The sequence below is a fragment of the Eubacterium limosum genome (assembly GCF_000807675.2).
In the GTDB taxonomy this organism is placed as follows: Bacteria; Bacillota; Clostridia; order Eubacteriales; family Eubacteriaceae; genus Eubacterium; species Eubacterium limosum.
In genome coordinates this window covers 633,954-1,095,326 of record NZ_CP019962.1, presented here as the reverse complement: position 1 = coordinate 1,095,326, position 461,373 = coordinate 633,954, and the positions used below count along the sequence as shown (strand labels likewise).

Here is a 461,373-nt window from a genome sequence, read left to right as displayed (position 1 = left end):
GTCGCCTGCGTTGGTGGGTTTTTTGGCCGCGTAGGTGTCGTCTCCGGCGTCTTTTGTCTTGTAATCATAGGTGACATTTTCGGTTCCGTTGGTTTCGGACACGGGCACGGGGCTTGCTCCGGCCTGGCCGTAGGTCCAGCCTTCCTGGCTTACCTTTGCGCTTCCGGGGGCTGGGGTGATGTCGAGGTGCAGGCTGCCAATGCTTTTGTTAAGGCTGCCTGAGCCGTTATAGACAACGGTAATGTCTGCACTGCCTCCGTTGGGGTAATGGGGATTGCTTTTCTCAATGGTGGCGGTTGCTTTGCCGTTCTCAACAGGGGCGGCTGCCAGCTGTCTGTTGTCTGCCGGATCGCCCAGATAAACGTCGACGGTGTCGGCGGCTGCCCGGGTAAGGCTCCGGCTCTGTGGCTTAAGGTCGACGTTGACGGTCAGGGTAAAGGCTTCGCCATAGGTAAACGCGCTTTTATCGGCCTGAACCACGAGGGTGCTTTCGCCTTTGCTCACGGTGATGCGCACCTCAATATCGGCCACGCTCTGGTAGTTCGCGGTGTCTGCCGGGGTGTAGGTGGCCTTAAAGGTATTGCTGCCCGCGTTGCCCACGGCGGTGCTTTCATCGTCCTGCCAGCTGAAGCCTTCGGGCAGGGTGACGTCTTTCAGGGTCTGGCCGTAGACTGCGGTCCGATTTTCGGGCACGTCATAGGCTGGGATGGCTTTGGATACTTCAATGGTCACTTCAATATTGGTGACCATCTGGTAGTTCGCGGTATCTGCCGGGGTGTAGGTAACTTTAAAGGTGTTGCTGCCTGCGTTGCCCACGGCGGTGCTTTCATCGTCCTGCCAGCTGAAGCCTGCGGGCAGGGCCACGTCTTTCAGGGTCTGGCCGTAAATGGCGGTCCGATTTTCGGGCATGTCATAGGCTGGGGTGGCTTTGGCGATGCTGCCTTTTACTGCAATGGTATCTGGCTCCTCCAGGGTATAATTGGCAGTCTTAGGGTTCGCCATTAGGTTTACGGTAAGTGTTGCTGCTTTATCGTCACCGGCTGCTGCATCGGTAAAGGCCGCTGCAGCGGTGTAGTCGGTGTCTTTGACTAATGTTTCATCCTTTTGCAGGCCTGCAAAGGTCACGCTTTCGACCGCCGTGCCGGTTGTGCCGTCGTAGGTTTTGGCTGCGATGGCGCCGCCTGCAAGGGTCAGGGGGGCTGGGGTGATGTCTGCCTCTAGCGTTGACGCGGTCAGGCGATAGTTGTCTTTGTCCTCGCCGGTCAGAGGTGCCGCATATCTGACGGCTTTGGCAGTGCCCACGTTAGCGTCCTCAAAGGTCCCCTGGTTTGGCATTTCTGCTGAGACTTTCTCGCTGCCGATAACGCCTTCTAAGCTGCCCTTACCGGTCAGCGTTACAGCGGTGCTGCCGTCATAGGGGCGGCTTTGGGCGCTCAGCCCTTTGATGGTCAGTGGGGCTGGGGTGATGTCTGCCTTTACCTCTGGCACGGTCAGGCTGTAATTACCTTTGTCACTGCCTTGAAGCTCGGGCGGGGTATAGGTCACTGCTCTCCCTGTTCCTTTGCTGGCATCGGACACGGTGCCTTCCATGGGCATGACAATGCTTACATCCTCGCTGCCAATGACGCCTTTTAAGCTGCCGCCGGTCAGCGTTACGGCGGTGCTGCCGTCATAGGGACGGCTTTGGGCGCTCAGCCCTTCGATGGCCAAGGGAGCCGCGGTGATGTTTGCCTTGAGCTCGGGGGCTGTCAGGCTGTAGTTGTCTTTCTGGCTGCCCTGAAGGGCTGGCAGCGTATAGGTCACTGGTTTTTCTGTTCCCTTGCTGGCGTCTGCCACGGTGCCTTCCATGGGCATGACAATGCGCACATCGTCGCTGCCGAAAACGCCCTCTAAGCTGCCGCCGGTCAGCGTTACGGCGTTGCTGCCGTCATAGGGGCGGCTTTGGGCGCTCAGCCCTTCGATGGTCAAAGGGGCCGCGGTAATGTTTGCCTTGAGCTCGGGGGCTGTCAGGCTGTAATTGTCTTTGTCACTGCCTTGAAGCTCAGGCGGGGTATAGGTCACTGCTTTCCCTGTTCCTTTGCTGGCGTCTTCCACGGTGCCTTCCACGGGCATAACAATGCCCACATCGTCGCTGCCGATGACGCCTTTTAAGCTGCCCCCGGTCAGCGATATAGCGGTACTGCCGTTATAGGAACGGCTTTGGGCGCTCAGCCCTTCGATGGCCAGGGGGGCTTGGGTGATGGTAAAGCTTACATCTGCCGCTCCGGTGTACCTCCCTAAGCAGTCATCGGCGGTGATGTGGGCTGTGGCTGTTCCGGCGTTTGTGTTGTTTTCATAGGTGACTTGATAGTCGGTATCTTTTGTCCCCGGTATGCCAATGTCTGGTTCGAAGGCACTGCCGGTATAGGTTTGGTCCGTAATGGAGGGAAGGCTAACCTCGCCGGTTCCCAGCGCCTTGGTTTTGGTAAAGCCCGCCCATCCCCCGTTATACTCATCTGAGGTGGCGGCAGCGCCGGTGAGTACCATGTAACGGGATGAAGGTGTATTAGCAAATGCATCATCTTCCACAGTTGGCGGGGTGGCACCGGACAAAACAATGCGGGTTAAGTTAGCACAATGCTGAAAAACACTCGGTCCTATGCTTTTCAAGTTCTCTGGCAGGGTAACGCTTGTCAGTCCGGTATCAAAAAAGACACTCTCTCCAATCTCTGTAACCGTCTCTGGCAACGTGATCGTGTTTAGCTTTATAGCATGCATAAACGCATCACTACTAAGTATTATTGAATTCTCTGGATTTTCTGGAAATGTAATGCTTGTCAGTCCGCTATCGTAAAATGCGTTACCATCAATTTCTATATCCGCGTCTGGCAGCGCGACTTCTTTCAGATCATGGCAGATTGAAAATGCATCAAAACTAATCTTTATCTTTGTCAGATTTTTGGGCCAGATAATGTTTGCCAGTCCGCTATAAGAAAATGTATGATCTCCAATTTCCGTCACCGTGTCTGACATCGTGATTTCTTTCAATTCTCCGCAGTATTTAAACGCCGAGTCTTCAATCTTTGTCACCCCCTCTGCCACAAACAGATTGGTAACCTTGTACTTATCTATTTCGGTAACAGGTTCTGTTTTCTGCCCTGTCTCATCACAGGCATAAACCACGCTGCCATCATACAGCCCATAAACCACTGCCCCTTCTTCGGCCCGGACGGTGCCTGCGCCAAAGACCAGCAGGCCCAGCAGGAGGGCCAACAGCAGCAGGGCTGTTTTCAGGACTCCTGCGCCTCTAAACTTTTTTACCTCTACATCCATTTTTTCTTTCTCCTTTACCTCATTTATAAATATTGATAAAAATAATGCCTAAATCCATTGGTATCAAGGGTCTTTTCTAAAGGGTCTTTGTTTTTGGGCATCTTTTTTATTGCCTTATCTTTACCTGAAAAGAACGCAGCGGGCGGCTGGTTTCAGCCATATATGGAAGCCCTCTGCGCTGCAAAAAAGGTAAAAAGGTGAGCGATCATCCCTCCTGGTTTATTGGCGCGGCCAGGGGGTGCTCTCTCTATTCAAAGGTTTTCACCTGTGAATATCATTGGGTGCCAGGGTACTGATGCCTCGGCGCTTTTGGGATTGTACCGGGTGCCAGCGCGCTGGTTTATTTGGTGCACCATTTCTTAAATAATCTTTTAGTGCCGGTTGTATTTTTATCTTATGCTTTTCTTTCTCAGATTTTAAGGGTATATTTATTATCGTCTATGATGAAATCTGTCGCAAAATTATATATTTTGCGACTTCATACAACCTCTGGATATATTTCTTCCAACATATTTTCAATTTGCTTTCTTAATCGTTGCGGATTTGTCCCTTTATTTAAACGGTTCATCAGCTGTATAGCATTTTGTTTATCGCTGTCTGATGGATGAACATAGATGTCCATCGTCGTTTTTGTCTGAGAATGCCCCAGCATCTCACTGATTAATTGAATATCAATCCCGCAGGCCTTTGCATTGGTCGCAAAAGTATGCCGGAGGTCGTGAAAGTGATGATGCTCGATATTCGCTTTTTCACAAACATCATTAAAATAGCGCTGAATGGTTCTCACATCATAAAAACTGCCATTTTCTTTACTGATCACAAACAACTCTCCCTTTTTTTGCCATTTTTCTAATCCTTTATAGTATTCTTTTATCTTCATTGCCAGCAAATCATTCATCGGAATACTGCGAACCGACTTAACTGACTTCGGCTTTCCAAGAAGCAGACTGCTTCTATTGGTGCCGTCTGTCATTTGCTGGCTAATCCGCTGAAAACTGTGCCTTACATAGATAAATTCATTTTCCATATCAATATCTTTCCATTTTAAAGCCGTAATTTCAGAAATACGCAGCCCGCTATGCAGCGCAATATAGACGGCCAAAGTTTTGCTCCCTTCATCGTTATTTAAGACTTTTTCAAGTTTCTCCTGCTCTAACCGGCTTAATGCCTTGCCTGCCCTTGCGTTTGCTTTTGGCAGCACCACGCTGGTACACGGGTTTTCCATAATAATGCCCTCTTTATGGGCTTTATTTAAAACAGTCGCTAACCGCCCAAAAATATTCTTAACCGTTGTTGGATTCAATCCGTTTTCTTCCTCTAAATAGAACACGAAATCCTGCAGCACCTCTGTTGTGATCTCCTGTACCTCATACTCGCCCAGCATGGGTATTAAATGAACAAAAACCTGTCTCTGATAGTTTTCCAATGTTTTTGGTTTCACTTTTCCTTCTTTTTCTTTTTCCTTAAGCCAGTTTTCCAACAAATCACGCATTAGTATCTTTTGTCCAAATACAGTATTTCGGACAATTGTTATTAACCGAATAATCATTCTTTTCACTGTTATTCACTCCTAAAAATTTAAAATTTAAAAATTTCTTTAAAAAAAGATTGGTATTTTTTCACAAATAACGTTATAATAGTTTCATCAAGAGTTATTGAATCCAAAAAGACGCAAAATATATAATTTTGCGTCTTTTTTGTTTTCCGCTTCAAAGCTATTGCTTCTAAACTCTTATAACGTTATCCCTCTCACCGCGTTTGTCCCTCTTGTCACTGTTCTACTGCCCTCTCATCGCGCCAACTCCACCTTTCTTCTCATTCTTGGTAATACTCTCCTTTGCCATTATAATAAAACCTACAGCGCACTTCAATCGGCATTTTTTCGCCTTATAATAGAACCAACGTTATTTTTTTATCATTTTTTGGTTTTTTCCCGCCAACGTGTGATGAACGGTTGTTAAATGTGATGAACGGTCATTTTTTAGCTGTTTTTGTATAAAAAATTATCAATGGGCTGTTTAAATTTTTTTGAGCAATAAAAAAAGCCCCCGGTCCAGGACCGGAGACGCCAGCAAAAGAAGAAATGAAAAAAGCTGTGTGTGCGTGTTAAGAAGGTCAAAGCATTTTGGCTTTGCTTACCATTACCATTCTTTTTTGCTAAAATAACAGGGAGGATTACAGAGAGTTTGACAAATCGAGTGAGAGACTCTGTAATATACCCACATGTTCTCCCCGTTGGTTTCTATTATACACGAGCGTAAAAAAATCTCAAGCGTTTTTACACGTTTTTACAAGAGAATAAAATAAGAGTTAATTATAATTCCATTTATCGATGAAAAATAAAGGACACATACGCGCGCGTGTGTCCTTTATCAGTATATTACTTAATCGAGTTAAGATTCTTCTTCGCCTTCGTCTTCTTTAAATACAATTTGTGCACTTATGGGAAGATGGTCGCTTTTGGAAGGATCGCTATTCATTCCATTAACACAGTCTAAATTTCCTCTAACAAAAATATAGTCCAAATGGTTGCTACAACCATGAAAATTCGGAAATAATTCTTGATAGCCACTAATTCTCTTTGCCTGCAATTCGCTTTCTAAGCAGTTCAAATCGCCCGCAATCACGATGTTATCCTGAGGATTATTTAAGGAATTACTAAACAATTCCAGCGCCTCTATGCGGCGGCCTCCCAATGTTGCATGAAGCGTATACACATAAAACTCTACGTTATCTTTTCTCAACTTTACGCCATAAGGTACACGTGTCGGAGATGTTGCTATCTCCTCATATTCGAAAGATTGATGAAAAGTACACTCTTCTACATATTCTATTCCCAAATCTTCACGGATGCCTATGACATAGGTTCGCCCATTGCCCGTATCACCTTCGGGTTCTAAATAAGTCGTGTATCCTACATCATTGAGATACTGATTTAGCTGGCCGTTTCTTCCAGCTGTTTCCTGCAGGCAGACTATCTCTACCGGATCACTTTCTCTTTCTTCTTCTCCTTCTTCCCAATAATTAAGTATTGCTCTTAATTCATCGACTTTTTCTGCAGTTCTCGGGGCTGTACCAAGATCCCCACAGACATTCCAGCTTAGTATTCTCATTCTTTTTTTCTCCTGTTATTTTTTATAACCAGTGCGGTTTTCTTACAAAACCGATCTGGTAGACAATGTACTGCATGACTACCTGATGCTCTCCGATATTTAAAAGATAGAAGTTTTTTTCCTGTCCGATGATCCGCCCTCTCGGCACTTCTGTGAGGCAGCGGTTTAAAAGCGCCAGCTGCTTCTGTGCTTTTTTCTCGTCGGGCTGCTGCTCAGGAATGTCGTTTCCTACGATAACGCGGTAAACATATCCCACATCGGACAATGAAAACTGATCGTTCATCTTATCTTAGCCTTCGGTGGGCTGCTCAGGTTTTTTCGGCTTTGGCGGTGATGGGATTTCCGGATTCTGCGGCGCTTCTGGCTGCTTCTGCTCAATGGCTACCGGAGCGCTGGCTGTTGCCAGGATATCCAGCATTCTTGCCAGACCTTCTGGCATGGCGCTGTCGCGGGCATGCACCTCAACGTGGTATTTGGCGGAGTTGTCACTGCTTCTTGTATTGCTCTCATGACAGGCGATGGACCCTTTAATTTTGACGTCCATATGAAAAGGCCCGATCTTAAGGCCTGCATTGGCCTCCAGCTCCCCTTTTTTATCGGAGGTGCTTTCGGACGAGGTTGAGGACTTCACTTCCATATCGAAAGTGATATCCACATTATTGACCATTAAGGTCGGTATCTTGATAATGGACAGGAAGGGTACGTTCATCATTACTTCCTCTGAACCGATACTGGTACCGTCCGGCGCGGTGGCCGCCCGGGTAAACGAAAACGAGGTGGTTCTCACCTTTCTGCTGCCATCCTCTGCCGGCGGCTCTAAACCAACGTCCTCTATGAACCTGGCTGTGGAATTTGCAAGCATCATCTGCGCGTCGCAGGCTGCTTTCAGCGGGCCGCCGACAAGGGCGGCCATATCCAGACCACTGAACTGATCCTGCATACTTACTAAACCTTCTGGCATTTTTTTACTCCTTTCGTTTTATAATGTGACTTTGGTCAACTGATCAGAAATGCGCATCAGTCCTTCCGGGGGATCTTCGGATTCAAATTTCAGGCTTATCTGCGCGTAGTTATCTGAGCTGTCCCTCCTTCCTAATCCCGGTATATATCCAAGATACCCCGTTTCCTGTGGGGGTCTCTGACCAGACGAAGCGCCTTTCAGGGCATTGGTTTGCTGCTGGGGCTCACTTTTTTTCAGGGATATTTTTCCATAGAGCTTTACTTTAAAGTCGACTGAGATTTCCTTTAGTTTTAAGGAGGATAGGGGCACAACGCACAGCTTTGGCACGGAAAGGGTCCGGTAGACAACTTTGCCGTTTTCATCATACTCCGGATATGCCATCTGAAAGCAAATGGGTTTTTTATCTTGATCAAAATAATGGGACAGCATGTCCAGGTGCTGTGTCTCCGCGATCTTATTGGCTTGGATAAAGGCCTCCTGGATTGACGCGATTAAATCATTAAAGTTTTCCTGCTTTTTCATCATTACCCTCCTCCTTTTTCTCCTTTAATATCTTTTTTTACTATAGATTATATAACGGCATGTTGGAAATTTTTTGGAATATTTTTCTGATTTATTCTTCAAATATCAGGCTGATGTATTTCTGGGCTTCCTGGATCAGGTTGTGGCTTTTATACTCCCTGATCAGCCACTCTGCTGCCTCCAGATATTCCATATCAAAATAGGCCTCCTGACTGCTGAGCCACTCAAAGGTTTCATTCTGAAAGAGTCTTCCCTGGTACAGAAGCAGCATTCTCCGCCGGTTCTCAATGGTGGGCGCCTGTCTTAAAAGCTGACTGAACTCGTTGATATCCGAATAAATCCGGCTCATATCCAGCGACAGGGCTCCGCCGCTGTTTATCAGTGGTAATACCTCGTTAAATCCGGGTATGTTTTTGAGATACTGATTGGTTTTATAAAAACACGCCATTGATTTTTGCGGCATTTTATTTGGCCAGAGCAGCTCGGCAATCACTTTTTTGGACAAGGGCTTTCCATTTTGCAGCAGCAAAAGCGCCAGCAGCTCCTTTGCCTTTTTACTGGCAACGCCCATTGTAACCCCATGACAATAGACCGAAAAACCCCCAAAGCACAGAAATACTAATGGGACGGGCATCATGCCGGATTTGACCCTGCTTTCTCTTTTGGAGGCAGAAACTTTTTGACGCTGCTTTGTCTCTGTCTCACTCACCAAAGTCAGGCAGATCACCCTGTTTTTGATGGTTAGCTCCAGCTCGTCTCCTTCCTTTAATAGCAAGGCCTGCATAATCTCGCCAGGTATGGTGATCTGCGCTCTTTTCCGAATTTTAATTCTCATACTCTCCTCTTTCCAAAAGCAGCTTTTCTGCTATCTCGAATCTGGGACAACAGCAGCTTTCCTTTACTATTTATTTTTTATAGTATTTTTAGAAGATTATATGGGAAATAAATTAACAGGTTCTTATTTTTTCATTCTTAAAAGGGTATTTTTCAATAAAACATGACAAACGGTCATTTCTCGATGTAAACGGTAGGGTACGGCTTGCAAAAACATGTTATAATAGGAGCAACAACACCCAAAGGAGTTATTTATGAAAACCCACGTAAAACACTTTGGCTTTGCGACGCTGGTGCTTTTTGCCCTGCTTTTATTTTTTATGCCTGGGGCTCAGGCCCAGGAGGCAGCTGGAACGGCCTGTGTGCCGGATACGGAGACACTGGAGGTCTACCGGGCTGACGGCACCCTGGCGGAAAGGCAGGCCTATTATGAAAGCCTGTCCCTTAACCTGACCGACCCAGGGCTCATTGCCCAGGCACAGGCCCAGGAATCGGGAAGCGCTAACCTGCGCACGGTTCCCCCGAGCTGGAAAACGGGCATGGGAACCACCGGAGACGCCAAAATTTTGCTGATAAGGGTGGATTTTCCAGACTACAGCTTTAGCGAGGGCGATACCGAGGACGCCCTAAAGCAGATTGCCTTTGGTCCGGCGGGCGAGGGACAGCCCCGCTACCCTTATGAGAGCCTCTCGGCCTATTATGAACGTTCCTCCTACGGACAGCTTCATATATCCGGCCAGGTTGCCAGCTACACGGCTTCAAACAACCGGGATACCTACAGCCGCGACATGGCGGGCCTTTTTAAGGAGGCCATGACTGCGTTGGATGCGCAGGGCATGGATTTTAGCCAGTTTGACGGCAATAACGACGGGCTCATCGACGGTGTGTACATTCACTTTGCCGGGCCGGATACAGGGTGGGGCTCTCCCTGGTGGAGCCAGAAAGCGCACTATGCTGGCGCTCCCTTTGTCCTGGACGGCGTAGCCCTCTCCGATTATGTGACCCTGCACGACAACTCGGCCTCGGGCACTCAAACCCTGATCCATGAGACGGGCCACATGCTGGGCCTGGCGGATTATTATTCCTACACCTCCCAGACCTATGAAAACGGCATCCGCACCTTTGACATGATGTGCGACAATACTGGCGACCACAACGGTTTTTCCAAGTGGCTGCTGGGCTGGATTAACTCTGGGGACATTACCCGGGTTTCGGCCGGGGACAGCAGCACAGAGCTCACCTTAAGCGCCATCTCGGCCAACGGTGGCTCTAAAATCGCGGTGGTATCTCCCACCGATTCGGGCATGTTCTCGGAGTATTTTCTGATTCAGTACGACGTGCCGGGGCTCAATAATGAGGGAATTCTTTACCCAAACACTCCGGACAGCGGCTTTCGGGTCTTTCACATTAACGCGACACTGAACGCGGATGGCTCAAACTTTATGTACATGAACAAAACGCCCGCAGAGCCGAAGCTCATTGAGGCCGTGGGCCCGGAAAACCAGACGGCTCCCTATACACCGTTGTTCTACACCGATGGCATGCGTCTGGCGCCGGACACCACCCCGGACAGCAGCTTTTTCGGCGGTATGTATCAGGCCTACACTGGTGTGGTCGTGGAGAACCTGAACACCCAAAACGCCAGCCTGAGCGTCCGGTTTGAAAACACGCCGCCGGAGGTGCCTTCACTTACCCTCACACCAGACAGCACTCTGGATAACCAGACCAATCTGCCCACCTTTACCTTTACGGCCAATATGCCGGTGCGCGATCATACCGGGGACGGTGCGCGGCCGCCCATTACACTGGAAGGGCCTGACGGCGTTTCCTACCCCATGCACTGCGCCATCAGCGGCACCTCTCTGGCGCTGGGGCTTGCGGACAGCTCTAACATCGCAGACCTTAAGGCGAACACAGCGTACACGCTGGTATTTCCCGAGAAATATTTTGACCTGGGGCAGGGCATCTACTCAGATGCGCTCCGTTTTTCTGTGAAAACCGGTGATATTCCCGCTGTCAGGGCAACTGGTATTCTTGAGCGGCCTTCCTCCTTCGGGGGCAGGGAAACTGAGCTTACGGCGCTTTCAGACGGACGTCTTTTCCAGTTTATGGGCCGGTATAAGCCTTCTGGCGAATCTTATTTTAATTATTTTGATCAGGTTCAGCTTTTGCTTGCCAGCTCCGACCTTCAGACCAGCCTGCTGAATGTGGAAGGCATACCCGACATTGAGTCTTACTCGGATATTCAGGGCATTGCCCTTTCTGACGATACGCTGGCGCTGGCGCTTTACAACAGGAGCAACGACACCACCTCGCTTTTCTCGGTGGACTTAAACGGCAGGGTAATGGCCGGCCCTTTCACCCTAAGCGGCAGCCCCAAGCTCTTTTCGGGCGGCAGCAGCGTGAAGGCCTGGCGGTCTTTCTACGGCAATGTTGAGGATCTGCCAGCTATCCAGATCGAAACCATCGACTTTAAAAACCCGGTTGCCACCAGCTTTATCTATGGTGATCATTTTAGCAGCGATCTTAAGCTTTTTCCTGTAGACGCGGCCAGCTACGCGGTACAGGAGCGGATTTCCACTGGCCTGTGGGAATATAAGGATTACCTGAGTCTTTACAGCATGGACAGCGGCACGCCAAAATGGCGGACGGAGTGCACCACCAGCAATACGGTCATCGGTGTGGCTGCTCAGAACGGGGGTATCGCCCAGATCGCGACAGGCTATGCTGGTGAAGACGCTCATACCGCCAGCTTCAGCAGCCAATATAAAAACGTTCTGGTTACCTCCTTCGACGAAAATGGCCGCCTGACGGAAAAATCCAAAGCGGTTGGACGCATCCGGTCTGCTGTCAATGAAACCCAGAATGTCATTTCTGTAAAAGGCGGCGCATCGGGCATCGCGGTGGAAAGCAGCTTTCTGGCGCCAGCTCTCCCCTTTGTGGAAAACAACAATGATACAGAATGCCGGGACTATCTGTTCATTGGCAGCGACGGCCAGACAAGAGCCCTCAGCGGCCAGAACGCTTCCCCAGGATTATGGACCGGGGGCCGCTACCTCATCACAGGCCGTGATCTGGATACGGGCAAGTGCCTTTATTATCAGACGGATACGGTCTTTGCTGATACGCCAGATGTGCCTGTGACGCCGGACACCCCGGATACTCCGGGCGCCGGCGCAGACGCTCCAGCGGATAGCGCAGGAACGGGCGGCAATGTTACCACTGGTATTTTGGACGAGCAGGCCTCGCTCTATGTCTGCCTTTCCCTTCTGGGCGCGGCACTCTGCGGTCTGGCGGTTTACCGAAAAAACAGCTGATAATAATAACAAAGCCTTCCGGCATTTTACCGGAAGGCTTTGTTAAATGGTTCTTTTATGATAGATTTTTCACTCTCTTCGATAGCTGATCAATTTGATCCCGCTTATTATATATTACAGCGATGACCTGAACCTTTCGTTTATCCTCATCCATTTTTTCTCTCTTGGTTACGAATACAATGGGCCGCATAGAGCGGGATGCTCTCAATTTTTTCTGTTCTTCCGAAGTTTCGGGCAGATACGCGCAGCGCGCGCTTTGGCGCATAGGTTTGAATAAATGTGTTTAAGCTTTTTGCCCGTACGTTGATTCCGGATTTCACCTCGATGGGGATAACCGCACCCTCTGAATTCTGGAAAACAAAATCCAACTCTGACCGGGTACGGTTTTCTGTCCAGTAATAGGGGGTGATCTCATTTTGTATCAGGGCCTGCATCATATAATTTTCCGCCAATGCGCCACGCACTTCGCTCATACCTGTTTCAACGCGGAACACCTGCTCTGCCCGCACGCCATAACGGCTAAAGAGGAGCCCGGAATCGACGCTGTAAAGCTTAAAGGATGCTGTGTCTTCAAAAACTGAAAGGGGCGGACGCCCTTCAGATATTCGAAAACAGCGATTGATTAAACCTGACGAGGCCAGCCAGGCGAGGGCGCTCTCATACTGATAGGCTCTGGCTCCTGATTTAACCATTTTATACTGAAATTTTTTGTTTTCCTTTGCCAGCTGGGCTGGTATGCTGTTCCAGATATCCATAAGCCTGGCGGTTTCCTGCGGGGTTGCGTACTTTGCCATATCTGCGATATACGCATGGTTGATCCCCTTTTGTTCATTGATGACTTGATTTTGATCGTTACTTTCGATATAAGTTTTTACTACAGCAGGCATCCCGCCAACTGAAAGATAGTTTTCTAAAAAACCCATCGCTTGCTCGTGAAGTGGAAATGCTTCAAGGCTGTGATAATATTCACAAATCAGTTCTCCCATCTTCTCCTGTCCAATGGCCCAGAGAAATTCCTCAAAATCCATTGGGAACATTTTCAAAAAGTCAACCTTTCCTACTGGAAATGAGTAATTGCTCCGGTTTACCGCCACACCCAGCAGGCTGCCTGCCGCAATAATATCATATTCGGGAGCCTGCTCATTAAAATATTTTAAACTGGTCAGTGCACGTTCACAGCTTTGTATTTCGTCGAAGACAATCAGAGTCTTCCCTGGAAAAATTGAACTGGCAGCGGTGACAGACAGTTCTTTTATGATCCGGCTGGGGTTAAGATCTCTCCTGAATAACGCTTCGATGTTCATATTATCCTCAAAATTCACATAGACAACATTTTCGTAGGCTTCTCTTCCAAATTCCAGGGCCGAATAGGTTTTCCCTACCTGACGTGCGCCTTCCAGAATCAGAGGTTTATGATTTTTTCTGTTTTTCCATTGGTACAGCGCTTTTATTATCTTTCGTTTCATGATTTCCTCGCATTTAATGTGTTATTACATACATTATAGTATACAAAAATGTTGTTATCAAGACACTTTTTGTATATTTAAACATTTCCGGGGCCAAAACGCTTTGCCTTTCTTAATAAAATAACACCAAACATGACAAAAGGTCGTTTTTTCGATGTAAACGGCAGGCTGTCAGCAGCGAAAATATGATATAATAAACTTACTATCATTATATAGAAAAGTAAAATGAGAGGAGAATATTGTGAAAAAACGTATCTTATCTATTTTAATCAGTCTGCTCATGGTTTTATCACTGATTCCTGCGGGTGTATTGGCACAAGAGGCTGAAACGCCTGTGTCCTATGATGACTGCGCGGCAGGTGAGGCCATTGTGTGTATGGAAAAGGCTTCGCTGCTCGCGCGCAGCACGGTACCAGACCTGCTTGCTGGCGCCGAGGTGCTGATGGATCTCTCGGACGCTCCAAATACCAGGGCACGCAGCGCGTCGGCAGACACCAGTGGCCAGGTGCTGGCATTGGTGCGGGACGAGAGCCGCAGCACTGAGGCGCTCATTGCTGAGCTTAACACCTATCCTCAGGTGGCCTTCGCTGAACCAAATTACGCCATCTCACCCATTACGGATGAAGCCGGTGCCGCGAAGGCTGTGACACCGGAACCATCGGCGGTCGATACCGACGGCGCTGCTGTCCCGGCGGAAACCAAGGCTGCTGCGGATGAACCGACTTCCGAAAACTTGCAGGCAGCGCCTACCGTCAAGGCGCCCGGCGCTGTCAACGCCGCTGACTCCATGACCGATTACCAGTGGGCTTATGACAACACGGGTAACTATTTCAGCTCTTTTGAGGGCTTTGACATGCATTATGAGGGCTGGAATCAGGTTTCTGGCGCCACCGGCAATGACGATGTTGTCATCGCAGTGCTGGACACGGGTGTGGATGACCAAAACCCGGATTTGGTGAACAAAATGTGGCGCCGGGGTACTCTGAACCTGCCTGGGGGTGAGCACGGCATCAGCTACGCCAGTGCTGATCCGGCGGATACCTCTGACCCCAACGGCCACGGCACACACTGCGCGGGCATCATCGGGGCAGAATGGGGAAACGGCGGTGTTTCCGGCACTTCTCAGAACGCTAAAATCATGGCGCTGCGCTACGGAGGCTTTGTTTCCTCTGTGCTTGCGTGCTATGATTACATGGCGTCTGCCATTGATCTTGGCGTTAATCTGAAGGCGGTCAACTGTTCTTTTACCAGCTCTGGCTCTCCAAAATCTCTGGATCTAGCTGTGGAGGGGCTTGGCAAGATGGGCATGCTCTCTGTCTACGGGTCTGCCAACTCGGCAACGGACAATGACCGAACCGGGATTCTGTCCTCCACTTTTATAAATAACCCTTACGCTATTGTGGTGGACGCCGCCAACGCCTATGGCCTCATGGCCGCTTACAGCTGCTATGGTGAACGCACTACGGATATCGTGGCGCCTGGCTCCCGGATCCTTTCTACCTGGCCAACGGACAAAGCCTTTTACTATCCGGAATTTTCAGGCAGCAATCTTTTTTACGAGGGTTTTGAGGGCACGGATTCCCTTAAATTTTATACCAGCGCTGATCCTTCAACGGGTGAGCTGTGTGGGGAAATCTCTGGTGAAAAGGTGTATAACGGCAAGAGCAGCTTAAAGCTCCAGGGCACCGCGGAGGGGAACGCTGTTTACTCGGAGCCGGTCGACCTGACCGGGGCTTCTGGCTTCGATCCTTCTAAGGCATATCGCTTTTCACTGAACGTCGCGGGTGAAGGCGGCCACGGCAGCGGCCAGGCTGAAGTAAAGGTCCGGCTGACGGACGGCAGCTTTGCGCTTCTCGGTGATGGCACATCTCTGGCAAGGGGGCGGGACGGCGGTTTTAACAGCTTTAACAGCGCCGACGCTCAGATATTCCCTGAAAATACAGATTATAAAAATTTCCAGCTCTGTTTGACTTTAAAGGGCGTTGATATGGTCTTCCCCAACGGCCACGGCGAATATGTCTATCAGGACGGCCCTGTCTTCATCGACAACCTGGGGGTTGGCAGTACCACACTCGCCTATAATTATTCGGACGGTACCTCTATGGCAACACCCATGATCACCGGCGCGGTGGCTGTGCTGGCCGGGCGTTACCCGAATGATTCGGCGGCGATGCGCACTGCCCGCACCATCGGCAGTGTCACAAAATACGATGAATTTAAAGACAAATGTGTGTCTGACGGCTTCATCAATCTTGATCAATCCGTTACGGATAATCCGTATCCGGTTGTCAACGCTGCGGATATTGCAGAGGATACGGTGACCATTGACGGCTATTTCTTTGGGAAAAGCCCGTCTGTCACCATTGGCGGCAAAGCGGCTGAGATTCAGTCTGCCAAAAACTCCGAGGACGGCGGCCAGCGGCTGGTGGTCTCACGCCCTGCGGATGTGAGCGGCATGGCCCGTATTTCGGTCACTTCATCTGAAAAGGGTGAGGGACACCAGTCCTACGACTTTGGCGAAATCAAAAATGTGGATTATTTTGAGAACACGCTGCCCCTGCCGGAGGACCCTGAATTCTATGATATAGACGCTTACGAGATGGTGGGCTATGGCGATTATCTCTACTGTATCCCCCATTATTATACCTTCCCTAAGTTTGTTGATATGCTCTGGCGTTTCAACGTCAACACTAAAACCTGGGATCAGGTAGCGCTGCCTGAAAACACGTCCATGTTTAATGCCACAGCGGTTGTCTGGCAGGACAAGCTCCTGATTTACAGCTACGACACAGGGGTTGAGGATTCGACTGCCTCAGAGCCGGTCTCCATTGGCATGATCCTGACCTATGACGGCAGCACCTGGACTCAGACACCGGGGTGGAATGACGAAACCTTGCCGAACTCGGCTTCCCTTGTCAACAACAACGGACAGCTGCTGGCTGTGTCTGGCGTTTCCAATAACACAGTCTATTCCATCAACCTTGAAAACCACACGCTCACCCCAATGGGTAATACACTTCGGACAGTCTTTGGGCCTCTCGTCAGCGCCGGGCATGGGCAGCTCATTGTAACCGGCGGCCTGGAATCCGGCAACCAGAACGGCACTCTGCCGGGCGTGGAACGGCTTACCCTGGATAACGGCGTTTATGTTCCCGCCGAGCTGGACATGACAGGCATTAAAACCGGCAATCTGTCCGGCTTTGCCAGTGCGGCTGTCAAGGATGGCTTTATGCTGGTAGGCCCTGAAACCTCTGACGCCAGCACCGATACCTACACCCTCGGCACATCGGGCGGTCTGACGCCCTATAAGAAGCGGGTGGACAATGCCGCGCTGGCAAATCCGTCGGCTGCTGCCTATAAAGGACAGTTTTATGTACTGGCCCGTACCTACACCACAGACAGCAACTTTATCTTTAAATCAACGGCGGTACCAACCGAAGAACCGGTAAACCCGGATAACCCGGTGAACCCGGATAACAATAGCGGCCAGGCCGGCAACGTGGGTACCGGCGTCACAGGCGTCCTGCCCATGGCCGGCGCTGCGGCGCTGTTTCTGCTCTGCGCCGCAGGCCTTATGGTTTTGGTCAGCAAAAAACAAAAACTTGATTAATCAAAGGAAGATTTTATGAAAGAAAAAAAACATTGCTTTCTAAAACACCCCATTCTGGCAGCTTTTCTGCTGCCGCTCGTTGGTCTTTTTGGCAGCGGGATCATTGGACAGATCATCGTACTGTCCCTCAATGGCTTTGATACTCAAGCGGCACAGAATACCCTGCTGAGCAATGATCTGCCGGAAATTTTTCTGGCTTTACTTGTCATTCTGATGATGAAGCGCAGCTATGACAACCGGTTTAAATTTGGTTTCTGGAAAAAGAATCTGAAACTGAGTATGGTTTTGGCTTCCTGGGGATTATTGATCCTTCTCTTGAACATTATTCCCAACCTGTTTTTGGGCATTCCTCTGGAATCTTCCCGTGGCCTGTTATTAGCCGTTACGGGCGGCATTGCCCCGGGGCTTTATGAGGAGGTTGCCTGCCGCGGCGTAATTCTTTCCAATATGATGTACCAGTGGCGCAACACCAAAAACCCAATTCTGATGTCTCTGCTGGCTTCCAGCATTGCCTTTGGCCTTATCCATCTCGTAAATCTGTTTTCCACCGTTGGGCCGACGCTCATTCAGGTGGGCTATGCCACAGGTCTGGGCATCTTTTTCGGGGCGGTTTACCTGCGCACCCGTAATCTCTGGGGGCCGGTTGTCCTCCACTCCCTGATTGATATTTCAGGGAAGCTTTTTGTGACAGAGGACCCAGTTACCGGCCTTGCCAGCCTTGCGGTTCCGCTGGAACAGCTGTTGGCCGGCGCTGCTATTTTTATCGTCTTTACAGCCATCGGCCTTTATCTGGTGCGCCCTGCTAAGCACGATGAAATCAAAGCGCTCTGGCGCGAGGAGCCCTGGCACCGCGAGGTGGCTCCAGAGCCGGAAGCGCTATAATTAAAAAGCCGTTACCAGGAATCTTTGGTAACGGCTTTTTTCATGGGCAGGCCACAAGGCTTTCAGCGGTTTTTTCCATATCCAGCAGCAGAATAATTTTGTTCCCCTGGGTATATATGGCTTTTTCCTCTGCGCGGCCGTTGCTGAGCTTTCTGGAAGCATCGGCGGTTTTTTCGGCTTCATCGACTGCCTGGATACAGGGCTCCTTTTGCAGGGCAATGCCAAACTGGTACAGGCCGCTTTGCAAAATCAGCAGCACAGGCGCGTGGTTTTTGGGTATCTCCTCTTCCTCCAACTGCACAACAGGCACCACCATCCCCTTATAATGGTACACGCCGCAAAAATAAGAGGGCTGGCAGGGTATGCTGTGAAGCTGGGTGTCAAAGCAGATTTCGACGATGCTTTCAAATTCGGCCGCATAGGTCTTACCACCGCTTTCAAAGCACAGGATTTCCCTTCTATTCTGGTCTTCCATATTCCTCCCCCTCTTTTCTTCCGACGGCTTTTCCTACCCTGCGGATCAGCGTCTCAATATCCAGCGCCATACAGATTTGCCCGTCACCCATGACGCTGCAGCCGTTCATGGCGGTCTGTTCTTTAAAATGCTCACCAAACAGGGCTGGCAGAGGCTTCAATACAATTTTTTCCCGCTGCATAACCAGTCCTGCCCTGATACAGGTCTCCCGCACTGGCCCGCGCACGTGAATAATAATCCGTTCGGGGCGCTCGCTTTTTTCCAAACCATAATGCCTTGTAAGGTCAATGATGGGCAGTGCCTTGCCCTCGTAGATAATCACTTCCTCTCCATTCTGGACATGGAGGTCGGGATTTTTCTCTGTATACTCAAAGTAACGCTGTACCTGGTGTGCCGGCAGCGAAAACATCTGGGTTCCGGCGCTGAACCGCAAACATTCTACAATGGTATGCGTCAGGGGCAGGTTCAGGATTACGGCGGTTCCCTGCCCTTTTTCGCTTTCGATGCGCAGATGACCGCCGGCCTCATCGGTAATTTTCTTGACAATATCCATGCCTACGCCCCGGCCAGAGTATGCGTTGGCCTCCTGGTTAGTGGAAAGGCCGGGCAGGGTGCTGAGTTCAAAAATTTCTTCTGTGGTGTATGCTTCCTCGGGCTTGGTAAACAGGTGCTTCTCCCGGGCTCTCTGCCGGAGCTTTTCCACGTCCATGCCTCTGCCGTCATCACTTATTCTGGCAATGAGCTCGCCGCCGTGGCTCTCAACTGCAAGCCGTATATCGCCCTCGCGGCTTTTTCCTGCCTTTTCCCGTTCCTCCGGCGTCTCGATACCGTGGTCGACAGCGTTGCGCATAATGTGCATGGATGCCTCCAGCAGTTGGTCGATGATGTTATTATCAGCCTCTACATCCTGGCCTGTGATGGTCAGGTTCACTGCTTTATTCTCAGACTTGGCCACATCTCGCAGCACACGCCGCAGCTTTGGCACAATCCGTTCCACGGGCACCATGCGCATATGTATGACCATATCCTCCAATTCCTCCAGCATCTGGCTGGTCTGTAAGGTCAGCTTTTCCACATCATCACCGCAGTGCATTGTCTCCAGCCTGCTGGTCAGTGATGAGACGAAAAGCATGAGCTCGCCGAGAAGGTTCTGAACATGATTTAAGCGGTCTGTCCGAACGTTTAAAAATTCACTTTCTACTTTTTCGACTGCCACGTACACGGCTTCTTTTTTGTCGAGTGCCTCAGGCTCTGGAATACTAACCTCCTGTGGCGCCTCCGGGCTTTGCAATGGATTTTTGGCCAGCAGCTCACACTGGCTTACAAAAAGTCCTCTCTGCATAATGGGCAGGGCTTTTTCCAGCGTCTCCTCCGCAACGCAGAAAAGCATACCGCTTTCCCGGATAAAACCGGCGCTTTCGGGGTGCTTTTCCGGACTGTCAGGGAAACACTCTGTCCCTGGACATGCCGCGCTCAGCTGCTTCATGAGCATAAAAGCCCGCACATTTTCCATCTTACAGCCCTGTTCAAAGGTTACTTTAACAATAACACCGGGCTTTTTAAGAAATGTGGACAGGCTCTCCTCTGGCTGGCTGCTTTTTGTCTGTTCTCTGGTCTTGATCTGCTCCAGGCAGTCCTTGATCCGGCGTTCAAAGTCGTCAGCATTTTCGGGGGTATAGTCCTCTCTGGTCATTCTTTTCAGTTCGGCCTTTATAAAATCAGAGGCGTCAAAGAGCAGCTCAAAAATTTCTTCTTCAGCTTTTTTCATCTGCCCTGGGTCGTCCCGCAGCTCTGAAAACAGGTCCTCAAGCCGGTGTGCTGTGGCCTGAAGACTGTCGAGCCCCATAATGGCTGAGGAGCTTTTGGTGGTGTGCATGATTCTGAAAATACTGTTGATATCCTCGGCAGTCAGCTCTCTGGATGCCTCGGACTGGAGCAGAATTTCGTCCAGCTTTTCCATGAGCTGGCTGGTTTCCAGCAGATAGACCTCCAGCATGGCCTGAACATCAGCTTCAAAAAAGCTCATTTTAGCGCTCCATTTCCTGAACTTCGCTGTACCAGACGCTGCGGTTTTTCCCGCTGCGTTTGCCTGTGTAAAGCGCTTTGTCCGCGCGCTCAATGTTTCGCTTCATATCCTCACTGTCATCATATATGGAAAGCCCAAGGGTAATGGTACAGTTGAAGGATGTGTCCCCATCCACAAAGGGAAAGGCTTCTACCTCGCTCCGGATGCGCTCGCTGATCTCAAGGGCTTCCTCCTCGGTGACGGCAAAAAGCACAATCAAAAATTCTTCACCGCCCCACCGGATAACCCGGTGCCTGCGGCAGATGCTCTCCATAATATTGGAAACACAGATCAGGGCTACGTCTCCGGCTTCATGGCCGTAGCGGTCATTGACGATCTTAAAATCATCCACATCGCCCATAATCAGGACACAGCCCACATCCTTTCGATTATGGCTCTGCATTTCACCCATGAGGTCGTCCTGCACATAACGCCTGTTGTAAAGGCCGGTGAGCCCATCTCTGAAAGCCATATAGTTTAGCTTTTCCATATTATTTTTAAGCTCCCGGTTCATCCTGTCCAGCTCATCCTTCTGCTTTTTCATGCTCAGGTGCGCGACCACGCGCGATTTCAGTTCTTCATGTCCAAAAGGCTTTTTAATATAATCGCAGGCGCCGAGGGAAAAGCCCCTCATCACATCCTTATCGCTGTCCTTTGACGTGATAAAAATAATGGAGGCGTTGTTCTCATCTCTTTCCTGGAGCTGTCTGCACAGATCATATCCCTCTGCGTCTGGCAGCACCACATCCAGCAGAACCAGGTCGGGTCTGCACAGCTCCATGGCTGCCAGTGCCTCTTTTCCTGAGTGGGCTTCCTCCAGATTAATGTCTTCTTCTTTCATAATGTTTTTTATCTGCTGGCAGATCAATATACTGTCATCGACGATCAATACCGTCTGCCTGTCTACTGCGCTCATATTTTCCCCTCTTTCTACTTTTCTACAGCTGCCTTGTCTCGCGGTTTACGCTTCGGACCTCTAGCTGTCCGGTCTGTGCTGAAAATACAATGGTACGGCCATAGCTTTTTCCTGTATCCTCTGCCACAATCGGGATGCCTTCATTTTTTAAAACAGCCTTCACGGCTTTCACATTTTTTTCTCCAATACCGGTTTCAGCCTGCACCTGCTGAAACATTTCAGCGCCGCCTGCAATCTTGGCGACAAGCCGCTCCCGCTTTGCGCCACAGCCTGCCATAAGCTCCTGAATCAATCTTTTAATACCGGTATCCGCAAATTGATATACATTGCCCCGGTTGGCAGCTATTCTCTCGTAAGGCAAAAGAATATGCAGCATACCAGCCACCCTGAGCTGGCGGTCGTAAAGACAAATGCCCACGCAGGAACCTAAAGCATATGAAATCAAAACGGCCGGGCTTTTAGCCACTTTGCCATCGGCAATTCCTACAATTATTTTTTCCATTTATCCGTTTAGCACCCGAAATATTTTATCAAGCGTTTCAATCTCAGGCAAAAACAGCACATGGCTGGTAAAATCATTGCCTTCAATACTGAACTTATTTTCAATGAGCATGAGTTCATCGCTCAGATTGGCGAAGTGAATCATGGGGACGCTTAAAATAGCGCCGATCATATCACAACAGATGTCTGGTACCGATACGTGCACTTTTACCCCCATCAGCTGTGCCAGAGCATTGATATACGCGCCGCACATCACATTGCCGATCTCACAGATGGCGGAGCTGCTCATCTCATCCAGGGTTACCAGTTCCCGGTTTTCCTCGCCAAGCAAGGCGTTCAGAATATTCTTTGTAAAGGTCTCATCCAGCAGAAACATAAAAATTCCGGACAGGTCATCGCTGATTTCAAGCATGATGCCTGTTTCCAGCGTCTCTGGTCCCCCCAGCAGCTCGGGTGTGTCCTGATAGTTGACAATGCGTATCTCCGGCAGCCCCACGGAAAAGGTTTTTCCCACCATAGCCGAAAGGGCTGTGATGGCGTTGCCGGTTCCGATATTGCCGATCTCCTTAAGCATATCCTCTGAGGCAGCGTCCATGTCTGAGTATTTTATCATGTAGGATCACCACCCCTTTTTTTATCAAGCGCGGTCTCCACCGCCTGGATAATCTGTTCAGGCTTAAAGGGCTTGACGATAAAATCCAAAGCTCCGCTCTGCACTGCCTCCAGAATCATGGCTTCCTGGCCCACGGCGGAGCACATGACCACTACTGCGTCTGCGTCTTCCCTGACAATGGCCTTAAGGGCTTCGATGCCGTTCATCTCTGGCATGGAAATATCCATCAGCACTGCATCAGGCTTTTCGGCTTCATAGACCGTGCAGGCCTCTACACCATTGGCCGCTTCAAAAATCTGTGTATAGCCTGCTTCCTTCAATATTTTTTTTAACATGGCCCGCATAAAGAGCGCGTCATCTACGATTAGTATTTTATTCTGCATTCCATATCTCCTGTTTACTCAAATTCAAACTGCTCTACCAGATTTTTAAGCAGCTGGGCCTGGGCGGATAATTCCTCGCTGGCGGCTGCGCTTTCCTCCGACGTGGCCGAGTTGCCCTGTACAATTTCGGAAATAAGCTCGATGCTGCTGCGTATCTGGGTAATGGCCTCGGCCTGCTGGGTGGAGGCTTCAGATATTTTATCAACCACGCCGCTTACCTCCTGGGCCCCGTCCACGACCTTTATCAGAGATTTTCCGGTTTCATCGGCAACGGCCATGCCTTCTTCCACGCTTTCGTTATTTTTAAGTGCCAGCTCGGCAGTCATTTTAGAAGCCTCAGCAGTTTTTGCGGCCAGCCGCCTCACCTCGTTGGCAACTACGGCAAAACCACGTCCGGCGTCTCCTGCACGGGCGGCCTCGACGGAGGCGTTGAGTGCCAGAATATTGGTCTGGAATGCAATGTCCTCGATTTCCTTGACAATTCCGCTGATCTCGCTGGAATTCTTTTTGATCTGCGTAATGCACCGGATCAGTTCCTGCATCTGGGTATTGCTGTCCAGTATCTGACAGCCAACCTCATCGGCAATGCGGCTGGAATTAATGGCATCCTCGGCATTGTTCTTCACACTTTCGGATATATCGTTGATGCTGGAAGCCAGCTCCTCAATGGACCCTGCCTGTTCCGAAGCACCCTGGGCCAAAAGCTGCGCTCCGTTGGACACCTGCTCGGCGCCCCCTGCTACCTGGTCTGCACTGCTGCCGATTTGCTGCAGGGAATCCTTTAAAAGCGTGGAAATCTTTTCCATGGCCTCGTTGACTGCGATAAAATCGCCTTTGAACTGGCTGCCGGCCTTATAATTGAGCTGTCCGGCCCCGATGGCGTTCAACACCCTTTGTATTTCCTCAACATAGCTGCTGAGGGCTGCTGCGGTTTCCCGGATACTGTCCGACAGCTTTCCAAATTCGTTTTGGGAAGTGTACTCAAGATCAATTTTCAGCTCACCCTCTGATATATCTCTGGCTGCCTTCTGCACCTTCCTGATGGGCTCTGTGATGCTCCGGCTGATGAAAAGCCACATAAGGCAGGTCATGATTAAAATAACGACTGCCAGCGACACCAGAATCATCATCATCTGGCTCTGTACGCCCTGGGCGTTATCCAGATACTCCAGAACATCCTTCTCTGCCGCATTTCCAAGGCTTTCCAGCGCATTTCTGGTTATTTTGGCCTGTGGCTCATACTCGGTGCGGTACACCTCCATGGCTTTTTCCCTATTGCCCTGCTCCAGAAGCTTGATCAGCTCATCCCGTGCAGGCTTCAGGGTTGTAATCTGTTTCTCCACATCTGCAAATAAAGCTTCTTCCTCTGTATAATCCTGCTGAAGTTTTTCCAGACCGCTTTCGATGACTTTAATGTATTTTTTTGCCTCATCCAGATAAGTCTGACTCTCTGCGCCGTCAATTCCCGACGCCACACAGAGAAGGTCGCGCCCGACCCCCTGAATGGCACCGCGCATGAGCAAGGTTGAGGTGCTTACCTGATAAGGTTTGTCATAAAATTCTCTCAGGGTTCCGCCCACGCTCTTTATCCCAATGATCGCTGCCACAACGGTTACGATATAAAAGATAATGATACAGGTAAATGATAGCAGCAGCTTCGTGGCAGTGTTTAAATTTTCTATTTTCTTTTTCATCCAACTTTCCCTCTCTATAAACAGTACACATAATTGTTCACGGCTCTTATTTCAGCGATTCCGGTTTCCATCTGGAATCGGACGGTCCGGCCAAAGCTGTCTCCGGTATCCTCGGCTTTTATGGGGATCTCCCTTTCCTGAAGCCACCTGCGCGCCGCTTCAATGTTTCGCTTACCGATATTCTCACTCTCAAGCTTCTCGGCAAACTGAAAAATTTTAGCCCCGCCAATGATTTTAGCCCACAGTCTTTCTCTGGGTGTTCCCTCTGCCTCCAGCTTTTCAAGCAGGATCTCGAGGGCGGTATCGACATATTTCGGACTCCTCCCTCCGGCAGACTCTGGTCGTGCATAGCTGTCCGGGAACAGGGTATAGGCCACACCTCCTGTCTTTGACCGCTCATCATAAAGACAGACCACAATACCTGAGCCCAGGGCCCGGACGGTTAATATATCCTCATTATTTCCAATGGCCACACGGTTTGGCCGAAGCTGGCAACTGCTCATAACACTACCCCCACTGCTTCTAAAAACTGATAACTCGATTCCTGATACAGCATTAGGCCCAGGTGATTCATGCTGTTGTCCTCCTTCAGATAAAAACCGCTTTCGATGCAGACGGTGTCTTCGCCCAGGCCCATGATCCAGCTGGCCGGGTCGGTGACCATGGCGCCCAGCATGTCAATGGAGACTGCTGGCTGTGAAATATGAATTTGCTTCTCTGTGTAAGCTGAGATGGCTGTAAAATAGGAGGACGCCATGATGTTGGCAATCTCCTGAATGACTGAGAATTTATATTCGTCCATCTCATGAAAACCCGCGGGGCAGCCAATGGTTTTTAACAGCAGCTCTTTTACAAAGGGTTCGGTCAAAACAAAGAGGAGCATGCCGGAAACATCGCCATAAAAGGGCAGCAGAATCCCCATCGCACTTTTGTCTGGTTCTCCGAAAGCGTCTGGCAGTTTGGAGCACTCTAATGGCATAACCACGGGTGGCCGCCCGGTAATTTCCTCAGAGACCAGACGCGAAAGTGCCGTCACGGCGCTGCCTCCTCCTATATTGCCGATCTCATGAAAAATATCCTTTGTAAGAGCTTCTATCTCACTTCTCTTCATTGCTCATGTACTCCCTTTACAGTGATTTTTTTACCATTTCCACAAGCTTATCATTCTGGAAGGGCTTGACAAGAAAATCATGGGCGCCCATCCGGACAGCTTTTTCGATGGTGGCCTCTTGCCCAATGGCCGAACACATAATCACCCGGGTACCAGGCTCCTGCTTCAAAATCTCCGCGAGCACCTCAATACCGGATTTTCCAGGCATGGTAATGTCCAGCAGAACCAGCTTCGGCTTATGCTTTTTAAACAGGCGGATGGCCTCATCGCCGTCCTTTGCCTCAATGAACTGGCTGAACCCGCCCTCACTCAATGCATTTTTAATGATTCTGCGCATAAACATGGCGTCATCCACAATTAAAATTTCTTCCATCCTCTTCTCCTCTATCTCTTTATCCTTAAGGTTGTTCTGAAAACAGCACCATACATGCTGTTATTTTATGCGGCGCCAGCTCTATCTGGGCGCCGCCTGTCTTTTTCGCTTCGGTGGGCATGCTGCTGCTCGCGCAGCTTTCAGCCTTCTGCACAATGGTATATGCCCCGGCTCTTCGCATATCTAAAAGTCCCTGGGCGCCATCCTTGCCAAAGCCCGTCAGGATAATGCCCATAGCATCTGCCCCCGCGCAGGCCGCGGACGAAAAAAGCACGTCTACCGCCGGACGCACACCGTTTATCCGGGCGCCGTCTTCGTAGGTCAGATAATATATCCCGCCGCGCTTTACAACCTTCAAATGCCGGTCGCCTCCTGCCAGATAAACGGTACCGGACAAAACCATCTCCCCGTTTCGGGCTTCCTTAACTTTCATGGCGCAGTAAGTATCCAGATAGTCTGCCATGTGGGCAGCGAAGCCTTTGCACAAATGCTGTACAATGATGATTCCCGGTGTACTTTCCGGCAGCTCCCGGATAAGCGAAAGTATGGTTGCAGGGCCTCCGACAGAGGCGCCGATTACGATCAGCCTTCGGCTGGCTTGTTTTTTCTTCATACAGGCTGTCACCTTTCTGCCTGTTCTATTCTGGCTTTCGATAGATTGCCGCCCCGATAAATTCCAATGTTGTGAATTCTCTTGGCAGTACCTCTGCCAGCCCCACAATCAGGTAGCCCCCAGGCTTCAGACTGTTTTCCAGCCGGCTGATCATGGCTTTCTTGGAGTCCGCATCAAAATAGATCATGACGTTTCTGCACAATATCAGGTCATACCTTTTTCGGATACCCTCCGGCTCCATTAAATTCTGATTTTTAAACTGAATATCCTTTTTTAAAAGCTTTTTAATCTCAAAGCTTTTTTCATCCCTCACAGTGCAGTATTTTTCCTGCCATTTCGGCGGAAGCGTTCCCAGCTCCTTCATAGGGTAAATTCCCTGCCGGGCATGCTCCAGCGCACCTTCGCTAATATCGGTTGCCGTAATATGCGCTTCTGGCATCGCGCTGTTTTCTTCCCTGTAATCCTGAAAGATCATGGCGAGGGTGTAGCACTCCTCTCCGCTGGCACAGCCAGCACACCAGGCCTGATAATCGGCCTTGTTTTTGGCTGTGGCTGCGGGCAGAATGGTTTCCCGTATAAAGTCAAAATGTTTAAATTCCCGCATAAAGTAAGTGTAGTTTGTGGTCAGGCGGTTGATCATCTCTCCTGCCATCTGGCCGCTTTCATCGGCACGGACTGCCTTCATATAGTCCTTAAAGCTGGCAATCCCGTAGCGGTCCAGTTCGCTTCTCAGGCGGCATTCAATCAGGACTTTTTTCTTTTCCAGGTTAATGCCATATCTTCCCCGGATATAGTCTACGATATCCAAAAATTCCATTTTTCCAAGCCTGATCAATACGCCACGCTCCCCCACAATGCTGCCTGTTCCTCCAGAATCTCAGAAGATATCTCAACCTCCTCCTCGATGCGCGCACACAAAATCCCCAGTTTCTGGCCATCTGTATTTATTATTTCAACACCGCAGCGCCAGCTGTCTTCGCCTTTAAGCCTGCCGCCAGCTTCCAGACTAATATAAGGTATAGGGCCTTTTTTCCCAAGATACAGACCAATGATTCTGTCTGGAGCCTCTGGTATTTTTACTAGCTCCGGATTCATACAGACACCCTCGATTTTATCCATTGGAATAAAAAACGCCTTCTCCCCTGCTCCTATCTTGATACAAACCACATCTCTGTGGCCCGTTATGGTTTCCTGCTGCATTTTTTCCTCTCTTTATTTAAGACCAGATCATAGCCGCAAGCTGCTCGATGGGCGCCGGTTTGGCATAATAGTAGCCCTGGGCCATGTTACACCCGACCTCTTTTAAAAACTGTTCCTGATCCGCTGTCTCTATGCCTTCTGAGATCACCTCAATATCCAGTTCTCTTGCCATGTGTACGATATTGGTGACAACAACCTTTTCCCGCTTATCCATATCTGCTCTGAAAAAGTCACGGTCCAGCTTTATGATATCCACAGGAATATCCTTAAGCATACTCAAAGAAGAATAGCCTGTGCCAAAATCATCCATGGACAGCTTAAAACCTTCTTTTTTAATCTCATTTGCAATCTCCAGAATAACCGATGGATTGTCCAGAAAAGCGCTCTCTGTGAGCTCCAGTTCAATCATATCCACTGGAACACTGTACTGGCGGCAGATATCCACCAGTTCTCCTGGAAAGTGGGCTTCAAGTATATGGATTCTCGATATATTGACAGCTACCGGATAAATTTTCCTGCCTTTTTCCATCCAATCCGCCAGATCCCGGCACACCTGCTCAAAAACAAAGCGGTCGATTTCTGCAATAAAACCATTCCTTTCAAATAAAGGAATAAAAGCGTCAGGATGAACCAGGGTTCCGTCTGGCTCCCGCCATCTGACCAGAGACTCGAGCCCGCTCCAGCCACCGCTGGCCACGTCTATTTTGGGCTGATAGTACACGGTGAACTCGTTGTTTTTCAGCGCGCCCTTCATCCGGGAGGCAAAGTGTTTCTCACGGTCACGCTGACGCTGCATTTCCTTATTGAAAAAGGCATAATTGCTCTTGTGATAATCCTTAATGGAATGGCGCACCGCATTGGCGGATTCAATCATGCTTTCTACGTTTTCCTGATCCTCCTCTGCACAGACGCCTGCCATGCAGATAAAGGGGAAAAATAAAATCATTTTAGCTGAAAGCCGCTCAATTCTTTGCAGCAGCTGCTCGATCCTCTGCCTGAGTTCTTCCGGCGTTGCATAAAACAGCAGCACCACGAAGGTATCGGCCTCAACGCGTGCATAGCATTCTTCCTCTTCAATAAAGGTATGCAGCGCGCGGCCAATTTCAATTAAGACGCGGTTTCCTGTTTCATAACCGAATTCGGTGTTGATCACCTTAAAATTTTTGATGTCAAAGGTTACCACCGCGCGCTTTTCACCCTGTTCGCTGCGTTTTTCAGCCTCGAGCAAAAATTTGCTCGGGTTCCAGGCGCCGGTCAGACTATCCTTATAAGCGATCCGCAAACGGTATTTCATGGAACGCAGCTGAAGGATATTGGCAGTAATGATTTTGCAGGAAAGGGAAAAGGTCGCAATTTCCTCCTCCTGCCACAGGCGTTCCTCTTTCAAATCACAGAGTCCAATGTAGCCGGCAAAGGTTTCCTCTTCCAGAATAATGCTCTGCATCAGGGCCTTTGTTCCTCTGATGCGCTGCCGCTCTGCCATAACGCGGTTGATGATATTAAATTCTTCAAAGCGGTTGCAGACAAATATTCCGTCCTCGTCAAATTCCTGCTGATAGCTTTCAGTCATCAGGCCGGGAATCAATCTCAGGTTATCATTCATAACCAGACGGTTTGTTGTATTCCACTCATAAGTCAGTTCAAAATATTTTTTATCCGCTGTACGTTCGACCACATAGGCCTGCTCGGATTTAAAATAACGGCACAGCCTTTCCAGGGCCATCTCAATTCCCAGCTCCATATCCCGGCAGCCGAAAACAGTGTTGGTAAGCTCTGTAATAAAAACCATATCGGCCCTGCTGCTGGTCGGCTTATAAGGCGCAACCGCTTCAATCTTAAAGCCTGCTACGGCCTCTCTGAGCGCGGCATCCTCTCTCGTTATATAAAAGGGGCTGTTTTGTCTCTGCGCCTCACAAAGAGCCTTTATGGCCGTATTCCTCAGTATCTCATATTGCTTTTCGATTCCACAGCACAGGATAACGCCGATCTTTGGAGACAGGGTATGCTGTGGGCCCGACGGTATCCGGACAGTCTCAATCTGGCTGATCATTGCTTTGGACCGCTCTTCGGCATCGGCGGCGTCGCTGCACCCCAGAGCATAGACTAAAAAGGTACCATCCCCTATCCTGGCAAGCTTGTCGGTTTTCTTTAAATTTTTGCCCAGCAAAAAAGCAAGCTGCTGTAAAACAGCGTTGCCTGTGGACGGGCCATACTTTTCTCTGAAGGCTCCCCATCCTTCCAGATGGATCAAAAATAACGCGTCGCCCTCGTACTGCCCACCGTCTGCCTGATAGCTTTCAATCGATATTTTAGCGGCTTTTTCGGTACACACCTTTGTTAAAGGGTCCAGCCCGCATTTTTGTTGTTCATTCGTCATTTCCGAGTCACTTCTTTCCGTTATTCCAGTATTGCTTCACTGCCACCGGCCAGCTTTTCAAGCAGGCAACGCGTATCCAGCAGATAAGCCAGCGGTGGATTTAGTCCCTCTAAGGCTGCAACACTGTCCAGATAGTGGTTATACTTCCCCATGGCAGGCGCTTCAAGTTTATAGAGCTCTGTATCACAGATCTTACGAACTTCTTCCACCTGCTCCACTGCAACACCCATTTTCTCCCCATCTGGGCTGAGCACCAGAATATAGGGTATCTCCACAGGCTTTTCACTCAGATGGCAGGCCTGCCCCAGATCGTAAACAGGAATCTCCATTTTCCTCGCCGTCGCCAGCGACTCCACCGACACTACCTGTTCAAGTGGCACCAGAAAATAAAGCCCGCCTGTCATAAACAATACATATGCCCTTTCCATTTCGCACCACCCTGCTCTTATTATATATATCTTAATCTTACCTAATTCCAGTTCAAAAAACAAGGACTAAACCAGAACTATTAACATTATTTCGCTAATATGCCCCTGCTATGGAAATATTTTTAAGCAAATAAAAAAAACTTCAGAATAAACAATCTCTTTATTGTTTGCTCTGAAGCTATGGTATTTTTCATATTGTATGGTTTTATTCATTTTCTACATAAAAATCATCGCGCTGCCTCATTTCTCCGAACCCCTCAAAATATTCATAGGTAGCGTCGATTTTCCCTCCGCAATCATTGCACGCCATCCAAAATCCCAGCTGGTCTGTCTCCGGATGGACTCCTGAAGGCTCTTCACATTGGCACTGCTTTACTTCTTTTTCAATCATCATTTTGGGTAAAACTCCTTTCCAACATTACTACAATAAAGTTTTACCCAAAATAGCGATTTTAAAACTACTCACAGCGATTTATTTTAACGCAAATGCTTTATCAATAGCGAAGCGGCTCGTCTAAGTCTGCAAAAAACGCATTGAGCGTCTCCATTAAATCCATGGTATCATACATGATTTCATATTTATAACGCCCCATGAGCGCCATAACATAAGCGCCGTAGCCGTGCCTCAGCAGCGCCTGAAGCAGTCTCGGGGTCATTTCCATGGGGGTGGGCTCCAACTGACCGTATTTATTCATGTTCAAAAGTCCCGCCTCCTCTATAAAATCCATCATTTCATCCAGTGCCTGGGCGTTTTGTTCCGGCATTTCTCCCTGAGCACCGCTCAGATAGCCCGCCGCCAGCGTTTCAAAGGCAGTCGGCGGAACGGGCACTCCATGGTTCTGCTCAACCATGAGCTGGCTGGCTTCATCCAAAAGGCTCATACCGGCAGACTTCAGATAAACCAAATGCATTAAAAGGTAAAAGAGATAGTCGAAGCGCATCCGGGCAACGGTGTTGATCAGGGTCGTGTCGGTATCGTTCAATTCGGGTATCATCGCCAGGATAGGCTCGTGAAGGGTACTCAGCCGTTTATAAAGGATCACGGCGATCTCGCCGTTCAGGCTTTCGTCACCAGTTTCAAAAGCATCCTGCGCCACTGCCATTTCCTTAAAGGCCTTTTGCTTAAGGGATGGGTTTTCAAGCATCAGCTCTGCGCAGCGTCTGACATACTCGCCGTAAAAGGGCTGGGGCTTTTTCGGTATCTTCTGTTCAACCTCGCATTTGCGCATTCTCTGTTTTGAATTTCTGGTGCCTTCGTTGTAAATGTCAAAGTACAGCTTCCTTTTTTCCCCATAAATCTGCCACCAGCCAAACTCAAAACGCTCAAACTGGTCATACAGGTAGACATAGCTTGTCTTATCGACACTCAGAGGCTCCTCCAGCATCATTCCCCAGCTTAAATCAGCCTCTATTTCGCCAAATACCACATTGCAGTAAAAGTGATGAAAGCCATCGGAAAGGCAGCGTCCCAAAGGCCCGATATCTGTAATATTATAGGATTCTGTATCAAAGTCCACATCGTCGTACAGGCAGCGGGTCATCAGGTCGTAGGTTTCCCGCACCACCTCAAATACCATACCATGCTCAACCTCGTCCGAGTCATCACCATAATAGGACAAGGCATCCTGACGCATGCTGTCAAAATCCAGCCGTTTGGATGGCAGCAGCTCCATCAGCTTTTCCCACGCCGCATCCCGCTCTGCAAACGTGGCCTGGCTGTCCCGGCACTGGGCGACAAGTCCGGCAAACTGAGGATCTCTCATGGCAAGCTTCATCTGTGTTTTAACGACCGGGCACCGCTCCTCCTGTACCACCAGAATATGGGCGGCAATCCTCCTGATTTTATCCGATGCTTTCTTACTCAATTCAAACCTTATCATATTACTCTCCATTTAATTATGTGGTGCTTTCATTATATTATGCTTTCTTATAAAAGGCAACGGTTTAATAAAATAAAGCGCTTCCTTCCCAAATACAGGGAAAAAAGCGCTTATGAGATTACTCTTTATTCAAATACAACGATGGCTTCACTGTTCTTAATGCGAAGCGCCGCAGTTTCGAGAATTCTGAAATAGTGGTTCAGGTTAACCAGCTCTAAGTAGGCCGCGGCCAGATCCTGGCCGACTGCCAAATCCATGTACTGGGCTTCGGCACAGACCAGAACGGCTTTTCCGGCCAATGCGTTTGAACGGTAAATCCGCCCATCCAGCAGGCTCTTGATACGGTCAATTTCCATGACGCCGGTTCCCGGCTGAATCCGCTGAAGCTTAAAAAAGAGATCTGGCCCCATGACCAGAGCAAGACGGCCGAGCATATCCTTTTCCACCAGCATGGAAGCGCCGGCGGCGACATTGGCAAAAGCGTTCTGTCCTTCTGCCCAGTCGTCCATCTTAATGGTATTTCTGCCGGGTACGGTCAGCAGACCGTCTGCGCCCAGCGCTTTATTACCAAAGAAAATCAGTTGATCCTCAGCCTTTGCGCTGGCCTGTGCCGCGCGGGCCGCTGCGGAAAGATCTATCGGCACGCCGGTTCTCTCGCTGGCTTCCAGGTCTCTCCAGAATAACGGAAAGTCCTCATACAGCTGTACCAGCTCCACAAATTTTCGTCCTGTGGTCTGCACCACACCGTCCTCAAAGTTTTCATCCTTGTCACTGCTGTCAACTGCAACTGACTGGGCGCCTGGGCCAAGGGGACCGTAAAGCGGCAGGAATCGGCGGCCGACCAGATACTTCTTCAATGTCTCGACAATGGTCGTGTCAATCTGTTCCCAAAGGGCGTCGCCAAAGGGCGCGGCTTCTCTTGATAAATAATCCATACGCCCCCTCCTAATCTTCAATCAGGCTGCCGACTGTCGGGCCTTCTGCTGTCTGGGCTTCACTGCTGCCCGATTCAATACCGAGCTCTTCCAGCATTTCGTGAACTTCCTCAGCACCTTCCTCAAACAACTCAGCCTCCACAGGGTCCAGATAACGCAGCAGCGTTGTCAGTTCACCCATATGGGCCTTTTCTTCATCACGGATGTCCTCTAACACCTTTTTAGCGACAGGATCGTCTGTCGCCTGTGCATGGGCATCGTATAAATAAATCGCTTCAAGCTCTCCCGCTAAATCGAGGCGGATGGCCTGAGCCAGTTCCTTCTTAGTCATTTTTCGTTCCACATTTGCTGCAAATGGATCTCCAAAAGATGGCATAAAAATTCAACTCCCTTCTAAAATAATTATACTTTAGAATCATTATAACATACTCTTCCCAAAAAGAACAGTTAAATATGGCTAACTTAATATTATTTTTTGATAAGCAAAAGACCCCTTCCAGTCGGAAGGGGCCCGTTATCTTTCTATTGTGTCTGTGACGCGCCAGTTGCCTGCTGCAGCTGGTTCAATACATCCTGAAGCTCATTGAGCTTACTGCCGTAGCCAGCCCAGTCGCCTGATTTCTGCGCGTTCTGGGCTTCCTGAAACAGCTGGTTTGCCCGGATCGAAAGATCCGCCGCGCTTGTGGAGGTGCTGTTGTTCGGCGTCGCCGTAGAAACAGCGGTATTGGCCGATGCCGGCGCTTCGCCTGCGTCATAGTTAAAAATCTGGCCGAGGGCCTGGTTCAGGGAATCTGCCATGACGATCTCGTTCTGGTAGCTCACAATCACCTTTTTGACCTCTGGCAGGTTATTCTCACCAGCGCTGGCCTGAATATAAATCGGTTCAACATAGATGATGGCATCTTCGATGGGAATGGTCATCAGGTTCCCGCGCAGCACCGTGGAGCCCTGCTGGCTCAGCAGTGTCAGCTGCGGGGATATGGTGGTATTCTGGTCGATCCGCTGCTCGATCTGCATGGGGCCGTAAACCAGCTGCTGTTTGGGAAACTGGTACAGCAGCAGCTGTCCATAATCGTCCCCGTCCGATACCCCAGCCAGCCAGGCAATCATATTGTCCTTGTTCCTAGGGGTAAAGGTCGTTGTCAGCATAAACTCAGTCTGGCGGTCCGGCAGCTTCATAATCGTATAGGACGAGTCAATGGGCACCTCCTCCTTGGACGAGCCAAAGAACTGATTGGCGGTTTCCCACTGGTCCTCGCGGTTATAGAATACCTGAGGGTTGCTCATGTGGTAGGTTTTATAAATATCGGACTGGATGTCAAACAGGGTTTTGGAGTAACGGATATGCTCTTTCAGGCCCTTAGGCATCTCAGAAATATCTTTGACCAGTCCCGGGAAAATCTTGCTATAAGTTTCAAGCACAGGCTCATCGTCTACCTTATAGAAGGTGACGTCACCATTGTAGGCGTCCACCACTACCTTTACAGGGTTTTTGATATAGTTCTTGCCTGTGGTTTTGTCATAAGGCTGGGCGTATGGGTACTTGCTACTGGTGGTAAAACCATCCACAATCCAGTACTGCTTGCCATCCGCCAGCGCCATGTAAGGCTTGTTGTCATACTCTAAGAACGGCGCGAGCTTGGACACTCGATCCATCACATTCCGGTTGATGAGAATTTTACTGTCTGAGGTAATTTCACTGGTCAGCAGCATCTCAGGAGAACCGTAATACAAGGCAAAGGAGAGTCGGTTAAGCAGTGACAGCTTAATACCGCCAGTGCCTTCGTAATAGGTCTCTTTATTGTCATCCCCTTCCGGATAGTCAAATTCCGGATTAGCCGCGTTGGTGACCACATATTTGTAATCCCCTTCACCGAAGTAAACCCTTGGCTGTTCGATTTCAAGGCTCTGGGTATCTGTCACAGGCGGAATGTCCTTGACGATAAGCTCTGGCTGCCCTACAGAATTGGTTTTATTTACAGGTGACATGGCAACACCAAAGCCGTGGGTATATTTCAGGTGCTGGTTCACCCAGGTTTTCGCATCATCCGGCAGAGCCGAATTTTCCATTTCACGCGTTCCCAGGAATACCTGGGTATATTTGCCGTCTACAAAATAACGGTCCACATCCACGTCGTAAAACTTATAATAGTTTCTGATCCCCTGCAGGGAATTGTACATATCCTTGGTTGGCTTCTGATCATTGATGGGGATATTGCTGATGGTCGCTTCATTTTCCTGAATATCCTGGGCGGTAATGCTCTGGGTCGGTGAAAAATCCTTGATGGTTACCTTATCCAGGCCATAAGCCTTTTGCGTACTGGCGATATTCTTTTCAATGTAAGGTGCTTCCTTTGTATATTGGTTTGGCACAACCGACAGGTATTCGTAAGCTGCCTGTCCCACGCCGCCCAGAAGAGCCACGATAATCAGAAGCACCGGACCGGCTACCATCATCTTGTAATTCTTGCGGAATCCCGCAATCACAGAGGTAACCGCCAGAACCAGACACAGGGCAATCTTCACATAAAGCACCTTCATGCCAATGGTGATATCCGAAGCGCCCGCTCCGTAGACCATTCCCGTTCCGCCATAGAGCATTTCATAACGGCTGATAAAGCTGCTGAAAGCCAGAAGCAGGAAAAATATTCCCAAAAATACGCCAATCTGCTTGGAGGCCAGGGTCAGAAAAGTGGTAAAAATATCCTTGGCGCCGCTCTTAAAATCGTCCATACTCTGGGCTGTCTGAATCCGAAAATCTTTTTCCCGGTACATGACAAAAACAGTATACAAAAGCGTCAGAATGACCATGCCAAAGAAGCAGGTCATGACCACACCATAAGCGCCCTTTAATAACGGCAGTGTAAAGAAGTAAAAGGACAGGTCCTTTCCAAACAGCGGGTCTGTCGAGCCGAAATCCGTGGCATTGGTAAACTGAAGAATTTCAGACCACAGGCTGTTCGCTATAAAACCGGTAATTACAGCCGCTGCCACCACTGACAGTACTGCACCAATGGTTTTTTCCCGTTTTGTTCGCACTGCCTGGGTAATACCCAGGTAACGTTCCGAAATCTTTTTTAAGAATTTCAGGTAGAAGAAGAGCAGCACCAGCAGCACCACAAATACCGGTGCACCGATCTGCGCTTTAGTGACCAGCTCCTTAAAAAAGACGTTGAGATAACCCATTTCACTAAACCAGAGATAGTCTACGTAAAAATGGTTGAGGGACAAAAGAATCGCGAGAACGACCACTACGGCCACCACGACTGTCCAGAAGGCTTTTTTTCCTTTTTTCATTTTCCTTTTCCTTTAAATATAGAAGTTGTAGGATATTATACCACAGATTGCGTACATCCACGGCCATCTTAACAAAATCTTTATGCTATGCTTAATGGATTTAAGCTGTTTTGGCTGGCCTCGGGATAATCTTCCTTATCTTCACGGCAAACACGGCCACTGTTGATACCACCGCAATAAAATCCGCAATGGGCTGTGCCAGAAAAACCCCGGTCATTCCAAGGCCTGTCACCCGGGGGATAATCAAAATCAGCGGAATCAGCAAAATTAATTTTCGCAGCATGGCCAGAAAGACCGAAACCTTGGCCTGTCCCAGTGACAGGAAGGTCTGCTGGCATCCGGTCTGCAACCCCATAATACCGATGCACATCATGAAAATGCGGATCGCCCAGACCGTCAGGCTGGAGAGCTGCGGGTCGGTTGTAAAGATAGCGATGACCACCTCTGGAAAAAATTCCACAATGGCCCAGATTATCATGGAAAGTGTAAAGCTGGCTGCAATCATCAGATGGTAGGCCTTGCGCACACGATCGTAGTTTCTGGCTCCATAATTATAAGAAATAATGGGCTGCCCACCCTGGGTCAGTCCCATGAGCGGCATAAGTCCCAGCTGGGAAATACTGCCGATTATGGTCATAGCGCCCACAGCCAGGTCCCCGCCGTAAAACTGAAGTGAGGCGTTCAGGGTAATGTTAAGCAGACTCTCGGTGGACTGCATGATAAAAGGCGATATACCAAGAGAAATGATCCCCACCACGTACTCTTTTTTAAGACGCATTCTGGAAGGCTTAATTTTGATGGTGGTTTTTTTGCCTATCAAAAAACGGCAGACCCAGATGGCCGAAACCGCCTGTGAAAGAATGGTTGCCAGTGCGGCGCCCCGAACGCCCATGCCAAATACAAAAATAAAAACCGGGTCCAGAATAATATTCAGCACCGCGCCGATGAGTACAGTCAGCATACCGGTTTTTGCGAAGCCCTGTGTATTGATAAAAGAGTTCAAACCCAAGGTCGCCATCACAAAAATGGTTCCGCACAAATAGATCGTCATGTATTGAAGCGCATGCTCAATGGTGTTTTCACTGGCGCCAAAAGCCATGAGCAGCGGCCGCTGAAAGATCAGAAAGAAAGCGGTAAGCACCACCGACAGAATGAGCAGCAGCGTTGCCGCGTTTCCCAGAATCCCCTCAGCACTATCCCGGTTCTTTTCTCCAAGATGAATGGCTGCCAGAGGCGCGCCCCCCATACCGATCATCGCCGCAAAGGCTGTAATCAGCATAATAATGGGAAAGGTGATCCCTACCCCAGTCAGGGCCATAGGGCCAACCCCTTCAATATGGCCGATATACATACGGTCAACAATGTTGTAAAGGGCATTGATAACCTGAGCCACAATGGCTGGCAAAGCCAGCTTGAACATCAGCCTGCCTACCGGCATGGTCCCCAGTTCCGTGTTTTTTTCATTGTCCATAATTTAATTTTTTACCTCTTACTATTGAATTTCAAAATCGAAATAAGTGTTGGGATAGGGCTCGTTACTCAAAGTAAAATGCCACCATTCCTGAAAAAACGGCTCAAAGCCGCAGGACAGCATCAGATATTTCAGCATCATGCGGTTACGGCTCTGAATCGCTGTAAGATCCGTATAATTACTGTAGGAGCTTTCCTCAAAGTAGTCAAAAAAGCCCCCCATATCCAGCTCCTGGCCGTTACGCATATCCACTACCGTCAAGTCCACTGTACTGCCCCGTGTATGGGTCGAACGGGCAGCAATAAAGCCTTCGTCAAAAACCTCTGCCTTGGTAAAATCCGGATAGTGGCGGGCCTTGGTTATGCCGGTTTCCGGCCTGTCCTTCCACCTCAAAAAATGCTCTACAGCTCTCTGAGGCCGGTATCCGTCATACACCCGCAGGCAGTAGCCCTTGGTCATCAGCTTACTCTGCGCTGCCTTCAACGCCTCGGCCGTCTCCCTGGTTATCAGGATAATGGGGGCATTGTAGCCTTCAATCCGTTCGCCGACAAAGTTATCCCCAGAATAATACTTTACATCTGTTTCAATGGTTGGTATATAATCCGCTACATCCACAAAATTGTCTGGACGCACGGTTACGAGTTCATGCATAATTAATTCCTTGTTTTTCAGAAGTTTAGTGTTTTGAGCACACATCCCACATCGTTTAATTGTACCCGATTTAAAGCATTTTGAAAAGGGGGTTCCTCTATTGTCTTAGATGACTTTATTTCTCTTTTTTATAACGCGCACTAAAAAGGAGCCCTGAAGGACTCCTGAATTTGTTATCATTTTTTAAATTGCGCTTCATCCAGTTCCAGAACCCTGCAGCCATTTGTAAACACCTCGGCCTTTGTCAGGCCGCAGTCCATCAAATAGCTCAGCTCTTCTCTGGAGGCCTGTCCATGTATCACGAGTGACGCGCCTGCGTCACTGCCCAGGGCAATGGTCACACCTGCCACGTGGGCCTTTCTCACCTGAAGCTTATGCCCGGTAAAATAGCGCTGTGAAACCTCCCGGTACCGGGAAAGCGGATGGCTTTCATCGCAGCTTGCGATATTGGCAAAAGGCGCCAGTGTCGGTACCCAGACAATATCTTTTTCTTTCATCGCCGCGATGCAGTCTGCATCAATGCAATATCCATGTTCAATGCTGTCTGCCCCGGCTTCAATGGCCATCATAATGCCCTTTGGCGTATTGACATGCACCATCGTCCGCAGTCCGGCGTCATGGGCCCGGTCAATCAGATAGCAAAGCTCCGCATCTGTAAATTCCAGACTGCCAGCCTCCCCAAAATGGTCAAAACTCATAATTCCTGACTGGATAATCTTAATAAAATCAGGCCTGCGTTTGAGCAGCTGATCCATCTTTTTACGGCAGGAGTCAAAATCGGTAATGGCCTCTCCCAAAAAATCTCCGTAGTGACCTGTTTTATACAGGGCCACCAGCGGTGTTCTGAAAATAATACCAGCATCCTCAGCGATGGGCTTAAAAGCAGTGCCCGCACCATAGGCGTCACCGCCGTCACGCAGCGCTTTGACATTGTGCTTGCGGTACCGCGTTGCCAGTGACGAAAACCAGCCCTCCCGCTCCGGTGTATCCTCAGACATCAATCCTTTTTTCAGTTTACCAAAACCGCTTAAAGCGCAATGGATATGACAATCAATGACCATTTAAAGAAAAACCTTATTCAGCAATTGCCGCTTCGTATTCAGCTGCGTCTACCAAGTCTTCAATACCTTCATCATCTGTGATCTGAACCTTAACGATCCAGTTTGCATAAGCGTCCTCATTAATCGCTTCTGGTTCGTCATCTAAATCCTGATTGGATTCAAGAACTTTAAAGGCAAATGGTGCTTCCAACGGAGAAGCTTTCTTACCGGATTCAACAACTGAGAATTCATCCCCGCGTTCAAATTCGTCGTCTTCATCTGCCAGCTCTACGAATAAAATATCGCCCATTTTATCCTGTGCGAAATCCGTAATACCAATGGTTGCTACATTATCATCGACTGCAACCCAAAGATGTTGTTCCTTGTCGTATTTTAATTCCTGTGGTACGTTCATGGTTTTTTCTCCTTAAATATTGTATATTTTGACTTTAATATATCACGATAACGCCATGAGTTCAAGTTAAAAAAGAACTCTCTTTTAAAAAAGACTCTCTTTTTGAGAGAGCCTCCAGCGTGTCAAAAAACCAGAGCGACGAAGCCTTTTACCTAAGGAAGAAAAAGCGTCCTGCGGGCACCGCCCTCACAGGGACAGCTTTTTTACTAAAGTGGACGCTTCATCTCACCAGTGTCCGGCTATTCCAGTCGTGCGACACGGTTCCTGGCCGTTTACCGCAGTGCCTGGACCTTTTTGCTTATCTGGATAAAAGGCGCAGTCTCGGGCTGCGCCACTTCTTTGACAGCCTGAAGGCTCTCATCTTGAGAGAGCCTCATTTAATTATTTATGAACGGATTTTCCGTGTACGTCGTGCAGTGCTTCCATCAGTGCTTCGGACAGTGACGGATGCGGATGAATAACATCGCCAACCTGTTCAGCGGTCAAGCCTAAATGTACTGCCAGACTCAGCTCAGCCAACAGGTCGGTTGCGTGTGGTCCGACAATGGAAGCGCCAACGATCACGTCATTGTTATCCACAATGACCTTTACAAAACCCTGGATTTTGCCAATGGCCTGTGCCTTACCTAAAGCTCTGAAATCAAAGGTTCCAAGTTTATATTCGACGCCCTTCTTTTCACAGTCCTTTTCAGTTAAGCCAACGCCAGCGACTTCTGGCTCGGTGTATACACAGCGCGGTACCGCGGCATAAGCCACATGCTTGTCTGCACCCATGGCGTTTTCAACAGCGACGATCCCTTCTTTTGAGGCAACGTGCGCCAGTTGAGCTGTCGCAACGATGTCCCCAATGGCGTAAACGCCGGGGACGGAGGTTTCCATCTTGTCATTGACAACAATACGGCCACGTTCATCCACTTCAACACCGGCATCCTGTGCACCAAGATTGTCCACAAAACTGCGGCGGCCAATGGCAACCAGCATAATTTCAGCCTCAACGGACTTGCCGTTAGCTAAAGAAGCTTTAACACCATCGTCAGAAACTTCAACTTCAGCCACACCTACGCCGGTGTGCACCTTGATTTTATCCTTTTTAAACTGACGCAGAAGCTGTTTGGAAACATCCTTGTCTTCGTTTGGAAGGATCTGTTCCAGCGCTTCCACAATGGTTACCTTTGTGCCCATGCGGCTCAGGAACTGGCCGATTTCACAGCCGATAACGCCGCCGCCAACGATAATAATGGATTCCGGAGCTCTTTCCAGATCCAGCACTTCGTCAGAGGTGATGACCTTTTTTCCGTCATATTTGAACATTCCTGGGCTTACCGGAACAGAACCGGTGGCCAGGATAATTTTGTCTGTTTCAACAGTTTCGGTTGAACCATCTTCTTTGGTAACTTCAACGGTATTTTTATCAACGATTTTGCCCGTACCTTTGATCAGGTTTACCTTGTTTTCTTCAAACAGGAAATGGATCCCTTTGATCAGGCCGTCTTTTACTTTATTTTTGCGGTCTACAACGGCTTTGTAATCAACGCTGACAGTGCCGTCAATGTTAATGCCAAAATCCTTAGCGCTTTCAACAGTTTCCAGAACATCGGAGGCTGCCAGAAAAGCTTTTGTCGGAATACAGCCACGGTTTAAACAGGTACCGCCGACTTCATCTTTTTCAATACAGGTGACTTCTGCACCCAGTTTTGCAGCCATAATAGCAGCTTCATAGCCGCCCGGGCCTGCACCTATTACAGTAATTCTCATTAGTTCACTACTCCTATAAACCAGCTATATCCAGAATCTTCGGTACGTTTTCTTCTGCGCCGATCGCCATAATATGAGCGCCGTCACATACGCCTTCTTCCTTCAGCTGAGCTACAAATTCTCCGGCAATCTTGATACCCTCAGCAGCTTTGTCTTCAGCTTCGGTCAAACGTTCAATTAAAGCGTCTGGTACAGAGATTCCAGGCACGCTGCGGTTCATGAATTTTGCCATACCGGCAGATTTAAGTGGAATGATACCAGCCAGAACATAGCAGTCCATGTCCTTGGTCAGTTCTTTAAATTCGCGCATAACTTCAATATCAAATACACCCTGTGTCTGGAAGAATTTGGCGCCAGCTTTGATCTTATTGCGCATTTTGATCAGCTGTACTTCAACCGGATCAAAAACAGGGGTAACACAAGCGCCCAGATAGAAATCCGGAGAGCCCTGTAGTTCATTGCCGGCTAAATCCTGGCCGCTCATTAGTACTTCAGCTGTCTGAAGGATGGATACAGAGTCCATTTCAAATACCGGTTTAGCTTCAGGATTGTCGCCAGTAGTGGTATGGTCACCCGTCAGTGCCAGCATGTTTTTAATGCCGAAATGACCTGCGGATAACATTTCACCCTGGATGGCAATACGGTTGCGGTCACGGCCAGTCATCTGTAAGATCGGTTCAAGCCCTTTTCTTTCAAGCTCAACACACATAGCCAGTGAGGAAGCCTTGACAGCGGCAGACTGGAAGTCTGTAACGTTAACGCCCTGCACACGACCCTTTAACAGGTCGGCAATTTCTAAAATGTGGCTGAAATCAGTCCCTTTTGGTGGTGCCATTTCTGCAGTAATCGCAAATTTACCGGCTTCTAATGTCTGTTGTAATAAACTGCTCATCTTATTCACCATCCTTTTCCTGATCTCTTAAATTAATTGTTCTTGGGTAAGCAACCTTTTTGTAGCCGCGTAATGGCTGAATTTCTTCAAGTAATTCTTCTTTACCCTGTTCTTTCAGTTTTTTATAAATTTCAATCCACGCGCAGTCATTTTCAGGAATAACTTCGCATTTGCCATCTCTGGAGCCGCCGCAGGCACCGTTTAATAAGGACTTGCCACAGCGGGTAATCGGGCAGATTGCAGCAGTTCTGCCAAGCACGCAGTCACCGCAGGTTTTACACATTTCCTCAAAGATACCATTGCGGACGGTTTCGCCAACAAACATGGTGTCATTTGCTGGGTAAGTTTCTTTTTTAACGCCCTTTGCAACAGTCTGAACACCATCGCCGCACGCCATGCACAGTACAGCATCTGCTTCGCCCAGCTCGCCTTTGATTTCTTTTAATTCTTTTTTGTTTAAAAGCACATTACAGGAAGTTGTTAAAACCTTGGTTGCCAGAACTTCTTTACCTTCGGCTTCCAACGCAGCTTTCATGGCTTCAACTTCTTCTTCTCCACCGGTTTTACAAACTGTCGCACATTCAGAACAACCAGTGATGACCACTTTCTTTGCGTCCTTTAAATATTCTAATACATCTTCAAAAGATTTCTTTTGAGAAATAATCATTTTTACTTCCTCCGTCTATATTTAATCCGCCCGGGGAGAGACTCTCCCGGGCTTAATTCCCATTCCTATAAATTATTCTGCTGTTTGCAGGCTTTGATAACATGCTGTGCCAGAAGAGCGGTGGTGATCGGGCCAGTTCCGCCGCCGCAGCCAGGTGTAGCAGAGGTGATCATCGCAACCTTATCCAGGCAGTCAACGTGGGCATCACCCGTACGGATCTTTTTGCCTTCTTCGTTTAATACGAATTCGCCGTTTTCATCTTTCATCTGAGACATTGCAACGTCAACGAGAATACAGTTTTCGCTTAACATATCCGGTTTAACCAGGCCATAGATACCAGCAGCTGTAACAACAATATCTGCTTTTTTTGTATAAGACGGTGTGTCTTTTGTGAACACATGACACATGGTCACTGTTGCGAATTCATTGGTCAGCATAATTGCCAGCGGTTTTCCAAGAACGTTTGAGTTGTTGATAATGACAACATCTTTGCCCTTAACATCAATTTCATAGTGCTTCAGCAGTTCCATAACACCTTCTGCTGTACATGGGAAGAAACCTCTTTCATCCGCAATCATCAATTTACCAAGGTTTGTTGGGTTTAGAGCATCCGGGTCTTTTTCCGGGCTTAAGATATATTTGATTTCTTCTTCATCCAGCTGTTCTGGAAGCGGTTTAAAAATTAAAACTGCATGGATGTTTTTATCATCATTAAGCGTTTTTAATTTTGCTACAAAATCAGCCTGTGTTACATCTTCAGGGAATTCTACAGATTCCACTTCAATGCTTGATTTGCCCATTCTGGTAATAATACTTTTTTCATAAGAGATAGACCCCGGATCTGCGCCAACACGCATAATTGCCAATTTAGGCTGAACGCCTCCCGCAATCAGGGATTTTGCATCCTCCAGAACCTTTGCTAACATGGACTCACTTACTTCTTTACCACTTAATAATTTTGCTGCCATAATTTTCTCCTGAATTTATTTTTTGAATTTAAGTTTTAAGACAACTGTTTTTCCACTTCGGCATAAACAGTGTCACAAATTGCAATACCATCTTCCAGCATAGGCTTCAGCTCATTTTCAACAGAAGCCACATAGTCTCTGTCCTTCATGGTCTTAATGTTGATTAAAACATTAAGCCAGCCGCTGATCATTGCTGCGCGCAGGCATTGTACCCCAACGCCAACGTCAGAAATAGCCAAAGCGGACCCCTTATGAACAAGTTCTTCGTGAAGCTTGATGCTTTTATAGCATACACGAACAATCTCAATGGGTACGCCGCAGGCTACCTTTGTACATTCTTCCATTACTTCTGCCTTATATGCCTTCTGCTCTTCCGTTTCTGTTGGAAGGCTGTAAGCCTTGGCCAGAGGCGCGAAATTTTCGGCATCCTGATCAATCATCGCCATCAGCTGATCCTGTAATGCCTGAGCTTCGCCAAGAATTCTCTGGATATCTTCTTCATATTCAGCGTATTTTTTCTTACCGGTTGTCAGATTGCCGACCATTCCTGCCAATGCTGTACCAATGGCGCCTACCAGTGCCGCTGCACCGCCACCGCCAGGAACAGCACTTTTACTGTAAAGTACTTCGACAAATTCTGTACATTTTTTGTCTGCGATTCCCATAGTGTTTCCTCTCAAAATTTATGTTCTTCATTAAGGTTCACATTTTTCATGAATAATTTTGTCTGAAAATGCGAATGGGGAGGAGTCGAACCCCTCCCCCAGACTGCCGATATAGCAAAAGCAGTCAAATTTGTTATTTAATTTTGTATTTCGGTTTCCTAGAATAAGCCGGAGATTACGCCGTTTTCATCAACATCAATACGTTCCGCTGCCGGTTCTTTTGGTAAACCAGGCATTTTCATAATTTCACCGGTTAAGCATACGATGAACCCTGCACCTGCGGAGATGCTTGCCTGACGAACGGTGATTCTGAAGCCAGTCGGACGGCCCAGTTTAGTCTGGTCATCGGTTAAGGAGTACTGTGTCTTAGCCATACATACCGGAACTTTATCAAAGCCCAATTTTGTTAATTTTGCAATTTCAGCATCCGCTTCCGGCGTATAATCCACACCATCAGCACCGTAGATCTTAGTTGCAATGGCGTTGATCTTATCTTTGATGCTCATGTCATCTTCATAAGAGAACTGGAAGCTATTTTCACCTTCTTCGCAGAGGCGGATAACTTCATTGGCAACTGCGATGCCGCCTTCGCCGCCTTTTGCCCATACTTCGGACAGAGCAACGTTAACGCCAAGCTCTCTACATTTGTCTTCTACTAATTTTAATTCTGCTTCAGTATCTAATGGGAAGCGGTTGATCGCAACAACTGCAGGTAATTTGTAAACCTGAGTAATATTTTCAACATGCTTCAATAAGTTTGGAAGACCAGCTTCCAAAGCTTCCAAGTTTTCGTTATTTAATTCGTCTTTTGGAACACCGCCGTTGTATTTCAGTGCTCTTACAGTTGCTACGATAATAACAGCGTCTGGTTTCAAACCAGCCATACGGCATTTGATGTCCAGGAATTTTTCTGCGCCTAAGTCTGCACCAAAACCTGCTTCTGTGACTACATAATCCGAAGCAAAATGCATTGCCATCTTTGTAGCGATTACAGAGTTACATCCATGAGCAATGTTTGCGAATGGTCCACCATGTACAAAAGAAGGCGTTCCTTCCAGTGTCTGTACCAAATTTGGTTTCAAAGCATCTTTTAATAAAGCAGCCATTGCACCGTTAGCTTTTAACTGGCCAGCGGTAACCGGTTCATCATCGTAAGTATAACCGACAATGATACGGCCCATTCTATCTTTCAGATCAACAATGTCACTTGCCAGACAGAAGGCTGCCATAATTTCAGAAGCAACAGTAATGTCAAAACCATCCTGACGGACAGCACCATCACCTTTTTTACCAAGACCATCGATGATGTTACGTAACTGACGGTCATTCATGTCGACGCAACGTCTCCAGGTAATTCTCTTAGGATCAATGTTTAATTCATTTCCCTGATGAATGTGATTATCAAGCATTGCAGCTAAAAGGTTGTTTGCTGCACCAATCGCATGGAAATCGCCTGTAAAATGCAGGTTAATGTCTTCCATCGGAACAACCTGAGCATAACCGCCGCCAGCAGCGCCGCCTTTAACACCAAAAACTGGTCCTAAAGAAGGTTCTCTTAAAGCAACGAGTGTGTTTTTGCCCAATTTAGAAAGCGCGTCTGCAACACCAATGGTTGTTGTCGTTTTTCCTTCACCGGCAGGAGTCGGATTAATTGCAGTTGTTAAGATTAATCTTGCTTTTTTTCCGGTTTCCCGTTTTAACAAATTATAATCGACTTTAGCTTTATATTTACCATATAATTCTAAGTCATCCTCTGTTAAACCCAACTTGGCAGCAATCTCACGAATGTCTTGTGGTTTAGCTTCCTGTGCAATTTCGATGTCTGATTTGAAACCCATTTTTAAATCCTCCAATACTTTGATAAATTTTTAACATTTCTTACTTCATATTCTAAAGCATTTTACGAAAAAAATCAAATACAAAGTAAGATAAATTTTGTTTTTTTTAAGGCTGTTTAGCGTTTACACTTGTATATTCCTGTATTACCTGTATATGCTTATATATACAAACTTGTCACGAAATACGTTTATTTTCATATATTTACACAAAGTTTTACATTGTATATTCATGTATTTATATGTAAATAGTTGTATATACAGATTTGGCTAAAAAAAGAACTCTTCGACTAACCATATTTTTAGATACACTTAATCTCATTTCCATATTCACATTCCCGTCAGAGCCTCTCACCATTTCCCTTAGTATAAAGACTTGACGTTTACAATCTGCCCGCCGATTATGTCTGGGTACTATTATATATAATATGCCACTTCTTGCTTATGGTTAAATCATACCACGTAAAAAAAGGCTTGTCAATGCTTTTATAGCAATATTTTAAAATAAACTGCCATCAGATTGATAGATAAATATCAAACAAACTTATCGTAAAATTTTCATGAAAACGATTTTGAATGAAAAAAATTAAAAGAGACAAATCGACAAATCACAGCCCGCCAATGTTGTCTCTCTTAACTAAGAAATGTTATATACTTAAAATTCATCAAGTATTAGCACAATTAAAAGTAGGATGGGTTAAAGATTATTTCGCCTGAACTGGTCCAATCTTGCCCTGTCTGAAAGCCTTGCTGTATTTTCTGCAAAGTCGGTCATTTCCTAATAAAGCGTCTGTTGCGAAAATTGCGCCCATCATGTCGCGGCTTGTCGGATCCATAACAGCGGAGTCCATACCTACGAACATAGATAAGGTCATAAAATTCTGATTCATTAATTTTCTGGCTGGTAAGCCGAAAGAAATGTTACTTAAGCCTGAGGTAATATGAATGTCAGGATAAATTTCTCTGATTCCTTCGATTTCTGCTTTGAAGTTTAAGAAAGAATGGTTTTCTGTTGATAAAGCCATTACACATGGGTCAATGTGAATTCTGTTTGGTGTCAGATTATGCTTTTTAGCTTCTTCAACCATCATTTTTGTTAACTCAACTTTTTTTTCAACGGTGTTTGGAATACCGGCATTATCACAAGTCATAGCAACCAGTTCCCATGTTGGATCTGCATCGTCAAACAATGGTAAGAGAACATCCATTTTGTTACCTTCGCCGGAAACAGAGTTTACCAGACCTGGTTTTTTACATAATGGGAAAACAGCTTTTAAAATTTCAGGGTCCGGGCTGTCGATACACAGTGGTGTTTCAACGGCTTCCTGCACAATGTCCATCATCCATTTTAAGGATTCCAGTTCAATTTCAGGAGCTGTACCAGCACATACGTCGATGTAGGTAGCACCAGCTTCTGCCTGAGCAATTGCTCTGTCTCTAATGAATGCTTCGTCTTTTTCTTCAATGGCTTTTTTAACCACTGGAATCGCACCGTTCAGTTTTTCTCCAATAATAATCATCATAATCCTCCTCTGACAGCGTTTACTTCGCCGCTACTCAAATAAATGTACATACAAGTCTTACCTGTATATACAGATATATCATATACATAGGGTACCACGTTCAGAAACCGTTGTCAATATTTTTTCACAAATTGTTTAAAATTTTACCCTTTCTTCCTGAACCCCTGATTTTTCTTATTGCAAATTTAAGGAATCTGTATTGTAAAATCAGCTATGAAAGCGTATAATTAAAACGATTAAAGATGATGTTTACCTGTATATACATAATTTTCAATATTAATAAAGGAGATTTATCATGCGCGTATTGTTCCCATTACTTGAGGAAGAAATAGATGTGTCTCAGGAAAGTTTGGTTTCTGATGTCTGTGCTTCCATTGGCCTGCCTTTAAACCTTGTATGCGGCGGAAAGGGACGCTGTAAAAAATGTTTGGTCAACGTTAAGGAAAACGGAGAAATGAAAGAGGTCCTAGCATGCCAGTATTCTGTTTCTGATGGAATGGAGATTTATGCTTCTCGTGAACAGGCTGCCAGCCAAATCCTTGAAACCTCATCCAACAGCGACCTGCCTTTTGATCCTATCGTAAAATGCTACTCATTAAACTATACCGATCTTGTTACGCCTATGTGTACTTATGATCTGGACGTCCTGCGCAAGCTCATACCGCAAACCATTGACACACCGGACTATTCTGTTTTAAAGCATTTTTCAGAGGTTTACTTTCTGGAAGGTTATGAAAGGCTGCATGTCATCGTCTCTGGCAACAGGATTATCGATTTTATCCCTTCTAATGAAAAGGAAAAACCCATTTATGGCATTGCCTTTGACATTGGCACCACCTCTGTTGTCGGATATCTCTATGATATAACAAGCGGATGCCTGCTAAACCAGCATTCCATGCTAAATAAGCAGATTGCTTTTGGGGGAGATGTTATCAGCCGCATTGACTATGCTGGCGAAGGGCCGGAAAGCCTACATAAAATCTACGAAGCCATCATGGAAACTCTGGCTGAGATTATCACTCAGGTATGTAAAAAAGCATCTATCGACACGAAGGATATATATCAGACTGTTTATTGTGGAAACAGCACCATGGCTCACTTGTTTCTGGAACTCAATCCAAAGCATCTTGGCCTGGCACCATTCCTCGGATTCTGCAAGGATGCCATATCGCTCAAGGGTATGGACACACCGCTTCCGATTAACCCTAAGGGTACGGTTACCTTTATGCCACTGCTCGGTGGTTTCGTAGGGGCAGATACCACAGCAGTTCTTTTGGGCCTGCCACGCGATAAAAAAATGCGGCTAATGATTGACCTCGGTACAAATGGCGAGATCGCCGTCGGAAACTGTGATAAGTACTATGTCGCTTCCACCGCATGCGGACCCGCCTTGGAAGGCGCAGGTTTGACCATGGGAATGCGCGGTACCACCGGAGCTATTGAAAAGGTTGGCTGTGAAAATGGAAAAATCACCTATTCCGTCATCGGCAAAACAGCTCCCCAAGGCTTCTGCGGCTCTGGTATTGTTGATGCTATTGCCATGCTGTTTCGTGAGGGACTCATCGCCAAACGGGGCAACTTCATTAAGGGCGATGCTTTAGATGCCCATCCCATGAAAAATCGTTTTGGCGTAGATGAAAACAATCAGCGGTATTTTAAAATTGTAACCGCCGGTGAAAATCCTGAGGGTAAAGACATCATTATCACACAAAAAGACGTCCGCGCTGTCCAGCTTGCAAAGGCTGCTATTTACACGGGCTGCTGCCTGCTCTCTGAAAATTACGGCATCAAAGGCAGTGATCTTGAAGAAATTGTCATTGCCGGCGCTTTCGGAAACTACATCGACGTTCACAATGCACAATTTATTGGATTACTTCCAAAGATTGAAGGTGTTCCTGTACGCTCCATCGGCAACGGGGCAGGCACTGGGGCACAGCTGTATTTGCTGTCAAAGGAAGAGGCCGGTATCTGTAATGCTATTCCACGCATCACTACCCATATCGAGCTGGCAACTGACCCCAAATTTGTCGAAACCTATATGATGAATACCATGTTCGGGGATAATGTGATGATTTAATCCTAAATACAAAAAAGACGAAGCGCGCTTAGCTTCGTCTTTTTATTTTAGTTCAATTCTCTTTTCTCGGCGGCTTCCTCAATTCCCGCAATAATCTCATCAATGCCCTTCTGATAGTCTTCCAATGTTTCCTTCCAGTGCATCATACACTCCAGCCCAGCGGATGTTATGGAAAAGACCCGTTTCCCCATGTTCTCATTGTCCGCAATGTCGATATGCGAAATGATAAGTCCCTGCTGTTCCATATTTTTAAGCGTTCTGTAAAGACCCGAGGCATCCGGTTTTTTATCCTTCCACAGATAAGTGTCAGCCAGTTTTGATAAGATGCTATAGCCATGGTCGTCCTGTTCTGAAAGAATGGTCAGGATCACAGGCTGTATAAAACGGGTCAGGGTTCCGCCTTTACAGGCACACACTCTTTTAATACTTTTCATTCAATTCCTCCATTATTGGATTAAGTCTTATGTTTATTAATAAGAGTATACGCCATTTCTAATTTTTTGTAAAGATCCATACAATCAAAAAAGCCCAGGTAATCCCGGGGCTTTTGTAAAATCAATTAACGGCCTTATTATCCATAATATAGGATGCCACTGCATCTGTCGTAATAACCAGCGTCTGTGTGTACTGGTTTTCCAATTGTTTTTCTCTTAGTTCCTGTTTGTCAATTTTTGATATTGTCAATTTTTGTTCAGGCAGCATACTGACACCGGTCAGGCTGCTTAGCCTTCCCATCTCTCTAAAGAACAGGAAACCAAAAAGACTAAACATGATAATGGCTACCAGAGCCAGTGTTACGTAAAACGGACGTGTCTTTCTTGCGGGTTTCGTTTCCATAAAATGCCCCCCTTTCAATCATTAAAGTATATATCCAAAATGATCGATTTTATTCACAGAGGGTATTTATCTATTCTGCTGACAGAGTATTCGCCAGACGGGCAAAATCTTCGCCTGTCAAGGTTTCTCCCCGTACACCCGGAGCTATTCCACATTTTTCCAGAGCATCCAACAGACGCTCTTTCGAATAATCGGTGTTCATTTGCAGGCCATTGATCAATGTTTTTCTGCGGTTCAAAAACGAAGCCTTTACGATCTGGAAAAAAAGCTTTTTATCAGATACATGGATTGCCGGTTCTATTCTTTTTTTAAGCGTAACAACGATGGAATCAACCTTTGGCCTCGGCATAAACACCGCCGCGGGCACATAAAAGCTAATTTCTGTTTCGGCATAAAACTGCGCCGCAATGGTCAGTGAACCATAAGCTTTTGTCCCGGGCTCCGCACAAAGCCGTTCTCCTACTTCCTTCTGGATCATAAAAGTCATCTGTTCAATGGGCAGTTCTGATTCCAGAAAGCCCATAATAATGGGCGTTGTAACATAGTAAGGCAGGTTCGCGACAATTTTCAAGGGATTTTCCGGCAGATTTGTCTTGAGCAGCTCCGGGATATCTGTTTTTAAAATATCGCCCTGAATAATCTCAACATTACTGCACTCCTCCAGGGTTTCGGCTAAAACGGGAATTAATTTCTTGTCTATTTCCACAGAATAGACTTTTCCGGCAGCTTCAGCCAGCACCTGAGTCATGGTTCCAATCCCCGGCCCTACCTCTAATACGGTATCGTTTTTATGCACATTGCCGGCTTCTACAATTTTTCGCACGATATTTTCATCAATCAAAAAATTCTGTCCATAACGCTTGTTAAAATGCAGGTCGTATTTATTTAAGATCCCCTCAATTACTTTCGGGGAGGTCAGTTTCTCCATGTGTTTCTCTTTCCAGCCAGGCCAAAAGCCTGTCTCTCTTATTTTCTAAGGGGTATTCATAAACTCTTTTCAGAAGCCGGGTCAGACTTTCCTTAATGGCTTCTCCCTGATAGCCTCTGTCTGTCAAGTCTTTTCCATTAACGGCCAGTTCTCTTAAGGTCATGGGCTCTCGGTTTGCGACTATCCGACGGTAAGCCCGTTGATTCTGTTCAGCTGCTCGTTTGATTGAAGGGTCTCCATCCCAATAAGCCAGTCCGTCCTGAAAAGACAGAAAATCCTCTGCATTTTCCATTCCGATATCTGCCAGAGCTTCCTTAAAAACAACAATATCCCGACTATCAGCTACTACATGGTGACAATAGCCATAGGCCAGCTGCTTTTCTTTATTAGAATAGCGCATTTCTCTGAGAAAGACTTTCCGCTCTTCCGGAAACATATTTAACAGAAGCGCCGCCAGCCTGAGCGGCAGTTTTTTGGGCAAATAACCCATAATTTCAAAACCATCGATAAGATAGCCTTCACACCGCTTCCAATACTCCGGAACCATACGGTTTAACAGATCGCCCAGAAGTTCCGTTTTTATAAGGAGATACCCGCCCCATGCTACCTTCTCACATAGCATGATCCGGGTAAGCTCTTCGCGAATACGCTCAATGCTGACACCCGTTGTATCCGGATCATCACGAATAGCGCTGCGGGTTTGCTCATCTAACTCCATGCGCTTTTCGGCCGCAAGGCGAATACAGCGCCATTTTCTCAGACGGTCCTCCTCAAAGCGCCTTTTAGGGTCGCCAATACAACGGACCATGCCGTTTTTGATGTCCTCAAGTCCGCCGACATAATCGAAAATACAACCGTGCTCATCCATTAACAATCCATTAATGGTAAAGTCACGGCGGCTGACATCTTCTCTTACATCATCGGTGAATAACACTTCGTCGGGGTGGCGGCCGTCAGCATAGCTGGCCTCCTTACGAAAAGTCGTGATTTCATAAACTTTTTTGTCTATAATAACGCCAATCGTTCCAAAATGCTTACCGACGATGATGGTATGCTCAAACCAGCTTTCGACCTCGTCTGGCAGGGCATCGGTCGTAAAATCATAATCGCTCGGGATTTGGCCCAGAAGCATATCACGGACGGCTCCTCCCACGATAAAAAGCTGCTTATGATGTTTTCTGAAAACTTGAAATAAGGTTTCGATTGCTTTTTCCATTACATTTTATTCTTTACAATGGTCAGGATATCCGTGGTATGATCCACCATGTAAGTGGGGTTGCAGCGTTCCAGGGCTTTGGGCGTGTTATAGCCCCATTTTACTGCCACCACGTCCACACCTGCCCGGAGGCAGGATTCGATATCTCTGGTTTCATCGCCAACGTAAAGCAGTTCCTCCTTCTTAAGATCATATTTCTTAAGAACTTTTTTTATTTTCTTTTCCTTTGATAGAAGCGCCGAGCACATAATAAAGTCAATATCGTCCTCTAACCGGTAATGTCTTAAAAAGGACTGGACGGTTTTTTCAATATTGGAAGTCAGTATCCCACGGTATTCAGTAATCTGGGTAAGGTCGTCCATGAAAGTTTTTATTTCCGGATAAAATGCCCGTATATCTTCCATGGTTGCCCGCATTCTCTTCTGTCCCTCGCTGAGAACTCTGGGCAGTTTGTAAAAAGGGATATCCACAATTTCCATAATTTCTTTTATATGCAGATTTTTTATATGCTGCAGCTCTTCTTTTGTGATTTTTCGATATTTGTACTTTTCAGCCATATCGTTGTATATATTAAAGGTTTTTTCCTCTGTATCGGCCAAAGTACCGTCAAAATCAAAAACCACACATTTATAAGCCATTCTGTTCTCCTTATGTTTATCTGGCCTTATCTACCTCATTTTTTGTAGTTCTTTCTGTACATCATTTTATCATCAACCATTTTTCTTCTGAGCTTGTCGTCAAAAAAGTAATAATCGATGGAGGTATCCAGCCGGGCGCAGTTCATAGCCGCGTCGGCAAATCGTTGAAGATCCTCTTTGTTCTGCGCGTTTTCCGGATATTTTGCCACGCCAATCTGGCCGCCTATCGTAAAGGTCATTCCCTCCACAACACAGGGCTCGTTGAGGCATTCAATAATTTCTATACAGATCGGTTCAATCTTTTCTCTGGCATTACGGTTTGGAAGAAAGAGCACCACCAAATCATCGCTGTGACGGGCCAGAAGACCGTAATGCCCTACACGGTCACCCAACTGCTCACATACCTGTTTAACAACCTGATCCCCAACCTCATAGCCATACAGATCATTAATTTCGTGATAGTTGGTCAAGGATATGTTGAGCAGCGCCATATGCTTCCCGGGCTTTCCGGCGTTTTTGGCAAAATAGCGACTGAGTACCTGGCGGAGTTTCAAGCGGCTTGCGAGGCCGGTAATGGGTTCATGGTAGGCCAGGTATTCAAACTTATTACGATATTCCACGCCTTCTGAAACATCCAGTCCAACACTGACACAAACGCGCCGGTTATCAAAATACGGCAGTTCTCTCGTATTCCAGTAGATCCATCGGGTTCTGCCTTCCTTGTCACGGAGATCAAGAGGCTTACGATAATTCCTGTCTCTGTTGGTGCGGCGCTGGGCGACACGACCAAAGATTTCTTCTGCCGGCTGGCCGATAAGAGCTTCTCTTGACTGGCCGGTCAGCTCTTCAATAAAGGGGTTTACCTCCAAAATATTATTGTTTTCGTCTGTTGTTAATACCAGCATATCGGAGTTATCCACAACTGCCTTTGAAAACTGACTTTGAAAATCAAGATTATCCCTGAGTTCTTTTTCTTCTGTAATATTCTGGACGATCCCGATAGTTGAAAGATGCTCATTTTTACTGGAAAAGGTATGCCGGATACGGATGAGCACATCCACGACTTCATTTTTAGTCGTGATAATGCGGTGATGGATATCCACGGTCTCCTGATTCTGAAAAGCGTCCAGAAAGGCCTTAGTTACACGTTCCTGATCGGCCGGATAAACCATTTTAAACAGAATATCCAGATTAGGCTTAACCGTATTGATTTCATAGCCCAAAATATGATAAAGCTCTCTGGACCAGACAATTTCCTTGTTCTGGTGGTTCAGCTCCCAGTAGCCCATGCGGGCTATATGCTCGATCTCTACCAGTTTGCTTGCCTGCTCTTCAATGTAAGTCTCACGTTCTTGAAGGTTCTTTTCATCTCTGGCCACAATGCCGTAATATACCTTTTCGCTGAAAATAAAGCGATGAATTTCAACTGAAAAAGGGATGACAGACCGGTCCGGCATATAGTATTTTACTGAAAGTGTATAAGTGCTTCCCAAATCAAAATTGAGCCGCATATTCGATTTATGTTCTTCATAATCAAAATCTGTATGAAACCGCTGATAGTTCTTTCCGACAATCTTATCAGCCGAGCGCCCATAGTATTCTTCCAGCTTTTTATTGACACGCAGGATCGTGCCGTTTTCATCCAAAAGAATAACACAATCCGATACCATATTGAGCATTGTCCTGATCAGGTCTACGTCCAGGCGGTACTGTTCCTTTTGCTCAAGGTTTTCCCTTTTCAAACGATAATTATAATAGAAAAAGCCGGTTATAATCAAGGCAATAATCAACAGCCAAAGACTGATATTGCCAATCAGATTGAATATTAAAAATGTATCCATAAAATCTTCCTCGATTTTCTGTACTCATGCGCTAATCCAAACTCTCTTTATCTATTTTGCACCATCATTCACTATTTTTCAATATAAAACTGAGTTGCCTTAGAGATTTTATGATAAAATAATAATATCCTGAGTATACCATACTCAAAAAAGATTAAATTTTCCTAAGAATATTGACCTTTTATAAAATAAATGTTATTATATCACCACATCACTTTATTGCACTAACGCAATAAATCACCGGAGGAAAGCAATGCTAGAAAACTATACGATCGATGGTTTTGAGAACATCCAATATCAAGGCTATCCCGCACTACAGAAAATAGAGAATAACCTGGGACAGCTTTTCGAGCTGTATGGTTATCATCCCATATCAACACCAACTTTTGAGGCCTATGACCTGTACGCTGCCGAGGATTCCATCGCCAGCGATGATCTTTTTAAACTTGTCAACCATCAGGGGAAGGTGCTGGCCCTTAAGCCTGATGCCACTCTGGCCGTCACCCGCATGGCTGCCATCAATCACCACGATCCCGACGAAATAATTAAATTTTCATATTTAACCAATATTTACCGCAGCTTCGCATCACCGGAAAGCGTTAAGAAGGAAATGACTCAGATGGGTGTTGAATACTTTGGAAACAATAGCCCTGAATGCGATGGCGAGATCATCGCACTGGCCATTGAATCCCTTTTGTCAAATGGCATCGAGGACGTTCATATCGACCTAGGACACGTCGGTTTTATCAATCACCTGATGGATGAGCTGGCCTTCAGCGTTAAGGAAAAAGCGCAGCTGTTCAAATATATTGAAAACAAAAACATCGGTGACATTGGTGAATTTTTAAATCGCAAAAACCTCGACGATAAAGTCACAGCAATTATTTTAAAATTACCCAAACTCTATGGAGAACCACAGCAGGTTTTCAAAAAAATGGAAGCGCTCTGCATAAACGACGCCATGAAATGTGTTGTGGATAAGCTAAAGGCTATCTACCGTCATCTGGAAGTTACGGGCTACGCAAAATACATCTCCTTTGATTTAGGCTTTACCAATCAGATGAATTACTATTCTGACCTTATTTTTAAAGGTTATATCAATAACTGGGGAGAGCCTGTGATCAACGGCGGCCGTTACAACCATTTATCGGAGAAATTTGGCATTTCTCGTCCAGCCTGCGGATTTGGGATTGATCTGCTGAAAATGATGGAATATATGGAGCAGTACCACCTTCTGCCCCAAACCGAAAAGAGAAAAGCAGTTATCTTCTATTCTCCAGAGGACAAATGTGAAGGATATAAAAGCGCGGGTATCCTGCGTCAAAAGGGACAGCCCACAGAACTATTCGTCTTAAAAAACTCTCCTGAGGAATGCGTAGCTACCCTTTCACAAAATGTTCTCTATCAGGGTGCCCATTATTATCTGATCCGTGGTCAGAAGAATTATCGTTTTACAGGTCAGGGCTTTCAGGCCATTGACAGCATTGTCAAAGCAGAGGTGAACTAAGATGCAGATACGTTTAGCTTTAGCCAAGGGCCGGGTGGCCAGAAAAGCCATCGAGCTCTTACAGAAAATCGGATATATTTTTGAAGATTATGATGAAAAAAGCCGGAAGCTCATTTTTCAGGATACTACCGGCGCCATTGAATTCTTTCTTGTAAAATCTCCTGATGTTCCCACCTATGTGGAAAAAGGAGCGGCGGACATCGGTATTGTCGGCCGGGATGTTTTAATGGAGCACCCCGCCAATGTCTATGAGCTTTTAAACCTGGATATCGGCCAGTGCAAAATGTGCGTTGCCGGCTTTAAGGATTCCAAGCCCCAGTTCGGTAAAAAACTGGTGGTGGGAACAAAGTATCCAGCCATCGCCAAAGATTATTTTAACAGCAAGGACGAGCCTGTGGACCTGATCAAAATCAATGGTTCTGTGGAGCTGGCCCCTCTTTTAGGCCTGTCAGACTGTATTGTCGATATTGTGGAAAGCGGCAGTACCCTGCGCGAAAACGGCCTGGTGGTGCTGGAAGAAATCTGCGATATCAGCTCACGGCTCATTGTCAACAAGGTCAGCCTTAAAACCAAAGGCGCCATGATTGACCCGATTATTGAAAGGTTTGAAGCTAACCTTTCGATCAATTAAGGAGAACTCCCATGAAAACTTACACCTACAAAGAAAGCATTAACAAGCTCGACACACTTCTCAAACGTGATGAGGGCGAAAATCAGGAAATCCGCGGCCGTGTTCTGGAAATCATCGACACTGTCAAATCCCAGGGCGACGCGGCGCTTATAAACTATACTGAAAAATTTGACGGCTGCCGTCTGGATACCCTGCGTGTTACCGACGATGAAATTCAGGAGGCTTTTGAACTCGCAGGACCGAAAATGGCCGCTATTATTGAAGAAGCCGCAGACAACATCCGCGCTTTTCACGAAAAGCAAAAGGAAGAAACCTGGATGTATAATCCCGGTCCGGGCATTACCTTGGGGCAGCACATTACGCCGCTGGAGAGGGTCGGCCTCTATGTACCTGGCGGTAAGGCCGCGTATCCCTCCACAGTGCTTATGGACAGTATTCCGGCCCTTGTCGCCGGTGTAGATTCCCTGGTCATGGTAACCCCACCGGGAAAAGACGGAAAGATCAATCCAAATATTCTGGCTGCTGCCAGGATTGCAGGTGTTCATGAAATTTATAAGGTAGGCGGCGCACAGGCTGTCGCCGCACTGGCCTACGGAACCGAGAGTGTTGTTCCCGTCAATAAAATTGTAGGGCCTGGCAATATCTATGTGGCCACGGCCAAGAAAGAGGTTTTTGGCAAAGTCGCCATTGATATGATCGCCGGCCCCAGCGAGGTATTGATCCTGGCTGACGGAACCGCCAATCCTGTTTACGCCGCCGCTGATCTGCTTTCTCAGGCTGAGCACGATGAAATGGCCATGCCAATTCTGGTCACCACCGACGCCGATTTTGGCGAAAAAGTCATCGCCGAGGTTTACCGCCAGATCGAGGCTGACCTCGGGCGCAAGGAAATTGCCCGAAAATCGGTGGATAATTACGGCTTTGTCTTTGTGGCAGAAAACCTGGAGCAGGCCTTTGAGCTCTCCAACGCCATCGCGCCTGAGCATATGGAAATTCTCCTGCCTGAGCCAATGCAGTATCTGGAACGCGTCCGCAACGCCGGCGCTATTTTCCTCGGAAGTTATACCCCAGAGCCGCTGGGAGATTATTTCGCAGGACCAAACCATACGCTGCCGACCTCTGGCACCGCCAAATTCTCTTCACCGCTTGGTGTTTACGACTTTATGAAAAAATCCAGCATTCTCTCCTACTCTGAGGATGCTCTGGAAAAGGTTTATACAAAGATCGCTGCCTTTGCCCGCTCCGAAGGGCTTGACGCCCACGCAAAATCCGTGGAGCGCCGCTATGAAAATAAGTAAAGGAGTCCGCCATGAAAAACTTTGCGCGTAAATGTGTTAAAGACCTCGAAGCTTATAAGGTCGAGGCCCCACAGTATGACATTATCCTCAATGCCAACGAGAACCCCTGGGATTTTCCTGAGGCGCTGAAAAAAGAACTCTGCGACGAAATCATGAAAACGCCGCTGAACCGCTATCCGGAGGCCTGTTTTCCAGAGCTTCTGGCTGAACTTTCAGACTACACTGGCGTACCGGAAGACCAGATTATCTGCGGTTCCGGCTCAGACGAGCTTATCGCCATGATCAACCAGTCCTTTATGAATCCTGGTGATACAGCGGTCACCCACACCCCGTCCTTTGCCATGTACCATATCTGGACAGCCATTGCCGATGGACAGTTTGTGGGCGTACCTGATAAAAACGGGCACATCCCTGATGTGGAAGGAATTATCTCCGCCGCCAAGGTAAATGACGCCAAGCTCATCTACCTCTGTAATCCCAACAACCCCACCGGCTATCTCTTCCCGCGCTATGACATTGTCCAGATTCTTGAGGAAACCAATGCTCTGGTTATCCTGGATGAAGCCTATATGGAATTTAAGGGCAGTACACATGCGGATCTGATCGAAAATTATCCAAACCTTCTGGTTTTAAGAACACTTTCCAAAGCTTTCGGCATGGCAGGCATCCGCTGTGGTTACTGTCTGGGTAACAAAGCGCTTATTGACGTGATGTACAAGGTCAAATCGCCCTATAATATCAACGTACTCACCCAGAAGGCAGCTGTCATCGCCCTTAAAAACCGTGAAAAGCTTCTTGACCGACTGAAAACCCTGAATGCTGAACGCCATAAAATGTACAAGGCACTGCGGGATATGCCCCTGGATTCGCTTTATCCTACTGCCTCCAACTTCATTTACTTTGAAACCGGCAAAGGCGAAGCAATCTATGAAGCCATGAAGGAAAACGGCATCCTCATTAAATTTTTTAAAGGAAACGAAACCATGCCTGCCAGTATCCGGCTGTCCATCGGCACCCCCGAGGAAAACCGGAAAGTACTTGAAATATTGAAAAAGGTATTATAAGATGGAAAGAAAAATCACATTAACAAGAAAAACCTTTGAAACCGACATTGAGTTGAGCCTGAATCTTGACGGCACCGGCCAGTGCGACGTCTCTACCGGTGTTGGCTTTTTTGATCACATGATGACCCTGTTCACCAAGCACGGCCGCTTTGATCTAACCCTGAAAGCAACAGGCGATGCTGCAGATAACCACCATGTGCTGGAGGATATCGGCATTCTTCTCGGCAAGGCCTTTGCCGAAGCCCTTGGCGATAAAGCCGGTATCACCCGCTATGCTTTCCAGCTTACCCCAATGGATGAGGCTCTGTGCCGTATCTGTATTGACATCAGCGGACGGTCTTATCTGGTTTACGACGTTCCACTGACGCGAGAGTATATCGGGGAATTTGAAACCGAAATGCTGGAAGAGTTTTTCATCGCATTTACAAATAACAGCAAAATGACCATCCACGTAGCCTCTCTTTATGGCCGTAACAACCACCATATTGTGGAGGGGATATTTAAATGCTTTGGCCGTACCCTGAAACAGGCAGTCACCATTGACCCCAATGTTAAGGGCGTGCCAAGCACAAAAGGAGTTTTGGAATGATCGCAATCATTGATTATGACGTGGGCAATTTAAAAAATGTCTACACCGCATTAAAGGATGTGGATCTGGAAGGCGTGATCACCCGTGACCCAAAGGTCGTGGACAACGCCGAAGCCATTATCCTTCCTGGAGTCGGTGCTTTCAGCGACGCCATGGAGCATCTCAGACAGTTTGACCTTATCAACTGTCTGGACAAAAATGTGCAGTCCGGAAAAACCCTTATGGGTATCTGCCTGGGCATGCAGGTTCTGTTTGATAAAAGCACCGAGGATGGTGAGTGGACAGGCCTCGGCTATATTCCCGGAGAGATCGTCAAATTTGACGCGCCGGGGCTCAAAATTCCGCACATGGGCTGGAATAACCTTATCATCAATCGTGATGATTCGCTGGTCAAAGGCATCGGCAGCGAGGATTACGTTTATTTTGTCCATTCCTATTACGCACAGCCAAAAAGCTTTGATGACGTTGTCGCCTATGCCGACTATTCTGTTAAGGTACCCGGCATTGTCCGGAAAGAAAACGTCATCGGCATGCAGTTCCACCCTGAAAAAAGCTCGAGGGTCGGAACTCAATTACTTATGAATTTTAAGGAGAATCTCAAATGATCATATTCCCCGCCATTGATATTAAAAACGGAAAATGTGTCCGCCTGAAGCAGGGAGTTAAGGACGATGAGACCATTTATTTCGACAACCCTGTGGAGGTCGCTAAGCGCTGGGAATCCGAAGGCGCTGAATATCTGCATCTCGTAGACCTTGACGGCGCTTTTGACGGAAAGCCCCAGAATCTGGAAGTCGTCAAAGATATTGTCAAAGCGCTCGACATCCCGGTTGAGTTGGGCGGCGGTATCCGCGACGAAGAAATTGCAAAAATGTATGTGGATATCGGCGTCAGCCGTATTATCATCGGCACGCAGGCAGTAAAGGATCTTAGCTTTATCGAAAAGCTTCTGGCCCTGTATGATGAAAAGGTCTGTGTCTCCATCGACGCCAAGGACGGCATTGTCTGTACAGAGGGCTGGGTGGAAAGCAGCAATATCGAAGCGCTGGAACTTGCGGCAAAGCTGGAGCGACTCGGCCTGTCCACTCTGGTGTACACCGATATTTCCAAGGACGGCATGATGAGCGGTCCTAATTTTGACATGTTAAATGTCCTCAACCTGCATCTGAACATGGATATTATCGCCTCTGGCGGCATCGCCTCTGCTGATCATCTCAAAAAACTGGAGGAAATGAACCTTTACGGCGCAATTACCGGCAAAGCCCTGTATGAGGGCACCATCGATCTGGCCGCCTATCTCAAAGGAGAATGCTAAAATGCTGACCAAACGTATTATTCCCTGCCTGGACGTGGACCACGGACGGGTTGTCAAAGGAAAGAAATTTAAAGATATACAGGATGTGGCGGACCCGGTAGAGCTGGGGCGCTATTACTCCGAGCAGGGTGCAGACGAGCTGGTTTTCTACGATATTACCGCCTCCTACGAGGAGCGCGATATCTTTATCAATATCGTAGAGAAGGTGGCTGAGGCTATCCGAATTCCCTTTACCATCGGAGGAGGCATCAGCCGGGTGGAGGATTTCCGTAAAGTTCTCATGGCCGGGGCTGACAAGGTTTCGGTCAATTCCTCCGCGGTTAAAAATCCCCAGCTGATCCGCGACGCGGCGCTTAAATTCGGCAACCAGTGCGTGGTGCTCTCCATCGACGCCAAGCGCAATGACAGCGGTTCCTGGGATGTTTATGTAAAAGGCGGCCGTGAAAACACTGGCACTGACGCCATCGAATGGGCCAAACGCGGTCAGGAGCTGGGCGCTGGTGAAATCTGCATCAACTCCATTGACACCGACGGTGTTAAGCGCGGCTATGACCTTGAGCTCAACCGCAAGCTGTCTGAAATTCTGACGATTCCCGTTATTGCCTCCGGCGGCGCGGGCGAAAAGGCCCACTTTTCAGAGGTTTTAAAGGCCGGGGCAGATGCGGCCTTAGCCGCATCTGTCTTCCATTATAAAGAAATACCAATCCCTGAGCTAAAGGCCTATCTGGACAGCGAGGGCATCGCAGTAAGAAAATAAAATTTAGGAGAAACGAAATGAATAATGATATCGAACTGAAATTTAACCACCATGGCCTGATCCCGGCAGTCCTTCAGGACTATTACACCCGTCAGGTACTCATGGTGGCTTATATGAACAGGGAAGCCCTGGACAAAACACTGGAAACCGGCAAAGCCACCTTCTGGAGCCGCAGCCGCAAAGAATTATGGACAAAGGGCGAGACCTCCGGCAACTACCAGGAAGTCGTCGCCATCGACTATGACTGCGACGCCGACACCCTGCTGGTACAGGTACTCCCAAAAGGCCCTGCCTGCCACACAGGCGAAACTTCCTGCTTCTACCGTAATCTGTACACCAATGAAGAAAAAGCCACAGGAAACATGGATATCATCCATAAGCTGGCCGACCAGGTACAGGACCGCCGGGAAAATCCTGTAGAAGGTTCCTACACCAACTACCTCTTCCGGGAGGGCGTTGACAAAATCTGTAAAAAGATTGGTGAAGAATCCGCAGAAACCATCATCGCCGCTAAAAACGATTCAAAGGAAGAGCTCACCTACGAGGCATCTGACCTGCTTTATCATCTGACTGTGCTCTTAAATAACCAGGGTGTGACTTTTGACGATTTGTTTGTCGAACTAACTAAACGGCATAAATAAGCCTTATTAAAAAAAGAACCTGAAATTAAATTTTCAGGTTCTTTTTTATTTTGATTTTTTGTTTAAGATAACATTTTAAGATTTTTATTATAATGCCGCATCAAAACTGCGACCATAACAGCGATGATCATCTCTGTTATGGGCATTGCAAACCACAGCGCTTGTGCGCCGAACAGGGCGGGCAGCGTATAAATAAGCAGTCCGCTTACCACCATTCCGCGCAGGACAGACACTGCGAGGGAGGCCTTCGGTCTCATGATGGCCTGGAAATAATAGGTCGAATAAATATTATAGCTTAGCAGCAGGAAGGAAATAAAATATTTCCGCATGATATCCGGCGCTATGGCCAGTACCTCTGGCGTCGGGTTCATAAAGAGGCGGATGAGCGGCTCTGGCAGAGCCATGGTCAGGGTCGTCCATACAATACTCAGCACCGCAACCGTGATCAGGCTCAGCCGCAGTGTTTTCCGGATACGATCTCCCTTCCCCGCACCATAGTTCATGGAAATGATGGGCTGGGCTGCCTGTCCCACACCGTATGCACAGGCCTGCACCAGGGTATTGACATTGATGATAACACCGTAAACCGCCAGTGCCGAGCTGCCGCTGTATTTCATAATCTGATTATTAAACATCATGGATAAGATCCCCATGGCGATATCAATGAAAAAAGTTGAAAACCCTGTGAGCACAATCTGACGGGTCATATGACCAAAGCCCACGGGCCTTTCAAACCTGAGACGGCATTTTTTTCTCAGAAAATGACTGCACAAAATACAGATTGACAGCACCTGTCCCAGAGCTGTCGCCAGACCTGCACCGCTGATCCCCATGTCACATACAAAGACAAAAATATAATCTCCGATAATGTTAAAAACACCCCCGGCCATGACAGCCATCGTCGCCGTTGCCGGCGCATTGTCATTTCGTATAAAGGCGGCCAAAAACTGCCCGAACACAAACAGCGGCGCCACAAATTTTATCCAAAAAAGATATTTTCCCGCCAGCCCTAAAAGCAGATCATCCGCACCGAACAGGCGCAGCAATGCATCCTGGAAGAAAATAATGCCCAGCCATGAAAGAACAGCAGCGGCAGTGACTCCGATGAATGCCATTGTATAAAAGCTGTTTCCCCGGCGCTCATCTCCCGCGCCCTTTGCCGCGCTCATCAAAACTGAACCGCCGATACCAAACAGCAGGCCCAGACTGTAGATAATATTCCAGACAGGCGCCACGGTCGCCAACGCGGCCACACCGTCTGGCCCTTCATACTGCCCCACCATTACGCAGTCCACCAGTGAGTAGACGGATACGATCAGCGCGCTGCCAAAGGACGCGAACAGATATTTAAAGTATATCTTTTTCAGATTTCCTTTTAGTAAGTCCATTGTACTGCTCCTCTATTTTCTAATATTCCCAGAAACGAAAAAAAGCCGGATAAAATGGTATCAACCATCTTATCCAGCATATCAATCTCATAGACTGTACACCCTCCGATGAACGCCTCTATTTTAGCAAAAGGTATTTAGAATGTCAATATATAACAAGCGGTTTACTCAAAGGGAATGACAATTTCCGTCATATATTTATTTTCGTTTCCCCTGAAAATGGCGCCCGGTCCTTTTATGTATTTTTCCCGTGATGGAATCAACAGCTTCAGGTCCTGTGCCCTGGAGTAATCCAGCAAGGCCTTGTAAGCGTGATTAAACTGGCTGTAGCTGCCCTGATGTATGGTCGAAACAGCACGTTCCACTGCCGGGAGCGTTCTGCACTCAATTCCAGCGGCTTCAATATAGCGCTTGACAGGCACACAGATTTCGATATCCGCTTTTTCCTGGTAGGCTTCATTGTAGTACAGGTTAAAGGGGATACCACCAGCGTTCCCCTTCACCGCCTTATAGATCCTGGCGATATATTTCCCCACCTCACTGTAAAGACCCTGATAGCGAATAGATGCGACAATTACGGGTTCCAGACGTTTTACCTCAATTTTATACTGCATAGGGCTTTCCTCCTGACCGGTTGGTTCGATATAGAGGGAGATTTTTTTCAGCAGTTTCTTTTCCTTTTCAATTTTATGCTCGATCATGGCTTTCTTTTCTTCCAGAAAATAGGCCAGATCGGTGTCCTCGTCAAAGTTTTCCATAACATCCCGCAGTTCGGAGATGGAAAATTCAAAGGACCGCAGCAGCGCAACCAGCTGTGCCCGTTTGAAATCCTCTTCGCTGTAGTAACGGTAGCCATTCTGACTGTCCCGATGGGATGGCACCAGGATTCCCTGCTCGTCATAATAGCGCAGAGCCTTGACCGTTAAATTGGTTATTTTGGAAAATTCACTGATTCTGTACATGATTCTCACCTCATATTTATCATACAGCCTGCCCCGCAGGGGAAGGTCAATCCCTTTCTACAGATACCCCAGCACCGTTTCCACCAGAAGCACCGCCGCACAGGCAAACACAGCCACTGTAACCAGCCCTTTTTCCTTCATGGCCAGAAGAATGGCGACGATCAGCCCCGCAGTGGCAGAGTACAGGCTTCCAGTCGAATAGAAAATAGCCGGAAAAGTCATGGTTCCCAATACCGCGTAAGGCACATAATAGAGAAAGGATTTCACAAACTTGCTTTCTATTTTCTTTTTAAACAGAGCCAGCGGCAGCACGCGTATCAGGTAAGTAACGCCCGCCATAACCAGGATGTATATTAGCAAAGTCGTCGTCATATTTCCTCCTCCTCACTGATGGGAAAGAACCAGGCGCCAAAGGCCGACGCGGCAATAGTGCAGATGATAATGGTAAAACCCGTTGATACCTGGCTCAGGATTGGCGCAAAGGTAAAAATACAGCTTAGTGCCACTGCAAAGATCAACACGGCTCTGACCGATTTTTTCTTTCTTGCCGGCGGTATGATAATGGCGATAAACATACCGTAAATGGCGATTCCCAGAGCGGAACGTATGAACTCCGGAAGAATAGTGCTGGCCGCCGCGCCAATGAGGGTTCCGCCCGACCAGCCAATATAAGGCATCACCATCAGGCCAAACATGTACCATTTTCCCAGCTTTCCAGGCTGCCCGCTGCTCACGGCAAAGATTTCATCGGTGTTTCCAAAGGCGATCAGGCAGCGCTCCAGGGTCGTCACAGAGTCTTCCAGTTTTTGCGACAAGGACAAAGACATGAGCGCATACCGCAGATTGATGATCAGCTGAGTAAGCGCCATCTCCACAAAGGGAGCGCCAAGTACAATCAAATCCAGCCCGGCAAACTGCCCCGCTGAAGTCAGGTTTGTCATGGAAATAAGTACCGCAGACCAGGCAGGAAGCCCCTGGGTGACGGCCATCATTCCAAAGGTAAAAGCCACTGACAGGTAGCCCAGACCTATGGGAATCCCATCCTGCAATCCCTTTGCGAAGCTGTTGTTAATGATGATCTTCTCTTCTGTCGTTTCCATTCCTACTCCTCATAAACTTCAAATTCAATTTTTCGTACCTTTGGCTCCTCACCGCAGACCCAGAGTTCGTAATCCGGAGCCAGCTCCAGACGTCTTAAAAAGACGCCTCCGGCCTGGCAGCCCTCGTCAAGGATTTGGTATTCTTCCCCTCTTTGCTGTATCTCAAAGGCACTCAGCGGCAAGGCAAAGCCCAGGCCCCGGTATTTCATATAGCTTTCCTTCTGCGCCCACAGCCTGTAAAATGCCTGCGTCCGTTTTTCATCGTCCAGAGATTCCAGCCTGCGGACCTCTCCGGGCGACATAAAGCGCTTTGCCAGGGGCATCAGCCGTTTTGTCCGGTCAATGAGCTGCACGTCCACTCCCACCGGGTTTTGGGACACCGCGCACACCAGATAATCTCCCGAGTGTGAACCGTTAAAGTGCAGACTGGGGTATTCTTTCAAAAAAGGCTTTCCATAGCGGTTCTTTTCCACTTTCACCGGAACTGGCAGCCCCTTTTTCTCAAATATTTTATTTAAGAGCACCTCGACATGCACTGTTTTTCCTGTAACCGAAAAAAAATGCGTATCCAGTGTGTACACATCAATCATGGATTTTCCTCCAAAAGGTGATAACACTACTATTATACGCATTTTTTTACTGTAACTCAATTTTATTTTTAGGGAATTCCCTAAATCAACCTTTATTCCACTGCGGTATCCGTTTCTTTTACGATCTTCTTATCTTCCCCTGTACCCACATGCTTTTTAGCATAACGGCGCACCAGCAGCGAAGCACCAATACTCAGCACAGCGCACACGATAAGGATCAGGAAAATAGTGGTAAAGGCCGCGTTGCCCTGTCTGTCGATCATACCGCCAAACCACTGGTGCATAAAGCTTTCCGGTAAAAAGCCAATGACAGAGACCATTCCGGTTGCCGCGCCGAATATATGAATGGGCACCCTGGTTTCTGTGAGCTGTGACGACGCAATGCCAAAGGCACCGTTTCCCACAAAGCCCAGAACCACCATGATCACCGCAACGACAATGGCCATGGCCGCTGTTTTCGGCAGGATCAGGAAAGAGCCGTAGCAGAGCGCAGCCACTGCGGAAATAACCATAATAACCTTGGCCGGTGAATTTATTTTTTCCGCCACCTTTCCAAGAATCGGCGATGAGATCAGAGTGATGCCGTAAGTCCGTATCATTCCCACTACAGATACCAGGCCCAGGGACGCACCGAAAACATTTGTCAAAAACGGCGTGGTGTAATTCATGCCCTGATAGACAAAACAGATAAAAAACATGGAAATGGAGGCCAGCCACACACCCGGATGCTTCAGTGCTTCGGCAAACTCTGACAGGTTAAAGGACTTGCCGTCGGTTTTAATTTCTCCTTCAAATTTAGGGATAAAGAAAAAGGAGAGGATGCCAAACAGCAGGATAATGGCGCCCATAATGATCAGCACCGTAGTCACTCCCCTGGTCTGGTCAGCGATCATCCCGAAAACACCGAGGGCGATCATGTTGAAGATAAGTCCTGCCACACCGTAAAGGCCGTAGCTGAAGCCAATATTCTTAGGGTATTCCTCCTCAGAGGATACCAGACGGACCAGCTTGAAACGGGTGCCCCACCAGATTAGAATGGTAGTGACTGCCATCAGCCCAAAAATAAAGAGCAGTACGCCGTAAGACGGCATGGCAGCGTACCAGAATACGGCCAGGGCCGTCGCAGCAAAGCCTACCCAGGCCAGAGTCCGCACCCTGACCTTATCTGCTACAATACCAGAAGGTATATATAGAATCGTCGCCATAATGCCATACATTCCCACCAGCGCGCCGAGCTGCTCATTGGACACGCCAAGGCCCACCATCAGCGGTTCATAAAAGACGTTTTTTAAATAAACCGGCATATAGATTATAGAGCTTCCCATACTGATAAGCACAATGAGAAACATTTTGTGAAATCTGGTCAAGTCACTCAGCTTTTTTTCACCCTTTAAAAAATTCATTGATTACCTCACTTTTTATTTACATAAGGATCACCGATCCCCATTGAGCTTAAATATCAAATTTATATTGTTCCGGCAGCTCAGTGTTCAACAGCTTTTTCTGTTCCAGCGTGGTATCTGGCAGCTCATAGGCCTCCATGCGGGCGTCATAGACCTTCCTGGCGCGATCCCGGATATCGCCCTGTTCTTCACGGGTGTTCTCCTTACAGCCCTTACGGTTAAACACCTCGGAGGCCAGATAGTTATCTTCCCGGTATTCCTTAGGGGTACGTCCTCCCAGGAAGTTTCCTCTTGGCCCTACCTTCGTGATATCCTTCAGCGCTTTTTCCTTTCGCTTATCTGACACTTCAAAGCCCCTGCGCAGACGCATGAGATAGCGGATGGTTTCTTCGTCCATAATAAATTTTTCATAGCTGGTCAGATTAAAACTGCCCATAGTGCCGCAGCCGTGAGGAATCATTGCTGACTGGCTCAGCATCGGGGCCATCAGCCCCACAAAGGATTCAACGCCCGCCTGGTAATCGGCCTTAAAGGCATCCCCCAGAGCGCCGCCGACACGTACCGGAATTTTATAGAAATTTGCCAGGGCAATGTGTCCCAGTGTGATCAAAGCAAATTCCGGCGCGCCCATGCACAGCTGCACATAGCGCATATCCGACATGGAGGAAAGACTGGTATATAATACCGGAAGGCCCGGATTCATGAGCTGGGATAAAACCACGATGGATAAAATTGCCGCCGCATCCTCTACAACCGATCCATACAGAGAGCCCGGTGCGGTCAGGTTCGTCATGGAGCAGGCCGTAATGCTGATGGGCTGGTTTTCCTTAATAAAGCCCATAAAATGATCCATGGCCTCCCAGCCAACACCCAGCGGTGAAATAACGCAGGTGCCGCTGTAAATAACATACTTGTCATCATAGCCATAATATTTTTTGGCAAACTGGATATTTTCACGCACCCCCTGAGCCACGCTGCCTTTTTTGTAATTGTGGATGGTCGCGCCCAAAATATTGTAGATGGGCTTATGGCTGTATTTCATCAGCAGCGCCGTCTGCGCCAGCAGCGAATCCTTAGTTTTATCAAGACCCGGTACGTCCACCGCAATTTCACTGGTAACCTGCATTACATCTGAGGTATCAATAAGCTTGTAAAAGTTGACCAAATCATCAGTATTGGTATCTGAATAAGAACCGTCAAAATTGAGTACCATCGGCGTGCCGTTTGTTGGGATAACCACTGGATCGTGGTCGAGACCGACCTGTACTGTGCGGTCAAAGCCCTGCAGTTCAAAGTTTGCCGGAACGGTCTGGAGTGCTTTGTTCAAAAGAACCTCTCCAATATAAACTGTACCGTTTTCTACCCTCGCGCCATGCTGTTCAAAAATTCCAAGCGCTTCGTCATTCTCGATCTTAACCCCAACTTTGCTTAAAACGCGTAAAACACCCTCATGCAGATTTTCAACGTCATCCTTTGCAAAAAACACATCTGTTAAACTGTTACGAATCATTTGTCTCTCTCCTTAAATATCTCAAAATCTTTTCTAGCTAGTTGATGCTGTATATTAATGCAAGGTTTGTGCCAAAACAGCTTTCTCTGTTTCTCACAGTTTTTTGATTTTTATGTTTAGAAAATCGTTTATTTTTAATACACCCATCATATATTTCCTTTTCTATTTCCTTTATAAAAAGCTCATTAAGGGGAATTGCCAGTTTGACTCACAAATGATACAATTGACCTAAAAATAAAACAAAAGCAAAACAAACTTATTTTTACGAAGCAGAGAGGGCTGAAAATGAAAAAATTTGACCATGATCCTGAATACAGCGCTTATCTGGACAGCCTGCCCAGGGAAATGCTGTTGTCTATATTGGAGCATTGTTATAATGAAATTTTTGTCAATGACCGAGATGGCAGGATCGTCTATGTAAACCCAGCCTGTATCCGCCATTATGGCCTGAAACCTGAGGACCTGGTCCACGCTAAAAACACTGATGTTTTTCAGGGGAACTGGACGCCCATGGCTCTGGACTACGCCATGGATGAAAAGCGCATTATCTTTGCCAAGCAGCGCTTTATCCCCGCCGACGAAGAGCTGGTTACCATTTTGACCCCGGTTCTGGACGATAAAGGCAGTGTGGAGCTCGTTATCGGCAATGTTCAGGAAAATGAAATTACTCACTGGGACGTTTCCTATAAGGATGACGACCTGAAAACCGGCCGGCGGCATAAGAGCAGTCATTTTAACTCCAACGAAACGCCCATCATCAGCCGTTCCTTTAACTATTGGAAAATCATCACCGAGCTCAAGCAGATCTCAGACTCCACCATTCCTGTTCTCCTGCTGGGCGAATCCGGCACAGGGAAAACCTATGTGGCTGAATATATCCATGAGAACAGCGGACGCGAAGGGCTGTTCATCACCCTCAACTGTACCGCCATTCCTGAATCCCTGTTGGAATCCGAGCTTTTCGGCTACGCGCCCGGAGCCTTTACAGGCGCCAGCAGCAAGGGGAAAATAGGCCTGATCGAAATGGCCAACAACGGCACATTGTTTTTGGATGAAATCGGCGACCTGCCCCTCTACCTTCAGGCCAAGCTTCTGGATGTGCTTGAAAACCAGCGGTATATTCCCGTCGGCGGCACAAAAATGAAGCACGTAAACATCCGCATCATCACTGCCACCAACAAAGATATTGACACACTGGTAAAAGAGGGGAAATTTCGCGAGGACCTTTACTGGCGTATCAGTACCTTTAATACCATTTTGCCGCCGCTGAGAAAACGGAGAGATGATATTCTCCCCCTGTCTAACTTTTTCCTCAAGCTGTTTAATGAAAAATACGAAAAAAATAAGACCTTCTCGCAGGAGGTCCTCAGCGCCTTTATGCGCTACAACTGGCCCGGCAATGTGCGCCAACTCAAAAATATGATCGAGCGCCTGGTGGTCGTCACCATGGGCAATATCATCGACCTCCAAAAGCTCCCGGAAACCATGTTTAGAGAAAACCGCAATACCCCAGACAACAGCGCTCTTACCCTTGACGAACGTGTGGAGGCATTAAAAAAGGACATCGTCCGCGATGCCTATAGAAAAAACCAGACCGTCCGCAGGGCTGCCGCCGCACTTGGCATTACCGCCTCCAAAGCACAACGGCTGATTAAGGAGTACTGCGGAGATTTACAAAAAAATTATGAAGGGTAGATTTACCCTTCATAATTTTTTCTTATAACCTGCATTATCTGCCTGGAAGCCATTCGTTTCGTAAAAACGGCAGGCATCTTTCCGATTCTCTTCTGTTACTAGAATGATCTGGGTACATCTTCGTTCTTTTGCCTGCTTTTCCAGAGCGCCAAGCAGAGCCTTACCAATGCCGCTCTGACGGCAGGATTTATCTACAATCATATTTTCAAGCACCATAAAAGGGCAGTAGTTCCCATAGAGGTCCTCACAGATTATGCCCATCACCGACCCAACAAGGCAGCTGTCTTGTTCTGCACATAGAAGAATGTGGTTATCTGTTTTTTCAAGGCGCCTGAATTGGCGCTCCATTGCTCCGACGTCTGAGGGCTCTCTCCAGAACTGGTAATAAAGCCTGGCAAGCTCTGGCATGTCGGAAAACTGCATTTTTCTTATTTTCACAGCTATCCCATCCTTTTGAGCTGTTCCATCTGTCTTCTGAAGTCCGCTTTGTTTTCCTCTGGGGTCTTGGTAGGATCTGGTGTATCGAAATAGCGGTGGCAGGGCAGCTCTCCGCATTTTCCACAATGAGGCTTTTTCCTCTCAAGAATACAGCATTCATAAATACCGCAGATATCTCCTCCGGTATACTCAAGCCAGAAAGCTTTCCCCTCAATGGCTGGACAGCCCGGACAGGTTTCAGGGTAATACTCACAGCTTGTACAGACAACGCCGCAGCAACTGATGATTTCTTTCATGATATTCCCTCCTTAAGGATTCGTGGAACAAATGGCTTCTTTAAACCCAGCATAACGGAACTAAAGGCTTCTGTCAATCTTTTTACAGTCTGTATAAAAAACTTGAGAGACGAAGCCTTTTACCTAAGAAAGAAAAAAACGTTCTGCGGGCACTGCCCTCACACCGATATCTGTTTCACTAAAGTTGATACTTCATCTCGCCAGTGTCCGGCTGGGCGGATAATTTTACACGATTTCTGGCCGTTATTCAAAGCGCCTGAACTTTTTTTCTTATCTGGATAAAAGGCGCAGTCTCAAGCCGCGGCACTTTTGGCAGTTTGAAACGAAGGGCTCGTGCCTTTCGTTCATTACCCATTATTCTACAAATCAACTTTTTCAAACCGCCGAATGGAAACACGGCAGGCCACCAACATTCCCAATATGTAAATTACGACTCCGGCTGCCAGAATCGGCAGCTGTCTCAGCATCATAGATGGGTTGGTAGTATCCAGATATGTACCGGGCACCGGAAAATGCACCAGGGCTTCCATCACAATAATATACAGCCACAGAGGGATCTGCGCTATGACAAAAGCTTTTCCAACATTGTAGGCTGTTTTATAAAACTGTGTCAGGAATATCACGTTAAAAATGGTAAACATGATCAATACAAAGCCATAAAATGCAGGATTCGGCTCAATCCCTACCGGATTCGGCGGCAGCACATACGCCCGCAGAACCGCGAAGGGAACAGAGATAAGCACCTCGCCAAGCTCCACCAGCACTACCAGAAGGCATCTTGCCCTGACAACATCTCCCTTTGAGATGGGCAGCGCTGCGGTATAAAAGGTATCCTTGTTTTCGCGCCCGTTTTGAAAGGTAAAGAAAAGCCCAAGGCAGCCAAAGAAAAACGGAACATAATAGGGATATCCAGGAATCATCAGCATGGCGCCAAAGAACATAAAAATAAACATCGGCGGCAGACTGGTTAAAAGCAGTTCTTTATAAAGCAATGCTCTCATCATATTTTTTCCTTTCCATATGAACCATAATATCTTCCAATGACAATGCCGGGGCGCTTTCGTTATCTTTAAGATACTGGAAATGGCGGATAAATACTTCCCGATCTTCACTGGCGAGAACGGCGCCGTCCTTAATATAGGTAATCGTATCTGCACATTTTTCCAGGTCTGATGTGATGTGCGTAGAAAACAGGATGCTGCGGTCACCTGCCTGCACCAGTTTTTCAAACAAAACCAGAAGATCATCTCTCGATACAGGGTCCAGGCCGCTGGTCGGCTCGTCAAAAATCAAAAGGCTGGCATGGTGTGAAAGCGCCAGTGCTATGAGATATTTAACCCGCATACCAGCTGACAGCTGGTCCACAGTTTTACGCTCATCAAGCTCAAAAAGCTTTAAAGCCTGCTGATACTTTTCGTCATCCCATTTTTCATAAAACCGGCTGGTCACTTTGGTGATGGTCTTTAGCTTCTTTTTGGGATAGTAATCAATTCCTCCCAGCACGACACCGATATTCTGCTTACACCATGCTTCGTTTTGATTAAAATCTTTTCCCATCATTTCAATGGTGCCGCTGTTGGGATGGACCATATTCAGCATGGCCTTGAGGGTGGTGCTCTTTCCTGCCCCGTTTTTTCCAATAAAACCCATAATGCTTCCCTGCTTCACGTCAAAGGAAACCTCCTTTAACTCAAAAGCCGGATATTTTTTGCTGAGATTTTTGACAGATAACAGATTCATCTATTCCTCGCCTCTTTTCACTGCGTCCATGATCTGGGCGGCAAGCTCCATAAAAACATCTTCCTTTACAATGGCAATACCGGCTCTCTCAGGGTCTTCATCGCCGAGAACCATCAGTCGGTCACCGGGTTTTATATCAAAAATTTCGCGTGCTTTTTTGGGGATAACAATCTGCCCGCGCTCTCCCACGCTTACACAGCCGAACATATGCTTATCCTTTGGCGGGATGGCCAGCCCGTCTCTTTCTGTTTCATTATAATTCACAAGGTCATCCAGGCTCACATTGTACATTTCGGCCAACGCGTTACAGTTAATGACATCCGGTGCGCTCTCACCGCTTTCCCATTTTGCCACAGCCTGACGGCTGACGCCGATTCTGGATGCTACCTCCTCCTGCGTATACTGGTTCATTTTCCGGAGTGCTGTCAGATTCATACTTAAATGATTTTTCATATTTTTCATACCTCCTGATACCAATTTTAACAGAATCTGCCGGATTGTCTACCAACCATTATTAACAAAATATGTTTGTTCTGGTTGCATTAAAAAAGAATGCCCTGAGGCATCCTTTAAGCTTCAACCTGCTTTTTACTGATGATGGCTTTGTCTTCCCACTTTTTACTGCGGTAGCGGATATAATTGACCAAAAGACCGACGCCCCATCCCATGGGGATAGACCACCAGATTGCGCTGGAACCGATCATTCCTGCCAGAATATACGCTGCTGCGATACGGACAACAAAGTTTGAAAGAGAGCCCATCATAAAGGCTGTGGCATCTCCTGCACCGCGCAGCACACTGCCGGCTGAAAACATGAGTCCCATGACCACATAAAACACTGAAACGATACGGATATACTCAACGCCAACCTGAATAACACCCGCGTCTGCCACAGAATCCACAAAAGCGCCGATAAAGACATCCCCGAATAAAAAGATCAGCCCGGAAATCGCAAGGCACATGATTACAACAATTAGAATTGTTACCTTAAAACCCTCGTAAACACGCTCTGTACGGCCAGCGCCGATATTCTGCGCCGTAAAGGTGGACAGCGACATGGTGACGCTGAGCAATGGCTGAATCGCGATGGAGTCGATCTTAGTCGCTGCGGTATACCCTGCGATAAAGACCGAGCCAAAGCTGTTTACCAGGCCCTGGATTGCCATCATCGAGAACGATACAATACACTGCTGCACCGTTGAGGGAATGGCATAGGCCAGCAGATCTTTCAGCATTTTAAAATCAAAAACACAGTCTTCCCTGTGGAGCTTGAGCACCGGCACTTTAAAATAAACATAGATCAGGCAGGTAACTGCCGATACGCCCTGGGCGATCAGCGTAGCCCAGGCCACACCAGCCACACCCATGTTAAAATAAATAACAAATACCAAATCCAGCACAATATTCAAAAGAGCCGCGACAATCAAAAAATACAGTGGGGTTTTTGAATCGCCGACTGCACGGCATATTGCGGCCAGGCCGTTATAGGTAAACAAAAAAATGCAGCCCATGTAATAGATGTTTATGTAGGTGGACGCGCCTTCAAAAATATTGGCCGGCGTCTGGATCAAATGCAGCAGCCAGTCCGAAATCGCAAGGCCCAGCACACAAACCACAGCTCCGACCGCCAAAATAAAAACCATGCTGGTAAACACCGCACGGCGCATATTTTTCTTGTCCCCCGCACCAAAATACTGGGAAATAAGTACAGAACAGCCCATACTCAGCCCCATGGCGACCGCCACCAGTAAAAATACCATTGCCGCCGTCGAGCCCACCGCTGCCAGCGCATCTGCGCCGACATAATTTCCAACAATAACGGTATCAACAATATTGTAAAGCTGCTGAAAAATGTTTCCGAGCAGCATGGGCAGCATAAAAACCATTAAAATTTTCGCCGGTTTGCCCCGGGTCATATCATTAACCATAAATTTTCACTCTCCTCCAAAATTCTCATTTTTAAGACGGCCTGCCTCAGCCGTCACTTTCCTGATTAAGCTTCCAAACTTTTACTGCTATCCTTTCTGACAGCTCATCAAACAAGGCCTTTTCCTCTTCTGTAAATTCTGCCATCACTTCTTCTTCCAGCTGCCTTCTGCTTTCCTTGATAAGAACTACCGCCTTATTGCCGGCCTCGGTCAGATAAACGCGCTTTTCTCTTTTGCTTTCACAGTTGGTTTCACGTTTAATGAGCCCCATATCTTCCAGCGCGGACAGCGTTTTTGCCACAGTGGTTTTGTTAAACTGAAAAAAACGGGCAATGGCGTGCTGGTTAACACCGTCATTGTGTTTTAAATACAAAAGAATGGACTGCTCTGTATTATTGAGCTGCATACCGCCCAGCCGCTTTTGAAATAAGATTTCGCTGTGGCGGTAAATGATTGAGATATTTTTAAAAAACATCGTTTCCTCCATATCGTTTGGCCGTAAACAGTTTCTAGCTAAACAGTTTACCTATAAACTATTTTAAATTTAATTTTGTTTTTTGTCAATCAAAAAAAACAGGCAGATCGCCTGTTTTTCGTTTTCTAATTTTGACTGCCCAGCAGATTTTTAAGCTCTGGGATATATGATTCCAGTGAAACCGCCGCGGTTTTTACCTGTTCGTTAGCTGAGGACAGTGCGTCATAATCTTTGTTTTCGATACCGGTTTTATATTTTGCCACCGCTGGTTTAAGCTGATTTGCCACATCGGTAAGCTTACTGTGGAGATCCACGTAATCCTGCGGCACCTTATCATAACTGATAACAGCGTCACAGGCTTTATCAACCTGATCCAGCTGCTTATCCATATCCGATACCCACGCGCTGTCAGACAGGGAGTCCTCTGTAAAGCCTGACAGTTTATCCTGAATATTCTGTACAGTGGTGGTCATCGAAGTAAACTGGCTGCCCAGAAATCCAAGGTACTCAGCCTTTCCTGCCGGCCCGTCCTTACTGCCGCAGCCGGCCAATACCAATGAGGTTACCAGGACCGCCACAGTAGACATAAAAAGCTTCTTTTTAACTTTCATGTTTTCCTCCGCAGCCCCCACAGCTGCCGCAGCCCTTTCCTGAAGCTCTGCAGCACGCAGCGATTGTGTCTTCTGTAATGCCAAACCAGTTAGCGATCTCCGTATTGGACGGGTAACCGCCCTGCTTTACCAGCACACCATCGATCAGGGTAATGGGCAGAACCTCGGGTCCTTCGGCGTCCAGCAGGTTTTCAACCATTTCGTTTTCGGCAAAATCCTTTTTCATTCCGATTATATCATAGCGCTTCACCGTTTCCCCGGCGTTAACAAGTGCCTGAATCACCGCGTCCACCCGCGCGTCTTCATCCGACACGTCAATGGCCGCCGGCTCGAAAAGCTCTAATACTTTCATTCGAATCCTCCCAGTTTATAATGATCTCATTGTAACACTGAAATCTTAATAAATTCAGTTAAAAGTAAAGATATCCTATCCAGACCACAAAAAAACAGCCCTTCCATCATTTTCAAGGCTGTTTTTCTACCGCTTTAGAGCAGCGCGCCCAGAATATCCTCCCGGCCTGCCGCCATGCCATGTCCCGGCAAAAACTGCTGACAATTGGTTTCGAGCAGCTTTTGCAAAGAATTTTTTACCTGTGTCTCATCGTTGGCAAAGGGTGGATAGACCTGCTTGCTTCTATGGATAATAGCATCGCCAACCAATGCAATATCTTCATTCAAAATCAGACTCATGGAGCCCTTTGTATGGCCTGGTGTGTGCAGCACGCGCATTCCTGGTCCAATGTACTGTCCATTTTCAACCGCCATGACGTTTCTGCAGGGCTCAAAGCAGGTCCAAAGCCCAAGGACTCCCGCTGCCCTCACAATTTTCCGGGTAATGGGAATTGTTCCCCGGGGCAGCGGGCAGCAGCCGTCCCGAAGGGCTGTCCGCTCATGGGCATGTACGTAGACCAGGCAATTGAATTTCTTCTGAAAACAGGCGGCATTTCCCACATGATCGGTATGGACGTGGGTTAAAATAATGCCGTCAAGCCCGCTGATTCCAAGCTTTTTAAGCTGCCGTTCAATACTTTGGCGCTCCATCACCACGCCGGTATCCACCAGATAGACAGCGCCGGCACACTGAACCACATAGCAATTGCACCTTAATGTATTTAACCGCTCAATGGCAATCCCGCCTGAGGTTGTCCATCTTTTCATTTCCATCCCCCCTTTCTGTCGATTCACATCCTTTATCCCGCCTTGACAGGCCTCCATAACAAGCGTACAATAAATTCATTCTGATTACAAGCGAGGATAAACATGGAACCTATCTACCCTACCGATATTTATGAATACCTTCCTCACAGCAACTGCAAACGCTGCGGGGAAGACAACTGCATGGCTTTTGCCGACAAGCTGTCTAAAAATGAAGCCAATCTCAGCAGCTGCGCCCCGCTCCGGCTTCCTGAACAGGAGAAGAACCGGAAAGCGGTGGAAAAACTGCTGAATAGCTGACGTTTGCTTCGTTGCGCTCGTCCGTTCGCTGTCGCTCCTCCTTACTCGCTGCCAATTTTGTTTTTCAAAATTGGACTCAGCTTCAGCCTCCCGCGCAGACGGGGACGAAACTGACGACATCGCCAATTTTCAGGCTTGTCCGCATGCCGTTGTGCAGATTGACATTATCGCTGTTCAGCAGGATCAGACACCGCCTGGCTTTCGCTGCCGCCTCTTTCCCATGGGCGGCTTTTATTTTTACCAGCACCTCTTTAATATCTGCCGCCTCAAGACTCTCCTGCGCTGTGCCGGTTAATGCCCTCAGCGCTCCGAAATATTTCACCGTAATCATAAGCTTCCAAGCCCCAGACGCTTGAGGGTTGCGGCTGTTGGCACACCGCGCTCATCCCAGCCCCTCACCTTATAGTATACCGGAAGCATTGCTTCAAGATCTACCCTGGTGCTGGGATCACCTGGTTCCTGAAGTTCGTCCGTCAGCCGGCCCGGCAGACTGTCATCCTCAGCAGTCAAACCTTCCCGCAGATTAAAGAGCCGTTCAATGGTAAAACCACGCTCACCAACCTGAAGGAACTCTCCGGTCGTCATGCGCATGCCGGTAGCCAGTTCAATGGCCTTGCAGTGCGGCATCAGATACATGGTTTTAACGGGCAGCAGTCCCGGCATCAAAGGCCACATATTTCCAAGAATCCCCCGGGCCATGATCATGGCCTTGCCCGCAGTATGGGTTACCGGGCTGACTGGCCCCATATGATACAAAATCGACGGGATCATGGTCTGCATGGTGAACAGGCAGAAACCTGCCGCCGAACCGGCTTCCATGCCGTTTTGCATAAAAGCGGTGAGCTCAGGCTTTCCCTTTGTTCCCTGTGCACCGACGCTCATGACACCCACTGATTCCATCAGCGCCAGATAGCCGCCATTCAGATGACAGCCACCGCGGTTGGAGGTCGCATAGCCAAGCCCCATGCCAACTGAACGCCGCGGCTCATAAGATGCCAGTTCCATGCCCTTGGCGTTGATGGCAAAATCAGTCCCGCCGTATTCTTTTGCCAGCCGGGCGCTGCCTTCTGCCAGCTCGTCACCGATGTCCTGGCGATACGCAATTTTTTCGATGATCTCCAGCAGGTTGCCGGTTTCCCCAAAGTGGAGTCCAAAGTCTGCCATTCCCCTTTCCTGAAGTTCCATGGCAAAGGCCAGTGTGCCCGCCAGCGAAATCGTATCTATCCCCAGAATATCGGCTCTATAATTAATCTCATTGATCAATTCCAGATTGCTGTTTTCAATATTTGAACCAAAAAGACCCACGGTTTCAAACTCCGGCCCTTTTACCTCGCGTCCGCCAACCATCACACGCCGCTCACACCGTATGGGACAGCTCACACAGCCACCGTTTCGGGTCAGGTACTTATCCGCAAGGGTCTCCCCGCAGATTTCCTCCGCTGCCTCAAACTGGCCCCGTTTAAAATTATGGGTTGGAAGCGCATGTGAGGCATTGGCGTTATTTACAAGACCTGCAGTACCGTAATGGGGCAGGCTGTCACCCGTCATGGGATGATTCTGAATGAATTTCACCCACTTTTTTACATAGGCGTCAAAAGCTGGTTTGTTGTAAAGCTCTGGCCGTTTGGTTCCATAAGCCACAATCCCCTTCAAATTTTTAACGCCCATTACCGCGCCGCAGCCGCACCGGCCGGCTACCCGTTCGCCTGAAACAGCGCAGGCATAACGCACCTTATTTTCCCCTGCTGGCCCGATGACCACTTTCCCATAAACCTTGGGGAAGCGTTCCTGAACAGCCTCGGCATCCATCCCCCACAGGTTTTCTGCGTCGCGGATCGTTACCACGCCGTCCAGAATTTCCAGATATACCGGTTTTTCTGCTCCGCCTGCCAGAATAATCCCGTCCACTCCGGCGCGCCGCATCATCATCCCAAAGCTTCCTCCGCAGTTGGATGAGGCGATGCCCCCAGTCATCACATTTTTAAAGGTCATGTTAAAACGGCTGGAGGAGGGCGCGCCAGTGTCCGTCATAATTCCTGTGTTGATGATCAGAATATTTTCTTTTGCCAAAGGTTCCACACCCTTTGGCAGCAAATCATAAAGCAGCTTGGCTGCCAGTGTTTTACCGCCAAGATATGCCCTCACAACCCCTTCTTTGATGGGCAGCGGACGTATTTTACCTGTGCTCAGGTTAATATGCAAATAATTCAAAGGCTTCATTGAATCACCTCCATGCGGATTGCTGAAAGAGGACACAGGCTTTCGCACAGGCCGCAGCCCACACAGGCCCTTGGTTTGACCAGTTCCGCGTATACGCGGATGTCGCCTTTAAAAGCCGGCATCGAAATTGCCAGACATTCAAAGCGGCAGCCTTCCACGCACATTGAGCAGGCACTGCACACGGCTGGTTCTACCATTGGTTTTTTCCATTGATCCTTTGGGACTCTATTCGCGATCTCTCCTCTGTTGTCCAAAATGGCAGCCTGTGGACAGGATCTTCCGCAAACGCCGCAGTCGATACAGCGCTTGTCATTCACCACATGCTGCTTTTTCTTTTCACCGGTGATGGCCATCACCGGACAGTTTCTCGCACAGATCGTGCATCCGATACATTTTTCTGTAATGGTATAGGCCATCTTTATCCCTCGCTTCCTTGTTTATTATCTTTATTATAACAGGTTTTCTGTGAATTTGGGGAACAAAAAAGACTCTGATAAAAACTCAGAGTCTCTTGTTCGTTTGAATTTTTTATTACAGGAATGACGTTGCTGCGCTCGTCCGTTCGCTGTCGCTCTCTTCTTACTCGCTGCCAATTTTGTTTTCCAAAATTGGACGGCTTCGTCTTTATTTGAAAAAACCTTTATTCCTCCTTCGGAGAGTTTTTTCAAACAAGACGTTTGCTTCGTTGCGCTCGTCCGTTCGCTGTCGCTCTCTCCTTACTCGCTGCCAATTTTGTTTTCCAAAATTGGACGGCTTCGTCTTTATTTGAAAAAACCTTTATTCCTCCTTCGGAGAGTTTTTTCAAACAAGACGTTTGCTTCGTTGCGCTCGTCCGTTCGCTGTCGCTCTCTCCTTACTCGCTGCCAATTTTGTTTTTCAAAATTGGACTCAGCTTCAGTAGTCCACGGGTTCTTCGACGCAGTCCATGACCATTTTGGCGAAGGCCATGCAGGCGGTTTTACAGGCAGACTGTGTCCCGGTCACGATGGCGCCACCGCGGTTGGAGACGGTTGGCGGTCCAAAGAATTTTACGACCTCTACGTCAGCAGCTGTCAGAGCTTCATCGACGCCCATCATAGATTCCAGCGGAGGGCCGACAAGATAGGCGACAGATGAACCAACAGGCAGATCACAAACTTCTGCGAGGTAAGTGCCGATTTTTGAGATAACCTGTGCATAAAATTGTACACCGTCATCTTCACGGGCGCTGAACAGGCAAGCATTGTGCTCGGTGAAATGCGTAATGGTCCGCAGACCGCTCTCAACATCGCTGATGGATGGCCCTGAGATAATACCGATCATTTCTCCGCCGTAGGCACAGCCAAGTCCCCCGTAGGTCGATTTGGCATAGCAGACCTGCACATTGGCCTTTTTGGTCGCTTCATCCGCGGCCACATAGCCAATATCCTCATTATCGGTGGTAAAAAGGCCGATGTCAATGTGGCCTTCAGGCAGGCCGAATTCTTCAATCATGATATCTTCAATGTCTGTCATCAGTTTGCTGGACAGAACATGTGCTTTCAATAAATCCCCGGTCATTTTTTGAACTCCCTTTTTTAAGATTTCTGTATTGTTTATAATCATACCATCTGTTATTTTGTTAGTAAAGAAGAAACTCTGCCCGAGTCATGGAAAAATTTGCACCAAAAATGATATATACCCCATTTCCACAGGCTATTCACACTTTTATCGTGAAAAAACACAGCTTATCCACATAGTTATGCACAACCTGTGGACGCAATCCCTGTAATTTTCGTTAAAAGCCGTTTTTTATCCCAAAACTTATCCACACTATCCACGTTAAAATGTGGACAAAAAGTGAACAAAAAGTGGAAAACTAATCTTTATATTCCTCGCAGGCTTGCACAAAAGCCTTAAGAGGAGGTGATAAAAACTTATTTTTGTGGTAAATCAACGTAAAGCTCCGCAGCAAACGAATTCCCTGAATCGAGAGTATGCAAAGCCGCCCCTGTTCAAAATCCCGTTCCACCAGGCGTTTGGAGAGCACCGCCAGCCCCTGGCCATCCATCACTGCGTTCTTAATGGCCTCTGTATTTGTGCACGTCCATTTTTCCACAATTTCCACGCCCTCCCTGTCCAGGATCTTCTCAAAAAAGCTGCGGGCTCTGCTGCCTTTTTCACGAATCACAAAATATTGTCCCTGCAGTTCGTCAAGACTGATGGTCTTTCGGCCAGCAAAAGGATGCCCCGTGCCACAGATTAAAACCATTTCGTCCTCCACTGCCGGTATCTGGATAAGGTCCTCGCTGCTTACCTCGCCCTCAACAAGCCCGAGGTCCAGATCACTCTTTAAAATCATGGATTCGATGACTGGTGTGTTGTCCACCAGAACTGTCAGGGTAACCGGCGGATTTTCTGCCTCAAACCGGCTCACCAGATCGCTGAGTATGGTGGTTCCGACGGTCACTGTTCCGCCGATCTTAAGGGTTGTATGCTCAGCGGAATATTTCATCTCCAGTTCCATTTCATCAAACAGCGCCACGATATGCCTGGCGTAATCTAAAAGCCTTTCGCCTGCCGGTGTGATGTAAAGCTTGCGGGAAAGCCTTTCAAAAAGACGCACATTATAGTATTTTTCAATATCTGCGATGGCCTGGCTGACAGATGGCTGGGCAATAAACAGCTGGTCGGCAGCAGCGCTCATCTTGCCTGTCTCCGCAACTGCCAGAAATACTTTCAGATGCCTGATAGTCATAATTATCCCCCATTGTTCTTCTATAGGTATTTAGCTATTAAACTGATTATAAAATACTATTTTACAATCGTCAAGAAATCCGTTAATCTATAGACTGAAGAATAAAGAATATTTTCACCTAAACGGAGAAGGAGATTTACAAGCTTATGAACATCGCACCTGAAGAAATTAAACGCGTCAAGGGACAGGGCTTCCTGTTCAACAATGACCACGAACATTTTGCTGCCCGTGTTATCACAGAGGACGGCGTTTTAAACGCCGCTCAGTTTGCCTGCCTGAGTGAAGCGGCTGAGAAATTTGGGAATGGCAACATTGCCTTTACCACTCGTCTTACCGTAGAAGTACAGGGATTAACCTGGGATGATATTGTACCTTTTCAGGAATTTATCGCTAAAGAGGGCATGGTAACCGGCGGTACTGGCCCAAAAGTCCGCCCTGTTGTTGCCTGTAAGGGAACGGTCTGCACCTATGGCCTGATTGATACACAGGGTCTTGCCCGCGAAATACACGAGCGTTTTTACGAGGGCTATCGGGACGTTACACTGCCTCACAAATTTAAAATTGCTGTCGGCGGCTGCCCAAATAACTGCGTAAAGCCTGACCTCAATGACTTAGGTATCGTCGGCCAAAAAATTCCCAATTATAATGATGAGCTGTGCAAGGGATGCAGCAAGTGCTCTGTTGAGGACCGCTGCCCAATGGACGCTGCCACTGTAACAGACGGAAAACTCGTCATTGACGAGGATAAATGCAACAACTGCGGTTTATGTGTTGACAACTGCCGTTTTGATGCGATTCCTGACGGTGAAGTCCGCTATAAAGTTTATGTTGGCGGCCGTTGGGGGAAATCCATCCGCCGCGGCACTGAACTAAAAACATTATTTACCCGCGACGAAATCATGGATGTTGTGGAAAAAGCCATTCTCTTATACAAAAAAGAAGGACAGAACAGCGAACGTTTTGGCTCTACTGTTGAACGCCTGGGCGCGGAAGCTGTAGAACGTGCCCTGACCACCAATGATCTGCTGGACGAAAAGGACAGTATTTTGGGTATTGCCACCGTATCCGGCGCTACCTGCTGATTTTTTAAAAGCCTCCTGAAACACTGGAGGCTTTTTATCCGTTGTTTTTCACAGAATAATCTTCTATAATAAAACCATAATCAGGAGGTAACGCCCAATATGTCTGTATCACTCAACGAAAAATTCTATCGTGTTATCGCAAATATCCCAGAAGGCCGGGTCGCCTCTTATGGGCAGGTCGCTCTTCTGGCTGGCCGTCCCCGGGCTGCAAGAGCCGTGGGCGCTGCCCTCCGCCATGTTCCCGCTCATCTGGAACTCCCCTGTCACCGGGTTGTCTTCAGTGACGGCTCCCTTTGCAAGGGACTTATCTTCGGCGGTCCTGGTATTCAGGAACAGCTTTTGAAAAAAGAAGGCGTGGCTTTTCTGCCAAACGGCAAGGTCAATATGCGGTGCTGTCTCTGGGAGCGTGCTGAAGACTTTTCCCATTGTTTTTCATCTATATCCTCAAGATAGTAACAGACCTCACGCAAATCTGCCGGCAACTGTTTTTCTTATAACAAAATTTCTGTTTTTCATGTCCGCTGTCTGGTTTTATGGTAAACTATAAAAAAACTTTGGAGTCTCTGACATGAAATCAAAAAACATTCAAAATACCCTCATTGCCTTTATTCAGACCTTTCCGGCACTATTGGCTTTTGAGGTTGTCTATAAGATGCTTTGCTCCGTTCTGCTGAAGCCGCTGCTGTCATTTATCATGCAGATTTTTTTGAACCTCAGCGGCTATAGTCTGGCATTTAACGAGCGAATTCTTAATTTTTTCACCAATATTCCCGGGGTCATTACCCTCATCATCATGCTGGCGCTGGGTGCACTTATGGTCTATTATGAGTTTTCTGTCATCATCTTAATGCTCTACCACAGGCTTCATAAAAATCCAATCAGCCTTGGCACTGCCATGAAGATGGCTTTGACGACTTATAAAAGCCTTAAAAATTTTGGCTCGGTTGGTTTTACAGCTTACGCTCTGGGGCTTCTGCCGCTGATCCATATCGGCTTACGCCCGTCGCTGCTGCCGCAGACCCGGATTCCCAATTTTATTACCGGTGAGCTTTCAAAAACTCTGATGGGAAATATTGGTGTTTACCTGTTTTACGCGGTTATATTTGTACTTTTTGTTATTCTGCTTTTCGTACTGCCTGCCATGGTTCTGGACCGCGTTTCGTTCATGAAGGCTTCACGGCGAAGCTTCGGGATTTTAAAAAGAGGGCGTCTGCCTGTCGCTTTAGTGCTTGGCGTTTACTTGGTTTTATGGATTATTCTTTTCAACTTTCCGGGGTTTGTACCTACCTACTTCCCTGGCATCTCCGGCAATGGCCCTCTCACTGTTTTCCTGAGCCTCTTTTCAGGAAATACGTTTGCGCCGCTTATGGGCTTTCTGCTGGTAGGCCTGCTGCGCATCACACTTATGCTTTTGCTGCTAACGATCCTGACCGCGGGTTACAGTGGGCTCGATGGCCGGGTAAATATTGATGCCGGAGCTCTTCCCTTTATTGATGAAAGGCTTGGTCACACGAAGGAAAAGGCCATGAGCTTCTTTCATATTTCACGCCATACGGCAAAAAGCGCTTGGACACGTATCAAAGCCCATCCCTTTTTCATCAGGCATCAGAAACCCATCGCTCTGGGAATTGTTATTCTGGCTGCCGTAGGTATGTTCAGCCTTTTTTACAATCCACCGGCTTTACACAGCCCTATCGTCATCGGACACCGCGGAAGCTCAGAGGGTGTGGAGAACACCCTTGGCTCTATCCAGGGCGGTATCGACCAGGGCGCTGACTACGCGGAGATCGACATTCTTTTATCCAAGGACAATGTGCCAATGGTCATACACGACAGTAATCTCCAGCGCCTTTCCGGCGAAAATGTCAACGTCTATGATCTCACCGCCAGGGAGCTCGGTGAACTGACCTTGTCTCAAAATAACGCTGAGGGAAAGATCTCAACCCTTGAAGAAGTGCTCAAGGCCACAAAAGGACAGATCAAGCTTCTCATTGAATTGAAAACTCATGGACACGAAACCGCTGATGTTGCCGCTGAAACCGCCAGGGTCGTTGAAGCGCAGAATGATGAAAAAAATTGTATGTTCATGTCCTTGGACTACAGCCTGGTGGAACAGCTAAAAACCCTGCACCCCGAATATACCGTTGGCTACTGCGTCTATGGCAATCTGGGCAAGGCAGACACAAGGCGTCTGGTCAATATGGATATCGACTTCCTTACGGTTGAAGAGAATATGGTCACAAAAAGCCTGATCAGCAAAGCCCGAAAAGCCTGGCTTCCGGTTTATGTCTGGACGGTGGATGACCCCAAGGCAATGCGGCAGTATCTCGACCTCGGAGTGCTCGGCCTGATTACAGATAAACCCGCCGTAGGCCGTGAGGTTATTGACCAACAAAACCCATGAAGCCAGTCGATGTTTGAAGCTGTTTAAAATGGGTATTTCTATTTTAATAATTACTAATCATTATAAAATAGAAGGAGATAACTGATATGTTTGATTTAACAGATAAAGTAGCGGTCGTCACCGGCGCATCCAGCGGGTTAGGCGCGGATTCCGCAAGAGCATATGCGCAAAACGGAGCAAATGTTGTGCTGCTCGCCAGAAGAAAAGAAAAACTGGAGCAGGTAGCCGCCGAAATTTCCGGAATGGGCCGAAAAGTTTTAGCCATTTTCTGCGATGTGACTGACGAAGAATGTGTTAAAAAAGCCGTTGAAGAAATAATCGAAAAATTTGGCAGAATTGATATTTTACTCAACAATGCCGGCGTCGCTGTCCGCGGCGGTGTGGATACCCTGACCGTAGAAGACTGGGACCGCGCCATGGATGTCAATGTTAAAGGGATGTTTATTATGAGCAAATATGTCGTCCCGCATATGAAAGAACAAAATTATGGAAAAATCGTTAATATCAGCTCTGTCAACGCGCTGATCGGGGACAAAGCCGATATGTTTATCCGCCACTCCTACAACGCCTCTAAAAGCGCGGTTCTTGGCCTGACAATCGGGATGGCGGCCTCCTATGGGCAATTTAATATCACCGTCAACGCCGTATGCCCAGGGCTTTTTGAATCTGAAATGACAAAAGACACACTTTTTAAGTCTGAGGCCTTCCTTCAGGGGTACAGCGCCCAATGTCCTATGAGCCGTCCTGGAAAACGCGGCGAAGTCAGCGGACCAGTACTTTTCTTTTCCAGTGATGCTTCCAGCTATGTCACTGGCCAGCACATTGTCGTAGACGGTGGCACTTCAATCGTCTGACAAATAAATTTAAACCCTGTCGTCCCCTCCGCAGTGCTGCGTTTGTTGGGATGACAGGGGTTTTTTATTTTACAATCCAAAAACACGGCGGGCTTCCTGCATATTGGCAACGACATCCACACCAAAAGGACAGCGTTTCAGACAGCTTCCGCATTCGGTACAGTCTGACGCGTGCGCCGCCAGGGCTTTATAATGCTCGGTTGTGCCCCCCGGTATTCTGCCTCCATGCTGGCGCGCGACATCCAGATATTTGGTCACCGCCGCCACATCAATCCCCGAGGGGCAAGGCTGGCAGTGATTGCAGTACATACATTGCCCCTGCATCTGAAAGCTCGGCTCTTCGGCAATTGCGCTGTAGTCCCTTTCCGCCTCAGAGCTCTGGCAGTAGGCTGCCGCCTCGTCAATTTCATGAAGCGAAGAAAGGCCAGGCAGCACAGACACAACTCCGGGGCGGTCCAGCGCGTAGTGATAGCACTGTGCCGGTGTCATGGCTTTGCCAAAGGGTGAGCTTTCCACTGACAGCAGCCGTCCGGCAGCCAGGGCTTTCATGACAGTAATGCCAATTCCAAGGGCCTCACAGCGCTGATACAGAGCGCTTCTGGCCGGAGCGATCCCCAGCGCCCTTTCATCCACAGATACACCTCTAAATTCCATGATGTCCTCAACCGCCCTCTGTCCGTGGTCCAGATCATAAGCTGGATTGAGGCTGAACATGAGCATCTCGTACAAGCCGGTCTCCACCTGTTTCATGGCAGTAACGGCATTGTGTGAGCTAAACCCAAGTTTTCGGATAACACCCTGGCGCTTTAAATCCAGGGCATACTCCAAAATACCGCTTTTTTCTACCGATTCACAATCCTTTTCCGAATCCAGGAAATGAATCATCCCAAAATCCACATAATCTTGCTTCAGCCGGTCCAGCATATCCTCAAAGGAACGCTTCACCTCTTCCAGGTTCCTGCTGCGGATATACTGCCCATCAGCACCACACACAGTACATAAATGCCCCTGTATCAGCATTTTGCCGGGGTGCGTCCTTATCGCCTCGCCGATCGCATCTCTTATTTCCGGCTGGGGCATGTAAAGATCCATCAGGTTAATGCCAAGATCCATGGCATGGTGGACCATCTCAATGATTTTCTCCCCGTGCATTCCCTCCAGATAAACGCCTCCGAAACCAATCACGCTGACTGGTATCCCGACACCTTTTATTCTTCGATATTCCATAGCAGCCGCTCCTTTCCCGGTTTAACCGTATTATATCACCCTTTTCTTCCGCATAACAGATGTAAAATTGCGTCGGCGAAAACGTTTTTTTCCTTGACCCCGATCCCTCCTCAGACTTACAATAAAAGCAGCCCACTAAAGGAGTTCTTTATGATAAACTATAAAACCAGTATTTTCAATGATGTACTGGGGCCTGTAATGACTGGACCTTCCAGCTCTCACACAGCCGGTCCTGGACGTATCGGATACTTTGCCGGCTGTCTGATGCCGGATTATAAATCCGTTCAGCTGATTTTTCCCAAAAACAGTTCGTACGCTACCACCTATAAAGGTCAAAAATCAGATATTGCCTTTGCCGCTGGCCTTCTTGGTCTGCCGTTAAATCATCCCGATTTTAAAAACAGTCTCCATCGCCTTAAAGAAAAAAACATTGCCTTTGATATCCGCCTGACCGACACAGCCTGCGAGCACCCTAACACCTGCGATCTTGTTCTTGCAGGTCCTTCCGGCCGCCTCTGCGTCACCTCCCTCTCCACAGGCGGCGGAATGTTCTGCATAACCGCCCTCAACGGAACCTCTGTCGACTTCAACGGTGATACTCCCGTACTTACAAGCTTTTACACCGCAGAATCACAGGCCGCCCACAAAATCTTTCTGGAGACGCTGCCCCCAGCCATTGCTGACACTAAAGGCCTGATCTGCGGCAACGGTTTTTATGCGCTGCCGCTGAAAACATCTGCTCCACCAGCTGAAATTGAAAGGCTTATAAAAACAGCGCCGGGAACACTGCGTTATACTCCCGCCATCCTTCCTGTACCCGCCCACGAACCAGCAGAGCTGCCTTTCGGCACCGCTGGCGCGCTCACCGCTTTTTTAGAAAAAAAGCCCATGCCTCTCTGGCAGGCTGCAGTTGAATACGAAGCCGCCAGAAGCGGGTGGGCAGCGGAGAAAGTGTTGAGCTATTCCAAAATGCTTGTAAAAACCATGCATCAATCCATAAACTTTGGTTTGCAAAACGCATCGAATGGCGAAAGCCTTACAAACCGCTCAGCCAGGTCAATGGCCGCAGCCGCTTCTGCCGGCAGGCTTCTTTCCGCCAGTCCTTATCAAAACGGAGTGGTCTACAGCACCGCGGTCATGGAGGCCAGCAACGCCATGGGCGTCGTGGTCGCCGGACCTACGGCAGGCTCCTGCGGTGTACTTCCCGGGGTGCTTTTCGCATTGCTCCAGGAAACAGAGATGCCCGCTTATTTCCCTCCGGCTTTACCTCAAAGGCATTTAGAACAAGCTGCAAAGGCCTTACTGTGTGCTGGCATCATCGGCATATTTATCGCAGAGCAGGCTACCTTTGCCGCCGAGCTTTGCGGCTGTCAGGCTGAGAATGGTGCTGCCAGTGCCATGGCCGCAGCGATGGCGGTCTCTTTCGTGAACGATGACCCAGACTCATCCCTGCGTGCTGCCTCTACCGCCCTCCAGAATGTCCTTGGACTTATCTGTGACCCGGTTGCCTGCAGAGTTGAAATTCCCTGCATCAGCCGAAACGCCATGGCGGTTTCCAATGCTCTGACCAGCGCGGAAATGACGCTCGGCGGCTACGATTCCCAGATACCTCTCGACGAAACCATTGAGACAATGTACCGCGTCGGCCGCCAGCTCCCACCTGAGCTGCGCTGCACTGGAAACGGCGGACTCTGCCTTACTCCCGCTGCCCTTGCGATGGCAAAAAATGCCGGGCAGCCGCACGAATAACGCTATCCCTTTTTTTCTGTTTTGCTGAACCATTAAAAAAAACGGTGGTACGCCGTTTTTTTTAATGGTTCATTTTACAAGCTCAGACAAATTTTCCATAATTTTCACGTGAGGCATCGTTTCAAAATCCGCAGCGGCGGTTGTGCCTGTCGTCACAGCTGCAAAATATACTCCTGCATTCTCAGCGGTGCGGGCATCGACCAGACTGTCACCGATATAAAGCGTTTCTTCTCTGCCACATTCCAGTCTGTCCAATGCCTTCCAGACCCCTTCTGGGCTTGGTTTGGCTGCTTCCACATCCTCGCCGCCGATAATCAGGTCAATCAGCTCATCCATACCATAAAGGCTGATGGTGCTCTCGATCCGATAACGGTATTTCGTGGAGATAATCCCTGTTTTCACCCCCTGCTCTTTCAATTTTCCAAGCATCGGCAGCGTTTCGGGGAACAGCTTAGTGTTTGCCACCATCACTTCGTCGGATTTCTCGACATACTGTTTCCGGTAGCCCGCAACGGTTTCCCGGTCCTTAATTCCCGTCAGCAGCATAAATGCCTCCTCCAGGGTTAAGCCGATGGTTTTCTTGATGGCGTCTTCCTCAATCCCTTTAAAGCCATTGCGCTCAAAAACATGCTGGAAACACATGACGATGCCCTTTTCCGAATTTGCCAGTGTATAATCGAAATCAAAAAGATATGCTTTGTAATCCATTTTCTACCTCCTGGTATCGCAATAGCTTTATTATAGCAGTTCCGCTGTCTTTTTTACAGCTTTCCCTTTGTTTTCTGGTAATCCGGAGGTATAATAGAATTCAGAATTTAAACGAAGAAGGGATCAGTATGTTTGGAGAATGTCATGCCCACATGATCATGGATGGCGTATGTTTCCGTGAAGCAGCGGCAAAACACAGAAACAGCCCCGATGAAGCCCTGATCCGGCAGGTCTTGTCGGCCTACCAAAAGCGGAATGTCCTCTTTATCCGTGACGGCGGCGATAACCTGGGCGTTTCACGACTGGCCGCCGACCTGGCGCCAGAATACGGCATTGACTACCGGACTCCGGTATTTGCCATCCACCGTCGGGGATACTACGGCGGAATCGTCGGCTTTGCCTATGACAGCCTGAAGGAATATGCCCGGCTTGTTCAGAAAGCCCGCGCAAAACGGTGTGATTTTATAAAAATCATGACTGCCGGCATCATGGATTTCGACCATGCCGGACGTTTAAGCTGCCCGGGGCTGCCAGGGCAGGAGGTGGCTGAAATGGTCCATATCGCCCATTCTGAGGGCTATTCTGTCATGAACCATGTCAATGGTGCCGATCATATTAAAGTGGCTCTGGAGGCCGGTGTGGACAGCATTGAGCATGGCAACTTCATGGATTCGGAATGCCTTTCTCTTCTGAAGGAAACCGGGGCAGTCTGGTGTCCTACCATTGCCATAACCGGTAATATCATTGGCAGCGGACGATATAATGACGCTGTTCTGGCAAGCATCCATGAACAGCAGCTCGCCAATATCCAGAGAGCCTTTACCCTCGGGGCCACCGTTGCCCTTGGCAGTGACGCCGGAGCTTTCCGGGTGCCGCATCCACAGGGGGTTTTTGATGAGTATGGCTATTTCAGGCAGGCCGTACCTGACCAGGCTCTTCTGGACGCCTGGCTTGCAGAAGCAGAGGCAACGGTGCAGGAAAGGTTTAGGGCGGGAGGCGTTATAATGGAAAATTGAAAATGGAGAATGGAAAATTCTGGTACAAATCTGCCTGCGGCAAATTTGATGAGATTTTGGCCTGCGGCCAAAATAAAAAGCTCCCTTTGAAAGGGAGCTGCCGCGGCCAAAGGCCGCGTTTTATACACATCCGCTTCAGTGGATGTACACCATAATTTTCCATTTTCGTATGCAGCAGCGTCTTTATTGAGAAAAACTCGATTCCCTCTTTGATATTTTTCAAAACAAGGCATTTGCTTCGTTACGCTCGTTCGTTCGCTGCTGCTCTCTCCTTACTCGCTGCCAGTTTTGCTTTACAAAACTGGACTCAGCTTCATTTAACTCCCGCCCAGCTGGAAATGACCATGCGCTGGACTTCGGAGGTGCCTTCATAGATCTCGGTAATTTTGGCGTCACGCATCATTCGCTCTACCGGGTAGTCCCTTGTAAAGCCGTAGCCGCCGAATAACTGGACGGCCTCGCAGGTAACGTCTCTCGCTGCTTCTGACGCGACGAGCTTGGCTAAAGCGGCAAGATGATTATAGGGTTTTCCCGCATCTTTCGCGCAGGCTGCCTGATAGACCAGCAGGCGCGCGCCCTCTACCTTGGCAATCATGTTGGCCAGCTGGAACTGGGTATTCTGGAAAGCCGACAGAGGCTGTCCAAACTGTTCTCTGCCCTTGATGTAAGGGATGGTTTCATCAATGGCTCCCTGCGCCAGCCCCAGAGCCTGTGAGGCAATGCCAATCCGCCCGCCGTCCAGGGTTTTCATGGCGATCTTAAAGCCCTTTCCAACTTCACCGAGCAGGTTTTCCTTTGGCACAATACAGTCCTTGAAGATCAGCTCAGTTGTGGAGGAACCGCGGATTCCCATTTTATCCAGCTTTTTGCCGATGGAGAAACCCGGAAAATCCTTTTCTACAATAAAAGCGGTGATACCATGGTTGCCCTTTGTGATATCCGTCATGGCAAAAATAACATAGGTATCGGCTTTTCCGCCATTGGTAATGAATATTTTGCTGCCGTTCAAAACATAGTGGTCACCTTCAAGAACAGCGGTCGTCTTTTGTCCCGCCGCGTCTGTTCCTGCTCCCGGCTCCGTTAAACCAAAGGCTCCAAGGTGTTCACCTTTCGCCAGCGGCACCAGATATTTACGCTTTTGTTCCTCTGTTCCAAAGGCAAAAATAGGCCAGGCACACAGGGAGGTGTGGGCTGAAATAATAACCCCGGTAGAACCGCATACCTTTGAAATTTCCTCGACGCACATGGCGTAGGCCAGATTATCCATACCCGCTCCGCCGTATTCTTCCGGGAAGGGGATCCCCAGCATACCGGCTTCGGCCAGCTTGGGGATGGTCTCTTCCGGAAAACGTTCCTTTTCATCCAAATCTTTGGCAATGGGCTTTACTTCCATCTGGGCAAATTCACGGAACATTTCACGCAGCTCCTGATGTTCCTTGGACAGTTCAAAATTCATGGTTTCTTCCTCCTCGTCCGCATGGGTTTTATCAACACTATTAATCTTTTTAATCTCACGCTTTGGACCTTCTTCTAAAGGCACCGCCGCTTTTTCTTCTTTCTTCCCAATTTCAGTCGTCTGGCGCTCCTGGTTTTTGGCTGTCTTTTCTTCAAAATAAGCCGTCCGAGTATCGGTTGGATTCTGCTTCCGCTCTGCCGGCGATCTGAGCTGGCGCTTTTCACGAATCAGATCGGTCAGCGCCGGAACTACCTCAAACAAATCTCCAACCACACAGTAGTGGGCAATTTTAAAGATAGGAGCCTCTGGGTCGTTGTTGATGGCGACAATAATATCCGAGTCCTTCATGCCCATCGTATGCTGTACCGCACCGGAAATCCCGCAGGCAATATAAAGCTTCGGGTGGATTCGCTTACCTGTAACGCCTACCTGATTTTCTATGTCAATCCAGCCATCCTCTACCGTTGGCTTCGATGCGCCGACCGCAGCGCCCAGAGCGTCTGCCAGCTCCCGAATGACCGCAAAGCCTTCCGGGCCTCCAAGGCCGCGTCCGCCAGCCACCACAATATCTGCTTCCTCCAGATCATCCACGACCTTTGAGGCAGCCTCGATGTATTCCAGCAGTTTCACCCGCAGCGCGCTTTCCTTTATCGGAATGTCTTCCTCGATTACCTCAGCTTTCAAACCTTCCACTGGCAGGCCCTTGGCAAAAATACCGGAGTGGACACTGCCAACCTGGGGACGTGTTGCCATGGTAATTTTGGCAAACGCCTTACCGTCGTAGGCCGGACGGATAAAGGTCGCGGCGTTATTTGCTTCCAGCTCAATTTCTGTGCAGTCCGCCGCAAGGCCAAGCTCCAGACGCGTTGCCAGACGTCCACAGAGGTCACGGCCATTGTGGGTCGCTCCCACCAGCAGGAGATTCGGCGTGTAACGCCGGATCAGGGCTTCCATCGCGTCGGTATAAGCGTCGGTACCATAGATTTCATAGCCATCGCCCGGGACATTTAAAATAATATCCGCTCCATAACCTGAAAGCTCGGTGGTCATATCACAGGAAAGATAGCCAAAAACCACAGCAACCAGCTCGCTGTCCTCGTGCTTAAGCTTTTTTCCCTTGGACAAAAGCTCAAGGCTCACGCGCCTGATCTGTTCCTCCTCTTTTTCAATAAAGATCCAAATCGCATTTTCTTTCATGATGTTTCCTCCTTACCACACGCCCAGGCTTTCCAGGGTTTCAAACAGGTCTTTTGCGCCTTCCTGGCCATCCTTCGCGTCAATCCGAACGCCAGTATCCAGAACTACTGGTGAAAAAGTGCCGACCACCTGGGTCGCTGAGCCTTTAAAACCAACATCATCAGGCGTTAATCCAATGTCTGCCGCCGATAACGTCCGGATCTCTGCACTTTTTGATTTCATTTTGCCCTTTATCGAGGGGTGTCTCGGCGCATGGGCTTTTTCCGTAATAGTGCAGACCGCCGGCAATACCACCTGCAGGATTTCAACACCATCTCTATTTTCACGTTCCGCTGTCAAAACATAATCTTCAACCTTCAGCCGGTTCACATAAGTGACCTGAGCGTAGTCCAGCCGTTCGGCAATTCCTGGGCCTACCTGCCCTGTATCGCCGTCGCTGGCCTGCTTGCCGCAGAGTACCAGATCATAGCCGCCCAGCTTATCAATCGCCGCAGCCAATACGCGGCTGGTGGCAAGAGTATCCGATCCCTGCAGCGCAGCGTCATAGAGCAGAACCGCTTCATCTGCCCCCATGGCGATACATTCCCGGAGCGCTTCCTCGGCCTGAGCCGGCCCCATGGATAAGACCGTTACCCTGCCGCCATGCTTTTCCCGAAGCCTGAGAGCCTCCTCCAAAGCATTTTTATCACAAAGGTTTACAACTGCGGGCACATCCTCTCTCAGCATTCGGTTTGTACCCTTTTCCAGCTTAATTTCTGACACAGCGGGAACCTGCTTAATACATACAGCAACATTCATCTGATTACCTCCTTTTCTCAATCGGTTTCAAATAAAATATAATATCCTGAATACAACTCAAACGAATACAATTGTCAGGCATTTAACTTATAACATGAATATATTTACCCATTTGTTTGTATTTTATCCACTAAAAAAGTCTCTGCAAATAAACGCGCATTTTGCAGAGACCATTAATCGGCTATTCTTCTTTCATTTTTGACCATACGGTGACCATCATGGTGATAAAGCAGGCAGCTCCCCCAATGAAATTGGAGATGGGCTCTGCCAGAAAAACGCCGTTGACGCCTAGGTTGAAAACTGTTGGCAGGAACAGGGTAAGCGGGATAACAATGATCGCTTTTCGAAGCAGCGAAAAGAAAATAGCCTGCTTCGACTTGCCCAGGGCAATAAAAACAGTCTGGCCTGAAAATTGCAGCGCCATCATAAAAAACCCGAAAAAATAAATATACAAAGCCGGCACACCAAGCCTTATAAGCTCCGGCTCACTGTTAAAAATATGAATAAAGGCCTGGGGCGTAAGCATCAGAATCAACCAGGCAATAAAAGTGTACGCTACACCGATAATGGCTGTAAACTGAATTCCCTTCCGAACTCTTCCATAAGCCCCAGCCCCATAATTAAAACCGAGCACCGGCTGCGCTCCGTTGGTAATCCCCTGGACAGGCATGGTGAGCACCTCACGAATGGAGTTTAAAACAGTCATAACGCCCACGTAAATATCTCCGCCATAAAACTGAAGACTCGCATTACATACGATCTGCACCGCACTGTTAGTGACCGACATGATGAACCCCGACAGGCCAAGGCCTGAAATCTCACCGATCAGCGAAAAATCCAGCTTCATACTTTTCAGACTGAGGCGGTAGATGGCTTTTTTTCCTGTCAGAAAGCGTAAAACCCAGAGGGCTGAAAGCAGCTGAGACAGCACTGTCGCCAGGGCTGCACCCTTGACGCCTAAACCAAAGATAAAAATAAATACCGGGTCCAGCAGAATATTAACCACTGCTCCGAGCGCTACAGTCATCATTCCAATTTTTGCAAATCCCTGTGAATTGATGAAGCTGTTCATTCCCAGGCCGATCATCACAAAGAGACTGCCGCAGAGATATATTTCAACATAATCGTCAGCGTATGGAAAGGTTTGGTCACTGGCGCCAAAGGCGTATAAAATCGGCCTCTTAAAAATCAGGCATACGATCATGAGCAAAACGCCGGTGATGAGCAGCATGGCAAAGGAATTCCCCATAATGCGCTCTGCCCTTCGGTCATCTCCTTTCCCCCTGGCAATGGAGCAGAGCGGCGCGCCGCCCATGCCAAAAAGGTTGGCAAAAGCCGTAATGATCATAATAATGGGAAAGGTAAGACCCAGACCTGTCAGAGCAAGTGTCGAAGCATCCGGTAAATGGCCGATATAGACGCGGTCAACCACGCTGTACAGCACATTAATCAGCTGTGCCGCCATCATCGGAAATGCTAGGCGCATAATATTGCCGGATATGCTCCCTTGAGTAAAGTCATTCTGTTTTTCCACAGACATCCCTCCCTTTATTGTAATATTATAACATTAACCTTCATGGAATGATTTAAGAATCTTTTATTGTTTTTCTTTCCATTTTAGAAAATTTATTATATAATATAAAAAGAATTTATCGAACAATCAGGAGGTTTCTATGAATACCATAAATGCACAGACACTGACCCAGGAGCTTGTCCGTATAGACAGCTCAGATCCCGGTGCATATGAGGGGGCCATCAGCCATAAAATCGCAGAGCTTCTGAAGTCATCAGGCATTCCTGTTGTCAAAGAAGAGGTTCTGCCCGGCCGTTTTAATGTCATGGGAAAAATCAAAGGAGAAATTGACGATCCAGCACTTATTTATATCTGCCATATGGATACTGTGACATTGGGAGAGGGCTGGAGTGTCCCACCGCTCTCTGCCGAGATAAAGGACGGACGGCTTTACGGCAGAGGCGCCTGCGATATGAAATCCGGTCTGGCCTGCGCCCTATCCGCTTTTCTTAAAGCCGCCGCTTCCAGAAAACAGCCGCGCCACTCCTTTGTTTTCATCGGAACAATCGATGAAGAAGACTATATGCGCGGTGTGGAGGCGGCCATCGCCTCAGGCTGGGTAACTGAGAAAAGCTGGGTATTGGACACCGAGCCCACAAACGGGCAAATTCAGGTTGCCCACAAAGGACGCACCTGGTTTGAACTGACGGCAGACGGCGTAACCGCCCATGCCAGCACACCCTGGAAAGGGGCGGATGCCATTTCTGCCATGGCAGAAATGATTGTTGCTGTACGGAAAGGAATTGAGGCAACAGCGCCCCATCATGACCTCGGCCACTCTACTGTCACCTTCGGGCAGATAAACGGCGGTTACCGCCCATATGTGGTCCCGGATCACTGCACAGTCACCATTGATATGCGCCTCGTGCCGCCTACCACCACTGCTGCTGCGGAATCCATTGTAAAATCAGCCATATGCCGGGCAGAAAAGCAGATTCCTGGAGTCCATGGCCATTATAAAATTACCGGTGACCGTCCTTTTGTGGAAAAAGATGAGCACTCCTACCTTTTAAAAATGCTGAAAGAAAGCTGCGCAGCCGTAACCGGCAGTCCAGCCCAAATCAGCTTTTTCCCCGGCTATACCGATACCGCCGTTATCGCGGGAAAACTGAATAATCACAATTGTCTTTCCTACGGCCCCGGTGACCTTGAGCTGGCCCACAAGCCCGATGAGTACGTTCCCCTGGCAGATATCGCCCGATGTGAAAATGTACTGACCGACCTGGCAAACAGGATTCTGTTTTTTTAGGCTGCTTGCCAAAAAAACAATGTGCCCTGCCAATACGGCAGGGCAGTAAAATATGGACAGATTTTATTCCACGATTCCTTTTTCCTTGTAGTACGCTTCGTCAATCCCAGCTGATTCCATCTGCTCCGAAACCCTCAGCGGTGTAAAACGGCCGATTATTTTAAGCATGACAATGGTTAGCACAAAGCTGTAAAGCATGACGATAACCGCGCCGGCAAGCTGTGTCAGCAGCTGCCCCGGATTGCCATAAACCGCACCCGTTACAGCATTGATCGCAGGACTCGCGAAAAGACCCGTCATAATAATTCCAACGGTGCCTCCGACTCCATGCAGCCCAAAAACATCCAGTGTATCATCCAGATTCTTTTTAATACGCATCTGAATCATCCCATAACAGCACAGCGTGCCCACGACACCAATTATCGCTGCCGCCCACGGTTCCACAAATCCTGACCCTGGCGTTATACATACCAGTCCTGCCAAAGCCCCCATCATTGCACCGAGAACACTGGGATGTTTTTCCTGTATCCAGCTGGCAATCACCCAGGTCATAAGTCCAAAGCCCGCCGAAATCTGTGAATTGGTGATGGTCATTGCTGCAATTTCATTGGCCGCCAGAGCGCTTCCTCCGTTAAAGGCAAACCATCCAAACCATAAAAGCCCTGCGCCAATAGCGACATAGACCATGTTATGCGGAGTATAATCACGTTTTTTTCGGCCGCCGATTACAAGCACTGCCGCCAGAGCCGAGAATCCTGCGCTCATATGAACCACTGTACCACCGGCAAAATCTGCCAGACCCATCTGAGACAAAAATCCTCCGCCCCATACCCAATGTGCTACCGGAATATAAACCAGAAAGCTCCACAGCGTCAGAAATACCATGTAGCTTTTAAGCGTCATACGCTCTGCCACCGCGCCGCAGATAAGCGCTGGTGTCACCAGTGCAAACATCAGCTGAAAGACAAAAAACGCAATAAACGGAATCGTCGGAGCCCAGAGTGCTGAGGACGCCAGACTGACATTCTGTAAAAATGCAAATTCCAGATTACCGATTATTCCCGAAACATCATCGCCAAAAATCAGGCTGAAACCACCCATAAACCAAAGAACCGTCACAATACCCATGGCAATAAAGCACTGAAACATAATATCAACGATATTTCCTTTTCTCAGCAGTCCAGCGTAAAAAACAGCTAACGCCGGTGTCATCAGGCACACCATTGCCGCACAGACAAGAATAAACCCTGTATCCGCAAAATTAATCATACTTCCCTTTTCTCCTCATAAATCATACAAAATTTACATTCAAGATTATCAGCTTTTACTTTATCTGTCAAACAGACCCTTTGTAAATTTTATGTTTATAAATCTTATAATTATTTTTGTCGAATTTTTACTTTTCTAGTGCAAAGTCTAACTGCTTATTATCTTTTCTCATAAATTATGATTTTTTGATTTTCGTGAAATTATTTTTCAAGTCATAAAAATTGATTTCCACGACCTTTATTGTAAAATAATTTGAGAATTTTCCCATCAAATCCATCTAAAACCTTTTTATACACGCAAAACTCCCTTCTTTTTTGTGTAAAACCGCATTTTATAACAAATTCCACTATTCCGTTGCAAATACGCTGTCTTTTTACTGCACTGCAATGTATACTTGCAATAATCTTTATCGAAACAAAGAAAGGAATATACAATGCTTAACCAATCTCAATTGATTCTCGAGATGAGCGATTACCTGGCAAATGACCCAAGACGAATCCATCATTTTCTCAAAGTACTGGGATTTGCCCAAGCTATCAGCAGTTGTGAGCAGCTTGACCCTTGCACGGCGACTATCCTTGAAACCGCTGCAATTGTCCACGATATCGGAAGTAAGATCAGTGAAGCAAAATATGGTCAAAGTAACGGCAAGCTGCAAGAGCAGGAAGGCCCCGCCGAAGCCCGAAAGGTACTTGAAAGCCTTGATTATCCATCGAATATCATTGATCGTGTCTGCTATCTTGTTGCTCATCACCATACCTATAACACCATTGCAGGCTTAGACTATCAGGTTCTTATCGAAGCGGATTTTCTTGTCAACGCCTATGATCGCAGCCTGTCTCCTGAGTCAATCCAAAGCTTTGGCAGCCGATATTTTAAAACACAAACCGGAAAATATCTCCTTGAACGCCTGTACCTGAAAGATCATCGCACTTAAACCGTCAACTGTTTTCTCAGCGGGCAGATCTGCACTGTCTCTAATTCACAAAAAAAGAACCTCTTACCCAATGTAAGAGGTTCTTCTCCATATGGTATTATCCAGCGTATGTCTGTTGAATTGAAATTTATTGTCTTACTGAAAAATAAGGACCATTCCATTTTTCAGCCTGCATTTCCGCAGATCCTGACCTGCGCTGCTCCTGATCTTGCCCTCTGTGACCTGTTCCAGATAATCCTTCTGTGACAGGCACAGCTTATCCCGCACCAATGTGGAAACCTTGACTGGAAATGGGTATTCGCTTTGTATCTCCACCTCTGATACTTCTCCGGATACGGGAATATCGCCCAAAACAGAGCAGGATGGCCGAAGGACATCGGCGCCGTTTCCTTTCAGAAATTGAAAATCCATGGCATACTGCCGGGCAAGCCCTTCTTCATTGCTGTAAAAGCCTTCCAGCAAATCAGCGTTCAACGCCTGTGGCGAAACACGTGAATAAACCGCCGCGTTCCAGGTCGTATCACATTTTGCGCATTTGTAAATCAGCCAAACATCCAGATATTTCCGCTGGGCATTGACACGAAATTGTCCCGAACAGCTAAACTCTGACGTTTTACCGCATTTTTTGCAATGCCTTAACACCAAGGGCGGCCCAAGGGGTTCTATTTTCCAGATAATTTTTTTCATTGTCTGGCTCCTTTCACTATTATAAGAAAGAAGCCTAATAAGGTGGATTGTCACAAATTCTTTTCATCCTGTGCCTCCCTGATTCATATTTCTTTTATGAATCCATTGTAGCATGATGCTTCTGTGCACCCTACCTAATACTCTTTTCATAAATAAACATAAGAAAAAAGCTGACCCAGTCTGTAAAACTGAATCAGCTGTCATTAGCCGTTATTCTCTTTTTTTAACTGCCCGACAATTCTCTGGATACTCTTCAGGCTCAAAAAGTATTTCTCCGCCAGAGCTTCCATAGACGCTCCGGCCAGATAGTCTGTGTAGATATTGGTATTACGCTCCTTCAATTCCTGACGGGTCGAGGTTGATGCGCCCCAGCCTTTTTTATTGTCAGAAATTCTTGGGATGTAGAGAAACTCCCCGTCAATGTACTCCTGAATCTTTTCCAGAAGCTCCCGCGGCAGAATATGTGTTGCCTTCTTATAGCTCATTTTGCGCTCCTGATATTGTTATTCAAACGGGAACAGCAAAGCTACCGACAAGCATTTATTCAATTTATAAACCGTTGCGACAGCCCTGCCTACGCAACCATAACGATAGGATTAAGCATAAAACTTCACCCCTCCTTCTTCATTGGTCTTTTCCTGTTTAATTTTATCACAAGCTAAAAAAAGACAAAACCTCATTCTCCTTTATTAAAGGAAAATGAGGTTTGTCTTTAAGTATAATATTATTTTATGTTTTTACAATCTAAACCAGCTTTACCCTTTGACACTGCAAATATGCTTTCTATGATTCTTCCCCATCAATTCTTAGTCAGGATAAAAATCAATTTATCCATTATTTTATCTCTCTCCATTTCCTGCATTTCACTATCTGTCTTTTCTCGCTTCAGACGTTCGAATAATTCTTTTACGGTATTATTTTTTTGCGTGCTTTCCATTTTTCCACCTCACAAACAGCTTTTTAGTAAGTTCCATACATTTTGACTGCCTCAATCATCGCTTTGATATTTTCTGACTTTGCATCTCCTAAAGTGAGAATCCCTTTGTCTGTACTGATCATAAATCCTCCGTCTGCTGCGCAGTCATCAATCATCTTTTTCACACAATCTTTCACTTCTTCTTCACTTCCGAAGGCCAAAAGGCTGATCGGAACACCGCCGCACACACAAAGCTTATTGCCAAGCTTCTCTTTAAACTTTTTACAGTCGCCATTTTCCTGTAGACAGACCAGCTTCCCATCGTTATCCGGAAGCTCCTGGAGCAATTCATAGTATGGCTCCCAGTTGCCCTCCATAAACACCCCCACGGTATAGCCGCAGGTATTCATTGCATAATCCAGCTGCGCGCGGAAATAAGGAAAATAGAATTCCTCAAAATCCTTTGGTTTTAAAAATGGCGCGATATGTGTGGCGCAAAACAGAAAGTGCGCCGAATCTTCCCGCTTCCTATACCCATCACAGCTGTTATGAATAAGAAAATCATTAAAGCTTTCCATGGTGTGCTTCAGCTCATCCGGGTGTCTGCGGATGTCTGTCATAACTCCGGAAAAATCTCTGCAAAAATCCATAATACTGTCTAACGGGTGGTTAATGGCTCCGTTTGACAGCACTGGATAGCCGTCTGCCTCAATGCGCATATTGGCTTCAATTGTTTTTTTCATATACCAGCCAAATTTATCAAAGGCCTCACACAATGCCTCGTAAGCCTTTTCGCCGGTCTCGTTAAGGATAGGATACTTTCGGGGCAGTAAATAATCCCGAAAATAGGCAGCTGGATCTTTTGCCAGCAATGGATATTCATCTTCATTCATAACATTACAACTGAGGTTTGAAACCTGCAGGCCCTTTTCCGTTACGATATAATGTCCGCCGCCAAGTGCGTTTGTAGCTGGAATCGGTACATTATTTCCCATGGTAAAGAATGCGTCAAAATCAAATTCTTTAGCCAGACGCGAATGAACATCATAGGTAAGTTCTGGTTTTGTGTCATAAACCTCTTTAACGCTGTAGCCATAGTAATTTTCTGCCCATGCATAAATATTCGCCACGACAGGCACCCTGTCCGGCGCTTTTCTCTGAATTGCTTTTTCGCAGCGTTCAAGTCGTTTTTGATATCCGCTATTTTTATTTTCCATTTTAAACTTTCACCTCATGTCCTTAAATAAATCCAACGATACTTCCAGCTAACGGGAACCATACCGCCATCAAAATAACCAGTATTACCTGAATAAGAGCGGTTGATTTCGGCATCTCGCTCATCTTGTAAAAACCTTTGGAATAGGTAATCATTGGAACTGTATCGAGCGGCAGTAAATAGGCATTGCCAGCACAGATCCCGAGAATAATCATCAGAATTGCCGGGCTGTATCCACAGTTTGCAGCAACAGAAATCATGGCTGGTGCTAAAACAGCAATGAACGCCGGTGCGACTGGAACAACGATCAGCATCGCAAAACCAATGAAGCCGCAGATCGCAATAAGAATTGGCCCTGTGATGCTCATTTGTTCCGGCATAAACGATGCAACCAGCCAGTTTCCAATCCCATTGGCTGAAATGGCCGTACCCAGTGTAAGCACCGTACCCACCAGAAAGAAGACCTGCCAACTGACACTTTTTACAAATTCATCCCATGTAAGCGCACCGATCTTTGGTAAAAAGAGACAGAATAATCCACACAAAGCGACCATTGTCACATTAAATACAGGGAACCAGGAACTGGCGATCCAGCACACCAGCATGATCAACGTTACCAGGATAACAAATTTTTCCTTTATGTCCATCTTGTCATGTGTATTCAGCGTATTGACGTAAGCCTTCAAACGATCTGGGTCCATGTCTGCCGGATGATAAACCTTGGTAATAATCAGCCAAGCAGCCGGAAGTATCACAATCGCAAGCGGTATTCCAAACACCATCCATTGAACAAAGCTGACTGTAATACCTGTCATTTGCTCAAGCATACCAATAACCAGCAAGTTAAGTGATGAGCCGGCCGGCGTCATAACGCCACCAACCATTGCGCTGACTGGAATGGCAATCATCAGCGCCTTACCGGTTCGCTTCTTTTCATCTTCATCTTCAAAAATATCAAGGAACCCCAACGCGATTCCCATAAAAATGGCTGTTGTCGGAATATTCGATACCATGGATGAAAACAACGCTGTACACACCATGATTCCAAAGATAATTCCCTGGGTACTCCCTTTCAACAGTCTGATAATAACCAATAGAATTCGATGGGCAATCGGCATTTTGGCGATCGCCGCTGAAATCCCAAAGGATGCCAGAATAAAAAAGGTAACGGGATTCGCAAATCCTGTAAACCCATCTCCAATACTTGGAACCGCTCCCAACACAGGCATCAATATCAAAGTAATGATACAGATAACCCCAGCCGGAAAGGCTTCGGTTACAAGCAGAATCAGAAAGACCAGCAAAATACTGATCGTTCGCCATCCAGCTACCCCCAGATCTGCCGGTGCCGGCATAAAATACATAATAATGACAATTGCAATGCTGACCAGCATGCCAATTATCTGTTGTTTTTTTATTTTGTTATCCTGCTGCATTTCGGATCCTCCTCTTTATGCACTCTATAAAAACAAACTGAAAATAAACCGGTATAAATCTTCTTCATAGGGCTGAACATACTGTGAAGCATCAAATTCATCGTCTGAATTTAATTGAGAGCTGCTACGTTTATATTCTTCCTCATAGTTATGATAATATGCGGACTGCATTTGTTTTCACCTCCTGTCATTAAATTGTCTGTACCGTATACGTTTAATAGCGGCCGTAGGTTTTTACAGTTTCAATTACTGCTTTGAGGTTATCCGCGATTTTACCTTCTAAAGAGTATATTGTTTTATCTGTATTAAAAATATATCCGCCATCCAGAGCAAGCACATCGAGCAAAGCCTTTGCCTTATCGGTACATTCTTTTTCGGTACCAGTCTGGAGCAGGGTGATCGGATATAATCCCGATATAATATGCTTATTTCCCAATGTCTGTTTGATCTTTTGGGGATCACCATATTCAAATTGAAACTCAACCCGGCTGCCGAGTTCACCCAGATGATCAATTTTATCTCCCCAGTCATGTTCCACAAAAGCCTTTACCCCTACATTTTTCTCAGCGATATAATCCATTAGTTTTTTAAAGGTTGGCCACCAAAATTGATCAAAATCTTTTGGGCGCATGAACGGAGCCATGTGCAGCGGTATAAAGGTTCTTGAATACCGGGAAGAACTTGGCGCAACCGCTAATTTCTGCATGTGCGGCAGAACTGCATCACACGCCTTAAGCACCTTCTCCGGATATCTTCGGATATCTTTTGCAATGCCGCTAAAAGAACGAATGAAATCCGCCAGAAAATCAAAGGGCGCCTCGGTCATCCCACCTGCTGGAAAAGCAGCAAACTGATATTTTTTAATCATCTTCGCCATGGTTGCTCCCATGACCGCACCCGTTCTGTTCTTCGCATGAAAAGCCCGGGCTAAATTCAGCGCCTTTTCATCTTTGCCGGCATCCAGCCCTTCATAAAGCCGTGGAAGAAGTTTTTCAACCATACATTTGTATGGGTCTTCAATAAAAAGGTCATATTCCTCCGGTTCCAGGCAATATATTTCAGGATGCTGCATATATCCGGATTCACTCATTATAATTGCCTTTGAACCAAGCAGCCAGTAATGAGCCGGATTTCTCAATGTTGGCATGATCGGCGATTTATCCGTTTTAAATTCCTTACAAACCTTATCAAAGAATACCTCGTAAAGTTCTGTATTCCACTGCGCTTCTTTCAGTTCAAGACCGGAATAGCAAATTGCCGCTTCCCATGAAACCGACACCTCAACAGGAACCCGTTTAGGAATCCTTCCCTCATAAACGTCTTGAAATAATTCTATCCGCTCAGCCTGGCTTTCTGTAAATTTCTGTTCTCCCATTTCTCCTCCGATTTAGGCTTTTTATTATTTTCGCCTATTTATTTATAATTAAATTGTATCTTTATTTCGTATTTTGTCAATACTTTTATATTTTTTCTTAAAAAACCTATTTTAAAAATGTAAAAATAAGTTTTTTCGGGCATTTTCTTCAGATTTTTATGATAAATTATGGATAAATATAGTAATGCTGTAGTATAATGGGCTTAAACAAGTAAAAGAAAATCTGGAAAGTAGGCTGAAAAAATGGCTGTATCGAAATCTAAGAGAGGTTTAAAAACTCAAAAGTTAATTCTTCAAACAGCAAAAGAATTTTTTTATGAAAAAGGCTATGAAAAAACAACGATAAAAGAAATCTGCGATAAAATTGATATACGGACAGGTAATTTGGCGTATTACTATAAAACCAAAGATGATCTTGTCAAAGCGATCTATGATGATCTTTTTTTAGAATCCTATACCTTTGTATCAACTCATCTTGAACATAAAGCTTCTGCACTCGAACGGAACACCATCAACAGTCTCGTCGACTTCCGCGCACGGCTCCGGGACAAAAATACGACAAGATTCTATTTAGACAATTTGAAAAAAAAACAGCTTTCTCTCTATCTTGACAATAATTTAATCCGTTTTGTAAGGCAGTTTATTACTGAATTAAAACTTGATATTTCTGAAAAGGAGCTTCAGGACATTCTATACGCCGAGTATGGCCTGCGCCGCGAACTTACGATCCGTATGATCGAAAATCCAGAGGAAAATGATTTTTGGGATTATTTTACAACGATCAATATTTTCAGATGCCGGCTCTATAAAATTGATGAAAATCTAATGCGCGCTTTCTTATTTAACGCAATGGAGTTTGAACGGAAAAACGACTTTTCACAAATTCGGCTATTGATTTAAAATTTTCGGCTGTGAGCGGGTTGATCTACAACAATCGAGACCTTCATTTCTTCTGTTTAAAATAATACAAGCCAGTATCTAAAGATACTGGCTTGTATTATTTTAAACAGACAGCAAATGCCGTTTCCCTTAACACACCTTACTTCCTGCCGGCATTGTGGAATCCTCCACTGTCAGCAGCGAAAGTCTTTTCCCACCGATGGCGGACAATATCATCCCATTGGATTCTACGCCGCGCAGCACAATAGGTTTGAGATTAACACATACCACCACCGTCATTCCAATCAGATCCTCTGGTTTATAATATTCCGCAATTCCTGAAACGATCTGCCGTTTCTCGCTGCCCAAATCAATTTGAAAAACCAAAAGTTTATCCGCGTCCGGATGCTTCTCACAGGCTAATATCTCGCCGATTTTCAATTCTACCTTTGAAAAATCATCGATAGTAATCTTATTGCTGTTTTGTATTTCAGGTTTCTTCTGCTTTTCCTTTTGCACCGCCTTGTTTTTCTTATTCTGCTTTTCTGTCTCTACTCTTGGGAACAGCGCATCGCAGCTCTCTATCCTGATGTTCTCTGGATATTGTCCAAACACCTCAAGGCTTTTCCAGGTTCTCAGTGTTTCTGGCACGCTTAAGCTTTCAAGTATTTTTCTGCCTGTTTCCGGCATCACCGGACCTACCATAACGGCGGTAAAACGCAGAGCCTCTGTCAGGTTATACATAACTGCCGCCAGACGGCTGTGGTTTTTCGGGTCCTTATACAAAATCCACGGCTCGGTTTCATCAATATATTTATTGGTTCGGCCGACCAATCTCCAAACCGCTTCCAATGCTCTGCTAAAATCCACCCTGTCCATATGCCCAGCAAAAACCTCAGGGGTGTCCTGTGCCAGTTTAATCAGCTCAGAATCCAACGCGGCAGCTTCCCGCTGCCCGGGTATTTTTCCATCAAAATATTTCACAGTCATTGCTGCGGTTCTGCTCAGAAGATTTCCAAGGTCATTGGCCAGGTCTGAGTTGATACGGTTTATCAGCAGCTCCTCACTATACACGCCGTCTGCACCGTCCTTCATTTCCCTGAGCAGATAGTAGCGCAGGGCATCCACTCCGTATTTACTGGCCAGCTCTACAGGATTTACGACATTGCCAACCGATTTTGACATCTTTCCGCCCTTAAGCAATATCCATCCATGCCCGTAAATCTGGTTGGGCAGCGGCAAATCCAGTGCCATCAGCATAATGGGCCAGTAAATGGTATGAAAGCGTATGATGTCTTTTCCTACCAGATGCACATTGGCAGGCCAGTACCGTTTCATCAGGTCGGGCTTATCATTGAGATAACCCAGGGCTGACAGATAATTCGGCAGCGCATCAATCCAAACATAGACGACATGCTTAGGATCAAAGTCAACTGGAACACCCCAGCTAAAGGAGGTTCGTGAGACACAGAGATCCTGAAGGCCAGGCTTGATAAAATTATTGATCATTTCATTTTTCCGAGACTCTGGTTTGATAAAATCCGGATGGGTTTCAATATGCTCAAGCAGACGGTCTGCATATTTAGACATTTTAAAGAAGTAAGCCTCCTCTGAGGCCATCTCCACTGGCCGGCCGCAATCAGGGCATTTTCCGTCAACGATCTGGCTTTCTGTCCAGAAGGATTCACATGGGGTACAGTACCAGCCCTCATATTTTCCTTTATAGATATCACCCTGGTCATAGAGCTTTTTAAAAATACGCTGAATGGTTTTCATGTGCTCGGGGTCTGTGGTGCGAATGAGCTGGTCGTTATCAATCTGCATCAGCTTCCAGAGCTCAGCGATGCGCGCAGCCTCTTCATCCACAAAAGCCTGGGGAGACATACCCTTTTCTTCGGCCACCTTTTCAATCTTCTGTCCGTGCTCATCAATCCCTGTAATCATGTAAGCATCGTAGCCCTGAAGCGCCTTAAAGCGTTTGAGGGTATCTGCCGCCACAGTTGTATAGGTATGGCCGATATGCAGGTCGCTGCTCGGGTAATAGATGGGCGTTGTAACATAATACTTTTCTTTCAATTCTGTCTCCCCTTTATCTGTTAATTTTTGACGCCAGGCAGGCCGCGCCGAATCCATTGTCAATATTCACAACCCCAATGCCGCTGGCACAGGATGTCAGCATTCCCAGCAATGCCGAAACACCGCCAAAGTTCGCACCGTATCCAATACTCGTAGGTACGGCGATGACTGGTTTATCCGTCAGACCGCCAACCACACTTGCCAGGGCGCCTTCCATACCGGCAATGACAATGATCACGCCTGCACGGTTGATCCGTTCTACATTGTCAAGCAGCCGGTGGATACCTGCAACTCCGACATCATAAATCCGATCCACACAATTTCCCATGACCTCCGCACAGACCGCCGCTTCCTCCGCCACCGGAATATCCGAAGTTCCAGCGGATACGACTGTAATACTTTTTTCACTCACCTTAAATGCCTGCCGCTTGACAACTACAACTCTGGCCTCTTTATAATACTCCGTTTCATCAGAAAGCTCCGCGATGGTTTTGTAAACATTCTCGTCGGCCCGGGTTGCCATAATATTCCCATCTGTACGCTCAATCATATCCTTGACAATGCCACGGACCTGCTCAAGGGATTTCCCAGGGCTGTACACAACTTCCGGAAAACCATTGCGCAATTCTCTATGATAGTCGACCTTTGCGTATTCCAGATCATGATACGGTATATCCTTTATTTTTTCAAAAGCGCTGTCAATACTGGTTTGACCGCTCTTTACCTCTGTTAATAAATCTTTTAATTTTTCTGCATTCATCGTCTGCCCTCTGTTCTTTTTAGATGAAAGACCGGAAAGGAAAAATCCTTTCCAGTCTGTTACTTGTAAAACAGCCTGTTTAACTGAAGAAGCCAATAAATCCTGTCGCAAGGAAATATATGAATACCGGCACAGCGAGGAACTTGTATAAAACATCTTCCCATGCTCCGTATTTGACAACAGAGGTCGGATTAATCCACTCCTCACGCACGCGTTTCGCCTTATAAAACCATGCCAGGTAAACAGCAAGGCCAGTGGCGGCAGCAGTATACAGAAATGTCCCAACCAAATAGTCGAAATGTTCTAAGAATTCGGAAATCCAGATACATGGAATCGCGCCAATAATAGCGACAAGTGTCACAATGATAACCGCTGTTCTCCGCTTCATTCCAAAGCTGTCAATTAAAACAGTAACCGGGACCTCCCAGGCGGAAATAGTGGTGGATAAACCAGCGAATAATAATGCGATCAGGAAAAACACCAGCCAGACAGGACCGCCCGCAAGCTGTTCAAAAACCTTCGGCAATACCATGAAAATAAGACCGCTGCCTGCGTCCGGGTTCATTCCAAAAAGAATAACCGCTGGAATCATCGCAAAGCCACTTAAAACACAGATTAGCATCTGGGTAATATTGACAGTTACCAGGTCTGTCCCGATATCCGCTTTGTCGGAGCAGTAGCTCCCAAAAGTTATGAGGTAGCCCGGCCCGCAGCCTATTGCAAACAGCGCCATACCGGCCGCTTCAACCCAGAGCTTCGGATTTGCCCACTGAGAAAAATCTGGACGGACATAAAATTCAATCCCTTCCATAATCCCTGGCAGTGTACAGATACGGACGACCAGAACGACCAAAATAACAAACAATGCCGGTAAAAGAATTTTACATGCTTTTTCAATACCGCCCTTGATACCGCCCAGACAGATAACACCTGTCAGAATATCAAGCCCGGCAACCACCAGAAACACGACGATTTTATTGTTTGCAACAACATTGTAAAATCCCTCAGGATCTGCCAGAAACGGCGACCCTGCAGCGGTATAATAAATGTATTGTACAACATTCGCCATAATAACAGGATAATAGAACATTAACAAAAGCGGAATCAATGCGATGAATGTTCCGATCACTTTTCCTTTTTTACCTGCCAGAGACTCAAGCGCACCGGCAACACCGGATTTTGTATGTCTCCCCAATCCAACTTCTCCCCAAGCGGCCGGGATTACAATAATAATACTGATTAGAAAAAATGCCAGGACAAACGCGCCTCCACCATACTTTGCAGTCAGCATTGGAAAACGCCACATTGCACCGACACCAATCGCCATCCCCAGGGTTGACAGAATATAGCCTATCCGCGATCCCCATGCTCCACGGCTTTTTTTATCACTCATTTTATTTCTCCTCTTCTAAATCTCTTTATTCCTTAGCGAATGCGCAATTAGGGCAATACTGCCTCCGCCGAGAACAACGCCGTAAAATATCAACATAATCCAAGTACCAATCGACATTTTTAACCTCCTGATTTTTAAAACACTTTACCAATTACTGTCAAACTACTAGATTTTCACTAATCATGCCGATAAAACTCGATCCTCTTGAGAAATAAAATGAATTTTTAAAATAGACTTGCTAATTATAAAAACCGTGGTATTATTAACATAAAAGAGATTAGTGAAGAATATTTATATTATCTTATTTTTCAGTTGAATAATTTATATTACTTTTTCACTTTTAAGTTTCTTTTTTTATTATGCAAAAGAGTTGGACTAGAACTCTTTTGCATATTTTATTTATCAGCCTTTACCGATAATTACTTACAGACCCTGCTGAGCTGTCCTTGCAATGACATTTTCCTGAACATCTTTATCCAGCTCAATAAAATACGCAGAATAGCCTGCAACCCGAACCATCAAATTACGATGCTTTTCTGGATGAACCTGAGCATCTCTTAATGTTTCTTCATCCACAACATTTATCTGAACATGTTCTCCGTATTCGTCAAAGTAAGATTTAATCAAAGTTCCGAGAATATTCAGACCTTTTTCTCCCTTAACGATAACCGGATCAAACTTCTGATTAAGCAATGTGCCAATTAAAGGACGAAATTGATCAATTTTAGAAACTGAACGCAAAGCCGCTGTCGGTCCATTGACATCCCTTGATGCGGCTGGTGAAGCATTATCTGCTAATGCTTCAAAAGCATGGCGTCCGTCAGGCGTAGCTCCAACACTTTTGCCCTGAAGGACATTAAAGGACTGTGAGAGAACTGACAAAACGTACTTACCATTTCTTGAATCGGGATATTTTTCAATTTCATCTGTTGCTATCTCCACAATTTTTCGTGCAATCTCATCAACGTAGTCATCATCATTGCCATATTTAGGCGCATCGTTCATGAGCATCTGACGCAAGGGTTCCTGATTCTTAAAGTCATCTGCAATGGCAGCCTTAAGTTCGTTAAAACTTATCTTATGTTCATCATAAACGAATTTTTTGATCGCCGCGATTGAATCCGCCGCGTTAGCCATTGCTGTGATAAACGAACCTGAAAAATTATATTTCGCTCCACCTTCCTGCAGTGTTTTTCCTTCTTCAATGCAATCATCTACCAAACTGGAAGATACTAATGCCGGAACCATATTAGCCTGACAGGCACCCACAATATTGTAAGCCTCACACATCAGCTTTGTAAAATATTCCATTTGTTTTTGATAAGCATCCATAAAATCATCAAAAGACTCAAAGCTGTTTGGATCACCCGTTCTAAGCCCAATCTGTTTTTCGGTTAACGGATCAATGCCATCATTTAACACAAATTCAACAAGTTTCACAGTATTAATATAGCCGACAACTGGTCGACCATCTGTTTTTCCAGTAACATAATTCTCAACGCAACCTTCAATACTCCAGTCTCTGGCCTCCTTAATAGTAGCTCCCTTAGAGAGAACAAGTGGAATGATCAGTTTATCATTAAACATTGCCGGTGTCGCAAGACCAGCCTGTATCATCGTAAGCGCCTTTTTAAAAAATTCTTCGTTAATACCATCATGATAACGGAAAGATATGGTGGGCTGCGTCGTTTTCACCTCGCTGGTTGCCTGAAGAATACAAAACGAAAACTCATTAACAGCATCCTTGCCATCCGGCGTTACACCCCCAACCGCACAGTTTTGCCACATGGGATATCCCGCAAAAGCTTGTGCATCAAAGTCATCACGCACTTTAATAATTTCTGTTATTTTAATCCACAGACACTCAATATACTCGACGCATTGATCAAAAGTTATATTGCCTTCTTCAATATCTTTTTTGTAGAAGGGGTACATCGTTTGATCAAATCGCCCAAGGCCAATAGAGTGCCCATTTGTCTCGATCTGCATAATCAAATGCATAAACCAGAAAAATTGAAGTGCTTCATAAGTTGTCTGTGGTGGATTTTCTGGAACGATCGAGCAATTGCTGGCAATTTGCAAAAGCTCATTTTTTCGTTTTGAGTCACTTTCCTTTTCGGCCATTTCTTTGGCCAGCTTTTCATAGCGGTGAGCAAAGTCTATACAGGATTCACAGGAAATAATAACCCCTTGCCAAAAATCAATCTGACGCTGTGTTTCATGATTGACATAATCAACGGATTCGATTTTTTTCTGCGCATTTTCAATAATTCCTTTTAATCCCAATTTAAAAACTTTTGGGTAATTGGGAACAACATGGCCTGTTGAGGTTGTCCTTGAACCAACGGATAAAACTCCCAGTTGTTCAGCTTCCAGTACTTCCTCTGTCAACTTTTCATCAACGAGCTCTTTAAAGCTGTTATCCTTCCAAAACTCAAGATCTTCGAGCAGTCTTTTTTTGTTTTCGTCACTGATAAATAAAGGGTCAGTTTGTCTGGTGGAAAAGGTGTCAATTGTATCAATAATCCAATTTGCACCAAATTCAGGAAATACCGGAACTCCTCGATATTCCTTGGCTTGGTTACCGGCAAACAATTCATCGTCCGCAATATATATCGTCATATTTTCCAGCAGATACTTTAATAGCTTAGCACGTCTGAGCATTGGCGTATCACAGGAACATTGCCTGTAGAATTTTGTGATTAATTCTGCGCGTTCCACGCAAATATGTGGTTTGGTTTCCCGCATTCTATCTCTTAATTTTTCTACGCGTTTGGTTATCATTCTATACTCCTCCATTAATTTTCAGCTATTTATGCTGTTCAAACCAGCATTTTTTCCCTGCCGGTACCAAAATTTTATTCATATAATCCACGTATTCCAGCATCTTTTCATCTTCTGGGCTGTTAACATTCTGTAACTCATACTTCCTTCCAAGCATTTCATATTTATGGACCCCCAAAGCATGGTATGCCAGCAACTCAATACCTTCTGCATGGTCAGCAGACGCTACCAGCTCAGCTATCCCTTTAAAATTTTCCTGCTGGTCATTATAGCCCGGAATTACTGGAACCCGTACTGTTATTTTATTTCCAAAGGAATCAATCTTTTTAAAATTCTCAATGATTTTCTCATTTCCTCGGCCTGTTAATATCTCATGCTTTTTTGAGTCAATCTCTTTAATATCCATAAAGATTAAATCTATATATTTCAGTGCTGGCTCAAAGTGCTGAAAGTTTGCATAACCACAGGTTTCAACAGCTACATTGATTCCCAGTTTTTTGCACTCCCGAGCCGCATTCAAAAGAAATTCAGGATGTGTTAACGGCTCGCCTCCCGAAAAGGTAACACCTCCATTCGAATTATTATAATAGACCTTATCGCGCCGTACCTTTTCCATGAGCTTTTCAACGGTCATCTCTTCTCCGACCATACGTTTTGACTTTGCATAACATACTTCAGTACAGACACCGCACACATTACAAACCGCTCTGTTAATGACGCCATGACCGTTTTTGTCCAGTACGATACATTGTTCTGGACATTTTTCAATACAAACACCACATCCTATACAATGTGACTGCGTATCTGCAATCTCTTTCCCATATTCCTGTGACTCCGGATTTGCACACCACAGACATTTTAATGGACATCCTTTTAAAAAAACGATCGTACGTATTCCAGGGCCATCATGAATTGAGCACTTTTGGATATTAAACACCAACGCTGTGTCTTTATTGTTCCAATGCGGGTTCATTTTCATTATCATTTTTCTTTTTAGTGTAAAGCACACCAAATCCTGTTACTGCACAGATAACCGCGAATATTGGTGTTGCATATCCCATTAAGTAGTAAGGCGCATACTCTGCAACAGCCACCCCTAGTGTTAGGGAACAATAAATACCATTTGTTCCCCAGGGAACAAGCGGTGCCATAACTGTCGCACCATCCTGAATGGTTCGACCAAGAACACGCCGGTCAATACCTTGTTCGTCAAATTTTCTACCCATAGCATTGGCTGGAAGCAGCATTGCTAAATAAGGGTCTGCTGCAAAAAAGCTTAATGCAATTGCCATAACCAGTGTTGTTGTAATAAGTCCGGCACGGTTTTTTGTTATTCCGCTGATCTTGCCAATAACAACACTCATTACCCCTGTGCGTTCCAGACAACCGGCGAGAGCCAGCGAGAAAAGCATCAGCATAACTGTCGATGTCATCGAATTTAAACCACCGCGAGTTAACAGGCTATCAATAACGTCTACACCTGTCTCTGAGACATATCCTGAATGCATGAAAGTTAAGCATGAGGCTAAATTTTGGCCTTGGATAACAAATGTGAAAAACGCTCCCATCAATGACGCAATAATCATTGTCGGAATGGCAGGTACCTTTAAAATAATCATTGCCAATAACAAAATTAGTGGTATTATTAATACAGGTGAAAGATTAAAGGAAGAAGCAAGCCCATCCGTAATGGCCTGTATCTGTGATATATCTGCCGTGCCCGAGCCATATCTAAATCCAAGGAAAACAAAGACAACTGCGCTGACAAGCAGAGAAGGACCCGTGGTATAAATCATTGCGCGTACCACTTCATAAAGTCCGCCTTTTGACACAGCTGCAGCAAAATTTGTTGTATCGGAAACCGGCGATTGCTTATCGCCAAAATAAGCACCGCAAAGAATCGCGCCAGCAGTGAGACCTGCCGGGATTCCCAAACCAATTCCGACCCCCATAAAGGCAACCCCAATTGTACCAACGGTTGTCCATGAGGACCCTGTTACAACAGACATGATACAGCACAACAGCAGAATAGATAACAAGAACCATTGCGGTGAGAAAATTTTAAGTCCATAATATATAACTAATGGCACAGTACCGCTGGACATCCAGGTTCCAACAGTAACCCCAATCAGGCAAATAATTAAAATAGCCTCTATGGATTCTGAAATACTCTTACAGATACTATCGCGCATATCTTTCCACGGAATACGCAGATAAATACTGTAAACTAAAAGGACTGTGACACTCATCAAAATTGGAATATGAGGGTCTAGTTTAAGGCCTACCACGCCGATTAACAGAACCCCGATTGCAGCTATCAAAACAATGACAGACATTCCAAAAGTCGTTTCTCTTTCTGGTTTAACTTCTTTTGCTGTTTGGTTATTTTTAAATAGTTTCATGGTTTTCTCTTTCTTAAATTTCACTTACCTGCGAAGAGGTTGTCGCGAGCCTTTTCGCATTTTTTTAACCGTTATACATCCGCTTTTTTTTGATAGTCCTCAATATTTTTAATTACTTTCTGGCTCAATCTAACTTTTGACAAAGCAGACGATCCTGCTGCCTTATTTGGGCAAAAAACATTTGGATAGTTTGAGAATTCTTTTGATCCAAGCCCTCCCAATGTATCACTCAAAGCGTAGTTCTGCTCATTCTTCAGCCATTCTTTCAGTGCACTTATGTCGTGTGATGGCCCGATTGATGTATTCACAAAAATCTTCCCATTACCAAAAATTTCAAATTCGCGCTCGTTCATCAGGATCACGTTTTTATTTAAACAGGTACATAAAATGTCTACTTTTTCAAGCAGTTTGTCTTTGGGAAGCCATATAAAACCTTCCTTGTTCTCTAATTCCGGTTTTCTTGTTCTGCTGAAGTAGTAGACATTTGCACCAAAGAATTTTAAAGCACGGGCGACCATCGTACCACTTGTTCCCATCCCCATCACACCAATATTAATATCCGTGAGTTCCATCGGCGCACTCTTCCACATAGTGCCGCCAAACCCGTGCAGCAATCGGACAAGCTCGCTGATTACATATTCCGGCACGCCTTCATCGCCATAATCACGGACCCCTTTAACCACAATTCCTTTTTCCTCTGCCGCAGCGATATCCACATTGGCGTTCTCCGGTGCGTACAGGCTGCAGCACATCCCAATATACTTAATATTCGGGCAGGCATTCAGCACCTCACTGTCAATCTGGCTGGTATAGCTTAGAAGCACCGCGTCGGCATCGCCGATCCGTTTGATAATCGCCGCATTGTCCTCAGGAATACTGTAGTAAAACTGTACTTTTTCTGCATACTGCGACAGCCTGTTTTCTGCTTCCGGTGTCAGATTCAACCGTTCAATTGCCACCATTTTTTTGAACATACTTTTTCCCCTTATATAAGCCTCTTAAATTAAAACTAGTTTATCTTTTCTTCATCCGCATCGCTGTATCTCCGGCCAACCTTCACTTCATCGCCGACAATACCCTGTACAACAAAAACATTTCCCGGAGGACACCCCTTTACGGAACGGCCTTTACCCTTGAGCGGATTAGTGCATTTTCCGATTAACACAGTGTTTTCCGGCGTGGATTCCGGCGGCAGTTCTTCTTCTTTTACCGGCCCCACTACCAAGATTTTTCCTTCCAGATACTGGGTTAATTCCTGGCTTTTCAAATCCATCAATGAGCTGATAACGGTATTTCGACAGCCTGTACATGCTCCTTCAGCAAAAATCAGCTTATATGGCGGCAGGCCTTCAATTTCTACTTCACTCGAGCGTTTGAAACGGTGTTTAACGTCTTCAATGGGTTTTCCTTTGATCTCAATTTTATCGAGATCCATTTCTCCAAGCCCTCTGGCATTCGCCTCAACCGTCAGCATTGGTTCATCCACCTTGTAGCCCATAATAACACTGGCTACCGCGTCACAAGCAACAACATCCTTTGAAGCAACAATGAGATCCATTACAACCGTTTCGCCAAAAATCGGCCCCAGACCCTGCTGACAAAATGTACCGTCAATAACATTAAGGACAGGCTTTACCGTCTGGATAATGTCGATGACACCGTTTATTACGCCAATGGAATGAAACTCCTTTTTCTGTACATCGCCGATCAGCCCCTTAAGATTTTTTAGTCCAAGGGTAACTTCTGTCTGGTCATGTGTTTTCATAACAGGCACTGTGATAATGGCGTCGGCCTCTGCCACAACATCCCAGGAGCTCAGCTCACTGATCAGTTTTCCGTCCGGCACAGGGATTTTAACTTTTTTTGCCTGCTTTTTTAAGTCGATAACTGAATAGCCTTCTTCGCGCAGCTGGTCATACCCGCACGCTTTTATGACTTCCTCGGTATCAACGCCTGCTGCGCTGGACTCCGCGATGATCGGTACCCCTCCTTCATCTTTCACCATCTCTGCAATGGCCTTAACGACTTCCCAACGTGTAACGCCGCCGGACAAGCGGTCATCTGGCACGGCTACCAAATTGGGTTTAATTAGGACTTTGTACCCAGGCTTTATGATGTCGCTGAGACCGCCGCAATCAGCAATGGCTTTCTGCACAGATGCCTGAATACTTGCATAATCGTTTCCTTCAGTTTTTTGAATCGATACTACTGACATTCCTTTTACTCCTTTCTGCTTTACTGGAACGCTTTTATGCGATTCCACTATACGGAATCATTAATTCCATATTATAGTCAAATTATATCTGGTATCTGTGCAATTGTCAATATGAAATTTATTGTAAAAACCATATTTCAAAATAGGGAACTGTTTTTAAATCCGCAGTTACATGATTCTCTCATTATAAAAATCAACTGCTTCCAACGCTTCTTCAAGTCCAGAGGCGAGGTGCTCATTTTTTAATTGGTATAGTGCATCATCATAGCGATTCTCCCTGATACCCATGATGATTTTCCTCATACTTTCAATGACCTGTTTTGCATAATCATTATCCCTTTTGCGATATTTGAAAATCAAAACCATAATTCTCACAAGCTCATCCTGAAGGTTGAGGTAAATCTGATCAATCCTTTTATTGTCTAAAACACTGACCATTGTCCGGTGCACCTCGCTGTCCGCATATTCAAAGGCATAGTAATCATGGTAGCTGGCCTTCATACGGACAAATTTTTCTTCAATTTTAAATGAAAAATCCCAATTCAACTTTTTTTCAAAAATGGTGTCCAGAGCCTTGACCTCCAGAATCTCCCGGATTTCGTAAATCTCCCTTACGTCCTTTACTGAAATTCCCTTCACATAAACTTTTTTGCGGAAGCCTGTCTCAATCCATCCCTCATTGGTTAATTTTTGGATCGCGATATGAACCGGCATACGGCTCACTGAAAATTCCTCAGCCAGATTTGCTTCAGTAATGGCAATCCCTGGTGGATAATCAAGTGTCAGTATCCTTTCCTTGATTTTTGAGTATACTTGCTCCGTCAGTGATTTTTCCTCTTTATATTTTTCTTTCATAATTCCTCCATTTTTTAAATACAATATATATTTTGGTATACTAAAATATATATTGTATTCATAGTATTACTTTCCTGTTTTCTTGTCAAGCTATTTTCGTAATTTATTGTTTTTATACAAATTAAAAAAGCCCTCGTGATATATAATGTTATCACAAGGGCTTTTTAAGCATTAACGGATTGTTGAGGATAGCTTATCTACATCAATATATGTAAATCTCTTTTTCAAATCCAGTGAAATCTGAGATGCTGTAGACTGCATCATACCTATAATATTCTCTTTATTGCTTTCATCCAGTCTTATTTTTGGGATACTCGTGCTGATTGCCGCGACAACGCGGTCATTCGCGTCCCATACCGGGGCAGCGATGCAAAAAAGGCCAGGTTGAAACTCCTCATCCTCTGTCGCATAGCCATTCCGCTCAACTTCCTCCAGCATTTCATGAAATTCGTTGATATCTTTATTAAAATTCGGCTGCAGCCTGATCATTCTCTCGACTTTATCCCACGGCTGATATGCCAGCAGGCATCTGCCAAGGGCGGTATTCAGCGCAGGATAGGCTGTCCCTACTGTAAAATTAGGGCGCAGGATATGCGGGGAGTCTACCTTGGTCAGATAAATGACACTCTTTCCCTGCAAAATAGCCAAATTGACGGTTTCCTGCGTTTTTTCGACCTGTTCTTCCATATGCGCTTTGGCTACCTCTACCCAGTCACGGCTGTTGGAATAACGGCTGCTGATATTAAAAAACGCAATGCCCAGCTGATATTTTAAAGTATGCGGATTTTGCACCAGATACTGCTTCATAACAAGGGTGTTTACGATTCGCTGCACGGTGCTGGCAGGGATTCCCGTACTCTCGCTGAGCTCTTTGATTCCAAGTTCATCCGCTTTGGAATATTGTTCCAAAATGCTCAGGGTTTTCAGGATCGATTTTGAAAATGAGGTTTCCTTTTCTGCGGGTTTCCCTTTTGCCATTGTATTATTTTCATTTTTAGCCGTATTTCTCACCTCGATTCTTTAATTTAGAATTCCCGATTCTATATTACTAACTATATAACAATTATTCTATTTTTTCAATTCTTTTTTTATGTCTGCAATTTACAGAAAAGCCCGAATCGTATCGACCAGTCCCTCAGCGTTATTATCGCAGGACACGCCGAGAGCGCGCAGATCATCGCTGACGTCCACAGCCAGATCGCTGCCATCTTTATTTTCGTTGAGAAGCCCGCCCATGATCAGGTGCGCGTCCATGCCGCTCTTTTCAAGGCCTTCCAGCATTTCCCGGGCAAAGCTGAGCGCAATGCCGTTAAAACTGCTTATCACGATAAAACGGCTTTCACTTTCAATCATCGTATCCAGGATATCCTGTACCGGGACGCTTTTCCCTAGGTCAAATACATTCGCACCGGCCTGAATAAGAATACTTTTCACAATTTCTTTTCCGAACTCATGGCCGTCGGTTGAACCGATAATCACGTTAACATCCTGGAGAGCGCCTTCAAGATTCTGGATCTGGTCGCTGATCTCACGCTGGCGTTCATTGATGGTCATGACGATGTTGGTCGGACGCACCGGCACACGACCGCGCATTGCCAGCTTATCTGCTTTTCCAACGCCAAAAACTTCTTCAAGCTGTTCTGAACCAATGGATTTTAACGCGCCCAATATTTCTCCTGCATGGGTAATATCCACATCTAAATCATCAAGTCCATTCATAATCCGCTCAAAAAAGATTCTGCCGCACGCCACCAGCAGGTTCTTCTCGGCGTTTATCTCTGTCCAGTTGATATACGGCGAGTAATAGCGTCCTTTTTCAATCATCATGTCCACCGTCATATGCGCCTGCACAATCTCCTCGATCGACGGAACACGAGCCGCCTCTGTCACAGGAATTGGCGTTACTGCGTGGCCGGTCGGACACTTCGACTGTCCCATGCTGTCTGCCATGACAAAGGAGGACAAAGCGCCGAAGTTGCGGTCATAGTCAAAGCCGAAGTCAATGGTGTTGCCATAGATCATGGATCCGGGGGTCTTGTAGGTGTTGATTTCCCACATCGCCTGATTAAAGGTCATACGCAAAACAGGGTCGCTGAAAAGATTGCCGAAGCAGTGGCACATTCGGCCGCCCAGCAATTCCTCTACGATATATCTTTCCATGATACACCAGCCCACAAGGTTGGCCAGGTCATGGAACTGAGAGCCGAATCCATCGTCAACATTTGAATGGATAATGGTTCCCTGGTCTTTAAATTTTCCCATTAAAACAATGGCCTTAAGCATATCAATAACGCGCTGCTCCTCAATATCTACCCCAGGATATTCATAGGTATAGTAGTGCGAAACGTTTCCAATTGTTGTTACACCGGCTGCCAGCGCGTAGCGTGTATTTTCAAAGGAATTACATGAGGCGATCATATGGTCGCCCAGATGCGGCTGAACAGGGACAATCTGCCCAAGCTTCTGCCATTCATCAGGGTTTTTAAACGTCAGCCCTGTTCCTACAGGCAGCTTATCACGGTATTTTTCTGGTACGCCCATAACCCAGTCCAGGCAAAATCCAAAACGATCGACATAGCTGCCCCGCTTCTGAAGGGTATTATAAACTTCTTCCACGCCTTTTGCGGTGGCGTCCCATGAATTCCAGCCAATATGGCTGTGCTTCATGATATGGCCTTCTTCTGCCATCTTACGCTTATATTCGGCTTCAGACGCCACTCCCTTTTCTTCCATGAACAAAGTTTTTCCAATAACGGTATTCGCGGCCACTTTATCCACTTCGTCCAAAATACTCTTCATATCCGGCAAATTCTTATACTCAAATCGTTTTTTCATTTTAATTTCCATGGTTAGTGTCTCCTTGATCCTCTTATTTTTTTATAATACTGTTCATTCCAACAGCAAACGCCAAATTTTTATCAACATAGCTCAGCAGACCCACTGCATATAGAATATAATTCCGGTCCACCACAAAATCACCTGTCAAAGGAAGCAGCGCGTCCTTCTCTCCCTTTTCCCTCCTGAGAACATGCTTCAGGATAGCTTCAGGATTTTCACTGTTAATAATCGGACCGCCTGTTCCGATAATGGTCTGCACATGAGTTAAATTTTTTCCATGCTGCATTCTGCGGCAGTAATTGCTGCTTTTATGCTCAATGACGCCCGCGTGCCGTCTGGCCGCCAGGTATGCAGCGCTCTCAGCAATGATCTGGTCAATGCGTTTTTCAAGGGAAGTGTCCGGCAGAAATTTAGTATTGTGCACTCTGTTCGATATGGACTTTTCAAGCACCTCCCCCGATACTCCTATTTCATTTGCGAAAAATTCCATTCCCAGCTCACGCACCAGCACATCGGACGACTCGCGCATTCCCAGGTCGCCCTCAACGGTCCTTCTGGCATAAGGCTCGTCTGCGCCTACAAGCCTTGCCCCCTCATAGGAGGTATGCTCCGCGTAGGAATGTATGTCCGTTGTCGCGCCTCCGATATCCACAAGCATTAACTCGCCAAGGCCGTCATGCCCCGTGGTCCCCTGAGACAGCAGAAGGCCTGCGTCCAAAACCGCTGCCGGTGTCGGAACAATGGGGCCGTCAACCAGCTTGATAATATCGCCGAGTCCCTTCATATCTACAATACGGTTCATAAACAGATGGCGGATAATCTCTTCGGCCACATCAATATCCAAAACCCCGACCTGAGGAATAATATTGGGCGCCTGAAAACATTCCTTTTTATTTTGCAGCAGCTTCGCGCGAATCTCCTGCGCAATCTGACTGTTCCCGCCATAGATAACCGGACAGCTAATCTGGCTCTGGGCAATCATTTCCGCATTGTGCCTGATAATCGTCTGGTTGCCATTTTCATAGCCTCCGCACAGCAGAATCATCTCAGCTGGCAGCGCTTCTATTTTTTCAATTTCTTCCTTTGTCAGAGCGCCGCTTGTGACGTGAATAATCTTAGCGCCTGCACCAAAGGCCGCATTTCTCCCCGCAGAAATGCTCAGGTTATAAGTCAATCCAACCACCACAATCCGGAGTCCGCCGGCTGCGCTGCTGGAAGCATATTTCTCAGCGCTGTCCGCCGCGTTCTCGCCGATGGCTCTGCGGATATCCGAAAGGCACGCTTCCATGGCAATCCGCGCGTCTTCCTTCACCGTTGACGGATGGCGGGTGGTAAAAACCACTGCCTTTTCTTCTTTGCAGATCACCGCCGCCTTCGTAAAGGTACTTCCAAAATCAAATAAAATACGATACTCCATGCTGCTCCCCCCTATGTCTGATAATCTAATTTTACAGATCTAACCCTCAAAGTCAAATCTTAAAAAAATAACTCTTTCATCATTCTTTGCCCATAAGCACGTAGGAAATAAGGAAGCGGGCATTTTTCTGATAAAAGAGTTATTAGCAATATATTAAAACTTTGCAACATTCTGCACGATCTTACCGGCGCATCATGTCTCTGATTTCGAAGTGTCTTCGATATGGTTATTTCAAGCAGAAGGTGTCTTCTCCGATAAGATTGTTACAAAGTTACTGCCCAATAATCTTATATCATGGGAAGATACCGCGGATTCTTGTCGCCATGCTCAGGCGTTTAAGCCCAAGAATGTAGGCGGCGACACGGAATGTTACTGCGTCGGTATCGTGGATATTCTGAACCTCACCAAAGCTGTCAACCATAATTTTACGCAGCGTACTGTTGACATTGTCTTCATCCCAGGTCAGATTCTGGGTGTTCTGAACCCACTCAAAATAAGATACAACAACGCCGCCGGCATTTGCGAGAATGTCTGGGATAACGGCTATATTTCTCTTTGTAAGAATTTCATCGGCTTCCACGCTTGTCGGGCCGTTAGCGCCCTCAACGATTAATTTTGCCTGAATACGGTCTGCGTTATCCGCGGTAATCTGGTTTTCAAGCGCGCAGGGAATCAGCACATCACAGTCGCAGCACAACAGGCCGTCGTTATCAATTTTTTCGACGCCCTCAGCGCTGTACCCTTCCAGAGAGTGGGTGCTGCTGTTTGCGATATAGGCTTCCAGGTCACTGATATCCAGTCCGTCTGCCTTATAGTATCCGCCGGAGACATCGCTGACACCAACGATCTTATAGCCGGCTTCGGACAGCAGGCGCGCAGTGGTGCCGCCAACATTCCCCATACCCTGTACGGCAATGCGCAGAGACGGCGAGTCGATGCCCAGGTATTTAAAGGCTTCCATGGCCACAATGCTGACGCCACGGCCGGTTGCTTCATTTCTTCCAAGGGACCCGCCGATATCAATGGGCTTTCCTGTGACCACGCCAGGAACAGAATAACCTTTGAACATACTGTAGGTATCCATGATCCAGCCCATTACCTCCGCGTTTGTGTTCACATCCGGTGCGGGAATATCGCGTTCTGGCCCGATAAGGGGTAAAATTGCCGCGGTATAGCGTCTTGTCAGGCGTTCCATTTCTCCTCTGGATAATTCCGAAGGATCGACTTCAACCCCACCCTTGGCGCCGCCGTATGGAATGTTGACAACCGCGCATTTAAAGGTCATCCACGCCGCCAGGGCCTTTACCTCGTCGATATTGACATTGGGATGAAAGCGGATACCGCCCTTGCTTGGGCCGCGGCCGCTGGAATGCTGCACACGGTAGCCCTTGAACACACGTATGGAGCCATCGTCCATATGTACGGGAACCGCTACCTGCAGTTCTCTTTCAGGATAAGTGATTGTGATGTATTCATTTTTGTCTAAACCCAGCTTACCTGCGGCTGTGTCTACAACTTCCAAAAAGTTATCATAAGGATTGTATTCTGATTTTTGATTGTTCAATTTCTTACTCCATATTAATCATAAATTTTAAAGGTTTGGTATTTTGGTAGAGAGATTAATGGTATTTTTACATTTTTATTTTTTGCTTATTTATTTCAAGAGGGGGATAGAGGATTGTTTATCTTTAAAATAAATTAATAGTTTTTCTTAACGTATGCGTCAATTCGCTGAAGGGCTTCCTTCAGATTTTCGTCTGAATTCGCAAAGACAAAGCGCATGTAGCCTTCACCCATGCTGCCGAAAGCAGAACCCGGCACGGTGATGACCTTCGCCTCGCGGACCAGGTCTTCGGCAAAGGCCTGTGATGTTTTTCCAAAGGCTTTAATGTTGGCAAATGCGTAGAAGCTGCCTGGAGATTTTTTTACACTAAAGCCTGGAATCGCGTTGAGGCCGTCAATTAAAATCTCACGGCGTCTGGTATAATCTGCGATCATCTGCTGCACTTCGGTTTGGGGACCCTTCAGCGCTTCGATGGCAGCCACCTGTGTAAAGGTGGACACGCAGGACACCATCCCTTCCTGGATCTGGGCCATTCTTTTTGTCAGCGCGCTGTCTGCCAGCAGATAGCCAATGCGCCATCCTGTCATGGCATAGGCTTTTGAAAAACTGTTCATGACCATAACCTGATCTGTCAGCTCTGGTATCTGCGCCATACTAAAGTGCTTGTGCCCATCGTAAATGATTTTGTCATAGACTTCATCTGAGAAAACATACAGATTGTATTTTTCAACAACCCTGGCGATTGCTCTCACGTCCTCTTCTTCCAGTATGGAACCAAGAGGGTTGCTGGGGGAATTGAGAATAATCGCCCTGGTTTTGGGGGTTATGGCCTTCTCAATATCTTCTGCCTGAATTTTATAGTCGTTTTCTTCATAAACAGGGACGGTTACCGGCTTTGCCTTGGTAATCATAATCTGGCCCAGGTAGTTGGGGAAACACGGGTCAGGCACGAGCACCTCATCTCCGGGGTTAACAATGGTTAAAAGTCCCAGAGTCAGCGCCTCTAAAGCACCGACGGTAATGATGACATTATCTGCCTGGTAACCGCAGTTGTAATGGGCATAGCTTTCGGCTACAGCCTCACGCAGCGCTGGCATTCCCGCATTTGGGTTGTAGTGGGTAAATCCATCGTCGATGGCTTTCTTTGCCGCGTCCTTTACATTCTGCGGCGTATCAAAATTCGGCTCACCAACGGTTAAATTCACAATTTCCTTTGGGTCATACTGTGCTGCTATCTCAAACATTTTCCGGATTCCCGAAGCCGGGTATTCATTCGCTACCTGCGAAAAATAAGTATTGATCTCGTTGCTCATCTTTATTCTTCCTCACTTTTATCAGAGTGGATTCCTGCCAGGTGCGCTGCGAACTCCTTCTTTTGCTCCAGATTGGAAAGCTTGGAGTACATGACCTTCTGAGCCTGGGGCGATCCTGCGCCGTGCATGCTTTCCACCAGTGCCGTACCACCGGTCATATTTTCGATCAGGCGGCCGATGCGCATTCGGTCCTCGGTCGGCACATCTGCCACGCCTTTCAGGTATTTATCCACATATTTGCCGATTTCCGGATTCCGCAAATCAGATTCCGATGGCATTGTAGCAATTATACCACCGCCAATATCCTGTGCCAAACGGTCGATGTCGTAAATCAATTGTGTCACATTGTGTTTACCGACATTGGCCAGCAGCGGGTCTACAAAATAAGCGCCGGATTCCGTGGGCTTTCCTTCGCAGGAGCACGCAAGGGAGCAGGCATAGAGGGTTTCAGTCAGGTGAATCATCTCGTTGATCTTTTCCTTAACATGGCCCGCCTTTCCATAGCCGCTGTAGTCTGCCATCAGCGCAGCCGCGCCGACCACAACATCGGAAACACCGCCCTTACAGCCGCCGTAATTCTGTCTGTGGTAGCAGGCAAAACGTTCGACCAAAAGCCCAGAATAGGGTGTTTCGCCGCACATGAACACACGCTCCCACGGGACAAAAACATCATTGAGAACCGTCAGGCATTCGCCGCCGACAATACCGAATTTTGCGTTGCCCTGGTCAATCTCACCTTCCATTTTACGGTCATCATTTGTCTGACGGCCAAAGATATGGATTACTCCCGGAGCGTCCACCGGCAGTGCGCAGCAGACAGCATAGTCTGCGTCATCTTCCTTCATTCCCATGGTGGGCATTATCAGCATTTCATGGGAATTGACCATCCCTGTCATATGCGCTTTCGCCCCGCGGATAACAATGCCGTCTTCATTTTTATCCACGACATGGACAAACAAATCCGGATCTGCCTGCTGGCTTGGGCGCAGGCTGCGGTCACCCTTCGGATCTGTCATGGCGCCGGCAATCATCAGATCGTTTTCCTGTACATACAGAAGAAACTTTTTAAAGTGTTCGTGGTATTCTGTCCCCATCGCCTTATCCATATCATAGGTAACGGAATAGGTCGCGTTCATGGCGTCAAAGCCCACACAGCGCTGATAGCAGGTACCTGTTTTCTGAGAGATCATACGAAGCATCTTGACTTTTTTCACCAGATCGCTGACGCTTTGATGGATATGTGTAAACCGGTTAATTTTCTTCCCTGTTAAATGGGAGGTGGTGGTCATTAAATCTTCATATTGCAGGCTGCCTGCCAGAGCGTAGGTCATGGAAGCTGCATTGACATGGCCTTTAATAAAGGGATGGTCGATGACCTTATCGCTGTCGATCAGCTCTCCCTTTATATAAACTTTGATATCCCGGCCGCGCAGGCTGTCAATATAATCGCGTGCTGTTTTCATCTTTTTCTCCTATTTTACCCAATCTCTTCGTATTTTTTCCCAGGTTTCATCTCTGCCTTCTGCGATAAGCGCAATGTCATTTTCATCAAGATGTGAAAACCGGCCCTGTTTTGAGAGATAATCCGAAATATCGGCAAACTCTTTAGGATTGCGGTTCAGGGTAAATTCCTTGTTTTCATATTCTGCCAGATACCACAGGCCGTTATCGACGGCTTCTTTTGCCAGCTCGATTGAAATATCCGTGGGTGTCTGCCAGCCTGTCGGGCAGGGAGCCAATACGTGGATAAAGGATGGCCCGTCACAGTTTTTGGCTTTTTCCAGCTTTCTCAGATAATCTTCCGGATAGCCGACACTGGCAGTAGCCGCATATGGGATTTCATGAGCTGCAATGATCTCAAAGATTTTTTTCTTTGGCCGCGCCGCGCCATGAATATTTTTTCCTGCCGGCGTGTTTGTGGTCTTTGCCCCATAGGGCGTTAAGCCACTTTTCTGAATTCCGGTGTTCATGTAAGCTTCATTGTCGTAGCAGATAAAAATTTCCTTATCGTTACGGTCAATAGCTCCCGACAGAGCCTGCAGGCCAATATCGGAGGTGCCTCCGTCTCCGGCAAAGCCAACGACATGGTAGTCCTCAAGCCCCAGGGCTTTGGCTCCCGCCAAAACACCGGACATCACTGCCGCAGTTGCGGCAAAGGGAGGTATAATCCCATTGACAAACAATGGCATATGCGGATATACGAAAGCAACCGTTGACATACAGTTCGGCGGGATAACCGCAATGCTTCGTTCTCCCAGCACCTTAAGGGCCAGACGAATCGCAAGAGCTCCGCCGCAGCCACCGCAGGCCTTATGACCATAAAACAGTTCTTCATTTGGGATTGTTTTTGCATTAAGCGCCATAATCAATGTCCCTCCTTACATTAATAAATTCAACAGGCTTTTCAGTGTTGCCTGCCAGCAGTGCGTCAAAGATACTGCTGATGTCTTCCTTTGAGATGCTGCGGCCGCCTAAGCCGCCAACATAATTATAGGTCGGTACATCCACACCCTGCTGCTTGAGGGCAGAGTTAAAATCAGAGTAAACTGCGCCTTCAAATCCAAAGCTGATATCACGTTCCATGACACCGACCGCTTTAGCGTTTTTAACGATCTCTGCGACCTTTTCCGTTGGGAACGGCCGTACACAGCGGAGCTTCAGCAGGCCAACCTTCTTACCTTCTGCGCGGCAGGCATCCACAACGACACGGGCTGTTCCCGTCACACTGCCGATTGTCACCAGGATTGCTTCCGCATCCTCACACTGGTACGCTTCTACCATACCACCGTAGGTGCGCCCGAAAAGTCTTCCGAATTCCTCGTCACTTTCGTCAATCACCTGCTCAGCCTTCAGCATTGCGATCTGCTGCTGATAACGGAACTCTGTATTATAGGTCGGTCCCGCAGTAATACAGGTGCTCACCGGGTCCTCCAGATTAAGCTTGTTAATGTAGTCCTGATACGGGATATACGCGTCTACTGCCGCCTGATCGGTCATCTCAAGAGGCTCATAGGTATGGGTTAAAACAAAACCATCCAGGTTGACCATGACCGGCGTCATGACCTCAGGATCCTCGGCGATTTTGAAAGCCTGAATGGTGGTATCAAAGGCTTCTTGAACGTTTTCAACATACAGTTGAATCCAGCCTGATTCCAGCTGAGATAAAGAGTCTCTCTGATCACCGTAAATATTCCAGGGCGCTGCCAGTGAACGGTTTGCGTTCATCATAACAATTGGGAAACGGGAACCGCTGGCATAGTGCAGGCCTTCAACCATGTATAAAAGCCCCTGGCTCGATGTTGCGGTAAAGGAGCGGGCGCCCATGGCTGCGGAGCCGATAACAGCCGACATGGCGCTGTGTTCAGATTCCACATACATGTACTGGCAGTCAAGACTGCCATCCTCTACATAATCCGCCAGACGTTCTACTACAATTGTCTGAGGTGTGATGGGGTAAGCGGCAATCACATGTGGTTTTGCCTGTCTGACCGCCAATGCGACCGCCTCGTCGCCGGATACAAATAATTTTTCGCTCATGCGTCTGCCTCCTTAATCATTGTAATGGCCTCAACCTTACATGCTTTCGCACAAACGCCGCAGCCTTTACAGTAATCATAATCTATTTCAAGGATGTCTCCTGATTTATCAATGGTGCCATCGGGACACACTAAAAAGCAGCGCAGACAGTTAACACATTTTTCCGCGTCGATCACCGGCCGGAATGTCCGCATCCCTGAGCTTACGTCAATCAGATGGCCTGATCGTGTTGACGGCCCCATGGGCAGCTGCTCGATCGTGCCTGCCGGCTGTGGCGGCGATAATTTAGGTCGGTTCATTTAGAGTGCCTCCTTTACAGTATTATAGGTTTCTTCCAAAAGCGTTTTATTTTTTGCCCGCACCTTTTCAGGGAGCTGCGTATCAATCGCCTTATAGATGGAGTCAAGGCTTGTCAACTCTGTGGCCGCTGTCAGCGCACCCAATAAAGGGACATTTGTGATGGGCCGTCCAAGGATTTTCAGCGCAAGGCCTGTCGCATCGACGGTTATAACCTTGCAGTCCTCACAGTCGCTGAAATCAAATGCCTCTGCAGGTTTCATTGTATTGATAATCACCTTTGCCCCAGGCTTTAACCCCGCCTTAACCGGCGCGCCTAAAAGCGTCTCATCCAACACAATGGCACAATCACAATCGACAACATCGCTTCTATCCTTGATTGGCTCATCATCAATTCGTGTAAAAGCTAATACCGGAGCCCCCCTACGTTCTGGGCCGAACGATGGAAAAGCCAACGCCGATTTATCGTCGCACACAACGGCATCTCCCAAGAGCCGGGCTGCTGTGAAGGCACCTTGTCCCCCACGACCATGCCAACGAATTTCAATCATTTAATACTTCCTCCTGTATTCCATAATACGGAATCATTAATTCCATATTTGTATTATAGTTCCATAATCAGGTTTTGTCAATTCCATTTTCTAAAAAAATAATAAAAATTAAGGTGCTTCATTAAAAGGGATTTTTAACCCAAAAATGCCTTTAGCAAATAAACCCACTTCATTGATTCCATAATGTAGAATTTATATTTTTATATTATAGAATTTTAATCAATTTTAAATATTATATAATATTTAAAAATCATAATATTGCATTTTAATTGATTTACTTGCTATATTTATTCTGTTATAATAAGAAAAAATCGCCGGAGGAGCGTATGGACAAAAAATTCAATCTGATTGCAGCCATCTTCATTATCTTGTTTTTTTCGATGATTTTGATTGTTACCTCAACGATGAAAATACAGCCAGGCAGTTGGTTGCCAGAAGGCGATTCCACCTGCTGCATCACCCTTTACCCGGACGAAACCTTTGAATCCAACATTTATGGAAATGGAACCTATACGGTTCAGAAAACCAAGGTCATCCTCCACAGCAGCACTGACATCACCCTGACCATCATCCGAAAGCCCCTGAAGCTCGCCCTCTATGACGGACAATCCCAAAATTATTTTTACCATACAAATACAGACTTCAAAAAATAAAAAAAGCCCTGGAAAACATTCCAGGGCTCGCTTAATAAAGCAAAGCATTATTACCAGTCAAATTGTAATTTCATACTTTTTCTGCCGTTACCATCATGTTATCAAACTCTAAACGGGCCCTTTTCCAGAATTTGTTCGACAGCTCCGGCTCTTGTGCTCCCCTTTTGAAGTTTTGAGCTGTTTTCAGGCGCGCGCTTTCCCAAAAACGGATACTTATGTTTTAAACTCAAAAGTGGATCACATTGTGCCAGCTTTATCGCACTGGCTAATCTCTAAATCACTGTAAACTACACACCCAGCAAAGCGCCTTTTCCAACTTTTCTTTCCATTCACTTTAACGCATTCAGCTAAATCAGCGTATTCGTTTTTGGCGGCTGGCTTAAAGTTCATCTTCAGCGGCAATGCCTGGCTGCTTTATTCTTCATTGATTTAACTTAATCATACGCCATCTGCCTCCTGCCTGCAAGCCCATTAAGAGAGCAGTTTTCTCTAAACCCCATTTTTTTCACAGATGTCCGCCAGACAGCAGCGTTCACAGTGCGGCTTCGTCCTGGCCGTACAAATTTCCCGCCCGTGGAGGACCAGGCGGTGGCAAAAGCTGTTGCCCTCTTCCGGCGGGATGAGCTTCCACAGTGCCATCTCCACTTTTTTGGGGTCCCTGATGTTTTCCACCAGTCCCATCCGGTTAACCAGACGAATGCAGTGCGTATCTGTGACAATAGCCGGTTTTCCAAAAACATCCCCCACGATCAGGTTTGCGCTTTTTCTTCCCACGCCTGGCAGCTTTAAAAGCGCGTCAAAGTCATCTGGCACCATCCCGTCATACTGGTCCCGGAGAATCTTCATACAGGCGCTGATATCTCTGGCTTTGCTTTTACCAAGACCGCAGGGCCGCACAATGGCCTCGATTTCCTCAGGCTCTGCCTGAGCCAGGGCCGTTACATCCGGAAATTTTGCATAGAGCTCCTTAACCACCACGTTGACGCGGGCGTCAGTGCATTGAGCCGCCAGCCGCACGCTCACCAAAAGCCGCCAAGCTTCTTTCTGGTCATACTCCAAACTACACTCCGCATCAGGGTATTCTTTTTTGAGCCGGTCAATGATTGCCAGGGCCCGTTTCTCTTTTGTCATATAAAGCTCCTCCTCATTCCGTGTATTTTGCAAACATCACTGCCATGCAATCTTTTTTATATTCTAAAATATATTATAACCATTCTAATCCGCTTGTCAATGCTTCTGAGAGCGGCTTTTCTTTCCCGCTATCTCCGTTTTTAAAACAATAAAATATCTATTCAAATTTTTCATAAATATTATATTTCTTTAGCCAGTATGCTATACTTAATTCTAACACTAGAAATAATTCTGCTTTAATGGGAGATATATAGATGACGGACAATTTACAACGAATTGCTGCTAAAAAATTTGCAGATACTTGGAAAGGTAAAGGTTATGAAAAGGGAGAAAGTCAGAAATTTTGGCTTGCTTTACTTCGAAATGTGTATGGCATCGAGGAGCCAGAAAACTTCATTGTATTTGAAGATCAGGTTCACCTGGATCATACCAGTTTTATTGATGGCATTATACCCTCTACGCATGTACTCATTGAACAAAAGGGATTAGGAAAAGATCTGAGAAAGCCTATTAAGCAATCCGATGGTACACTGCTAAAGCCTATACAGCAGGCGAAACGGTATGCAGCTGAGCTGCCTTATTCTCAACGCCCACGCTGGATTGTAACCTGCAACTTTAGTACTTTTCTCGTTTATGATATGGAAAATCCTGCAAATGAACCCGAAGAAATTTTACTTGAAAATCTTCCCACTGAGTATTATCGTCTTGCTTTTCTTGTTGACACCGGAAACGAGCATTTAAAGCGGGAAATGGAAATTTCAATTCAAGCGGGCGAAATTGTAGGGCTATTATACGATGAAATTTTAAAACAATATCTAAATCCTGCAAATGAAGAATCGTTAAAAAGTTTAAATATGCTTTGCGTCCGCCTTGTATTTTGTTTGTATGCCGAAGATGCCGATATATTTGGTAAACACAGTAAATTTTATGATTACCTCAGCCGCTTCGAAGCAAGAGACTTAAGACGCGCCCTGATAGACCTTTTTAAGGTTCTAGACACCAAACCAGAAAACCGCGACCCTTATATGGACCCTCTGCTTGCCTCATTCCCTTATGTTAATGGCGGTTTGTTTTCAGACGAAAACATTGAAATACCCCAGTTTAACGAAAAGATAAAGGAACTCCTGCTCGAAAAGGCCAGTGATGACTTTAATTGGAGTGAAATCAGCCCTACTATTTTTGGCGCTGTTTTTGAAAGCACCTTAAACCCTGAAACAAGACGTTCCGGGGGAATGCACTATACTTCCATCGAAAACATTCATAAAGTCATTGATCCGCTATTTCTTGACGATTTACGTAAAGAATTAGAAGATATAAAATCCGTTTCAGTGGATAAAACGCGTGAGAAAAAACTAAAAGAGTATCAGGCCAAATTGGGGAGTTTGCAATTTTTAGATCCCGCCTGTGGCTCTGGCAATTTCTTGACTGAAACCTATCTTTCTTTAAGAAGACTAGAAAATAAGGTTTTAGAAGCGATCACTTATGGTCAAATTGGCTTTACAGACCAGGCATACAGCCCAATACAGGTATCCATCAGCCAGTTTTATGGTATTGAAATTAATGACTTTGCCGTGACCGTTGCTAAGACAGCATTATGGATTGCAGAATCACAGATGATGAAAGAAACCGAAAATGTTATCCACATTAGTTTAGACTTTCTTCCATTAAAGTCTTATGCCAATATTATTGAAGCCAACGCACTACAGCTAGATTGGGAAAGCGTCGTTCCCAAAGAAAATGTAAATTACATTATGGGAAATCCTCCGTTTATTGGCTATTCCCTTCAAACGCCGGCTCAAAAGCAGGAGATCCGTTCAATTTATATTGATGAAGAAGGAAAACCTTATAAAACTGCTGGCAAAATTGATTATGTGGCAGGCTGGTATTTTAAAGCTGCCCAATTCATGGATAAAGTCAAAATCCGCACCGCCTTTGTTTCAACAAATTCCATCACACAGGGCGAACAGGTTGCTGGTGTGTGGAAGCCGCTTTATGACCGTTTTGGTATTCATATTGATTTTGCTTACAGAACCTTTAAATGGAGTAGCGAAGCAAAAGAAAAAGCTGCTGTACACTGTGTAATTGTGGGGTTCAGTCAAGCCTTCAATTCAAAAAACCAAGTAATTTATATAGATGGGATGGTTAAGCATGTCGTTGAAAATATTAGCCCTTACTTAATTGATGCGCCTTTAGTTTTTATTGAAAGTAGAAAAAAAGCTTTATGTCACGTACCTTCAATGACAACTGGAAATCGTCCTGCTGATGGCGGTAATTTAATTATCGAAGCAGATGAATACGACGACTTTTTAAGAAGAGAACCCTCAGCAAAAAAATATATTAAACAACTGACAGGTGCAACAGAATATATTAATAATAAGCTTAGATACTGTCTCTGGTTAGTTGGCGCAACCCCATCTGAAATCAGAAAAATGCCTGAGGTTATACGACGGGTTGAAGCTTGTAGGCAAGATCGGTTAAAAGGTGCGCCAGACAGACAAAAACTAGCAAACACACCTACTTTATTTCGAGAAGTAAAAAATCCTGAAAATTACATTATTATTCCAAGGGTCTCATCAGAAAACAGAAGATACATTCCTTTAGGGTTTCTCGATAGTAAAATAATCCCAACGGATTCAGCAACGATTATAGAAGATGCTTTAATATATCATTTTGGCCTTCTTACTTCTAATGTACATATGGCATGGATGCGAGCAGTTGCTGGGCGCCTAAAAAGTGACTACCGTTATTCAAAAGATATTGTTTATAACAACTTCCCCTGGCCCACTCCAACGGAAGTTCAAAAATCTAAAATCGAACAAACCGCCCAGGCTATTTTAGATGCCCGGGCTCTCTATCCCGACTGCTCCCTTGCCGACCTCTATGATGAAGCCACTATGCCAGCGGAGCTTCGAAAAGCACATCAACTCAATGATCGCGCCGTGATGCAAGCTTATGGTTTATCGGTCAAAGATACCTCAGAAGCCCAATGTGTTGCTGAGCTAATGCGGCTATATCAAAAGCTTGTCTCAAACTTGGACAGCTAAACTGCTTAATACTATTTTTTTAAATATATTGTACTAAATTTATTTCAAATAACACTACAACAACTAATAGGAGGATTCAAATGCCTGCTGCTTATGATAAATATTCTGTTACACAATACTCTGTAAGCTCAATTTTAGGTTACATTAACGCTGGTGATATTGCCATACCCGAGATTCAAAGACCTTTTGTCTGGAAAGGGAAACACGTTCGCGATTTAATTGACTCATTATACAACGGCTATCCCACAGGTTATCTCATTATATGGCAAAATCCAGATGTACGTTTGAAAAATGGAAAAGATGCTGTTGGTAAAAAAGTGCTGATTGACGGTCAACAACGGATTACCGCCTTAATGACTGCAATTGCAGGCTATTCCATTTTAGACGAAGATTACAACGAAAAGCGTATCAAAATCGCTTTCAACCCATTGGTAAACGACAATGAGGATCGTTTCGCCGTTCAAACCCCAGCTCATATTAACAGTTCTGCCTGGATTTCAGATGTTTCAGAGGTATTTCAAGATACTTTTTCCACAAGAAAATTTATCAACCATTATTTACATGAGAATCCTGATGCCGATGAAGACCTTGTTGATAGTGCAGTTTCTCAACTGCTGTCCATTAAAAGCTGTCAACTTGGCGCTATTACTCTAGTTCCTCAATTGGATATCAGTGAAGTAACTGAAATATTTGTGCGTATTAACTCCCAAGGCAAGCGTTTGAATGAAGCAGACTTTGCTATGTCAAAAATTGCTGCTGATGACAACTATGGTGGCACTCTGCTAAGGAAAGCCATCGACTACTTTTGTCATTTGGCCGTCGATCCTTCCTTCTATTCACAGCTTGAAAAAAGAGATCCTGACTTTATGAACAGTCCTTATGCCTCAAAATTAAGTTGGTTGAAAAATGATAATGAAGAAATTTATGATCCAGACTATAATGATATGCTCAGAGTCTCTTTTATGCATATATTTGGTCGAGGAAAGCTTGGTGACCTTGTAAGCCTTTTATCAGGGCGTGATTTTGTTGATCGTAAATTTAAGGAGGAAATTGCTGCCAGTAGTTTTGAAAAGTTAAATACCGGCGTTATGAATTTTATGAACCAATACCATTTCGAACAGTTTTTGGTTGCCATTAAATCCGCAGGATATATCTCATCTAAACTGCTAAATTCTAAAATGACTTTAGATTTCGCCTATACGCTCTTTTTAATGCTGCAAAACTCCCGCGAAGTCCCAAAAATTCAAGTCAAAAAATATGTTCAAAAGTGGTTTGTCCTTGCAACCTTAACAAGCCGCTACATCGGATCTCCTGAATCACAAATGGATCGGGATTTAAGAAACATCGCAAGCAAAGGGTTTATTTCCTTTTTTAATGAAAATGAAGATTCGATGTTGGCCGATACTTTTTGGAATGTTCGTTTAGTTCAAAATCTTGAGACATCATCTACAAATAGCCCATTTTTTAATACTTATATTGCCGCACAAATTTTCAACAATGATAACTCGTTATTATCAAACAGCACCAGAGTAAGCAGTCTTCTATCTGCAGGGGATGTCCATCATATCTTCCCCAAAGAATATCTAAAACAAAATGGTTTTTCCAATAAAACAGATTATAACCAAGTAGCTAATTATACCTATTTAGATACTGGTGTGAACATTGCCATTGGAAGAAAAGCGCCAAATGAATATTTCAGATCCGCCTTACTTCAATGTCAGAATAAGAATATGACGGTAGGCACTATTCTTGATGAAGCTCAACTGTTTGATAACCTGGAAACAAACTGCATTCCCCAGAGTATTATCAGTATGAACGCTTCTGATTATCCAACATTTTTATTAGAACGCCGTAAAATGATGGCACAAAAAATAAAACAATACTATTTTTCTTTGTAAATTAAATTTTAAGAGTCAATCAACTATATTGACTCCGTGGATGTTTTTATTGTAATTTTCAAAAAAGGGCCGTGGTAATTCCACAGCCCTTCTCTCTTTGTTTCTTCCCCTCTACTCCACCGGATCGTGGCTTAAAAGAAACAATGTCAAAATTTCCTCTGCATATCTGCCCTTCTCCCTGGGGCAGCGTTCCAGCAGTTCCAAAACCTCAGAGTATCTTGTTCCCATATAGTCCTTGGGACCATAGAGAATGGCGTCTGCCGACATTTTTAAAACATGGCAGAAACGGTTCAGGCTCTTTAATGAAAAGCCCTTTGTACCCAGCTCGATATCGGCTAAAAAAGTTGGTGTAATATCAAGCTTTTTAGCCAGCTCCTCCCGGGACATGTTCAGAAACGTTCTTTGCTTGCGGATACGCAGGCCCATGGCCTTGTGATCTAGCTCTTGCATTTAATTTCCTCCCCATCTATGTGAATAGATTATTTTTAGCGGTGTTCCGTTTGCGGATTTTCAGGGGAGAGTAAGCTCTCCCCGTCATCCTCCGTAAACTTCACAAACAAAAAAGCCATGCAAGGTTTGTTGTAAATACCCATACACAGCTTCAAAAAATAATCCAGATATCCCTATCTTATCTTGATTTGAAAATGCTTTACACTGCGCCCGTTTATCATCTACATAAAAGTCTTGTTTAATTGAGAAAAATCATGTAAAATTAAAACGTGCGGTACGTGGCTGTAGCCCGTTGTGTAGGGTGGTGTTTTCACCTGAAGCAAGCCAGTCAGGAGGTCGGATGCCTGGCTGGATGCCGCCGCTTTTTTATTTGTTCGTTTACGCTTTCTCTCCCTTACCCTTTTAATCATGTACTTTTTATCAGATAAAGCCATCGGATAAGGGTTTAAGAATTAGAAAACATAGCAGACGCGACAGGATCGAATGGGCTGAGGCTATCCATCATCCGTCCGTCCTTTCGGAAAATAAAAACTGCGCATGGCAGCTACCCACACACAGTTAAGAAAGTTCAAGAAAAAACTCAACAATATCACAAAATTAAGTACAGCTATTGAATAAAAAAGGAAAATAGCATATAATTAACTTTGCGGTACTCCTCGGAGGTGTGGTGCCCAGACACCGCATGCCACATTGTGCTGATCCCACAATGCGGATGCCGCAATTTTTATTTCTATACTCTTTATTATAGAATAGATTGAAATAATATGCAATTCTTATTTGTTTTTTCAGGCTAATAGTTTTTTTCGTATCTCATTTTTCTTTCAGCGTTTCTTCCTTTTCCCTCCAGCCGCAACACAGAAAAGGGAACGCAAAAGGCTTTTCTTTTGGTTCCCTGTTTTAAAACTCGCACTATATTTATTTTTGTATTGTTTTAACTCATCGGTCTTTTATAATTTTCGCTTCAACAGCCAGGCTGCGCCCACACTTATCAAAACCAACAGTGCCGTGCCCATGATCATCAACAGAAAACGCTCATCTATCACTACTCCATCTGTTTTCACTGTCTTTTCATCGGGCAGGGGGAAGTATCTTGTGCCACGTACCAGCAGCCGATGTGTATTAACCCCATAAGGGGTGCAGGTCATCAACGTAACCTCGTCTTTACCTGGTAAAATAGAGAGCGCCTTTTCTGCTTCTTCTGGGACTACAGTTAAAATTTGGTCAATTTTATAATAATATTCCTGCGCGAGCACTGTAATGCGAAATGTATCGCCGATGTTTAGCTGGTCAATATCGGTAAAGAGCTCTGCGCTTGGCAGGCCATTATGCGCAACCAACACAGCGTGACTGCTCTGTCCGCCGATTGGAAAGCTGCTCCCCTGAAGATGTCCTACCGCGGTTTGCAGTGTTTTTTCATCTGTTCCATGACGGATTGGCAGATGAATCCCCAGCTTTTCGATGTCGATATATCCTATCATTCCGGAACCGCCTAAGTCCAAAATGGTATTATAGGCCGTCAGCTCACGTGCCGCCAATACCATTGGGGCAGACAGCCCCAGAAGGGCGTCATTATATTCCTGTGCTCTGGCCATCAGCTCCGTAAGCTTATCCTCTTCTGCAGCCGCTGCTTGTTTTTTATAGCTGGCGATGGCACGGCGCTGTTCATATTCAAACAGGCCGTTGGAAAGTGTTGGATAAAGAAAAATAATCAGCCCTCCCCCTATCATAAACATGGCTATGATCAACATTATCCATCGTTTTATGGAATAACGCTGTCTCATTTTTTAAACTTTTCCTTTTCTATTTCGGCTTACAATCAGCAGAATAACTGCACCGCCAATTAAGGCTGCACCGACCAATAGATATACTATCGTACCACTTCCCCCTGTGTTTGGCAGCTTTGACCCGGAAAAATTCACCACTGTCATTTCAAGCATTCCTTTATCTTCCGGAGTTACATCAATGCTGTATCCACCAGACACATTTTTGGCTTCAAGCAAAACCAGTGTTCCTGTTGCATCATACACGGCCTCAAGATTAAACGTTATGGGCGCCGCCAGGGGCTTGTAGCCTGTTGGATTGGTGGTTTCCGTCAAGGTATAAGTTTCAAGGCTTTTAAGACCGTAAAAAGTAAAGCTGCCATTTTTGCCGGTATTATTGGCCCAACTGGCGTTTCCGCTTAATGTAAAAACGGCTCCGTCCAAGGGGGTTCCATCCTGGTCAATCTTATTTACATTCAATCCAAAGCTATACACCTTTGGCAGCTCTGGTATCTCATAAAAATCGGTTAAGCTTTCATCGCCGGGGTCATTGGAATAAAAGAGCTTTGCGTCATTGCTGTTGCCGCTTTCGCCCATTACGGCGTTTTCATTAACCACCGCCGTATAGTTAAGCGTAATGTCATCACCCGCTGTATAAATCGGCGCGCCTGCTCCGTCAACCATAGGGATCGCCGCAGTGAACGTATAGGGCGCGTCTGGCGTAGTGATAAGCGCTGCCGCAGTCACATCCTCATTTCCGACGAGTACCTCAAGGTCGTTATTAAAGCTCAAGCCTTCAGAAAAGGTATCCGTAATTTTATAGGTATAGGTGCTGTATCCTGTTGTATTGGGGATTTTGCCGGTGATCGTGTAGCTTACAGTATCGCCAATCTGCGCTGCGGTTCCTTTCTCACCATTGACAGTTTTGTCAATGGTGGGCAAGTCACTTTTTACGTAGATCGTTTCATTATCCAAATAAAAGGAATGCAGCATCGGGTAGGACGCTGCCATTCCGCTGTTTGTCTCTGCCACGTCTGCGTCTAAAATCAGATAATATCCCCAGTCAAGGTCTGAAAATTCAACCTTTGTTGCACCGTCTGTACCCGTTACAGCTGCCGTCGGTTCCGCCGTACCAATTTCGTCCTTCAATTTTTTTGCAAACGCCTTAATCTCCTGGCTATTTGATGGCATTTTGCTTTCAAGCCAGTTAACCAAGGCCTCGTTAATTTCCGCGTCAGTTTGTCCGGCGGCTTCAATCCCCGTTGCGGTTATTAAGGCTGCCTGATAGTTAGGATTGACCTCATAAACAATGTTTTCATCATTGATACTTGTAATAAAAAATAAATTGTAAACATTGATCTTTCGATTTTCAAAAGACTGCTTTGTGTTTCCCATACTGTCAATCGTTAAATTCCCATTTCCAGCGGTGACAGGCGCTGCAAAGGTCGTTGGGTTCAACGTTAATAGCAGCACTGCCAACAGGCTGAGAATGCTTAATTTTTTTATTTTCTGTAACATAATTTTCTCCTGTTTTTTTGTTATTTTTTAGACTTTATCCATACGTACCGCGCCACACCTACTCCACCGATGAGTATCAGAAGCCCAGCTATCATAAAGGGGGATTTTCCACTTCCTCCGGCCTCGGGCAGCTCTGCGCCAGTACCATAGTTTGCTTTTGAATAAGCCACCACAAAGGGGCCAAAGCCTTCCATGTTGCCTTTTGTCGTAAACTGTATGCCATTCTCCAGCTTTGTGATCGCGAGTGGGTCGCTGGTTGCATAAACCGGATTAGCGTAAGCGGCGCGGTTGGTCTCATAGAAGTGAAAAACCATAAAGTCATCATCGCTGGTCATCTCCTGTGGATAAGGATAAAATACAGTTACATCCCTGCTTGACTCAACAACAATGTTGCCATCCTCATTATCAACCAATTGAAGATATTTTACTTCATAAGATTTATTTTTCATATCGCTCCGCTGGTCCAAAACACTGGTAATACCATTGGCTTCATCTTCCAAAACGCCATCGGACATCAATGTAACATTAGCAATCTGAGATGCGTTCAGCGAAATTCCTGCTGTGTTTTTCAGCTGAGCCTCCGCTTCTACAAAGACTGCCGGATGCGGTGATTCAAAATTTTCTGGTACAGAGCCTGTCTTATAGGGTGTATACTGCGTTGGCATTTCGCTTTGCTCCCGAACTTCCAGCTGCCCATTTTGTGATAGCCGAAAATCGTATTGCAGACCCTGAGCATCGGTAGCGTTGATGGTATAGCCATGCTTTGTCTCAAAATCCTGAGCTGTGAGCTGAATCTGGTAGATTCCCGGCGCTTCATCAAGCGCCTGTGGGTCGTTGTGTACAGCTCCGGTATACGTGTTAACATATTGTGATCTAAAAGGATACGGATAGATAAAAAAGGTATGCTCACCCTCCACAAAAGGCTGTCCATCAATGGTAAAACTTAACATATCCAGCTCTTCCTGTGTCAGCGGCTGTCCTGGCTGTCCATTATTATCCCAAAAAAAAGTGAAATACGGACGTGGAAACGGATCTCCCGAAACCGAATTTCCTTCCTGATAAGCAATCATATCTAAAGCCTGCACGTGTATAAGATTGACATTGTCTGAACTCCCCTTAACCTCTGGCACCTCAAAATCAACGGTATTGGATTCTGCCATTTCTCCCGTCAGCTTCTGATAGGTCAGTGTTGTTGTGCCATTTGTCGGATAGGACCGCGTATTTTGAAAGCCTTCGTCGTCAGATTTCAGCAAAATATGATAGGTAAGCGCATAATGAAAACGCCCTTCCTCATCGGGCACGCCATCAACCGCGTGAAGGTTCCACTTCAATATACCTGTATCCGCATCGAAAGCTGTTTCCGGCGGTTTGGGATCATCCTCAAAGCCCATAAATTCAATATAATCTGCCATCGGGTCTTCAACATACCACGGTGTGATGGATTCCTGAATCTGCTTTTCAATTTCTGTAAAAATTTCAGCAAAAGCGCCCGCGTTCCCTGGAGCAATTTCGGTATACTGTCCAGAAGATGCAATATTTTTCATGATAAATACGCCCTGTCCATACTCAAGGTCACTCAGCGCAGGATTATGATAAAACACACTGTAAAGATCAATTCCCTGTGCTTTAGCAAACAGCGCTTCTGATACTGCCGACACCATATGTCCGTTAACATTTGCATCTGTTGTATAAATACCATCATTGTAAACAGGACTTCCCTTTACTCCATAATCAAAGCGATCAAATTTAAAAGTCATGTTATAGTTTCTTCCGGCAAAATTATGGGGGATTATATTAACATCACTAAGGCTTCCGGCAGCTGTTGGACTGGCCGAACGATTAGCGACGCCATCACTAAATAATACAATAAACTGAGGATTTCCAGAGGTATCTGCCGCCAGAATATCTCTAGCTTTTTTTATGCCCATCTGTATGTCTGTTTCACCGTTTGGTGCCTGAAGATCGTCAACGACTTGTTCAAACACTTCCACATCCCCCGTCATTGAATACTCATTGGAATAATAATAAATCTCATCATAGGCATCAAAATTCGGAGCGTCACCTCCGCCTTCGTAGGTAACCAGCCCTATTTTATTGCCAGAACTCCCATCTTTTAAAAATTCCTTGGCAAATTCCTTTAGGGCATCCCGGGCATAGGTGGCCGGTGTCGGTTCATCGCCCCAGCCCATACTGCCTGAGTTGTCAAGAACCAATACAATGGACCCGCTTTTTCCGTCAATGGTTTTTATATCCTGACTGGTAACAGCTTCTAATGTAATTTTAAAACGATCCTTATCTGTCTGCTCAATGGATTTCCTGTAGGAAAGCAATGTATCATCCGAAGTCTGAAACGCTGGATTGTAAACCACTTGATTCGGATAGTCCTCCGCATGGCTGACGCTGCTTGTGCTCAACACAAACACAAAGCAAAGAATAAGGATGCTCAACCATGCGCCGCTTCTGTTTATCAAGAGCTTTAATTTTGAAAAAGCACATTTTTGCTTTTCTTTATTACAAAACGGTATGTATCGCACTGTAATCAACTCCAATCTTTTTAGTCTGTTTTCTTAATTTATCTTCAAAAGCCGACGCTCTCATTGGTTTGTCATAGTAAAAACCCTGCACCATGTCACAGTCAAGCTGCCGCAACAGGTTTATCTGAGCTTCTGTCTCTATGCCTTCGGCCACAACGCTTAAATCAAGTTCGTGCGCCATGAGCAAAATGTGTTTTATCACGGTCATAAATTTTTGATGATTTTCAACCTTGTGAAAAAAGGTTTTATCCAGTTTTACAGTATCAATGGGCATATCCTTAAGAAAACCAAGGGACGAATACCCGCTGCCGAAATCATCTAACGCCACTGAAAATCCCTCTTTTCGAAGTGCTGCAAAAGACCGGCGCATCTGTCCAATGTCTTCCATCGCCATGCTTTCAGTGATCTCAATTTCCAAGAAATTTCTTGGCGTTTTCCATGCATCGGCAATTTCTCCCAATTCTTGGGCAAAGTGTTCGTTCAATAAATGCTGCTTTGAAAAATTAACGGATACCGCCACCGCCTCAATCCCGGCTTCACGCCAGGACCGAATGATCTTACACACCTTTTCAAACATATACAAATCCAAATTGATAATAAAACCATTTTTTTCAAAGATGGGGATAAAGCAATCGGGATAAAGAAAATTTTTTCCACCTGATATCCAGCGCACAAGCGCTTCGGCACCAACAATTCTTTCGTTTTGAAGTTCATATTTAGGCTGTAGAAAAGTCTCAAAAGCGCCCTCCTTAAGTGCAGCCTCCATTGTGGCTTTACTTATTTCTTCTACTAACATTTTTTTATCCTTTTCACACGCACCAACCACACTTACCCGATCCGTCATAGCGCCTGACTTTTTTGCCTTTGGCAAGCTTTTTCCCGGTCGTCCAAATTTTATTCTTTTTTTGTGTTTATTTATTTTTAATATGCGTATATAAAAAGCAAATGACGTAAGTATAAACGTTATAATGCTTGATAGGATGGTTGCTTCATATACCATGTACCTCTCCTTTCATGTTTAACATTTTATTAAAGTCGTTCTTAAAAAGGAAACAAACTTGTTAAATTCGTCTGATGCTATTTTACAAAATCAAATCAATTTTGAATATAGGAATATGAGATTTGGCAATTAACTGGCAACCTCTTTTTAAGTGTCATTTATTCCTTAAAAATGGCAAAAAGGCGGTCATTGGCATTGAGACTTGCCAATGATAATGTTACAATATGAAAAAATCACCAAAAGTATTAAAATTTCCATAATGAAAAGAGGCTACAGTTATGGCAAAAAATAGAACACAATTTGGCAGAATTATGGCGTTGCTTGATATTTCCCTTAATGAGATTTCAGAATATTTGCATATTGATAAAACGACTGTCAGCAAATGGCGTACTGGCAGCCGCAGGCTTACACCGCGTTCTCCTTATTTCGAGCCTATTCTGTCATTAATGCTTGAGCAAAACGACGCCATGCCTCAAAAGCCGCTCGTTGGCTTTTTATATGACCTGTATCCCGATGAACTTTTTGATAATCCAAGACAAATTCGTGATTTCCTGAAGCTCTATCTAAGCACACCGCCAGAGACGATGATTACCGCTGAAGCTCCTATGCAAAAAGATAGTCTTTCACATCAGGTGTTTGTCGGCATTGAAGGCAGGCAGGAAGCTCTAAATCTGGTTTTATGCCAGGCCGAAAAAATGACGGTTCCCGGCACCATTAAAATACTGGAGCTGGAGCAAATATCCTGGCTCTGCCGAGACCCTGTTTATCTTAAAAACACTATCACGCGATTAAAACAGTTAATGGAGCGAAACTTCCACGTCGAATTTGCCTTTTCCAGCGACCAAATCCGTCCACATTACATCAACTTTATTGCCGCAGTGGGAATCCTCCGTTTTCATAAAAATATTCACAAATATATCATTGATAATGACCGCATACAGGGACTTTTACCTTGTATCTATTTGGTATCCGACGGTTGTGTGTCAATCGGACTGGACAGTGACGAGCCCTCCATTCCTATTCACACCAACTTCTTTTCCGATCCGCTTAACCTCCATAAATATACAAAACTTTTTGATAAAGTCGTTCAGCTGTATGGTAACAAAGTACTTGTGACTAACTCCGCCAAAGACATAGACCGTATTTTAGAAAACATAAATTTTTTTAGCACAAAAAAAGAAGACCTTCTTTTTTACGGAGGTTACCCCAGCATTACCACCATGAGTCCAGAACTGCTTTCAGAAATCTTAGACAATAACAACATTCATGGCAATGTACGAACTCGCTGTATGCAGTATTATACCTATCTGCGTCACATCATGACTTCAACACCGCCAAATTACCTTGGGGTTTATAATTTAATTTTAGGTTCACTCGAGAAAGCCCTCTCCTTTGAGTATCACATCGAATATGAGCTTTCTGCTATCACCAATCGCCAGATCCAAAAAACGCCCAAACAATACCGGCGGCATCTTCGAGAAACCGTTGAATTTTTAGAAGCTTACCCTAACGTTAGAGCTATGCTCCTCTCTAACGGCTTTCAAAAGGAAATACCCTGTGTGTGGGTAAAACGAAACTTATGGAGCCTTGTGTTTAACACCTCCTGTCTCCCCAGCGAATACCAGATTATTTTTTGGGATGATGTCAATCTCGTCAACATGGCCATTGACGCAAGCAAATTTTTTGTAACAAACAACTACTCTATTGAGCATCGGCAAAAGGAATACAACATTCAAATTTTACAAGCCTTAAGCGAAGGAAAAATCATTTAGCTCAAACCTCACGAAGTCTTTAAATATAAAAAAGCAGATTAACTCATGACTAAAAGTTAATCTGCTCCTTAGTATCTCATCGTTTTTATTATTTGCATAAAAAAACTGGCTTTCAGAATCTCTGAAAACCAGCGTTTTTTTATTGTTGGCGGAGAAGGAGGGATTTGAACCCTCGCACCGCGTTAACGGCCTATACCCTTAGCAGGGGCACCTCTTATAGCCACTTGAGTACACTCAGAGTCCAACAACTTTGGAGAGCCCTGAACCCCGCATAAATACTAGGTTTTTGAAGTTTTTCTTTTTTTAAATTTTAGCTTACTGACTATTTTTTAGTTTATACTGACTATTTTTATAAACCTTGAATCATTTCGACCGCAGCCTTACATGCCTGTTTCTTATCTTCTTCATTAACATCCGTATATACCTTTAAAAACATATTTGGATTGGAATGTCCCAGAACTTTTGCACCAACAGTAGGCGATACCTTTCCACGTGCCATTGCCGTTGCAAAATTATGCCGAAAGCGGTGGGGATGAATCCCCTCAATTCCGCAACGCTCCGCAAAGTTTCTAAGTTTTAATGCTAGCACATTTGGTTGTACAGCGGTTCCCCGTTGGCTAATAAAAATAAAATCTTTATTTCCTTTCTGCCTGATTTTTTCCATAAGTTTTTTATCTTCACGATAACTTTCATGCAGTTTGATAAAATTGTCGATAATCTCATCCGGTACATAAACGAATCGGTTTCCCGATACTGTCTTAGGCGGAACGGTAATGACACCACGTTTTGTAATGTTAAAGTCCTCGTCAATTTCGATATTATAGGTCAATGTCTTTGTAACCGCTATTTTTTTATTCTCTTTATCTATATCCTGTATCTTAAGGCCTGCCAATTCTCCAATACGCAACCCCGTTGCAAGCAAAGCCGTAACCATGACATAAACAAAGAAATTTTCTTTTCGGCTGCATTCTATAAGTTTATGGTAATCCTCAACACTTACCTCTCTTACCACTCTCGATTTCTTTTTACACAACGGCAATTCAAGTTTTTCTTTTTTCAAGATATTGCTTTCGATCAATTTTTTCTTAACTGCATAATCCAATGTCTGTTCAATAAAATTTAGTTTTCTTAAAAAAGTAGTCTTTACTATCGGCTTTTTTCCAAGCAGTAAGTCTTTTGCAAACTTTTCAAAGATTTCAATATTATCAACCGTCTCCTGTAATGTAACGTTCTTAAGATATTTTTGGATTGTTTTATAATTATCAACATAGGTTCCTAACGTCCGGTCCGTCACATAACCACGCTTTTTTTGATTGACAAATTCCTTGTAAAATTCAGATAAGAGAATCCCATTTTTATTTATTTTTTCTTTTTCAATCTGGGATTCTATTTCAAGAAGTTCTTTGTGAAGCGTCTCTTCCAATTTGGAATAATGGTCCATTACTGCTGTTTCAAGGTTCTTAAAAGCGATTTCTTTTGTTTTTCCAGTACGCACCTTTCGGATTCGTTTTCCATTTGAATCAATCCCTAAATCAATGGAAGCTTCCCATATTTTACGCTCCTCACGATATCTTAATCCACCGCTCCCTTTTTCTCTTCTTTGGTTATCAATGCTTTCCATACTCACGATCTTTTTTGATCTCAATATTTCAATCGCACTAAGTATTGCATTTCTTCTAGCTTCCAGTACATCTGACATTGTCATTTTTTAAATATACGGTACACCAACAGTGTATAATATATTTTCATGCAATGCAATTATGTATTAGCCAGTGTATATACAACTAACCTTAGCGGCGTTATTCCTTTACGTTTCGACGTGATAAAAATCGAAGGAAAAGTAGGGTCGTGGTAGAGTTTTTCCTGAATCGTTTTGTCGCTAACCTGAAAGAAATCTTTTAATTCTTTGGAGCCAAGTATTTCTTTATCATAATTTTTCTGAAGTCGGCTTGATTCATTTGTGATTGTCACATTTAACGCTTTAAGTAAGTTAGAATAATATTCTTCTTGCTCTTTTTTAACAGCATTTTTTAAAGTCACGTTATTTAATTCAATTGTCGCGCTCTTTTTTCTTATAATAAGCTCGTGACAGATATTTTTTCTGCTTAATATTTCATTCTGTATCTTTAAAATACTGTTGTCCATTTATAGGCACCTCTCATTATTAAAAAGATGTTTTAAACAATTTATTTCTATGTCGGTTTGCCATACACCACCGACAAGGCATTATTAAGGCATCGGTTTTGGTTAGAAACCGACGAAGGTAAAGCGAACCCATCTTCCCTCTCTCCATATTGCATAGAGAGCAGCACATAACCGTCGCATTGCCCTTTCTCCAGTATCCTTGCAAAAAATACTACCATGAATTTTTTATAGCCGTAGTTGACCGCAAATGCGCCTGCGCTAACGTCGCTCACTGCCGGATCAAGGGGTCTACCTTAATAATCTTAATTCAGTTTTCAAAGACCTAAAAGGATTTGAAACAATTGTTTTCAAATGGATATTGTGATCATTTTAAAATCAATTTTCTGATCTTAATATTTATCCTCTTATATCTATATAGGAAAAAATCTGAAAAGCGTCGAAGCTTTTTTGATTTCTTAAGAAACGAGCCTAAACCAAAAAGGTTTAGGCTCGTGAATTACTTACTTTTCAATAATGCTCTTTAACTTTTTGAGAATCTTTATTTTTCGACTGGTAATCGTTGATCTGGGTATGCCTGTTTCCCGGGCAAGTGCTGTATCTGTTTTCTGCTCAAAAAACAACGCGTTAATGATGAACATTTCCTGCTCGTTAAGCTGATTTAACGCATTTTCTAGCGATTCCAATAACATTCCTGTCTCAACAATTTTAAAAACATCTACATTTGCCTTAATGAGCATACTCTTGTCGTTTTTTAATTCATTAAGTGAAATAGGATTATAATAATCATCTAAGTTTTTTAAGTATCTTTGCCTTTCTAAATCTCGATATAAAGATTTATACTGTTCTGGTGTTACTTCTAAAAGCATCCCTTGTAATGGAAAGAATTTTTTGCTTGCATACTCCTCTGGGTAAGCTTCACAATACTTACAAAGCTCATCGTAAGTGATTTCGTCATACTGGCCGACCTCATTCTTAACAAAACATTTTGCAGTTGCTTTCATGGTTTTATCCTCCGTTCAATTTGATTTTTAAAGTTCAAATTAAACGGAGGCGGACCGCGAGGGTAACGCAAAAAAAAGGCACGATATTTCTCAGTGAAATAAGCGTGCCCTACACAATGTAAAAATTTTAGTTTTAGAAAATACTTAGAAGCGTTTTATTATTACATATACAACAAACAGTTAAAATATAAAAATAATATAGAATATTTCATTTTGTTGTTTAGGTATACCTATTTCTACTCCCTCTTTTCTTTAAGCATTTCTTAAGATACTATTATTCTACCATTTTTAGGTGGGATAAGCAATATTTTTAAGCATAATATAATGAATAAAGATATTTATTATATTAATTATTAAAATATTTATTGATTTACTTTTTGATTTACTTTTTTCTAAAATAAGATATCGAATTTAAGCGCAATCATAACAAAAAAATACATCTAAAATATATCCTCAGGTAGCCAATCCTCTCGGATTCGTGTTCGGATAACATCATAGACAATCTCTTTTTCGTATTGATCAAAAGTTTTTCCGATAACACCCATATTAATCGCAAGCATCGGTTTTAAACCACGTCGTATTGTTCTCAAACTTCCCATGATTCCCCTTAAATCCACCGATTTAGTTGAAATTTCTGAGTTCATTGCCTTTTCCTGCAAATCGAGGAATATTCCAGCAAATTGTCGCAACATATCCTCTTTTGCATCAGAAAATTCTTGTTTTAAAATAACCATTAGCGTTTCTTCATCAATCTGAGGAATATCTATAGTCATAAAACGGGATACTAATGCTTCGTTCAATTCTTTTGTTCCTGCGTATTCGTAATTCATCGTACCAATAAAGCGTGTCGCGGGATCAAGACTAATTTTTTCATATCCTGGCACATCAATAATTTTTCGATAGTCAAGTGCAGAATGGAGCACAACAAGCGCATCGTTTTTTGCCATATTAATCTCATCGAAAACACCGAATCCGCCATTCGCTGCACATTCATAAACAGATCCGCGGCGCAGACGCACTTCATTGTCAATGAATGTATCCGTTCCAATAAGGCTTGTACTGTCAGTATTAACATGAAATGATGTGTTCCATTGAGGTCTTCCAAAAACCTCACAAAGATTATCGGCCAAAACATTCTTACCTGTTGCCTTTGGCCCACTCAAAAGAATATTTTCACCCTCTAATATAGCGGTAATACACATTGACCATATATCCTTTCCGTAAAAAATCGTTTCACATTTTGGTATACGATCTTTAAGATTTTCAGCAACAAGATACTCTTTTCTAAAGCATTCAACATCCTTGATTAATTTTTCATTAACGCCTTGTTCTTCTAATTTTTCAAAAATAGTCATTTTCTTTTATCCTTTTTCTAGTAATCTTAATTTGTAATAACTCTTTTTAAATAGGTCGTGACAATATCCGCAAAATGGTTAATATTTCGGCTAAAAACAAAATCTTTGCCATATATATGTTTTTCTGCTTCCAGATCACGCTCATCGCCTGTAAAAACGCCTAACACTGAAATTCCTCGCTGCCTGGCAACACGGACTTCTTTTGCCGTATCTGCAACGCCCAATCCTCCATTATATGCTAATATTCCCCTAAATGGATTTGTTCTATCCGTTGATTCCATATGAACATCATTGGGCTTTCCATCGCTTAAAATAATTAATATTTTATTTTCTTCACTACGTCGGTATAATCCGTCACAAATACTTCGAATTGCCAAACCATCCCGATTGCTACCCTCGCAGTAATACTCAAATATATTTTCTGTCGTTTTTATTGAATCGGAATAATCTCGGAAACGCTTCATGACTGTAAAATTCATAAAACAATTAAAACCAGTCACCCTGCAAGGTATTCCAGATTCTAGTAATGCCATTGCAATGATATAGGCTTGAATCGCCACTAACGGCTCACGCCCTTTTTGAGACATACTGCTATCTAAAAGGAGGTCAACAACAAACCCGCCTTTATCATTACTTTCAAAATGCTCAAATAGACGACTTGTCGGAGTTTTTCCAACTCTCCATACTGTTCTTGCATTAATACTTCCCCAATCGCTCAGAACAGGATACTTAGAACGCTCCATCGTTAAAGTACGTAATAACGCGTCACGGAGTCTTTTTATCGTCCGCGTATAAATACGCAAATTTTCCTGATAAACATTGATATTGCGGTGTTGGTCTCTTAATGCATATTTTTTCTTGAAATCACTATCACATTTACTTCTTAAAACACCATCCGTAAAATGCAAACAACAATCACGATGTGCCCCCTTGCATAAAGTATTTTGAAGTTTTTTAGTCTGATAAATTTCTAAATAGGGACTTCCGCAAAAATGCGCGACCTGTTTCTGCATATTATCAACATCATTTTGATTAACAAGGACTACCTCCGTTTTTCCAATCTCCCATTCTTCTTCCTCACGATTATCTTCTTCCCGCTCCACTTCTCTCAGCTCTTTTATTTGAAGCAGATCATCAACAGACTTATTAATGAATTCTTCGGTGTTAATAACTTCTTTTTTGCTGTTTTCATCCAGTAAATACTGGATAGGTTCTACCTCTTTGACATTCTGCCATTCAATATAAAGGTTATCCACCCCATTAATAAATTCTTCAGTGGTATCCGATCGTGAGATTTCTAAAATTTTTTGGCTCATTGCCAGAACGTTTTTTTCTGCTTTGCTGCTAATTTCGGCTAATGCTTCAAAAATCGCAAATTCTACCAAATCTAAAAACTGTTGTGATTTTGGATTTTTAAGCAGTGTAACGATTTCGGAACACGCTTCTTTTTGAATGTCTGCTACACCCGGACGCTCTTTGGATATCTGTCTGATTACCATTGGATTCACCGCTAAAAAGATTAAAGTTTGAAGTTTTTCAAGATTGAAATTCTGTCTGATTCGACCTTTTACATAACCGTTTACTTTCAGCCAATCAATAAATTTCCGACGACCGCCTGCCATAATCCCATAATAGAGTGCAATATTTTTTGATAAACTTGCTTTTTCTTTTGGCCCCATTTGTGCTGTGTAATCGCCGCAAATCGTCCACATCAGATTTGAAACCCTGTTATCAAATTCACAGTCATCATATTCCCAATGTATATTTTCGTTCATATTGAACCTCTTTTTCCATACAACAACTACTTTAAAATTTTTTTAACAATTCAACAATATCCTCAATTTCAAGGTTGCTGCCATTTTTTATTACACAATCATTAATCACTAATACCGCCTGACTTGTTACTTTACATCCAGCAATGTTTTCAGAATCTTTAATTCTCTCGCATTGTCCTTCTTTCTTCAAAATTGCCAAAGCATCCTGGGCTTTTTGAAGCAATCGGGTGCACTCCGGTTCTTCTGCACCTAATACTTTTATATAAAAAAATTGTTCACCCATTTCTTTCATTGCTTTTTCCATAGAATCTTCATTTCCAAACATATTGTCCAAAATCGACATTTTATTTCCTCCTGAAATCATAAAATTAACGTTGAATACTTGATTTTATATTAGTGATATAATAATATAATAATAAACTTATTTAAAAGGAGCACTAAATGAAAAAAGTAGCCTTTATATGTGTACATAATTCTTGTCGTTCTCAAATTGCAGAAGCCCTCGGAAAGCATCTTGCCAGTGATGTTTTTGAAAGTTATAGTGCTGGTACCGAACCAAAATCAAATATTAATCCCGATGCTGTCCGCATAATGAAAACCTATTATCATATTGATATGGAACAAACCCAAAGACCAAAACTCCTCGAATCCTTACCCCCAATTGATATTGTCGTTACAATGGGCTGTAATGTTACTTGTCCACACATTCCCTGCTCAATTCATATGGATTGGGGACTGGATGATCCAACTGGTAAAGATGACACGGTCTTTCTCAAAACAATAAAAGAGATCGAAACTAAGATACTCTTACTAAAGTCAAAACTTAAGTGACAATTCATTTATAATTATATAATTATTTTAGCATATTCTCAAATGCTTTTCTATAGCGAATACGGGTAATATTTTATCGCAAAAAAAGGAAGCAACGCTAACATCGCTTCCTTTTGCATTTTCATTTATTCATTTTAGTTAACAACAGCCACTTCCGCCACTGCAGCAGCCACCGTTTTGTGCCACTTTTTCCTGAATTAATAATGTTACCAATTCTTCCTTTGACATCCCACTCCAATCAAGTAATTCATCGTTTGTCGGATACTCGCCTTTTTTCAAAACTGCGCCATCCACCACTGTAACTGGCAGTGCATCTGCTCCTTCCTTCAGAATCACATCATTTACTGCTGCATTATCAATGTAAGCCTGCGGTTCTTCGGAAAGATTATGCCGCTTAATCTCCTTTCCTGCTTTTTGCAGATTGCTGACCATGGTGGCCATCCGCAGCAATTCAGGATCAACACCCGGGCCGCAAACACCTGTTGAACAACACATTGCCGGATCAAATATTTCGATTTTCTTCATTTTAACTGCCTTCTTTCTGTTCATACTTTTTTTCCAAAAGCATTTTTGTCACACATGCGCAGGGAATGTTTTCCGCTATATACGCATTAAAATTGTCCAAATCTTCCTGTAATTGCTTTTCTTCGGTCAATCGGTCAAACACTTCCATAATAAAAGGATTCGCCTTTACAAAATCCTCGTTTATTTTATAATAAGCAAATTTATTTTCGCGCCAGGTATCCAGTAACCCCAACTGGTTCATATTTCGCAGATGTCTGGAAAGATTCGATTGGTTTAATTCCAACAGATACTCTATTTCGCACACGCACAAAGGCTTTTGATTCAAAAGGTTTAAGATTCTCAGACGATTGACGTCAGATAAAGTTTTTAATATATTTATGATCATGATTTTCTCCATTCCAACACACATGAATTTATACTCATATTATTATAAACTATTTTCATATGTTTGTCATCAAAATGGTGTCCATCTTATTTTTGCCATGGAATAACGACATAATTTCCTTTGGTTTCTTCTGCAATGCGGTTAATCCATTTTTCTTCATTTGCTGCACGTGCTTTTAAAAATGGATCATTCGTATCCGCAGCCAATAAACTGGCGTTGATGACCCACCACTTATTGTCAATATCGGCTCGGTTCAGGTCTTCTTCCAAACGGTAGGCTTCGAAATAAGGTGTTGCTTCTGGAAGAGCAACAATCACTACTTCGGTTTCGTTTTTATTTTTCAATCGTGGCAACAGTTTCATCACTGACTCAGGAATCTCCGCATTCGAGCGCTCCATTTCCTTGTGGTAGCTTTCTGTTGAGTTGAGCAATAATAAGGTGTGTCCGGTAGGTGCCGTATCAATAACGACGACTTTTTCCTCTGCTTTTTCAACAATATCCGCAAAAGCCCGGAATACAGCAATTTCCTGAGTACATGGAGAGCGCAGATCTTCTTTGATATAGTCTAAATCTTCTTTGCTCACACCGCCTGCAATGGCTTTACTGATTACTTCATCTTTATATTTCTGTAATTCTTCGGCTTCGTCAATATTGCTGACTTCCACATTTCGGTTGGCAATGGCCTGTGCACTGATATTTCCTGCCGGATCAGTAGTGGTCAAATGTACTTTTTCGCCAAACTTTGCTAATCCCAGAGCAATGGCCGCTGCGATTGTTGTTTTGCCGACACCACCTTTTCCCATTGTAAAAATAACTTTTTTCTTGCTTTTGTGCAGATCGTTGATTAATGTGGTTAATCCGGGAAACTCAAAATTGTTATTAAAATCATCCAATTCTGACAGATCATCGCTTATCAACATTCTCCGGATATTGTCAATACCGCTGACATTATAGGAGCGGAGTGGCAGCACAAAGACCGGCATTGCTTTTAAAGATTCAGGAATTCCTGCCATAGCCTTTTGCTGCTTTTCAAAAAAGCTTTCTGAAACTGGATCGCTGTTATTTACTCTTTCCAAAACACCATTAATGATAAGCTCCTGATTATTTACACCAATATCGGATAATTCTTTTGATGCCCTGGCGGCTTCGTCAAGCGGTGCTTTTTCAGGTCTAGAAACCAAGATTAAAGTCGTCATATCTTTATCGGACAGAGTTTTAACCGCATGGGCATACATTTCTTTTTTGTCTCCCAAACCAGAAAGCTGTCCTAAACAGGAAGCCCCATGAGTGCTTTCGTCAATAAATGAATCCCAAGCAGATGGCAATTGAAGCATCCGCAATGTATGACCCGTTGGTGCCGTATCAAAAATAATATAATCATACTGATTATTGATTTTATCGTCAGTAATAAAATGCGCAAATTCATTAAATGACGCAATTTCTACTGTACAGGAGCCAGATAATTGTTCTTCCATATTCGCAATAATGGATTCCGGCATTTTCCCTCGATAAGGGCCAACCACAGACTCGCGATATTCTGCTGCCGCTTCTTCTGGATTAAGATTCGCAACCACTAAATTTGGTACTTGTTTGATGGAAACGCCTTTGTTATCCAGCTCTGTTTCAAAAACATCCTGTAAGTTTGAAGCAGGGTCTGTACTGATCAAAAATACTTTTTTCCCTTTATCTGCAAGGGATACTGCTGTCGCGCAAGCTGTTGATGTTTTTCCAACACCACCTTTTCCTGTGTAAAATAAATATTTGGTCAGACCGGCATTTTCCGGATTAAAAACTTCATACATATTAACGCCTCATTTCTGTTATTATTTACATGATCCAAAAATCATATGTTTTTATAATCATATGATAATACACTCATATGATTTTGTCAACGATTTTTTGAATTTTTTTTAGATGCTTTTATAAAAGCTTTAAAAAGCTTTTGTGCATGAACATTATCAGAATAAAGCAGTTCTGGATGCCATTGCACCGCTAATCCGAAATCTAATGTTTTAATCTGAACTGCTTCAATCAGTCCATCATTACTCCTAGCCACAACTTCCAGATGGTTCCCAAGTTTTTTAATCCCCTGATGATGAAAACTATTTACATCTATATGTTCTTCTTTTGTAATAGCGTATAATAGTGAAGCCGCTTTGATCGTAATACTATGAACCGGTACATTCACTGCTGCTTTTTGTTCATGTTGTAATGGCATTTTCCTTTTGTTTTGAATGTTTACATCTTGAAAGAGCGTGCCGCCTAATACAACATTAATGAGCTGCAATCCACGACAAATACCAAGCACTGGCCTATTCACTTTGAGAATTTCTTTAAAAAGTTGTGTTTCCAGCTCATCCCTTATCGGCAGTATCTCATTAGAACAATGACACATATCCTGATGATATAATTCCGGGCTGACATCCTGTCCGCCGGTAAAGAGAAAACCATCTAGTTTTTGCACTATTTTTTTTAAATCCTTTTTACGTCTGGCAAAGGGTAAAAGAAAGGGTATACCGCCCGCGTCCATGATTGCATCCATATATTCCGGAAAAATTCTAATTTTGTGTTCTGCAACCTGATATTGTGGTAAAACACCAATTAATGGTTTTTTATTCATCCAATCCCTCTCTACTTTCACGCAACTCACACTGCGGCAAAATCAAATCCAATTCACAAGTTTAACAGCACGTTCCGCAGCTACAACCTACCCCAGATTCTTCACGGAAAACTTTAAGAATATCAAGTAATTCTTCTGAGTTGAGCTGTAGCCATTCACCAATTTCCGCATTGTTTGGAAAAGTACCCATTCGTTTTACTTCGCCATTGATTAACGTTATTGGCAAAAGTCCTTCACCTTCCATTATGAGTGCTTGTCCGATAATTGGGTGATCTAAAAATTCCTCTTCATCGGTAGCAAAATTAAAAATTGAAATAGAATAATCTCTCTCGATTAAGGCATCTAACAATGGGGTGATCTTCCGCAATTGTTCTTTTTGCTCATTTGTCATACGAGCCGGTTCATAAATTTCAAATTTTGTTTCATCTTTCATTTTTTATTCCCTCACATGATTTTAAATTCATATGTGTTTATAATCATATAATATATCCGACTTCCCTTTTTGTCAATACAATGATTGACTTTTTCATAAAAAAATAATATTATAGCTATATAATTAAATATTTATTTAAGGAGATTGTTATGGTTGCTTATCTTGACAATGCCGCTACTTCTTTTCCAAAACCATCAAATGTGATTGAGTCAATGACGGCATTTATGGCTCAAAACGGAGCAACTTCCGGACGTGGCGCGTATCAGAAAGCTTTATTGTCCGATCAGTTAGTCTTTCAAGCCCGTTCTAAAACAGCACGCTTCTTTAATCATCCCGATCCAAAGACCGTTGTATTTACTAAAAATGTAACAGAAGCCGTCAACATTGCTTTGAAGGGATTTTTAAAGTCCGGGGATCAAGTTGTCACAAGCGCAGTGGAACACAATGCGGTTTGGCGCTGTCTTAAAATGCTTGAAAAAAATAAGGGTGTTTGTATAAACGTGGTACCCGCAGATAAGAATGGACAAACATCCCCTGAATCTGTTGAGCGCGCTCTAACCTTTAAGACAAAACTGATTGTTTTTAACCACGCATCAAATGTACTTGGAACAGTTCAGCCGATTCAGGCCATTGGTGAAATGGCAAATCTACGGCACATTCCCTTAATGGTCGATACCGCGCAGACTGCCGGACATTTTCCCATAGATATGCAAGATTCTCATATTGATATTCTCGCTTTTACCGGACATAAGGGTTTAATGGGGCCGATGGGGATTGGCGGCCTGGTTCTTTCTCCAAACTTAGATATTGAACCGCTAATCTCTGGCGGCACCGGGGGCGATTCCGCTTATCCCTATCAACCGGATTACTATCCGAATCATCTGGAAGCCGGTACACTTAATGTTCCCGGAATCATTGGCCTAAGTTCAGGAATTGACTTTATTAATGAAACGGGACTTGAAGGCATCCATTCAAAAATTAAAATGCTTTATAATTATGCAGTACATCAGCTTGATACAATACCAGGTATTGAACTTTATGGCCCACTTGATGCGCAAAAAACGGTCGGAGTTATTCCTTTTAACCTTAAGGGGTGTCCTCCTGAAGAAATTGCTTTTTATTTAGACCAGAAACACCATGTTATGATCCGGGCCGGTCTGCATTGTGCGCCTTCCGCCCATCAGTTAATGGGTACCCTTGAACGTGGGGCTTGCCGCATTGGATTGGGCTATTATAATTCAAAAATGGATGTTGATCAGCTGGTTAATGGCCTGCGTGGCTATTTGAGAAACAAGGGAGCAGTATTATGTATTTAGACCATATTGCGATTGTTTTTATGGAACCCTGTACAACGGGGCATGGAAGAATTAAAATCCGCGCTCAATTAGCGCGCAATATTGATGACTTACTGCCCTATCTCAACGCAGTTATTAAAACGGCAAATTACAACCCAAAGGCGCCGTCTTTCAGCTATAAAACAGGAAATCATATCATCACTGTTCAGGGCGATACTCTTTCTGCCACTCAAATGGAGAATGAAAGTGACGCTTACGAATTTCTTGAGCAATTTCAAATAATAGTTAATGACACCGCAGATAATAAAGCGCATATTACCCCTCTAAATAAGCAACGTGAACGGCTGAAGCCGTTTGAGTTGTATCGCTATCTTCCCAAAACAAACTGTAAGTCATGTGGCGAAGCAACCTGCATGGCTTTTGCCACAAAGCTTGTAGACGGCAGCCAAAAACTAGATCGCTGCACTCTTTTAAAAGAACAAGAAAATTCCCTGAATTATCAACATCTTGCGTTCATCTTAAAAGAATCCGGTTATGATCTTCACTAAATACACAAAAGAGACAGGAGGCACTGCTTATTCCTGTCTCTTTGTCAAATAAAGCCCTTCATTCAGTTTGAGCTTTTTCAAACGCATCCGTAAAAACAGAAAGCATACTATAGAAATATGCTACTAACTGACAATTCGCATTGAAATTAGGGGATTGTAATAATTCTTTTACTTCTTCTGGAGTGTAAAATCCACCATGAATTTCTTCATGCTCATTCATAAATGCATCTGATATTTCTCCTGTAACTTCAGCAACAACAAAAGTCATTCGAAGGTCAGTCATTGATGCTGCTGCAAAAGTTGATGGTAAAACTGTTACAATGTTGGACACTTCAAGTCCAGTCTCCTCATATATTTCACGATGAACACAGTCTTCAATGTTTTCTCCCGGCTCAATGCGACCAGCAACTAAATTATACACATAGTCATTGACTGCCATACGAAACTCACGTAACAACAACAATTTTCCTTTATAAAGGGCAATAATGGCTACTCCATTGTTTGTTTTTCCAATATCATCCGGATTTACTAGTTCGTTAAAACTGATCATTTCATATTCTTTTTGTCGTCCATTTGTATTGAGAAATGTAAGCTTAAAATTTTTGATAAAGTGACCATCTTTAATTTTTTCCATATTAATCAGATGTAATTTACGGTTCCCCATTTTTCCTCCATAAACATTTATTTTGTCCATATACATTCCACTCCGAAAAAAAACTTCTAAAGGGTATCAAATATTTTACATATTTCTGCTGCTACTTGATCCACATATTGTAGCTGTTCTGGCGTTAAATCCTTGGTAGAAATGGTTTGATGATCCAGAGCTATTTCTTCTCCGAGTATGGCTTCTACATCAACGATTCCTGCAACTGCATTACTGTATTTCTCGATGGCCCGTTTCGCACAGCATTTACTGCATCCATCCACTGAAATTGTTGGGTGATTCTGAGCAAAAGCCCGCTCTTGGTCACCGCCTGCAATGAAAAGGGGCAGACATAAAGTGCTCACTGCTCCTGGTCTCAAAGTTTCCATCATCTTTCGAACAGCCAGACGGGAAATCGTTCCGCCTAAGCATTCTTCGCCACTGCATGCAATAATTCCAATATTCTGTTCACCCATTTGATTATTCCCCCTTCTTCATGGCTTTTACTTCATCAGCCATTACCGCTGCCAATTCATCCGCAAATTTCCATCCATCCTCAGACAGATAAGTGCCCGTACCATGTTCTTCCCCCCGGTGCGCTTTCATAAAGTCAATGACACGATGTTTACCGCAGATCGCTCCACCGGCGGCTTCCACACTCTTTTGGGCACAGCATTTCGCGCAGCCGTCAATGGTGATGCACGGCTGGCCTTCAATTTTCGATACTATTTCTTCATCGCCGGTCACGATGTGTGCTAAGCACAGACGTTCTGTGTCTTCCGGCAATAATTCTCCTGTCACTTTTAGTGCTGATTCACGGGCAATCAGTCCCAGCACCTTTCCAATACCACTACATGGAATGATTTTTACCTTACTCATTGATTTCCTCTACTTTCTTCTTCATAATTTCAAAATATTCCTCATAAGATATGAGCATTTCTATATCTTCATCCCAATCTGTGAGTTTTATCTCAGCAATCCATCCCTTTTCATAAGGACTTTCATTCACGCGTTCAGGTTCTTCTTCCAAAACGTCATTGATGGCTGTAACAATGCCGCTTACCGGCGAAACCAGTTCAAAAATTGATTTTCCGGATTCCACAGATCCTACATCATCAAACTGCTCGATTTCGCGTCCAATCTCCGGGAAATCGACAAATAGAATATCGGATAAATTTTGCTGCACAAAATCCGTAACACCCACACGTGCAAAGCCGTTTTCAATAAAAACCCAACAATCATTCTCATTAAAATAATAGGCTTCCTTTGGTACTTTAAAAACAAATTTTCCCTTGCTGAAAGAAGCATAGTCAACGGCCTGGGGCATTACGAAAACGGATTGTTCTCCTTCCTCAGGTTTTGCTTGAAAATCTTCAACGATTCCATTGATAAAATCTTTGAGTTCTTCATCTATTTCAAGGTAATCCCCTAATGAAAGCCCGGCATCCTTGGCTTTTTCACTCACATTAATCCGTTCTGTTACTTTTAAATTGTTCTCAGATGCCAATTTACTTGCACATCTCGTATTGCAGCCATCAATGACTAATAGGGGCTTTTCTTCTAAAATTTTGTTATAACGTTTTTGAGCGGCATGGTAAAGCACGGGACAAATCAGTTCATGATTTCCTTCTTCCAAAATTTCCAAAGCGACCTCACGTGTCAAGGAACCGGCAAATTTATCCAATCCATTGCAAGGCAGAATACAAAAATCTTTTTCCATATTATTTTCCTTCTTTACGTATAGCTTTGATTAACCTGGTTGTTGCTGGCTTATCTGGAAATGAAATGGCATCAAGACCGCATGTTTTTCCACACGCCCGACAAAAGACCACACAATTATCAGGATTCTTAACCACTAGTTTATGCACACCATTTTCCTGCTTTTCAAAAACTTGGTGAGGACAAAAATCAAAGCAATCCATACAATCGTTACATTTGCTGTAATCTATCCGCGGAGACCAGTCAATCCGATTTCGTTCTACTCCCATAAAAGTAGTATCACTCATATCTATACCTCCAATCCCATATCTTCGAGTGCTTTTTCAACTTTTTCAAAGGCCTGTTCATTTGTCATATCACGTATATCTAACATAACAGCGTCTTTTTCAATGTCGAGTCCAGCATCTTTAAAAGCATCTTTAAACATTTTTCGCTGCATATTCGGCGCACAAGCACCAATCACAACTTTTCGTCCTGTCTTTAGAAAATCTGCAAAAAAACGGTCTCCATCTTCCTCGCACATTTGGGGGTGAATAATAGCATATTCTACTGGAAGCTCTACCCTTACTTGATTAATAAAATCCCATATATCCATTGCCTGAAATCCTGGGCATTTCCCCGTACAGACACACATTAAAAATCCTGGCAAATTATCATTCATATTAGCACCTCTTTATATAATTATTTAATTATATATTTACATTATTCTCTTTTTGAATAAAAGTCAAGTATCTTTTAATATGTTTATCCATAATATCTTAATGAAGCCTCCTTTAGCAACAACCTTTCTTTACGTTTTTCTGATCTTTTCCAGAAAAGAAACGCTTAAGATTATCTGGTAACTGGTAATTTTTTTCTTTTTGATTAATATGTCCAAAGACCACTTCTAAAATACCTTCCACAATCATCGCAACCGGAGGTTCTTCATATTCTTCTCCCTGATAAATAAAAATACGGCAATCAACAGTTTCTCCACAGAGATCGCCACAATCTTGACACCTGTTCTCCTTCACTTCATCACAAATGTCGATACCGTTCACTCGGATCGTCGGGGAACTAATGAAATGATATTGTTCAGCCAGCTCTTTTGTTGTCACATTAATCTTGTGAATTTCGACATGAAAATCGAGTAGCTTGAAAATATCTAATAACAACGTTACAGCCAGATCAAACGATGCACCTGTTGCTTTACAGCGCTCACAAGTGTTTAAATCCAAATAAAGGAAATCTAAAATAACTTCCCTCCGTTTTTCATAATTACAACGCAGCTCCGAATCTGTAGTCCTTTTCATTTTTTTGTCAAAACAATTTTCAGACATGTTAATCCCTTTCTATTTAATAACTTTTTAATTATATTTTTATAATATTATAATATTATTTTTTTACACCGTCAAGATATTTTTACTTGTCATTCCATACGTCTTCCTATATAATCATTATATAACATATCAATTATATCATTATAGAAAAGGAGTTATTATGGATAGCGAATCTTTATCCGTCAAAATATTGAAAGCGATGGGCCATCCCATTCGTTTAAAAATCGTTAAGTTCTTATTGGATAAACCACACTGCGTGTGCGAACTCAAAGAAAACTTAGATTTTAGCCAGCCAAATTTATCTCAGCATTTAAAAATTTTAAAAGAAGCAGGTATTATTGCCAGTGAAAAAGTTGGAGTACAAACACACTATCACGTATGTTTAAAAAATACAGAAGCGCTCATTGCAGCAGCTGAAGCAATGAGCCAAGAATATTTAAATCAATTTAAGTAAAAAGTGCCATATTCCAAATTAATTCTACAGAAAAAGAGGGGACAATTTTTATGAAAATCGTCCCCTCTTTATTACTCTACTGGATCATGTGATAAAAGAAACAGCGTCAAAATTTCCTCTGCGAATTTCCCTTTTTCCGCCGGACACCGCTCTAACAGTTCCAATAATGCTGCATATTTTGTCCCCATATACTCTTTAGGGCCATAGAGAATAGCATCAGCTGACATTTTTAAAACGTTGCTAAAGCGATTCAGGCTTTTAAGTGAAAAGCCTTTTGTTCCAAGTTCAATATCGGCAAGGAACGTGGGTGTAATTCCAATCTTTCTTGCCAGTTCATCCCGGGACATATTCAGAAACGTTCTTTGCTTGCGGATACGCAGGCCAATAGCCTTGTGATCGAGCTCTTCCATTAAAATTCCTCCCTCGTCTATATAAATAGATTATTTTTTACAATGTTCAGTTTGCGGATTTTCAGGGGAGAGTAAGCTCTCCCCGTCATCCTCCGTAAACTTCCCAAACAAAAAAGCTATGCAAGGTTTATAATAATTACCCATACACAGCTTCAAAAAATAATCCGAATATTTCTATCCTGATTTGAAAATGCTTTACATTGTGCCGGTTTGCCTTTTACATAATAAAAACCTTGTCTTACTGATTGCTATCATGTAAAATAGTATGCAAGCGGTACGTGGCTGACGCCCGTTGTGTAGGGTGGTGTATTCACCTAAAGCAAGCCGATGAGGTGTGACCGCACCAAGTCGGATGCCGCTTTTTTATTTGTTCGTTTACGCTTTCATTCTATATTCAAATTTCCACATTTTCAAACTTCATTTATCCTGAAATCTTCAAACTGGAAAATCAAATATATCTTCCCTTATCCTTTTGATTTTCTCTTTATCGGATAAAAGTTCAAGAATTAGAAAACATAGCAGACGTGACAGGAGCGAATGAACCAAAAGTTATCCATAGTCCGTCCGTCCTTTCGGAAAATAAAAACTGCGCGTGGCAACTACCCACACACAGTTAAGAAAGTTCAAGAAAAAACTCAACAATATCACAAAATCAACTATGGCTATTGAATAAAGATGAAAAATAGCATATAATTAACTTTGCGGTACTCCTCGGAGGTGTGGTGCCCAAACACCGCATGCCGCATTGTGGTTGCGTCACAATGCGGATGCCGCAATTTTTATTTCTATAGTCTTTATTATAGTTTATATTGAAATAATATGCAATTCTTATTTGTATTTTTAGGGAAATAGTTTCTCTCGTATTCCATTTTTTCTTTCAGCGTTTCTCCCATTTCTCTTTAGGTACAAAAAATAAAATCTTTTAGGATAGATATTTATTTTCAGTTTTCACAATTATTTAAACGGATAGATTTAATCGGTCATTTTTCCTATTTTCTAACGGGAAAGACAAATTTTTTCTTGGTATCTATCAGGGCAGAGATAGCCTAATTCCATAAAAACCATCTCATCCCTAGAAATCAGGTTCACTTTGAGGTACAACACGTACATGCTTCATCCGTCTATCCCTGTCCAGACATACCGATCAACGATCAGGAAGCATACAGCACAGCCAGGAAGTCCCCCGAGCCGCTTTTCTTTTACATGGGTCTGCGCTCTCCACTCCATTGACGACGGCCAACTGCAAGTGAAACAATCGACCGCCGGGCTGACTTTCTGCATTTGCTCAGCCACACATATTTGTTGTTTTGATATTGGGGATCAACAAAAGCTTAAAAACCCCGGCTATCCTGATTTTTTGCGCAAAAATAAAAGGGAACGCGAAAGACTTTTCTTCCGGTTCCCTGTTTTTGACCGATTTTCATCCGCCAAACTCCATAATCTTTTTCAGTTTCAATAAGCGGGCACGCCGTACCCCAGAATCATGTAGCCCCCAAGCGGGTAGCTCCTCCTTGCGCAGCTGTCCGTGGTGTTCCCCTCAATGGTATTCACCGTTCCGTCCGTCACATTCTCAACAAAACCGACGTGATCCGCGCTGCCGTCGCCACTCCATGTGAAGAAAATAATATCCCCGGCCTTTGGGGTATAACTCCCGTCCTGCCACTGGCCCTTTGACTGGAAATAATTTACGCCGTCCGATACCAGTGCAAACTTGGGGATTACCCCCGCGTCGATATAACCGCACTGATCCGCGCACCATGAAACAAAGCAGGCGCACCATTCCACCCGCCCGGAAAAGCCGTACCAGCTCCAATAGGGCTGTCCTCCGACATTCCCGATTTGGCTGGCCGCCACGTTGACAATATTGCTGTTGCCTGCCCCTGTCGGGATACGCCCAAAGGGGTAATACCTTAAGACATTCGGCACATAGCTCACATCGCCGTAGCTGCCGCCGTGCAGATTGGCGAACTCCTGCGCGTTGGCCTGCGTATAACCGCCATAATTTTCCAAAGCCCAGTCAATATACCCGGCCCCGAAATTGTATCCCTGTAATCCGAGTTTGATATGTTCTAAATCCATGGGACTGGTAACCCCCGCGGCATGTAAACAGTCGGCCAGATACCGGATGCCAATATTGATCGAATACTCCGGATCGGTGATGCCGCCGGGATACTGGTCATTATAGCCGCACGCTGAACACTGCATGGGATCGCCCCCGCGACCGCCGGATTCCTGCATCATGACCGCTTTGATCAGTTCAACATATTCCTGTATCCCGTGTTCCCGGGCATACTTTGCGATCAGCAGTTCATAGGCCTGCACTTCTGCCGAAACAGGTTCAACCGCATTGGCATTACCCGCTCCCACCAGACACAAAGCCCCGCCAAAAAGCACAATGATGACAAGGATCAGCACGGCCACCCATCCCCCCCGCCGCAAGGGCACTGGCAAGGGCTTTTCCCGCCGTCGCTGCGGCTTTGGCAGCTGCGGCAGCAGCCTTGGCGGCGAGCTTCCCGGTGGTGATGGCTGCTTTCGTCGCGGCCTGAGAAGCCTTAACGGCCACCTTGGCGGATGTCTGACTGGTCTTAGCTGCTGCCTTTGCAGCGGCCTGTGATGCTTTTGCAGCGGCCCTACTGCTTTCTCTGGCCGTCTTTGCCGTGGCCCGCCCGGACTTGATGGCGCGTTTCGATGCCTTCGCTGTCCGGATGCTGTTTTTTCCTAGTTTACGGGCTTCACTGGCTGTTTTAATGCGCAGCCTGCCTGTCTGGTCACTGGTTTTTATGGTGCGTTTGGGGGCCTTTTCAAGCCCTGTCCTGGCCGCCCGCCTGCTCTTGGCTGCGGAGTAAATGGACTGCCGGATATTCTTTTCTTTTTCCGGAAGGGCCTTGATCGACGGCTCGGTACTGCCTTTGGCTTTCACCATGCCGTCTGCGCGCTCCCGGGTTTTAATGCGCACCTCATCCCCGATATTCCGGACACCCTGTTCCGCTTCGGCGCGGGCATTTTCCGCGGATTCAGCCATACGGTCTGCCCGGTGGGCCTGAACCCTCTGAACAGCACGGCGGCTCTGATCCTGAACTTGACGGGCTGCTCCATGGGCCGCACGATCCGCGTAATCGGATGTTCGGTTGATGGCATAATCATTTGCGGATGTTTCCTGCGGCGACGGACTGCGCTCAGCGGCATCCTTTGTCCGGATGGTCGCTTCCCGTATCCGCTCGGCAGCTGTTCCGGCCTTGTCGAGTACCCGTATATCCTTTTTTACCTCCCGGGTCTTGATTGCTTTTCCGATGCTTAACACCTCCCTTCATCGAAAACGCCGGAAGGATCAAAGGGTTTCTTCTCCTGGCTTGGTCGTCATCAACCTGTACAGTCTGGTCTTTCTCGGAAACTTGTTGACAAAGGGCACTAAGGCACTCCCATACCTTATCAGGCCGCAGCCCTCATCCGCATTGGTGATATAGCTCAGCTGCTCCCGCGAGATATTCAAAAGATTGGCAAGCTTCTGGCGGTCACTAGCAGCCTGATTCAGCATGACGATAAACTCCGAGTTCGACAACATGGTGCTGGCTAAAACACTGTCTAAAAGGTACTCCACGTTCTGGGTGATGGCGGTCGGGAACGCATTACGCTTCCGGAAACGCCGCCACGCAGAGTTGAAAAAGGCCCCGGAGTATTCATTTTCAAAGACGACGTGGAACTCATCTAAAAACAAATGTGTCCGCTTGCCCTTTTTCCAGTTCTCCGTGACCCGGTTGATCATGGCATCTGTAATGACCAGCAGGCCCATGGTTTTGAGCTGCTTGCCTAAATCCATGATGTCATAGACCACCATACGGTTCTGGGTGTCCACATTGGTTTTATGGGCAAAGGCGTTCAGACTTCCGTCCGTGAAAAGTTCAAGCTCCAAAGCCAACTCCTGGGCTTCCGGCTCTGGCTGATCCATGAGCTTCTCCCTCAGCACACACAAGGTCGGCAGCTCCCCGCCGCGTTGATAATCGTCATAGACCAGTGCCACGCAGCGGTCGATGATGGATTTTTCTTTTGCCCCCAGTCCCTTTTTGTCCAACTGCTCAAAGAGGGATAAAATGAACTCGGACTTATCGACAATGGGGTTTCCACCATCACCGTAGCCCTCCACCATATCCATGGCATTGATATGATCCTCACTTCCAGCCGCAATCCGGATCGCTTCACCTCCGAGGGCTGTAATCAGGGAGACATACTCGCGCTCTGGATCACAGACGAGTATGTCATCCTGTGTTGCGAGGGCGAGAAACACGATCAGCTCCTTTGCGCTGAAGCTTTTCCCACTGCCCGGCACGCCCAAAAGAAAGGCGGACTGGTTCAAAAGATTGGCTTTGTTACACATGATGAGGTTGTGGGAGATGGCGTTCTCACCATAGTAGATGCCGCCCGTGTCCATGATTTCCTGCACCCTAAACGGCATCAGCACAGCTAAGCTCTCGGTGGTCAGGGTGCGCAGGGCATTGATCTTCCGGTGTCCGATGGGCAGAGCGGTGTTTAAACCGTCCTGCTGCTGATAGCGCAGGATCGCGAACTGACAGAGGTGCTTTCTGGCCGTGGTGAGCAGCGTATCCGTGTCTGCGTCAAGCTGCTTTTTGCTTTTGGCGGTGTGGACAAGGGTGAGCAGGCCAAACATCATCCGCTGATCCCTTGTCGTCAAGTCGTCCAGAAACTCTTTTGATTCCTTCCGCTGCAGCTCCATATCATAGGGGATGACCGCAGAAAAGTTCTGATTCTGGTTCTGCCGGCGCTGCCAATTCGTTATATTTGTCTCCACGCCGAGCAAGCGGTTCTCCACCTCCCGCACGGCTTCATCGGTCGGCACTGGAATCACGTCAATGGAAAGCATGAGATTTCGGTTGAGCTGCGTCAGCTCGCTGATCATGCTGTCACGGATGTAGGATGCGTATTCACGCAGGAACAGAACCCGGCCATAGCGATCACCCATTTTAAAAAAGTCCGATTCAAACTCAAAGGTATCCGGGCAGATAAAATCCCGGAAATCATGGCCTTTTTTCATGGTCTGTAGTAAATCAAAGGTAAAGCCTGTCTCCTCCCCTGTCCGGTAAAAGTCATGCAGAACGCGCAGTCTTTCCTCTGCGTCAAGCTCCGTACAGCGTGATCCCAGACGGGAAAAGTGGGCGGTTAACTCTGTACTCACGCGGGCAAAATAGGTCTTGGCTTCCTCGTAGTTCTTGCGTATAACCGTCACGGTGACATACTTTTCCTGAATCATGCTGTTGGTTCCGGTTGCCTTGTCGAGTAGCATCTGGTTATACTCTTTCCGGTAGATGTCCAGTCCATCCTCTTTCATGGGGATCAGAATGCTTTTTTCAAAATCCGCCCGGTTCAGACGGCGATTGTTGATCGTCAGTTTTGTGGTCGTGCCGCTGTCAAAGCTGTTTAACAGCTCAGAATATTCTAAAAACATGGCTTCCTTATCCTCCCTGCCGGCCACAGCGTAATTGATGTCCGTAAATCGAAAAGTCTTGGAATATTTATTTTTACCGATACAAAAAATCCCATCCGGATAAATGATCTGGATGGGGACGGCCTGCTGTACGCTTTTGGGAATTTTAAATTTTTCTTTCTCCTGATGGTTTGAATTTTTAAGTGTTTTAATCATTTTTCGCTCCTTGATCTTTTTTTCTTTTTTTATCTCTTTTCTTGTTAGCTGGCGTGGTCAGCATCCGGTAATACAGGTTGTCCGCATCAAAAATCAGAATTTTGGGCATCAGAAATCGGTCTTTTATCCATGCCCACAGGAACTGTTCTGCGCTCATGCCGTGGTACTTGATAAAGCCTAACGCCCCAAAGGGCGCGGCGGCTAAGATACAGGCCCAGGACAGGGTTTCCATGCCAAAGTAAGGCCGCAGTAAAAAGTACAGGCCAACGGCCATTCCACAGGCCATAACCGAAAAAACAAACTGCCGCATGGACAGTCCGAAAAACATGCTTTCTGTATATTCGCGGATCTCGCGGTTTATCTTCACTTCCATAATAAATCTCCTTTTGCTTTTACAGGCTTGCTTTTTGAGCGGAGCCTGCTATACTAAAACTATAAAAACTACTACATAGGAGGTGCCCCCATGGTATATGTCGCATTCATTTCGTTGATCATCACCATTGTGCTCATCGTTCTGTCATTTGTGTTGAAGCTTGCTGGAAAGCTCCGTCTGACACTGCCCGTTGTCTATTTCCTGCTGATCAGCACATTTCTCAATCCATGGGCGGCTGCCCATGAAACACTGGCTTTTGCCATTCTCTTTATTCTTCTGGGTTTTTCTCTGATCTCCTGGATACGCTCTTTTAAGGAATACTGGGACGAACGGCAATACTATAAAACCATGAAAGAAGATATTGCCTGGCAGGCCCGGACTGCAAGGGAGCGCGGTATCTCTACCCGTGACTTCTATATTGACAGCGAGGGAACCATGCGCTATAACAAAGATGATAAACCGGTATTCTAGGACGTTAACCGCGTCCTTTTTTATTTCTACAGGCCCATCATCTCTTTGACACAATGATCTGCAAGCTTGATGGTTCCCACCAACACCAGCATGTTAAAAACCAGTTCCCCGATATAGGCCCAAACCATGGTGACCGCCGAAGCGTCCGGGTTAACCTGTGGCGGGGATGCCGCAAACAGTGAGAAAATCACACAGGCCAGTACAATGATCGCCCCCTCCAGACAGACCCCCGCATAGCTTTTCAGAAAGCTCTTGCCAATGTTCTGGCTGGGTTCACCCGCAAAAGTGGACAAGGGCACCGGGGCGATGGCAGTATAGAGAAACAGCTTAAAAAACCGCCCATACACGCTCATGATCATCACAAAAGACAGTACGGTGATGAACAGTCCCCCGATGAGGGTCACTGCCCACAAAGGGATGCTCTCAAGAAATGCGCAGTTCTCCACGGCTTCCACAATCTCCGGCGGCAGCACGGTTTGGGTCGCACCCCCCAGCCCCGCCGTCACCATGATTTTTGACACAATCCCCTGCACAATGGTGAACAGGGCAATCATGAGTTCCAGACCATAAGTGATGATCCCTTTGGCAATGGCAAAGCGCACAAAGAGTTTCAGGGCGTGCTCCGGCTTCTTGACCTCTGCCAGTGAGCCACAGGTCTTGACCATGCCCACCAGAAAAAACAACACCAACAGCGCGTAGCCGATGGCCTGTAAGGTGCCGTTGATGTTGACAATCACCTCCCAGATGCCGCCGCCCTTAAAGGTCTGGGGCGACTGGGTAAGCAGCTGCCAGATTTCCGACAGTTTTCCATTCCATGTGTCCAGTGCGTTTTGCAGATTTTGTACAATCCAGTTATCACTTTCCATTGAATCCTCCTTTCAGGGGCAGTCCAGCGTTTCAGCCTGCCTTTTTTCTTTGTATCCATACCGGACTATCCCGCAATGGTGTTCAAAATTTCCTTGGCAAAGGTGACCACGATTCCCCCGGCCACGGTCATGATGCCATTGGCCCTCTGGCTTGGATCATGGGACTTAAGGGATAAGCCGATCTGCACAATACCATAGCCGATAAGGATCATACCGACCGCCCGGACAAGGCCAAAAATAAAAGTGGATAGGTTGTTGACCACGGCAATGGGGTCATCGGCAGCGCACACGGTTGTGGTACATAGAACACACAGTACAACCGCCATATAAACCGAAAAGTGGCGGTGCATTTTAGTGTTCACAGACAGACGGGGTGTCAGGGCTTTATGCTTCTTTTTTCGTTTCGTTGTTTGGTTCATTCAATTGTATCTCCTTTAACTTTTCAAAATAGGTTTCTAAATCTTCCTCCGACCAAAGCATACAAGTTATTTCTTCGGATATTTCCATTTCCTCAATCACCATATCCGGCGAATAAGGCACAAGGCTCATGCTTGCAACGGCGTGATCCACACGCCCGTGTTCATAGGGCAGCATCCCGCCGTCGGTGGTCAGATGGATATTGGGATGTTTTAACAGGTTGTATTTTTCATCTTTGATGGGCCGTTCTCCGCGGATAAAGAGCAGGGCATAACGGTTGTCGAGCATCCGCACCTCATCCGGTGTCATCAGCTCCCGTCCGCTGTTCTGGTAGTTCGTAGAGTAATTCCCGCTCTTACCTGAACTTTTTCCGTAGGTGTTGGTGTCAATGGTTTGTTTCCCGAGCAGCTCACTGACATATTTGTGCGTTGCCTGCTCATTGCCGCCGAGATATAAAAATGTGTCGCAATTCCCCGCGATGCTTTCCCACTGCTTTTCAAACAGGGCCTTGAGCTGGGCCATGTTCTGTAAAATGATGGACACGGAAACGCCCCGGGAGCGCATAACACTGAGGATTTTGTCAAAATCATCGGGTAAACTCACATTCGCGAATTCATCCATGATGAAATGCACGTGTACGGGTAACAGCCCCCCATATTTTCGGTCAGCGGTGTAAAACAATTGCTGAAAGAGCTGCGTGTACAAAATGCTGATGAGGAAGTTGAAAGAGGTGTCATTGTCTGGGATTAACGCAAACAAAGCCACCTTCTTTTCCCCCATACTCGCCAAGTCCAGTTCATCAGTCACCGTGAGGGCCGAGAGACTTTCAAGGTTGAACTTTTCCAGTCTTGCCGCTAAGGTGATCTGAATGGATTTCACGGTCTTGGCCGCACCGCTCCGGTAATTGCGGTAATACTTCAGGGCGATGTGATCCGGTTCGCGTGCTTCCAGACGATCCATCAGCTCATCAAGGGGAGACATATAGCCGTCCACATCTTCGGGGATGTCCCCGTTTCTGAGCATCTCCATGACCATGGGAAAATTCTGTTCCTCGGTCGGGGCTTCGTATTTCAGAAAAAAGACCAAGGACAGCAGTAACATACTGGCCGCTGTATCCCAGAAGGGATCGCTTGACTGCGCACCTTTTACGGTCGTGGCTTTAAAGAGGTTTGTCACAAGCCGCTGCACATCGTTGTCAGTTTTGAGATAGACAAAGGGGTTATAGCAGTGTGATTTCTCCATGTTGATTAAATCCAGAATACGGACTTCATACCCTTTTTCTCTGAGCAGCTGTCCGGTATCGCGGAGGATCTCCCCTTTGGGGTCAAGGATCACCATACTGGTATTGGCCTGCATGACATTGGGCTTTGCATAGAATCGTGTTTTCCCGGCCCCGCTGCCCCCGCAGACCAACACGTTTAGGTTTCTCCGGTGCCGATGGCCGTCCAGACCCATGCGGACGTTCTGGGTTAACAGCTTGTTATCTTCAAAATGTTTCTCCCGGTATTTTCGGTTGATGCTCTGGGCGTCTCCCCACTTCGCGCTCCCGTGCTCTTCGCCCCGGCGGTAATTCTTTTTCGTGGCATAAAAAATCCCGATTCCCATGACATATAGAATCATCAGAATCAGGATGGATTTTAAACTGCTTTCACACCATGTGATTTTAAAAGGATGTTCCATCGCTTCGGGGAACTTGAGGATAAAGGCATAAAGCCCTTCGTCGATGAAGGGGGCAATGCGCAGGGCCAGTCCGATCACTGGCACAAGGAGGGCGATGTACAGCATGATGTTTTTACTGAAATTATCTTGCATGGCCGCGTTCCTTCCTTTTCCCGGTCTTTTCTGTGGGTGCGTCGATGGCTTTAAGCAAGAGGTCGTCCACGGCATCGGTTGACCGTTTCTGCCTTATCAGACCGTTGCGCATTTGATTGAGGGCATTGATCAGAACGACATACTCCACATGGTCAAGGGTTAAAATTCTTTTGACTTCTTTCATAATCTACCTCAGCGTGCCGGGTCAGCCCGGCTTTTTGGCTGTACCATCTGCTGTAAATTGTACTTCACCCGCATGGATACCTCGGCCATGGCATCCTTGATGGTGGTCAGCTCTGCGCCTACCTGCTGCGGTTCTGCGCTGGTCAGGAAATCTGGCAGCTTTGAAAAGTCAAAGCACGCGGTTGAAACGCCTGCCTGTCGGCAGAGCATGTAAGCGGCGGCCTGGGCTTTAAAGTCAATATTCCCAGAATCTTCACCGTTTAAGGCCAGTTCAGCCTTGGCTAAAGCGGCAGCAATGCCCTGATACATGGCATCGGGTTCCAGCCCTTTTTCCACCACCACGCACTCCTTATCCATATCAAAATCCACGGCCAGCGGATGATTGACGGCTTCGGCGGTCAGAATCTTTACTGGGGCTTTTGAAATAAGCGATTTTATCAGCATCCGGTCATCCAGTTTGCCTGTTTTCTGAGAACGCACCCGACAAGTGGTCTGGGTGATGTCATACATTTTCTTGGCCTTGAAGGACTGTCCGGTTGTTCCATCATCACGAGTGTAGGGGTTTCCAGGTTCCAGAATCAAAATCGGGTTTCTGAACTCGGACTGTTTCACAAAGATACCCTGCTCTTTCCATGCCGTGTTGTCGGCAATTTTGGTGGCGGTTTCCCGCTGTGCCTGTATGAGCAGCGCGTTACGGGCAGTGTAGTATTCAAAATTGGCCTGAACATTCAAATACCCCTGAAATAGCTCCGGACTTTTCCCAACGGTTTCAAGGGACTTTTCAATCTGTGCATAGCAGTATTCCCGGTTGGCCTTTTGCTCAGCCTGCCACTTTTGGTTGTTTCTCGGCTTCGGCTCGGTTTCTTCCTGACCAAACAGGTCATATAGGTTACTCATCGTGTTTTATCTCCCTTCGATTTTTTTGGAATCTCTTTTTTGGTTTTCCGCTTTGGTTCACGGCGTTTGGTTTCTTTCTTTGTCTCCGGCGCCCTGTGTTCGGGTTCTGCTCGTGCCTTTTCCTGTTCGGCCTTGATCGCTCTGAGTTCTGCCCGGACGGAAGGTTTAGATTCTCCTTCGGCGGGCGGCTTCGAGCTGTTCTCGGATGGAGGGCTTTTCTCCGGTTCCTGGGCCTGAGGGGCTTCGGCATAGGGTTTCTCCGCTTGTATGGCCTTCTGATCCTCCTTCCTGGAAACCAGTTTTTCCTCCTTTGGGGGCAGTGCGTTTTCCTCCTTTGACGCTGCGAAGCCTAAGAGGTCATCCAGCAGCTGTTCTTCCCCTGCTTTGGCTTCCGGATCTGATGCACCAAATAGGTCATCCAGCAGGGCTTCTTCTGCCTGTGCTTCTTCGTGGGTCTGCCCTTCCCGTTCATTCAGAATTTCACTCTTAATTTCTGCGGTATTCACTGCTGCCAGCTGGAAGCGTTCAACGATCCGGTTGATCCGCACAGCGTCCTCCTGCTTCACCAGAATATCCGTCACACCGTCTGGACTGCCCGACGGATTGCCCAGGGCACAGTAAAGCACCCCGTAATGCCTGGCTTCCTTGGCAAAGACTTCAAGGTCGGCGTTATTAATCGAAAAGACGGTCAGAGGTTTTCCCGATTTCAGCATGGCCGTTAACCGTGTTTTTCCTTTCGTCTTGTGTATGTCCGCACTTTTTAAAGCTGAGATCAACAGAAAAGCCAGATTCTTAAGGCCCGTTCCTGTCAGCCGTAACAAAAAATCCGCCCCTTCAAGGGATATGCGGATGACTTGTTCGGCTGCATCACCGCTTGTGTTCATTTTTGCTTTTCTCCTTTGCGTTATTTTTTTCTTCTAATTTGACCACTTTGATTTTTTCTCTCATCGGTATAGATCGCGCGGCAATGCCGTCACAATATTTCACTTCCTTTCGGAGTGTTTTGATCTGCGCGCTCAGCCCGGCAATGTCCGCTTTGATTTTAGACACTGCTTTTTCATCCGGTGTGCGCTGTGTTCTGTTCCAGAGCTTTTTTCGCTCAGTACAGAGTTTTTTTATCTGTTGTTCATTTGATGTTTTATAATTCTCTAAAGCTTCAATCGTATCTATTTTGTGCTTACATAAAAGCCGGGCTTCCCGGCTGATCTGCTCCATCTTTCGTACATCCTCCCGGTACAGAAACGGCAGTGCGTTTGTTTTCCGGTCTTTCTTCTTTTGAAACACGCCCAGCTTAAAACAGTAATAAAGGTACAGGCCCCGCAGACCGCTGGTATGACGGGCTTTTTCAAAGCTTCCGTGCAAAAGCATTTTTTTCTTTGCAGCCTTTGGCCCGGGGCGGTACTGCTTGATCTGCTGCTGTTCATAAATCCGCTGTTCGATGTTGGATAAACTGTATTCGGGATGCTTGCGGTCAATGCGCACATACCGCGCTTTCCCGGGCGGCTTCAGCGTGAAGTATTTTGCATCGTACTTGATGGCGTATCCCTTCTGCCGCAGCCGGTACAAAAACTGCCGCATCGTCACACATTCAGAAATCGTATCGTCAAGGTCTTTTATGATCAGGCCGCGCCACGTGGGTTTTCCTTCCCGCTCTGCCTGCCACTCACCGTACTGCATGGACTTGTTCATGGGCTTTTCGATGACGGAGAGCTTGTATTCAAGGCACAGGCGGTCAGACACCTCCCGCATCTTGCGGTAGCTTTCTTTGTTATCATAGTAGCGCAGCCCATCGGAAAAGGAGACGGAATTTAAAACCATGTGATTGTGTATGTGGGCTTTGTCGATGTGGGTTGCGACGATCACCTCAAATCGTGATCCCCACAGTTCCTCTGCCAGCTTTATGCCGATTTCATGGGCGATCTCCGGGGTGACTTCCCCGGGCTTGAAGCTCTGATAAGCGTGATAGGCAATGATGCCGCCCTCCTTGCGGTACTGCTTTTTAGTGATGGTCATCTCCTCCCGGGCGGTTTCCGGTGAACAGTTCAAACCTGTGACGTAAAACTGCTTTTCGGTTTTAACGTCCTGGGACACATAGTCCATCACATCCCGCAGGGCCTGCAGGTCCGCTTCACCATAATTTTTATTTTTTGTCTTATCTGGATTTTTGGCGTAATCCACTACCCGGTCCAGTCGGCCCCGGATGTCCCAGATTTTTGTGGTGGCCATGTCAGCTTTTTTCCGGCACCAGAAACTTTTCTTTGACTTCGGTCTGGAACTTCCGCCACTTCAAGGCTTCTTTTTCATAAAGCGGCTGATCCACAAAACCCAGGGCATTGGCCTTGGCGGCAATCTGGTTCAGGTTGTTTCCGATGGCGGACATCTGCCGCATGGTTTCGTAAAACACCGGGCCGGGTTTTTCGTGTAACTGGTAACCTTCAATCATGGCACGCAGAAAAGCTTCCCGGCTCAGGCCAGACTTCTTCACTTTTTTATCCAGTTCCTGTGCTTCCCGCCGTGTCAGGCGAAACAGGATTTCAACGTTGCGTTTTCTCATTATTTTTCACTCCTTATCCATGTTATAAAAGGGGGATTGGGGCGAGTTTGTGTCAAAAGTCCACCTAAATCCCCAAAATCGTGGTATAATTAATACATAATCTTAAAATAATCGGGAGGGTATTCTTATGGATTTCATTATTGGAAATAATCGTCATCAAGGGATGTTACTTCCAGACTGTATCGAGGATTATGTCGATGAAAATAATCCTGTACGTGTCATTGATGCTTATGTTGATACCTTAGATTTCGAAAATCTCGGATTTAATAAGTGGAAACCCAATCAAACAGGCCGCCCGATGTACTCGCCACGTGATCTTCTAAAACTTTATATTTATGGCTATATGAATCACGTGCGTTCTTCCAGGCGTCTGGAAATTGAGACCAAACGAAACCTCGAAGTGATTTGGCTGCTTCAAAAACTTTCCCCGGATCATAAAACCATTGCCCGCTTTCGCCAGCAAAATCCAACGGCACTTAAGAATGTCTTTAAAAACTTTGTACAGCTCTGTACCCAATGGGAGCTTTACGGTAAAGAACTGCTTGCGATTGATGGCAGCAAATTTAAAGCCTGGAATACCAAAGACCGCAACTTCACCAAAAACAAACTAAAGGATCGGATTCAGCATATCGAAGAAAAAATCGAAAGCTATCTTGATGCTTTAAATCAGAATGATGCACTTGAAAATCAAAGCACTTCTGAAATATCCAGCGATATAAGCGAAGTTATTCATCAGCTCACTGACCGCAAAACACTTTATGAATCTTTTTTAGCGGAGCTCGCTGAAAGCGACGAAACCCAAATTTCGCTTACCGATCCCGATAGCCGTCTGATGAAAACTAAAAACGGGCTTGATGTCTGTTTGAATATTCAAACCGCTGTCGACAGTAAAAACAAAATGATTGTTGAATTCACGGTTGAAAATCAAGCTCAGGATAAAAATTTAATGGGTCCTTTAGCTCAAAAAGCGGCAGATTTATTGGAAGTGCCCGCCATGACCGTCGTTGCAGATAACGGCTACGACAGTGTAAGTGATGTGGCTCAACTTTATCTCAGTGGTCATCGTCCTGTTGTTGCTGGAGGGGATTATGAATTTTGTATTCCTACAGATGCGGCAAATACTGAAAAGATTACCGACTATGATTCGAACGTTGCACGCGCGATTTATCTTCCAGAGCGTAATATTTTCATCTGTCCACTAGGAAAAGTGTTAAGGCCCTGTACTTATAATAAAAATAAACATGTTGCCAAATACGATAATACACAAGCCTGTAGACACTGTCCTAAAAAATGTACAAAAATGCGCTATTACCGCGCCGAGCGTGTCATGAAACCGTCAGAATACACCAAGGCCTTCGATGATTCCGACTTATTCCTTCGAAAAGTTCACATCTTTCAAAATAAAGAGATCGTTCGACAAAGAAAGGCCATTGTTGAGCACCCCTTTGGAACCGTAAAACGCGCAATGGGCATCTCCTATCTTTTACTGAAAGGCAAGCAAAAGGTAGAAGGTGAGATTGCGCTTGCTTTTCTTGCCTTTAATCTTAAAAGAGCCATCCATATCATGGGAATCCAGCCATTAATCCAAGCAATCCGAGCATAGCGCTTCTTTTTTTGCTCTTTTTTCAAAGTTCAACCTTTACCCAGGGGTTTGGGGACGGAGTCACCAACAAGAGACTGTGTTTTGACACAGTCTGGGGCATGCCCCAACAAGCGAAAAAGGTGGGCTGCCCGGAGGGCGGCTATCCTTTTTCAGTGCTTGCTGGGACAGTCTCACGCCGCAAGGCTCCCCCTGCTTTCAATTTAGTTACCGCTCATAATATTTGATTTTCGGCATCAACGGCACGACGACAATCTCTCGGTTTACACGGCAAAACCGCTCAGGAAACTTGTATTCTTCGGCATATTTTTGGATTTGTTCGGGGGTAAGACTGGAAAAACCTTTTCGGTCATTCCGCGCATTGCAGATAAAAAAGTCCCCGGCAATGATGTCAATAAGTTCACTGTTATCAATGAAGATACCACGGTTCAGCGGCAGACCACTGATCTTTCCTTCATCATTGCAGATGATCACTGCATCATCATCCGTTGGTAACGCATACCTTTCAATGTTGCCGCCTACGAGTTTTTGCATGAATTTCAGGTTATTGGGAATGGTAACTGCCCGCGGGGACTCCCCGGCTCGGATATATAAGACATTGATTGTTCGCTTCATTTTCAGTTACCGCTCATAATCCTTGTGTTTATCCTTTATGGGGACAGCGACAATCCCTTGATTAAGGCGTATAAACTGTTCAGGATATTTGAATTGCTCAGAAAATTTTTCGATTTGTTTTGGGCTTAAGCTTGTAAAATCCTCGCTGTCCCTCGGGGCGTTACAAAGAAAAAAATCGCCTGCAATGATCTCAACAAGCCGCTTTTTTTCATCAAAAATGCCCCGGTTCAGGGGCAGACCATTGATCTTTCCTTCCTCATTACAGATGATCACGGCATCGTCATCGGTTGGAAGATAGTACATTTCAATGTATCCACCCACCAATTTCTGCTTGGCTTCAAGGGTGTTCTCAATGGTCATTTCCTCTGGCGGCTCCCCGGCCCGGATCATCAGGATGGTGATTTTGTCCTTCTTATCGGTTATCTCATTCGGATTCGTGATACTGTTTGTCATTTTTCTTTCCTTTCCCTTCGGTGGTTTCTGACGGCTCGCTTACATCCACAATGAGGGGTGATGAGGGGATGATCAATGTGATCTCCACATCCTCCCCCTCATAAAGTTTCATCAATTCGTTCAGGTTAATGGCTGTACTCATGTGTTTTTCTCCTTCGTTTTTTTGAAAATTTCTTTTATTGGCCGTGAGTTCTATGGATTCGTTCAGGGCATCACCCCCTTTCTGAAATAAAAAAAGCAGAATCTCCCAATGACATTCCGCTTACCGTTCCATGGTATCCCGGTGTTTCTCTTTTTCCGGAAATGCAATCTTTCGCTGCACATCTCCATTGTATTTTTCAGGGTATTCCAGCTGATCCCTGTACTTTTCAATCTGTTTTGGTGTCAGGTCTCTGGCCTTTAGGGCTTCAAAGTCCCAATTGCACAGCAGAAAATCGCCATAAATATTGATCTTCTCATGTTCAGCCGTGTCAAAAACAGCACGATTGGGGACACGCTTTGCGCTCATTTGGGCTATAATGATTACTTCATCCGTCAGCGGATAAGCGCAAAGCGTTCCTTCAAAGACGTTCTCGATACCTTCCAGACCATTCTCAATGCGGATTTTTTCAGGGGGCTGTCCGACGCGTACCATCAGGGCATCCACTTCCCTTGGCTCGGGAAAAAACGTGATGCGGTATTCTTCGGGAATCTCACTACCATCGAAGAAAGGATAAAAGTTCGCTCCGGTGTCGCACACATAGCAGCTGTTGATGTAGCTCCCGCAATCACTCATTCTTGCGTCTCTGCCATAGGCATCATAGGCGATATAGCTGCTCAGTCCCTCCGGTATATCGAGATATGCACCGCACTCGTTGATATAGTATTCTCCCAGCGCATAGTCGTTGTCGATGTCCTGAACGATGTCGTAACAATCCAGATTGTCGGTCAGGTTGATGAGATCCACGATGCTTGACGTGTAGTCGCCCTCCTCCAAAGCGATTTCGTATTTTCTCATTTCTTCCTCGGTCAGCTCATCAAGGCAGGATGCGAGATAATTCAAGGCATCCAGATTTTCATATTCGCCCAGACAATCGCCCAGGCCGCTGACCTCTGTTTCATAGTCGGTGATAAAGTATTCCTCATATCGCTTTCCGTCTATGCCGATCCGCTCAAAAAGAGCCTGTACTTCCTCAGTGTTGGCGGGTAAAGCTAAGGACTCACCCACCAGACAGCCCTCGTTATAGCGGCCTAAGTTCGTCACATAGGCGTTAATCACACCCTCGTACATGTTGATTTTCCTCCTTCTTTCTTTTACCGCGCATCGGTTTTCCGCCGAATCGGGTCTTTATCCAGCTTTCTCTTGATCCGCTGCGCGGTTTTAATATAGTCCTCCAATGTTTTAATAATGCCCTTTTCAAGCCGTTCATCCATGCGGTCCATAACGCGGTAGTCCCCGGTGCAGTAGTAAGCCCGGCAGGCGGTGTTGACTTCCATGAGGGAATGGCGGCAGGTAATCAAAGATGAAAGCTGTTGTCCTTGTGGACTGTCGGGCAGATACTGGATATGAATTTCCGGATCATCCGGATAAATTTTATCCATGGGCTTTCTGATGCCCATATCGTATAAAGAGCATTTGATGGTGTCTTGTGTGTACCAAAGCTTGGTTAAAAGCTGCTTGTCGCCGTATGTAATGCGTGCGTTTAGCAATGTGATCACCTCACCTGTTCTTTTTTATTTTGCTTTTCCGGTGTCAAAAATTGTGGAACTTCCGGAAATCCAATGGTATCCACATAATAGGCCCGGGTTTGTCCACCTCTGTGAAAAACCAGTACGTCCCCTAAAGATAACGCGTGTATTCTATTTCTAAAGGGCCGATCATCCATGTTGTGCTGCATATACAAATCTTCCTGATTCACATCTGCTGCTAAAACAGCCATATAGACGCAGGCATAATCCTCTGGTTTGATTTTTGTACGGGCTTCTGCATAGGTGCAAAAACCATAATCGGTATTCATCCTGTCGGGAATCTGGTAAATTTCATAGTAATCCATCACGTCCTTTTCCTTTGGCTGCGTGGGAAAATACCGCGCGCCGATTGCTTCCATGCGTTTGGCATACTCGTGGATATGAAAAACATTCCGTCCAATCTTTGTATGGTAGTCGTCCAGATAGTAGCATTGATGGGTATTGGTTGTTCCATCAAGCCGCGTCTCGGTAATCAAACCGCTGTCCTGTAACGTGAACAAGTCATTGTACCGGGTATCAATAAACCGTATCATTGGTGCTGTCATGTGCTTTTGCTCCTTCCTCTTTTTTCTTTTCTTTTTGCTCTGTGGTGCCTAAATAGGTGACAACTTTACCCGCTTTGACACTCTTTTGCAGCTCGTCGAACTGGACAAGCTCGGAGACCGACACGCCGGGCAAGGCCAGCATTTCAGTCATGGTCATGCCCGCAATGGCCTTTTCGGTGTTGTAGCCTGCTTCGATCAGGCGCGTTAAAGCCCTGAAACCTTTGGTGTTTTTCGCCATGGCCCTACTCCTTACGGTTCATCCTTGAAACATCCGCGGACAAAATTGCCGTTGGCATCATAGTTATCTGGATTCGCGGCGGGTGATGACCATCCAAACAAAGAACCGCCGACCATGGCAGCTGTCTGAGCCTTGGTGATCCCAGCCTTTCGGTTGGCCCGCTCGGCAATGGCCCGGTTTGTAAGCATATCCGGTGTGGACAGCTCGGACGGAAAATAGCCTTTTTCATTTTTTCGGATGGTGACAAGCTCTCCGGTGGAGCGTAGTGTGTTATAGCACTGTTCTGGTAACTTATTCATTTTCGCTCTGCTCCTTTCGCATTTTCCACATTTCTTTATTTCTTTGTACCTTTAATTCTTTGAGTGCCCGGCGGCACAAATCTTCAACAGCTTCCTGATGATGGTTTTTATAATGGCCATAATTGTATCCCTGGGCTTCGGTTTTTTTCCAAACCACATAGGGATAGGGCAGCTTTTCACTGTGTCCGATGACGAAAGCGGTATTCCCGACTTGGATGCTGTCGGTGATCTGATAGCCTTTGTTTTCCTGTTTTTCCATCAACGTGTTTCTCCTTTCCGGTTTTTCTCATTTTTTTCAAATTGGCAGACCACTTCCTTTGCCCAATCCGGCTGATATTCAGACTTGATCACACCCAGAATATCCCCGTAAAAGCAGCACATCTCCCGGCCATCATAAAGCCGCCTGAACACCATACTGTTTTTGGAAGGGGTTTGATCGGCGATCACATAGCCGATTTGTTTCGGACCAATGCGATCTTCTGGTCGAAACCGCATGGGGTCAATGGCAACCATCTGACCCCGGATGCCGGTATTCTCCTGATAAGAAACACACATTTCCCGGGTAATAACATCCAGCGGCACGTCCATTTCCTGTTGTTCGGCCCGCACTTTGTCGATCTGACCCTGCACACGCTGTAAAAACAGTTCCATCATTTCCAGATAATCGCCAGTTTGCATTTCTGAATAAGCATCCTTTAATAGCAAAGGCTCATAATAGCCGCACAAAAACGCGGTCGGTTTATCATCTGACCGACATTCTCCAAAAATAACCATACGCCTGTGAATATCAATGGCCTGTGTGATCTGATAATCTTTGTACATCCAATCTGTTTCTAACATCTTTGTTCCTCCTTTGAACGTCAACAGGCGGCATTTCTGCCGCCCTGAATCCTGTTACCGCTCCATCTGCTTCTGGCGTTTCTGATAAAGCTCCAACGCCTTGATGATGGTATCTTCAATTTTTTTGTCAGTGGTTCCTTTCCTGAAATACTTGCTGATTTTTTCTTTCTGAATTTTGATGGTTTCCTTCTGGTTGGGCTTGACCTCTTTCATGATGGATAAAATGACGTTGTTTGTGAGCTTTCCTTCCTTGGAGAACTGTTTCAGCTTGGTGGACTGTGTCAGTGAGGGGGTACATTCCTCGCTCTCCATCACTTCTAAAAGCTGTTTTTGCTCGGCAGGCTTCAGGTAGGACAGTTCCACCGCGGGCCGGAACGCGATTCTCCCCTCATCCACCATGTCCAAAATAGGGGAATCCAGTTCGGTTAAGCGGATATAACGCTGAATTTGTCTACCGCTATCACCAGATTCTTTACCAACAATTTCAGCACTCTCAGACTTTCCGACCACTGGTCGGGAAGTTTCGTCCATCTTTTTTCCCTGATGTTTTAAAGCCTCTAATTTCATTTTATATGCGTAAGCCTTCTCAGATGGCAATATATTCTCTCTTTGCAGATTAGAATCCACCATCAAAATGGTTGCTTCATCATCCGTCAGATTTCGGACAATACAGGGGATCGTGGTTTTTTCTGCAATCTCAGAAGCCATTTTTCTTCGGTGGCCGGAGACCATCTCGTATCCCCCGCCTTCTTTCGGCCTGACCAAAGCGGGCGACAGTACCCCGTATTCTCTGATGCTCTCGACCATCTCGCTCATGGCTTCATCCATCTGAAGCTTAAAAGGATGGTCAGGAAAGCTTGATATTTCCTCGATGGGAATTTCCATGACTTTTTCCAGCCCATCATTCTGCCGTTCCGCATCGGTTTTAAACAGGTCATCGGCACTGGGAAGCGGCATGTTTATCTTTTTGTTTGCTGCCATGGGTAATCACCTCCCTCGTCAAAGCTTTGTAAGCTTCACAGATTTTTGTTCCCTTGTCATAGGTGTAAATGCTTTTGGCCGCTGCACTGGTCTCTGCTGCCTTTGTAGCCCGTGGAATGGCATTGCGGAAAATATAAAGCTGTTTTCCGTACTGCTCATGGAGTGCTTCGGCCACCTCTTTGGTCATGTTGGTGTTTATATCGGCCATGGTAATGAGTGCGCCTTCAACCTTTAAATTGGGGTTGATCTGCCGCTTAACCTTGTTGATGGACTGGATCAGCTGGGTCATCCCATTGAGGGCCAGATACTGGGCCTGCACGGGAATGATGATGCTGTCGGCCGCGGCCATGGCGTTAATTGATAAAATTCCCAGGCTCGGCATGGTGTCGATGAGGATATAATCATAGTCTTTCTTGATGTCCTGCAGACACATGCGCAGTACAGATTCCCGGTTCATGGCCACCAGCAGTGACATTTCCATGCCTGCGAGGTCTAAATCTGCGGGAATTAAATCGACGTTTTCCGGGTGATGCAGGATCACCGCCTTTGGGTCAATGGGCTGGTCGGCAACCATTCCCTGCATCATGGTGGTGAGCGTTGCGTCAAGCGCATAATGGTCGTACCATCCGAGGGAAGTGGTTAAATCTCCCTGTGGGTCACTGTCCACCAAAAGCACTTTCTTTCCTTCATTTGCCAGACCCACACCGAGGTTCACTGTGACGTTGGTCTTGCCGACGCCACCTTTTTGATTAGAGATTGTGATGACTTTGGTTTTTGCCATAATTGGCACCTCCTAAATAAAAAAGCCGCTCAATGGTTTTTGAGCGGCGGGCCGTAATAAAAAAGAGAATACTGGTTGCGTATTCCCGTTATAAATGCTTGTTGACAAGCTTATTCAATTGTTTTCTTGAACGATTTAAGTTAATGATACTTGTGTGTCCATAGACAGAGATAACAAGTCCGATAATAGTGCATATGCGATAAAGGTTAAACGTATCACAATATTATCAAAAATATAGGTTAGAATTGACGCACTGAGGAACCCAAAACCAATAATATCAATACCGATTCCTATGATTTTATAAAATCTTTTTTATCTTCGTCTTTTACATCCACATAATAGTAATCATGCAAAAGTTTTACTTTCTGTTTAGCTACGATAGAATATCTGATCATCTAAAACTAGTCCTACAAAAAAGTAGTTCAGTGGTTTTTATTATTGTTAGGATACTTTCTTTACTACAGTAATTTCTCTATAAATGCCGTTTTAATTTGCACTAATCACTCTTCTATTTTAATTTTATTTGCTTTTTTATCTTTTCATTAACATTTTCTTGTTCTAACATGGTATATGCTTTTTTTAATGCATTCAGAATCGTATGCACCTGATCTCGCTGCTGATCTTCCCCCATTTTTTGTTGACATTCTTCAAATGTCCATTGATGATCTTGAGCTGCTTTCTTCATGTCATCTAAAAGTATTTGATACTGATACATTATCATTAAAGATTTTTGATAACAAAAAACAAACTCACTCAATAAAGTAGCTTCTTTTTTATTAAATAAAAGCTCGATTTTTGTCGCAACAGAACTGAGCATCTCTAATTTTACTAAGAATTCCTTGTGATCTGGCTGTTTAAGGGGATTTTTAATTACAGATGCTATTTGCTCTAAATAAGTATTATTTGTCATTAGTTCAAACCAGTAACTAATTGATAGCATTGCTTTATCATCTTCATTTTCATCAAAAAAATCACGATTTTTTTCATACAGTTGTATTAACCCTATTGCAATGCCATAGTTTTCGATACGTTCATCAAACAAATGCTGTTTGTTACTTAGCTTTATCTGCTGTTTTGTTTGAAGCAATGCGATGATAGCAATAACAACGGTAACCACTGAAAGACAAAAATTCCAATCTAATTGCATTCTAGATTCACCCCTTTGGATTAACTTAAGTACATTATACATTTTTTTAATAAATCTAACAAATCAAATGGCAACTTTTATCTTTTTAAATCACTCCCTTTCTATCTTTCCAGTGAAAGTAATGCCGTTTTAGCCGGGAAACAGCCCGCCCCAAACCAATGATTACAATCGCAAGGCTCAACGATGCTGAAAGTATTCGAACACCAGAATAACCGTTGTTAAACATCAGATAAACCGGCACGCATATGAGCAGACTTAAAATACTCACAATCTGCACCGCCAGCCACGGCGGATAACTTCGGCATTTTTTCTCCCGCTTTCGGATGCCCCATAACAGGATCAAGCCAAAAGTCATCATCCCGGTTAATGTCAGCACTGCGCCTAAATCCCATTCATTCACGTTTCTTCCTCCTTTTCAAATGCCAGATACCCGATGCAATTCCCACTAAGGATACAAAGGAAAAAAGCAATTCTTTAACAGGTGTCGGTTCTTCCATCGTTTCAGGTTCCGCTTCTGCGGGAAGTTCTTTGATTCGTTTGCCGCGCACCAGCAGCCGATGGCTGTTGATCTGGTACGGTGTGCAGGTCAACAGGGTTACAAAGTCCTGTTTTTCGACAGGTTTCAGTGCTTCGGTCTGTTCGGGCGTGACCACCAGAATCTGATCCACTTCATAGGTTAAAGTCTTGTCAAGAACGTGCAGATAAAAGCGATCCCCAATGACCAGCTGATCTAAATCGGTAAATAACCTGGCTCCCTCATAGCCCCGGTGTCCGGTCAGCACGGCATGTGTCCCGGTGCCGCCAACGGGCAGGGCGGTGTTTTTCAGATGCCCCGCACCTCTCGAGAGCGCGGATTCAGATGTCCCGTGATAGATGGGCAGGTTCACTTTTATTTTTGGTATCTCGAGTGTCCCCATAACCCCATCAACATTTAGAATCTCTGCATAATCCATGGCGTTGTCTTGTGCATCCTCAGAAAAAGGATCTCCGATGATCGGATTAATAAGCTTTTCATTGTAGTTAATGGCTTTTTGATATTCTTCATCCATCCGCTGTTGGTTCATCTCCTCTGTACTCACTTGATAATCCTCAATCACCTGTCCCTGTTTTTGGGAAGCCAGAAGATAAACCATATCTGGATAAAGGATGCAGCCAGCCCCCGCACTGATCAGAACAATAATCAGCAGCAGCATTGCTTTGTTTCTCATTTCCAGCTTCCCCTTTTGCCTATTTGTTCCCTGTGTTTCGCTTGTTCCGGATGAAAAGAATGCTCATCCCGCTTGCCATGAGAATCAATGCCGCGCCCATATAAAGAGGTGTTAAACTGCCGGTGCCGCCTGTGTAGGGGAGGTCATAATGCTTGATGTTTTCCACAATAATCTTATTGGCTTCGGCATGGCTGTTTGAATTGACGGTCACTTTTACAGGGTATTTCAGTAGATTGTAGGGCTTCCCTTCATTGTCAATTGGGGCCTGTGTCTCAACGATCCAGTAGTTTGTGCTGTCCCCGTAATAAGCATCCTGCCCTTTCTGTCCATAGGCAAGGCCCCAGAAATGGGCAATGCCGTTTGCGTCCGTGGTCACTTCCCAGTCAATCGCGTTATTGGCAGGGTCTTTGACGGCGTTGATGTTCTTTTTCGCATCGGCTTCGGTGCGGTAAATTTTAAATTTTGCGCCCTGAAGCTTAAGGGTATTGTCGTCCGCATCCACTTTTAAAAGGTTGATTCCTCCAGTGTGTACTTCGGGCTTTTTATCCTCGGGAACGCTCTGTGGTTCAAAGAAAATGTCCAGGTTGTTGGTATAGTGGATGGTTGCGCCGTTGGGGATCGGCTTACCTAAGCTGCCCTCGGCGGTTTTGTTCACGAAGGTGTTGTACTCAATGTTAAGGACAGCGTTTTTATCTTTGGTGTTTAACAGAGATTTAGCCGCTGTTTTTTTGCCGGTATCTGTCAACGAAACAGTCAGCGTCCGGTTGTTAGCTGTGTTGGGTTCTGTGACCGTGTAGCAGTCTGGTGTCATGAGCACGCGTTTTTTGCCTGTATCGACGCGGTAGACCTTAACACTGCCTGTCACGTAATCTAATCGCGTATCAATCACATCACTCACGGTATAGTTTTTACACGTTGCAATGTCATCCGGCAGCGTGGTTTCAACGATCCATTTCACTCTTTCGGAGATATCCGCTGTATCATGTTTGTTTTCGAGTTCCGTAACAAACTTGTCGATGTCCGGGCCGGGTTTGATCTGATTTTTGGGGAATACGTGGACGTTGTAAATCCAGCCATCCCCTGCCGGGTTGGTAAGTGGTATGGACACCAGACACGGGTCGGCCTTTTCGGCCACTGCCGGGTTGGTCTGTTCTTCAATGCGGTACACGCCCATGGGGAGGTTGTCATTGCCTTGAATTGTGACTGATCCATCGGCTCCGGTGGTGATGATCTGGATGTTCCAGGTGGTATCCACCTTGGTGTTGTCGGTATCCTGCATTTTCGTAACTTTGAATTGGATACCCGGCAAAGGAATCGCATCGGCAGGAACTTGATCGGTCTGCTGCCCGCTTCCCTCGGTGGTGGCTTTTTTGATGTCCTCCATTCGGTATTTGTGAATGGTCAGGCTCCGCGCTGCACTGGTATCGGGTGATCCGGTGGCGGCAAAAGCGGGGCCACAGCTTGTGCATAAAACGGCAATGCTCAGGGCAAGGCCGCCAATTTTCTTGAACAATGGCTTATTTTTCAGGTTCATTTTGTTTATCCTTTCCTTTTTCCTTTTGAATTTCTGCTGTTTCTCTTTTTCAGGACGAGGGCTAAAATGCCCGCCGCAATCAATAAAACAATCCCGGCCAGCATCAGTGCAACGCGGTGATCACCGTCTCCCCCTGTGAAAGGCAGCTTATAATTTTTCTGGTTATCAACTTTCAGAACACTGCCGTCTTTCACAAATGCCGGGGCCGTTCCTTTGGCGGTGATCTTTACGGTTTCAGCCGCTTCGGGATCAATCGTCACACGCCACTGCCCCATGGGCTTGGCATAGCCGGGAACGGTCTTGGTTTCCACGAGCTGATATTCTCCGGCATAGAGATTGCCAAAGTCGATTTTACCGTCCGTGCCGCTGATCCGGGTACCGATAATGGTCTGCCAGCAGGATTTAATCTTGTCATCCTGTTGGTTGTTATGCGTATGCTTTTCATCACAGCCATACAGCACAAAGGTGACGCCTTTCAAGGGCTGTTGAGTTTCCGTGTCCAGCTTCTTAAAGTTAAAGGGAACTTTTTTCGGTTCATTGGTTTTAGAAACGGTCACCATATCCCGGATGCCGTCGATGGTAAAGTGAAGCTTTGTCTGATCCAGCTCATAGCCCTTTGGCGCGGCAATTTCTTTAAAGTAGTAGTCTCCAAAAACTAAATCCGTCACGTTCCACTGCCCGTTCTCATCGGTCACGCCCTGTTTCAATAAGTTATCCTTGGTGTCATACAAGCCAAAAGTCGCTCCTGCCAATTTTTCTTTGGTGCGTTTGTCGGTCTTTTGCAGCTGGGCATCCCCGGTGGCTCCGGTAAAATTTGCCCGGAAGCTGCTGCTTAACGGACTTTGACCGACGGCAAGGGATACGAAAAGTCTTTGAGTGTCCGGGACATCCGGGGCGTAAATGACGCAGGCATCCGGATTTCCGGCATCACTGCTGTGGCGTTTAACGGTTGTCGGGGTAATGGTCACGGAGACCTCACCCTGATAGCTGCCGTCTGCATACAGCATAAAGTCATCATCGTCATAAAGGGTCATGGAGCCGGTATAGTCCCCGTAGGTCTGACCAGATGTGTTGCGGGCTATGGCGTGTACACCATTAGGTAAAGCGACCGTATAGTTTCCATGATCGGCAATATTGCTGCAGTACGTCTGAAACCATCCGGTTTCCTGCCGCTTGGTATTGGCGTTCCAGACCGCTTCCTCCCGTTCCGGAACAATGCTCCAGCTGGCATCCCAGTTATTGGGATTTTGATAGCTGAGGGTATTCACAAGGTTGGCAACGGTGGGGTCGGTCATATAGTAATCGGTATATGCGCCGATGCCTGCAATGACGCGGATGGCTGCCCAGGTCTGAACATAATACTCACCGTTCTGACCATCGTGGAAGCCGTGCCACATGACGTTTCGGATGCGCCAGCTCTGCACGTTCCAGCTTTCCCGGTTGTAGGTGACCAGACCGTTGGGGCCGACGACTTCTGAGGGAATGTTGAGCGATGGATCGGCACAGTAGGCAATTTGATCCACACCGTTATCGCTGATTCTCAAAATTGGTGTCGTGGTGGTAATGATGTCACTGCCATCGGGGCTGGCAAAGTCACTGCTGTAGATCACGCCATCATCCCAGCCTGCGGCCCGCTGAAATTTTTTGTAGCAGGGTTCATCTCCAAAGCTTCGGCTCGCCAACGTCCTGAGACTGGTGGAACAGCTCACCGTTCCGCCTGTGCTTGTCTCGCCTAAAATGTAGTTGCCGGAAGCATCTATCTTTCCGGTATCCTCGGTGGCAGTAATGCCATTTGCATCCAGAATCGCCTGTTCTCCGGCATCAAGCTCTGGGCTTTTTTTCTTGGTATCCTGATCCGCTCTGGTCGGTGCTGCATCGGTTTGAGACGGCTGCTCTATGGCTGGCGACGGGTTTTCCGTCTCTGTATTTGCCGAAACCTCTGTCCTAAATCCGCAGCCATAAAACAGCATCAACAGGGCCATGAGCAAAACGACAGCCTGTTTAAATCGGTGTATCATGCTTCTTCCTCCTTTTACAATTTCGTTTTTTCACGTTTGAACCTCCTTTTTAAAAATATCTATCTCAACCGCCATATGGCGTTTGTTTTCTGTTTTGAGCAAAGAAAAAGCAGCTTTCAATTGGGATTGATCAGCTGCTTTCAGCGGCATGGCTGCCGTGCTCTATTCGATTTTTTGTATTCTTGATTTTTTCTAAATGTGACAAGTTCCTGATTCCAGTCTTTTTGTCCCGGTAAATCCGTGATGAATTGTTTTGATGTTGTGAATCGGTCTGGAAAAGCTTCCATGATTTCCTGCGTGGCACTCTTAATAAAATCCTGACCGGGACGGTTCCCATATTCATTGACCGGGTCATTGTCCACACCAAACACAATTTGACTGATTTCATAATGTGTTGACAGGTAGTGCAATATCGGAAGGTATTTCAGACCATTGCAGGAAAGATAATGATCCCCGCGATTGTCAAAGTACAGCGGATTGTGTATGTTTTTGAGGGTCATATAAGAAAGCAAGTCGATGGGCGATTCAAAGATAAAAAGCCGTGAATTGGCTCCGGGTAAGGTAAAGCCGTATTCGGCCCGGCTTCCTTCCACGAGCATTTTAAATGGGGCGTATTCGTTACTCCCGCGCAGAAAAGCGGATGCGGGTTCTCCGCTATCATCATATCCTACAAACACACAATTACAGCGTTCATCCTGATAGATAAGTTTTTGATCAACACAGTATTGAATGATTTTCGGATCAAGCTTGCGGGTTTTTAACAGATAGGCAAAGAGATTGCGGTAACTTTTGGCTTTGGGCGGCAGACAAAAGGGCTTAGGTGGCGGTGGCTCCGGCCATGTGGCGGACAATTGAACGGGCGGGACGTGATGGCTGAAGTCCAGCAACTCCTGAACGGCTTCTTTCCAGCTGCAAGTATTGAGCCAGGCGACAAATTGAATGACATATCCTCCCTGACCGGATGCAAAGTCTTTCCATTTGCGCCCGTCAGGTGTGACATCAAGACCGTTCCAGCCTTTTACCTTCACACGACGGTTGGTGCGTTTGAGGTCAAGACCGCGGTGCTCCATGTAGTCTATAATATTAATTGTATTAACATAGTCTATTTGATCATCGGTGAATTTCTTTTTCATTATTCAACTCCTTAATTTGGGTACAAAAAAGCAGATCAACTCATGCTTAAAAGTTAATCTGCTTCTTTACGATCCTATAATCTTTATAATTAATGCTGTATAGAAATTCTAAAACCCTGCCATGATTTTGAATCAAAAAACAACGGATTTTGTACCGTATATCATTCCTTTCATTATAATTATTGTGAATATTGCTGACATTTTCCTGACCGCTGCTGACATTCCACTGACAGAAATCAGTCATTTTTTACCTTTTTCAGCTATGTTTTTCCGTAATTTTTTCTTCTTAATCTAAGCCCTTATTTTGTTTTTTTGTATAAAAAAATGAGCTTCAGAATCTCTGAAACCCAGTATTTATGCGGTTTGGCGGAGAAGGAGGGATTTGAACCCTCGCACCGCGTTAACGGCCTATACCCTTAGCAGGGGCACCTCTTATAGCCACTTGAGTACTTCTCCATGTTTAATGTCAGCTGAAAAAGACTACGTTTTTATCACTGACCTATTCAGTTTTGATGGCCGAGAGGGTGGGATTCGAACCCACGTGGGCTTGCACCCTAACGGTTTTCAAGACCGCCCCGTTATGACCACTTCGGTACCTCTCGACTCGAAATGCAAGATTAATTATAACAGGGGCTGAAGCCCCTGTCAACCATTTTTTTCGTGATTCTTACTGGTTTTTTTTATGTTTTTTTATTTAGAGTTTAACGGTCCAACCCAGTTTATCCTCAACAGTTCCTGTTTGCATACCGAACAGGGTATCGTAGATTCTCTGGGTATATTCGCCGATTTCACCGTTATTAAAACTCATATCCTCACCCTGGTATTCCAGTCCGCCAATCGGTGATACAACAGCCGCTGTTCCCGTTCCGAATACTTCTTCAATCTGACCTTTATGATACATATCTACGAACTCGTCAATGGTAATACGGCGTTCGATAACTTCTTCACCCCAGGACTGCAGAAGTTCAATCACACTCTTACGGGTAATTCCCGGAAGAATGGTTCCGTGAAGCTCTGGCGTGATAAATTTACCGTCTACTTTAAAGAAAATATTGCTGGTTCCTACTTCTTCAATGTATCTGCGTTCTGCACCATCAAGCCAGAGAATCTGTTCAAATCCTTCATCATGGGCTTTCTCCTGTGCCGCCAGGCCACCTGCATAGTTACCACCGCATTTAGCCTCGCCTGTGCCACCCACAACGGTTCTTGAGTAAATATCTTCCACATGCATTCTTGCAGGCTGCAGACCTGTCGCATAATATGCACCTACTGGGCTCAAAATAATAATAAATTTATAGTGAAGGCTGGTACGAACGCCGATGAATGGATCTGTTGCAAAGACAAAAGGACGGATATACAGAGAAGTCCCCGGTGCGTGAGGCACCCAGTCCTGGTCAAGGGCGACAAGCTGCTTTAAGGCATCAAATACAAATTCTTCATCAATCTGGGGAATACACATCCGGGCATTTGAGCGGTTCATACGCGCAAAGTTTTCCATGGGTCTGAAAAACTGGATATCGCCCTCTGGCGTTTTATAGGCTTTCATTCCCTCGAAAACCTCCTGAGCATAATGAAGCACCATTGCCGCTGGAGAAAGCTCTATTGGGCCATATGGGACGATTCTGGCATCATGCCAGCCTTTACCCTCTGTGTAATCCATGATAAACATATGATCTGTAAATTCAGTCCCGAAAACCAAATTATTCTCATCCGGTTTTGGTTTTAACTGTGTTCTTTTAGTAATTGTGATTTCCATCATTCTTCCACTCCAATCTTTTTAAAAACACTCTGATATATAGTATACATTTATTGTATACAAAGAACAAGTGCTAAAATAAAAAAAAGGGCAAATTTGCCCTTTTTATATGTATTTTTAATTGTACACGATGAATTTAGAAGTACCAGTTCCCTGCAATACATACAGAACCGCTGGTCTGATAGCTTCTAAAGCTTGTAAAATTATGGCTGCGGATGCCGCCTTCCATACAGTCTGTAACAGCCTGCTGTACAGCAGCTGGAGCATTACCAAGATACTGGGTATAATAACCGTCAAGGTAAGAAGCAAACTGGCCTGGTGCTGTCAATACACTTACAGCGTCTGGACCCCACCCTGCATCCACACGGTTCATAACACAGGAGATAACTCCCATTGCGCCTTCATAGGATGTGCCGCCTTCATGTGCAACAATTGCACAGATCAGATCAAAATCGCTGCCTGCAGTCTGAGTTGCATTTCCAGCGCTCGGACTCGGGCTTGAAGCAAGACTTTCTGGAACAGCTTTCTTTGTTCCAACTTCCACGACTTCCTTAACTGGTTCAACCTTTGTATTGGTAGAAATATTTTCGCGTTTTACTTCTACTCCGTCCTGGTAAGTTACTTTATCAACAAAATCGGCTTTTCCAACGACACCTTGTGTTACAACATTGCGGGTGCCCTCTTCAAGCTCTGCATTTTCTTTTTCTTCACTTTCAAAAGGAATATCTTTTTCGCCAGCTTCTTCTTTTACTTCGATACGAGCAATCGTTACATTAGAAACATCTGTCGTCAAAACTGTCGATGGCGCCGGTGTTACAATGTCATCATCATCGTACTGAATATTATTGTTACTCAAAAGATCTCCAACTGTTTCAGCAGCTGATTTATAATCAATTGTCTTTCCATCAACCTTGATCTGGCCAACCGCATTTTTCTTTACTGTAACAGTATCCACATCTTTAACTTTTTTGTCTGGATCAACACTGATCGTATATTCTTCATTTACTGGATACCCCTGATCCTGAAGAACCTCTTCTACAGATTTTTGCAGTTGTACATTAATAACTTCTGTCTTAACCGCATCGGCTGAAGTCGCTTTATTTTCGTCCAAAACAAGTTCTACATCCTTAGTCGCATTAAACGCACAGGTTACGCCAATAATAATGACCAAAACAAACAAACCCGAAATGATCGCGGTTTCCTTTTTATACCTCTTTAAAAATCTCTTAACTAATGTTAACTTATTCAAATCGTGTACCCCTTTTTTACTTGTTTTACAAATTCATAGTATAGTTTACAAGTTCGTTACAAAATAAATTTTAACAAGATTTTGGATGTTTGTCAAGTTTTTTAAGCATTTATGCTATAATAATGCCTATTGGAGGATAATATGACGAAAAATATTTTAAATTTTCATAAAGAAACTGCACGTATTTTTGCCACAAATCTTTTACAATGGTTTTACAAATCAAAACGTGCCTTGCCGTTTCGTGAAACCAAAGACCCCTATAATATCTGGATCTCAGAGATTATGGCACAACAAACCCAGATTGATACACTTATTCCTTATTATCATCGTTTCATAGAAGCTTTTCCAGATGTAACAGCTCTGGCAAAGGCACCTGAAGATAAAGTTCTGAAACTTTGGGAAGGATTAGGCTATTACTCCAGGGCTAAAAACCTTCATAAGGCAGCAAAATTAATTCATGAAGAATACCACGGAAATTTTCCAGACCATTACGATGCGCTCATTAAACTTCCCGGCATCGGGCCATATACAGGCGGCGCCATTGCCAGTATTGCTTTCAAAGAAAAAGTACCTGCCATTGACGGAAATGTTCTGCGTGTGATCTCACGATTTAACAATTACAGTGGCGACATCGCTGATACTAAAGTAAAAAATGCCATTACTGACTGGGTTGCCCAAGCTATACCCGATACTCCCGGTGATTTTAATGAAGGCCTTATGGAACTCGGCGCTTTAGTTTGCACCCCAACCAGCCCAAAATGTATGATTTGTCCTGAGCAAAATATCTGCGAAGCTTTTAGAGAAGGAACTGCAAATCAATTACCCGTTAAATCGAAAAAACAGCGTCAGAAAAAGCTTGAAATGGAAGTGGGGATTGTTGATATGGGAGGCGCTCTTTATCTTGTTAAGCGTCCCGATAAGGGCCTTCTTTCAGGTTTATGGAGTTTCCCTATTATAGAAGAAGAAAAAGCAAGGCCTGGCAATGCTATTCGTCAAGCCTTGAAAACCATCTTTACTGATCTCCCGGAAGGGAAAATCATCGGCAACAGCAAACATGTTTTCAGTCATATTATTTGGAATATGACCGTCTATTATTTTGAAATTGATCCTGCAATGGCTGCTGAAGCACCAGAAAAATATGGTGATACCCAAGCCGCCTTTAAAGATCGTGAACAGCTAGCTGCTGTGGCGCTACCAACGGCTTTCTCTAAATTATTAGTATTGCTGTAAAAATGCAAAAAAGCAAAGAATCATTCCTTTGATTCTTTGCTTACGGTCAGGAAGGCTTGCGGCAGATTGACACTGCGCACTCTGGTGTCCTGCGGACGCCTTTGTCAGGGGCTGTGCCCCATAAAAAAGAACGTTTCACCAGCCCATTGCAAACTTGTTTGCATGCGCATTGTAAGATTTCCAGCTCTTGCCGCCGCGTACTCCGTCGTCCTGCGGACGCCTTCGTCAGGGGCTGCGCCCCATAAAAAAAGAATGGTCATTGGCCCTTTGCAAGTCAACTTGCACGGGCCACTCACCATTCTTTTTTTACGCGGCTTAAGTCTTAAATGTAAAAAGACCCCGCGATGTCCTATCCTCCCAGGCAGTTGCCCACCAAGTACTTTCAGCGCTGAAGGACTTTACTTCTGTGTTCGGTATGTAAACAGGTGTTTCCCCTTCGCCATCATCACGAGATCAATCTTGCGTTTTTATTCGGTTGTTTTGGTCACTCAAAACAACATAAAGGAAAAGAGTTTTCAAAATGTCTTGATGGGATCAAGACCTCGGCCGATTAGTACTGGTCAGCTCCATACATTGCTGCACTTCCACCTCCAGCCTATCTACCTGGTCGTCTTCCAGAGGCCTTACTTCTTTCGAATGAGATATCTTATCTTAAGGGGGGCTTCGTGCTTAGATGCCTTCAGCACTTATCCCTTCCAAACTTAGCTACCCAGCGATGCTCCTGGCGGAACAACTGGTGCACCAGCGGTTTGTCCATTCCGGTCCTCTCGTACTAGGAACAGCTCCTTTCAAATATCTTACGCCCACGACGGATAGGGACCGAACTGTCTCACGACGTTCTGAACCCAGCTCGCGTGCCTCTTTAATGGGCGAACAGCCCAACCCTTGGGACCTGCTTCAGCCCCAGGATGAGACGAGCCGACATCGAGGTGCCAAACCTCCCCGTCGATGTGGACTCTTGGGGGAGATAAGCCTGTTATCCCCGAGGTAGCTTTTATCCGTTGAGCGATGGCCCTTCCACTCGGAACCACCGGATCACTAAGCCCGACTTTCGTCTCTGCTCGAGATGTCTCTCTCGCAGTCAATCACCCTTCTGCCTTTGCACTCTTACAGATGGTTTCCAACCATCCTGAGGGTAACTTTGGGCGCCTCCGATACTTTTTAGGAGGCGACCGCCCCAGTCAAACTGCCCATCTGACACTGTCCGCTTGCCGGATTACGGCAACGCGTTAGAATTCCAATATAACAAGAGTGGTATCCCAACAATGGCTCGGCACACACTGGCGTGCATGCTTCTCTGCCTCCCACCTATCCTGTACATGTTATATCAAAACTCAATGCCAGACTACAGTAAAGCTCTACGGGGTCTTTCCGTCCTGTCGCGGGTAACTCGCATCTTCACGAGTACTACAATTTCACCGGGTGTGTTGTCGAGACAGCGCTCAAATCGTTACGCCTTTCGTGCGGGTCAGAACTTACCTGACAAGGAATTTCGCTACCTTAGGACCGTTATAGTTACGGCCGCCGTTTACTGGGGCTTAAGTTCGCACCTTCGCTTACGCTAAGCACTCCCCTTAACCTTCCAGCACCGGGCAGGCGTCAGCCCCTATACGTCATCTTTCGATTTAGCAGAGACCTGTGTTTTTGCTAAACAGTCGCTTGAGCCTCTTCTCTGCGGCCCCCGAAGGGGCACTCCTTCTCCCGAAGTTACGGAGTCATTTTGCCGAGTTCCTTAACAACACTTCTCCCGCTCATCTTAGGATTCTCTCCTCGCCTACCTGTGTCGGTTTACGGTACGGGTACCTCTTTGCTCGATAGAAGCTTTTCTTGACAGCGTGAAATCGGCGACTTCCCTACTTATTTTTCGTTCCGCATCACAGCTTGACCTTATGCAATGGGGGATTTGCCTCCCGCTGCAGTCTCACTGCTTGCCCCGGCTCTTCCAACGGCCGGGTTCGCTTATCCTTCTGTGTCACTCCATTTCTCAAACGCATTGAGGTAGTACTGGAATTTCAACCAGTTGTCCATCGCCTACGTCTTTTGACCTCGGCTTAGGCCCCGACTAACCCTGAGCGGACGAGCCTTCCTCAGGAAACCTTGGGCTTTCGATGGTGAAGATTCTCACTTCACTTTCGCTACTCATGCCAACATTCTCTCTTCTCTTAAGTCCACCATCCCTTACGAAATGGCTTCGCCCCTAAGAGATTGCTCCCCTACCACTGTACCTTATGGTACAATCCATCGCTTCGGTGCCTGATTTTAGCCCCGTTCATTTTCGGCGCACCACCACTCGACCAGTGAGCTATTACGCACTCTTTAAATGTATGGCTGCTTCTAAGCCAACATCCTGGTTGTTTGTGCAGTGACACATCCTTTCCCACTTAATCAGTACTTGGGGACCTTAGCGGATGGTCTGGGCTGTTTCCCTTTTGACAATGAAACTTATCTCCCACTGTCTGACTGCCCTGTTAAAATGCACGGCATTCGGAGTTTGATATGGTTCGGTAAGCTTGACGCCCCCTACCCAATTCAGTGCTCTACCTCCGTCATTCATCACAGAACGCTAGCCCTAAAGCTATTTCGGGGAGAACCAGCTATCTCCGTGTTCGATTGGAATTTCACCCCTATCCACAACTCATCCAAGCCTTTTTCAACAGACACTGGTTCGGGCCTCCACTTGGTTTTACCCAAGCTTCACCCTGGTCATGGATAGATCACACGGTTTCGGGTCTACAGCATGCAACTAAGGCGCCCTATTCAGACTCGCTTTCGCTTCGGCTCCGCACCTGAAGTGCTTAACCTCGCTACATACCGTAACTCGTTGGCCCGTTCTACAAAAAGCACACTGTCACTTGCGCTCCAGCTGCTTGTAAGCACAGGGTTTCAGTTTCTATTTCACTCCCCTCCCGGGGTTCTTTTCACCTTTCCCTCACGGTACTTTCCGCTATCGGTCACTGGGTAGTATTTAGCCTTGGGGGGTGGGCCCCCCATCTTCCCACAGGGTTTCACGTGTCCCGTGGTACTCCTCGAATCTCCTCATCTCGGCTTTTCGCATACGCGCGTCTTACGCTCTTTGCGGGGCCTTCCCATGCCCTTCTGCTAAACGGAAATGATTGATGGATTCTGGGCTCTTCCTCGTTCGCTCGCCGCTACTTAAGGAATCGATGTTTCTTTCTTTTCCTCCGGGTACTAAGATGTTTCAGTTCCCCGGGTTCCCTCCGTTAAGCTATGGATTCACTTAACGGTGACGGCCCTTCTGACCGCCGGGTTTCCCCATTCGGACACCCACGTCTCAACGGATATGTGCTCCTAAACGTGGCTTTTCGCAGCTTGTCGCGTCCTTCTTCGGCTCCCAGTGCCAAGGCATTCACCCTGTGCTCTTTGTTTCTTGATCTCCACGAATGCTTTCGCATTTCGTTTTGTTTTTCTTTTGTTCTCTTTCTGAGCTCAAAAGAATGTTGTTTTTGAAATTGCATTTATTAAGAAGTTTTTTACTTTGTTTAATATTTGCTCTTTACTCTTTTTTCTTTATGTTGTTTTCAATGACCAATGTATGACTTTGGGTCATACAAAAGAAAATAGTACCATGACTTCCTGTTCCCTAGAAAGGAGGTGATCCAGCCGCACCTTCCGATACGGCTACCTTGTTACGACTTCACCCCAATTACTAGCCCCACCTTCGACTGCTGAGTCCTTGCGGTTCTCTCACAGGCTTCGGGTGTTGCCAACTCTCGTGGTGTGACGGGCGGTGTGTACAAGACCCGGGAACGCATTCACCGCGGCATTCTGATCCGCGATTACTAGCAACTCCAACTTCATGCAGGCGAGTTGCAGCCTGCAATCCGAACTGGGATCTGTTTTAAGGGATTTGCTTCACCTCGCGGCTTCGCGGCCCTCTGTTCAGACCATTGTAGCACGTGTGTAGCCCAGGTCATAAGGGGCATGATGATTTGACGTCGTCCCCACCTTCCTCCGTATTGTCTACGGCAGTCCCTCTAGAGTGCCCAACTTAATGCTGGCAACTAAAGGCAGGGGTTGCGCTCGTTGCGGGACTTAACCCAACATCTCACGACACGAGCTGACGACAACCATGCACCACCTGTCTCTCTGTTCCCGAAGGAAACTTCCTATCTCTAGGCTCGTCAGAGGATGTCAAGACCTGGTAAGGTTCTTCGCGTTGCTTCGAATTAAACCACATGCTCCGCTGCTTGTGCGGGTCCCCGTCAATTCCTTTGAGTTTCAACCTTGCGGTCGTACTCCCCAGGCGGAATGCTTATTGTGTTAACTGCGGCACTGAGTTTCCCCAACACCTAGCATTCATCGTTTACGGCGTGGACTACCAGGGTATCTAATCCTGTTCGCTCCCCACGCTTTCGCACCTCAGCGTCAGTATTTGTCCAGCAAGCCGCCTTCGCCACTGGTGTTCCTCCTAATATCTACGCATTTCACCGCTACACTAGGAATTCCACTTGCCTCTCCAATACTCAAGTCTACCAGTTTCCAATGCACTTCACCGGTTGAGCCGGTACCTTTCACATCAGACTTAATAGACCGCCTACGCGCCCTTTACGCCCAGTCATTCCGGACAACGCTTGTCCCCTACGTATTACCGCGGCTGCTGGCACGTAGTTAGCCGGGACTTCCTCATTGGGTACCGTCATTCTTCTTCCCCAATAACAGAGCTTTACGATCCGAAAACCTTCTTCACTCACGCGGTATTGCTGCGTCAGGGTTGCCCCCATTGCGCAATATTCCCCACTGCTGCCTCCCGTAGGAGTCTGGACCGTGTCTCAGTTCCAGTGTGACCGTTCGCCCTCTCAGACCGGTTACCCATCGTCGCCTTGGTGGGCTGTTATCTCACCAACTAGCTAATGGGACGCGGGTCCATCCTATGGCACCGGAGTTTTCATGATCTTGCCATGCGACAAAACCATAATATAAGGCTTTACTCCCAGTTTCCCGAGGCTATTCCTTTCCATAGGGCAGGTTACCCACGCGTTACTCACCCGTTCGCCACTTTCCAGTTCTAATGTCACCCGAAGGATCCATCAAAACCTTCTCGTTCGACTTGCATGTGTTAAGCATACCGCCAGCGTTCGTCCTGAGCCAGGATCAAACTCTCAATAAATAGTTTATCGTTTAGCCTTTCGGCTTCTTGATCTGGTTCATTTGATGATTTTTTGAAGTGTTCATCGCACTTGCGTTTTTTATCCTTTGCTGATTCTCATCAGCTGGAATTTCAGGTTTTATGGTACTATTCTCTTTTCTATGACCCTTACAGCTCTGCGCTGTAATCGTTGTTCGTTTTCTCAAGCGAACTCCTTTATTATACCGCGTCGTTTTCGTTCTGTCAAGCACTTTTTAAAATTTATTTTTTAAATTTCTCAAGCGCCGGACTGAAATCCCCGCGGTGCTGTGCTCTCCGAGACAGCTTATTTAGTATACCCCGGACCTTACCCTTTGTCAAGCGCTTTTTAACATTTATTTTAATCTTTTTTGATTTTATTTTAACCTGGATATTTTAAAAAGCAGATGCGCGGCGGCATCTGCTTTTTTCTACATTATATAGAGTATCTGCAGCTTACAATTTGCTCCGGTAGAGCTGGATACCATCCAGTCCCCAGATCTTTTCGGAGAAGGCGCCAGGCTCTAAGCTGTTCTGGACTTTTTCCATGGTATTCATGCGGGCGTCAATGATGTCGATGTGGTGAAGCAGCTCAGCTTCTGGAAACATCGGCTTTTTGGGGCTTCCGTATTCGGCTTCGTAATGGTGTGACAGAATCATGTGCTTTAAGAGCAGTAGAACTTCCTCACTGACGCCGAGTTTTTGCCCGTATTGGTCGATTTCCACGATTTCTGTGACGATATGCCCCAACAGCTTGCCTTCCTCGGTATAGTCGCTTACAGAGCCGTTTTCATCGGATTCCATCTCGGTAATCTTGCCGATATCGTGGAGGATAATGCCTGAATACAGTAAATCTGCATTGAGAAACGGGTAAAGGGGTGTCAGGCTTTTTCCGATTTGCAGCATGGAATAGGTATGATAGAGCAGTCCACCCTTTAGGGCATGGTGGTTAGACTTGGCTGCCGGGAAATAGGACAGTACCTTTGTCTTATCTTCAAAAATGGCTTTGGTCAGCTTCTTAATGTCTTCATTCGCAAAGGCATCGATGGTCGTATTGATCTCTCTGATCATCTCATTGACATTTTTAGGGGCACACTCCACAAAATCATCGATGCTGACATCGTCGCCCTCATTGGCCAGACGCATACGGTTGGCAATGAGCTGGAGATGCCCATTGTATTCCTGGACAGCGCCCTTGATCTTTACAAGCTTGCCAGTGACAAATTCCTCTTCGTCGGCTTCCTTGACATCCCACATTTTTCCGTCGATTTCGTCAAAATTGGTGTCGGTGAGCTTCATATTAAAATAGCGGCTGCCGTTGGCAGCGGTTTTGGTTACCTGGGATTTGATAAAGAGATAACCTAAAAACGGCTGTCCCTTCTGTAGATTTTTTATTTCCATTCTTTTCTCCTATTTACAACGTTCCGGGAATTTTTCTTTATAGGTATTGAGTCCCTGTTTCAGGGTTTCCACGGCAGCTGCCATATCCGTATCCTTTAAAACATAGGCAATGCGCACTTCATCTGCGCCGTCCTCGGGATGAATATAAAAATCATTGGCAGGGGACAGCAGCACGGTTTTGCCCTCATAATCAAAATCGGTGATCATCCATTCGATAAAATCGCAGGCATCCTTTGTTGGAAGCTTGGCCACATAGTAAAATGCTCCCGTCGGCTTTTTGCAGACCACGCCGTCGATGGTTTTCAGACAGTCGTAGACAATATCGCGTCGATGCGTGTATTCCTTGAGCACGTCATCAAAAAAGCTGGTATCCAGCTTAAAAAGCTCAGCGGCCCCGAGCTGGTCGACACTGGAGACAGCCAGTCGCATCTGGCAGAGTTTTTTAATCTGATTCATAAACGCATAATTTTTTGACAGGATAAAGCCAATACGGGCGCCGCAGGCACTATAGCGCTTTGAAATACTGTCGATAATGATGCAGTTCTGATCCAGCTCTGGATAATGGCCGGGGCTCACATACGCGAGCCCGTCATAAATAAATTCGCGGTAAACTTCATCAGCGATGACGTAAAGATCATGGGCAAGAGCGATATCCCGCACGCGCTCGATTTCTTCCCTGCTGAACACCTTACCGGTCGGGTTGCCGGGGTTGGTGATCAGAATTGCCTTGGTCGCCGGGGTGATGGCCGCCTCGATGGTTTCCCTGTTTGGCAGGGCAAAGCCTTCTTCGGCGTAGGTTTTAATACCTCTTAAGTCAATGCTGGTGGCTGAGGCCATCTCTTTATAAATGCTGTAGAGCGGTTCCGGGGTCAGAATCTGGTCGCCGGGGTTGCAGATGGTCAGAAAGGTGAACAGCAAGGCTTCGCTGCCGCCATTGGTGATGAGCATATCCCCTCTATGATAGGTTAAGCCGTATTTATGGTAATATTTGCAGGCTTCTTCCCGCAATGCGTTTTCGCCTTCGGGAGCTGCGTAGGCCAGAACGTTTTCCTTCATTTCGTTGACTTTTTTCATGAAGCTGGGCGGGGTACAGATATCGGGCTGTCCGATATTCAGGTAGTAGACCTTTTTCCCTTCAGCCTCGGCTTTATCCACCAGGGGATAATATTTTAAAAGGGCGGGTTCTCCCATCCCCATTACGCGTTTGGATATTTGCATTTTATATTAACTCCTTTTTGATTTCCTTACATTAATGTATTCATTATAAGCTTAAGGCGAAAAAAAAACAAGCGCCACAAGAATTTTGGCGCGATAAAAAAAGGAGTGCCACGCCGGGCTTTTTCAGCCCTTTCGTGCACTCCTCTTTTTTAGATTACTCTTCTTCGCCAAAGCCAGAATCGATCAGCTCGATCAGTGTATCGACTGCCTGCTGTTCGTCATCGCCTTCAGCGCTTACAGCAACGCGTGTTCCCTTTGACAGGCACATTGCCATAACTGCGATGATGGATTTTGCGTTTCCTTCTTTATCCTCATCCAGATTTTTTACATTGATGGCTGATTTAAAGCCGCTGGCTTTTTTTGTAAAGTCAGATGCTGGTCTTGCGTGAAGACCGGTTTTGTTGATAATAACCGTTTCTTTTGAATACATATTTACCTCTCCGTTTTCTTAGGTGTGAATGATTTCGATGGTACAGCCTACAGTGATTTCTGGCATACCTTCGCCAAGGAGTTCGATGTGTCCTGGGATCTTCGCCGTATCCCCTCCGTTGAAGCAGAAAGTACAGTGCCCCATTGTTCTGAATGTTTCGTTGGCTTCACTGCCGACAGCTGTTACCACGAATTCCTGTCCGCCAATGGCGATGATATCGTTCACGGCAATATCCTTTTCCATTTCTTCGATTGAATGGAGAACAGCCATTTCTCTGAGGGCTGCAGGTGCGTTATCGTTAAAGACGATAATCATTTTTTCACCGATAAAGTCCTGCACCATTGGTCCAATTTCGGTTACGGTTGATTTATATCCCATGATTCTTCCTCCTTAAAATCTATTCTAGAGCATTGTTGCTACAAAATATGCGATAAGCACCATGATCGGTCCTGTGAACAATCTAGATAATAACACAGATGGTACCCCGATGTCTACTGTATCGCTTGCGGCGTCCCCCATGGATAAACCAACTGGGATAAAGTCGCAGCCTACCTGGGCATCGACGGCAAAGAGGGCCGGAAGTGCTAAAACGACTGGGAATGCACCAATCATGATCCCATAACCAACCAAAACGGATAATACCTGGCCGATTAACGCGCCGGAACCCACCAGCGGAGAAATCATAGGAAGTGCGCAAATAATTACCAGTATCAAAAGACCCGGAAGGGTTCCTAAATACGGATAAACGTATTGTCCCATCAGAGCGCCTAAACCGGAAAACTCGATCAGGCCGATAAGCAGTGAATAGAAGGCCATGAACGGGAGAATGTCTTTGATGGTAATATCAATGGCTTCTTTACCGCCCTGCACACACTTGGTAGCAAAACCAGCCAGGGCTTTACCGCCGCGTGCGACCCAGTTTTCTTTTGGAGCGTCTGCTGCTGGAGCGGCTTCTTCAACCACTTCTTCTTCAGCCGCGTCTTCTTCGACCGGGACTTCTGAACCGTCTGCCGGTGTGATGCCGCTTTCGACAACGCCGGAAACGTAAATATCTTCTTTAATAAATTCTGCCAAAGGACCAGACTGGCCAACCGGGGTGATGTTAACGGTCATAACGCCTTTTTTCGGGTATACACCACATCTTAAGGTACCGCCGCAGTTAATGATAACACAGGCCATTTCATCATCCGGCACACCGTTTGAGAAACCGTCAATGGCTTCTGCGCCAGTGAGTTTGGCAATCTTGCGGGTTAACGGGTCGATGCCGCCGCCAGTAATAGAGACAATTTTGTTTTTCTTTTCAGTTGGCTGGATAACGAGCGGTCCGCCCCATCCGCCATGTCCTTTTTCGATTCTTACTGCATTATACATGGTTTATGCCTCCGTTTCTGAGCCCTGTGCATGGCCGTATTTTGCTTTGTACTTAGCGTTGTAGATTACCTGGGTAAAGATGCTGCGAAGCAATACCATCACCATCCCAAGCAGGAAGTATTCCACTGCTAAACCACCAAGAGATTCGATGCCGATACCAAACTGTAAGCCCTGTACGTAGACACCGCTGGCAATCCCCAGCCATACGAAAAGTTCGCCTGGGTTGGCGTGTGGGAATAAACCGGTAACCGGGTGGCAGAAAGAAATACCAGGGTCAAAGAAGGCTACCTTCTGGTTTTCTGGTAAGAAACGGGCATAAGGATAAGTCATCGGGTTACCTGAGAATACCATGGCGATTACCGGTGACAGAATCCAGCGGGTTAAGAAAAATTTGTTGCATAGTTTAACAAGCTTTTCGATTCGTTCCAGTCCGATTAATTTAAACAGAATGTGCATAAAGGTTATCATGATAATAACCCATGGCAGTAACTGTAAGACATAAAGTTGGATAAAGTAGTTCGCGCCGTTCTGGAACAGACCCATAAAGCCTTGTCCGAAAGTTTGTAAAGCTTCCATAAAATCACTCCTTCTAAAAATTAATAAATACTCATATAAATAAAACCATTAATCCTGCCGTATGCGTTACGGCCAACGTTTACACGTTCTCTGCATTCGTCCTTCACCTAAAGATGAACCGCCCCCTTACGCAGCCCTGAAAGGCCCCTCAGCCTTTGTCGGACTGTTCTTTTCTGATTTCACGCTGTCTTGCGCGCAGCCGTGCCTGTAACTCCTGCCGTTCTAATCCGTCATCCTGCACGACCTTTTTTTGTTCCTCTTTTTCCATCTCTTTTGCGAGACGCCTGTCTATGGCTTCAATAGCCTGTATGAGAGCGCCTTTTTTACGGCGCTTATCAACCAACAGCGGACTGTAGGGTTCTTTTTCGCGTAACCGAGGGTTGATGGCAAGATCTTCCTCGATCCCGATTTTGCGCACTTCATTGAGTGTCATTCCGTTATAGTCGTCCACATCTTCAAAACGCTTCCACATGGTAATCCCCTGTAGTCTTTTACAGGCCATAACCTGGTTGGTTTTCCGGTCCCATGCCAGCACAATAATGGCGCCGCCCTTTATATGGAAGCCCCCCTTGCGCATCCCAATGCCCAAGATCCAGCCCTTTCCCTGAAGGGCGCTTACGGCTTTCTGGTAGCTTCTATATTGAAGATAGGATAAAAAGCTCTGCAGAACCATCATGGCAAAAGCCAGAAATATAAAATACTTTAAGCCATCGTTCATCTGGACACTCTCCGTTTTCCTACTAATAATCTTATTATATAACGATAAGCAAAGTTCGACAATAAAGAATTAAATGGATCACATTTTTAAAAGAAAGTTTTTATATCCTTTCAGGATAACTTTCTTTTAAAAATGCGTTAGCCTCATTGCCGGACGCCCGCTGCCGCTCTGCTCATCCTGCCAAATTTCTGTGAAATCCGGATTTTGCCTTATAGGTATTTGCTCATTTCGTATAATGAATCATAAATACAGTCGGGTTCGACTTCAGACTCGGCAACGGTCTGCATATCCGCTTCACCGGTAAGTACGAGGAAGCCTTTTGCACCGTTTTTAACGCCGGTAGCCACATCGGTATAGATACGGTCACCGACAAAAGCAACCTCGTCGCGTTTGAAGCCGGTGATTTCGAGTACCATATCCACAGTTTCCTTAAAAGGCTTGCCCAGGAAACGCGGCTTCACGCCAGTGGATGAGGTGATCAAATCGCACATTGCGCCGCAGTCCGGCATAAAGCCATCCTCAGTCGGGCAGTTGGTGTCCATATGGGTGGCTACAAAAGGCACGCCGTTACGGACAAAGCGGCAGATTTTATCCAGCTTTTCATAGGTGAGTGTGGTGTCAAAGCTCTGAACCGCCACATCAGGCTCATCATCAACCAGATTGATGCCCTTTTCCTTAAAGCTGTTTTCCAGCAGCGGTGTCCCATTTAAGTAAACACGCTTGCCGGGGTAGTAGGTTTTCAAAAATTCCGCGGTGACATCACCAGCGGTGACAACATCGCTTTCTTCTACCTCCAGACCCATCTTTGCCAGCTTATCCTTGTAGAAAGACGGCACGCGGGACGCGTTATTGGTAAAAAAGATAAAGCTTCTTCCGGTTTCTTTAACTTTATGGATGAAATCCAGAGACCCTTCGATCAGGTTGTTGCCTAAATAGACGGTGCCATCCATATCCAGTACGAACAGTTTGACATCATTTAATGCCTGGTCTTTTTCAAATCGCATATTTATTCTCCGTAAATTGTATTTGTAATTTTGTCTGCAATTTCTTCCAGACGGCCGTGGGCTTTTGCAAATTCCATAACAGAATACCGCGGACGTACTTTGTAGCCTTCGATCAGGCTTCTGTGGAATAAATCTCTGTCAATGCCGATATCCTTCGGTGTCACCGGGCAGCCAGCTTTGCGAAGAAGCTCTTCAATTTCTTCATGCGGCGGGCACAGTGCTCCGGTTCCCTCTGGCAGCAGATCTGCCATTTCTTCAAAGAACATGGCGATAACTGGTGTCGCAACACCAACCTGTGTGCCGTGATGGATTGGTGTCATCCCTCTTGCGATATAATCCATTTCCCAGTAGTGGGACAGCATATGTTCTGCGCCGGAAGCCGGACGGGAGATATTGACGAGCCCCATCGCCACACCGGTCAGGGTTAAGGCTTCAATCAGGTATAAGGTCGCTTCATCGTTGCGTTCTTTTAACGCTTCTGCCTGGCCAAAGCATTTGTCCAGAGCGCGCTGTACAAGCTCTACGCAGGTTTCGCAGCGGTATTCGTCATTGACCTTAACGGATAAATCCCAATCTGCCAGAGCGGTAATTTTTCCTACGACATCTCCAAAGCCAGCGTGGATTAATTCCATCGGCGCTTCTTTCATAATATCGGTATCGCCGACAACGCCATAAGCCAAGCATGCCGGATAAGAATATTTATAACCGTTGCAGATCAGCGGGGCACCATCGGCCACATAGCCATCCATAGAAGGTGCGGTGCAGACAATGATATAAGGCACCTTTGTACGGGAGGATACATATTTAACAGAGTCATTAAGTGAACCCGAACCTACGGCTACCATCAGGCTGACGTCTAATTCCTGTTCTTCGAGAATACGTCCGACAACACTTTCATCCGGGATCAACAATTCTCCACCACGGTCAAACAGTAATTCCTTGACATTGAAGCCTGCATCGTCTAACAGCTGTTTCGCTTCCTTGCCGGCTGCTTTATAGGTATTATCATCGTAAACGATGAGGATTTTTCCTTCTTTAAAGGGTTCCGCCACACGCGGCAGCTCCTTGATCGCGCCCTTCCCGATGGCGATGTCATGGATTGAAAAATTGTGGTGTCTCCCACAGGAGCAGTCAAATTCAGTGTTTGCCATTTCGTTGATGGCCAGATTCAGGATTTCATTCATTGTTAGTATCTCCTTTTACTTTAAAAAATCTAAAAGTATTAATGACCGTAAATTACGGCTATTCTTCTTCAATCAGCTTTCTTGCGCTTTCCACATCGGTAACCAGAGTATTGATATACTTACCGTTGATGGCGCCCTTGATGGCATCAACCTTTTCAATGCCGCAGGCTACACCGATGGAATGCGGTACGCGGCGCAGCTTTTTAATCTCAATGCCGACCACGTTGTTATCAATTTTGAAGGGGGTTGTGCTGCCATTAATGTCGTAAAACTGCATACAGATGTCGCCTGCCACGTGTTTTTCACGCATTTTATTCATTTCTACACGGTCATAGTAGCCAGTAGCCATAATGGCAGAAGTGCTATTGGGAACCCCGATTCCCACCAGTGCCACATCCAGCTTATCACCCATCCGGATGATCTTGCTGATGCCGTCCTCCTTCAGTAGCTCTTCCTTAATCTGTTTGCCGGAAACCCTTGCCGGCGCGTGCATGAGCATGAACTCCCCACCAAAAACCTTTGCCAGATCCTCTACAATATAGTTGGAGTGCAGTTCCATACGAAGATGGCCCATACCGCCGATCAGCGGAACAAAGGTGATATTTTTGGTCGCGTTGCCCACAACGTGTCTGGCAATATACCCCAGGGTCGTTCCCATGGATACCCCAACGACGTTGCCGTCCTTAACCACACGCTCCAGATACTGGGCGGCTGCCCGGCCAATTTCGTTTTTCTGGTCTTCGATGTCCTTCTTGGTGTCAACGACAATGACCTCACGCAGGCCATACAGGTTTTCGATTTCCCTTTCCAGCTCCACATAGTCGGTGCCTTCCAGGTTATCAATGATGATTTTTACAATTCCCCGCTCCTTACCATTGCTGATGATCCGGGAAACCGTTGGCCTGGACAAGCCAAGCTGCGCTGAAATGACTTTCTGATTTAAATCCTGATTGTAATACATATCACAGATCTTAACCATCAGCCGCTCGTCATCAATGACCTTTTTCATCTTTCATCCCTCCAAACCTTTGTGATTTTTACTTTTGTTTATATCTGAAATATTGTCAATCATTGTTTAATGTCATTATATAACTTCTATAATGAATGTCAACCTGGAAACCCCAATATCTTAACAAGATTTTTGTATTTTTTCTAATTTTCTGTAAATTTTACGGATATTTCTCTCTGAAAATATTTACATTTTTTATTTTGTAAAAATAACAGGAATTTGATCAAATCAAAAAAGCCAGCCGCCCGGGCGTCATACCCAAGCGGCCAGCTTTTTCATTGTCCTTTTTATGCCATTGTTTTATTCATAATACCTTCATTTCGCTGTTTGGCCGCCTCAAGAGATATTCCTGAAAATCTTCCTGAGGCATGGGTCTTCCATAGTAATATCCCTGGGCATATTCGCACCCCATTTCACGCAGAAGTGCGATCTGCTCCTCTGTTTCCGCCCCCTCCGCGATAACCTGGAGCCTGAGCTCATTAGCCAGATTGATGACAAAGCGCATGATCTGTTTTCTGCGCACGACATTTTTTCGCATTCTCAAAAATTCCAGATCAATTTTCAGCACATCAATGGGAAGTTCCGAAAGCGTATTGAGCGAAGAGTAACCATTGCCGAAATCATCCATTTCAATGATAAAGCCAAGCGCCTTGAGCTGCTCAATAACTGAGAGCAGCTGCTGCGAATCAGACACATAGGCCGACTCAGTAATTTCCAGGTGCAGATCCTCTGGCTCCAGGTTGTTTTCTTCAACCATTTTCATCAAAACCCCAGGCAGGTCGGTATGGTAGATATCCACCCTGGACACATTGACTGAGATGGGTATAAAATTTCCCTTTTCCCTCTTCCAACGTCCCATTATCTCACAGGCCTTCCGCCATACAAACTGGTCGAGGGCATAAATGAATCCGTTTTTTTCAAACACTGGGATAAAATCTCCCGGCGAGACCATGCCGAGCTGAGGATGCTGCCAGCGTACCAGTGCCTCTGCCCCCATCAGCCGACCGGTACCGATCTCTACCTTTGGCTGGAGATAGACCTGAAAATCTTCCCGCTCCAGCGCTTCTGTCATGGTGTCGATAATATTCTGCTCCATGATCATCTTTTTCCGGATCGAGTCATCATAAAAGGCAATTCTTTTATCAAAGAAGCCCTTGATGCTGCAGGCCGCCAGTACAGCACGGTCGCACATCCTGGGAATACCGATCGTCCGGTCCTTTATATGATAAACGCCAAGCTTGATTTGAAGTCGCATAGGCAGTGGATAATTATCTGTCAGAAACCCAATGTGCCGGTCCAGCGTTTCATAGACGGATGTGCAGCAAGGCACCAGCGCGTAAAACTTATCCGCCCTTGCCCTTGCAAACAGTGATTTTCCCTCCTTGCGTACACTCAGCAGACAGATCGCCACTTCTGCCAGAAGCTTGTCACCAGCTGCGTTGCCAAAAGCGTCGTTGACCATTTTAAAACGCTCAATATCCGCGGCGATAATATCAAAATCCGTTTCGGGATTTTCTTTCAGTATACTGGCCGCCCTGTCAAAAAATGCGTTCTGGGTATACAAATTCGTTAGCGCGTCACGTTCCAGAATCTCAATGGTGCTTTTGGCTTCACGCACTTCCTCCAGCAGCATTTTCAGCCGTTCATTGGCTTTTGTGAGCGCCCTCTGGTAATTGATCAGCTGATTATTGACCTTCTGTATTTCATAATAACTGGCTTCGTAGGGCTCCTGCTGCACCAGTTCCAGATCCTCTGTCATGGAAATATACAGTTTCATCAGCTCCGGCACCTCAGATTCATCCTCAATAGCCCACATCATGAAGAGCAGCTGCCCTCCGCTTCGCTTTGCTACCGCCCAGACGTTCCGGTCTTCCTCGCATATTCTGAGTCTCGCAGACGCCACCTGGCCAGCCCCCGGATTCAGGAGCGCATCCATATTTTCATCCTCTGAAAAAAGCTGCCGTATATTCTGCCCCTCATTCACAAAGCGCATTGGCACGCTACGGATGACTTTATTAACGTTTCCCTGTGCATCGCACAGCGCAAAATATCCAATCATATTTTTTTATTGCAGTGTATCCACTGCCCATTCTACAAAAGATTTGGCATCCTGAGTGTATACATCTGCTCTCCAGTTCTTCCATATTTCATTTGTCCATTCAAAGGCTTTTCCGCCCACGGCGATCTTGATATCCGGGTACGCGCGCCGTAACCGCTCCACGGTTTCCTTACAGGCTAATAAATGCTGGGGCATTGTCACTGAAAGGGCTACCAGATCCGGCCGATGTGTTTCGACTGCGCTCTGGATGGATTCCGCCGGCACCGCCGCCCCAAGATAGATACTGTCCCACCCATTATATTCAAAAAGATCTGCCACCATACGCGCCGCCAGCTCGTGCAGTTCACTGCCGACACAGGCCACAAGAATCTTTTTAGGCCTGCGCTTCTGGCTGAAGATAAACGGATACAGCTGAGCGAGCGCCATCTGCGTGGTTGAGGTACAGTAATGCTCCTTATCCACCTGTATTGTATGGCGGTGCCACAACTCACCCACCTCACGCATACACTCGCCTACAATGTCAACATAGACATCCGGCAGAGGAATACCATTCTTTACATATTCCGGGATCAAAAACACAGCGTTTTTGGTATCTGCTTTTAAAATACAATCCAGATACCGCTGAATTTCTGCCTCGTATTTTCTCGGCGGCTTTTCCTCTGCCATTGCGCTTTTCTCACATTCCTCAACCGTCGCGCGCGACGCGCGGTCAAGCATCGCCTTCAAGGCCGACAGCCTTTCAGGCGCAACAGCCCGGTCCATACATTCCTCCATCAGGGCATAACTGTCCAGAAGCTGATCCCTGACCCTCTCCCTTGTACAGCAAGGCAACAGTGGGCAGAGCAATTGGTAAAGCCACCGGGCATAATATTCAAAAATTTTTCCATCCTCAAGCGCCAAAGCGGTGTATAGCATATCCAAATTGTATACGACGTCCTGGTACATCCTCTTTTTAGCCATCTCGTCCAGTTCTCTGCCCAGCTGCGGGTCCAGTTCAAGCTGGCGGTTTAAAATCTCATTTGCCAGACTGCGAAATTCCGGATTTTGATCAATCGGTAATAAACTCATCCTACATCCCCTTTTCAAAACGCTTTTTCACTATCTATAACAAGCTTTTATCTTATATTTTACCACGATCTTCTTCCTTTTAACAGAATCGGCCGCAATAAAATAACGCCGGGTACAAAAATACAACCGGCGGTACCTGCCTATCAGGCATTTATACATTCTCTTCTGTTTCCTGCTCCTTTACTTCCTCCGCCAGGGCATCGGCGTCCTCAGCGTCTATCTCCTCCACGCCCAAATCGATGGTCTTGACATTCCGGTCTGCGCCGATAAAATAAACAATGCCCAGAACAATGCTGACCATATGCGGAATCATTGCGGTCAAACCGTAGAGAATACTCATTCCCAGATTTACCGCACTGAACACGATGACCAGAATACTTAAAAATCTCAAAAAACGTGCTTTCCCAATGCTTTTGCAGAAAATGACCCCAAAAATCCCCAGGATAACGATACAGGTGCCATTGGCGATCAGCGATACCGACATCATATCAACCGTATGCACCAGACCCTCCATCGTGAGTCCGCCCTCTGTGGCAATCTGCTGGATTTCATGGCTGTCTCCCAGCTGCTGCAGCATCGCTGCTGTCGAAAACAATACGACTCCAAAAATTGTGATAAGGATACCCCATATCAAAAAAATAATACCCGCGCCCTTTAAGAGGCCTTTTCCCTTCGGTTCCATTTCTTTTCCTCCTGAATAATAAGCCTTTTAATTATCCTATCACGAAAAGCGCCGATGACCGTAACCATTTTGGTAAAAATACGCCCCTTTTGGTAAAAGCCGTAAAAGCGAAACTTTTGATTTTAAGAATGATTTTAATTGACAATCGCGAGCCGCACTGATACTATAATCACAGAAAAACAGTCCGTCTGCTAAGGACGGTCACGAGGTGAAAAGATCATGTTTAAAATAAAAGACTCTGATACCATGCTGCGCAATCTGATCGACCAGTCCGCCGCGGCATTTTTTGACCAGTACCGCTTTGTCACACCAGCAGATTACTGTGTCTATAATTGTAAAAACGCCTGCTTGGAGGCCGAGGATATTCCCTGTTATGCAATCTGGCAGCGCGACACCCCCTGCCACAACTGTTCCTCCATTCGGGCGCTCAGCCTTAAAGAACCTGTCATCAAGCTGGAATATCTCGAAAACAAAGTTTTTCTGATCCTTTCCACCCCGCATACCGTCGATGGACGCCGCTGTGTTCTGGAGCTGGCCAAGGATGTCACTGCCAGTCTGATGATCAATGATGACCGCCACTGTGACAACACGATCATCACCGATGTTATCGCTGAGCTCAACAACCTTTCTGTCCGTGATCTTTACACCGGCCTTTACAATAAAAATTACGCAGAGCGCGAGGTTTCGCGCTGTATCAGCGATAAAAAATCCTTTACCGCCGCCATGATGGACATTGACGATTTCAAAATTATCAATGACACTTACGGACACCAGACCGGCGACGTTGTCCTGCGCGAGATGGCCGCTCTGTTGACAGATGCTGCGTCCAATGGCAACGGCTGGGCTGCCCGAATCGGCGGTGATGAATTTATCTTAATTCTTCCCGAGCTTTCTATGGAACAGGCAGAGCCTATTCTTTTCGCTCTATCCCGAGATATTAAAGAGCACCTTTTTTATAAAGGCGATACCCATTTCTCTGTCAATGCCAGTATGGGAATCAAGGAATACCATCCCGGCGAAATGGATGCCGCCGATTTCTTTGACCTGGTAGACATGCGGATGTATGAAGAAAAGAGACGAAACAAAAGCGGCCGATAAGCCGCTTTTTTAAATTGGGCGCAATAATTGTTTTACACGCCGGAAGTTTTATAATATAATTCTTTTTGAAAGCACATGAGCATCGGGGATATGACACAGCTTTCATTTTAATTTATTCTGAAAAAAAGCGGCACTGCCGCGGGAGGTACAATATGACAAGAGCAACCGGCACCGTATCCAGAGGCGTACGGGCACCGATCATTCGAGAGGGCGACGATCTTGCGGGCATCGTAGTCGATTCTGTATTGGAGGCATCTCAGAACGAGGGCTTTGATTTAAACGACCGTGATGTGGTGGGCATTACTGAGGCTGTGGTTGCCCGGGCACAGGGCAATTACGCCAGTGTCGACGCCATCGCAAAGGATATAAAGGCTAAATTTCCAGACGGCGAGTTTGGCGTTATTTTTCCAATCATGAGCCGCAACCGTTTTGCCATCTGTCTGCGCGGGATCGCCCGGGGCGCTAAAAAGCTGACCATTATGATGAGCTATCCCTCTGACGAGGTCGGCAATCATCTGGTCGATCTTGATCTGCTTGATGAAAAGGGTGTAAACCCCTGGACAGACGTGCTGGACGAAGCCCGCTACCGCGAGCTGTTCGGAAGCAACCCCCACACCTTTACCGGCGTCGATTACGTTTCTTATTATAAGACACTCTGCGAAGAGGAGAACGCCGAGGTCCGGTTTGTTTTTGCCAATGACTGCCGCAGCATTTTGCCCTATGAAAAGCATGTACTCACCTGCGATATCCATACCCGTGAACGCTCCAAACGGCTGCTAAAGGCAGCGGGCGCTCAAACCGTTCTGGGCCTGGACGACCTGTTGACTGGACCGGTGGACGGCAGCGGCTACAACGCTGAATACGGTCTCCTGGGCTCAAACAAAGCCACTGAGGAAAAGGTCAAGCTCTTTCCCAAGGAATGTGAGCATTTTGTCCACGAGGTGCAGGCAAGACTACACCAGGCTACTGGCAAAAATATTGAGGTCATGGTTTTTGGCGACGGCGCCTTCAAAGACCCGGTCGGCAAGATCTGGGAATTGGCTGACCCGGTTGTCAGCCCAGCTTACACCGACGGTTTAAACGGAACCCCCAACGAAGTCAAGCTAAAATATCTGGCAGACAACAACTTTGCTGATCTATCTGGCGACGCCCTCAAATCAGCGATTTCCGAATACATTGCCAATAAACCCAAGGAATCCCTCGTGGGAAAAATGGAAACCCAGGGCACCACGCCGCGCCGTCTGACCGACCTGCTCGGCAGCCTGTGCGACTTAACCACTGGCAGCGGTGACAAGGGAACGCCCATTGTATTAATCCAGGGGTATTTTGACAATTACGCGGATTAGAAAAAAGCAGTGTCTGAGCATTCGGGCACTGCTTTTTAATTTTGGCTGCGGGGTATAACTTAAAAAACAGAAGGGATAAAGGCACACTCTATGAAATCCAATACCGTACTCAAGATTCTGGCACTGGTCATCACGCTGTTCTCTGTTACGCTGCTCGCCTATACCATCATGGAGGAACACCGGACGGATGAGCTGAACACCGTACTGGACCCGCTGACGTTTACGGGCACTTGGCAGACCAGTGACGACGCAGCACCGCAGCCTCTGACGGCAGATACAAAAATCGACTCTGATCAAAACCCTTCAGTTATTCTCACCGGCCATTTCAGCCAGACTATTAACGACGGCTCCCCCATTCTTTTCCGTGTGAGCAATATCCGGGTTCAGCTGTATAAAAATGGCACTGAGATTTACAGCTTCGGCCAGCCCGGTACTTACCCTTCCTTTTCAAAATCTCCGGGTAACCAATGGGATGTGCTCCTCGCACCCGGTGGCATTGCCGCCAGCGATACCATTACCATTCGTCTGGAAAATGTCTACCACAGCAATAACGAGCAGGCCTTTAACCTTTTCCTTGAAAATCTTTTTATGGGTGATTCAGGCGTACTGTTCAGAGATCTGGTCACCACCTCAGGCTCATCTCTGCTGCTGGGCGGCTTTATCCTGCTTATGGGGCTGGTTCTGCTGGCCGCCATCATTATTTTAAAGATCATCAAAACACCGTTAAGCTGGGCGCCTTTTCACCTGTCCCTGTTTACCATCGCCAGCGGCCTGTGGATTTTTCTCGACTTTCACATCATCTCGCTGCTCATCACCACTAATGTTTTTACCAACATTCTGGATATTCTGAGCCTGAGCCTTATCATGCCCTTTTTAGGGCTCTACCTTCTGGACTTTGTAAAAAGCCGGGCTCGCCATGCGATTTCAGGCTGCGTTTACGCCGGGCTGGGCTTTACCCTGTTCTTTCTGCTGGTCCAGTCTCTGGGAATCTGGGACGGCTATGAGCTGCTCACACCCCTTACCCTGCTCGACGCAGTGGCCGTGATCGTTATTTTGTTCAGCCTGATTTATGAAAACGCCCACAACCCACAGCGTGATACCCGCTTTATTCTGTTTTCCTGCGGCATTTGCTTTATCGGCTTTGGGGATATTGTAAACTACTATCTGGGATTCCTGCCCTTTAACCTTTTTTTCAAGCTTGGCTTCACGCTCTTTATCCTGGCACAGCTTTCTTATATGGTCCGCTATACCCGGAATACCCTGGCCGCTGCCCGCAAAACGCAGGCGCTTGAAAAAGAACTGGTACAGAACCGCATTGCCATTATGCTGAGCCAGATCCAGCCTCATTTCCTGTTTAACGCGCTGACCGCCATCAAACAGCTCTGCGCCATTGATCCCGTAAAGGCCGAGGAGGCCATCGGGCAGTTTGCTGGATTTCTCCGGGGAAATCTCGACTCATTGTCCCACACCGGCGCTATTTCCTTCGAAAAAGAGCTGACCCACATTGAAAACTACCTGTCTTTGGAAAAAATGCGTTTTGGAAAACGGCTTAACATCGCCTACAACATTGACGTCAGCGACTTTTCTTTGCCGCCTCTGACGGTGCAGCCTTTAGTTGAAAACGCAGTGCGATACGGCGTAACCAAAAAGCCTTCAGGCGGTACGGTTACCCTGTCCACCCGGGAAACAGAGGACGCTGTTATTCTTACCATTTCTGACGATGGCGTAGGCTTTGACCCATCCGTCAAAAAAGATGACGGCCGCAGCCATATTGGCATCGACAATGTCCGGAGCCGTCTGGAAAACCAGTGCGGCGGCCGTCTGACCGTCACAACTGAACCTGGAAGCGGCACCACCGCCACCATTATTCTGCCTAAAAGAGGAGGTAACACCGAATGAATATCATCGCCGTCGACGACGAAACACTGGCTCTGGGGTACATGCTTAAAATCCTAAAAGCGGCTGCTCCAGGCAATAACTTCAAAGGCTTTGAAGACCCTTTTTCCGCACTGGACTATCTCAGGGAAAATCCAGTAGATATCGCTTTTCTGGACATTGAAATGTATGGTCTGAACGGTATTGAGCTTGCCAAACAGTTCAAGGAGGCCGCTCCTGCGGTCAAGATCATCTTTTCCACCGGTTTTCCCGATTATGCCCTGGATGCCTTTTCGGTACACGCCAACGGTTATCTGCTAAAGCCCCCCACCGTCGAAGCCGTAAAGTCCGAGATCGACAATCTCGGACTGCCGCCAGCCACCAGCCAAAAGCGGGTGCGGGTACAGGCCTTCGGCAATTTCGAGGTCTTTGTGGATAACGCGCCGCTGCGCTTTGGGCGGGCAAAGGCCAAAGAGCTTTTCGCCTATCTGGTGGACCGAAAGGGCTCTGGCTCTACCACCGCTGAACTGATCTCTGTTCTTTGGGAGGACCGGGACCTGTCTCACTCTCTGCAGAGCCAGTTCCAGACTGTTGCCGCAGACATGCTTAAGACTTTCAAGGCCGTCAATGCTGAGGAAGTTCTGATCAAAAAACGCAATTACCTGTCTGTGGACACCGAAAAACTGGACTGTGATTACTATAATTTTCTAAAAGGGGATACCCGCGCCATCAACAGCTACGCGGGCGAATATATGAGCAACTACAGCTGGGCTGAGTTTACCACCGGTTTCTTATCCCAGAAAGCCGGCATCCTTTAATCTGCCGGCTTTTTCTTATTCTTCCTCCATTCTCAAATCTTCAAGATTTCTTCAAGATTAACCGGGGGTATATTAACACTTTGGTCTGCCAATGATATAATGTTTCTATTATAAAAACATCTGTTTTTAACAGCGCATCATCGGAAGGAGCGGGCCCAGTGATTTCAATTGAAAAGATAAACAAAAATTTTGGTACAGTACAGGCTTTAAAAGATGTCTCCCTGGAAATTGGAAATGGAAAAAAAGTCGTGATCATCGGGCCGTCGGGCTCAGGAAAAAGCACTCTGATCCGCTGCATTAACGGCCTGGAAAAACCAACCTCTGGTAAAATTATCGTCGACGGCCTTGAGGCCACTGCCCCCAAGGCAGATATGCGCCGCCTCTGTCACGACGTCGCCATGGTATTTCAAAACTTCAATCTCTATCCCCATAAAACTGTTCTGGAAAATGTTACCCTCGCGCCCATAAAAGTCTTAAAGATTCCGCGGGATAAAGCGGTGGAGAACGGAAAGCTGTATCTGGATCGGGTAGGACTCTCCGACAAGCTGGATACCTACCCCGCCAAGCTCTCCGGCGGCCAGCAGCAGCGCGTCGCCATCGCCCGGGCGCTGAACATGAACCCAAAAATCATTCTGTTCGATGAGCCCACCTCTGCTCTGGACCCAGAAATGATTGGCGAGGTGGCCGACGTTATCGCAGACCTCGCCAAGGGCAATAAAACCCTGGTTATTGTGACGCATGAAATGGGGCTGGCCCGGGAAGTAGCCGATGAGCTTGTTTTTATGGATGAGGGCAGTATTGTCGAACGAGGTACGCCTGCGCAGCTTTTTGACCAAAGCCCGAACCCGCGTCTCCGCGCTTTCTTCAGTAAGGTTTTAAAATAGGGTACTGTCATGAAGAAACTGATGATAGCAGCCATCCTGATCACTACTCTGCTTCTTACCTCTGGCTGCGCAGCGGATAAGAGCGACAAGCTAAAAGTCGGCGTAAAAATCGACGTACCAGGCTTTGGTTACCAAAATCCTGAAACCGGCCAAGTCGAGGGCTTTGAGGTCGATATCGCAAGGGAACTGGCCGGCCGGATCAAGGGCTCGCCCGATGCGCTGTCCATCACCGGCGTCAATGTCACCACCCGGGGGGCCATGCTGGACAACGGCGCTCTGGACGCGGTGCTGGCGACCTTTACCATTACAGAAGCGCGAAAAAAGAGCTACCATTTCTCTGATCCCTACTATACCGACTATCTGGGTATCCTGGTTAAAAAGGACGATGGCATCCATAGCTTTGAGGCGCTGGACGGTAAAACCATCGGGGTCGCCCAAAGCGCCACGACCAAGGACAAGCTGGAGGAATTGGCCCAAAAGGATGGCATCTCCCTGCGCTTCAACGAATACGCGACCTATCCCGAAATTAAAATCGCACTGGTTTCGGGCCGGGTTGACGCCTTCTCTGTTGACCGTTCCATCTTAGCGGGCTATGCGGACGACACCACCATGCTTCTGGATGACCGCTTCGGCGCACAGAACTACGGCGTCGCAACTGCCCTGTCAAACGAGCCGATGACAAAGGCCGTCAACAGCGCCATCTCTGATATGCTGACAGACGGCACCATTGATAAACTCCAGGAAAAATGGCATCTCACAGGAGGTCAGGATAATGAGTAATGTTTTTGCACCCTTTAAATGGTCTGCGCTCTTTGATAAAAGCATCGCCCTGCTGACCGCCTTTGGCCATACGGTCCTCATCTCTGTGCTGGCGCTGGCCATCGCCCTTGTACTGGGGCTTCTTTTTGGCATCATGTCCCAATCCCGGTACCGTGTATTCCGTATCATCAGCCGCATTTACGTGGAGCTGGTCCAGAATATCCCGCTGCTGCTCCAGGTATTTCTGATGTATGCGGTTTTCCCGCTCTTTGGGCTGATGATGAGCAGCTTCTTCATTGGCGTTATCGGCATTGGCTTTTACCACGGCGCTTACATCTCCGAGGTCGTCCGCTCTGGAATGGAGGCACTGCCAAAGGGGCAGTACGAGGCCGCCTACTCCCAGGGCTTTACAGACAGACAGGCCCTACGGTATGTTATTCTGCCACAGACCATCCGTATCATTCTGCCGCCTTTGGCCGTACAGGCTGCCAATCTGATAAAAAACACCTCGGTACTGGCTCTCATCGCCGGTGGTGAGCTCATGTATTTTTCTAATTCCTTTGCTTATTCCACCAGCTATTACGGGCCGGCCTATGTGGTTGCGGGCATTCTGTATTTTGCTCTGTGCTTCCCGCTTTCCAGAGCAGCCCGTTACCTGGAAACGCGGCAGAAAAAATCCGGGGAGGAGGTTTCCGGCAATGCGTGAACTATTTACCTGGATCAACATCCGTTTCATCCTTCAGGGCCTCGGCACCACAATTTTTATTTCTGTTCTGTGCATTCTCTGCTCAATGGCGCTGGGGATGGTGATTGCCATGGGACGCAGCAGCCGCACAAAGCTCCTGCGAGGTGTTGCCGGTATTTATATTGAGGTGTTTAAGAACACACCCCTGCTGCTCTGGATCATGCTGATCTTTTTTGTCGTCAAGCTTCCACCCATGGGGGCCAGCGTGCTTTCTTTTTCACTGTTTACCTCAGCCAGCCTCGCGGAAATTATCCGCGGCGGTATTCTGGCCATTGACAAGGGACAGTGGGAGGCTGGCTATTCCCAGGGCTTTGGCACCTTGCAGATGTATCGCTATATCCTGATGCCCCAGGCCTTCCGAAACATGGTGCCTGCACTTTTATCCCAGACAGTAACCACCATCAAGGATACCTCTTATCTCTGGGGCGCCATGGCAGTTCAGGAGCTCATGGGCCGGGGAATGATCCTGATGAACCAGTACAACTCAACGCCACAGATCTTTGCCATCTTCGGCACCATGGCCCTCCTGTATTTTGTCGTCTGCTTTGCACTCTCTACTGCTGTCAGGCAATACCAGCGGCAGCTGAAACAGTCGGCCTGATTCTGACCACTAAAAAAGCCAACATAATGTTGGCTTTTTTAGTGGTCATCAAAGTATCTTCCTGCCCGCTCGGCGCTCTTTCTGAGAAGATCAAAAAAAACAGCTTTTTCAATTTCTGTCATACCTGCTGTGATCTCATCGACCCATCCGGTACCGATGCGCTGTAGCTCCGGCAGAACCTCGTAGGCTTTTTCGGTGGGGTAAACGTCAAAGGAACGGCTGTCACAGGCGTTTGCCTCCCGGGTCAGATAGCCGTTTTCCTCAAGCTTTGCCACCATTTTAGTCACAGTGCTTTTATTCATGTCCAGCAGCTCAACAAAACGGTTCTGCGGTATCCCCCCATTCTCACAGGTGATCATGATAAAAGGCGCCTGTCCGCTGGTCAGCCCCAGCTCGCTGGTCTGTTTATTTAAATACATCTGCGTCTTCCTTTGAATAATGGAGATCAGCTTTAATATTTCATCCTGGGTCGGCAGCTCCATACTGGTGCCTCCTTCAAATTTCTGGCGTTACTCTAATTTTATGGCGTTGCTGACCATTTGTCAAATGAAAAGGGTTGTTGCAAAAATAAAAAAAGAATGCCACAAGGTAATGTGACATTCTCTTGAGTTATGCTCTCCAGCGCTTCAGGCCTGGAAAAAACTCTTTCATCATTCCCCGCGCCTGCTCCTCTGTCATTTCAGCATTGCTCTCCACCATCGGCCCGACGCAGATTTCAATCATTTCTTCCATGCTCATATCTGGCGCTGTAAAAGCACCTTTTTCATAACAATACTGACAGTAATCGCTGTTTGCGCTGCCATCAGCATTGGTTCCGCATACTTCTTCGCTCATTGGCATCCCGCAGGACTGGCAAAATTTTTCCATTTTCTCCTCCTGATGTTCTGTATTTGTCTTTATCATACCACGCAAATACTGACATCCTGTGTCATGGTTTGAAAATTAATTTTGTTCAATAAGCTCAAGCATCACGCCATCCGGGTCCTGAATAAAGAAAAATCGAGTCTTTGGATTTGGCTGAAAGGGGCCGCTGAAAACCGGCACCCCTTTTTTCTGAAGTGTCTCCATACATTCCTCCACCGACGCGATCTCAAATCCCAGCGAAATCTTTTCGTTGACATTCATCTCACTACCGCGGGCATCTCCAATGAGCTCAAGCTCTGCTCCGTCACCGCCCATAAAGGCGATTTCCCTTTCCGGCCCAGCCTCAAAACGGCGTAAAACCTTAAGGCCGAGAATCTCCTCATAAAACCGGATGGACTCCCCTAAATGATTAACGTGAATGGTTACAAAAGAAAATTTCATGACTGCTTTTATCCGCCAGGCCAGATGCCTTTCTCTGATTTTTTTCAAGTCCAGCTCCTGGCACTGATCCTTTCTGTAAATTTTCTCTATTATAGTCCTTTTTATCCTGAAATACAACGGGCTTTATTTTAAAATAAACTTTCTGCCTTCAATGCTGTAGATTCGGTCTGCCGTTTGCTCCGGTACTCAAACAGAACTCTATATAAACTGGTGAAAAATACCCCTTTACTGCCTCCCTAATACGCAACACAAAAACTCACACTGCCGGTAGTATCCCTGATTTTTTACTGTCTGCCTATCTTAAACGAAAAAACGATAATGAATGTCCTTTTGTTTTTCTGCCAATTTAAAAGAACTGCCGCAATAAGCGACAGCTCCTTATCATTGTTTTATCAAATTTACGATCAGTTTCCGGCCTGCAGTGTCACATCGGCTTCTTTTGTCTGGCCGCCACGCTCATAGGTAATCTTGACAGTGTCCCCCGGCTTGTGTCCATAGAGGATTTCCTTCATCTTCAGCATGGTATTCACATCCTTGCCGTCGATGGTCAATAGAATATCGCCTTTCTGGATACCGGCATTGGCCGCACCGCCGCCTGCCTGCACTGAGGCAACATAAATTCCCTTGTCGATGGGCTCTGCATCGTTGTAATAAGCAGCCTGCTGTTTATCATAGCCGCTGATCCCGATCACAGTCGGCGTAAAGCTGCCGCTTGTCACGACCTGATTGAGGATAGGTTTAACCACATTGATGGGAATGGCAAAGCCCATACCCTCGCCCTGGGCATTTTTATAGGTATTGATGCCAATGACCTCACCGCTTGCGTTGACAAGCGGTCCGCCGCTGTTCCCTTTATTGATGGTAGCGTCTGTCTGAATCAGGTCTTCCGCTACCAAGCTGCTGTCGACAACCAGGCTTCGGTTTAAGGCAGAGATGATCCCAGCGGTGACGCTTCGTTCAAACTGAAGCCCCAGAGGATTACCAATAGCAATGGCCACCTCGCCCACCTTTAAATTATCAGAGTCTCCCAGTGTAACGGCCGGAAGATTTTTAGCGTCAATTTTGATAATGGCCATATCCAAGCTGGAATCTGCCCAAACCTTTTGGGCTGTATAGTTATTTCCATCAGCCAGAGAAACCTTTATTTCCTTTGGGTTATCGCTGATAACATGCTGGTTTGTAACAATATAGCCGTCGGATGTCACAATAAAGCCTGAACCTACGCCCACAGCTTCCTGAGTGCCCATCATGGTGTTTTCTGTCATGGTAGTCTCAATTCCAGCTACGGATTCGGGGACGACCTGTGCCACGGCTTCTACCTGGGAGTCCACATTCACATCGTTGACGATAACCTTCTGGCCCGCGACTGTCTCGGTGCGGGTGCCCCCACCGAGGGTACCTGTAAAGTACAGGACAGCCACGAGAATAATCGCCACGATGATCCCGCCGACTACACCGCCTGCGATGGCTGCCGGCACATGAGACCCTCTCTTTGGTTTTTCGTTATTTTCGTACATTTTTCTTTCACCTCGTTTGATTTTGGATGAAAGTTCCTCTACAGTTCATAAATTTCACTGCTGTTTTTACGGCTTGCCACCACCAATGACAAATCCTCTCCGGGCTGTATGCCTTCGGCCTCAAGAATCCGCGCAGTGGTCTGGTACGCCAGAAGGGGATAATTGTTCTCCTCACTGAGATGGGCTAAAACAACCTTATCAAGCCCTTCCTTCACCAGGGTACAGACCGTCTCGCCGCATATTTCATTGGAGAGGTGACCATGGTTTCCCTTAATACGCTGCTTAAGCGGAAAGGGGTAGCGTCCTGCTTCCAGCATGGCGGGATCGTGGTTAGATTCCAGCACTACAAGATCTCTGCCCTTCAGGGCTTCCATAATTCTTGGCGTGATAACGCCCGTATCGGTGGCAACACCCACGCTGCTGCATCCGCTGTCAATGGTAAAGCCCACAGATTCCACCGCGTCGTGAGAGGTATTGAAAGCTTCGATCTGTAAATCTCCGATAACAAAGGCCCGTCCGGTTTCAAAAACCCGGACATTGTGCTCTGCGATCTTTCCAAGGCTGTCCCGCATGCTTTCCCAGGTGGCAAAATTAGCGTAAACCGGCAGGTCATAACGTCTGGAAAGTACACCGACACCGTGAATATGATCACGATGCTCATGTGTTACCAGAATACCGCCGAGCTGGGCGGGCAGCTCATCGATGGAGCAGAGCGCCTGCTCAATCCGCTTTCCGCTGAGTCCTGCGTCGATCAAAAGCTTTGTTTTGCTGTGTGAAACAAAAAGGCTGTTTCCAGAACTTCCACTATATAAACTACAAAATTTCATGCGAATCTCCTACTATCGAAAATTCGATCGGTAATAGAACTTCTTCTGCGCTTTAAGGCAGAAGCGTCGCTGCTTACATGTTATCGAATCTTACTTAATCTTTACTTAACGTAACTGCCTTAAAAACAGCAAAAAAATCCCGGACTTTAGCGGTCCGGGAGAACTTTTCAACTTTTTCTTTTCTATACCTGTCTGGGATACGAGAGATCTGATTCCATAGGTAAAAAAGTGTACCCCTCCGCTTTAAGTGTTTCAAAAAGCTGGGGCAAAGCGGCCCGTGTGGTGTCCCGCAGTTCTGCATGGCAGAGGACAGTGCTCACATTATGCTGATGTACCTCGCTCATAATTTTATTTACAACCGCATCGGTGCTGGCGGGATTACCGCCCCCATCACCAGCTGAGGAATTCCAGTCCACATAGTTATAACCTCTGTCAAGAATACCCTGTATACATTTTGCGTTGGCGTTGAGCGAACCGCCAGGGAACCTGAACATGTGGGATATCTCGGCCTTTCCTGTCACTTCAAGCTGAAATGCATCCAGCTTCTCAACGTCCTCATAAAAGGCCGGCGGATTCTTATAAAGGTCGTATTTATGACTCCAGCTGTGATTTCCAAGGGTGTGGCCTTCATCTACGATCCTTTTATAAGCGGCTCTTGCCACTTCGTTATCACGGCCGTTTGTAAAAAAGGTGGCCTTGATGTGATATTTTTTCAGAATGTCAAGCACCTCATTGGTATGCTCGCTGGGACCATCGTCAAAGGTCATAAAAACAACCTTCAGTCCATCAGTATCACCGTTTCGGATACGCTCTTTAATGGCCTCCTGTTCTTTGCTTTCTTCGCTCTGCAAAGCGCTGGAGCCCTTTTCTGCTGCGTTTGACAGGGCGGTCTGGAGAGTCTCTACCGCCTGAAGCGCTGTCTGAGAGTTCTTCTCAAGCTTCTTTGCCGGATGGGTGGCTATGAAAAAGACCGCCGTCATGAGCACAGCAGCAAGCGCCGCCACCCACACGTAAAACCGCGGTTTAAACCGGATACGGCGTCTTTTTCGTGTCTTCATTTTTAGTCTTCGACTTTCTTTTCAATGGCCTCACGGCGGATAATTCCACCAAGGCTCCGGATATTACTTTCTAATTTTTCATAACCGCGGTCAATGTACTGGATATCTGTAATCCGGGTTTCGCCTTCGGCGATAAGCCCTGCAATGACCATGGCAGCACCAGCGCGCAGGTCGGTTGCTTTAATCTTAGTCCCGGACAAAGTCGGAACGCCGGTAATGTTGGCGACACGGCCATTGATGGCGATTTCTGCGCCCATTTTACGCAATTCATCGACATATTTAAAACGGTTCTCAAAAATACTTTCAGTAATAACACTCTGTCCGCTTGCAATGCTCATGAGCACTGCCATGGGCTGTTGCAGGTCGGTCGGGAAGCCTGGATAAGGCAATGTTTTCACCTTACAGCCTTTAATATTTTCTTTTCCAATGACACGGATACCATTGTCCTCTTCAATGATCTCGACGCCCATTTCACGCATTTTTGCGGTGACAGCTTCCATATGCTTCGGAATGACATTTTTCACGAGCACATTGCCACAGGTTGCGGCAGCTGCCATCATATAGGTTCCTGCTGTGATCTGATCCGGTACGACGGAGTATTCACAGCCATGCATTTCATCCACACCTTTGATCTTAATGGTATCTGTTCCCGCACCCTTGATATTTGCTCCCATCAGGTTCAGGAAGTTTGCCACATCCACAATATGTGGTTCTTTCGCCGCGTTTTCGATGATGGTCATGCCTTCTGCGCGGGTCGCCGCCAGCATAATGTTGATGGTTGCGCCAACGCTGACCACATCCAGGTAAATATCTGCACCGATCAGACGGTCCGCAGTCATCTTAACCTGACCGTGCTCGATCAGCACCTTTGCTCCAAGCGCTTCAAAACCCTTTATATGCTGATCGATGGGGCGGTCTCCAATATTACAACCTCCCGGCAACGGAACAATGGCCTTGTGGTAACGGCCCAGCAGCGCTCCCAGCAGATAGTAAGACGCACGCATCTTTCCTGTTTCTTCTTCATATTCCGAACAGTCATAATTGATTGGCTTGTCTGTATTTATAATTAAAGTATCATTTTCTCTATATATTTCTGCCCCCATCTTTTCCAGGATTGCAACGATCTTGTTGACATCCTTAATGTCGGGCACATTATCGATTTTGCTTGAGCAGGAACAAAGGATGGCTGCGGGAATAATACCCAATACTGCATTTTTTGCTCCGGAGATTGCCACCTCACCGTTTAGCGGGTGACCTCCTTCAATGATAAAAGTATCCATATAATAGTCTTCCTTTCGCACACGCATTTAACTTTGTTATTATATCATACCTAAACTGATTGGCAACCCAAAGTGCCCGTTTTTAAGCCAACAAATGAAAGAATTTACAACTCGTATACAATTGGGATAAAAAACTGCAGGGTTTTGTGCTATAATAAGAGCACTCTTTAATCAAGGATGTGTTTTCCAAATGAATCAGTTCAAGTTTATCATCGACAACGACAATATGGCTATGACGCCAGTCGAAAATATATTTATCAATCACTATATGCCCCGCGCCCGGGGCGATTATGTGAAGGTGTATCTTTTTGGGCTGAAGCACTGCTTTAACCATTCCCTTGAGCCCATTGACAACCTGGCACTCAGCAAGCTTTTTGACCTGACCGAGGGGGATGTCATCAAGGCATGGGAATACTGGGAAAAGGAGGGCATCCTCTCCCTGGAATACGTCGGCACAAAAGATGTCATCGTCACTTATTACAACATTTCTGCCAAGCTGATGTCACACCATACCAAGACAGAGGCCGAGACTAAAAAAACGGAAGTCCTCCAGAGGGAGGACCCTGACAGCATGGAGGCCCGTGTTGCCCACATGTATTCCAAAATTCAGCAGATGTACGGCAGCCGAACCATCACCCAGAAAGAAACTCAGATGTTTAAAAACTGGATTACTGAATACCATTTTACGCCTGAAACCGTGATCCTTCTGGTCGAATATTCCATGAACCTTATTGGTAAAAAGGAAAAGCCCTTCACGGCAAAACAGATTATCAACTACCTGAAATCCGTGGCCGAGGGCTGGTACAAGGCCGATATCCGCGAAGCTGCAGAGGCCGACGCCTATATCCGAAAAAGCGCGGGTGAACAAAAGCTGGTCTATGATGTTTTCAAATATCTTGGCCTCCGCCGGGCGCCCATCGCCTGGGAAAAGGAAATGATCATCCGCTGGGCTGACGACTACCACTTTGATAGCGATATTATTACCGCCGCCATGCAGCGTTCCAGCAAGCAGGATATCCGCTACATAGACGCCATTTTAAAACGCTGGTTCCAGAAGGGGTATACCAGCCTGGAAGAAATCAACGCAGAGCCTAAAAAAGGCCATCATCAGTCAAAGGGCGACGTCGTGATCAGCGAAGACCGCAAAAAGGTCTACGAGGAGCTTGACCAGTTAGACGAAGCCTGGTTATGGAGTGACGACAATGAATGAACGAACCAAAAAAGTCTACGATGCTTTTGAGCAAAAGCAGTTCCGCAATAAGCTTGAGCTTAAGCGAAAACAGGAGGCGCTCTATGTTGCCATTCCAAAGCTCGCCGAGCTCGACCATGCCATCAATCTTCAGGGAATCCGCATGACCCGCGAGGTATCCCGCAAAAATCCTGACGCCATCTCCGAATTCCGCCAGAGTGTCGAGGCCTTAAAAAAACAGAAGGAAGCCCTGCTGCTCGAAAACGGCTATCCGCTGGATTACCTGACGCTCCGCTACGACTGCCCGATCTGTAAGGATACCGGCTACGTGGACGGGCAGGTCTGTTCCTGTTTAAAACAGGAGCTCATCCGGGCGGCCTTTAATAACTATGACTTGAATGTTCATGCCCAGTCCGAAAATTTCGATACCTTTAACCCGGATTATTACGCAGATGAAGCCATTGAAACCCAGAATGGCTCACCCAGGGAAAAAATGTGCCGTCTCAAGGAAAAAATGCAGCATTACTGCCTGCATTTCGACTCACAAAATGACAACTACCTGTTTACCGGCAAACCCGGCGTGGGTAAAACCTTTATGTCAAACTGTGTCGCCAACGCCCTCATCGGGCGGGGCTACAATGTTATCTATATCACCGCCGCCCATCTGATCCAGGATATTCAGAGTAAAATTTTCAATGATAATATACCCATTAATGAAATATATTCCCCACTTTTTACCGCCGATTTGTTGATTATCGATGATTTCGGGGCAGAGTTTTACTCAGATTTCAGTAAAAAGCAGCTTTTTGAGGTGATCAACACCCGGCTGCAGGAGCATAAAAAAATCATTTTATCCACCAACCTGACCATGCCCCAGATTCTTGAAAACTACGATGAGCGTCTGACTTCCAGAATCCGTGGCAATTTCCTGAACATCGTTTTTGCCGGTGACGATATCCGGCTGATCAAAAAACGTTTGGGGTAAAAAACAGCGCCAGAGCTTTACTGCTCTGGCGCTGTTTTATTTTCGATAATCCGGTCATAGGGCTCTGGTGTTCCATAGATATCATTGATTGTCTGTGTGTACCGGCCATCCTTTTCGTAGACCACAATGGGTGCCTCCGTAATCAGATAAGGTTTTCCTGCCTTCATTCCCTCCACCAAAACCAGATTAGCCGGCTTGTCTGCATAGGGATGGATAAACTGCAGGCGCTTGGGCTCTACTCTGTGATCCCGCATCGCGCTCATAATATCCGCCAGACGGTCTGCCCGGTGGATTAAAAACAGCTTGCCGCGATCCTTCAGCATCCGCTTGGCAAAAATTACGACATCCTCAATACCACACAGAATTTCGTGGCGCGCGATGGCTTTGGTCTCCATAGGATTTTTAAGCCCATGCCCCACCTTCATATAAGGCGGGTTGCTGACCACCACATCATAGCTGGTCGGTCGTACCTGCTCACCGGGGTTCTTGATATCACCATGGATAATCTCAATTTTTTCTTCCAGTCCATTGCAGGCGACACTGCGTCCGGCCATTTCCACTATGTTCTCCTGAATTTCAAGGGCCTGGATTTTCTGAGCGCCTGTTCTTCCATATAAAAGCAGCGGGATAATCCCGGTTCCTGTCCCCAGGTCAATCACCCGGCTCTTTTTGCGCACCGCTCCCGAAGCAAACCAGGACAGCAGCACTGCATCAATGCCAAAGCAGAAGTAATTTGGGTTTTGAATGATCTTGAGTCCCTTAATTCCTAAATCTTCTAAACGCTCGTTCTCTTTTATAAAGTTATCCACAATTTATGCTCCATCACTCTTTCTATACCACAATATTTTGAAAAACACCCGTTTTCCACAAAAGTTGTCCACAATTTTCCCGATTTTGTGCACTTATTGTGGATAACTCTGTGTAAGATTGTCCTAATTTTAACAAAAAGACCGTAATATTAAGCGGTTGAACCCTTTTTGTTTTTTGCCGTCCCTGTTTATTACTCTTTTATAAAGTTATCCACATTTCCACAGTTTTTTGTGTGTGTTCTGTGGATGAATCCCCAGTTCCTTTATTTTAGGGCTTTTCTTTCACGAGCAAAACAAGTGTTTTTGTGTACAGTTTTCTACTACTATACCATAAGTTATTCACAGTTTAAATACGAATACTGTCACTTTTTCGTAAATTTACTTTATTCTGACTCAGCTTTTTGTTATAATAAATTTAACTATAAACGAAAGCATGGTATAGACTATGGATAAACGCAATCCAGAGAGCCGCGAAGTCGAAGAGCTTCTGGAAAAAAAGAAGGATCTTTTTTCCCTTTTCTCCGCCTTTGAGGACCGGATCGATCATAAAATATCCCATCTCACCGATTCCGCGGAAATCCCCGTGGAATCCATTAAACAGAACATCACAGAACCCTCCGGGCATTATCTGGAGGACCCTGCTGAGGATCTTTTTGAGCAGGCTGTTTTAAAGAGCCAGCAGAAAACCCACGAAGACGGCATCATTGGCTTCCACACCGAAGAAATCCTTGGCGTAGAGGAAGCCCTGGCCGAACTAAAAAAAACAGACCCCGTTAAGCCCTTCAAAGAAGAGCCTGTTAAGGAACCAGCTGAAGTCATTGAAATGCCGGAAGATCCCGTCATTCTTACACAGGCTGAACCTATCCCATCATTCCATTCGGAGATTTTAGATGCAGAACCGTCCGAGGCAGCCCCTCAGATACCTGCAGATATCCCACTGGAAACTGAAGTCTCTGAACCAACCCTTTCTGTCGAAAACCAGGATAATGCGGGTGACCTGCTAAAGGAAAGAATCATCCGTCACGACGAAGAACCCATGGAACTTCCGCTCGGTGTTGACGAGCCCGATCTGGCCGAAATCGACGAACTGCTGCAAGAAGCCGAAGAACTAATGGAGGATATCCCTTACAGCCGGTATATGGCCGCAAGAGCCGCCGTCGACAAGGAAGTTCTTGATGACAATCCACTGGAAACATCCGGGAACGAAGAAGCTGATTTTGAAGCTTATGATGAAGATGAAGAAGCTTTCGAAGAATATGAACCCGATGATTCCGACGTCTTTGAAACAGACAGTGACGAATACGACGCTCTTTTTGAAGAAGATGACTTTGAAGAGGATGAAGACTTCGACAACGAAGATTCCTCTTTAGAAGAGCACTCCGAGACGGAAATTCTTTTTGGCGAAGACGAGCCTGAGGACGAAGAGTTTGAGGAAGAATACTTCTCAGACGAAGACGAAGATGAAGATATTTTCCAGGAAACCGTCAACGACACGATTCCCGAAGATGCAACAGCCCATCCTTTTGCCGATTTTTTTGAAGATACTGCGGAGACCGTCAAGGAAGATTTGTTTGACGAGCTCCCATTGGATGAAGCCCCGGAGGAAGAATATTCTGATAACAATCTGGATGATGTCACTTACGAAAACGTTGATGCCGTTTCCCTCGGCGCCTTTAAATATTCCGCCGTTTCCTTGCGCCTGATTTTATTTGTTATTGCCATGCTAGGCATGGGGGTATTTACTGCCCTGTCCTCGGGACGTTTTATTGCTATGGACTACCTGATTCTTTTTGTTCTGTGCATTTTTGTGGCCCTGACCATGGATATGTCCTTCAACGCTACCCTTATCGTGACTGTTGTCATCATGCTCGGATGCTTTGGTGGACTGATATACACCTTCTTTACCGGCGGCGAAGTCAGTATGTTTCACATGTTCTGGTTTATCATCATCCCAGCCTGCCTGCTGACAGCCTCTGGCCTGGTCCAGAAAATTAAAGAAGTTATCCTCGCAAACCAGCTGCTTAATGAGGAGCTGGACAGCCTCTACGGCGAACATGAGGAGACTTTGTTCGAGAATGGCGAGGAAGAATAAAAGCTTTTTATACCGCCAGCATATGCTGGCGGTTTTTATTTTTATGTTGATAAATATAGCTTTTATTATTCTTCAACTTTCCTATAGTGCCTTACACCGCAGTCAATACATCTCATGTTAATCTTCAACAAACGAAGGTTACGACGGAGATATTGTATCCGCTGGATTTAAATACATCTCATGTTAATCTTCAACGCCCTAAATCCTCGCCAATGGCTGACAAGAACTGTATTTAAATACATCTCATGTTAATCTTCAACTATAGTCGGTATACAGAAAAGGCGCATTGACGGTTTATTTAAATACATCTCATGTTAATCTTCAACATGCAGGCCATCTGCGTAAGGGAGGGATTTAAACTATTTAAATACATCTCATGTTAATCTTCAACGCCAGGGCCGCAGCAGTCGCAGCTCAGAAAGCCGCATTTAAATACATCTCATGTTAATCTTCAACTTAAGCAGGGTCATTGAACGCTTATTCAAAATTGAATTTAAATACATCTCATGTTAATCTTCAACGCCCTAAATCCTCGCCAATGGCTGACAAGAACTGTATTTAAATACATCTCATGTTAATCTTCAACTTGCTTTTTCTTTTATGGCCAGAATGAAAGATGGCCATTTAAATACATCTCATGTTAATCTTCAACAATCTGGAGACGCAACGGCTTCAACCGCGCTTACATATTTAAATACATCTCATGTTAATCTTCAACGGAAGAAATCTTTGGTGTACTTATCTTTACTCGCCAATTTAAATACATCTCATGTTAATCTTCAACGGATCGTGTGGACTTTGAAAAACGAATGCTTTATATATTTAAATACATCTCATGTTAATCTTCAACCCGCAGAGCGTACAGACACAGTACCGTGCTCTTTCATTTAAATACATCTCATGTTAATCTTCAACTAGTAAACGGCGGCGAGTACTGGCCCTATCAATTCGATTTAAATACATCTCATGTTAATCTTCAACAAGAAGGCCATATTGACCGGATCGAAGGGCGTTAATTTAAATACATCTCATGTTAATCTTCAACCAAACGCACTTATTGACGTGGTCAACGGAATTCTATTTAAATACATCTCATGTTAATCTTCAACCTTTTCAAATAAATAATCTGGAAACCCTTGAAGCCATTTAAATACATCTCATGTTAATCTTCAACTCCCACAGATAATCACAGGAATGTATTTAATATTCAATTTAAATACATCTCATGTTAATCTTCAACGCAGACGGATTTATAACATCCAGCATTTTAAGCGATTTAAATACATCTCATGTTAATCTTCAACACGGATCTGATAGCTGTAGGGGGCGATCTTTTCGGATTTAAATACATCTCATGTTAATCTTCAACTTGCTCTAATCGCCCTTGGGATATCTGCCATATCTTATTTAAATACATCTCATGTTAATCTTCAACACGCAAGGGTTTTTGAATCGGTTTCGCCATATTCATTTAAATACATCTCATGTTAATCTTCAACAAATAATGGAAAAGCCCCGCGTTTCGGGATCGAAAAATTTAAATACATCTCATGTTAATCTTCAACGGGAATTGGATTTGACAAATACTGCGCTCGAAAATGATTTAAATACATCTCATGTTAATCTTCAACGGCTTATGCACCATGAGCTGGGCGGTTTTCGGAATAAATTTAAATACATCTCATGTTAATCTTCAACAAAAATAAGAGAACAAGAAAACTGGATTTTAGAGCGATTTAAATACATCTCATGTTAATCTTCAACGATAGCCCGTGTAACCATTTTGATTTTATCCACCGAATTTAAATACATCTCATGTTAATCTTCAACTGTTGTTGCGGTTCTGTGCACCAAGGCCAGAAGGGAATTTAAATACATCTCATGTTAATCTTCAACGGACATTGAAAAAGTACGCGCGTGCAAGATTAAGGAATTTAAATACATCTCATGTTAATCTTCAACGCCGATGAAGCCGGAGCCATGGACAGTTATCCGGTATTTAAATACATCTCATGTTAATCTTCAACCTTGAACAGGCGGGCGTAAATCTCTCCAATGATAAAATTTAAATACATCTCATGTTAATCTTCAACCATAACAATCAAGCTATTCTTCCTCTATTTATATTCTCTAAGACCCTTGATTTCAAGCCATTTCTCTACAAATTTACCAGCCGCAGAGATTTTCGTCAATTCTTCTTTCAAATGGCGCTCAAACCTTTTGTTTAAAAGGATTCTAGCCTTCTAAACTTTTCGGCGCCTGGTAAAACAGGGCTACAGAAAAAGGTCTTCTGAGGATTCGGAGATGCCCATGACTTCTTCTCCAAAGACATTTCCATTCAGCAGTTTTACAATACAGACGAAGTCTTCATCTTCAACAATAATTTTTTTCAGTTCGTTTTTCAGGGCAATCAATTTTGAAGGGGTTATGTCTCCTCTGAATACAGATTTCTGATAATGCACAAGATATTTTTTACAAATTTTAAAAATTTTAGCCACACGCTTTTCATTGACATCATAAAACACGAAGGCATAATTATAATTAAATTTTTTATTTGCACTCATAGCTTTTCTCCCATATTAAAGGGGATAAATGGCTTTTCCTCAAGAATGTCTTTGATCAGCTTATAGCAGTCCAGCTTCAACGCAGTCCGATAGCTTGTCTTTCGTTTAAGCTTTGGATGCTCAAATACACTGTCCAAACGGGCTTCAAAGGCTGTAATAAAAATTTTTCGACCCTCCTCATTCAGAATACAATAATTCAGCTTTTTTTCAAAATGCTTGTCTACCTGTAGTTTTCGGTTATTGACCACATCAAAAATTGTCTTAAAAACAATGGCCGGTTTAAAAACTTCGCATAAATCGAGGCTCAGAGAAAAACGTCCCTCTGAAGGCTCATGAAGAAAGCTGATCCGCTGGTCAAGATGGGTCTGGTAAATCACCGACACGGTTTTGCTGTACAGTAGGCTGTTCCCAAAGGAGACCAAAGCGTTGGTTGGATTATCCGGGGGCCGCTTGACCCTTTTATTCATGATAAAATCTTCAGGCAGAAAATACTGAAAGCTGCTGTAAAACCGTTGCCAGGTTTCGCCCTCGGCCTGTAAAACCTGCTTGATATCCTCTGCTTTATCGAGTCGATCAGGCAGGTTATGCCTGATCCAGTCAATGGTCGGCTTGACATCTTTTTTATCATGCTTGTAATAATGATACAGCAATTCATCAATATTTTTTCCAATGCCGCCTACGATGGCTTTCGCAATGCCTAAACGCCGATTTTCAAATGCCTTTACCTGCGCGATGAGCAGTCTCCCGCTGACCAAATGCTCTTTGGGATAAAAGGTACCGCTGTAACCGCCGTAATAGTTGAAAAAATGCACGATGATTTCATTTTTCGCCAGAAAATCCAACAGCTTGGTGTTCAGCGATATTTCAGACATACAATAAATCTCACTGACCTGCTCAACTGGGATATACTTGTTGCGGCTGCCCACTCGAAAACACAGCGAATTATCCTTTCGGCTCAGCTCACCCATAGAGGTCAAATACTTTGTTGTTCCCATTTTACCTTCTCCTATAAAACACAGTAGTCAAAATACGCGCATTGACGACACTTTTTATCCGTCTCCCGCTCAGGCGGGAAAGTGCTTTCCAGGAGTATCTCAATGGCGCAAATTACTTCCTCCAATTCTTTTTCGCGCTCTTGGGTTAAATCCTCATAATAGATTTTCCGCTCAGCCTTTTTCTTTTCGATAAATTCAATTTTTCCTCTGCGCTTAATTCCCTTATCTTTCAGAACCTTTAAATAAAACAGTACCTGCCATTTGACCGCTTCATAATCCGCATCCGATTTTTTTACCTCGACCAGATAATCCTTCGTAATCTTATCTAAACGGATATTCTCAATGCTGATTTCCGTCGATTCACTTTCTTCTGCCCTTATCTCGTGCAAAGCTTTTCCAATTTTCACATCTTCACTGTTGCTTTCCAGGTTGATGCGGTTTCCATGCAGCCAGCACTGTCTTTTGCAATGAAAATAATAATTGACCAGAGTTCCGTTAACCTTCATTTTATTTTCCTCACAGAAAGTCGTTTTCACACTTTAGTTTTTCACGACTGAATTTTCCATTTTCAAAGAACGGTTCACCGTCCTTAAAATAGTACAGCTCACCCAAAAGTTCGTCAGGGCACAACACACAGGCATCAGCAAAGCTTTTGTCAATTTCATAGATAAAATAGTCCATCTTTGCCTGCACCTCTGACAGACGAACCCGCTTTTCAGCATAAGGCATCGCCGCATCCTGCAATAGCGCTTCATAGGATTTCCACACCTCGCTTCCAACGAGCATTCCGCCGTCTTCGCTGTTGACCCTCATATTGAGAAACAGAGATACCTTTCTCCGATTATCGTCAATCAGGCGCATCCTTTCCTGTATCTCGGGAAAATTGAAAGTCCACAGATGCCGGTCACGAAAAACTTCCAGATTTAAATCATTTTCTTTTCGGCTCTGCGCCTCAAGGCCTTCTAAAACGCAGTCATAAAATTTTGAAAATTCTTTATTGATCAAGATTTCCTGCATGGCCTTGTTGGCGCCGGTCAGCTTCAATTTATCGGCTTTACGGATATCCTTCTGATAAATCATATCGGGTGAATCCAGATTGAAAAAATACACGATGGCGCTTTTTTTCCTGCAGGAACGGTTGATTCTCCCGAGAAACTGTTCCTCGGCGTCCAAAATAGAGGTGTCTTTAAAACCAATGTCCATGTCGATATCAATGCCTGCTTCTATGACCTGGGTGGCTACCAGTATGATATTTTCTGTTGTTCTCACCTGGCTGATAATCCGTTTTCGCTCCGCCTTGTGGTCATCCCCGGTCATCAGTTCAATGGATACCAGATCATTTTCCACAACGTCCTTCAAACGGTTATAGAAATCAACAGCCGAAGCTTTTTTGATAAACTCAACCACAATCTTGTTTTCAGCGTCTGGATTTTTCCTGAGCGCATTTGAAACCTCGAGGACCTTTTTTAAAAGCGCATCAAAGGTTTCTTCCGGTTCCAGCTCCAGCATAGAGAAATCCAGCTCTACTCTGTCTTTAAACAGGGGGTTCTGAAAATAAAATTCCCGGTTTTTCACGAGATAAGTCACCTTATCATCTCCAACACTGAGCCGGTTTAAATCTGGCAGGGTTGCGGACATAATGATCACTTTAAAATTCAAAATACGCGCATAGGCTTTCAGAAAGATAATGATTTCCTTCCAGATCCGGTTTTTATAGCTCTGTATTTCATCGAGAATGATGACGGAATTCGCCAGATGCGCCAGCGGAAATACCGCCTCACGGCTTGTTCCGAAAATACCCTCAAAAAATTTTACATGGGTGGTCAGCACAATGGGATAGTGCATAAACTGCCGTGCCAGCAGAGATTTTTCATAATCAATTTTATCCTGCCTTGTGTAATCCCACTCGCCTTCATCGGTCGTTTCCCCGTATTTCTTGATGGGTGTAATGCTGTTAATGACCCCCATTTTTTCGCCGAGCGCTTTCCCAAAACATTCTTCCAGGGAATCCCGGGTTTGCTCCACCAGGGTGTTGAAGGGAAAAACGTAGAGAATCCGGTTGAGCTGTCGATCCTTTTTTATGAGCTGCAAAGCCAGATTGATGGAGGTTTTCGTCTTCCCAGAGCCCGTGGGCGCCTCTAAATAGTACACATTATCCTCTTGGTTTTGCAGCAGATTTTCTTCTGCTTCTAAAAACAACCGGCTTCTTAAAATATTAATATCGCCATCAGGTGCCTGATCTCTTTTAATTTTTCGGATGTTTTTTGTGACGGGATCGGCGTTGAACGCATCCAGATAGGGTGCAATATCATCCAATACGCCAAAATCATCAACCGGAGCGCCGTTCATGTATTCTGAGGTTGCGTAGAAATCGCAGGCAACTAAAATTCCGTAGAGGAATCGGGTATAGATGTAAAAATCCACACATTTCCACGGGTTATTTTTTTGTATAATATTCAGCCTTTCCTCGAAAAACAAACCGAGCCCAGCGGCGGTGTCAAAAGTCGTCAGATTCCTGTAAGCCCCGAGCTCCTCTTTCGTCTCGCTCAAATCATTCTCAAACCGTTCCAGAAAAACGCTGAATTCCGTCAGACTGCCATGATGCTTTTGGATGACAAAGGTGTTGAGCAGCAGAAAAACGAAAAACAAATCATACTGCCGGTCGTCCTCTACCGTATCAATTTTTTGATAATAATAATCAAAATAAACGCGGGCTGAAAAAGCGGAGTGGTTCTGGTTATTGGATTCAGTGCGACTAAAAGCCTTATTTTGCATTTTATCCCGCTGAAAATTGGGATTAATCTTTCCAATGTCATGCAGATAAAGGGTATTCAAAATCATTTCGCGCCACAAAGACACCGTTTCTCTGGCACAGTCTGGAAAAAAGTTTTTTTCCAGACGTCTGAACACACTTTCCAGATGTTTTTCCCGGCACAGACGATCGAAATAATCCAGAGTTAAATCCAGATGATCCTGTAATGGTTCCGGTCTTTTTTCATCCTTGATGTGTGCATAAAAGGGCTTATCGGTTTCGATAAGCCCTGCAAAATCAAAAACTGGCGTCTTTTCAAAATAGGAATTTACTTTTTTAGAAAAAGACATAATGTCTCTCCTCCAGACGGAAAACGCTGGCCGCATCGGTCAGAGAAATCCGCTGATTCGTGTAGATCATCGCCTGTGTCACGTATTGGTTACACGCTGGTTCCAGAGCTACCGGAAGTCGTTCCTGGTATTTGTACGGTACTTCCCGGCCAAAGGGGCGGCGGGCAGAATCCTCTGACAGACTGCCCTGATCCGCTGGAAAAAGTCCGTATACTCTCAAATTCTCCCTTTTTGTCTCTGCCTCCAGTTCCACTTCCTCCACATTTTCGATGACTGCAGTATGGTCGTTTTTTCCAAGGTAGGGTAAAAACTCAAACCGGGATTCTAAAATCCGCTCCGCGAGGTTCTCAGACTGTGAATCGTCTATGAGAAAAGTGATCTCCCACTTCGGATTTTCCAGCCATTGTTCCTTGACGATGAGGTTCCCGCCTTCCTCCTTGGAGGCATAGCCCACCGAATTGTTAAAGGTCTGTACCTTTTTGGGAATATAGCCCTTTTCATTCAACGGGCAGATAGATACTTTCAGATTCTTCAGCTTTTCATAAAATTCTGGGTAAGTTTCTACTTTAGTCTGTCCGTTATACCCCCGGAAGCCCATCATCGCACCAAATATTCCCAGCAGAGCGACCTTATGGATACAGCCGTAGGTATAATAGCAGTAAGTATTGACATCCGGCTGTTTAAAAAAGGCGGTCTTCCCCCTTAACAGAAATCTCAGGGCTTTCATTTTAGAGCGCTTCCTTTGTGAAAATATGGTAGGCCTCCGCCTTATCCAAACTGCCTTCCAGGAGCGTCGTCAGGGGATTATAATAGATTTCTATGGATAAAATCCGGTCTCCAAAGGCGTTTAACAGCTTGTCTAACCCTAAAGATATGACGCCTTTTTCATTATCCTCTGTTTTTTCAAATCGGATAAACTGCGCTAAATCTGGTAAGTACAGATCTGCTTCCGTTTCCACAAACAGGCCAAACTCATTCTCACAGCCAACCTTTGCGTTGGTGTTAAAGGCCGTGGCGGCGATTAAAGCGGCTTCCTTGAATTTTTTATAATCGGCTTCGGTATAGCCTTCGGTTACACCCATCTCCACAAAATCTTTATAGGCTGTCGGATTAATGGCAAAGCCGTAAAAATAATGGGCTTCGTTGCTGACAATTTTTGTGCCGAGGGTGGACTGCTCGGCATCTTCCTTTGTACCATCCCGGAAAGGTGACAGAATCTGCTGCTCTTCAACATTGTGGCCGTCATATTGATTAAAACCCTGGGTAATCTGAACTGCTCCGGTGATGGAGGTGTTATTACCGCCCTCCGCAAAGGTCGCACCAAAGTTTTTGACATCTATGGCCTTAAAAAGGTTGGTTAACACCGCCTTATTATCATTTGTTTTTTTAAGATCCTCTACCTCAAAAATCTGCTCATAGCGCTCTTTTAACGAGCGCGGACGCACCTTGATGCCTTCTTTTTTGTCTTCTTCTGCTTTAAAGGATTTAATATAGAGCACCTTTTCTCCCTGTTCATCCCACATTTTTTTCATAGGGTATTTAAAGGCTTTGTCACTGCCAAACACCTCACCTGTGGAAATCGCTTTTGGCATGCCGCTAAAATCCGCATTCCAATTAGCCATAATCGATTTAATTCCAAGTACACCGTAAACACGTTTATTCATTTTCTGATTCTCCTTCGTTTTTATTTTTCTTTTCATAGACCAGGCTTCTGTCCAAATATCCCGCGATAAGCATTTGACTGTCTGTTTTTTTATTCTCTGGGATATGCAGCAAAAACATCGAGTATAACCTTGAAATCCTCTGGGGGTATTTAATTGCGTAATTATACTTTTTATACAATCTTTCTAAAACAACCTGCAGCTGCTGCGCTGTTCTCGCGTTAATAACCGGATTGACGAGGGCTGGCGTTGGTTTGCTCGACTGGTTTAAAGAAAGCAAAAACTGAGCGATTTGTCCGGCAGCGTAATAGTACATTGCGTCATCCTCAATTGTGCTTCGCGTACCGCTGTTTATCATTTCACTTAAACGCTCAAAAATCTGTTCATATGTTTGTTCCATTCTTTCTCCTCCTTCAAAATAATTCAATATTGATTCCCGCACATTAAACTGTTCGATCGCTTTTGGAATATGTCTGTTTAAAATTGAATTCTTAATCAATAGCAGCGAGCTCTCCGCAAAAAAGGATCTTACAGCCACGGACTCTCCTTTAAAAAACCAGTTGAAATACCCGGTACGGCACCTGAGCAACTCCTCCTTAACTTTTGTATCATTGAGCCGGATATCCTTTGCGTCTGTAAAAAAATTTGTGGTTAAAAACTTTTTGAAAAATACTGAATTAATAAGTATTTTTACATCTTCGAGTTTTTTAACTTTTTCGTATATCAGATCTGTCGCATTCTTTTCCGGAACAGGGATAAACTGTTTTAGATCAATGGGCTCGATTTCCGCTTCAAACCCTGTAACTTCATCGAAGTCGTGCACTTCAAGCTCTTTCCCCTTTTGTATTCGCAAATAATACCCCCTAAAGGATTGTTTAAGTGATTCGTTGTTGCTAAGCGCTATTATTCCATCTTTCTCGTTTAAATAAATATTGCTCTTTCCCAGACATGCCTGATTATATAAGTAGTCAAAAAACTTCTTTTGAAGCGCCACTTCTTCTGTCGAAATCAGGTAAGGCATGGTGTTTTTACGGGTCTTGTTTTCGAGATAGGGCTTTTTCGCGTTGAGACCCATATTGTCGTTGGGCAAACCAAAAATTTTATCCCCGACAGGTATATTATAGTCGGTCGTATTGTAAACATTCGGGATAACATAACGCCGGCTTTCGCGCTGGTAAGCTTCTCTATCCGCATCAAAATATATTTTCAAATAACTTTTATCGTCTTTTAAATGATTATCCTCAATGATGGTAAAGATATTTTTCTTAATCCAATCCTTATGCTTTTCAATCATTTCCAAGTCAGGCTTTCCAATCTCAGCCTCAACCACCTCATAAAGCTCCAGTCCTTTTTTCCTGTACTTATTTTCCGCCGCTTTTAAAAGTCCGTAATAATCATCAATAATCTCCTGGGTCAGTTTAACCTTTCCGTTTTTATCTGGTCTGATGCTGTCCTTTTTAACCCAAAACGCGTAATAATTATTGCTGTGAATAACTTTCTTTTTATCAATGGGTTTATTCATGTCAATGAGCGCAGAGAGATAATCCTTTTCAACAAAGCTTTCAAAATCCTCTGGCGGTTCCTTCTGCTTTGGCAGTTCTTTAATCTCTTTAATCGCTCCATCCCTATCGACCAAAACATAAGAGCCTTCTGCTGGAACATAGGTATCTAAAATCAGGCTTTCCCCTTTTTCTTCATAAATTTTTTTAAAGACATCAAGACATTCCTTAAGCATTCTCTCACCCCTTTCTAAAGGTATCTATAACCGCAGAACCCATTTCCCCTGGCATTGTTTTCACCGAGCCCGCAGCCCAGTGCCATGTACGCGAGCTCCTGAGCCATGGGGTTTTGTGCAAGCTGTAAAGTAATCTTGTCTCCCAATAATGTAATTCCTTTATAGGGACAGGAAATCGGGCCTTTGTTGTCAAATTGCAGATGTGTGTAAAGTTCAAAGTCTTCATCACATTTTTCACCCGTGAAATTATTATATTTTTTGATCAGGTTTTCCTTAAGCCTCCGTTCAAATTCATCAAGTGTGACAATCTCTTTCCAGTAACCGCCATCGAATTTCTGGATGAGTGGCGTTAAAGTGTAGATTCGGCTAATGGGAATTTTTTTGATTCTTCTTACAGTCATGTTCAGGGACTTCATCTCTTCGGTATAAGCATTGATGAGGTGTTCCTTGAAATAATTCATCAAATTTTCATCTATTGTCCGTATCTGTATGGTGTAAATTTTATCCTGTCTGTAGACTCTCTCACTCTCTACTGGATAAAAACCTGAAAAGCAATAATTTTTATAGCTGATTTTTTGATGAAACACCGCCATTTTTTCATTCTGCACCAGCGCTTTGTCAATCAAAGCGCTGATTTTTTCCTGAACTGAATTAATTGAAATATCCTTGAGTAAAAATACTTTTAACCGTCCTTCGTAAACCTGCATATCCATCACCCCATTTTAAATAATTAAAAATTCAGAAAGCTTTATAGTTCTTTAAAAATACCAGCACACAACACTTTTCTGAATTATCTGTTGAAATCTTCTGTATGCTGGTAAATTTACATTTCAAAAAATCAGTAAAATTTTATCTAATTTTTTCTTTAGACACATAAACTTCAAATATATTAAATAACTTTATTCTAAAAATAATTTTTATTTTCATCTTTTCCTTTCCAGGCTTTTGTTATTGTGGTCTCAATAAACATCCCATGTTAATCTTCAAAAAACATTTCAGAAAAGTTAGATTTCACTTAGATTGTATCACGTTTACAGTTGAAAGTAAATAAAAAAAGAACCGACTAGCGGTTCCTTATACTCCTCACAATATTAAACGCCAAACAATCTCCGACAATTCTCAAACGTTGTTTCCTGCACCTCTTCCACTGTAATCTCCTTAATCTCCGCAACCTTTTCGGCCACAAAACGGACATAGGCGGGCTCGTTGCGTTTTCCCCGGTAGGGGACTGGGGTAAGGTAAGGGCTGTCGGTTTCGATGAGAAGCCGGTCCATCGGCATATACTTAACCACATCGGGAGCTTTTCTGGAATTTTTAAAGGTCAGGGGGCCGCCGATGGAGAGATAGAGCCCAAAATCAAGCAAAATTTTGGCCATCTCAACACTTCCGCTATAGCTGTGAAATACCCCGCCGACATTGGGATCAAGACAGGATTTTACCATATCCATAGAATCACCATGAGCATCGCGGTCGTGAACGATGATGGGCTTTTTCAGTTCATTTGCCAGATCGATCTGTTCCTCAAAAACCTTCTTCTGCAAATCTCTCGGGGCGCCGTCGTCATAATAATAATCCAGGCCAATCTCTCCAATGGCCAGTACTTTATCCAGTTCACACCACTTCCTGATCATCTTCGGGTGTTTATTTTTATCAAACGACACGCAGTCAGAGGGATGAAACCCGACACCGGCATAAACAATATCGTAGGTCTGGCTCAGTTCTACGGCGCGGGTGCTGGTGCCCTCCTCGGTGCCGGGGTTTAAAATAAAACCAATACCGGCATTTCGGGCGTTTTCGATAATCGTATCCACTTCATTTTCAAAGCGCTCGTCATCTAAATGCGCGTGGCTGTCTGCTAACATTTTTATCACTTCCTTCTGGTTTATTATAATCGAACAAATGTCATTATGAAAGTCCTTAAAATGATTTATTTCCAAAATTCCAGAATAAATTCAAAAAAGAGAAAAACCCTCGCAACGCATAAGGGGGGACGTTGTCTCGAGGGCTTCTCTATAGGGGAGAGGGGGGGGTAATATATGATTTTATTCCGCTGCGAGCCTCACTACTCACAGCTCAATAAACAAATCTTCACCGCTTGAAACAGGGGAGTTTCAATTGGTATTTGTTTATTTGTCTATAGTATACAACCTTTTGAAAATAAGTCAATAGTGAAATGCGTTGCACCTTTTTTGTAACAGTTTTCACGATAATGATACTCGTTTTCGCTCTCACTTTGTGCAAATTTCCCTTCAGAAAGTTTTAAGCTTTTTGTGTTTTCGCCGATGTTTTATTCTGACGGTCCACTTCCATGGTAATTCTTTTCTTCCGAACATTGCTTAAAATTTCTGTGAGTCCGTCACTATCCTCAGCCTGGATCATTTTTTTCATGGTGTCCATACTTTTTTCAAACTTTTCAATCTGATCTACCAGTGCTTCCTTATTGCAGATAAACAGCTCTGTCCACATGCCTGCATTGATCATGGCAATGCGTGTGAGATCTCCGAAGCTGCCGCCTTCATAATCCGTGATGTGGAGGTCATCCTCACTGTCTACCAGGGCACTGGCGATAACGTGGCAGAGCTGCGAAGTAAAGGCGATCTTCTGGTCGTGGACTTCTGCGGTGGTTTCTACAATATTCACAAAGCCCAGATTGCGGATAATCTCCTTGATAAAGGATAAATTTTCCGGTTTGTTTTCCGGCTGAGGAACTAAAATATAATTGCGCTCCTTAAAAATGGCATCATCTGCATTGCCGAAGCCTTCTTTTTCGCTGCCGGCCATCGGGTGGCCCAGAATCAAATCCAGATCCTCCCGAAGTACTCCCTTGAGATGATCGACCAGCAGCTTTTTAACGCCGGTAATATCAGTGATAACAGCGTTCTCTTTGAAGTCCTCCATATATTCCAAAATAAAATCCAGCGCAAGCTGTGGATAAAGACAAATCACCACCAGATCAGATACTCCCAGAATCTGGCGGATCCCTTCCGGTTCGCTGACACCCCAGTCGATAACCTCTTTCCTCAGGGCGTCCTCCAGGACTTCTTCATTAATGTCAAAGGCACAGATCTTATCCGGCCCTTGCTTTCGGATGCCCATGGCCAGTGCGCCGCCCATGAGTCCCAGACCGATAAAGCTGACGGTTTTTCCTTTTAATGTCTCCATCCTAAAGAACCTTTCCCTCAAATTCCGCGTATTTTTTGAGTGTCGCCATAATTTTATCAAACGCATCCGGCGTAATGGCCTGATCCCCGTCACACAATGCTTCTTCAGGCTTATTGTGCACTTCAATCATGACACCGTCCGCACCGGCGGCAATGGCGGCCTTTGACATGGATTCCACCATCCAGTTGATCCCTGTCGCATGGCTTGGATCAATGATCACTGGTAAATGGCTCTTTTTCTTGAGCAGTGGAATACAGCTCAGGTCAAGGGTATTGCGGGTCGCGTTTTCAAAGGTGCGGATACCGCGCTCACAGAGAATAACCTGTTCATTGCCGCCTGCCATGATGTATTCCGCTGACATAAGGAATTCCCGCATGGTAGCGGACAGGCCGCGTTTCAGCAAAATTGGCTTATCAATTTTACCAAGCTCCTTGAGCATGGTGAAATTCTGCATATTACGGGCGCCAACCTGAATAATGTCTACCTCATCGAAAAGCGGCAGCTGAGACATGTCCATCAGCTCAGTAACAATAGGCAGCCCGGTTTCCTTTTTAGCCAAAAGCAGCAGCTCCAGACCGTCTGCGCCCATTCCCTGGAATGAGTAAGGGGATGTTCTGGGTTTGAAAGCGCCGCCTCTCAAAAATTTAGCGCCAGATGCTTTGACATCCCTGGCAATTTCAATGATCTGTTCCTCACTTTCCACCGAGCAAGGGCCTGCGATAACGGAAACATGGCCCTCACCGATGAGGTTTCCCTGAACATCAATGATTGAATCATCTGGATGGAAAGCACGGTTTGCTTTTTTGTAAGGCTCCTGTACCCGCATGACCTTTTCAACAATGTGATTTGAACGCAGCTTATGGACGTCAATGGTCTGAGTTTCGCCAATTAAGCCTAAAATTGTATGATCCACCCCTTGAGAGTAATGGATCTTTAATCCCTGTCTCTCAATGGCAGCGGCCAGTTTCTGTACTTCTTCTTCCGGTGTTCCTGGTTTTACGACAACAATCATTTGTATTTCTCCTTAGGTTTTTATTTAAATTCACGGCCTGCATGTGCACTTGCAGGCATTTTAGGACAAAAGAAAAGGGAGACTCACCGAGTCTCCCTTAATAAACTGATTTTTCTTCAGTATTGGAAAATTTACAATGCCTCTATGACACCGCAAAACGACTCTCAGGTGAACTTAATTTCATGCACGCAAAGTAACCAGCACCATAATAATAGCCCTGGCTAAAGTAAAAGTATGCATTTAAGCTCATTCTTAAATCCTTCATGACGTTTTTCCTTTACTTAGTTTTTTAAGTTGTTTTTCATTATAGACCTGTTTCCGCGAGTTGTCAACGCGTTTTTGTAAAAATATATTGCTCAGAACTTCCTGTTAAAACCGGATGAGCTCCTGATAGATCTTTTCGATAAACTGGTCCGTCATACCAGAGATATAATCGATAATGGCCCGGTAGAAATCCAGAGGTTCTTCAGGAATGTGGTAGATGATCCGATTTTGCAGCCGGTAGTCTTCTGTCCGCCGATCGGTTTGATTCCAGTAGTCGCTGATCCAGTCCAGAAAGTTGGTGGTTAACAGGGGGAATTGTTTTTGAAAATAGGGAAGTTTCTCTGTGATCTCGCCTTTATTATAGAGCTCCTTCAGCGCATCGTATACCCGGTGTATGATTAGCTCACCATAGTCTTTATAGCCGTTTAGCCGTTCGTGATGGTAGATATTCTTTACATTAAAATCCTGGATGTTTTTCAAGACTTCAAAGCCCTCGTCAGAAAAGCGCAGTCCATTCGCAACAGAGCTGTTTTTTCCAAGGTCCAGGATCAAAAGGTGAATAACGGTGGTGTTGTTGACATTTCCTCTGGACTGTCCCTGCTTTTCAAAATACTCTGCCACGATACCATCAAGTATCTCCAGCTGGCCGTCACTCAAAATATCCAGCGTTTGTGCGTCCTCGATGTCGCGGCCCAGATAGGATATTTTGTCGGCCAGCTTGACCACACAGCCCTCCCAGGTAAAGGGCGAAAACTGGTTGACGCGTTTAAAAGTTGACAGGTCAATGGCTTCTTCTCTTGGGTACAGGGCGGCCTCGCTGACCTCGCCGCAGTGGGAAATAATACCATCTCGCACACCGTAGGTCAAATCAAGATTATATTTTTTCCGGTCCGGCCCTTCCAGCAGCTCAATATTATCCACAAAGTGCAGCCCGTTTTTTTCATGCCAGTAATACTGACCATTCTGGCCGCTCCACAGCTTCTCATCCCGGACAATGTCATTGAGCACTTTTTCACCGTGATGGCCAAAGGGCGGATGACCCAGATCATGGCCGATGGCGATGGCTCTTGCCAGCTCTACGTTAAGCCCCATGTACTCACAGATGGTGGACGCTACAGATTCCACGTAGTTTACATGCTCGATCCGAGTGCTGATGTGGTCATTCCCAGGCGAGAAGAACACCTGGGTTTTATGCTTGAGACGCCTGTAGGCTGTACTGTGGAGTATCCGCGTAAAGTCTCTTCCAAAGGGTGTGCGGATATCGCCCTCCTTCTGGTACAGCGTATGCTGTCTGGCGGTGGCGGCATTCCACTTTTCCGACTCCGGAACCGTTGCCACCCTGGCCAGACGCCCCTGTGTATTGATCATTTCCTGTCACCTTCTTTCCGTAAATTCTAAAAAAAGCCCTCCGGGCTTTCCGTCGGGCTTTCTTCCACAAATGGATTCCTCAGGTCCAAATGCTTCCTTAAATTTTATTATACAGCACTTTTAAAAGCCCGTAAAGCATTATTTGCATTGACAAGCATATGGAATAATGGTATATTACATATAATTCTTATTAAATTAATATGTTTTCATGCATTAAGGAGATAAATCATGGATAAAAACTTGAAATTTGAAACCCTCCAGCTTCACGCCGGACAAACCCCGGACCCTGTAACCCATTCTGTGGCAGTGCCCATCTACCAGACCACTTCCTACGCCTTTGACAGCACCGAACACGCAGAAAACCTCTTTGGATTAAAGGAAAACGGCAATATCTACACCCGTATCATGAACCCAACCTCTGACGTACTGGAAAAGCGCATGGCCGCCCTTGAAGGCGGAGTCGGCGCTCTGGCGGTAGCTTCTGGCTCAGCGGCCATCACCCTGACAATGATGACCATCGCCCAGGCCGGTGACGAAATCGTCGCTGCCTCTACCCTTTACGGCGGCACCTTCAACCTGTTTGACGCGACTCTGCCAAAATTTGGCATCAAGACCACCTTTGTGGACCCGGACGATCCAGCGAACTTTGAAGCCGCGATCAATGAAAACACCAAGGCCATTTACATCGAATCCCTGGGCAATCCCAGCATTAACATCGTCGATGTCGAAGCCGTTGCAAAAATCGCCCATGACCATAAAATCCCGCTGATCATCGACAACACCTTTGCCACCCCTTATCTTTTCAGGGCACTGGATTTCGGCGCAGACATTGTGGTTTACTCTGCCACCAAGTTCATCGGCGGCCACGGCACCACCATCGGCGGCGTCATCGTGGACGGCGGTACCTTTGACTGGGCAGGCAGTGGAAAATTCCCGGAATTCACAGAGCCTGATGAAAGCTACCACGGCATTGTCTACACCCGGGACGCTGGCGAAGCCGCCTTTATCACGAAGGCCCGCGTCCAGATGCTCCGGGATACCGGCGCCTGCATCAGCCCGTTTAACTCCTTTTTGCTGCTTCAGGGCCTTGAAACCCTTTCGCTGCGGCTGGACCGCCATGTGGAAAACACCCGCAGAGTCATTGACTTTTTATCCGGCCACTCAGCGGTTACCTGGGTAAATTATCCTGACCAAAAAGACAACAAATACCACGCTCTGGCAGAAAAATATTTTCCCCGCGGCACAGGCTCCATCTTTACCTTTGGCATTAAAGGCGGCATTGAGGCTGCCCGTAAGTTCATTGATAATATCCAGATTTTCACCCACCTTGCCAACGTAGCCGACGCCAAGTCTCTGGTTATCCACCCGGCAACCACGACCCACCAGCAGCTTTCCGGTGACGCACTGCTGGCAGCCGGTATTACAGAGGATATGATCCGTGTGTCCATCGGTCTGGAAAACGCCGACGACTTGATCGGCGCCCTTGACGACGCGCTGAAGCTTTCACAGCAATAAATACAGGGAGGGTACAATCAAATGAAAGTCTATGAAGAATTAACCGAGCTCATCGGCGGCACACCGCTTCTGAAGCTAAACCACCTGATGGAAAAGGAGGCGCTGAAGGCTAACCTTTTCGGCAAGCTGGAATTTTTTAATCCCGGCGGCAGTGTTAAGGACCGTATCGCCCTGTCCATGATCCTTGACGCAGAGGAAAAGGGGCTCCTTGCTCCCGGTGGCACGATCATTGAGCCCACCAGCGGCAATACAGGCATTGGCCTGGCTTTGGTGGCAACCCTCAGAGGTTATCACCTCATTCTGACCATGCCGGAAACCATGAGCATTGAGCGGAGAAGCCTGCTCAAGGCTTTTGGCGCAGAAATCGTCCTGACCGACGGCGATATGGCCATGCAGGGCTCCATCGACAAGGCCAGAGAGCTTAACCAGAAAATTCCAAACTCCATTATTCTGGAGCAGTTTGAAAATCCCGCCAACCCCATCGCCCATGAAAAGACCACCGCTGTGGAAATTCTGGAAGACCTGGACGGAAAGGTGAACATCTTTGTGGCCGGCGTTGGCACAGGCGGCACCCTCGGCGGCGTGGGAAAGGGTTTAAAGGAAAAAAATCCTGATGTGCAGATAATTGCTGTGGAGCCCTGGGGCTCACAGGTGTTAAAGGGTGAGCCCGCTGGCTTTCACGCCATCCAGGGGATCGGCGCAAACTTTGTCCCCGCTGTGCTGGATCTTGACATCATCGACGAGATCATTCCAGTCAAGGATGAGGACGCCTACACCTACGCCCGTGTGTTAACCAAAACCGAGGGCCTTCTGGTCGGTATTTCCTCCGGCGCCGCGGCCTGGGCGGCCATAGAACTTGCCAGGCGGCCAGAAAACGCGGGGAAAAACATTGTTGTCCTGATGCCCGACACAGGAGAACGCTACTTATCCACACCGCTTTTTAATTAAATAAAACCCGGGCAGGCCGGATTGCAAGGCACAGCAATCTGGCCTTAATCGACATTAACTAAAAAAGGAAGTGACTCTATGCCTATCAAAATTCCAGGCGATCTGCCTGCTTTTCAGATTCTCGAAAATGAAAACATCTTTGTTATGGACCAGGACAGGGCAACCACACAGGATATCCGTCCGCTGAAAATCGCTATCATGAACCTCATGCCCACCAAAATCGTTACCGAAACCCAGCTATTGCGGCTTGTGGGCAACACCCCTATCCAGGTGGATGTCACCCTTTTGCAGTCCGACACCCATGACTGCAAAAATACAGATCAGACGCATCTGGATACCTTCTATAAAACCTTCAGCGATGTACGTTACGAATACTTTGACGGCCTGATCATTACCGGCGCGCCCATCGAGACTCTCCCCTTTGAGGAAGTGGACTACTGGGATGAGCTGGTGGATATCATGGACTGGAGCCTGACTCACGTCTACTCCACGCTTCACATCTGCTGGGGCGCTCAGGCAGCTTTATACCATCACTATGGCGTGCCCAAGCACAATCTGGACCACAAGCTCTTCGGCGTTTTTGAACACCATCTTGAGGAAAAATACATTCCGCTTTTCCGCGGCTTTGATGATATTTTTTATGTGCCCCACTCCCGTCATTCCGAGGTACGGCGCGAGGATATCGAAAAGGTACCAGAACTCTCCATGATGGCCATGTCCGACGACGCGGGCGTGTACATTGTGACTGCCAGGGAAGGGCGGCAGATCTTTATCACCGGCCACAGCGAATACGACTGGGATACTCTGAAAAAAGAATACGACCGGGATATCTCCCAGGGTAAGCCCATCAATGTTCCCAATAACTATTACCCGGGCGACGACCCTGCGAAAAAACCCGTGGTACGTTGGCGCGGCCATTCCAATCTGCTTTTTTTCAACTGGCTCAATTATTACGTTTATCAGGCAACGCCTTATGACCTGGATAACCATCCGGATTTTGGCTGATTTGGTAAGGTATTTTGTCCATAAAAGACATACTCTGCGAACATTTTCCCTTTTCTGGGTTAATGATCCTAATTGCATTAACAAGAACAAACGCCGCTTGCAAAACCGTTTTTAGAACGGCACTGCAAAGCGGCGTTTCTGCATATTTAAATCACATACTACTTTATTCCCAATGTAATCTGATTTAAAATATCATCCAGTTTTTTCTTGCTGATAGAGTAGAAGGCCTCCTGACGGACTTTATGGACATCGGTCATTGAAAGAGCAGTCAGCTGCTTTAGATGGCGTGAGACTGCCCCCGGGGAAACCATGAGTTCATCAGACAGCATCTTGGTCGTCATTGGCTTTTCTGCGATCATGCAGATAATTTTCAAGCGTGTCTCATCAGCAAAGGCCTTGAAATAGGGGACAAGCTCCTTAACAATTTTATCCAGCTCTTCATTTTCCAGTATAATATTTGAACACAGCACAAGGTTAATCCGGTCATTGGTAAAAAAGTAATGCGGCGCGCAGAACAGGGAAGCATAAACCTTGATATTGATGAAAAAGTCCTCGAAAATATGATTGTATCCTGGGTACTTTTCATTTTTATCTGAATAGATGTACTTTCTGTTCTGGAAGGAAATACAAGGATGAATCCCACTGATAAAGGTTGAGAGATCTGTCTTTTCAAACAAAGCCTTTTTCTGGCTCAGCTCCTCGGCCAGTAACGCGGAGATACCCGGCCATTCTTCTTTAAAGACATTCTCCCACAGCTCCCGGAGCACTCCGGAGATACGTTTCCTGTAGGACTCAATATGGCCTAAAAAATCATAGGAGGTCTGTTTATCAACATATTCTGGCAGATAGCTGTCTTCCACTTCGAGAATAAGCTCGGGTTCCTTCATCCATTTATGCAGTGTGGAACGGCTGACCTTGTTATAGGGAAATGCCACCGCACAGTAGCTGGCGTCTGACAGCTGGTCCATCTTTTCAATCATCACCTCAAAGGGCTCATTCTCCTCATCAATGGTCAGATAGTGCATCATCTCCGGCGGAAAGGTCCAGCTCCAGGTGACCTTATCTAACGCCAGCACTTCCTCTAAAAATTCCGGTGTTATTTTTTCCCGCATCCGGTTAAACAGGGTTTTGTTATAAACATGGTGCGTCTCATTGGTCAGAATATGCAAAAAAAACGACATTTCAAAAATCGGATCAATATAAAAGGACGCAGTAACACGCTCCTCCTGACGAATGTTCGAATCATAATAGTTACTCAGCGGCATTTTTACCTCTCCTTACTACACTTCTCTCACGTAATCATATTCTAAGTTGTTCTACTTTTATTATAATCGAAACGACCCTAAAACTCAATAGTATATTCACATTTTGATAAATATATATTTGATCATTTCATAAATAACATATAAGCCAATTAATCAATCTATTATTGACTAATTAGTAAATATATGATATTCTTTACCTAGTTGATCAACTCAAAAATTTTTATAAGGGGAAACCGTCATGCAAAAGGAACAAAATATGAAAAAGTATTTGACGTTATTTGCACTCTGCCTGACCGGCGCAGTTGTCTATGAACTGCCTTATCTCAGCTATGGTTATTATGATTTGATGCTTGAGGCTTTTTCCATCGACAACACACAGATGGGAACGCTGATGAGCGCTTATGGGCTGGTCGCAATGCTTGCTTACTTTCCGGGGGGATGGCTTGCAGACAAATATCCAGCGAAGATCTTAATGATCGTCTCACTCGTTGCCACCGGCCTGCTGGGGCTGTGGATCAGTACTTTTCCATCTTATCCAATTCTTCTGTTAATCTATATTCTCTGGGGCATTTCCATAACCCTGCCGTTCTGGGCTGCCATGCTCAAAGCCACGCGGCAGCTGGGGGACAGCAGCGAACAGGGCCGTCTCTTTGGCATTCTTGAGGCCGGGCGCGGTCTCTTCCCGGTCTTTTACGGCTTGATCATTGTCTGGATCTTCAACAAGCTGGGCGCTGCTCTGGGGGCGATGCGCGGTGTCTTTATCGCGTATTCAGTCTTATGTTTTTTCGGAGCACTCGTCGCTTTTCTATTCATCAAATACGAAAAGGAGGAAGGGGAGCGTCAGAAGGGCGCATCTGGAAAGGAAGTTCTTCAGATCATAAAAATGCCCGGTATGTGGCTTGTTGCTTTGGTCATCTTCTCATCCTACAACATGTACGCCTGCTTCAGTTATCTCACACCTTATATGACTGAATTCTTTGGGCTGAGCGATTCGATGGGCGCCACTCTGTATCTCATCCGTTTTTATGCGATCGGCGTGGTGGGGGGCATCGCCTCCGGGTTCATCGCAGACAAGACCGGCTCAAACGCACGCGTCATTGCCATTGTATTTCTCATCGCTATCGCCGGTTTAATCGGATTTTTAGTGGTTCCTACCGGTCCAGCCAACCTGATTATGGTCATCATTGCCTTATTTGTTGTGGCAATCGGCATCTTTATGTCCCGCGGGATTTATTTTGCCACCATTGATGAACTCAATATTCCCATGCACCTGACCGGAGCCGCCATTGGTTTTGCCTCCGTCATCGGATTCATGCCCGAAGCCTTTGTCTATACTCTGGTTGGCAACTGGCTGGACACTTATCCCGGCACACAGGGCTACCACATTCTTTTCATCTATATGCTTGTCTTTGCCGTAGTAGGCACTGCCGCCGCGTTTGTTCTCTATAGACGCATTAAAAAGCAGAAAACGAATCCAGCAAAGGAAATTTCACAATGAAAAATTATGAACGCATTATATCAAAAAATGATATTGAAAATATTCACGAGCTGTCTTTAAAAATCCTGGGCGCTGTAGGTGTTCAATTTGAACATCCAAAAGCTCTGGAAATCCTGAAAGCAAACGGGTGTCGTGTTGACGGACAAAAGGTTTTCTTTGACCGCTTTATGATTGAAGAAACCCTTGAAAAAATTCCAGCTTCCTTTGAGCTATACACACAAGCCGGCTCCACAACGGTCGGCGGCGGAAGTATGCTGATGGAGCCTGTCAGCGGGAATATCTATATTAACGACGGTGAGAATATTCGCAGAACAAAAAACGAAGACACCGTCGATATGTTTAAACTCGCCGATACCAGCGACATCATCACAAGCAATTATCTGAATTATTTCGCTGATGAGAACAGCATGACTGAGGACGAGCATATTTTCTACCAGACAGCCATGATGCTTAAGTATTCAAACAAGGCGACACTGGAAATTTATCCTTTCCCACTTGGACTGCCTCATGCGTACGATTTTGAGGCAATGTACTGCCGCAGCTTTGAGTTTATTAACAACTTTTATGGAAACGATATGCCTCATGGTATCTACCTCGTTAATCCGCTGTCACCTTTATGCTATGATACCGATCCGCTGCAAAAGCTCATGATTATGGCGAAGCATGGAATCCCCATGATGCTGGCGCCATGCGCCATGCCAATGCTGACAGCGCCTTACTCCGTTTATTCCTTGATTGCCATGACCAATGCCGAGGTTCTGGCCGGCGCGGTTCTTACACAGCTTATCAAACCTGGCCATCCCATGGTTTTTGGAAACACCTCTGCCTCCACCAACCTGCGGACCGTTCAGCTGGCCATCGGCTCGCCGGAAACCGCCCTTGTAAGCTACGCACTCGCCGGGCTGGCAGACCTTTACCAGGTTCCCTTCAGAACCGCAGGAGGCTTGAGCGACGCCAAAGGCTGTGACGTGCAGGCTGGACTGGAGACCATGCTGATGTGCATGGCCACCCTTGATATAAAGCCAGACTACATCCTTCACGGCTGCGGCACAATCGGGAGCTTTAATGTCATGAGCTTTGACAAGTTTTTAATGGATGAGGAGGCCTACCGCATGGCCGCCAGATTCTTAAGGGGGATTGACACCGCTGAAGAAAAGTCCTGCTTCAGCCTTCTTTCAGAGGTTGGCCCGCGCGGGAACTTCCTGCACGGAAGGACGCCGAAAATGTTCAAAGAAGAATTCTTTGCGCCAAAGCTCTTAAACAAAGAAGACCCCAACCAATGGCAAAACTCCGGCAGCAAGCCGTTAACCGACGCCCTGATGGAAGAACGTATAAAACGCATCGCTGCATATAAACCGCCAAAGCTGTCAGCAGAACAGGAACGCCTGGTAAACCAATATATTCCAAATCAATATCGAGAAACATTATAGGGAGGAACTATTATGAACTTTACGTATGAACCATTAACCGAAAAACAGGTAGAAGCGATCCACCAGGCCACACTGGATGTACTGTGGGAATGCGGCGCTGAGATGAACCATCCGGCAATCCTTGAAATTTTCAAAAAACACGGCGCAGCCGTCGAGGGGAATATCGTCAAAATTCCCGCGAACCTCATCGAGAATGCCATCAAATCCACACCCGCTTCCTTTATTCTCGAGGGTGTTGATCCAAAACATTCCGTAAAGATCGGCCATAATGACCATCCGATCATGGCGCCGAACACCTGCTCTCCTTTTATGATTGATGATGATTTTACAAGACGGAACGCAACCTTTGACGATCTGAAAAATTTCTTTAAGCTGGCACAAACCAGCGACGTCTGTGAGCTGGGTTCCACACTTCTTGTTTTTCCTGTGGAAAATGCGACGCAGCACGAAAGCATCATGCAGCCGGTTTATGACTATTTCACACACTGCACAAAGGCCATGGGCCTGTCCAACGCCTGTGTCGAAAATGTCTGCATGGCGCAGGAAATCCTGGACGTTTTAATCGAGCAGGAAGATGTGAATAAAATGTATGTCTCCCTCTGTCCCATTTCACCGCTGCGGTTTGAAGAAAACCTGTTAAACACCCTGATAAAGGCCATCGAATTCAGACAGCCCATTGAATGTGTTCCCTGTTCCTCCGCCGGGATGACCGGACCCCTTAAGGCCATTGACGACACGGTTTTATCCAACGCGGAAAACCTGGCGCTGATCACGCTGGTACAGCTTATGGCTCCAGGCCTGCCAATGATTTACTCCGTCTATTCTGCCATCACCGATATGCGGACGCTTCAGCTTTCAACCGGCGCGCCGGAAACCTTTAAAATGCTGGCAATGTGCCGCGAAATGGCAAAATACTACGACATCCCATTTGAAATGCCGTCAGGCGGGTCTGACGCTAAGGCCTTTGACGTTCAGGCGCCAATGGAGAGCACCTTGGGAATTGTCAATGCCTTTGCCACTAAAACCGATACCTGCACCTTTATGTTTGGAAGTCTTGATACCTTTAACAGCGCCAGCTACCGCAAATTTATACTGGACGAAGAAACCGTCCGGAATGTCCAGGCCTATATAAAGCCTGTCGATGACCTTAGAGATACTACCGCCAGCCTGATTACCAGAGTAGGGCACCACGATACCTATATCAAGAATAAGGACACCCTCAAAAACTACCGGAAAGAGCATCACTTCCCGAAATTCTCACACCGCATGTCTCACGCCGATTATGTAAAAGAACATCTGAGCATCAATGACCGACTGGACAAAATCCTGAAAGAGCGGCTTGAAGCTTACGAAAAGCCCCCGATTGACAAGGATAAGCTGAAAAAGCTGGATGCCATCCGGGACAAATATCTGTAAAATATCCATTACAAAAAACCTGCTGCAGTCTGAATGATAACCAGACAGCAGCAGGTTTTTCTAATAGGTCAAATATTTTCTTTTTTATTCCCATACACAGTTTTCCAGATACTTAATATAACACAGCATATCTTCAGTAATGGTAACGTCTTTTCTTTTAATCCATCCAGGAATCATCCTGTTTTTAGCGTTATCAATCGGTATTGCAACGACTCGCTCATCCCCTAATCCTTTAGAAAGCAAGCCACTTCCCACAGCGAAAGCATCAGAATTTGCCAATATATTGATCGCTGTTGCCCGTTCGTAGACATATATAATTCTCGAAGGCCTCTCGAGTCCCCATATCCGCACTTCGCCTGAATAGTCGAAAGATACCTTTGAATCACGGTCAAAAGAAACGCAGGGAAAAACCGTTAAGTCTGAAACCGAAACCTTTTCTTTATGCGCTAATGGATGTGCATTGCGCAAAAAGACATGAGGGTTAATTTCCAATAATTTATGAAATTCTATCTTTTTCATATCAAGAACTTTTTTGATATAACGTTCTGTCATATCTGTCAGGAAGATAATCCCTATATCACTTTCTTTATCATACACTTCATTGATCACTTCGTACATATCTGTTTCCTTAATACTGAACTGATAGGTTTCTTCATCTGCGAGAGATGTTAAGTGCTTCAAAAATGCTTCTATTGCAAAGGGGAACTGCTGTGCAGCAATGCTCAATTGGTGGTGGCAAACCGGTTTTTTGTTAATCAGCTGCTGTTCTAACAAATCTTTTTGCATAAGAATACTTTTAGAATACGAAACAAAATCTTTACCCATATCTGTTAATTCCACGCCTTTATTGTTTCTGGTAAACAAAGTAATATCGTATTCATTTTCAACTGCCTGTATACTTGTACTGATCGCTGACTGCGAAACAAAAAGAGCTTCTGAAGCTTTGTTAATACTGCCATATTGGGCCACTGCAACAATATATGAAAGATGCTTAAATGTCATTGTTTTTCCTCCTCTCTCACTATATATTATATCAAAGTAACAGTTAATGTCAATCTGTTATCTATTTTTCTTATAGCTAAGTATCATTTTTTTGTTCTAACGATTACATTTTGTCTGTGCTATACTAAGAAAAAAAAGAGGAGTTGAGGAGTTATGGAACCAAAAAAAAGAAGGAAACAACAAATTTTAGGAATGCTTACACTGTGTATCTGTGGTGCAGCAGTATATGAACTGCCATATCTAAGCTGGTCTTATTACGACGCGGTACTGGCGTATTTTAATGTCAGCAATGCTCAAATGGGTACTTTAATGTCTGTATTTGGAATCGCCTGTGTTATCTCTTATTTGCCCGCCGGCTGGGTCGCGGATCGTTTTGATGCAAATAAACTGATATCCATCGCCCTTGCATCAACCAGTACAATCGGGATAATTGTAGCTTTGTTTCCATCGTACAATATTCTTTTATTCTGCTATGCCGCTTATGGAGTAACCTGTACAGTGCCGCTCTGGTCTGCAATGATGAAAGCCACTCGAGAATTGGGGGATCCAAACGAGATGGGTCGTCTCTATGGCTTTCTTGAAGGCGGCAGGGGCTTATTACCTGTAATATATGGCGTTTTTATTATTCCGATCTTTGGCATGCTGGGTGAAGGAGCGGCTGGCTTTAAGGCTGTTTTGTGGTACTTTATCATTCTGGGATTTCTTTGCAGTATTTTGGCGTTCACCTGTGTTAAAAAGTTGCGTGATGATGGAGAGGATGACAGTATTAAAAACGAAAGTCTGCAGCATACTTTCAAAGATTATTTTGATATGCTGAAAAACAAAAGTCTTTGGCTGCTTACACTATTGATGTTCTGCTGTTTCATGGTTTATGAAAGCTACAGCTATGTTACACCCTATTTAACAAATTTCTTTGGTGTCAGTGAATCCCTCGGAGCTGCCATTAGTCTTATAAAATCTTACGGCTTAGCTGTCTTTGGAGGAATTGCAGCAGGATTTATCGCAGATAAAATTCACTCAAATCCAAAGGTTATTTTCTGTGGCTTCACTATAATGGGGATTGCTCTTGCAACTTTTCTTTTTGTACCCGCTACACCAAAAATGATCGCTGTTGCGGCTGTAGCCATCCTTATCTTAAGCCTCGGTTTATTTATGATCCGTGCCTTATACTTTGCGGTTATCGACGAAATAAAGATTCCTTTAAAATATACGGGAATGGCTGTAGGCTTCGCATCTGTCATCGGCTGCCTGCCGCAGATCTTTATTTATCCAATCACTGGAAATCTTTTAGACGCTTTTCCTGGTATTACAGGATACAAATACATGTTTATTTATATGCTTTGCTCGGCCATTGTAGGCGCAGTCGCAACCTTAACATTGTATCGTATCATTAAAAAAGAAAACAAAAAAGCTTAAGAAACGAGGATTATAAAATGCTAAAAAAAGACTTAAGGACAATCGGTTCAGACTTAATTCACATGGCAATAGAATTCGGCGCTTCAAGCGCGGGAATCGCAAACATTAAAGACCTAAAAGGAGCGCCTTCATTTGTTATGATGCCAGAGCGTCCGCATATTGACCGTGTTGGCGCAATACCATACGAAACCGGCCTGCCTGAGGGCGTAGTCGCCTGGGAAGAAGGTATGAAATCCGTTTTAGTGATTACCTATGCCCATTCTGAAAAAGAAAAACACCTGGACTGGTGGATTGATGAAAAAAATCCGCTCGGAAATAAAAAACTTATGGAGATTAATAAAAGGGTTTATGACTATATCAACAGCACCTACAAAGGTGTGATGGCGAAGCCCTTAAACTACTATGTCGAAAAGGGGGGCGTCTGGCTAAAGGATTCCGCTGTGATTGCAGGCTTGGGCGTAATTGGAAAAAACAACCTGCTTGTCACCCCTCAATATGGTCCACGCGTTCGATTAAGGGCCATGTTCTTAAATATCGACATACCTTCTACCGGACCGCTGAACTGGGATCCATGCGAAAACTGCGCAATGCCCTGCAGAACAAGCTGTCCGCAAAATGTTTTTTCAGAAAAAATCTATTCAGAAAAAGATTACTCAAATATTTCAGAAAACAACCTCCCTGGCCGAGACGGCACATACAATTTAAAAACGTGTGACATACAAATGCAAAAGGATGAAGAAGCCGATAACGCTTCAAAACTCGAAATTGAGGGTTACGGGAGGGCAGAATCCATCATTGACTACTGCCGTAATTGCGAGCTGAACTGTCTTGTTGGACGCGGTTTCTAAAATATTTTTTATACAAAAGACCTGTTATTTTCTTAATAACAGGTCTTTTAATATGAAAAAAATTACGATAGCTAACTCTAACTTATCCACACCAGGCCACTTGATTTTTAAAAACAAAAATTTATTTAAAATAACTTTGAAAAGAGTTATGCACAATTAAGCTTGCAAATTTATAGAAGAGGGGATATAATGATAAAGTAAAAGCAAATAAAAAGTGCGGCATCCGGCAATGTGCGGGAACACATTACCGGCCTGCGCAGGTGAAGACACCACCATACACAACGGCCCTCCCGGGCACGTACCGCTTATTTATTATATGCCATTTTGTGTTTTATCACAAGTGATTTTTTGTACTCCAAAGTAATAAGGCGGTGTATTTGTGTAACGCGTTTTCGGAGAAAGAGATCGAGGGGACTTCTGTATCCTTAATTCGTTTTTTGAAGCTGTGTATGGTCACGTCTGGCCCTGCACGGCTTTTTTGTTTGCCGTCTGCGGGACAGCGGGGCTGAACCCCTGTCCCGCGGACAAAAACACAATGACGGAGGAAAGAAAAATGCAGGAACTCGACCACAAGGCCATTGGCCTTCGTATCCGCAAACAGCGGACCTTTTTAAATATGTCACGGGACCAGCTGGCCAGAAAAATCGGCATCACACCCACCTTTCTGGCCGATATTGAGCTTGGAACAAAGGGCTTTTCACTCAAAAGCCTGAATTATTTCTGCAATGCCCTCAAAATGTCGTCGGACGCGATCCTCTATGGCCCGCGGGAGTACATGGGTACAAAATATTCAGCCATACTGGAGCTGCTTGAGCGCTGCCCCAAAGATAAAGGCAAATACGCAGAAGAGATTCTGACCCTGTTTCTGCTGAGTCATGACCCGGTTGAGGAAGTACCGGAAGCCCAAAAATAAAAAAAGCAGCCCGCCACGGCTGCTTTTTTACGCTGCAAAAACAATGTTTAGTCTGCTTTATTCAAACAGCACTTCTTATACTTTTTTCCGCTGCCGCAGGGGCAGGAATCATTCCGGCCAACCTTTGGCGGGGCGATGATGGGCTGCTGTTTTAGCGGTTCACAGGAAAAATCAGGCGCCTCTGTCACCGTCGTATAGTGGTCCTCCGCGCTCCTGCTGATGGCCCGGCTTTTTTCCAGCCATTCGCCCGCTTCCTCCGTTTTGCCAAGAATGGTGCAGACCTCGGCTATCTCGTCATACAGGAGGTCGATATCCCGGTAGTGGCGCAAATCCAACTCAGGCTGCTTGGCGCATTCTGCCAGCACGGCATCAATTCCCCTTTTATAAATGGTGTAAGCCCTCTCATTATCGTCACCGTGCCTTCCGCCGTATTCTCTGGCGTAGTCTGCCCACAGATAGACATCTTCAGGATATTCCTCGAGCATTTTTTCAAAAAGAGCGTCTCCCTCTTCACGCTTTCCCAGTAAATAATAAAGTTCTGCCAGGTTCTGATCAATATCTCCCGTGCTCCAGCACCGCTGAAACTCTCCGAGCATCGTCGTGCAGAAGATTTCCCGCTCCCGTGCTTTACCTCTTCCTGAATTTAAAAAAGCCATCTCCAGATCGCCAATCCAGTTCCCAAAGCTGACATATGTCCTGATATTCGTCTTGCTGTCAAGGCAGGCCAAAAAATTGCGGTTCCCCGTTTTACGGTTTTCCTCAACGAACTTTTCCCATATCGGGTACCAGATATCAATGGTTTTATCGTTGTTTTTTTCCACGAAGCTATACCCTCTCCGCATTTCCTTCATCAAATCGGCTGTTTCTTTTTCTGTAAACATTTTTTCCCCTTAATCTGCTTTTATTTGTAATGGTTTAATCATAATACATTTCGAAGTAAATTATTCTTACAAAAAAATTATTTCCGAAATGCTTCAAAATTTTATTTTACCGGTTCGGCCGTTTCAGGCGATGCTGCCGTCTCCTCCTCCGGAACTGCGGTCTCTTTTCTCCGATAACTCAGTCCTTCTTTTCACTTTCACGCGGATTTGGATTTACATTTGCCTCGTTTTCTGCAGCCTGCGCATGGATCCAGAATTTCAGAAAGCACCCGCTCGTCAATCGTTTCTATTGTTTCTTTTTCTTTATACAAAATGTTATAAGCCTCATACTTTCTGTAATTCCGGATTTCCCTTTCGCACCGTGCTTTCATGTCTTTATTTTTTCTTTGCAAATAGTCCATTTCCTCATCTTTTCCGAGGCTTTCACACAGCGCTGCAAAGCCCGCTATGAAAATATCCGCGCCGTTTTCTATGAGTATGCTGGCATCCATTCTGCTGTTCAGAAATGCCTCCGCACCTCTTTCACAGATACGGTAAGCCTTGTTCATATCTTGCTTTGTTTCTTTTTTCGTATAGTGCTCAGCGTAGCGCTGCCAGCCAAAAAAATTCACCGGATAATCTGCAAGCGCGTTTTCCATCAGCGCATTGGCTTCATTTTCTTTACCCTGCAGAAAAAAAAGATCGGCCAGGTTAACCTGAAAAGCGTTCCGGATATTGCCCGTATCAAAATCATTCATCATAATTTTGCAGAAATCTTCCCGCTCCTTCTCCCGATTGCGTTTGGACCAAAAGAAAGTCGACACCAGATCATCAAACCAACCGCTGATTTCCATCGCTTTCCAATAATCCCTGATGCACGCATATAAATAGGTGCTCTTCATTGCCTTACTCTCATTTGCAATTTTCAGGAAAACCGGATACCAGATATCAATCGCTCTGTTTGCATCGCTCTCATACAATTCATCCCCCTGAGCAATTTCTTCCAATAGCATGTCTGTTTCAATTTCTGTAAACATATTAAATCCCCTTACTTTTGTAATGGTTTAATCTTAGCACAGCGATAAATAAAAGTAAATTACTTTTTGTAAAAAATTATTTTTCTTAAAAATAATTATGTTTTGTTTTTAACAATCTTTCTTCTCTGGGGCTTATTCACTTCCAGATCAACCATACGACCCCATCAAACATAATTTTCAACCAATAAAAAAGCAGCCGCGGCGGGCTGCTTTTTTACATTTCCGACGACCTTTCGGAAATCTCTTTACAATATTTCTCTACTAATCTCTGGGCTGTTGTCGGACTTACCTCAAGGGCCTGCGCGAGCTTTCTAATGGTTGGATACTGCTCATACGCTTTTTGTACAAGCTCCTTTTTAAAGGCATCCACTCTTTTGTTGAAGCCCATACCTGTTTTTTGGTAGTCTGGAAGCCTCTTTGTCTCCTCCAAAAGGTAATCCGGAAGATTCTTCATGGCAATCTCATTTCCCCGGCCTGTCACCACCAGGCGTTCGATCAGGTTTTTAAGCTGTCGGATATTACCCGGCCATGGGTATTCCTGAAAAAAGTTTATGATCTCTTTTGAAAATCTTTTCGACTTATTATAGCTCAGATTAAAATGCTTCAGAAAAAAGTTCGCCAGGGGGAGTATATCCTTCACTCTTTCTCTTAACGGGGGAATAATGGCCTTAAAGGTACAGATTCTCCAATAAAGGTCTTCCCGAAATTCCCCCTTGTCCACCAACTGGTCAATATCCTTATTGGTAGCTGTTATGATGCGCGTATTCACATATTTCATTTTTGTGCTGCCCACAGGCAGATAACGTTTGTTTTCAATGACATCTAAAAGCTTTGCCTGTATTGACAGCGGCATGTCCCCAATTTCATCTAAAAATAAAGTTCCCTCATTGGCCATTTCGATTAATCCCACTTTTCCGTCTTTACTGGCGCCGGTAAAAGCGCCCCCGGCATAGCCAAACAGCTCTGACTCCAGAAGCGCTTCTGGAATTGCGGCACAGTTCAGAGCCATAAAAAGGCCTTCCTTATGGCTGTTCTCATGAATATATTTTGCCATATAGGTCTTGCCAGTCCCTGACTCTCCCAGAAGCATGATCGGGATGGACGATTCCGATACTTCTTTTAGTTCACTGACAATTTTCCAATACTGATATGAAACGCTGATCAGCGGAAGCTCTTCCGACTTGAAATGGCTCTTAGAGGACCGGCTTTTTTTATTATAATCAACATCCCATTCCTTTACCGGTTCCTCCTGCACGGTTCCAATAATCATCTCAATACAATGGTCTTCGTTGAGGACAGGAACACCAATCGTATAAAAAACAGAATCTGAAGGGATGAAATATTGCCGCAGGAACGCAGTATCCTTTTTTGAATGGAAAATATCGAGTCCCGGAGGCGTCCAGTAGCCCTGATACACATCCGCGTTATTGCGGTTGATCATTTCTTCTGGCTTTAAGCCATAATGCCTTATGCAGGCAGGATTTACATACAAGATTTTTCCATCAGCATCGTAAACAATGTGCTCATTATAGCTGTTTTCAAGCACTGCTACAAAAAAGCTTTTGGGTAATGAATCCAGGTAAGCCAGATATTCTTTGCTCGGTTTGTATTTTTTATACATTTTCCATGCACCTCTGCGTTCATTATAGGAACATATTGTACCATATACGGTGCAAAATTACAAAGAAACCTACCGTTTAATCTGCTCAACTTATCATCAAAACGCTATTTTTCCTGGTTTTTAAAATTTTTAGTGTTATATCAATCAAAAACAAGCTTGGCACACAACTTGCGTTATTATTACAAACATAACCGGTTAAATATTTTTATTTAGGAGGAGTGAAAATGGATTTTAAAAAGAAAAGGTGGATCATCATTCTGTTAGTGACCATCAGCTATGGGGCTGTCTGGCAGTTCCCTTATATGCTGGAAACCTACTACATCCCTGTACAGCAGGCCTTTGGCTTTACAAATGAACAGATTGGCTCAATGATGACTGTTTTTGGGATTGTTTCCGTTATTTTATACTTTCCAGGCGGATATCTCTCCGACAAATTTAGTGTTAAGACCCTGATAACCGTCTCTTATTTAGGAACAGCCGCACTTGGATTCTGCATGCTGCTGATTCCTCCGCTTCCAATTATGCTTGTCATTCAGTTTGGCTTTGCCGTCACCACCATCTTTACTTTTTGGGGAGCCATCATCAAATTTATTCGCATTATGGGGAATGACAGTGAGCAGGGAAAGCTCTATGGATTGTTTTTTGCCTTTTCCGGCATCTTTGGCGCACTGGAGGGCTTTGCGGCAACCGCTTTGTACAGCGGTTTAGGTGAAAATATAACCGCTTTTAAAGCTTTGATCCTCTTTTTTGCTCTGGTCGTCGCTGTTCCAACGATCATCTTCTTCGTGATTTTCAAGGAAAAGGAAGCGCTGCCGGATACAGGCTCTGAAGAAAGCAAAGTCAATCTCCGTGATCTTGGAAAAGTATTGAAAATGCCCATTGTCTGGATTATGGCCATTGTTGTTTTGTGTGCCTACATTCCAAAATCTTCCCAAAGTTATTTTCAGCCCTACATGAGCGAATACTTTGCTGTTCCTGTCGCCTGGATTTCAGTCATTGCCATCTTCCGGCAGCAGGTTGTGCGCTTAGTGGCCAATCCGCTGGCCGGCTGGCTTCGCGACAAAATCGGCGCGTCGTCGATCGTCATGCGGATCGCCTTTGTCATCGGAATCTTAGCCTTTGCAATGGTTCTTTTCACACCGCTGAATCCAGCGCTTGCCTGGGTAATTGTTACCTCCTTATGCCTGGTGTCTGCCCTCTATAATATTTCTGTCACCTGCAGCTTTATTCCAATTTCGGAAGCGGGTATTTCCGCTAAATATACGGGCACCATCTCCGGTTTTGTCTCCTGTGTGGGCTATTCCAGCGATATCTGGTTCTATAAAGTCGGCGGCGGGATAATTGACGCCAATGGTTTTTCCGGTTATCAGCAGATCTTTATCCTGTGCCTGGTTTCCTGTGTTGTCGGAATCGCTGCAACCTTTATTCTGAAAAAATCAGTTTTAAAAACAAAAACAAGCAATAACCAATAGTTTTACTTTATGGAGGAAAAAATGCAAATCGCAAAATATCAACCGGTATTATCAAAAGCAGAAATGGAATTAATCCATGAAAAATCTCTTTACCTGCTGGAAAACAACGGCGAGATCATCGAGAGTGATGAAATTCTGGAAATATGTAAAAAAGCGGGGTTCCGCGTTGAAGGACAGCGTGTTTACTATCCTCGTGAAAAGGTTGAAGCCGCTTTAAAGCAGGCTCCCAAAGACTTTAAGCTTCGCGGACGGGATGGACGTAAGGCTTTCAGTATCCGGGAGGAGGGAACAAAGCTCGCTCCGGCTCTTGGGCCTATGAATGTCCTGGAGGACGGCCATTACCGGCCAACGACCATGAAGGACATGGTGGATTTCACAGTACTGCATGAAACCAGCAGCTTAATGCGAACAGTAGGGGCAAATATGCTGAGACCCCGTGATCTGTCGCTGTCACCCCTCGACAACGCGATGACCCGACTGGCAATCACCCTTGCTTATTCTACCAAACCGCTTCAAACTTTTTGTGAAGGCGGCGAAATTTCTGACAAAAGCTTTGAAATGATCAAGCAATTTTACGGCGGCGCCAGTGACGAGGATGTCTACGCCATGATCTGTATCAGCACTGCGTCACCTTTTCGTTTGACCCAGGATACCTGCGAAACCTTGCTGTCGTTTTGCAGATGCAACCAGCTTCTATGGGCTCAGGGCTCAGGAATGCCTGGTTTAACAACACCGCCTACCCTCGCAGGAACCTTACTCCAGGGCAACGCCGAAAAGCTGGGAATCATCACCCTTTCTCAGACCATCAACCCTGGAAATCCAGTTATGTACAGCCTGATTTCCATGCTTTCCGACCTGCGCTACACCTCCTGCGTTGTGGCCACGCCCGAATCTCCCTACCGCATGATGGCCGAAAAGGATATGGCCGACTTCTATGGTCTGCCAAGTCTTGGTACCACCGGCCTGGCAGACGCCAAAGAGCTCGATTACCAGTGCGGTGCAGAAGCCTTTATGATGTTTTATTTTGCCTACCATTCAAGTCCGGATCTGGTCGCCCAGTCTCTGGGAGTATTAGATTCCTACAATACCATCAGCTACGAAAAATTCATTATGGACGAAGAAAACGTTCAGTCTATTCTAAAATTACTGTTGCCTGTCGCCATTGATGAAAAACGCATGAAAATCGATAAAATTTTAAAAGCAGGCCCCGCTGGAAATTACCTGGCAAGAACGGACAGAGCCTACCGGGAAGATTTCTACCGCTCATCTTTATACTTTAAAGAAAGCTCAGCGGAGTGGATGGCACAGGGACGCCCCAGCCTTGAAGCCGAAGCCCGGAAAAAATACCTTGAGCGCATCGCTGAATATCAGCCTGGCGATTTTGACCAGATACAGCAAAAGATCATTGATCAGTACATTCCCAAGGATCTCCAGCTTAAAAATAAATAGCCTGTAAAAAGCAGCCTGTCGCCCAACTCATAAAAATGACAGGCTGCGTGGTTTTTGTCAGAAAGCTTCTTATGTTTTGTTTTTTGACAATCTTTCTTTTTATTATCGCCTTTTGTGCCATTGTCAGCCGCTTTTCTTTATGATATGCTTTTCATATGGAGGTTTGATATGAGCTATGACACTAAAAAAATGAAAAAACGGATGCTGGCTACACGGCTTATCCTGGCTTTGATTCTCATCGCATTTTTTATCTGTTTTGTCTATCAAATTGCTTTAGAGGATAAGGGCGACGCGCCACAGCAGGCCTCCGCCGAGGCTGAGGACACCTTTATGTCCTGGATGAACAACAGCCTGTACCGCAGTAATAATTATTCTATCCGTCTTTATCTGCCCGACGGCTGTCCTGAGAACACCCTGGATTTTTCCTCTTTAGAAGGCCTGCCCTTTTGGAGCTGGGTGAATGCTGCGGCAAAAGGCAACGGTGGCCCGCTGGACATCGCTGTGGACCGGGTGAACAAAACAGCCGCTTTCAGCAGCGGCGGGGAATACCAGTTTCTGACCATCAAGGACGGCCAGGTCTTGTTTAGTCTTTCTCAGGAAGATGGCAGCTGCAGTACGCTGCAGACCAGCGACCCGGAAACATTGCGCGCCGTTAACGGCATCCTGTTTTTAGACGATCCAGCGTTTTTCAAAGCCTACGGAAGAACAATCCTGAGACCAGAGCCCAGCCCTGTCAACGCTTCAAAACCCGTCACCCTTGAACGCACAGTAAAAAGCGAGGGCTTCTGTCAGCCTTTTCTGCACAACAGCGGCAGAATCCTGGAGGAGCGTGACAGCTTAAAAGCAAACTGGTCCTACGGCGATTATCCGGAAAAAACGCTGACGATTTCCGGAAATTTTTCTTATTATCTGGATACGGTCAACGCGCTTTTAAATAACCTGCCCTTTGAGGATGACAATCATTTCAGATGGCCTGGCAGCATTTCCTCTGATCCTCCGCAATGTCCGCTACAGATTGTTTACAGCCAGATCAACCATACGGGCCCCATCGAACATGATTTTTAACCAATAAAAAAAGCTTCGCCGGACAGCGAAGCTTTTTTATTTTAATCCTCTTTGAAATAGACGAATTGGTTTTTCCCATGAGCCTTTGCGTAGTACAGTGCCTGATCGGCCTTGCCCAGCAGCTCTTTATAGGTTGTTCCGTTTTCCGGGAACAGGGCAATGCCGATACTTCCGGAAATGCAGTACTTTTTCTGGACTCCAACACGGCAGCTCTCAAAAATCCGGATGATCTCCTGCGCCTTTCTGGTCACCGCCTCTGTATCCTGAATATTCTTCATAAGCACGACAAATTCGTCGCCGCCGATTCTTCCAACGATGTCGCTTTCTCTGAAAATACCGGAGATTTTCCTGGTAACCTCCCTCAGGACGCGGTCACCGGAGATATGCCCAAAGGTATCGTTGACCTGTTTAAAATCATCCACGTCAATCATCAGCAGCCCGGCCTTTTGGGTACCGGCGTTTTCTTTCATCCACAGCTGAATACGGCTTTCCGCCGCGCCCCTATTAAAGGTCTGGGTCAGAAAATCTTTTTCCGCGGCTTCCATGATCTTTTCCTTTTCCCGCATTTCCTCGTCAATATCCATCAGGATACCGATGCCCTTGCTGGGCGCTCCGTTTTCATCAACAATCAGGCTGACCCGGGAACGGCACCACAGCGGGTAGTGGCAGCTGTCATACACGCGGAACTCACCCTCGGAATAGGGTGCGCCATCAGCGATTTTCATGTAGGTCTGCATGAACACTGTCTCATCGCTTTCGGGCACCCCTTTGGCTTCAATAATCGCCTCCGGAAAATGCTCACTGGGGGACTCAAAGCCAAATTTTTGCCTGAACATGTCCGAATGATAAATATGCCCTGTTTTTATATCCCACTCAAAAATAATATCCTTTGACTGGGCCATCACAATTTCATAGCGCTGTTCATTGGTTTTAAGCTCCTGATGTGTTTTACGGAGCTCTTCATTTTTCCGTCTCTGGATTCCGAGGACATACAGACTGAGCACTGTGAATACTCCGAAGAGAACGCAGCAGAAAACCGCCGCCTGCATGACCAGCCCTGTCGCCCGGCTCTCGACCACCTCGTTGGGCACGACCGAGAGCAGATACCAGTCGTTAATACCCACCGGCAGATAGCGCATAATGCGTCTTGTGCCATTCCACACATAGGATACACTGCCGCTTCTACCCTCCAGCATATTAACCTGCATGGTCTGGAGGGCAAAAGGGTCCTCAAAATAAGAGTCTTCAAAATCAGTATTCAGATTTTTCAGTGTTTTATCGGCATTTTCATTATTGGAAGTGACAAAAACATCGCCATTGCGCCGGGCCATATAAGAGTATCCCTTTCCTTCAAAGGTATTGACGTCCAGAAGCTCGATAAGATCCGTCAAATAGTACCGGCCCATAACTACGCCAATGATGGTGCCTTCCCGGTAAACCGGAACAGCCATCACAATGGACTCCTCCGAGTTATCCTTTGGCACTGTCGGGTTTGAAATGACAGGCACCCCCACCATCGCATACCGGAAATGCTCCTGATCCGAGACGTCAAAGCTGTAAACCGCATTGTCCTTAATCTCATAGGCCACTCCATCTGCCGCGACCACTGCCACATCTCTGAAATCAAGGGTTTCATCAATCTGCCGCAGCGCCTCCATAATCTGGTCATCGCTCAGCGCCAGGTCTGTTGCGCCAATGACCCCAGCTGCGGCCTTCAGATTTTCGATGTCATCATCAAATTTTTGCCTGATCAACGCAGCACTCTGGATTCCAACCTCCTCCAGGTACTGGCCCGTTTCCTCTGAGACTTTCCCCTCAACGGATTTAACATATACAAAAGAAACCCCAATCACAACCAAAATCGCCGCAATGACAATGATGCCATTGCGCAGCCGGCCGGAGCGTTTGCGCTTATCTCTCATCCCTACGCCTCGTTTTCCCAATCTTATTATCTGATAACCTCAGTATATCGGAAGTCCTATTATAAGTCAATGACTGTGGACAGCTTACCAGTTTGCTCTAGCTTAACAACATATTTTTTAACTGCCGGATAACAGACTCTTTTTCTCTTTCAACGGATGGTATTGAATACCAATACTTTTCTGCATAAACATAAAAGGCAGTGCAGATGGATGGTTCATCCATAATAATAGAGGAGTCATCATCTATTTCCTGATTGATAATAACCGGACCGTTTTCATTTAGCCATAAATTTAAACCGTCAAGAAGATTTTCCTGACCACTTCGATAAAAAGCAACATTAAAATTGGGAAAAGTGACCAGCAGCCATATTAAGTACTCAATTTGTCTGTAGACGTCCTGCTTATCCACCATGATTTCTTTTCCTGTAAATAATGTAAGCTCATGAAATTTGACCTTTTCGCTGTGCAGTCCCTGTATCAGGGCTTCCTTATTCACCAACAGACAGTATTTGAAATTGACAATATCATCGGAAAATTTTTTATGATGTATTTTATAAATTTCATATAGTGCTTTCTGTTCCTCTTTCTCGATATTGTTTTTGATTAAAATACGTTGGAAACTCTGGCTGGTTGTAATGAGCGAAAAGGGCATTTTTGTCTTGACATAGGTATTTCCCAATTTATAGGGAAGTTTTTTAATCAACTCCCGTATCTCCTGATGATGAATCACTTCATGGGATTTTTTACAAAGCGTATAGGCAGACTTAATCAGCTCTTCATAGTGCCTGACTGTCGGATAGTCTGTGTACATATGCGTAATATCCTTTTGGGTAATTTCATCCGCAGCAATTTTCACTAAAGCCATCTTGTTTTTTAAGACAACAATATTATGTTTATACAGAAGCGGTGAGTACACAGGATAATACAGATACTGAACATTGCCGGTAAGCAGCATGGGCAGGCGATAGAGCAGTGTGTTAATCAAATAATCAATGCTGTGGTTCAGCGAAATTAAAAATACAATTCGATGCCCTTTTTCCGCGATATTCAAGTACTGCTTTTTCCATTCCTTAAAAAACTCCGTATCCTCCGACTGCCAGCTATAATGCTCCGTCCAGTCCAACACAAAAATATCCTGTGGTGTTTTCTCCAGTAAAACAGACTGAATAAACTCCTGGGCCGCCTTTCTTCGTCCTGTTTTTCCTTGAAAAATTTTAACCTTTGTTGTATAGACGGTCTTGTCCGTAAAGCTACTGTTTGCATCGTTTTCTTCTACAAGCCAACGTTTAAGGAGTACCTTCAACGCGCTCGTTTCTGTCTCTTTTGATGCCTGCCCCGACTCTATAAGCACCCCTTTAACAGATGCATAATTCGACCTTTTATCCAGCATGATAAAAAAGTCCACAATCTCGTCACATATTTCAGAATTTGTGTTAATCTTTCGTTTTCCTGTTTTCAGCTTGCTGATTAACGAGGTATCTACATGAAGATAATTAGCCAGATCCATTCCTTTCACATGAAACAGATCCATTAAATAACCCAATCGTGATAATTCCTGATAACTTTCCATTCTTCCCCCTTTGTTCGTATGCGCTGTACATTTGTCCATAAACTGTCAATTTTAGAAAATTGACAATTCCATACTGTACATTGACGGCTCTCATGCTTCTTTGTAAAATCAAATTAAAGTACGAATATCTGGTATTTAGCGACATGCCATTTTAAGGAGAGGTACATGAATACTCTATTCACTCTAAAAAAATATTTCACAGCGGTTAATAAAGAAAAATGGTCCTGGTTTGTGACACTTCTGGTACCAGCCGTTATAATGCTGATACCTGAAAATGAGGTATTTACCCATGAAATAAAAGTTTTTTCGGCCATCACCTTAACGGCTATTTTTATATTTGCGTTTGGGTACATTCCGCAGCTTATCGCCGGACTCATTCTGCCCATATTTTATAATATCACAAATCTCGCCCCCACAGAGGTGGTATTTTCTCCCTGGACAAGCACAGTTCCGTGGATGTTTATGGGCGGCATGATTCTTTCTAACATTCTCATGCGGACTGGCCTTCTTAAAAGAATCGCTTATATGCTTATTGCGCACGCAGGAAATACTTATTATAAACTCCTGCTCTCTATCACTCTCTCTGGATTTATCATGAATTTTCTGGCACCAGGGGAGAGCTATATCCCAATGGCCATGCTCACCTATGGTATCTGCGCAGCGCTGGAACTCGGAAAATCATCTACCTCTGCCGGAATCATGCTGACAGGATTTTTCTCGTCCTATATGCCAAAGTATTTTATCTACAGCAGCGAAATCAATAACCTGCAGACATTAGGCTCAACAGTGACTCAGACACATCTGACCTTCTTTCAGTACTTTTATCACAACATCCCTAGTATCCTTTGGATTTTTATTCTTGTCTTTGTTACCGCCCGGCTCACAAAGCCGGAACACAAGCTGAACGCGGTGCATCACGCCCAAAATGAACTTGCGCAGATGGGGCCGATGACAAAAACAGAGAAAAAGACAGCGCTTGTCAGTGCCCTGGTCTTTTTGTATTTCCTGACCTCAAGCCTTCATCACCTGCCTCTTGCCTGGGGATTCCCCTTAGTCGCGCTGATTTTCTTCCTTCCTGGCATAAAACTTGGCAGACCAGAGGATCTTACTTCTGTCAATTTTGGCATGATTGTTTTCATTGCCTCCTGCCTGTCCATTGGTTACGTGGCTAACTATATTGGATTCGGCAGCCTTATTGCCGGACTGATCCTCCCTCATCTCAGCGCTTCAAACGTTACACTTACCCTCATGGTTATCTGGGTAATCTGCGTCGTTACCAACTTCGCACTGACCCCTCTGGCAATCTGGGCCACCTATACGGTTCCCTTTGTGCAGGCCGCGCAATCGCTCGGCATTAACGCTCTGGTAATCTATTACCAGATGTATCAGGCCTCCTGCCAGGTCCTTTTTCCCTATGAATGGGCGCTTCCTCTTTTCTATTTTTCTTTTGGCTTAATTAAGACAAAGGACTATACCAAAATTTTTGGAACGGTTATGATTCTTAACTTTTTTTACATGCTTTTGGTTTATATTCCATACTGGCGGCTAATCGGTTTGATTTAGGCCTTTTGAATACGCTGTCAATTAAGTGTCAACCGCTGTAAATTGACAAGTCTTCTTATTTCGTTGATTCGTAATTACAAGATAATATATAATTCAGTCAAGCCATTGCAATGGAGAAAAGTTTGAACTTCAAAAATCATTTGAATATGTGAGGATAACAAAATGAGCGATCAAAAAATGACCAGCGCCCTGGAGAAAAAGGCAGAAAGAACAAAATTATTCGAAGATGTGTACAGTGGTATTATTCCTAAACGTGTACCGATTAAAGCTTCAATGACACTCGAAGCCGCACTGGAATATTCAGAAATTCCTGTCGGTAAAACACTCTGGGATCTCGACCCTGAAAATATAACCACAGCCATGGACCGCGTCTGCGCATTCATCCCATCCGATACTCCGGCCGTCGGCGGCATTTTAAAAAATCCGGCTGTCTTTAAGATCCTTGGCTCAAAAGGCTACTCAATGGGACAAACTGGTTATATGCAGCATATTGATCTTGAGACACTAAAGGCAGACGAATATGATGCCTTCATAAAGGATCCCTACACTTTTATTGTTACAAAGTCCTTACCCCGTATCTTTGAAAACCTGGACACCGATTCTCCGAGGGCTGGTATGGTTTTAGCCGAAGCAATGAAAGCCTTTTATGACCATCAGGCAAAATTCAATGCGATTAAGGCTCCTGTTTTCAAAAAATATGGTTACTTTACACCCCCGGCAGGCGCAAACACATTATGTCAGGCATCATTTGACCTTATCGGTGATTTTTTGAGAGGCGTTAAAGGTATTTACATGGATGTCCGCCAGCGTCCGGAAAAAATTATTGAAGCCTGTGAAGCGATGCTGCCCATGCAGGTAAAAAGAGGCCTTCCCGCTAAAACTCATAAGCTTGGAGAAGTTTTTATGCCGCTTCATCTCGGAACATACTTAAGAAAAAAAGACTTTGAAAAAATATACTGGCCCTCCTTCTCTAAATTTATCCATATTATGGCAGAAAACGGGCAGACAGCGTCACTTTTTTGTGAGCATGACTGGATGCGTTATCTTGACCTGCTCCAGGATCTTCCGGAAAATACCAGGATTCAGTTTGAATACGGTGATCCTAAAATCATTAAGGAAAAGCTTGGCAATAAACATATTCTATCTGGATTATATCCCATCACCCTGACAAAGACCGGCACAAAACAGGAATGCATTGATAAGGCAAAGGAAATGATTGATATTATGGCTCCGGGCGGACGCTTCATCTTTAACTTTGATAAAAGCGCCATGTCGCTTGATACGATCAATATCGAGAACTACGCTGCTGTTATCCAGTATGTTGCTGAAAATACTAATTATCAAAACGCAGGAGAAACAGCCAAAGGCTCTGACAATAATCCATACGAAAAACCAAGTACCACTGTCAGCTCATTTGAGTCGCCTTTCTACATAAATTGGAAAGATGTCCCTAAAAATGAAATTGAAACGTCGCTTGAATCCACCGTTGATCCTCTTCTTCAGTCCTATGAAGACATGCTTTACAAAATGATTTTTACAATCATTTAACTTAAAGGAGGCACCCCATGCCAGATGCTATTCGTAAAACAAATCCCAAAACATTGATCATGTGGATCTGTGTGATCGCTGCGCCCATTATCGTCATGCTGATTCCCACACAGGGTGTTTTTACCCCACAGCTGAGAACCTTCTCCGCAATTACACTCACGGCAATTCTTTTGTTCGCTTTTAATATTTTGCCAAATTTTGTTGTGGCAGTCGCCCTGCCTGTTTCTTACATGCTCCTGAATGTCGCTGAACCAAACATTGCTTTTGCCGCTTGGTTCAGCAATATTCCCTGGATGTTTATGGGTGGGTTTTTACTCGCCAATGTTCTGGAGAGAATCGGACTGCTAAACAGAGTTGCTTTTTGGAGCATTATTAAAACGGGCGGTACCTACAGCGGTATTCTCTGGGGGCTTGCCATCGCGGGGATTATACTAAATCTCATCGCACCCGGCAAGGCATATGTCCCAATGGCCGCTTTATCTTTTGGTATCTGCAAGGCTTTAAATTTTGAAAAATCAAGAGAGAGTGCTGGCATTATGATGGGTGGTTTTTTTGCCTCATGGTTTCCTACTTTCTTTCTGTACAATCCGACCTTTGCAATCATGCCTTCTTTAGGCAAAGAGGTCGCTCCGGTTCAGATAACATGGCTTCAATATTTTATCAATAATATTCCATTTGTTCTCTGGCTCGCAGTTTGTATTTTTATGGTTATTAAGCTTTGCAAACCAAAAAAACAGATTGATATTAAGGATTATGCCATTCAGGAGTACTCAAAACTTGGAAAAGTATCCCTTGAAGAAAAAAAGTCCATCATTGTGGTCTCTCTATTGTTTATTTTCATGTTTACCAGCGACATCCATGGTATTGATGTCGGTTGGGGCTTTGCCCTAATTCCGTTGCTTTTCTTTATTCCGGGAATCAATGTAGGCAAGCCTGTCGATATCAGTAAAATCAATTTTACCATGGCCATTTTCACCACCGCGTGTCTGTCCATTGGTCATGTTGCAAACTCTCTGGGAATAGGCCAGATCATCGCTAACGCGGTGCTGCCGCTGCTTCAGGGGAAAAGTGTATTCTTTGTTATCGGAGCAGTCTGGCTGGTCTGTGTCGTCGCTAAAATTTTCCTGACACCACTTGCGACTTACGCGACCTTAACCGTTCCTCTCACTCAAATTGCCCTCAGCCTTGGCATCAGTCCGCTTGTCATCTACTACACCATGAACCTGTCAACCACAGAAATCCTGTTCCCGTATCAATGGGCACTCGTCCTTATTTTTATGGGGTATAACTTAACCAGCGGCAAAGATTTTACCAGAATATGGGGGACCAAGATGGTTTTAAGCTTTGTCTTTGTCCTTGCCATCGCTGTTCCATATTGGATGCTTATCGGACTTATATAACATCATCGAAAAAAGACTGGAATCCCCCTCCAGTCTTTCAGTCTGTCATAACCCTTGAGAGACGAAGCCTTTTACCTAAGGAAGAAAAAGCATCCTGCGGGCACCGCCCTTACACGGATAGCTTTTTCACCAAAGTAGATTCTTGATCTCGCCAGTGTCCGGCTGTTCCTATAGCGCGGCACGATTCCTGGCCATTTACCACAGCGCCTGGACCTTTTTGCTTATCTGGATAAAAGGCGCAGTCTCGGGCTGTGCCTTTTCTTCGACACGCTAAAAGGCTGGCCTCCAGTCTTTTTTAATCATACCTCCCAGTACAGCGCAAACTGGGTTGTCCGGACTTCTTCCTCCACAATACCATTTACCGCGTGCTCGATCAGGTATTTTTCAATACTGGCTTCTTCTTCGGCAGTCAGTGTTCTTTTACTTTTCAGGTCGTTTTTGAAAATATCGACAGCCCGTTCCAGCTCAAAGCTGCGCACCCAGTTATTCTCCCGGTATTCCACAGCCGGAAAAAGCCCCTTCTCCCAGAGCAGGTTAAAGGCGTACTGAAGCTGAGGATAGCGGGGCTCTGGCTTTTTACCGAATATTTTCTTTTTAAGCCGGTCTGCCACCGAGCCGGTTCTCAAAACCGGATGGATGTACAGGCACCAGCCACAGCTGGCTTCAGTCAGTTTTTCAAAGGTTTCTGCCGACTGGATAGCCGGGGTCATGTTGGCCAGCACAAAGTCAAACTTGCCCTTCCAGCCCTTTTCTGCCAGCTCCAGGGTGTGCCAGTTATCGCAGGAAAAGAAAGCATTGTCTGTCCCGGCCTCTCTGGCCCGCTGCTCAGCACTCTTAATCATTTCCTCCGAAAAATCGGTTCCGCAGGCCTCGGCACACTGTTTCGCAAAATAGACGGTGTATTTTCCAGCGCCGCAGCCCACATCCAGAAATGCGCCGTCCGCCGGCAGCATACCATGCCGCTTAACAAGAGCGGCCACCCAGTCGTCCTCCTCAACACCTCTCTGCTTTGCGAATTCCTGCGCCCGGGCATTCCACATGTTCATGGACGCTTCTGTATCGCATTCCGGCATTTTCCAGTCGCCAATAATGATTTCTTTATTCATTTTGCCCTCCTGCTATAATCGTTTTCTTTAATTCTATTAAAGCACAACAGAAGGTATGTGTAAAGCGCTAATATGCAAAAGACCCCGGGGCGTTATTCCGGGGTCCTTTTATGTGAGATTGGTTATGTTGTATTTTTGCTTACACGTTTTCTACCTGCGCTGTCTGTTCCAGCTTTTTGGTCTTAACACCGCGCCGTTTCAGCAAAATGGCGGAGAAAACACCGAGAACAGCCCAGACAACCATCCAGATCAGCATCATGTTAAAGCCCAGCTCTACATTGCCGCCCGCTTCTCCATAGGCCAGAAAACGGCTGATGATCGGCGCGACAAAGATGTCTGGCGTCAGCGCGATAAAGGAGATAATTCCAGTGGCGATGCCGGTCATGGCTAACGGCACGCCCGCTTCACCCAGAATGGACCAGTAAGTAGATTTAAGCACATTGACCAGATAAGCCAGCACAACGGTAATGACCACACAGACCGCCACAATCTTAGAGGTAAACAATATCGCCAGCACACAGATGCCTGTGGCCAGGAAGGTCCAGAACATTCCCTTACCTTTATAGCTGAACTTGTCCATGATGATCCCGCCGGAAATGCCGGCCACAAATACAATGATATAGCTTCTGATAATGGACAGGGTACTTGAGAGCTCTGGTGAAATGTTCAGCACACGGGTGCAGTAGGTGCCCATGTAACCATTGGCGGTATTCCAGAGGGTATACCCGCACATGATCACAAAAATACACAGCCAGGTGGAGGACATGCCAAAAGCTTTCCACATGCTTTCCTTTTTTTCTGCCTTGGCGTTCTGTTCTTTTTTACCTTTATCAAAATCCGGTACCAGAACGATCACCAAAACAGTCAGCAGGGCAAAGGCCGCAGCGTTGATTAAAAGCACCGCTCTAAAACCAGCTGCCTGAGTGGCAAAAAGGCCCATAGCCCACAGACAGAGGAAAGCAACCGCTGTCTGCCCGATACCGCGCAGCCCTTCACTGATACCAAACAGACGTCCCTGTTCATTTTCGCTGCCCAGGTTGCGGATAGCCTTAAGGTAAGGTGACCAGAAAGTGCCGACACTGAAAATTCCATAAAGCGCATGGATGATAATGAGCGCCGTGTAGCCCGGAAAGCTCGAATACCACAGTGTTACCAGGCACATGGCCCCACAGGACAGAATCAACAATTTCTTCGTATTGAACTTTTCTGCCAGAATACCACTCGGCACATAGCCGATAACATTGAAGAGCCCGTAAACTCCGGCGATGGTCCCCAGCTGAACATCGTTGATGTTCAGCGCCACGATCATCTGGTCATAAAAGGAAAACCGGATCAGCGGCGTCAGGTAAGCGATCCCAGCGATCATACTCAGAATGACGAGAACAATATTTCTTTTCTTTTTATCTAATTCCATAATTACCCCTCCAAATTTAACAAACAATCCGCTCCGCCCGCTCTTTGCTGATGGCAGCACTATTTATCGAATTCCTCTTTCTTAAGATACTTGAAAAATCCCGCCAGCATCAGACAGATAATAATCAAGAACGGAAAACTGAAAGCAAAGGACAGTGACTGTACCGCAGAAAGCCCTCCAGTCACAATAAACATAATGGCCAGTAAGCCTAAGATCACACCCCAGATGACCTTGATAAGCTTCTGAGAATTTTCCTTACCCCTGGAGCTCATAGTGCTTACCACCTGCACGCCCGCATCTGCCGAGGTCAGGAAAAAGACCAGCAGTGACAGCATGACAAGGACAGAAATAACACCGGACAACGGCAGGTTACTGAGCATCTGGAATACTGAACTGTTGGTATCCACAGCGCCGTTCTGAATCACGCTGCCAGGATTTGTAAGCTCCATATTAAGGCCGGTTCCGCCCATAATCCCAAACCAGATACAGCTCATGATGGTCGGAACGCCCAAAATAGCGAGGACAAATTCCCGGATCGTGCGCCCTTTAGAAATCTTGGCAATAAAGCTGCCCACAAAGGGTGTCCAGGTAATCCACCAGGCCCAGTAAAAGACCGTCCAGTTACCAATCCAGTTTTCACCCGTATGAGCCGCCACGGTGCCGTTGGCATCGGTAAAAAAGCTCATGGGAATAAATTTAAAAATATAATCGCCGATACTTTCCAGCGTAATATTAAAAATATACAGTGTCGGTCCTACTAAAAGTACAAACAGCATAACAGCAAACACGATAACCGTGTTGGTATTGCTGAGAAGCTTCATGCCCCGGTCAATACCTGCTGTCGAGGAAATCACAAACAGAATCGTACAGATAATGACAATCACCACTGCCAGCAGCGTTCCGCCTGAAATATGGAAAACAAATTCCAGACCGCTCTGAATCTGCAGCGCTCCCAGCCCAAAGGATGTGGCTACACCGATCAGAATCAGAATAACTGTAAAGGTGTCAATTCCTTTTGAAAACCCGCCCTTAAGCGCCTTATCACCAAGGAATGGGTAGAAGGAAGAGCTTACCAGCAGCGGTAAACCTTTCCTGAAATGAAAGTAGGCCATGGGCAGCGCCACCGCCGCGTACAATGCCCAGGGATGCACTCCCCAGTGCAGAAAAGTATACTGGAGCGATTCTACAGCCGCCTGTGGCGTCTGCGGATCTGCGAAGGGCGGCACCATAAAATGGTTCATGGGTTCTGCCACACTCCAGAATACCAGGCCAATGCCCATGCCCGCCGCAAAAATCATTGAAAACCAGCTGATGTTGCTGTACTCAGGCCTTTCATCATCTCCGCCCAGCCGTATTTTTCCATATTTGCTGAAAGAGACAAACAAGCAGGCGACAATTACAAAGAGCGCAAAGCCAATATAGGCAAACCCCAATGTGTTCGTAAAGAAATTAAAAATACCAGAAAATACGCTTGCGACCTGTTCGGTAAAAACAATGCTGACAATGGCAAGTAACAAAGTGATACTTCCGGCTACAAAAAAAATTGTTTTATCTACAGACTCAAATATCTTTTTCATAATTGCCTCCATTCTGAGATAAACAACGATGACGATCGGAATGCTTTTCTAAAAAGAACACGCCAATTTGTGAAATACATGTCTTTTATAAACGAAGTATAACACGATTTCATTGGAATCGTCAACCTAAAAATAAATATTTTTTGTTTTTTACGACATTTTTAAAGGGCTTCTATAGAAGGAAACCCCTATTTTTTACTAAATAATCGGTTTTTATCCTTAAAATTTATCGTTATTTTTTCATTTTTTGCGTTTTTTAGTATTGACAACCTTTCCATATCGTGATATATTGTGCTTGTGAAATACATGTATTTATTAATTTTGGAGGTGTACCATGTACGTTAACAGAAGATTTTATGACAAATATGTTTCTACCAGAGATGTTGAATTATTACACGAATACTCATTAAGAGTTTTGAAGGAAGTAGGGGTTTCCTTCGATTGTGAAGAAGCGCTGGAAATATTTAAAAAGCACGGCGCTACCGTTGAAGGCAGTATTGTAAAAATTGATGAAGACCTGTTAAATCAGGCGCTGGAAACTGCACCCAAGACATTCACCATAACCACATCTGCCGGTGAAACAAAAATCGGCGAACGCTATAAGCCAAAAACAGTTGGCTGCTACGGACCACCGAAATTCTTATTTGAAGATGACGAATACCGCGTTGCAAAAAAAGACGACATGGTTAAATTCCTGAAATTAATGGATACCAGCGATGTCACTGACTTTGTCAACAACTCCGCTTACGATACACCGGATCTGGATAAGACCAAAGAAGATTTCTATCTGCCTCAGGTCGCCATGTGCCTGAAGTATTCGCAGAAACCGACCTACGGCAATGTTGCCAACAGCATGAACGTCCGGGGCAAAAGCTTAAAACAGGAAGCGAAGGACATCGCAAAGCTTTATAAAGAATTCTATGACATCTGGGACCGCCCGGTGCTCTTAACCAATACCTGCGCACTGTCACCACTCGGCTACTCCTATGAAGTTCTTGACAATATCATGGGTCTTGTTGAAGAGGGACAGCCGGTTACCATCATTACCTGCTCCATGACCAACCTGACCGCTCCTGCGGCTCTGCTTGGTTCTGTCATCCAGAATAACGCCACCATCCTTGCCGGTATCGTTTTAACTCAGCTCATCAACCCTGGCAACCCTGTGATCTACGGAACCGTTTCTACCGCTACCGATATGCGCAACGTGGCCTGCTCCATCGGCGCACCGGAAGCCCAGCTGATCCAGATGGCTTCTCTGGCCCTTGGCCGTTACTACCAGCTGCCAGTAAGAACCGGTATCGCCGGCACAGACTCCTTAAAACCAGACTATCAGGCCGGTGTTGAAAGCTTCATGATCTTAATGACTACCTATCTTGGAAAATCTGACTTTGTCCTGAACCACGCTGGTATTCTCCAGGCCTACGCACTGGGCAGCTATGAAAAATTTGTTCTTGACGAAGAAGTCAACCGTATTTTACTGCGTCTCAACAGAGGCATCGACATCTCCGATGTCAAGGCTGAAAAAGTATTTGACGCCATCAAGAAAGCCGGTCCTCTGGGCAATTACCTGTCCGGAAGAACACCAAAGGAATACCGTCAGGAACATTGGCTGACCAAACTCTTTAACCGCCAGGCCGGCAATCCGCAGCCAATCTTCGATGAAATCGGCGATCTCCGTGAACGTGCCAGCAAAGAAGTTGAAGAACGTGTCGCAGGCTATACATTACCTGACTTAACCAAGACTCAGAAGGATATTTTAAACCGTTATCTGCCTGAAGACGAAAAGTTTTAATTAACCCTCTATATATAGTATTCATTTTTCGGATAAAATCTGGTATCATTAGTGGTATCAGATTTTATTTTTGTTACCCGGTTATACTTAAAAGGAAGGTCACCCATGAAACTACGCTATTCATTTTCTGAAAAAGAAGAGTGCCAGCAAATTCATGAATATTCTTTGGATATTTTGGAAAACACAGGTATTGTTGTTCATTCTGAAAAAGCAAGAAACGTCTTTAAAAAAAATGGCGCAAAGGCAGAAGGCAAAAAGGTCTTTCTCCCGCCCAAAATCGTAGAAGACCGTCTTGTCGACGTGCCCTCCTCCTTTACTTTTAACACTCCCGGACACCGTGTAACCGTGGGCGACGGAACCACCTGTACCATGCCGCCCTACGGCGCCACCTATGCAAAGAAGAACAACGTCAGCCGTCTGGCAGGACGCGAAGACTTTATCAATTTTACAAAACTCAACCAGGAAAGTGGACAGATGAGTATGGCCTGCCCCTATGTCCTTGAACCCATGGATGTTCCCATTGACTTCAGAGAAAAGTATAAAATGGCCATGTGCCTGAAATACTCCGATAAGCCCACCTTTTCCATGACCCAGGATGGCCCGGCGGCACAGGAGAGCATTCGTTTTGCAAGAGAATACTGGGATTCCCATGACAGCAATATCCTCATCGGAAATATCAATATCTCCGCGCCGCTGATCATGGGTGAGGGTACCGCCGACGTCATTCTGGTACACGGGGAGGAAAACCAGCCTCTGATGGTGGCCTGCGGCAGCGGGCTGAGCGGGCTGACCGCACCGCCTCTGCCAACGTCTAACTTTCTCATCAGCAACGCCGCCGTACTGGCGGGCATCGTTCTGGCGCAGATGGTGCGTCCAGGTCTGCCCATCGTCTATGGTTTCCCGCTCTTTGGCGTAAATCCTTTTAATGCAGTCGCCTCACCCGGAGAGCCGACCACTGCGCTCTTTACCATGGCCGCAGCGGAAATGGGCCGCTTTTATAAAATCCCAGTCCGGTCTGGCGGCGTCTTTACAGATTCGAAATATCTGGATTATCAGAGCGGCGCCGAGAGCTTCATGAATCTTTTTTCCTGCCTGTTTTCCGGCGTCGACTGCATGATGCACGCCTTTGGCATTGAAGATTCTCTGAACACCATCAATTACAATAAGTATATTCTGGACGAAGCCCTTCACAGCACAATCAGGCATTACCTGGGCGGCTTTGAGGTGAACGCCGTCACACTGATGCTTGACGCCATTAAAAAAGCCGGCTGTACCGACAATTACATTAACATGAGTAACCTTCGCCTTATCCGAAAACATTACTATCCCTATCCCTTTAAAAATACAGACAGGGAACAGGACATCCTGGAAGAAACAAGCGCCATCATCGACGAGCGGCTTGAAAATTATGTAGCGCCGTCACTGACCCACGCGCAGCAAAAACGCATTGAAGGCTATCTGCCTAAAGCATTCATCGATTAAAAAGGAGGCATTCCCATTGCTAGAATCCATCGTAACCGCTGTTAAGAAACTGGAAGAAAAAAAGGTCATCAAGCTGGTACGCTATGCCGTTAAGGAAGGCGCCTCCCAGATGCAGATCATTGAATCCGTTCAGGCCGGGCTGGATGAGGTGGGTAAGTATTTTGAAACCGGCCGCTACGGCGTCACGGACCTCATGATGGCCGGTATTATTTTTGAGGAAATTTTAAAACTCGACTGCCTGAAGCTCGAGAAGGAAAACCCCGAGGAAGCCATTGGCACCATTCTTTTATGTACCATTGAATGCGATCTCCACGACATTGGAAAATCCATTTTCAAAAGTGCGGCCCTCATGTCCGGCTTTAAGGTCATCGACCTGGGCATTGACATTTCGCCGGAAAAAATTGTGGAGGAAACCCAAAAATCCCATCCCGATGTGATTGCCATCAGCTCGATTATGGCAAACGGCGTGAAATATATGAAAGAAACCAACGAACTTCTGGTAAGGGAAAACCTGAGAGACAAGGTCAAAATCATCCTCGGCGGCCTGTCAACGCACAGGGACGCTGTGGAGTACGTGGGCGCCGACGCTTTTACCAAGGATGTTTACGAGGGTGTAAACCTCTGTAAGGAATGGGTGGAGGGGGGCGTTTCCCATAAGCTATAAATACGATGAAATCTGCGATAAAATAAAAAATAAAATCAAGCAGCGCATTTATCTGCCGGATACACCGCTGCCGCCGGAAAATACTCTGGCCGAGGAATTTAAAGTCAGCCGGATCACCATCCGCAACGCCCTGCGCAACCTGATCGAGGAGGGCTATGTCTATACCATTCCCGGCAAGGGCAACTATGTGCTGGCCAAGACCAACGACAAGTTTGTCCTCTCCCTGAAGCCTGAAAATATTTTAAAGGAACCCTACAACCGCGTAGAACTGCTGGGCTCAGAGATCATCAAGCCCACCATCGAGCTGGTCTATCATCTGCGGGTCGCACCGGACTCCCGCATTGTGCTCATCAACTGGCTTTTATTCAAGGACGACCTGCCTGTTATTTACGACAACCAGTTTATTCCTTATTTCCCCGGCATTTCCCCCTGGAATGACGACTTTGAGTACAACAGCTTCAGCGAAATCGTCAATCAGCGGAACCACCTTTATATCACCCAGGAACGCATCCATATCGAGGCTGTGGGCTGTGACGCCCAGGCCGCGGAAAAACTGAACATCCCCGAGGACACGCCCGTCATGCAGATTACCCAGAACCTCATGGATAACGACGACCCGCTGGGCATGCGCAAGCTTTACATAAGAAAAGAATGCTGCAAGCTGACCGGCATTACCTATCTGCCTTAAAGGCCAAAGCAGGTGACACCAATGAAAGTAAAAATATACGATCAAATCATCAATGATATTATGGATGACATCCACTACGGCAACCTGAAGCCCGGAGAAAAGCTCCCCACCTATGCCGAGCTGGCAAAAAAGTATAATACCAGCATCGTCACAGTCCGCAAGAGCATCTCCTCTTTAATTAACAAAGGGTATCTGAGCGCAGTGGAGCGGGTAGGGACCTTTGTGCGGGAATGCGAAAAGGAGCAGTACCTCATCAGCTTTGCGCCCCAGGCCAATATTAACGAGGAAATCACCGAGATCAGCGTGGAGGACATTAACCTGTCCCTCATTAAAATGCGGGAGATCCGGCAGGAAATGAAGGCCGTGGAAATGCGCCAGATCCTGTACTCCGACACACTTCCCATCTGCTACATCATTACCGCGCTCCTCTTAAATGGCCGCTATAACCCCGAGAGCATGGCAGACATGACCGAAAAGAACCTCCAGACCATCAATAAAATTCTCGACGGCTTTGAGATCAAAAAAGTCCTCGAGATCACCATGGATACGCCCAACCGGTTTATCCAGAATAAGCTGCTGGTGGACAGGGACGACCCGGTCTTCTGTTTTACGACCTATTATTACACCATGAAGGACGAACCCGTTGGAAAAAGCGTGCTCTACGCAGCGGGGGAGAACATTGATTTGTATGGGAAATCTTTTTTGAAATGATGTTTTCTTTTAAAAAAACCACAGCAATACTGCAAGAATTGCTGTGGTTTTTTTAATTTTTCTGGAACACCTTCACCTCAAAGTATTCGCTCACTTCAAATTTCAGCTTCCCGGCCATCTTGCGGGATTTCCGCACATTTTCCTGAACCTGATTTTTATCCGGCACCAGAAAGCGGTAGCACTCCGTCAAAAACATATCGATCGCGTCCTCATAGGGGATAGCGATACTCTTCTGAATAATATCCCGGAAAAACTGGATCTGCATACCTGCAGTCAGGGAGGCGACCGCGTCAAAATAAGTTTTGTCGCAGATCATAGGATTCGTCTCATATTTCAGCCCGTCTTTGTAGCGTTTATGGGTGAAGAAATCCATCCAGCTGATGACCAGCCTTGGAAAGCTGCCGAGCTCCGAAATATTATTATAAAACCGTACAATCTCAGGGCCGGCGTTAATACACTCAAAATACGCCCGGTACTCCACCATGTCGATGAGCAAATCCTCTCCCTTATCTCTTAACGGAGCAAGGATATCCTTAAGCGCAAGGGTAATCGCATCCGCAAATTCACGAAAAATACTGATGGCTACCGATTCTTTTCCCTCAAAGTAATAGACAAACAGGCCGGGGTTTGATTCGGCCTCCACAACGATTTCCTTGATGGTTGTTTCATTGTAACCTTTTGTATAAAAAAATTTTTTCGCGCTGTTGTACAGCGCTGTTTTTGTTTCTGTTCCTTTTTTGTAATTGGCCATAATTCACCTCTGGCTTATTATAGCATGCATTTTTTGTAAAAAAAACAAAAAATAAAAACTACTTGACAAAAATATCAGAAGACTATAAACTTATATGCATATAATATTATATGCATATAATAAAAGGGAGAGATTAAAATGATTTATGAAGAACGCATTCAAAACATTAAGAATACCATGTGCGGGCAGGCCGCCGCGCACGTCCCCATACTGGCAGATTTTGAGACAAGCTACGCCTGTGAATACGCGGGACTGGATTTTATGAGGGCCAGTTGGGATTATAACTTAATTACAGAGGCCTACAAAAAGCTTTTAGACGATTTTGAAATCGACGCCACCTTTGGCCTTGGTTGGATACCGCCGCAGAAAAGCATTCTTCTGGGCAGCCGGACCTGGATACAGAACCGGGAAAACGGCATCATGCAGCACCCCGAGGTCATGGCACTGAGCGATGCAGAATATCCTGAGCTCATCGAGAGTCCAGTGGACTGCATTGTCAAAAAAGTCCTGCCCAGAATGTACAGCGCCCTCGGCAAGGGAAGTGCGGGCGATATACGAACCATTGCTCAGGCCATGCTCTTTGAAAAAAAACAGATGGCGGATTTCTACAACCAGCTTTTTACCGTCACCTATGCCCACGAAGTGCCCATCTATTACGGTTCCATGTTCTACGCGCCCTTTGATTTGATCGGGGATCATCTCAGAGGCCTGACACAGGTTTCGCTGGACATGCGGCGGAAAAAGAAGGAGCTGGAGGCTGCCTGCGAGGCTCTGGCACCCGTCATGATCAATTACATTGAAAATACTCTGCCGGCAGATGAAAACGGCCTGTCCTGCGCCTGTGCCTTTGTCCACCTGCCGCCCATGATCAGTCCGAAAAATTTTGACAAATTCTTCTGGCCGACCTTTAAAAAGGTCTGCAACACTCTAGCGGAAAAAGGACACTGCCTTTACCTCCAGTTTCAGGGAGATTACAGCGACGGCCGGTATTTAGACTATTATGCCGAGCTGCCCAAAAACAAAATTATCATCGCTATTCAAAATCAGAATTTTGCCAAAACACTCAAAGCTTTTAAAGGAAAAAACATGGTCTCCTGCGCCTATCCGCTGGATTATCTGACACATTACCCGCTTCAGAAATGTCTGGATAAGGCCAAAGAGCTCATGGACGCGGGCATGGCTCAGGGGCAGTTCTACTTTGGCTTTGACAAAGCGCCTTTCCACATTAGTGAGGCAGCGCCTGAAAAAATAAAAGCCGTACTGCAATTTGTACGGGAATACGGAAAATATTAAGGGGGAACAAGCATATGTATGAAGAAAATCAAAGCGTCGAGGCGTTAATCGGAGAATATCCTAAGGAATACCAGGCGTTGATCCGGGAGAGCCTGTCGGTCACGGAAAAAGAATTCGAAACATTTATCATCAGCTTAATCATGTAAGGGGGAAATTAAAATGAGTGATACTACTAAGAGCAATCTGACAAAGGGGATACTGTTCGGTGGACTGGCCGGGATAATCTGGGGAACTCTAAGCATTTTTATCTCACTGCTCAAAAATTTCGGCATGAGCGATATTGCCGTTTCATCGCTCGGGCCAATGATTATCATTATTTTTTACGGCATCAAAACGCTGATTAAAAATCCAAAGGCATTTAAAATCAGCTGGAAGCATCTGCTGGTCGTATTGGTGGGCGGCGGTATCGTCAATGCTCTGACCTACTATTCCTACGCCATGTGCTTAAATTATATGGGCGCCGGTGTTTTCTCAGCTTTGGATTTTTCACACGTCTTTATTTTAATGCTGCTGTCCTCATTCATCTTTAAATATAAAATCACCAGAGGAAAGATCATCTCACTTTCACTGGCCGTCGTGGGGATGATCATGGTGTTAAATGTCTTTTCGCCCGAGGCTTTCATCAGCCCCATGGGTCTTCTGTGGATCGCGGTGGACTGGTTCTGCAACTGCGCCATTGCTCTGCTGCTCAAATGGGCACTTAACAATGAAATCGACAACAATGTGCTCATCACCTATTATAACCTGGGCGCTGCCCTGATCTACTGGACCATGTGCCCGCCCTGGGCTGTAGTCGGTGAGATTGCCGCCGCCCAAAATATCGCGCTGCTGGTGTCGACCATTGCCGCTTACGGCATTTTTACTCAGATTTTAACCCAGTATGTCTGGGTCAAGTCTTTCTCTCTGGTAGATCCGGCCATCACCAATATGATGGCGGCCTTTTCACCTATTACCGCTGCCATTTTAGGCTACTTTATGTTTGGCCAGGTCATCTCCTGGATTCAGATTCTCGGGATCGCTGTGGTCATCGCCGCGGTCGTTGTCCTGAATAAAACCGGCGGGGCTGAGGAGATGTAGCCAGTTGTTAAACACGGGCATTGGAAACTTTCCAATGCCCGTGTTTTTATTTGTCTGTTTTTTTAGAAAAGCTTTAACTGTTTCCTTTGAAAGGGATCATCGTTCTTATATCAAAATAAAACTCAAAAATATAAAAAGCTCGTGGAATAATGTCATTCCACGAGCAAAAATATTCTGCTATTTAGAGAAAATGTTAAATATTGTTTTTATTATATCACTTTTCTCATTGAATATGTATATTAATTTTTAAAAAAATTACAATAAAAATCTTTTTTTGCAAAAATCAGATTGCTTAAGTAGCACTTTTAGAGCTATTGAAGTTTTATAATTATTATATATCTGGTCAAAAAAATGGTATAAGGAGGTAAGGCAATGAAGAAGCATCGCAAAAATATATATCAACGCTCTGATAACCGCTACGAAGGGCGTTATATTACTGGCTATAAGGAAATTCATGGAAAAGCAATTTATCGGTCAATCTATGCCGACACTTATCGGGAAATTGTAGCGCTTTTGGAAGAAGCTGAAAAAAGTGTCTCTGAAAAAGTAGCGTTTGAACGTCTGATTCGCAAACAGAAGAGAAACAATCTACCCGTGACAAGTTTAGAGCTTATGGCCGAAAATTATTCTTTGAGAAACTCTGTCCAGGGAGGCGCAACGCTGAGACAATGCCTTGTCCAATGGCTGGAAGAACATAAAAAATTCTCAGTAAAAGCCTCCTCATACACGCGCTATTGCAGCATCGTTTATAAACATATTGTGCCGCAGCTTGGTGATTTTCCGGTCACTGAAGTCACAGCGGCGGTAGTCCAGGACTATATTCATTATCTTCGTACAGACGCAAATAAGCATAAGGGACTGGCGCCATCAACGATAAAAATTCACCTTGTTTTGCTGTCATCCTTTTTTGAAAAAATGATCGAATTAAAAATGGTTCAGAACAATCCCTGTGAAACGATCCGGATTCCACCCAGTCAGAAGAAAAAGCCCACTTATTTATCATTAAATGAGTATCAAAAATTAGAAAAAGCACTCAGGGATAAAATTTGTGACAAAAAGGCCCGGGCTATCTTACTCGCACTAAAAACAGGTATCCGTCTGGGCGAGTTGGCTGCCCTGCGGTGGACAGACATTGATCTGCAGTCAAAAACCATTCATATCCGCCATTCAATCCAGCGAGTCAAGGCCAAATCCCCTGGAAAAAATAAAACCGAAATTGTATTTGGCCAAACAAAGTCTGTCTGTTCCCAAAGAGACATCCCTATGAACGACGGTATCTACACACTGTTATACTCATACCAGAAGAGCTTGAAAAAAAGCGGCATCTTCACTGAAGAAAGCTTTGTGTTCAGTAACCGGCATGGCTCCTATCTTGATCCGAGAGCTTATCAAAATTTTTTTTCAGAGCTTTTGAAGAAAGCAGGCATCCGCTGTGTGAATTTTCATGCTTTACGGCATACCTTTGCCACCATCGCAGCCAGCAAAAATATGCAGATCGCAACGCTGAGCAGAATTCTTGGGCATTCAACTCCCACCATAACCTTACAAATTTATGTGCACACCATTGATGAACAGGACCGTATCGAGATGTCTAAAATCGAAAGCATTTAAAATCTGGTCAAAATCTGGTCACAGAATCGAAAAAGCCCTGCACTTATGGGACGAATGCAGATAAGTTCGTGGAATGACATTATTCCACGAATGAAAAACGAGCTGTGCCTGTATCTTCTAAACAGGCAGCTAATATTATAAACAAATAAGGTTAAAGAAATATTTAATCGCTTTTGGGCTTAAGGAGATAGTATGAAAGAAAATACGGTTGAAATGCAATATCTGTATGAACTGGCAGCTTCGGTGCTTGAAGTGCGCCCGCCGGCCCGTCCTCCTTCAAAATTAAATTGGGAACTTGTCTGCCGGGAGGCAGATCGTTTATACATGCTTTCATTTATCTGCTATGGTTTGGAAGGCCTGTATGAAAACGATCAACCCAGTAATTCTGTCATGTCAGAATTAAAAAAATGGAAAATTAAGGGTATATTAAAAGAAGCAGAACAGCAACGGCTGCTGACAAAGGTATTCTGCGGTTTTGATGCGCAAAATCTAAAATGCCTTTTGTGCAGCGACCTGCCTTTAAAGCACCTGTACCCCTATCCAGACCTGCGCTACCGTCAAAAAGTTGAGGTCTTTATGCCCGCTGAAGCGATTCCCTGTGCTGGCCGTATCCTGCGGGATTTGGGCGGTTCTCCCTTAGCAGCGGAGAGCCCGGATTTTGGCTGCTGCCGTTTTGGCCAAACCATCCTCACTGTGAAAAAATACTCTGATGAATCTTCCTTTCCATCCCCTGACAAAAAAATTCAAAAATACAAGCATTATTCAAACATATATGAGCCACCACCGGAAGCTCTGTACAGACAGCTGGCCGGCAGTGCCGCCCAAGCCGCCCGCGGCCAAAAAGAGTTTATCTGGCCATACTTTGATTTAAGCATGCTCCAGCGCTTTTATCATTTTAGTTTACCCGCGAAATACAACGCTTTTCAGGTAAACCTGAAATCCCTATTTTCCCATCAAGGGCAACGTCCCTTAAATATAGATAAAACAATTATACACGAGAGGTAAAAAGATGAAAAAGAAAAACATCGCGATCGTCCTTCTGGCAGTGTTCACCGTTCTTTTGCTGGTCTTTGGCTGCGGAAAGAAAAACAGCACGCAGGCAGAGGCAAAGGTCTTTGACACAGCAGGAACCTACAGCGATCAGGCCACCTATGGTGACGTGCGGATTAAATCGGACGGCGTCACTTTAGAGAACGCCACAATCACCGGCACCCTGACCGTAGACAAGGCCGTCGGAGAAGGGACTGTCATGATCCGGGACAGCCGTATATCAAAGGATACAGACATCAATGGCGGCGGTGCGAACTCCGTCCATTTTGAAAAAACTGCGCTGCATAAGGTCAGCCTCAACAAGAAAGACGTCCGCCTTACACTGGACAAAGAATCTGAGGCGGCAGAGCTGAACGTTATCCAGCCCGCAAAGCTGGAGCTCAGCGGGAAAGTCACCACCCTGTCAATCGCTAAAAACGGTGAGGGGAGTACGGTTGCCATCGCCAAAGACGCAAAGGTCGAAACCGTCAAGCTGGACGGCAAGGCTGAAATGACCGTCGACAGCCCGCTCAAGACACTGGTCATCGGGGAAAACGCTCAGGAATCCAGACTCGTCATCAATGGCAGGGTTGACAAGCTTGACGTGAACGCCAAAGCAGAGATCAACCTCAATGCCGGCGCCGAAGTCGGAAAGCTCATCGTGACAGACAAAGCCAAAGACAGCACTGTGAACATCGCAAAGGACGCCAAGGTGAGCACACTGGCCACAGAAACCCCACTGAGCCTTAACGGCGAAGGCAGCGTCGAGAATGTTATTACCAACAAAGAAGAAAATATTCAGGGCAGCCTTGAACCTGCCAACATCAAGGTTTCCGCCAACCCGATCGCAAAAAGCGCCAGCGGAAATGACGTAAACAGCAAAGCCGATTCGGCCAAAAATACCGATTCCTCTGCCAGCACCGCAGTGAATAACAACGCCAGCAACGGCGATAACAACAGTGACCGGCGTGAAAACAATAATACCAGCGGCAATGCTGATCATACCAGCAGCGGAGGCGGACAGACGAATCCACCGGCGCCGCAGCCATCAACACCGCAGCCGGAGCCTGTTCCAACTCCCACACCTGAACCAATACCAACGCCGACTCCCGAACCAACTCCAATACCTACGCCTGCGGTGGTTCACGTTACCGGTGTAACCCTGGATCAAAGCCAGCTCACCATGACCGTTGGTGACAATGCTGTATTGACCGCTAAAATCGCTCCAAATAACGCCACTGACAAGACCATTGCCTGGTATGCCGAGGACAATAAAATTGCAGCAGTCGACGGAAACGGCAAGGTCACAGCCCTGGCAGAAGGCCAGACCAAGATCACCGTGGTCACAAAGGATGGCGACTACAAAGCTACCTGCATGGTCACCGTGAACAAAAAAGCGCCAACGGATATTCCCGTTGAGAACATCACCATTCAGAAAGCAGCGGACAGCATCGAGGTTGGCAATACTTTAAGCCTGACCGTTTCCGTTAAACCCGATAACGCCACGAACAAAAACATCAAGTGGAGCAGCGCGACAGAGAGCATCGCCACCGTTGATGAAGCCGGCGTGGTAACCGCAAAAGCGGCTGGCGACGCTGTTATCATAGCGATTCCGGAAAATCCAGCCTCGTCCTCCGTCGCAGCAACCATAAGCCTCCCGGTGACATCCCCGTTCAAGGCTGTTGTCATGAGCGGTGGTGGAAAAGCCGTCACCGTTGGAGAAATCCTTACCTGCACCTCGATTGACCCGGAAAATGGGGTATCCGATGCCCTGTTCTTCTGGAAAGCAGACGGTCAGGAAGTGGGCGGCGGCAGCACGTACACAGTTCGTGAAGGCGATATTGGCAAAAACCTCACCCTGACTGTCACTGGAAAAGAAAATGGACATTATACTGGCAGTGTTACAAGCGAGGCTACCAAAGTCATTACAGCCAACAAAACCGTTTTAACCGCCGCCATCAGCGCAGAAATTGGGGAAGATCGCCAGAATCCGGCCTACTCCCTGAAAGAAAGCTACTATAAAGAAAATACCTGGAGCAGCTACACCGCCGCTGTCAACACCGCCATTCGTGTAGAAACGGACGCCCTGGCCACAACCGATCAGGTGAACTCTGCCCTTAAGGGAATTGATACCGCAAAAACGCAATTGATATTTGCCGGTACCGATAAGCTGGATGAAATGAAAAGGACAGCCGACGCCAAGCTGGAAACTGCTTACACCGCTGCCAGCTGGCAGGCCTTCCAAAGCGCCTATGAAACAGCAAAAACGCTCCCCGAAACCACGCAGGAAGAAGTTGTGGCAAAAACAGAGGCCATCAGCAGCGCCATGGGCAAGCTGGCTTCAAAAACCTCTGTCACCGCCGTTAACCTGACCATTGAAAAGGATCAGCCCGTTGTCGGACATAAGGTCACTGCCGCCACGATCCCCAAAAATGCCACGGTCACCTATTTATGGCAAAGAGGCGACGGCACCGCCTTTGAACCGATCCCTGGTGAAACCAGCGCGGTTTACACTTTAAGCAGGGAAGATGTCGGTAAGGTACTTCGGCTGACCGTTACAGGAACCGGCGATTATAAAGACAGCTCAAGTGCGAAAATCAGCGGTATTCTTGATAATAAGGTCACTGGCGTAACTTTGGATCAGCATACGCTGGACATGAAAGCCGGCGATTCCAAAGTGCTGGCCGCAACCGTCACGCCGGATTACGCTGCGGACAAAACCATTATCTGGAGCAGCAGTGACGAAGCCGTGGCAAAAGCAGACAAAGACGGTACAGTTAACGCTATAGCAAAAGGCATGACCACCATCACGGTTACCACGGCAGACGGCAGCAAAACCGATACCTGTGTTGTCACCGTCAGGGAAGACATTCCGCAGATTAAATTGGATAATGAAACGCCCAAGGTTTACGACAAAATCAGCATCCTAGACATCATCGGCGGAAATTTCCAGTATCAGTGGTTTTCAGGCGATACACCAGACGGTCCTTTTACCAAAATTGAGGGCGCCGTCAATATGAGCTATGAGGTAACCGCCAATGATATCGGCAAATTCATTCAGGTAGAGGTAAGTAGCAGCGATCCAAACATTGTAGGGACTTCAAAAGCAATTACCACCGCAGCCGCAGCTGTCGGCGCCTGGGATGGCAGCAGAGTGGATACCACCTGGTTTAATAATACAGAAACAGACTTTAAAATCAAGACACCAGCCCAGCTGGCAGGCCTGGCAGCGCTGGTTAACGGTGATGCAAAAGACCAGAGCAACAATACTCTGTCCGCCAACAATATGGATGGTAAGACCTTTACACTGATGAACGACATTGATTTATCAGGCAAAGCCTGGACCGCTATTGGCAAAACATCTATGAGCGAGGATATTACAAAAGCTGATTATTACGGCAAAACCGATGGCAAGGTAACCATCTGTTACTTCAACGGAACTTTTGATGGCGGGGAACATATGATATCAAATTTATCCCAGCCTGTTCAGAAAATGTGTTCTGTGGGTCTCTTTGGCAATGCGAGCAGCGCCGCCTTTAAAAATATTCAGCTTAAAGACATTGATATCAAAGGATATTATGGTGTCGGTGGAATTGTCGGCTATGGTTATGACGCGATAACAATCGAAAACTGTCATGTCCTCTCTGGCCAGATCAACGCTATGGACACAGGCGCCGCGGGCATAATCGGCGCTTTAGAACAAAAAGATCTTCAAAGCGGTGCGGTCAGGGTAAGCGGCTGCAGTAACGCCGCCGATATTCTTTGGCCGGCTGACCAATTCAACAATCTCTCAGATAATACACAGCCTTATTTTAATCAAACAAGAGGCTGGCACTTTGGGGGGATTTTTGGAACCATTGATACTTCTGAAAAATTAACAATAGAAATTTCAAACTGCACAAATACCGGCGAGGTCAGCGGGACTGAGCTTGCGGGAATTGGTTCTTGGATTAAAGGAACTGATGGGTCAAAAGTCGAAAACTGCCAGACAACAGGAATCCTTACTCAAAAGTCCCCTGATTCAATAAAATCCGGCAGTACAGGCGCGGCAGGGATTGTCCATATCGACAATAGCCCAGGAAAAATTCAGTATTCAAATAATACAGTCGATGGAACCCTCGTTAAAACAGCGGGCTACCTGTCATCTGTTCTTTCAAGCGCCAAACTTGGCGAATTTGTACAAACACCGGCTGTGGAACTGGTAGGAGCCGTGGATTTAACTGGTAATGCGACAATATCAAAAGGCGTTATACTGACTATTTCCAAAGGACAGACACTCACTATTCCCGAAGATAAAGAACTCATCAATGATGGCGCTATTATCAATAACGGGAGAATTATCTGCAATGGTATTATCTCAGGAAGCGGTACTTTTAAAGGGAATGATCCTGAAATAAAACAGATTACCTTGACGCCAACAAGTCTTGATCTCACAGGAACCGTGGGTATCGCCATTGAAGCCTACAACTTGACCTCGGCGGTCAGCATCCAAAATGATGCCACCATCGGCAATGCCACTTACGCGGTTAAAGCAGAAGCGGCCTTACCAGATGGCTTGAGCCTGGAAAATGGTAAAATCACAGGAACACCAACGACCAAAGGAAATACAACCTCGGTCATTGAAGTTACTGGAAAAAATAAGACGAAAGCCGAGCTGACACTGACCTTTGAGATTGCCGCCAGCGATAAGCTCTATGTTGATTCTAAAAACGGAAATGACAGCTACTCCGGTTTTGAAGAAAATAAACCGCTGAAAACAATGGAAGCGGCGCTTGAAAAGGCCTCCGATGATAAACAAACAACGATCTATGTAAGCGGAGACGTGTATTTTGGCGAAGAGACTTTATACACCATTACAAAGCCCGTACACTTTACAGGCAGGGATAACGGAAGACTGGTGATGCAGTCAGATTTGAGCTTTGACGCTGACACCCTTTTCGACCATATCAAAATAGACGTTAACGGCGTCCGGTATATGTATGCCAACGGCCATCATTTTGAATTTGGCGATGGCATGGAGATTATTCCTCTGGAGGAAAAGTATAATAACAATTTATCCTTATACTTTGTTGCCGGCGGTCTTAACAAAACCGTTGCCTCAACCAACTTTACCATGAAGAGCGGCCGCATCAGCTACCTCTTTGGCGGCGGTAAGACCACCGAAGCCAACGCGGACGCCAGCGTAACCGGTGATACTAACATCACCATCACCGACGGATATATAGATGATGAAATTGTGGGCGGCGGCTACGCAGACGGCGAAAATTCCAAAGCCAATGTGAATAACACCCATATCTCAATCGACAGCAGCACCTTCAATATGGGCTATTTTAACAGTGACAACAGCATAGACGAAGGAAATATTTACGCGGGAGGATGGGCCTTAAGCAAAAATGCCAGCGCAACAGCAAAAACGACAAACCTTACGCTTAAAAATCTTGTGAACTTTAATGCGTCTGTTTTGGGCGGCGGCCATTCGGACAGCGCCAATAGCGACGCATCAACTGAAAATACAAATATTACAATTGATAAGCTCACAACAACAGGCTCTATCATTGGTGGTGGAATGGTTTTTAATGCCGGTACGAATGTCAATGTAACGGATACTGCGACAATAGACATTAAAGACAGCACCATTCCAGAAGTATTTGGCGGCGGGTTTGCGCTCAGCAGTAAGACTGCAAATGTTGAAAATGTAGTAATAAACGCTCAGAATATCCGATTACAAGACAGTAACAGTGACGATAAAATTGGACGATTTTACGCAGGCGGCTGTAGCTACGATGGTACAGCTGCCGCGGAGGTCGGAAACGCTACTGTTCACATTGATGGAAGCTTCTACGTCGGTGATGCCCAAAGTCCAGCCACAGACGCCGAGATCATTGACCATATCAAAATGACAGGCTATGTCGACGCAAGCGGACGGGCTCCGATCACAGGAAAAACAGAATTATACATCAACAATATTTTACAGAAATCCAAATGGGCTAAGACAGCGGACACCAGCTGGTATAACGACAACGACACAAGCTTTACGCTTTCCTCCGGCGAGCAGCTGGCAGGACTGGCATCTCTGGTAAATGACGGAAATGATTTTTCCCAAAAAACCATTCAGTTGGGTCAGGACATTGATCTGGACAATCGAGAGTGGACACCCATCGGAAAATCCGACAAAGTTTTCAAGGGAAACTTTGTCGGGGATGGGCACACCATTTTAAATCTGAAAATAACCTCAGCATCCGATAACACTGGGCTGTTTGGCTCTGTCAGCGCAGGCGAAATAAAAAATCTGAACATTAAAAAAACAGACATAAAAGCCTGTGAAAACGTGGGCGCTTTTGCCGGTTCGGTTGCCGGCAATACGACGATCAAAAAATGCAATGTGACAGAGGGCAGTATCCAGGGCAACGCCGATGTCGGCGGGCTGGTGGGCAGCGCAGGCGCAGGCACAATCCTTATAAAATGCAGCGCAACAGGCAACACTATCTCGGCAGTCGAAAGCGATGCTTCTCAGAGTACACCGTATGCGGGAGGTATTGTCGGTAACGCCACAGTTCCCAAAGCAACCCTGACCCACTGCACAGTTTCTAGCAATACGGTTGCGTCTTACAATGATAGCTGCAAGGGCGATCTCGTCGGTAGCCCGGCGGAGAATTGGCTTGATGGATACGATTTGGCGGATGTTTTTAAGGACAACACAGACGTAACTCTATCAAGCGATATTGCTGACCTGCAAGCTGCCACAGGCACTTTAGAGGAAAACCTTGAAGATATGTTTGGAAGTAAAATTACCAGCTGTGTCCTTGTAGGTGAAACTGTCCCCATTGCTTTACAATTTGATACAAATGATCAAGCCATTTTAGAAAAAGCAAAAAACAAAATTGTTGCAAACATAAATCAAACACTGGACAATTTCATAAAGGAGCACTCAACTACTCCAGAGGAAGCAGAAAAGTTTAAAGAACTCTTCGCTACATCCTATAAGAAAGAAGAAAGTTATTCTATTGACGAAAATATCATTTATGTTAACTATTGTGGACACGCTTTAGGCTTCTCCAATTATAAAGAGGATGCAAGTAAAGATTGCTATATAGATAACTTACCAAATTGCCCATCCGACCACATCCCATACATCAAAGAAATGCTTGAAAACTATGTAAATTGAGGAGGTAAAACAAATGATTTCTAAAAAGCATTTTATCCGAACCGAAGCCGTCCTGTTGATTTTCTTGATGCTGTTCTCTGTTCTTTGTGTCCATCCCGTAAAGGCTGAGGACGCTCCGGACAATGTGCCGGCCGCAGAGGAAACCACCGCTGTGAACACTCCGGAACAAGAGAGCCTGGAAACAGACTCCGTCAACGACGCGGAGGTCCCGAACTCGGTGAAGGAAGTTCCAAAAGCGATGGAAAACCTTCAGCCGGCTGAGGAACCCCGGCCGGCTGAAGAATCCCCCGTCGAAAATACTGCGGTGTTTGAGACATCCCCGGCGGCCAATGGTGTCACCGAGGTCAGAACGTTCGAAGCCTTGATCGCCGGTATCGCCAACGGCGATGTGAAACTGGCGGACAACATCTACGGCGTCACCAATACCATCACCATTCCCGCTGGACATGTTCTCGACGGCAACGGCAAAACGATCAGCGCCTTTACAGACGCCGGTGAAACCGCCGAAAATTTTGTAATGCCCACTGATCATGGCCTTTGTGAAATGACCGCTGTGGAGGGTACACTAAAAAACACCGAGGTTATCGCGCCGCGTTCCATTGGAATGGGCACACCTTACTATGAACCCCAAAGCACCGTGAAACCGGACAACTACCGTTATGACCACATCGCCGCGGTTCATGTTAAGGCTGGCGGCGATCTCGAACAGTCGAGCGTTAAATATGGCAAATATGGCGTCCGCTTATCTGGAAACGCCCGGGTTTCAAATGTATGGGTACAGCAGGCAGGCCAGGCCGCCTTCTATGTATACGCCGATTCGCCGATGACGGGAGACACACCCGCGATTACACCAGCCTTGACAGATGTTCATGTAAAAACAGAGATCGGAGTAGACAGCGCAGATTACACCTACGGTCTAGGCATCTACATTGAGCCGAAAACTGAGTACAGCCATCAAAGCTTTAAAGGAAACAGCTACACCCAGCACAGAGAATACCAGGACTACGTCAAAAATGTAAAAATGACCATCGGCAACTATAAATCCTATTCCTGGGCCAGTGAAGATGATCTTGTAAACAGCCTAAAGGCGGCCGCCGGCAGCAAGGAGATTGCTACACTCGAAAGCTTTGGCGGAAGCTCTGGAATGGGCACACCCCAACTCCAGGCCATGATACGTGGCGACGGCGGGAATCCATTTAAACTATCGGATGATTTCCGTCATGGCTCGGACAGGACAATCAATGCCGGGGCGATCTGGTTTGATAAAAAATTTATCGGTGTCTCTTCATTTCTTACAACATCAGCCATTCCTTTCGATAATATTCATCAATCCCTGGCCACAGCAAAGGGCAATGGTCTCACAAAGAACTGGGCCCTTCGCTATACAAACACAACCTCCACAACCTGGTCTGTCACGCAGCAATACCCTGGTTTAGAAGCTGTCACCATGACTGGTAACCTGTATCAGGATCAGATTGTGTCAACCTTCCAGTCCTACGGCAAATCCTACGGCTTCGACGTCGCCTTCCACTATGTGGGGGCCAGCAAGGCAGCTGACGCTGCTGGTTTTGAAACGTATTACACCGAGACACAGCCTGACAAATTCAGTCCAGTAATCACCAGCACCGTCAATTAGTATCTCACATTCATTTAAATCCGGGCATTGGAACGTCTCCCAATGCCCGGTTTTTCTTCTCTATACCTCCACATGCACAAACCGCTGCTCAGGGTATTCAATCACACCCAGCCCCAGCTCTCTGGCCACAGCGGCCACCTCGGAATAGTGGACGCCGGGGCAGTACAGGTCTGCGGCGCAGCCGATCTTATGCTTGGAGTACTCGATACCGCGCACTTCATGGTTGCGCTGTGTGCAGCGCACGCCGGAGGTGATGATGACCGGGCGACCGAGGCGGTTTCTCAGGTTTTCAACCTGGGCCAGAAGGGCCTCCTCCATGAGCTCGGGGAAACCGCCGCAGTACATGCCATCACAGTCACACTGGTATTCGCTCATGGCAAAGTGTTCACTGGCGCGGCTGTTTTTATAGGCCTCTGCCAGATGTCCCCGGGTTACCGGTCCCGCAATACCGTCAGCCTTGATGCCAGCCTTTCGCTGAAAGGCTTTGACGGCTGCCTGGGTGTTCGGGCCGTCCAGTCCATCGTGCTCACCCGGGTTATAGCCCAGGTGGGATAAAATTCTCTGTACCTCTAAAATACTCATTTCTTTTCCTTTTCATCCTTTGTAAATTCCTTGAGTACGGCCTTAAGCTTATCAGGAATGGGAATAAATTCTGCGGCGTTTTCGACCAGTGAGATGCCTTCATTGGAAATGTAGAAAAGCACGGTGATATCCCGGATGGGCAGCTCGGCCATTATGATCCTCTGGACCATGAATGCAGCGCTGACCACCAGAAATAGCATCAATTTTTTCAGTATTCCGTAAAAGCCCACCGCGCTGGAAAGCTCATGCCTGTAAATTCCCTTGATAACGCCGGACACATAGTCCAGACAGACTAAAACCGTGAGTACCACCAATAAATCATCGAGTCCCCCAAACAGGAAGGAGAGGGTGCCGCCTGCCACAGCGGCGGCGCCCCGGATGATTTCCCTCATTGCCTGCTGCCTAAGCCAAAGCCACTTCGGTTTTGGTGGTGTCGATACGCACCGCGGATACCAGCGCCGCCAGGGGCTGTCCGTCGGGCGCAAAAATCCCCTCGGTTAAAATACCGTTTGCGCCTGTGGCGATCTCGGCATCGGTGATGCCGTCCTTGTAATCCGGAATGATCAGGGTATAATTTTTGCCGTTAGCCAATTCATAAATCAACTGTAAATCTTTTGAAACATTTGCCATTTTTTTCCTCCTCTATCCTTACGCCACATCCATAAGCTCTTCGGCGATGGTTTTGGTACAGGACTCGCCGATGGGTTCCTGCATGTTCTTGATCAGCTTGTAGGTATTGTAGATGCTCTCATTGGTGGCATCGCTTTTGACATCGCTGTAGGTCTTGGACTTCTTAACGATTTTTCCATTCTCTTCACCATAGTTTGATACAATTTTCAAACCGACACTCTTTACATTTGCTGTTACTGCCATTGTTAACCTCCAAAAGTTTTTCAGGTCTGCGCGCTGCCTGTGATTTAAGTTTAAGGCCTGTCAAGACTTTTCGCAAAGGGATTAAGAGGGCAGTTTTACATTGACACTCACCGCATTAAGGCATAGAATATAGGTTATACTCATAAATTTTCAGAAAAATCTTTCGGACAGACGAGGGGGAACGTCTATGCTGTTTAAATTTATCATCTGTTTTATCGCCGGTATCGGCGCGGGACTGGGGACAGGCTTCGCGGGTATGAGCGCAGCTGCGGTGATCAGCCCGATGCTTATTACCTTCCTGGGTATCCCGGCCTATGAGGCTGTTGGCATTGCGCTTGCCAGCGATGTGCTGGCAAGCGCGGTCAGCGCCTATACCTACGGCAAGCACAAAAATCTGGATATTAAAAACGGACTGGTCATGATGGCAGCGGTTCTGTGCTTTACCCTGGTTGGAAGCTGGATCTCCAGCCTTGTCCCCAGCACTGCAATGGGCGGCTTTTCAGTTTTTATGACGCTGCTGCTGGGCATTAAGTTCATCGTAAAACCTGTGATGGCCACCAAGGACACCATGACCGGCACAAGCCCCAAAAAGCGCTTTGTGCAGTCTGTGGTCTGCGGCATGGCCATCGGCTTTATCTGCGGCTTTGTGGGCGCGGGCGGCGGCATGATGATGCTGCTGATCCTGACCAGTGTGCTGGGCTATGAGCTCAAAACAGCTGTCGGCACCAGTGTTTTTGTCATGGCCTTTACGGCCTTTACCGGCGCGGTCAGCCATTTTGCCATCGGCGGCCCACCGGATGTCTGGAGTCTTGTTTTCTGTGTTTTATCTACCCTGCTCTGGGCCAGAATTGCGGCCAAGTTTGCCAACAAGGCCAGCCCCATTGTGCTCAACCGGGCCACCGGCGTGGTACTCTCTGTCCTTGGGGTTTCCATTATCCTTGTAAATTTTCTGAAATAAAAAAACAACCGCATCCCTTTAAAGGGAATGCGGTTATTTTTTTATTTGCCATCCTCCTCTGTCAGAAACGCCTGGAGCTGCTTCAGAAAAATTTCTGAAGCTCTTGAGAACGCCGGATGCTTTTTCCAGACAACGTACAGCTGTGCCTCGAGGCGGGGGCTCAGCGGCCTGAAGCACAGAGCGCTGTCGCCGGTGGTGTTCACCAGCTTATCAAGGCACAGGGCATAGCCGATGCCTTCCTGCACCATGATGGCCGCGTTATAAATCAGGTTATAGGTCATCACGACGTTCAGCTTGTCTGAGTCGCTGCCAAACCAGCCGGACAGCTCATTGCGCACCAGCGACTGCCTTGAGCAGAGCAGCGGTATCTCCAGCAGGTTTTCTGCCTTAATGTCGGGCTGCGCCGCCAGAACGCTGTCCCTGCGCATCAGCAATCCCCAGGTGTCCGTGGCAGGCAGGCGTATATAATCGTATTTTGTAATGTCTCCCGGTTCGATTAAAATCCCAAAATCAAGCAGCCCCTTATCCAGACGTTCGGTCACATCGTCGGCGTTTCCGCTGAAGAGATGTACCCGGATATGGGGATAATCCCTCCGCGTTCTGCCAACCACCTGGGCGATAATCCGCATGGCGTCGGTTTCTCCGCCGCCGATATAAACATCGCCGCCGACAATCTCATCGGACGCTTTAAAATCAGCCTCGGTGCGGTCCGTCAGGTCCACGATCTCCTGGGCGCGCTTGCGCAGGAAAGCCCCCTCGTCGGTCAGGGTAACCCTTCTGCTTCCCCGGATAAAAAGCTTTTTTCCCAGCTGTTCCTCCAGTTCCATAAGCTGGCGCGAGAGGGTGGGCTGGGTCACATGCAGTGACTCCGCAGCTCCGGAGATCGTTTCCTCTCTGGCAACTGCCAGAAAATAGCGTAAAACCCTCAGTTCCATTGGCTGCACTCCCTTTCTCTGTTTCTCTCAGTATACTGGCGTTTACCATGCTTGTCAAGCATGGTATCGCATAGCATATAAGTATTTGCTATTACAGCAAGTCAGGTTATATAATAAAGCCATGATAAACAAATATTTGAAAGGAAGCTGATTACCAATGAATCTCGACACATTTTTAGAACATTTAAATAAAGGCCTGACCGTTGACGGCGGGTCAGAAGCACATGAATTTATGCACAAGGTCAGCCAGGAGGCGCTTCGGATCACCAGCGCGCTCAACAATGCCTACCACAGCCCCGAGGAAATCCGGGAACTTTTTTCAGAATTGACCGGCAAGCCTGTGGACGCCTCCTTCGGCCTGTTCCCACCCTTTTACACAGACTGCGGTAAGAACATTACGGTGGGGAAAAATGTTTTTATCAACAGCGGCTGCCGTTTCCAGGACCAAGGCGGTATCACCATCGGTGACGGCGCGCTCATCGGTCATAACGCAGTGCTGGCCACCCTCAACCATGACTTTTCCCTTGAAAAACGAAGCTCCATGCATCCGGCGCCTGTGGTCATCGGCAAAAATGTCTGGCTGGGCGCAAATGTCACTGTGGTGCCTGGCGTGACCATCGGGGATAATGCAGTTATCGCCGCCGGAGCGGTGGTCACAAAGGACATCCCAGCGGGCACCATCGCCGCCGGAGTCCCCGCGAAGGTTCTCCGTGAGCTTAGCGTATAAAAAATCCTTAAAGAAAGAGGTTATCCATTATGAAGAAAAATATTCTAATCCTTTCAACCAGTCCCCGCAAAGGCGGAAATTCCGACACACTGGCCGATGAATTCACACGCGGCGCCCGGGACGCAGGCCACGACGCCGAAAAAATCAGTCTGGCTGGCAAAACCATTGGTTTCTGCCGGGGCTGTCTGGCCTGCCAGAAAACAGAGCGCTGTGTCATCCAGGACGACGTCAACGCCATTGTACAAAAGATGCTGAGCGCCGACGTGCTGGTGTTCGCGACACCCATCTATTTCTATGAGATGTCCGGCCAGATGAAAACACTGCTCGACCGCAGCAACCCACTGTTTCCAGCAGATTACGCTTTCAGAGAGATCTATCTGCTGGCTGCCTCGGCGGATGAAAACAGGGACTCAATGGATGGGGCTGTCAAAGGCCTCCAGGGCTGGATCGACTGTTTTGAACGCGCAAAGCTGGCCGGCGTACTCCGGGGCACTGGCCTGGACGCTGTGGGCACAGCCAAAAACGCCCCGCTGGTTTTAAAGGCGGCCTATGATATGGGCAAAACTCTCTGAACAAGGAAACCGGAGGTACTAAAAGTGATGATTCGCCTGAAAGCCGCTTTCCTGTGCTGTTCTCTGCTTTTGGCTGCTGCCTTCACAGGCTGCGCCGCAGACACGACAGCCTCAAGCGCACCCAAATCAGAAAAACCCGGCCCATCTGTCCAGACCACTGCGCAGGCCGAGATCACTGCCACTGCTGTCACAGAGCTGCGCATTCAGGCTGGGGACAGGGTCTTCACCCCGCAGCTGGAGGATACTCCGCCCGCACAGGCTCTGGCCGCCGCCATGCCCATGACCTTGAATATGGATGAAATGAACGGAAACGAAAAATATTTCTTCCTCTCAGATGCACTGCCCACAAACGCCGAGCGGCCAGGCCATATTGCCGCCGGCGATCTGATGCTCTACGGGGACAACTGTCTTGTCCTGTTCTACGAAAGCTTTCAGAGCGCTTACAGCTATACCCGCCTCGGGTCCATCACGGACACTGCTGGCCTTGCCGACGCCCTCGGGAGCGGGAGCGTCGAAGTGACCTTCAGCCTGGCTGAATAAAAGGACCATAAAAAACACCCTGCTTGCGCTTAGCAAGCAGGGTGTTTTTCAATCTAGCTTATTTTTCTTTTACGGTAGGCTGCCAGTCCGGCAACGGCCAGAATAAGCATTCCCGCACAGAGGAACGCCGCGGTCTGGCTGTCCTCAACGATTCCGGTTTTTACATTATCCGGTTTGTTTTCAGGATTTACCGGCTGTCCGCTGTTATCATCCGGCTTTTTGTCCGCTTCCTCTCCCGGCTGAGGATTGATGGTTTCAACCGCGGTTGCCTTGAAGATATAACCGCCCGGTGCTGTGTAGCTGGCGGCCAGCACGTAGAGCTGATCGTGGTAGGCTGTAGCGCCTGTTCCGATGAGTATACCATCGTCAATCCGCTTCCCGTAAGGCGTTATCACCCCTGTCTGCGGATCAACCGTGTAGGTATCTGCTACTGCCGCCGGGTCTTCACTCGCACTCTGGGGACCGGCCAGCATAAAACCATTCTTTACAGTGGCATTGGCAATGCTGTTAAAAGCCTGGCCTTTTTTTATATCAAGAGAGACCTTCATTCCCTGATAGCCGTTTTCGCTCTGTGTCACGAGCTCAATACTTCCTACCGGTTCGCCTGTGCTGTCTGTACCGCCAGATATGATCAGACGGTTTTCATGGGCGTTTACCTTACCGTAAACTCTTGCTTCGGCCAGTTCTCCAGCTTTTGAAACCGTGCCGGCTTTAGTGTCGATGGCCACGATATCCTTTGTAGCTGCCGCTGCCGCCTGATTGGTTTCTTTATCAATTTCGATATATTGGCCGCCCACGCCCATCAGTGTGCCGTCCGCATTGACCAGGGAAGTGGCAAATGGGAGTCCTTCAATCTTTTGTTCCTGCCACTGGCCGTCATAGAACCACAGCTTCTCAACCGGCTGATTCTTTTCATCAACCGTCAAGCCCGCAACGGCAAGCCTGCCATTCCAGGTTGCGCCGGTAAGATTCACTAAGGCCTCCGGCAGCTCGAGTGTTGACCATTTCTGGTCTTCAATACTGTAAGCCCATATTTCGGGGGAGGGTTCACTCTCCAGCCCGTCCGGCAGGACGTAAAGCTGGTTTTGATAGCCCACAATCTGTTTGTTTTCCGCCTTATAAAAATCCTCATCCTCTGGAAGCGGCAGATTCTCTTCAAAGTAGTCGATGTTTACATTCTGGCCGATTTCAAAGGTCTGATGCCCCTCACCATTGTCTGTGGTGAGGGATACCTCGGCGGTACCGCCTGCAAAGCCTTCGGGCTTTTTAAGGGTAACAACTTTTCCTCCATCGGTGGCAGAAACCGCCTCTGGCACATTTGCCACAATCTCAGCGTCCATTCCGCCGATTTTCGCGCTCTCCAGGTTTTCAAAAAAGTAACCGTCAACCTCAACGGTATCCCCCTGATCCACAATGCTGTTGAGTACCGGGTAAGGTCTTGTCTGGCTGACATTGACCATCCCGCCGGACACGCACTTATCCGTAAAATTGGAATATTTAGTCACGCTGCCCACCACCCGGGCTGCCAGTGCCGCGCCGGATTCGTTATATTGACTGCCGAGCAGGGCAGCCGCACCGGCTGCCGCCGGAGTTGCCATAGATGTGCCGTTTTTATAATCGAAGGGCAGCATTTTGGACGCGTCGCCAATGCCCATGGCGTCGGCATAGACGGTGCCGCTGTTTGGTGTCACTGACGGATTGGAGCTGTCCGGTAAAAAGGTAATATCCCGGAAAGCAAACAGTACCTTCATCTGGAAGTTCTTATAATCCGTATCTTTTGGAAGGGCCGCGCTGTAATTCATCCACGTGCCGTCAAGGGCTGAGCCTTCCGAAATTTTAACTTTCTCAAACTCGCCTCCTGTGTTTTTTACCAGTAAAGCGCAAGCGCCGACTTTCTGTCCTGCCGCCGCAACCTTGATGCTGATGGCCTTATTCTCTATTGCACTGGCCTTTTCCGACAGATCCATCGGTTGGCTGTAAAGCACAACGTTTCCGCTTTCAACATCCTCAATGTCTATACTCAGGCTCTTTGAACCTTCATAAACCTTGTCGCCGCTTATCTTGGTGACTTTCGCAGCTTCTGTACACGCCGCATCATAAAAGAACGAAATGGCTGGGGCCTGTCCGTCTTCAAAATTATCATACCAGACTGGCGCTTCATCCTTTTCGGGATAATAGACGCTCTGGTCCATGGGTACTGTGGATAAAATCTGGCTCCCCGGCGCTACGATATCCGTGGTCCGTTTCCCGTAATCGCTGAAGGTAGACATGGTTCCTGTCGGATTTGCTGAGTTGACCACAACCGCGTAAGGATTATTTGAAAATCCTGAGGCCATGCTGTTACTGATGTCATTATCCCAGCCAGAGTTCCCGGAGGCCACAAGGGCGATGGCGCCAGCCTTTCCAGTTTCCTCGATGGCTCTGTCCAGAGCTTTGGACTGCCCGGGACCGCCCCAGGACAGGTTCACAGCCTTGACGTTAACCCCTTCCTGGCAGGCCTGTTTGACATAATCAAAGCCCTGAATTTTACTGGAAATGGCGTTATTGCTCTGGATCGCCATGATCTCAATCTTTTCACCCGCGCCGGAAACACCCATATTGTTCCAGGCTGCGCCCACAATACCGGCGCAGTGCGTCCCATGGCCGTTCGTGTCCACCACGTTCTCCAAGCTGCCCTCACCGCTGACATTAATGCCGTGATCGCCGCCGGGGAGGCCTGAGCCGGCTGGCCGGGTCCACAGCTTGTCCTTTAAATCCGGATTGGTGAGGTCTACGCCTGTATCCAGAATCGCGACCACTGGATTATCACTTTCAGCGCTCGCGCTGGGAACATTCCAGTCGGGAACCCCGATGTTAAAGCCCTTTTGATTTCCAAAGGGATTATTTTTGCTGCTCTGATCACTGTTTGCCCACTGCAGATCCGATAAATCCGGATAAGTCTCTGTGGCTGTGGTTTCAAAATTTGTCGTAATGTAGTTCGGTTCTGCAAAGACCACCTGCGGATAGGATTCAAGCTCTGCGATCAGCGCTTCCGTCGAACGGCTTTCATCCTTAACCAGCGCGAGCACCTGTGTATCCGCAGAAGCCGCTGAACGGCTGCGCAGCTGTGCGTTATCTGCATCCCCAGCGCTGTCCGACAGGGTCATAAGCTGCTCCGCATCAGCCAGCAGCTCCGGCAGGGCTGAACGGCTGCGCAGGGCGGTGCTGCCGCTGTCCATGCACACGATAACCTCTCCCTGAACATAATCGCCTGTGATCACAGGCGTTTCCTCTGATGCTGTCTGAGCAAACGCGGCCAGCGGCAGTGACGCCGCGACCAGAAGCGCGCTCAGCAGAACGGTTAAAATCTTTTTCATGGGTTTCTCCTTATCTGTAATGCTTTAATCTTAATTTAATTATATAAAAAAGATATTTTTGTGGCAATGGTTCTGTATCCAATAACGGCTGAAACGTATCGAAAACGGCATCCCTTAAGAAAAGCGTGCTTTTATATTATAAGAAAATCTATCATAAAAAACCATTGACTCCCTGACTGGGGTGATGGTAAAGCCAATGGGCAGCCAGCCGCCTGCTCCAATTCCGCCAATGTCATGGATGACCGGCAAAGGCCCCCGTAGCATGTCATTATTTTTATCTGAAAATGTTTCATAAAATATTGTGGAACAAAGTAAATCATCCCTCCCTTTTTAGGGATATAATCTGAACAGCAAACTCCAGATGTGGGTTGTTTTTTTGTGTACATATCTTAATTCCACTTTTTCTTCAATAGACAAAACATGTTTTACTCCATGCGAAAAAGATTTTCAGATCTATATTTCTTATATTTTTTCCTATTCTATGGTATAATTTTCTTAACAGATTAATCAAGATGATTTCTGGAATCAAATGTAATTTTAGAGGAAAAGAAAAATGATGACTGATAATAAACTAATCGGCACAAAACTGAAAGGCTTCCGCAAGGAAAAATTAATGACATTGCAGCAGTTGGCAGAAGAATCGGGGATCTCTGCGGGATACATCAGCAAGATTGAGCGGGGCGAGGTCAATCCCTCGGTGAAAAATATCCAGCGGCTGTGCTTTACCCTTGGTATTACGGCCAATGAGCTGATGATTGACGATAGCGAAGTGGAAAAGATCAACAGCGACCAGAAGGATAAGACTTATGTTGTCCGGAAGGATCAGCGGCTCCCGATTTACGGCATCAGCGACTCCATGGATTTCGAATCGGTTTTTGACGGTATGGCGGGCTTCAAGGTCAATGTCATGACCCTGCGAGGCGGTATGAATGAAAAGTCCTACACGGTCCACAGCTATGACGAGTTCGGGATCGTGGCCAGAGGAAAGCTGGGCATGGAGGTCGAGGGAGAGGACTATGCCCTCGACGAAGGGGACTGCATCATGATCCGGGCCAACACAAAGCACATTGTGACTAACCTCTCGGCAGAGGAGTGTGTAAGCTATTGGATTGAAATCTGTGATTAGGAATAAAATAAATTTGATGAAAAAGTCCGATGCCTGAAACGGCGTCGGGCTCTTTTATTTTTTACGGAAAAAGGCCGCGCACGATGTGGCTGCGCGGCCTATGAAGGCTTGGAGGGGGTTAGAATTTTTCGTCCTCTGGGAGGAAACGGTTTAGGATATCCTGCTGGGTTTTTGTGAGATCTGGCAGCTTGTAGCTTTCGACGCGCTCTTCGATGATTTTACATGCACGGTCCCGGATATCACCGATTTCTTCATAAAGGGGCTGTGGGTTGCCGGCTTTGCGGTTGAACAGGTTCGTGAGGTGATGTTCCTGGCGGTATTCCTTGGGGGTACGTCCGGAAAGGAAATTGCCCAGAGGGCCGGCTTTTTTTATTTCATTCAGTATCTTTTCGCCTTTAGTGTCGCTGACGTCAATACCTTTATTTAAGCGCATGAGAACACGATTGATTTCTTCATCCATGATGTATTTTTCATAGCTTCCCACGGCAAAAGAACTTAAAATGCCTGCGTTATTGAGGATAAAATCTGCCTTACCAAGGTAGGAGGGCATCAGATTAATGAAGCTTTCCACGCCGGCCTGGTAGTCGGGCTTCAGGGCATCGGTAACACAGATGCCTGTACGTACAGGAACCTGGTAATAGCGGCCGAGGGCCAAGGCGGACATCTGAATCAGCTGTGCTTCCGGCGCGCCGGTGGCGCAGGTGACAGTACGCATATCACTAGCGGTAGAGACAGAACCATAAAGGACTGGGGTTCCTGGGTTGATCAGCTGGGTCAGAACGATACCCGCTAAAATAGTGGCGTTATTCTGAACCACAGAACCCATGAGGGACGCGGGCGCGGTGAGGTTAGTCATGGAGCAGGTGATAACGACCACAGGCTGTCCTTCTTCGACTAATCCGATGATGTTGTCCAGCACTTCATAGGAATAACCGAGGGGTGACAGGGCGCAGCAGTTGGTGAGCAGCACCGGTTTGTCCCAGATGTCGTAAAATTCCTTGTAGAGAACAGCGATGTCCTTGGCGGCCTGTTTCAGACTTTTACCCCGGACATTCATGCTGTTGGCGACATTTCCGTAGGTCGGTTTTTTCGAGTATTTCAGACACATGGCGACTTGGGGCATGTAAAAGTCATCCTGGGTTTTGTCAAGGTCTGGTGTGTCATAGGCTGAGTTGTTAACAAAATCGGTGACGTCGCTGGTGTCCATGAGCTTGAGAAATTTGACCATATCATCTTTCTGTGCGATTCTGTAGGTATCATCTTCAAATAAGAAGGTGGGCGGGCCGTAGCAGCCGACGGTCTTTGGTCTGAAGCGTTCGCCGATTTTGGTTTCACCGTCCGGTGTATAGATAGTGAGGGATTTCGGAACCGTTTCCAATGCTTTGTTAAGAAGCATTTCGTCGAATTTGACGATGTTACCGCCAACGGTGGCGCCATGTTTTTTAAAAACTTCCAGTGCTTCTTCACAGGCGAAGGAAACACCAACTTCCTTTAAAACCCGCATGGTGTAGTCGTGCAGCAGCTCAACGTCGCGTGTGGATACATAATTTTCATAGAATTTTCTGTTTGAATACATCATTTTACTCCTTTAAATTTAATAATACCTGTACTTTAGTTAAAATATAGCACCAAAAAAGAAAAAAGTCAAGAAAAATAGCACTATATGAAAAATAATTCTTATATGAAAAAGTAGTTGACTTATTGGAGAAAAACATGGTATGATTTGCTTAAACAATACCTGTATTTTACGAAAAAACACGATAAAAGTACCAAAAAATGGCTTCTGTCATTATTCTTTAAAAGAAAAACAACGAAATTAAGGGGAAAATTATGAATTTGGATAAGTCAAAAAGAAACATTGTGCTCATTATCCTGAGCGTTATCGCAGGGATCGCATACCTGGCGCCGCTGATTCGCTTTACGTTTTATGATCAGATGGTCGCCGCGCTGGGGATCACAGACATACAACTGGGGACGCTTGCTGGCGTCTATGGGACGCTGAGTGTCATCGGCTATGTGCCCAGCGGGATTCTGGCGGAAAAATTCAACACGAAAAAACTGCTGATTTTATCCTGTGCAGCCATGTGTCTCATCACTCTGTGGTACTCGATGTTTCCAGGCTTTACAGCGTTGATCGTCATCCACGGGCTGTACGGCGTATTCAGTGTGGGTACCTTCTGGTCACCCTATCTCAAGGCGATCCGGAATCTGGGCGATGAGAACGAGCAAGGGCGTCTCTTTGGCATCAGTGAGGGAGTCCGCGGTGTCGGGCAGACCATCGTGGCTTTTATCTGCCTGGGCGTCATGGGGCTTTTTGCAACGGAGGCGGCCGGCTTCAGGGCCGTGCTGTTGATCAACGCGGCGGTTTTTGCCTTGCTGACCCTGTTGGTCATTTTCCTGGTGCCGGATTTTGATAAGGACAAGAGAAAAGAAGCGGCTACGACGGAAAAAAAGGAGAGTATGTGGAAAGCCTTTGGCAAATCCTCGATCTGGCTGTGTATTTTTGTCATTATGTGCGGGTACATTTTATGGAACACAGCCAACAGCTATATGGGTACCTACTGCACCCGTGTTCTGATGATCACGCCTGAGCTCTCCAGCACTTTGTCCATTGTCAGGAGCTACATCATTGTTTTTGTCGCAGGAATCTCGGGCGGGATCATTATGGATAAATTCAAATTCAAGGGCTCCGGGATGTTCTTTGCCTTTCTTGCCACTGGGGTCTGTGCTGCGGCGGTGTTCTTCACCTCTCAGGCGACCATGATCTGTGTGGTGGTCACGGTGATTCTGGCTTACCTGGTCAATGTGATCAAATCGACCTACTGGTCCATTTTGGGCGAGGCAGGTGTGCCGCTGGCCATGACGGGTATCGCCACTGGGATCATCTCTCTCATCGGCCTGTCGCCGGATATTTTTGTCGCGCCGATTATCAGCCGCTTTCTGGCTTACGGGGAGGCTCAGGGCGATGTGACCATTGGCTTTAATATCATGATTGTCTGGATGGTGGTCTGGTCGGCTCTGGGAATTTTGTCAGCGGTTCTTTTAAAACGCCGAGGTGTTAAAATTAAGGCCCGGGAAATAGAGGGCTAAGATGAGTTTGGCGTTAAAATTTATTAACTGAGCGAATTCGAAGCTGATCATTAAATGGCATTGAGTATACCAGCAATTTTAAAGAATCCCCTCTCTTAATAGAAAAGGGGTTCTTTTTCGTATTTCAAAATAAACTTTATTATAACAATTTATAAGAATACGCACACTAGCAGCCACTTTTCCTGCTGTTATGCCTCCCACTCTATTTTCTTATATCACATTTTTGTATTATAAGAAAAATTATCATAAATTATCTTGACAAAAATATAAAGCCGCAATATACTAGACTCAGAGGTAACAAGGCGTACTCCCTGCGCTTGTTACACCACGGAAAGGAAGGGGTAAAAGAATGAATGCAACTGTTAGATTTATCGGTGCCGGAAACATTGTTCAGGCCATTCTTTCAGGAATTGAAAAGAGCGGCGTCTACTCACCTGGAGAAATCGGAATCTTCGATGTCTCACCGGAGGTTCGCGATCGTTTTATGAAAAACGGCTACACCGTTTATGAATCCATTGAGGATTTGGTCCGGGAGGCACCTGTTGTCGTTGTCGCTGTGACACCTCAGATTATTGACTCCATTGTCCCCCAGATTAAAAGCACATTCTCTGCCGAAACAGTCCTGCTCTCTCTTGCGGCCGGGATCAGCAATCAGTGGTATCAGGAAAGACTTACAGACACCTGTAAGGTTGTCCGCTGCATGCCGACCCTGACAGCGCAGGCAGGCCTGGGCGCTTTTGCCGTCTCCCGCGCAGCTGCCGTGAGTGATGACGACTACAGAGAAGTAGACCGCTTCCTGACAAGCTGCGGAATCGTCGAGGAAATCCCCGAAGCCCTCATGTGTGAGGTGGTTCCGATCAACGGTTCTGCTCCGGCGTATTTCTATCATATGGCCCGCGTTATCGTTGATGAAGCTGTACAGATGGGCATGGATGAAAACACAGCGCTCCGGCTCTTCGCCCAGACCATGAAGGGAAGCGCCGAAACGCTTCTGAGCTCTGGCACGAGCGCCGAAGCCCTGGAAAACAAGCTTCGCCTGCCTGGCGGTACGACCCTGGCCGCCCTGGACAAAATGGATGAACTCGGCTTTGATACCTGCCTGAAAGAGGGCGTCAAGGCCTGCGTCGACCGATGCAGAGAGCTTGGCCAGCTATAACAAAAGCCATCCGGCGGACAGCCGATTCTTTGTCCGCCGTTTTTTATTGTCCTGAATCTTTAAAAGCTCTATTTTCTCATAAGAAAAATATCATATATGACATTTTTATCTTGTCAAACAACGAACAACGTGATATAGTAATCATTAAGAAGAATTTTCCAGCAGTATTTTATTTGGAGGTAATGATGATGGAAGACAAAGCCTATATGAAGCGTATCATGAGACTTAAAGATCGCGTGTTAAACACCCGTCCGGAAATGGACCTCGAAAACGCGCTGATTTTAACACGTGGATTTAAAGAATCCGAAGGCGAGCCCTTTGTTGTGCAAAAAGCCTACGCTTTCCGCAAGCAGTGCATGGAAAAAACCGTCAAAATCTGGGGAGACGAACTCATCGTCGGCAATTCTGGCAGCAAGCAGCGCGGCGGCCTTCTTTGTCCAGATACCTGCTGGTCCGTTCTCGATGACGAGCTGGACACCATCAGCAGCCGGGAGTATGACCCTTTCTATTTAAAGGACGAGGACCGGGAAAACTTCATCAACGAGATCCGGCTTTACTGGAGCGGGCGTTCGACCTATGAAAAATGGCTCTGCCAGATTCCCGGGGAAACCCGTATTCTGCGTGACTGCGGCGTCCTGTATATTAACCGCAAGGCTGTCCGCGGCTGGGGCGAGACCACCGCAGGCTATGAGATGATCATCAACGAAGGGATTGAGGGCGTTAGAAGACGTATCGAGGAAACCAGAGCTTCCCTGGATATCACAAAGCCAGGCCATTATGAGAAGCTGGTCTATCTCCGGGCGCTTTCACTGAGCGCGGACGGCATTGTAAAGCTGGCTGCGCGCTACTCGGCCGAAGCCCTGAGGCTGGCCGGTCTCGAGGAAGACCCTGCTCGAAAAGAAGAGCTGCTCGCCATCTCCGACATTTGCGGCCGGGTTCCTGAAAAGCCCGCCCGCACCTTCCGCGAAGCGCTCCAGTCCTTCTATATTTACCATACCTGCATTTTTATGGAGCAAAACGCAGCCAGCTATAACCCGGGGCGTATGGACCAGTACCTCTATCCCTTCTACAAAGCGGATCTCGAGGCCGGAAGGATCACACTGGAACAGGCCCAGGAATTACTGGACTGCCTGTGGGTCAAGTTCAGCGAGCCCTGCCTTTTCCAGGACGAGGTCACCGCTAAATTCTCCGCCGGATACCCCATGTTCCAGAACGTCTGTGTTGGCGGGGTCGACGAAAGCGGCATGGACGCCGTCAACGACCTTTCCTTTATGATCCTCCAGGCCACCATGGACGTCCAGCTGTACCAGCCTTCATTGTCTGTGCGCTATAACATGGCCCGGAACTCAAACGCTTTTCTGAAAAAGGTAACGGAGCTGATGCAGCTGGGCACAGGATTCCCTGCCTTCCACTGCGACGAGATTGGTATCCAGATGATGCTCAACAAGGGTGTTCCTTTGAAGGAAGCATACAACTGGAACCCCTGCGGCTGTGTCGAGACAAATCTCGCGGGAAAAATGCACTGCTACACCTCCTACGCCGACTACAACCTTGGTTCAGTGGTCGAGTTTGCCTTAAACGACGGGGTCAGCCGAAAATACCGTCTTCCGGCCTCTGCGCGAACAGGAAACCCCCGGGACTTCGACTCCTTCGATGCCTTCCTTGAAGCCGTCAGGGAACAGATAAGATACATTATCCGCGCCATGGTCGCCGGCAGCCACGTAAACGACGATATTTGCCAGGAGCGTGTCTGTCCTGCGCTTTCCTTGTCTTTTGAGGACTGCATTTCTAAAGCCAGGGATTACGCCTGGGGCGGGCCAAAATACAATGTGGGCAATGGCCTTGACGCCATCGGGGTCGCCGACCTCATCAACAGTGTCTACGCGGTCAAGCACCTCGTCTACGATAAAAAAAGAGTGAGCATGGAAACCCTGCTCGCCGCCCTGGAAAATGATTTTAAGGGTTACGAGGACGTACAGAAGCTGTGTCTGGAATGTCCAAAATACGGCAATGATGACGAGGCTGTCAACCAGCTGACAGCCGATCTGTTCACCTTTATCGCTGACCTGATCGAATCCTATGACAGTAAATTCGGGCATATGACTGCCGGTATCCTTCCTGTATCCGGGAATACCCCCTTTGGCCTGGAAGTCGGCGCGCTGCCCTCCGGCAGAGAAGCCTATGTTCCGCTGGCCGACGGCGTCAGTCCAAGCGCCGGAACAGACATCGAGGGCATGGGGGCGATTATCAAGTCTGTCTCCTACATTCCTCACGGCCGCTTCAGCCAGGGGACACTTCTGAACCTCAAGCTGGACCCGGCCTTTAACCAGAGTGACAGCGCCACCCAGCTGTTAATGTCGTTTTTAAAGAGCATGTGTACCCTGGGCGTTTTCCACGTCCAGTTCAATGTTATCGACCGGAATGTGCTGATCGACGCTCAGAAAAATCCTGAGCGGCACAGAGGGCTGCTCATCCGGGTGGCCGGCTACACCGCTTATTTTGTAGAGCTTGGCCGGGAAGTGCAGGACGATATTATCTCACGCACCGCCCATGCCGCGGTGTGCTGACTGCTCAAGCCTGGCCAAACAGAAAGGGGAGCCCATGAATAGAGAAGCTCAAATTTTGCGAATCGAAAAAATATCACCCAATGATGGGAAAGGCCTGCGCACTGTTGTGTTTTTCAAGGGCTGCCCGCTCCGGTGCGCCTGGTGCTCAACGCCAGAATCCCGAAAAATGGAGCCGGAGCTTTATTACCAGCCCGCTAAATGCACTTCCTGCGGAAAATGCGTCGAAGCCTGTCCCCAAAGAGCCCTGCGCCAGACTGGGGATACCTGCAGGCTCATCATTGACAGGGACAAATGCAGCCGCTGCGGCCGCTGCGCAGAGCTTTGTCCCTCCAGGGCGCTGGGCGTTTACGGTGCGCGTATGACAGTCGAACAGGTTTTGAAGCAGATCCTGAAGGATGAAATTTTCTATTATCATTCCGGCGGTGGTGTGACCCTCAGCGGCGGCGATGTGCTGTGCCAGGCAGACTTCGCACGGGAGCTTTTAGCCAGCTGTAAGGACTCCGGCATCCACACCATGGCCGAGCTTGATATGTTTGGCGATTACGAAAGGATTGCCATGCTTTTGCCCTATCTGGACGCATTCTATGTTGACATTAAGCTCATGGATAATATCCAGCACCAAAAATGGACCGGCGTGGATAACCGGACAATTCTGGAAAATACCCGCAGGGCCGCCGCAGACTGCAAGCCCTCCGCGCTGCATATCCGCGTTCCGCTGATCTGGAATATTAGCGATACGCCTGAAAACATTCACGCTGTCGCCGATTACTGCGAAAACCTCGCCTCCTGCGCAGAGCTGGAGTTTTTACCCTACCACCGCCTGGGACAGACCACCTACGCATACCTTGGGCAGGAGTACCCTCTCGCTGAGCTGCCGGCCATGAGCTTCTCGGACGCCTGCAAAAAAGTCTCTGTCTTAAAAGACCGCAGTCCCTCCTTCCCAGTCAAAATTTCAGGTAAAATCCTTTAAAAAAGGGCCATGTTTAGAATGCCTAAACATGGCCCTTTTTTCATATCAAGCTTATTTTACGCCGCTTCCAGCGCCGCCTCACCCGCAGGAGTGATGGTAAAGCCAATGGGCAGCCAGCCGCCTGCTGCAATGCCGTCAATGTCATGAATGACCGGCAGACTCAGGGCGCGCCCCTCATAATAATAGGGCAGAGGACCCGTATACCGCCTCTGGATGCGCCCCTCCGCCACCAGCTGGGCCAGGGTTTCAAAGGCCTCCTTATTCCATCCAGACCAGAAGTACACCGGCTGGCCACAGCCAACGGCTTCAAATACCAGGCTGCAATCGCCCTGATAATTGTACCCATAGCGGTCAAAGTTGCGTTCCATATCCGTAAAGGTTGCGCCGCCGTTGCTGTGATAGCGGTGGATACACTTGAGCAGCTCCTCCTTTAAATCAAATTCCGGCTTCATAAAATCCAGAAGGATCTCGTCAAACCAGAGACGGTAAGCTTCCTTTTCCGTAATATAATGGGCAATGTCGTTGATGATTGCCAGGGCCTCGTGGCAGGGAACACCCAGCACCTTCCGCATCTTTCTGGTGTCTGGCCCCACCGGCACCATCAGCATCTGCTGCCCCTTGCAGAGGCGGCGGACCAGCGCGTCATTACATTTATAGCCAAAACGGCCTGTAAAATCTTTTGGAATAAAGTAGACCTGCCCATTCTTTAAGGCAACTGTCTGAACTCCAAGCTCCGGATGGGTGTAAAATTTTGTTTTTTCGGAATACATCAATTATTTCCCCCTTTTCTCATCATTCATATTTTTATTTTTCTTTTCATAATAACGCCGGTTCGTCTGGGCCGTTTCGGTTTCCAGCGCGTCCCGGATTTCCTCATCTACCTTCCTGGCCGTCTGCCGGCTCATTCTGGCAAAACATTCCTTATGCGGGATAATTCTGGACAGCGCCCGGCAGTTATTGCCAAAACGCTCGTCAAAATTTCCACAGAGCCTGTAATCACATTTTTTCACTTTGACCTCTTTTATCGTTTTCAATTCTAAAAAAATAATCGGATATTTTTTCGTGGTCAATGTCTAACAGCACAACCGCACGGTCGATTTCCTCCTTTCTGAACGGGGTCTTATTCTCAATCCGGCTGATTAAGACAGCTTCGGCCATTTGCATCTCAACAGCAAAAACACGTTTATCCCAAAAGACTTCAAACACTCTTTCCAATAACCGGTCGTAATTAAAACACATGACGTTCCCCATATTCTTTAGTTTTAATAAATTTTATTATATAATAACACATTTTATTCAGAAACACAATAATAATTTCATTTTTTTTCTAATTTTATTTTATTTGATGTATTTTGTTTAAAAATAGCATATAATAAATGCACAGGACAAAGTAAACGAAAAAGTTTACTTTCCATCTAAAAACATCGACCATCGGGAGAAGACCTTATGAAGCAGACCATCGGCCAGCGTATCCGGCTGGCTTTAGAAATAAACCATATGCGGCAGAGCGACCTGTCTAAAAAGACCGGGATCAGCCCTTCTGCTGTCAACCAATATATTTCCGGCAATTTTGAACCCAAGCAAAACAATATTTATCTGCTGGCAAAGGCTCTGAACGTCAATGAAGCCTGGCTCATGGGCTATGATGTCACCATCGAGCGCAGCGATCACAGCGCCCCGCTCATTACCGAGCAGGAGGTAGCCCTCCTGAAGCTTTTTCGGAAGCTCAGCGAAGCGGGGAGGGAAGAGGCCCTTAAGAGAGTGGAGGAGCTTACCGCACTCTCCCAGTATCTTCCAGAATAAAAAAGCGGATTCCGACATTTTGTGGAATCCGCTTCTTTTATTGTTTCCTGTTTTTATTTTAATTCTTTTTACCGGACTGTCTGGCATAGCCGCTGGCGTAATGGGGAGCGGCCTGTTCGTTTCTGACTAAAATATGCTCAATCGGTGATTCATGCAATGCGTCATACAAAGGAAGCAACGACCCACCCGGGTAAACGAAAATGATATCAACTTTCTCATTTTTCAAACATTTCAAGATCAATTTTGAGCCTGACAATCAGAACACTCTCCTTCCGAAAACACCAAGTCGCTTAAGTGTCACATCTTTTCTGAAGCGCTTCCCACTTACGGTCGACTTCTTTCTGCATTTTTTCAATGAGCCCTTCATTTTCTTTTTTAAATAAATGCTTGAAACGGCCCTGAGCTTTCAGGAAATCTTCGATGGGCAGTTTTTTCTTTGGCTCATAATTGAGTATCCATTTTCCCTCAGCCACCTCATAAAGCGGCCAGTAGCAGGTCTCAACCGCCATCTTACAGATATCCATGATATCCGGCGTGTTGTATCGCCAGCCCCGCGGACAGGGCGCGAGGACATTTAAAAAGGCCGCGCCTTTTGTATAGATCGCTTTTTCTGCCTTTGTATGAAGATCCTTGAAATTCCGGATAAAGGTGGTCTGGGCCGCGTAGGGGATGTCGTGGGCGACGAGCACCTCGGTTAAATCTTTTCGATTCTGCTCCTTGCCGTCTGATTCTCGGCCGACAGGGCTTGTGGTGGTGTCTGCGTACATGGGCGTTGCTGAGGAGCGCTGGATTCCTGTATTCATGTAGGCTTCGTTATCATAGCAGACGTAAACCATGTCGTGGTTTCTCTCCATTGCGCCTGAAAGAGACTGGAAGCCAATATCGTAGGTACCGCCGTCACCGCCAAAGGTAATGAATTTATAATTTTCCTGTACCTTTCCTTTTTTCTTTAAGGCACGGTATGCAGATTCCACACCGCTGCAGGTGGCAGCGGCGTTTTCAAAGGCATTATGGATAAAGGAGTCCTTCCACGCTGTGAAGGGATACATGAAAGAAGATACCTCCAGACATCCCGTGGCGCAGGTGATCACTGCCTCATCGCCTTCGTGCAGGCCGCGCAGAACATTCCGAACCGCGATTGTTCCGCCGCAGCCGGCACACATTCTGTGGCCTGGTGCCAGTCGTTCCTCTTTATTCATCGTTTCTTTAAAATTATACGACATTCTTACTCCTCCTATTCTCTAACCGATAAATAACGGTAGTTTTCACCGACATCGCCTGCTTTGTCCGCTTTCTGCATATCGTCAAAGACAGACGCAAGGCTTTCGATGGTAACATCTCTGCCGCCAAGGCCATAAACGTAGTTGATCATGGGGATATTGACGTTTATGTTATACAGGGCGTTTTTCACATCCTCGGCAATAGGGCCTGCGTAGCCGTTATAGCTTTCGGTGCGATCCATACAGGCGATGACCTTTGCATGCCGAATGGCCTCTGCGATTTCTTCTGAAGGAAAGGGGCGGAACACTCTGATTTTCAGCACGCCAGCCTTGACTCCGGCGGCACGAAGCTCGTCAACGGTATCCTTGGCTGTGCCTGCCGCTGAGCCCATAATGATCATGATATACTCAGCATCCTCCATCTGATATGCCTCAAACAGGCCATATTCTCTTCCTGAGATGCTCTCAAAATCATCAGCCACAGACTGAATGACTTTTTTCGCATTTTTAAGGCCTTCAAGCTGGGCTCTTTTGGCTTCCATGTAATATGAGCTTACCGCATATGGACCAACCGCCAAAGGCTCTCCGGCTTTTAAGAGATACTCGTCCGGCGTGTATTCTCCCACAAAATCTTTGACAGCAGCGTCCTCGAAAAGATCAATGTTCTCAACTGCATGGCTTGTGATAAAGCCGTCCTGACAGATCATAATCGGCAGACGGACATCTGGATGCTCCGCAATCCGGTATGCCTGAACAAAATTGTCATAGGCTTCCTGATTGTTTTCGGCAAAAATTTGAATCCAGCCAGAATCTCTTGCTCCCATGGCGTCAGAGTGGTCACAGTTAATATTGATCGGGCCAGATAAAGCACGGTTTACCAGCGCCATTGCAATAGGAAGGCGGTTAGAGGCCGCCACGTAGAGCATTTCCCACATGAGCGCCATGCCGCATGACGAGGTGGCGGTCAGTGTCCTGGCACCTGCCGCTTCTGCACCGATGGCCGCGCTCATAGCGCTGTGCTCGCTTTCAACCGGGACAAAAACCGTGTCGACCTTACCGTCTGCCACAAAGCTGGAAAAATATTGCGGCACCTCTGTGGAAGGCGTGATGGGAAATGCCGGCATAACATCCGGGTTGATCTGACGCATCGCAATGGCAATGGCCTCGTTTCCTGATAAGCGTTCTCTCATTTTCATTCTCCTTCCTTCATAATAATCGCATCGAAGGGGCATACCTTTGCGCAGATACCGCAGCCCTTGCAATGATCCATATCAAAGTCCAGACGTTTTTCATTCTTTACCGGAATAGAGCTGTCTGGACAAACTGGTACGCAGAGCAGACACTGCTTGCAGTTATCTGCAATATACCCGGGGGCATCCACCCGCCATTCGCCTGTATTAAAAGCCTCCGATGTCTTACTGCCCACAACTGTACAGCCACTTGTAAGTTCCTGCCATTTGACGCTTTCACTTAATTTAGAAATATCCGCTGCCATTTATTTTACCTCCTGAAGCGCCAGCGACAGGGCCTTCATATTGCCCTCAATAACCTCTGGCTTCGATGCGAATTTATGCTCAAAAGAATGCCGCATTTCATTAAGAAACGCTTCCTTTTCCATAACGCCGCTCACCTTTACAATGGAGGCGAGCATGGGCGTGTTTGGAAAATATTTTCCGAGAGCTTCGATAGATACTTTCCGGGCATCAATGGTGAAAACCCGGCCAGTATAGCTCTTAAGGTGCCTGATAATTTCAGATTTATCCTTGCTGGTATTGATGATTACCGCGCCCTCGGGGCTCAGCCCCTTCGTAACGTCGACAGATTCCAGCAGAGTCTCATCAACCACCACCACATAGTCTGGCTCATAAATATTTGAATGCACCCGGATTTTGTTCTGACTCAGCCGGTTATAGGCTGTGATCGGCGCACCCATTCTTTCCGGGCCATATTCCGGAAACCCCTGCACATACATCCCTGTCGAAAAGGCAACATCAGCCAACAGCAGGGCGGCCGTTTTTGCGCCCTGCCCGCCGCGGCCATGCCATCTTATTTCTAAAGTATCTTTCATTTTATTTTCTATTCTCCTTTACTTGCTTTATTCTTCTTCATTTCCTGCTTCTGTCTTTTTTCCTCCGCCCGTTTTTCACGTTTGCGGGCAGCTGCAACCGCAACTTCCTTGCCTTCGATTTCCTCGACCTCCAGATACTGTTTTGACCAGAACATTCTTACAAACCCAAAGATCACGACAACCTGTAAAAATACAATGGGGAAACCAACCAGCAGCTTAACGGCTTTCGCACCGTCCAATCCGCCCAGCAGCAGGAATAAAAGCGCGATACCGCCCATGAGCACACCCCAAAAAATCTGGATTCCCTTAGGCGCGTCCTTATCCTCCGCGTCATCATCCTGGCCCTTCAGACTCATTTTAGAAACCGTCGAGGTGACTGCGTTTGCCAGGGTTACAAAAGAAATAACGATGATGATCATCATTAAAACCTTCATGATATTCGAAAGAGGCATACTGTCAAACAGGCTCAGCATAACGGCTTCTGTGCCGTCCTTTAGCATAATGGCGTTTAAGTTCAGGCCGCCAAAGAACTGTTCATGCGCTGCCAGACCGCCAAAGAGCCAACACCACACCATACCAAACAGACCAGGGGCGATCATGTTAACACCGATGAATTCCTTGAAGGTTCTGCCTTTACCCAGCCGTGCCAGGAAAAAGCCCGTGGTCGGCGCAAAGATAAAGAAATCAATATACCAGAGCCAGTTCCACCATACCGACCATTTATCTGCGCCCACCATGGGTTCATTAAAGGTCATGTTTGAGAAGAAATGCGTGATCATGCTCCCGGTTGTCTCTGTACCGAGGGACAGCGAGAAGATGGTCGGCCCAAAAATAACCACGTAAATCAGCATCAGGATAAAGAGCTTGGCATTGTTATCGCCGAGCCACTGAATGCCTTTCTTGAGGCCTGAGACGCTCGACAACGTATAAATCAAAGTAATGACAATTCCGATAATGATGTAAGAAAGATAACTTGCGCCAATGCCAAACACCTGGCTGAGACCATTGGCTACCTGCAAAATCCCGTATCCAAAAGAACCGGCTACACCGCCGACAATGGCAAAGGTCACAATGCCGTCAATCCAGCTTCTGTAGCGGTAAACCTTATCGCCAAACAGCGGGTACAGTGTTGCAGACACGCTGAAGGGCTGTTTCATATTGTGATAAACATAACCGGCGATAAGCCCCGCAATGACATAGACGCCGTACAGGGTCAGCGACCAGTGCATCATGGTATTTTCCATGGCCCAGCTTAAGGCGCCGTAGCTTCCAGCCTCAAGTCCCGCACCGACCGCCGGACGGAAGGTATATTCAATGACTTCCGCTGGCGGGAAGAACACGATTCCCATACCCATACCAGCGCACAGCGACATGGCCCACCAGGTAAAGGTCTTGAACTCTGGCTTGGCATCCTTTCCGCCCAGCTTGATCTTTCCATATTTCGAAAACATAAAATAGAGTGCAAAAACAATGCACAGCAATGTCGCCAGATTTAAGAACCAGCCAAGATTGCCGCACAGAAAGTTTACAACACTGTTGAGCGCCGCGACAAAACCCTCTTGGTCAATCTGGCTCAGTACAAAAATAATGGCGAAAATGACAGCCGATATCCCGATAACAACATAATCATACTTACGCGCTTTACTATTCATAATTTCCCCCTTCTGCTCAATTTTTCATTGAGACTCAATAATGTTCCCCATTGTCGTAAAAGCAGCTGGCCGGTATGTCGGTAAAGGTTATCTGCGAATCCGGAAAGCCGCTGTCTTTTAACAGCTGTGTTAACGCCTGCGCAGTTTTATCCTGAACCTCCTGGGTCCGCCCCAGCCATAAGACATCCACAATGGGCATCCATTCCTCTTTTCTTGTGTTTTCCAGATGGATAGTCTGCTGAAACAAAACATGAATATACTCTGGCTTTGTGTCCGCAACCTCCACAATAATATCTTTAACCGATTTTGCCACTGTCTGTGCAGTCTGGCAGGGAACCCCGTGTATGGTTACTCTCGGCATTATTTTTCCCTCTTATAAACCTCGACAATCCCCTCAAAGCCGTTGATCTTAATCCAGTCACCTGTCTCGATCACATCGCAGGGGTCAGCCGAGACAATATCCGTCACTGCTGGTGATCCAATGACGACCGTCGCCACACCCGCTCGGGAATCCATCTTGCTGAAAATCCATCCAGCCGGCTTAAACCCGGAGATCATAGCCGAATGGAAATGGCAGGACCATCCATTGGAGCCTTTGCTGCAGGGCAGCACCAAGATTTTGCCGTTAATGTTCTTACCCTCCTCGGCATGTCCTTTTTCGATGATTTCACCGGTTGTATCACTGACACCGGCCCAGCCCTGAATGCTTTCCCTGCATACCAACGCCTCACCCTCGGCAATTCCCTGATAGGCGCCGCGTCCATACATTGTTAGAATTTCCATTTATTTTACCTCCAACCATTTTCCAGCCACTGCCGCGTCAATACAGGCGTATTTATCGCCATAGTATACCGGATTTGTGAATTCCGAACGGATATAGTGTGCCTGTTTTGCGCCATCTGTCGCCATTCCCTTCGCGTGACCAAAGTATTTGCTGCCAATGACCAGGGGGCATCCGCTGGTCAGGATATGGCCGCCGGCGTCCTCAACCATTTTGCAGTATCCGTTCTGAACAGCCATCTCTCTTGTGGCGTAGTCTGTCCAGAGGGCAAATTCAACATTTTCTGCAAATTTTTTGCCTTCGATGTACAGCGCCGCATCTCGGATCTCTTCCAGCGTGTAATGCGGACAGCCCAGCGCGATGAAGTCAACAGGCTGCTCGCCCTTGTCACACAGCATGGCAAGGGATTCGTCATAATCCTGCTGTGTGATTTTGATAACCGGCGCGTCCTTTTTGCCGCCGAGAGCCGCCTCACGGGTTGGCGCTTCGGGGGTGAAATCAACAATATGACACATTTCTGCGCCACTGGTAGTCGCCATGGCTGCAAAGCACTGTTTTAACTTGATGAGGTTCGGCTCTTTAAAGCTGCCGTCAATGACCGGCACACCATGCGGCGGCAGCTTACGGCCAACGGTATACCCGATAATATCCCAATCCACTTCGGTTTCTGACGGACATTCAATCTCAAAAACAATGGTACCGATACGCGCTTCTTTGGTATGGTTTCCCCAGAGCGGCGTTCTACCGCAGACCGCGCTCCAGGCCGCAGCTTCAATACCGTCGGAGTTGCCGCACGCCCCAAAAACAGAGTTGCACATGACCACATTGCTGGATTCTGTGGTTACAAAGTGCTCTCCTTTTAAAGGAATCCAACCAATAAGGTAGGGGGTACAGCTTCCTGTAATTGAAACGCCCGCTTTCTTAGTGATTTCGAGAAATTCCCTGTTTTTATCAAACAGCTCCTTATCAAGGTGCAGCGGTTCATAAACATACTGGTCACAGGGTGCCACACAGGTCTGGCAGAAGCAGCCTTTTTCCATTTCCCCCATAGGGATTGTCTTATCTGCACACAAATACATTTTAGAAAAAATTTCATCATAATCATCTGATCCCAGAGATTCCAGATAGGGGTGTGCCCCAAAGTAAAGCGTTGCTTTTGATACCTCGCACAGCTCCTGTGCTCCAAGGGATTCTGCGTATTCAATGATTTTTTGCAGCGCTATCTGTTTGAACTCGCCAAACTCACCCTCACGCATCCTCTTTTCATATTCCGTTAGTTTTACCATTTCTCTCTCCTTGTTCGTTATTACCGGTAATTATTGATATGCTATTAATTAATGCAAGTATCGTGCCAATTTAAGAAAAACAAAATTCCCGCATTTTTACACAAATTTGTGATATAATCAGAAAAAAATTATCTAAATTTAAAAAAGAAAAATAGATACTGTTTATTTTTAGACAAAGGGAGGTCAGTCGTTTATGGAAAATCCTTTCAACCACGGTCCCGAATACCTGGCATATCTGGAAAGTCTGCCAAAGGAGTTTTTCCTGAAAATTTTGGAAAACATCTATCTGGGTATTTATGTCAGCGACCGGGATGGAAACACCATCTATGCCAATCCGGCCATCACGCGGCATTATGGAAAACGGCCGGAGGAGCTCGTCACCTATTCAAACTGGGGGATCTGGCAGGGCATTGTTTCTCCGCCTGCCTATAAGGAGGTCTTTGAGAAAAAGCGGACTCTTTTTTACCGTCAGATGCACTTCTTTTCCAAAGAGATCCTCACCACCATCGCAATTCCAGTATTCGATAGAAATCAGGATATTGATCTCCTCATCGGTATCACACAGGATAACATTGTAAAATTTGACCGCAGTTATGATGAAATTTATTATCAAAACACAGCGGAGAGCAAGAGCAATTTTAAAGGCATCATCGGCGAGAGCAAAATCTATCTTCAGGAACTCCTGACCCTCCGCCGGGCTGCTAAATCAAAAACCTCCATTTTAATTCTGGGAGAGTCCGGAACCGGCAAATCCCTTGCCGCGCGCTATGTTCATAATTGCAGCAAGCGAAAGGAACAGCCTTTTTTGGAAATCAACTGTGCGGCTATTCCCGAAAACCTGCTTGAATCCGAACTGTTCGGCTATGTACCCCACGCTTTTACCGGAGCAAACCCAAAGGGAAAGAAGGGCTTGTTTCAACTAGCCAATCACGGAACGTTGTTTTTAGACGAGATCGGCGACCTGCCTCTTTCTCTCCAGGCCAAAATTCTGTTTGTCCTGGAAACGGGGAAATTTCTGCCCATCGGTTCAGAAAAATATATTGAGGTAGATGTCCGTATCATCAGCGCCACCAACCAAGATCTCGAACAGCTTATTGAGGAAAAGAAATTCAGAGATGACCTCTATTGGCGCATCAATGCTATCTCCTCCATCATTCCGCCGCTCAGAGAGCGCAAGGACGACATTGTCCCGCTGGCTTTTCATTTTTTACAGCAGAACAACCGCGAAAATGGCACCAATAAAAAAATGGACCCTCTGTTTATCAGCTACCTTCTGCAATATGACTGGCCTGGCAATGTACGCGAGCTCAAAAATATCATTGAACGATGCTATATTCTGTCGCCAGGCTATAATATTTCGCCGGATAAGTTCCCCAGGAAAATAAAGAGTCTGGACGTCGATACCCCCTACGAGTCTCAGGGTACCTTTGATGAAATGATGACAGCCTATGAACGGGATATCATCAGAGCGTGCTACAAAAAAGAAAAAAACATTACAAAGGTTCAGAAAAGGCTGGGCCTTTCCCAGAACAAGGCTTACCGCCTTGTGAAAAAACATTGCGCAGACCTGGAAAAATAACTAAATAAAAAAGCGGCATATCTGTGCCGCTTTTAAAAGAGTGTAAGATTATGGAATTCTTTATTTATTTTGCGCCGATCACCTCGATTTCAATTAAACTTCCGGGATACAGCTTCGCTGCCTGAACGCTGCAGCGCGCAGGCCTGTGATCGTTGAAAAAATGGGCGTAGATGGCGTCTACCACCGAAAAATCATCAAGGTTTTCCACAAAGATATTTACCTTTACAATATCATTTCGGCTCATACCTGCCTCTTTTAAAACGTTCTCTGTGTTAGCAAGCGCCTGTTTTGTCTGCGCCTCAATTCCTTCAAGCATTTTACTTGTCTCAGGCACAAGCCCCAGCTGTCCGGAGGTAAAGATAAAATCTCCCGCCAGAACAGCTTGGGAATAATGGCCTGTGACTTCAGGCGCTTCTTTTGTATTTACAATCACTTTTTCCATTGGTTACTCCCCCGGTACTTAGATGCTTTCGCGGTACGCCTCATGAATATAAGGCATAAGCAGTTCATTCTGTTCTTTTGTAATTTCGCTCGGCATAAAGCTTTCAAGCCGTTTTTTCACATCTTCTTCCGCCACATCCATAACCGTGATGCTGCCTTTGTTCTGCCATTGGTTTGGGTCATCCTTGTTAAAATATTTCGGCAGATAAACCTCTTCGCGGTACATTTTCGGTGTTCTTCCCTTTAAGAATACACCCCTTGGACCGACTTTTTTCAGGGTGTCAAAGCAGAAGCGATCCTCCTCACAATTGATGCCGCGGTTAATATGGAGCGCCATATAATGCATTTCTTCATCAATGAGGAATTTCCCAAAGTTCGTTACATTAAAGGAGCCCATACAGCCACAGGTATGCAGGACAATATCTGCTTCACAGTTTCTGGTGGCCTCAATGTTCATCATGGTTTCAACGCCCGCCTGAATATCTGGCTGCTTGGCGTCGCTGAGGCCCCCGCCTGTGCGATAGGGCAGACCATAGTAATCTGCCAGCCCGGCTGTCGCGTAGCTGACAAGAACTGACTCCGGTGAACCGATGGACAGCTGAACCGTGCGCATATCGGTAGCGGCCGAAGTATTTCCATATACAACCGGCACCTCCGGATTCAGAAGCTTCGCCAGTGTGTAACCTGCCAGTACCTCAGCGTTGGTCATTGCCAGCATAGACGCCATTGACGGCGGAGCCGTCATAAGCGGCATCGCGCATGGAGTTACAATGATGGCCTGCTTGGTTTCTGCTAAAATGAAGGTCCGTTCAATGGGATCATGATCCAACGTAAGGGGCGACAACGTGTTGACAACATAAGCATTATGGACATCGTCATTTCCTTCAAATTGGTTGATAAGCTCAATGTTTTTTCTGAAAGCTACCGAAACCTTCTCGTCCTCCATTCCAAAAGTATTTGGACTCGCCATGATCATCGGTTTGTTCCCGTATTTTAAAATCATCGCGATGTTTCCAAAAATTTTCTGATCCTCTGTGAAGCTGTTGTCATAATTGAGGAAAAAGTTCATGGATGCCGCTGTCACAATTTTGCTGGTATCGGCAAGCTTAAACTGATCAAGAACATCCTGGTTCGTCATTTTTTCAATTCTGCCATTATGATGGTGTCTGTAAATATTTCCATAAATTCCAATGCTGTGCTGTTCACCCGCTCCGATGGTAATATCTCCCTTGCAGGAACGGATGGCAAATTCTTTTTTAGCGTATTTAAGCACCTCGTCTATCATCTTTTCCGGGATAAAAACCGTCTCACCCTCAACCCGCGCACCGCGCTGTTTAAATAACTCCAAAGCCTTCTCATGCTCAAACCGCACACCGACTTCTTCCAAAATCCTGACTGAATACTCATGAATCTTTAAGACATCTTCTTTTGAGACATACTGCTCATATTTTTTCATGTTCCTAACTCCTTATCATATCGTTCGGATAGTTTTTATGGTTTTATTATTATGCAAGAAGCGTGCCATTATTAATTCAGTCATTTTTCCCTGTAAATCACCTTATTTGTTTGAATATGTTATTTATTTTTAGATAAATATTTTTAGAATTTTTAAATATAGATAAATCCAGGCAAAACTAAGGCCAGTGACAGTCACCTTCTGCAATACCTCTGTATCAGCCGGTAAGCCTTTGACTGGGAAATATTCAAGTCCTTTGCCACTTTCGATGATGTCTTATGCTCGGCGTAGGAGTTTTTTACCAGGTATCCTTTGATGGAATCCACGATAAAAGGGAGGTCGTACTCCATACCCGTCTCTTCGTCGTCACCGACTGCATTCTGAGACATCTCAAACTCTGGAAAACTTATGATTGAATTCCGGCTTAAGATATACATTCTCTCGATAACATGCTTGAGCTCCCGGACGTTCCCCGGCCAGTGGTAATCCAGCAGGGTATACAGGGTGCTGAAATCAAAAACCTTATCGGTAGTGTATTTTTCGTTCAGCTGGTTTAAATAGAAATGGGCAAGGGGGATAATGTCTTCCTTTCTTTCACGCAGAGGCGGAATCGTCTGGTAAAAAGTGCTGATCCTCCAGTACAGATCTGAACGAAATTGGTTTTTCCTGATCAATTCTTTCAGGTTCTTATTGGTCGCGGTGATAATCCGTACATCTGCATCCATGGCTTCTCTGCCGCCAACCGGAACAAAGCTTTTATTTTCAATGACATGTAATATTTTCACCTGAAGCGGCAGCGGCATGTCTCCAATTTCATCTAAAAACACGGTACCGTGCCTGGCCGTTTCAAATATGCCTTTCTTTCCCGTTTTACTGGCGTCTGTAAATGCACCGGAGACGTAACCGAAAAGCTCGGCCTCCAATAAATTTTCCGGTATTGCGCCGCAGTTGACTGAAAAAAAGCTCTGTTCTTTTCTGGGGCTGCAATTATGAATGTACTCTGCGATATGGGTTTTCCCGACGCCGCTTTCACCCAAGAGCAGAATTGGCATATTCGAGACTGCGATTTTCTTAAGTTCAATCAGCGGCCTTAAAAAAGCCAGGCTCCTGCCCACAATGCTTTGCGTATCATGAGTTTTATCAAATCCTCCGTTGACCGTCGAACCATCCACATCAAGATAGGGGAGATTTTCCTGGAACTGCTCGATAACAAAGGCTATCCGTGTTCTTTCACGGTCTGCAAAGACCGGCGTTATTATTCTCAAACGAACATTTGGGTTCATCTCCGGTTCTGGCGGAATAACCATAGATGCCTGAATATTTTCAGGGAACGGCAGCTTATCGGCCCGTGCCTCTATGTGTTCATCATATGCGCTCAGCCATCCTGGCGCTTTTTCATAATATTTCTTAACAGCGGGATTGGCGTACAGAACCCTTCCGTCAGTATCCCATACAATAATCCCAAAGTACATTTTTTCCAAAGCGTCTGAAAAGACTCTCTCGGGAATGGTACGCAGATAATTTTCATAGTCCTCGGAATGGTCAGGGTGACGTTCTTTTTTGTTCATAATAGATATTTTTCCTTTAAATACAATGCCTGGGGATAGGTAATGTTTAAAAATTCAGCGATCTTTTTGGTTGAATCCGTATTTTGGGCGGTGGTGGCAATGTTCAGCAGCACCGCTTCAGCCTGGTCGACAATACCGTCATAATCATGGGTATATTTATAGAGCCTGTCCTTAAACACACCCAGAATGTCTTTGGGAAGGCGCTCTTCATTAATTTCATTGCTGCTTGTCAGAATGAAAGCCCGCTCAACGGCATTTTTAAGCTCGCGGATATTTCCAGGCCACGGATAAGAAAGAAGGTAGAGAAAAGTCAGAGGATAGAAATGCTTATGAGTGTGATATTCCTGATTTAAGCTGTCCAGGAATTTCAGCGACAGAGAAATAATATCCTCTTTGCGTTCTCTGAGCGGGGTGATCACGCTGGTGTAAGCACTGATTCTCCAATACAGATCCTCCCGGAACCGCTTCTCAGAGATAAGCTTACCAACGGCTCTGTTTGTGGCTGTAATCACACGCACCTCGATGGGGATGGATTCCGTTGAACCCACGGGCCGGATGGTCTGGCTCTCTAAAACATGCAGCAGCTTTGCCTGCAGGTGAAGGGGCATATCCCCAATCTCATCAAGAAAAATCGTTCCATGATTTGCCATCTCAAAGAATCCCTTTTTTCCGTTTTTTTCAGCGCCGGTAAAAGCGCCTCCAGCATAGCCGAACAACTCGCTTTCAATCAGCGTCTCTGGGATTGCGCCGCAATTAAGCATAATAAAAGGCGCGTCTTTCCGAGGGCTGTTTTCATGGATAAGCCGGGCGTAGTAGGTTTTGCCGGTTCCGCTCTCTCCCTGCAAAAGAATCGGCAAATCTGAGCCCGCCACTGTCATCAGCTCTTCCAGCTTAGACTGCATCGTATGATTTTCAGAAAACAGAGGAAAATGAGGCTTGGTTTCTTTTTGATCAGGCTTTAGACGGTCCTCCTGAATGACATGAACCGTGTAATCATATTTGTCTCCATTTAAGAAGACAGGGACCGTAACAGAGCTGTTATAGGAATCCGACAATCTGAAATACTGATTATAGAAGAGTCGCCTTTGTTCCTTAAGCTGATGCTTGTAAAGTATGGGAAAAACAATGCCTTCCCATTTCCCCCAGTCGATTACATTTACCAGATCCTCCGGCTTATTGCCATATTGCCTTACGATTGACGGGTTAACATAGAGCACCTTTCCTTTTTTGTCTGTAACAAAAATTCCCATGAAAATATTGTTCAAAACCTTTATCATAAATTTTCTATCTAAACCATTTTCTCCCATGGACACAGTTCCTTTCATCGCGCTTATACTTATTATAAAAGATTTTGGCAAAAAAATCCTGGCGGCTGCCATTTCTTAAAAAAACAGACCCCGTTATCCACCAGCAGAGACAACAGAGTCTGAAAGAGTATATTTGAATTACTGGACTTCTCCTGCTTTTTCCCGATGTACCGCCAGTTTTTTGGTTCTTTGCGTCAACAAAACAGCGGATACAATACCGATGGCTGAGGATACGATAAGCAAAACGAAAATTTTATCAAACCCCTCTGCGATGTTTCCGGCTGCGGCGGCATCATCCAGCCATTTCCCGCAAATGGGCCCAACCAAAAAGTCGGGGATAAAGGCGATAAATGAGATGATTCCTGTCGCTATGGCGGTCATTCCGAGTGGAACACCTGCCTGGTCCATGATGGACCAGTAGGTTGATTTCATAATATTCGCTAAGAATGCAATGACCAGGGTCAGGGCAATACACAAAGGCACGGCCTTGGAGGTCAGCATCACCCCGGCGATCGCCGCAATGATTGCCGCGAAAAACACTAAAAATCCCTTTCCCTTGTAAGTAAACTTATCCAGCACAAACCCTCCGATAAATCCTGCTAAAAGAACAATAATATAGCTTCTCACAATGCCTAAAGCACTGGCGGTCGCAGGGGAAATTTGAAGCACCTGCACGGTGTATGTCGTCAGATACCCATTTCCTACAGTCCATGAAATATAGGCGAACATGATGACAAAAATAGTAACCCAGACTCCTGGATTTTTCAAAACATCCATCAACGAATATTTTACTTCGGCCTCCTTTGCGTTTTCTTCTGTCACTGCCTTAATCTCTGTCTTGGGTAAAAAGATCAGGGCCAGAATAAAAAACACGACACAGGCGCCGCTTCCAAAGAGCAGAACTGCTTTTATACCGGCCGCATCGCTTGCCATAATTCCAAGGATTCCTAAAAAGGCAAACCCCATAATCGTCTGAATAATGCCACGTGTCGCCTCACTGCTTCCGAAAATCTTACTTTGATTATCTTTATCCGCTAAATTTCGAATACCATTGAGGTATGCTGACCACAGGGTCGCGATACCAAAAAAGCCGTACAAAATATGTACAATGATCAAAACAACAAAGTTTGTTGTCAATGCAAAGATCGCGGTAAGAATGGCAAAAGCAGCCAGCGTAATACAGATCAATGTCTTTGTGGAAAACCGGTCTGCGATAAAGCCGCCGATGGGGTAGCAAAGTGTGTTGGTAAAGGTTAAGGCCGAAGCCAGCAGACCAATCTGTGTGTTTGAAAACTGATAGGCCGCCGCAAACTGATCATAAAAAGTATATCTTAAATACGGAATCTGGTAGGCCAGGGCAACCGTTGCGCTGAGTATGAAAAACACCATAAATGTTTGAAAATTAAATTTTTTCATGAGAATCTCCTCTGTATATAATCCCCTCTATCCAAGCCAACTTCAATCGTTTTTGTTAAAATTTATACCCTGCGGGCAAATACTGGTTCAACAGCTCTTTTTGGGTGGTGGTTAAGTCTGGAGCCTTATAGGCTTCATATCTTTTTTCTACCTCTGCGGTCGCTCTCTGAATAAGGGTTCCCTTGCTCTCCAGCAGCGCGGCTGGCTTGCCGCCATCGCGGTTAAACAGTATGGGGAAAAAATGATCCTGCCGGTACGCCTTTGGCGTTCTACCTTTCAGGTAGCTGCCCCTCGGGCCTACCTCCTTGATGGTATCAAACATAATTTTCTCTGCTGTGATGTCCAGCCCTTTATTGATGTGCTTCTGATAAAGGATGGTCTGTTCATCAAGAACCATCTTTTCAGGACTGCCAAGGTTATAAGTACCATAGCTCCCCACTGAATTTAGCATGAAATCCGTTTTTCCCATGAATCCGGGTTCCAACATCATAAAAGCGTCTACGCCCGCCTGATAGTCTAAATCAAAGCTATTGCTGCTTCCAACACCAGAGCGTACGGGAATACCATAATATCTCGCCATGGCAATGAGCCCCATCATCATGAGATAGGATTCCGGAGAACCGACAGCCAGCTGAATTGTCCGCATATCCGTCGGCGTAGTGACGGTGCCGTAAACGCAGCCGAGGCCTGGCCGAATCAGCTGAACCAGGGTGATGGCCGCCAACAGGGTAGCGTTATCGTGGGTGATGGTGCCTGCCAGAGAGGGCGGTGATGTTAAGTTTGTCATGGAGCAGGAGATCGGAATAACTGGCTGGTTTTCGAGTGCGCAGCCGATCAGGGCCGCCGCAACATCTGCGCCAATGGCAAGCGGTGACAGCACGCAGCAGTTTGTCAGGCTCACATATTTATCCCATACATCATAAAACTGCTTTTGAAAGTTCAACACGTTTCGGTTTGCCTGAATTAAATCTGCTTTTTTATAATTTTCTGTATTGACACAGTGCACCTGATAAATGGGCTTTGTGACAGACTTAAGTGTCAAAGCAAGCTGCGGTGTGAAATAATCATCTGTATTTTTATCTAAATCCGGCGTATCTGTACAAGAATTCATGGCAATATTAACCACCGGGCTGGTTTCCTGTAATTTGTAATAGTTGACTGCATCTGAAAGCAGCGAGTCTCTATATATCCCACCATTATTAAAATCCTGGATCATCGTAGGGACACTTGGCCCTGTGTTAACCGGATCATGCTTTTCTCCAATGGTTACGGACTGCTCCAGCCCATGAACTGTAAATTCATCCGGCACATTGGCGATGGCGTCCATTACGATTTTTCGGGGGATGCGGACAATCTGTCCATCAACCGCTGCGCCGTGCTTCTTAAACACCTCCAGCGCATAATCATTTTCAATGGCAATTCCAACCTCTTCCAAAATTTTCATTGAATATTCGTGAATCAATTCGATCTGTTCTTCCGTAATATACTTTTCATACAATTTTCTATTCTGATACATAACCCATTCCTCCATAAGTTTACAATGCGCATTTGTTATGAATTATGTAACGCAAGCTTTATGCCAAAAGCCTTTATCCCATGAAACCCTCATAAACAGGCGGTTCTTCTAAAAACAAAGCCGCTTGAGTTATTCATTTTTATCAAAATATTGTTTTTTTCGCATTTCCACCTATAATAAAAATGAATAACCCTTAATTTGAAACGGCGGTAAACAAAAACAACCTGCCAAATATTTTTATTTGGCAGGCTGTTCTGTATCTACAATTCTATATTAACTTGTTGATGTCCTGCTTGCGGCATGGCCGCTTTTTATCTCAGCCTTTTCTGCCTGCTCCGCTTCCTCCATCTCCTCAATATAAGCCACGTCGTACTTATCCCGGTGCAGGATAAACCGGACGCCGGCAATGAGGACAATGAGGGTAAAAATGACCGCGGGGAAGCCCAAAACCACGATAACCTGGTTGAGGGCGTCGTAGCCGCCCACAAAAAGCAGGACCATGGTCAGCACGCCCATGAAGATAGCCACTGCGGCGTTTAAGGCTTTGGGGATTTTGGTCAGGGAGATATCGGTCGAGGTTTTTTTCATCAGGAGCATGGGGAAGGAGTAGGCCACAGAATCGGAGAAGGTGATAAAGGTCATCATGGCCACGATGATGAACACCCACTTCATGATCTGTCCCAGGGGAAGGGTATCCAGAAAAGCAAAGGTTGCGATGCCGTCGCCGAACTGCTGCATCTGGGCAAACAGATCACTGCCGTTTAAAATGCCCAGCATGGCGTTGCCGCCAAAGGCAGCGTACCAGGTGAACACCACGGTGCAGGGCAGCAGGCAGTTGACGAGCAGGAACTGGCGCAGGGTACGCCCATAGGCGATGCTGACATAAAAAAGCGCCTGCATCAGGGCCGGGACCAGATTCCAGGCATAGTAGAACATGGAATTGCTGTTCTGCCAGCCTGTCTGGTAGATTGGGTCACCAAAGGAAATCATCGGGATAAAATCCCGCACAAACTCACCAAGCGAGGTAAAAAGCAGGTTAAAGGTATCGTTCACGCTCGTTGTAAACAGGACGAAAATGAGGATCACCGCGTAGCAGACCGCATTGACATTGCTCAGCCGTCCCATGAGCTTATGGGCGCCGGAGGTGGCGAAAATGACCGTCGCGACGGTGTAGACGATAATTAAAACCACCTCAAAGCCGGGCGTCTCGGTCATACCCGCCACCGTACCGATGCCTGCGTTCAGCTGGATAACCGCAAGGCCCATATTCGTTCCGCAGACAATCAGGCAGACCACCATGAGGATATTGGCGATATTCCCAATCCAGGTTTTGGACTTTTCACCGATGAGCGGAAAGAGGGTGGAGCTCCCCCGCAGATCCCGTTTTCCGTTATAGTAGACCAGGGCCAGGATCATGGCAAAAAACACCATTAGAAAATAGGGCGGTATGCCGTAATGCAGGAAGCAGTATTTTAAGCTTGGGATAACCGCCTCCGGGCTGCCAGGCGCAACGTGAAGAAATTCCGGCGGGTTCATAAAGGCGTTGACCGGGCCGGATACACCGTAGAAGCAGATACCGACAGCGATGGTTCCGGTGAGGGACAGCGTACACCAGGTAAAGAGGCTGAAGCTTGGCTTTGCCTTTTTTCCGCCGAGGCGGATATTCCCATACTTGCTTAAGATGAGCCAGAAGCAGACAATGGTGACGGCGCACACGCAGACGATGTACAGCCATTTAAAATGCGCCATGATCCATTCCACACAGGCGCTCAGCCCTGTCTCGAACTGTGCGGGAAAGACCGCCCCGGCCAGAACGACCAGGAACAGGCAGATCCCCCCGGGTATGAGCACCCGCTTATCAACCTCCTGCCAAACACTTTTACCTTTTTCTTTATTTTTACCTTCCATGTTCTTCTCCTCTTTTCTGAAATCCCTCTTAAAATCATTTGGACTGGAGAAGGCCCTTATATTGAAAGACCTCTCAACGTGTCAAAGAAGTGGCGTATCCCGAGACTGTGCCTTTTATCCAGACAAGAAAAAAGGTCCAGGCGCTGTGGATAACGGCCAGGAATCGTGCTGCACGATAGGAACAGCCGGACACTGGTGGAATTAAGGATCAACTTTAGTAAAGAAGCTATCTGTTAAAGGTGGTTCCCGCAGGCCGCTTTTTTCTTTCTAAGGTAAAAGACTTCGTCTCTCAGGTTTATGACAGTCTGGGAGGCCCTTATATCAAAGGACCTCTGACCCCAGTCTGAAGTGTTTTATTATTCTGTACGGTTTAATACCAGTATTCCTTTGGAATGTATTTTTCAATCAAGGCCTTCTGGTCCTTATCCATTTCAGGCATCACATATTCTTCCAGACGTTTCTGGTAAGCGGCTTTGGTCCGGCTTTTGACGGTTGGTTTTCCGGCGGCGATCCAGTTGCCGTGGGACAGCCGGTTACAGATCTCTGGCATAAAGTAGTCCTTGCGGTACAGTCTTGTGGTTCTCCCCAGAAAATCGCCACCCGGGCCGGTCTTCTGTATTTTATCAAGCTGCAGGGTTTCCTCTGTCACCTCATAGCCGCGGACAAAGCGTTCGATGGACTGGATCATTTCCTCGTCATAAATGTACTTGTCATAGCTGATAGTATTGACCGAATCCAGCATGCCGCAGGACAGGAGCATAACGTCCACGCCGGACATGATGGCTGCGTAGCCGCTGTTAAAGGATTCTACTCCGGCCTGGATGTCCATATCCTTGGCGTCATTCATGAGACCGCCGGTACGGACCGGCATACCGTAAAAGTTTGCCAGGGCCTTGGCGGTCTGGAAGATCAACGACTGCTCCGGGCTGCCCATGGTGCCGACCGTATACCGCAGGTCTGAGCCAAGCCCCTGGAGTCCGTAGACCACCGGAACGCCCGGGTTGATGAGCTGTGTCAGCACAACTCCGGCCAGAATTTCGGTGTTTGCCACCAGGATATGTCCGGCGAGGGTATCGGGAACCGTCAGTCCGCTCATGCCTGCCGAGGTCACAAAGGTTGCCTGTCCTTCTGAGGCGTATTTCATCAGGCCTTCACACATGGCCTGGGAATAGTGGAAGGGCGAAGCCACGTTGATGAGTCCAGACACCACGCAGCGCTTGTCGGAATCGTCCATGCCGTAGAAACGGCGGACCATATCCAGGCAGTCTGTGGCGCTCTTTTTTCCATCAACCATACCCATGAGCGGCTTGTCAAGGTACATGAGGGTGGCCGCCATGGCGTAGTTGCTCCGGTCCTCGGGCTTGATCTGGGGCATATCCATGTTGTTGGGATTTCCGATGGTCACCACCTTGCTGCTCTGGTCCAGCTTTGCAAAGTTGGCGAAATCCAGCGGTGTGGGGAAATGGTAGTTGTCATCTTCATAGACGTACATCGGGCCATAACTGGAGGCGTAGATGGGCTTGCCGCCGCCCAGGGTCAGCGTGTTCTTCCGGCCGTACCATTCGTAGGTTTTGGGAATGGTCCTGAGGGCCTCGTTCAGCATTTTTTCTTCAATAAAAACCGTCTCGCCGTCAACACGCGCGCCGTGCTTTTTAAAAACCTCCAGGGCTTCGTCACAGTAGAAAACAACGCCGGTTTCCTTCAGAAGCCTCAGGGAATGGGTGTGGATGAGCTCCAGTTCTTCCTTTGCTGCAAAATTGTATGGTTGTTTCATTTTTTCTCCTCATTATTCTGCGTCTGCCGCTGGCTGTTCCGTTTTATTTTTTGCCTGTAATTTTTTAGAATAGGCCAGTGTGGCAATGGCTGTGATGATCCCCAGAATACCGCAGCCGATGGCCCAGTACCAGATAAAATCATAGCCTGCGCTGCCGTAGGCGTCCAGCCATGAGCCCGCCAGCTTGGCAAAGTAAATATCCGGCGTGTAGCAGATCAGGGAGATGATCCCAGTCGCCACGCCGGTGAGTGACAGCGGAATCCCGACCTCACTCAGGGTTGCGAAATAAATGCCGCGCATGCCAGTATAGACTGTGGCGAACACAAAGGTGACGACAATGCACAGCATGGTCGCGTCCTTTGTCAGAACCATGACCACTGCCATAACCGTTGCCAGTACCAGGTATATGCCCAGGGTTTTTACCTTTGAGCCGATCTTATCCGCGATGAAGCCAATGGCCAAGGTGGAAAGCCCAGCGATAATATAGTTGCGGATAACCGCAAAATTGCTGGCCTGTGTCTCTGAGATGCCGAGAATATTCGTGGTGTATGTCCCGAGATAACCTGCGCCGGCAGAGGTAAAGGAAAAGCAGAAGAAAATCAGCAGCGCCAGCAGCCAGGTACCCGGCATTTTCAGAACAGTGATGATGCTCTTCATGCTGAAACCCTCCTGAACCACCTCATTGCTCTCCTCAGCGCCTGTAATCTTCCGCGGCACGAGGATAAAAATCAAAATTCCCAGAACGATGAACAGCGCGCCGTTAAAGAACAGCATCATCTGCCACTGCTGCCCCAGCACCTGAGCGTCCACGCCTGTTCCTGGGAAGATGGCTTTGTTTAGAAGGCTTGCGCCAAAGAAGCCGATGGCTGTGCCGACAATGGCCCTTACAAATTCCGACGTGGAGTACATTCTGCCCTGTTCGGCGTCTGTCCCCATCTTGCGGACAACCTTCAGATAGGCGGACCAGATGAAAATACTGGTGCCGATGCCGTAAAGAATATGGATGACCATGATCTCCGTGCTGCCGGGCACCATGCCATACCAGAAGGAGGAAAGGCCCATGATGGCCGCGCCGATGACCAGCAGGTTCCGCTCGCTGAATTTATCAGCCAGAATCCCCCCGATCGGGTAGATCAGGACAGAGAAAATGCCAAACCACAGGCCAATATCGCCGATGAATTCGTGGGCGTAGGATTCTGAGACAATGGGCTTAAACTGTGTGAACACTGTGATCATCTGGTCGTAGTAGTTGTAGCGCAGAAACGGCACGTAAACCATAATCCCGCCGAGCAGTGAGACCAGCGTGAGTACAACCCATCTTTTTTTCCCGGTTACTTTCATATTATTATCCCCTCTTCCCGCTTAGCGTCCGCGGACGCCAAGCTTTAACACATTGCGCAGAAAGTCGATGCTCTTTTTGCAGGCCTCGATTTCCTTTTCTCTGGCAATCTCCAGCGTATCCTCCCCAATCTCATACTCCACCTCAAAGGTGATTCGGGAAAGCGGCGCTTCCTCCTTGAGCATTTTCAGGATTTTGGCGCAGTCAATATCCCCATCACCGATGGCCACCCCGATGGAGTGGGTGCCGTCCGGGTCGATGACCAGCTTGTTGTCGCAGAAGTGACAGCAGTTTGCGTAAGGTGCCATCTTCTCTGCGCAGGCTTCCGGGCCTTCCAGTACACACAGAGAATTGATGGTGTCCAGACATGCCCCGATGTCTGGGTGGTTCAGCTGTTTTACCAGCCAGATAACCTCGTCGGCGTAGGTGTCGCAGTGGTTTTCGATGGAAACCTGAAGCCCCAGCGCCTCCATGAGCGGAATATTCTCTTTGAATTCATGGTACCGCTCTGCCAGCTGTGCCATGACATCCGGATGAAAACAGGTGCCGTACAGCGGCTTTGGCCGCTCGATGTCCAGGCTGAATTTGACCAGATCTGCGCCCATGGCCTTGGCGTTCACCAGGGCGTCGTGCACGTTTGAGTTGACGCGCGGGTCGCAGGGGGCGTCAAAGGATACGTTGTATTCCAGGTAAAGCCCGTGCTCCTCAGCTGCGGCCTTCACCTCTGCCAGATGGGCGGCGTCAAGGGTTTCCAGATCCACGTTGGTGATGTGGAGTCCGTCCAGTCCCCATTCCACAGCCAGATCCATGAGCTGCATGAGGTTGATGGACTTTTCAAAGGCGTGGGTGTCGTCAAATCCCCAGCTCTCGCCAAGTCCGCTGAGGTGCAGGGTATAGGTGTGCATGCCTAACTGTAATGGTCGGTCGTTTCGTCTCATTGTTTTACTCCTCTTTCTTCTTATCTTTTATAAATCGTATTTATGGCCTTCCGGCAGGTATTCATTCAACAGCTTTTTCTGGGTGGTGGTGACATCCGGCAGCTCGTAGCTTTCCAGCCGTTCGTTGATAACCTTGCGGGCCCGGGCGACCAGATTGCCGTTCTTTTCAATCACGTCCGCCGGGGAGCCTCCCTCACGGATAAAGATGTTCGGGAAGTAGTTTTCCCTACGGTAATCCTTTGGCGTGCGGCCCTTCAGATAATTGCCGCGGGGGCCGGTTTTTTTAATGAGGTCAAAATACAGCTTGTCCTCGGTGATGTCAAGGCCCTGGTTCACCCGTCTGAGGTAAGCGATGTTTTCTTCATCCAGCACAAAGTTTTCAAGGGAACCCAGGTTATAACCGCCGTAAGCGCCCGCAGTATTCAGGATAAAGTCGGTTTTGCCGAGCATGCCGGTCATGAGTGTCATCATGGATTCCGCGCCACACTGGAAATCCAGGTCAACGGCAGTGGTTGCAGATACGCCGGAGCGCACTGGCAGGTTATAGTAACGCCCCATGGCGACCAGGCCCATCTGCATGAGCACGGCTTCGGGCGCGCCGGTAGCCAGCTGGACATTGCGCATGTCGGTGGGGGAGGTCACTGAGCCGTAAACCGCGCCCACACCAGGGTTTATGAGCTGAGTGAGTACAATCCCGGCCAGGATATTGGCATTGTCCTGTACAATGGCGCTTGCCAGTGTCGGCGGACAGGTCAGGTTGGTCATGGAGCAGGAGATAATAATGACCGGCTGGTTTTCAAGCACTGCGCCCACAATGGTGTCCACGACCTCTGCGCCGATGGCCAGCGGCGAGAGCACACAGCAGTTGGACATGGTCACAGGCTTATCCCAGATGTCGTAGAACTCACGGTGCAGCTTGACCAGCCTCTGGTTTGCCTCCACCAGGGAGCCTTTTTTGTAATTGATGGGGGTGATGGTGTTTCCCTGATAGATGGGCTTACGGCAGTATTTGAGTCCCATGGCTACCTGCGGCGTGTGGAAGTCATCGCCGGATTTGTCCAGATCGTCTGTGTTCTGGCAGGAATGGGTGGGCATGTCGATGGCCGCGCTGGTTTCCTGGAGCATATAGTATTCTGCCACATCCTTCAGGCTGGCTGGCCGGTAGGTGTTGTTTTCAAAATCCTGTATGGTGGTCGGGGCCACAGGGCCTGCGCAGATGGTCGGGGCGGTTTCACCCAAGGTAAGCTTCCCCGATGGGCTGTAAATGTCAAATTCCTTGGGCACTGTGGAGAGGCCCCGTTTTAAAAGGGCTTCATCGATAAAAATTTTATGGCCCTCAACGTGGGCGCCGTTTTTCGCGAACATTTCCGCGGCGTAGTCACTCTCAATGACCACACCGACCTCGGATAAAATTTTTAAGGTATATTCATGGATCAGCTCAATTTCATCTCTGGTGATATATTTCTCAAATAAATTACGGTTTGGGTACATGTTTTTCCTCCAATTTTTCATATCAGTCATTTTTCGTTGATTACACTTGATTCCATCATTCTGCAGATTCTGGAAGGATCGGCTTTCCGATTCATGCCGTTTAGTAACGCAAGACCCGTGCCAATCTTAAAAAAGCCCCAGCTGCGCCATTTCTCCCCAAAAAAGAACAACCTATTAATCATTTTTAACTACCTATACTTTTTAATATTTAATAATCTATGCAAAAATGACTATTTTTTCGGAAATCGCTTGTTTTTTATAAAGACTCCCGGTATACTAGGGAAAAGGCGGTGATTTTGTGAACAATCCATTTCAGCACAGCGAAGAATACCTGAACTATCTGATGTCTCTTCCAAAGGAGCTCTATATTAAAATTCTTGAAAATCTTTTTCTGGGCGTTTTTGTCAGCGACCAGAACGGAAAAACCATCTACGTGAACCCGGCCATCTCAAGGCATTACGGCAAACTGCCCGAGGATCTGGTGGGCGACAGCGATTGGGGGAAATGGGAGGGCGTTGTCTACCCGCCCGCCTATAAAAATATGCTGGCCATGAAAAGGCCGCTGATCTACCGGCAGAAAAATATGCTGTCGCGCAATTATATGGAAATCATCGACACCCCCGTCATGAAAGAGGATACGCCTGACGACATCGACTTTACCGTCTATGTGATTCAGGAAAATTTTTCGGATGTGGACTTTGACGCTGACGCTAAGCTCATGGAAAAGCCCGAGAAAGTAAAAAAGCGCCAGAGGCGCAATATTGTAGGGGAAAGCCATGCTTTTCTGAAGCGGATTGTGGAGCTGGAACGCATCGCGAAGTCGGACATGTCCATCCTGCTGCTGGGGGAGAGCGGGACTGGCAAAACCCTGATCGCCGAGTACATCCACCAGTGCAGTGACCGCGGCTTTGGCCCTTTTATGTCCATCAACTGCGGCGCTATCCCCGACAATCTGCTGGAAAGCGAGCTTTTCGGCTATGCCTCCGGCTCCTTTACCGGCGCCAATACCCGCGGAAAAAAGGGCCTGCTGGAATCTGCCGACAAGGGGACTGTATTCCTCGATGAGATCGGGGATCTGCCTTTAAACCTCCAGGTAAAGCTCCTGCACGCCATTGAGAGCAAATCCTTCCTGCCCGTCGGCGGCACCACGCCTGTCCATGTGGATGTGCGCATCATTTCCGCCACCAACAAGGACTTAAAGACTGCCATCGCGCAAAAAAACTTCAGAGAGGACCTCTACTGGCGTATCGGCTCCTTTATCAGCTATATCCCTCCCCTCAGAGAGCGCAAGGAGGATATCATCCCCCTTTCTCTCCACTATCTGAAAAAGCAAAATTTAAAATACGGCACAAACAAAGTTTTTTACGCTCTGACCCTGCTCGCCCTGGTCAACTACGACTGGCCAGGCAATATCCGTGAGCTCAAAAATGTCATTGAGCGCATGTATGTTTTAACCAGCGGCTCCATTATCTACGAGAGCAAGGTTCCCGAAGAAATCCGCATGCATGTTCCCCGGACGGATGATAAATTTTACTATTCCTACGACCAGCTCCTGGATCAGGTCAAAAGCTACATCCTCCAGGACTGCTACAGCCGCAGAAAAACCTCTGTCGGCGTGGCTGAGGAGCTCGGCATTACCCAGTCAAAGGCCAGCCGGCTCATACGGAAATATTGTGCTAAGGAGGAGTAAAAACAGCAGGAAACAGGCCTGTCAATCCTCCTTCCTGCTTTTACGCCTAATGGCCCAGAAGCGGCCCCATCGGCAGCCCCCTGTCTCCGGCTGAAAGCAAAAGATCATTGACAAAAAGATAAGCTGTGCCGACTCCCACAATCAGCGACAGGTATTTATTAACTGTAAAAATGATCAATGAGCCAACAGAAAGCAGCTCTAATCCATAGGTAAAAAGCCATATCGCAGCGATACCATAAACCACAAGCGGAATAACAGGCCCTTTAAGCATCGGCTTGAGCAGCGCAAAAACAGCAAGACTTCCCCAAAACATGGGAATCGCTAAAATCGAAATATTCATATCCCAGCCAAACAGAAATCCAAAATGCAGAGCAATGTAGATTAAACCAAAAATTCCTCCGAAAAGAGAGCCAAAAATGAAGTAACAATTGCCCATATAAGCATCATTGCGCTTATAATAAATAAAAGCGCCTATAAGATAAACGGGATAAACAGCCAGCATTAAACACCCAAGCACTAAGTACGTTCCCTCCGAAAAAACATCCAGATAAACGGCCCAAAAAGATATTACTTCCATTGAAAAAACAAACAGCATGGCCCCTCCCGGATCTGCCGGAACACTTACTCTGTTTTCATCCATTGTTTTTCTCCTTTACATAATTAAAGTGATTCAGTTAATTTCTCCATCCTGAATTACAAAGACGCGCAACTTTGAATGCTTTCAATATACACCCATTATTGAACGTTGTCAATATTTAATTTTGAATGTTTTCAATTTTTAAGAAAAATGGTATAATAACCGCAGCTTAAAGCTGATTAAAATTATAAAAAGAGTTCAAAAAACAAAAATCGACTATCTTACTCACAATATCTTAATCATCAATCCTAAAACAAAGAGGTAAAAATATGGAACAGGATTTAAAGGCGCTGCGCCCGCTGAGCATTGGCGATCTGGAGCGCATCACTGACATGGCCGTGATGATCCTTGACGCCGAGGGGCGGATCATCTGTTACTCAAAGGGATGTGAAAAAATCGAAGCCCTGCGGCGTGAAGAGGTTATTGGAAAAAGCCCGGAGGATCTCTATAATCCACAGCAGTTTCCAAACATCATCCGCCCAAAACGCTCAATGGTGCTCGATACGCTGAAAACCGGAAAAATCTATCAGGAAACGCTGGACTACTACACCACAGTCGGCGGCAATGAGGCGAATATTCTGTGCAGCACCTACCCCATTTACGGTAAAAACGGTAAAATCGACTACGCCCTGTGCATTTACCGCGAGGTCTCGGATTATCTGGAAATGATCGCCGACGGCAACAAAAAGCAGAGCGACCGCCAGGCCTCTTCCCAATACCTGCAAAACGGTACCCAGCACACCTTTGCCAATGTGATCGGCAGCAGCCCGATGCTGCAAAAGGCAGTCTACCGGGGGAAAATCGCGGCTAAAACAGACGCCCCTGTACTCATCTGGGGTGAGACCGGCACCGGTAAGGAGGTCTTTGCCCAGAGCATTCACAACTACAGTGCCTTTTCTCCCTATCCCTTCGTGGCTGTAAATTGCAGCGCTATCCCGGAAGCCCTGCTTGAAAGCACCCTGTTTGGCACCTGTAAAGGCTCGTATACCGGCGCGGTCAACCGAAAGGGCCTGTTTGAAGAGGCTGAGAACGGCACTCTGTTTTTGGATGAGCTCAACTCTATGGATATCGGGCTCCAGTCAAAGCTGCTGCGCGTTCTGGAGACCGGGCGCTTCCGCGCGGTGGGCGGCCAGGAGGAAAAGCCCTGTAAATGCCGTATTATCAGCGCCATCAACGAGGAGCCTTTCATCGCCATTGAAAACAGCCATTTAAGGGCAGACCTCTATTACCGCCTGGCGGTTTTCTCCATCGAGCTGCCTCCGCTTATCCGGCGCAGGGAGGACATTTCTGAAACGGCTGAGTATTTTATTGGCAGTATGGCGCCAGTGCTCGGAAAAAAGGTCACCCGGCTGTCCAGCGCGGTAAAACAGATTTTTGAATACCACAGCTGGCCCGGCAATGTCCGGGAGCTGCGGCATATCATCACCCAGGCCATCTATTTCGCGGGAAAGGATGAAGCCTTTATCAAGCCCCACCACCTACCTGAGTACCTGCTTAGGACAAATACAGCTCCCGAAGCTGCGCCGCCCTCCGGCCTGCCCGGAACCAGCGGGAAAGAAGGGCTCAGCCAGCTGATGAACGCCTATGAAGCAAAGATCATCCAGGACGCCCTTGAAAATAACGGCCATAATATCAGCAGAGCCGCAAAGCAGCTCCAGATCTCCCGGACAAACCTGCACAATAAGATTAAGAAGTACAACCTGGAAAAAGCTGAGGGCTAAATGCCCTCAGCTTTTTTGTGCCGTCTGTAAATTATCACAGCCAGTATGATGCTGATCACCGAAAAACTGATCATCCAGATGAATATCTTATTAAAGCCCAGCACCGGGTCCGCGTCAATCCACGAGCCCATAATGGTTGTCATAAAGGCCTCCGGCGCATAGGCGATAAAGGAAATGATGCCTGTGGCGGCCGCGGTCAGTTCAAGGGGAATCCCGCCTTCACCCATGACTGAATAATAAACAGATTTAACCGTAAAGTACAGGAAGGACATGACCATGGTAATGACAATGGCCATTGTCACCAGGCTGCTGCTGAAAATCAAAAGCGCTGCGCACACGATAATACCGCCCAGAAGGCCGCTGATAAAAATCGCTCTGGATTTTGCCTTGTCCGCCAGTATACCGCCCAGCACACCTGCCGCGATCACGATGACATAGCTTCTGAAAATCGCCAGTCCGCTGGAGACAGAGGCCGATACGCCCAGCACCTGTGTTGTGTAAGTGCCGAGGTAGTTTGTCCCGGTATTGATCACACAAAAACAGCTGAACAGGAAGAACGCAACCAGCCATGTGCCGGGAAGCCTGAGCGCTTTTATAATATTTTTCATTCCTTTTTCCTGAGGGCCGTCCTGCTTTGAGCCCTTAACCTCCGTTTTAGGTAAAAAGACGATGCTCAAAACCGCGAAGAGCACATATAATCCCACCGAAATCCACAGGAGCACCTGCATTCCTCCCACGCTGTCCACAAAAAGGCCCAGCATCCAGAGAAAAACAAAGCCGGTTACCGCGCTGACCACACCGCGCATGGCCTCGCTGACACCAAAAAGCTTTCCCTGCTCCTCCTCTGTTCCCAGATGGCGCACAAAACAGATATAAGGCGACCAGAGAGTGGCAGTCGTAAAGAAGCCGTACAGGACATAGATAACCACCAGTGTATTATAGCCTGGAAAAGTGGACTGCCAGAAAGTGAGCCCTGCCATGACTAAAAAAGAGATGGTCAGCAGAATGCGCGCGCTGAAACGGTCGGCCAGATAACCGCTGACCGGGTAACAGAACAGGGCGACCAGGCCATAAATTGACCCAAGCGTGCCCAGCTGTAAATTGGTCAGATGAAATCCGTCCAGCATCTGGTCATAAAAGAAAAAGCGGAGGTAGGGGATAAAATAGATAATCCCCACCATTACACTGATCAACACCAAAAGAAAATTACGTTTTCCCTTACTCATGACAGGCCTCCTAAATCTGGTCCCGGTAAGCTTCCGGCAAATACGGCTTTAACAATTCTTCCTGCTCTTTTGTAATTTCCGGCGCCTGGTAAGCCTCAATTCTCTCCTGCACCTTTTGGCCGGCATTTTCCTTGAGCCCGACCCGGCCTTTATTCTGCCAGTCGTTGGCGTCGGCCTTGTTCAGGTACTGGGTAAGATAAAATTCTTCACGATACATCTTCGGCGTTCTGCCAGACAGGAAATTGCCCCTTGGCCCGGTCTTTTCAATATCCTTAAAACAGATTTTCTTCTCCGTTACATCAATACCCCGATGAATCCGTTCGGCATAGGCAAAGATTTCTTCGTCCATCAGCATTTTTTCAAAGCTGACGATATTGTATGTCCCCAGACAGCCTGTGCTGTGGAGGATCATGTCTGGTTTTGCCTCTACGGTCGCTTCGGCCATCATCATGGATTCCATACCTGCCTGGAAATCAAGATCCTTGGCGTCGCTGATGGCGCCGCCGGCCCGGAAGGGAACGCGGTAATAATCGGCAAGAGCCGCTGTTCCGTAAATCATCAGCGCAGCCTCTGGATTCCCCATGCTCAGTTGAATGGTCCTCAAGTCTGTCGAGCCGGATACATTGGCGTAAATCATCGGTGTTCCTGGTTTTAAGAGCTGTGTAAAAACAAAGCCTGCCAGAATTTCCGCATTCACCATGGTCAGGATTGAAGCGACCGAAGGCGGAGCTGTTAAAACCGGCATCACACAGGAGGCCAGCCAGATACCCTGGTTTTCATCGCAGGTTCCGATGATCCGCTCAATGGGGGCATGGTCATAGCAGAGCGGTGAAAGGGGGTTGATCCCCACCGAAGCCAGACATTTATCCTCAACGCCCTCAAACCGTTTCATCAGGCGGATACCGCCGGCCATGGCTTCCCGCAGGCTGCCCTTTTCTGCCGAGGTATCGGGAATGGCAAAGGGGAAAGGCTTATTGGAGTATTTCATGAGCAGCGCCAGATAGGAATAGCGCTTCACATCATCGGAAAAGCCTTCCGATTCGGTAAAAAAGTTAACATGGTTACAGTCGAGCAATGGACTGGTATCAATAAGCTTAAACAGATCAATAATGTCCTTATTTAAAATTTTACGGATATTGCCATGATCCTCGATAAAGGCCGGACAGCCCACCGGCAGCTTGACCATACTGCCGTCTCCAACCTCCACCGTTCCTCTGCCCGAGTACAGCGTGAAGGTCTCCGGAACCGTCGACAGGGCCGTACGCACGTCCTTCTCACCCATATAGACGACATCACCCTCGACCCGTATGCCGTGCTTCCTGAAAATCTCCAGAGCTTCCTCATGCTCAAACTTGACCCCGACGTTTTCCAGAATACGAATGGTATTCTCATGAATTAATTCAATGTCTTCTTTTGCAATAAACTGTTCATATTTTTTCATCTTATTCCTCCCAAATGCAGCAGCATTAAATCTTAATCTTTAGTAAATGCAATTTTTATGCCAAAAACAAACCGCGAACAAAGCCATTTATTGCTCTAAAACACCGTAATTTTATTTTTTTACTTAGTTTTTGTTTTTACTTCGTTCAAAATAATGACACTGTCATAAAAAGCAACAAACCTAAAAAGCCTGTTTTTAACGAAAATCCAACTATAATGAACAAAATCTGTCCAAAATAATGACACTTCTAAAAAGCTTTATTTTAAAAACAGCCGCAAAGGATAATATTCATCTTTAAAATCAAAAAAATACTCGCTTAAATTAGAGTAAATATTTGTCCACTCCAATGGATTTCGTTGACATTTCCTCTTGATGAGCGTATGATTATTTTAAAGAACATATGTTTGTAAAAAGAAAATTCATTCGAAAGGTGGGAGTATATGAAATTATTGGAAAAGGACGACTCTGTCATCAGCCTGAAAGCCGAGCTGGCCATTATCCAGGAGGAGATTATCCATCTTACTCAGCTTGAAGAAAAATGGATGCGTTTATCTGAAAAAACACCCTACACAAAGGTCGAAAGAAAAAAGCAAATTCTAAAGCAGCTAACGCTTATCCGGGAGGCGCTGGATGAGCAGCGGCGTCAGGAGCACTTGCTTGAAAAAAGCCTTAAGGTTATTCTTGAGGCAATTCCAAAGCTTAAAAACATTCAGAAAAAAGTATTTTACATGCAGCGCTATACTGGAAAATCGCTGGTACAGATCGCCGAGGAGCTCGAGTACGACTATGATTATATCCGCCATGTCGCCTCAAAAGCAAATCAAGTGATGAAACACCAGGTTAAGTAATCAAATTCTCCCACTTGCCTCCAAAGAGCCGAAAGGCTCTTTTCTTTTTAAGCAAACACAGCACAAAGTGAACACAGCCGGTCCACGAATGCGGTGCTATAATGTGTTTATCGAAAGCATAGCTGTTATCGCGATACCACAACATCATCAGCCTTCGATAGAAAGTAGGTGATAATCGGAATGAACTTAAAGATTCGATTAAAGAACAAAGCCTTCTGGATTGCCTGTATCGGCCTGATCGTTTTGATCCTGCAGTACGCTCAGGGATTTATCTCAATGGATTTTAACGTGCCTTTAATCGAAAAGATTTTAAACGCAGTTGTTATCTGTGCCGTTGCAATGGGTGTGATTGTCGATCCGACAACCCCCAGCATCAGCGATTCAGAACAGGTATTAAAAAAGAAAGCCGAAAAGGAAGAAGGTGAAAAATAATGGAGATGACCTTAACACAGGTACAGGAAGCCCTTAAGCTCTGCAACTACGCGCCGGGGACCGTCGACGGCTTTAATGGCCCCGAAACCCAGGCTGCTGTGAGGCGGGCCCAGGAAGGCTATGGCATTGAGGCCGACGGCATTGCCGGTCCGGTGACAAAAGACCACCTGTCTGAGCAGGTGCGCGGCATACAGGCGCAGTTGAACGCAAAGGGCTGCGGCTGCCCGGTGGATGGCCTTCCAGGCCCCTTAACCGATGCGGCCGTCAAGACACTGCAGGCCAATTTTGGACTCGTCACTGACGGTATCGTCGACTATAACACTGAAGCGGCCCTGTTTGGCTATGCCGCAGCCGATCCGGCGCCAGCTTTTGATCCGCAGGAACAGGTAACCGAGCATTTTAATATGCAGGAGTTTAAATGTGAGTGCGGCGGCAAATATTGCGATGGGTTTCCGGTCCCGATGAACCGGACGCTCATCGAAAAGCTGGAGCAGGTTCGGAAAGACCTGGGGATTCCCTTGGTTGTGACCTCCGGCGTACGGTGTGAAATCCTCAACGCAGAAGTCGGCGGCGTGCCGGATTCCTACCATAAACTGGGACGGGCGGCCGATATTGCCGTCTATGCCGCCAATGGCTACACCGTCGATGCGGTGGCAGACGCGGGTGAGCGGTATGGCTTGAAGACCATCCGCTATTATGACAGAAGCTTTGTGCATTTTCAGTGGAATAATTAAAAACACACAAACTGCACACAGACAAAGAATAGAAACGCGGCTAAAATAGAATTATGCAAAGCGCCCGACACTGCATAAGGCCAAAAACTAAAGCAGAGGACCGGTCCTTCTTAAACCGGCAAGTGCACATTGCCGGTTTACTAAAAAAATAAAAAAAGAAAGAAGGATTTATATTATGGATCAGAAAGTATTAATGACGCAGGTATGGTTAAACAATACCTATTCGGGAAAAACAGGCTATATTCACTGTGACGAGGACGGGGCAACCGGTAATGGAACCATTGCTTCCCTGATCTCCGCATTACAGATTGAAATTGGCGTATCGCCAGTTACTGGTGAATTCGGACCGCTGACAGCAAGAATGTGCCCGACCCTTAAACTTGGCTCAGCTGGGAATAAGGTTAACATTCTACAGGGAGCACTTTGGTGTAAAGGCTACAGTTCATCAGACTTGACAAAAACCTATGATGGTGCAACAATTATTGGTGTCAATGCCTTTAAAAAAGCGGCAGGTCTGCCGCAGGATGGAGAGGTTGATCCCAAAACTTTTAAGGGCATTTTATCAACGGATGCCGTTGTATGGGGCAGTATGGGAGACCCCAGAATTCAGGAGATTCAGAGAGGCTTAAACTCAAAGTACAGCGATTGTTTCTGGAAAGACCTGAATATCTGCCCGGTAGACGGTGCGTATGGGCGAAACACCTGTAACGCCATGCTTTATGCTTTTCAGAAAGAAGTGGGCATTGATGAGCCGAATGGTGTATTTGGCCCTAGTACAGCACAGGGAGCGAATGACCATAACGTTGCACTTTGGAGCAGCCAAACCGAACTCGTCATCTTGCTTCAGTATATGTTATATGTGAATGGTTTTGATCCCGGAGAATTTGATGGTGGATTTGGTTATGGTGTTCAGACCGCTGTCATGGACTTTCAGGAAATGATGGCCTTAGATGCCGATGGCTGGGTTGGCTTATCGACATGGGCGGCTTTATTAATCAGTAAAGGCAATACAGATCGGGCTCCCAACGCAATTGATACCACCGCAAGAATCAATTCAAACAGAGCACAGTATTTTAAAGGTATCGGCATTGATTATGTCGGACGCTACCTCACAGGCTATTGGCCGATTACTATTTCGGAAATCAATAAAATTTTAGCAGCAGGCTTGCGTTATATTCCGATTTTTGAACGTTCTGGTGATGATATGAAAGGCATCGTACATGAAGTCACTAAAGCTCCCTACTTCACTTCCGATCAGGGAACAAGCGATGCGCAATACGCAATTGAAGCGGCGGATCGTTTAGGACTGCCGAGGTCAAGCGTTATTTATTTCGCTGTTGATTTCGATGTCTATGACTTTGAAGTCGAATCAAATATTATTCCATATTTCAGAGCTGTAAAAACTAAACTTAACCAAAGCTCCGACTACCGTGTTGGTATTTATGCCAGCAGGAGCTGCTGTTCGAAAGTCGCAGCAGCAGACCTGAGCGAATACAGCTATGTTGCCGATATGTCTGTTGGTTTTTCTGGAAATATTGGCCAGAAAATGCCTCCAAACTGGGCCTTTGATCAATATTGGTTCGACGATATTGGGGTTCAGTCAAGATATATGGACTACGACAAAGTCATCGCTTCCGGCAGAGATGGCGGAGTTGGCTCTATTACAGTTTCAAATTTACCGCGCGTTTTATGTGAAGATACACTGGAATCGTTAGGATTTGATGTATCCGTAGGTTGGGACTTTAGTGTTGAGTATCCATTTTATACTGGTGTAGTTGATGGAAAATATAAAATGGGGATTACAGGACAATTCTCACCAATGGTCGCTCTTGGAGGTATTCCGGCAGAACAAAAGATTTCCTTTAATATCAATGATGGCCAGTTTGATGAAGTGGAACTCGAAAGTGCAAAAGCAACATATGATAATCTTGATACGACAATGAAAATGTTGTTCGGGGACTCAGATTCATTGCAACCAGCTGTATCAATTGCAAACACGGTCAGTAATGGCAAGCTTACCTTAGCTTTTTATCTTGATAGCGCAGGAAATCCTGTATTTGATATACAGGTTGAACAAGTTGCTGAAACTTCCACAGGCGAAACCTCTATATATACAGAGGTAATGTACACATTCAATTTAAATCAGCCAGATCCACCGGATACAGGCGCGCTTAGATCAACTGTTATTACCGTTTTAGGAGCAAGTGTAGGTCTGCTTCTTTTAGTCCTATTTGCAGCAAGTTTTGGAACGGGTTTTGGAGAAGTGCTAACAGCGATTTTAGCCCTCGGTGCATTTTTAACAGCGAGTTAGATTTTTAAAGGATAAGTGCTCAAATGGCACTTGTCCGTTTTTAGTAGATTCATTTAAGGAGGAAAAATGGAGCCTAATTTTATTGTAGAACCATCTTATACCAAAGAAGAAATGAAACAATTCCCGAAAGAATGCTGGAAATTGTTTGAAAACAAACCGTTTTTTATTGCTCTTCGTATTGTAGCAGTTATATACATGGTGATCATATTATTTGTTACGCTTATGCGAATAGTAGTTGTTGAAAATCTATGGATTTGGTTTATAGCAGCGATTTTGGGAATTATTATGGCCATATTTTTACCAAAATGGGTAAGCTTTAAATGCATCGGTATTGGTATAAATTTTATTGGAAACTTGATGAACAAAAAAATCAATGAAAAATTAGAATTTTACAATGACCATATTGATTGTTTAGAACATAAAAATATTCAATATCGCGATATGGAGATAATTGAATATGAAAATCGTTTAATCCTAAAGGCAGAAAGATTTTATTTTTTGGTAAAACGGTCGGATCTATCTTTAGGGGTATATAACGAGTTGATTAAGTTTTTGCATTTAAAAAATAACTGATCTAAAAAAGCAAGGCATGTTTTTATGGAATTACTATATATAAACGAACAGAGATTTACTGAAGAAGAAGTAAAAGAGATTAGCAAGAAATATTTAAAATTTCCAAATCAAATAGAGGCAAGAAAATTACTCTTCCTAATAATATTTTTATTATTTGATTACTTATTGTTTAAACAAATAGATCCGTTTACTCTGTCATTCTACTCTGTGCTCTTTTATTTTCGCCTGGCTTTCGGGGTATTAGGTTTAGTGTATTTCCATTTTTCCCAATATATTAACTTTGTATTAGCCAAAAGAATGAAAGCTTCAGAAAGGAAAAAATGAGCAGAATCTGGATTTATCCCAAGAGGGAGAATCCTTTTTTATGAGGATTATATTATTAATGAATTCGTTCTCTTTAATGATTCTGAAGAAATTATCGAGATAAAAAACAAAAAGTATCAATATTCTGATATTACAAATCTGCGTAATGAGGACGAAGGGACGTTATGGATTGTTTATTTTGGATATTATTTTTTTGTAATTCATAGAAGAGGTTTTATTCAAGGATTGCCAAATGATTTTAAAAAATTCATCAATTCAAAGATTGCTATGAATTGATAATAATGGAGGTCATCATGGAAGCGCTATACATAAATGAGCCGCACTACACCAAGGCGGATACTGAAGAACTTCTGAAAAAAAACACCCTGGGGTTATCCAAAGATATGACGAACATAAAAATCATGGGAGTGCTTATCGCCGGAATGGAAATAATCATTTTTCTTTTAAGCGGGTTTAAATTTGATCTGATTTCACTCATCGGCTTAGCTGCACTGAGCCTTGTAGTACTTATTGAACTTTATGCATGCAACTATGACCGTTTTATCCTTTTTATGACAAAGCTAAAGGGCGCCAAACTAAGAAAAGTGAATAACGTTGAAAACAAGCCCCCTGTGTTTTTATTTTATGAAAACTACGCCGACTGTACTTTTATGAAGCATTTGGAATACAGTGAGCTGACCAATTTTAAAGAGGATGATCTTCATTTTGTTTTTTACCACAAAAATACTTATTTTGTGCTTCAAAAGAATGCTTTCAAAAAGGGAACACCAGAAAATTTCAGGAAATTTTTTCTGAGTAAAACGGGCAATGCGCTTTAAGACTGATCGTATAGACTTTTTTACTCCCAGGCCAGCTCCCTGAGCACCTTCATATAGAGCTCCTTATCCCACCGCGGTTCCTCGTCAAACAGGCTGTACTCGCTGTGGCCGCCGGATTTCCGGTAGCCGCGGTAGCCGGCCCGCACAGCCGTACAGAAGCGCTGAAGGCAGGTGGTTTCAAGGTAGTCGAGATCGCCGAAGCACACGCCCTCAAACTGCTCCTGCATAAAGGTCAGCAGCTCGTCGTCTGAAACCAGATCATCGGATTCGTTTTTATACAGGAAAAAAATATCCTGCAGCCGCTTAAGCGTCTTGACATAATTATCCTGCCAGATATACTGGGAATCACAAAAAAGGTGGATGATTTTTTTAATGACGCATGGACCAATCTCCACGCGCTGGTGTTTCTTAAGGCTTTCATTTCGGGATTCCATCACTGCCAGCGCATCCTCGCCGGACAGAGTAAGACCAAAGTGTTCGCTTTCTTCATTACAGGCCAGCACTGCTTTTGTGTCTTCCACCAGCTGTACTTCAGCCGCTGTTTTCATAAGATCCATCATTTCCAGACACTTCCTTTCTCATGTAGAGTAACCCCTATTGTACGCCCATTTTTCAGAAATAAACAGTCTTGTAGTTGAAAATTTTGTGAGGTATAATGGAGGTAGCGGGAAGTGTTTATCCCAAAACAAAAAGTTCCAGCCAGATTATGGCTGGAACTTTTTTCATGTTTTGTTTAAGGATACCGCAATCCGCGACTGGTTGAGGGCTTTGTAGAACTTAGCCTCGTTCTGCATAAAGACGGACAGGTACAAGATATCCACAATCACCAGCTGGACGATTCTGGACGCCATGGCTTCGGAGTGGTATTTTTTATCATTTGTGGAGCTGGATAAAAACACATCGGATTTTTTCGCAAGGCTGGAATTGCTGAAGCTGGTCAGCGATATGATCTTTGCGCCGTTTTCCTTGGCAAGGCTGACGGCATTCAACACCTCCACACTTTCACCTGTATGAGAAACCACAAACAGAACGTCCTCTGAGGTCATATGTGAGCAGTGAATGTTCATCAGGTGTGAATCCTGAAAGCCGTTAACATTTAACCCGATTTTCCCAAACTTATGCAGCGCATCAATGGCGACGGCCGAAGAGGCCCCGATTCCAAAAAATGTCACGCGCCTTGCATTGAGAATCATCTCCGCACATTGGTCAATATCCTTTTGGTCAATGGAATACTCCAGATCGCTGACTGCGGTATTCGTATGCTTAATCACCTTGCGCTTGATATCAGTGGTACTGTCACCCTCCGCAATTTCCTCATTGATGGTCTCACTGGGGCTGTCGATCAGCTCTTTTGCGAGATTAACCCGAAAAATCTGATAGGAATCATAATCCAGCTTTTTAAGAAACCGCATAACGGTTGTCTCACTGGTGCTGCAATGATTGGCCAGCTCTGTAATGGACAAAAGAATGGTAGCATCCGGATTATCCAGTATGTAGTCTGCAATGGTCTTCTGCGTTTTAGAGAGCAGATTGTATTTTGTTCGTATATCACTTAATAAAGAAGCCATAAGATTTCTCCCTTTTTCCTCTTTTTGAATTAATTATACTTCATAACTCTCTGAAAGTAAAACACTTTTTCGTTAATAATTTACGATACTAATATTGACATCGTCAAAAAATGATGTTATAATTCGTTTATAATTTACGAACAGTAGATATAAAACGTAAATTTAATACCATTTTTGTGTTGAAACAATTAATCAGAGGAGGCAAAGATTAAAAATGAAAGCAGTAAGAATGTATAAGCCTGGGGACTTGAGGGTTGAGGATGTTCCAAAACCGGAAATGATGGACGACGAAGCGATGGTGAAGGTTCGCGCTGTTGGTCTTTGCGGTTCAGATATTCCGAGAGCACTGGTCTATGGCGCTCATGTTTCACCGATTACCATCGGGCATGAATTTTCCGGTGAAATCGAAGCTGTTGGAAAAAATGTGAAAAACTTTAAGCCCGGGGACCGGGTTGTAGTTCCGCCGCTCATTCCATGCGGAAAATGTGAATGGTGCCAGAAGGGAATTTACTCTTTATGCGAGGATTATGATTACTATGGCTCCAGACGCGACGGCGCCCTTGCCGAATATGTATCTGTCAAGGAATCCAATCTTTTAAAGGTTCCGGAGGGTGTATCCTATGAGGACGCCGCGACTCTTGACCCGTGTGCAAACGCTTATCACGGCCTCATGCGCGGCAGCTTTAAAGCAGGCGACAGCGTCTGTGTCTGCGGTACCGGCCCCATCGGCTTATTCGCCGCACAATACGCAAAACTCTGCGGCGCGTCTCAGGTCATTGCGGTTGACGTCTGGGATGAAAAGCTGGATATCGCCAAAAAAGTCGGCGCAGATGTGACCATCAATTCCTTAAACGAAGATCCTGTGGAAGCGGTTAAAAAAGCGACCGATGGAAAAGGCGCAAATCTGGTCATTGACTTCTCCGGCGTGCCGGCCGCTCAGAAGCAGTGTATTCTCATGGCCTCTAAAATGGGCCGGGTTGTCTTCCTCGGAATTTCTCATAAAGGCTTAGACTTAAGCGAAAAGGAAGTGGACACCATCATGCGCAGCCAGCTGAGCGTTATAGGTTCATGGAACTCCTTCACGAAGCCTTATCCCGGTGAGGACTGGACGGAATCCTTAAAAATGTTCGGCGAACGCGGAATGACCGCCAGGGATATCATCAGCCACCGCCTGCCGCTGGATGACTGCCCGGGTATCTTTGATAAAATCAAGGAAGGCGGCTTCTTCTACAACAAGGTCATGTTCTACCCCTGGGGACAGGAATAATCGAAAGGAAAAAAGCGATGCAGGCATTTGTACTTAATGAAAACAGAGAGCTCGAGGTTCGGGAGGTTCCCGAGCCCCAGGGAAATGACGATAACATCATCATCAAGGTAAAATCCGCTTCGATCTGCGGCACAGACATGCGCACTTTCTTAAAGGGAAATGACAAAATTGACGTGCCGCGTGTCCTGGGCCACGAGTGTGCCGGGGATATTGTCCATGCCGGCAAACTTGCCAGGGAGCACGGCTATCAGGCAGGGGACCGTGTCACCGTCGCTCCGGCCATCGGCTGCGGCGAGTGCTGGCCCTGCAAAACCGGCCATACCAATATGTGTGACCACCTGACCACCATCGGCTTCCAGTATGAGGGCGTTTTCGCGCCTTATCTGGAGGTTCCGGCCCAGGCCATTAAAATGAACAATGTCATCAAGCTGCCGGACAGCATTGAGTATGATGACGCCACCCTGATCGAGCCAGCAGCCTGCGCCTTAAACGGCCAGCGCTACATGCACATTGAGCCCGGCGATTTCGTGGTCGTTTACGGCAGCGGCATGATCGGCTGTATACATGCCGAGCTTGCTTTCCAGAAAGGGGCCGCAAAGGTCATTATTGTGGAACCTGTCGAAAAACGCGGAAAAATCGCCATGGAAAAGGTACCGGGCGTAATCTGGGTCAATCCCTTCACACAGGACACAGTGGCAGAGGTTGAAAAAATTACTGAGGGCCGAGGCGCCAATGTGGTCATCACAGCGACCTCTGTGCCTTCTGTCCACACCGAGGCTCAGGTCATTGCCGCAAAGATGGGGCGCATCTCCCTGTTTGGGGGGCTTCCGGGTGAGAGCAAGGGCCATATCGACTCGAACCTGATCCATTACAAGGAGCTTCAGGTCTGCGGCGTGCACGCCACCACACCAGACTGTATGCGTGAAATTATGCAGCTCATGGCAGCTGGGAAGCTGGATGCCCAAAAATATATCGAGCGTTCCATTAAGCTGGAAAATATCATGGACGGCTTCACCGCAATCCGGGATGAAAACATCATGAAAGTTGTTGTTCACCCATAAACTAAAAACAGGAGATCATCTATGAACTACCCAAAAATATACCTGGTACTGGATAACTGCTTTGCTATCAAGCGCTGGGTGGAGCCCGAAACCTGGGGGCCGCTCATCAAACAGCTTGGGTTTGACTATGTCGAGGCAAGCTTTGACAACGAGGCTGACTTTTTCTATTCACCGGATTGGTACCTTGATGAATGGTTTGAGCGTGTAAAGGCAGTGGAGGCCGCGCAGGACATCCGTATCGCCAACTTTTTTACAGGCTACCAGACCTACCGGACTGCCGGTTTAGCCCATCCAAATCCCAAAATGGCACGCCATATGCTGGAGGGCTGGGTAAAGCCCGCCATTGAAAGGCTGGGCGCGCGCGGCTCCGGCATTGGCTTTTCGCTTCACGCTTATCCCGACAAGGTGCTCCAGGACCCGGAGCTCTACAAAAAAGAAACCCGCAAAGTTTCGGAGCTGCTATCTGAAATCGGCAAAATCGCAGAAGACAACGGCAATATTCCAGTGTGCGTTGAGGCCATGTACGCGCCGCACCAGACCCCCTGGACCATCAAGGGCACAAAGAACTTTCTGAGAGATATCTACAGTATTGACCATCATCCCATCTACACCACGGTGGATCTGGGCCACATGGTCGGACAGGTACGCTTCCTCACGCCCTCACGGGACGCTGTCCGTAAAAGCATTGAAGCCGCAATAGAGGGCCGTGCCTTCACAGAGCCCTGGCTGGGCGGCGATACCACCTACGCGATCTGGGAGAAGGCCATCGGGGATAAAAATACCGGCGAGGGTGTTCTGGACGCCATTGAGGCCGACATGGCGCGCTATCCTCACCTTTTCTCCTTTGATCCGGCAGATTCTGACCCTTACGCCTGGCTTGAGGCGCTGGCCTGCTATTCCCCCATTATGCATATGCAGCAGACCAATGGCGTTACGTCCTCCCACGCGGCCTTTACAAAGGACAACAACGCCGCAGGCATCATCGACGGCGCCCGGCTTTTAAGAGCCATCGCGAAATCCTATGAAACAGAAGACCCGGCCATGCCGCCAAAGGCTGAGGCTATCTATCTGAGCTTTGAAATTTTCGCATCCAACGCTGAGCATCCAAGAGAAATCAAAAATAAATTAAAAGAGACCTGCGCGTACTGGCGTACGTTTATTCCAAAGGATGGCATGCCGCTCGACGAACTCATTGAGCGGCTGAAATAAAACCGACAAGACTGAATGAAGGAGTATAAAAAAATGAACAAACAAGAAATTCTAGGCCACATTGACCACACACTTTTAAAAGCATTCTCAACCTGGGACCAGATTAAAGCACTCTGCGACGACGCGGTGGAATATAAAACCGCTTCTGTCTGCATCCCCCCTTCCTTTGTAAAACGGGCGAAAGAGACCTACGGCGATGCCCTGAATGTCTGCACCGTTATTGGCTTCCCGCTGGGCTATAACACCACTGCCGTCAAAGCCTTTGAAGTCAGAGAAGCCATCTTAGGCGGCGCTTCCGAGGTGGATATGGTCATCAATATCGGCGCTTTAAAGGATAAGGACTACGACTATGTTCAAAATGAAATTGCTGAGCTGAAAAAAGCCGCCGGCGACCGCGTTTTAAAAGTCATTGTTGAAACCTGTTACCTGACCGAAGAAGAAAAAGCCAAGGTCTGCGAGCTGGTCACAAACGCTGGCGCAGACTATATCAAAACCTCCACTGGCTTTGGAACAGGCGGCGCTACCATTGAGGACATCAACCTTTTTAAAGCGCATATCGGGCCCTCTGTAAAAATGAAAGCTTCCGGCGGCGTGAAAACCGTAGAAGACCTGGAAATGTTCTTAGACGCAGGCTGTGAGCGTATCGGCACCAGCTCAGCCATCGGACTTTTAAAAGAAAGCTAGGCCAGGTGAAAAAAATGTATGATCTTGTGATCATCGGCGCCGGTGTTACCGGCTGCTGCATAGCACGCGAAATATCAAAATATGAAATAAACGCATGCGTCATCGAAAAAGGGGATGACGTGGCTTCGGGAACCTCAAAGGCCAACACCGGTGTTATCCACACCGGCCTTGAGGCTGACCCAGGCTCCCTGATGGCAAAGTTATGCGTTGAAGGTAATCGATTAATGTGGGAGCTTTCTGAGGAACTGGATTTCCCGGTAAAGAAAAATGGAAAATTCATTGTCTGCACCCATGAGGAAGACCTGCCAAAGCTCCAGGAACAGCTGGAGCACGCTGAGAAAAACGGTGTCCCGGGCTGCCGCATCGTCCCCAGAGATGAGGTGCTCAGGCTTGAGCCCAACCTCACAGAGCGGACCGTCGCCGCGCTCTATGCGCCCACCGGCGGCGTGATCTGTCCTTTTAATCTCGCCATCGCCATGGGCGAAAACGCAAACGTCAACGGCGTAGAGTTCAAATTTGAAACCGAAGCCTATGACATTATCAAAACGGACGGCTTCTACACCATCAAAACCAGCCGCGGCGATATCCAGACAAAAGCCATCGCCAACGCTGCCGGCGTCTACGCCGATAAATTTCACAACATGGTCAGTGAAAAGAAAATCCACATCACCCCCAGAAAGGGCGAGTATATTTTCTTTGACAAATCACTGGGAACCATCTTCAACGCGACGGTGGTACCGCTTCCCGGCAAGATGGGTAAGGGCATCGCCGCTTCCCAGACCATCCACGGCAACTTTTTCGTAGGACCGACCGCCGACGACGTGGACGACAAGGAATCCTTCCAGACCACCCAGGAGGTGCTGGACTCACTGAAGGAAATCGCCGCTTCACCGGATTTTCTTCATAAAAACCCTCTGCCGCTGAATAAAATTATCACCTCCTTTGTGGGCCTGCGCGCACATGAGGACCACCACGAGTTCATCGTTGAGGAAGTGGCCGACGCTGAAAACTTTTTTGACGCCGCTGGTATCGAGTCACCGGGCCTCACCAGCTCACCAGCCATTGGCGTGATGCTCTCTGGAATCATCGCGGAGAAGATGCAGCTTAAAAAGAAACCGAACTTCATCGCCAGACGCAAGGGTGTCCTGAAATTCGACAGCCTGTCCGACGAAGAAAAAATAGCGCTCATCAAGGAAAAACCCGAATACGGCAATATTGTGTGCCGCTGCGAGATGGTCACCGAGGGCGAAATCATGGACGCCATCAACCGTCCCATCGGCGCAAAGTCCATGGATTCTGTCAAGCGCAGAACCCGGGCCGGCATGGGACGCTGCCAGGCAGGCTTCTGTACACCGCGCACCATGGAAATCCTTTCCAGAGAGCTGGGCATTAAAATGACAGACATCACCAAAAAAGGCGGTGCATCGCAGCTTCTGATCGGCTGTGACAAAGAAATCGGACAGGAATGAGAGGTTGATTATGAAGTCTTATGAAATAGTCATCATCGGCGGAGGGCCGGCAGGACTTGCCGCCGCCATTTCCGCCAAACGAGCGGGCGTCAATGATATTTTGATCGTGGAGAGAGACCGGCGGCTCGGCGGCATTTTAAACCAGTGTATTCACAACGGTTTTGGCCTGCACACCTTCAAGGAGGAGCTGACCGGGCCGGAATACGCCCAGCGCTTCATCGACGAGGTGGTTGATCTGGGTATCGAATACAAGCTGAACACCATGGTGGTGGACATTGAGGGAGACAAGGTCCTCACCATCATGAACAGCACCGATGGTCTGGTCAGGCTTAAGGCAAAGGCCATCGTACTGGCCATGGGCTGCCGGGAACGCCCCCGGGGCGCCCTCAACATTCCCGGCTGCCGGCCCGCGGGCATTTACAGCGCCGGCACTGCCCAGCGTTTTGTCAACATTGAGGGTTTTATGCCCGGCCGCGAGATCGTTATTCTCGGCTCTGGAGATATCGGCCTCATCATGGCCAGACGCCTGACCCTGGAAGGGGCAAAGGTAAAGGTCGTCGCTGAGATTATGCCCTACTCCGGCGGTCTTAAGCGCAACATCGTCCAGTGCCTGGACGACTACGGCATTCCGCTTAAGCTGAGCCACACGGTTGTAAACATCAAAGGGCAGGAACGGGTGGAAAGCGTCACCATCGCCCAGGTGGATGAAAACATGAAGCCTGTCCCCGGAACCGAGGAGGAATACAGCTGTGATACGCTCCTGCTGTCTGTGGGCCTCATCCCTGAAAATGAGCTTTCCAGTAAAATGGATGTCGGCCTTGACCGGAAAACAAACGGCCCAATCGTGGGTGAAAGCTTTGAGACCAACGTGGAAGGCGTTTTTGCCTGCGGCAACGTCCTCCATGTCCACGACCTGGTCGACTATGTTTCAGAAGAAGCTGCCTGCGCAGGAAAATGCGCGGCGAAGTATGTCCTGAAACAGCAAAAACCTGAACCCGGGCCCGTCATCGAGCTGGTCACAGGGGAGGGCGTCAGCTATACGGTTCCCAAAACCATTGACCTGAACCGTATGGGCGAAACCCTCAAGGTCCGCTTCCGCGTCAGCGGTGTTTATGAAAACAGCTCGGTCTCTGTTTACTTTGACGATAAGTGCGTCAAGCACCGCAAAAAGCGGATTGTCACTCCAGGGGAAATGGAACAAATCGAACTCGCCCGACAGGATCTCCAGGCTGAACCGGACTTAAAACAGATTCTGATTAAAATCGAGGAGGCCTGAGCTTATGGAAAAACATATCACCTGTATTGGATGCCCTCTCGGCTGTGCTGTCACTGTCACCATGGATCAGGGGGAAATCACCGACATCACCGGACACACCTGCAGCCGCGGCGAAAAGTATGCGCGTAAAGAGGTTACACAACCCACCCGGATCGTTACCTCCATTGTCAAAGTCAATGAAGGGGATATCCAGATGGTGTCGGTCAAGACAGAATCCGACATACCAAAGGATAAAATATTTGACTGCATGGAGGCGATCCGAAAAATCGTTGTAACCGCACCTGTGAAAATTGGGGATATTATTGTACCGGATGTCTGCGGCACTGGGGTCAATATTATTGCCACCAAAAACATCGACAAAAAAACTTGCTAGTATTAAACACAATCTGTAGGGAAAATTTAAATTAATTTAAAATAAGGGGTAAAATCATGAAAGAAAAAAAGTATGTAGTAGGGATTGACTTAGGAACAACCAGTGCGAGAACGGTTGTGTTTGACTTTGACGGCAATGAAATCGGCTCAGGTCAGATCATGAATCCGCTGACTTATCCGGCTCCCGGACGCCAGGAATGTGACGGCGACGAGCTCATCAAGCATTTATACCGCACCACCCGCCTTGCCATTGACAACAGCGGCGTTGACCCTGAAGAAATCGCGGCCATCAGTACAGACGTGTTCCGCTGTACCGTGGCTCTGCGCGACGAAAACGGCGGCTTTACCATGCCCATCATTATCTGGCAGGATATGCGAAGCGCGGAAATGATCCCCGAGGTTGAGCGCAAGCTTGTGGCCGCCGGCTTATCTGCCGATGAGCTGTACGACCGCTGCGGCATGCCGCTGGGCGGCGTTAACCCGCAGAGCAACCTCCAGTGGATTCTGAAAAACATGCCGGAAGCCTATGAAAAGGCCGCCACCATCCACACCATGATGGGCCTTGTCACCAAGGCTTACGGCGCTGACGACTATTACGATGACATCAACGATACGCCGTGGGTACAGCTCAACGGTCCAGACTTCCAGTATGACCCGCAGATCTGCGCAGCGCTTGGTATTGATATCAATAAAATGGCGCCGCTGCGGCAGCCAGGCACCATCATCGGCAAGGTAACCGCTGAGGTTTCCGCGAGAACCGGCCTGGCAGAGGGCACTCCCATTGTCATGGGTACCGGCGACCAACAGTCCGGCTGCCTGGGCTGTGGCTGTGTGCGTGAAGGCGTCGGCTATGCCTGCGGCGGCACTGCCGGTATTGTGGCCGGCAAGTCTTTTAACCTGCTGCGCGACCCATCCAGAAGATGCTACGTTTTAGGCACACCCGACGGCGCATGGGTTATGGAAGGGGTTGCCAACGCATCCGGCTCTGCCTTCAAATGGTTTAAAGAACAGTTCTGCGACGTTGAACAGCTCGCCGCGGAATCCCTCGACATCAGCGTCTATGACTTCCTGACCTCTGTGGCCACCAAATCGAACCCTGGGGCAAACGGCCTGTTCTTCCTGCCTTACTTTGCCGGTGCGGTTACACCAAACCAGAACCCCAACGCCCGAGGCACCTATATCGGTATGACCGTCGGACACACCAAGGAAGACTTTATCCGCGCCACCATGGAAGGGGTAAACTATGATATCCGCGATATGCTGGACGCCATGGTCTCCGGCGGCGCTCCGGACTTTGACATGGTCCGACTGACCGGCGGTATCTTCCGCTCAGAGCTCTGGTGCCAGATGCAGGCCGATATCTTCAACCGCTCCTGCGAAGTTGTCGCCGTGGAAGAAGCTACGGCCCTCGGCTGTGCCATGGTCGCCGCTGTCGGCGTAGGCATCTATAAGGACTTTGAGGAAGCCGAAAAACACATGGTAAAAATCCGCAGACGCTATGAGCCAAATCCGGAAAATGTAAAACGCTACGAGGACGCCTTCCGTACCTGGCAGCAGGTTTACAAATCCCTGTCTACCGGCGCCTTTGACCAAGTGGTATCCTTCCAGGATAAATACCGCTAAACCCTCCCTGACAATATTGATCAAACTTATCTCCTGTCTTTTAAGAGCAGCCACCCAGCTGCTCTTATTTATTTCTCAGGTCTTATTAAGCGCTACAGCAATACGGGACTTGTTCATCTCTTCAAAATAAACATCCTCATTCTGCATAAAGGTGGCAATATAAAGAATATCAATGATGGTCAGCTGCACAATACGCGACGCCATGGCCTCAGAATGGTATTTTTTATCATTGGTTGAACTCAGCAGGTAAAGATCTGACATTTTGGCCAGGCTCGAATTGGCATAGCTGGTCAGGCTGATAATTTTACTGCCGTTTTTCCGGGCAATGGACACCGCATTTAACACCTCCTGGCTCTCCCCAGTGTGAGAAACCGCTATGAAAAGATCATCCGGCGTCGAATGCGCGCAGATAATATTCATCTGGTGCGGGTCGGGATGGCTGCACACATTGATGCCGATATTGCCGAATTTGTGCAGCGCATCCTGAGAAATGGACGCGGACGCGCCCACGCCAAAAAAGAGAACCCGCTTTGACGCTGCGAGAAACTCAAGAAACTCGGCAATGGTGTCTTCACTCAGGGTCTGCTCCAGGTCATTGATGGCTGTTACATTATGCTTGATGACCTTTTTCTTAATGGTCGCCAGGCCATCTTCCTCACTCAGCTCTTCATTAAGGGTTTCTCCCGGTTTTTCAGTCAATTCCTTTGCCAGGTTAATACGAAAAACCTGGTAGGAATCGTATTCCAGCTTTTTAAGCAGCCGCATGACCGTTGTCTCGCTGGTGTCGCCCTTCCCGGCCAGTTCTGTAATTGACAGCAAAGTCACCTTCTCCGGCTCACACAGGATATAATCCGCTAAACGCTTCTGTGCCTTTGAAAAAGTATTGTATTTTATTCTGATATCTGATAAAAGAGATTTCAAGGTACCCTTTACCTCCATTCTATATTTATCTTTTTTTTATTTTTATAAGATTGATTATACTTTATAATTTTGCTTTTGTAAAACACTTAAAAACGCAAAAAATTAATTAACAGAAAATTTTTTACGCTTTTTGTTGACAACCTCAAAAAATCATGCTAGAATAAGTTCAAAATTTACGGTTAATAATTTACTTTAGTAAATAATAAACCGTAAATAATCCAAACAGACTTTTCATTTAAGGAGGATTATGATGAAAGCAGTACGTATGTATAAACCCGGAGATTTAAGAGTTGAAGATGTGCCAAAACCAGAGATGATGCCCGATGAAGCCATGGTTAAGGTAAAGGCAGTCGGCCTCTGCGGATCCGATATTCCGAGAGCGTTGGTTTATGGGGCACATGTTTCTCCAATCACCATCGGCCATGAGTTTTCTGGTGAAATCGAAGCCGTTGGTTCAGAAGTTAAGAATTTCAAACCGGGTGACCGCGTTGTGGTTCCGCCGCTTATTCCATGCGGTGAATGCGAATGGTGCCAGAAGGGAATTTACTCCTTATGCGAAGATTATGACTACTATGGTTCAAGACGTGACGGCGCGCTGGCCGAATACGTATCTGTTAAGGAATCCAACCTTTTAAAGGTTCCGGACAAGGTATCTTTTGAAGACGCCGCAACCCTCGACCCATGCGCAAACGCATACCACGGCCTGATGCGCGGTAACTTTAAAGAAGGCGACAGTGTCTGTGTTGTTGGAACAGGCCCGATCGGTTTATTTGCAGCACAGTATGCCAAATTATACGGCGCTTCTAAGGTTGTCGCAGTGGACGTCTGGGATGAAAAGCTGGAAATCGCCAAAAAGGTGGGCGCAGACGTGGTGATCAACTCCACCAAGGAGGATGCTGTCGAAGCGGTTCACAAGGCAACGGATGGTAAGGGGGCAAACATCGTCATTGACTTTTCCGGCGCTCCGATCGCGCAGAAGCAGTGTATCCTAATGGCCAGCAAAATGGGCCGTGTCGTTTTCCTGGGTATTTCTCACAAGGGCCTGGATTTAAGCGAAAAAGAAGTGGATACCATCATGAGAAGCCAGCTGAGCGTTGTCGGTTCATGGAACTCCTTCACCAAACCATACCCCGGTGAAGACTGGACAGAATCCTTAAAAGGCTTTGATGAAAAAGGCATGACCGCCAAGGATATCATCAGCCACCGCCTGCCGCTGGACGATGCGCCCGCTGTGCTCGGTGAAATTGCCAAGGGAGGCTACTTCTACAATAAAGTTATGTTCTATCCCGACGGTTATGACGGGGATTTTGATACGGTTTAATACAATCTGTTTTTAAAATAAATCTATAGGGAATTTAAGAGGAGAATCATTATGTACGAAGCTCAATATTTTATGGGAGTTGACACCGGAACACAGAGTGTGCGTGTCGTTGTTGCAGATATCAGCGGGAATATCGTCGCCAGTGACGAGCAGGTTTATGAAACCTATTATCCACAGCCTGGCTGGGCAGAACAAAAGCCTGCGGACTGGTGGAGCTGTTTTAACAAAGCGGTTGAAAATGTTACAAAAAGCTTATCAATGGGGATCCGCTACAGCATTAAATCCATCAGCGTCTGCTCAACCTCATCCACTGTTTTAGCCGTCGACGAACAGGGGAATCCGATGATGGATGCCATCATGTGGATGGATACCCGAGCGGTTAAGGAAATGGAAAAAATCAACGCCACTGCCGATCCGGTTCTGGAATACTGCGGCGGGGAAGACTCCGTTGAGTGGATGATCCCAAAAACACTCTGGATCAAAAACAATAAACCTGAAATTTACAAGGACAGCTACAAAATCATCGAACAGCTGGACTGGATGAACTATCAGCTGTGCGGCACCTTTGCCACCTCCATCTGTCAGGCAGCCTGCAAATGGAACTATGTATCCTGCGAGGGCGGCTGGAACAGCGCGTTCTTCAAGAAGATCGGCCTGGACGATTACGAAGAAAAGCTTGTCACAGATGTCAGACGTCTCGGCGAAGAGCTTGGGAGAATTGATCCCGCTTTCGCAGAAAAATATGACTTGAACCCAGATATGATGGTTGTGCAGGGGGGCATCGACGCCCACATCGGTATGCTTGGCCTTGGCGTTGCAAGACCGGGTAAAATGGCCATGATCATGGGCACCAGTTTTGTGCAGCTCGCATTTGCCAACGCCGATGAAAAGCTGAAGCTGGAAGGCATCTGGGGCCCTTACAATGAACCCGTTGTGCCAAACGCGTGGCTTCTGGAAGGCGGCCAGATTTCTGCCGGCTCCATTGTCAAATGGTTCATGCGCGAATTTGACCTGAACAAAATGGAAAACCCCTATGCTTACATGAATGAACAGGTCGAGAAAATCGCGCCCGGTTCTGACGGCTTAGTGGCTCTGGATTTCTTCCAGGGTAACCGTACACCGTACAAAGATCCAAACGCAAAGGGCGTCATCTACGGCCTTACCTTAAGCCACACCAAAGCACACATTTACCGCGCTTTACTTGAATCCGTTGCCCTGGGCACAAAAAACATCATCGACAATTTTGAAAAACAGGGCTGCCCGGTCGATATGGTCGTTGGCTGCGGCGGCGTCACCAAGGACGCCACCTGGATGCAGATCATCGCAGACGCCACCGGCAAACCCATCATTGTTACCGTTGACCCGAGTGCTGGCGCACTGGGCTGTACCATCGTCGCCGCTGTCGGCGCAAAGGCCTATCCAGACTTCGAACAGGCCACCAAGGGGATGGTTAAGGAAGCCTACACGGTTACCCCGAACCCGGATGTATACGACGATTACCAGAAGGTTTTCGATACCTATGTTGAATTATATGAAGAACTAAAAGGCACCATGTCTAAAGAAAGATAGAGGAACTGACAAAATGAACAATCAGGAAATTTTAAGCCACATTGACCATACCTTATTAAAACCCTTTTCTACCTGGGAACAGATCGCAAAAATCTGCAATGACGCCATTGAAAACAAGACCGCGTCTGTCTGTATCCCGCCCTCCTTTGTAAAACCTGTTAAAGAAGCCTACGGCGATAAGCTGACCATCTGCACGGTTATCGGCTTCCCTCTTGGCTACAATACCACTGCCACCAAGGTTTTTGAAGCAAAAGAAGCCGTAAAGGAAGGCGCAGCCGAGATCGATATGGTCATCAACATCGGCGCTTTAAAAGACGGCAAATACGATTTTGTTCAGAATGAAATCGCAGAGATCAAAAAAGCAGTGGGGGATAATATCCTGAAAGTGATCGTTGAAACCTGTTTCCTGACCGAGGAAGAAAAAATCAAAATCTGCGAGCTGGTCACTGCCGCTGGCGCAGATTTTATCAAAACCTCTACCGGCTTCGGCACCGCTGGCGCCACCAGAGAAGATATCCGCCTGTTTAAGGAACACATTGGTCCAAACGTTAAGATGAAAGCCGCAGGCGGCGTAAAAACCAAAGAAGATCTGGTCGACTTCCTGGAACTCGGCTGTGAACGTATCGGTACCAGCTCTGCTGTCTCCATGCTCAAGGGCGGGGAAGCACAGGGGTATTAAAAACTTTTAAATTATCAGAAGCCCCGCTGAAAAAGCGGGGCTTCTTTATCTAAGTGGTTTTAAGTTGGGTGTATTAACGAGTTGGTTTAATCTTGATAATGGATTACGGTCTAATCTACCAGTCCTTCAAGCCCTTCCATGGAGATATTTTGGGTCAGGGTTTTCTGGACTTCGTTGTCCTTGATGTAGAGAACCGCCGGCACTTCGGAGATGCCCAAACGTCTGGCAATGCCGTCGGATTTGTAGATATCCACATTGGTGACGTGGAGATCGCCTGCGTGTTTTTCCTGGAAGGCTTCTACGGTGGTCATAAGCTCACGGCATTTGGGGTCTACCGCGTTCCATACATAGACGACGGAGGGTTCGCCATTGTTGAGCACCTGGCTTTCGTAGACTTCCAGCTCTGAGATGTATTTTTCTGCACCATAGCCAGCAATGGCGCCGTCGCCTACAGCTGTGGCAACCTGTTTTAAGAATTTATCACGGACATCGCCTGCGGCAAGGACACCCGGCACATTGGTTTCCATACGTTCGTTGGTAATGAGGTAACCGCCACGGTTCATATCCAGGATATCCTTAAACCATTCAGTATTGGGGAGATAGCCGATAAAGAGGAAACAGGTATCCACCTTGACAGGGATGGATTCTTCGGTTTTAATATTTTTCAGCACAACGGTATCCAGGTGTTCGTCGCCCTCAAAGCGTTCGGCAACGGTATTCCAGATAAATTCCATCTTTGGATTTTCCAGAGCCTGGGCCTTGGCGATCTCGTTACAGTCCATTTTGCCTTCCTCGTGCATGACGGAAACAATGACCTTGTCCGCAAACTTGGTCAGGAAGGTGCCTTCCTCGATGGCGGCGTCTCCGCTGCCGATGACCATCACGGTCTTTCCGGTGTTGGCGGCCGCGTCACAGGTCGCGCAGAAGGAAATACCCTTGTCATACAGATATTTATCCTCGTTTTCGGCGCCGGTCAGGCGGGGCTTTCCACCGGTGGCCACAATGACGACCTTGGCTTCAAAGCGGTTTCTGAAGGTTTCAACCACCTTGGTTTCACCCGAGAAATCCACGGAGCGCACATCGGTCAGCTTAAACTTGACGCCGAATTTTTTGGCCTGTTCATGGAATAAATCCATAAGCCCCAGGCCGCTTGAGCCTGCTGGAAAGCCGGGATAATTTTCAATTTCACTGGTATAGGTGGCGAGACCGCCCACCAGCGCCTTTTCGATCAGCAGGGTTTTGAGACGGGCACGCCCGCAGTAGATCCCAGCTGTCAGGCCAGCGGCGCCGCCGCCGATTATTACAACATCATATTTCTCTGTTTTCTTATTCATTCCATACTCCTAATTGATTGCAGATTACATAAAATACTTTGCCAGCAGCTTGCTGCCGATAAAAGCACCGACCATTAAGAAAGCTGCGAAAATCCAACCAGAAAGGGACAGTGAAGCAATTCCACTGTACAGCGCTCCGATATTACAGCCGTGAGCCATTCTGGCGCCATAGCCCATGAGGAGACCGCCTAAGACAGCGGCCACTACCTGGCGAATGGACTTGATTTTCTTAATTTTAAACTGTGATGCGTAGAGCGTGGCCAGTAAAGCACCGACGATAATCCCAATATTTCGGATGGAACCACCGTCGTGCAGGAAGCCTGCGGCCAGGGTATGCTGCGCCTTTTCACCGGCAAAATAAGCCCAGGAGCTCACATCCCCGCCGAGGCCCTGGTAAATCCAGGCGCCCCAGTCCGCAAATGCACTGGTAACGCCCCAGGCACTGCCGAGGGACGCCAGGTGCGCGATCTGAAAAACAGACAGCAGCACCGCGCCGGCCACATAGGTCAAAGGCTCTTTCATCAATTTTTTATAAAAATCATTCTTACTGAGCTTTTGAAAAAATTCTTTCACAATAACAACCTCCCCCTCATATTGGGTTATTTGGTTTTTTCAATCACAACTTCCCATTCGCCGTCGTCCACTTCTTCGATTTCGACGTTATGGCCCTGAGCGCGCGCCCATTCCGGCACATTTTTCATCGCGCAGCTGTGATCAATGGCGACAATCAGCAGGTCTCCCACATTCAGTTTTGCCAGTTCCTTTTCTGTTTTCATCAATGGCACTGGACAGGCTTCACCTAAACAATCTAACGTATATTCACTCATTTTAATTTCTCCTTTTTCTTATAATCTCATTTTTTGAATTCCAATTAATCCGCTGTTCCCATTTTCTTTTTCTGCCACTGCCTTGCGGCAATATACAGCAGAAGAATAATTAATCCCTGGACGACTAAAGCGCCGAACCATCCAAACACATCCGGTAAAAAGATCTTGGGCGCATTGGTGTTAAAGACACCGTCCCAGAATCCCATGTCGTGAGCGCCCCAGAAGGAACCGACCACAAAGAACACCAAAGCCAGCATCTGCATGGTAAACCCTTCGCCGACACGCATCAGCGTTCCGGAGGCGCAGCCCCCCGCGATGACCATGCCGATCCCAAAGAATACGGCCCCCAATGCCAAAGGCAGACTGATAGGCGCTACAGAACTCATGCCCGGTATTTCCTGGCCGTTCAGAACCGCGCCATACTTGATGGCTGTAAAGCCAATGGTCGTTACCGCGAATGCAATGAGTACCGCCCGGGTCAGTGAGGTGCTCCCGGTAAGGCTTGGGTCACGCACCGACGCGGTAAAACAGAATCGCGCCCGCTGAAGGATAAAACCAAAGCAGAGCCCGATAATCCAGTATACCGGCAGCTTCTCGCTTCCCAGTCCAAGATACACACCTGCGGCCACGACTAAAATCGTTACCACAATGGCGATGGGTATCTGGTTCTTTTTTGGCTTTCTTGGCGCGCGTGTCCTGGTAGACCGCTGAATCTTTTCTTCTTCCAAATCCTTTCCCCTCCTTTGTTAAAAAACTATCAACTTTTGATGATTCCATTATAGCATCTCATCAGTAATTTGAATAACATCGAAAAAAGATTCAGCATAAGAAAAACTGATGGTAGAATTTCAGCACCTTATTCCTGTTCTGTGATATACTGTAATCAATCACAAAGGAGGCGAGAGGATGAATATCGAGTCTTTAAGAATGTTTATCAAAATCGCAGATAACGGAAGCATCACCAAAACCGCAGAACAGACCTTTATCTCGCAGTCGGCCTTAAGCCAGCAGATCAAAACCATGGAACAGCTTTTTAACACCAGCCTCATTGAGCGCAGCAACAAGGGCGTAACGCTGACCTGCAGCGGAAAAACCGTCTACGAATACGCAGTACACCTGACCTCTACCTATGACAGTATGATCAGAGAGCTTCAGGAGAATGAAGAGAGCAACCGTGTACTCCATATTCTGTCCACACCCATCATCGCTTCTTATGCCCTGCCCTGCACACTTTATTATATTAAGAAGAATTTTCCGACTTACTCGCTGGAGATTTCCTCCATGGCCAGCCACAGGATTGAGCAGCAGATCAACTGCGACCAGGGCGACATTGGTTTTATCACAGGTCCGCCGTCGGATCCTTCACTGACAGGGCAAAAGTTTTTTTCAGACGATGTCTTTCTCGTGGCCGGAAGCGATATGGAAATTGAAGATCATATCCTAAAAGAAGACCTCAGCCGCTATCCGCTGCTCACCCTGACCACTGACCAGAAAACAGAACAGCACCTCGAAAAACGCCTTACGGATGAAGGGGTGGACATCGAAAGCTTGATGATCCTTTTTAAACAGGATTCCATTGAGTCCATTAAGCTTTCCACCATCAACGGCTACGGCATGGCCTTTCTCCCATATATGTGCATAAAAAAAGAGCTGTACCATAAACAGCTCAAAATCATCAGCGTTGAAGGGCTGACCTTACAGAACGACTACTACATTATTAAGAAAAAAGCTTCGGAGTACCGGGACCGCACCCTCCTGAAGCTGATCTGCTATATTGAAAAGATTCTGGCCGACACTATCTGCTGACTGTGATCTCCCAAACCCCGTTCATAACCTCATCACAAACGCACGCCATCTGCATGCCCGCACAGAACTCCCGGACACTTTTTACCGTACAGCTGTGGTCTGTGATGAGAAGAACGCTCTCGCCGGGCTTCATCTTTTTCGTTTCACGCTGAAGCTTCATGACCGGAACCGGGCACATATCGCCGAGACAATCAATTTTTTTCATTGGTTTCTCCTTATATAAACCCCCCATATGCTTTTCATATGGGGGGTTTTATAATTAATCAATAATCTTTATCAGTTTAAAAAAGTTTTCTGTTATCCGCACAATGGTGTCCACCATGTCGTCGATGCTTTCGATTTCCATACGGTGCATGATCAAGTAGTTGGCAATGGTGAGTGACAGGCGGCAGGCCTCGTTGCGTTTATCCCGGTCCTCGATGGTATCAAAGTCGGGGAGAGGAACAAGACCGCCTACGCGGCTCGTGATCTGGCAGCCGGTAAAACCGCAGACCTCCTGAATAAAATTCCTGAGGATGGACTCGCGGAAGTCGTCAAAGTCACGGTAGGTAACCTTTGCGTCCTTTTTCCAGCACTCGGTATAAACCGCATTGTAGGTATGGATAATGTCCCGCATATAGCTGAGAATAGTTTCCCTGAAATCCTTACAGAAATCCTCAGGGTAATCGTCCATATAAAACCAGCGAATGTATTCATAGAGCACACTGCCCATGAGATAGCCAGTATCGGAGGATGAAGCCCCCATAAAGGCGTATTCCTGGTCAATGATTTTCATTTTTTCATCGTTTATCATGATGTTGGAGGTGTGCAGATCGCCGTGTACCAGGCATTCGCAGTGTTTCATGTGAATGTCGCGCAGCTTGAGCATCTCGGTGCGGAAAGCCGTGCTTTTCCATGGAGCATCGCCCATGGCCAGCCGTTCGGGATCAGCATTCGGGTCATCATGAGGGTCACGGTCATCGATGGCGTGCTCATCTTTTAGGAACAGGCCAATCTCAAAAACCAGACGCATATTCGGGTTCAGGAATTTTGCCTGAAGCTCTTTATAGACCGTTGGGTCTAAATAATATTCAGAAGTGTAAAAGTTGGACTTGGCGATAAATTCCCCAATTTTTTTCGGGAAATCCGGAAATTTTTTCCCTTTCATGAGTTCAAACCGCAGGATTTTCAGGTCGCTGCAATCCTCACAGAGGTAAATATGGTTATCCAAGTCTACCTGATAGACCTCTGGAATATATTCGGGTGTAATGGCGCCCTTGATGCGCATGACATCTGCCTCCAGCGCGTTGCGGTCCTGTACAAAGGGGCCCACGCCTTCCTCAAAGGCTTTATAATAGGTTTTGGCCTGCTTGACGATCACGGATTTTCCGTTTTCGTCCCAGACACGGTACAGAAAATTGATGAAGCCGTCGCCGTCTTCCTCGCTTTCGCCGATTTCGTACACGCTCAGCCGCGCATCCGGCGCAAAATAATCCGTACACTCCTTTAAATAGTCCTTAACGGTTTCTTTGTTTATGTCTTTAAAATTTTTACACCCCATGGCAATTCCCCCAAGCTGATACTAAACTTTTACTTATTTATTATATCACTCTGATGTCACCGGTTAAATGCACTTTTTGTGCTCATAAAGGCTATTTTTTGACTCCGGTTAGTTTTCGTAAAATAAAAAAACAGCACTTCCGCCAAAAATGGCGGAAGTGCTGCCTGTGCTACTGGGTCTTTTTATAAACATGGACATCGCCTGTGTCCCTGTCTGTCAGGGTCAGGGTATCCCCGTCGATGACATAGGACATACGGGTGGTCTGTCCGCCGTAGGCCTGAGCATACTTCATGTCCACGTTTTTTTCCTTTGTGTCCATTGTATAGGTCGCGACATCGTCGCCAAACATTTTAAATACATTGTTATCCGCAAATTCAATATCGACGCCAGAATCATCTGCCCACGCTCCAAGAATCAGCTTTTCATCTTTTGCAGCCTCTGAACTTGTTTTAACCTTTGTACTGATACCGGTAGTTAACAGCGCCAGCACAAGACTGAGCACCGCAACCGCCACAATGCCGATGGCAAGTTTCTTTTTCTCCATTTAAATCTCCTCAAATCCATTGGATGTTCCTAATGGATTTTATTATATCATAATTATTTACACGTAGTGTGATAGTTTTATGATTTTTTGGGAATTAACCTTTTTTTAAGGATATAATTAACGGTTTTTATCTTTACAAATTTAAGTAACAGCGTATATAATAAAGTTATATAGGATCGATTTTCAATTTTGGAGGTAATATCGATGAATGAAGCATTAAAAGAAACCCTTGACAGCATCAAAGGTTTTATCTGTGATATGGACGGCGTTATCTATCATGGTAACCGCCTTCTTCCTGGCGTGCCCGAGTTTGTGGACTGGCTGTACCGGGAGGATAAAAACTTTCTCTTCCTCACAAACTCCAGCGAGCGATCGCCTCTTGAATTAAGGGAAAAGCTCTCCCGCCTTGGCCTTGATATTGATGAGAGCCATTTCTATACCAGCGCCCTGGCCACCGCTAAATTTCTGAGCACACAGTCCCCGGGCTGCTCTGCCTATGTCATCGGTGAACCCGGCCTCATTAACGCCTTATACAGCGCTGGCATTACCATGAATGATATGAACCCGGATTATGTTGTTGTGGGAGAAAGCTATAACTACAACTATGATACCATCCTGAAGGCTGTTCGTTTTGTCTTAAAGGGCGCTAAACTCATCGGGACAAACCCGGACCTCACCGGCCCTGCTGAAGGCGGCCTGGTACCAGCCTGCCGCGCATTTACCGCTCCCATCGAGCTGGCAACCGGAAAATCCGCTTATTTTGTCGGAAAACCGAATCCGCTCATGGTTCGCACTGGTATCCGCATGCTCGGCGTTCATTCTGAGGATGCCGCCATTGTCGGTGACCGCATGGATACGGACATTATCTCCGGCATTGAATCCGGTATGCACACCATCCTGGTGCTCTCCGGCGTCTCTACACCGGAAACCGTTAAGGAATTCCCATACCGCCCGCAGTTTATTTTAAACGGAGTAGGGGAAATACCGACCAATTAGTAAGATTTTTTCAGCGGCCTTCTGGCCGCTTTTTTATTGGACAAATTCCAGAATCTGTCTGAATTTTTTACAAAGCCGAACATTGTCTAATTACATGCAACTCTCCTGATGCTATAGTAAAAACAGAAAACCGGGCATCAAAAGTAGTCAGGATTTACAAAATGGAGGCTGTAAAATGGCATCAAGTATGAGTTTAAGTGAAAACATCAAATCCTTTGGAATGAAACAGGTCATTAAGTATCTGGACGCAGATCCGGATAAAAATATCCCGAGAGTGATCGAGTGGGTCGAAAAATTTGATAAGGACCAGACCATCGCCGGGCAGATGAAGGTTGTCAAGGAGGCCCTGGCCGATAAAAACAATAACTGGAACCGGCTGGTAAAAAGCTTATGGACAGACATTGACCCCGGTGTCCGAAAACGTCTTTTTAACAATTTTATCGTCAACAGTGTCATTATCGCCTGTAAACGTCAGAACATGAATAAGGAAAAATATGACTGCAATATCCCGTGGGCCATTCTCATGGACCCCACCTCTGCCTGCAATCTGCACTGTACAGGCTGCTGGGCCGCGGAGTACGGGGATAAAATGTCCATGGATTTCGATACACTGGACAGTATTATCGAGCAGGGGAAAGCCCTCGGGACTTATATGTACATCTATTCCGGCGGAGAGCCCCTTGTGCGCAAAAAGGACATTATCCGGCTGTGTGAAAAGCACGATGACTGTGCCTTTCTGTCCTTTACCAACGCCACCCTCATCGACGAGGCCTTTGCCGATGAGATGCTTCGGGTTCAGAACTTTATCCCGGCCATCAGCGTCGAGGGGTTTGAGGAAGAGACAGACATGCGGCGCGGTGAGGGAACTTATGCCGCAGTCGTAAAGGCTATGGATATTTTAAAAGCCAAAAAACTGCCCTTTGGCTTTTCCACCTGCTATCACCGACAGAATACCGATGTCATCGGCAGTGAGGCGTATTTTGACACCATGATCGAAAAGGGCTGTAAATTTGGCTGGTTCTTTACCTACATGCCCGTGGGCGTGGACGCAGTGCCCGAGCTCATGGCCACCGCGGACCAGCGTGAGTACATGTATCATCAGATCCGCAGATTCCGGAGTACCAAGCCTCTGTTTACCCTGGATTTCTGGAATGACGGCGAGTACGTCAAGGGATGTATCGCAGGAGGCCGTAACTACCTGCACATCAATGCCGGCGGCGACATTGAGCCCTGCGCCTTTATCCACTACTCCGATTCCAACATCCACGAGCAAACCCTTCTGGAGGCTTACAAACGGCCGCTGTTCATGCAGTACCATAAAAATCAGCCTTTCAACCAGAATCATCTGCGCCCCTGCCCGCTGCTTGATAACCCTGGCCGACTGACCAGTATGGTCGAGCTGTCCGGCGCCCACTCCACTGACCTCACCCACCCTGAGGATGTCAAGGTACTTTCCGACAAGTGCCTTGATGCCGCAAAAGCATGGAAAGTCAACGCTGACCGTCTCTGGAATGAAAACCATTCAAATCACTGACATTAAAAGCACTTCTGTTTCAGGAGTGTTTTTTTATTAGCCTGGTATTTTTAAAAAAACAATCTTTTGGTTGTTAGACCTTTACAAAGACGCTGAATTGCGATAATATCAAACTCATAATCAAAAATGGAGGATTTGTAGAAAATGAAAAGAAAATTTAAATTGGCAAGTATTCTCGTTGCGCTGCTGTTGGCCCTCAGCTTTGGAAATACCGCGCTCGCTGCCGGTGGCAATGGCGGCGGTGGTGGCGGCGGTAATGGCAGCGGCGGGGGAAACGGGGGCGGAAGCGATGAACCCCTGACGGTTGTCTCCTCTACCCCGGCAGATGGTGAGACCTCAGCTTCTGTCAGTGACCCCATCAAACTCGAATTCAGCAAAAATGTTGTCAACGCTGAAGTCAAAGACGGGAATATGGCAGCCATTGTACTTTATAAGAACGGTGCACCTGTTGCGGCTGAAGTAACCATGGCAGATGACCAGGTTGAGCCTGATCTCAGAAACTTTATAACCATCACGCCTTCAAGCCCTCTTGAACCTGGAACGGAATATCAGGTTAAAATAGCCGGAACCTTAACAGCAAAAAGCGGCGCAGCCCTGGGAGAAGAAAAGACACTGAGCTTCAAAACTGCCGGTACAGCCCCTACAGCGGCCAGCGAGGAAAAAACAACCGCTGAAAACACAGCTGCTGAAAAGCCAGCCTCAAATAATACCACCCTTTACATTCTTTTAGGTGTCGCCGCAGTGGTTATCATTGCGATCGTTGTTGTCGTGTTCGTTAAAAAGAAAAAATAATGCTGGATGTAATTATTATCGGCGGTGGTATCCTCGGGGTTACCACCGCCCGGCTTTTAAGCCGTTTCAACCTGGATACGCTTGTCCTTGAAAAGGGCGCCGATCTGGGAGAAGGGGCCTCCAAAGCTAACAGCGCTGTTTTGGCCGCTGGCTTTCATCCCAGAGGTGGCAGCCTGAAGGGAATATCCTGTGTGCGTGGAAATGCCATGTATCCCCAGATCTGCAAAGAGCTCGGCGTCGAAATCGCCTATCCAGGATCACTTTTCGTCGCCTTTCACAGAGAAGGGGAAGAGATGATCCGTGAAAAATACAAAAAGGGCTTGAAAAATAATGTGCCTGATATGGCGATTCTGTCTGGCAGTGAAAGCCGCGCGCTGGAGCCGGGGCTTTCTGACCGGGTAACCATGTCCCTTTATGCCAGGACCACAGGGATTATTGAGCTTTTTTCCCTTCTGCTGAGAACGGCTCAGTCGGCTGAAAAAAACGGGGTTCACTTTGCATTTGATGAAGAAGTACAGGAAATTATTGAGCACGAAAACCACTTTGAGGTGGTAACAGGCCAGCGCTCATTGAACGCCCGTTATGTGGTCAACACCGCGGGGGGAATGGCCATGGCTGTCGAAAGCGGCGTAAGACCTCAGGATTTAATCATTAAGCCGCGCTGCGGACAGTTTTTAGTCTTTGACCGTCAGGGAAAAAACGGCATCCGCCATGTACTCTACCAGGCTCAGGAGACCGATGAAAAGGGCTGTCTGCTTGCGCCCTCCATCGAGGGAAATATCATCGCTGGCCCTACCTCGCAGGATGTACCGGACTATAAAAATGTCGAAACCACTGACTGGGGAATTCATCACATTGAAAAAACAGCAAAAAAGATACTGCCTGAGCTGGATATGGGAAAGGTCATCACCTCCTTTGCCGGTGTGCGCGCAAATATCAAAAACGTTGTCAAGGAAGAAAAGGACTTTGTCATCCGTCGTTCAGTCCCCCGGATGGTCAGCGCTCTCGGCATTAAAAACCCGGGAATGACTGCCGCCCCGTATCTCTGTCAGATGATTCTCGACCTGCTCATCGAAGACGGGCTGAGCACTGCTCCCAATCCAGATTACTGTCCGGTGCTGCATCTCCCCAAACCCTTTTTAAAACAGACTGAAAGCATACAGAAAAAATGGTATGAACAGGACCACCGTTACGGCAATCTGGTCTGCCGCTGCGAGGGGATTACAGAGGGGGATATCCTCCGGGTGCTCCGTGAGCCGCTGCCGCCCAAAAACATGAACGGGCTTAAAAAACGGCTCCGCACCACCATGGGAAGGTGTCAGGGAAGCTTCTGCACACCGCGGATTCTTGAAATACTGTCGAGAGAATGGTCGGTACCGCCTGAAAAGATTATGAAAGAAGCGCCGGGCAGCCCGTTTGTCAAAGGGAGGGTGAAATAAAATGCATTATGACTGCGCAATCATTGGCGGCGGCGCTGCCGGTATGGCCGCCGCTCTTTCCGCATCCCAAAGGGGCGTGGAAAAAATCGTACTTTTGGAGCGTGACCCTGCTGTCGGCGGTATTCTGCGCCAGTGCGTTCACGATGGTTTTGGCACGCTCTATCTGAAAAAATCGCTCACCGGTCCAGAATATGCCGCTCACTTTAAAAACCAGTTAAAAAACACGCCGGTCACAGTGAAAACAAGCGCGTCGGTTTTAGAGCTCTCCGGAAAATACGGGGCTTTCAGTGTCAAGTATCTCAGCAAAGCGGATGGGCCTGCCCGTCTGACCGCGGACACGGTTATTCTGGCCATGGGCTGCCGCGAGAGAACCCTTGGGCAGCTGCGTATCCCCGGAAGCCGTCCTACCGGCATATATACTGCCGGTACAGCCCAGTATATGATGAATATCCAGAACCTGCTTCCGGGAAAAAACGCGGTGATCCTCGGCTCTGGTGATATTGGTCTCATTATGGCCAGGCGGCTGACACTGGAGGGCGCCAGAGTCAGCCTGGTGCTTGGAGAAAGAGCCACAGGGCTGGCCCGCAACCATCTGCAATGTATCCGGGACTTTAACCTTCCCATCCGCTTTGGCTTTACGGTCGTTTCTGTTCATGGTTATAAACGCCTGAAGGGCGTGAGTATTGCCCCGGTTCTGTCAGACGGACAGCCCGAGCTTTCCAAAAAAATCTATATTCCCTGCGATACCCTGCTGGTGGCTGCCGGGCTGATCCCCGAAACGGATATAATAGATCCGGATTTTGTCCGCCTTGACAGAAACGGCGGCATTAACGTCTATAGCAACGGGCAAACCAGTGTGCCGGGACTTTTTGCCTGCGGCAATGTGACCGGCGTCCACGATCTTGTGGACAAAGTAAGTATGGCTGGAAAACAGGCCGGCGAGTCTGCTGCATCCTTCCTCGCCGGAAAGCCAGCCGCATCGGGTGAAAAGCTTCCAGACGCCTACCTTGAAAAGGAACCGACCTGTGAAGTCCTGAACAGCCTGAAGGAAAATGAACGCCTCTGTGTTCTGTGCCCAAAAGGCTGTATCCTGAGCTTCGACACTGCCTGCGACCCACCGGAAATTACCGGATACAGGTGCAGGCGCGGCCTACATTATGGCCGGGAGGAGTGGACGGCCCCCAGGCGGATGCTCACCACCACGGTCAAAACCACCGCTGGCGGGATGGTTCCAGTCAAAAGCAGCGTCCCCCTTCTTCAAAGATCACTTCTGAAAGCGATGAAAAAAATACAGAAAATCACACTGACATCGTCTGTTGCGCCAGGCACCATTATCTGCGAAAATATCCTGAACAGCGGAGCAGACATTATCACAACAGGAGAAGCACATGAAAACTGAGACGGCATTACAGGATCATCGGCATTTTATAAAAAAAGTCATCTTTATTCTTCTGCTCTTGGTGATTCCTCTGGCTTTTATTTTTACCGCGCTGTTTATCGGCCGTTACAGCGTGTCGGTTTCTGAGGTTTTCAGAAGCCTTGCCAGCCCCTTTGCCGGCGGGGCTGGCATCTCACCACAAACATTGACCGTTGTACTGCAGTTGAGACTGCCGAGGGCCATCGCCGCTGCCTTTGTGGGCGCGGGACTATCCGCCAGCGGTACTGCTTTTCAGGGGGTTTTCCGCAATCCACTCGTCGACTCAGGCTTTCTGGGTGTTAATTCCGGCGCCGGCTTCGGAGCAGGTCTTGCCATTCTTCTCTTTGGCACAAGCCTTGCCACCTACGGCTTTGCCTTTGCTTTCGGCGTTTTAGCCGTTATTTTCAGCTACATGATCGCTAAAATCTATAAAGCGGTTCCCACCATTATGCTCATTCTCGGCGGCACGATTGTCTCCTCGGTTTTCAGCGCTCTGCTGACCCTGCTTAAATCCATTGCCGATGTCAACAGCGAGCTTCCCGCCATTGTTTATTGGCTCATGGGAAGTGTGGCCTCCGTCAGCTATAAGGATTTCTGGGCTGTTCTGGTCATTCTGGCGGGAATTGTCGGGTTGGCCTTTTTCAGCTGGCAAATCAACGTGATCTCCATGGGGGAAAAGGAAGCCCGCACCATGGGCGTCAATGTCGTATTCAGCAAGCGCATGATCATTGCCTGCGCGACGCTGGCAACAGCTGGCGCAGTGTGCATTTCCGGTATTATCGGCTGGGTCGGGCTCATTATCCCGCATATTGGCCGGATGCTCATCGGCAATGATACCCGTAAGCTTCTGCCAGTTTCCATGAGTCTGGGCGCTGTGTTCATGGTCACCATTGACACCATCAGCCGGAGTGTCACCACCTCCGAAATTCCTCTGGGCGTTCTGACAGCGCTTGTGGGCGCGCCCTTTTTTGTCTTTCTGCTTAAGAAAACAAAAGGCGGGGGGTGGCAGATGTGAGTGTGTTAAAAATTACAGACGCTGCTTTTGCCTACGGCGAGCAGCTTATTTTTCAAGATATTACACTTGAAACCCGACCCGGTGAAATCTTCTGCCTGATGGGACGAAACGGCTGTGGAAAAAGTACTCTTCTGGACTGCATCCTGGGCATTCAGCCTCTCAAAAAAGGCGCGATTAAAATTTCTGATAAAAGTGTCGATGCCTACAAGCCCGCCGAGCTGGCAAAGAAGATGGCTTACCTGCCCCAGAGCCACGAGCATTCCTTCCCTTACAAGGTGCTCCAGGTCGTGCTCATGGGAAGAACCGCCTATATGAGCCGCTTTGGCGCTCCCACTCAGGAGGATAAAGTCATTGTCAAAAACCTCCTTGACAAAATCGGCATCACTCACCTTTCCGACAGGCCGTATACCCAGCTCAGCGGCGGAGAGCTTCAGATGGTCATGCTTGCCCGTTCCCTGGCCCAGGAAGCCCCGCTCATTCTCATGGATGAGCCCACCGCCCACCTGGACTACTACAATGAGCTTTTATTTTTAGAAACCATCGCCTCACTGGTTAAGGATGGCAGGCAGACCATTTTCATGGCAACCCACTCGCCCAACCAGGCCTTTTACCTCGAAAACCGCGGAATCCCTGTCCGTGTAGGTCTGATGTGCGACGGAAAACTTGTTGAAACAGGGCCGCCTGCCAAAACCCTGACATCTGCAAATCTGGGGCAAGTTTATCATATCGAAGCACGAATTCTGGATTCCGGAGATACAAAGCAGGTAATGCCTGTAGGTACTTTAAAATAAAGGAGTTGAAAAATGAAAAAGATTAAAGGATATGTCAGCATTACGCTGGCTCTGCTGTTTATCACAATGCTTTTGAGCGGGTGTTCCCAGTCTGGCAGCACCGCCTCAGATAACACTCCGACACACACCATTACCGACAGCGCTGGCCGCCAGGTAGAAATTCCGACCGAAATAAAGAAGGCCGCGGTTCTCGACGCTTTTATGACAGAGGCCATTGTCATGAGTCAGGGCGGTGAGCAGGTTGTCAGCTGTCCTGCCGGTACGAAGCGCAATGTACTGCTCAAAGAAATTTATCCTGAAATTGAAAATGCCGTCACAGTCACCAGCAGCGGGGTCATTAACGCTGAAGCGTTGATGGAACTCAAGCCGGATGTGGTTTTAATCAAGCGGGAAATCTACCAGAGCGAGGCTGAGGCGCAAAAGCTGGATAAGCTGGGAATTCCCTATGTGGTGGTGAGCTATGACAATATGGCTGAACAGATAGAAGCCCTGCGGCTGATCGCTTCAGTCATGGGGGGAAGGGTTGCGCAAAACATGGAGACTCTCTGTCAGGAATATGAGAAAGTCATCACTCTGTGTGAAGATCGGAGCGCCAGAATTCCTGAGAGTGAACGGGTAAAAGTATATCATTCCATCACAGAGGCTGTGCGGACAGATGGTGAAAACTCTCTCGGAAGTGACTGGATAAAGACCGTGGGCTGTACCGATGTATCTGTCGGCTCAGAGCTCAAATCTGAGGGGGATGACTATTATGCCAGCATTGAGCAGATTTTTGTATGGGACCCGGATGTGGTGATCTGTAACGACGCCAGCACAGCGGAATATTTCAAGACCAATGAAAAATTTCAGGGTCTTCGGGCAGTACGTGAAAACCAGGTCTATAATATCCCCATTGGCTTTACCCGCTGGGGTCATCAGGGAAGCTGTGAAACCTTCTTTGGCATGCTCTGGCTTGGGACCACTGTTTATCCGGAAGTTTACGGCGACATCGACCTCCGCGCAGAGGTGACAGATTTTTACCAGAATGTTGCCGGTATCCAGGTAGACGACGCCCTCTGGGATAAAATACTCTCCGGAAAAGATATTCGCCAGGGCGGCAAAAATTCAGGAAAATAAGGAGCTTAAAAATGATTAGATATTCCCTCTGTGTCGATGACACCGATGACCTGACTAAAAAAACCAGTACAGGAAAAATAGCCGAGCATATCAAAAAAGAGGCCGAATCCCTCGGCAGTGTCATTGATTACGGCATCACACGGCACCAGCTGCTTCTGGACGATGCAATTGTCTACACCTCCCACAACAGCTCCATGTGCTTTTCGGGCAGCATCTCCGAAGATCAGCTCAGCAGGCTCTGGGAGAAAGCAGCAGACATTATCATGGCAGAAAAAGCTGAAACAGCTGACCCAGGCCTCTGTCTCTGCCGTCTGGATCAGCTGAAATTTCCGGAAAAACTGCTGGCCTTTGGAAAAAAGGCACAGCGCAGCGTCATCAAAAAGGAGGAAGCCTATGATCTCGCTCGCAGCGTCGGTGGTACGCGCCTTGAGGAATTTGGCGGCACAGGTATCGGCGTCATCGGCGCCCTGGCCGGCGCAGGGCTGAGGCTGAGCGGAAACGATGGCAGTATCCGGGGGAAATCCGGCATTGGCACATGCCAGACCACCCTGAGTGCCGCTGAAATGAAGAACCGCCTTGGCGTATCGCACATCATCGAGCGCTCAGGCGCTGTGCTTCCGCCGGACACCCCGGTTTACATTGAAGACTATGCCAAAATCGTTCTGCTCGACCACCGGCTGGTGGCTGTGGCGAAAAGAAACGAAGCGGATGGCTTTGAGCTCTGTAAAAAATCCGATCTCTATACCGGGGATAAAAAAACAGGCGCCTGGGAACTGGGCTGCTCTTTTTTCAAGCGCGACAATGATGAGGAAGAGTGTCTGGACGATCTGGATAAAACCTGCTGTAACTGTCTTTACCGGCGATGGACAAGGGAAGGCTATCGGTGCAGCATCGAAAAAAGATAGGCTTTTGCCTATCTTTTTAATTATATAATACTATTTGCCAAACGCATTCCACTAAAGTACAATAGAATCATCAAATCTCACACAAAGGATTTTTATATGGATGCCAAGAAACTTTTTAAATTGTTTATCTCAACCTTCAGCCTGAGCATGTTTACTTTTGGCGGAGGCTATGTTATTGTGCCGCTCATGCGCAAAAAATTCGTCAAAGAGCTGGGGTGGATCGAGGAACAGGAAATGCTGGATCTCACAGCCATCGCCCAGTCTTCTCCCGGTGCCATGGCCGTTAATGCCTCTATTCTGGTCGGCTACCGAGTCGCAGGTGTTACCGGCGCTTTTGTGGCCATTATCGGGACCGTACTGCCTCCGCTGATTATCTTGTCCATCATCTCACTGTTTTACACAGCCTTCCGCGACAACCTCTACGTGGGATTTCTGCTTAAAGCCATGCAGGCCGGGGTATCCGCTGTCATTGTGGATGTCGTCATCGACATGGGCGGAGATGTTTTCAAAGCCCGCAAGGCGCTTCCGGTCATCATGATGTTTGTGGTTTTTATCCTCAGCGCTTTTGTGAAAATGAACGTGATTATCCTTATTCTGATCTGCGGCCTGATTGGCGCTCTTGTGACCTTTACGGCCAAGCGCACCGGAAAAAATCTTTTATAGGAGGCGGCCATGACTTATCTTCAGTTATTCATCAGCTTTTTCCAGATTGGGCTCTTCAGCATCGGCGGGGGATACGCGGCGCTGCCGCTCATTCAGGAGCAGGTTGTTAACCTCCACGGCTGGATGGACATGACCCAGTTCATTGACATCATCACCATTTCCCAGATGACGCCAGGCCCCATCGCCATCAATGCCGCTACTTTTGTGGGTATCAAAATAGCCGGGATCGGCGGCGCTGTCGTCGCCACTGTTGGCTGCGTCACACCTTCCTGTATCATCGTATTGATCCTGGCCGCGGTATACTACCGCTTCCGCAATTTAAACACCATCAAAGGCGTGCTCTCAGGCCTCCGTCCCGCTGTGGTGGCCCTCATCGCCTCGGCCGGCCTCTCCATTGTCATCGTGGCCTTTTTTAAAAACGGCCTGGTGCAGTTTGCAGCAGACAATATTGATTTTGTGGCGGTGGTCCTTTTTGCCGTCAGCCTTTTTATCCTCCGGAAATTCAAGCTCAATCCCATCTACGTCATGCTGGGGTGCGGGGTCATTGGCATGGGGATATACGCGGCGCTTAATTTTATGGCCTGAACATTTCCTCGCGGATGGTCTCGCCCGGCTGGATCACGATAAACCGCTCATCGGTGCTGCCGCCCAGCATCTCGATGACCAGCTCCACGTCACCTTCGGTTTCCTTAAGCTCAAGGTTCAGCTTTTCTGCGATACCGGCGCATTTTTCACGAACACTCTGATCCTCCACACCAGTTTTGACAAACATGAGATACTTGTAATTTTTATACATAGCTTTTATAACGCGTAAAGCCCGTTTTTCGCCGTATTTTTCCTTCATGCGGTCATATTCATATCCAAGGCCTTCTTCGCCCCATAGCCAGCCCTGTGATACGAAATAAGAGGTCCGACGCATTTCAGTGGTGTTGGGGTTATGGCAGAGCAGGACATCAATACAGTCCTCCACCTTTGGCAGCACCACCGAGCAGTTTTTGGCCTGTATGCCGGTCAGAGCCTGGCCGCAGTGCCCGTAGAGCAGGTAAATCCTGTCTGCATCTGTCTCCGCATCAATGGCGGACTGTACCTTTTCGTGAAGGGTTTCCGGCACATTGTGCAGCTGATCCTCCAGCCAGTTAAATTTAAAATCCGGCCGATTTCCAAGCGCAGCTTCAATTTCCTTTCGAAGCACGCTGCATCCGATAACCACCTTTTTCATTTTTCTCCTCCTTTGCGCTGCCTTTTTAGCAGCTTCCCTTAATGTCATTATAAAAATCTGCGAAAGCCCTGTCAATCCTGCAAAAAAAGAATACAAAAAAAGGCTGATTTTCCAGCCCTTTCTTTCAGTTCTTGCTTTTCAGTAACATTTCCTTAAACACAGTTTCCGAAACCGGCCTGGAATAATAGTAGCCCTGGACAAATTGAATGCCGTTCTTTCTCAGAAAATCAACCTGCTCCTGGGTCTCCGCGCCCTCGCAGATGATCTTCAGGTTCAGCACCTGTGCAATATTGACAATACCGGTGATGAACATGGCATTGCGGTGCTCGCTTAAATCCCGATTGATAAAGCTCCGGTCTATTTTGATCACGTCGACGGGCAGCTCCTGGAGAACGCCCATGGACGAGTATCCTGTTCCAAAATCATCCAGCGCGACACTGAAGCCCATTTCCCGGAGCCTTCTGGTCTGGATAATGGTTTCATCCCAGTTTTCCATGAGCGTTGTCTCGGTAATCTCGATTTCTAAGAAGGAGGACGGTACTAATAACAGATCTGCGATACGCTTAACCTCGTCGGCAAAACCAGGATTTGCAAAGTGGCGGCTGGAAAAATTGACCGCCACAGGCACAGCAGGTTCATTGTTTTTAAGCTGCGCGGCAAGTGTCCGGCAGACCTTTTTGAAAATATAGAAATCCAGCTGAACCACAAAGCCATTGGACTCAAAAACCGGTATAAAATGAACAGGGGAGAGTATCCCCTTGGTTGGGTGGTTCCATCGCACCAGTGCCTCCGCTCCCATGATCTCCCCAGTTTCGACATTATATTTCGGTTGAAAGTACGCTTCAAATTCTCGCTTGGCAAGGGCGCCGTACATCTCATCCTCAACCTGCTGCTCGTGCTCCTGGGTATACTGCATGGCCTGAAGATCGCTGTCGTTGGCATAATAGAACTTAAAATGTCCTTTGCCCTGCTGTTTAGCCCGGCTGCAGGCCAGATCGGAGCGGTGCAGCACCTCGCGGAGCGGAAGCGCATCTGTCTGGCTGTCCCAGAGTATAACGCCCACACTGGCAGATACTGGAAAATCCTTCCGGGATTTCCGACCGCTCTCAGGTTTTATCTCTGAAACGGCCTTTATAATCTGCGCTGCGGCTATCTGCGCTTCAGTCTGTGTTTTAACAGCAGGAAGCAGCATGGCAAATTCCTCACCGCCGACGCGCGCGGCCTTTCCGCTGTTTTTCTCGGCAATGATCCTCAGCCTTTCACCAACCTCTGTCAGCACCTGGTCGCCGACAAGATAATCATACCGGTCATTAAGCCCCTTAAATTCATCCATATCCATGAAGAACAAAGCCATTCTGCCGCCGCATGCCTCGATGGTCTCTTTGATATAGAGATCAAAAGCTTCTCGGTTATAAAGGCCTGTCAGGCTGTCCTTCCGACTTTTTTCCAGCAGCGCGGCATTTTGATTTTTTAAGTCTTCTACCATGGTGTTAAAGCTCTCAGCAAACTGCTGAAGCTCCTGAGATCCACCGGGGACTAAAGGCTCTGCACCGTTTTTGCCAGAATTTTTCAGACTTTTATAATAGCGGTATAGGGGAGAGGTTACAAAAAACATCAGAAACAGGGACAATAACAGCAGCAGTAAAAGCAGAAAAAAATTATAAACCAGCATATGGTTCAGCGAACGTTCTGTCTCACTGTTCGAGAGAGTGTTCTCACTGGTTTTCCGGTTGTGCAGCTGGCTTCTGAAACGCGTCATATTGTCTGTGATTTCTTTTTTCTGGTTTTCATAGGTATTATTAAAAATGCTTCTGATAGCCAGCTGTTCCTTTTCCTCTGAAGTGCTGCCCTCCTCACCGTTTTTATAGATATAAGCGGCCACCTCGGATGGCATCTCATTTTCTGGAATTCCAACAGCGTCAGCCTTTAAACGCATGGCAAGGGTTTCGGTTTTCATGAGCCTGTTGGAAGCGTCCATAGCGTTACTCAAAAGCGTCTGTTCCTCTGTGCTGATGCCTAAAGCATTGAGGCTGGCGACAGCGTCCTCGCGATGACGAAATACATCAGCCTCCTGCCAATACTGATTCATATAAATCGGATCTCCTGTTGCCACGAAATGACGCGTAGCCGTGGTGAGATCGTCTGAAGCATTTGAAAATTCCAGAATTTTATCCTCACACTGGTTGTGGTTTTCCAACCGGTCGGCCTGTTCATGAATTTTCAGGTCAACATTTTGTGTATTGATAAAAGACAGAACTGCCGCGATAATCGCCAGAGCGCAAAAAATAAAGGTGGTCAGCCTCAGACTGATTTTTAACTTCATCTCGCTTGTCCCTTAACTTTCTTTTAAATAAATTCTGTTTCTAATAAAACAGTTAAAGTGTATCATTAAATTTTCTGAAACACAAGCCGCATTTGATGATGTTTCCTGACAACAAAAAAGCGGCCGAAGCCGCTTGTAAATGAAACCATATTCGAAAAAATCGTCTGTCTGTTATCCTTTCAGAATTTCCAGCAGTTCGCCGGTTGTCTTCTGAAGATTAATGCCCGTTAAAAAGGAACGGCCATTCATGACCGGAATGTCAATGTCGCCATCGAGCTGGCAGGTACATACAATAATGTCCGGCTTAATCTCAGCGGCTTTTTGAGCCACCTCTGAAGCCTTTGCCTGGACAGTTTTCAATTCAATACCATTTTCCGACGCTATTTTTTCAATTTTTTTGGCTACTACGGTAGAAGTCGCCACAGCGGCGCCGCAGGCCACTAAAACAGTTTTCATTTCTTTACACCATCCATTATTTCTCTGAAACGGCTGATATTTTCTTTCATATTGCCGTTAAACAGGCAGGAGCCAGATACAATGACATTGGCGCCAGCTTCGACAACAGTGCTCAGGGTTTCAAAATTCACGCCGCCGTCGATCTCCAGATCAACATCACGGTCGCCGATCATAGCGCGGATTCCCTTTAAACGTTCTGTGGTTTCGGGAATATACTTCTGCCCGCCAAAGCCCGGGTAAACGCCCATGACCAGAATCATGGAAATATCGTCAATGAAAGGAGCCAGCACATCAATGGGTGTATCCGGGGAAATGACCAGGCTTGCCTTGCAGCCGGATTTTTTAATCAGGTCAATACATTCCCGTGTATCGTCCTCGACTTCAACATGCACTGTGATGATATCCGCTCCAGCGTCGGCAAAACGTTCGATATATTTCAGCGGTTCACTGATCATCAGATGGACATCAAAGGGAAGATCGATGGTTTTACGGAGGCATTTTACCTGATCTGGCCCGATGGTAATGTTTGGAACAAAATGGCCGTCCATCACGTCCACATGAAGCCAGTCCGCACCGCCGGCTTCCACGGATTTTAAATCACGATCCAGATTGGCAAAATCCGCGCTCAGCATTGATGGGGAAATTTTGTAATTCATAATGAGTACCTCTCTCTTATTAATGATCATCTTTACTTATCGGCTGAGAAGCTAACCCAGCCCGTCGATATCTTTTACTAAATTATATATCCACTCAGGGTTTTTTGCACCTGCTATTTTTTGTAAAACCATTTCATCTTGTATCATCAGGACAATTTTCTGCAGGGTTTCGATCTGCTTTTCACCGTCTTTTATGGCTAAAAGAAAGACGATAGAGACCTCAATACGCTCCTCGGGCACGCCCATACCGTGAAAAACCACAGGATTTTTTAAAGTGACGAGCGATACGGCCTCCTCCAGCACATTGTCTGGCTCGGCGTGGGGAATGGCGACGCCGACGGGCGTCGGCAGCCCTGTCGGGAAAATTTTCTCCCGCTCACAGGCAGCGGTAATGTAGCCTTCATCAATTTTATTGTCACGTAAAAGGGGAGAGGCGGCGGCCTCTATCGCTTGAAAGCAGTCCGCCGCCTCTACATTAATCTGAATGTATTTTTGATCAATCAGCATTTTTTATTTTTCATCCAGAATGGAAACCTGGCCATCCTCAATATCCTCTTCCGGGTCTTCTTTATAAACCTTGGAAATGGTCGCGATCTGTTCGCCTGCCTGAAGCTTCATCAGGCGGACGCCCTGGGTATTACGGCCGACAGTGGAGATGTCATTGCCCTCCAGCTTAATGACCACACCCTGGTTATTGATCATCATGATCTCGCCGTCCCGGCTGATGACGCAGAAGCCGACCAGCTCGCCGGTTTTCTTGGTAACCTTATAGGTCTGAACGCCCTTGCCGCCGCGTTTCTGCGAACGGTACTGGTCACCGGAGGTCAGCTTGCCATAGCCATTGTCTGATACGCAGAGTACAAACAAGTCATCCGATACAATGTCCATGCCCACAACCACGTCGTCATCACGCAGCTCGATACCGCGGACACCGATGGAGGTACGCTTCAGCGGACGCACTTCCTTTGAAGTAAAACGGATGGCATATCCCTTCTGTGTCCCCATGACAATATCCTCGTTTTCTTCCACCAGGCGGACGTTGATGAGCTCATCGCCCTCGCGCAGGTTAATGCCGATGATGCCGTTCTTTCTGGAAGAATCGTACTCCGTGAGGTCGGTTTTCTTAATGATCCCCTGTTTGGTCGCCATGATCAGGCATTTATCCGCTGTAAATTCTTTAACCGGAATCATGGTCGTGATCTTTTCATCCGGATCAAGCTGAAGAATGTTGACAATGGCTGTCCCTCTTGCCGTACGGCCGCCTTCGGGCACTTCAAAGGCCTTCAGTCGGTACACCTTGCCCTTGTTGCTGAAGAACAGCAGAAAGTGGTGGGTGGTGGTGGTGAAGAGGTGTTCCACAAAGTCGTTCTCACGGGTAGAGAGCGCAGTGATCCCCTTTCCGCCGCGCTTCTGTGAGCGGTAAGTGTCTGCCGAAATCCGTTTGACATAGCCAATGTGGGTCATGGTAATGACCACTTCCTCCTCTTCGATGAGGTCTTCCACATCAAAATCTTCCACGTCGATGTCAAAAGATGTTCTTCTTTCATCGCCGAATTTTTCCTTGATTTCTGTCAGCTCATCCTTGATAATGTTTAACACAAGCTGTTCGTCTGCCAGAATCGCTTTGTACTCAGCGATCATTTTCTGCAGCTCAGCGTATTCTTCCTCGATCTTTTCGCGTTCCAGACCAGTCAGACGCTGGAGACGCATATCCAGAATAGCCTGTGCCTGGATTTCGGTCAGGGCAAAGCGTTCCATGAGCTGGATTTTGGCTTCCTTGCCGTCCTTAGCCGCACGGATCAGCGCGATGACTTCATCGATGTTGTCAAGGGCGATGCGCAGACCTTCCAGGATATGCGCCCTGGCTTCTGCCTTTTTCAAATCAAAGATGGTTCTTCTGGTAATGATTTCCTTCTGGTGCTCTACGTAATAGTGAAGCACCTGCTTCAGATTCAGAACCTTGGGCTCAAGCTTTTTCTTGTCGTACTCATTGCCCACCAGCGCCAGCATGATGACTCCGAAGGTATCCTGGAGCTGTGTATGCTTGTAAAGCTGATTCAGGATAATAGTCTCATTGGCGTCGCGCTTGAGCTCAATCACAATGCGGATACCTTTTTTAAGGTCTGTTTCATCGCGGAGGTCCGCAATGCCCTCTACGCGCTTTTCCTTGACCAATTCGGCGATTTTTTCCACCAGCTTGGACTTATTGACCATGTAAGGGATCTCGGTGACAACGATCTGTTTACGGCCTTTTTTGGTGGTCTCCATCTCAACCTTTGAACGGATCTTAATACGTCCGCGTCCAGTACGGTAAGCTTCCTTAATACCGGATTTTCCCAGCAGGATACCAGCCGTTGGAAAGTCCGGACCTTTGATATGAACCATAAGCTCATCGATGGTGATGTCAGGATTGTCAATATAAGCGATGGTGCCGTCAACAACCTCGCCTAAATTGTGAGGCGGAATGTTGGTGGCCATCCCGACCGCGATCCCGGCAGAGCCGTTGACCAGCAGATGGGGGACACGGGCTGGAAGGACTTCCGGTTCCATTTCAGATTCATCGAAGTTCGGAATAAAGTCAACCGTATCCTTATTGATGTCACGCAGCATTTCCAGCGCGATTTTGGACATCTTGGCTTCTGTGTAACGCATGGCGGCAGCGCCGTCACCGTCGATGGAGCCAAAGTTACCCTGTCCGAAGATGGTCATATAACGGGTTGAAAACTCCTGGGCCATACGCACCATGGCGTCATAGACCGCGGTATCGCCGTGTGGGTGATATTTCCCCAAAACTTCCCCGACGATACGGGCAGATTTACGGGTCGGCTTGTCGGGTGTCATCCCGAGCTCGCTCATGGCGTACAGGATTCGTCTGTGAACAGGCTTTAAGCCGTCGCGCACATCCGGCAGGGCACGCCCGATGATAACGCTCATGGCGTAATCCACATAGCAGGACTTCATCTCTTCTTCAATATTTACTTCTTTTATTCGGTCATATTCTATAATTTCATCCATATTTTAAGTTTAACTCCCAATTTTAAATGATCGTATTTTGCATAAAAAATCTTATATCATCCTTTGGATGATTTTTTATACAAAATGCGTTAGCCTCATTGCCGAACACACGGGAGCGGCCGCTCCCTCTGCGTGTTCTGCCAAATTTTTTCAAAATTTGGATTCGGCGTCATATATCCAGATTCTTAACCTTAGCCGCGTTGCGTTCAATAAATTCTTTTCTCGGCTGTACCTTGTCCCCCATGAGGATCGTAAATACCTCATCAGCATAGGCGGCGTCCTCAATGTTGACGCGGTTCAGGATACGGACAGAGGGGTCCATGGTGGTTTCCCACAGCTGATGGGCGTCCATTTCCCCAAGACCTTTGTAACGCTGGATGGTGTACTTGCTGCGGTCTTTATCCTCGAACATTTTGTCAAGGGCCTTTTCATTGTAGACATACTCGACGTGCTGTCCCCTGGCTACCTTAAAAAGCGGCGGCTGGGCAATATACACATAGCCTTCCTCAATCAGACCGCGCATATAGCGGTAGAAGAAGGTTAAAAGCAGCGTACGGATGTGGGCGCCATCGACGTCGGCATCTGTCATGATAATGATCTTGTGGTAGCGGGCTTTTTCAACATTAAAGTCCTCGCCGACCCCTGTGCCAAAGGCAGTGATCATGGATTTCAGCGTATCCGCTGTCAGGATACGGTCAAGACGGGATTTCTCAACATTCAGGATCTTACCGCGAAGCGGCAGGATCGCCTGGATTCTGGAGTCACGGCCAGATTTGGCCGAGCCGCCAGCGGAGTCCCCTTCCACGATAAAGATCTCCGACATGGACGGGTCCTTTTCACGGCAGTCCGCCAGCTTACCTGGCAGCGCGGTGGTATCCAGCGCACTTTTACGTCTGGTGAGCTCACGGGCTTTTTTGGCTGCCTCACGGGCCCTGGAAGCGCTCAGTGTTTTTTCAATAACGGTTTTGGCAATGGTCGGGTTTTCTTCTAAGAAAGCTGAAAGCTCATCGCCGACAATGGTTTCCACAATCCCCTTGACCTCAGGATTCCCAAGCTTTGTTTTGGTCTGTCCCTCAAACTGCGGGTCCAGCAACTTAATACTGATAATGGCCGTCAGGCCTTCACGCACATCCTCACCGGTCAGGTTTTTGTCATTTCCCTTGATGTAATTATTTTTTCTGGCATAGGTGTTGATGGTACGGGTCAGAGCACTCTTAAACCCGTTTAAATGGCTTCCGCCTTCGGGTGTGTAAATATTGTTGGCATAGGAGTAGATATTTTCTGAATAGCCCGCTGTGTACTGGAAAGCAATCTCCAGGCTGTAATCATCCATTTCTTTTTCATAATATGCGATCTGTTCATAAAGAGGATCCTTGTTCTTGTTCATGTATTCAATGTAAGAACGGATACCGCCTTCATAGCAGTAAGATTCCTTGCGTTTTTCGGATTCTCGCTCATCGACCAGTGTAATGGAAACGCCTTTATTTAAAAATGCCAGCTCTCTGAGGCGGTGCTCCAGAACATCAAAGTCATACACCAGTTCGTCAAAAATATCCGGATCGGGCTGGAAATGGACCGTGGTACCGGTACGGTTTGTATTGCCGGTCACTTCAAGCTCAGAGGTCTTTTTACCCTTGGCAAAGGTCTGGTGGTAAATCTTTTTATTCTGCTTGACTTCAACGGTCAGTTCAGAGGAGAGGGCGTTGACAACGGAAACCCCAACGCCATGAAGGCCGCCGGATACCTTGTATCCTCCACCGCCAAATTTACCGCCTGCGTGCAGAACCGTCAGCGCCAGCTCAACACCGGTTTTTTTCATTTTGTGGTTCATATCGGTCGGAATACCACGGCCGTCATCCACAACGGTGATACCATTATTTTTATCAATGGTGACCACAATATTCTTACAGTAACCCGCCAGCGCCTCATCAATGGAGTTATCCACGACTTCATAGACAAGATGGTGGAGCCCCTGCTTGCCGGTGCTCCCGATATACATCCCAGGTCTCTTCTGGACAGCCTCAAGGCCCTCCAGCACCTGTATCTGGTCGGCAGTATAATCATTTTTCTCATTTTTTAAATTGTCTGACATAAAAACCTCCGTATTTCAATAAAATGGAAAATGGAAGATTGAAAATGGAAAATTATAGAACAAAATGCTAAAGCACTTTGAATTTTAATCAAAACCGCCAAGCGGTTTTGCCCATTAATTTTCCACTTTTCATTTTCAATTTTCAATTTGTTTTAATTGTCGCCCATCCTCTATCTCAACAATCTTAGATGGGTATTCGCTGTAATGCTTGATAAAAGATGGGTCCGTACAGGTGATAAACGCCTGGGTCTTACCAAGAATGGAAAGAATGTTGCGCTGGCGCCTGTCATCCAGCTCGGACAAAATATCATCAAGGAGCACCACCGGGTAATCTCCGGTGCTCTCCCTGTAAATTTCAATCTGAGAAAGCTTCAAAGAAATAGCAGCTGTCCGCTGCTGTCCCTGTGAGCCGTATTTTTTTGCATCCTTACCGTTTAAGTGGATCATGATATCGTCCACATGAGGCCCATAGGTGGTGGATCCACGGGCAATGTCCTCCTGTCTGGAGGCCCGCAGTTTTTCCTTGAAAATCCTTTCAAGATCTGAAAATTCCTGTGGATTCTCAAGAACATTGTTCTGATAAAAAAGCACCAGCTCCTCCTGGCCGCCGCTGAGCTCACGGTGAAGTTCCCGGGCTTTTATATTCAGCCGCCTGAGGTAATCAATGCGGTAGCGCATGAGCACCGAACCGTATTTGACCAGCTGCTCATCCCAGGAATCCAGGGTAAGCGCCAGAGTGCTGTCGTATTTTATTTCCTTGAGCAACGCATTGCGCTGATTATGTATTTTGGCGTAATTCTTTAAAACATAGGGATAATTGGGCTTGAACCCGCTGATCTCATTGTTCATAAAACGCCTTCTTTTTTCAGGCCCTTCCTTAACGATTTTCAGGTCGTCGGGCTCAAAAAGAATGGTGGTCAGGACTCCAAGCACAGCGTCTCGCTTGGTTTCCTTCTTACCATTTAAAAGAACCGTCTTTTTTTTATCCTGCATCTTAATGGACAGGGTATGAGAGATGTCCTCCTTGACAATATCCGCCTGAACAAAAAATCCCGATTCGTCAAAGCCCACCATATCCATCAATGTTCCCGTCTTGTGGGAATATCCCCTGGACAGAAGGTGAATGCTCTCAACCAAATTGGTTTTTCCCTGGGCATTCTGGCCACAAATTACGTTGATACCCGGCGAAAATTCAAAGGTTTCATCCTTGTAGTTCCGGTAATGGACGAGGTGCAGCCTGGTGAGAATCATTGGGCAGCGGCAACCTCAAAGCTTCCGGCGTCCTCCACCTCAACCATATCTCCCGGACGAAGTTTTTTACCGCGCATGGTACAGATTTCTCCGTTTACACGTATCATTTCATCCTGAATCATCATTTTTGCGTCGCTGCCATTACCAACCAGCCCGGCAAACTTAAGAAGCTGATCCAGCTTTATGAACTCCGTGTTAATTTCGATAATTTCCATATTTATTCCTCTTTAAGTCTGTAAGCCTTTTAAAAAATAGTTTTTCTCGATTTTTCCCCTTAAAATTGGAAATACGCTTGAAAAACAGCAATAAAAACTGCATACATAGAATAGTATACCACAAATAAAAAAGGATTTGTAAACAAATCCTTTAAAATCATGATTTTTCTTAATGATAATACAGGTTTTTTCCGAAGGTTTTATTCTAGAAAAAAACTCAGGCTTCCTCAGCGATCCGGACTGGCAGAATCAGGTAAATAAATTCATCTGAACCGTCTGCCGGTACAATAACCGCTGGTCCAACAGAAGTGGTCAGTTCAATACTCATCTCATCCCGGTCGATAACCTTCAGCGCGTCAATGAAAAACTTGGAGTTAAAGGCGATTTTGATGGGATCTCCTTGATTTTCAATTGGAATCACCTCAAAAACATCCCCGATTTCTGCGTTGGAGGTTAAAATCAGCTGGTCAATATTAAAATCCATTTTAATCAGGTTATTCTTTCCCTCTCTCGCCAAAAGGGCCGCACGCTCGCTGCTCTCTAAAAGAAGCTTCCTGGAAACCTTGACCTGGGTGGCCTTTTCTGTCGGAATAATATGCTTATAATTGATAAATTCACCTTCCAGAAGGCGAGAGGTGAACTGGGTATTACCCATTTCAAAAAAGATCTGGGTTTTTGAAAATTTAACAATGACATTTTCATTATAGCTGGATAACAGCTTATTGAGCTCGTTCATGCTCTTTCCTGGAATAATGACAGAAATACTGCCGTCAATGGGCTCTTTAAGTTTACCTTTCTTTAAGGAAAGACGGTAGCCATCCAAAGCGATTAAGCTGATGGCATCATTTTCAATTTCCATTTTCAGGCCAGTGAGCACTGGAATATTTTCGCTGACAGCCACCGAAAAAATGGTGCCGCGGATCATTTCCTTCAGAACACCTGCTTCAATGACAAAACTATGCTCCTCAATGACTTCCGGAAATTCCGGAAACTCATCAGTCGGGAAGCCTTTAATGGTAAAGTTGGACAGGAGGCATTCGATTTTCACCTGGTTTGAGTTGTCTTTTTGGAAAAAAACCTCTTCTCCCGATAATTTTCGGATCACTTCGGTGATCAGATTGGATGATAAAATAATCTCACCATCCATGTCTACATTGGCCGGAAGGCTGGTTTGAACACCAATTTCCAGATCTGTTGAGGTTAAAACCAATTGATTATTGTATACCTGAAACAAGATTCCCTCAAGAACAGGAAGGGTGGTTTTATTTGATACCCCTTTCTGGGCAATGGATAAAGCGTTGATAAGCGCGTCACGTGAGCAGCTGAATTTCATAAAGGCACCTCTCTTTTGGGAAGGCTGCTTCCCTGAATATTAAATAATATATAAGTATTTATTTTAGTAATAATAGTAGTAGGGGTTGTGTAGACTGTGGATAACTCAGAAAACGGCGGGAGACCGCGAAAATTTGAAGTTATTCACAGTGGACAGGGTGTGGATAAATAGAGTCATATTCTGTTGAGAAAAAGCGGGTTATCAACAGATAAGGATTGTATTTTAACTGAAAAATCTTTTAATATCTTTCGGATGATTCTTTTGTTAAAATGCGTTAGACTCGTTACTGAATACCCAGGAGCTGCCGCTCCTTTTTCGATTTCTGCCAAGTTTTTTCAAATTTGGACTCGGCGTCAATTTCCGGTAATCTCTTTCTGTATACGGATGATTAGGTTTTTGAAGTCTGTGTTGGCTTCCATTTCCTCGTTGATCTTCTGGCAGGCGTGGATGACGGTGGAGTGGTCGCGGCCACCAAATTCTTCGCCGATCTTTGGAAGAGAAAGATCGGTTAAATCGCGGGTCAGATACATGGCGACCTGACGGGGAAGTGAAATGGCTTTCGTTCTTTTTTTGGAGTCGATGTCCTCAATGGTGACATTGAAATATTTTGCGGTCATTTCCTTAATATGGGTACTGTTGATGACAATGTTTTCTTTTGCTTTGAAAATATCCTTCAAAGCGTCTTTAGCCGTTTCCAGGCAGATGGGCTCGCCGTGGAGCTTGGAGTAGGCGACCACTGTGGTTAAAGCGCCCTCCAGTTCCCGGATGTTTGAGTGAATACTGTCCGCGATAAAGCTGAGCACATCATTTGGAATTTCTTCCTTATAGGATTCAGCTTTTTTGCGCAGGATGGCAATTCGCGTTTCAAAGTTCGGAGCAGAGATATCTGTGATCAAGCCCATTTCGAAGCGCGAGCGCAGACGTTCCTCCAGCTTTGGAATTTCTTTTGGCGGGCGGTCTGAGCTGATGACAATCTGTTTGTTTTCCTCATGCAGGGCGTTAAAGGTATGGAAAAACTCCTCCTGGGTTCCGTCCTTGCCGGCAAGAAACTGAATATCATCGATAAGAAGGATATCTACGTTGCGGTATTTATTTCTGAAGTCAATGTTGTTCTGGTTCTGGATTGCGTCGATGAATTCATTGGTGAATTTTTCACAGGACACATAGACCACTTTTTTGGTGGGCGCGTAGGAGAGAATATAATTTCCAATGGCCTGCATAAGATGGGTTTTCCCGAGGCCAACACCCCCATAGATAAAAAGGGGATTGTAGCGTTCTGACGGCGCCTCCGATACGGCGACGCAGGCAGCGTGGGCAAAGCGGTTGTTTTCGCCGATGACGAATTTTTCAAAGGTATACTTGGGATTCATGCTGCCGCCGTTGTTTGAAGGCTTGGAATTCCCCTCGTTTTTAGGCATGGGAGCGCTTTGCTCAGCAATATCCGGTACTTCCTTTTCGGATAAAACGATCTGGACCTTGCACTCCTGTTCCATCACCTGGCTCAGTGCATTGGTGATCAAAGCCTTATAGCGGGTTTCAAGCATGCCCCGTTCAAAATCATTATCCGAAATAAGATAAAAGGTGCCGCCGATCATTTTCAGCGGCTTTGTATTCGTAAACCAGGTATTGTAGCTGAGCTCAGACATCTCTTCCTTAATAAGGCTCAGCGCTTTCTCCCAGATTTTTACAATTGAATCATCCACAGGTCAACCTCCGATTTGTTGTGAGTATTAGGATATTTTAATTAAGATTCTATGCACAAATATTAAACAGAGTTGTGCACAGGGGTTAAATTATTTTAATTGTAAACACAAATGTTAATAAAAAAATAAGGTTTTATCCGCAAGAAAAACCGCCTAAACAAGCCGGTTTTAGGATTTTTATCAAGTTGTGCACAGCTTATCCATAGATTAATAAACAAAAAACGAAAGCTGTGGAAAAGTGTGGATATTTATTAACAGTATAGTACAGTATAACAAAGTCCTGTGGATAATTCAATAAGATTAAAGGAGATTGTGGATAAAAAAATGGGTTTTTACCAGATTCGGACAAAAAATACCATTCAAAAAGCCATGAAAAAACAAAGGAAAAGATGCCTTTTTGAGAAAATTTCTTGACAACAAGGAGCCAAAATTATATAATCCTAAAGTAAAAGTCTAATATGCTTATGAAAACTAAATGATGATAAATCGGAAAGTCAGGGGGTGTCGTAATGAAAAGAACATTTCAACCAAAAGTAAGACAGCGTAAAAAAGAACATGGTTTCAGAAAAAGAATGTCTACCACAAGTGGTCGTGTAATTTTAAAGAAAAGAAGATCAAAAGGTAGAGCAAAATTATCTGCATAGACTTGTATGGACCGTTTAAGCTTCTTGAACGGTCTTTTGTTTACTATGGCTTACCTGTAAATCAGGTAAAAACTCAATGTCAGGAGTAATCTTTTTGGCAAAAATTTGTACATTAAAAAAGCAGAAAGACTTTAAGCTTGTGTACCAAAAAGGGAAGGTCTTTGGCAATCGTAATCTTGTGATGCATTATTTAAAAAATGGGAAAGATACCAATCGTCTGGGTATCATAGTGAGCAAAAAAGTTTCCAACCGCGCGGTTGTGCGCAACCGTATAAGGAGACAGCTCAAGGAAGCCTACAGGCTTAATGAAAATCAGTTTGCACTGGGATATGATTTAGTAATAATTGCCAAAGCCAGCTGTAAAGATGAAAAATATCCGGTTATCGAAAAATCTTTAAAGCATTTATTTTATAAGAAGAATCTTATGAGGCAGGATCATGATTAAAAGGTTTATTTTAAAATTGATACGCGGTTACCAGCATTATATTTCGCCTTGTTTGCCGCATTCGTGTCGATTTTTACCAACCTGTTCAGAGTATTGCTACCAGGCCGTGCTAAAGTACGGTATATTTAAAGGACTGTTCCTCGGTACCAAAAGAATTTTAAAATGCCATCCCTTTCATCCGGGAGGCTATGATCCGCTCCCCTGAAAATTTTAGGGGAAATTTTAAAGGAGCTATTGCATGCATATTTTATATCAGGCATTTGGGTTTGTACTGTTCCAAATCTATAATTTTGTTCAGAATTACGGTGTTGCCGTCATTCTGTTTACCATTCTGGTAAAATTTTGTATTTTACCACTGAACATCAAGCAGACAAAATCCATGAGAGAAATGCAGGCGTTACAGCCTGAACTGCAGAAGCTGCAGAAAAAGTATAAAAATAATCCCGAAAAGCTTAATCAGGAAACAATGAAGCTGTACAAGCTGTACAACGTCAGCCCAATGGCTGGATGTCTTCCGCTCCTGATCCAGCTGCCTATTATTTACGCTTTATTTGGAGCTTTGAGAGATCCTGGAAAATGGGTGTTTACTAACGGCGACGTTTCAGCTATCAGCCAGCAGTTTCTATGGATTCCTGATTTAGGGAACCCGGACCCGTGGTACATTCTGCCAATCCTTTGTGTGGTCTTTACCTTTATTACACAGAAGTTTACCATGTCTGTTCAGAAGGGAACCATGGATCCATCTGCTGAGAAAACCCAGAACATGATGCTTTACATTATGCCGATCTTTATCGGTTTCGCAGCAATCGGTATGCCGGCTGGTGTTGCGCTGTACTGGGTGGTTCAGAACGTCTTTACTTTTGTCCAGCAGTTCGTTATGCTGCGCAAGCCTGCTAAAAAGATTGATCCGCGCGAAGCTGAAAAGCGTGTCGAAGAGGCAAAACGCGAAGAGATCAAAAAGAAAAAGGAAGAGCGCAAGCAGCAGAGTGAAGCCAGAGCAGAAGCGATGGCGGCTCAATCCGGTAAGCCAGTGAAAAAGAAGGAAGAGCCGACCGACAAAAAGCCTTTAACAAGACCGGCTTCAAGCAAAAAGGTAAAACGCCAGACGATCACAAAAATTCCTGGACAGGATAATTCGGGCAACGAGCCAGAAAAAGAATAGGATTATGGGAATGAGGCTCTGGTCCCTGGCCGGAGTCAGGATATCTGCTAAGGAGAAGAATCATGAATAAAATGGTAGTTGGTAAAGGAAAAACCATTGAAGATGCCATTAATGCAGGTTTAAAAGAATTGGGAGTAACGCTGGACGAGGTGGAAACCAACGTCGTTCAGGTACCGGAATCCGGAGTTTTTGGTATCTTTGGAAAAAAAGAAGCGGTTGTCGAAGTCACTGTTTTAAACAACGCAGGTAAAAAGGCAGAGGTTTTCCTGGGCGAAATGCTGGATGCCATGAATATTCCATGTACTATCACCTCACATTTGGAAGACGATGTGCTTCATGTTGAGCTTGAGGGAAAGGATATGGGCATTCTGATCGGCCGCCGCGGCCAGACGCTGGATTCCCTTCAGTATCTGGTAAGCCTGGTGGTTAACCGTTCTGGTGAAAAATACATCCGTGTGGTTTTGGATACGGAAAATTACCGCAGTAAGCGCCAGAAAACATTGGAAGCGCTGGCTGAAAAAATGGCTTCAAAGGCAGTGCGTTATGGCAAGAAAATGTCTCTGGAGCCCATGAATCCGTCTGAAAGACGAATCATCCACGCAAAGCTTCAGAACAGCGACAAGGTTTTTACCTTCAGCGAGGGTGATGAGCCTTACCGTCACGTCGTTATCCAGTTAAAAGATAAGTAAGGTAAGAAAGCACTGTTATAGGTTTATTTAAAAAACTATGCTATAATGTTATGGAAAAACACTTTGATTCTCATAGAATTAAAGTGTTTTTTGTGAATTAAGGCCTTCATTAGCCATTACCAATGAACAATTTTTGAAATTATTTATTGTTAATTGTTAAAACGAGTAAAGGAAATAAAAATGAACGAAGCATTATTAAATGAAGATACCATCGCAGCGGTCGCCACTGGACTTGGCGGTGCGGGCATTGGCATTATACGCGTCAGCGGACCGGAAGCAGTAGATATTGTCACCCGGATTTTTGTAAATCATGCTGGTAAAACCGTGGAGGGTGCAGAATCCCACAAGCTGCTTTATGGCAATATCCTTGAGCCTGAGGATGGAAAGATCATCGACGAGGTTCTGGTCTCAAAAATGAAAGGGCCATTTTCCTACACAGCGGAGGATGTGGTGGAGATTAACTGCCACGGGGGTATTGTGTCACTGAAAAGAATTTTGGACGCAGTCATCCGCTCTGGCGCACGTCTGGCAGAGCCAGGTGAGTTTACCAAGCGCGCCTTTTTAAACGGACGTCTGGATCTGGCCCAGGCCGAGGCAGTCATGGACATTATCTCTGCTAAAACTGAAAAGAGCCTGGAGTATTCCGTTGGACAGCTTGAAGGAAAGCTTTCTCAGCGGCTGACTGCCATCGACGACCTGCTCATTGATGTCATGGCAAATGTGGAAGCGAACATTGATTATCCGGAATACGATATTGAGGAAGTGACCACAGCTTATCTCAATGACCATATTCAGCAGGCCATGGACATGGTGGATGCGTTACTTAAGGCGTCGGAGACTGGGAAAATTTATCGCGAGGGGATCACCACCGCGATTCTTGGAGAGCCTAATGTTGGAAAATCCTCCCTGCTCAATACCCTTTTGATGGAAAACAAGGCCATTGTCACAGAGATTCCGGGAACCACCCGTGACATCATTGAGGAATATATCAACATCGGTGGGATTCCCTTTAAAATCATCGATACCGCTGGTATCCGCGAAACGGACAACCTGGTTGAGCAGATCGGTGTGGAGAAATCCCGTCAGCTCATTAAAAATACGAACCTTATTCTGTTTATGACAGACCTCAGCCGTCCCTTCTCTGAAGAGGAAAAGACACTTATTGAAGAGCTGGACTCTTCAAAAACCATTTTTATTGCTAATAAGACAGACAGTATGATGGAGACTCGCGATGTGCCGGATGGATGGATGCCTCTGTCTTTAAAAGAAGATAAAGGCGTCGAAGCGCTTAAGGATAAAATGCTTGAAATGGTCATGGGTGGTTCTGTCGATCAGGAGGCAGACTATATTGTCAACAATGTACGCCACGTCCACTTGCTGGAGGAAGCCATGGGCTGCCTGAAAAACGCTCTCGGAACCATCGATATGGGAATGCCGCTGGAGCTCGTCTCTATTGATATTAAGGACGGGCTTGAAAAGATCCGTGAAATTACAGGGCGTTCGGTGGGTTCGGATATTATCAATCAGATATTTAAGAATTTTTGTATTGGAAAGTAGAGGAATACTATGAACTATCAGGGAGGAAGTTTTGACGTTGTCGTCATCGGCGCCGGACACGCCGGTGCAGAAGCGGCTCTGGCAGCGGCGCGTTTGGGCTTTGAAACCTTATTATTAACCATCAATCTGGATTCTGTTGCCATGATGCCCTGCAACCCATCCATCGGGGGAACAGGTAAGGGGCATCTTGTACGTGAGATTGATGCTCTGGGCGGCGAGATGGGAAAAAATATCGACGCTACCATGATCCAGTGCCGGATGCTGAACACAGGAAAAGGGCCGGCGGTTCATTCTTTACGGGCGCAGGCAGATAAAAAGGCCTACCAGTTCCGGATGAAAGAAGTGATTGAGAATCAGGAGCATCTGTTGTTAAAGCAGCAGGAAGCTACCCGTATTGTTGTGGAGGACGGAAGGATCACCGGAGTAGAAGTGCAGACCGGGGCGGTTTATCAGTGCAAAGCCTGCGTTATCTGTACTGGTACTTACCTTAAAGGAAAAATCTTTATCGGTGAGGTCCAGTATGACGGCGGGCCTAACGGGCTTTTTCCGGCCATGCAGCTGTCTGACAGCCTTCTTAAGCAGGGGATTGAGCTGCAGCGCTTTAAAACAGGAACGCCTGCCCGTGTGGATGCTAAAACCGTGGATTACTCTAAAATGCAGATTCAGAATGGTGATGAAAAGATCGTCCCTTTTTCCTTTGAGACGGAGAAAATTGAGATTGACCAGGTACCCTGCTATCTGACCTACACCAACGAGGAAACCCATCGGATTATCAATGAAAATATGGAGCGGTCACCGCTGTATACCGGTGATGTCGTCGGAGTTGGCCCGCGCTACTGCCCATCCATTGAGACGAAGGTCATGCGTTTCGCGGATAAACCCCAGCATCAGATTTTTATGGAGCCTGAGGGCCTGCACACAAACGAAGTCTATGTTCAGGGGATGTCCTCCTGCCTTCCTGAGGACGTGCAGATCGCTCTTTACCGTACGGTTCCGGGAATGGAAAAGGTCGAATTTATGCGCTCAGCCTATGCCATTGAGTACGACTGTATTTATCCCACACGGTTAAAGGCCAGTCTTGAATCTAAAGATATTAAGGGGCTTTTCTTCGGAGGACAGATCAACGGGACTTCCGGTTACGAGGAGGCGGCAGCCCAGGGGCTTATCGCCGGTGTCAATGCGGTGCGTGCCATCGAAGGTAAGGAGCCGGTTGTTCTTGACCGCTCACAGGCCTATATTGGCGTTTTGATTGATGATATTATTACCAAAGGAACAGAAGAGCCTTACCGTATGATGACTTCCCGATCAGAGTATCGCCTGCTTTTACGCCAGGATAACGCAGATCTGCGGTTAACCCCCATTGGCTATGAAATTGGCCTGATTTCTGAGGAGCGTTACACCGCTTTTCTTCACAAAAAAGCAGCAGTTGAGCAGGAAAAGGAAAGGTTAACCCGGTTAATGATTAAACCAGGTGAACATACTAATAAGGTACTCGAAGATATTGGAAGTTCACCCATTAAAAGCGGCGTTACTCTGGCAGAGCTTATCCGTAGGCCAGAGGTAGGCTATGCCAATACCGCAGAGCTTGACCCTGAGCGTCAGGCGCTTTCTGACGCTGTGTGTGAACAGGTAGAGGTTCAGATTAAATATGACGGCTACATTAAAAAACAGATTGCTCAGGTGGAACAGTTTAAGAAAATGGAAAAAAAGCTGATACCAGAAAATATTGACTACACTGCCATCGGGGGTCTTCGTCTTGAGGCCGTTGAGAAATTGACGGATATTCAGCCAAAATCCATGGGACAGGCTTCGCGTATTTCGGGTGTATCTCCTGCAGATTTATCTGTACTGCTTATTTATCTGGAGCAGAACCGCAGACAGGCGCCGGTGGAGGAAGAAGAAAATGAGTAATATAGAAAAGCTGATGGATGCCGGCAAAAAATGCGGCATTGCCATTGACGAAGAACAAAGCCGGCTGATGATTCTTTATATGGAAAAGCTGCTTATTATGAATGAAAAGATCAATGTGACCCGCATTACGGATGTGGATGAGTTTATTGAAAAGCACCTGATTGATTCCCTTACCTGTTTGAAATTTATTCATAGAGATGCGAAATCAATTTTAGACATAGGTACGGGCGGCGGATTTCCAGGTGTACCTCTTGCTATTATGATGCCGGAAGCAGAGATCACCATGATGGATGCAACCGGCAAAAAGCTGAAGGTTATTGAGAATATCTGTCGCGAGATCGGAATAAAAAATGTGGAATTTCTTCACGGCAGGGCTGAGGAGTTTGGAAAAGACCCTGCCTACCGGGAGGGCTATGATTGTATTGTCTCCCGCGCGGTAGCGAACTTATGTTTGCTTTCTGAGCTATGTCTGCCCTTGGCAAAAAAAGGTGGCCAGTTTATTGCTCTTAAGGGAAAAAATTATCTGGAAGAGATGGATGACGGAGAAAAAGCCATTAAGGTCCTTGGCGGAAAAATAACCGGAATAGAATCCTGTTTGTTACTGCAAAGGGACTTGGTTCATGTTATAATATTAGTTGATAAAGTTAAAAACACACCGGAGAGGTTTCCGAGAGCCTTTGGTAAAATTAAGAGGGAACCTTTTCCGGGTTAAGATGTTTCACGTGAAACATATCATATGAAACACATGTAGGAGATAATCAAATGAAGAGTATTATTGAATCAAATGTTGAACAGATACCAGTTGATAAAATCCTTCCAAATCCAAATCAACCAAGAAAACATTTTGAAGATTCTGCGATTACTGAACTGGCGGAATCCATTAAATCCTTTGGTGTCATTCAGCCTATCCAGGTTCGGAAGATCAGTGAGGAATTTTATGAACTTGTTTCTGGTGAACGTCGGCTGAGAGCCAGCAAAGTGGCAGGGGAGGAAACCATTCCAGCTATCATCGTGGAAATGTCCGATCAGGATTCCGCTTTGATCGCTATCATGGAAAATGTTCAGCGTGAAGACCTGACCTACTTCGAGGAAGCGGAAAGCTACCGGCAGCTCATGGAATACTATAATTTAACCCAGGACCGAATTGCGGAGCTTCTAGGAAAATCCCAATCCTTCGTCGCAAATAAAATTCGCCTTTTAAAGCTGGATCCGTTGATCATTGAAACATTGACTGAGAATAATCTTACAGAGCGCCACGCGCGGGCTCTTTTGAGGATTCCAGATACAGAGCTTCAGGAAGAGGTATTAAAGCAGGTCGTCAAAAAAGATATGACTGTTAAAAAAACTGAGGAGCTGGTTGAAAAAATCCGCAAGGATGTATTAACTAATAATTATGATGAAAAGCTGACGCCGGAAAAGAAGGCTCGTGTCAAGTCCTTCATCAACGCCCAGATTTATATCAATACCATCAAGACAGCATTCAAGGCTGTTAAGGAAAGCCGGAACACAGCAGAATATAAAGAGATCGAACGGGAAGACTATGTCGAGATTAAAATAATTATTCCTAAGTAGGGAATTTCTGTGGCTGCGGATAATACAGCTTAAAATGGTGCTGGGTAAGGCAGTTATGTAAATTTTTTAATGCACCTGTCCATTGATCGATGTGCTTTAGAAAGCCACCATCACAATTCAAAGAATATTTTGCTTCTTCATCTGAAGAAGCATTTTTATGCAAAAAAATATTTAAGATACCAATAAAAAATGGACAAAACAGTCTGTTGTTTATTATAATGTTAGAGTACAAACTGTGCCGAGATTATATATGTTTCACGTGAAACATACTGGAAAGGACCCTGATATGGCAAAAACTATTGCGATTTTTAATCAAAAGGGTGGTGTCGGAAAGACAACGACAACCATGAATCTCACCACTGCGCTAAGCATGATGAATTACAAAGTACTGACCGTTGATACCGATCCCCAGGGGAATACAAGCAGTGGCTTCGGCATCAATAAAAATGAGCTGGAAAAAAGCATTTATGACGCGCTCATTGTCGGAGATGATCCCAAAGAGATTATCCTGACAACCTCGTACAAAAACCTTCACATTCTTCCATCCAATCTGGAGCTGGCGGGAAGTGAAATTGAGCTGACAAACATGAGCCAGAGGGAGCTTCGTTTGAAGCACAGCCTTGAAAGCGTTCAGGATTTTTATGATTTTATTTTCATTGATTGTCCGCCATCTCTTGGACTTTTAACCATCAATGCTCTGGCAGCCTCAGATTCGGTTTTGATACCGATCCAGTGTGAGTTTTATGCGCTGGAAGGTGTTGGGCAGCTGATGAGCACTGTAGGCCTGGTGAAAAAAGGTTTGAACCCCAAGCTTGAAATTGAGGGCGTTTTAATGACCATGTATGATGGCCGTACCAATCTTTCACTTCAGGTTGTGGATGAGGTAAAGGAATATTTCAAGGACAAAGTGTATAATACCTATATTCCCAGAAATGTCCGACTGGCGGAGGCGCCGAGCTATGGTCAGACGATTTTTGAATATGCGATCAACTCAAAAGGTTCGCAGGCCTATTCGGAATTTTCACAAGAGTTTATAAAAAGGCAGGAGTAGATCATGGCGAAGAGCAGAGGATTAGGAAAGGGTTTGAAGGCATTAATTCCCGATGAAAGCTTTATGAGTATTGACAACAGCGATACTGAAAATGCCGAAAAGCTGGTCTTTTTTCTCCAGATCAACAAGATAAGACCAAATGCCGACCAGCCCCGTAAGAAATTCAATCGGGAAAAACTGGAGGAACTGGCTGCTTCCATTAAAGAGCACGGCATTCTTCAGCCCTTGGTGGTAAGGCCGGAAAACAATGGATATACCATTATCGCAGGCGAGCGCCGCTGGCGCGCAGCCACCATGGCTGGGCTGAAAGAAGTTCCGGTCATTGTGAAAGACCTGCCAGCTAAAGATGTAATGGAGCTTGCGCTTATCGAAAATGTTCAGCGAGAGGATCTGAATGCCATCGAGGAAGCTGAGGCTTACGGCGCGCTTATGGAGCATTTTAATCTGACACAGGGAGAGATTGGCATCCGTATCGGTAAAAGCCGGGCAGCTATTACAAACACTATGCGGCTTTTAAATCTTCCCGATAAAGTGCGGCAGGAGGTTCTGGATGACAACATCAGCTCAGGTCACGCAAGAGCTCTTTTGTCACTGGAAGATCAGAGGCAGATGGAGGCCCTGTGCGAAGAGATTATTGATAAAAAACTCAGTGTACGTGAAACCGAAAAAAAGGTGAAACTGCTGAAAAACCCTCCAAAGGAGGAGAAGGCAAAACCTGAAAAAAATCCGTATATTACCGCAGTGGAGGATGGATTGAAACAGAAATTTGCCACCAAAGTAAAAATCTCAGGAAAAAAGGATAAGGGGAAGATCGAGCTGGAATACTATTCTACAGAAGACCTGAACCGCATTCTGGATCTTTTGGGATATGAAAATGACGGGAGTAATGATGAATCAGAATAATTATCACATTAAAAAAAGGATGAGCCCGATAGAGACAGCGCTGCTCGGCAACCTGATTTACATCGTGCTTGTTCTGATTTTGAAAAATGTTCTAGACCTTATAGGAAATGATGGCAACTATAAGCTCTGGTTTGGTGCCATCGAATTGGTGATAACGGCAGGTTACTGGATATTCCTGAACTGGTTTTTATTTAGAAATCCAGCAAGCCACCAGGATGGGAGCTATGCAAAATACATATTTTTTAGTCTGCTGCCCATACTGGTCTTTACCATTGTATCTACAATAGTGATCTACGCAGCGCCTGGAACAAACTTCACCAGCGCCTGGAATGAATTTACATTTTTGGTAGCGCCAACGATTTTCTGGTATCTGCCCTATGGGCTGATTTACCATTTTATCGGCTCTGCTATTCCCATTGTTGTGTATTTTGTCATCTGCCTGATATTGGTCATTGTTTTCCAGGGGATCGGCATTGCCATGGGCTCCGGCAGACGTAAAAAACTGCGCGAGCGTGCAGAAAGACGGGAAAAAGAAAAAGAACAGATCAGCGTCGAAAAGGTCATTGAGCCCTACAACAAAAAAAGAAGACCAGCTGCCAGTCAACAGGCAGCGCCGCAGAAACCAAAGAAAAAAGCACCAGCAAAACCACAGCCTAAAAAGGCTGACCCCAAAGATCCCTTTGGAGATGATGATGATCAGCCTCAGATCATCTATACCGAGGCTTTCTCAGTAATCACCGATGAAATGCTTGAAGAAGCAGAACGGCGTAAACGGGAAAATCTTGAGGATAAGATGGCCGAAGCAGCCACGCCTTCAGGTGAAGCAGAGGAGATACTGGATCATGTAGAAAAAGGTCTGATCGATGAAATTGATACGGAGGCTGTTAACCGTGCCATAGCCGAAACCCAAAGAGGCCTTAAGGCAGCGAAACAGCCAAGAAAAGCGCCGCGTGAAAAAGACAACGTGCTGGACAGAGAAAAATCAGAAACACAGGATATCACAGCAGAGCTGGAGCATATCCGTAAGCTGATGTCCCAGAATGATAAAAACAAAAGGAAATAAATATGAATATGACAACTCTTGACATCATCTGCATTGTGCTGGTGATCGGAGTTGGAATGATCGGTTATATAAAAGGTGCAATAAATACGCTCATTGGTCTGGCGGGATTTATTGCATCTTTTGTCATAGCAAGGATTTTTTCAGCACCGGTAACAAACTGGTTACTCAATGTAGAACCCGTTAAAAATTTTATAAATGACACGATTACCCAAAATGCCATAAATGCTGTGGGACAGTATGGGAGTGAGGCACTCTCGAGCCTTCAGGGGATTGGAGGGCTGGATTTTTTATCTGGTATTACTGACGCATCGATACTGTCGGGCGGCACAGCTGCCGCCCAGGCAGTCAATCAGGCGCTTCAGCCAGTCATTTATCAGATTGCAAACGGCTTTGTATTTTTGATTCTGCTGCTTTTGTGCAGCGCCGCCTTTGGCATTGTAAGACATATTGGAAAGGGTATGAACCGGGTGCCTGTTATCGGAACAGCCAACCGCGTTGCAGGTTTGGCCATTGGATTGGTGATTGGACTGGTGATTGCAGTGATTGTGATCACAGTTGTATTGTACTATGGTATTTTTTCAGGAGACGTCACCATTGTGCAGATGGTAAAGGACGGTGTGCTCACCGGACCAGTGGCACTGTATCTGCATTAGAAGGGAGGATTTATGGTATACGAAAACGTTGGAGATCTCTGGCAGCATTTGCTGAGTGGAATTGACCTGAGCGAACTAACCGAAAAAATTATTTCGGTTGTCATTACGATCATTGTATTTTTTATTCTCATCAAGGTCAGCAATGGGCTGGTCAATAAATTTTTTAATGAAAATAAGAAAAATATCACACCGCAGGAGCGAAAAAGAGTACTTACCCTTAAAAAGGCTTTAAAGACGTTTTTAAGGACGGCTTTGCTCTTGACGGAACTATTGACCGTTTTATCCTTTTTCACCGACGTAGGGGCCCTTCTCGCGGTTGCCGGAGTTGGAACTCTGGCCATTGGCTTCGGCGCTCAGGGCCTGGTCGAGGATGTTATGAGCGGTTTTGTCATCATATTTGAAAATCAGTTTTCTGTCGGAGATTATGTCACCATCGACAATGACCACTACGGGGTAGTGGAAACCATTGGTGTCCGGACAACGGCGGTCCGTGAAATGGACGGCGGATTGTTTATTATTCACAATGGGAAAATCGACCGGCTCATCAATCACTCCAAAGGAACCATCAAAGCCGTGGTTGATGTCGGAGTTGCTTATGAAGAAAATATTGATTATGTACTTTCTGTTCTCCGGGAAATCTGTGAGGAAGTCTACAATGCCAACGAGACTTTGTTTGTCGGAAAGCCGGAGGTACTTGGGGTAACCCGCATGGACCCTTCATCTATGAATATCCGCATCATTGCAGATGAGGATGCAGCCAGAAAGGTCAAGGCAGAAACTGCGCTAAGAAAGCGTATTAAGGAAGTTTTTGACGAAAAGGGTATTGAGATCCCTTATGGTAAGTACGTTGTCTATTCCAACGGACAGTCCAAGCCGCAAATTATGCAAAAGTAGAAAGGAGCCATCATGGAAAACAGGGAATATGGTCTCGGGGATATTGTGGAGCTGAAGAAAAAACATCCCTGCGGAAGCTACAACTGGAAAATTCTTCGTATGGGAGGAGAAATCAAATTAAAGTGCACAGGATGTGAGCATATGGTAACTGTGCCGCGGTCCAAGTTCAATAAGATGATTAAAAAAGTTGTCGAACACAACGAGGACAATAAATAGCGAAAACGGCAAGTTGTTTTTAAAAAAAGTTTGCTTAGACTGTCAAAAAAGTAGTGTAGTCCGAGACTGCACCTTTTATCCAGATAAGCAAAAAGGTCCAGGCGCTGTGGATGACGGCCAGGAATGGCGCCGCCCTAACTGCACAGCCGGACATCGGCGAGATGAAGCATCCGCTTTAGTGAAGAAGCTATCCCTGTGAGGGCAGTACCCGCAGGCCACTTTTTTCTTCCTTAGGTAAAAGGCTTCGTCTTTCTGGTCTTGAACCCCCCAGCAAATTCTTTTTTGAAAAAGAGTTTGCTTTTTTTTGCTTTTATGATATACTATTGAACTGTACCCTTGCGCATTGCAGAAGCGGTGCGCCATAGTCCACAAGGAGGTGAATTGAAATGAGAGCTTACGAAACAGTATTTGTTTTACAACCTGAATTAGAAAAGGAAGTTACAGATTCCTGGATTGAGAAGGTTAAAGGCGCCATTGCAGCAGCAGGTGAAGTTGGAACTGTTGATGAATGGGGTAAAAGAAAGTTAGCTTACGAAATCGACAAAAAGTATACCGAAGGTTACTATGTTGTGATTGAATTCAAAGCTGAACAGTCTGTATTAGACAGCCTTGACTACTTATTCAAGATGAATGAAGAGTTCATCAGAAGCATCATCGTTAAAAAAGAAAAATAGAGGTTAAACCGTGAATAAAGTAATTTTAGTAGGAAGATTAGCAAGAGACCCTGAACTGCGCACAACTAACACCGGAAAATCAGTGGCGACATTTTCTTTAGCTGTTGACAGACGGTTTAAACAGGAAGGTCAGCCAACCGCCGACTTTTTCAATATTGTTGCATGGGGAAGACAGGCTGAAGTCATTTGCCAATATCTTGGCAAGGGCAGACAAATCGCTCTGACCGGAAGATTACAGTCCCGTTCCTACGACGCTCAGGATGGCTCTAAACGTTATGTGACAGAGGTTGTTCTGGAAGAATTTGATTTCATCGGTAGCAAAAACGATGGCGGTGGAAGCGGCTATAACGATAACTTTGGCGGCGGCTACAATCAGGCTCCGGCAAAAGCAGCACCACAGCCAGCCAATAATATGCCTTTAGATTTCGACGACGATTTTCATTTGATGGCAGACGATGACGAAGTACCTTTTTAAGATAGGAGGATAAAACAATGCCAAAACCGTTTAAAAGAAGAAGAAAAGTATGCGAATTCTGTGAAAGACATGAGACAGAAGTCGATTATAAAGATGTGGCTACGTTAAAGAAATACATTTCTGAACGCGGCAAAATCTTACCAAGAAGAGCTACAGGAACCTGCGCAAAACATCAGCGTAAGGTAACCGAAGCTGTTAAACGTGCACGTAATATCGCATTATTACCATACACATCTAACAACTAAAAAGCACAAAACACCGGAATCTAAGGATTCCGGTGTTTTGTAGTACTTTATTTTAAACTTGCTGTCCGCACCCAAGGCGATGGGCTTCATGGAGTAGTCATCCACCCGTATAAAGTGATTCCCCTTCCGAACGGCGGTCATAAACTTATGGATCAGGGCTTCCTTACCCTGGACCTCCATGTCCACCATGCCATTGTCCAGATTGCGGACCCAGCCGGTCAGTCCATAGCCTGCGGCAATGGACTGGACAAAATACCTGAAACCAACCCCCTGAACACGTCCTTCGACAATGATATAATAACGTTTCATCACATCCTCCTCAGTTAATTGCGCTCCAGGCATGACCCAGAAGCGAAACGGCTGTTTCAATTTCTTCCTCTGTAAAGCTGGCGTAGCCCATGACAATGACGTTACGCGGCATCCTGGCCTCTGGCTCAATATAATACTCCGACAGCCCATAAACCCGGATACCAGCCGCCTTTGCGTGTTCAACAAGGGCTTTCTCAGTGTAGGGAGGCTCAAATTTCAGCAGCAGGTGAAGACCGGCGTTTTCGCCGGAGATTTCTATTTTATCTGCCATGGGCAGACAGCGGATGCACTCCAGCATTTTATTCCGCCGCACCTTATAGATTTTACGCATACGGCTCAGGTGGCGCTCAAAATGGCCGCCCTTCATAAACTGGTGCAGTGTGTGCTGCTCAAAGCGGGGAACAGTTGAGGAATAAAAGGAAAAATCCTCACAGTAACCGTGAAGCAGCCGCTCGGGCAGAATCATGTATGAGATACGCATGGAGGGTGCCAGGCTCCGGGTAAAGGTATTAAAGTAAATGACCTTATCCGCTGTGTCCAGCCCCTGCAGGGCAGGGATGGGACGGCCGCTGAAACGAAATTCACTGTCATAGTCGTCCTCAAGAATATAGCGGTCCGGGGATTCCAGCGCCCATTTCAGCAGCGCCATGCGCCGGCCCACAGGCATGACGATGCCCAATGGAAACTGGTGCGATGGTGTCAGATGAAGGATTTCTGCACCGGAATGCTTCAGGCTTTCCACGGAAACGCCATCATCATCCAGGGACATAAGGCTTACGTCCGCCCCATTGCTTTTAATGACCTTGTAGACCTTATTGTAATTGGGATTCTCCACCGCGTAGCGGCTTTTCCGGCCGAGAAGCTGTACCGCAAGCCCCAGCAGATATTCTGACCCTGCGCCGATGATAATCTGCTCCGGTGTACAGTTGACCCCGCGGTACTGGTGCACGTAGTCCGCGATAGCCTTTCTCAGAGGATAATACCCCCGGGGATCGACAGCCCGCAGCAGATTTCGGTTGCGGTTGTGGAGGATTTCCCGTGAGATTTTTGCCCAGGTGGGAAAAGGAAAAAAGTTAGCGTCAACGGTATTGGTTTTAAAATCATAAAGCCACTGCTCGCGGGTTGGCTTTTGAGCCGCGTGAACAACAGCTTCCTCAGGAGAGGGTTCTGGTATATCGGGCAGCATATCCTCCAAAACAGCCACATAGTAGCCACTCTTGGGCTTGGAGATAATATAACCCTCTGCGGCCAGCTGTTCATAGGCTGTTGCCACAGTATTCTGGCTGATTTTCAAGTGGGCAGCCAGCTTTCTTTTTGAGGTTAGTTTTTCACCGGGATGCAGCCTTCCGGTCTCGATTTCCTTCCGGATAAAGCTGTATAGCTGCTGGTACAGTGGAATTTCGTGATCGGGATTCAGAATAAAGGTCAGCATAATTCTCCAATCTGATACTATTAATTATTTTAAATCTGGTTATTGTGCAGGAGTCAGTTCTTAACTATAATAATACCCAAGATTACAGATATCTGTCAATAAAAAAATATAAATTGGAGAAAAATCATGTCAAATGAATTAAATAAAAACCTGGCCCAGATGTTTAAAGGTGGGGTAATCATGGATGTCACCACACCGGAGGAAGCAAAAATCGCCCAGGAATGCGGAGCGGTAGCGGTTATGGCCCTGGAACGTGTTCCGTCAGATATAAGAAAAGAGGGCGGTGTCGCCAGAATGAGCGACCCGAAGATGATCAAGGAAATTCAGGAGGCTGTGACCATCCCTGTCATGGCAAAGGTGCGGATCGGCCATATCGCTGAAGCGCAGATCCTTGAGGCTTTGGGAATTGACTATATTGACGAAAGCGAAGTCCTGACGCCTGCGGATGAAAGATTTCACATTGACAAAGCGGCGTTTAAAGTACCCTTTGTCTGCGGAGCGAGAAATCTCGGAGAGGCACTGCGCCGTATTGGAGAAGGGGCTTCCATGATCCGTACAAAGGGGGAGGCAGGCACTGGCAACGTTGTAGAAGCAGTGCGGCACATGCGGACCATTCAGGCAGATATGCGCCAGGTGGCCGGAATGCGCAGAGAAGAGCTCATATCCTATGCCAAGGAGATCGGGGCGCCATATAATCTGGTGTGCGATGTCCACGAAACTGGCAGGCTGCCCGTGGTCAATTTTTCTGCCGGGGGCATCGCGACGCCGGCAGACGCAGCGCTTATGATGCAGCTTGGCAGCGAGGGTGTTTTTGTAGGATCAGGCATTTTCAAGTCGGAGAACCCTGAAAAAGTTGGAAAGGCCATTGTCAGGGCAACTGCCTATTACAGCGATCCAGAAATTCTGGCAGAAGTCAGCGAGGATCTTGGAAAAGCCATGTCCGGCGTCGATTTAAAAGATTTGGGCGAGGAAGAGCGTTATGCAGGCAGGGGCTGGTAAAAAAACGCATATTGGGGTTTTGGCGCTCCAAGGCTCAGTGGACGAGCACCTGGAGTGCCTGAGCCGTCTGGGCGTGCGGGGTGTTCCGGTAAAACGGAAAGAGGAGATTGCGGCTGTGGACGGCATGATCCTGCCTGGAGGAGAGAGCACAACCATCGGCAGACTGTTGCGAGACTTTGGCCTGCTGGACCCGCTGAAAGACCATATTACGAATGGATTGCCGGTCTGGGGAACCTGTGCGGGGCTTATTCTGCTGGCAAAGCATATACTGGGAGAGACGCCGTATCTGGGCGTCATGGATATTACAGTCAGACGAAACGCCTATGGGCGGCAGGTTGACAGCTTTAAAACATCTGAGATTATTTCGGCTTTTGGCCAGTCCCCAATGCCGCTGGTTTTTATCCGGGCGCCTTATATAGAATCTGTGAGTGGCGGCGCGGAGGTGTTGTGTGAGCTGGAGGGGCATATTGTAGCTGCCCGGCAGAGAAATATGCTTGCAACCGCTTTTCACCCGGAGTTGACTGAGAATATAGACGTATACCAATACTTCCTGAGAATGACTGAAGAAGCCAGATGCCAGGGTTTTATTTGGGAATCCACTAAAAAAACGAACTGAATTTTCAGTTCGTTTTTTATTGCTTTTATTGTTCTGCGTCCACAACCTTAAATTTCTGCATCTTTTTCTTTGTCACCAGCTGGAGCAAGATCTGCAGCTCCTCTGGGGTAAAGTAGTAGTGTTTGCCGCAGAAATCACAATTGACCTCAATGGTCTTGCCGTCATCGATCATTTCCTGAAGGTCTTTTTCGCCGACACTGATGAGGGCCTTGGTGACACGTTCTCTGGAACAGTCACATTTGAACTGGGCAGGCAGACGGTCAATGATCTTTACGCCGAAATCGCCCAGTATAATTTCCAGGATCTCTTCGGGAGTCTGGCCTTTTTCCAGGAGTGAAGTAACCGATTCGGCCTGGCTTAATTTTTTTTCAAGCCTGTCGATGATTTCATCGGAGGTGTAAGGCATCAGCTGAATGATAAAGCCGCCAGCCTGGTTGACCTCGGTTTCTTCCTTTAAGGTAAGGCCCAGTGCCACAGAGGTTGGAATCTGTTCAGAAAAAGCGTAATAATAGGTTAAATCCTCAGCAATTTCTCCGGTTACCAGTGGTGAGGTGCCCACATAAGGTTCCTTTAAGCCGATATCCTTAATAATGCTTAAATTTCCATTTCCGATGACCTTTTCCGTTTCGAGCGGATTTTCGCTTTTCACCTGCGGTTCAAAGACAAAGCCCTTGACGTCGGCCTTGCTGTTGGCCGTAACGGTAATACCTCCGATGGGGCCGTCGCCTTTGATCTGCAGGGTCAGCACCTCATCATCGTTTTTCATCATGCTTCCCATTAGGCTGCCGGCTGTCAGCAGGCGGCCGAGAGCCACGGTGGCGGCGGGGGAGGTGTTGTGTATTTTATGCGCATGGGCACAGAGCTCCCGGGTCGTCGCGGCATATGCGCGGATCTGTCCGTCGGCAGCTGTGGCTCTTACAATATAATCAGACATTGTTTCTCCTTTCAGTTATCCACTTAAAAATAGTTTAACATTTCGTAAAAGAATCTTCAATTAAATGCTGTTATTATTTATACCACAAAATCACAAAGATAAAAAGAATGTTGCAAAAATGTTGTAAAATTTACAGAAATGTGTTCATTAAGCCGGGAATGTGGTATAATATCTAGGTTCATTTTAGTCTATTTAAGGACAAAAGGGATTTTAAAACTAATTCAAGGTGTATCATGTATAATAGAATTGGATAAATATGCCTTGAAAAGGAAGGTATGAAAAAATGAAAACAAAGGCCATAACAGAGGGTGCAATGCTGTGTGCATTGGCGGTAATCATCGCTCTGTTTTCTTCTTATGTTCCCTTTTTATTGCTGCTTTTTTTCCTGATTCCAGTGCCGATGGTTATACTGGCGGAAAAACAGGGCTTTAAGGTGACACTTATCGCGGGCCTGGCAGCAACGCTGATTTTATTTATGTTTATGGACCCGCTTACAGCCGGGGGCTACGGTATCTATATGATTTTTGTGGGCTGTAGTCTTGGGTATATGTATTACAAGCGTAAGGATGGTTTTCTTAAACTCGCAGCCGCTTATGCCGGGATTTTCGCAGCAATCATCCTCATCATTATTTTGCTGCAGGTCCTGACAGGACAGAATTTTGTCGCAATGCTTACGGAAACCATTGACACCTCATCAGCGCAGGTAATGGATGTTTACCGCTCTCTGGGCGCTTTTCCAGAGGATCAGCTGAGCCTTTTGCAAACAGCTGTCGACCAGATGAAGGAGACCATGAAAATGGTTATCCCGCTGGCGTTTCTGATTTCGCCATTCTTTATTGGCTGGGCCAATGTGTTGATTTCTGACACAATTCTGAAACGGATGCGGCTGCAGGTAAAGCCGCTTCCACAGCTCAGTAAATGGCGTCTGCCGAGGTCCTTTAAGAATTTCCTCATTATGGTGGTCATTGTCCTTTTAGTCATTGATCTGGCGCATATTGATACGATTCCGGCCGTCTATACCTATACGCTGATGATGATCATCTATCTTCTGTACTTTTTAATGGGGATATCCTTTGTGTACTGGCTGATAAACCGTAAGCGGGCAAAGGAATCCATGGGCCTGAAGATTCTGATCGTCGTACTCTGTCTGTTTATACCGTATATTTCCTATATTATTTCCTTTGTAGGCGTTGCGGATATTTACATTGATGTACGAAAATTTATAGAAAATCGAGATGGTACAAACATATGAAAGAGAAGCAATCAATCGCGTCGAAGCTCTATTTAGTGATTTTTCTGCTGTCGCTGATTCTCCTGTTCTACAATATCCCTCTGGGGTGCCTGGGCGTTCTGCTCTGCGGCATCTGCTTCTGGCGTGACAGCCAGGAGGAAAAACAGTCCAATCTGCGCCTTCAGAAGGCTATTGAGACCATCTATGGCGATATTGACCGTTTAAACCAGGAGCGGATGTATGAGCTGCCGATTGCCCTGGTGATTGTCAACGAAGACGGACAAATCTGCTGGTATAATCAGTATTTTGACCGGAACTTTAAGAAGAAGGATACGACTGCCAACTTTTTCGGGAAAAAAATTCAGGAAGAGCTGGGGATCAACCTTGAATCTCTGCTCAAGGAAAAAGAACAGGACTTCAATCACAGGGATATCGACTATACCATTGTGTCAAACAGCTTCAGCGACGGGGATGAAACACTGATTCTGCTGCATTTTTTTGATGTCACTATTCAGAAAAAACAGCAGGAAATCTATAAGGAAAACGAACCGGTTTTCTGTTATATTTTAATCGACAACTATGACGATATCATCGAGCAGCTTCCCAGCCACGAGCGGTCTGCGGTGCTGAGCCAGATCGACCTGAAGATCAACGAATGGGCAAAGAAGGTCGGGGCTGTGATCATTCAGTATGAAAATGACCACTATTTAATGATTTTTGAAAAAGAAAAACTGAGGGCCATGGAAGAAGAGCGTTTCCGCATTCTCGATGAAATCCGGGAGACAGAAACCGAAGAAAAATCCCAAGTGACCCTGAGTATCGGTATCGGTGTGTCCGATGAGCCGCTGGCTATCCGTGAAGCCGATGAGCTTTCCCACGCGGCGCTGGACATTGCCCTTGCCCGCGGCGGCGACCAGGCCGTTGTCAGACAGGATGAAAAAATGGCCTTTTATGGCGGAACCACTGAAGCCACAGAAAAACGGACTAAGGTTAAGGCCAGGGTTAAAGCCCACGGCCTCAGAGAACTTATCCGCGAGTCCGACAATGTCCTGATCATGGGGCATCAGACACCGGATATGGATTGCCTGGGCGCGGCAGTCGGCCTCCTTGGCGCCTGCAAGGCGCTCAATAAAACCGGTAAGATTGTTATTAAAGAGATTAACTACAGTATTAAGGAACTGTTCCAGTACCTGATGGAAAACGACGAGTACCGGGATTCCTTCATCAAGCCAAAGGAAGCAGAGGACTACATTACGCCCAACACCCTGCTGATTATCGTGGATACTCAGAATGCCAACTATCTGGAGGTTCCGGAGCTGATCGACGAAATCGAAAAGATTGTGGTCATCGACCATCACCGGCGTTCCGGAAAATTCATCGAAAAGACGGTGCTCAACTATACGGAAGCCTACGCCTCATCGACCTGTGAATTGATCACAGAGCTGCTCCAGTACCTTGATGAAAAGGAAAATATGAACGAAACCGAGGCCAATGCCCTCATGGCGGGTATGTGCATGGACACGAAGATGTTTACCTTCAAAACAGGGGTGCGTACTTTTGAGGCAGCCTCCTATCTCCGCCGTAAAGGTGCGGACACCATTATCGCCAAAACCATGCTTCAGGATGACCTTGCAACCTATTCCACCCGGTCAGAAGCGGTGCGGAACGCGAAGATCTATTTTGACAGCATTGCCATTTCCCAGTTGGAAAACGAATCGGAATACGCCAAGATCATTGCCGCCCAGGCAGCGGATGAGCTGTTAAATATCAAGGGGATCAACGCGTCCTTCATTATCTTAAAAAGCGGCAGCGGGCTGGTGATCAGCGGCCGTTCCATGGGTGAGGTCAACGTTCAGCTGATCCTTGAAAAAATGGGCGGCGGCGGTCATTTAGCCATTGCGGGCGCCCAGCTTCCAGATATCAATGATCTGGATGTCGGAAAACAGATGTTGCTTAGTGCCATTGAAGAATATATGAAAGAGAGAGAAGAAAAATGAAAGTAGTTTTATTAGAAGATGTTCAAAATGTCGGCAAAGCCGGCGAAATTGTCAATGTTAAGGATGGCTACGGCCGTAACTTTTTGATCAAAACCAACAAAGGGCTTCCGGGAACAAAAGAAAATATCGCTAAGGCTGAGGAAGCCCAGGCTCTGAAAAAACAACAGATGGAAGAAGAACGTCAGGCCGCTGTGGCTTTGGCAAAAGTCATTAACGACACGACCGTCACCATTGCTGAAAAAGCAGGGGAAGACGGAAAGCTTTTTGGCTCTGTCACCAGCAAGGATATTGCTGAAGCCCTGGAGGCTCAGAAAGAAATCAAAGTGGATAAACGCAAGATCGCTTTAAACGCACCAGTCAGAAATGTAGGCCGTATTGAAGTAAAGGTTAAAACCTATGCCGGCGTTGAAGGCAACCTGACAGTTGTGGTTGAAGCTGCAAAATAAATTTGGAAATCCGTGCCGATTTCCTGGGAAATTTTTTGAAAAAGGAGGTGAAATCAGGTGATTAACCCGAAGACTCCGCCCCACAACCTTGAAGCAGAACAGTCAGTTCTCGGGGCGATTTTGCTGGAAGAATCCAATATCGCCAGGGCCGAGGAGCTGCTGTCACCGGACGACTTTTACAGTACCGCTAATGCCAGAATATTTGAGTGTATGCTGGCGCTGCATGATGAAAGACGGCCAATCGATACCGTAACTTTGATTAATATGCTTAAAAACCGGGGCGTTCTTGAAGAAATTGGCGGGCCGGCCTATATCGCGGGCTTGGTTGACCAGGTCCCCATGTATACGAACTATGAGGAATACTGTAAAATTGTTCAGGAAAAATCGGTCATACGAAACCTGATTGACACCGCCACCGAAATTCTCAATGAAAGCTACGGCCAGTATGATGATGTGGAATCCGTCATCGAAAGTGCCGAGCAGAGTATTTTTAAGGTTTCACAGGGAAAAAAACGCGGGGACTTTGAGCCCATCAGCGAAACCCTTGGTGAAACCCTGATGCAGATTGAGACCATTCAGCAGAACCAGGGGAATCTGACCGGCCTGACAACAGGCTTTTCAGAGCTCGATCTTTATACCTCCGGTCTGCAGAGATCTGACCTGATTTTCGTGGCAGCACGTCCCTCCATGGGTAAAACGGCCTTTGCCTTAAACCTGGCCCAGAACGCTGCCCTGAAGGAAAACGCCGCAGTCGCGATTTTCAGCCTTGAAATGTCAAAGGCCCAGCTGGTACAGCGTATGCTCTGCGCGGAATCTCTGGTCGACAGCAATAAGATCCGTACAGGAGATCTTTCACCGGAGGACTGGGAGAGTATCTCCCTTGGCTACAGTCATTTATACAATACCAATATCTTTATTGACGACACTCCGGGGGTGACCCTGTCAGAGGTACGGTCAAAATGCCGCCGTCTCAAAACAGAAAAAGGGCTGGATTTGATTCTTATCGACTACCTTCAGCTCATGAGCGGCAGGGGAAAGGCTGAGAACCGGCAGAATGAAATCTCGGAGATTTCCAGAGGTTTGAAGAGCCTTGCCCGTGAAATGGACTGCCCGCTGATCTGCCTGTCACAGCTCAGCCGTGCGCCGGATGCAAGGACAGACCATCATCCCATGCTCGCCGACCTCCGTGAGTCCGGCTCCATCGAGCAGGATGCCGATGTAGTTATGTTTTTATACCGTGACTATTACTATAACAAAGAATCTGAGCCTCACATCGCCGAACTCGATATTGCCAAGCAGCGTAATGGCCCGACTGGCCGTCTGAAGCTCGCATGGCTGCCTGAATACACCAAATTCAATGATCCTGCGCCTGATTTCTATGAGGACCCGGGGTACTAAATATGGTAGTGCAGCGGGAATGGTGAGGCGGTTTTCAAGCTGTGGTACAATGGAAATCTGTGGTCATTGAATGGAGAATGGAAAATTGAAAATGGAAAATGACAGGTGCAAATCCGCAAAGCGGATTTGATTATAATCAAATTTGCCAAAGGCAAATTTGTTCTTTGATTTTCCATTCTCAATTATTTTTTTATTGAAGGTTACCCTGACGTTCAGGGTAAGAAGGGTTTCATATGAACAAGTATGATGTCATTATAATCGGCGCCGGCCCTGCCGGCATTTTTGCTGCGCTTGAGCTTAAAAAGGAAAAGCCTGAGCTCAGTATTTTAATGCTGGAAAAAGGTAACGCCATCGAAAAACGGATTTGCCCAAAACGGAAGACTGGCGTGTGTGTGGGATGTAAGCCCTGCAATATCACGACGGGGTTTGCCGGAGCGGGCGCTTACTCAGACGGGAAGCTCTCGCTGTCGCCGGATGTCGGCGGGGAGCTGCCGGATTATATCGGTTATGAGAAAACCGAAGAACTTATCGCCTATGTGGATGAGCATTACCTGCGCTTTGGGGCAGACCCCAAGGTACACGGCCTCGATAATCCAGAGAAAATCCGTGAGATAAGGACAAAGGCCATCCAGAGTAATCTAAAGCTTATCGAATGCCCCATACGCCATATGGGGACAGAGGTTGGCTACACCATCTATAAGCGCATTCAGGATCATTTGATCCATGATCTTGGGGTAGAAATCAAGTTCCGCAATCCGGTAAAGAGCCTGATCGTGGAGGACGGTGTGGCTGTTGGCGTGAATGCCGACGGTGAATACTACGCGGATAAAATTTTAGCCGGTGTAGGCCGTGAGGGTTCAGAGTGGTTTAAAGCCATGTGTGACGCCTACAGTGTAGATACCACAGTGGGCAAGGTGGATATCGGTATCCGGCTTGAAACCCGCAACGAAATCATGAAGGAAATTAACGATGCCCTTTATGAGGGCAAGCTGGTCTACTATACGCCGACCTTTGACGACGCGGTCCGGACCTTCTGCTCAAATCCCGGCGGAGTCGTTTCAACGGAATACTATGATGATAATCTGGCAGTGGTCAACGGCCACAGCTACAAATCCGACGCTTTAAAAACAGACAACACCAATTTTGCGCTGTTGGTTTCCAAAGGCTTTACAAAGCCTTTTAACGCGCCCATCGCTTATGGCAAGCACATTGCCAGCCTTGGAAACATGCTGACCGGGAATAAAATTCTTGTGCAGCGCTACGGCGACTTTATCAGAGGCCGGAGAACCAACGAGGAACGGCTGCACCGTAACAATATCCGCCCCACTCTCAAGGATGCAGTGCCGGGAGATTTGTGCCTGGTGCTGCCATACCGCATTATGAAGGATATCGACGAAATGATCCAGGCGCTGGACCATGTATCGCCGGGTCTGGCCAGCGATGAGACCCTGCTTTACGGGGTAGAGGTCAAATTCTACTCTAACAAGGTGGCTGTGGATGAACATTTTCAGACCAATATTAAAAACCTGTACGTGCTGGGCGACGGCGCTGGAATTACCCGTGGTCTGATGCAGGCGTCTGTCAACGGCGTCTATGTGGCGCGAAATTTGTTTGATTAAAAATGGAGAATGACATGCCGGGTAAACTATACATTGTCGGAACACCCATCGGTAATCTTGAGGATATTACGCTGAGGGCTCTCAGGGTTTTGGAGGAAGTGGACGTGATCGCCGCGGAGGATACCCGCCATACGGTCAAGCTGCTCAATCATTTTGAGATTAAGAAGCATCTGCTGGCCTATCATCAGCATAATGAGCAGAGCGGCAGTGAAAAGCTGCTGGAGTTTTTGACAGAGGGTAAAAATATTGCCCTGGTCAGCGATGCGGGAATGCCCATTATCTCTGACCCGGGCTCGGTCATTGTCAGTCGGTGCAATGAAGCCGGAATCCCGGTGGAGGTGGTGCCCGGACCAAACGCTGGGCTTTGTGCACTTGTGCTCTCAGGCATTGATGCCCGGGCCTTTACCTTTATGGGTTTTTTAGGAAAGCGAAATAAAGAGATCCGTGAGGGGCTTGAGAAAATAGCCGTCTCTGAAAATACGGTTATTCTCTATGAAACGCCCCACAGACTGGTGAAAACACTGGAAGCCATGGTTCAGGTCATTCCGGACCGAAAAATGAGTATTTCCAGGGAAATAACAAAAAAATATGAAGAGACCCGAATGGGCACCGTTCAGGAGCATCTGGACTGGTATTCTGAAAATCCACCTAAGGGTGAGTTTGTGCTGGTCATTGAAGGCGGCGACGGGCTTCCGGCAGGCTGTCAGGATTTGGCGGCCCTTTCTCTGGAAGATCATGTGGCCCACTACAAAGACCAGGGTATGGGCGAAAAGGAAGCCATGAAGCAGGTAGCCAGAGACCGGGGCGTGAGCAAGCGGGATATCTACAACCTGATCAAACGGTAATTTGAAAACAATTGAGAATGGAAAATTATAGTACAAATCTGCGGCCGCTGCAGGCGGTCAAAGAAGAGGAACAATCCGAAACTGCGCCTTTTATCCAGATAAGAAAAAAGGTCCAGGCGCTGTGGTAAACGGTCCGGAATCGTGGAACAGCCGGACACTTTCGAGATCAAAGATTAACATTCATAAAGAAGATACAGGTGAGTGATCAGTACCCGCAGGACACTTTTTTCTTTCTTAGGTAAAAGGCTTCGTCTCTTAGGTTTTTTCCATTATTGTAAAAGGGCTTGCATTTTAAAAATATTTGGATATAATAGTATAGTAATAAATTGAATATGAACTGCGATGAAGAGAAGAGTACATTCGGAGAAAGCATACAGAGAACCGGGAAAGGTGAAAGCCGGCTGTGGACAAAGAATGGAAGATGGCCTCGGAGCAAGCTTTGGTGAGGGTGGAAGCCTAAGCCAGGGCCGCGGAAAGCGTTAAAAACAAATAATAAACCCTGCCGGTTTATTAGCTGAGCCGTCTGCCGTGAGACAGGCGGAAAGTAAGGTGGTAACACGAGAGCTTCGTCCTTATATGGAGAGGCTCTCTTTATTTTTAGAAATTTTTAAGGAGGAAATATGATGGAAGAAAAGAAAACTTTTTATGTCACAACCCCGATTTACTATCCAAGCGGGGATTTACACATCGGCCATACCTACACCACTGTAGCCGCTGATACCCTGACCCGTTTTAAAAAGCTGACGGGCTACGATACCTATTTTCTGACCGGTACAGATGAGCACGGCCAGAAGATTCAGAAGGTTGCTGAGGAAAAGGGCGTTACCCCACAGGCCTATGTGGATGACGTGGTGGGAAGAATTAAGGAGCTGTGGAAGCTGATGAACATCAACTATGACCAGTTTATCCGTACCACAGATCCGGAACACGAGAAAACTATCCAGCAGATTTTCAAAAAGCTCTATGACCAGGGCGATATTTACAAAGGAAAATATGAAGGCTGGTACTGCACGCCCTGCGAATCCTTCTGGACAGAAAGCCAGCTGGTGGACGGAAACTGCCCGGATTGCGGACGTCCGGTAGAAAAAGCCTCCGAAGAAGCTTATTTCTTTAAAATGTCAAAATACGCAGACCGCTTGTTGCAGTATATTGAAGACCATCCGGATTTTATTCAGCCGGAATCCCGGAAGAATGAAATGATCAACAATTTCATCAAGCCCGGACTTCAGGATCTCTGTGTTTCCAGAACCTCCTTTAGCTGGGGCGTTCCGGTAACCTTTGACCCGGGGCATGTGGTGTATGTCTGGATCGACGCCCTGCCGAACTATATCTCGGCACTTGGCTATATGAATGACAAGCCGCAGCTCATGGATCAATACTGGCCGGCGAATGTGCATCTGGTCGGTAAGGACATCATCCGCTTTCATACCATCTATTGGCCGATTATTCTAATGGCACTGGATCTTCCGCTGCCAGAACACGTATACGGCCACGGCTGGATTCTGCTAAAGGGTGGAAAAATGTCCAAATCTGTGGGGAATGTAGTCGACCCGGTAGAGCTGGCCCAAAAATACGGTGTTGATGCCCTGCGCTATCATGTGCTGCGTGAAATGACCTATGGTGCAGACGGTATTTATAACGAAGATCTGCTGGTCAGCCACATCAATTCTGATCTGGCCAATGACCTGGGTAATCTCCTGAGCCGGACTGTGGCCATGACCGTGAAATACTTCGATGGTGTGATTCCGGCTGAGCGTGAAAGCGGTGATTTTGACGCCGATCTCATTGCTCTGGCAGAGGAAACCCCAGGCATTGTGGAAGATTATATGAATAAGCTGGATTTCAGCCGCGCGCTGGAAGCGATCTGGAAGCTGGTTTCCCGTACCAATAAATACATTGATGAGACACAGCCATGGGTTTTGATCAAAGATCCTGAAAAGAAAGCCCGTCTGGCAATGGTGATGTATAACCTGACAGAGTCGCTCAGAATAATTTCTGTACTCGTAAGCTCTGCAATGCCCGATACCGGCGTTAAGATTGCCGATGAACTCAAGGTACCGGACGAACTCAGGACCTGGGAAAGTATCCAGTCCTTTGGAAAATACCCGGACGGCATCCAGGTAGAGCGCTGTGAACCGATCTTTCCGAGAATTGAAGTGAAGAAGGAAAAACCAGAGCAGAAGCAGCAGCCTAAAAAGGAAAAACAGGCCAAGAAGGAAGAAAAAACCGAGGTGCCGGAAGGTTTGATCACCATCGATGATTTTGCCAAGGTTGAGATGAAAGTCGCAGAGGTCATCTCCTGTGAACAGCACCCTGACGCAGACCGCCTTCTGGTGTTCCAACTGGATCTGGGAACAGAAAAGCGACAGATTATCTCCGGAATCGCTAAATACTATAAGCCTGAAGACCTCGTGGGCAAAAAGGTCATTGTCTGCACAAATCTGAAGCCGGTTATGCTGCGGGGACTGGAATCCAACGGGATGATTCTTTCCGCTGTTAAGGGGAAAAAGCTGAGTATTCTGACCGTTGACGGCGATGTGATTCCAGCCGGCGGCAAGGTAAGCTAAAAGGATAAAACTTAATTTGTATTGAAAATAACACAAAACCGCCTGTTTAATGATATAATATGATATAAGGGTCAAAAGAGCATGTGTTTCACGTTCGCGTGAAAAAACAGGGCTTTTGGACTCGCCAAACATGAGAAAGCAGCCGTTTTTTGCAGAAAAATGAGCGGATTTCGAATGTTTTTCGGATTTCGGGAGTGTGAAACACGGAGAAATCCGAAGGTATTATCATCTTCAGAGAACAGGAGGTTTTTTTGGATTCTGTAATCAATTTAACAACGAGTAAAAAAAGAATATTGGCAGCGCTGGCGACAGTGGCAGTGCTGAGCCTGAGTCTGGCGCTTTGTTACCAGATGATGGGATTTGATGAACGTTACCTGAACACAGCGGGGCTGTGCATTTTTATGATCGGCCTGGCGATCTTTTCAAATATAGAGTGCAGGGAGCGTGCAGCAGCTCTGTGGAATATGCTGCTGCTTGTCCTGATCTCTGCCTTTTCTTATACCATCTTCCAGATCTTTCAGGAAGCGCCCTTTGATACAGAGGGAATTCGTTTATTTTTAAACCTGGCCTGCTGTATGGCAGTCTATGTTTTTTTATATATTTTAACAGGACGGATGAGAGCATCCTTGATGGGTGGGGGAGTTCTTCTGTATATTTTTGGATTGGCAGGCTACTTTGTCCGTCTGTTCAGAGGAGATACGCTGCTCTATACGGATCTGTTTTCAGCGAAGACAGGACTTCAGGTCGCTTCGGCCTACCATTTTGAGCTCAGCGGCACGATTCTGCTTGCAACGCTGGTTCTGGCGGCACTGCTGCTTTGGGCCTTTAAAGCAAACAGACGCGTTCGGGATAAATATAAAAGCCGTAAGCTGCGCCTGATGGCCTTTGCAGCCCTGACCATCACCTTTGGGTTATTTTTTGAGACCAATGTGGAGCGGTATTACTATGCCTGGGACATGCCGGTTAACGGCTACCCTTATACCTTTACGGTCAATGCTAAGCTCTCACATGTCAGGGAGCCGGAAGGATATGATCTGGCCTTTCTGGGCGAGAGTATCAAAAACGTGCAGCAGCCCATGACTACAGGGGCTGTCGGCCGGGGCGGAACAACGGAAAAAGCCGCTGTTGGTCCCGGGATGAAAAACAGTCATAAGCCTAATATTATTGCCATTATGAATGAGTCCTTCAGTGACCTGCGGGCCGTGGGGGATTTTTCAACCAATATTGACTACATGCCCTTCATTGACAGCCTGCAGGAAAATACCATTAAAGGGAATCTCTATGTGTCAGTTTTCGGCGGAGGCACCTGTGACTCCGAATACGCTTTTCTGACAGGGAACACCACGGCTTATCTGCCAGAAAATGCGAGGCCCTATCAGCTTTATATCAAGGGTCCGGCCCCCGGACTCACGTCAACACTGAACTATGAAGGCTACAGCAGCTACGCCATCCATCCTGGAGAGCGGAACGCCTGGAACCGTGACAAGGTTTATCCGAATTTTGGCTTTCAGCAGTTTTTCTCAGAAGAAGAATTTTTGGAATCTCAGACGCTCAGAGAAAAATGGGTCAGCGATGCGGCCACTTATGACAAGGTCATCGAGCTTTATGAAAACAAAGGCGACAATCCTCTTTTTGTCTTTGATGTGACCATCCAGAACCATGCTGGCTACCAGCTGAATGCCGATGATCTGGAGCCCGTGCTTCTGGAGGGGATGGAGGGAAGCTATCCTGAAACCGAGCAGTACTTATCGCTGATGCGCAGCTCCGACGCGGCGTTCAAAAATCTGATCGACTATTTCAGCGGTCAGGATGAGCCCACACTGGTGGTCATGTTTGGCGATCATCAGGCGTATATTGAGCAGGCTTTTTATGAAGAACTCATGCAGAAGCCCCTGGACCAGTGGAGCCTGGAGGAACTGCAGAGGCGTTACGTTACGCCCTTTGTCATCTGGGCAAACTATGACATCCCAGAAGCTCAGGTGGATAAGCTGAGTGTAAACTACCTTTCCAGCCTGCTGCTTGCGCAGGCGGGTATCCAGGGCACACCCTACAACAATTATTTAATGAAGCTGTCCGAAACCCTGCCGGTCATCAATAAAGTAGGGGTCATTGACAATGAGGGGCAGTACTTCAGAAGGGGCGATCCAACTATCCATGACCGTGAGGTCCTGGAATACCAGCAGATACTCTACAATAACATGCTGGATACGGCGAGGCGGCGAAACGATTTGTTTTACCCGGCTTCAGACTTTTAACTAAAAAAATCCCCGGATCATTTGATCCGGGGATTTTTATTTATTTTTTCAATTTAAAGCCGTCAGTCATCACCTTGATGACATCGCACACGATTTTGGACTGCTCGTCATCAAGCCCTTCCATTGCAGTGGACAGAAAGTGAATCCGGCTGGTAAAGGACTCGACGGGGAAATCGGTAAGAAGTGCGCTGACAGGAACCTCCAGTGCTTCGGAAATGGTGATGAGCGTTTCAAGTTTGGGCAGATGGGTGCCGCGTTCCAGCATGCTCAGATAATTCGGTGTAATATGAACACGTTCCGCGAGCTGGTATTGCGTCAGTTTTTTATCAAGACGGGCTTCACGAATATGCCTGCCAATAACTTTATTATCCATTGTGATTAACTCCTCTGCGTGAGATTGGGGCAATAAAAAGACCCCGGCATAAACCAAGGCAGGGAGATTGCATTCAGTAAGTTTAATACCCGAGCAACCGGCTGTCGTTTCATCTGGAGATGAATTAGACCCTTGGCTTTGCGTCACTACCTTTCAATAGTTTTGCCCTATTTCAAAATGATTCGGATGTATATTATTTACTATAACTCACAATGCGAATGAAGTCAATATTCAATTATAGTTTTGTTCAAGAATTTAAACAAATAATTTAGTCATTTGTTGTTTTGAAATGGTCGCACATTAGCTTGACCATATCCTGAACTAATGCAAGCTGTTCGTCCGTTAGATTGTCAGACGGAATACAGAAAGAGGGATACAAATCTTTCCAAGACTCCGTTTGATCCTCCATCAGAAGGTCGTCGGCGGAAACGGACAAGACATTGGCAAGATTGATAAAGGTTTCCAGCCGGGGCAGTTGCGCGCCCCTTTCAATGATACTGAGATAAGTGGGGGTGATACCGGCCTTTTTAGCCAGCTGGTTTTGTGTAAGATGGGCGTCTTTTCGAAACTGGCGAAGCCGCTGCCCGAGGTATTTACTGTTCATCTGGAGTTCCTCCCGAGTGTTTGACAGATAGGATTGAAAATAAGGAAGCTATAAACAATTTTCATAGTAACATATTTTCAAAAAAGGTTCAAGGATTTTCGAAATAATAGTTATAAAAATGGAATAAAAAGAGAAACGTCTTGTATTGTAAGAGAAAATATAATAAAAAGTAGTTCGATAAAAAAAGACCATGCCCGGAGCACAGTCTGAAAAAACTTATAAATTTTTTAGGGTATCAATGTATTCCTGCTTGTCGCGGCTTCCTACGAAACGTTCGACTTCACTGCCGTCCTTTAAGAATACACAAGTCGGGATGCTCATGACATGAAACTGTCTGGCCAGATCGGTGTTTTCATCCACGTTCAGCTTACAGATCTTAGCGGTTGCAGGGACTTCGCCGGCGATTTCTTCGATGATCGGAAGAAGAGCCTTGCAGGGACCACACCATTCAGCCCAAAAATCGACCATAACAGGGCCTTCCGTATAGTTTAGCACTTCCGCTTCAAAGTTAGTCATATCGACAGAGATGATATTTGCCATCTTTTTCACTCCTTGAATTTTTTTACAGTGATTATCATATCAATAATCTATCTAAAAATAAAGGGGAAAAATCCAGATTTTATGATAAAATAAATCCATGAAAAAACGACTTTTATATACAAGATTACAAGAACTGAGTGACAGAGGGGCTTTGCGGTTCCATATGCCGGGGCACAAGGGAAAAATTTGCTTTGATAATGAGAACTGGGCAACCCTGGATACAACAGAAGTGCCTGGGGCGGATAATCTGCACGATCCCTCCGATATTCTTTTAAGGGTTCAGGAAAAGCTGGCAGAAGCTTATGGATCAGAGGAGGCCTGTATTCTGGTGGGTGGCAGCACAGCCGGCATACAGAGTGCTGTTATGGGCGTTTGCAGGGAAGGCGACAGCCTTCTGGTGCCGCTGAACTGCCACCGTTCTGTTTATGCGGGGTTGGCATTGGGCAGGGTAAAGGGCATTTATTTTGAACCGGAATACGATACTCGGCTGGGCTTTGGAAAATGCATTACCCCGGAGCAGGTAGAAAAAAAACTGACAGAGCATCCAGAGGTAAAGGGGATGATCCTGGTCAATCCCACCTATTACGGCACTGTCAGTGATGTGGCCGCCATTGCGGAGCTGCTTCACAAAAGGGGAAAGGTGCTGATCGTGGACGAGGCTCACGGAGCACATCTGAAATTTTGTGCTGCACTGCCGCCGGACGCGGTAACCTGCGGGGCAGATATTGTTATCCAGAGCACGCACAAACTTTTGGGCGCTTTTACCCAGAGCTCCCTGCTGCATATGCAGGGACCATTGGTGGAAAGGCGCCGTGTTAAAAAGTTTCTGGCCATGCTTCAGTCCTCAAGCCCCAGCTATCTTTTGATGATGAGTGTGGAAAACGCTGTGGATGAAGCCTGTGAAAAGGGAGAAGCCGTTTTTCAGGCAATCGCAGAGCGTTGGGATTATTATCAGAAACAGGCAGGAGCAGGCGACTGCATTGTCCTGTACACTCCGGGAGAAGGACAGCTCTATGATAAAAGCAAATGGCTGCTGATGGTAAAGGACGGCCGGGGCACGGCTGCTGAAAGGCGGCTGCTTGCAGAGTTTAACATCCAGTGTGAGATGTCTGGTTTTAATTATGTGCTGGCCATGACAGGAATCGGTACTACCGTTGACGAACTGGACCGGCTGATGGCAGCAGTGGCCGATATGAACAGAGAATGCCCAGAGGCCACAGAGCCACCAAAGGTCGAATTTGTCAGTCTTTGGAAGCACGAGGAGAAATATCCCCTTTGGCAGGCGCTCTACAATATGGAAACTGGGAGAATGCCTCTGGAGGACGCTGTTGGCAGAGCGGCGGCAGGCTTTGTTATTCCATATCCTCCGGGAATACCAGTGCTGCTGCCAGGGAGCCTGGTAACAGAGGAAACTGTCGCAGAGCTGTTGAGACGGCAGAGAAATGGCGAAGCTGTTGTGGGTATAGACAGTGAAGGAATGATTGAGGTCATTCTCAATTCTTCGTTTTAATGCATGGGTCGTTATGATATAATAATGCCTGAAACAAAATGAGAAAAGAAGGTTTATCAATGGAAAATAAAGGACAGCTGATTGTCATCGAGGGTGTTGACGGCAGCGGTAAGCAGACACAGACAGAAAAGCTCTACGACCGCCTGAAAAGGGAGGGGCAGCGGGTCATGAAGGTTTCCTATCCCCGTTACGATAAGGAGTCCTCCGCCATGGTGCGGCTGTACCTGTCCGGTGCCTTTGGAAATGACCCGGACAGCATCAGCCCTTATATCGCATCGACCTTTTATGCGGCTGACCGCTATGCGTCCTACAAGGAGGATTACGAAGCTTTTTATAAGGACGGCGGCATTGTAATCGCCGACCGCTATACCACCTCGAATATGGTCCATCAGGCAGGAAAAATCAGCGATCCCAGAGAGCGCCGCCGCTTTATGGACTGGCTGTCAGATTATGAGTTTAATAAGATGGAGCTGCCTGTACCCGACGCGGTTTTCTTTTTGAATATACCGCCAGAGATCAACTTCAGGCTGATGGAGGGCCGCGCCAATAAAATTACGGGTGAGGCGGAAAAGGATATACATGAAAAAAGCCCGGAGCACCTAATCCACGCTTATCAGAACGCCCTTGAGCTTATTGAAAAGTACAACTGGACAGAGATTGTATGCGTCTCGGAGGGAAAGCTCCGCAGCATTGAGGATATACACGAAGAAATATATGAGAGGGTGATGACAAGTGGAACGGTTTGAGGATCGCTATGCGCTTTTGAAGGTAGCCTATTCGGACATGGAATTTGCCATGACGCGGAGTTTTCTGGAGGCGAACGGCATTAAGGTCACCTCTCGGGAAAAGGGCTTCGGCGGCCCGATCCGCAGTATTTTTATGGGGACTTTCACCACGGCCAACATTGAGATATTTGTAGACCCCAGAGACCTTGAGGAAGCAAAAGAGCTGCTGAAAACAGATTTTTCGGAGCTAGCCGAGGAAGAATGGCACTAGGGAGGAGCAGGCATGTTTAAGGCGGTTGTTGAACAGGAGCGGATCAAAAAGCTTCTGGCGGGGAGTATTGCCAATCATGAGGTGAGCCACGCCTATCTCTTTGTGGGGAAAAAGGGCATTGGCAAGACCATGATGGCCCTTGAGTTCGCAAAGGCTCTTTTGTGCCGGGACGATGAAAAGCCCTGCGGCGCCTGCATTCCCTGTGAGAAGATCGAGCACGGAAACCACCCGGATGTTTTGATTACCCAGCCTGGAAAGGGCGAGAGCGCCATTAAAATTGACCAGGTCCGTAAGCTCATCGCCACGCTGCCGGTCAAGCCCTTTGAAAGCGAGCTGAGGGTCAGCATCATAAAGGGCGGAGATAAAATGACGCCAGAGGCTCAGAACGCCCTGTTAAAATCGCTGGAGGAGCCGGAGCCCCATAATGTTTTCATCATTACAGCGGAAAATCTGGAAAAAATGCTGAATACCATCCGTTCACGCTGCCAGGTCCTGAGCTTTGAGCCGGTCTCAGATGCGGGGATCCGTGAGATTTTGAAACAGAAGGGCTGCGCCCCAGGCGAGGCGGTAGATCAGGCCATCTACAGCTGTGAGGGATCACCGGGAAAGGCTTTAGAATTTCTTGAAAATACCGAGCTGGAAAGCTTAAAAATTGAGGCACTCAATGTATTTTATGCTATACTTAAGGGAGATACCTTTAAGGCGTTCGCTTTCAGTGAAAAAATAGGGAAGGATAAAAACACCAGCGCTGAGGTCCTGAATTTTCTGCTTGTCTGGTTTCACAGCATGGCGCTGTTTCTGGAAGGCGCGGAGGATGAAGGAAATCCTTATTACAGCTGGCAGGTAAAATACGCTTCGGTTTTGACGCCGCGTCAAAACAGCCGAATCGCAGAGATCCTTTTTGAGTTTATGAACACCCTGCAGTATAATGTCAACCTGAGGCTGCAGTGGGAAAGCGTCCTATTAAAAATATAAATTACAGGAGATACTATAGATGGCAAAATCAGTGGTTGGAGTCCGATTTAAAAAAGTCGGTAAAATTTATTATTTTGATCCACAGAATCTGGAAGTAGAGCAGTACGACCATGTCATTGTCGAGACTGTCCGCGGCGTGGAGTACGGCGAGATTGCCCTTGGACCGAGGGAGATCGAGGACGATTTGATCACAGCGCCCATTAAGCCCGTTATCAGGAAAGCTACCGAGAAGGATACATCGGATTTTGAGCGGCTGAAGCGCAAGGAAATCGAGGCAAAGGATATTTTTATCGAAAAGGCAAGAGCCCACAAGCTTGAGATGAAGCTCATTGATGTGGAGTATACCTTTGATAAGAAGAAGGCGATCTTTTATTTTACAGCCGACGGCCGCGTGGATTTCAGAGATCTGGTCAAGGATCTGGCAGCTGTGTTTAAGGTGCGCATTGAGCTGCGCCAGATCGGTGTCCGGGATGAGGCCAAGATTTTTAAGGGGCTGGGCGTATGCGGGAGAACCACCTGTTGTGCTCAGTGGCTGGGCGATTTCACCCCTGTGTCCATTAAAATGGCCAAGGAGCAGAACTTATCCCTGAATTCGACCAAAATATCCGGTATCTGCGGCAGGCTGCTGTGCTGCCTGACCTATGAACAGGAATTTTATGAGGAAGTCACCAGGAAGATGCCAAGAGTCGGCCAGCAGGTCATTACGCCGGACGGCGAGGGCGAGGTGTTTAAGTTAAGTATTCTTGAGGAAACGGTCTTTGTCAAAATGCAGATGGAAAAGGACGAAACGGAAGTCCGAAAATATCTGTTAGCGGATATCCAGAAGAAAAAGCAGGAAAAAAAGCCCGAGCGTAAGCCTGAGCGGAAACGCGAAAAAAAATCTGAAAAAAAACCTGAAAAAGGCAAAAAAGATAAATAATTGTCTTGCTTTAAATCAAGAATAAGATATAATAAAATAAATGTTGTTCAGAAAGGGGTGTATTAAATGGCTTACAAAATCACAGACGAATGTATCGCTTGCGGTTCTTGTGCAGATCAATGTCCAGTAGAAGCAATTTCTGAAGGTTCTATCTACGAAATTGATGAAGCTTTATGTACAGATTGCGGCGCTTGCGCTGATCAGTGCCCAGTAGAAGCAATTGTACCTGAAGACTAATAAGAATACAAAAAGAAAACACCATTCCGCGCGGATGGTGTTTTTTTCTTGCCGCCGGTAGATATGTATCCCGATTTTTAAGAATACAAAGGCTGCGAATTTAACTGGAAAAAGTAAGTGCCGCTATGATATAATACTTCTATTGAAATCGTATAGCGTTTGAGAGGATTCAGAAGACAACAGAGGTGCCTTATGGGAAAAATAAACAAAGAATTTGGAATTGATGAGGAGTACCTGGAATATCTCCGTTCCATTCCGGTGGACGTCTATATTAAAATTCTGGAAAACTGTTCATCGGATGTGTATGTGATGGACAAAGAGGGGAAGATTATTTACGTTAATCCCAACTCCATCCGCCATTATGGGGTAGACCCTAAAGAGATGATCGGTCAGAATAACTATTCTTTCAGAAAGGGGAAGTGGACGCCGACGGCTCTGGAAAAATGTGTTAAGGAAAAACGGACTGTCTTTGCAGAGCAGAACTATCTTCTCATTGGAAAAAGTGTTTCAACGGTGCTCACCCCCATTTTTGATAAGGACGGCGAGATCGAAATGGTCGTGACCATTGCCAATGAAATCCCTGAAAAATATGACATGACCTGGCGAAAGATGGACGGTGAGAAGAGCAAGGCCGGAAGCAAGAGCAAAACCCATACAATAGAGGCTGAGGATGGCAAAGATGACGATGAGATTGTGGGACAGAGCTATATTTTCTGCAAGATTCTGCTGACCATTAAAAAGGTTTCGGAATCGGACGTCCCAATCCTTTTAACCGGAGAGTCTGGGGTAGGCAAGACACTGATTGCCGAATACGTGCACAAAACAAGCCTGAGGGCCTCAAAGCCGTTCTGGGCCATTAACTGTGCCACGATACCGGAAAACCTTCTGGAATCGGAATTATTCGGTTATGCGCCCCATGCCTTTACAGGGGCAAGCGCCAAAGGAAAAGTAGGCCTTGTGGAACTGGCAGACGGCGGCACGCTGTTCCTTGATGAAATCGGCGAGATGGCGCCGGGACTTCAGGCCAAACTGCTGGACGTTCTGGAAAATAAGCGCTTTATTCAGGTGGGCGGCAGTGAAATGAAACATGTAGATATCCGTATTGTGGCCGCCACCAACGCGAACCTCGAAAAACTGGTCTCGGAAAAGAAGTTCCGTTCAGATCTGTACTGGCGGATCAATACCATCAATATTGAGATTCCTGCACTCAGGGAGCGCCGGGAAGATATTCTTCCTTTGACAGCCTATTTTCTGAAAAAATATAATAAAAAATATGGAAAAGATATTGATTTTTCGCCAAAGTCCATGGCGATCCTCATCGCCTACGACTGGCCCGGCAATATTCGGCAGCTGAAAAACCTCATGGAGCGGACGGTTCTTCTGTCCACCAGCGGACCGGTTGCGCCGAAGGATTTACCGGAATTTATGATTGAGGGTACGGCCATGGTAGAGGAGACCTATAAGGAAAGTTATGATTATATTCTGGAAAGCGTTGGGAAACAGCTGATCCGTGAGTCCTATAAAAAATACAGAAATATGAAAAAGGTTGCTGAGGATCTGGACATCAGCCATTCTAAGGCCTTTCGGCTGGTGAGTGAATACTGTAAGGATTTGATGAAAAAATAGACGACTTGAGACGGAGTGTCTGGATAAAAGGCTCCGTCTGTTTTTATGTAAAAACAAGGGAATGTGTGAAAAATTATTATAAATAAAAGGTGCTCTATTTTTTGCTGAAGCACAAAAATCAACCCATACAAACAAAAGAAAACGTATACTTTTCGAAGAAATGATTGAAAATAATATGGGAGATACCACGCCATTTGTCATTGGATTTCTGGAAATAATTTTTAGCGCTGTGGAAAGTTTATATAACGGACTTTTAGAAAAAAGAGACGGGCTGGAATATTACAGAAAAATGATGGAAGCATGTGGATATTTCAAGGATAAGATAAGCCTGGAATGCGCTTATGTGCTTCTCCAAACCTCATTATTTTCTGAATCGGTGACAGAAAATCCGATAAAGTTGTGATGCCTGGGACAATGGAGAATTGAGGCGTGCAGATCAATGGACGCTCTCAATTCTCCATAAAAGGGTTTGATGTTTTTATACTAAATGCTTTCTCTGTATTCGGGCGGAAGGTATGGGTTCAATAATTCCTGCTGTTCCTTGGTAATATCTGGCTGTACGTAGGATTTGATTCTTTCGTCAACCGCTTTCCGGGCAACCTCTAAAACAGAGTGTGAGCCTTCGTTTTGCCAGACATTAACATCCTGTTTGTTAAAATATTTAGGCAGATAGAACTCTTCGCGGTACATTTTGGGAGTTCTTCCGGTGATAAAGGAACCTCGAGGACCAGCCTTTTTCAATGCGTCGAAGCAGACTTTTTCTTCAGAAGGATCAATTCCCTGAACCATTCTTCTTGCAAAGGCAATACATTCTTCGTCCAGAATAAATTTTTCATAGCTGTAAAGATTCATGCTGCCCATCATGCCGCTCGCATGGTAGATTAAATCAGTACCACATTCCATACAGGACTGGATCATGAACATGGATTCCGCGCCGGACTGATAGTCGGTGTCTTTGGCGTCAGATTGTGCACCGCCGGTACGGCAGGGAACATCATAGAAGTCGGACATGGCTGCAGTGGCGTAGCACATGAGCATGGTTTCCGGAGCGCCAAAGCTTAGCAGTAAGGTACGCAGATTGGTAGAGGCGGAGGTGTTGCCGTAAATAACCGGTACGCCAGGTTTAATCATCTGAGCCAGTGCGTTAATGGCCAGAATTTCAGCGTTGGTCATTACGAGCGTTGCCATAACCGACGGCGGAGCGGTCATGCCGGGCATTGCACAGGGGGAGAACCAGAGCGGCTGGTTTTGTTCACAGAAGGCAAACATTTTTTCAAGAGGCGCAAAATCATAGCAAAGCGGAGAAATAGAATTGACACAGAAGGAGTTGACGTGTTTTTCACTGTCTTCAATGCCTTCAAATTTACGGATGAGGTCAATGCTTTTTAACGTGGCGTTGTAAATTTTGCCCTCGTCCATTAAAAAGGTGTCGGGATCAATACAGGCCGGCTGTTTTCCGTATTTCAGCAGCAGCGCTTCGGAGGCGTAAATTTTTTGATCTTCGTTTAAATGGTCGTCGTTAGGGAGAAAATCAATGTATTGATAACCGATTTCATCGCTGGTCGAAGTTAATTTAAGAAAATTGATGATGTCCTGGTTAACGGTTTTACGGATAACACCATTTTCGGTAATATAGACCGGGCCGCCGCTTGGCATGGTAATACGGCTTTCATTACCGATGGTTAAATTGCCCTTGGTGTTTGAGGTCAATTCAAAAACTGAAGGAGCAAGCTTCATGGCGTTTACGACGGTTTCCTCATCAAAATATGCAACGCAGCCGTCAAGTTTGACGCCGTTTTTTGCCAGAAGGTCCAGAGCACGCTGATTTTCAAAGCGTACGCCGATTTCTTTCAATACACGCAGAGACTGCTCGTGAATACTTTCAATGGTTTCTTTTGAGACATAGTGGCTATACTTTTTCATAAAAGACTCCTTTTAAAAATTTAAATTAAACGGTTTAATTTTCATGAGTGTATTATACAGCCATAATTATAGTATGTCAAGAATAAAATTTAAACGGTTTAATTATTTTTGAAGATTTTTTAGTCAGAATATGTTATAATAGAAACACACAAAAATTATTTGATTGAGGCATTTTATGGAGTACAAAAAAGGTAAGGAAACAAAAGAAAAGATTTTAAGTACTGTCAAACAATCTTTTTATGAGGTGGGATTTAAAAAGACCACCATGCGTTCAATTGCAGACGCTCTGGGAACAAATCAGGCGTTGATCTATTATTATTTTGACAGTAAATATGAGTTGGCGCACCGCATTATTGACGAACATTTTTACAGGGCATCAACGGTATTTAAAAAATATATTGACGCGGAGGAGGATTTGTTTTTATTTTCTTTGCTGCTGGTTCGGGCAGTTTTGAGAGAAATCTATCAGAATCCAAGGGATTTGGAGCTTTACCTTCACGCTTATGAAAAACCATACTGTGATAAATCACAGGTTGAGTACTGTATGCTGGTGTGCCAGGAGCATGGGATGTCTGTAGATAAAAAAATGGCTGAGATCGCGGTGCTCTCGACAACCAGCGTCTGGAGCCAGCTCTATTTTAATGCGAAGCTGCTGTCCTCGCCTGTGGATTTGGATGAGATACGGGACACAACAGATATTTTAAGATGGTGCTATCTGGGCTTCAGCAGAGAGGAAGTCCTTGAAAAAATAAAGGAGGCAAAGCAGCTTCTGGAAACTATACCGATACAGGGAATCCCGTTATTGGGAAAGATGAATTAAAAAACATCATCTCAGCTGTGGCTGAGATGATGTTTTTGTTCACTGTTTTTCTAAAATGCGGATATTCATAATGGGCAGAGATGCGAGCAGTTCCTCAGCCTGCTTTATTTTATCAATGATAAAGTCTGGTTCAAAACCCAGATAAGACCATCGCATGATATCGATGGAATCCATGATATCCCGGTGAGTGAAGTGGTCTCTGTAGGGAACATCCTCGTTGGTATACAGTTGGCCCCATGAGGAGGAGGTGGACAGAACCGCGATATCAATTTTTTTGCGGTCGATGGGATAATGATAAAAATCCAGAATTTTAACGCAGTTTTCCACAAGATCAGAGTCATAGTAGGATTGCTGATAAACCTCGACATAGAAGTTGAAATCCCATTCGTTATCATAAATTTCCCGCAGCCCGAAGCGGTAGAGGGCTAAAAGGCGAAGAAGCGGATCTTCAAACGACATATTGGCCGTCAGTTTGTTAAAGGCTACCTCTGCCTTCTGGTGAAATTCGTCAACAATATGGTGGGCAATGTCGTATTTCCCATTGAAATGGTAATAAGCCAATGCGTGGTTGATGCCGGCTTCTTTTGCAATGTTACGGATCGTTGTTTTTTTAAATCCAATTTCATAAAATGATTTTTTGGCAAGGTTGAAAATCTTATCGCGGGTTTCCTTGCTTTTTTTATATTCCATTGTTTCCTCTTTTCATGATATTGATCAATAATTGTGTTGCTGTGCTTATTCTATCACATTTCTCAAAACTTTTACAACATAAAAATTAACCCGTTTAAAAAAGTGTTGACACAATCGTAAAATCATGATATCCTACAGTTACAAAAAATTAACCGGTTTAAATTTTTAGAATGAAAAAACGAGGAGAGAGAACGTTGAAGAAATTTAGTCATTATGTTTCGAAAGAAAATATCGAGCGCATCCACGAAGAGTCACTAAGAATTTTAAAAGAGGTCGGCGTACGTTTTGAGCATCCAAAAGCTTTAGAATTATTCAAAGAGCATGGTGCAGAGATTGAGGAGGACATTGTTTTTATAAGCGAAGATTTGGTGAATCAGGCCGTAGCACAGTGTCCAGAGACCTTTGAGCTGTATTCGACAAAGGGGTCTGTCACCATTGGCGATGGCAGCCGCGTTAATATGCCTGCCTGTGGTGCAGTATATGTCGAGGACCATAATTCCATCCGCCGTATGCGCAATGAGGATACCATCAATATTTTCAAACTGGCGTCTACCAGTCCGGCAACAGATTATAATTACATGGACTATTTCGCGGATACTACTAATTTTACAAAAGAACAGAAAATTTTTTCGAATGTTGGCATGCTTTTAAAATACAGCCCGCAGATCGCCTGCTTTGACCCGGATACCTTTTCAGTACCGCATGAGGAGCTTTTTGACACAACGGTAAAAAGCCTTAAAATCATCAAGGCCTTTGAAGGAGTAGAGGAACAGGAGCGCTATGTTAATTCCTTCTGTGTCAATTCCTTATCGCCGCTTTGCTATGATTTTGCACCTATTGAAAAGATGCTGGCCTTCTGTGCTGAAAAGCAGCCAATCTGGTTTACACCCTGCGCGATGCCGGCTTTAACCTCACCGCCATCTGTTTTTGCAACTGTAAGCCTGACCAACGCAGAAATACTGGCGGGCTTAACGCTGGCACAGCTTGCCTGTCCGGGAGTGCCGGTCATTTACGGAAATACCTCAGCCTCTACGGATTTGAGAAGTATTCTTTTGAGCATCGGATCACCGGAGACCGCTTTAATGGTCTATGCGGCTGTAGCCATGGCGGACTATTATAAAATGCCATGCCGAAGCGGCGGAAGCCTGAGCGACGCAAAGGATCTGGACTACCAGACTGGCGCGGAATCTATGCTGGTGTTAAACGCGACCTATGAATCCGGCGTTGACCTGATCCTTCACGCCTGCGGTATTATGGGCTCCTTTAATATCTTCAGCTACGAAAAATATATGCTGGATGAAGACACCTTGCTCTACGCAAGACGAATGGCCGCTGGAATTGATACCTCCGAAGAAAAAGGCTGCTTTGATTTGATCAGGAAAATCGGCCCGCGCGGCTCTTACTTAAAGGGCAGAACGCCAAAGATGTACCGCGAAGAATTTGTTATGCCAAAATTCTTTAACAAGCAAGACCCTAACGTATGGCAGAACGAAGGACGGCACTCCTTAAAAGAAGTGGCTGAAAATGTAGTAAAGGAAAGAATTGCCTCTTATCAGCCGCCGGAAATCACAAAAGAGCAGAACGATATTGTAGCCCCGTATATTCCTGAAGAATATCGGGAAAATATTTAGAAAATTAGGAGAAAAAAATGGATAGCACTGCTAAAAACTCGAAAGTTAAAAAGTATGTGGCACTTTTTGCATTGATTCTTGCGGGAAGTACAATTTATGAACTTCCCTATTTGAGCTATAATTATTATGACGTGATTCTGGAGGCCATGAATATTTCAAATTCTCAGCTTGGTCTGCTGATGAGTATTTTTGGTTTCATCTCAATGATTGGTTACTTTCCTGGCGGTTACCTGGCTGACCGCCTGTCTGCCAGAAAGCTGATTGCCTTCTCACTGGTGGGAACAGGCGCTCTTGGACTGCTATTGTCAACGTATCCGTCTTACCCTGTGCTTGTTTTTATTTATGTTATGTACGGTGTTCTTTCATCATTGACCTTCTGGGCTGCTATGCTGAAGGCCACAAGACAGCTGGGCGACAGCAGCGAGCAGGGAAGACTGTTTGGAATGCGCGAAAGCGGAACGGGTATTATGCCAGTGCTCTATGGGATGGTAATACTGTTCATCTTTAACACCACCGGGGCCAACTATCTGGCGCTGCGCTGGGTTATTATAGGCTATGCGATTTTAGCCATCATCGGAGGTGTTTTTGCATGGTTTGGCCTGAATGATAATAAACCGACGGATAACCCGGAAGAAAAAACAGGAGCGTCTGTCAAAGATCTTGTCAAGGTTGTTAAAATGCCGAAGCTCTGGCTTTTATCCATTGTTGTCTTTTCTGTCTGTTCCATTTATGCGTCTTACTCTTATTTAACCCCCTATTTAACAGAATTCTTTGGACTGTCAGCCTCGACAGCCGCATTTCTGGGAATTCTGCGTATTTATGGAATGGCGATTGTAGGCGGTCTCATCAGTGGTTTTATTGCGGATAAGATCGGTTCAAACATTAAGGTGATCTTTTTCACCTCCGTTATCCCGGTTATCTGCTATGCTGCGTATATGATCATTCCGAATAATCCTCAGTATCTTGGCGTATTTATCGCTTTTATGCTGGCAACAGGACTTTCAATGTTCATGCTCAGAGGGATCTACTTTGCAGCCATTGATGAACTGAAAATTCCGCTGTCCTACAGCGGTACAGCAATGGGCTTTGTCTCTCTGGTCGGCTTCATTCCAGAAGCTTATATTTATAGCCTGATCGGTAACTGGATGGATAAATATCCTGGAATTGGCGGATATCAGCATATCTTTGTGTACATGATTGTGGTGACCGCCATTGGGTTAGTAGCGGCTGGTGTTTTGTTCAGACAAATTCGGAAAAGTAAAGAACAGACAGCGGAAGTGGAGTAAGCAATAAAAAGACCTTTCAATGCTTAGAATAGAGGCGCTCATATGAAATACAGACAAATTCGGTGGGGTGTTTTTTTGCCGCCGGCCATATTGTTTATTGGATGTATCCTTTGGAATCTTTGTGACGGGGCGGGTTTTTCCGCTCTGGCCACAGCTTTTTATGACTGGATTCTTAATTATTTCGGCTGGGCGTTTCTGCTGACAGCTGTGGTTTCCCTTGGCGTCTGCGTATGGATTTATTTTTCGCCGCTGGGCAAGGTTAGAATTGGCGGTCCCACGGCTAAACCAAAGCTTACGAACTGGAACTGGTTCACAGTAACGCTCGGGACGACCATTGCAGCAGGGATTGTATTCTGGGGAGCGGCTGAACCGGTACAGCATATTCTGTACCCTCCAGAATCAAGCGGTATCACTGCAATGACCGCAGAGTCGGCTCGTTTTGCCATGGCGGCAATTTACAGGCACTGGACGGTGCTGCCCTACGCCATGTATACCCTGCTGGCGGTGATGTTCGCCTATGGCTGCTATAATATGAAGGCTTCTTTTTCCATTGGGTCGATGATGGCGCCATTGATTTCTGAAAAGCGCCGGGGAAGGATAAACGGACTCATTGATGTGGTCTGTGTTTTTTCACTGGTGACAGGTCTTTCAGCGTCCCTTGGCATTGGAACCTTAAGCATTAACAGTGGTTTGGGCAGGCTTTTTGGTTTGCCGTCTAACCCGGCGGTCTGGCTTGTGATTATTGTCCTTGTAGGCGGGATTTCTGTTATCTCGGCCATTTCAGGTATAAAAAAAGGGATTACACTTTTATCAAATATCAATGTTGGAATATACATTTTTATTCTTTTGTTTATCCTGTGCTTTGGCGGGACGCTCTTTATTGTATCCTTTGGGATTGAAGGAGCAGGGGAGTTTTTAGATACTTTTTTCTCCGGCGCACTCTTTACGGGTGTCTTGGAGCATGATCCCTGGACTAAGAACTGGACCATGTACTATTTTGGTAACTGGATGGCCTGGACGCCCATCACGGCTGTGTTTCTCGGGCAGATCAGCTATGGAAGAACTATCCGGGAGATCATAAAAATGAATCTGCTTCTTACGGCACTGTTCAGTGTCTTGTGGTTTATGATTATCTCCGGCGCAACGGTAAATATTCTGTTTAACACGCCGGGATGTGGATTAGTGGAGGCCTACCAGCTGGGCTATGAGAATGTTATTTACCAGCTTTTCAAAAATCTGCCAATGGCGGAGCTCATGGTCCCGGTTTATCTTGCGGCAGTATTGATCTCCTTTGTGACTGCGGCGGATTCTTCGACGGTTGCCATTACCAATCTGTGCTGCCGCCAGTCAAAAAGCGAAACAGTGGACAGTCCGGCATACCTCAAGGTTGTGTGGGGCGTCATTGTCGGTATCGTTACATGGATTATGATGGGGATCGGTGACGGGCTGACAGGAATAAAAATGCTGTCCAATATCGGCGGTCTGGCAGCGATGTTTCTGATCATCGGCGTTATTGCCAGCGCCGTGGTTTTAATAAGGAAAACGAAATAAAAAGGGACTGCTGTACTATGATTTTAATCAACGGACAGCAGTCCCTTTTTTATTCGGTCAGAGTTTCCTCTTCTTTTGGTTTTTTACCCTTTTCGGGTAAGGTAAAATCGCCGGGTTCAAAATCTGGTGTGGGGTCTTTTTCCTTTTCGATAATCTGCGCCCGTGTCAGGCTGCCAAAGTCTTTTTTCATCCATTTATACAGAGATACAACACAGAGGATGAGTGTTACAGACACCGGGAGCGCTGATATAATAATGGCCGATTTCAGAGAATCCAGCGGCGCCTTAGCAAACATCAGGCACAGTGGAATTGCGGAGATGACAATGGCCCAGAACAGTTTGAGATGGTTCGGTGGGATTTCGTCATCCTTGATGTTTTTGATAGAAGCCGCAGACAAAGTAAAGACAGCGGAATCCAGAGTCGTGATGAGCAGCATGGTGCCAGTGAGGAACCAGACAAGCAAGACGATCTTACCGAGCGGCAAGGCCGCGATAACCGTTGAAATAACCTGTTCCGGACTCTGGGTCTGGAGGATTTCAACAAAGTTAAAGGAACCGGTAAGCTGAAGCTGGAGTCCGTAGTTGGATAATACACCAAAGAACAAAAGCGTGCTGAGCATGCCTGCGCCGGTGATACACAGAATAACCTCTTTGATGGTGCGCCCTTTGGAGATTTTGGCAATGAAGATCCACATCCAAGGCGCCAGCGTAATCCACCAGGCCCAGTAAAAGACTGTCCAGTCCGCTGTAAAACCGGTCTTGACGATGGGCTCGGTTTCAGTGATCATGGGCACAAAGTTGGTGAGCATCATGCCAAAGCTCTTGATGGTATTTTCCAGCTGGAATTGAGGCCCGCCGAAAATAAAGACATAAGCCAGTAAAAAGAAACACAGGTAAATGGTGGAGTCTGAACAGAATTTCATTCCTTTGTCGAGCCCTGCGTAGGAACTGGCAGTAAAGAATATGGTGACCGCAATCACCATAACGACCTGCATGATAAAGTTATCGGGTGTGCCGAGACTGGTGTGCAGGTTGTTGACCAGCATTGGAACCCCTGTTCCGAAGGTTAAAATAATACCTGAAACGATTCCAAAAATAAAAATAATATTGATGATTTTATTCCAGATTGGCCGGCCGCCGGTAACACCTTCACAGCCGTTTGCCAAGGAGAGGCCCTCCTGTCTGCGGACATAAAAACGGTAGGCAAGAGGAATGGTGCCGATGGCATAGATTCCCCAGGCGGGAACGCCCCAGTGGAAAAAGTTGTAGGATACAGCGACCTGCGCGGCAGCAATACTTTCAGGTGTAATGCCCTCAGGCGGCGTAATGTAGTAATAGACCCATTCGAGAACGGCCCAGTACAAAAGCGCAGCACCCATCGTCGCGCAGAAGATCATGGCGATCCAGCTGAAGGTTTTGTACTCCGGTTTATCTTTGCCAAGTTTGATATTCCCAAATTTGGAAAAAGCCACGGCAAAGTTAAAGACGAAGATACCGATGGTGATTACAATAAAGTAAACGCCCATCTTGGTTGTAATGAAAATTCGAATATTATTCAGAATTTCCGTCGCTGCTGTAGGCATCAGTATAATATATACACTGAAGACAGCAACCAGTGCCAGAGTGATAATGATTGCCCATTTGTCAATTTTATATTTTTTCATGGGTTATACCTCCTTTGATATGCAAAGATAAGCTAGCTAGGAAAATCTTTACATTCGCAAGGTATTATTATTTTACTATATTTTTGGCGTTTTGTCCAATGATCCTTCATTAAAGTTACTAATAAAGCCTGGATGCTGTAAAAACATCCAGGCTTTATGAAAATCACTCGTGTTCATTCAAAGCATCGATCACACTTGCTTTTTCACATGAACTCGGGGAGAGCGGTTCTTTTTCAGGGAAGTCAGGAACCGTTTCCTTTTCCTTGCGGGTGATTTCATCCCTTGTCATATCGCCGTAATCCTGCTTCAGCCATTTGAAAATGGAAATGATACAGAAAATCAGCGTGATGGAAACCGGAAGCGCCGTAATGATAATGGTCGATTTAAGCGAATCCAGCGGAGCCTTGGCGAACATCAGGCACAGCGGAATCGCAGCGATGATGACAGCCCAGAAAAGCTTCAGACTCTTAGGCGGGATTTCATCGGTTTTCAGGTTGGTGACTGAGGCTGCCGCCAGTGTAAACACAGCGGAGTCCAATGTGGTGACCAGCAGCATCAGGCCGACGATGAACCAGACAAAGAGCACGATTTTGCCGAGCGGCAAGGCCATAATGGCCGATGAGATGACCTGTTCAGGACTCTGGTTCTGCAGAATTGAGACAAAGTCAAACTGTCCGGTCAGCTGTAAATTCAAGCCGTAGTTTGAAAGAATACCAAAGAACAGCACCGTGCTGATGAGACCGGCCAGGGATATGGTAAGCACGACCTGCTTGATGGTGCGGCCCTTGGAGATTTTTGCGATAAAAATCCACATCCAAGGCGCCAGTGTAATCCACCAGGCCCAGTAAAAGACCGTCCAGTCCGCAGTAAATCCGGTTTTGACAATGGGTTCTGTCTCAAAGATCATCGGAACAAAGTTATTGATCATGAGCCCGAGACTTTTAATGGTATTTTCAATCTGGAATAAAGGATTCCCGAAGATGAATACAAAAGCCAGAAGGATAAAAAAGAGGTATGTTGTAGAATCTGAACAGAACTTCATTCCCTTGTCAAGACCCGCATATGAGCTGAGCGTAAAGATAAAAGTGACGACCACCACCATGATTACCTGCATAATGAAGGTATCAGGCGTCCCAACGCTGTTGTGCAGATTGTTGACCAGCATTGGAATCCCTGTTCCAAAGCTGATGATAATGCCGGATACAATACCAAAAATAAAAACGATATTGATGATTTTATTCCAGACAGGCTTTCCGCCTGTAACCCCTTCACAGCCGCCGGCCAGAGAAAGGCCGTCTTTCTGGCGGATGTAGTAGCGGTAAGCAATGGGAATGGTGCCAATGGCATATATCCCCCAGGCGGGAATACCCCAGTGGAAAAAACTGTAGGATACGGCAACCTCCGCGGCGGCCATACTCTGCGGGTCCAGCCCCATCGGCGGACCAGTATAGTAATAAACCCATTCCAATGTGGCCCAGTACAGAATACTGGTGCCCATGGTGGCACAAAAGATCATGGCAATCCAGCTAAAGGTTTTGTAGTTTGGATCGCCCTTGCCGAGTTTGATATTTCCATATTTAGAGAAGGCAAGGCTGATGTTTACAGCAAAAATGCCAATGGTAATCAAAACAAAGTAAAAACCCATTTTGGATGTTGTAAAAACGCGCAGGTTATTGAGCGTTGAAGTTGCCTGTTCCGGCAGGAGTACAATGTAGATACTGAGTGCCAGCACGATGACCAGCGTAATAATAATAGCCCATTTGTCGATTTTAAATTTTTTCATAAGTCCGCCCCCTTCTGTCTTTCACAATCACACACTTATATTCGTAAGATAATTGTATCTTACTACGATTTGATGGTTTAGTCCAATGATTTAACGGATAAATTATGGTAAACAGGCTATTTTATATTTTTGGGGGAAGGCAATGCCCTCCCCGCTCATGTGTTTACTATTTATTTTCAGGTTGAATATTCTTTTTCTTAACATAGATGCGAACAGCCACAGAGCAGAGTACTGCAATGACAGAAGCCGCAATCAAGAAGCAGCCAAAACTCATCTGATAGCCAAGCATACCTGGATGCTGATCCAGCCAGTTACCAGTGATAACCGGTACAAACATATCAGGAATAAAGGCGATAACCGACAGGATACCCGTAGCGGCGCCGAAGATAGTGGTTGGCACAGCGGATTCGGTAAACTGGGAGGAGGCAACGCCGTAAGCGCCGGTCAGGAAGAAACCAATGGCCAGAATTAAAACAATGGCGATCATTAAAAGCGCAGCCGTTGTCGGTAGGAAAATCAGAATGGCTGAGCAGATAGCAGTTAAGGCCATAATCAGAATTAATACCTTGGCCGGCGAATTGATTTTTGTAGCAATGCTGCCAATGATCGGCGCAGAAAGCAAAGCGATCCCGTAAGTACGGATCATGCCGACGGTTGAGGTAATGCCCATGGAAGCGCCGAAAACATCCGTCAGGTATGGTGTCGTGTAGGCCATTGCGGCGTAGGCGCAGTAGACAAAGAACATGGACGCAGTGGTCAGCCAAACGCCAGGATGCTTGATGGCCTCTTTAAATTCATTGAGGTTAAAACCCTGTCCATCTTTGATTTCATCGTCAAATTTTGGAACAAAGAGCAAGGTGGCGATACCAAAAATAACATTTAAAATAGCGCTGACAATTAAGACAACCACAAAACCAGCCGCAGAATCGGATACGAAAGCGTTAAAAATCTGCTGTGAGACGAAGCCCAGAAGCAGACCGCCGACGCCGTAGATCCCGTAGCTCAGGCCAATATTTCGAGAATAGGTGGTGTCATCGCTGACCAGACGGATCAGTTTATAACGGATACCCCAGAAAATAAGGGTACTGGTAACACCGAGAAGGCCAAAAATAATCATGATGCTGGTGTAAGACGGAAGCGTCGCAAACCAGCAGATAACGGCAGCGGTAGTGAAAAAACCAATCGAAGCGAGGTATTTTGCCCGGATTTTGTCTGCGATAATCCCACCCGGAAGATAGCAGATCGTGGCGACCAGGCCATAGATACCACCGGTAGCGCCGAGCTGGGCATTGTTAATGTTCAGGCTGGTCATCATGGTGTCGTAAAATGAAAAACGGAAGTAAATAATCTGAAAAAGAACGGCAGAACCGAAGCTGACCAGGAACACAATCAGCATTGTCCTGAATTTGCTTAAGTTATCCTTGTTGGTAACACTGTTATTCATCATAGGTCTCCTCTCTCCTTGATAAAAAATTAGTGCAAAATAAGTTCTGGTATTGCCGAATCCCTATTTTGCACTAATGAAATGGGTTAGTTATTGTTAAGGAATTTAGAACATGAATTCTTCAGGAATCAAGTCTGCAATCAGTTTTTCCTGGAATGCTTCAAGTTTGGTCGGTAGTTCGTAGTTGGCTACGCGGTCTTTCCATGCCTGACGAGCCAGTTCCTGTACAGTTGGACTGCCGGCAGCTTCCCAGTTGCCGATGGATTGGCGGTTGTACAGTGGCGGCAGGAAATAGTCTGCCTTGTACAGTTTGTTGGTACGGGCGATGTAGTTTGTTTTATGTTCAACTTTTTCCATTTTGTCCATCAGGAGTGTCTGGTCATTGATGGTGGTTCCCTTTAAGAGATGTTTGACAATACGGGCAGTCTGTTCGTCGAGCATATATTTTTCATAGCCTAAAGCGCCGTAGGAATCTAAGATGCCGCCGAGCATGTATAACTGTTCAGGTTCTACCATATAGCCGGATAAGCAGATCAGCATGGATTCAGCGCCGCTCTGATAGTCATCCTGTTTGGCGTCCGCGAGACAGCCGTTGGCGCGGCAGGGCAGTCCGTAGAAGTCTGCCAGTTCACGCATGGTACAGAAGGACTGGAAGGTTTCCGGTCCGCCGCATACGCACAGAGAGTATCTTAAGTCACATTCAAGAGAGCTTAACTGGTAGATAACCGGTGCGCCCGGCTGAACAAGCTGAGATAACACAAGGCCGGCCAGCAGTTCGGTGTTGTTCTGAACAGTGGTGGAAGCCAGGGTCGGTGGGGAAGTCATACCGGCTAAGCCAACGCCTGTGATAACCAGGGCCTGGCCCATTCTGGCGTAGGTGATGATGGTATCACACATTTCCTTGTTCCATGCAAATGGAGCGGAGTTGGTGGCCAGCGTAATGGTCTGGCAATGTTCGTGATCGTCATTGAAGTCCTGAACCAGCTTGATGAATTTTTCACAGCGTTCTTTTGTACCGTTGTGACCGCCGATTAATTTATCGGAGTATTTCAAGTTTGCCAGGGTGGTCCATTCGGTATGGATCTTTGTCGGAATATCGTTTGGTACGACGATGTCCGCGTCGATCAGGTGCATGATGTCGCTGTCCTGATGAATTTTAATGAAGTTGATATAATCTTCTGCGTTGGCCTTGCGGTATTCGCCGTTATCCAGAACATTGACTGGACCCAGTGAAGACTGAACCATCATTTCCTGCCCAACGCCTGTTGTGAATTTCATACCTCTTGAATACATATCAAAGGTCTTTGGAACCAGAGCCACACATTTTTCAACCAGGTCTTTGTCGATATAAACGATCTTGCCGTCTACTTTACAGCCTGCTTTTGCTAAAATATCACGAGCTTCTTCGTTATCAAATAAAATCCCCTTATTTGCGAGCAGATATAAGCTTTTGTCGTGAATGAGTTCAATGTCCTCTTTGCGAGTGAATAAATTGGAATAAAAGTTACGTGTCATAATCATTACCCTCCATGATCATTATGTGTTTTTTCTTATGCCTTTATATAACGCAAGTCCCGTGCCAAAAAATCAAAAGTAAAGGAATGGCTAGAATCAGCCGTTTTTTGTAAAAATATATTTTAAAGGATTTCAAAGATGAAATATGACGATTTTTATCCTTGTTTTCAGATTTCTATTTTAAAATTTTTGATATTTTACGAAAAATAAAAACAAGTCTATTTTGAAGGAAATGGTTTACTCATATATAATAAGGAAGGATAGAGACATTTACAGGCGCTGAAAAGCAAAATAAAAGCCGGAAAACGCAACGAGCTCTCCGGCAGAAGAAAAAATCTATCGTTAAGTATAAATTCAAAAATGAAATCAGCCTTCAGGTTCGATTTCATTTTCAGAATTGCCCGCAGGTTTTTCCGGCAGAGCGGTCAGACAGACCGACGCAATAACCAGGGCCGCGCCGAGCAGCTGAAGCGCTGTGAATGTCTCGCCGAGCACGATAGCGCTGAAGATAATGGTGACAACCGGTACAAAATTGACGAGGATGGTCACTGTAAGAATGGGAATGCTCTTCAGAGCATACATGTAGGTGAGGTTGGCTGTGGCGGAGACCAGTACAGCCAAAAACAGGAAATTGATGATGATCTCTCCGGTAAAAAGGCTGAAATCCGGCGGGAAGGCGAGGGAGAGAGGCAGTGTAACCCCCGCGATGCAGGCCGAGAGGTAGGTGGTGATATCCAGCCCTGTATAACGGCTGTAAAGGGGTTTAGCCTGATAATTATATAAAAGCCAGCCGAGGCCCGATAAAATCATGGCGCCGCATCCCCAGGGGTTGATCTCAATTTCAGAAAGCCCCACAATCATGACAACGCCCACTACGGAAAAGGCCACGGCGCCTGCCTTTATGAGAGTAAATCGCTGCTTTAAAATTACCGTGTCAATGAGCATACAAAAAATTGGAACAAGGCTCAATAATATGGAGGCCATGGAGGCTCCGGTCAGGTCTACACCCACAGCCTCAAACACATAATAGCCGGTAAAGCCGATAAGCCCTGCGAGTAAAACGCGGGGAAGATCCTTTTTCAGAAGCCGCTGCTCGGGTTCGAGCTTTCGCTTGACCAGAAACAGAATAATCGCCGCGATGGCAAAGCGTCCGAAAATTAAAGCGTATACCGAAAAAGCCTGAAGACAGATTTTTGTACTGATAAAAGAAATGCCCCAAAAAACCAGGGTGTAAGAAATAGCCAGATAGGGTTTTATTTTTTGCATAAGCGCCTCCGATGACAAGTGTCGAAAACTATTATACCTTAAAATCCCGAAATGTTTAAGTTTCCATTGAAAAATAGCGAAAATTTCGTTATAATTGCGGTAACGGAGTTTAAAATCAAATTCTCCGGGGTATATACAAGATAAATAAATTCTAGACCTTCGAAGGAGGAGAAAAAAATGCAAAAATATGTATGTGATATCTGTGGTTATGTTTATGATCCCGCTGTAGGTGATCCTGATAATGGTGTAGCTCCTGGAACAGCTTTCGCTGATCTGCCGGAAGATTGGGTTTGCCCGGAATGCGGCGTCAGCAAAGATGAATTTTCACCGGAAGCTTAATTAAGGCTTTTGAATAAGTCCCTGGATTGCCGGGGATTTTTTATTTTTTGCGGTTTCCGGCGGCCTTGCAAAACTTCCCTAAATCGGGTATGATAATTGAAAAGAATCGATTATCAAGGGAGATTATTATGGCAGTTAAAGCAAGAGAAGAGGTCCGCAGCCGTGAGTTCAGCGCCATTGGAATGATACTCATCGGGCTGTTTGTCGTGGCCTATGTATTTATTTATAACCGCTCCATCAGCCAGATGGATGACTACGCTTTAAAAACAGGGATCGGTATCGCGGCTCTGATCGTGATGATTGTAGTGTTTGTCGTGATTCTCAGGTTCATTACCACCGGGTTCTTTATGCTGCTGACGCATCAGAGCCTGAACATTGAGCGGAAAATCTTTTTCTGGCGCAAGGAAATTGCAGATATTCCGGTCAAGGCAATGTTTGATGTGGTACCGGAAGAAGCTTTTAAGGGGATTAACGGCAAGGTTAAGAATTATACCGTTGCCCGGATTGAAAATAAGGCTAAATATGTGGTGCTCTACCGCGAGGGCGGCCAGGTATGCGGCGCCAAAATTCAATGCTCCTCCAAATTTCACAAGGCATTGAAAAGCGTGGTCAGCCAGAACAAAAACGCCAAAAAAGTTTAAGGGGCAATTAAGCAAAAAGCAGTATGATAATGAAGTAAACAAGTTACCCTCTTTCAAAATTTTTACAAACCAGCCGGAGTATTCTTACTCCGGCTTTTGTGTTTTTTGCCTGAATCCGCTATACTTGACATAAAGGAGAACGATCATGAAAATACTACACACCTCAGACTGGCATATTGGCCGGACACTCAATGAAAAAAGCCTGCTGGAGGATCAGGAGGCGCTGCTCACACAGCTGCTCGCCTGGCTTGACCGGGAGCGGCCAGACATCCTTCTGGTTGCAGGCGACATCTATGACCGGTCAGTCCCTTCTAAAGAGGCGCTGGGGCTGGTGGACACAGTGCTCTCTGAAATTATTCTCAGGCTGGGAATACCGGT

At 46.3% G+C, this 461,373-nt stretch carries 424 protein-coding genes, 2 tRNA genes, 3 rRNA genes, 3 pseudogenes, 1 CRISPR repeat array and 1 riboswitch (2 of these 434 running past the window's edge); of the genes and pseudogenes, 159 read left to right on the top strand and 273 right to left on the bottom strand.

The window, feature by feature from the left end; all coding sequences use genetic code 11:
• From B2M23_RS05025 to B2M23_RS04995, 7 genes are all read right to left on the bottom strand, one after another.
• Positions 1-3,312: the 5' portion of a YDG domain-containing protein gene (locus B2M23_RS05025; protein WP_038351833.1), read on the bottom strand. 1,068 nt of this gene lie to the left of the window's left edge; the window shows 3,312 of its 4,380 coding nt (coding positions 1-3,312); its start codon is at positions 3,310-3,312; the stop codon falls past the left edge of the window.
• Between the two features lie 478 nt (positions 3,313-3,790).
• Entirely contained in the window at positions 3,791-4,861 is a 1,071-nt protein-coding gene (locus B2M23_RS05020) for a tyrosine-type recombinase/integrase (RefSeq protein WP_242945903.1), read from the bottom strand.
• A gap of 844 nt (positions 4,862-5,705) precedes the next feature.
• The gene (locus B2M23_RS05015; RefSeq protein WP_038351835.1) at positions 5,706-6,425 is read right to left on the bottom strand and encodes an endonuclease/exonuclease/phosphatase family protein; all 720 of its coding nucleotides are present in this window, start codon (positions 6,423-6,425) and stop codon (positions 5,706-5,708) included.
• A gap of 22 nt (positions 6,426-6,447) precedes the next feature.
• A complete protein-coding gene (locus B2M23_RS05010) occupies positions 6,448-6,708 on the bottom strand; it encodes a hypothetical protein (RefSeq protein WP_038351836.1) in 261 nt (86 codons plus the stop codon).
• A 6-nt stretch (positions 6,709-6,714) separates the two neighbouring features.
• Positions 6,715-7,386 carry a DUF2589 domain-containing protein gene (locus tag B2M23_RS05005; RefSeq protein ID WP_038351837.1) on the bottom strand — a complete coding sequence of 224 codons (672 nt, stop codon included), beginning with the start codon at positions 7,384-7,386 and terminating at the stop codon, positions 6,715-6,717.
• Positions 7,387-7,404: 18 nt separating this feature from the next.
• Entirely contained in the window at positions 7,405-7,911 is a 507-nt protein-coding gene (locus B2M23_RS05000) for a DUF2589 domain-containing protein (RefSeq protein ID WP_038351838.1), read from the bottom strand.
• Positions 7,912-7,999: 88 nt separating this feature from the next.
• Positions 8,000-8,743: an AbrB/MazE/SpoVT family DNA-binding domain-containing protein gene (locus B2M23_RS04995; protein ID WP_038351839.1), complete on the bottom strand. Its 744-nt coding sequence runs from the start codon at positions 8,741-8,743 to the stop codon at positions 8,000-8,002.
• Between the two features lie 253 nt (positions 8,744-8,996).
• Here B2M23_RS04995 and B2M23_RS04990 point away from each other — a divergent pair, with 253 nt between their 5' ends.
• Positions 8,997-12,059 (top strand): M6 family metalloprotease domain-containing protein, encoded by a 3,063-nt coding sequence (locus B2M23_RS04990; RefSeq protein WP_038351840.1) that lies wholly within the window; start codon positions 8,997-8,999, stop codon positions 12,057-12,059.
• A 146-nt stretch (positions 12,060-12,205) separates the two neighbouring features.
• Here the strand turns inward: B2M23_RS04990 and B2M23_RS04985 are convergent, their stop codons facing one another.
• Positions 12,206-13,525 (bottom strand): ATP-binding protein, encoded by a 1,320-nt coding sequence (locus tag B2M23_RS04985; RefSeq protein ID WP_038351841.1) that lies wholly within the window; start codon positions 13,523-13,525, stop codon positions 12,206-12,208.
• A gap of 241 nt (positions 13,526-13,766) precedes the next feature.
• Here B2M23_RS04985 and B2M23_RS04980 point away from each other — a divergent pair, with 241 nt between their 5' ends.
• The gene (locus B2M23_RS04980) at positions 13,767-17,135 is read left to right on the top strand and encodes a S8 family serine peptidase (RefSeq protein ID WP_038351842.1); all 3,369 of its coding nucleotides are present in this window, start codon (positions 13,767-13,769) and stop codon (positions 17,133-17,135) included.
• A 15-nt stretch (positions 17,136-17,150) separates the two neighbouring features.
• Positions 17,151-18,017, top strand: coding sequence for a CPBP family intramembrane glutamic endopeptidase (locus B2M23_RS04975; RefSeq protein WP_038351843.1), 867 nt, complete (start codon positions 17,151-17,153; stop codon positions 18,015-18,017).
• Between the two features lie 40 nt (positions 18,018-18,057).
• On the opposite strand, the gene B2M23_RS04970 is transcribed toward B2M23_RS04975, so the two are convergent.
• The 31 genes from B2M23_RS04970 to B2M23_RS04820 all read right to left on the bottom strand — a co-directional run bounded on the left by B2M23_RS04970 (position 18,058) and on the right by B2M23_RS04820 (position 48,757).
• Complete coding sequence (locus B2M23_RS04970; protein WP_052237176.1) at positions 18,058-18,492, bottom strand: chemotaxis protein CheW; 435 nt, start codon at positions 18,490-18,492, stop codon at positions 18,058-18,060.
• Positions 18,476-20,518: a chemotaxis protein CheA gene (locus B2M23_RS04965; RefSeq protein ID WP_038351844.1), complete on the bottom strand. Its 2,043-nt coding sequence runs from the start codon at positions 20,516-20,518 to the stop codon at positions 18,476-18,478. The genes B2M23_RS04970 and B2M23_RS04965 overlap by 17 nt, the downstream gene beginning before the upstream one ends.
• Position 20,519: 1 nt before the next feature.
• A complete protein-coding gene (locus B2M23_RS04960) occupies positions 20,520-21,473 on the bottom strand; it encodes a GGDEF domain-containing response regulator (RefSeq protein ID WP_038351845.1) in 954 nt (317 codons plus the stop codon).
• A 22-nt stretch (positions 21,474-21,495) separates the two neighbouring features.
• Positions 21,496-21,975 carry a chemotaxis protein CheD gene (locus B2M23_RS04955; RefSeq protein ID WP_038351846.1) on the bottom strand — a complete coding sequence of 160 codons (480 nt, stop codon included), beginning with the start codon at positions 21,973-21,975 and terminating at the stop codon, positions 21,496-21,498.
• Positions 21,976-22,587, bottom strand: a complete 612-nt coding sequence (locus tag B2M23_RS04950) for a chemotaxis protein CheC (RefSeq protein ID WP_038351847.1) — start codon at positions 22,585-22,587, stop codon at positions 21,976-21,978.
• Positions 22,584-22,970 carry a response regulator gene (locus tag B2M23_RS04945; protein WP_038351848.1) on the bottom strand — a complete coding sequence of 129 codons (387 nt, stop codon included), beginning with the start codon at positions 22,968-22,970 and terminating at the stop codon, positions 22,584-22,586. The genes B2M23_RS04950 and B2M23_RS04945 overlap by 4 nt, the downstream gene beginning before the upstream one ends.
• A 14-nt stretch (positions 22,971-22,984) precedes the next feature.
• Positions 22,985-24,664: a HAMP domain-containing methyl-accepting chemotaxis protein gene (locus B2M23_RS04940; protein ID WP_038351849.1), complete on the bottom strand. Its 1,680-nt coding sequence runs from the start codon at positions 24,662-24,664 to the stop codon at positions 22,985-22,987.
• Between the two features lie 14 nt (positions 24,665-24,678).
• On the bottom strand, positions 24,679-25,167 hold the full coding sequence (locus tag B2M23_RS04935; RefSeq protein ID WP_052237177.1) for a chemotaxis protein CheD: 489 nt from the start codon (positions 25,165-25,167) through the stop codon (positions 24,679-24,681).
• The gene (locus tag B2M23_RS04930; RefSeq protein ID WP_038351850.1) at positions 25,164-25,775 is read right to left on the bottom strand and encodes a chemotaxis protein CheC; all 612 of its coding nucleotides are present in this window, start codon (positions 25,773-25,775) and stop codon (positions 25,164-25,166) included. Before B2M23_RS04930 ends, B2M23_RS04935 begins: the two co-directional genes overlap by 4 nt.
• A gap of 16 nt (positions 25,776-25,791) precedes the next feature.
• A complete protein-coding gene (locus B2M23_RS04925) occupies positions 25,792-26,148 on the bottom strand; it encodes a response regulator (protein WP_038351851.1) in 357 nt (118 codons plus the stop codon).
• A gap of 25 nt (positions 26,149-26,173) precedes the next feature.
• Entirely contained in the window at positions 26,174-26,761 is a 588-nt protein-coding gene (locus B2M23_RS04920; RefSeq protein WP_052237178.1) for a CheB methylesterase domain-containing protein, read from the bottom strand.
• 25 nt (positions 26,762-26,786) lie between these two features.
• The gene (locus B2M23_RS04915) at positions 26,787-27,596 is read right to left on the bottom strand and encodes a CheR family methyltransferase (RefSeq protein ID WP_038351852.1); all 810 of its coding nucleotides are present in this window, start codon (positions 27,594-27,596) and stop codon (positions 26,787-26,789) included.
• Positions 27,593-27,961 (bottom strand): chemotaxis protein CheW, encoded by a 369-nt coding sequence (locus B2M23_RS04910; RefSeq protein WP_038351853.1) that lies wholly within the window; start codon positions 27,959-27,961, stop codon positions 27,593-27,595. The genes B2M23_RS04915 and B2M23_RS04910 overlap by 4 nt, the downstream gene beginning before the upstream one ends.
• Before the next feature lie 16 nt (positions 27,962-27,977).
• Entirely contained in the window at positions 27,978-30,338 is a 2,361-nt protein-coding gene (locus B2M23_RS04905) for a bifunctional diguanylate cyclase/phosphodiesterase (protein WP_038351854.1), read from the bottom strand.
• Between the two features lie 20 nt (positions 30,339-30,358).
• A complete protein-coding gene (locus B2M23_RS04900; protein WP_038351855.1) occupies positions 30,359-30,766 on the bottom strand; it encodes a chemotaxis protein CheW in 408 nt (135 codons plus the stop codon).
• 205 nt (positions 30,767-30,971) lie between these two features.
• Positions 30,972-31,160, bottom strand: a complete 189-nt coding sequence (locus B2M23_RS04895; RefSeq protein ID WP_038351856.1) for a hypothetical protein — start codon at positions 31,158-31,160, stop codon at positions 30,972-30,974.
• A gap of 100 nt (positions 31,161-31,260) precedes the next feature.
• The gene (locus tag B2M23_RS04890) at positions 31,261-32,646 is read right to left on the bottom strand and encodes a BrxA family protein (protein ID WP_038351857.1); all 1,386 of its coding nucleotides are present in this window, start codon (positions 32,644-32,646) and stop codon (positions 31,261-31,263) included.
• 125 nt (positions 32,647-32,771) lie between these two features.
• The gene (locus B2M23_RS04885; protein WP_038351858.1) at positions 32,772-33,581 is read right to left on the bottom strand and encodes a family 1 encapsulin nanocompartment shell protein; all 810 of its coding nucleotides are present in this window, start codon (positions 33,579-33,581) and stop codon (positions 32,772-32,774) included.
• Positions 33,582-33,591: 10 nt separating this feature from the next.
• Positions 33,592-33,957 carry a demethoxyubiquinone hydroxylase family protein gene (locus B2M23_RS04880; RefSeq protein ID WP_038351859.1) on the bottom strand — a complete coding sequence of 122 codons (366 nt, stop codon included), beginning with the start codon at positions 33,955-33,957 and terminating at the stop codon, positions 33,592-33,594.
• A 146-nt stretch (positions 33,958-34,103) separates the two neighbouring features.
• Positions 34,104-36,878, bottom strand: coding sequence for a UPF0182 family membrane protein (locus B2M23_RS04875; RefSeq protein ID WP_038351860.1), 2,775 nt, complete (start codon positions 36,876-36,878; stop codon positions 34,104-34,106).
• 100 nt (positions 36,879-36,978) lie between these two features.
• Positions 36,979-38,349: an MATE family efflux transporter gene (locus B2M23_RS04870; protein ID WP_038351861.1), complete on the bottom strand. Its 1,371-nt coding sequence runs from the start codon at positions 38,347-38,349 to the stop codon at positions 36,979-36,981.
• Positions 38,350-38,370: 21 nt separating this feature from the next.
• Positions 38,371-39,000 carry a M15 family metallopeptidase gene (locus B2M23_RS04865; protein WP_038351862.1) on the bottom strand — a complete coding sequence of 210 codons (630 nt, stop codon included), beginning with the start codon at positions 38,998-39,000 and terminating at the stop codon, positions 38,371-38,373.
• A 176-nt stretch (positions 39,001-39,176) separates the two neighbouring features.
• Positions 39,177-39,998, bottom strand: coding sequence for an amidohydrolase family protein (locus tag B2M23_RS04860; RefSeq protein ID WP_242945872.1), 822 nt, complete (start codon positions 39,996-39,998; stop codon positions 39,177-39,179).
• Between the two features lie 76 nt (positions 39,999-40,074).
• Positions 40,075-40,455: a glycine cleavage system protein GcvH gene (gene gcvH / locus B2M23_RS04855; RefSeq protein WP_038351864.1), complete on the bottom strand. Its 381-nt coding sequence runs from the start codon at positions 40,453-40,455 to the stop codon at positions 40,075-40,077.
• Positions 40,456-40,836: 381 nt separating this feature from the next.
• Entirely contained in the window at positions 40,837-42,210 is a 1,374-nt protein-coding gene (gene lpdA / locus B2M23_RS04850; protein WP_038351865.1) for a dihydrolipoyl dehydrogenase, read from the bottom strand.
• Between the two features lie 13 nt (positions 42,211-42,223).
• On the bottom strand, positions 42,224-43,102 hold the full coding sequence (locus B2M23_RS04845; RefSeq protein ID WP_038351954.1) for a methylenetetrahydrofolate reductase: 879 nt from the start codon (positions 43,100-43,102) through the stop codon (positions 42,224-42,226).
• A gap of 1 nt (position 43,103) precedes the next feature.
• Positions 43,104-43,769 (bottom strand): methylenetetrahydrofolate reductase C-terminal domain-containing protein, encoded by a 666-nt coding sequence (locus B2M23_RS04840; protein WP_038351866.1) that lies wholly within the window; start codon positions 43,767-43,769, stop codon positions 43,104-43,106.
• Between the two features lie 65 nt (positions 43,770-43,834).
• The gene (locus tag B2M23_RS04835; protein WP_038351867.1) at positions 43,835-44,737 is read right to left on the bottom strand and encodes a bifunctional 5,10-methylenetetrahydrofolate dehydrogenase/5,10-methenyltetrahydrofolate cyclohydrolase; all 903 of its coding nucleotides are present in this window, start codon (positions 44,735-44,737) and stop codon (positions 43,835-43,837) included.
• A gap of 35 nt (positions 44,738-44,772) precedes the next feature.
• Complete coding sequence (locus tag B2M23_RS04830; protein ID WP_038351868.1) at positions 44,773-45,402, bottom strand: cyclodeaminase/cyclohydrolase family protein; 630 nt, start codon at positions 45,400-45,402, stop codon at positions 44,773-44,775.
• A gap of 158 nt (positions 45,403-45,560) precedes the next feature.
• Positions 45,561-47,240 (bottom strand): formate--tetrahydrofolate ligase, encoded by a 1,680-nt coding sequence (locus tag B2M23_RS04825; protein ID WP_038351869.1) that lies wholly within the window; start codon positions 47,238-47,240, stop codon positions 45,561-45,563.
• A gap of 701 nt (positions 47,241-47,941) precedes the next feature.
• Entirely contained in the window at positions 47,942-48,757 is an 816-nt protein-coding gene (locus B2M23_RS04820) for a methyltetrahydrofolate cobalamin methyltransferase (protein WP_038351870.1), read from the bottom strand.
• A gap of 298 nt (positions 48,758-49,055) precedes the next feature.
• Between B2M23_RS04820 and ramQ the strand changes: the two genes are divergently transcribed.
• Positions 49,056-50,837, top strand: coding sequence for a corrinoid activation enzyme RamQ (gene ramQ / locus B2M23_RS04815; protein ID WP_038351871.1), 1,782 nt, complete (start codon positions 49,056-49,058; stop codon positions 50,835-50,837).
• Between the two features lie 47 nt (positions 50,838-50,884).
• Here ramQ and B2M23_RS04810 read toward each other — a convergent pair whose 3' ends face one another.
• From B2M23_RS04810 to B2M23_RS04785, 6 genes are all read right to left on the bottom strand, one after another.
• Positions 50,885-51,271 carry a PadR family transcriptional regulator gene (locus tag B2M23_RS04810; RefSeq protein ID WP_038351872.1) on the bottom strand — a complete coding sequence of 129 codons (387 nt, stop codon included), beginning with the start codon at positions 51,269-51,271 and terminating at the stop codon, positions 50,885-50,887.
• Positions 51,272-51,392: 121 nt separating this feature from the next.
• Entirely contained in the window at positions 51,393-51,674 is a 282-nt protein-coding gene (locus B2M23_RS04805; protein ID WP_038351873.1) for a hypothetical protein, read from the bottom strand.
• 70 nt (positions 51,675-51,744) lie between these two features.
• Complete coding sequence (gene rsmA / locus B2M23_RS04800; protein WP_038351874.1) at positions 51,745-52,602, bottom strand: 16S rRNA (adenine(1518)-N(6)/adenine(1519)-N(6))-dimethyltransferase RsmA; 858 nt, start codon at positions 52,600-52,602, stop codon at positions 51,745-51,747.
• Positions 52,571-53,818: a CCA tRNA nucleotidyltransferase gene (locus B2M23_RS04795; RefSeq protein WP_038351875.1), complete on the bottom strand. Its 1,248-nt coding sequence runs from the start codon at positions 53,816-53,818 to the stop codon at positions 52,571-52,573. Before B2M23_RS04795 ends, rsmA begins: the two co-directional genes overlap by 32 nt.
• The gene (locus tag B2M23_RS04790) at positions 53,818-54,456 is read right to left on the bottom strand and encodes an HAD-IA family hydrolase (protein WP_013378704.1); all 639 of its coding nucleotides are present in this window, start codon (positions 54,454-54,456) and stop codon (positions 53,818-53,820) included. The genes B2M23_RS04795 and B2M23_RS04790 overlap by 1 nt, the downstream gene beginning before the upstream one ends.
• A gap of 35 nt (positions 54,457-54,491) precedes the next feature.
• Positions 54,492-56,297: a GGDEF domain-containing protein gene (locus B2M23_RS04785; protein WP_038351876.1), complete on the bottom strand. Its 1,806-nt coding sequence runs from the start codon at positions 56,295-56,297 to the stop codon at positions 54,492-54,494.
• Between the two features lie 253 nt (positions 56,298-56,550).
• On the opposite strand from B2M23_RS04785, the gene hisZ reads away from it, so the two are divergent.
• From hisZ to hisIE, 9 genes are read left to right on the top strand one after another with little or no spacing between them, the layout of a single operon-like run.
• Positions 56,551-57,804, top strand: coding sequence for an ATP phosphoribosyltransferase regulatory subunit (gene hisZ, locus B2M23_RS04780; RefSeq protein ID WP_038351877.1), 1,254 nt, complete (start codon positions 56,551-56,553; stop codon positions 57,802-57,804).
• 1 nt (position 57,805) lies between these two features.
• Positions 57,806-58,435 carry an ATP phosphoribosyltransferase gene (hisG, locus tag B2M23_RS04775; protein ID WP_013378701.1) on the top strand — a complete coding sequence of 210 codons (630 nt, stop codon included), beginning with the start codon at positions 57,806-57,808 and terminating at the stop codon, positions 58,433-58,435.
• 11 nt (positions 58,436-58,446) lie between these two features.
• Entirely contained in the window at positions 58,447-59,733 is a 1,287-nt protein-coding gene (hisD, locus tag B2M23_RS04770; RefSeq protein ID WP_038351878.1) for a histidinol dehydrogenase, read from the top strand.
• An 11-nt stretch (positions 59,734-59,744) separates the two neighbouring features.
• Positions 59,745-60,797, top strand: coding sequence for a histidinol-phosphate transaminase (hisC, locus tag B2M23_RS04765; RefSeq protein WP_038351879.1), 1,053 nt, complete (start codon positions 59,745-59,747; stop codon positions 60,795-60,797).
• 1 nt (position 60,798) lies between these two features.
• Positions 60,799-61,386, top strand: coding sequence for an imidazoleglycerol-phosphate dehydratase HisB (hisB, locus tag B2M23_RS04760; RefSeq protein ID WP_038351880.1), 588 nt, complete (start codon positions 60,799-60,801; stop codon positions 61,384-61,386).
• A complete protein-coding gene (gene hisH, locus B2M23_RS04755; RefSeq protein ID WP_038351881.1) occupies positions 61,383-61,991 on the top strand; it encodes an imidazole glycerol phosphate synthase subunit HisH in 609 nt (202 codons plus the stop codon). Before hisB ends, hisH begins: the two co-directional genes overlap by 4 nt.
• Positions 61,988-62,701, top strand: a complete 714-nt coding sequence (hisA, locus tag B2M23_RS04750) for a 1-(5-phosphoribosyl)-5-[(5-phosphoribosylamino)methylideneamino]imidazole-4-carboxamide isomerase (protein ID WP_038351882.1) — start codon at positions 61,988-61,990, stop codon at positions 62,699-62,701. The genes hisH and hisA overlap by 4 nt, the downstream gene beginning before the upstream one ends.
• Position 62,702: 1 nt before the next feature.
• On the top strand, positions 62,703-63,458 hold the full coding sequence (gene hisF, locus B2M23_RS04745; RefSeq protein ID WP_038351883.1) for an imidazole glycerol phosphate synthase subunit HisF: 756 nt from the start codon (positions 62,703-62,705) through the stop codon (positions 63,456-63,458).
• A 17-nt stretch (positions 63,459-63,475) separates the two neighbouring features.
• Entirely contained in the window at positions 63,476-64,099 is a 624-nt protein-coding gene (gene hisIE, locus B2M23_RS04740; RefSeq protein WP_013378694.1) for a bifunctional phosphoribosyl-AMP cyclohydrolase/phosphoribosyl-ATP diphosphatase HisIE, read from the top strand.
• Between the two features lie 62 nt (positions 64,100-64,161).
• Here hisIE and B2M23_RS04735 read toward each other — a convergent pair whose 3' ends face one another.
• The 7 genes from B2M23_RS04735 to mtcB form a co-directional block, all read right to left on the bottom strand.
• A complete protein-coding gene (locus B2M23_RS04735; RefSeq protein ID WP_038351884.1) occupies positions 64,162-65,487 on the bottom strand; it encodes an MATE family efflux transporter in 1,326 nt (441 codons plus the stop codon).
• Positions 65,488-65,651: 164 nt separating this feature from the next.
• Positions 65,652-66,449: a MerR family transcriptional regulator gene (locus tag B2M23_RS04730; RefSeq protein ID WP_013378693.1), complete on the bottom strand. Its 798-nt coding sequence runs from the start codon at positions 66,447-66,449 to the stop codon at positions 65,652-65,654.
• Between the two features lie 57 nt (positions 66,450-66,506).
• Positions 66,507-66,821: an AzlD domain-containing protein gene (locus B2M23_RS04725; RefSeq protein WP_013378692.1), complete on the bottom strand. Its 315-nt coding sequence runs from the start codon at positions 66,819-66,821 to the stop codon at positions 66,507-66,509.
• The gene (locus B2M23_RS04720) at positions 66,818-67,549 is read right to left on the bottom strand and encodes an AzlC family ABC transporter permease (protein WP_013378691.1); all 732 of its coding nucleotides are present in this window, start codon (positions 67,547-67,549) and stop codon (positions 66,818-66,820) included. The genes B2M23_RS04725 and B2M23_RS04720 overlap by 4 nt, the downstream gene beginning before the upstream one ends.
• Positions 67,550-67,551: 2 nt before the next feature.
• A complete protein-coding gene (locus B2M23_RS04715) occupies positions 67,552-68,139 on the bottom strand; it encodes a 4'-phosphopantetheinyl transferase family protein (protein ID WP_038351885.1) in 588 nt (195 codons plus the stop codon).
• A gap of 92 nt (positions 68,140-68,231) precedes the next feature.
• Complete coding sequence (locus B2M23_RS04710; RefSeq protein ID WP_038351886.1) at positions 68,232-69,542, bottom strand: MFS transporter; 1,311 nt, start codon at positions 69,540-69,542, stop codon at positions 68,232-68,234.
• 49 nt (positions 69,543-69,591) lie between these two features.
• Complete coding sequence (gene mtcB / locus B2M23_RS04705; protein WP_038351887.1) at positions 69,592-71,052, bottom strand: L-carnitine--corrinoid protein Co-methyltransferase MtcB; 1,461 nt, start codon at positions 71,050-71,052, stop codon at positions 69,592-69,594.
• Positions 71,053-71,337: 285 nt separating this feature from the next.
• Between mtcB and B2M23_RS04700 the strand changes: the two genes are divergently transcribed.
• Entirely contained in the window at positions 71,338-72,747 is a 1,410-nt protein-coding gene (locus B2M23_RS04700; RefSeq protein WP_052237179.1) for a sigma-54 interaction domain-containing protein, read from the top strand.
• A gap of 9 nt (positions 72,748-72,756) precedes the next feature.
• Here the strand turns inward: B2M23_RS04700 and B2M23_RS04695 are convergent, their stop codons facing one another.
• From B2M23_RS04695 to B2M23_RS04650, 10 genes are all read right to left on the bottom strand, one after another.
• The gene (locus tag B2M23_RS04695; RefSeq protein WP_038351888.1) at positions 72,757-73,185 is read right to left on the bottom strand and encodes a GNAT family N-acetyltransferase; all 429 of its coding nucleotides are present in this window, start codon (positions 73,183-73,185) and stop codon (positions 72,757-72,759) included.
• 2 nt (positions 73,186-73,187) lie between these two features.
• Entirely contained in the window at positions 73,188-73,481 is a 294-nt protein-coding gene (locus B2M23_RS04690) for a DUF3795 domain-containing protein (RefSeq protein WP_038351889.1), read from the bottom strand.
• Positions 73,482-73,840: 359 nt separating this feature from the next.
• Positions 73,841-74,485, bottom strand: a complete 645-nt coding sequence (locus B2M23_RS04685; RefSeq protein WP_038351890.1) for an ABC-2 transporter permease — start codon at positions 74,483-74,485, stop codon at positions 73,841-73,843.
• Positions 74,463-75,221, bottom strand: coding sequence for an ABC transporter ATP-binding protein (locus B2M23_RS04680; RefSeq protein WP_038351891.1), 759 nt, complete (start codon positions 75,219-75,221; stop codon positions 74,463-74,465). Before B2M23_RS04680 ends, B2M23_RS04685 begins: the two co-directional genes overlap by 23 nt.
• Positions 75,222-75,674 carry a helix-turn-helix domain-containing protein gene (locus tag B2M23_RS04675; protein WP_038351892.1) on the bottom strand — a complete coding sequence of 151 codons (453 nt, stop codon included), beginning with the start codon at positions 75,672-75,674 and terminating at the stop codon, positions 75,222-75,224.
• Between the two features lie 116 nt (positions 75,675-75,790).
• Entirely contained in the window at positions 75,791-77,149 is a 1,359-nt protein-coding gene (locus tag B2M23_RS04670; protein WP_038351893.1) for an MATE family efflux transporter, read from the bottom strand.
• A gap of 46 nt (positions 77,150-77,195) precedes the next feature.
• Positions 77,196-77,624 carry a MarR family winged helix-turn-helix transcriptional regulator gene (locus tag B2M23_RS04665; protein ID WP_013378679.1) on the bottom strand — a complete coding sequence of 143 codons (429 nt, stop codon included), beginning with the start codon at positions 77,622-77,624 and terminating at the stop codon, positions 77,196-77,198.
• Positions 77,625-77,749: 125 nt separating this feature from the next.
• Entirely contained in the window at positions 77,750-78,235 is a 486-nt protein-coding gene (locus B2M23_RS04660) for a DUF6376 family protein (RefSeq protein ID WP_038351894.1), read from the bottom strand.
• Positions 78,225-78,587, bottom strand: coding sequence for an arsenic metallochaperone ArsD family protein (locus B2M23_RS04655; protein WP_052237180.1), 363 nt, complete (start codon positions 78,585-78,587; stop codon positions 78,225-78,227). Before B2M23_RS04655 ends, B2M23_RS04660 begins: the two co-directional genes overlap by 11 nt.
• A gap of 134 nt (positions 78,588-78,721) precedes the next feature.
• On the bottom strand, positions 78,722-79,393 hold the full coding sequence (locus tag B2M23_RS04650) for an MBL fold metallo-hydrolase (protein WP_038351895.1): 672 nt from the start codon (positions 79,391-79,393) through the stop codon (positions 78,722-78,724).
• 102 nt (positions 79,394-79,495) lie between these two features.
• Here B2M23_RS04650 and B2M23_RS04645 point away from each other — a divergent pair, with 102 nt between their 5' ends.
• Positions 79,496-79,690, top strand: coding sequence for a (Fe-S)-binding protein (locus B2M23_RS04645; RefSeq protein WP_038351896.1), 195 nt, complete (start codon positions 79,496-79,498; stop codon positions 79,688-79,690).
• 82 nt (positions 79,691-79,772) lie between these two features.
• Here the strand turns inward: B2M23_RS04645 and B2M23_RS04640 are convergent, their stop codons facing one another.
• The 5 genes from B2M23_RS04640 to B2M23_RS04620 all read right to left on the bottom strand — a co-directional run bounded on the left by B2M23_RS04640 (position 79,773) and on the right by B2M23_RS04620 (position 84,626).
• Positions 79,773-80,021 (bottom strand): MoaD/ThiS family protein, encoded by a 249-nt coding sequence (locus B2M23_RS04640; protein ID WP_038351897.1) that lies wholly within the window; start codon positions 80,019-80,021, stop codon positions 79,773-79,775.
• Positions 80,018-81,910, bottom strand: coding sequence for an aldehyde ferredoxin oxidoreductase family protein (locus B2M23_RS04635; protein ID WP_038351898.1), 1,893 nt, complete (start codon positions 81,908-81,910; stop codon positions 80,018-80,020). Before B2M23_RS04635 ends, B2M23_RS04640 begins: the two co-directional genes overlap by 4 nt.
• The gene (locus B2M23_RS04630) at positions 81,907-82,326 is read right to left on the bottom strand and encodes a 4Fe-4S binding protein (protein ID WP_038351899.1); all 420 of its coding nucleotides are present in this window, start codon (positions 82,324-82,326) and stop codon (positions 81,907-81,909) included. The genes B2M23_RS04635 and B2M23_RS04630 overlap by 4 nt, the downstream gene beginning before the upstream one ends.
• Positions 82,327-82,804: 478 nt before the next feature.
• Positions 82,805-83,449 carry an ethanolamine utilization microcompartment protein EutL gene (gene eutL, locus B2M23_RS04625; RefSeq protein ID WP_038351958.1) on the bottom strand — a complete coding sequence of 215 codons (645 nt, stop codon included), beginning with the start codon at positions 83,447-83,449 and terminating at the stop codon, positions 82,805-82,807.
• Positions 83,450-83,747: 298 nt separating this feature from the next.
• The gene (locus tag B2M23_RS04620) at positions 83,748-84,626 is read right to left on the bottom strand and encodes a LysR family transcriptional regulator (protein WP_038351900.1); all 879 of its coding nucleotides are present in this window, start codon (positions 84,624-84,626) and stop codon (positions 83,748-83,750) included.
• 146 nt (positions 84,627-84,772) lie between these two features.
• Between B2M23_RS04620 and B2M23_RS04615 the strand changes: the two genes are divergently transcribed.
• The 4 genes from B2M23_RS04615 (at position 84,773) to B2M23_RS04600 (ending at position 88,966) form a co-directional block, all read left to right on the top strand.
• Positions 84,773-85,708: a ferredoxin-like domain-containing protein gene (locus B2M23_RS04615; RefSeq protein ID WP_038351901.1), complete on the top strand. Its 936-nt coding sequence runs from the start codon at positions 84,773-84,775 to the stop codon at positions 85,706-85,708.
• A 99-nt stretch (positions 85,709-85,807) separates the two neighbouring features.
• The gene (locus tag B2M23_RS04610; RefSeq protein ID WP_081571096.1) at positions 85,808-86,161 is read left to right on the top strand and encodes an MGMT family protein; all 354 of its coding nucleotides are present in this window, start codon (positions 85,808-85,810) and stop codon (positions 86,159-86,161) included.
• A 115-nt stretch (positions 86,162-86,276) separates the two neighbouring features.
• On the top strand, positions 86,277-88,112 hold the full coding sequence (locus tag B2M23_RS04605; protein ID WP_038351903.1) for a glycerophosphoryl diester phosphodiesterase membrane domain-containing protein: 1,836 nt from the start codon (positions 86,277-86,279) through the stop codon (positions 88,110-88,112).
• 86 nt (positions 88,113-88,198) lie between these two features.
• Complete coding sequence (locus tag B2M23_RS04600) at positions 88,199-88,966, top strand: SDR family NAD(P)-dependent oxidoreductase (protein ID WP_081571095.1); 768 nt, start codon at positions 88,199-88,201, stop codon at positions 88,964-88,966.
• Positions 88,967-89,035: 69 nt separating this feature from the next.
• Here B2M23_RS04600 and B2M23_RS20885 read toward each other — a convergent pair whose 3' ends face one another.
• Positions 89,036-90,193, bottom strand: a complete 1,158-nt coding sequence (locus B2M23_RS20885) for an aldo/keto reductase (RefSeq protein WP_038351905.1) — start codon at positions 90,191-90,193, stop codon at positions 89,036-89,038.
• A 150-nt stretch (positions 90,194-90,343) separates the two neighbouring features.
• Between B2M23_RS20885 and B2M23_RS04590 the strand changes: the two genes are divergently transcribed.
• Complete coding sequence (locus B2M23_RS04590) at positions 90,344-91,942, top strand: L-serine ammonia-lyase, iron-sulfur-dependent, subunit alpha (RefSeq protein ID WP_038351906.1); 1,599 nt, start codon at positions 90,344-90,346, stop codon at positions 91,940-91,942.
• Between the two features lie 69 nt (positions 91,943-92,011).
• Here the strand turns inward: B2M23_RS04590 and B2M23_RS04585 are convergent, their stop codons facing one another.
• Positions 92,012-92,650: an HAD-IA family hydrolase gene (locus B2M23_RS04585; protein WP_038351907.1), complete on the bottom strand. Its 639-nt coding sequence runs from the start codon at positions 92,648-92,650 to the stop codon at positions 92,012-92,014.
• A gap of 128 nt (positions 92,651-92,778) precedes the next feature.
• Here B2M23_RS04585 and B2M23_RS04580 point away from each other — a divergent pair, with 128 nt between their 5' ends.
• Positions 92,779-93,666, top strand: a complete 888-nt coding sequence (locus tag B2M23_RS04580; protein WP_038351908.1) for an amidohydrolase family protein — start codon at positions 92,779-92,781, stop codon at positions 93,664-93,666.
• Between the two features lie 313 nt (positions 93,667-93,979).
• On the opposite strand, the gene B2M23_RS21515 is transcribed toward B2M23_RS04580, so the two are convergent.
• The 4 genes and pseudogenes from B2M23_RS21515 to B2M23_RS04565 form a co-directional block, all read right to left on the bottom strand.
• Positions 93,980-95,122, bottom strand: a complete 1,143-nt coding sequence (locus tag B2M23_RS21515) for an acyl-CoA dehydrogenase (protein WP_038351959.1) — start codon at positions 95,120-95,122, stop codon at positions 93,980-93,982.
• A 354-nt stretch (positions 95,123-95,476) separates the two neighbouring features.
• Positions 95,477-96,319: pseudogene (locus B2M23_RS21510) on the bottom strand (electron transfer flavoprotein subunit alpha/FixB family protein); the annotation flags it as partial.
• A 12-nt stretch (positions 96,320-96,331) separates the two neighbouring features.
• Positions 96,332-97,117 (bottom strand): electron transfer flavoprotein subunit beta/FixA family protein, encoded by a 786-nt coding sequence (locus B2M23_RS04570; RefSeq protein WP_038351909.1) that lies wholly within the window; start codon positions 97,115-97,117, stop codon positions 96,332-96,334.
• 181 nt (positions 97,118-97,298) lie between these two features.
• Positions 97,299-98,651: an MATE family efflux transporter gene (locus B2M23_RS04565; protein WP_110060330.1), complete on the bottom strand. Its 1,353-nt coding sequence runs from the start codon at positions 98,649-98,651 to the stop codon at positions 97,299-97,301.
• 139 nt (positions 98,652-98,790) lie between these two features.
• Here B2M23_RS04565 and B2M23_RS04560 point away from each other — a divergent pair, with 139 nt between their 5' ends.
• Complete coding sequence (locus B2M23_RS04560) at positions 98,791-99,939, top strand: M20 family metallopeptidase (protein ID WP_038351911.1); 1,149 nt, start codon at positions 98,791-98,793, stop codon at positions 99,937-99,939.
• Between the two features lie 63 nt (positions 99,940-100,002).
• Here the strand turns inward: B2M23_RS04560 and B2M23_RS04555 are convergent, their stop codons facing one another.
• Positions 100,003-101,208 (bottom strand): ammonium transporter, encoded by a 1,206-nt coding sequence (locus B2M23_RS04555; protein WP_052237181.1) that lies wholly within the window; start codon positions 101,206-101,208, stop codon positions 100,003-100,005.
• 433 nt (positions 101,209-101,641) lie between these two features.
• On the opposite strand from B2M23_RS04555, the gene B2M23_RS04550 reads away from it, so the two are divergent.
• A complete protein-coding gene (locus tag B2M23_RS04550; protein ID WP_038351912.1) occupies positions 101,642-102,145 on the top strand; it encodes an HD domain-containing protein in 504 nt (167 codons plus the stop codon).
• 135 nt (positions 102,146-102,280) lie between these two features.
• Here the strand turns inward: B2M23_RS04550 and B2M23_RS04545 are convergent, their stop codons facing one another.
• The 7 genes from B2M23_RS04545 to B2M23_RS04525 form a co-directional block, all read right to left on the bottom strand.
• Positions 102,281-102,832: a DUF1062 domain-containing protein gene (locus tag B2M23_RS04545; RefSeq protein WP_038351913.1), complete on the bottom strand. Its 552-nt coding sequence runs from the start codon at positions 102,830-102,832 to the stop codon at positions 102,281-102,283.
• A 203-nt stretch (positions 102,833-103,035) separates the two neighbouring features.
• Positions 103,036-103,317 (bottom strand): CD3324 family protein, encoded by a 282-nt coding sequence (locus B2M23_RS04540; protein ID WP_038351914.1) that lies wholly within the window; start codon positions 103,315-103,317, stop codon positions 103,036-103,038.
• Between the two features lie 314 nt (positions 103,318-103,631).
• Entirely contained in the window at positions 103,632-103,769 is a 138-nt protein-coding gene (locus tag B2M23_RS21090; RefSeq protein ID WP_167617738.1) for a hypothetical protein, read from the bottom strand.
• Between the two features lie 23 nt (positions 103,770-103,792).
• Positions 103,793-104,965: a uroporphyrinogen decarboxylase family protein gene (locus B2M23_RS04535; RefSeq protein ID WP_038351915.1), complete on the bottom strand. Its 1,173-nt coding sequence runs from the start codon at positions 104,963-104,965 to the stop codon at positions 103,793-103,795.
• 22 nt (positions 104,966-104,987) lie between these two features.
• Entirely contained in the window at positions 104,988-106,400 is a 1,413-nt protein-coding gene (locus B2M23_RS04530; RefSeq protein ID WP_038351916.1) for an SLC13 family permease, read from the bottom strand.
• Positions 106,401-106,424: 24 nt separating this feature from the next.
• A complete protein-coding gene (locus B2M23_RS21085; protein WP_167617736.1) occupies positions 106,425-106,571 on the bottom strand; it encodes a hypothetical protein in 147 nt (48 codons plus the stop codon).
• Positions 106,572-106,614: 43 nt separating this feature from the next.
• Entirely contained in the window at positions 106,615-107,775 is a 1,161-nt protein-coding gene (locus tag B2M23_RS04525; RefSeq protein ID WP_038351917.1) for a uroporphyrinogen decarboxylase family protein, read from the bottom strand.
• Between the two features lie 243 nt (positions 107,776-108,018).
• Here B2M23_RS04525 and B2M23_RS04520 point away from each other — a divergent pair, with 243 nt between their 5' ends.
• Complete coding sequence (locus tag B2M23_RS04520; RefSeq protein ID WP_052237182.1) at positions 108,019-108,675, top strand: TetR/AcrR family transcriptional regulator; 657 nt, start codon at positions 108,019-108,021, stop codon at positions 108,673-108,675.
• Positions 108,676-108,804: 129 nt separating this feature from the next.
• Here the strand turns inward: B2M23_RS04520 and metG (B2M23_RS04515) are convergent, their stop codons facing one another.
• From metG (B2M23_RS04515) to B2M23_RS04425, 19 genes are all read right to left on the bottom strand, one after another.
• The gene (metG, locus tag B2M23_RS04515; RefSeq protein ID WP_052237183.1) at positions 108,805-110,787 is read right to left on the bottom strand and encodes a methionine--tRNA ligase; all 1,983 of its coding nucleotides are present in this window, start codon (positions 110,785-110,787) and stop codon (positions 108,805-108,807) included.
• Positions 110,744-111,490: a nickel pincer cofactor biosynthesis protein LarB gene (gene larB, locus B2M23_RS04510; RefSeq protein WP_038351919.1), complete on the bottom strand. Its 747-nt coding sequence runs from the start codon at positions 111,488-111,490 to the stop codon at positions 110,744-110,746. Before larB ends, metG (B2M23_RS04515) begins: the two co-directional genes overlap by 44 nt.
• Positions 111,491-111,569: 79 nt before the next feature.
• Positions 111,570-112,883, bottom strand: a complete 1,314-nt coding sequence (locus B2M23_RS04505) for a sodium-dependent transporter (protein WP_038351920.1) — start codon at positions 112,881-112,883, stop codon at positions 111,570-111,572.
• A gap of 423 nt (positions 112,884-113,306) precedes the next feature.
• Positions 113,307-115,667 carry a glycyl radical protein gene (locus B2M23_RS04500; protein WP_052237184.1) on the bottom strand — a complete coding sequence of 787 codons (2,361 nt, stop codon included), beginning with the start codon at positions 115,665-115,667 and terminating at the stop codon, positions 113,307-113,309.
• A 25-nt stretch (positions 115,668-115,692) separates the two neighbouring features.
• Positions 115,693-116,646, bottom strand: a complete 954-nt coding sequence (locus B2M23_RS04495) for a glycyl-radical enzyme activating protein (RefSeq protein ID WP_167617734.1) — start codon at positions 116,644-116,646, stop codon at positions 115,693-115,695.
• Positions 116,618-118,069 (bottom strand): Na+/H+ antiporter NhaC, encoded by a 1,452-nt coding sequence (gene nhaC / locus B2M23_RS04490; protein WP_052237186.1) that lies wholly within the window; start codon positions 118,067-118,069, stop codon positions 116,618-116,620. Before nhaC ends, B2M23_RS04495 begins: the two co-directional genes overlap by 29 nt.
• Before the next feature lie 71 nt (positions 118,070-118,140).
• Positions 118,141-119,043 (bottom strand): D-isomer specific 2-hydroxyacid dehydrogenase family protein, encoded by a 903-nt coding sequence (locus tag B2M23_RS04485; protein WP_038351922.1) that lies wholly within the window; start codon positions 119,041-119,043, stop codon positions 118,141-118,143.
• Between the two features lie 35 nt (positions 119,044-119,078).
• Positions 119,079-120,284: a DUF362 domain-containing protein gene (locus tag B2M23_RS04480; protein WP_038351923.1), complete on the bottom strand. Its 1,206-nt coding sequence runs from the start codon at positions 120,282-120,284 to the stop codon at positions 119,079-119,081.
• Between the two features lie 168 nt (positions 120,285-120,452).
• Positions 120,453-121,139 carry a GntR family transcriptional regulator gene (locus tag B2M23_RS04475; protein ID WP_038351924.1) on the bottom strand — a complete coding sequence of 229 codons (687 nt, stop codon included), beginning with the start codon at positions 121,137-121,139 and terminating at the stop codon, positions 120,453-120,455.
• 171 nt (positions 121,140-121,310) lie between these two features.
• The gene (locus tag B2M23_RS04470) at positions 121,311-122,117 is read right to left on the bottom strand and encodes an IclR family transcriptional regulator (protein WP_038351925.1); all 807 of its coding nucleotides are present in this window, start codon (positions 122,115-122,117) and stop codon (positions 121,311-121,313) included.
• A 123-nt stretch (positions 122,118-122,240) separates the two neighbouring features.
• On the bottom strand, positions 122,241-123,986 hold the full coding sequence (locus B2M23_RS04465; RefSeq protein WP_038351926.1) for a cobalamin-dependent protein: 1,746 nt from the start codon (positions 123,984-123,986) through the stop codon (positions 122,241-122,243).
• A 22-nt stretch (positions 123,987-124,008) separates the two neighbouring features.
• Entirely contained in the window at positions 124,009-125,394 is a 1,386-nt protein-coding gene (locus B2M23_RS04460) for a glutamate mutase L (protein ID WP_038351927.1), read from the bottom strand.
• Between the two features lie 292 nt (positions 125,395-125,686).
• Positions 125,687-126,958 (bottom strand): Glu/Leu/Phe/Val family dehydrogenase, encoded by a 1,272-nt coding sequence (locus tag B2M23_RS04455; RefSeq protein ID WP_038351928.1) that lies wholly within the window; start codon positions 126,956-126,958, stop codon positions 125,687-125,689.
• A gap of 134 nt (positions 126,959-127,092) precedes the next feature.
• Complete coding sequence (locus B2M23_RS04450) at positions 127,093-128,271, bottom strand: pyridoxal phosphate-dependent aminotransferase (protein WP_038351929.1); 1,179 nt, start codon at positions 128,269-128,271, stop codon at positions 127,093-127,095.
• 2 nt (positions 128,272-128,273) lie between these two features.
• Positions 128,274-129,734: a 4-hydroxyphenylacetate 3-hydroxylase family protein gene (locus tag B2M23_RS04445; RefSeq protein WP_038351930.1), complete on the bottom strand. Its 1,461-nt coding sequence runs from the start codon at positions 129,732-129,734 to the stop codon at positions 128,274-128,276.
• A gap of 9 nt (positions 129,735-129,743) precedes the next feature.
• Positions 129,744-130,634 (bottom strand): thiamine pyrophosphate-dependent enzyme, encoded by an 891-nt coding sequence (locus B2M23_RS04440; RefSeq protein ID WP_038351931.1) that lies wholly within the window; start codon positions 130,632-130,634, stop codon positions 129,744-129,746.
• Positions 130,624-131,808, bottom strand: a complete 1,185-nt coding sequence (locus tag B2M23_RS04435; RefSeq protein WP_038351932.1) for a transketolase C-terminal domain-containing protein — start codon at positions 131,806-131,808, stop codon at positions 130,624-130,626. Before B2M23_RS04435 ends, B2M23_RS04440 begins: the two co-directional genes overlap by 11 nt.
• A complete protein-coding gene (locus B2M23_RS04430) occupies positions 131,805-132,107 on the bottom strand; it encodes a 4Fe-4S binding protein (protein WP_038351933.1) in 303 nt (100 codons plus the stop codon). Before B2M23_RS04430 ends, B2M23_RS04435 begins: the two co-directional genes overlap by 4 nt.
• Positions 132,108-132,656, bottom strand: coding sequence for a 2-oxoacid:acceptor oxidoreductase family protein (locus tag B2M23_RS04425; protein WP_038351934.1), 549 nt, complete (start codon positions 132,654-132,656; stop codon positions 132,108-132,110).
• A 326-nt stretch (positions 132,657-132,982) separates the two neighbouring features.
• Between B2M23_RS04425 and B2M23_RS04420 the strand changes: the two genes are divergently transcribed.
• Positions 132,983-133,309 (top strand): hypothetical protein, encoded by a 327-nt coding sequence (locus B2M23_RS04420; protein WP_038351935.1) that lies wholly within the window; start codon positions 132,983-132,985, stop codon positions 133,307-133,309.
• Between the two features lie 489 nt (positions 133,310-133,798).
• Here B2M23_RS04420 and B2M23_RS04415 read toward each other — a convergent pair whose 3' ends face one another.
• Positions 133,799-134,440 carry an endonuclease III domain-containing protein gene (locus B2M23_RS04415; protein WP_038351936.1) on the bottom strand — a complete coding sequence of 214 codons (642 nt, stop codon included), beginning with the start codon at positions 134,438-134,440 and terminating at the stop codon, positions 133,799-133,801.
• 254 nt (positions 134,441-134,694) lie between these two features.
• Here B2M23_RS04415 and B2M23_RS04410 point away from each other — a divergent pair, with 254 nt between their 5' ends.
• Both B2M23_RS04410 and B2M23_RS04405 read left to right on the top strand, forming a co-directional pair.
• On the top strand, positions 134,695-137,484 hold the full coding sequence (locus B2M23_RS04410; RefSeq protein WP_038351937.1) for a DNA methyltransferase: 2,790 nt from the start codon (positions 134,695-134,697) through the stop codon (positions 137,482-137,484).
• A gap of 80 nt (positions 137,485-137,564) precedes the next feature.
• Positions 137,565-139,382 (top strand): GmrSD restriction endonuclease domain-containing protein, encoded by a 1,818-nt coding sequence (locus B2M23_RS04405; RefSeq protein ID WP_038351938.1) that lies wholly within the window; start codon positions 137,565-137,567, stop codon positions 139,380-139,382.
• 111 nt (positions 139,383-139,493) lie between these two features.
• On the opposite strand, the gene B2M23_RS04400 is transcribed toward B2M23_RS04405, so the two are convergent.
• The 5 genes from B2M23_RS04400 to B2M23_RS04380 all read right to left on the bottom strand — a co-directional run bounded on the left by B2M23_RS04400 (position 139,494) and on the right by B2M23_RS04380 (position 146,644).
• Positions 139,494-139,832, bottom strand: a complete 339-nt coding sequence (locus B2M23_RS04400) for a helix-turn-helix domain-containing protein (RefSeq protein WP_038351939.1) — start codon at positions 139,830-139,832, stop codon at positions 139,494-139,496.
• Between the two features lie 947 nt (positions 139,833-140,779).
• The gene (locus tag B2M23_RS04395) at positions 140,780-141,613 is read right to left on the bottom strand and encodes a class C sortase (protein ID WP_038351940.1); all 834 of its coding nucleotides are present in this window, start codon (positions 141,611-141,613) and stop codon (positions 140,780-140,782) included.
• Between the two features lie 3 nt (positions 141,614-141,616).
• Positions 141,617-143,110 (bottom strand): SpaH/EbpB family LPXTG-anchored major pilin, encoded by a 1,494-nt coding sequence (locus tag B2M23_RS04390; RefSeq protein ID WP_038351941.1) that lies wholly within the window; start codon positions 143,108-143,110, stop codon positions 141,617-141,619.
• A 20-nt stretch (positions 143,111-143,130) separates the two neighbouring features.
• Positions 143,131-145,557, bottom strand: a complete 2,427-nt coding sequence (locus B2M23_RS04385) for a vWA domain-containing protein (RefSeq protein ID WP_038351942.1) — start codon at positions 145,555-145,557, stop codon at positions 143,131-143,133.
• A 64-nt stretch (positions 145,558-145,621) separates the two neighbouring features.
• Positions 145,622-146,644, bottom strand: coding sequence for an EAL domain-containing protein (locus B2M23_RS04380; RefSeq protein WP_052237187.1), 1,023 nt, complete (start codon positions 146,642-146,644; stop codon positions 145,622-145,624).
• 278 nt (positions 146,645-146,922) lie between these two features.
• Here B2M23_RS04380 and B2M23_RS04375 point away from each other — a divergent pair, with 278 nt between their 5' ends.
• The gene (locus tag B2M23_RS04375; protein WP_038351943.1) at positions 146,923-148,416 is read left to right on the top strand and encodes a hypothetical protein; all 1,494 of its coding nucleotides are present in this window, start codon (positions 146,923-146,925) and stop codon (positions 148,414-148,416) included.
• 349 nt (positions 148,417-148,765) lie between these two features.
• Here the strand turns inward: B2M23_RS04375 and B2M23_RS04365 are convergent, their stop codons facing one another.
• From B2M23_RS04365 to B2M23_RS04340, 6 genes are all read right to left on the bottom strand, one after another.
• Entirely contained in the window at positions 148,766-150,037 is a 1,272-nt protein-coding gene (locus B2M23_RS04365; RefSeq protein ID WP_038351944.1) for a tyrosine-type recombinase/integrase, read from the bottom strand.
• 137 nt (positions 150,038-150,174) lie between these two features.
• Entirely contained in the window at positions 150,175-150,561 is a 387-nt protein-coding gene (locus B2M23_RS04360) for a hypothetical protein (protein ID WP_013378602.1), read from the bottom strand.
• A 500-nt stretch (positions 150,562-151,061) separates the two neighbouring features.
• A complete protein-coding gene (locus B2M23_RS04355) occupies positions 151,062-151,562 on the bottom strand; it encodes a sigma factor-like helix-turn-helix DNA-binding protein (protein WP_013378601.1) in 501 nt (166 codons plus the stop codon).
• Between the two features lie 440 nt (positions 151,563-152,002).
• Positions 152,003-152,917, bottom strand: coding sequence for an AAA family ATPase (locus tag B2M23_RS04350; RefSeq protein ID WP_013378599.1), 915 nt, complete (start codon positions 152,915-152,917; stop codon positions 152,003-152,005).
• A 26-nt stretch (positions 152,918-152,943) separates the two neighbouring features.
• The gene (locus B2M23_RS04345; RefSeq protein ID WP_013378598.1) at positions 152,944-154,692 is read right to left on the bottom strand and encodes a vWA domain-containing protein; all 1,749 of its coding nucleotides are present in this window, start codon (positions 154,690-154,692) and stop codon (positions 152,944-152,946) included.
• Positions 154,693-154,723: 31 nt separating this feature from the next.
• On the bottom strand, positions 154,724-155,035 hold the full coding sequence (locus B2M23_RS04340) for a thioredoxin family protein (RefSeq protein WP_013378597.1): 312 nt from the start codon (positions 155,033-155,035) through the stop codon (positions 154,724-154,726).
• A gap of 98 nt (positions 155,036-155,133) precedes the next feature.
• Here B2M23_RS04340 and B2M23_RS04335 point away from each other — a divergent pair, with 98 nt between their 5' ends.
• Positions 155,134-155,523 carry an arsenate reductase ArsC gene (locus B2M23_RS04335; protein ID WP_013378596.1) on the top strand — a complete coding sequence of 130 codons (390 nt, stop codon included), beginning with the start codon at positions 155,134-155,136 and terminating at the stop codon, positions 155,521-155,523.
• A gap of 138 nt (positions 155,524-155,661) precedes the next feature.
• Here the strand turns inward: B2M23_RS04335 and arsD are convergent, their stop codons facing one another.
• The 5 genes from arsD to B2M23_RS04310 all read right to left on the bottom strand — a co-directional run bounded on the left by arsD (position 155,662) and on the right by B2M23_RS04310 (position 159,486).
• On the bottom strand, positions 155,662-156,048 hold the full coding sequence (gene arsD, locus B2M23_RS04330) for an arsenite efflux transporter metallochaperone ArsD (protein ID WP_013378595.1): 387 nt from the start codon (positions 156,046-156,048) through the stop codon (positions 155,662-155,664).
• 1 nt (position 156,049) lies between these two features.
• Entirely contained in the window at positions 156,050-156,433 is a 384-nt protein-coding gene (locus B2M23_RS04325; protein ID WP_158308574.1) for an ArsR/SmtB family transcription factor, read from the bottom strand.
• 86 nt (positions 156,434-156,519) lie between these two features.
• Positions 156,520-158,235: an arsenical pump-driving ATPase gene (gene arsA / locus B2M23_RS04320; RefSeq protein WP_013378593.1), complete on the bottom strand. Its 1,716-nt coding sequence runs from the start codon at positions 158,233-158,235 to the stop codon at positions 156,520-156,522.
• 86 nt (positions 158,236-158,321) lie between these two features.
• Entirely contained in the window at positions 158,322-159,053 is a 732-nt protein-coding gene (locus B2M23_RS04315; RefSeq protein WP_013378592.1) for a gamma-glutamyl-gamma-aminobutyrate hydrolase family protein, read from the bottom strand.
• A 61-nt stretch (positions 159,054-159,114) separates the two neighbouring features.
• Positions 159,115-159,486: an arsenic metallochaperone ArsD family protein gene (locus B2M23_RS04310; protein WP_013378591.1), complete on the bottom strand. Its 372-nt coding sequence runs from the start codon at positions 159,484-159,486 to the stop codon at positions 159,115-159,117.
• A gap of 149 nt (positions 159,487-159,635) precedes the next feature.
• Here B2M23_RS04310 and B2M23_RS04305 point away from each other — a divergent pair, with 149 nt between their 5' ends.
• Together B2M23_RS04305 and B2M23_RS04300 are read left to right on the top strand one after the other, a co-directional pair.
• Entirely contained in the window at positions 159,636-160,802 is a 1,167-nt protein-coding gene (locus tag B2M23_RS04305) for a cysteine desulfurase (protein WP_013378590.1), read from the top strand.
• Positions 160,793-161,329 (top strand): (Fe-S)-binding protein, encoded by a 537-nt coding sequence (locus B2M23_RS04300; protein ID WP_013378589.1) that lies wholly within the window; start codon positions 160,793-160,795, stop codon positions 161,327-161,329. The genes B2M23_RS04305 and B2M23_RS04300 overlap by 10 nt, the downstream gene beginning before the upstream one ends.
• Positions 161,330-161,387: 58 nt before the next feature.
• On the opposite strand, the gene B2M23_RS04295 is transcribed toward B2M23_RS04300, so the two are convergent.
• The 7 genes from B2M23_RS04295 to B2M23_RS04265 all read right to left on the bottom strand — a co-directional run bounded on the left by B2M23_RS04295 (position 161,388) and on the right by B2M23_RS04265 (position 165,010).
• A complete protein-coding gene (locus tag B2M23_RS04295) occupies positions 161,388-162,023 on the bottom strand; it encodes an NUDIX hydrolase (RefSeq protein ID WP_050814032.1) in 636 nt (211 codons plus the stop codon).
• 26 nt (positions 162,024-162,049) lie between these two features.
• On the bottom strand, positions 162,050-162,448 hold the full coding sequence (locus B2M23_RS04290; RefSeq protein WP_013378587.1) for a putative zinc-binding protein: 399 nt from the start codon (positions 162,446-162,448) through the stop codon (positions 162,050-162,052).
• A 4-nt stretch (positions 162,449-162,452) separates the two neighbouring features.
• Positions 162,453-162,851, bottom strand: a complete 399-nt coding sequence (locus tag B2M23_RS04285) for a putative zinc-binding protein (protein WP_013378586.1) — start codon at positions 162,849-162,851, stop codon at positions 162,453-162,455.
• On the bottom strand, positions 162,844-163,692 hold the full coding sequence (gene gcvH, locus B2M23_RS04280; RefSeq protein WP_038351945.1) for a glycine cleavage system protein GcvH: 849 nt from the start codon (positions 163,690-163,692) through the stop codon (positions 162,844-162,846). Before gcvH (B2M23_RS04280) ends, B2M23_RS04285 begins: the two co-directional genes overlap by 8 nt.
• A 1-nt stretch (position 163,693) precedes the next feature.
• Positions 163,694-163,978: a 4Fe-4S dicluster domain-containing protein gene (locus B2M23_RS04275; RefSeq protein ID WP_038351946.1), complete on the bottom strand. Its 285-nt coding sequence runs from the start codon at positions 163,976-163,978 to the stop codon at positions 163,694-163,696.
• Positions 163,979-163,980: 2 nt separating this feature from the next.
• On the bottom strand, positions 163,981-164,352 hold the full coding sequence (locus B2M23_RS04270; RefSeq protein ID WP_013378583.1) for a hypothetical protein: 372 nt from the start codon (positions 164,350-164,352) through the stop codon (positions 163,981-163,983).
• A 112-nt stretch (positions 164,353-164,464) separates the two neighbouring features.
• On the bottom strand, positions 164,465-165,010 hold the full coding sequence (locus tag B2M23_RS04265; RefSeq protein WP_013378582.1) for a DUF2703 domain-containing protein: 546 nt from the start codon (positions 165,008-165,010) through the stop codon (positions 164,465-164,467).
• 160 nt (positions 165,011-165,170) lie between these two features.
• Between B2M23_RS04265 and B2M23_RS04260 the strand changes: the two genes are divergently transcribed.
• Positions 165,171-165,464, top strand: a complete 294-nt coding sequence (locus tag B2M23_RS04260; protein ID WP_013378581.1) for an ArsR/SmtB family transcription factor — start codon at positions 165,171-165,173, stop codon at positions 165,462-165,464.
• A 71-nt stretch (positions 165,465-165,535) separates the two neighbouring features.
• On the opposite strand, the gene B2M23_RS04255 is transcribed toward B2M23_RS04260, so the two are convergent.
• The 5 genes from B2M23_RS04255 to B2M23_RS04240 form a co-directional block, all read right to left on the bottom strand.
• Positions 165,536-165,874 (bottom strand): helix-turn-helix domain-containing protein, encoded by a 339-nt coding sequence (locus B2M23_RS04255; RefSeq protein ID WP_013378580.1) that lies wholly within the window; start codon positions 165,872-165,874, stop codon positions 165,536-165,538.
• Positions 165,875-167,326: 1,452 nt separating this feature from the next.
• Positions 167,327-168,295 (bottom strand): lysozyme family protein, encoded by a 969-nt coding sequence (locus B2M23_RS21730; protein WP_341455938.1) that lies wholly within the window; start codon positions 168,293-168,295, stop codon positions 167,327-167,329.
• Positions 168,228-169,175: a hypothetical protein gene (locus tag B2M23_RS21725; protein WP_341455937.1), complete on the bottom strand. Its 948-nt coding sequence runs from the start codon at positions 169,173-169,175 to the stop codon at positions 168,228-168,230. The genes B2M23_RS21730 and B2M23_RS21725 overlap by 68 nt, the downstream gene beginning before the upstream one ends.
• A gap of 27 nt (positions 169,176-169,202) precedes the next feature.
• The gene (locus B2M23_RS04245) at positions 169,203-171,527 is read right to left on the bottom strand and encodes a VirB4-like conjugal transfer ATPase, CD1110 family (protein ID WP_013378576.1); all 2,325 of its coding nucleotides are present in this window, start codon (positions 171,525-171,527) and stop codon (positions 169,203-169,205) included.
• On the bottom strand, positions 171,520-171,900 hold the full coding sequence (locus B2M23_RS04240) for a PrgI family protein (RefSeq protein ID WP_013378575.1): 381 nt from the start codon (positions 171,898-171,900) through the stop codon (positions 171,520-171,522). Before B2M23_RS04240 ends, B2M23_RS04245 begins: the two co-directional genes overlap by 8 nt.
• A 90-nt stretch (positions 171,901-171,990) precedes the next feature.
• Here B2M23_RS04240 and B2M23_RS04235 point away from each other — a divergent pair, with 90 nt between their 5' ends.
• Positions 171,991-172,371 carry a hypothetical protein gene (locus B2M23_RS04235; protein WP_013378574.1) on the top strand — a complete coding sequence of 127 codons (381 nt, stop codon included), beginning with the start codon at positions 171,991-171,993 and terminating at the stop codon, positions 172,369-172,371.
• A gap of 26 nt (positions 172,372-172,397) precedes the next feature.
• On the opposite strand, the gene B2M23_RS04230 is transcribed toward B2M23_RS04235, so the two are convergent.
• From B2M23_RS04230 to B2M23_RS04195, 8 genes are all read right to left on the bottom strand, one after another.
• Entirely contained in the window at positions 172,398-173,237 is an 840-nt protein-coding gene (locus B2M23_RS04230) for a VirB6/TrbL-like conjugal transfer protein, CD1112 family (RefSeq protein WP_038351947.1), read from the bottom strand.
• Positions 173,238-173,302: 65 nt separating this feature from the next.
• Positions 173,303-173,656, bottom strand: a complete 354-nt coding sequence (locus tag B2M23_RS04225; RefSeq protein WP_013378572.1) for a TrbC/VirB2 family protein — start codon at positions 173,654-173,656, stop codon at positions 173,303-173,305.
• Entirely contained in the window at positions 173,622-175,466 is a 1,845-nt protein-coding gene (locus tag B2M23_RS04220; RefSeq protein WP_052237188.1) for a VirD4-like conjugal transfer protein, CD1115 family, read from the bottom strand. The genes B2M23_RS04225 and B2M23_RS04220 overlap by 35 nt, the downstream gene beginning before the upstream one ends.
• Positions 175,456-175,650 carry a hypothetical protein gene (locus tag B2M23_RS04215; protein WP_013378562.1) on the bottom strand — a complete coding sequence of 65 codons (195 nt, stop codon included), beginning with the start codon at positions 175,648-175,650 and terminating at the stop codon, positions 175,456-175,458. The genes B2M23_RS04220 and B2M23_RS04215 overlap by 11 nt, the downstream gene beginning before the upstream one ends.
• Before the next feature lie 8 nt (positions 175,651-175,658).
• Entirely contained in the window at positions 175,659-176,546 is an 888-nt protein-coding gene (locus B2M23_RS04210; protein WP_038351948.1) for a hypothetical protein, read from the bottom strand.
• On the bottom strand, positions 176,543-177,430 hold the full coding sequence (locus B2M23_RS04205; protein ID WP_013378560.1) for a PcfB family protein: 888 nt from the start codon (positions 177,428-177,430) through the stop codon (positions 176,543-176,545). Before B2M23_RS04205 ends, B2M23_RS04210 begins: the two co-directional genes overlap by 4 nt.
• The gene (locus B2M23_RS04200; protein WP_013378559.1) at positions 177,414-178,772 is read right to left on the bottom strand and encodes a relaxase/mobilization nuclease domain-containing protein; all 1,359 of its coding nucleotides are present in this window, start codon (positions 178,770-178,772) and stop codon (positions 177,414-177,416) included. The genes B2M23_RS04205 and B2M23_RS04200 overlap by 17 nt, the downstream gene beginning before the upstream one ends.
• Position 178,773: 1 nt before the next feature.
• Positions 178,774-179,100, bottom strand: a complete 327-nt coding sequence (locus B2M23_RS04195; protein ID WP_013378558.1) for a plasmid mobilization protein — start codon at positions 179,098-179,100, stop codon at positions 178,774-178,776.
• Positions 179,101-179,227: 127 nt separating this feature from the next.
• Between B2M23_RS04195 and B2M23_RS04190 the strand changes: the two genes are divergently transcribed.
• Complete coding sequence (locus B2M23_RS04190; RefSeq protein ID WP_038354278.1) at positions 179,228-180,703, top strand: IS1182 family transposase; 1,476 nt, start codon at positions 179,228-179,230, stop codon at positions 180,701-180,703.
• Positions 180,704-180,907: 204 nt separating this feature from the next.
• Here B2M23_RS04190 and B2M23_RS04185 read toward each other — a convergent pair whose 3' ends face one another.
• The 22 genes from B2M23_RS04185 to B2M23_RS04090 form a co-directional block, all read right to left on the bottom strand.
• Positions 180,908-181,315, bottom strand: a complete 408-nt coding sequence (locus tag B2M23_RS04185) for a DUF3846 domain-containing protein (RefSeq protein WP_013378557.1) — start codon at positions 181,313-181,315, stop codon at positions 180,908-180,910.
• Positions 181,316-181,321: 6 nt separating this feature from the next.
• Positions 181,322-181,768, bottom strand: coding sequence for a DUF3846 domain-containing protein (locus B2M23_RS04180; RefSeq protein WP_013378556.1), 447 nt, complete (start codon positions 181,766-181,768; stop codon positions 181,322-181,324).
• Positions 181,740-181,910, bottom strand: coding sequence for a hypothetical protein (locus tag B2M23_RS21080; protein ID WP_013378555.1), 171 nt, complete (start codon positions 181,908-181,910; stop codon positions 181,740-181,742). Before B2M23_RS21080 ends, B2M23_RS04180 begins: the two co-directional genes overlap by 29 nt.
• A gap of 120 nt (positions 181,911-182,030) precedes the next feature.
• Positions 182,031-183,038, bottom strand: coding sequence for an antirestriction protein ArdA (locus B2M23_RS04175; RefSeq protein WP_013378554.1), 1,008 nt, complete (start codon positions 183,036-183,038; stop codon positions 182,031-182,033).
• A gap of 23 nt (positions 183,039-183,061) precedes the next feature.
• Positions 183,062-183,457: a hypothetical protein gene (locus B2M23_RS04170; RefSeq protein ID WP_013378553.1), complete on the bottom strand. Its 396-nt coding sequence runs from the start codon at positions 183,455-183,457 to the stop codon at positions 183,062-183,064.
• Positions 183,458-183,462: 5 nt separating this feature from the next.
• The gene (locus B2M23_RS04165) at positions 183,463-184,041 is read right to left on the bottom strand and encodes a YodL domain-containing protein (protein ID WP_013378552.1); all 579 of its coding nucleotides are present in this window, start codon (positions 184,039-184,041) and stop codon (positions 183,463-183,465) included.
• Positions 184,013-184,279: a hypothetical protein gene (locus tag B2M23_RS04160; RefSeq protein ID WP_013378551.1), complete on the bottom strand. Its 267-nt coding sequence runs from the start codon at positions 184,277-184,279 to the stop codon at positions 184,013-184,015. The genes B2M23_RS04165 and B2M23_RS04160 overlap by 29 nt, the downstream gene beginning before the upstream one ends.
• Before the next feature lie 11 nt (positions 184,280-184,290).
• Complete coding sequence (locus B2M23_RS04155; RefSeq protein ID WP_013378550.1) at positions 184,291-184,578, bottom strand: hypothetical protein; 288 nt, start codon at positions 184,576-184,578, stop codon at positions 184,291-184,293.
• Positions 184,571-184,837 carry a membrane associated protein gene (locus tag B2M23_RS04150; protein ID WP_013378549.1) on the bottom strand — a complete coding sequence of 89 codons (267 nt, stop codon included), beginning with the start codon at positions 184,835-184,837 and terminating at the stop codon, positions 184,571-184,573. The genes B2M23_RS04155 and B2M23_RS04150 overlap by 8 nt, the downstream gene beginning before the upstream one ends.
• Positions 184,837-185,418, bottom strand: coding sequence for a hypothetical protein (locus B2M23_RS04145; protein WP_013378548.1), 582 nt, complete (start codon positions 185,416-185,418; stop codon positions 184,837-184,839). The genes B2M23_RS04150 and B2M23_RS04145 overlap by 1 nt, the downstream gene beginning before the upstream one ends.
• 54 nt (positions 185,419-185,472) lie before the next feature.
• A complete protein-coding gene (locus tag B2M23_RS04140) occupies positions 185,473-186,399 on the bottom strand; it encodes a ParB/RepB/Spo0J family partition protein (protein WP_013378547.1) in 927 nt (308 codons plus the stop codon).
• The gene (locus B2M23_RS04135; protein WP_013378546.1) at positions 186,353-187,180 is read right to left on the bottom strand and encodes a ParA family protein; all 828 of its coding nucleotides are present in this window, start codon (positions 187,178-187,180) and stop codon (positions 186,353-186,355) included. Before B2M23_RS04135 ends, B2M23_RS04140 begins: the two co-directional genes overlap by 47 nt.
• 508 nt (positions 187,181-187,688) lie before the next feature.
• Positions 187,689-188,327, bottom strand: coding sequence for a hypothetical protein (locus tag B2M23_RS04130; protein ID WP_013378544.1), 639 nt, complete (start codon positions 188,325-188,327; stop codon positions 187,689-187,691).
• An 85-nt stretch (positions 188,328-188,412) separates the two neighbouring features.
• The gene (locus B2M23_RS20880) at positions 188,413-188,727 is read right to left on the bottom strand and encodes a hypothetical protein (RefSeq protein WP_013378543.1); all 315 of its coding nucleotides are present in this window, start codon (positions 188,725-188,727) and stop codon (positions 188,413-188,415) included.
• On the bottom strand, positions 188,720-189,535 hold the full coding sequence (locus B2M23_RS04125) for a class C sortase (protein WP_013378542.1): 816 nt from the start codon (positions 189,533-189,535) through the stop codon (positions 188,720-188,722). Before B2M23_RS04125 ends, B2M23_RS20880 begins: the two co-directional genes overlap by 8 nt.
• Positions 189,536-189,554: 19 nt before the next feature.
• Positions 189,555-191,069 carry a SpaH/EbpB family LPXTG-anchored major pilin gene (locus B2M23_RS04120; RefSeq protein ID WP_013378541.1) on the bottom strand — a complete coding sequence of 505 codons (1,515 nt, stop codon included), beginning with the start codon at positions 191,067-191,069 and terminating at the stop codon, positions 189,555-189,557.
• Positions 191,070-191,074: 5 nt separating this feature from the next.
• Positions 191,075-193,087, bottom strand: coding sequence for an MSCRAMM family protein (locus B2M23_RS04115; RefSeq protein WP_013378540.1), 2,013 nt, complete (start codon positions 193,085-193,087; stop codon positions 191,075-191,077).
• 140 nt (positions 193,088-193,227) lie between these two features.
• Complete coding sequence (locus B2M23_RS04110; RefSeq protein WP_013378538.1) at positions 193,228-194,220, bottom strand: DUF3991 and TOPRIM domain-containing protein; 993 nt, start codon at positions 194,218-194,220, stop codon at positions 193,228-193,230.
• A gap of 364 nt (positions 194,221-194,584) precedes the next feature.
• Positions 194,585-194,676, bottom strand: a tRNA-Ser gene (locus tag B2M23_RS04105).
• A 57-nt stretch (positions 194,677-194,733) separates the two neighbouring features.
• Positions 194,734-194,822, bottom strand: a tRNA-Ser gene (locus B2M23_RS04100).
• 92 nt (positions 194,823-194,914) lie between these two features.
• Positions 194,915-195,976 carry a branched-chain amino acid aminotransferase gene (locus B2M23_RS04095; RefSeq protein WP_038354159.1) on the bottom strand — a complete coding sequence of 354 codons (1,062 nt, stop codon included), beginning with the start codon at positions 195,974-195,976 and terminating at the stop codon, positions 194,915-194,917.
• Positions 195,977-196,112: 136 nt separating this feature from the next.
• On the bottom strand, positions 196,113-197,225 hold the full coding sequence (locus B2M23_RS04090; RefSeq protein ID WP_038354154.1) for a G5 domain-containing protein: 1,113 nt from the start codon (positions 197,223-197,225) through the stop codon (positions 196,113-196,115).
• Positions 197,226-197,366: 141 nt separating this feature from the next.
• Here B2M23_RS04090 and mutY point away from each other — a divergent pair, with 141 nt between their 5' ends.
• The gene (gene mutY / locus B2M23_RS04085) at positions 197,367-198,455 is read left to right on the top strand and encodes an A/G-specific adenine glycosylase (protein WP_052237497.1); all 1,089 of its coding nucleotides are present in this window, start codon (positions 197,367-197,369) and stop codon (positions 198,453-198,455) included.
• Positions 198,456-198,791: 336 nt separating this feature from the next.
• On the opposite strand, the gene rrf is transcribed toward mutY, so the two are convergent.
• From rrf to B2M23_RS04005, 16 genes are all read right to left on the bottom strand, one after another.
• A 5S ribosomal RNA gene (gene rrf / locus B2M23_RS04080) occupies positions 198,792-198,908 on the bottom strand.
• A gap of 77 nt (positions 198,909-198,985) precedes the next feature.
• Positions 198,986-201,849, bottom strand: a 23S ribosomal RNA gene (locus tag B2M23_RS04075).
• Between the two features lie 211 nt (positions 201,850-202,060).
• Positions 202,061-203,583, bottom strand: a 16S ribosomal RNA gene (locus B2M23_RS04070).
• Together the 16S, 23S and 5S rRNA genes form the textbook arrangement of a ribosomal RNA operon.
• A 453-nt stretch (positions 203,584-204,036) precedes the next feature.
• A complete protein-coding gene (locus tag B2M23_RS04065; protein ID WP_038353456.1) occupies positions 204,037-204,981 on the bottom strand; it encodes a 3'-5' exoribonuclease YhaM family protein in 945 nt (314 codons plus the stop codon).
• Between the two features lie 9 nt (positions 204,982-204,990).
• Positions 204,991-206,199 (bottom strand): pyridoxal phosphate-dependent aminotransferase, encoded by a 1,209-nt coding sequence (locus tag B2M23_RS04060; protein ID WP_038353455.1) that lies wholly within the window; start codon positions 206,197-206,199, stop codon positions 204,991-204,993.
• A gap of 154 nt (positions 206,200-206,353) precedes the next feature.
• The gene (locus B2M23_RS04055; RefSeq protein ID WP_013378529.1) at positions 206,354-206,629 is read right to left on the bottom strand and encodes an HPr family phosphocarrier protein; all 276 of its coding nucleotides are present in this window, start codon (positions 206,627-206,629) and stop codon (positions 206,354-206,356) included.
• Positions 206,630-206,647: 18 nt separating this feature from the next.
• Complete coding sequence (locus B2M23_RS04050) at positions 206,648-207,007, bottom strand: PTS glucitol/sorbitol transporter subunit IIA (RefSeq protein WP_013378528.1); 360 nt, start codon at positions 207,005-207,007, stop codon at positions 206,648-206,650.
• A 24-nt stretch (positions 207,008-207,031) separates the two neighbouring features.
• The gene (gene srlE / locus B2M23_RS04045; protein WP_038353454.1) at positions 207,032-208,000 is read right to left on the bottom strand and encodes a PTS glucitol/sorbitol transporter subunit IIB; all 969 of its coding nucleotides are present in this window, start codon (positions 207,998-208,000) and stop codon (positions 207,032-207,034) included.
• 3 nt (positions 208,001-208,003) lie between these two features.
• Positions 208,004-208,576, bottom strand: a complete 573-nt coding sequence (gene srlA, locus B2M23_RS04040; RefSeq protein ID WP_013378526.1) for a PTS glucitol/sorbitol transporter subunit IIC — start codon at positions 208,574-208,576, stop codon at positions 208,004-208,006.
• 148 nt (positions 208,577-208,724) lie between these two features.
• Positions 208,725-209,294 carry a transcriptional regulator GutM gene (locus B2M23_RS04035; RefSeq protein WP_038353453.1) on the bottom strand — a complete coding sequence of 190 codons (570 nt, stop codon included), beginning with the start codon at positions 209,292-209,294 and terminating at the stop codon, positions 208,725-208,727.
• Positions 209,295-209,503: 209 nt separating this feature from the next.
• Complete coding sequence (locus B2M23_RS04030; protein ID WP_038353452.1) at positions 209,504-210,298, bottom strand: HAD-IIA family hydrolase; 795 nt, start codon at positions 210,296-210,298, stop codon at positions 209,504-209,506.
• Positions 210,299-210,300: 2 nt separating this feature from the next.
• On the bottom strand, positions 210,301-211,482 hold the full coding sequence (locus B2M23_RS04025) for a sn-glycerol-1-phosphate dehydrogenase (RefSeq protein WP_038353451.1): 1,182 nt from the start codon (positions 211,480-211,482) through the stop codon (positions 210,301-210,303).
• Positions 211,483-211,540: 58 nt separating this feature from the next.
• Positions 211,541-212,491, bottom strand: a complete 951-nt coding sequence (locus tag B2M23_RS04020; RefSeq protein ID WP_038353450.1) for a sugar-binding transcriptional regulator — start codon at positions 212,489-212,491, stop codon at positions 211,541-211,543.
• A gap of 304 nt (positions 212,492-212,795) precedes the next feature.
• Entirely contained in the window at positions 212,796-214,550 is a 1,755-nt protein-coding gene (locus B2M23_RS04015; protein WP_052237397.1) for a putative bifunctional diguanylate cyclase/phosphodiesterase, read from the bottom strand.
• 6 nt (positions 214,551-214,556) lie between these two features.
• Complete coding sequence (locus B2M23_RS04010) at positions 214,557-215,618, bottom strand: cobalamin B12-binding domain-containing protein (RefSeq protein WP_038353449.1); 1,062 nt, start codon at positions 215,616-215,618, stop codon at positions 214,557-214,559.
• 151 nt (positions 215,619-215,769) lie between these two features.
• Positions 215,770-216,300 carry a hypothetical protein gene (locus B2M23_RS04005; RefSeq protein WP_038353448.1) on the bottom strand — a complete coding sequence of 177 codons (531 nt, stop codon included), beginning with the start codon at positions 216,298-216,300 and terminating at the stop codon, positions 215,770-215,772.
• Positions 216,301-216,519: 219 nt separating this feature from the next.
• Here B2M23_RS04005 and B2M23_RS04000 point away from each other — a divergent pair, with 219 nt between their 5' ends.
• The 8 genes from B2M23_RS04000 (at position 216,520) to B2M23_RS03965 (ending at position 224,426) form a co-directional block, all read left to right on the top strand.
• Positions 216,520-217,398 (top strand): GGDEF domain-containing protein, encoded by an 879-nt coding sequence (locus B2M23_RS04000; protein ID WP_038353447.1) that lies wholly within the window; start codon positions 216,520-216,522, stop codon positions 217,396-217,398.
• 152 nt (positions 217,399-217,550) lie between these two features.
• On the top strand, positions 217,551-218,744 hold the full coding sequence (locus tag B2M23_RS03995) for a coenzyme F420-0:L-glutamate ligase (RefSeq protein ID WP_038353446.1): 1,194 nt from the start codon (positions 217,551-217,553) through the stop codon (positions 218,742-218,744).
• 90 nt (positions 218,745-218,834) lie between these two features.
• Positions 218,835-220,643: a sensor histidine kinase gene (locus B2M23_RS03990; protein WP_052237396.1), complete on the top strand. Its 1,809-nt coding sequence runs from the start codon at positions 218,835-218,837 to the stop codon at positions 220,641-220,643.
• On the top strand, positions 220,640-221,437 hold the full coding sequence (locus B2M23_RS03985; protein WP_038353445.1) for a response regulator: 798 nt from the start codon (positions 220,640-220,642) through the stop codon (positions 221,435-221,437). The genes B2M23_RS03990 and B2M23_RS03985 overlap by 4 nt, the downstream gene beginning before the upstream one ends.
• A 158-nt stretch (positions 221,438-221,595) precedes the next feature.
• A complete protein-coding gene (locus B2M23_RS03980; RefSeq protein WP_038353444.1) occupies positions 221,596-222,321 on the top strand; it encodes an amino acid ABC transporter ATP-binding protein in 726 nt (241 codons plus the stop codon).
• A gap of 9 nt (positions 222,322-222,330) precedes the next feature.
• Complete coding sequence (locus B2M23_RS03975; RefSeq protein ID WP_038353443.1) at positions 222,331-223,101, top strand: transporter substrate-binding domain-containing protein; 771 nt, start codon at positions 222,331-222,333, stop codon at positions 223,099-223,101.
• Positions 223,094-223,786: an amino acid ABC transporter permease gene (locus B2M23_RS03970; RefSeq protein WP_038353442.1), complete on the top strand. Its 693-nt coding sequence runs from the start codon at positions 223,094-223,096 to the stop codon at positions 223,784-223,786. The genes B2M23_RS03975 and B2M23_RS03970 overlap by 8 nt, the downstream gene beginning before the upstream one ends.
• Positions 223,779-224,426 (top strand): amino acid ABC transporter permease, encoded by a 648-nt coding sequence (locus B2M23_RS03965; protein WP_038353441.1) that lies wholly within the window; start codon positions 223,779-223,781, stop codon positions 224,424-224,426. Before B2M23_RS03970 ends, B2M23_RS03965 begins: the two co-directional genes overlap by 8 nt.
• A gap of 38 nt (positions 224,427-224,464) precedes the next feature.
• Here the strand turns inward: B2M23_RS03965 and B2M23_RS03960 are convergent, their stop codons facing one another.
• The 7 genes from B2M23_RS03960 to B2M23_RS03930 form a co-directional block, all read right to left on the bottom strand.
• A complete protein-coding gene (locus B2M23_RS03960) occupies positions 224,465-224,908 on the bottom strand; it encodes a MarR family winged helix-turn-helix transcriptional regulator (protein ID WP_038353440.1) in 444 nt (147 codons plus the stop codon).
• Between the two features lie 127 nt (positions 224,909-225,035).
• Complete coding sequence (locus tag B2M23_RS03955) at positions 225,036-225,293, bottom strand: zinc ribbon domain-containing protein (RefSeq protein WP_038353439.1); 258 nt, start codon at positions 225,291-225,293, stop codon at positions 225,036-225,038.
• 75 nt (positions 225,294-225,368) lie between these two features.
• Positions 225,369-225,779 carry a VOC family protein gene (locus B2M23_RS03950; RefSeq protein ID WP_227209151.1) on the bottom strand — a complete coding sequence of 137 codons (411 nt, stop codon included), beginning with the start codon at positions 225,777-225,779 and terminating at the stop codon, positions 225,369-225,371.
• A 356-nt stretch (positions 225,780-226,135) separates the two neighbouring features.
• Entirely contained in the window at positions 226,136-227,248 is a 1,113-nt protein-coding gene (locus tag B2M23_RS03945; protein WP_038353438.1) for a S1C family serine protease, read from the bottom strand.
• Positions 227,249-227,286: 38 nt separating this feature from the next.
• Positions 227,287-228,075, bottom strand: a complete 789-nt coding sequence (locus tag B2M23_RS03940) for an MBL fold metallo-hydrolase (RefSeq protein ID WP_038353437.1) — start codon at positions 228,073-228,075, stop codon at positions 227,287-227,289.
• A 182-nt stretch (positions 228,076-228,257) separates the two neighbouring features.
• Complete coding sequence (locus B2M23_RS03935) at positions 228,258-229,133, bottom strand: polysaccharide deacetylase family protein (protein WP_038353436.1); 876 nt, start codon at positions 229,131-229,133, stop codon at positions 228,258-228,260.
• 2 nt (positions 229,134-229,135) lie between these two features.
• Positions 229,136-230,413 carry a UDP-N-acetylglucosamine 1-carboxyvinyltransferase gene (locus B2M23_RS03930; protein ID WP_013378507.1) on the bottom strand — a complete coding sequence of 426 codons (1,278 nt, stop codon included), beginning with the start codon at positions 230,411-230,413 and terminating at the stop codon, positions 229,136-229,138.
• Between the two features lie 190 nt (positions 230,414-230,603).
• Between B2M23_RS03930 and B2M23_RS03925 the strand changes: the two genes are divergently transcribed.
• A complete protein-coding gene (locus B2M23_RS03925) occupies positions 230,604-231,623 on the top strand; it encodes a DnaD domain protein (protein WP_038353435.1) in 1,020 nt (339 codons plus the stop codon).
• Positions 231,616-232,587, top strand: coding sequence for an ATP-binding protein (locus B2M23_RS03920; protein ID WP_038353434.1), 972 nt, complete (start codon positions 231,616-231,618; stop codon positions 232,585-232,587). Before B2M23_RS03925 ends, B2M23_RS03920 begins: the two co-directional genes overlap by 8 nt.
• Before the next feature lie 17 nt (positions 232,588-232,604).
• On the opposite strand, the gene B2M23_RS03915 is transcribed toward B2M23_RS03920, so the two are convergent.
• Positions 232,605-233,396, bottom strand: a complete 792-nt coding sequence (locus B2M23_RS03915) for a tRNA1(Val) (adenine(37)-N6)-methyltransferase (protein ID WP_038353433.1) — start codon at positions 233,394-233,396, stop codon at positions 232,605-232,607.
• A 445-nt stretch (positions 233,397-233,841) separates the two neighbouring features.
• On the opposite strand from B2M23_RS03915, the gene B2M23_RS03910 reads away from it, so the two are divergent.
• A complete protein-coding gene (locus B2M23_RS03910; RefSeq protein ID WP_052237395.1) occupies positions 233,842-235,488 on the top strand; it encodes an oligosaccharide repeat unit polymerase in 1,647 nt (548 codons plus the stop codon).
• A gap of 99 nt (positions 235,489-235,587) precedes the next feature.
• Positions 235,588-237,581: a CRISPR direct-repeat array (repeat unit 30 nt; unit sequence ATTTAAATACATCTCATGTTAATCTTCAAC).
• Positions 237,582-237,761: 180 nt separating this feature from the next.
• On the opposite strand, the gene cas2 is transcribed toward B2M23_RS03910, so the two are convergent.
• The 12 genes from cas2 to B2M23_RS03850 form a co-directional block, all read right to left on the bottom strand.
• Positions 237,762-238,052, bottom strand: coding sequence for a CRISPR-associated endonuclease Cas2 (gene cas2, locus B2M23_RS03905; RefSeq protein WP_038353432.1), 291 nt, complete (start codon positions 238,050-238,052; stop codon positions 237,762-237,764).
• Positions 238,049-239,047, bottom strand: coding sequence for a type I-B CRISPR-associated endonuclease Cas1b (gene cas1b, locus B2M23_RS03900; protein ID WP_038353431.1), 999 nt, complete (start codon positions 239,045-239,047; stop codon positions 238,049-238,051). Before cas1b ends, cas2 begins: the two co-directional genes overlap by 4 nt.
• A gap of 11 nt (positions 239,048-239,058) precedes the next feature.
• Positions 239,059-239,553: a CRISPR-associated protein Cas4 gene (locus B2M23_RS03895; protein WP_038353430.1), complete on the bottom strand. Its 495-nt coding sequence runs from the start codon at positions 239,551-239,553 to the stop codon at positions 239,059-239,061.
• 10 nt (positions 239,554-239,563) lie between these two features.
• On the bottom strand, positions 239,564-242,149 hold the full coding sequence (locus B2M23_RS03890) for a CRISPR-associated helicase/endonuclease Cas3 (protein WP_038353429.1): 2,586 nt from the start codon (positions 242,147-242,149) through the stop codon (positions 239,564-239,566).
• On the bottom strand, positions 242,136-242,876 hold the full coding sequence (gene cas5b / locus B2M23_RS03885; RefSeq protein WP_038353428.1) for a type I-B CRISPR-associated protein Cas5b: 741 nt from the start codon (positions 242,874-242,876) through the stop codon (positions 242,136-242,138). Before cas5b ends, B2M23_RS03890 begins: the two co-directional genes overlap by 14 nt.
• A gap of 1 nt (position 242,877) precedes the next feature.
• Positions 242,878-243,813, bottom strand: a complete 936-nt coding sequence (locus tag B2M23_RS03880; RefSeq protein WP_038353427.1) for a type I CRISPR-associated protein Cas7 — start codon at positions 243,811-243,813, stop codon at positions 242,878-242,880.
• The gene (locus B2M23_RS03875; RefSeq protein ID WP_038353426.1) at positions 243,806-245,545 is read right to left on the bottom strand and encodes a hypothetical protein; all 1,740 of its coding nucleotides are present in this window, start codon (positions 245,543-245,545) and stop codon (positions 243,806-243,808) included. Before B2M23_RS03875 ends, B2M23_RS03880 begins: the two co-directional genes overlap by 8 nt.
• Before the next feature lie 14 nt (positions 245,546-245,559).
• On the bottom strand, positions 245,560-246,252 hold the full coding sequence (gene cas6 / locus B2M23_RS03870; protein ID WP_038353425.1) for a CRISPR-associated endoribonuclease Cas6: 693 nt from the start codon (positions 246,250-246,252) through the stop codon (positions 245,560-245,562).
• Positions 246,253-246,636: 384 nt separating this feature from the next.
• Complete coding sequence (locus tag B2M23_RS03865; RefSeq protein ID WP_038353424.1) at positions 246,637-247,407, bottom strand: TatD family hydrolase; 771 nt, start codon at positions 247,405-247,407, stop codon at positions 246,637-246,639.
• Positions 247,408-247,804: 397 nt separating this feature from the next.
• Complete coding sequence (locus tag B2M23_RS03860; protein ID WP_038353423.1) at positions 247,805-248,707, bottom strand: prephenate dehydrogenase; 903 nt, start codon at positions 248,705-248,707, stop codon at positions 247,805-247,807.
• A 1-nt stretch (position 248,708) separates the two neighbouring features.
• Positions 248,709-249,719 (bottom strand): 3-deoxy-7-phosphoheptulonate synthase, encoded by a 1,011-nt coding sequence (gene aroF, locus B2M23_RS03855; protein WP_038353422.1) that lies wholly within the window; start codon positions 249,717-249,719, stop codon positions 248,709-248,711.
• A gap of 369 nt (positions 249,720-250,088) precedes the next feature.
• Positions 250,089-251,351: a deoxyguanosinetriphosphate triphosphohydrolase family protein gene (locus B2M23_RS03850; RefSeq protein WP_052237394.1), complete on the bottom strand. Its 1,263-nt coding sequence runs from the start codon at positions 251,349-251,351 to the stop codon at positions 250,089-250,091.
• A gap of 228 nt (positions 251,352-251,579) precedes the next feature.
• On the opposite strand from B2M23_RS03850, the gene B2M23_RS03845 reads away from it, so the two are divergent.
• The 3 genes from B2M23_RS03845 to metA all read left to right on the top strand — a co-directional run bounded on the left by B2M23_RS03845 (position 251,580) and on the right by metA (position 254,819).
• Positions 251,580-252,866 carry an O-acetylhomoserine aminocarboxypropyltransferase/cysteine synthase family protein gene (locus B2M23_RS03845; RefSeq protein WP_423240876.1) on the top strand — a complete coding sequence of 429 codons (1,287 nt, stop codon included), beginning with the start codon at positions 251,580-251,582 and terminating at the stop codon, positions 252,864-252,866.
• Positions 252,867-252,887: 21 nt separating this feature from the next.
• Complete coding sequence (gene cysK / locus B2M23_RS03840) at positions 252,888-253,814, top strand: cysteine synthase A (protein WP_038353420.1); 927 nt, start codon at positions 252,888-252,890, stop codon at positions 253,812-253,814.
• A 78-nt stretch (positions 253,815-253,892) separates the two neighbouring features.
• A complete protein-coding gene (gene metA, locus B2M23_RS03835) occupies positions 253,893-254,819 on the top strand; it encodes a homoserine O-acetyltransferase MetA (protein WP_038353419.1) in 927 nt (308 codons plus the stop codon).
• A 158-nt stretch (positions 254,820-254,977) separates the two neighbouring features.
• Here the strand turns inward: metA and B2M23_RS03830 are convergent, their stop codons facing one another.
• Positions 254,978-256,084 (bottom strand): ArsR/SmtB family transcription factor, encoded by a 1,107-nt coding sequence (locus tag B2M23_RS03830; protein WP_038353418.1) that lies wholly within the window; start codon positions 256,082-256,084, stop codon positions 254,978-254,980.
• A gap of 238 nt (positions 256,085-256,322) precedes the next feature.
• On the opposite strand from B2M23_RS03830, the gene B2M23_RS03825 reads away from it, so the two are divergent.
• The 3 genes from B2M23_RS03825 to B2M23_RS03815 are packed head-to-tail and all read left to right on the top strand — an operon-like array spanning position 256,323 to position 260,428.
• Entirely contained in the window at positions 256,323-257,582 is a 1,260-nt protein-coding gene (locus B2M23_RS03825) for an MFS transporter (RefSeq protein WP_038353417.1), read from the top strand.
• A complete protein-coding gene (locus B2M23_RS03820; RefSeq protein ID WP_038353416.1) occupies positions 257,579-259,012 on the top strand; it encodes a trimethylamine methyltransferase family protein in 1,434 nt (477 codons plus the stop codon). The genes B2M23_RS03825 and B2M23_RS03820 overlap by 4 nt, the downstream gene beginning before the upstream one ends.
• A 12-nt stretch (positions 259,013-259,024) precedes the next feature.
• Positions 259,025-260,428 carry a trimethylamine methyltransferase family protein gene (locus B2M23_RS03815; protein WP_038353415.1) on the top strand — a complete coding sequence of 468 codons (1,404 nt, stop codon included), beginning with the start codon at positions 259,025-259,027 and terminating at the stop codon, positions 260,426-260,428.
• A gap of 84 nt (positions 260,429-260,512) precedes the next feature.
• On the opposite strand, the gene B2M23_RS03810 is transcribed toward B2M23_RS03815, so the two are convergent.
• A complete protein-coding gene (locus tag B2M23_RS03810) occupies positions 260,513-261,430 on the bottom strand; it encodes a LysR family transcriptional regulator (protein WP_038353414.1) in 918 nt (305 codons plus the stop codon).
• 153 nt (positions 261,431-261,583) lie between these two features.
• On the opposite strand from B2M23_RS03810, the gene B2M23_RS03805 reads away from it, so the two are divergent.
• The 3 genes from B2M23_RS03805 to B2M23_RS03795 all read left to right on the top strand — a co-directional run bounded on the left by B2M23_RS03805 (position 261,584) and on the right by B2M23_RS03795 (position 264,607).
• Entirely contained in the window at positions 261,584-262,846 is a 1,263-nt protein-coding gene (locus tag B2M23_RS03805) for an MFS transporter (protein WP_038353413.1), read from the top strand.
• Between the two features lie 17 nt (positions 262,847-262,863).
• Positions 262,864-263,694, top strand: coding sequence for a hypothetical protein (locus tag B2M23_RS03800; protein ID WP_038353412.1), 831 nt, complete (start codon positions 262,864-262,866; stop codon positions 263,692-263,694).
• Between the two features lie 553 nt (positions 263,695-264,247).
• Entirely contained in the window at positions 264,248-264,607 is a 360-nt protein-coding gene (locus B2M23_RS03795) for a helix-turn-helix domain-containing protein (protein ID WP_081571347.1), read from the top strand.
• 47 nt (positions 264,608-264,654) lie between these two features.
• Here B2M23_RS03795 and B2M23_RS21665 read toward each other — a convergent pair whose 3' ends face one another.
• The 3 genes from B2M23_RS21665 to B2M23_RS03780 form a co-directional block, all read right to left on the bottom strand.
• Positions 264,655-265,488 (bottom strand): SEC-C metal-binding domain-containing protein, encoded by an 834-nt coding sequence (locus tag B2M23_RS21665; protein ID WP_052237392.1) that lies wholly within the window; start codon positions 265,486-265,488, stop codon positions 264,655-264,657.
• Between the two features lie 197 nt (positions 265,489-265,685).
• Positions 265,686-266,504 carry a hypothetical protein gene (locus B2M23_RS03785; protein ID WP_038353411.1) on the bottom strand — a complete coding sequence of 273 codons (819 nt, stop codon included), beginning with the start codon at positions 266,502-266,504 and terminating at the stop codon, positions 265,686-265,688.
• Between the two features lie 214 nt (positions 266,505-266,718).
• Entirely contained in the window at positions 266,719-268,125 is a 1,407-nt protein-coding gene (locus B2M23_RS03780; protein WP_052237391.1) for a sigma-54 interaction domain-containing protein, read from the bottom strand.
• Positions 268,126-268,349: 224 nt separating this feature from the next.
• On the opposite strand from B2M23_RS03780, the gene B2M23_RS03775 reads away from it, so the two are divergent.
• From B2M23_RS03775 to B2M23_RS03765, 3 genes are all read left to right on the top strand, one after another.
• Positions 268,350-269,597 carry an MFS transporter gene (locus tag B2M23_RS03775; protein ID WP_038353410.1) on the top strand — a complete coding sequence of 416 codons (1,248 nt, stop codon included), beginning with the start codon at positions 268,350-268,352 and terminating at the stop codon, positions 269,595-269,597.
• Between the two features lie 21 nt (positions 269,598-269,618).
• Complete coding sequence (locus B2M23_RS03770; protein WP_038353409.1) at positions 269,619-271,046, top strand: trimethylamine methyltransferase family protein; 1,428 nt, start codon at positions 269,619-269,621, stop codon at positions 271,044-271,046.
• Between the two features lie 168 nt (positions 271,047-271,214).
• The gene (locus B2M23_RS03765; protein ID WP_038353408.1) at positions 271,215-272,111 is read left to right on the top strand and encodes a hypothetical protein; all 897 of its coding nucleotides are present in this window, start codon (positions 271,215-271,217) and stop codon (positions 272,109-272,111) included.
• Positions 272,112-272,152: 41 nt separating this feature from the next.
• On the opposite strand, the gene B2M23_RS03760 is transcribed toward B2M23_RS03765, so the two are convergent.
• The gene (locus B2M23_RS03760) at positions 272,153-274,033 is read right to left on the bottom strand and encodes a sensor domain-containing diguanylate cyclase (protein ID WP_038353407.1); all 1,881 of its coding nucleotides are present in this window, start codon (positions 274,031-274,033) and stop codon (positions 272,153-272,155) included.
• Positions 274,034-274,130: 97 nt separating this feature from the next.
• Positions 274,131-275,603 carry a hypothetical protein gene (locus B2M23_RS03755; protein WP_038353406.1) on the bottom strand — a complete coding sequence of 491 codons (1,473 nt, stop codon included), beginning with the start codon at positions 275,601-275,603 and terminating at the stop codon, positions 274,131-274,133.
• Between the two features lie 165 nt (positions 275,604-275,768).
• On the opposite strand from B2M23_RS03755, the gene B2M23_RS03750 reads away from it, so the two are divergent.
• The 3 genes from B2M23_RS03750 (at position 275,769) to B2M23_RS03740 (ending at position 280,114) form a co-directional block, all read left to right on the top strand.
• Entirely contained in the window at positions 275,769-277,166 is a 1,398-nt protein-coding gene (locus tag B2M23_RS03750) for an SLC13 family permease (protein WP_038353405.1), read from the top strand.
• Positions 277,167-277,328: 162 nt separating this feature from the next.
• Positions 277,329-278,714: a uroporphyrinogen decarboxylase/cobalamine-independent methonine synthase family protein gene (locus tag B2M23_RS03745; RefSeq protein ID WP_052237390.1), complete on the top strand. Its 1,386-nt coding sequence runs from the start codon at positions 277,329-277,331 to the stop codon at positions 278,712-278,714.
• Between the two features lie 17 nt (positions 278,715-278,731).
• On the top strand, positions 278,732-280,114 hold the full coding sequence (locus tag B2M23_RS03740; RefSeq protein WP_038353404.1) for an SLC13 family permease: 1,383 nt from the start codon (positions 278,732-278,734) through the stop codon (positions 280,112-280,114).
• 299 nt (positions 280,115-280,413) lie between these two features.
• Here B2M23_RS03740 and B2M23_RS03735 read toward each other — a convergent pair whose 3' ends face one another.
• From B2M23_RS03735 to B2M23_RS03725, 3 genes are all read right to left on the bottom strand, one after another.
• Positions 280,414-281,220 (bottom strand): class I SAM-dependent methyltransferase, encoded by an 807-nt coding sequence (locus B2M23_RS03735; protein ID WP_038353403.1) that lies wholly within the window; start codon positions 281,218-281,220, stop codon positions 280,414-280,416.
• A gap of 139 nt (positions 281,221-281,359) precedes the next feature.
• On the bottom strand, positions 281,360-282,634 hold the full coding sequence (locus tag B2M23_RS03730; protein ID WP_038353402.1) for an MFS transporter: 1,275 nt from the start codon (positions 282,632-282,634) through the stop codon (positions 281,360-281,362).
• Positions 282,635-282,693: 59 nt separating this feature from the next.
• The gene (locus tag B2M23_RS03725; protein WP_038353401.1) at positions 282,694-284,211 is read right to left on the bottom strand and encodes a BCCT family transporter; all 1,518 of its coding nucleotides are present in this window, start codon (positions 284,209-284,211) and stop codon (positions 282,694-282,696) included.
• Between the two features lie 334 nt (positions 284,212-284,545).
• Between B2M23_RS03725 and mtpB (B2M23_RS03720) the strand changes: the two genes are divergently transcribed.
• The 6 genes and pseudogenes from mtpB (B2M23_RS03720) to B2M23_RS03700 all read left to right on the top strand — a co-directional run bounded on the left by mtpB (B2M23_RS03720) (position 284,546) and on the right by B2M23_RS03700 (position 289,548).
• The gene (mtpB, locus tag B2M23_RS03720; RefSeq protein ID WP_038353400.1) at positions 284,546-286,003 is read left to right on the top strand and encodes a proline betaine:corrinoid methyltransferase; all 1,458 of its coding nucleotides are present in this window, start codon (positions 284,546-284,548) and stop codon (positions 286,001-286,003) included.
• Positions 286,004-286,108: 105 nt separating this feature from the next.
• Positions 286,109-287,485 carry a trimethylamine methyltransferase family protein gene (locus B2M23_RS03715; protein WP_038353399.1) on the top strand — a complete coding sequence of 459 codons (1,377 nt, stop codon included), beginning with the start codon at positions 286,109-286,111 and terminating at the stop codon, positions 287,483-287,485.
• Positions 287,486-287,501: 16 nt separating this feature from the next.
• The gene (locus B2M23_RS03710) at positions 287,502-288,149 is read left to right on the top strand and encodes a cobalamin B12-binding domain-containing protein (protein WP_038353398.1); all 648 of its coding nucleotides are present in this window, start codon (positions 287,502-287,504) and stop codon (positions 288,147-288,149) included.
• A pseudogene (locus B2M23_RS21775) lies at positions 288,139-288,327 on the top strand (winged helix-turn-helix domain-containing protein); the annotation flags it as partial. The gene B2M23_RS03710 and the pseudogene B2M23_RS21775, both read left to right, overlap by 11 nt.
• Positions 288,328-288,336: 9 nt before the next feature.
• A complete protein-coding gene (locus B2M23_RS03705; RefSeq protein WP_038353397.1) occupies positions 288,337-288,837 on the top strand; it encodes a UTRA domain-containing protein in 501 nt (166 codons plus the stop codon).
• Positions 288,838-288,858: 21 nt separating this feature from the next.
• On the top strand, positions 288,859-289,548 hold the full coding sequence (locus B2M23_RS03700; protein WP_038353396.1) for a GntR family transcriptional regulator: 690 nt from the start codon (positions 288,859-288,861) through the stop codon (positions 289,546-289,548).
• A gap of 52 nt (positions 289,549-289,600) precedes the next feature.
• Here the strand turns inward: B2M23_RS03700 and B2M23_RS03695 are convergent, their stop codons facing one another.
• The gene (locus B2M23_RS03695) at positions 289,601-290,299 is read right to left on the bottom strand and encodes a TetR/AcrR family transcriptional regulator (protein WP_052237389.1); all 699 of its coding nucleotides are present in this window, start codon (positions 290,297-290,299) and stop codon (positions 289,601-289,603) included.
• Between the two features lie 138 nt (positions 290,300-290,437).
• On the opposite strand from B2M23_RS03695, the gene B2M23_RS03690 reads away from it, so the two are divergent.
• The 7 genes from B2M23_RS03690 to B2M23_RS03660 all read left to right on the top strand — a co-directional run bounded on the left by B2M23_RS03690 (position 290,438) and on the right by B2M23_RS03660 (position 304,110).
• A complete protein-coding gene (locus B2M23_RS03690; protein ID WP_038353395.1) occupies positions 290,438-291,592 on the top strand; it encodes a uroporphyrinogen decarboxylase family protein in 1,155 nt (384 codons plus the stop codon).
• Between the two features lie 14 nt (positions 291,593-291,606).
• Positions 291,607-291,738: a hypothetical protein gene (locus tag B2M23_RS21660; RefSeq protein WP_278286446.1), complete on the top strand. Its 132-nt coding sequence runs from the start codon at positions 291,607-291,609 to the stop codon at positions 291,736-291,738.
• Between the two features lie 13 nt (positions 291,739-291,751).
• Positions 291,752-292,669 (top strand): DMT family transporter, encoded by a 918-nt coding sequence (locus tag B2M23_RS03685; RefSeq protein ID WP_038353394.1) that lies wholly within the window; start codon positions 291,752-291,754, stop codon positions 292,667-292,669.
• Positions 292,670-293,041: 372 nt separating this feature from the next.
• A complete protein-coding gene (locus B2M23_RS03675; protein ID WP_038353392.1) occupies positions 293,042-294,280 on the top strand; it encodes a tyrosine-type recombinase/integrase in 1,239 nt (412 codons plus the stop codon).
• Between the two features lie 192 nt (positions 294,281-294,472).
• On the top strand, positions 294,473-295,285 hold the full coding sequence (locus tag B2M23_RS03670; protein ID WP_038353391.1) for a nucleotidyltransferase family protein: 813 nt from the start codon (positions 294,473-294,475) through the stop codon (positions 295,283-295,285).
• Positions 295,286-295,289: 4 nt separating this feature from the next.
• Positions 295,290-302,474: an Ig-like domain-containing protein gene (locus B2M23_RS03665; RefSeq protein WP_052237388.1), complete on the top strand. Its 7,185-nt coding sequence runs from the start codon at positions 295,290-295,292 to the stop codon at positions 302,472-302,474.
• Between the two features lie 13 nt (positions 302,475-302,487).
• Complete coding sequence (locus tag B2M23_RS03660; RefSeq protein ID WP_038353390.1) at positions 302,488-304,110, top strand: hypothetical protein; 1,623 nt, start codon at positions 302,488-302,490, stop codon at positions 304,108-304,110.
• Between the two features lie 60 nt (positions 304,111-304,170).
• Here B2M23_RS03660 and B2M23_RS21505 read toward each other — a convergent pair whose 3' ends face one another.
• Genes B2M23_RS21505 through B2M23_RS03640 form a run of 4 tightly spaced genes read right to left on the bottom strand, consistent with a single transcriptional unit; the run spans position 304,171 to position 305,565 of the window.
• A complete protein-coding gene (locus B2M23_RS21505) occupies positions 304,171-304,692 on the bottom strand; it encodes a peptidoglycan-binding protein (RefSeq protein ID WP_052237387.1) in 522 nt (173 codons plus the stop codon).
• Positions 304,689-305,084 carry a phage holin family protein gene (locus B2M23_RS03650; protein WP_038353389.1) on the bottom strand — a complete coding sequence of 132 codons (396 nt, stop codon included), beginning with the start codon at positions 305,082-305,084 and terminating at the stop codon, positions 304,689-304,691. Before B2M23_RS03650 ends, B2M23_RS21505 begins: the two co-directional genes overlap by 4 nt.
• Before the next feature lie 10 nt (positions 305,085-305,094).
• On the bottom strand, positions 305,095-305,322 hold the full coding sequence (locus tag B2M23_RS03645; RefSeq protein WP_038353388.1) for a DUF2922 domain-containing protein: 228 nt from the start codon (positions 305,320-305,322) through the stop codon (positions 305,095-305,097).
• An 18-nt stretch (positions 305,323-305,340) separates the two neighbouring features.
• Positions 305,341-305,565 (bottom strand): DUF1659 domain-containing protein, encoded by a 225-nt coding sequence (locus B2M23_RS03640; RefSeq protein ID WP_038353387.1) that lies wholly within the window; start codon positions 305,563-305,565, stop codon positions 305,341-305,343.
• Between the two features lie 187 nt (positions 305,566-305,752).
• On the opposite strand from B2M23_RS03640, the gene B2M23_RS03635 reads away from it, so the two are divergent.
• Positions 305,753-306,523, top strand: a complete 771-nt coding sequence (locus tag B2M23_RS03635; protein WP_038353386.1) for a sulfite exporter TauE/SafE family protein — start codon at positions 305,753-305,755, stop codon at positions 306,521-306,523.
• A gap of 41 nt (positions 306,524-306,564) precedes the next feature.
• On the opposite strand, the gene B2M23_RS03630 is transcribed toward B2M23_RS03635, so the two are convergent.
• Entirely contained in the window at positions 306,565-307,458 is an 894-nt protein-coding gene (locus tag B2M23_RS03630) for a LysR family transcriptional regulator (protein WP_038353385.1), read from the bottom strand.
• A 157-nt stretch (positions 307,459-307,615) separates the two neighbouring features.
• Between B2M23_RS03630 and B2M23_RS03625 the strand changes: the two genes are divergently transcribed.
• The 3 genes from B2M23_RS03625 to B2M23_RS03615 are packed head-to-tail and all read left to right on the top strand — an operon-like array spanning position 307,616 to position 309,297.
• Complete coding sequence (locus B2M23_RS03625) at positions 307,616-308,185, top strand: sugar O-acetyltransferase (RefSeq protein WP_038353384.1); 570 nt, start codon at positions 307,616-307,618, stop codon at positions 308,183-308,185.
• A 29-nt stretch (positions 308,186-308,214) separates the two neighbouring features.
• Positions 308,215-308,757 (top strand): flavodoxin family protein, encoded by a 543-nt coding sequence (locus B2M23_RS03620; protein WP_038353383.1) that lies wholly within the window; start codon positions 308,215-308,217, stop codon positions 308,755-308,757.
• 27 nt (positions 308,758-308,784) lie between these two features.
• On the top strand, positions 308,785-309,297 hold the full coding sequence (locus tag B2M23_RS03615; protein WP_110060307.1) for a cyclophilin-like fold protein: 513 nt from the start codon (positions 308,785-308,787) through the stop codon (positions 309,295-309,297).
• 53 nt (positions 309,298-309,350) lie between these two features.
• Here the strand turns inward: B2M23_RS03615 and B2M23_RS03610 are convergent, their stop codons facing one another.
• On the bottom strand, positions 309,351-312,653 hold the full coding sequence (locus B2M23_RS03610) for a S8 family serine peptidase (protein ID WP_038353382.1): 3,303 nt from the start codon (positions 312,651-312,653) through the stop codon (positions 309,351-309,353).
• A gap of 553 nt (positions 312,654-313,206) precedes the next feature.
• On the opposite strand from B2M23_RS03610, the gene B2M23_RS03605 reads away from it, so the two are divergent.
• Positions 313,207-313,779 (top strand): helix-turn-helix domain-containing protein, encoded by a 573-nt coding sequence (locus tag B2M23_RS03605; RefSeq protein WP_038353381.1) that lies wholly within the window; start codon positions 313,207-313,209, stop codon positions 313,777-313,779.
• Positions 313,780-313,897: 118 nt separating this feature from the next.
• On the opposite strand, the gene mtpB (B2M23_RS03600) is transcribed toward B2M23_RS03605, so the two are convergent.
• Positions 313,898-315,358 carry a proline betaine:corrinoid methyltransferase gene (gene mtpB / locus B2M23_RS03600; RefSeq protein ID WP_242945870.1) on the bottom strand — a complete coding sequence of 487 codons (1,461 nt, stop codon included), beginning with the start codon at positions 315,356-315,358 and terminating at the stop codon, positions 313,898-313,900.
• A 251-nt stretch (positions 315,359-315,609) separates the two neighbouring features.
• Here mtpB (B2M23_RS03600) and B2M23_RS03595 point away from each other — a divergent pair, with 251 nt between their 5' ends.
• The 4 genes from B2M23_RS03595 to B2M23_RS03580 all read left to right on the top strand — a co-directional run bounded on the left by B2M23_RS03595 (position 315,610) and on the right by B2M23_RS03580 (position 321,562).
• Complete coding sequence (locus B2M23_RS03595; protein WP_038353379.1) at positions 315,610-316,869, top strand: MFS transporter; 1,260 nt, start codon at positions 315,610-315,612, stop codon at positions 316,867-316,869.
• Positions 316,870-317,218: 349 nt separating this feature from the next.
• Complete coding sequence (gene proC / locus B2M23_RS03590; RefSeq protein WP_038353378.1) at positions 317,219-318,025, top strand: pyrroline-5-carboxylate reductase; 807 nt, start codon at positions 317,219-317,221, stop codon at positions 318,023-318,025.
• A 185-nt stretch (positions 318,026-318,210) separates the two neighbouring features.
• Positions 318,211-320,592, top strand: a complete 2,382-nt coding sequence (locus tag B2M23_RS03585; RefSeq protein ID WP_341455936.1) for a glycyl radical protein — start codon at positions 318,211-318,213, stop codon at positions 320,590-320,592.
• A gap of 34 nt (positions 320,593-320,626) precedes the next feature.
• A complete protein-coding gene (locus tag B2M23_RS03580) occupies positions 320,627-321,562 on the top strand; it encodes a glycyl-radical enzyme activating protein (RefSeq protein WP_038353500.1) in 936 nt (311 codons plus the stop codon).
• Positions 321,563-321,618: 56 nt separating this feature from the next.
• On the opposite strand, the gene B2M23_RS03575 is transcribed toward B2M23_RS03580, so the two are convergent.
• Genes B2M23_RS03575 through B2M23_RS03565 form a run of 3 tightly spaced genes read right to left on the bottom strand, consistent with a single transcriptional unit; the run spans position 321,619 to position 322,801 of the window.
• Positions 321,619-322,332, bottom strand: coding sequence for a hypothetical protein (locus B2M23_RS03575; protein ID WP_038353377.1), 714 nt, complete (start codon positions 322,330-322,332; stop codon positions 321,619-321,621).
• A 3-nt stretch (positions 322,333-322,335) separates the two neighbouring features.
• Positions 322,336-322,572, bottom strand: a complete 237-nt coding sequence (locus B2M23_RS03570) for a hypothetical protein (RefSeq protein WP_038353376.1) — start codon at positions 322,570-322,572, stop codon at positions 322,336-322,338.
• Positions 322,559-322,801, bottom strand: coding sequence for a DUF739 family protein (locus B2M23_RS03565; RefSeq protein WP_038353375.1), 243 nt, complete (start codon positions 322,799-322,801; stop codon positions 322,559-322,561). The genes B2M23_RS03570 and B2M23_RS03565 overlap by 14 nt, the downstream gene beginning before the upstream one ends.
• A gap of 207 nt (positions 322,802-323,008) precedes the next feature.
• Here B2M23_RS03565 and B2M23_RS03560 point away from each other — a divergent pair, with 207 nt between their 5' ends.
• Positions 323,009-323,365 (top strand): helix-turn-helix domain-containing protein, encoded by a 357-nt coding sequence (locus tag B2M23_RS03560; RefSeq protein ID WP_052237385.1) that lies wholly within the window; start codon positions 323,009-323,011, stop codon positions 323,363-323,365.
• 58 nt (positions 323,366-323,423) lie between these two features.
• Here B2M23_RS03560 and B2M23_RS03555 read toward each other — a convergent pair whose 3' ends face one another.
• From B2M23_RS03555 to B2M23_RS03515, 9 genes are read right to left on the bottom strand one after another with little or no spacing between them, the layout of a single operon-like run.
• A complete protein-coding gene (locus B2M23_RS03555; protein WP_341455947.1) occupies positions 323,424-323,606 on the bottom strand; it encodes a thiamine pyrophosphate-binding protein in 183 nt (60 codons plus the stop codon).
• A 49-nt stretch (positions 323,607-323,655) separates the two neighbouring features.
• A complete protein-coding gene (locus B2M23_RS03550; protein ID WP_038353373.1) occupies positions 323,656-324,588 on the bottom strand; it encodes a thiamine pyrophosphate-dependent enzyme in 933 nt (310 codons plus the stop codon).
• Between the two features lie 11 nt (positions 324,589-324,599).
• Positions 324,600-325,781, bottom strand: a complete 1,182-nt coding sequence (porA, locus tag B2M23_RS03545) for a pyruvate ferredoxin oxidoreductase (protein WP_038353372.1) — start codon at positions 325,779-325,781, stop codon at positions 324,600-324,602.
• Positions 325,778-326,080, bottom strand: a complete 303-nt coding sequence (locus B2M23_RS03540; RefSeq protein ID WP_038353371.1) for a 4Fe-4S binding protein — start codon at positions 326,078-326,080, stop codon at positions 325,778-325,780. The genes porA and B2M23_RS03540 overlap by 4 nt, the downstream gene beginning before the upstream one ends.
• A complete protein-coding gene (locus tag B2M23_RS03535; RefSeq protein WP_038353370.1) occupies positions 326,081-326,653 on the bottom strand; it encodes a 2-oxoacid:acceptor oxidoreductase subunit gamma family protein in 573 nt (190 codons plus the stop codon).
• 8 nt (positions 326,654-326,661) lie between these two features.
• Complete coding sequence (locus tag B2M23_RS03530; protein ID WP_052237384.1) at positions 326,662-328,305, bottom strand: BCCT family transporter; 1,644 nt, start codon at positions 328,303-328,305, stop codon at positions 326,662-326,664.
• A 34-nt stretch (positions 328,306-328,339) separates the two neighbouring features.
• On the bottom strand, positions 328,340-328,666 hold the full coding sequence (locus tag B2M23_RS03525; protein ID WP_038353369.1) for a DUF1904 family protein: 327 nt from the start codon (positions 328,664-328,666) through the stop codon (positions 328,340-328,342).
• Entirely contained in the window at positions 328,666-329,088 is a 423-nt protein-coding gene (locus B2M23_RS03520) for an aconitase X swivel domain-containing protein (RefSeq protein ID WP_013381094.1), read from the bottom strand. The genes B2M23_RS03525 and B2M23_RS03520 overlap by 1 nt, the downstream gene beginning before the upstream one ends.
• Positions 329,089-330,372: an aconitase X gene (locus B2M23_RS03515; RefSeq protein ID WP_038353368.1), complete on the bottom strand. Its 1,284-nt coding sequence runs from the start codon at positions 330,370-330,372 to the stop codon at positions 329,089-329,091.
• A gap of 193 nt (positions 330,373-330,565) precedes the next feature.
• On the opposite strand from B2M23_RS03515, the gene B2M23_RS03510 reads away from it, so the two are divergent.
• A complete protein-coding gene (locus B2M23_RS03510) occupies positions 330,566-331,951 on the top strand; it encodes a sigma-54 interaction domain-containing protein (RefSeq protein ID WP_038353367.1) in 1,386 nt (461 codons plus the stop codon).
• A gap of 64 nt (positions 331,952-332,015) precedes the next feature.
• Here B2M23_RS03510 and B2M23_RS03505 read toward each other — a convergent pair whose 3' ends face one another.
• The 11 genes from B2M23_RS03505 to B2M23_RS03455 form a co-directional block, all read right to left on the bottom strand.
• Positions 332,016-332,393, bottom strand: a complete 378-nt coding sequence (locus B2M23_RS03505; protein ID WP_038353366.1) for a RidA family protein — start codon at positions 332,391-332,393, stop codon at positions 332,016-332,018.
• An 18-nt stretch (positions 332,394-332,411) separates the two neighbouring features.
• Positions 332,412-333,848 (bottom strand): trimethylamine methyltransferase family protein, encoded by a 1,437-nt coding sequence (locus B2M23_RS03500; protein ID WP_038353365.1) that lies wholly within the window; start codon positions 333,846-333,848, stop codon positions 332,412-332,414.
• Between the two features lie 194 nt (positions 333,849-334,042).
• Positions 334,043-335,416 (bottom strand): sigma-54 interaction domain-containing protein, encoded by a 1,374-nt coding sequence (locus B2M23_RS03495; RefSeq protein WP_052237383.1) that lies wholly within the window; start codon positions 335,414-335,416, stop codon positions 334,043-334,045.
• Positions 335,413-336,723, bottom strand: coding sequence for a sigma-54 interaction domain-containing protein (locus tag B2M23_RS03490; RefSeq protein WP_052237382.1), 1,311 nt, complete (start codon positions 336,721-336,723; stop codon positions 335,413-335,415). The genes B2M23_RS03495 and B2M23_RS03490 overlap by 4 nt, the downstream gene beginning before the upstream one ends.
• Positions 336,724-336,861: 138 nt before the next feature.
• Positions 336,862-338,139, bottom strand: coding sequence for an MFS transporter (locus B2M23_RS03485; RefSeq protein WP_052237381.1), 1,278 nt, complete (start codon positions 338,137-338,139; stop codon positions 336,862-336,864).
• 55 nt (positions 338,140-338,194) lie between these two features.
• Positions 338,195-339,655, bottom strand: coding sequence for a trimethylamine methyltransferase family protein (locus B2M23_RS03480; RefSeq protein ID WP_038353364.1), 1,461 nt, complete (start codon positions 339,653-339,655; stop codon positions 338,195-338,197).
• A gap of 273 nt (positions 339,656-339,928) precedes the next feature.
• A complete protein-coding gene (locus B2M23_RS03475; protein ID WP_038353363.1) occupies positions 339,929-341,563 on the bottom strand; it encodes a BCCT family transporter in 1,635 nt (544 codons plus the stop codon).
• Between the two features lie 370 nt (positions 341,564-341,933).
• A complete protein-coding gene (locus B2M23_RS03470; protein WP_038353362.1) occupies positions 341,934-343,337 on the bottom strand; it encodes a trimethylamine methyltransferase family protein in 1,404 nt (467 codons plus the stop codon).
• A 12-nt stretch (positions 343,338-343,349) separates the two neighbouring features.
• A complete protein-coding gene (locus B2M23_RS03465; protein WP_038353361.1) occupies positions 343,350-344,678 on the bottom strand; it encodes an MFS transporter in 1,329 nt (442 codons plus the stop codon).
• A 21-nt stretch (positions 344,679-344,699) separates the two neighbouring features.
• Positions 344,700-345,614 (bottom strand): sugar phosphate isomerase/epimerase family protein, encoded by a 915-nt coding sequence (locus tag B2M23_RS03460; protein WP_038353360.1) that lies wholly within the window; start codon positions 345,612-345,614, stop codon positions 344,700-344,702.
• Positions 345,615-345,641: 27 nt separating this feature from the next.
• A complete protein-coding gene (locus tag B2M23_RS03455; protein ID WP_038353359.1) occupies positions 345,642-347,105 on the bottom strand; it encodes a trimethylamine methyltransferase family protein in 1,464 nt (487 codons plus the stop codon).
• Positions 347,106-347,403: 298 nt separating this feature from the next.
• Here B2M23_RS03455 and B2M23_RS03450 point away from each other — a divergent pair, with 298 nt between their 5' ends.
• Entirely contained in the window at positions 347,404-348,795 is a 1,392-nt protein-coding gene (locus B2M23_RS03450; protein ID WP_052237380.1) for a sigma-54 interaction domain-containing protein, read from the top strand.
• Between the two features lie 46 nt (positions 348,796-348,841).
• Here the strand turns inward: B2M23_RS03450 and B2M23_RS03445 are convergent, their stop codons facing one another.
• Positions 348,842-349,435 carry a hypothetical protein gene (locus B2M23_RS03445; RefSeq protein WP_013378427.1) on the bottom strand — a complete coding sequence of 198 codons (594 nt, stop codon included), beginning with the start codon at positions 349,433-349,435 and terminating at the stop codon, positions 348,842-348,844.
• A 266-nt stretch (positions 349,436-349,701) separates the two neighbouring features.
• Between B2M23_RS03445 and B2M23_RS03440 the strand changes: the two genes are divergently transcribed.
• Positions 349,702-351,153, top strand: coding sequence for a sigma-54 interaction domain-containing protein (locus B2M23_RS03440; RefSeq protein WP_038353358.1), 1,452 nt, complete (start codon positions 349,702-349,704; stop codon positions 351,151-351,153).
• Here B2M23_RS03440 and B2M23_RS03435 read toward each other — a convergent pair.
• Together B2M23_RS03435 and B2M23_RS03430 are read right to left on the bottom strand one after the other, a co-directional pair.
• A complete protein-coding gene (locus B2M23_RS03435) occupies positions 351,150-352,379 on the bottom strand; it encodes an MFS transporter (protein WP_038353357.1) in 1,230 nt (409 codons plus the stop codon). The genes B2M23_RS03440 and B2M23_RS03435 overlap by 4 nt on opposite strands.
• A gap of 10 nt (positions 352,380-352,389) precedes the next feature.
• Positions 352,390-353,820: a trimethylamine methyltransferase family protein gene (locus B2M23_RS03430; protein ID WP_038353356.1), complete on the bottom strand. Its 1,431-nt coding sequence runs from the start codon at positions 353,818-353,820 to the stop codon at positions 352,390-352,392.
• Positions 353,821-354,260: 440 nt separating this feature from the next.
• On the opposite strand from B2M23_RS03430, the gene B2M23_RS03425 reads away from it, so the two are divergent.
• The 6 genes from B2M23_RS03425 (at position 354,261) to B2M23_RS03395 (ending at position 359,860) form a co-directional block, all read left to right on the top strand.
• Entirely contained in the window at positions 354,261-354,668 is a 408-nt protein-coding gene (locus B2M23_RS03425) for a hypothetical protein (protein WP_038353355.1), read from the top strand.
• A 180-nt stretch (positions 354,669-354,848) separates the two neighbouring features.
• Positions 354,849-355,100 carry a phage holin gene (locus tag B2M23_RS03420; RefSeq protein ID WP_038353354.1) on the top strand — a complete coding sequence of 84 codons (252 nt, stop codon included), beginning with the start codon at positions 354,849-354,851 and terminating at the stop codon, positions 355,098-355,100.
• Entirely contained in the window at positions 355,100-355,834 is a 735-nt protein-coding gene (locus tag B2M23_RS03415; protein ID WP_052237379.1) for a peptidoglycan-binding protein, read from the top strand. Before B2M23_RS03420 ends, B2M23_RS03415 begins: the two co-directional genes overlap by 1 nt.
• A 175-nt stretch (positions 355,835-356,009) precedes the next feature.
• A complete protein-coding gene (locus B2M23_RS03410) occupies positions 356,010-358,145 on the top strand; it encodes a glycoside hydrolase domain-containing protein (RefSeq protein WP_052237378.1) in 2,136 nt (711 codons plus the stop codon).
• A gap of 66 nt (positions 358,146-358,211) precedes the next feature.
• A complete protein-coding gene (locus B2M23_RS03405; protein WP_038353353.1) occupies positions 358,212-358,718 on the top strand; it encodes a hypothetical protein in 507 nt (168 codons plus the stop codon).
• A gap of 617 nt (positions 358,719-359,335) precedes the next feature.
• The gene (locus B2M23_RS03395) at positions 359,336-359,860 is read left to right on the top strand and encodes a YcxB family protein (protein WP_038353351.1); all 525 of its coding nucleotides are present in this window, start codon (positions 359,336-359,338) and stop codon (positions 359,858-359,860) included.
• 20 nt (positions 359,861-359,880) lie between these two features.
• Here the strand turns inward: B2M23_RS03395 and B2M23_RS03390 are convergent, their stop codons facing one another.
• The gene (locus B2M23_RS03390; protein ID WP_038353350.1) at positions 359,881-360,420 is read right to left on the bottom strand and encodes a DUF6323 family protein; all 540 of its coding nucleotides are present in this window, start codon (positions 360,418-360,420) and stop codon (positions 359,881-359,883) included.
• Between the two features lie 162 nt (positions 360,421-360,582).
• Positions 360,583-361,428 carry a MurR/RpiR family transcriptional regulator gene (locus B2M23_RS03385; protein WP_038353349.1) on the bottom strand — a complete coding sequence of 282 codons (846 nt, stop codon included), beginning with the start codon at positions 361,426-361,428 and terminating at the stop codon, positions 360,583-360,585.
• 214 nt (positions 361,429-361,642) lie between these two features.
• On the opposite strand from B2M23_RS03385, the gene B2M23_RS03380 reads away from it, so the two are divergent.
• Genes B2M23_RS03380 through B2M23_RS03345 form a run of 8 tightly spaced genes read left to right on the top strand, consistent with a single transcriptional unit; the run spans position 361,643 to position 370,389 of the window.
• Entirely contained in the window at positions 361,643-362,695 is a 1,053-nt protein-coding gene (locus tag B2M23_RS03380; protein WP_038353348.1) for a galactitol-1-phosphate 5-dehydrogenase, read from the top strand.
• Between the two features lie 17 nt (positions 362,696-362,712).
• On the top strand, positions 362,713-363,756 hold the full coding sequence (locus tag B2M23_RS03375; protein ID WP_038353347.1) for an alcohol dehydrogenase catalytic domain-containing protein: 1,044 nt from the start codon (positions 362,713-362,715) through the stop codon (positions 363,754-363,756).
• A gap of 21 nt (positions 363,757-363,777) precedes the next feature.
• On the top strand, positions 363,778-364,965 hold the full coding sequence (locus B2M23_RS03370; protein WP_038353346.1) for a TIM barrel protein: 1,188 nt from the start codon (positions 363,778-363,780) through the stop codon (positions 364,963-364,965).
• A gap of 33 nt (positions 364,966-364,998) precedes the next feature.
• Positions 364,999-365,649, top strand: coding sequence for a deoxyribose-phosphate aldolase (gene deoC / locus B2M23_RS03365; protein WP_038353345.1), 651 nt, complete (start codon positions 364,999-365,001; stop codon positions 365,647-365,649).
• A 14-nt stretch (positions 365,650-365,663) separates the two neighbouring features.
• Positions 365,664-367,118, top strand: a complete 1,455-nt coding sequence (locus B2M23_RS03360) for an NAD(P)/FAD-dependent oxidoreductase (RefSeq protein ID WP_038353344.1) — start codon at positions 365,664-365,666, stop codon at positions 367,116-367,118.
• Between the two features lie 10 nt (positions 367,119-367,128).
• A complete protein-coding gene (locus tag B2M23_RS03355) occupies positions 367,129-368,394 on the top strand; it encodes an NAD(P)/FAD-dependent oxidoreductase (RefSeq protein ID WP_038353343.1) in 1,266 nt (421 codons plus the stop codon).
• A gap of 4 nt (positions 368,395-368,398) precedes the next feature.
• Positions 368,399-368,767, top strand: a complete 369-nt coding sequence (locus tag B2M23_RS03350; RefSeq protein ID WP_038353342.1) for a DUF1667 domain-containing protein — start codon at positions 368,399-368,401, stop codon at positions 368,765-368,767.
• Between the two features lie 56 nt (positions 368,768-368,823).
• Complete coding sequence (locus B2M23_RS03345; protein WP_038353341.1) at positions 368,824-370,389, top strand: FGGY-family carbohydrate kinase; 1,566 nt, start codon at positions 368,824-368,826, stop codon at positions 370,387-370,389.
• Between the two features lie 75 nt (positions 370,390-370,464).
• Here the strand turns inward: B2M23_RS03345 and B2M23_RS03340 are convergent, their stop codons facing one another.
• Complete coding sequence (locus B2M23_RS03340; protein WP_110060309.1) at positions 370,465-371,310, bottom strand: MurR/RpiR family transcriptional regulator; 846 nt, start codon at positions 371,308-371,310, stop codon at positions 370,465-370,467.
• 247 nt (positions 371,311-371,557) lie between these two features.
• Between B2M23_RS03340 and B2M23_RS03335 the strand changes: the two genes are divergently transcribed.
• The 3 genes from B2M23_RS03335 to deoC (B2M23_RS03325) are packed head-to-tail and all read left to right on the top strand — an operon-like array spanning position 371,558 to position 374,879.
• On the top strand, positions 371,558-372,631 hold the full coding sequence (locus tag B2M23_RS03335; protein WP_341455935.1) for a galactitol-1-phosphate 5-dehydrogenase: 1,074 nt from the start codon (positions 371,558-371,560) through the stop codon (positions 372,629-372,631).
• A 51-nt stretch (positions 372,632-372,682) separates the two neighbouring features.
• Positions 372,683-374,200, top strand: a complete 1,518-nt coding sequence (locus tag B2M23_RS03330; protein WP_038353339.1) for an FGGY-family carbohydrate kinase — start codon at positions 372,683-372,685, stop codon at positions 374,198-374,200.
• A 13-nt stretch (positions 374,201-374,213) separates the two neighbouring features.
• Entirely contained in the window at positions 374,214-374,879 is a 666-nt protein-coding gene (gene deoC, locus B2M23_RS03325) for a deoxyribose-phosphate aldolase (protein ID WP_038353338.1), read from the top strand.
• Between the two features lie 110 nt (positions 374,880-374,989).
• On the opposite strand, the gene B2M23_RS03320 is transcribed toward deoC (B2M23_RS03325), so the two are convergent.
• The 4 genes from B2M23_RS03320 to B2M23_RS03305 are packed head-to-tail and all read right to left on the bottom strand — an operon-like array spanning position 374,990 to position 377,768.
• Entirely contained in the window at positions 374,990-376,213 is a 1,224-nt protein-coding gene (locus B2M23_RS03320; RefSeq protein WP_038353337.1) for an FAD-dependent oxidoreductase, read from the bottom strand.
• A gap of 24 nt (positions 376,214-376,237) precedes the next feature.
• Positions 376,238-376,786 carry a YeeE/YedE thiosulfate transporter family protein gene (locus B2M23_RS03315; RefSeq protein ID WP_038353336.1) on the bottom strand — a complete coding sequence of 183 codons (549 nt, stop codon included), beginning with the start codon at positions 376,784-376,786 and terminating at the stop codon, positions 376,238-376,240.
• A 26-nt stretch (positions 376,787-376,812) separates the two neighbouring features.
• The gene (locus B2M23_RS03310) at positions 376,813-377,040 is read right to left on the bottom strand and encodes a sulfurtransferase TusA family protein (protein ID WP_038353335.1); all 228 of its coding nucleotides are present in this window, start codon (positions 377,038-377,040) and stop codon (positions 376,813-376,815) included.
• Between the two features lie 44 nt (positions 377,041-377,084).
• Entirely contained in the window at positions 377,085-377,768 is a 684-nt protein-coding gene (locus B2M23_RS03305; RefSeq protein ID WP_038353334.1) for a YeeE/YedE thiosulfate transporter family protein, read from the bottom strand.
• Between the two features lie 178 nt (positions 377,769-377,946).
• On the opposite strand from B2M23_RS03305, the gene B2M23_RS03300 reads away from it, so the two are divergent.
• Positions 377,947-378,846, top strand: a complete 900-nt coding sequence (locus tag B2M23_RS03300) for a LysR family transcriptional regulator (protein WP_038353333.1) — start codon at positions 377,947-377,949, stop codon at positions 378,844-378,846.
• Here the strand turns inward: B2M23_RS03300 and B2M23_RS03295 are convergent.
• From B2M23_RS03295 to B2M23_RS03285, 3 genes are all read right to left on the bottom strand, one after another.
• Positions 378,836-379,051, bottom strand: a complete 216-nt coding sequence (locus B2M23_RS03295) for a sulfurtransferase TusA family protein (protein WP_038353332.1) — start codon at positions 379,049-379,051, stop codon at positions 378,836-378,838. The two genes, B2M23_RS03300 and B2M23_RS03295, sit on opposite strands and share 11 nt — an antisense overlap.
• A 54-nt stretch (positions 379,052-379,105) precedes the next feature.
• Positions 379,106-380,386, bottom strand: coding sequence for an S-methyl-5-thioribose kinase (locus B2M23_RS03290; protein WP_038353331.1), 1,281 nt, complete (start codon positions 380,384-380,386; stop codon positions 379,106-379,108).
• 169 nt (positions 380,387-380,555) lie between these two features.
• A complete protein-coding gene (locus B2M23_RS03285) occupies positions 380,556-380,930 on the bottom strand; it encodes a hypothetical protein (RefSeq protein WP_038353330.1) in 375 nt (124 codons plus the stop codon).
• A gap of 204 nt (positions 380,931-381,134) precedes the next feature.
• Between B2M23_RS03285 and B2M23_RS03280 the strand changes: the two genes are divergently transcribed.
• The 11 genes from B2M23_RS03280 to B2M23_RS03230 all read left to right on the top strand — a co-directional run bounded on the left by B2M23_RS03280 (position 381,135) and on the right by B2M23_RS03230 (position 392,183).
• Positions 381,135-381,926 (top strand): HAD-IIA family hydrolase, encoded by a 792-nt coding sequence (locus B2M23_RS03280; RefSeq protein ID WP_038353329.1) that lies wholly within the window; start codon positions 381,135-381,137, stop codon positions 381,924-381,926.
• 175 nt (positions 381,927-382,101) lie between these two features.
• Complete coding sequence (locus B2M23_RS03275) at positions 382,102-383,460, top strand: radical SAM/SPASM domain-containing protein (protein WP_181396946.1); 1,359 nt, start codon at positions 382,102-382,104, stop codon at positions 383,458-383,460.
• Positions 383,461-383,604: 144 nt separating this feature from the next.
• Positions 383,605-384,252 (top strand): Ig-like domain-containing domain, encoded by a 648-nt coding sequence (locus B2M23_RS03270; RefSeq protein WP_052237377.1) that lies wholly within the window; start codon positions 383,605-383,607, stop codon positions 384,250-384,252.
• On the top strand, positions 384,252-385,691 hold the full coding sequence (locus B2M23_RS03265) for an NAD(P)/FAD-dependent oxidoreductase (RefSeq protein ID WP_038353326.1): 1,440 nt from the start codon (positions 384,252-384,254) through the stop codon (positions 385,689-385,691). Before B2M23_RS03270 ends, B2M23_RS03265 begins: the two co-directional genes overlap by 1 nt.
• Position 385,692: 1 nt before the next feature.
• Complete coding sequence (locus tag B2M23_RS03260; RefSeq protein WP_052237376.1) at positions 385,693-387,090, top strand: FAD-dependent oxidoreductase; 1,398 nt, start codon at positions 385,693-385,695, stop codon at positions 387,088-387,090.
• Positions 387,080-388,123 (top strand): FecCD family ABC transporter permease, encoded by a 1,044-nt coding sequence (locus B2M23_RS03255; protein ID WP_038353325.1) that lies wholly within the window; start codon positions 387,080-387,082, stop codon positions 388,121-388,123. The genes B2M23_RS03260 and B2M23_RS03255 overlap by 11 nt, the downstream gene beginning before the upstream one ends.
• Positions 388,120-388,914 carry an ABC transporter ATP-binding protein gene (locus B2M23_RS03250; RefSeq protein WP_038353489.1) on the top strand — a complete coding sequence of 265 codons (795 nt, stop codon included), beginning with the start codon at positions 388,120-388,122 and terminating at the stop codon, positions 388,912-388,914. Before B2M23_RS03255 ends, B2M23_RS03250 begins: the two co-directional genes overlap by 4 nt.
• A gap of 12 nt (positions 388,915-388,926) precedes the next feature.
• Entirely contained in the window at positions 388,927-390,030 is a 1,104-nt protein-coding gene (locus B2M23_RS03245) for an ABC transporter substrate-binding protein (protein ID WP_038353324.1), read from the top strand.
• Between the two features lie 11 nt (positions 390,031-390,041).
• Entirely contained in the window at positions 390,042-390,935 is an 894-nt protein-coding gene (locus tag B2M23_RS03240; protein ID WP_052237375.1) for a hypothetical protein, read from the top strand.
• A gap of 96 nt (positions 390,936-391,031) precedes the next feature.
• The gene (locus B2M23_RS03235; protein WP_038353323.1) at positions 391,032-391,598 is read left to right on the top strand and encodes a chromate transporter; all 567 of its coding nucleotides are present in this window, start codon (positions 391,032-391,034) and stop codon (positions 391,596-391,598) included.
• A 9-nt stretch (positions 391,599-391,607) separates the two neighbouring features.
• Positions 391,608-392,183, top strand: coding sequence for a chromate transporter (locus tag B2M23_RS03230; protein WP_038353322.1), 576 nt, complete (start codon positions 391,608-391,610; stop codon positions 392,181-392,183).
• On the opposite strand, the gene B2M23_RS03225 is transcribed toward B2M23_RS03230, so the two are convergent.
• From B2M23_RS03225 to dnaA, 11 genes are all read right to left on the bottom strand, one after another.
• Positions 392,173-392,817 (bottom strand): DUF1638 domain-containing protein, encoded by a 645-nt coding sequence (locus B2M23_RS03225; RefSeq protein ID WP_038353321.1) that lies wholly within the window; start codon positions 392,815-392,817, stop codon positions 392,173-392,175. The genes B2M23_RS03230 and B2M23_RS03225 overlap by 11 nt on opposite strands.
• A gap of 124 nt (positions 392,818-392,941) precedes the next feature.
• The gene (locus tag B2M23_RS03220; protein WP_052237374.1) at positions 392,942-395,140 is read right to left on the bottom strand and encodes a putative bifunctional diguanylate cyclase/phosphodiesterase; all 2,199 of its coding nucleotides are present in this window, start codon (positions 395,138-395,140) and stop codon (positions 392,942-392,944) included.
• A gap of 171 nt (positions 395,141-395,311) precedes the next feature.
• Positions 395,312-395,596, bottom strand: coding sequence for a PTS sugar transporter subunit IIB (locus tag B2M23_RS03215; protein WP_038353320.1), 285 nt, complete (start codon positions 395,594-395,596; stop codon positions 395,312-395,314).
• Positions 395,593-396,252, bottom strand: a complete 660-nt coding sequence (rpe, locus tag B2M23_RS03210) for a ribulose-phosphate 3-epimerase (RefSeq protein WP_038353319.1) — start codon at positions 396,250-396,252, stop codon at positions 395,593-395,595. Before rpe ends, B2M23_RS03215 begins: the two co-directional genes overlap by 4 nt.
• Positions 396,253-396,303: 51 nt before the next feature.
• Positions 396,304-396,759, bottom strand: coding sequence for a PTS sugar transporter subunit IIA (locus tag B2M23_RS03205; RefSeq protein ID WP_038353318.1), 456 nt, complete (start codon positions 396,757-396,759; stop codon positions 396,304-396,306).
• 3 nt (positions 396,760-396,762) lie between these two features.
• On the bottom strand, positions 396,763-399,267 hold the full coding sequence (gyrA, locus tag B2M23_RS03200; protein ID WP_038353317.1) for a DNA gyrase subunit A: 2,505 nt from the start codon (positions 399,265-399,267) through the stop codon (positions 396,763-396,765).
• A 169-nt stretch (positions 399,268-399,436) separates the two neighbouring features.
• The gene (gyrB, locus tag B2M23_RS03195; RefSeq protein WP_038353316.1) at positions 399,437-401,359 is read right to left on the bottom strand and encodes a DNA topoisomerase (ATP-hydrolyzing) subunit B; all 1,923 of its coding nucleotides are present in this window, start codon (positions 401,357-401,359) and stop codon (positions 399,437-399,439) included.
• 135 nt (positions 401,360-401,494) lie between these two features.
• On the bottom strand, positions 401,495-402,610 hold the full coding sequence (recF, locus tag B2M23_RS03190; protein WP_038353315.1) for a DNA replication/repair protein RecF: 1,116 nt from the start codon (positions 402,608-402,610) through the stop codon (positions 401,495-401,497).
• A complete protein-coding gene (locus B2M23_RS03185; RefSeq protein ID WP_038353314.1) occupies positions 402,607-402,825 on the bottom strand; it encodes an RNA-binding S4 domain-containing protein in 219 nt (72 codons plus the stop codon). Before B2M23_RS03185 ends, recF begins: the two co-directional genes overlap by 4 nt.
• Positions 402,826-403,042: 217 nt before the next feature.
• Complete coding sequence (dnaN, locus tag B2M23_RS03180; protein ID WP_038353313.1) at positions 403,043-404,158, bottom strand: DNA polymerase III subunit beta; 1,116 nt, start codon at positions 404,156-404,158, stop codon at positions 403,043-403,045.
• Between the two features lie 353 nt (positions 404,159-404,511).
• Positions 404,512-405,861 carry a chromosomal replication initiator protein DnaA gene (dnaA, locus tag B2M23_RS03175; protein ID WP_038353312.1) on the bottom strand — a complete coding sequence of 450 codons (1,350 nt, stop codon included), beginning with the start codon at positions 405,859-405,861 and terminating at the stop codon, positions 404,512-404,514.
• 509 nt (positions 405,862-406,370) lie between these two features.
• Here dnaA and rpmH point away from each other — a divergent pair.
• The 18 genes from rpmH (at position 406,371) to rpsR (ending at position 420,015) form a co-directional block, all read left to right on the top strand.
• Positions 406,371-406,505, top strand: coding sequence for a 50S ribosomal protein L34 (rpmH, locus tag B2M23_RS03170; RefSeq protein ID WP_013378361.1), 135 nt, complete (start codon positions 406,371-406,373; stop codon positions 406,503-406,505).
• Positions 406,506-406,599: 94 nt separating this feature from the next.
• Positions 406,600-406,950, top strand: coding sequence for a ribonuclease P protein component (gene rnpA, locus B2M23_RS03165; RefSeq protein ID WP_227208151.1), 351 nt, complete (start codon positions 406,600-406,602; stop codon positions 406,948-406,950).
• On the top strand, positions 406,943-407,155 hold the full coding sequence (gene yidD, locus B2M23_RS03160) for a membrane protein insertion efficiency factor YidD (protein WP_172611261.1): 213 nt from the start codon (positions 406,943-406,945) through the stop codon (positions 407,153-407,155). The genes rnpA and yidD overlap by 8 nt, the downstream gene beginning before the upstream one ends.
• A gap of 33 nt (positions 407,156-407,188) precedes the next feature.
• On the top strand, positions 407,189-408,112 hold the full coding sequence (locus B2M23_RS03155) for a YidC/Oxa1 family membrane protein insertase (RefSeq protein WP_038353310.1): 924 nt from the start codon (positions 407,189-407,191) through the stop codon (positions 408,110-408,112).
• 62 nt (positions 408,113-408,174) lie between these two features.
• Positions 408,175-408,801, top strand: coding sequence for an RNA-binding cell elongation regulator Jag/EloR (gene jag, locus B2M23_RS03150; RefSeq protein WP_038353309.1), 627 nt, complete (start codon positions 408,175-408,177; stop codon positions 408,799-408,801).
• Positions 408,802-408,981: 180 nt separating this feature from the next.
• Positions 408,982-410,358, top strand: coding sequence for a tRNA uridine-5-carboxymethylaminomethyl(34) synthesis GTPase MnmE (gene mnmE / locus B2M23_RS03145; RefSeq protein ID WP_038353308.1), 1,377 nt, complete (start codon positions 408,982-408,984; stop codon positions 410,356-410,358).
• A 9-nt stretch (positions 410,359-410,367) separates the two neighbouring features.
• Positions 410,368-412,269, top strand: coding sequence for a tRNA uridine-5-carboxymethylaminomethyl(34) synthesis enzyme MnmG (gene mnmG / locus B2M23_RS03140; protein WP_038353307.1), 1,902 nt, complete (start codon positions 410,368-410,370; stop codon positions 412,267-412,269).
• Positions 412,262-412,981 (top strand): 16S rRNA (guanine(527)-N(7))-methyltransferase RsmG, encoded by a 720-nt coding sequence (gene rsmG, locus B2M23_RS03135; RefSeq protein ID WP_038353306.1) that lies wholly within the window; start codon positions 412,262-412,264, stop codon positions 412,979-412,981. Before mnmG ends, rsmG begins: the two co-directional genes overlap by 8 nt.
• Positions 412,982-413,031: 50 nt before the next feature.
• Positions 413,032-413,841 carry a ParB/RepB/Spo0J family partition protein gene (locus B2M23_RS03130; RefSeq protein WP_038353305.1) on the top strand — a complete coding sequence of 270 codons (810 nt, stop codon included), beginning with the start codon at positions 413,032-413,034 and terminating at the stop codon, positions 413,839-413,841.
• 286 nt (positions 413,842-414,127) lie between these two features.
• Positions 414,128-414,892 (top strand): ParA family protein, encoded by a 765-nt coding sequence (locus B2M23_RS03125; protein ID WP_038353486.1) that lies wholly within the window; start codon positions 414,128-414,130, stop codon positions 414,890-414,892.
• A gap of 3 nt (positions 414,893-414,895) precedes the next feature.
• On the top strand, positions 414,896-415,795 hold the full coding sequence (locus B2M23_RS03120; protein WP_038353304.1) for a ParB/RepB/Spo0J family partition protein: 900 nt from the start codon (positions 414,896-414,898) through the stop codon (positions 415,793-415,795).
• Positions 415,782-416,858 carry a G protein-coupled receptor family protein gene (locus tag B2M23_RS03115; protein WP_038353303.1) on the top strand — a complete coding sequence of 359 codons (1,077 nt, stop codon included), beginning with the start codon at positions 415,782-415,784 and terminating at the stop codon, positions 416,856-416,858. Before B2M23_RS03120 ends, B2M23_RS03115 begins: the two co-directional genes overlap by 14 nt.
• 2 nt (positions 416,859-416,860) lie before the next feature.
• Positions 416,861-417,511 carry a CvpA family protein gene (locus tag B2M23_RS03110; RefSeq protein WP_038353302.1) on the top strand — a complete coding sequence of 217 codons (651 nt, stop codon included), beginning with the start codon at positions 416,861-416,863 and terminating at the stop codon, positions 417,509-417,511.
• Between the two features lie 12 nt (positions 417,512-417,523).
• Positions 417,524-418,405, top strand: coding sequence for a mechanosensitive ion channel family protein (locus B2M23_RS03105; RefSeq protein ID WP_038353301.1), 882 nt, complete (start codon positions 417,524-417,526; stop codon positions 418,403-418,405).
• Positions 418,406-418,417: 12 nt separating this feature from the next.
• Positions 418,418-418,621, top strand: a complete 204-nt coding sequence (locus B2M23_RS03100) for a DUF951 domain-containing protein (RefSeq protein ID WP_038353300.1) — start codon at positions 418,418-418,420, stop codon at positions 418,619-418,621.
• 386 nt (positions 418,622-419,007) lie between these two features.
• Positions 419,008-419,295 (top strand): 30S ribosomal protein S6, encoded by a 288-nt coding sequence (gene rpsF, locus B2M23_RS03095; RefSeq protein ID WP_013382826.1) that lies wholly within the window; start codon positions 419,008-419,010, stop codon positions 419,293-419,295.
• 10 nt (positions 419,296-419,305) lie between these two features.
• A complete protein-coding gene (locus tag B2M23_RS03090) occupies positions 419,306-419,770 on the top strand; it encodes a single-stranded DNA-binding protein (RefSeq protein ID WP_013382825.1) in 465 nt (154 codons plus the stop codon).
• Between the two features lie 17 nt (positions 419,771-419,787).
• Positions 419,788-420,015, top strand: a complete 228-nt coding sequence (gene rpsR, locus B2M23_RS03085; protein WP_013382824.1) for a 30S ribosomal protein S18 — start codon at positions 419,788-419,790, stop codon at positions 420,013-420,015.
• 42 nt (positions 420,016-420,057) lie between these two features.
• Here the strand turns inward: rpsR and B2M23_RS03080 are convergent.
• A pseudogene (locus tag B2M23_RS03080) lies at positions 420,058-420,324 on the bottom strand (acylphosphatase); the annotation flags it as partial.
• Positions 420,325-420,334: 10 nt separating this feature from the next.
• A complete protein-coding gene (pdxR, locus tag B2M23_RS03075) occupies positions 420,335-421,756 on the bottom strand; it encodes a MocR-like pyridoxine biosynthesis transcription factor PdxR (protein ID WP_038353299.1) in 1,422 nt (473 codons plus the stop codon).
• Between the two features lie 126 nt (positions 421,757-421,882).
• Between pdxR and pdxS the strand changes: the two genes are divergently transcribed.
• Positions 421,883-422,755: a pyridoxal 5'-phosphate synthase lyase subunit PdxS gene (gene pdxS, locus B2M23_RS03070; RefSeq protein WP_038353298.1), complete on the top strand. Its 873-nt coding sequence runs from the start codon at positions 421,883-421,885 to the stop codon at positions 422,753-422,755.
• On the top strand, positions 422,736-423,371 hold the full coding sequence (gene pdxT / locus B2M23_RS03065) for a pyridoxal 5'-phosphate synthase glutaminase subunit PdxT (RefSeq protein ID WP_052237373.1): 636 nt from the start codon (positions 422,736-422,738) through the stop codon (positions 423,369-423,371). The genes pdxS and pdxT overlap by 20 nt, the downstream gene beginning before the upstream one ends.
• A gap of 25 nt (positions 423,372-423,396) precedes the next feature.
• Here pdxT and hslO read toward each other — a convergent pair whose 3' ends face one another.
• A complete protein-coding gene (gene hslO, locus B2M23_RS03060; RefSeq protein ID WP_038353297.1) occupies positions 423,397-424,305 on the bottom strand; it encodes an Hsp33 family molecular chaperone HslO in 909 nt (302 codons plus the stop codon).
• 283 nt (positions 424,306-424,588) lie between these two features.
• On the opposite strand from hslO, the gene B2M23_RS03055 reads away from it, so the two are divergent.
• The 8 genes from B2M23_RS03055 to B2M23_RS03020 all read left to right on the top strand — a co-directional run bounded on the left by B2M23_RS03055 (position 424,589) and on the right by B2M23_RS03020 (position 436,663).
• Positions 424,589-425,557, top strand: coding sequence for a YybS family protein (locus B2M23_RS03055; protein WP_038353296.1), 969 nt, complete (start codon positions 424,589-424,591; stop codon positions 425,555-425,557).
• Positions 425,554-427,533, top strand: coding sequence for a DHH family phosphoesterase (locus B2M23_RS03050; RefSeq protein WP_038353295.1), 1,980 nt, complete (start codon positions 425,554-425,556; stop codon positions 427,531-427,533). The genes B2M23_RS03055 and B2M23_RS03050 overlap by 4 nt, the downstream gene beginning before the upstream one ends.
• Complete coding sequence (gene rplI, locus B2M23_RS03045) at positions 427,530-427,979, top strand: 50S ribosomal protein L9 (protein WP_038353294.1); 450 nt, start codon at positions 427,530-427,532, stop codon at positions 427,977-427,979. Before B2M23_RS03050 ends, rplI begins: the two co-directional genes overlap by 4 nt.
• Positions 427,980-428,036: 57 nt before the next feature.
• Positions 428,037-429,377 carry a replicative DNA helicase gene (gene dnaB / locus B2M23_RS03040; protein WP_038353293.1) on the top strand — a complete coding sequence of 447 codons (1,341 nt, stop codon included), beginning with the start codon at positions 428,037-428,039 and terminating at the stop codon, positions 429,375-429,377.
• Between the two features lie 233 nt (positions 429,378-429,610).
• Positions 429,611-430,996, top strand: a complete 1,386-nt coding sequence (locus B2M23_RS03035) for an NAD(P)/FAD-dependent oxidoreductase (protein ID WP_038353292.1) — start codon at positions 429,611-429,613, stop codon at positions 430,994-430,996.
• Between the two features lie 14 nt (positions 430,997-431,010).
• Positions 431,011-431,841: a 16S rRNA (cytidine(1402)-2'-O)-methyltransferase gene (gene rsmI, locus B2M23_RS03030; protein WP_052237372.1), complete on the top strand. Its 831-nt coding sequence runs from the start codon at positions 431,011-431,013 to the stop codon at positions 431,839-431,841.
• Positions 431,842-432,461: 620 nt separating this feature from the next.
• A complete protein-coding gene (metG, locus tag B2M23_RS03025; RefSeq protein ID WP_038353290.1) occupies positions 432,462-434,408 on the top strand; it encodes a methionine--tRNA ligase in 1,947 nt (648 codons plus the stop codon).
• Between the two features lie 251 nt (positions 434,409-434,659).
• The gene (locus B2M23_RS03020; protein ID WP_052237370.1) at positions 434,660-436,663 is read left to right on the top strand and encodes an LTA synthase family protein; all 2,004 of its coding nucleotides are present in this window, start codon (positions 434,660-434,662) and stop codon (positions 436,661-436,663) included.
• A 40-nt stretch (positions 436,664-436,703) separates the two neighbouring features.
• On the opposite strand, the gene B2M23_RS03015 is transcribed toward B2M23_RS03020, so the two are convergent.
• From B2M23_RS03015 to trxA, 3 genes are all read right to left on the bottom strand, one after another.
• A complete protein-coding gene (locus B2M23_RS03015) occupies positions 436,704-437,036 on the bottom strand; it encodes a helix-turn-helix domain-containing protein (RefSeq protein WP_013382809.1) in 333 nt (110 codons plus the stop codon).
• 89 nt (positions 437,037-437,125) lie between these two features.
• Positions 437,126-437,213: riboswitch (cyclic di-GMP riboswitch) on the bottom strand.
• A gap of 91 nt (positions 437,214-437,304) precedes the next feature.
• Positions 437,305-437,640, bottom strand: a complete 336-nt coding sequence (locus B2M23_RS03010) for a helix-turn-helix domain-containing protein (RefSeq protein WP_052237369.1) — start codon at positions 437,638-437,640, stop codon at positions 437,305-437,307.
• A 216-nt stretch (positions 437,641-437,856) separates the two neighbouring features.
• A complete protein-coding gene (trxA, locus tag B2M23_RS03005; protein WP_052237368.1) occupies positions 437,857-438,180 on the bottom strand; it encodes a thioredoxin in 324 nt (107 codons plus the stop codon).
• Between the two features lie 97 nt (positions 438,181-438,277).
• On the opposite strand from trxA, the gene B2M23_RS03000 reads away from it, so the two are divergent.
• The 8 genes from B2M23_RS03000 to B2M23_RS02965 all read left to right on the top strand — a co-directional run bounded on the left by B2M23_RS03000 (position 438,278) and on the right by B2M23_RS02965 (position 444,846).
• Positions 438,278-439,690, top strand: a complete 1,413-nt coding sequence (locus B2M23_RS03000) for an aminotransferase class I/II-fold pyridoxal phosphate-dependent enzyme (RefSeq protein WP_081571083.1) — start codon at positions 438,278-438,280, stop codon at positions 439,688-439,690.
• A gap of 59 nt (positions 439,691-439,749) precedes the next feature.
• Entirely contained in the window at positions 439,750-440,436 is a 687-nt protein-coding gene (locus B2M23_RS02995; protein ID WP_038353288.1) for a dTMP kinase, read from the top strand.
• Positions 440,423-440,686 carry a hypothetical protein gene (locus tag B2M23_RS02990; RefSeq protein ID WP_038353287.1) on the top strand — a complete coding sequence of 88 codons (264 nt, stop codon included), beginning with the start codon at positions 440,423-440,425 and terminating at the stop codon, positions 440,684-440,686. Before B2M23_RS02995 ends, B2M23_RS02990 begins: the two co-directional genes overlap by 14 nt.
• Before the next feature lie 12 nt (positions 440,687-440,698).
• Positions 440,699-441,661 carry a DNA polymerase III subunit delta' gene (gene holB, locus B2M23_RS02985; RefSeq protein ID WP_052237367.1) on the top strand — a complete coding sequence of 321 codons (963 nt, stop codon included), beginning with the start codon at positions 440,699-440,701 and terminating at the stop codon, positions 441,659-441,661.
• 19 nt (positions 441,662-441,680) lie between these two features.
• Positions 441,681-442,580 (top strand): PSP1 domain-containing protein, encoded by a 900-nt coding sequence (locus B2M23_RS02980; RefSeq protein ID WP_038353286.1) that lies wholly within the window; start codon positions 441,681-441,683, stop codon positions 442,578-442,580.
• A gap of 66 nt (positions 442,581-442,646) precedes the next feature.
• Positions 442,647-442,817: a 4Fe-4S ferredoxin gene (locus B2M23_RS02975; RefSeq protein WP_013382801.1), complete on the top strand. Its 171-nt coding sequence runs from the start codon at positions 442,647-442,649 to the stop codon at positions 442,815-442,817.
• Positions 442,818-443,009: 192 nt separating this feature from the next.
• The gene (locus B2M23_RS02970) at positions 443,010-444,443 is read left to right on the top strand and encodes a sigma-54 interaction domain-containing protein (protein WP_052237366.1); all 1,434 of its coding nucleotides are present in this window, start codon (positions 443,010-443,012) and stop codon (positions 444,441-444,443) included.
• 160 nt (positions 444,444-444,603) lie between these two features.
• Positions 444,604-444,846, top strand: a complete 243-nt coding sequence (locus B2M23_RS02965) for a hypothetical protein (RefSeq protein WP_038353285.1) — start codon at positions 444,604-444,606, stop codon at positions 444,844-444,846.
• An 80-nt stretch (positions 444,847-444,926) separates the two neighbouring features.
• On the opposite strand, the gene B2M23_RS02960 is transcribed toward B2M23_RS02965, so the two are convergent.
• Positions 444,927-446,366 carry a trimethylamine methyltransferase family protein gene (locus B2M23_RS02960; RefSeq protein ID WP_038353284.1) on the bottom strand — a complete coding sequence of 480 codons (1,440 nt, stop codon included), beginning with the start codon at positions 446,364-446,366 and terminating at the stop codon, positions 444,927-444,929.
• 175 nt (positions 446,367-446,541) lie between these two features.
• On the opposite strand from B2M23_RS02960, the gene B2M23_RS02955 reads away from it, so the two are divergent.
• The gene (locus B2M23_RS02955) at positions 446,542-447,186 is read left to right on the top strand and encodes a TetR/AcrR family transcriptional regulator (RefSeq protein WP_038353283.1); all 645 of its coding nucleotides are present in this window, start codon (positions 446,542-446,544) and stop codon (positions 447,184-447,186) included.
• 39 nt (positions 447,187-447,225) lie between these two features.
• Here B2M23_RS02955 and B2M23_RS02950 read toward each other — a convergent pair whose 3' ends face one another.
• The gene (locus B2M23_RS02950) at positions 447,226-447,876 is read right to left on the bottom strand and encodes a TetR/AcrR family transcriptional regulator (protein WP_038353282.1); all 651 of its coding nucleotides are present in this window, start codon (positions 447,874-447,876) and stop codon (positions 447,226-447,228) included.
• 194 nt (positions 447,877-448,070) lie between these two features.
• On the opposite strand from B2M23_RS02950, the gene B2M23_RS02945 reads away from it, so the two are divergent.
• From B2M23_RS02945 to B2M23_RS02935, 3 genes are read left to right on the top strand one after another with little or no spacing between them, the layout of a single operon-like run.
• On the top strand, positions 448,071-449,507 hold the full coding sequence (locus B2M23_RS02945; protein ID WP_038353281.1) for a trimethylamine methyltransferase family protein: 1,437 nt from the start codon (positions 448,071-448,073) through the stop codon (positions 449,505-449,507).
• A gap of 17 nt (positions 449,508-449,524) precedes the next feature.
• Positions 449,525-450,793: an MFS transporter gene (locus B2M23_RS02940; protein ID WP_038353280.1), complete on the top strand. Its 1,269-nt coding sequence runs from the start codon at positions 449,525-449,527 to the stop codon at positions 450,791-450,793.
• Positions 450,794-450,835: 42 nt separating this feature from the next.
• Positions 450,836-452,344, top strand: coding sequence for a BCCT family transporter (locus tag B2M23_RS02935; RefSeq protein WP_038353279.1), 1,509 nt, complete (start codon positions 450,836-450,838; stop codon positions 452,342-452,344).
• 49 nt (positions 452,345-452,393) lie between these two features.
• Here the strand turns inward: B2M23_RS02935 and B2M23_RS02930 are convergent, their stop codons facing one another.
• From B2M23_RS02930 to B2M23_RS02910, 5 genes are all read right to left on the bottom strand, one after another.
• On the bottom strand, positions 452,394-454,007 hold the full coding sequence (locus B2M23_RS02930; RefSeq protein ID WP_038353278.1) for a BCCT family transporter: 1,614 nt from the start codon (positions 454,005-454,007) through the stop codon (positions 452,394-452,396).
• Positions 454,008-454,170: 163 nt separating this feature from the next.
• Positions 454,171-455,790 (bottom strand): BCCT family transporter, encoded by a 1,620-nt coding sequence (locus B2M23_RS02925; protein ID WP_038353277.1) that lies wholly within the window; start codon positions 455,788-455,790, stop codon positions 454,171-454,173.
• 166 nt (positions 455,791-455,956) lie between these two features.
• Positions 455,957-457,237 (bottom strand): MFS transporter, encoded by a 1,281-nt coding sequence (locus B2M23_RS02920; RefSeq protein WP_227208189.1) that lies wholly within the window; start codon positions 457,235-457,237, stop codon positions 455,957-455,959.
• 102 nt (positions 457,238-457,339) lie between these two features.
• Positions 457,340-458,749 carry a trimethylamine methyltransferase family protein gene (locus tag B2M23_RS02915; protein WP_038353275.1) on the bottom strand — a complete coding sequence of 470 codons (1,410 nt, stop codon included), beginning with the start codon at positions 458,747-458,749 and terminating at the stop codon, positions 457,340-457,342.
• 366 nt (positions 458,750-459,115) lie between these two features.
• A complete protein-coding gene (locus B2M23_RS02910; RefSeq protein WP_038353274.1) occupies positions 459,116-460,015 on the bottom strand; it encodes a DMT family transporter in 900 nt (299 codons plus the stop codon).
• A gap of 177 nt (positions 460,016-460,192) precedes the next feature.
• Between B2M23_RS02910 and rd the strand changes: the two genes are divergently transcribed.
• The 3 genes from rd to B2M23_RS02895 form a co-directional block, all read left to right on the top strand.
• Complete coding sequence (gene rd, locus B2M23_RS02905) at positions 460,193-460,354, top strand: rubredoxin (protein WP_013382779.1); 162 nt, start codon at positions 460,193-460,195, stop codon at positions 460,352-460,354.
• A gap of 128 nt (positions 460,355-460,482) precedes the next feature.
• Entirely contained in the window at positions 460,483-460,995 is a 513-nt protein-coding gene (locus B2M23_RS02900) for a hypothetical protein (RefSeq protein ID WP_038353273.1), read from the top strand.
• A 145-nt stretch (positions 460,996-461,140) separates the two neighbouring features.
• A protein-coding gene (locus B2M23_RS02895) for an exonuclease SbcCD subunit D (protein WP_038353272.1) crosses the window boundary here: on the top strand, positions 461,141-461,373 show its beginning. Its footprint extends 931 nt past the window's final position; the window shows 233 of its 1,164 coding nt (coding positions 1-233); the start codon lies at positions 461,141-461,143; its stop codon lies off the right edge, out of view.

Coding starts and splice junctions, on each gene's coding strand:
- B2M23_RS02970 (WP_052237366.1), top strand. CDS start 443,010: ATGGGAAAAATAAACAAAGAATTTGGAATTGATGAGGAGTACCTGGAA.
- B2M23_RS03355 (WP_038353343.1), top strand. CDS start 367,129: ATGAAGTCTTATGAAATAGTCATCATCGGCGGAGGGCCGGCAGGACTT.
- B2M23_RS04360 (WP_013378602.1), bottom strand. CDS start 150,561: ATGGACAACAGTATTTTAAAGATACAGAATGAAATATTAAGCAGAAAA.
- rsmI (WP_052237372.1), top strand. CDS start 431,011: ATGCCGGGTAAACTATACATTGTCGGAACACCCATCGGTAATCTTGAG.
- B2M23_RS03625 (WP_038353384.1), top strand. CDS start 307,616: ATGAATCTCGACACATTTTTAGAACATTTAAATAAAGGCCTGACCGTT.
- B2M23_RS04215 (WP_013378562.1), bottom strand. CDS start 175,650: ATGAAAGAAGTCAAAAGAATTTTAACCCTTGACCATGTGGAGTATGTC.
- deoC (WP_038353338.1), top strand. CDS start 374,214: ATGAACAATCAGGAAATTTTAAGCCACATTGACCATACCTTATTAAAA.
- rpmH (WP_013378361.1), top strand. CDS start 406,371: ATGAAAAGAACATTTCAACCAAAAGTAAGACAGCGTAAAAAAGAACAT.
- B2M23_RS04470 (WP_038351925.1), bottom strand. CDS start 122,117: ATGGCAAAAGGGAAACCCGCAGAAAAGGAAACCTCATTTTCAAAATCG.
- B2M23_RS03155 (WP_038353310.1), top strand. CDS start 407,189: ATGCATATTTTATATCAGGCATTTGGGTTTGTACTGTTCCAAATCTAT.
- B2M23_RS03370 (WP_038353346.1), top strand. CDS start 363,778: ATGAACTACCCAAAAATATACCTGGTACTGGATAACTGCTTTGCTATC.
- B2M23_RS04435 (WP_038351932.1), bottom strand. CDS start 131,808: ATGAGCGAAAAATTATTTGTATCCGGCGACGAGGCGGTCGCATTGGCG.
- B2M23_RS04830 (WP_038351868.1), bottom strand. CDS start 45,402: ATGGGAATCGCAGACAAAAAATGTACAGAATTTGTCGAAGTACTTTAC.
- B2M23_RS04400 (WP_038351939.1), bottom strand. CDS start 139,832: ATGCAAGAGCTAGATCACAAGGCCATGGGCCTGCGTATCCGCAAGCAA.
- B2M23_RS04375 (WP_038351943.1), top strand. CDS start 146,923: ATGGCAAAAAATAGAACACAATTTGGCAGAATTATGGCGTTGCTTGAT.
- B2M23_RS02915 (WP_038353275.1), bottom strand. CDS start 458,749: ATGACACGTAACTTTTATTCCAATTTATTCACTCGCAAAGAGGACATT.
- B2M23_RS02940 (WP_038353280.1), top strand. CDS start 449,525: ATGGATAGCACTGCTAAAAACTCGAAAGTTAAAAAGTATGTGGCACTT.
- B2M23_RS03650 (WP_038353389.1), bottom strand. CDS start 305,084: ATGAGGGAAATCATCCGGGGCGCCGCCGCTGTGGCAGGCGGCACCCTC.
- B2M23_RS04845 (WP_038351954.1), bottom strand. CDS start 43,102: ATGAGCAGTTTATTACAACAGACATTAGAAGCCGGTAAATTTGCGATT.
- B2M23_RS04865 (WP_038351862.1), bottom strand. CDS start 39,000: ATGCATGAACTCGTAACCGTGCGTCCAGACAATTTTGTGGATGTAGCG.
- B2M23_RS04300 (WP_013378589.1), top strand. CDS start 160,793: ATGTATTTAGACCATATTGCGATTGTTTTTATGGAACCCTGTACAACG.
- B2M23_RS04875 (WP_038351860.1), bottom strand. CDS start 36,878: ATGAAAAAAGGAAAAAAAGCCTTCTGGACAGTCGTGGTGGCCGTAGTG.
- B2M23_RS04615 (WP_038351901.1), top strand. CDS start 84,773: ATGAACATCGCACCTGAAGAAATTAAACGCGTCAAGGGACAGGGCTTC.
- B2M23_RS04055 (WP_013378529.1), bottom strand. CDS start 206,629: ATGTATTCAAAAGAAACGGTTATTATCAACAAAACCGGTCTTCACGCA.
- B2M23_RS02900 (WP_038353273.1), top strand. CDS start 460,483: ATGGCAGTTAAAGCAAGAGAAGAGGTCCGCAGCCGTGAGTTCAGCGCC.
- B2M23_RS03035 (WP_038353292.1), top strand. CDS start 429,611: ATGAACAAGTATGATGTCATTATAATCGGCGCCGGCCCTGCCGGCATT.
- B2M23_RS04150 (WP_013378549.1), bottom strand. CDS start 184,837: ATGGAAAAACAGGAAAACAAAGGCTATCAGATCACCGACAGCATCCAA.
- B2M23_RS03670 (WP_038353391.1), top strand. CDS start 294,473: ATGAAAGAAAATACGGTTGAAATGCAATATCTGTATGAACTGGCAGCT.
- B2M23_RS04620 (WP_038351900.1), bottom strand. CDS start 84,626: ATGACTATCAGGCATCTGAAAGTATTTCTGGCAGTTGCGGAGACAGGC.
- B2M23_RS03825 (WP_038353417.1), top strand. CDS start 256,323: ATGCAAAAGGAACAAAATATGAAAAAGTATTTGACGTTATTTGCACTC.
- B2M23_RS03125 (WP_038353486.1), top strand. CDS start 414,128: ATGGCAAAAACTATTGCGATTTTTAATCAAAAGGGTGGTGTCGGAAAG.
- cas1b (WP_038353431.1), bottom strand. CDS start 239,047: ATGGGAACAACAAAGTATTTGACCTCTATGGGTGAGCTGAGCCGAAAG.
- pdxR (WP_038353299.1), bottom strand. CDS start 421,756: ATGCTGACCTTTATTCTGAATCCCGATCACGAAATTCCACTGTACCAG.
- srlE (WP_038353454.1), bottom strand. CDS start 208,000: ATGTATAATGCAGTAAGAATCGAAAAAGGACATGGCGGATGGGGCGGA.
- B2M23_RS05020 (WP_242945903.1), bottom strand. CDS start 4,861: ATGATTATTCGGTTAATAACAATTGTCCGAAATACTGTATTTGGACAA.
- B2M23_RS03475 (WP_038353363.1), bottom strand. CDS start 341,563: ATGGAAGGTAAAAATAAAGAAAAAGGTAAAAGTGTTTGGCAGGAGGTT.
- B2M23_RS03605 (WP_038353381.1), top strand. CDS start 313,207: ATGATGACTGATAATAAACTAATCGGCACAAAACTGAAAGGCTTCCGC.
- B2M23_RS04460 (WP_038351927.1), bottom strand. CDS start 125,394: ATGGAGTATCGTATTTTATTTGATTTTGGAAGTACCTTTACGAAGGCG.
- B2M23_RS03530 (WP_052237384.1), bottom strand. CDS start 328,305: ATGAATAGTAAAGCGCGTAAGTATGATTATGTTGTTATCGGGATATCG.
- B2M23_RS04555 (WP_052237181.1), bottom strand. CDS start 101,208: ATGATTAATTTTGCGGATACAGGGTTTATTCTTGTCTGTGCGGCAATG.
- B2M23_RS04265 (WP_013378582.1), bottom strand. CDS start 165,010: ATGTCTGAAAATTGTTTTGACAAAAAAATGAAAAGGACTACAGATTCG.
- B2M23_RS03505 (WP_038353366.1), bottom strand. CDS start 332,393: ATGGAAAAAGTGATTGTAAATACAAAAGAAGCGCCTGAAGTCACAGGC.
- mnmG (WP_038353307.1), top strand. CDS start 410,368: ATGAACTATCAGGGAGGAAGTTTTGACGTTGTCGTCATCGGCGCCGGA.
- B2M23_RS04285 (WP_013378586.1), bottom strand. CDS start 162,851: ATGAGTAAGGTAAAAATCATTCCATGTAGTGGTATTGGAAAGGTGCTG.
- B2M23_RS04015 (WP_052237397.1), bottom strand. CDS start 214,550: ATGATTGGATATTTTGCGCTGTGCGATGCACAGGGAAACGTTAATAAA.
- B2M23_RS04115 (WP_013378540.1), bottom strand. CDS start 193,087: ATGATACACCGATTTAAACAGGCTGTCGTTTTGCTCATGGCCCTGTTG.
- B2M23_RS03265 (WP_038353326.1), top strand. CDS start 384,252: ATGCTGGATGTAATTATTATCGGCGGTGGTATCCTCGGGGTTACCACC.
- B2M23_RS04290 (WP_013378587.1), bottom strand. CDS start 162,448: ATGGGTGAACAGAATATTGGAATTATTGCATGCAGTGGCGAAGAATGC.
- metG (WP_038353290.1), top strand. CDS start 432,462: ATGATGGAAGAAAAGAAAACTTTTTATGTCACAACCCCGATTTACTAT.
- B2M23_RS04495 (WP_167617734.1), bottom strand. CDS start 116,646: ATGAAAATGAACCCGCATTGGAACAATAAAGACACAGCGTTGGTGTTT.
- B2M23_RS03645 (WP_038353388.1), bottom strand. CDS start 305,322: ATGGCAAATGTTTCAAAAGATTTACAGTTGATTTATGAATTGGCTAAC.
- B2M23_RS04965 (WP_038351844.1), bottom strand. CDS start 20,518: ATGAGCTTTTTTGAAGCTGATGTTCAGGCCATGCTGGAGGTCTATCTG.
- B2M23_RS03500 (WP_038353365.1), bottom strand. CDS start 333,848: ATGAAAAAATATGAGCAGTATGTCTCAAAAGAAGATGTCTTAAAGATT.
- B2M23_RS03830 (WP_038353418.1), bottom strand. CDS start 256,084: ATGCCGCTGAGTAACTATTATGATTCGAACATTCGTCAGGAGGAGCGT.
- cas5b (WP_038353428.1), bottom strand. CDS start 242,876: ATGAAAGCCCTGAGATTTCTGTTAAGGGGGAAGACCGCCTTTTTTAAA.
- holB (WP_052237367.1), top strand. CDS start 440,699: ATGTTTAAGGCGGTTGTTGAACAGGAGCGGATCAAAAAGCTTCTGGCG.
- B2M23_RS02975 (WP_013382801.1), top strand. CDS start 442,647: ATGGCTTACAAAATCACAGACGAATGTATCGCTTGCGGTTCTTGTGCA.
- B2M23_RS04655 (WP_052237180.1), bottom strand. CDS start 78,587: ATGAAAGTATTAGAGCTTTTCGAGCCGGCGGCCATTGACGTGTCGGAT.
- B2M23_RS02920 (WP_227208189.1), bottom strand. CDS start 457,237: ATGATGAATAACAGTGTTACCAACAAGGATAACTTAAGCAAATTCAGG.
- B2M23_RS03470 (WP_038353362.1), bottom strand. CDS start 343,337: ATGAAACAACCATACAATTTTGCAGCAAAGGAAGAACTGGAGCTCATC.
- B2M23_RS03910 (WP_052237395.1), top strand. CDS start 233,842: ATGGATAAACGCAATCCAGAGAGCCGCGAAGTCGAAGAGCTTCTGGAA.
- B2M23_RS03295 (WP_038353332.1), bottom strand. CDS start 379,051: ATGAAAAAAATTGATTGTCTCGGCGATATGTGCCCGGTTCCGGTCATG.
- mutY (WP_052237497.1), top strand. CDS start 197,367: ATGACGAAAAATATTTTAAATTTTCATAAAGAAACTGCACGTATTTTT.
- B2M23_RS03310 (WP_038353335.1), bottom strand. CDS start 377,040: ATGAGTGAATATACGTTAGATTGTTTAGGTGAAGCCTGTCCAGTGCCA.
- B2M23_RS03360 (WP_038353344.1), top strand. CDS start 365,664: ATGTATGATCTTGTGATCATCGGCGCCGGTGTTACCGGCTGCTGCATA.
- B2M23_RS04650 (WP_038351895.1), bottom strand. CDS start 79,393: ATGAAAAGATGGACAACCTCAGGCGGGATTGCCATTGAGCGGTTAAAT.
- B2M23_RS04380 (WP_052237187.1), bottom strand. CDS start 146,644: ATGGTATATGAAGCAACCATCCTATCAAGCATTATAACGTTTATACTT.
- B2M23_RS04660 (WP_038351894.1), bottom strand. CDS start 78,235: ATGAAAGTTAAAAAGAAGCTTTTTATGTCTACTGTGGCGGTCCTGGTA.
- B2M23_RS02980 (WP_038353286.1), top strand. CDS start 441,681: ATGGCAAAATCAGTGGTTGGAGTCCGATTTAAAAAAGTCGGTAAAATT.
- B2M23_RS04430 (WP_038351933.1), bottom strand. CDS start 132,107: ATGAACCGACCTAAATTATCGCCGCCACAGCCGGCAGGCACGATCGAG.
- B2M23_RS04445 (WP_038351930.1), bottom strand. CDS start 129,734: ATGAAAACAGCACGCGATTATATTGACAGCCTGCGCGGCCGGGATATC.
- B2M23_RS04225 (WP_013378572.1), bottom strand. CDS start 173,656: ATGAACCAAACAACGAAACGAAAAAAGAAGCATAAAGCCCTGACACCC.
- B2M23_RS04835 (WP_038351867.1), bottom strand. CDS start 44,737: ATGGCAGCAAAATTATTAAGTGGTAAAGAAGTAAGTGAGTCCATGTTA.
- B2M23_RS03865 (WP_038353424.1), bottom strand. CDS start 247,407: ATGTTAGCAGACAGCCACGCGCATTTAGATGACGAGCGCTTTGAAAAT.
- B2M23_RS04535 (WP_038351915.1), bottom strand. CDS start 104,965: ATGGAAAATAAAAATAGCGGATATCAAAAACGACTTGAACGCTGCGAA.
- mtpB (WP_038353400.1), top strand. CDS start 284,546: ATGTACGTTAACAGAAGATTTTATGACAAATATGTTTCTACCAGAGAT.
- lpdA (WP_038351865.1), bottom strand. CDS start 42,210: ATGAGAATTACTGTAATAGGTGCAGGCCCGGGCGGCTATGAAGCTGCT.
- B2M23_RS03225 (WP_038353321.1), bottom strand. CDS start 392,817: ATGAAAAAGGTGGTTATCGGATGCAGCGTGCTTCGAAAGGAAATTGAA.
- B2M23_RS03975 (WP_038353443.1), top strand. CDS start 222,331: ATGAAGAAACTGATGATAGCAGCCATCCTGATCACTACTCTGCTTCTT.
- B2M23_RS04560 (WP_038351911.1), top strand. CDS start 98,791: ATGAATACCATAAATGCACAGACACTGACCCAGGAGCTTGTCCGTATA.
- B2M23_RS04890 (WP_038351857.1), bottom strand. CDS start 32,646: ATGATAAGGTTTGAATTGAGTAAGAAAGCATCGGATAAAATCAGGAGG.
- B2M23_RS02910 (WP_038353274.1), bottom strand. CDS start 460,015: ATGCAAAAAATAAAACCCTATCTGGCTATTTCTTACACCCTGGTTTTT.
- B2M23_RS04960 (WP_038351845.1), bottom strand. CDS start 21,473: ATGAGCGCAGTAGACAGGCAGACGGTATTGATCGTCGATGACAGTATA.
- B2M23_RS04020 (WP_038353450.1), bottom strand. CDS start 212,491: ATGAAAAAGGTCATTGATGACGAGCGGCTGATGGTTAAGATCTGTGAT.
- B2M23_RS04640 (WP_038351897.1), bottom strand. CDS start 80,021: ATGATTACGGTGAAATATTTCGGAGCGCTGAGGGCATTAACCGGCACA.
- B2M23_RS03935 (WP_038353436.1), bottom strand. CDS start 229,133: ATGAAGACACGAAAAAGACGCCGTATCCGGTTTAAACCGCGGTTTTAC.
- B2M23_RS03280 (WP_038353329.1), top strand. CDS start 381,135: ATGAATGAAGCATTAAAAGAAACCCTTGACAGCATCAAAGGTTTTATC.
- B2M23_RS04525 (WP_038351917.1), bottom strand. CDS start 107,775: ATGGGAGAACAGAAATTTACAGAAAGCCAGGCTGAGCGGATAGAATTA.
- B2M23_RS03785 (WP_038353411.1), bottom strand. CDS start 266,504: ATGTTTACAGAAATTGAAACAGACATGCTATTGGAAGAAATTGCTCAG.
- B2M23_RS03560 (WP_052237385.1), top strand. CDS start 323,009: ATGAAGCAGACCATCGGCCAGCGTATCCGGCTGGCTTTAGAAATAAAC.
- B2M23_RS03050 (WP_038353295.1), top strand. CDS start 425,554: ATGAAAGAGAAGCAATCAATCGCGTCGAAGCTCTATTTAGTGATTTTT.
- B2M23_RS03435 (WP_038353357.1), bottom strand. CDS start 352,379: ATGAGTAAGGGAAAACGTAATTTTCTTTTGGTGTTGATCAGTGTAATG.
- B2M23_RS04245 (WP_013378576.1), bottom strand. CDS start 171,527: ATGATTAAAACACTTAAAAATTCAAACCATCAGGAGAAAGAAAAATTT.
- B2M23_RS03815 (WP_038353415.1), top strand. CDS start 259,025: ATGAACTTTACGTATGAACCATTAACCGAAAAACAGGTAGAAGCGATC.
- B2M23_RS03875 (WP_038353426.1), bottom strand. CDS start 245,545: ATGCTTAAGGAATGTCTTGATGTCTTTAAAAAAATTTATGAAGAAAAA.
- B2M23_RS03925 (WP_038353435.1), top strand. CDS start 230,604: ATGAATCAGTTCAAGTTTATCATCGACAACGACAATATGGCTATGACG.
- B2M23_RS04465 (WP_038351926.1), bottom strand. CDS start 123,986: ATGGAAATTAAAATGAAAAAACGATTTGAGTATAAGAATTTGCCGGAT.
- B2M23_RS03890 (WP_038353429.1), bottom strand. CDS start 242,149: ATGTCTTTTTCTAAAAAAGTAAATTCCTATTTTGAAAAGACGCCAGTT.
- B2M23_RS04415 (WP_038351936.1), bottom strand. CDS start 134,440: ATGACAAAAGAGAAACGGGCCCTGGCAATCATTGACCGGCTCAAAAAA.
- B2M23_RS03480 (WP_038353364.1), bottom strand. CDS start 339,655: ATGTATCAGAATAGAAAATTGTATGAAAAGTATATTACGGAAGAACAG.
- B2M23_RS03985 (WP_038353445.1), top strand. CDS start 220,640: ATGAATATCATCGCCGTCGACGACGAAACACTGGCTCTGGGGTACATG.
- B2M23_RS03845 (WP_423240876.1), top strand. CDS start 251,580: ATGGATAAAAACTTGAAATTTGAAACCCTCCAGCTTCACGCCGGACAA.
- B2M23_RS04125 (WP_013378542.1), bottom strand. CDS start 189,535: ATGAGAAACAAAGCAATGCTGCTGCTGATTATTGTTCTGATCAGTGCG.
- hisZ (WP_038351877.1), top strand. CDS start 56,551: ATGCTAGAAAACTATACGATCGATGGTTTTGAGAACATCCAATATCAA.
- B2M23_RS03120 (WP_038353304.1), top strand. CDS start 414,896: ATGGCGAAGAGCAGAGGATTAGGAAAGGGTTTGAAGGCATTAATTCCC.
- B2M23_RS04805 (WP_038351873.1), bottom strand. CDS start 51,674: ATGGAAACGAAACCCGCAAGAAAGACACGTCCGTTTTACGTAACACTG.
- B2M23_RS21080 (WP_013378555.1), bottom strand. CDS start 181,910: ATGAGTACAGCCATTAACCTGAACGAATTGATGAAACTTTATGAGGGG.
- B2M23_RS04645 (WP_038351896.1), top strand. CDS start 79,496: ATGGAACCTATCTACCCTACCGATATTTATGAATACCTTCCTCACAGC.
- B2M23_RS04175 (WP_013378554.1), bottom strand. CDS start 183,038: ATGTACGAGGGTGTGATTAACGCCTATGTGACGAACTTAGGCCGCTAT.
- B2M23_RS04925 (WP_038351851.1), bottom strand. CDS start 26,148: ATGGAAGAAATTTTAATTGTGGATGACGCCATGTTTATGCGCAGAATC.
- B2M23_RS03215 (WP_038353320.1), bottom strand. CDS start 395,596: ATGAAAACTGTTTTAGTGGCCTGCGGCGCCGCTGTGGCGACTTCTACC.
- B2M23_RS03695 (WP_052237389.1), bottom strand. CDS start 290,299: ATGGCCAATTACAAAAAAGGAACAGAAACAAAAACAGCGCTGTACAAC.
- B2M23_RS03290 (WP_038353331.1), bottom strand. CDS start 380,386: ATGGGGTGTAAAAATTTTAAAGACATAAACAAAGAAACCGTTAAGGAC.
- B2M23_RS04340 (WP_013378597.1), bottom strand. CDS start 155,035: ATGTCGATTTTGGACAATATGTTTGGAAATGAAGATTCTATGGAAAAA.
- B2M23_RS03425 (WP_038353355.1), top strand. CDS start 354,261: ATGAAATTATTGGAAAAGGACGACTCTGTCATCAGCCTGAAAGCCGAG.
- yidD (WP_172611261.1), top strand. CDS start 406,943: ATGATTAAAAGGTTTATTTTAAAATTGATACGCGGTTACCAGCATTAT.
- B2M23_RS02950 (WP_038353282.1), bottom strand. CDS start 447,876: ATGGAATATAAAAAAAGCAAGGAAACCCGCGATAAGATTTTCAACCTT.
- B2M23_RS21505 (WP_052237387.1), bottom strand. CDS start 304,692: ATGAGTATTTTAGAGGTACAGAGAATTTTATCCCACCTGGGCTATAAC.
- B2M23_RS04580 (WP_038351908.1), top strand. CDS start 92,779: ATGTTTGGAGAATGTCATGCCCACATGATCATGGATGGCGTATGTTTC.
- B2M23_RS04405 (WP_038351938.1), top strand. CDS start 137,565: ATGCCTGCTGCTTATGATAAATATTCTGTTACACAATACTCTGTAAGC.
- B2M23_RS04275 (WP_038351946.1), bottom strand. CDS start 163,978: ATGAGTGATACTACTTTTATGGGAGTAGAACGAAATCGGATTGACTGG.
- B2M23_RS03615 (WP_110060307.1), top strand. CDS start 308,785: ATGATTCGCCTGAAAGCCGCTTTCCTGTGCTGTTCTCTGCTTTTGGCT.
- B2M23_RS02955 (WP_038353283.1), top strand. CDS start 446,542: ATGGAGTACAAAAAAGGTAAGGAAACAAAAGAAAAGATTTTAAGTACT.
- B2M23_RS04050 (WP_013378528.1), bottom strand. CDS start 207,007: ATGGGATATAAATCAACCGTAACCGAAATTGGACCAATGGTGCAGGAC.
- B2M23_RS04325 (WP_158308574.1), bottom strand. CDS start 156,433: ATGATCATAAATATATTAAAAACTTTATCTGACGTCAATCGTCTGAGA.
- B2M23_RS03285 (WP_038353330.1), bottom strand. CDS start 380,930: ATGGAGAAAAAGAAACTTGCCATCGGCATTGTGGCGGTTGCGGTGCTC.
- B2M23_RS03410 (WP_052237378.1), top strand. CDS start 356,010: ATGGATCAGAAAGTATTAATGACGCAGGTATGGTTAAACAATACCTAT.
- B2M23_RS04205 (WP_013378560.1), bottom strand. CDS start 177,430: ATGAACACAAGCGGTGATGCAGCCGAACAAGTCATCCGCATATCCCTT.
- gcvH (WP_038351945.1), bottom strand. CDS start 163,692: ATGGAAAAAGATTTTTGTATTCTGCCTTGCAATGGATTGGATAAATTT.
- hisG (WP_013378701.1), top strand. CDS start 57,806: ATGCAGATACGTTTAGCTTTAGCCAAGGGCCGGGTGGCCAGAAAAGCC.
- B2M23_RS03495 (WP_052237383.1), bottom strand. CDS start 335,416: ATGAACAAAAAAGAACGTCACCCTGACCATTCCGAGGACTATGAAAAT.
- B2M23_RS04010 (WP_038353449.1), bottom strand. CDS start 215,618: ATGAGTTTATTACCGATTGATCAAAATCCGGAATTTCGCAGTCTGGCA.
- B2M23_RS04570 (WP_038351909.1), bottom strand. CDS start 97,117: ATGAATGTTGCTGTATGTATTAAGCAGGTTCCCGCTGTGTCAGAAATT.
- B2M23_RS03275 (WP_181396946.1), top strand. CDS start 382,102: ATGGCATCAAGTATGAGTTTAAGTGAAAACATCAAATCCTTTGGAATG.
- B2M23_RS21665 (WP_052237392.1), bottom strand. CDS start 265,488: ATGTTTACAGAAAAAGAAACAGCCGATTTGATGAAGGAAATGCGGAGA.
- B2M23_RS03895 (WP_038353430.1), bottom strand. CDS start 239,553: ATGAAGGTTAACGGAACTCTGGTCAATTATTATTTTCATTGCAAAAGA.
- B2M23_RS04190 (WP_038354278.1), top strand. CDS start 179,228: ATGGATTTCATTATTGGAAATAATCGTCATCAAGGGATGTTACTTCCA.
- B2M23_RS02965 (WP_038353285.1), top strand. CDS start 444,604: ATGATTGAAAATAATATGGGAGATACCACGCCATTTGTCATTGGATTT.
- B2M23_RS05010 (WP_038351836.1), bottom strand. CDS start 6,708: ATGAACGATCAGTTTTCATTGTCCGATGTGGGATATGTTTACCGCGTT.
- B2M23_RS03940 (WP_038353437.1), bottom strand. CDS start 228,075: ATGAAATTTTGTAGTTTATATAGTGGAAGTTCTGGAAACAGCCTTTTT.
- B2M23_RS03105 (WP_038353301.1), top strand. CDS start 417,524: ATGGTATACGAAAACGTTGGAGATCTCTGGCAGCATTTGCTGAGTGGA.
- gyrB (WP_038353316.1), bottom strand. CDS start 401,359: ATGTCAGACAATTTAAAAAATGAGAAAAATGATTATACTGCCGACCAG.
- B2M23_RS03580 (WP_038353500.1), top strand. CDS start 320,627: ATGAATAGAGAAGCTCAAATTTTGCGAATCGAAAAAATATCACCCAAT.
- B2M23_RS03115 (WP_038353303.1), top strand. CDS start 415,782: ATGAATCAGAATAATTATCACATTAAAAAAAGGATGAGCCCGATAGAG.
- B2M23_RS02960 (WP_038353284.1), bottom strand. CDS start 446,366: ATGAAAAAGTATAGCCACTATGTCTCAAAAGAAACCATTGAAAGTATT.
- B2M23_RS04180 (WP_013378556.1), bottom strand. CDS start 181,768: ATGACAAACAGTATCACGAATCCGAATGAGATAACCGATAAGAAGGAC.
- B2M23_RS03300 (WP_038353333.1), top strand. CDS start 377,947: ATGAATATCGAGTCTTTAAGAATGTTTATCAAAATCGCAGATAACGGA.
- B2M23_RS03955 (WP_038353439.1), bottom strand. CDS start 225,293: ATGGAAAAATTTTGCCAGTCCTGCGGGATGCCAATGAGCGAAGAAGTA.
- B2M23_RS04715 (WP_038351885.1), bottom strand. CDS start 68,139: ATGATTGATGTGTACACACTGGATACGCATTTTTTTTCGGTTACAGGA.
- B2M23_RS04030 (WP_038353452.1), bottom strand. CDS start 210,298: ATGCGATTTGAAAAAGACCAGGCATTAAATGATGTCAAACTGTTCGTA.
- B2M23_RS04900 (WP_038351855.1), bottom strand. CDS start 30,766: ATGGAAAGGGCATATGTATTGTTTATGACAGGCGGGCTTTATTTTCTG.
- B2M23_RS03520 (WP_013381094.1), bottom strand. CDS start 329,088: ATGGAAATTCTAACAATGTATGGACGCGGCGCCTATCAGGGAATTGCC.
- hisIE (WP_013378694.1), top strand. CDS start 63,476: ATGAATAATGATATCGAACTGAAATTTAACCACCATGGCCTGATCCCG.
- B2M23_RS02925 (WP_038353277.1), bottom strand. CDS start 455,790: ATGAAAAAATTTAAAATCGACAAATGGGCTATTATTATTACGCTGGTC.
- B2M23_RS03745 (WP_052237390.1), top strand. CDS start 277,329: ATGAGCGATCAAAAAATGACCAGCGCCCTGGAGAAAAAGGCAGAAAGA.
- B2M23_RS04975 (WP_038351843.1), top strand. CDS start 17,151: ATGAAAGAAAAAAAACATTGCTTTCTAAAACACCCCATTCTGGCAGCT.
- B2M23_RS03760 (WP_038353407.1), bottom strand. CDS start 274,033: ATGAGAGATAAGCGCAAACGCTCCGGCCGGCTGCGCAATGGCATCATT.
- B2M23_RS04335 (WP_013378596.1), top strand. CDS start 155,134: ATGAAAAAAGTAGCCTTTATATGTGTACATAATTCTTGTCGTTCTCAA.
- B2M23_RS03535 (WP_038353370.1), bottom strand. CDS start 326,653: ATGAAAGATACTTTAGAAATAAGATGGCATGGCCGCGGCGGGCAGGGC.
- B2M23_RS04670 (WP_038351893.1), bottom strand. CDS start 77,149: ATGGTTAATGATATGACCCGGGGCAAACCGGCGAAAATTTTAATGGTT.
- B2M23_RS04520 (WP_052237182.1), top strand. CDS start 108,019: ATGGCTGTATCGAAATCTAAGAGAGGTTTAAAAACTCAAAAGTTAATT.
- B2M23_RS03385 (WP_038353349.1), bottom strand. CDS start 361,428: ATGGCTTCTTTATTAAGTGATATACGAACAAAATACAATCTGCTCTCT.
- B2M23_RS03805 (WP_038353413.1), top strand. CDS start 261,584: ATGGAACCAAAAAAAAGAAGGAAACAACAAATTTTAGGAATGCTTACA.
- B2M23_RS03130 (WP_038353305.1), top strand. CDS start 413,032: ATGAAGAGTATTATTGAATCAAATGTTGAACAGATACCAGTTGATAAA.
- B2M23_RS04590 (WP_038351906.1), top strand. CDS start 90,344: ATGATAAACTATAAAACCAGTATTTTCAATGATGTACTGGGGCCTGTA.
- dnaN (WP_038353313.1), bottom strand. CDS start 404,158: ATGAAATTCAGCTGCTCACGTGACGCGCTTATCAACGCTTTATCCATT.
- B2M23_RS03675 (WP_038353392.1), top strand. CDS start 293,042: ATGAAGAAGCATCGCAAAAATATATATCAACGCTCTGATAACCGCTAC.
- B2M23_RS03575 (WP_038353377.1), bottom strand. CDS start 322,332: ATGTATTCCGAAAAAACAAAATTTTACACCCATCCGGAGCTTGGAGTT.
- B2M23_RS04120 (WP_013378541.1), bottom strand. CDS start 191,069: ATGAACCTGAAAAATAAGCCATTGTTCAAGAAAATTGGCGGCCTTGCC.
- B2M23_RS03735 (WP_038353403.1), bottom strand. CDS start 281,220: ATGAATAAAGAAATCATTATTGGCGACTGGAAAATGCCGGAATGCGAT.
- B2M23_RS03440 (WP_038353358.1), top strand. CDS start 349,702: ATGGAACAGGATTTAAAGGCGCTGCGCCCGCTGAGCATTGGCGATCTG.
- B2M23_RS03775 (WP_038353410.1), top strand. CDS start 268,350: ATGGATTTTAAAAAGAAAAGGTGGATCATCATTCTGTTAGTGACCATC.
- B2M23_RS04440 (WP_038351931.1), bottom strand. CDS start 130,634: ATGGCGCTTAATGCAAAAACAATCCCAAATGAAGAACTGTTTTATGGT.
- B2M23_RS04600 (WP_081571095.1), top strand. CDS start 88,199: ATGTTTGATTTAACAGATAAAGTAGCGGTCGTCACCGGCGCATCCAGC.
- B2M23_RS03110 (WP_038353302.1), top strand. CDS start 416,861: ATGAATATGACAACTCTTGACATCATCTGCATTGTGCTGGTGATCGGA.
- B2M23_RS03460 (WP_038353360.1), bottom strand. CDS start 345,614: ATGAGACGAAACGACCGACCATTACAGTTAGGCATGCACACCTATACC.
- B2M23_RS04700 (WP_052237179.1), top strand. CDS start 71,338: ATGAAAAAATTTGACCATGATCCTGAATACAGCGCTTATCTGGACAGC.
- B2M23_RS04940 (WP_038351849.1), bottom strand. CDS start 24,664: ATGAAAAAGAAAATAGAAAATTTAAACACTGCCACGAAGCTGCTGCTA.
- B2M23_RS03245 (WP_038353324.1), top strand. CDS start 388,927: ATGAAAAAGATTAAAGGATATGTCAGCATTACGCTGGCTCTGCTGTTT.
- B2M23_RS04825 (WP_038351869.1), bottom strand. CDS start 47,240: ATGGGTTTCAAATCAGACATCGAAATTGCACAGGAAGCTAAACCACAA.
- B2M23_RS04060 (WP_038353455.1), bottom strand. CDS start 206,199: ATGCAAATATCCAAACGCGTAATGGGGATGGGAGAACCCGCCCTTTTA.
- B2M23_RS04305 (WP_013378590.1), top strand. CDS start 159,636: ATGGTTGCTTATCTTGACAATGCCGCTACTTCTTTTCCAAAACCATCA.
- B2M23_RS04840 (WP_038351866.1), bottom strand. CDS start 43,769: ATGATTATTTCTCAAAAGAAATCTTTTGAAGATGTATTAGAATATTTA.
- B2M23_RS03380 (WP_038353348.1), top strand. CDS start 361,643: ATGAAAGCAGTAAGAATGTATAAGCCTGGGGACTTGAGGGTTGAGGAT.
- jag (WP_038353309.1), top strand. CDS start 408,175: ATGAATAAAATGGTAGTTGGTAAAGGAAAAACCATTGAAGATGCCATT.
- B2M23_RS02935 (WP_038353279.1), top strand. CDS start 450,836: ATGAAATACAGACAAATTCGGTGGGGTGTTTTTTTGCCGCCGGCCATA.
- rpe (WP_038353319.1), bottom strand. CDS start 396,252: ATGAATTACAAAATTTCCCCATCAATGCTGAGCGCGGATTTTGCCAAT.
- B2M23_RS03430 (WP_038353356.1), bottom strand. CDS start 353,820: ATGAAAAAATATGAACAGTTTATTGCAAAAGAAGACATTGAATTAATT.
- B2M23_RS04630 (WP_038351899.1), bottom strand. CDS start 82,326: ATGGCCTATACCATTACAGAAAAATGTATCGGATGCACGATCTGTGCG.
- gyrA (WP_038353317.1), bottom strand. CDS start 399,267: ATGGATGAAATTATAGAATATGACCGAATAAAAGAAGTAAATATTGAA.
- deoC (WP_038353345.1), top strand. CDS start 364,999: ATGAACAAACAAGAAATTCTAGGCCACATTGACCACACACTTTTAAAA.
- mtcB (WP_038351887.1), bottom strand. CDS start 71,052: ATGATTCGTAACAGTTTAACAGATGTGTTTTTTGCAAAGGATGACGTT.
- B2M23_RS03715 (WP_038353399.1), top strand. CDS start 286,109: ATGAAACTACGCTATTCATTTTCTGAAAAAGAAGAGTGCCAGCAAATT.
- hisF (WP_038351883.1), top strand. CDS start 62,703: ATGCTGACCAAACGTATTATTCCCTGCCTGGACGTGGACCACGGACGG.
- B2M23_RS04410 (WP_038351937.1), top strand. CDS start 134,695: ATGACGGACAATTTACAACGAATTGCTGCTAAAAAATTTGCAGATACT.
- hisB (WP_038351880.1), top strand. CDS start 60,799: ATGGAAAGAAAAATCACATTAACAAGAAAAACCTTTGAAACCGACATT.
- B2M23_RS03585 (WP_341455936.1), top strand. CDS start 318,211: ATGATGGAAGACAAAGCCTATATGAAGCGTATCATGAGACTTAAAGAT.
- B2M23_RS04130 (WP_013378544.1), bottom strand. CDS start 188,327: ATGCAATTAGATTGGAATTTTTGTCTTTCAGTGGTTACCGTTGTTATT.
- B2M23_RS03945 (WP_038353438.1), bottom strand. CDS start 227,248: ATGTACGAAAATAACGAAAAACCAAAGAGAGGGTCTCATGTGCCGGCA.
- B2M23_RS03330 (WP_038353339.1), top strand. CDS start 372,683: ATGTACGAAGCTCAATATTTTATGGGAGTTGACACCGGAACACAGAGT.
- B2M23_RS04930 (WP_038351850.1), bottom strand. CDS start 25,775: ATGAAGAGAAGTGAGATAGAAGCTCTTACAAAGGATATTTTTCATGAG.
- B2M23_RS03510 (WP_038353367.1), top strand. CDS start 330,566: ATGGAAAATCCTTTCAACCACGGTCCCGAATACCTGGCATATCTGGAA.
- B2M23_RS04905 (WP_038351854.1), bottom strand. CDS start 30,338: ATGACGAATGAACAACAAAAATGCGGGCTGGACCCTTTAACAAAGGTG.
- rpsF (WP_013382826.1), top strand. CDS start 419,008: ATGAGAGCTTACGAAACAGTATTTGTTTTACAACCTGAATTAGAAAAG.
- B2M23_RS04260 (WP_013378581.1), top strand. CDS start 165,171: ATGGATAGCGAATCTTTATCCGTCAAAATATTGAAAGCGATGGGCCAT.
- B2M23_RS04730 (WP_013378693.1), bottom strand. CDS start 66,449: ATGTACAGAATCAGTGAATTTTCCAAAATAACCAATTTAACGGTCAAG.
- B2M23_RS03810 (WP_038353414.1), bottom strand. CDS start 261,430: ATGACATTTAAGCATCTTTCATATATTGTTGCAGTGGCCCAATATGGC.
- B2M23_RS03755 (WP_038353406.1), bottom strand. CDS start 275,603: ATGGAAAGTTATCAGGAATTATCACGATTGGGTTATTTAATGGATCTG.
- B2M23_RS04345 (WP_013378598.1), bottom strand. CDS start 154,692: ATGAACGAAAATATACATTGGGAATATGATGACTGTGAATTTGATAAC.
- B2M23_RS03345 (WP_038353341.1), top strand. CDS start 368,824: ATGAAAGAAAAAAAGTATGTAGTAGGGATTGACTTAGGAACAACCAGT.
- B2M23_RS03630 (WP_038353385.1), bottom strand. CDS start 307,458: ATGGAACTGAGGGTTTTACGCTATTTTCTGGCAGTTGCCAGAGAGGAA.
- B2M23_RS04585 (WP_038351907.1), bottom strand. CDS start 92,650: ATGGATTACAAAGCATATCTTTTTGATTTCGATTATACACTGGCAAAT.
- B2M23_RS03610 (WP_038353382.1), bottom strand. CDS start 312,653: ATGAAAAAGATTTTAACCGTTCTGCTGAGCGCGCTTCTGGTCGCGGCG.
- eutL (WP_038351958.1), bottom strand. CDS start 83,449: ATGACCGGGGATTTATTGAAAGCACATGTTCTGTCCAGCAAACTGATG.
- B2M23_RS03725 (WP_038353401.1), bottom strand. CDS start 284,211: ATGAAAAAGATATTTGAGTCTGTAGATAAAACAATTTTTTTTGTAGCC.
- B2M23_RS03860 (WP_038353423.1), bottom strand. CDS start 248,707: ATGGAGACATTAAAAGGAAAAACCGTCAGCTTTATCGGTCTGGGACTC.
- B2M23_RS04790 (WP_013378704.1), bottom strand. CDS start 54,456: ATGGCTTATAAATGTGTGGTTTTTGATTTTGACGGTACTTTGGCCGAT.
- hisA (WP_038351882.1), top strand. CDS start 61,988: ATGATCATATTCCCCGCCATTGATATTAAAAACGGAAAATGTGTCCGC.
- B2M23_RS04605 (WP_038351903.1), top strand. CDS start 86,277: ATGAAATCAAAAAACATTCAAAATACCCTCATTGCCTTTATTCAGACC.
- B2M23_RS04920 (WP_052237178.1), bottom strand. CDS start 26,761: ATGAAGAAAAAACAAGCCAGCCGAAGGCTGATCGTAATCGGCGCCTCT.
- B2M23_RS03880 (WP_038353427.1), bottom strand. CDS start 243,813: ATGAATAAACGTGTTTACGGTGTACTTGGAATTAAATCGATTATGGCT.
- B2M23_RS04185 (WP_013378557.1), bottom strand. CDS start 181,315: ATGAAGCGAACAATCAATGTCTTATATATCCGAGCCGGGGAGTCCCCG.
- B2M23_RS03595 (WP_038353379.1), top strand. CDS start 315,610: ATGAATTTGGATAAGTCAAAAAGAAACATTGTGCTCATTATCCTGAGC.
- B2M23_RS04310 (WP_013378591.1), bottom strand. CDS start 159,486: ATGAAAGATGAAACAAAATTTGAAATTTATGAACCGGCTCGTATGACA.
- B2M23_RS03395 (WP_038353351.1), top strand. CDS start 359,336: ATGGAAGCGCTATACATAAATGAGCCGCACTACACCAAGGCGGATACT.
- B2M23_RS03240 (WP_052237375.1), top strand. CDS start 390,042: ATGATTAGATATTCCCTCTGTGTCGATGACACCGATGACCTGACTAAA.
- B2M23_RS20885 (WP_038351905.1), bottom strand. CDS start 90,193: ATGGAATATCGAAGAATAAAAGGTGTCGGGATACCAGTCAGCGTGATT.
- B2M23_RS03420 (WP_038353354.1), top strand. CDS start 354,849: ATGAACTTAAAGATTCGATTAAAGAACAAAGCCTTCTGGATTGCCTGT.
- B2M23_RS04500 (WP_052237184.1), bottom strand. CDS start 115,667: ATGATAACCAAACGCGTAGAAAAATTAAGAGATAGAATGCGGGAAACC.
- B2M23_RS03640 (WP_038353387.1), bottom strand. CDS start 305,565: ATGGCAGTAACAGCAAATGTAAAGAGTGTCGGTTTGAAAATTGTATCA.
- rsmG (WP_038353306.1), top strand. CDS start 412,262: ATGAGTAATATAGAAAAGCTGATGGATGCCGGCAAAAAATGCGGCATT.
- B2M23_RS03350 (WP_038353342.1), top strand. CDS start 368,399: ATGGAAAAACATATCACCTGTATTGGATGCCCTCTCGGCTGTGCTGTC.
- B2M23_RS03750 (WP_038353405.1), top strand. CDS start 275,769: ATGAATACTCTATTCACTCTAAAAAAATATTTCACAGCGGTTAATAAA.
- B2M23_RS04155 (WP_013378550.1), bottom strand. CDS start 184,578: ATGAATAAGTTACCAGAACAGTGCTATAACACACTACGCTCCACCGGA.
- B2M23_RS02995 (WP_038353288.1), top strand. CDS start 439,750: ATGGAAAATAAAGGACAGCTGATTGTCATCGAGGGTGTTGACGGCAGC.
- B2M23_RS04505 (WP_038351920.1), bottom strand. CDS start 112,883: ATGAGTGATAAAAAAAGCCGTGGAGCATGGGGATCGCGGATAGGCTAT.
- hisC (WP_038351879.1), top strand. CDS start 59,745: ATGAAAAACTTTGCGCGTAAATGTGTTAAAGACCTCGAAGCTTATAAG.
- B2M23_RS04935 (WP_052237177.1), bottom strand. CDS start 25,167: ATGAGCAGTTGCCAGCTTCGGCCAAACCGTGTGGCCATTGGAAATAAT.
- B2M23_RS03335 (WP_341455935.1), top strand. CDS start 371,558: ATGATGAAAGCAGTACGTATGTATAAACCCGGAGATTTAAGAGTTGAA.
- B2M23_RS03995 (WP_038353446.1), top strand. CDS start 217,551: ATGACAAGAGCAACCGGCACCGTATCCAGAGGCGTACGGGCACCGATC.
- B2M23_RS03525 (WP_038353369.1), bottom strand. CDS start 328,666: ATGCCGAGAGTAACCATACACGGGGTTCCCTGCCAGACTGCACAGACA.
- B2M23_RS03270 (WP_052237377.1), top strand. CDS start 383,605: ATGAAAAGAAAATTTAAATTGGCAAGTATTCTCGTTGCGCTGCTGTTG.
- larB (WP_038351919.1), bottom strand. CDS start 111,490: ATGAATGCAGAAAAATTAAAAGATTTATTAACAGAGGTAAAGAGCGGT.
- B2M23_RS03550 (WP_038353373.1), bottom strand. CDS start 324,588: ATGTCGTATAATTTTAAAGAAACGATGAATAAAGAGGAACGACTGGCA.
- B2M23_RS03740 (WP_038353404.1), top strand. CDS start 278,732: ATGCCAGATGCTATTCGTAAAACAAATCCCAAAACATTGATCATGTGG.
- B2M23_RS03770 (WP_038353409.1), top strand. CDS start 269,619: ATGCAAATCGCAAAATATCAACCGGTATTATCAAAAGCAGAAATGGAA.
- arsA (WP_013378593.1), bottom strand. CDS start 158,235: ATGTATGAAGTTTTTAATCCGGAAAATGCCGGTCTGACCAAATATTTA.
- B2M23_RS03445 (WP_013378427.1), bottom strand. CDS start 349,435: ATGGATGAAAACAGAGTAAGTGTTCCGGCAGATCCGGGAGGGGCCATG.
- B2M23_RS03540 (WP_038353371.1), bottom strand. CDS start 326,080: ATGGCAGCGGATATTTCTAAATTAAGTGAAAGCGTCAAATGGCAGGAA.
- B2M23_RS04685 (WP_038351890.1), bottom strand. CDS start 74,485: ATGATGAGAGCATTGCTTTATAAAGAACTGCTTTTAACCAGTCTGCCG.
- rd (WP_013382779.1), top strand. CDS start 460,193: ATGCAAAAATATGTATGTGATATCTGTGGTTATGTTTATGATCCCGCT.
- proC (WP_038353378.1), top strand. CDS start 317,219: ATGAATGCAACTGTTAGATTTATCGGTGCCGGAAACATTGTTCAGGCC.
- B2M23_RS04420 (WP_038351935.1), top strand. CDS start 132,983: ATGGACAAAAAATTCAATCTGATTGCAGCCATCTTCATTATCTTGTTT.
- B2M23_RS04450 (WP_038351929.1), bottom strand. CDS start 128,271: ATGAGCAACGAGATCAATACTTATTTTTCGCAGGTAGCGAATGAATAC.
- B2M23_RS03930 (WP_013378507.1), bottom strand. CDS start 230,413: ATGGATACTTTTATCATTGAAGGAGGTCACCCGCTAAACGGTGAGGTG.
- B2M23_RS03465 (WP_038353361.1), bottom strand. CDS start 344,678: ATGAAAGTAACCGGGAAAAAAAGATGGGTTGTACTCACGCTGGTCTCA.
- B2M23_RS03230 (WP_038353322.1), top strand. CDS start 391,608: ATGACTTATCTTCAGTTATTCATCAGCTTTTTCCAGATTGGGCTCTTC.
- B2M23_RS04955 (WP_038351846.1), bottom strand. CDS start 21,975: ATGGAAAAAATAATTGTAGGAATTGCCGATGGCAAAGTGGCTAAAAGC.
- B2M23_RS04820 (WP_038351870.1), bottom strand. CDS start 48,757: ATGATTATTATTGGAGAAAAACTGAACGGTGCGATTCCAGTGGTTAAA.
- B2M23_RS03820 (WP_038353416.1), top strand. CDS start 257,579: ATGAAAAATTATGAACGCATTATATCAAAAAATGATATTGAAAATATT.
- B2M23_RS04390 (WP_038351941.1), bottom strand. CDS start 143,110: ATGTTACAGAAAATAAAAAAATTAAGCATTCTCAGCCTGTTGGCAGTG.
- pdxS (WP_038353298.1), top strand. CDS start 421,883: ATGTCAAATGAATTAAATAAAAACCTGGCCCAGATGTTTAAAGGTGGG.
- B2M23_RS04795 (WP_038351875.1), bottom strand. CDS start 53,818: ATGGAAAAAGCAATCGAAACCTTATTTCAAGTTTTCAGAAAACATCAT.
- trxA (WP_052237368.1), bottom strand. CDS start 438,180: ATGGCAAATATCATCTCTGTCGATATGACTAACTTTGAAGCGGAAGTG.
- B2M23_RS03255 (WP_038353325.1), top strand. CDS start 387,080: ATGAAAACTGAGACGGCATTACAGGATCATCGGCATTTTATAAAAAAA.
- B2M23_RS03055 (WP_038353296.1), top strand. CDS start 424,589: ATGAAAACAAAGGCCATAACAGAGGGTGCAATGCTGTGTGCATTGGCG.
- B2M23_RS03665 (WP_052237388.1), top strand. CDS start 295,290: ATGAAAAAGAAAAACATCGCGATCGTCCTTCTGGCAGTGTTCACCGTT.
- B2M23_RS04785 (WP_038351876.1), bottom strand. CDS start 56,297: ATGGATACATTTTTAATATTCAATCTGATTGGCAATATCAGTCTTTGG.
- B2M23_RS03185 (WP_038353314.1), bottom strand. CDS start 402,825: ATGGAAATTATCGAAATTAACACGGAGTTCATAAAGCTGGATCAGCTT.
- B2M23_RS03375 (WP_038353347.1), top strand. CDS start 362,713: ATGCAGGCATTTGTACTTAATGAAAACAGAGAGCTCGAGGTTCGGGAG.
- hisH (WP_038351881.1), top strand. CDS start 61,383: ATGATCGCAATCATTGATTATGACGTGGGCAATTTAAAAAATGTCTAC.
- B2M23_RS04610 (WP_081571096.1), top strand. CDS start 85,808: ATGTCTGTATCACTCAACGAAAAATTCTATCGTGTTATCGCAAATATC.
- B2M23_RS04025 (WP_038353451.1), bottom strand. CDS start 211,482: ATGAATGAAATCCTGAATCTGGCCATCAACGAAATGGCAAACACTGAA.
- B2M23_RS03205 (WP_038353318.1), bottom strand. CDS start 396,759: ATGCTGATTGATCAAAAATACATTCAGATTAATGTAGAGGCGGCGGAC.
- B2M23_RS04095 (WP_038354159.1), bottom strand. CDS start 195,976: ATGGAAATCACAATTACTAAAAGAACACAGTTAAAACCAAAACCGGAT.
- B2M23_RS03635 (WP_038353386.1), top strand. CDS start 305,753: ATGCTGTTTAAATTTATCATCTGTTTTATCGCCGGTATCGGCGCGGGA.
- B2M23_RS21660 (WP_278286446.1), top strand. CDS start 291,607: ATGTATGAAGAAAATCAAAGCGTCGAGGCGTTAATCGGAGAATATCCT.
- aroF (WP_038353422.1), bottom strand. CDS start 249,719: ATGATTGTTGTCGTAAAACCAGGAACACCGGAAGAAGAAGTACAGAAA.
- B2M23_RS04810 (WP_038351872.1), bottom strand. CDS start 51,271: ATGAAAAGTATTAAAAGAGTGTGTGCCTGTAAAGGCGGAACCCTGACC.
- B2M23_RS04240 (WP_013378575.1), bottom strand. CDS start 171,900: ATGGAAGTGAAGATAAACCGCGAGATCCGCGAATATACAGAAAGCATG.
- B2M23_RS03685 (WP_038353394.1), top strand. CDS start 291,752: ATGAGTGATACTACTAAGAGCAATCTGACAAAGGGGATACTGTTCGGT.
- mtpB (WP_242945870.1), bottom strand. CDS start 315,358: ATGATGTATTCAAACAGAAAATTCTATGAAAATTATGTATCCACACGC.
- B2M23_RS03485 (WP_052237381.1), bottom strand. CDS start 338,139: ATGAAAAAATTTAATTTTCAAACATTTATGGTGTTTTTCATACTCAGC.
- B2M23_RS04710 (WP_038351886.1), bottom strand. CDS start 69,542: ATGAATTTTTTAAAGGGTGAAAAAAAGCTGAGTGACTTGACCAGATTT.
- B2M23_RS03990 (WP_052237396.1), top strand. CDS start 218,835: ATGAAATCCAATACCGTACTCAAGATTCTGGCACTGGTCATCACGCTG.
- B2M23_RS03795 (WP_081571347.1), top strand. CDS start 264,248: ATGCAGGAACTCGACCACAAGGCCATTGGCCTTCGTATCCGCAAACAG.
- B2M23_RS03800 (WP_038353412.1), top strand. CDS start 262,864: ATGCTAAAAAAAGACTTAAGGACAATCGGTTCAGACTTAATTCACATG.
- B2M23_RS04110 (WP_013378538.1), bottom strand. CDS start 194,220: ATGAAAAAGAAATTCACCGATGATCAAATAGACTATGTTAATACAATT.
- B2M23_RS04880 (WP_038351859.1), bottom strand. CDS start 33,957: ATGCCATCTTTTGGAGATCCATTTGCAGCAAATGTGGAACGAAAAATG.
- B2M23_RS04540 (WP_038351914.1), bottom strand. CDS start 103,317: ATGAGCTATAAGAAGGCAACACATATTCTGCCGCGGGAGCTTCTGGAA.
- B2M23_RS04735 (WP_038351884.1), bottom strand. CDS start 65,487: ATGGACTTACTAAAAGGAAATCTGAAAAAGATATACTTTAAATATCTG.
- arsD (WP_013378595.1), bottom strand. CDS start 156,048: ATGAAGAAAATCGAAATATTTGATCCGGCAATGTGTTGTTCAACAGGT.
- cas6 (WP_038353425.1), bottom strand. CDS start 246,252: ATGCAGGTTTACGAAGGACGGTTAAAAGTATTTTTACTCAAGGATATT.
- B2M23_RS03920 (WP_038353434.1), top strand. CDS start 231,616: ATGAATGAACGAACCAAAAAAGTCTACGATGCTTTTGAGCAAAAGCAG.
- B2M23_RS03700 (WP_038353396.1), top strand. CDS start 288,859: ATGAAAGTAAAAATATACGATCAAATCATCAATGATATTATGGATGAC.
- B2M23_RS04870 (WP_038351861.1), bottom strand. CDS start 38,349: ATGGACAATGAAAAAAACACGGAACTGGGGACCATGCCGGTAGGCAGG.
- B2M23_RS04395 (WP_038351940.1), bottom strand. CDS start 141,613: ATGAGACAGCGTTATTCCATAAAACGATGGATAATGTTGATCATAGCC.
- B2M23_RS04220 (WP_052237188.1), bottom strand. CDS start 175,466: ATGCAAGATAATTTCAGTAAAAACATCATGCTGTACATCGCCCTCCTT.
- metA (WP_038353419.1), top strand. CDS start 253,893: ATGCCTATCAAAATTCCAGGCGATCTGCCTGCTTTTCAGATTCTCGAA.
- B2M23_RS04990 (WP_038351840.1), top strand. CDS start 8,997: ATGAAAACCCACGTAAAACACTTTGGCTTTGCGACGCTGGTGCTTTTT.
- B2M23_RS04550 (WP_038351912.1), top strand. CDS start 101,642: ATGCTTAACCAATCTCAATTGATTCTCGAGATGAGCGATTACCTGGCA.
- B2M23_RS04885 (WP_038351858.1), bottom strand. CDS start 33,581: ATGGATTATTTATCAAGAGAAGCCGCGCCCTTTGGCGACGCCCTTTGG.
- rplI (WP_038353294.1), top strand. CDS start 427,530: ATGAAAGTAGTTTTATTAGAAGATGTTCAAAATGTCGGCAAAGCCGGC.
- B2M23_RS04950 (WP_038351847.1), bottom strand. CDS start 22,587: ATGATAAAATACTCAGACATGGACGCTGCCTCAGAGGATATGCTTAAG.
- B2M23_RS05015 (WP_038351835.1), bottom strand. CDS start 6,425: ATGAGAATACTAAGCTGGAATGTCTGTGGGGATCTTGGTACAGCCCCG.
- B2M23_RS04035 (WP_038353453.1), bottom strand. CDS start 209,294: ATGAACGATGGCTTAAAGTATTTTATATTTCTGGCTTTTGCCATGATG.
- B2M23_RS04235 (WP_013378574.1), top strand. CDS start 171,991: ATGGTATATGTCGCATTCATTTCGTTGATCATCACCATTGTGCTCATC.
- B2M23_RS02930 (WP_038353278.1), bottom strand. CDS start 454,007: ATGAAAAAATATAAAATTGACAAATGGGCAATCATTATCACTCTGGCA.
- B2M23_RS04680 (WP_038351891.1), bottom strand. CDS start 75,221: ATGAATCTGTTATCTGTCAAAAATCTCAGCAAAAAATATCCGGCTTTT.
- hisD (WP_038351878.1), top strand. CDS start 58,447: ATGAAAACTTACACCTACAAAGAAAGCATTAACAAGCTCGACACACTT.
- B2M23_RS03565 (WP_038353375.1), bottom strand. CDS start 322,801: ATGTGTTTTAATTACGACCGGTTATTGGAAAGAGTGTTTGAAGTCTTT.
- B2M23_RS04145 (WP_013378548.1), bottom strand. CDS start 185,418: ATGTTAGAAACAGATTGGATGTACAAAGATTATCAGATCACACAGGCC.
- B2M23_RS04945 (WP_038351848.1), bottom strand. CDS start 22,970: ATGCAGAATAAAATACTAATCGTAGATGACGCGCTCTTTATGCGGGCC.
- B2M23_RS03620 (WP_038353383.1), top strand. CDS start 308,215: ATGAAGAAAAATATTCTAATCCTTTCAACCAGTCCCCGCAAAGGCGGA.
- B2M23_RS04365 (WP_038351944.1), bottom strand. CDS start 150,037: ATGGAAAGCATTGATAACCAAAGAAGAGAAAAAGGGAGCGGTGGATTA.
- B2M23_RS21090 (WP_167617738.1), bottom strand. CDS start 103,769: ATGGAAAGCACGCAAAAAAATAATACCGTAAAAGAATTATTCGAACGT.
- B2M23_RS04480 (WP_038351923.1), bottom strand. CDS start 120,284: ATGTCAGTAGTATCGATTCAAAAAACTGAAGGAAACGATTATGCAAGT.
- B2M23_RS04000 (WP_038353447.1), top strand. CDS start 216,520: ATGTTTAAAATAAAAGACTCTGATACCATGCTGCGCAATCTGATCGAC.
- B2M23_RS04665 (WP_013378679.1), bottom strand. CDS start 77,624: ATGTTTTTTAAAAATATCTCAATCATTTACCGCCACAGCGAAATCTTA.
- B2M23_RS04995 (WP_038351839.1), bottom strand. CDS start 8,743: ATGAGAATTAAAATTCGGAAAAGAGCGCAGATCACCATACCTGGCGAG.
- B2M23_RS04295 (WP_050814032.1), bottom strand. CDS start 162,023: ATGGACAAAATAAATGTTTATGGAGGAAAAATGGGGAACCGTAAATTA.
- B2M23_RS03415 (WP_052237379.1), top strand. CDS start 355,100: ATGGAGATGACCTTAACACAGGTACAGGAAGCCCTTAAGCTCTGCAAC.
- B2M23_RS03660 (WP_038353390.1), top strand. CDS start 302,488: ATGATTTCTAAAAAGCATTTTATCCGAACCGAAGCCGTCCTGTTGATT.
- mnmE (WP_038353308.1), top strand. CDS start 408,982: ATGAACGAAGCATTATTAAATGAAGATACCATCGCAGCGGTCGCCACT.
- B2M23_RS03515 (WP_038353368.1), bottom strand. CDS start 330,372: ATGGTAAAACTAACGGAATATGAAAAGAGGATGCGTGAGGGTGAGTTT.
- B2M23_RS04065 (WP_038353456.1), bottom strand. CDS start 204,981: ATGGAAATAAAAAATCTACAGAAGGGACAGCCGTTTTTAGGTTATCTC.
- B2M23_RS05005 (WP_038351837.1), bottom strand. CDS start 7,386: ATGCCAGAAGGTTTAGTAAGTATGCAGGATCAGTTCAGTGGTCTGGAT.
- B2M23_RS03850 (WP_052237394.1), bottom strand. CDS start 251,351: ATGATCAATACACAGGGGCGTCTGGCCAGGGTGGCAACGGTTCCGGAG.
- B2M23_RS04860 (WP_242945872.1), bottom strand. CDS start 39,998: ATGTCTGAGGATACACCGGAGCGGGAGGGCTGGTTTTCGTCACTGGCA.
- B2M23_RS04970 (WP_052237176.1), bottom strand. CDS start 18,492: ATGGAAGACCAGAATAGAAGGGAAATCCTGTGCTTTGAAAGCGGTGGT.
- B2M23_RS03010 (WP_052237369.1), bottom strand. CDS start 437,640: ATGAACAGTAAATACCTCGGGCAGCGGCTTCGCCAGTTTCGAAAAGAC.
- B2M23_RS03960 (WP_038353440.1), bottom strand. CDS start 224,908: ATGGAGCTGCCGACCCAGGATGAAATATTAAAGCTGATCTCCATTATT.
- B2M23_RS03455 (WP_038353359.1), bottom strand. CDS start 347,105: ATGTACCCAAACCGTAATTTATTTGAGAAATATATCACCAGAGATGAA.
- B2M23_RS04720 (WP_013378691.1), bottom strand. CDS start 67,549: ATGGAAACGACAGAAGAGAAGATCATCATTAACAACAGCTTCGCAAAG.
- B2M23_RS04530 (WP_038351916.1), bottom strand. CDS start 106,400: ATGCAGCAGGATAACAAAATAAAAAAACAACAGATAATTGGCATGCTG.
- B2M23_RS03765 (WP_038353408.1), top strand. CDS start 271,215: ATGAGCTATGACACTAAAAAAATGAAAAAACGGATGCTGGCTACACGG.
- B2M23_RS04545 (WP_038351913.1), bottom strand. CDS start 102,832: ATGAAAAAAATTATCTGGAAAATAGAACCCCTTGGGCCGCCCTTGGTG.
- B2M23_RS04195 (WP_013378558.1), bottom strand. CDS start 179,100: ATGAGAAAACGCAACGTTGAAATCCTGTTTCGCCTGACACGGCGGGAA.
- B2M23_RS03100 (WP_038353300.1), top strand. CDS start 418,418: ATGGAAAACAGGGAATATGGTCTCGGGGATATTGTGGAGCTGAAGAAA.
- B2M23_RS04270 (WP_013378583.1), bottom strand. CDS start 164,352: ATGAATGATAATTTGCCAGGATTTTTAATGTGTGTCTGTACGGGGAAA.
- B2M23_RS21085 (WP_167617736.1), bottom strand. CDS start 106,571: ATGCAGTCCGCATATTATCATAACTATGAGGAAGAATATAAACGTAGC.
- B2M23_RS04255 (WP_013378580.1), bottom strand. CDS start 165,874: ATGGAAGAGCTCGATCACAAGGCTATTGGCCTGCGTATCCGCAAGCAA.
- B2M23_RS03220 (WP_052237374.1), bottom strand. CDS start 395,140: ATGAAGTTAAAAATCAGTCTGAGGCTGACCACCTTTATTTTTTGCGCT.
- B2M23_RS04985 (WP_038351841.1), bottom strand. CDS start 13,525: ATGAAACGAAAGATAATAAAAGCGCTGTACCAATGGAAAAACAGAAAA.
- B2M23_RS03490 (WP_052237382.1), bottom strand. CDS start 336,723: ATGGGAGAAAATGGTTTAGATAGAAAATTTATGATAAAGGTTTTGAAC.
- B2M23_RS04690 (WP_038351889.1), bottom strand. CDS start 73,481: ATGAAAGAAATCATCAGTTGCTGCGGCGTTGTCTGTACAAGCTGTGAG.
- B2M23_RS03260 (WP_052237376.1), top strand. CDS start 385,693: ATGCATTATGACTGCGCAATCATTGGCGGCGGCGCTGCCGGTATGGCC.
- B2M23_RS04165 (WP_013378552.1), bottom strand. CDS start 184,041: ATGACAGCACCAATGATACGGTTTATTGATACCCGGTACAATGACTTG.
- hslO (WP_038353297.1), bottom strand. CDS start 424,305: ATGTCTGATTATATTGTAAGAGCCACAGCTGCCGACGGACAGATCCGC.
- ramQ (WP_038351871.1), top strand. CDS start 49,056: ATGCGCGTATTGTTCCCATTACTTGAGGAAGAAATAGATGTGTCTCAG.
- B2M23_RS03000 (WP_081571083.1), top strand. CDS start 438,278: ATGAAAAAACGACTTTTATATACAAGATTACAAGAACTGAGTGACAGA.
- B2M23_RS04005 (WP_038353448.1), bottom strand. CDS start 216,300: ATGGAACCGAAGGGAAAAGGCCTCTTAAAGGGCGCGGGTATTATTTTT.
- B2M23_RS04135 (WP_013378546.1), bottom strand. CDS start 187,180: ATGGCAAAAACCAAAGTCATCACAATCTCTAATCAAAAAGGTGGCGTC.
- B2M23_RS03405 (WP_038353353.1), top strand. CDS start 358,212: ATGGAGCCTAATTTTATTGTAGAACCATCTTATACCAAAGAAGAAATG.
- B2M23_RS03730 (WP_038353402.1), bottom strand. CDS start 282,634: ATGGAATTAGATAAAAAGAAAAGAAATATTGTTCTCGTCATTCTGAGT.
- pdxT (WP_052237373.1), top strand. CDS start 422,736: ATGCAGGCAGGGGCTGGTAAAAAAACGCATATTGGGGTTTTGGCGCTC.
- metG (WP_052237183.1), bottom strand. CDS start 110,787: ATGGATTCGGCGCGGCCTGCCTGGCGTCAAAAATTAACAGATAAAGGG.
- B2M23_RS21515 (WP_038351959.1), bottom strand. CDS start 95,122: ATGAATTTTGAACTGTCCAAGGAACATCAGGAGCTGCGTGAAATGTTC.
- B2M23_RS04425 (WP_038351934.1), bottom strand. CDS start 132,656: ATGATTGAAATTCGTTGGCATGGTCGTGGGGGACAAGGTGCCTTCACA.
- B2M23_RS04210 (WP_038351948.1), bottom strand. CDS start 176,546: ATGAGTAACCTATATGACCTGTTTGGTCAGGAAGAAACCGAGCCGAAG.
- B2M23_RS04140 (WP_013378547.1), bottom strand. CDS start 186,399: ATGGCAGCAAACAAAAAGATAAACATGCCGCTTCCCAGTGCCGATGAC.
- recF (WP_038353315.1), bottom strand. CDS start 402,610: ATGATTCTCACCAGGCTGCACCTCGTCCATTACCGGAACTACAAGGAT.
- B2M23_RS04315 (WP_013378592.1), bottom strand. CDS start 159,053: ATGAATAAAAAACCATTAATTGGTGTTTTACCACAATATCAGGTTGCA.
- B2M23_RS04355 (WP_013378601.1), bottom strand. CDS start 151,562: ATGAAAGCAACTGCAAAATGTTTTGTTAAGAATGAGGTCGGCCAGTAT.
- B2M23_RS03965 (WP_038353441.1), top strand. CDS start 223,779: ATGCGTGAACTATTTACCTGGATCAACATCCGTTTCATCCTTCAGGGC.
- B2M23_RS03015 (WP_013382809.1), bottom strand. CDS start 437,036: ATGGATAATAAAGTTATTGGCAGGCATATTCGTGAAGCCCGTCTTGAT.
- B2M23_RS04895 (WP_038351856.1), bottom strand. CDS start 31,160: ATGATGATTGAAAAAGAAGTAAAGCAGTGCCAATGTGAAGAGCCTTCA.
- B2M23_RS04675 (WP_038351892.1), bottom strand. CDS start 75,674: ATGAAAAATCATTTAAGTATGAATCTGACAGCACTCCGGAAAATGAAC.
- B2M23_RS04725 (WP_013378692.1), bottom strand. CDS start 66,821: ATGACGACGACTTTGCTAATATACATCCTGGTTATGGCGGGCGTTACT.
- cas2 (WP_038353432.1), bottom strand. CDS start 238,052: ATGAGTGCAAATAAAAAATTTAATTATAATTATGCCTTCGTGTTTTAT.
- B2M23_RS03320 (WP_038353337.1), bottom strand. CDS start 376,213: ATGAATAAGAAAACAGAGAAATATGATGTTGTAATAATCGGCGGCGGC.
- B2M23_RS04475 (WP_038351924.1), bottom strand. CDS start 121,139: ATGAAAGAAAAATATAAAGAGGAAAAATCACTGACGGAGCAAGTATAC.
- B2M23_RS03235 (WP_038353323.1), top strand. CDS start 391,032: ATGGATGCCAAGAAACTTTTTAAATTGTTTATCTCAACCTTCAGCCTG.
- B2M23_RS03970 (WP_038353442.1), top strand. CDS start 223,094: ATGAGTAATGTTTTTGCACCCTTTAAATGGTCTGCGCTCTTTGATAAA.
- B2M23_RS04160 (WP_013378551.1), bottom strand. CDS start 184,279: ATGGCGAAAAACACCAAAGGTTTCAGGGCTTTAACGCGCCTGATCGAA.
- gcvH (WP_038351864.1), bottom strand. CDS start 40,455: ATGAACGTACCACAGGAATTAAAATACGACAAGGAACAACATCTTTGG.
- B2M23_RS05000 (WP_038351838.1), bottom strand. CDS start 7,911: ATGATGAAAAAGCAGGAAAACTTTAATGATTTAATCGCGTCAATCCAG.
- B2M23_RS04350 (WP_013378599.1), bottom strand. CDS start 152,917: ATGACTATTTTTGAAAAATTAGAAGAACAAGGCGTTAATGAAAAATTA.
- B2M23_RS03780 (WP_052237391.1), bottom strand. CDS start 268,125: ATGTATAAAAAATACAAACCGAGCAAAGAATATCTGGCTTACCTGGAT.
- B2M23_RS04910 (WP_038351853.1), bottom strand. CDS start 27,961: ATGCAGCAGGAAACCATAACGGGCCACAGAGATGTGGTTTGTATCAAG.
- porA (WP_038353372.1), bottom strand. CDS start 325,781: ATGAAAATGAGAGAACGCTTATCAGGAAACGAGGCCATTGCCATTGCG.
- B2M23_RS03690 (WP_038353395.1), top strand. CDS start 290,438: ATGATTTATGAAGAACGCATTCAAAACATTAAGAATACCATGTGCGGG.
- B2M23_RS04230 (WP_038351947.1), bottom strand. CDS start 173,237: ATGGAAAGTGATAACTGGATTGTACAAAATCTGCAAAACGCACTGGAC.
- cysK (WP_038353420.1), top strand. CDS start 252,888: ATGAAAGTCTATGAAGAATTAACCGAGCTCATCGGCGGCACACCGCTT.
- srlA (WP_013378526.1), bottom strand. CDS start 208,576: ATGGAAGCTTTACAAACTTTCGGACAAGGCTTTATGGGTCTGTTCCAG.
- B2M23_RS04485 (WP_038351922.1), bottom strand. CDS start 119,043: ATGTTCAAAAAAATGGTGGCAATTGAACGGTTGAATCTGACACCGGAA.
- rpsR (WP_013382824.1), top strand. CDS start 419,788: ATGCCAAAACCGTTTAAAAGAAGAAGAAAAGTATGCGAATTCTGTGAA.
- B2M23_RS04635 (WP_038351898.1), bottom strand. CDS start 81,910: ATGAAGCCTTTGAATTATTTGCATATTAACCTGAGCACAGGTAAAATA.
- nhaC (WP_052237186.1), bottom strand. CDS start 118,069: ATGAAACTATTTAAAAATAACCAAACAGCAAAAGAAGTTAAACCAGAA.
- B2M23_RS03390 (WP_038353350.1), bottom strand. CDS start 360,420: ATGATGGATCTTATGAAAACAGCGGCTGAAGTACAGCTGGTGGAAGAC.
- rsmA (WP_038351874.1), bottom strand. CDS start 52,602: ATGGAGAAACTGACCTCCCCGAAAGTAATTGAGGGGATCTTAAATAAA.
- B2M23_RS04200 (WP_013378559.1), bottom strand. CDS start 178,772: ATGGCCACCACAAAAATCTGGGACATCCGGGGCCGACTGGACCGGGTA.